403 protein-coding genes, 2 tRNA genes, 3 rRNA genes, 11 pseudogenes and 1 CRISPR repeat array (2 of these 420 only partly in view) are annotated in these 461,373 nt (G+C 40.8%); of the genes and pseudogenes, 228 read left to right on the top strand and 191 right to left on the bottom strand.

Going from position 1 to position 461,373, the window contains the following annotated elements:
* Window positions 1-571, top strand: the 3' portion of a protein-coding gene (locus HG267_RS29475) for an SRPBCC family protein (protein ID WP_045871218.1). Its footprint begins 20 nt before the window's first position; only the last 571 of its 591 coding nucleotides appear in the window; its start codon lies beyond the left edge, outside the window; it ends in the stop codon at window positions 569-571.
* Between the two features lie 109 nt (window positions 572-680).
* Here the strand turns inward: HG267_RS29475 and HG267_RS29470 are convergent.
* Window positions 681-753, bottom strand: a tRNA-Glu gene (locus HG267_RS29470).
* A gap of 397 nt (window positions 754-1,150) precedes the next feature.
* On the opposite strand from HG267_RS29470, the gene HG267_RS29465 reads away from it, so the two are divergent.
* Window positions 1,151-3,070, top strand: coding sequence for a cation:proton antiporter (locus tag HG267_RS29465; RefSeq protein ID WP_045871216.1), 1,920 nt, complete (start codon window positions 1,151-1,153; stop codon window positions 3,068-3,070).
* Here HG267_RS29465 and HG267_RS29460 read toward each other — a convergent pair.
* Together HG267_RS29460 and HG267_RS29455 are read right to left on the bottom strand one after the other, a co-directional pair.
* Window positions 3,037-3,681: a cytochrome b N-terminal domain-containing protein gene (locus HG267_RS29460; RefSeq protein ID WP_045871215.1), complete on the bottom strand. Its 645-nt coding sequence runs from the start codon at window positions 3,679-3,681 to the stop codon at window positions 3,037-3,039. The two genes, HG267_RS29465 and HG267_RS29460, sit on opposite strands and share 34 nt — an antisense overlap.
* Before the next feature lie 86 nt (window positions 3,682-3,767).
* Window positions 3,768-4,463 carry an esterase/lipase family protein gene (locus HG267_RS29455; RefSeq protein WP_045871214.1) on the bottom strand — a complete coding sequence of 232 codons (696 nt, stop codon included), beginning with the start codon at window positions 4,461-4,463 and terminating at the stop codon, window positions 3,768-3,770.
* 285 nt (window positions 4,464-4,748) lie between these two features.
* Here HG267_RS29455 and HG267_RS29450 point away from each other — a divergent pair, with 285 nt between their 5' ends.
* Window positions 4,749-6,452 (top strand): hypothetical protein, encoded by a 1,704-nt coding sequence (locus tag HG267_RS29450; RefSeq protein WP_045871213.1) that lies wholly within the window; start codon window positions 4,749-4,751, stop codon window positions 6,450-6,452.
* Window positions 6,453-6,618: 166 nt separating this feature from the next.
* A complete protein-coding gene (locus HG267_RS29445) occupies window positions 6,619-6,846 on the top strand; it encodes a hypothetical protein (protein ID WP_155539326.1) in 228 nt (75 codons plus the stop codon).
* A gap of 60 nt (window positions 6,847-6,906) precedes the next feature.
* Here the strand turns inward: HG267_RS29445 and petJ are convergent, their stop codons facing one another.
* The 4 genes from petJ to HG267_RS29425 form a co-directional block, all read right to left on the bottom strand.
* Window positions 6,907-7,278 (bottom strand): cytochrome c6 PetJ, encoded by a 372-nt coding sequence (gene petJ, locus HG267_RS29440; RefSeq protein ID WP_045871212.1) that lies wholly within the window; start codon window positions 7,276-7,278, stop codon window positions 6,907-6,909.
* A gap of 364 nt (window positions 7,279-7,642) precedes the next feature.
* The gene (locus HG267_RS29435) at window positions 7,643-7,843 is read right to left on the bottom strand and encodes a hypothetical protein (protein WP_045871211.1); all 201 of its coding nucleotides are present in this window, start codon (window positions 7,841-7,843) and stop codon (window positions 7,643-7,645) included.
* Window positions 7,844-9,115: 1,272 nt separating this feature from the next.
* A complete protein-coding gene (gene psb34, locus HG267_RS29430; protein ID WP_045871210.1) occupies window positions 9,116-9,286 on the bottom strand; it encodes a photosystem II assembly protein Psb34 in 171 nt (56 codons plus the stop codon).
* Window positions 9,287-9,541: 255 nt separating this feature from the next.
* On the bottom strand, window positions 9,542-9,919 hold the full coding sequence (locus tag HG267_RS29425; RefSeq protein WP_045871209.1) for a hypothetical protein: 378 nt from the start codon (window positions 9,917-9,919) through the stop codon (window positions 9,542-9,544).
* A gap of 213 nt (window positions 9,920-10,132) precedes the next feature.
* On the opposite strand from HG267_RS29425, the gene HG267_RS29420 reads away from it, so the two are divergent.
* The 8 genes from HG267_RS29420 (at window position 10,133) to HG267_RS29385 (ending at window position 21,919) form a co-directional block, all read left to right on the top strand.
* The gene (locus HG267_RS29420; protein WP_045871369.1) at window positions 10,133-11,191 is read left to right on the top strand and encodes a DMT family transporter; all 1,059 of its coding nucleotides are present in this window, start codon (window positions 10,133-10,135) and stop codon (window positions 11,189-11,191) included.
* A gap of 459 nt (window positions 11,192-11,650) precedes the next feature.
* The gene (locus HG267_RS29415) at window positions 11,651-12,607 is read left to right on the top strand and encodes a DUF928 domain-containing protein (RefSeq protein ID WP_081584038.1); all 957 of its coding nucleotides are present in this window, start codon (window positions 11,651-11,653) and stop codon (window positions 12,605-12,607) included.
* Between the two features lie 65 nt (window positions 12,608-12,672).
* Window positions 12,673-12,843 carry a hypothetical protein gene (locus HG267_RS29410; protein WP_168160985.1) on the top strand — a complete coding sequence of 57 codons (171 nt, stop codon included), beginning with the start codon at window positions 12,673-12,675 and terminating at the stop codon, window positions 12,841-12,843.
* A 91-nt stretch (window positions 12,844-12,934) separates the two neighbouring features.
* The gene (locus HG267_RS29405; RefSeq protein WP_052335233.1) at window positions 12,935-17,866 is read left to right on the top strand and encodes a filamentous hemagglutinin N-terminal domain-containing protein; all 4,932 of its coding nucleotides are present in this window, start codon (window positions 12,935-12,937) and stop codon (window positions 17,864-17,866) included.
* 112 nt (window positions 17,867-17,978) lie between these two features.
* A complete protein-coding gene (locus tag HG267_RS29400; protein WP_045871207.1) occupies window positions 17,979-18,620 on the top strand; it encodes a class I SAM-dependent methyltransferase in 642 nt (213 codons plus the stop codon).
* 50 nt (window positions 18,621-18,670) lie between these two features.
* Window positions 18,671-19,222, top strand: coding sequence for a Uma2 family endonuclease (locus HG267_RS29395; RefSeq protein WP_045871206.1), 552 nt, complete (start codon window positions 18,671-18,673; stop codon window positions 19,220-19,222).
* A 184-nt stretch (window positions 19,223-19,406) separates the two neighbouring features.
* Entirely contained in the window at window positions 19,407-21,041 is a 1,635-nt protein-coding gene (locus tag HG267_RS29390; RefSeq protein WP_045871205.1) for an RluA family pseudouridine synthase, read from the top strand.
* Window positions 21,042-21,253: 212 nt separating this feature from the next.
* The gene (locus HG267_RS29385) at window positions 21,254-21,919 is read left to right on the top strand and encodes an NTP transferase domain-containing protein (RefSeq protein ID WP_045871204.1); all 666 of its coding nucleotides are present in this window, start codon (window positions 21,254-21,256) and stop codon (window positions 21,917-21,919) included.
* Window positions 21,920-21,952: 33 nt separating this feature from the next.
* Here HG267_RS29385 and HG267_RS29380 read toward each other — a convergent pair whose 3' ends face one another.
* Window positions 21,953-22,363: a tetratricopeptide repeat protein gene (locus HG267_RS29380; protein WP_052335232.1), complete on the bottom strand. Its 411-nt coding sequence runs from the start codon at window positions 22,361-22,363 to the stop codon at window positions 21,953-21,955.
* 466 nt (window positions 22,364-22,829) lie between these two features.
* Between HG267_RS29380 and HG267_RS29375 the strand changes: the two genes are divergently transcribed.
* The gene (locus tag HG267_RS29375) at window positions 22,830-27,542 is read left to right on the top strand and encodes a non-ribosomal peptide synthetase (RefSeq protein WP_045871366.1); all 4,713 of its coding nucleotides are present in this window, start codon (window positions 22,830-22,832) and stop codon (window positions 27,540-27,542) included.
* 89 nt (window positions 27,543-27,631) lie between these two features.
* Complete coding sequence (locus tag HG267_RS29370) at window positions 27,632-28,051, top strand: lysozyme inhibitor LprI family protein (RefSeq protein WP_235623069.1); 420 nt, start codon at window positions 27,632-27,634, stop codon at window positions 28,049-28,051.
* Between the two features lie 75 nt (window positions 28,052-28,126).
* Here HG267_RS29370 and HG267_RS29365 read toward each other — a convergent pair whose 3' ends face one another.
* The 3 genes from HG267_RS29365 to HG267_RS29355 all read right to left on the bottom strand — a co-directional run bounded on the left by HG267_RS29365 (window position 28,127) and on the right by HG267_RS29355 (window position 30,244).
* Window positions 28,127-28,765, bottom strand: a complete 639-nt coding sequence (locus tag HG267_RS29365) for a histidine phosphatase family protein (protein ID WP_045871203.1) — start codon at window positions 28,763-28,765, stop codon at window positions 28,127-28,129.
* Between the two features lie 857 nt (window positions 28,766-29,622).
* Window positions 29,623-29,994 carry a hypothetical protein gene (locus HG267_RS29360; RefSeq protein ID WP_045871202.1) on the bottom strand — a complete coding sequence of 124 codons (372 nt, stop codon included), beginning with the start codon at window positions 29,992-29,994 and terminating at the stop codon, window positions 29,623-29,625.
* A 91-nt stretch (window positions 29,995-30,085) separates the two neighbouring features.
* Window positions 30,086-30,244, bottom strand: coding sequence for a hypothetical protein (locus tag HG267_RS29355; RefSeq protein ID WP_155539324.1), 159 nt, complete (start codon window positions 30,242-30,244; stop codon window positions 30,086-30,088).
* Between the two features lie 23 nt (window positions 30,245-30,267).
* Between HG267_RS29355 and HG267_RS29350 the strand changes: the two genes are divergently transcribed.
* Entirely contained in the window at window positions 30,268-31,680 is a 1,413-nt protein-coding gene (locus HG267_RS29350; protein ID WP_228045789.1) for a carotenoid oxygenase family protein, read from the top strand.
* Window positions 31,681-31,839: 159 nt separating this feature from the next.
* Here HG267_RS29350 and HG267_RS29345 read toward each other — a convergent pair whose 3' ends face one another.
* The 5 genes from HG267_RS29345 to HG267_RS29325 form a co-directional block, all read right to left on the bottom strand.
* Window positions 31,840-33,183 carry a PrsW family intramembrane metalloprotease gene (locus tag HG267_RS29345; RefSeq protein WP_063749832.1) on the bottom strand — a complete coding sequence of 448 codons (1,344 nt, stop codon included), beginning with the start codon at window positions 33,181-33,183 and terminating at the stop codon, window positions 31,840-31,842.
* Between the two features lie 430 nt (window positions 33,184-33,613).
* Entirely contained in the window at window positions 33,614-34,138 is a 525-nt protein-coding gene (locus HG267_RS29340; RefSeq protein WP_045871201.1) for a GNAT family N-acetyltransferase, read from the bottom strand.
* A complete protein-coding gene (locus HG267_RS29335; protein WP_045871200.1) occupies window positions 34,131-34,409 on the bottom strand; it encodes a DUF1778 domain-containing protein in 279 nt (92 codons plus the stop codon). Before HG267_RS29335 ends, HG267_RS29340 begins: the two co-directional genes overlap by 8 nt.
* Before the next feature lie 160 nt (window positions 34,410-34,569).
* On the bottom strand, window positions 34,570-35,652 hold the full coding sequence (gene psbA, locus HG267_RS29330) for a photosystem II q(b) protein (protein WP_045871199.1): 1,083 nt from the start codon (window positions 35,650-35,652) through the stop codon (window positions 34,570-34,572).
* Between the two features lie 236 nt (window positions 35,653-35,888).
* Window positions 35,889-36,728, bottom strand: a complete 840-nt coding sequence (locus HG267_RS29325; RefSeq protein ID WP_045871198.1) for a prephenate/arogenate dehydrogenase — start codon at window positions 36,726-36,728, stop codon at window positions 35,889-35,891.
* 82 nt (window positions 36,729-36,810) lie between these two features.
* On the opposite strand from HG267_RS29325, the gene HG267_RS29320 reads away from it, so the two are divergent.
* The 3 genes from HG267_RS29320 (at window position 36,811) to HG267_RS29310 (ending at window position 40,126) form a co-directional block, all read left to right on the top strand.
* On the top strand, window positions 36,811-38,376 hold the full coding sequence (locus HG267_RS29320; RefSeq protein WP_045871197.1) for a pentapeptide repeat-containing protein: 1,566 nt from the start codon (window positions 36,811-36,813) through the stop codon (window positions 38,374-38,376).
* 57 nt (window positions 38,377-38,433) lie between these two features.
* Window positions 38,434-39,027 (top strand): DUF1517 domain-containing protein, encoded by a 594-nt coding sequence (locus HG267_RS29315; protein ID WP_045871196.1) that lies wholly within the window; start codon window positions 38,434-38,436, stop codon window positions 39,025-39,027.
* Window positions 39,028-39,244: 217 nt separating this feature from the next.
* A complete protein-coding gene (locus HG267_RS29310) occupies window positions 39,245-40,126 on the top strand; it encodes a hypothetical protein (RefSeq protein ID WP_045871195.1) in 882 nt (293 codons plus the stop codon).
* 175 nt (window positions 40,127-40,301) lie between these two features.
* Here HG267_RS29310 and HG267_RS29305 read toward each other — a convergent pair whose 3' ends face one another.
* Together HG267_RS29305 and HG267_RS29300 are read right to left on the bottom strand one after the other, a co-directional pair.
* Window positions 40,302-40,712 carry a hypothetical protein gene (locus HG267_RS29305; RefSeq protein WP_228045775.1) on the bottom strand — a complete coding sequence of 137 codons (411 nt, stop codon included), beginning with the start codon at window positions 40,710-40,712 and terminating at the stop codon, window positions 40,302-40,304.
* Window positions 40,702-41,595: a pirin family protein gene (locus HG267_RS29300; protein WP_045871194.1), complete on the bottom strand. Its 894-nt coding sequence runs from the start codon at window positions 41,593-41,595 to the stop codon at window positions 40,702-40,704. Before HG267_RS29300 ends, HG267_RS29305 begins: the two co-directional genes overlap by 11 nt.
* Window positions 41,596-42,127: 532 nt before the next feature.
* Between HG267_RS29300 and HG267_RS29295 the strand changes: the two genes are divergently transcribed.
* Window positions 42,128-42,661, top strand: a complete 534-nt coding sequence (locus HG267_RS29295) for a PadR family transcriptional regulator (protein ID WP_045871193.1) — start codon at window positions 42,128-42,130, stop codon at window positions 42,659-42,661.
* Window positions 42,662-42,831: 170 nt separating this feature from the next.
* The gene (locus tag HG267_RS29290) at window positions 42,832-43,458 is read left to right on the top strand and encodes a PadR family transcriptional regulator (RefSeq protein WP_045871192.1); all 627 of its coding nucleotides are present in this window, start codon (window positions 42,832-42,834) and stop codon (window positions 43,456-43,458) included.
* A gap of 110 nt (window positions 43,459-43,568) precedes the next feature.
* Here HG267_RS29290 and aroF read toward each other — a convergent pair whose 3' ends face one another.
* The 5 genes from aroF to HG267_RS29265 form a co-directional block, all read right to left on the bottom strand.
* Complete coding sequence (gene aroF / locus HG267_RS29285) at window positions 43,569-44,627, bottom strand: 3-deoxy-7-phosphoheptulonate synthase (RefSeq protein WP_045871191.1); 1,059 nt, start codon at window positions 44,625-44,627, stop codon at window positions 43,569-43,571.
* A 418-nt stretch (window positions 44,628-45,045) separates the two neighbouring features.
* On the bottom strand, window positions 45,046-45,516 hold the full coding sequence (locus HG267_RS29280; protein ID WP_045871190.1) for a PAM68 family protein: 471 nt from the start codon (window positions 45,514-45,516) through the stop codon (window positions 45,046-45,048).
* 11 nt (window positions 45,517-45,527) lie between these two features.
* Complete coding sequence (rpsO, locus tag HG267_RS29275) at window positions 45,528-45,797, bottom strand: 30S ribosomal protein S15 (protein ID WP_045871189.1); 270 nt, start codon at window positions 45,795-45,797, stop codon at window positions 45,528-45,530.
* A 216-nt stretch (window positions 45,798-46,013) separates the two neighbouring features.
* On the bottom strand, window positions 46,014-46,301 hold the full coding sequence (locus tag HG267_RS29270; RefSeq protein ID WP_045871188.1) for a hypothetical protein: 288 nt from the start codon (window positions 46,299-46,301) through the stop codon (window positions 46,014-46,016).
* Between the two features lie 125 nt (window positions 46,302-46,426).
* Window positions 46,427-46,684, bottom strand: coding sequence for a hypothetical protein (locus tag HG267_RS29265; RefSeq protein WP_045871187.1), 258 nt, complete (start codon window positions 46,682-46,684; stop codon window positions 46,427-46,429).
* Window positions 46,685-46,702: 18 nt separating this feature from the next.
* Here HG267_RS29265 and HG267_RS29260 point away from each other — a divergent pair, with 18 nt between their 5' ends.
* From HG267_RS29260 to HG267_RS29250, 3 genes are all read left to right on the top strand, one after another.
* A complete protein-coding gene (locus tag HG267_RS29260) occupies window positions 46,703-49,837 on the top strand; it encodes a CHAT domain-containing protein (RefSeq protein WP_045871186.1) in 3,135 nt (1,044 codons plus the stop codon).
* A gap of 970 nt (window positions 49,838-50,807) precedes the next feature.
* Window positions 50,808-52,160, top strand: coding sequence for a magnesium transporter (gene mgtE, locus HG267_RS29255; protein ID WP_045871185.1), 1,353 nt, complete (start codon window positions 50,808-50,810; stop codon window positions 52,158-52,160).
* 299 nt (window positions 52,161-52,459) lie between these two features.
* A complete protein-coding gene (locus HG267_RS29250) occupies window positions 52,460-53,470 on the top strand; it encodes an aspartate carbamoyltransferase catalytic subunit (protein ID WP_045871184.1) in 1,011 nt (336 codons plus the stop codon).
* Window positions 53,471-54,415: 945 nt separating this feature from the next.
* On the opposite strand, the gene HG267_RS29245 is transcribed toward HG267_RS29250, so the two are convergent.
* Both HG267_RS29245 and HG267_RS29240 read right to left on the bottom strand, forming a co-directional pair.
* Window positions 54,416-55,945, bottom strand: a complete 1,530-nt coding sequence (locus tag HG267_RS29245) for a M16 family metallopeptidase (RefSeq protein WP_045871183.1) — start codon at window positions 55,943-55,945, stop codon at window positions 54,416-54,418.
* 32 nt (window positions 55,946-55,977) lie between these two features.
* Window positions 55,978-57,549 (bottom strand): M16 family metallopeptidase, encoded by a 1,572-nt coding sequence (locus HG267_RS29240; RefSeq protein ID WP_369792185.1) that lies wholly within the window; start codon window positions 57,547-57,549, stop codon window positions 55,978-55,980.
* A gap of 431 nt (window positions 57,550-57,980) precedes the next feature.
* Between HG267_RS29240 and HG267_RS29235 the strand changes: the two genes are divergently transcribed.
* Window positions 57,981-58,595: a TetR/AcrR family transcriptional regulator gene (locus tag HG267_RS29235; RefSeq protein WP_045871181.1), complete on the top strand. Its 615-nt coding sequence runs from the start codon at window positions 57,981-57,983 to the stop codon at window positions 58,593-58,595.
* 98 nt (window positions 58,596-58,693) lie between these two features.
* Here HG267_RS29235 and HG267_RS29230 read toward each other — a convergent pair whose 3' ends face one another.
* The 6 genes from HG267_RS29230 to HG267_RS29205 all read right to left on the bottom strand — a co-directional run bounded on the left by HG267_RS29230 (window position 58,694) and on the right by HG267_RS29205 (window position 64,453).
* The gene (locus HG267_RS29230; protein ID WP_045871180.1) at window positions 58,694-59,140 is read right to left on the bottom strand and encodes a DUF4332 domain-containing protein; all 447 of its coding nucleotides are present in this window, start codon (window positions 59,138-59,140) and stop codon (window positions 58,694-58,696) included.
* A 389-nt stretch (window positions 59,141-59,529) separates the two neighbouring features.
* Window positions 59,530-60,390: a DNA-methyltransferase gene (locus tag HG267_RS29225; protein ID WP_045871179.1), complete on the bottom strand. Its 861-nt coding sequence runs from the start codon at window positions 60,388-60,390 to the stop codon at window positions 59,530-59,532.
* 145 nt (window positions 60,391-60,535) lie between these two features.
* Complete coding sequence (locus HG267_RS29220) at window positions 60,536-61,333, bottom strand: PhzF family phenazine biosynthesis protein (RefSeq protein ID WP_045871178.1); 798 nt, start codon at window positions 61,331-61,333, stop codon at window positions 60,536-60,538.
* A gap of 42 nt (window positions 61,334-61,375) precedes the next feature.
* On the bottom strand, window positions 61,376-64,174 hold the full coding sequence (locus HG267_RS29215; RefSeq protein ID WP_045871177.1) for a PAS domain S-box protein: 2,799 nt from the start codon (window positions 64,172-64,174) through the stop codon (window positions 61,376-61,378).
* Between the two features lie 6 nt (window positions 64,175-64,180).
* Window positions 64,181-64,303, bottom strand: coding sequence for a hypothetical protein (locus tag HG267_RS29210; RefSeq protein ID WP_255325235.1), 123 nt, complete (start codon window positions 64,301-64,303; stop codon window positions 64,181-64,183).
* Between the two features lie 3 nt (window positions 64,304-64,306).
* Window positions 64,307-64,453: a hypothetical protein gene (locus HG267_RS29205; protein WP_155539322.1), complete on the bottom strand. Its 147-nt coding sequence runs from the start codon at window positions 64,451-64,453 to the stop codon at window positions 64,307-64,309.
* 587 nt (window positions 64,454-65,040) lie between these two features.
* Here HG267_RS29205 and HG267_RS29200 point away from each other — a divergent pair.
* Both HG267_RS29200 and HG267_RS29195 read left to right on the top strand, forming a co-directional pair.
* The gene (locus HG267_RS29200; RefSeq protein ID WP_045871176.1) at window positions 65,041-65,301 is read left to right on the top strand and encodes a hypothetical protein; all 261 of its coding nucleotides are present in this window, start codon (window positions 65,041-65,043) and stop codon (window positions 65,299-65,301) included.
* Window positions 65,302-65,448: 147 nt separating this feature from the next.
* Window positions 65,449-66,828 carry an aminopeptidase P family protein gene (locus HG267_RS29195; RefSeq protein ID WP_045871175.1) on the top strand — a complete coding sequence of 460 codons (1,380 nt, stop codon included), beginning with the start codon at window positions 65,449-65,451 and terminating at the stop codon, window positions 66,826-66,828.
* A 589-nt stretch (window positions 66,829-67,417) separates the two neighbouring features.
* Here the strand turns inward: HG267_RS29195 and HG267_RS29190 are convergent.
* Window positions 67,418-68,470: an acyltransferase family protein gene (locus tag HG267_RS29190; protein WP_194007870.1), complete on the bottom strand. Its 1,053-nt coding sequence runs from the start codon at window positions 68,468-68,470 to the stop codon at window positions 67,418-67,420.
* 697 nt (window positions 68,471-69,167) lie between these two features.
* Here HG267_RS29190 and ffh point away from each other — a divergent pair.
* From ffh to HG267_RS29175, 3 genes are all read left to right on the top strand, one after another.
* A complete protein-coding gene (ffh, locus tag HG267_RS29185) occupies window positions 69,168-70,628 on the top strand; it encodes a signal recognition particle protein (RefSeq protein ID WP_045871173.1) in 1,461 nt (486 codons plus the stop codon).
* 326 nt (window positions 70,629-70,954) lie between these two features.
* Window positions 70,955-71,218: a 30S ribosomal protein S16 gene (rpsP, locus tag HG267_RS29180; protein ID WP_045871172.1), complete on the top strand. Its 264-nt coding sequence runs from the start codon at window positions 70,955-70,957 to the stop codon at window positions 71,216-71,218.
* Window positions 71,178-71,615, top strand: a complete 438-nt coding sequence (locus tag HG267_RS29175; RefSeq protein WP_045871171.1) for a KH domain-containing protein — start codon at window positions 71,178-71,180, stop codon at window positions 71,613-71,615. Before rpsP ends, HG267_RS29175 begins: the two co-directional genes overlap by 41 nt.
* Before the next feature lie 174 nt (window positions 71,616-71,789).
* Here the strand turns inward: HG267_RS29175 and HG267_RS29170 are convergent, their stop codons facing one another.
* On the bottom strand, window positions 71,790-71,912 hold the full coding sequence (locus tag HG267_RS29170; RefSeq protein ID WP_255325234.1) for a hypothetical protein: 123 nt from the start codon (window positions 71,910-71,912) through the stop codon (window positions 71,790-71,792).
* 46 nt (window positions 71,913-71,958) lie between these two features.
* Between HG267_RS29170 and rpsU the strand changes: the two genes are divergently transcribed.
* From rpsU to HG267_RS29155, 3 genes are all read left to right on the top strand, one after another.
* Window positions 71,959-72,135: a 30S ribosomal protein S21 gene (gene rpsU, locus HG267_RS29165; protein WP_045871170.1), complete on the top strand. Its 177-nt coding sequence runs from the start codon at window positions 71,959-71,961 to the stop codon at window positions 72,133-72,135.
* 358 nt (window positions 72,136-72,493) lie between these two features.
* Window positions 72,494-73,447 carry a PhoH family protein gene (locus tag HG267_RS29160; protein WP_045871169.1) on the top strand — a complete coding sequence of 318 codons (954 nt, stop codon included), beginning with the start codon at window positions 72,494-72,496 and terminating at the stop codon, window positions 73,445-73,447.
* Window positions 73,448-73,672: 225 nt separating this feature from the next.
* Window positions 73,673-74,077, top strand: coding sequence for a ChuX/HutX family heme-like substrate-binding protein (locus HG267_RS29155; protein ID WP_045871168.1), 405 nt, complete (start codon window positions 73,673-73,675; stop codon window positions 74,075-74,077).
* 156 nt (window positions 74,078-74,233) lie between these two features.
* On the opposite strand, the gene lpxB is transcribed toward HG267_RS29155, so the two are convergent.
* From lpxB to purC, 6 genes are all read right to left on the bottom strand, one after another.
* On the bottom strand, window positions 74,234-75,388 hold the full coding sequence (lpxB, locus tag HG267_RS29150; RefSeq protein ID WP_045871167.1) for a lipid-A-disaccharide synthase: 1,155 nt from the start codon (window positions 75,386-75,388) through the stop codon (window positions 74,234-74,236).
* A gap of 107 nt (window positions 75,389-75,495) precedes the next feature.
* Window positions 75,496-76,314 carry an acyl-ACP--UDP-N-acetylglucosamine O-acyltransferase gene (gene lpxA / locus HG267_RS29145; protein WP_045871166.1) on the bottom strand — a complete coding sequence of 273 codons (819 nt, stop codon included), beginning with the start codon at window positions 76,312-76,314 and terminating at the stop codon, window positions 75,496-75,498.
* 205 nt (window positions 76,315-76,519) lie between these two features.
* Window positions 76,520-77,032 (bottom strand): 3-hydroxyacyl-ACP dehydratase FabZ, encoded by a 513-nt coding sequence (gene fabZ / locus HG267_RS29140; protein WP_045871165.1) that lies wholly within the window; start codon window positions 77,030-77,032, stop codon window positions 76,520-76,522.
* A gap of 79 nt (window positions 77,033-77,111) precedes the next feature.
* A complete protein-coding gene (gene lpxC / locus HG267_RS29135; RefSeq protein WP_045871164.1) occupies window positions 77,112-77,957 on the bottom strand; it encodes a UDP-3-O-acyl-N-acetylglucosamine deacetylase in 846 nt (281 codons plus the stop codon).
* Between the two features lie 202 nt (window positions 77,958-78,159).
* On the bottom strand, window positions 78,160-80,796 hold the full coding sequence (locus HG267_RS29130) for a BamA/TamA family outer membrane protein (RefSeq protein ID WP_045871163.1): 2,637 nt from the start codon (window positions 80,794-80,796) through the stop codon (window positions 78,160-78,162).
* A gap of 244 nt (window positions 80,797-81,040) precedes the next feature.
* A complete protein-coding gene (gene purC, locus HG267_RS29125; protein ID WP_045871162.1) occupies window positions 81,041-81,778 on the bottom strand; it encodes a phosphoribosylaminoimidazolesuccinocarboxamide synthase in 738 nt (245 codons plus the stop codon).
* A gap of 585 nt (window positions 81,779-82,363) precedes the next feature.
* Between purC and HG267_RS29120 the strand changes: the two genes are divergently transcribed.
* A complete protein-coding gene (locus HG267_RS29120) occupies window positions 82,364-82,636 on the top strand; it encodes a hypothetical protein (RefSeq protein WP_045871161.1) in 273 nt (90 codons plus the stop codon).
* A gap of 167 nt (window positions 82,637-82,803) precedes the next feature.
* Here HG267_RS29120 and HG267_RS29115 read toward each other — a convergent pair whose 3' ends face one another.
* The 4 genes from HG267_RS29115 to HG267_RS29100 form a co-directional block, all read right to left on the bottom strand.
* Complete coding sequence (locus HG267_RS29115) at window positions 82,804-85,401, bottom strand: GAF domain-containing protein (RefSeq protein WP_045871160.1); 2,598 nt, start codon at window positions 85,399-85,401, stop codon at window positions 82,804-82,806.
* A gap of 166 nt (window positions 85,402-85,567) precedes the next feature.
* The gene (locus HG267_RS29110; protein ID WP_045871159.1) at window positions 85,568-86,704 is read right to left on the bottom strand and encodes a glycosyltransferase family 4 protein; all 1,137 of its coding nucleotides are present in this window, start codon (window positions 86,702-86,704) and stop codon (window positions 85,568-85,570) included.
* Between the two features lie 6 nt (window positions 86,705-86,710).
* The gene (locus tag HG267_RS29105; protein WP_045871158.1) at window positions 86,711-87,355 is read right to left on the bottom strand and encodes a DUF4291 domain-containing protein; all 645 of its coding nucleotides are present in this window, start codon (window positions 87,353-87,355) and stop codon (window positions 86,711-86,713) included.
* A gap of 242 nt (window positions 87,356-87,597) precedes the next feature.
* Window positions 87,598-88,752: an NAD-dependent epimerase/dehydratase family protein gene (locus tag HG267_RS29100; RefSeq protein WP_045871157.1), complete on the bottom strand. Its 1,155-nt coding sequence runs from the start codon at window positions 88,750-88,752 to the stop codon at window positions 87,598-87,600.
* Between the two features lie 126 nt (window positions 88,753-88,878).
* Here HG267_RS29100 and HG267_RS29095 point away from each other — a divergent pair, with 126 nt between their 5' ends.
* Window positions 88,879-89,046 (top strand): hypothetical protein, encoded by a 168-nt coding sequence (locus tag HG267_RS29095; protein ID WP_263419987.1) that lies wholly within the window; start codon window positions 88,879-88,881, stop codon window positions 89,044-89,046.
* Here HG267_RS29095 and HG267_RS29090 read toward each other — a convergent pair.
* On the bottom strand, window positions 89,010-89,543 hold the full coding sequence (locus tag HG267_RS29090) for a hypothetical protein (RefSeq protein ID WP_052335231.1): 534 nt from the start codon (window positions 89,541-89,543) through the stop codon (window positions 89,010-89,012). The two genes, HG267_RS29095 and HG267_RS29090, sit on opposite strands and share 37 nt — an antisense overlap.
* Before the next feature lie 429 nt (window positions 89,544-89,972).
* Between HG267_RS29090 and HG267_RS29085 the strand changes: the two genes are divergently transcribed.
* Complete coding sequence (locus HG267_RS29085) at window positions 89,973-90,884, top strand: DMT family transporter (protein ID WP_045871156.1); 912 nt, start codon at window positions 89,973-89,975, stop codon at window positions 90,882-90,884.
* 233 nt (window positions 90,885-91,117) lie between these two features.
* On the opposite strand, the gene HG267_RS29080 is transcribed toward HG267_RS29085, so the two are convergent.
* Both HG267_RS29080 and HG267_RS42020 read right to left on the bottom strand, forming a co-directional pair.
* Window positions 91,118-91,912, bottom strand: a complete 795-nt coding sequence (locus tag HG267_RS29080; RefSeq protein ID WP_045871155.1) for a GH25 family lysozyme — start codon at window positions 91,910-91,912, stop codon at window positions 91,118-91,120.
* Window positions 91,913-92,082: 170 nt separating this feature from the next.
* Window positions 92,083-92,304 (bottom strand): annotated as a pseudogene (locus tag HG267_RS42020) (sensor histidine kinase); the annotation flags it as partial.
* A gap of 214 nt (window positions 92,305-92,518) precedes the next feature.
* Between HG267_RS42020 and HG267_RS29070 the strand changes: the two are divergent.
* On the top strand, window positions 92,519-93,952 hold the full coding sequence (locus HG267_RS29070; protein WP_045871154.1) for a carotenoid oxygenase family protein: 1,434 nt from the start codon (window positions 92,519-92,521) through the stop codon (window positions 93,950-93,952).
* Between the two features lie 114 nt (window positions 93,953-94,066).
* Here HG267_RS29070 and HG267_RS29065 read toward each other — a convergent pair whose 3' ends face one another.
* Both HG267_RS29065 and HG267_RS29060 read right to left on the bottom strand, forming a co-directional pair.
* Window positions 94,067-95,134 carry an RNA ligase family protein gene (locus HG267_RS29065; protein WP_235623068.1) on the bottom strand — a complete coding sequence of 356 codons (1,068 nt, stop codon included), beginning with the start codon at window positions 95,132-95,134 and terminating at the stop codon, window positions 94,067-94,069.
* Window positions 95,135-95,354: 220 nt separating this feature from the next.
* Window positions 95,355-96,416 (bottom strand): BMP family protein, encoded by a 1,062-nt coding sequence (locus tag HG267_RS29060; RefSeq protein ID WP_045871153.1) that lies wholly within the window; start codon window positions 96,414-96,416, stop codon window positions 95,355-95,357.
* Between the two features lie 493 nt (window positions 96,417-96,909).
* On the opposite strand from HG267_RS29060, the gene HG267_RS29055 reads away from it, so the two are divergent.
* The 6 genes from HG267_RS29055 (at window position 96,910) to HG267_RS29030 (ending at window position 105,904) form a co-directional block, all read left to right on the top strand.
* Window positions 96,910-102,360, top strand: a complete 5,451-nt coding sequence (locus HG267_RS29055; RefSeq protein WP_045871152.1) for an ATP-binding sensor histidine kinase — start codon at window positions 96,910-96,912, stop codon at window positions 102,358-102,360.
* A gap of 8 nt (window positions 102,361-102,368) precedes the next feature.
* Window positions 102,369-102,518 carry a hypothetical protein gene (locus HG267_RS29050; RefSeq protein ID WP_155539318.1) on the top strand — a complete coding sequence of 50 codons (150 nt, stop codon included), beginning with the start codon at window positions 102,369-102,371 and terminating at the stop codon, window positions 102,516-102,518.
* Window positions 102,519-102,992: 474 nt separating this feature from the next.
* Complete coding sequence (locus HG267_RS29045; RefSeq protein WP_045871151.1) at window positions 102,993-103,436, top strand: DoxX family protein; 444 nt, start codon at window positions 102,993-102,995, stop codon at window positions 103,434-103,436.
* Between the two features lie 29 nt (window positions 103,437-103,465).
* Window positions 103,466-103,960, top strand: a complete 495-nt coding sequence (locus HG267_RS29040) for an ureidoglycolate lyase (RefSeq protein ID WP_045871150.1) — start codon at window positions 103,466-103,468, stop codon at window positions 103,958-103,960.
* 123 nt (window positions 103,961-104,083) lie between these two features.
* Complete coding sequence (locus HG267_RS29035; RefSeq protein WP_045871149.1) at window positions 104,084-104,698, top strand: class I SAM-dependent methyltransferase; 615 nt, start codon at window positions 104,084-104,086, stop codon at window positions 104,696-104,698.
* A 264-nt stretch (window positions 104,699-104,962) separates the two neighbouring features.
* Complete coding sequence (locus HG267_RS29030; protein ID WP_052335230.1) at window positions 104,963-105,904, top strand: WG repeat-containing protein; 942 nt, start codon at window positions 104,963-104,965, stop codon at window positions 105,902-105,904.
* Window positions 105,905-105,924: 20 nt separating this feature from the next.
* On the opposite strand, the gene HG267_RS29025 is transcribed toward HG267_RS29030, so the two are convergent.
* Window positions 105,925-106,389, bottom strand: a complete 465-nt coding sequence (locus tag HG267_RS29025; RefSeq protein ID WP_045871148.1) for a GNAT family N-acetyltransferase — start codon at window positions 106,387-106,389, stop codon at window positions 105,925-105,927.
* A 359-nt stretch (window positions 106,390-106,748) separates the two neighbouring features.
* Here HG267_RS29025 and HG267_RS29020 point away from each other — a divergent pair, with 359 nt between their 5' ends.
* The 3 genes from HG267_RS29020 to HG267_RS29010 all read left to right on the top strand — a co-directional run bounded on the left by HG267_RS29020 (window position 106,749) and on the right by HG267_RS29010 (window position 108,979).
* Window positions 106,749-106,949 carry a hypothetical protein gene (locus HG267_RS29020; RefSeq protein WP_045871147.1) on the top strand — a complete coding sequence of 67 codons (201 nt, stop codon included), beginning with the start codon at window positions 106,749-106,751 and terminating at the stop codon, window positions 106,947-106,949.
* Between the two features lie 430 nt (window positions 106,950-107,379).
* A complete protein-coding gene (locus HG267_RS29015; protein ID WP_045871146.1) occupies window positions 107,380-108,855 on the top strand; it encodes an ABC transporter ATP-binding protein in 1,476 nt (491 codons plus the stop codon).
* Window positions 108,845-108,979, top strand: a complete 135-nt coding sequence (locus HG267_RS29010; protein WP_096621797.1) for a histidine kinase — start codon at window positions 108,845-108,847, stop codon at window positions 108,977-108,979. The genes HG267_RS29015 and HG267_RS29010 overlap by 11 nt, the downstream gene beginning before the upstream one ends.
* Here HG267_RS29010 and HG267_RS29005 read toward each other — a convergent pair.
* Window positions 108,963-110,699 (bottom strand): ABC transporter ATP-binding protein/permease, encoded by a 1,737-nt coding sequence (locus HG267_RS29005; RefSeq protein ID WP_081584035.1) that lies wholly within the window; start codon window positions 110,697-110,699, stop codon window positions 108,963-108,965. The two genes, HG267_RS29010 and HG267_RS29005, sit on opposite strands and share 17 nt — an antisense overlap.
* Window positions 110,700-111,176: 477 nt before the next feature.
* Between HG267_RS29005 and HG267_RS29000 the strand changes: the two genes are divergently transcribed.
* The 4 genes from HG267_RS29000 (at window position 111,177) to HG267_RS28985 (ending at window position 118,819) form a co-directional block, all read left to right on the top strand.
* A complete protein-coding gene (locus HG267_RS29000; RefSeq protein ID WP_045871145.1) occupies window positions 111,177-111,359 on the top strand; it encodes a hypothetical protein in 183 nt (60 codons plus the stop codon).
* A 700-nt stretch (window positions 111,360-112,059) separates the two neighbouring features.
* Window positions 112,060-116,232, top strand: a complete 4,173-nt coding sequence (locus tag HG267_RS28995) for a DUF4912 domain-containing protein (protein ID WP_052335229.1) — start codon at window positions 112,060-112,062, stop codon at window positions 116,230-116,232.
* 1,000 nt (window positions 116,233-117,232) lie between these two features.
* On the top strand, window positions 117,233-117,940 hold the full coding sequence (locus tag HG267_RS28990; RefSeq protein WP_045871355.1) for an NYN domain-containing protein: 708 nt from the start codon (window positions 117,233-117,235) through the stop codon (window positions 117,938-117,940).
* Between the two features lie 168 nt (window positions 117,941-118,108).
* Entirely contained in the window at window positions 118,109-118,819 is a 711-nt protein-coding gene (locus tag HG267_RS28985; RefSeq protein ID WP_045871144.1) for a response regulator transcription factor, read from the top strand.
* 14 nt (window positions 118,820-118,833) lie between these two features.
* Here HG267_RS28985 and HG267_RS28980 read toward each other — a convergent pair whose 3' ends face one another.
* The gene (locus HG267_RS28980; protein ID WP_155539316.1) at window positions 118,834-118,980 is read right to left on the bottom strand and encodes a hypothetical protein; all 147 of its coding nucleotides are present in this window, start codon (window positions 118,978-118,980) and stop codon (window positions 118,834-118,836) included.
* Between the two features lie 61 nt (window positions 118,981-119,041).
* Between HG267_RS28980 and HG267_RS28975 the strand changes: the two genes are divergently transcribed.
* Window positions 119,042-120,154 carry a sensor histidine kinase gene (locus tag HG267_RS28975; protein ID WP_045871143.1) on the top strand — a complete coding sequence of 371 codons (1,113 nt, stop codon included), beginning with the start codon at window positions 119,042-119,044 and terminating at the stop codon, window positions 120,152-120,154.
* Window positions 120,155-120,451: 297 nt separating this feature from the next.
* Here HG267_RS28975 and HG267_RS28970 read toward each other — a convergent pair.
* The 3 genes and pseudogenes from HG267_RS28970 to HG267_RS28960 all read right to left on the bottom strand — a co-directional run bounded on the left by HG267_RS28970 (window position 120,452) and on the right by HG267_RS28960 (window position 123,931).
* Window positions 120,452-121,475: pseudogene (locus HG267_RS28970) on the bottom strand (transposase).
* A 641-nt stretch (window positions 121,476-122,116) separates the two neighbouring features.
* A complete protein-coding gene (locus tag HG267_RS28965; RefSeq protein ID WP_045871066.1) occupies window positions 122,117-122,572 on the bottom strand; it encodes a hypothetical protein in 456 nt (151 codons plus the stop codon).
* A 1,167-nt stretch (window positions 122,573-123,739) separates the two neighbouring features.
* Complete coding sequence (locus tag HG267_RS28960) at window positions 123,740-123,931, bottom strand: hypothetical protein (protein ID WP_045871064.1); 192 nt, start codon at window positions 123,929-123,931, stop codon at window positions 123,740-123,742.
* A 955-nt stretch (window positions 123,932-124,886) separates the two neighbouring features.
* Between HG267_RS28960 and HG267_RS28955 the strand changes: the two genes are divergently transcribed.
* Entirely contained in the window at window positions 124,887-127,472 is a 2,586-nt protein-coding gene (locus HG267_RS28955; protein ID WP_045871063.1) for an adenylate/guanylate cyclase domain-containing protein, read from the top strand.
* Window positions 127,473-127,584: 112 nt separating this feature from the next.
* Here the strand turns inward: HG267_RS28955 and HG267_RS28950 are convergent, their stop codons facing one another.
* Window positions 127,585-128,142 (bottom strand): DUF2808 domain-containing protein, encoded by a 558-nt coding sequence (locus HG267_RS28950; RefSeq protein WP_045871062.1) that lies wholly within the window; start codon window positions 128,140-128,142, stop codon window positions 127,585-127,587.
* Window positions 128,143-128,573: 431 nt separating this feature from the next.
* On the opposite strand from HG267_RS28950, the gene HG267_RS28945 reads away from it, so the two are divergent.
* Genes HG267_RS28945 through HG267_RS28935 form a run of 3 tightly spaced genes read left to right on the top strand, consistent with a single transcriptional unit; the run spans window position 128,574 to window position 130,515 of the window.
* Window positions 128,574-129,059 carry a DUF1772 domain-containing protein gene (locus HG267_RS28945; RefSeq protein ID WP_045871061.1) on the top strand — a complete coding sequence of 162 codons (486 nt, stop codon included), beginning with the start codon at window positions 128,574-128,576 and terminating at the stop codon, window positions 129,057-129,059.
* Complete coding sequence (locus HG267_RS28940) at window positions 129,034-129,264, top strand: hypothetical protein (protein WP_155539300.1); 231 nt, start codon at window positions 129,034-129,036, stop codon at window positions 129,262-129,264. Before HG267_RS28945 ends, HG267_RS28940 begins: the two co-directional genes overlap by 26 nt.
* Before the next feature lie 51 nt (window positions 129,265-129,315).
* Window positions 129,316-130,515: a DUF4336 domain-containing protein gene (locus HG267_RS28935; RefSeq protein ID WP_045871060.1), complete on the top strand. Its 1,200-nt coding sequence runs from the start codon at window positions 129,316-129,318 to the stop codon at window positions 130,513-130,515.
* 17 nt (window positions 130,516-130,532) lie between these two features.
* Here the strand turns inward: HG267_RS28935 and HG267_RS28930 are convergent, their stop codons facing one another.
* From HG267_RS28930 to HG267_RS28915, 4 genes are all read right to left on the bottom strand, one after another.
* Window positions 130,533-131,696, bottom strand: coding sequence for a DUF3095 family protein (locus tag HG267_RS28930; RefSeq protein ID WP_045871059.1), 1,164 nt, complete (start codon window positions 131,694-131,696; stop codon window positions 130,533-130,535).
* 416 nt (window positions 131,697-132,112) lie between these two features.
* Window positions 132,113-134,680 (bottom strand): filamentous hemagglutinin N-terminal domain-containing protein, encoded by a 2,568-nt coding sequence (locus HG267_RS28925; RefSeq protein WP_228045391.1) that lies wholly within the window; start codon window positions 134,678-134,680, stop codon window positions 132,113-132,115.
* A 144-nt stretch (window positions 134,681-134,824) separates the two neighbouring features.
* Window positions 134,825-135,355, bottom strand: a complete 531-nt coding sequence (locus tag HG267_RS28920; protein WP_045871058.1) for a DUF2808 domain-containing protein — start codon at window positions 135,353-135,355, stop codon at window positions 134,825-134,827.
* 1,061 nt (window positions 135,356-136,416) lie between these two features.
* Window positions 136,417-136,776: a DOPA 4,5-dioxygenase family protein gene (locus HG267_RS28915; RefSeq protein WP_045870994.1), complete on the bottom strand. Its 360-nt coding sequence runs from the start codon at window positions 136,774-136,776 to the stop codon at window positions 136,417-136,419.
* A 577-nt stretch (window positions 136,777-137,353) separates the two neighbouring features.
* Here HG267_RS28915 and HG267_RS28910 point away from each other — a divergent pair.
* The 18 genes from HG267_RS28910 (at window position 137,354) to HG267_RS28825 (ending at window position 168,928) form a co-directional block, all read left to right on the top strand.
* Window positions 137,354-137,917 carry a DUF4255 domain-containing protein gene (locus tag HG267_RS28910; RefSeq protein ID WP_263419986.1) on the top strand — a complete coding sequence of 188 codons (564 nt, stop codon included), beginning with the start codon at window positions 137,354-137,356 and terminating at the stop codon, window positions 137,915-137,917.
* A gap of 14 nt (window positions 137,918-137,931) precedes the next feature.
* Window positions 137,932-139,125, top strand: coding sequence for a hypothetical protein (locus HG267_RS28905; protein ID WP_045870996.1), 1,194 nt, complete (start codon window positions 137,932-137,934; stop codon window positions 139,123-139,125).
* An 11-nt stretch (window positions 139,126-139,136) separates the two neighbouring features.
* Window positions 139,137-140,639, top strand: a complete 1,503-nt coding sequence (locus HG267_RS28900) for a phage tail sheath family protein (protein WP_045870997.1) — start codon at window positions 139,137-139,139, stop codon at window positions 140,637-140,639.
* Between the two features lie 55 nt (window positions 140,640-140,694).
* Entirely contained in the window at window positions 140,695-141,132 is a 438-nt protein-coding gene (locus tag HG267_RS28895; protein ID WP_045870998.1) for a phage tail protein, read from the top strand.
* Between the two features lie 142 nt (window positions 141,133-141,274).
* Entirely contained in the window at window positions 141,275-141,754 is a 480-nt protein-coding gene (locus HG267_RS28890; RefSeq protein WP_045870999.1) for a phage tail protein, read from the top strand.
* Window positions 141,755-141,821: 67 nt separating this feature from the next.
* The gene (locus tag HG267_RS28885; RefSeq protein ID WP_168160986.1) at window positions 141,822-141,995 is read left to right on the top strand and encodes a DUF5908 family protein; all 174 of its coding nucleotides are present in this window, start codon (window positions 141,822-141,824) and stop codon (window positions 141,993-141,995) included.
* Window positions 141,996-141,998: 3 nt separating this feature from the next.
* Window positions 141,999-142,706, top strand: a complete 708-nt coding sequence (locus HG267_RS28880; protein ID WP_045871000.1) for a LysM peptidoglycan-binding domain-containing protein — start codon at window positions 141,999-142,001, stop codon at window positions 142,704-142,706.
* The gene (gene vgrG / locus HG267_RS28875) at window positions 142,703-144,475 is read left to right on the top strand and encodes a type VI secretion system tip protein VgrG (protein WP_045871001.1); all 1,773 of its coding nucleotides are present in this window, start codon (window positions 142,703-142,705) and stop codon (window positions 144,473-144,475) included. Before HG267_RS28880 ends, vgrG begins: the two co-directional genes overlap by 4 nt.
* A gap of 129 nt (window positions 144,476-144,604) precedes the next feature.
* Complete coding sequence (locus HG267_RS28870) at window positions 144,605-144,907, top strand: PAAR domain-containing protein (RefSeq protein ID WP_045871002.1); 303 nt, start codon at window positions 144,605-144,607, stop codon at window positions 144,905-144,907.
* A 1-nt stretch (window position 144,908) separates the two neighbouring features.
* Window positions 144,909-145,334, top strand: a complete 426-nt coding sequence (locus tag HG267_RS28865; protein ID WP_045871003.1) for a GPW/gp25 family protein — start codon at window positions 144,909-144,911, stop codon at window positions 145,332-145,334.
* Window positions 145,335-145,647: 313 nt separating this feature from the next.
* Window positions 145,648-149,340: a hypothetical protein gene (locus HG267_RS28860; RefSeq protein WP_045871004.1), complete on the top strand. Its 3,693-nt coding sequence runs from the start codon at window positions 145,648-145,650 to the stop codon at window positions 149,338-149,340.
* A gap of 483 nt (window positions 149,341-149,823) precedes the next feature.
* The gene (locus tag HG267_RS28855; RefSeq protein ID WP_045871005.1) at window positions 149,824-150,312 is read left to right on the top strand and encodes a carbohydrate-binding protein; all 489 of its coding nucleotides are present in this window, start codon (window positions 149,824-149,826) and stop codon (window positions 150,310-150,312) included.
* A gap of 169 nt (window positions 150,313-150,481) precedes the next feature.
* Window positions 150,482-154,513 carry a hypothetical protein gene (locus HG267_RS28850; protein WP_045871006.1) on the top strand — a complete coding sequence of 1,344 codons (4,032 nt, stop codon included), beginning with the start codon at window positions 150,482-150,484 and terminating at the stop codon, window positions 154,511-154,513.
* Between the two features lie 148 nt (window positions 154,514-154,661).
* The gene (locus tag HG267_RS28845; RefSeq protein WP_045871007.1) at window positions 154,662-160,559 is read left to right on the top strand and encodes a hypothetical protein; all 5,898 of its coding nucleotides are present in this window, start codon (window positions 154,662-154,664) and stop codon (window positions 160,557-160,559) included.
* A 69-nt stretch (window positions 160,560-160,628) separates the two neighbouring features.
* Complete coding sequence (locus HG267_RS28840) at window positions 160,629-162,674, top strand: contractile injection system tape measure protein (RefSeq protein ID WP_052335216.1); 2,046 nt, start codon at window positions 160,629-160,631, stop codon at window positions 162,672-162,674.
* A 4-nt stretch (window positions 162,675-162,678) separates the two neighbouring features.
* Window positions 162,679-167,049 (top strand): DUF4157 domain-containing protein, encoded by a 4,371-nt coding sequence (locus tag HG267_RS28835; protein ID WP_045871008.1) that lies wholly within the window; start codon window positions 162,679-162,681, stop codon window positions 167,047-167,049.
* 6 nt (window positions 167,050-167,055) lie between these two features.
* Window positions 167,056-167,634, top strand: coding sequence for a hypothetical protein (locus HG267_RS28830; protein ID WP_045871009.1), 579 nt, complete (start codon window positions 167,056-167,058; stop codon window positions 167,632-167,634).
* An 88-nt stretch (window positions 167,635-167,722) separates the two neighbouring features.
* On the top strand, window positions 167,723-168,928 hold the full coding sequence (locus tag HG267_RS28825) for a YbjN domain-containing protein (protein WP_052335217.1): 1,206 nt from the start codon (window positions 167,723-167,725) through the stop codon (window positions 168,926-168,928).
* Here the strand turns inward: HG267_RS28825 and HG267_RS28820 are convergent.
* Window positions 168,925-169,344 (bottom strand): hypothetical protein, encoded by a 420-nt coding sequence (locus tag HG267_RS28820; RefSeq protein WP_045871010.1) that lies wholly within the window; start codon window positions 169,342-169,344, stop codon window positions 168,925-168,927. The two genes, HG267_RS28825 and HG267_RS28820, sit on opposite strands and share 4 nt — an antisense overlap.
* A gap of 634 nt (window positions 169,345-169,978) precedes the next feature.
* On the opposite strand from HG267_RS28820, the gene HG267_RS28815 reads away from it, so the two are divergent.
* Window positions 169,979-170,782, top strand: a complete 804-nt coding sequence (locus tag HG267_RS28815) for a DUF4157 domain-containing protein (RefSeq protein WP_045871011.1) — start codon at window positions 169,979-169,981, stop codon at window positions 170,780-170,782.
* Window positions 170,783-171,275: 493 nt separating this feature from the next.
* On the opposite strand, the gene HG267_RS28810 is transcribed toward HG267_RS28815, so the two are convergent.
* Window positions 171,276-171,791 (bottom strand): hypothetical protein, encoded by a 516-nt coding sequence (locus HG267_RS28810; protein WP_045871012.1) that lies wholly within the window; start codon window positions 171,789-171,791, stop codon window positions 171,276-171,278.
* A 400-nt stretch (window positions 171,792-172,191) separates the two neighbouring features.
* Here HG267_RS28810 and HG267_RS28805 point away from each other — a divergent pair, with 400 nt between their 5' ends.
* Window positions 172,192-173,535 carry an ATP-binding protein gene (locus HG267_RS28805; protein WP_235623058.1) on the top strand — a complete coding sequence of 448 codons (1,344 nt, stop codon included), beginning with the start codon at window positions 172,192-172,194 and terminating at the stop codon, window positions 173,533-173,535.
* 431 nt (window positions 173,536-173,966) lie between these two features.
* Here the strand turns inward: HG267_RS28805 and HG267_RS28800 are convergent, their stop codons facing one another.
* Both HG267_RS28800 and HG267_RS28795 read right to left on the bottom strand, forming a co-directional pair.
* A complete protein-coding gene (locus tag HG267_RS28800; protein WP_045871014.1) occupies window positions 173,967-175,388 on the bottom strand; it encodes an ATP-binding protein in 1,422 nt (473 codons plus the stop codon).
* On the bottom strand, window positions 175,388-175,762 hold the full coding sequence (locus HG267_RS28795) for a response regulator transcription factor (RefSeq protein ID WP_052335218.1): 375 nt from the start codon (window positions 175,760-175,762) through the stop codon (window positions 175,388-175,390). Before HG267_RS28795 ends, HG267_RS28800 begins: the two co-directional genes overlap by 1 nt.
* A 555-nt stretch (window positions 175,763-176,317) precedes the next feature.
* Here HG267_RS28795 and HG267_RS28790 point away from each other — a divergent pair.
* The gene (locus tag HG267_RS28790) at window positions 176,318-177,040 is read left to right on the top strand and encodes a rhomboid family intramembrane serine protease (protein WP_045871015.1); all 723 of its coding nucleotides are present in this window, start codon (window positions 176,318-176,320) and stop codon (window positions 177,038-177,040) included.
* Between the two features lie 232 nt (window positions 177,041-177,272).
* Window positions 177,273-177,947 carry a rhomboid family intramembrane serine protease gene (locus HG267_RS28785; protein WP_045871016.1) on the top strand — a complete coding sequence of 225 codons (675 nt, stop codon included), beginning with the start codon at window positions 177,273-177,275 and terminating at the stop codon, window positions 177,945-177,947.
* Window positions 177,948-178,177: 230 nt separating this feature from the next.
* Here the strand turns inward: HG267_RS28785 and HG267_RS28780 are convergent, their stop codons facing one another.
* The 3 genes from HG267_RS28780 to HG267_RS28770 form a co-directional block, all read right to left on the bottom strand.
* A complete protein-coding gene (locus HG267_RS28780) occupies window positions 178,178-180,352 on the bottom strand; it encodes a GumC family protein (RefSeq protein WP_045871017.1) in 2,175 nt (724 codons plus the stop codon).
* 243 nt (window positions 180,353-180,595) lie between these two features.
* Window positions 180,596-181,933 (bottom strand): polysaccharide biosynthesis/export family protein, encoded by a 1,338-nt coding sequence (locus HG267_RS28775; protein ID WP_045871019.1) that lies wholly within the window; start codon window positions 181,931-181,933, stop codon window positions 180,596-180,598.
* 306 nt (window positions 181,934-182,239) lie between these two features.
* Window positions 182,240-182,944 (bottom strand): cyanoexosortase B system-associated protein, encoded by a 705-nt coding sequence (locus tag HG267_RS28770; protein WP_045871020.1) that lies wholly within the window; start codon window positions 182,942-182,944, stop codon window positions 182,240-182,242.
* Between the two features lie 358 nt (window positions 182,945-183,302).
* Between HG267_RS28770 and HG267_RS28765 the strand changes: the two genes are divergently transcribed.
* Both HG267_RS28765 and HG267_RS28760 read left to right on the top strand, forming a co-directional pair.
* A complete protein-coding gene (locus HG267_RS28765) occupies window positions 183,303-185,507 on the top strand; it encodes an AAA family ATPase (protein WP_045871021.1) in 2,205 nt (734 codons plus the stop codon).
* Window positions 185,504-188,704, top strand: coding sequence for a DUF2357 domain-containing protein (locus HG267_RS28760; RefSeq protein ID WP_045871022.1), 3,201 nt, complete (start codon window positions 185,504-185,506; stop codon window positions 188,702-188,704). Before HG267_RS28765 ends, HG267_RS28760 begins: the two co-directional genes overlap by 4 nt.
* An 84-nt stretch (window positions 188,705-188,788) precedes the next feature.
* On the opposite strand, the gene crtB is transcribed toward HG267_RS28760, so the two are convergent.
* The 3 genes from crtB to HG267_RS28745 all read right to left on the bottom strand — a co-directional run bounded on the left by crtB (window position 188,789) and on the right by HG267_RS28745 (window position 191,214).
* The gene (gene crtB, locus HG267_RS28755) at window positions 188,789-189,688 is read right to left on the bottom strand and encodes a cyanoexosortase B (RefSeq protein ID WP_045871023.1); all 900 of its coding nucleotides are present in this window, start codon (window positions 189,686-189,688) and stop codon (window positions 188,789-188,791) included.
* Between the two features lie 86 nt (window positions 189,689-189,774).
* Complete coding sequence (locus HG267_RS28750; protein ID WP_045871024.1) at window positions 189,775-190,947, bottom strand: DegT/DnrJ/EryC1/StrS family aminotransferase; 1,173 nt, start codon at window positions 190,945-190,947, stop codon at window positions 189,775-189,777.
* Window positions 190,948-191,067: 120 nt separating this feature from the next.
* Complete coding sequence (locus HG267_RS28745; RefSeq protein ID WP_155539296.1) at window positions 191,068-191,214, bottom strand: hypothetical protein; 147 nt, start codon at window positions 191,212-191,214, stop codon at window positions 191,068-191,070.
* Window positions 191,215-191,628: 414 nt separating this feature from the next.
* On the opposite strand from HG267_RS28745, the gene HG267_RS28740 reads away from it, so the two are divergent.
* A complete protein-coding gene (locus HG267_RS28740; protein WP_045871025.1) occupies window positions 191,629-193,179 on the top strand; it encodes a GAF domain-containing sensor histidine kinase in 1,551 nt (516 codons plus the stop codon).
* A gap of 613 nt (window positions 193,180-193,792) precedes the next feature.
* Window positions 193,793-195,220, top strand: a complete 1,428-nt coding sequence (locus tag HG267_RS28735) for an IctB family putative bicarbonate transporter (protein WP_045871026.1) — start codon at window positions 193,793-193,795, stop codon at window positions 195,218-195,220.
* A 152-nt stretch (window positions 195,221-195,372) separates the two neighbouring features.
* On the opposite strand, the gene HG267_RS28730 is transcribed toward HG267_RS28735, so the two are convergent.
* A complete protein-coding gene (locus tag HG267_RS28730; protein ID WP_045871027.1) occupies window positions 195,373-195,666 on the bottom strand; it encodes a WGxxGxxG family protein in 294 nt (97 codons plus the stop codon).
* A 566-nt stretch (window positions 195,667-196,232) separates the two neighbouring features.
* Window positions 196,233-196,700 (bottom strand): SsrA-binding protein SmpB, encoded by a 468-nt coding sequence (smpB, locus tag HG267_RS28725; RefSeq protein WP_045871028.1) that lies wholly within the window; start codon window positions 196,698-196,700, stop codon window positions 196,233-196,235.
* 562 nt (window positions 196,701-197,262) lie between these two features.
* On the opposite strand from smpB, the gene HG267_RS28720 reads away from it, so the two are divergent.
* On the top strand, window positions 197,263-197,946 hold the full coding sequence (locus HG267_RS28720; RefSeq protein WP_045871029.1) for a response regulator transcription factor: 684 nt from the start codon (window positions 197,263-197,265) through the stop codon (window positions 197,944-197,946).
* Window positions 197,947-198,115: 169 nt separating this feature from the next.
* On the opposite strand, the gene HG267_RS28715 is transcribed toward HG267_RS28720, so the two are convergent.
* The 4 genes from HG267_RS28715 to murC form a co-directional block, all read right to left on the bottom strand.
* Complete coding sequence (locus HG267_RS28715) at window positions 198,116-198,601, bottom strand: low molecular weight protein-tyrosine-phosphatase (RefSeq protein ID WP_071989411.1); 486 nt, start codon at window positions 198,599-198,601, stop codon at window positions 198,116-198,118.
* Between the two features lie 91 nt (window positions 198,602-198,692).
* The gene (locus HG267_RS28710) at window positions 198,693-199,040 is read right to left on the bottom strand and encodes a YbaB/EbfC family nucleoid-associated protein (RefSeq protein WP_045871031.1); all 348 of its coding nucleotides are present in this window, start codon (window positions 199,038-199,040) and stop codon (window positions 198,693-198,695) included.
* Window positions 199,041-199,249: 209 nt separating this feature from the next.
* Window positions 199,250-200,248 (bottom strand): UDP-N-acetylmuramate dehydrogenase, encoded by a 999-nt coding sequence (gene murB, locus HG267_RS28705; protein ID WP_045871032.1) that lies wholly within the window; start codon window positions 200,246-200,248, stop codon window positions 199,250-199,252.
* A 131-nt stretch (window positions 200,249-200,379) separates the two neighbouring features.
* The gene (murC, locus tag HG267_RS28700; RefSeq protein WP_045871033.1) at window positions 200,380-201,843 is read right to left on the bottom strand and encodes a UDP-N-acetylmuramate--L-alanine ligase; all 1,464 of its coding nucleotides are present in this window, start codon (window positions 201,841-201,843) and stop codon (window positions 200,380-200,382) included.
* 405 nt (window positions 201,844-202,248) lie between these two features.
* On the opposite strand from murC, the gene nadD reads away from it, so the two are divergent.
* Both nadD and HG267_RS28690 read left to right on the top strand, forming a co-directional pair.
* Entirely contained in the window at window positions 202,249-202,866 is a 618-nt protein-coding gene (gene nadD, locus HG267_RS28695; protein WP_045871034.1) for a nicotinate (nicotinamide) nucleotide adenylyltransferase, read from the top strand.
* A gap of 126 nt (window positions 202,867-202,992) precedes the next feature.
* On the top strand, window positions 202,993-204,006 hold the full coding sequence (locus HG267_RS28690; RefSeq protein ID WP_045871035.1) for a type I glyceraldehyde-3-phosphate dehydrogenase: 1,014 nt from the start codon (window positions 202,993-202,995) through the stop codon (window positions 204,004-204,006).
* Between the two features lie 47 nt (window positions 204,007-204,053).
* Here the strand turns inward: HG267_RS28690 and thiL are convergent, their stop codons facing one another.
* Window positions 204,054-205,091 (bottom strand): thiamine-phosphate kinase, encoded by a 1,038-nt coding sequence (gene thiL, locus HG267_RS28685; protein ID WP_045871036.1) that lies wholly within the window; start codon window positions 205,089-205,091, stop codon window positions 204,054-204,056.
* 192 nt (window positions 205,092-205,283) lie between these two features.
* Here thiL and HG267_RS28680 point away from each other — a divergent pair, with 192 nt between their 5' ends.
* Entirely contained in the window at window positions 205,284-205,856 is a 573-nt protein-coding gene (locus tag HG267_RS28680; RefSeq protein ID WP_045871037.1) for a Uma2 family endonuclease, read from the top strand.
* A 72-nt stretch (window positions 205,857-205,928) separates the two neighbouring features.
* Here the strand turns inward: HG267_RS28680 and HG267_RS28675 are convergent, their stop codons facing one another.
* Window positions 205,929-207,035 (bottom strand): peptidylprolyl isomerase, encoded by a 1,107-nt coding sequence (locus HG267_RS28675; protein WP_045871327.1) that lies wholly within the window; start codon window positions 207,033-207,035, stop codon window positions 205,929-205,931.
* An 87-nt stretch (window positions 207,036-207,122) separates the two neighbouring features.
* Between HG267_RS28675 and HG267_RS28670 the strand changes: the two genes are divergently transcribed.
* The 4 genes from HG267_RS28670 (at window position 207,123) to HG267_RS28655 (ending at window position 208,959) form a co-directional block, all read left to right on the top strand.
* A complete protein-coding gene (locus HG267_RS28670) occupies window positions 207,123-207,281 on the top strand; it encodes a hypothetical protein (RefSeq protein ID WP_155539298.1) in 159 nt (52 codons plus the stop codon).
* A 54-nt stretch (window positions 207,282-207,335) separates the two neighbouring features.
* Window positions 207,336-207,893, top strand: coding sequence for an elongation factor P (efp, locus tag HG267_RS28665; protein ID WP_045871038.1), 558 nt, complete (start codon window positions 207,336-207,338; stop codon window positions 207,891-207,893).
* 107 nt (window positions 207,894-208,000) lie between these two features.
* On the top strand, window positions 208,001-208,546 hold the full coding sequence (gene accB, locus HG267_RS28660; RefSeq protein ID WP_045871039.1) for an acetyl-CoA carboxylase biotin carboxyl carrier protein: 546 nt from the start codon (window positions 208,001-208,003) through the stop codon (window positions 208,544-208,546).
* A 65-nt stretch (window positions 208,547-208,611) separates the two neighbouring features.
* Complete coding sequence (locus tag HG267_RS28655) at window positions 208,612-208,959, top strand: ArsR/SmtB family transcription factor (protein ID WP_045871040.1); 348 nt, start codon at window positions 208,612-208,614, stop codon at window positions 208,957-208,959.
* 168 nt (window positions 208,960-209,127) lie between these two features.
* Here the strand turns inward: HG267_RS28655 and HG267_RS28650 are convergent, their stop codons facing one another.
* Both HG267_RS28650 and HG267_RS28645 read right to left on the bottom strand, forming a co-directional pair.
* Entirely contained in the window at window positions 209,128-209,733 is a 606-nt protein-coding gene (locus HG267_RS28650) for a GerMN domain-containing protein (RefSeq protein ID WP_045871041.1), read from the bottom strand.
* Window positions 209,734-210,028: 295 nt separating this feature from the next.
* Window positions 210,029-211,834, bottom strand: a complete 1,806-nt coding sequence (locus HG267_RS28645) for a proline--tRNA ligase (protein WP_045871042.1) — start codon at window positions 211,832-211,834, stop codon at window positions 210,029-210,031.
* 317 nt (window positions 211,835-212,151) lie between these two features.
* On the opposite strand from HG267_RS28645, the gene HG267_RS28640 reads away from it, so the two are divergent.
* The 5 genes from HG267_RS28640 (at window position 212,152) to HG267_RS28620 (ending at window position 215,639) form a co-directional block, all read left to right on the top strand.
* Entirely contained in the window at window positions 212,152-213,558 is a 1,407-nt protein-coding gene (locus HG267_RS28640) for a glycerol acyltransferase (protein ID WP_045871043.1), read from the top strand.
* Between the two features lie 48 nt (window positions 213,559-213,606).
* A complete protein-coding gene (locus HG267_RS28635) occupies window positions 213,607-214,410 on the top strand; it encodes an Rpn family recombination-promoting nuclease/putative transposase (protein WP_045871044.1) in 804 nt (267 codons plus the stop codon).
* A 61-nt stretch (window positions 214,411-214,471) separates the two neighbouring features.
* Window positions 214,472-214,876: a hypothetical protein gene (locus tag HG267_RS28630; RefSeq protein ID WP_045871045.1), complete on the top strand. Its 405-nt coding sequence runs from the start codon at window positions 214,472-214,474 to the stop codon at window positions 214,874-214,876.
* A gap of 6 nt (window positions 214,877-214,882) precedes the next feature.
* Window positions 214,883-215,308 carry an HNH endonuclease gene (locus tag HG267_RS28625; RefSeq protein ID WP_045871046.1) on the top strand — a complete coding sequence of 142 codons (426 nt, stop codon included), beginning with the start codon at window positions 214,883-214,885 and terminating at the stop codon, window positions 215,306-215,308.
* Window positions 215,309-215,387: 79 nt separating this feature from the next.
* Window positions 215,388-215,639 (top strand): FitA-like ribbon-helix-helix domain-containing protein, encoded by a 252-nt coding sequence (locus HG267_RS28620; protein WP_369792184.1) that lies wholly within the window; start codon window positions 215,388-215,390, stop codon window positions 215,637-215,639.
* A gap of 77 nt (window positions 215,640-215,716) precedes the next feature.
* On the opposite strand, the gene HG267_RS28615 is transcribed toward HG267_RS28620, so the two are convergent.
* The 8 genes from HG267_RS28615 to cysE form a co-directional block, all read right to left on the bottom strand.
* A complete protein-coding gene (locus HG267_RS28615) occupies window positions 215,717-216,292 on the bottom strand; it encodes a Uma2 family endonuclease (RefSeq protein ID WP_045871047.1) in 576 nt (191 codons plus the stop codon).
* 418 nt (window positions 216,293-216,710) lie between these two features.
* A complete protein-coding gene (locus tag HG267_RS28610; protein ID WP_045871048.1) occupies window positions 216,711-217,247 on the bottom strand; it encodes a (2Fe-2S) ferredoxin domain-containing protein in 537 nt (178 codons plus the stop codon).
* 430 nt (window positions 217,248-217,677) lie between these two features.
* The gene (gene nifT / locus HG267_RS28605; RefSeq protein WP_045871049.1) at window positions 217,678-217,881 is read right to left on the bottom strand and encodes a putative nitrogen fixation protein NifT; all 204 of its coding nucleotides are present in this window, start codon (window positions 217,879-217,881) and stop codon (window positions 217,678-217,680) included.
* Window positions 217,856-218,143, bottom strand: a complete 288-nt coding sequence (locus HG267_RS28600; protein WP_045871050.1) for a nitrogen fixation protein NifZ — start codon at window positions 218,141-218,143, stop codon at window positions 217,856-217,858. Before HG267_RS28600 ends, nifT begins: the two co-directional genes overlap by 26 nt.
* Complete coding sequence (nifV, locus tag HG267_RS28595) at window positions 218,130-219,263, bottom strand: homocitrate synthase (protein ID WP_045871329.1); 1,134 nt, start codon at window positions 219,261-219,263, stop codon at window positions 218,130-218,132. The genes HG267_RS28600 and nifV overlap by 14 nt, the downstream gene beginning before the upstream one ends.
* Window positions 219,264-219,678: 415 nt before the next feature.
* The gene (locus HG267_RS28590) at window positions 219,679-219,876 is read right to left on the bottom strand and encodes a DUF2949 domain-containing protein (RefSeq protein WP_045871052.1); all 198 of its coding nucleotides are present in this window, start codon (window positions 219,874-219,876) and stop codon (window positions 219,679-219,681) included.
* Window positions 219,877-220,393: 517 nt separating this feature from the next.
* On the bottom strand, window positions 220,394-220,651 hold the full coding sequence (locus HG267_RS28585) for an Asr1405/Asl0597 family protein (protein ID WP_045871330.1): 258 nt from the start codon (window positions 220,649-220,651) through the stop codon (window positions 220,394-220,396).
* A 30-nt stretch (window positions 220,652-220,681) separates the two neighbouring features.
* The gene (cysE, locus tag HG267_RS28580; protein WP_045871053.1) at window positions 220,682-221,455 is read right to left on the bottom strand and encodes a serine O-acetyltransferase; all 774 of its coding nucleotides are present in this window, start codon (window positions 221,453-221,455) and stop codon (window positions 220,682-220,684) included.
* 619 nt (window positions 221,456-222,074) lie between these two features.
* On the opposite strand from cysE, the gene HG267_RS28575 reads away from it, so the two are divergent.
* On the top strand, window positions 222,075-222,365 hold the full coding sequence (locus tag HG267_RS28575) for a hypothetical protein (RefSeq protein ID WP_096621804.1): 291 nt from the start codon (window positions 222,075-222,077) through the stop codon (window positions 222,363-222,365).
* Between the two features lie 67 nt (window positions 222,366-222,432).
* Here HG267_RS28575 and HG267_RS28570 read toward each other — a convergent pair whose 3' ends face one another.
* The 6 genes from HG267_RS28570 to HG267_RS28545 all read right to left on the bottom strand — a co-directional run bounded on the left by HG267_RS28570 (window position 222,433) and on the right by HG267_RS28545 (window position 224,897).
* On the bottom strand, window positions 222,433-222,909 hold the full coding sequence (locus HG267_RS28570) for a hypothetical protein (protein WP_045871054.1): 477 nt from the start codon (window positions 222,907-222,909) through the stop codon (window positions 222,433-222,435).
* Window positions 222,910-223,266: 357 nt separating this feature from the next.
* Window positions 223,267-223,674 (bottom strand): HNH endonuclease, encoded by a 408-nt coding sequence (locus HG267_RS28565; protein WP_045871055.1) that lies wholly within the window; start codon window positions 223,672-223,674, stop codon window positions 223,267-223,269.
* A 9-nt stretch (window positions 223,675-223,683) separates the two neighbouring features.
* Window positions 223,684-223,938, bottom strand: coding sequence for a hypothetical protein (locus tag HG267_RS28560; RefSeq protein ID WP_045871332.1), 255 nt, complete (start codon window positions 223,936-223,938; stop codon window positions 223,684-223,686).
* 168 nt (window positions 223,939-224,106) lie between these two features.
* On the bottom strand, window positions 224,107-224,367 hold the full coding sequence (locus HG267_RS28555) for a type II toxin-antitoxin system RelE family toxin (RefSeq protein ID WP_045871056.1): 261 nt from the start codon (window positions 224,365-224,367) through the stop codon (window positions 224,107-224,109).
* Complete coding sequence (locus HG267_RS28550; protein WP_045871057.1) at window positions 224,360-224,590, bottom strand: hypothetical protein; 231 nt, start codon at window positions 224,588-224,590, stop codon at window positions 224,360-224,362. The genes HG267_RS28555 and HG267_RS28550 overlap by 8 nt, the downstream gene beginning before the upstream one ends.
* A gap of 7 nt (window positions 224,591-224,597) precedes the next feature.
* On the bottom strand, window positions 224,598-224,897 hold the full coding sequence (locus tag HG267_RS28545) for a DUF6887 family protein (RefSeq protein ID WP_235623060.1): 300 nt from the start codon (window positions 224,895-224,897) through the stop codon (window positions 224,598-224,600).
* Window positions 224,898-225,256: 359 nt separating this feature from the next.
* Here HG267_RS28545 and HG267_RS28540 point away from each other — a divergent pair, with 359 nt between their 5' ends.
* The 5 genes from HG267_RS28540 (at window position 225,257) to HG267_RS28520 (ending at window position 229,231) form a co-directional block, all read left to right on the top strand.
* The gene (locus tag HG267_RS28540; protein WP_045868751.1) at window positions 225,257-227,326 is read left to right on the top strand and encodes a serine/threonine-protein kinase; all 2,070 of its coding nucleotides are present in this window, start codon (window positions 225,257-225,259) and stop codon (window positions 227,324-227,326) included.
* A gap of 108 nt (window positions 227,327-227,434) precedes the next feature.
* A complete protein-coding gene (locus tag HG267_RS28535; protein WP_045868750.1) occupies window positions 227,435-228,028 on the top strand; it encodes a Uma2 family endonuclease in 594 nt (197 codons plus the stop codon).
* A 123-nt stretch (window positions 228,029-228,151) separates the two neighbouring features.
* The gene (locus tag HG267_RS28530; RefSeq protein ID WP_045868749.1) at window positions 228,152-228,427 is read left to right on the top strand and encodes a hypothetical protein; all 276 of its coding nucleotides are present in this window, start codon (window positions 228,152-228,154) and stop codon (window positions 228,425-228,427) included.
* 94 nt (window positions 228,428-228,521) lie between these two features.
* The gene (locus tag HG267_RS28525) at window positions 228,522-228,839 is read left to right on the top strand and encodes a DUF433 domain-containing protein (protein WP_045868748.1); all 318 of its coding nucleotides are present in this window, start codon (window positions 228,522-228,524) and stop codon (window positions 228,837-228,839) included.
* A complete protein-coding gene (locus tag HG267_RS28520; RefSeq protein ID WP_045868747.1) occupies window positions 228,839-229,231 on the top strand; it encodes a DUF5615 family PIN-like protein in 393 nt (130 codons plus the stop codon). Before HG267_RS28525 ends, HG267_RS28520 begins: the two co-directional genes overlap by 1 nt.
* 162 nt (window positions 229,232-229,393) lie before the next feature.
* On the opposite strand, the gene HG267_RS28515 is transcribed toward HG267_RS28520, so the two are convergent.
* Complete coding sequence (locus tag HG267_RS28515) at window positions 229,394-229,615, bottom strand: hypothetical protein (protein ID WP_045868745.1); 222 nt, start codon at window positions 229,613-229,615, stop codon at window positions 229,394-229,396.
* Between the two features lie 210 nt (window positions 229,616-229,825).
* On the opposite strand from HG267_RS28515, the gene HG267_RS28510 reads away from it, so the two are divergent.
* The 3 genes from HG267_RS28510 (at window position 229,826) to HG267_RS28500 (ending at window position 234,370) form a co-directional block, all read left to right on the top strand.
* Entirely contained in the window at window positions 229,826-230,629 is an 804-nt protein-coding gene (locus HG267_RS28510) for an Rpn family recombination-promoting nuclease/putative transposase (RefSeq protein ID WP_045868744.1), read from the top strand.
* Between the two features lie 171 nt (window positions 230,630-230,800).
* Window positions 230,801-233,326 (top strand): filamentous hemagglutinin N-terminal domain-containing protein, encoded by a 2,526-nt coding sequence (locus HG267_RS28505; RefSeq protein WP_045868743.1) that lies wholly within the window; start codon window positions 230,801-230,803, stop codon window positions 233,324-233,326.
* Between the two features lie 306 nt (window positions 233,327-233,632).
* Window positions 233,633-234,370, top strand: coding sequence for a Uma2 family endonuclease (locus HG267_RS28500; RefSeq protein WP_045868742.1), 738 nt, complete (start codon window positions 233,633-233,635; stop codon window positions 234,368-234,370).
* Window positions 234,371-234,412: 42 nt separating this feature from the next.
* Here HG267_RS28500 and HG267_RS28495 read toward each other — a convergent pair whose 3' ends face one another.
* Both HG267_RS28495 and HG267_RS42015 read right to left on the bottom strand, forming a co-directional pair.
* Window positions 234,413-238,135 carry a HEAT repeat domain-containing protein gene (locus tag HG267_RS28495; protein WP_045868741.1) on the bottom strand — a complete coding sequence of 1,241 codons (3,723 nt, stop codon included), beginning with the start codon at window positions 238,133-238,135 and terminating at the stop codon, window positions 234,413-234,415.
* Between the two features lie 349 nt (window positions 238,136-238,484).
* Window positions 238,485-238,610: a zinc-binding dehydrogenase gene (locus HG267_RS42015; protein WP_411863265.1), complete on the bottom strand. Its 126-nt coding sequence runs from the start codon at window positions 238,608-238,610 to the stop codon at window positions 238,485-238,487.
* Between the two features lie 86 nt (window positions 238,611-238,696).
* Here HG267_RS42015 and HG267_RS42010 point away from each other — a divergent pair, with 86 nt between their 5' ends.
* The 5 genes from HG267_RS42010 (at window position 238,697) to HG267_RS28470 (ending at window position 243,225) form a co-directional block, all read left to right on the top strand.
* The gene (locus HG267_RS42010; protein WP_411863264.1) at window positions 238,697-238,858 is read left to right on the top strand and encodes a hypothetical protein; all 162 of its coding nucleotides are present in this window, start codon (window positions 238,697-238,699) and stop codon (window positions 238,856-238,858) included.
* A 1,147-nt stretch (window positions 238,859-240,005) separates the two neighbouring features.
* The gene (nifB, locus tag HG267_RS28485) at window positions 240,006-241,460 is read left to right on the top strand and encodes a nitrogenase cofactor biosynthesis protein NifB (RefSeq protein ID WP_045868740.1); all 1,455 of its coding nucleotides are present in this window, start codon (window positions 240,006-240,008) and stop codon (window positions 241,458-241,460) included.
* 141 nt (window positions 241,461-241,601) lie between these two features.
* On the top strand, window positions 241,602-241,919 hold the full coding sequence (locus tag HG267_RS28480; RefSeq protein WP_045868739.1) for a 4Fe-4S binding protein: 318 nt from the start codon (window positions 241,602-241,604) through the stop codon (window positions 241,917-241,919).
* A 188-nt stretch (window positions 241,920-242,107) separates the two neighbouring features.
* Window positions 242,108-242,443 (top strand): helix-turn-helix domain-containing protein, encoded by a 336-nt coding sequence (locus tag HG267_RS28475; RefSeq protein WP_096621807.1) that lies wholly within the window; start codon window positions 242,108-242,110, stop codon window positions 242,441-242,443.
* A 38-nt stretch (window positions 242,444-242,481) separates the two neighbouring features.
* On the top strand, window positions 242,482-243,225 hold the full coding sequence (locus HG267_RS28470; RefSeq protein ID WP_155539055.1) for a hypothetical protein: 744 nt from the start codon (window positions 242,482-242,484) through the stop codon (window positions 243,223-243,225).
* A gap of 1,076 nt (window positions 243,226-244,301) precedes the next feature.
* On the opposite strand, the pseudogene HG267_RS28465 reads toward HG267_RS28470, so the two are convergent.
* Window positions 244,302-244,736 (bottom strand): annotated as a pseudogene (locus tag HG267_RS28465) (MFS transporter); the annotation flags it as partial.
* Between the two features lie 229 nt (window positions 244,737-244,965).
* On the opposite strand from HG267_RS28465, the gene HG267_RS28460 reads away from it, so the two are divergent.
* The gene (locus HG267_RS28460) at window positions 244,966-245,253 is read left to right on the top strand and encodes a hypothetical protein (protein ID WP_228045186.1); all 288 of its coding nucleotides are present in this window, start codon (window positions 244,966-244,968) and stop codon (window positions 245,251-245,253) included.
* A 271-nt stretch (window positions 245,254-245,524) separates the two neighbouring features.
* On the opposite strand, the gene HG267_RS28455 is transcribed toward HG267_RS28460, so the two are convergent.
* The 3 genes from HG267_RS28455 to HG267_RS28445 all read right to left on the bottom strand — a co-directional run bounded on the left by HG267_RS28455 (window position 245,525) and on the right by HG267_RS28445 (window position 248,488).
* The gene (locus tag HG267_RS28455; protein ID WP_045868736.1) at window positions 245,525-245,854 is read right to left on the bottom strand and encodes a XisI protein; all 330 of its coding nucleotides are present in this window, start codon (window positions 245,852-245,854) and stop codon (window positions 245,525-245,527) included.
* A complete protein-coding gene (locus HG267_RS28450; RefSeq protein ID WP_045868735.1) occupies window positions 245,842-246,258 on the bottom strand; it encodes a XisH family protein in 417 nt (138 codons plus the stop codon). The genes HG267_RS28455 and HG267_RS28450 overlap by 13 nt, the downstream gene beginning before the upstream one ends.
* 205 nt (window positions 246,259-246,463) lie before the next feature.
* On the bottom strand, window positions 246,464-248,488 hold the full coding sequence (locus HG267_RS28445; protein WP_263419985.1) for a ShlB/FhaC/HecB family hemolysin secretion/activation protein: 2,025 nt from the start codon (window positions 248,486-248,488) through the stop codon (window positions 246,464-246,466).
* 614 nt (window positions 248,489-249,102) lie between these two features.
* Between HG267_RS28445 and HG267_RS28440 the strand changes: the two genes are divergently transcribed.
* Complete coding sequence (locus HG267_RS28440) at window positions 249,103-249,279, top strand: hypothetical protein (protein WP_155539053.1); 177 nt, start codon at window positions 249,103-249,105, stop codon at window positions 249,277-249,279.
* A 532-nt stretch (window positions 249,280-249,811) separates the two neighbouring features.
* Here the strand turns inward: HG267_RS28440 and HG267_RS28435 are convergent.
* Together HG267_RS28435 and HG267_RS28430 are read right to left on the bottom strand one after the other, a co-directional pair.
* Complete coding sequence (locus HG267_RS28435) at window positions 249,812-250,057, bottom strand: hypothetical protein (protein WP_155539051.1); 246 nt, start codon at window positions 250,055-250,057, stop codon at window positions 249,812-249,814.
* A gap of 58 nt (window positions 250,058-250,115) precedes the next feature.
* Window positions 250,116-250,889: a hypothetical protein gene (locus HG267_RS28430; RefSeq protein WP_045868734.1), complete on the bottom strand. Its 774-nt coding sequence runs from the start codon at window positions 250,887-250,889 to the stop codon at window positions 250,116-250,118.
* Window positions 250,890-251,210: 321 nt separating this feature from the next.
* Here HG267_RS28430 and HG267_RS28425 point away from each other — a divergent pair.
* Window positions 251,211-251,566 (top strand): annotated as a pseudogene (locus HG267_RS28425) (IS630 family transposase); the annotation flags it as partial.
* A gap of 397 nt (window positions 251,567-251,963) precedes the next feature.
* Here HG267_RS28425 and HG267_RS28420 read toward each other — a convergent pair.
* A complete protein-coding gene (locus HG267_RS28420) occupies window positions 251,964-252,896 on the bottom strand; it encodes an RNA polymerase sigma factor (protein ID WP_081583917.1) in 933 nt (310 codons plus the stop codon).
* A gap of 700 nt (window positions 252,897-253,596) precedes the next feature.
* Here HG267_RS28420 and HG267_RS28415 point away from each other — a divergent pair.
* The gene (locus HG267_RS28415; RefSeq protein ID WP_052335100.1) at window positions 253,597-254,766 is read left to right on the top strand and encodes a response regulator; all 1,170 of its coding nucleotides are present in this window, start codon (window positions 253,597-253,599) and stop codon (window positions 254,764-254,766) included.
* A gap of 30 nt (window positions 254,767-254,796) precedes the next feature.
* Here HG267_RS28415 and HG267_RS28410 read toward each other — a convergent pair whose 3' ends face one another.
* Complete coding sequence (locus tag HG267_RS28410) at window positions 254,797-261,171, bottom strand: hybrid sensor histidine kinase/response regulator (protein ID WP_045868733.1); 6,375 nt, start codon at window positions 261,169-261,171, stop codon at window positions 254,797-254,799.
* A gap of 266 nt (window positions 261,172-261,437) precedes the next feature.
* Between HG267_RS28410 and HG267_RS28405 the strand changes: the two genes are divergently transcribed.
* From HG267_RS28405 to HG267_RS28380, 6 genes are all read left to right on the top strand, one after another.
* Window positions 261,438-261,767 (top strand): IS1 family transposase, encoded by a 330-nt coding sequence (locus HG267_RS28405; RefSeq protein WP_045868732.1) that lies wholly within the window; start codon window positions 261,438-261,440, stop codon window positions 261,765-261,767.
* Between the two features lie 294 nt (window positions 261,768-262,061).
* Window positions 262,062-262,193 (top strand): hypothetical protein, encoded by a 132-nt coding sequence (locus HG267_RS28400; protein ID WP_255325163.1) that lies wholly within the window; start codon window positions 262,062-262,064, stop codon window positions 262,191-262,193.
* A gap of 398 nt (window positions 262,194-262,591) precedes the next feature.
* Window positions 262,592-263,188, top strand: a complete 597-nt coding sequence (locus HG267_RS28395) for a Uma2 family endonuclease (RefSeq protein ID WP_045868731.1) — start codon at window positions 262,592-262,594, stop codon at window positions 263,186-263,188.
* Between the two features lie 229 nt (window positions 263,189-263,417).
* A complete protein-coding gene (locus HG267_RS28390; RefSeq protein ID WP_045868983.1) occupies window positions 263,418-264,038 on the top strand; it encodes a Uma2 family endonuclease in 621 nt (206 codons plus the stop codon).
* A gap of 61 nt (window positions 264,039-264,099) precedes the next feature.
* On the top strand, window positions 264,100-264,447 hold the full coding sequence (locus tag HG267_RS28385; RefSeq protein ID WP_045868730.1) for a XisI protein: 348 nt from the start codon (window positions 264,100-264,102) through the stop codon (window positions 264,445-264,447).
* 58 nt (window positions 264,448-264,505) lie between these two features.
* Complete coding sequence (locus HG267_RS28380; RefSeq protein WP_045868729.1) at window positions 264,506-265,108, top strand: hypothetical protein; 603 nt, start codon at window positions 264,506-264,508, stop codon at window positions 265,106-265,108.
* Window positions 265,109-265,287: 179 nt separating this feature from the next.
* Here HG267_RS28380 and HG267_RS28375 read toward each other — a convergent pair whose 3' ends face one another.
* On the bottom strand, window positions 265,288-265,866 hold the full coding sequence (locus tag HG267_RS28375) for a Uma2 family endonuclease (protein WP_045868728.1): 579 nt from the start codon (window positions 265,864-265,866) through the stop codon (window positions 265,288-265,290).
* A gap of 263 nt (window positions 265,867-266,129) precedes the next feature.
* Here HG267_RS28375 and HG267_RS28370 point away from each other — a divergent pair, with 263 nt between their 5' ends.
* Complete coding sequence (locus HG267_RS28370; protein ID WP_155539049.1) at window positions 266,130-266,711, top strand: hypothetical protein; 582 nt, start codon at window positions 266,130-266,132, stop codon at window positions 266,709-266,711.
* A gap of 105 nt (window positions 266,712-266,816) precedes the next feature.
* Window positions 266,817-267,089: a hypothetical protein gene (locus HG267_RS28365; protein ID WP_263419984.1), complete on the top strand. Its 273-nt coding sequence runs from the start codon at window positions 266,817-266,819 to the stop codon at window positions 267,087-267,089.
* A gap of 169 nt (window positions 267,090-267,258) precedes the next feature.
* On the opposite strand, the gene xisF (HG267_RS28360) is transcribed toward HG267_RS28365, so the two are convergent.
* Window positions 267,259-268,803: a fdxN element excision recombinase XisF gene (gene xisF / locus HG267_RS28360; RefSeq protein WP_045868727.1), complete on the bottom strand. Its 1,545-nt coding sequence runs from the start codon at window positions 268,801-268,803 to the stop codon at window positions 267,259-267,261.
* 252 nt (window positions 268,804-269,055) lie between these two features.
* Here xisF (HG267_RS28360) and nifS point away from each other — a divergent pair, with 252 nt between their 5' ends.
* The 10 genes and pseudogenes from nifS (at window position 269,056) to HG267_RS28310 (ending at window position 276,492) form a co-directional block, all read left to right on the top strand.
* A complete protein-coding gene (gene nifS / locus HG267_RS28355; RefSeq protein ID WP_045868726.1) occupies window positions 269,056-270,264 on the top strand; it encodes a cysteine desulfurase NifS in 1,209 nt (402 codons plus the stop codon).
* Between the two features lie 132 nt (window positions 270,265-270,396).
* Window positions 270,397-271,314 carry a Fe-S cluster assembly protein NifU gene (nifU, locus tag HG267_RS28350; RefSeq protein ID WP_045868980.1) on the top strand — a complete coding sequence of 306 codons (918 nt, stop codon included), beginning with the start codon at window positions 270,397-270,399 and terminating at the stop codon, window positions 271,312-271,314.
* A 189-nt stretch (window positions 271,315-271,503) separates the two neighbouring features.
* Window positions 271,504-271,860, top strand: a complete 357-nt coding sequence (locus tag HG267_RS28345) for a group I truncated hemoglobin (RefSeq protein WP_045868725.1) — start codon at window positions 271,504-271,506, stop codon at window positions 271,858-271,860.
* A 392-nt stretch (window positions 271,861-272,252) separates the two neighbouring features.
* The gene (gene nifH / locus HG267_RS28340; protein WP_045868724.1) at window positions 272,253-273,143 is read left to right on the top strand and encodes a nitrogenase iron protein; all 891 of its coding nucleotides are present in this window, start codon (window positions 272,253-272,255) and stop codon (window positions 273,141-273,143) included.
* A gap of 151 nt (window positions 273,144-273,294) precedes the next feature.
* Window positions 273,295-274,092, top strand: a pseudogene (locus tag HG267_RS28335) (nitrogenase component 1); the annotation flags it as partial.
* Window positions 274,093-274,152: 60 nt separating this feature from the next.
* Window positions 274,153-274,557: a ribonuclease HI family protein gene (locus tag HG267_RS28330; RefSeq protein ID WP_045868723.1), complete on the top strand. Its 405-nt coding sequence runs from the start codon at window positions 274,153-274,155 to the stop codon at window positions 274,555-274,557.
* Window positions 274,539-275,201 (top strand): hypothetical protein, encoded by a 663-nt coding sequence (locus HG267_RS28325; RefSeq protein ID WP_155539047.1) that lies wholly within the window; start codon window positions 274,539-274,541, stop codon window positions 275,199-275,201. Before HG267_RS28330 ends, HG267_RS28325 begins: the two co-directional genes overlap by 19 nt.
* Complete coding sequence (locus HG267_RS28320) at window positions 275,198-275,617, top strand: hypothetical protein (protein WP_045868721.1); 420 nt, start codon at window positions 275,198-275,200, stop codon at window positions 275,615-275,617. Before HG267_RS28325 ends, HG267_RS28320 begins: the two co-directional genes overlap by 4 nt.
* Window positions 275,618-275,741: 124 nt before the next feature.
* Window positions 275,742-276,281: a GIY-YIG nuclease family protein gene (locus tag HG267_RS28315; protein ID WP_045868720.1), complete on the top strand. Its 540-nt coding sequence runs from the start codon at window positions 275,742-275,744 to the stop codon at window positions 276,279-276,281.
* 28 nt (window positions 276,282-276,309) lie between these two features.
* Window positions 276,310-276,492 (top strand): hypothetical protein, encoded by a 183-nt coding sequence (locus HG267_RS28310; RefSeq protein ID WP_045868719.1) that lies wholly within the window; start codon window positions 276,310-276,312, stop codon window positions 276,490-276,492.
* Window positions 276,493-278,802: 2,310 nt separating this feature from the next.
* Here the strand turns inward: HG267_RS28310 and HG267_RS28305 are convergent.
* On the bottom strand, window positions 278,803-279,168 hold the full coding sequence (locus tag HG267_RS28305; protein ID WP_045868718.1) for a hypothetical protein: 366 nt from the start codon (window positions 279,166-279,168) through the stop codon (window positions 278,803-278,805).
* 843 nt (window positions 279,169-280,011) lie between these two features.
* On the opposite strand from HG267_RS28305, the gene HG267_RS28300 reads away from it, so the two are divergent.
* A complete protein-coding gene (locus HG267_RS28300; protein WP_045868717.1) occupies window positions 280,012-280,569 on the top strand; it encodes a hypothetical protein in 558 nt (185 codons plus the stop codon).
* A 274-nt stretch (window positions 280,570-280,843) separates the two neighbouring features.
* On the opposite strand, the gene HG267_RS28295 is transcribed toward HG267_RS28300, so the two are convergent.
* The 7 genes from HG267_RS28295 to HG267_RS28265 all read right to left on the bottom strand — a co-directional run bounded on the left by HG267_RS28295 (window position 280,844) and on the right by HG267_RS28265 (window position 284,982).
* Window positions 280,844-281,035 carry a hypothetical protein gene (locus HG267_RS28295; protein ID WP_045868716.1) on the bottom strand — a complete coding sequence of 64 codons (192 nt, stop codon included), beginning with the start codon at window positions 281,033-281,035 and terminating at the stop codon, window positions 280,844-280,846.
* Window positions 281,036-281,392: 357 nt separating this feature from the next.
* Window positions 281,393-281,599 carry a hypothetical protein gene (locus HG267_RS28290; RefSeq protein WP_045868715.1) on the bottom strand — a complete coding sequence of 69 codons (207 nt, stop codon included), beginning with the start codon at window positions 281,597-281,599 and terminating at the stop codon, window positions 281,393-281,395.
* A gap of 37 nt (window positions 281,600-281,636) precedes the next feature.
* Window positions 281,637-282,995 carry a hypothetical protein gene (locus HG267_RS28285; RefSeq protein ID WP_045868714.1) on the bottom strand — a complete coding sequence of 453 codons (1,359 nt, stop codon included), beginning with the start codon at window positions 282,993-282,995 and terminating at the stop codon, window positions 281,637-281,639.
* Between the two features lie 42 nt (window positions 282,996-283,037).
* Window positions 283,038-283,697: a hypothetical protein gene (locus HG267_RS28280; protein ID WP_155539045.1), complete on the bottom strand. Its 660-nt coding sequence runs from the start codon at window positions 283,695-283,697 to the stop codon at window positions 283,038-283,040.
* Window positions 283,698-283,705: 8 nt separating this feature from the next.
* Window positions 283,706-284,188, bottom strand: coding sequence for a hypothetical protein (locus tag HG267_RS28275; RefSeq protein WP_045868712.1), 483 nt, complete (start codon window positions 284,186-284,188; stop codon window positions 283,706-283,708).
* Window positions 284,189-284,192: 4 nt separating this feature from the next.
* Window positions 284,193-284,771, bottom strand: coding sequence for a hypothetical protein (locus HG267_RS28270; RefSeq protein ID WP_045868711.1), 579 nt, complete (start codon window positions 284,769-284,771; stop codon window positions 284,193-284,195).
* Window positions 284,743-284,982 carry a hypothetical protein gene (locus HG267_RS28265; RefSeq protein WP_155539043.1) on the bottom strand — a complete coding sequence of 80 codons (240 nt, stop codon included), beginning with the start codon at window positions 284,980-284,982 and terminating at the stop codon, window positions 284,743-284,745. The genes HG267_RS28270 and HG267_RS28265 overlap by 29 nt, the downstream gene beginning before the upstream one ends.
* Before the next feature lie 777 nt (window positions 284,983-285,759).
* On the opposite strand from HG267_RS28265, the gene HG267_RS28260 reads away from it, so the two are divergent.
* The 3 genes from HG267_RS28260 to HG267_RS28250 all read left to right on the top strand — a co-directional run bounded on the left by HG267_RS28260 (window position 285,760) and on the right by HG267_RS28250 (window position 289,506).
* Window positions 285,760-285,969, top strand: a complete 210-nt coding sequence (locus tag HG267_RS28260; protein WP_045868710.1) for a ribbon-helix-helix domain-containing protein — start codon at window positions 285,760-285,762, stop codon at window positions 285,967-285,969.
* A gap of 80 nt (window positions 285,970-286,049) precedes the next feature.
* On the top strand, window positions 286,050-286,235 hold the full coding sequence (locus HG267_RS28255) for a hypothetical protein (RefSeq protein ID WP_045868709.1): 186 nt from the start codon (window positions 286,050-286,052) through the stop codon (window positions 286,233-286,235).
* 784 nt (window positions 286,236-287,019) lie between these two features.
* Window positions 287,020-289,506: a DUF3854 domain-containing protein gene (locus tag HG267_RS28250; protein ID WP_228045182.1), complete on the top strand. Its 2,487-nt coding sequence runs from the start codon at window positions 287,020-287,022 to the stop codon at window positions 289,504-289,506.
* Between the two features lie 139 nt (window positions 289,507-289,645).
* Here the strand turns inward: HG267_RS28250 and xisF (HG267_RS28245) are convergent, their stop codons facing one another.
* Window positions 289,646-290,989 (bottom strand): fdxN element excision recombinase XisF, encoded by a 1,344-nt coding sequence (gene xisF, locus HG267_RS28245; protein ID WP_045868707.1) that lies wholly within the window; start codon window positions 290,987-290,989, stop codon window positions 289,646-289,648.
* A 57-nt stretch (window positions 290,990-291,046) separates the two neighbouring features.
* On the opposite strand from xisF (HG267_RS28245), the pseudogene HG267_RS42005 reads away from it, so the two are divergent.
* A pseudogene (locus HG267_RS42005) lies at window positions 291,047-291,181 on the top strand (nitrogenase); the annotation flags it as partial.
* Window positions 291,182-291,279: 98 nt separating this feature from the next.
* Window positions 291,280-292,686 (top strand): site-specific integrase, encoded by a 1,407-nt coding sequence (locus tag HG267_RS28240; RefSeq protein ID WP_045868706.1) that lies wholly within the window; start codon window positions 291,280-291,282, stop codon window positions 292,684-292,686.
* 468 nt (window positions 292,687-293,154) lie between these two features.
* Here the strand turns inward: HG267_RS28240 and HG267_RS28235 are convergent, their stop codons facing one another.
* Both HG267_RS28235 and HG267_RS28230 read right to left on the bottom strand, forming a co-directional pair.
* Window positions 293,155-293,430, bottom strand: coding sequence for a hypothetical protein (locus HG267_RS28235; protein WP_045868705.1), 276 nt, complete (start codon window positions 293,428-293,430; stop codon window positions 293,155-293,157).
* Between the two features lie 152 nt (window positions 293,431-293,582).
* Window positions 293,583-293,834: a hypothetical protein gene (locus HG267_RS28230; RefSeq protein ID WP_045868704.1), complete on the bottom strand. Its 252-nt coding sequence runs from the start codon at window positions 293,832-293,834 to the stop codon at window positions 293,583-293,585.
* 326 nt (window positions 293,835-294,160) lie between these two features.
* On the opposite strand from HG267_RS28230, the gene HG267_RS28225 reads away from it, so the two are divergent.
* The 3 genes from HG267_RS28225 (at window position 294,161) to HG267_RS28215 (ending at window position 295,663) form a co-directional block, all read left to right on the top strand.
* Window positions 294,161-294,451, top strand: coding sequence for a hypothetical protein (locus HG267_RS28225; protein WP_045868703.1), 291 nt, complete (start codon window positions 294,161-294,163; stop codon window positions 294,449-294,451).
* Between the two features lie 24 nt (window positions 294,452-294,475).
* Complete coding sequence (locus HG267_RS28220; RefSeq protein WP_045868702.1) at window positions 294,476-294,871, top strand: KilA-N domain-containing protein; 396 nt, start codon at window positions 294,476-294,478, stop codon at window positions 294,869-294,871.
* Window positions 294,872-294,934: 63 nt separating this feature from the next.
* Window positions 294,935-295,663 carry a KilA-N domain-containing protein gene (locus tag HG267_RS28215; RefSeq protein ID WP_045868701.1) on the top strand — a complete coding sequence of 243 codons (729 nt, stop codon included), beginning with the start codon at window positions 294,935-294,937 and terminating at the stop codon, window positions 295,661-295,663.
* Between the two features lie 680 nt (window positions 295,664-296,343).
* Here HG267_RS28215 and HG267_RS28210 read toward each other — a convergent pair.
* Both HG267_RS28210 and HG267_RS28205 read right to left on the bottom strand, forming a co-directional pair.
* A complete protein-coding gene (locus HG267_RS28210; RefSeq protein ID WP_155539039.1) occupies window positions 296,344-296,505 on the bottom strand; it encodes a hypothetical protein in 162 nt (53 codons plus the stop codon).
* A 529-nt stretch (window positions 296,506-297,034) separates the two neighbouring features.
* Complete coding sequence (locus HG267_RS28205) at window positions 297,035-297,328, bottom strand: hypothetical protein (protein WP_045868700.1); 294 nt, start codon at window positions 297,326-297,328, stop codon at window positions 297,035-297,037.
* 129 nt (window positions 297,329-297,457) lie between these two features.
* Here HG267_RS28205 and HG267_RS28200 point away from each other — a divergent pair.
* Window positions 297,458-297,973: pseudogene (locus tag HG267_RS28200) on the top strand (nitrogenase component 1); the annotation flags it as partial.
* Window positions 297,974-298,342: 369 nt separating this feature from the next.
* On the opposite strand, the gene HG267_RS28195 reads toward HG267_RS28200, so the two are convergent.
* From HG267_RS28195 to HG267_RS28180, 5 genes and pseudogenes are all read right to left on the bottom strand, one after another.
* A complete protein-coding gene (locus HG267_RS28195; RefSeq protein WP_045868699.1) occupies window positions 298,343-299,011 on the bottom strand; it encodes a hypothetical protein in 669 nt (222 codons plus the stop codon).
* A gap of 105 nt (window positions 299,012-299,116) precedes the next feature.
* Window positions 299,117-299,359, bottom strand: a pseudogene (locus tag HG267_RS41780) (ACP S-malonyltransferase); the annotation flags it as partial.
* A 22-nt stretch (window positions 299,360-299,381) separates the two neighbouring features.
* Window positions 299,382-300,197 (bottom strand): SDR family oxidoreductase, encoded by an 816-nt coding sequence (locus tag HG267_RS28190; RefSeq protein ID WP_045868698.1) that lies wholly within the window; start codon window positions 300,195-300,197, stop codon window positions 299,382-299,384.
* Window positions 300,198-300,342: 145 nt separating this feature from the next.
* On the bottom strand, window positions 300,343-300,927 hold the full coding sequence (locus HG267_RS28185) for a YdeI/OmpD-associated family protein (protein ID WP_045868977.1): 585 nt from the start codon (window positions 300,925-300,927) through the stop codon (window positions 300,343-300,345).
* Window positions 300,928-301,105: 178 nt separating this feature from the next.
* Window positions 301,106-301,552, bottom strand: a complete 447-nt coding sequence (locus HG267_RS28180; protein WP_045868697.1) for a hypothetical protein — start codon at window positions 301,550-301,552, stop codon at window positions 301,106-301,108.
* A gap of 138 nt (window positions 301,553-301,690) precedes the next feature.
* On the opposite strand from HG267_RS28180, the gene HG267_RS28175 reads away from it, so the two are divergent.
* Window positions 301,691-302,290, top strand: coding sequence for a hypothetical protein (locus HG267_RS28175; protein WP_045868696.1), 600 nt, complete (start codon window positions 301,691-301,693; stop codon window positions 302,288-302,290).
* A 135-nt stretch (window positions 302,291-302,425) separates the two neighbouring features.
* Here the strand turns inward: HG267_RS28175 and HG267_RS28170 are convergent, their stop codons facing one another.
* The 5 genes from HG267_RS28170 to HG267_RS28150 form a co-directional block, all read right to left on the bottom strand.
* Window positions 302,426-303,004: a hypothetical protein gene (locus tag HG267_RS28170; RefSeq protein ID WP_045868695.1), complete on the bottom strand. Its 579-nt coding sequence runs from the start codon at window positions 303,002-303,004 to the stop codon at window positions 302,426-302,428.
* Window positions 303,005-303,526: 522 nt separating this feature from the next.
* On the bottom strand, window positions 303,527-304,444 hold the full coding sequence (locus HG267_RS28165) for a DUF1350 family protein (protein ID WP_045868694.1): 918 nt from the start codon (window positions 304,442-304,444) through the stop codon (window positions 303,527-303,529).
* Window positions 304,445-304,591: 147 nt separating this feature from the next.
* On the bottom strand, window positions 304,592-305,176 hold the full coding sequence (locus HG267_RS28160) for a hypothetical protein (RefSeq protein ID WP_045868976.1): 585 nt from the start codon (window positions 305,174-305,176) through the stop codon (window positions 304,592-304,594).
* A gap of 581 nt (window positions 305,177-305,757) precedes the next feature.
* Window positions 305,758-306,474, bottom strand: coding sequence for a dienelactone hydrolase family protein (locus tag HG267_RS28155; protein WP_045868693.1), 717 nt, complete (start codon window positions 306,472-306,474; stop codon window positions 305,758-305,760).
* Window positions 306,475-306,753: 279 nt separating this feature from the next.
* Window positions 306,754-307,683, bottom strand: a complete 930-nt coding sequence (locus HG267_RS28150) for a helix-turn-helix transcriptional regulator (RefSeq protein WP_045868692.1) — start codon at window positions 307,681-307,683, stop codon at window positions 306,754-306,756.
* A 341-nt stretch (window positions 307,684-308,024) separates the two neighbouring features.
* Here HG267_RS28150 and HG267_RS28145 point away from each other — a divergent pair, with 341 nt between their 5' ends.
* A complete protein-coding gene (locus HG267_RS28145) occupies window positions 308,025-308,564 on the top strand; it encodes a DUF2267 domain-containing protein (RefSeq protein WP_045868691.1) in 540 nt (179 codons plus the stop codon).
* A 61-nt stretch (window positions 308,565-308,625) separates the two neighbouring features.
* On the opposite strand, the gene HG267_RS28140 is transcribed toward HG267_RS28145, so the two are convergent.
* From HG267_RS28140 to HG267_RS28100, 9 genes are all read right to left on the bottom strand, one after another.
* Window positions 308,626-308,841: a hypothetical protein gene (locus HG267_RS28140; RefSeq protein ID WP_228045798.1), complete on the bottom strand. Its 216-nt coding sequence runs from the start codon at window positions 308,839-308,841 to the stop codon at window positions 308,626-308,628.
* Window positions 308,842-308,931: 90 nt separating this feature from the next.
* Window positions 308,932-310,404 carry an IS66 family transposase gene (gene tnpC / locus HG267_RS28135; RefSeq protein WP_045868690.1) on the bottom strand — a complete coding sequence of 491 codons (1,473 nt, stop codon included), beginning with the start codon at window positions 310,402-310,404 and terminating at the stop codon, window positions 308,932-308,934.
* A complete protein-coding gene (locus tag HG267_RS28130; protein WP_081583915.1) occupies window positions 310,322-310,855 on the bottom strand; it encodes a hypothetical protein in 534 nt (177 codons plus the stop codon). The genes tnpC and HG267_RS28130 overlap by 83 nt, the downstream gene beginning before the upstream one ends.
* Window positions 310,856-311,146: 291 nt before the next feature.
* Window positions 311,147-311,518 carry a hypothetical protein gene (locus HG267_RS28125; protein ID WP_045868689.1) on the bottom strand — a complete coding sequence of 124 codons (372 nt, stop codon included), beginning with the start codon at window positions 311,516-311,518 and terminating at the stop codon, window positions 311,147-311,149.
* A gap of 522 nt (window positions 311,519-312,040) precedes the next feature.
* Window positions 312,041-312,376: a XisI protein gene (locus HG267_RS28120; RefSeq protein WP_045868688.1), complete on the bottom strand. Its 336-nt coding sequence runs from the start codon at window positions 312,374-312,376 to the stop codon at window positions 312,041-312,043.
* Window positions 312,364-312,780: a XisH family protein gene (locus tag HG267_RS28115; protein WP_045868687.1), complete on the bottom strand. Its 417-nt coding sequence runs from the start codon at window positions 312,778-312,780 to the stop codon at window positions 312,364-312,366. The genes HG267_RS28120 and HG267_RS28115 overlap by 13 nt, the downstream gene beginning before the upstream one ends.
* A 24-nt stretch (window positions 312,781-312,804) precedes the next feature.
* On the bottom strand, window positions 312,805-313,074 hold the full coding sequence (locus HG267_RS28110) for a hypothetical protein (protein WP_045868686.1): 270 nt from the start codon (window positions 313,072-313,074) through the stop codon (window positions 312,805-312,807).
* Window positions 313,075-313,232: 158 nt separating this feature from the next.
* Window positions 313,233-313,631, bottom strand: a complete 399-nt coding sequence (gene vapC / locus HG267_RS28105; RefSeq protein ID WP_045868685.1) for a type II toxin-antitoxin system tRNA(fMet)-specific endonuclease VapC — start codon at window positions 313,629-313,631, stop codon at window positions 313,233-313,235.
* Entirely contained in the window at window positions 313,616-313,891 is a 276-nt protein-coding gene (locus HG267_RS28100) for a hypothetical protein (protein WP_045868684.1), read from the bottom strand. The genes vapC and HG267_RS28100 overlap by 16 nt, the downstream gene beginning before the upstream one ends.
* A 165-nt stretch (window positions 313,892-314,056) precedes the next feature.
* Here HG267_RS28100 and HG267_RS28095 point away from each other — a divergent pair, with 165 nt between their 5' ends.
* Complete coding sequence (locus HG267_RS28095; protein ID WP_045868683.1) at window positions 314,057-314,608, top strand: REP-associated tyrosine transposase; 552 nt, start codon at window positions 314,057-314,059, stop codon at window positions 314,606-314,608.
* Between the two features lie 60 nt (window positions 314,609-314,668).
* Here HG267_RS28095 and HG267_RS28090 read toward each other — a convergent pair whose 3' ends face one another.
* Together HG267_RS28090 and HG267_RS28085 are read right to left on the bottom strand one after the other, a co-directional pair.
* Window positions 314,669-314,983: a hypothetical protein gene (locus HG267_RS28090; protein ID WP_045868682.1), complete on the bottom strand. Its 315-nt coding sequence runs from the start codon at window positions 314,981-314,983 to the stop codon at window positions 314,669-314,671.
* Window positions 314,984-315,102: 119 nt separating this feature from the next.
* Entirely contained in the window at window positions 315,103-316,521 is a 1,419-nt protein-coding gene (locus HG267_RS28085; protein WP_194007856.1) for a site-specific integrase, read from the bottom strand.
* Between the two features lie 489 nt (window positions 316,522-317,010).
* Here HG267_RS28085 and nifK point away from each other — a divergent pair, with 489 nt between their 5' ends.
* The 5 genes from nifK (at window position 317,011) to HG267_RS28060 (ending at window position 322,816) form a co-directional block, all read left to right on the top strand.
* Entirely contained in the window at window positions 317,011-318,315 is a 1,305-nt protein-coding gene (gene nifK, locus HG267_RS28080) for a nitrogenase molybdenum-iron protein subunit beta (protein WP_045868681.1), read from the top strand.
* 321 nt (window positions 318,316-318,636) lie between these two features.
* Window positions 318,637-320,007, top strand: coding sequence for a cytochrome P450 (locus tag HG267_RS28075; RefSeq protein WP_045868680.1), 1,371 nt, complete (start codon window positions 318,637-318,639; stop codon window positions 320,005-320,007).
* Between the two features lie 128 nt (window positions 320,008-320,135).
* Entirely contained in the window at window positions 320,136-320,771 is a 636-nt protein-coding gene (locus HG267_RS28070; protein ID WP_045868972.1) for a TMEM175 family protein, read from the top strand.
* Between the two features lie 103 nt (window positions 320,772-320,874).
* On the top strand, window positions 320,875-321,543 hold the full coding sequence (locus HG267_RS28065; RefSeq protein ID WP_096621812.1) for a GNAT family N-acetyltransferase: 669 nt from the start codon (window positions 320,875-320,877) through the stop codon (window positions 321,541-321,543).
* A gap of 229 nt (window positions 321,544-321,772) precedes the next feature.
* Window positions 321,773-322,816, top strand: coding sequence for an AI-2E family transporter (locus tag HG267_RS28060; RefSeq protein ID WP_045868678.1), 1,044 nt, complete (start codon window positions 321,773-321,775; stop codon window positions 322,814-322,816).
* Here HG267_RS28060 and HG267_RS28055 read toward each other — a convergent pair.
* Window positions 322,809-323,501 carry a TetR/AcrR family transcriptional regulator gene (locus tag HG267_RS28055; protein WP_309227712.1) on the bottom strand — a complete coding sequence of 231 codons (693 nt, stop codon included), beginning with the start codon at window positions 323,499-323,501 and terminating at the stop codon, window positions 322,809-322,811. The two genes, HG267_RS28060 and HG267_RS28055, sit on opposite strands and share 8 nt — an antisense overlap.
* Window positions 323,502-323,592: 91 nt before the next feature.
* Here HG267_RS28055 and HG267_RS28050 point away from each other — a divergent pair, with 91 nt between their 5' ends.
* Both HG267_RS28050 and HG267_RS28045 read left to right on the top strand, forming a co-directional pair.
* Complete coding sequence (locus HG267_RS28050; protein WP_096621816.1) at window positions 323,593-323,814, top strand: hypothetical protein; 222 nt, start codon at window positions 323,593-323,595, stop codon at window positions 323,812-323,814.
* A 280-nt stretch (window positions 323,815-324,094) separates the two neighbouring features.
* The gene (locus HG267_RS28045) at window positions 324,095-324,487 is read left to right on the top strand and encodes a hypothetical protein (protein ID WP_045868675.1); all 393 of its coding nucleotides are present in this window, start codon (window positions 324,095-324,097) and stop codon (window positions 324,485-324,487) included.
* A gap of 1,300 nt (window positions 324,488-325,787) precedes the next feature.
* Here the strand turns inward: HG267_RS28045 and xisF (HG267_RS28040) are convergent.
* The 4 genes and pseudogenes from xisF (HG267_RS28040) to HG267_RS28025 form a co-directional block, all read right to left on the bottom strand.
* A complete protein-coding gene (gene xisF / locus HG267_RS28040; protein WP_045868674.1) occupies window positions 325,788-327,194 on the bottom strand; it encodes a fdxN element excision recombinase XisF in 1,407 nt (468 codons plus the stop codon).
* Window positions 327,195-327,247: 53 nt separating this feature from the next.
* Window positions 327,248-327,817, bottom strand: a pseudogene (locus HG267_RS28035) (nitrogenase component 1); the annotation flags it as partial.
* Between the two features lie 242 nt (window positions 327,818-328,059).
* Window positions 328,060-328,392: a Mo-dependent nitrogenase C-terminal domain-containing protein gene (locus tag HG267_RS28030; protein WP_045868673.1), complete on the bottom strand. Its 333-nt coding sequence runs from the start codon at window positions 328,390-328,392 to the stop codon at window positions 328,060-328,062.
* A gap of 93 nt (window positions 328,393-328,485) precedes the next feature.
* Complete coding sequence (locus HG267_RS28025; protein WP_255325168.1) at window positions 328,486-328,770, bottom strand: nitrogenase component 1; 285 nt, start codon at window positions 328,768-328,770, stop codon at window positions 328,486-328,488.
* Between the two features lie 26 nt (window positions 328,771-328,796).
* Here HG267_RS28025 and xisF (HG267_RS28020) point away from each other — a divergent pair, with 26 nt between their 5' ends.
* Window positions 328,797-330,347 (top strand): fdxN element excision recombinase XisF, encoded by a 1,551-nt coding sequence (gene xisF, locus HG267_RS28020; protein ID WP_045868672.1) that lies wholly within the window; start codon window positions 328,797-328,799, stop codon window positions 330,345-330,347.
* Here xisF (HG267_RS28020) and HG267_RS28015 read toward each other — a convergent pair.
* Window positions 330,344-330,484 (bottom strand): hypothetical protein, encoded by a 141-nt coding sequence (locus tag HG267_RS28015; protein ID WP_168160939.1) that lies wholly within the window; start codon window positions 330,482-330,484, stop codon window positions 330,344-330,346. The two genes, xisF (HG267_RS28020) and HG267_RS28015, sit on opposite strands and share 4 nt — an antisense overlap.
* A 493-nt stretch (window positions 330,485-330,977) precedes the next feature.
* Complete coding sequence (locus HG267_RS28010) at window positions 330,978-331,244, bottom strand: hypothetical protein (protein ID WP_045868671.1); 267 nt, start codon at window positions 331,242-331,244, stop codon at window positions 330,978-330,980.
* A 395-nt stretch (window positions 331,245-331,639) separates the two neighbouring features.
* Here HG267_RS28010 and HG267_RS28005 point away from each other — a divergent pair, with 395 nt between their 5' ends.
* Entirely contained in the window at window positions 331,640-332,353 is a 714-nt protein-coding gene (locus HG267_RS28005) for a thermonuclease family protein (RefSeq protein WP_235623015.1), read from the top strand.
* Between the two features lie 156 nt (window positions 332,354-332,509).
* On the opposite strand, the gene HG267_RS28000 is transcribed toward HG267_RS28005, so the two are convergent.
* On the bottom strand, window positions 332,510-332,935 hold the full coding sequence (locus HG267_RS28000; protein ID WP_045868669.1) for a VOC family protein: 426 nt from the start codon (window positions 332,933-332,935) through the stop codon (window positions 332,510-332,512).
* A 211-nt stretch (window positions 332,936-333,146) separates the two neighbouring features.
* Here HG267_RS28000 and HG267_RS27995 point away from each other — a divergent pair, with 211 nt between their 5' ends.
* Both HG267_RS27995 and HG267_RS27990 read left to right on the top strand, forming a co-directional pair.
* Window positions 333,147-333,551: a hypothetical protein gene (locus HG267_RS27995; protein ID WP_045868668.1), complete on the top strand. Its 405-nt coding sequence runs from the start codon at window positions 333,147-333,149 to the stop codon at window positions 333,549-333,551.
* Window positions 333,552-333,926: 375 nt separating this feature from the next.
* Complete coding sequence (locus HG267_RS27990; protein WP_045868667.1) at window positions 333,927-334,727, top strand: RMD1 family protein; 801 nt, start codon at window positions 333,927-333,929, stop codon at window positions 334,725-334,727.
* 23 nt (window positions 334,728-334,750) lie between these two features.
* On the opposite strand, the gene HG267_RS27985 is transcribed toward HG267_RS27990, so the two are convergent.
* The 3 genes from HG267_RS27985 to HG267_RS27975 all read right to left on the bottom strand — a co-directional run bounded on the left by HG267_RS27985 (window position 334,751) and on the right by HG267_RS27975 (window position 337,213).
* Window positions 334,751-335,605 (bottom strand): sulfurtransferase, encoded by an 855-nt coding sequence (locus HG267_RS27985; protein WP_096621819.1) that lies wholly within the window; start codon window positions 335,603-335,605, stop codon window positions 334,751-334,753.
* 126 nt (window positions 335,606-335,731) lie between these two features.
* On the bottom strand, window positions 335,732-336,610 hold the full coding sequence (locus HG267_RS27980; RefSeq protein WP_045868665.1) for a lysophospholipid acyltransferase family protein: 879 nt from the start codon (window positions 336,608-336,610) through the stop codon (window positions 335,732-335,734).
* A gap of 123 nt (window positions 336,611-336,733) precedes the next feature.
* On the bottom strand, window positions 336,734-337,213 hold the full coding sequence (locus HG267_RS27975) for a hypothetical protein (protein WP_045868664.1): 480 nt from the start codon (window positions 337,211-337,213) through the stop codon (window positions 336,734-336,736).
* 194 nt (window positions 337,214-337,407) lie between these two features.
* Between HG267_RS27975 and HG267_RS27970 the strand changes: the two are divergent.
* From HG267_RS27970 to HG267_RS27925, 10 genes and pseudogenes are all read left to right on the top strand, one after another.
* Window positions 337,408-338,250 (top strand): annotated as a pseudogene (locus HG267_RS27970) (nitrogenase component 1); the annotation flags it as partial.
* A gap of 172 nt (window positions 338,251-338,422) precedes the next feature.
* Window positions 338,423-339,742 (top strand): nitrogenase iron-molybdenum cofactor biosynthesis protein NifN, encoded by a 1,320-nt coding sequence (gene nifN, locus HG267_RS27965; protein WP_045868663.1) that lies wholly within the window; start codon window positions 338,423-338,425, stop codon window positions 339,740-339,742.
* 117 nt (window positions 339,743-339,859) lie between these two features.
* A complete protein-coding gene (gene nifX / locus HG267_RS27960) occupies window positions 339,860-340,273 on the top strand; it encodes a nitrogen fixation protein NifX (protein WP_194007725.1) in 414 nt (137 codons plus the stop codon).
* Window positions 340,270-340,746 carry a NifX-associated nitrogen fixation protein gene (locus HG267_RS27955; protein ID WP_045868661.1) on the top strand — a complete coding sequence of 159 codons (477 nt, stop codon included), beginning with the start codon at window positions 340,270-340,272 and terminating at the stop codon, window positions 340,744-340,746. Before nifX ends, HG267_RS27955 begins: the two co-directional genes overlap by 4 nt.
* Before the next feature lie 130 nt (window positions 340,747-340,876).
* The gene (locus HG267_RS27950; RefSeq protein ID WP_045868969.1) at window positions 340,877-341,077 is read left to right on the top strand and encodes a CCE_0567 family metalloprotein; all 201 of its coding nucleotides are present in this window, start codon (window positions 340,877-340,879) and stop codon (window positions 341,075-341,077) included.
* Window positions 341,074-341,391, top strand: coding sequence for a nitrogenase-stabilizing/protective protein NifW (gene nifW, locus HG267_RS27945; protein ID WP_045868660.1), 318 nt, complete (start codon window positions 341,074-341,076; stop codon window positions 341,389-341,391). The genes HG267_RS27950 and nifW overlap by 4 nt, the downstream gene beginning before the upstream one ends.
* Window positions 341,392-341,401: 10 nt before the next feature.
* A complete protein-coding gene (locus HG267_RS27940; protein ID WP_045868659.1) occupies window positions 341,402-342,202 on the top strand; it encodes a HesA/MoeB/ThiF family protein in 801 nt (266 codons plus the stop codon).
* 216 nt (window positions 342,203-342,418) lie between these two features.
* The gene (locus HG267_RS27935) at window positions 342,419-342,790 is read left to right on the top strand and encodes a HesB/IscA family protein (RefSeq protein WP_045868658.1); all 372 of its coding nucleotides are present in this window, start codon (window positions 342,419-342,421) and stop codon (window positions 342,788-342,790) included.
* Between the two features lie 206 nt (window positions 342,791-342,996).
* Window positions 342,997-343,296 (top strand): 2Fe-2S iron-sulfur cluster-binding protein, encoded by a 300-nt coding sequence (locus tag HG267_RS27930; protein WP_045868657.1) that lies wholly within the window; start codon window positions 342,997-342,999, stop codon window positions 343,294-343,296.
* A 106-nt stretch (window positions 343,297-343,402) separates the two neighbouring features.
* On the top strand, window positions 343,403-343,654 hold the full coding sequence (locus tag HG267_RS27925; RefSeq protein WP_045868656.1) for a FeoA family protein: 252 nt from the start codon (window positions 343,403-343,405) through the stop codon (window positions 343,652-343,654).
* A gap of 259 nt (window positions 343,655-343,913) precedes the next feature.
* Here HG267_RS27925 and HG267_RS27920 read toward each other — a convergent pair whose 3' ends face one another.
* On the bottom strand, window positions 343,914-344,123 hold the full coding sequence (locus HG267_RS27920) for a molybdopterin-binding protein (protein ID WP_045868655.1): 210 nt from the start codon (window positions 344,121-344,123) through the stop codon (window positions 343,914-343,916).
* Window positions 344,124-345,028: 905 nt separating this feature from the next.
* Here HG267_RS27920 and HG267_RS27915 point away from each other — a divergent pair.
* The 4 genes from HG267_RS27915 (at window position 345,029) to HG267_RS27900 (ending at window position 348,162) form a co-directional block, all read left to right on the top strand.
* Complete coding sequence (locus tag HG267_RS27915; RefSeq protein ID WP_045868654.1) at window positions 345,029-345,625, top strand: CBS domain-containing protein; 597 nt, start codon at window positions 345,029-345,031, stop codon at window positions 345,623-345,625.
* 409 nt (window positions 345,626-346,034) lie between these two features.
* Window positions 346,035-346,508, top strand: coding sequence for an ankyrin repeat domain-containing protein (locus tag HG267_RS27910; protein WP_045868653.1), 474 nt, complete (start codon window positions 346,035-346,037; stop codon window positions 346,506-346,508).
* Entirely contained in the window at window positions 346,486-347,772 is a 1,287-nt protein-coding gene (locus tag HG267_RS27905) for a nitroreductase family protein (protein WP_045868652.1), read from the top strand. The genes HG267_RS27910 and HG267_RS27905 overlap by 23 nt, the downstream gene beginning before the upstream one ends.
* A gap of 18 nt (window positions 347,773-347,790) precedes the next feature.
* Entirely contained in the window at window positions 347,791-348,162 is a 372-nt protein-coding gene (locus tag HG267_RS27900; RefSeq protein WP_045868651.1) for a hypothetical protein, read from the top strand.
* A gap of 47 nt (window positions 348,163-348,209) precedes the next feature.
* On the opposite strand, the gene HG267_RS27895 is transcribed toward HG267_RS27900, so the two are convergent.
* Together HG267_RS27895 and HG267_RS27890 are read right to left on the bottom strand one after the other, a co-directional pair.
* Window positions 348,210-348,683: a hydrogenase maturation protease gene (locus HG267_RS27895; protein ID WP_045868650.1), complete on the bottom strand. Its 474-nt coding sequence runs from the start codon at window positions 348,681-348,683 to the stop codon at window positions 348,210-348,212.
* Window positions 348,684-348,862: 179 nt separating this feature from the next.
* Complete coding sequence (locus tag HG267_RS27890) at window positions 348,863-349,285, bottom strand: hypothetical protein (protein ID WP_045868649.1); 423 nt, start codon at window positions 349,283-349,285, stop codon at window positions 348,863-348,865.
* A 502-nt stretch (window positions 349,286-349,787) separates the two neighbouring features.
* On the opposite strand from HG267_RS27890, the gene HG267_RS27885 reads away from it, so the two are divergent.
* Complete coding sequence (locus tag HG267_RS27885; protein WP_263419983.1) at window positions 349,788-351,200, top strand: CHAT domain-containing protein; 1,413 nt, start codon at window positions 349,788-349,790, stop codon at window positions 351,198-351,200.
* Between the two features lie 99 nt (window positions 351,201-351,299).
* A complete protein-coding gene (locus tag HG267_RS27880) occupies window positions 351,300-351,920 on the top strand; it encodes a tetratricopeptide repeat protein (protein WP_045868647.1) in 621 nt (206 codons plus the stop codon).
* A 76-nt stretch (window positions 351,921-351,996) separates the two neighbouring features.
* Here the strand turns inward: HG267_RS27880 and uvrB are convergent, their stop codons facing one another.
* Window positions 351,997-353,994 (bottom strand): excinuclease ABC subunit UvrB, encoded by a 1,998-nt coding sequence (gene uvrB, locus HG267_RS27875; protein WP_045868646.1) that lies wholly within the window; start codon window positions 353,992-353,994, stop codon window positions 351,997-351,999.
* Between the two features lie 249 nt (window positions 353,995-354,243).
* Between uvrB and HG267_RS27870 the strand changes: the two genes are divergently transcribed.
* The 8 genes from HG267_RS27870 to HG267_RS27835 all read left to right on the top strand — a co-directional run bounded on the left by HG267_RS27870 (window position 354,244) and on the right by HG267_RS27835 (window position 359,847).
* On the top strand, window positions 354,244-354,714 hold the full coding sequence (locus tag HG267_RS27870; RefSeq protein ID WP_045868645.1) for a hypothetical protein: 471 nt from the start codon (window positions 354,244-354,246) through the stop codon (window positions 354,712-354,714).
* Between the two features lie 396 nt (window positions 354,715-355,110).
* Window positions 355,111-355,293 carry a CsbD family protein gene (locus HG267_RS27865; protein ID WP_045868644.1) on the top strand — a complete coding sequence of 61 codons (183 nt, stop codon included), beginning with the start codon at window positions 355,111-355,113 and terminating at the stop codon, window positions 355,291-355,293.
* Between the two features lie 265 nt (window positions 355,294-355,558).
* Window positions 355,559-355,999, top strand: a complete 441-nt coding sequence (locus HG267_RS27860; RefSeq protein ID WP_045868643.1) for a hypothetical protein — start codon at window positions 355,559-355,561, stop codon at window positions 355,997-355,999.
* A 217-nt stretch (window positions 356,000-356,216) separates the two neighbouring features.
* The gene (locus HG267_RS27855; RefSeq protein WP_045868642.1) at window positions 356,217-356,738 is read left to right on the top strand and encodes a hypothetical protein; all 522 of its coding nucleotides are present in this window, start codon (window positions 356,217-356,219) and stop codon (window positions 356,736-356,738) included.
* A 108-nt stretch (window positions 356,739-356,846) separates the two neighbouring features.
* Entirely contained in the window at window positions 356,847-356,972 is a 126-nt protein-coding gene (locus HG267_RS27850; protein ID WP_255325161.1) for a hypothetical protein, read from the top strand.
* 441 nt (window positions 356,973-357,413) lie between these two features.
* Window positions 357,414-358,079 (top strand): PEP-CTERM sorting domain-containing protein, encoded by a 666-nt coding sequence (locus HG267_RS27845; protein WP_228045328.1) that lies wholly within the window; start codon window positions 357,414-357,416, stop codon window positions 358,077-358,079.
* A gap of 506 nt (window positions 358,080-358,585) precedes the next feature.
* Entirely contained in the window at window positions 358,586-358,882 is a 297-nt protein-coding gene (locus tag HG267_RS27840; protein WP_155539037.1) for a hypothetical protein, read from the top strand.
* Between the two features lie 239 nt (window positions 358,883-359,121).
* Window positions 359,122-359,847 (top strand): HpsJ family protein, encoded by a 726-nt coding sequence (locus HG267_RS27835; protein WP_045868639.1) that lies wholly within the window; start codon window positions 359,122-359,124, stop codon window positions 359,845-359,847.
* Window positions 359,848-359,939: 92 nt separating this feature from the next.
* Here HG267_RS27835 and rpe read toward each other — a convergent pair whose 3' ends face one another.
* Window positions 359,940-360,647 carry a ribulose-phosphate 3-epimerase gene (gene rpe, locus HG267_RS27830; protein WP_045868968.1) on the bottom strand — a complete coding sequence of 236 codons (708 nt, stop codon included), beginning with the start codon at window positions 360,645-360,647 and terminating at the stop codon, window positions 359,940-359,942.
* Between the two features lie 361 nt (window positions 360,648-361,008).
* On the opposite strand from rpe, the gene HG267_RS27825 reads away from it, so the two are divergent.
* Both HG267_RS27825 and HG267_RS27820 read left to right on the top strand, forming a co-directional pair.
* Entirely contained in the window at window positions 361,009-362,649 is a 1,641-nt protein-coding gene (locus HG267_RS27825; protein WP_045868637.1) for a S8 family serine peptidase, read from the top strand.
* A 1,129-nt stretch (window positions 362,650-363,778) separates the two neighbouring features.
* Window positions 363,779-365,107 (top strand): serpin family protein, encoded by a 1,329-nt coding sequence (locus HG267_RS27820; protein WP_045874823.1) that lies wholly within the window; start codon window positions 363,779-363,781, stop codon window positions 365,105-365,107.
* Between the two features lie 259 nt (window positions 365,108-365,366).
* Here HG267_RS27820 and HG267_RS27815 read toward each other — a convergent pair whose 3' ends face one another.
* Complete coding sequence (locus tag HG267_RS27815) at window positions 365,367-366,542, bottom strand: AI-2E family transporter (RefSeq protein WP_045874824.1); 1,176 nt, start codon at window positions 366,540-366,542, stop codon at window positions 365,367-365,369.
* 241 nt (window positions 366,543-366,783) lie between these two features.
* Between HG267_RS27815 and HG267_RS27810 the strand changes: the two genes are divergently transcribed.
* Window positions 366,784-367,158 carry a hypothetical protein gene (locus HG267_RS27810; protein ID WP_045874825.1) on the top strand — a complete coding sequence of 125 codons (375 nt, stop codon included), beginning with the start codon at window positions 366,784-366,786 and terminating at the stop codon, window positions 367,156-367,158.
* Between the two features lie 284 nt (window positions 367,159-367,442).
* A complete protein-coding gene (locus HG267_RS27805; RefSeq protein ID WP_045874826.1) occupies window positions 367,443-368,867 on the top strand; it encodes an LCP family protein in 1,425 nt (474 codons plus the stop codon).
* 729 nt (window positions 368,868-369,596) lie between these two features.
* Here HG267_RS27805 and HG267_RS27800 read toward each other — a convergent pair.
* Window positions 369,597-369,749: a hypothetical protein gene (locus HG267_RS27800; protein WP_167719612.1), complete on the bottom strand. Its 153-nt coding sequence runs from the start codon at window positions 369,747-369,749 to the stop codon at window positions 369,597-369,599.
* A gap of 440 nt (window positions 369,750-370,189) precedes the next feature.
* On the opposite strand from HG267_RS27800, the gene HG267_RS27795 reads away from it, so the two are divergent.
* The 4 genes from HG267_RS27795 (at window position 370,190) to HG267_RS27780 (ending at window position 374,828) form a co-directional block, all read left to right on the top strand.
* The gene (locus tag HG267_RS27795; RefSeq protein WP_081584184.1) at window positions 370,190-371,602 is read left to right on the top strand and encodes a nicotinate phosphoribosyltransferase; all 1,413 of its coding nucleotides are present in this window, start codon (window positions 370,190-370,192) and stop codon (window positions 371,600-371,602) included.
* A gap of 107 nt (window positions 371,603-371,709) precedes the next feature.
* Window positions 371,710-372,309, top strand: a complete 600-nt coding sequence (locus tag HG267_RS27790; protein WP_045874827.1) for a nicotinate-nucleotide adenylyltransferase — start codon at window positions 371,710-371,712, stop codon at window positions 372,307-372,309.
* The gene (locus tag HG267_RS27785; protein ID WP_045874828.1) at window positions 372,270-373,016 is read left to right on the top strand and encodes an NUDIX hydrolase; all 747 of its coding nucleotides are present in this window, start codon (window positions 372,270-372,272) and stop codon (window positions 373,014-373,016) included. The genes HG267_RS27790 and HG267_RS27785 overlap by 40 nt, the downstream gene beginning before the upstream one ends.
* A gap of 63 nt (window positions 373,017-373,079) precedes the next feature.
* Entirely contained in the window at window positions 373,080-374,828 is a 1,749-nt protein-coding gene (locus HG267_RS27780) for an NAD+ synthase (protein WP_045874829.1), read from the top strand.
* A 292-nt stretch (window positions 374,829-375,120) separates the two neighbouring features.
* Here the strand turns inward: HG267_RS27780 and HG267_RS27775 are convergent, their stop codons facing one another.
* From HG267_RS27775 to HG267_RS27765, 3 genes are all read right to left on the bottom strand, one after another.
* Complete coding sequence (locus HG267_RS27775) at window positions 375,121-375,552, bottom strand: ATP-binding protein (protein WP_045874830.1); 432 nt, start codon at window positions 375,550-375,552, stop codon at window positions 375,121-375,123.
* 3 nt (window positions 375,553-375,555) lie between these two features.
* Window positions 375,556-377,229 carry a SpoIIE family protein phosphatase gene (locus tag HG267_RS27770; RefSeq protein ID WP_045874831.1) on the bottom strand — a complete coding sequence of 558 codons (1,674 nt, stop codon included), beginning with the start codon at window positions 377,227-377,229 and terminating at the stop codon, window positions 375,556-375,558.
* A 186-nt stretch (window positions 377,230-377,415) separates the two neighbouring features.
* Window positions 377,416-378,135: a response regulator transcription factor gene (locus HG267_RS27765; protein WP_045874832.1), complete on the bottom strand. Its 720-nt coding sequence runs from the start codon at window positions 378,133-378,135 to the stop codon at window positions 377,416-377,418.
* Between the two features lie 701 nt (window positions 378,136-378,836).
* Here HG267_RS27765 and HG267_RS27760 point away from each other — a divergent pair.
* Together HG267_RS27760 and ftsE are read left to right on the top strand one after the other, a co-directional pair.
* Window positions 378,837-379,592: a WecB/TagA/CpsF family glycosyltransferase gene (locus tag HG267_RS27760; RefSeq protein WP_045874833.1), complete on the top strand. Its 756-nt coding sequence runs from the start codon at window positions 378,837-378,839 to the stop codon at window positions 379,590-379,592.
* A 164-nt stretch (window positions 379,593-379,756) separates the two neighbouring features.
* Entirely contained in the window at window positions 379,757-380,500 is a 744-nt protein-coding gene (ftsE, locus tag HG267_RS27755) for a cell division ATP-binding protein FtsE (RefSeq protein ID WP_045874834.1), read from the top strand.
* Window positions 380,501-380,600: 100 nt separating this feature from the next.
* Here the strand turns inward: ftsE and HG267_RS27750 are convergent, their stop codons facing one another.
* From HG267_RS27750 to HG267_RS27740, 3 genes are all read right to left on the bottom strand, one after another.
* A complete protein-coding gene (locus HG267_RS27750; protein ID WP_081584185.1) occupies window positions 380,601-382,085 on the bottom strand; it encodes a response regulator in 1,485 nt (494 codons plus the stop codon).
* 59 nt (window positions 382,086-382,144) lie between these two features.
* A complete protein-coding gene (locus tag HG267_RS27745; RefSeq protein ID WP_235623152.1) occupies window positions 382,145-384,730 on the bottom strand; it encodes a hybrid sensor histidine kinase/response regulator in 2,586 nt (861 codons plus the stop codon).
* Between the two features lie 328 nt (window positions 384,731-385,058).
* Window positions 385,059-389,408: an amino acid adenylation domain-containing protein gene (locus HG267_RS27740; RefSeq protein ID WP_045874836.1), complete on the bottom strand. Its 4,350-nt coding sequence runs from the start codon at window positions 389,406-389,408 to the stop codon at window positions 385,059-385,061.
* A 672-nt stretch (window positions 389,409-390,080) separates the two neighbouring features.
* On the opposite strand from HG267_RS27740, the pseudogene psbA (HG267_RS27735) reads away from it, so the two are divergent.
* From psbA (HG267_RS27735) to HG267_RS27725, 3 genes and pseudogenes are all read left to right on the top strand, one after another.
* Window positions 390,081-391,163 (top strand): annotated as a pseudogene (gene psbA, locus HG267_RS27735) (photosystem II q(b) protein).
* A 279-nt stretch (window positions 391,164-391,442) separates the two neighbouring features.
* Window positions 391,443-392,834 carry a malic enzyme-like NAD(P)-binding protein gene (locus tag HG267_RS27730; RefSeq protein WP_045874837.1) on the top strand — a complete coding sequence of 464 codons (1,392 nt, stop codon included), beginning with the start codon at window positions 391,443-391,445 and terminating at the stop codon, window positions 392,832-392,834.
* Between the two features lie 349 nt (window positions 392,835-393,183).
* A complete protein-coding gene (locus tag HG267_RS27725; RefSeq protein WP_045874838.1) occupies window positions 393,184-395,217 on the top strand; it encodes an FAD-dependent oxidoreductase in 2,034 nt (677 codons plus the stop codon).
* A gap of 50 nt (window positions 395,218-395,267) precedes the next feature.
* Here the strand turns inward: HG267_RS27725 and HG267_RS27720 are convergent, their stop codons facing one another.
* Both HG267_RS27720 and HG267_RS27715 read right to left on the bottom strand, forming a co-directional pair.
* On the bottom strand, window positions 395,268-396,293 hold the full coding sequence (locus HG267_RS27720; RefSeq protein ID WP_045874839.1) for an ABC transporter permease: 1,026 nt from the start codon (window positions 396,291-396,293) through the stop codon (window positions 395,268-395,270).
* A gap of 80 nt (window positions 396,294-396,373) precedes the next feature.
* Window positions 396,374-398,023 (bottom strand): ABC transporter substrate-binding protein, encoded by a 1,650-nt coding sequence (locus HG267_RS27715; protein WP_045874840.1) that lies wholly within the window; start codon window positions 398,021-398,023, stop codon window positions 396,374-396,376.
* Between the two features lie 466 nt (window positions 398,024-398,489).
* Between HG267_RS27715 and HG267_RS27710 the strand changes: the two genes are divergently transcribed.
* The 10 genes from HG267_RS27710 to HG267_RS27665 all read left to right on the top strand — a co-directional run bounded on the left by HG267_RS27710 (window position 398,490) and on the right by HG267_RS27665 (window position 411,679).
* Window positions 398,490-398,813, top strand: a complete 324-nt coding sequence (locus tag HG267_RS27710; RefSeq protein WP_045874841.1) for a hypothetical protein — start codon at window positions 398,490-398,492, stop codon at window positions 398,811-398,813.
* Window positions 398,814-399,370: 557 nt separating this feature from the next.
* On the top strand, window positions 399,371-400,900 hold the full coding sequence (psbB, locus tag HG267_RS27705) for a photosystem II chlorophyll-binding protein CP47 (protein ID WP_045874842.1): 1,530 nt from the start codon (window positions 399,371-399,373) through the stop codon (window positions 400,898-400,900).
* Window positions 400,901-401,047: 147 nt separating this feature from the next.
* Window positions 401,048-401,152: a photosystem II reaction center protein T gene (locus tag HG267_RS27700; RefSeq protein ID WP_071989499.1), complete on the top strand. Its 105-nt coding sequence runs from the start codon at window positions 401,048-401,050 to the stop codon at window positions 401,150-401,152.
* Window positions 401,153-401,611: 459 nt separating this feature from the next.
* Complete coding sequence (locus HG267_RS27695) at window positions 401,612-402,628, top strand: 30S ribosomal protein S1 (protein WP_045874844.1); 1,017 nt, start codon at window positions 401,612-401,614, stop codon at window positions 402,626-402,628.
* Between the two features lie 99 nt (window positions 402,629-402,727).
* Complete coding sequence (locus HG267_RS27690) at window positions 402,728-403,462, top strand: HAD family hydrolase (protein ID WP_045874845.1); 735 nt, start codon at window positions 402,728-402,730, stop codon at window positions 403,460-403,462.
* Between the two features lie 638 nt (window positions 403,463-404,100).
* Window positions 404,101-405,591 (top strand): 16S ribosomal RNA (locus HG267_RS27685).
* 323 nt (window positions 405,592-405,914) lie between these two features.
* Window positions 405,915-408,742, top strand: a 23S ribosomal RNA gene (locus HG267_RS27680).
* Window positions 408,743-408,835: 93 nt separating this feature from the next.
* Window positions 408,836-408,953 (top strand): 5S ribosomal RNA (gene rrf, locus HG267_RS27675).
* The 16S, 23S and 5S rRNA genes sit together here, the layout of an rRNA operon.
* A 166-nt stretch (window positions 408,954-409,119) precedes the next feature.
* Complete coding sequence (locus HG267_RS27670; protein WP_045872417.1) at window positions 409,120-410,022, top strand: sensor histidine kinase; 903 nt, start codon at window positions 409,120-409,122, stop codon at window positions 410,020-410,022.
* Window positions 410,023-410,479: 457 nt separating this feature from the next.
* Window positions 410,480-411,679, top strand: a complete 1,200-nt coding sequence (locus HG267_RS27665) for a hypothetical protein (RefSeq protein ID WP_063749839.1) — start codon at window positions 410,480-410,482, stop codon at window positions 411,677-411,679.
* Window positions 411,680-411,820: 141 nt separating this feature from the next.
* On the opposite strand, the gene HG267_RS27660 is transcribed toward HG267_RS27665, so the two are convergent.
* Together HG267_RS27660 and nadA are read right to left on the bottom strand one after the other, a co-directional pair.
* Window positions 411,821-412,075, bottom strand: coding sequence for a hypothetical protein (locus HG267_RS27660; protein ID WP_194007741.1), 255 nt, complete (start codon window positions 412,073-412,075; stop codon window positions 411,821-411,823).
* Between the two features lie 322 nt (window positions 412,076-412,397).
* A complete protein-coding gene (nadA, locus tag HG267_RS27655; RefSeq protein WP_045872415.1) occupies window positions 412,398-413,372 on the bottom strand; it encodes a quinolinate synthase NadA in 975 nt (324 codons plus the stop codon).
* 289 nt (window positions 413,373-413,661) lie between these two features.
* Here nadA and HG267_RS27650 point away from each other — a divergent pair, with 289 nt between their 5' ends.
* From HG267_RS27650 to HG267_RS27635, 4 genes are all read left to right on the top strand, one after another.
* Window positions 413,662-414,591 carry a TIGR04168 family protein gene (locus HG267_RS27650; RefSeq protein ID WP_045872455.1) on the top strand — a complete coding sequence of 310 codons (930 nt, stop codon included), beginning with the start codon at window positions 413,662-413,664 and terminating at the stop codon, window positions 414,589-414,591.
* A gap of 82 nt (window positions 414,592-414,673) precedes the next feature.
* Window positions 414,674-414,758, top strand: a tRNA-Ser gene (locus HG267_RS27645).
* Between the two features lie 475 nt (window positions 414,759-415,233).
* A complete protein-coding gene (locus HG267_RS27640) occupies window positions 415,234-416,673 on the top strand; it encodes an AAA family ATPase (RefSeq protein ID WP_045872414.1) in 1,440 nt (479 codons plus the stop codon).
* 29 nt (window positions 416,674-416,702) lie between these two features.
* The gene (locus HG267_RS27635) at window positions 416,703-417,236 is read left to right on the top strand and encodes a hypothetical protein (RefSeq protein ID WP_045872413.1); all 534 of its coding nucleotides are present in this window, start codon (window positions 416,703-416,705) and stop codon (window positions 417,234-417,236) included.
* Between the two features lie 201 nt (window positions 417,237-417,437).
* Here the strand turns inward: HG267_RS27635 and HG267_RS27630 are convergent, their stop codons facing one another.
* Together HG267_RS27630 and HG267_RS27625 are read right to left on the bottom strand one after the other, a co-directional pair.
* The gene (locus HG267_RS27630) at window positions 417,438-418,151 is read right to left on the bottom strand and encodes a hypothetical protein (protein WP_045872412.1); all 714 of its coding nucleotides are present in this window, start codon (window positions 418,149-418,151) and stop codon (window positions 417,438-417,440) included.
* Window positions 418,152-418,172: 21 nt separating this feature from the next.
* Entirely contained in the window at window positions 418,173-419,585 is a 1,413-nt protein-coding gene (locus HG267_RS27625; protein WP_045872411.1) for a methyl-accepting chemotaxis protein, read from the bottom strand.
* A gap of 201 nt (window positions 419,586-419,786) precedes the next feature.
* On the opposite strand from HG267_RS27625, the gene HG267_RS27620 reads away from it, so the two are divergent.
* The 3 genes from HG267_RS27620 (at window position 419,787) to HG267_RS27610 (ending at window position 421,613) form a co-directional block, all read left to right on the top strand.
* On the top strand, window positions 419,787-420,818 hold the full coding sequence (locus HG267_RS27620) for a serine/threonine-protein kinase (protein WP_052335311.1): 1,032 nt from the start codon (window positions 419,787-419,789) through the stop codon (window positions 420,816-420,818).
* Window positions 420,819-420,897: 79 nt separating this feature from the next.
* Window positions 420,898-421,164 carry a hypothetical protein gene (locus HG267_RS27615; RefSeq protein WP_045872410.1) on the top strand — a complete coding sequence of 89 codons (267 nt, stop codon included), beginning with the start codon at window positions 420,898-420,900 and terminating at the stop codon, window positions 421,162-421,164.
* Window positions 421,161-421,613: a type II toxin-antitoxin system VapC family toxin gene (locus HG267_RS27610; RefSeq protein WP_045872409.1), complete on the top strand. Its 453-nt coding sequence runs from the start codon at window positions 421,161-421,163 to the stop codon at window positions 421,611-421,613. The genes HG267_RS27615 and HG267_RS27610 overlap by 4 nt, the downstream gene beginning before the upstream one ends.
* A gap of 159 nt (window positions 421,614-421,772) precedes the next feature.
* Here HG267_RS27610 and HG267_RS27605 read toward each other — a convergent pair whose 3' ends face one another.
* Window positions 421,773-421,985: a helix-turn-helix domain-containing protein gene (locus HG267_RS27605; RefSeq protein ID WP_045872408.1), complete on the bottom strand. Its 213-nt coding sequence runs from the start codon at window positions 421,983-421,985 to the stop codon at window positions 421,773-421,775.
* A gap of 215 nt (window positions 421,986-422,200) precedes the next feature.
* Here HG267_RS27605 and HG267_RS27600 point away from each other — a divergent pair, with 215 nt between their 5' ends.
* Genes HG267_RS27600 through HG267_RS27590 form a run of 3 tightly spaced genes read left to right on the top strand, consistent with a single transcriptional unit; the run spans window position 422,201 to window position 423,367 of the window.
* A complete protein-coding gene (locus tag HG267_RS27600) occupies window positions 422,201-422,704 on the top strand; it encodes a hypothetical protein (RefSeq protein ID WP_045872407.1) in 504 nt (167 codons plus the stop codon).
* Between the two features lie 22 nt (window positions 422,705-422,726).
* Window positions 422,727-422,936, top strand: coding sequence for a hypothetical protein (locus HG267_RS27595; RefSeq protein WP_045872406.1), 210 nt, complete (start codon window positions 422,727-422,729; stop codon window positions 422,934-422,936).
* Between the two features lie 2 nt (window positions 422,937-422,938).
* Window positions 422,939-423,367 carry a type II toxin-antitoxin system VapC family toxin gene (locus tag HG267_RS27590; protein ID WP_045872405.1) on the top strand — a complete coding sequence of 143 codons (429 nt, stop codon included), beginning with the start codon at window positions 422,939-422,941 and terminating at the stop codon, window positions 423,365-423,367.
* 128 nt (window positions 423,368-423,495) lie between these two features.
* On the opposite strand, the gene HG267_RS27585 is transcribed toward HG267_RS27590, so the two are convergent.
* Both HG267_RS27585 and HG267_RS27580 read right to left on the bottom strand, forming a co-directional pair.
* On the bottom strand, window positions 423,496-424,398 hold the full coding sequence (locus HG267_RS27585; protein ID WP_045872404.1) for a S1 RNA-binding domain-containing protein: 903 nt from the start codon (window positions 424,396-424,398) through the stop codon (window positions 423,496-423,498).
* Window positions 424,399-424,581: 183 nt separating this feature from the next.
* Window positions 424,582-425,322: a dienelactone hydrolase family protein gene (locus HG267_RS27580; RefSeq protein WP_045872403.1), complete on the bottom strand. Its 741-nt coding sequence runs from the start codon at window positions 425,320-425,322 to the stop codon at window positions 424,582-424,584.
* Between the two features lie 199 nt (window positions 425,323-425,521).
* On the opposite strand from HG267_RS27580, the gene HG267_RS27575 reads away from it, so the two are divergent.
* From HG267_RS27575 to HG267_RS27565, 3 genes are all read left to right on the top strand, one after another.
* Window positions 425,522-426,505 carry a GntR family transcriptional regulator gene (locus tag HG267_RS27575; protein ID WP_045872402.1) on the top strand — a complete coding sequence of 328 codons (984 nt, stop codon included), beginning with the start codon at window positions 425,522-425,524 and terminating at the stop codon, window positions 426,503-426,505.
* 72 nt (window positions 426,506-426,577) lie between these two features.
* Window positions 426,578-427,165: a Uma2 family endonuclease gene (locus tag HG267_RS27570; protein WP_045872401.1), complete on the top strand. Its 588-nt coding sequence runs from the start codon at window positions 426,578-426,580 to the stop codon at window positions 427,163-427,165.
* Window positions 427,166-427,206: 41 nt separating this feature from the next.
* A complete protein-coding gene (locus HG267_RS27565) occupies window positions 427,207-427,995 on the top strand; it encodes a DUF4058 family protein (RefSeq protein ID WP_045872400.1) in 789 nt (262 codons plus the stop codon).
* Between the two features lie 384 nt (window positions 427,996-428,379).
* Window positions 428,380-429,343: a CRISPR direct-repeat array (repeat unit 37 nt; unit sequence GTTTCAATCCCTAATAGGGATTAAGTGAAATTTCAAC).
* 262 nt (window positions 429,344-429,605) lie between these two features.
* Here HG267_RS27565 and HG267_RS27560 read toward each other — a convergent pair.
* The 4 genes from HG267_RS27560 to tig form a co-directional block, all read right to left on the bottom strand.
* Complete coding sequence (locus tag HG267_RS27560) at window positions 429,606-430,517, bottom strand: alpha/beta fold hydrolase (protein WP_045872399.1); 912 nt, start codon at window positions 430,515-430,517, stop codon at window positions 429,606-429,608.
* A 126-nt stretch (window positions 430,518-430,643) separates the two neighbouring features.
* Window positions 430,644-431,987, bottom strand: a complete 1,344-nt coding sequence (gene clpX / locus HG267_RS27555; RefSeq protein WP_045872398.1) for an ATP-dependent protease ATP-binding subunit ClpX — start codon at window positions 431,985-431,987, stop codon at window positions 430,644-430,646.
* Window positions 431,988-431,996: 9 nt separating this feature from the next.
* Entirely contained in the window at window positions 431,997-432,695 is a 699-nt protein-coding gene (gene clpP, locus HG267_RS27550; RefSeq protein ID WP_045872397.1) for an ATP-dependent Clp endopeptidase proteolytic subunit ClpP, read from the bottom strand.
* 367 nt (window positions 432,696-433,062) lie between these two features.
* Window positions 433,063-434,487 carry a trigger factor gene (gene tig, locus HG267_RS27545; RefSeq protein WP_045872396.1) on the bottom strand — a complete coding sequence of 475 codons (1,425 nt, stop codon included), beginning with the start codon at window positions 434,485-434,487 and terminating at the stop codon, window positions 433,063-433,065.
* Window positions 434,488-435,332: 845 nt separating this feature from the next.
* On the opposite strand from tig, the gene HG267_RS27540 reads away from it, so the two are divergent.
* The 5 genes from HG267_RS27540 to HG267_RS27520 all read left to right on the top strand — a co-directional run bounded on the left by HG267_RS27540 (window position 435,333) and on the right by HG267_RS27520 (window position 441,922).
* On the top strand, window positions 435,333-436,370 hold the full coding sequence (locus tag HG267_RS27540) for an aspartate-semialdehyde dehydrogenase (RefSeq protein WP_045872395.1): 1,038 nt from the start codon (window positions 435,333-435,335) through the stop codon (window positions 436,368-436,370).
* Window positions 436,371-436,487: 117 nt separating this feature from the next.
* Window positions 436,488-437,372, top strand: a complete 885-nt coding sequence (dapA, locus tag HG267_RS27535) for a 4-hydroxy-tetrahydrodipicolinate synthase (RefSeq protein WP_045872394.1) — start codon at window positions 436,488-436,490, stop codon at window positions 437,370-437,372.
* Between the two features lie 290 nt (window positions 437,373-437,662).
* Window positions 437,663-439,435 (top strand): ribonuclease J, encoded by a 1,773-nt coding sequence (locus HG267_RS27530; RefSeq protein WP_045872393.1) that lies wholly within the window; start codon window positions 437,663-437,665, stop codon window positions 439,433-439,435.
* A gap of 244 nt (window positions 439,436-439,679) precedes the next feature.
* Window positions 439,680-440,858 (top strand): DNA cytosine methyltransferase, encoded by a 1,179-nt coding sequence (locus HG267_RS27525; RefSeq protein ID WP_045872392.1) that lies wholly within the window; start codon window positions 439,680-439,682, stop codon window positions 440,856-440,858.
* A gap of 11 nt (window positions 440,859-440,869) precedes the next feature.
* Window positions 440,870-441,922 (top strand): Bpu10I family restriction endonuclease, encoded by a 1,053-nt coding sequence (locus tag HG267_RS27520; protein ID WP_045872391.1) that lies wholly within the window; start codon window positions 440,870-440,872, stop codon window positions 441,920-441,922.
* 35 nt (window positions 441,923-441,957) lie between these two features.
* Here the strand turns inward: HG267_RS27520 and HG267_RS27515 are convergent, their stop codons facing one another.
* Complete coding sequence (locus HG267_RS27515) at window positions 441,958-443,154, bottom strand: anion transporter (protein WP_045872390.1); 1,197 nt, start codon at window positions 443,152-443,154, stop codon at window positions 441,958-441,960.
* Between the two features lie 21 nt (window positions 443,155-443,175).
* Here HG267_RS27515 and HG267_RS27510 point away from each other — a divergent pair, with 21 nt between their 5' ends.
* Complete coding sequence (locus HG267_RS27510) at window positions 443,176-443,397, top strand: hypothetical protein (RefSeq protein WP_045872389.1); 222 nt, start codon at window positions 443,176-443,178, stop codon at window positions 443,395-443,397.
* A 328-nt stretch (window positions 443,398-443,725) separates the two neighbouring features.
* The gene (locus HG267_RS27505; protein WP_045872388.1) at window positions 443,726-444,103 is read left to right on the top strand and encodes a Mo-dependent nitrogenase C-terminal domain-containing protein; all 378 of its coding nucleotides are present in this window, start codon (window positions 443,726-443,728) and stop codon (window positions 444,101-444,103) included.
* A 348-nt stretch (window positions 444,104-444,451) separates the two neighbouring features.
* Here HG267_RS27505 and HG267_RS27500 read toward each other — a convergent pair whose 3' ends face one another.
* Window positions 444,452-446,440: a caspase domain-containing protein gene (locus HG267_RS27500; RefSeq protein WP_045872453.1), complete on the bottom strand. Its 1,989-nt coding sequence runs from the start codon at window positions 446,438-446,440 to the stop codon at window positions 444,452-444,454.
* 193 nt (window positions 446,441-446,633) lie between these two features.
* On the opposite strand from HG267_RS27500, the gene HG267_RS27495 reads away from it, so the two are divergent.
* From HG267_RS27495 to HG267_RS27480, 4 genes are all read left to right on the top strand, one after another.
* Window positions 446,634-447,224: a hypothetical protein gene (locus tag HG267_RS27495; protein ID WP_045872387.1), complete on the top strand. Its 591-nt coding sequence runs from the start codon at window positions 446,634-446,636 to the stop codon at window positions 447,222-447,224.
* Window positions 447,225-447,271: 47 nt separating this feature from the next.
* Entirely contained in the window at window positions 447,272-447,415 is a 144-nt protein-coding gene (locus HG267_RS27490; RefSeq protein WP_155539451.1) for a hypothetical protein, read from the top strand.
* Between the two features lie 37 nt (window positions 447,416-447,452).
* Complete coding sequence (rpmF, locus tag HG267_RS27485) at window positions 447,453-447,629, top strand: 50S ribosomal protein L32 (RefSeq protein ID WP_045872386.1); 177 nt, start codon at window positions 447,453-447,455, stop codon at window positions 447,627-447,629.
* A 285-nt stretch (window positions 447,630-447,914) separates the two neighbouring features.
* Window positions 447,915-448,508, top strand: coding sequence for a sulfite oxidase-like oxidoreductase (locus HG267_RS27480; protein ID WP_045872385.1), 594 nt, complete (start codon window positions 447,915-447,917; stop codon window positions 448,506-448,508).
* Between the two features lie 76 nt (window positions 448,509-448,584).
* On the opposite strand, the gene HG267_RS27475 is transcribed toward HG267_RS27480, so the two are convergent.
* Complete coding sequence (locus HG267_RS27475; RefSeq protein ID WP_045872384.1) at window positions 448,585-449,970, bottom strand: aldehyde dehydrogenase; 1,386 nt, start codon at window positions 449,968-449,970, stop codon at window positions 448,585-448,587.
* A gap of 45 nt (window positions 449,971-450,015) precedes the next feature.
* On the bottom strand, window positions 450,016-451,161 hold the full coding sequence (locus HG267_RS27470) for a hybrid sensor histidine kinase/response regulator (RefSeq protein WP_045872383.1): 1,146 nt from the start codon (window positions 451,159-451,161) through the stop codon (window positions 450,016-450,018).
* Between the two features lie 494 nt (window positions 451,162-451,655).
* Here HG267_RS27470 and HG267_RS27465 point away from each other — a divergent pair, with 494 nt between their 5' ends.
* Window positions 451,656-451,796, top strand: a complete 141-nt coding sequence (locus tag HG267_RS27465) for a hypothetical protein (RefSeq protein ID WP_155539449.1) — start codon at window positions 451,656-451,658, stop codon at window positions 451,794-451,796.
* Between the two features lie 224 nt (window positions 451,797-452,020).
* Here the strand turns inward: HG267_RS27465 and HG267_RS41775 are convergent, their stop codons facing one another.
* The 5 genes from HG267_RS41775 to ureC all read right to left on the bottom strand — a co-directional run bounded on the left by HG267_RS41775 (window position 452,021) and on the right by ureC (window position 455,892).
* The gene (locus tag HG267_RS41775) at window positions 452,021-452,248 is read right to left on the bottom strand and encodes an HNH endonuclease signature motif containing protein (protein WP_309227639.1); all 228 of its coding nucleotides are present in this window, start codon (window positions 452,246-452,248) and stop codon (window positions 452,021-452,023) included.
* Entirely contained in the window at window positions 452,167-452,490 is a 324-nt protein-coding gene (locus HG267_RS27455) for a hypothetical protein (RefSeq protein ID WP_309227638.1), read from the bottom strand. Before HG267_RS27455 ends, HG267_RS41775 begins: the two co-directional genes overlap by 82 nt.
* A gap of 388 nt (window positions 452,491-452,878) precedes the next feature.
* Complete coding sequence (locus tag HG267_RS27450; protein ID WP_045872381.1) at window positions 452,879-453,094, bottom strand: hypothetical protein; 216 nt, start codon at window positions 453,092-453,094, stop codon at window positions 452,879-452,881.
* A 125-nt stretch (window positions 453,095-453,219) separates the two neighbouring features.
* On the bottom strand, window positions 453,220-454,173 hold the full coding sequence (locus tag HG267_RS27445) for a hypothetical protein (RefSeq protein ID WP_045872380.1): 954 nt from the start codon (window positions 454,171-454,173) through the stop codon (window positions 453,220-453,222).
* A 3-nt stretch (window positions 454,174-454,176) separates the two neighbouring features.
* On the bottom strand, window positions 454,177-455,892 hold the full coding sequence (ureC, locus tag HG267_RS27440; protein ID WP_045872379.1) for an urease subunit alpha: 1,716 nt from the start codon (window positions 455,890-455,892) through the stop codon (window positions 454,177-454,179).
* Between the two features lie 79 nt (window positions 455,893-455,971).
* Between ureC and HG267_RS27435 the strand changes: the two genes are divergently transcribed.
* Window positions 455,972-456,349 carry a GxxExxY protein gene (locus HG267_RS27435; RefSeq protein ID WP_045872378.1) on the top strand — a complete coding sequence of 126 codons (378 nt, stop codon included), beginning with the start codon at window positions 455,972-455,974 and terminating at the stop codon, window positions 456,347-456,349.
* 63 nt (window positions 456,350-456,412) lie between these two features.
* Here the strand turns inward: HG267_RS27435 and HG267_RS27430 are convergent, their stop codons facing one another.
* The 3 genes from HG267_RS27430 to HG267_RS27420 are packed head-to-tail and all read right to left on the bottom strand — an operon-like array spanning window position 456,413 to window position 457,906.
* Window positions 456,413-456,718 (bottom strand): urease subunit beta, encoded by a 306-nt coding sequence (locus HG267_RS27430; protein WP_045872377.1) that lies wholly within the window; start codon window positions 456,716-456,718, stop codon window positions 456,413-456,415.
* An 18-nt stretch (window positions 456,719-456,736) separates the two neighbouring features.
* A complete protein-coding gene (gene ureA / locus HG267_RS27425) occupies window positions 456,737-457,039 on the bottom strand; it encodes an urease subunit gamma (RefSeq protein WP_045872376.1) in 303 nt (100 codons plus the stop codon).
* Between the two features lie 21 nt (window positions 457,040-457,060).
* Window positions 457,061-457,906 carry an urease accessory protein UreD gene (locus tag HG267_RS27420; protein ID WP_045872375.1) on the bottom strand — a complete coding sequence of 282 codons (846 nt, stop codon included), beginning with the start codon at window positions 457,904-457,906 and terminating at the stop codon, window positions 457,061-457,063.
* 295 nt (window positions 457,907-458,201) lie between these two features.
* Between HG267_RS27420 and HG267_RS27415 the strand changes: the two genes are divergently transcribed.
* On the top strand, window positions 458,202-459,038 hold the full coding sequence (locus HG267_RS27415) for a ParA family protein (protein WP_045872374.1): 837 nt from the start codon (window positions 458,202-458,204) through the stop codon (window positions 459,036-459,038).
* On the top strand, window positions 459,038-459,457 hold the full coding sequence (locus HG267_RS27410; protein WP_045872373.1) for a hypothetical protein: 420 nt from the start codon (window positions 459,038-459,040) through the stop codon (window positions 459,455-459,457). The genes HG267_RS27415 and HG267_RS27410 overlap by 1 nt, the downstream gene beginning before the upstream one ends.
* A gap of 33 nt (window positions 459,458-459,490) precedes the next feature.
* Here the strand turns inward: HG267_RS27410 and HG267_RS27405 are convergent, their stop codons facing one another.
* Both HG267_RS27405 and groL read right to left on the bottom strand, forming a co-directional pair.
* Entirely contained in the window at window positions 459,491-460,297 is an 807-nt protein-coding gene (locus HG267_RS27405) for a DUF4351 domain-containing protein (RefSeq protein ID WP_045872372.1), read from the bottom strand.
* A gap of 124 nt (window positions 460,298-460,421) precedes the next feature.
* On the bottom strand, window positions 460,422-461,373 hold the 3' portion of the coding sequence (groL, locus tag HG267_RS27400) for a chaperonin GroEL (RefSeq protein WP_045872371.1). Its footprint extends 686 nt past the window's final position; 952 of the gene's 1,638 nt are visible here — the last part of the coding sequence; its start codon lies off the right edge, out of view; its stop codon occupies window positions 460,422-460,424.

Here is a 461,373-nt window from a genome sequence, read left to right as displayed (position 1 = left end):
GACAGTCGGCGTTAACTTCAACGCCGCTAGTGACGAAACCAACCAAGAACCTAATTTGGCTGTGAGTACAGGTGTTGAACCATCTGTAGATATCCAAATTGAAAAAATCGCCGAACGACAACGACAAATCACCGCCAACATCCAGATACCCCAACCAATCGAAAAAATCTGGAAAGTGCTCACAGATTATGAAGCCTTAGTTGACTTCATTCCCAACCTGGCGAAAAGCCGAAGATTGGAGCATCCAGATGGTGGGATTCGCCTAGAACAAGTAGGTTCGCAGCGCTTACTCAACTTCAACTTTTGTGCGCGTGTCGTTCTGGACTTGGAAGAATATTTCCCCAAAGAAATTAACTTCCGCATGGTAGAAGGAGATTTTAAAGGCTTTTCTGGGAGTTGGCGCTTAGAACCTTATCCCTGTGGTGATGTGATGGGTACCAATCTTTGCTACACAATTGAAGTTTGGCCGAAACTCACAATGCCAGTGACAATCATTGAGAATCGCCTCAGCAAGGATCTACAATCAAATCTTTTAGCTGTTTACCAACGAGTACAACAGTTAAGCAATTAAATATACTAAAAAATAAAAAACCTATCTTGATTCACATCATCATAAGATAGGTTTTCTATTTTAGCGGATGAACGAAAATCAACTTTTTCCAGTTGAATTTTCTTTTCAATACCCCCAGGGGAATTCGAATCCCCGTTACCTCCGTGAAAGGGAGGTGTCCTAGGCCTCTAGACGATGGGGGCGCATTAGGCGCTGTGGGCGCTTCGGACTCAGACCTTTTATAAATTAACTAATTTTTCAGATGCTGTCAACAGTTTTGGCAAAAAAATTTCTTTTAGTTAAGTTGGGGATTGGGGACTGGGGATTGGGGACTGGGGACTGGGGATTGGGGACTGGGGAGCAGAGGGGGCAGGGGAGAAATATCATTACCAATTACCTATGCCCCATGCCCTATGCCCAATCCCCCCTTCCCAATGCCCCTTTTTGGCAACCAATCAGAAATGGAGTAATATAAGAAACTAAGTATGAAAAAAAAATGGAATTTCTCAAGGGGAAAATGGTGCGATGTTGTACCCTTTAGAGGTAATATTTACTCTTCTTTACAAAAGATTTTGATATATATCTCTCAAAATCTACAACATGGAAGCATCTTTTGACATCACCTTACAGATGGTGACTGCGGTTTTTGCAGGTATTAGCGCCCAAGTGCTGGCTGCCTATCTTCGGCTGCCTAGCATTGTTTTGTTGCTGTTGTTGGGCATTTTTCTGGGGTCTGATGGGATTGGGCTGTTGCATCCCCATTTGCTAGGCACTGGGTTGGAAGTGATTGTGGCTCTAGCAACGGCAATAATTTTGTTTGAAGGGGGACTCAACCTAGATTTGCGCGAGTTGGGGAGAGTTTCAGTTAGCCTGCAATTGCTCGTTACCTTGGGAACGCTGGTCACGCTGCTGGGTGGTAGTATGGCAGCTCACTGGTTGGGTGAGTTTCCTTGGAGTATTGCCTTTCTCTACGCTTCGATTATCGTGGTGACAGGCCCAACGGTGATTAATCCCCTGCTAAAGCAAATTAATGTTGATCGCCAAGTCGCAACGCTTCTAGAAGGCGAAGGGGTATTAATTGACCCTGTGGGGGCTATTTTGGCTTTCGTGGTGCTGGATACGATTTTAAATGGCGATGTAGACCCCATTCATGCCATTACTGGGTTGCTGATGCGTCTGAGTATTGGGGGTGCAATTGGTGCAGCTGGTGGTTATTTGATGAGCTTGATTTTCAAACGCGCCAATTTTCTCTCCTTTGAACTGAAAAATTTGGTGGTGCTGGCGATACTTTGGGGGCTATTTACCTTAGCGCAAACCATCCGCAGTGAGTCGGGAGTCATGACTACGGTGGTGGCGGGTGCTGTATTTGCTAACTCATCAGTGCCAGAAGAAAGGTTTTTGCGACATTTCAAAGGTCAACTGACAATACTCAGCGTTTCTGTGCTGTTTATCTTACTCGCGGCTGACTTGTCTATTGCCAGTGTGTTTGCTTTGGGTTGGGGTAGTTTATTCACCGTTTTGGTACTGATGTTTGTTGTCAGACCAATTAATATTCTCTTGTGTACCTGGAATAGTGACCTCAATTGGCGGCAGAAATTGTTTTTAAGCTGGGTTGCACCAAGGGGAATTGTGGCAGCTTCCGTTGCTTCCTTATTTGCTATTTCTTTGACACAGAAGGGGATCAATGGTGGTGATGCTATTAAAGCCCTGGTTTTCTTGACAATTATCATGACAGTTGTCTGTCAAGGACTCACAGCCGGACAAATTGCTAAATGGCTGCAAATCACCTCAAAAGAAGCTACTGGGGCTGTAATTGTGGGCTGTAATCCTTTGAGTCTGTTAATTGCCCGCTTCTTCCAAGAACGGGGTGAGAATGTAGTGATGATTGATACAGACCCAGATTGCTTTGCCCAAGCAGAAGCCCAAAATTTGCGATTGATTGCTAGCAGTGCCCTAGATACTGCGGTTTTAGAAGAGGCAGGATTAGCCTCAATGGGTACTTTTTTAGCGATGACGAGTAATGGTGAGGTAAATTTTGTATTGGCACAACGGGCTGCTGAAGAGTTTAATCCGCCGCGTGTGTTAGCAGTATTTCCCCGCGATCCGCAAGCTAGTACTTCTGCCAGTAGTAAAGTGCATCAAGCTTTTGTTTCGGACTTGGCAATTAAAACTTGGAACGAATACTTAAATGATGGGCGGGTGAAGTTGGGAACAACTACACTTAATGAATTGGAATTTGCTAGTCAACAAGATCACATCCAAGAAAAGATTCGGACTGGAGTATTGATACCGTTGTTGGTAGAACGAGAGCAACGCTTACAGGTAATGCCAGTTAACCAAGAATGGGAAGTAGGCGATCGCATTATCTACCTTTTACATGACCCCAGACCAAATCTTTTAAAACGCTTATCTGGTGCAAGTCAATCTACTCCTCTAGCATTGGAGAAGTTACCAGAGGTGGAGGAAGTTCCCCTGGCAAAATTAGCTCAACTTTCTACTAGTGAAGCGTCTGGTGCTTGAAAAGCATCCTCAGCAGTTTCATCAGCAGAGATTTCTCGCTCTTGCCACAATAAAGCAGCTAAATGCACTATAGCCAGCAGTAGAGCGATGGGGGAAATAATATAGCTGTTTAAGGCGTAAAGGTGTTGCACAGTGATGGTACTAATTGCACCACCACCAGTGAGAATATCTCGCAACTCGCCACCAATCAAGGGAATGGCTTCGATGGTGCCTAGCTCAATACTAAAACGCCAGTATCCTTCCTGAGTCCAGTCTAGAAGCATAGCAGTCCAATCGAGAGCGATCGCACTTAAGGTAAACAAAATACCGCTAATCCACGCAGTTAGCCAACTCTTGCGGAATTGTCGCCCTAAAAACATCACGACCATTTGAATTAAGCCAACTCCAATCATGGCATTACCAGAGAGGTCATGGGTTTTGTGGAATAACCAACCGTAAGACACTACGGTATCAATCATTTTCAATGACCGATAAGCACCACCTGCGGTAGGTTCGTAATAGAAAGATAGTAAAACTCCAGTTGAGAGATGCATCACGCACAGTGTAAGCATCGCGACAGATAATATAGTCGCCAGTCGCCGCAAAATTCTATCTGACAAGGTGATTTGCATAGCTGACACCTCTTATGTAATAAAAATGTGTATTTTCATTACAGTTTAACTAAGAAAAATTAATTTATTTGTCTCTCTAGAGATATTTAAGCTAAATACTGTGCCCAAGTTTGTAAGATTTCTGGTGAGCCATACCAAATACCAGGGCTTCTCGGAGAATGTCTCACGCCTGCAAGCACAAGATTTTCAGCACCATCGAGATGGGCCGCTGCTATGGGTGTGATCCCATCTCCCCAAGTGTTACCTGTGCCACAGGTTAATTGATAACTGCTGTAAGCTAACCAACTACCAGGCCGCCTTTCTCCAAAAATAGTTTTACCCGCTACACAAACGTAACGAACATTTTGGTAAAAAGCTCCAGGGTAATTATTTTTGACAAAATCTAAATTCCAGCGTGTCCAACGCTCTTGGCTGATATGAGGTGTACCCAGGGTAATGAGCGTAGCAGTGAGTGGGTGAGCATTCCAGACAGAAGATTGGACTTCACCACGTCCCAAATAAGGCTTTTCTCCTAAATAAATTCGAGATAGCCAACCACCTGCTGAATGACCAATCAAATTGACTTGAGAAGCTTGATATTGCTGCAAAGTTTGTTTTACCGTGCGATCCAATATTTTCACAATTGGTGTCACAGATCTACCACCAAACAAGGCAATCCAGTCTCGCCGCCGTAATGGCACTGTCACTGTAGGAAAACCCAACTGCTGTAGAGATTGTTCTAGTTGGCGGTAGGCGATCGCACTTTCTAGATAGCCAGGTAAAATAACTGTAGGTAAAGCCATGAGTAATGATTGCAACAGTTACCAGATCTTAGCGAGCAACATCAGGATTTTTTCATGGTCGCGTCAGCAAGTGCCACTTTCCAGTAAAATGTTGAGTGATTGCACAAAAATTCAACTTCGCTGAAAAAAATGCCAATCTGGCTGTTTTAGTCCCAGGTTAGAAAGCTATGATTTTAAAAGGGACACATTTAAATATTTTGCTATAGAGCCGGAAGAAAAATTTAGAGCCTGAAAAATAATTTATTGATCTGCAACTGCAATTGAGCTGAGTGAACGAGAATAGTTATGTCTTACGTCTCCCTGTTAAAAAATCTACCGGAAATCTTAGGCCAACCAACTGGAATAGCAGCAATAGCTTCTGTTGGCATCCACGGTGCGATCGCCTTGATTGTGCCATTAGTACCTGTAGACTCCAATAAACCAAAAGAAACAGCATCATCAAAAACTGTTGGAGTCATGGAATTGAGCCAAGCTGACCAAAGTCGGCTACCGCAAATTCCAGGGCAAACACCCATTAATCCGCAATCTCCAGTTTTACTATCACAATCCCCAGTTACGCCGCTAAATCTGGATTCCCAATCGAGTTTACCACCTTTACCACCACCACCATCACCTAGCCAGTTTGTCATGCCACCGATCCCGTCATCGGCAGGTAATTACTCAATTGCGGCACTACCAAAAAGGCAGGCTGTACGCAATTATTCTCAAAGCAATTTCCGCTTTGATACCTCTGGTTTCAACGGCAATAACAAATTCGCTTCAGTTCCACGTTTTAATAACAGAGATATTACCTTAGGTGAAGCCAAGCCTTTACCTGTAAGCAGGTTGCCAGTATTACCAGAAGGTAGACTACCTGATGGCTTACCAAACTCGCCAGCACCGCTACCTGTAGACGGGAACCCAACTCCTATAGCTGATGTGGCAGCAAATCCTCAGCCTAGCAGTAATCCATCCCAATCTGGCGATAACCAACAGCTAATAGCTGCAGTTGGTAACACACCACAAGCTGGTGATAATTTACAAATATCTGAACAAGCCATACCCCAAGGGCAACTGGGATCTGTGCCCAATATATCTAATCAAGCACCTACACCTGGAACAGAACTAGCGATCGCGCAGATTAAATCTTACGAAACTCTCAGAGCCGCAGTTCAGAAACAATACCCAAATGCTGTAGAAAAAACTGTGATTCGTGACACAGTTACTACAGATAAATCTGACGTTCAAGGTGTTGTATTAGGGCGATTAGTAGTAGACCCTGATGGTAAAGTCTTAGATATTCAATTTGAAGGCCAGTCAGTCACCCCTGCTTTGCGCGTCGAAGCTATGGAGTACTTTAAGACACATCCACCAAAGGGAGATAAGCAAATTGCTCATTATCCCTTTAGCTTAGATTTTAAAAATAATAGCAACGCCGCTACAGGAGATAATCAAAAGCCTGCAACCGGATCTGCTGCTACTGTCAAACCTTTAAATCTGCCATTAGTTAATAACAATCAACCCACACCAGCAACAGGCACTACAGTTCAACCATTAAACCTGCCAGCTGTTAATAATAACCAACCCACATCTGCACCTGGTTCAGCTACTACAGTTAAACCATTAAACTTGCCAGATGTTAATAGCAATCAGCTCAAACCCATACCAGTAACCAATACCAAACCCTTAACACTGCCAACAGTTAACAACAACCAGCAGACACCTGCACCTGCAAGCATTGTTAAACCATCATCTAATTCATTAATTAATAAACTTCAGTCAGCACCAGGCGCTACTGTTAAACCATTAGCAGCACCAGCGCCTACACCAGCAACTATTGTTAAACCCTTAGCAGCACCAGTACCCACACCCGCAGCTACTACTCAACCTTTAGCAGCACCTGCTACTAACAGCAATCGGCCTACTGCTACTGTGGAATCTGGCAAAAAGCTAGTACAACAGTTGCGTGAATTGAGAGAAGAAAGAGAAACCTCTGATCAAGGCAAATAAAAAGTTAAGGGGTAAGGGAGAATGGGAAAAGGAAAAAACCTTTAATCCTTACCCTTTAACCTTTTCCCCAAATACAGCAGACGATTACCATCGCCAGCTTTCTGGGAATTGGAGACAAAAGCCAAAAATGAAAAACTCCACCCACAAGGGGATGGAGTTTTAGGGCATGGGGAATGGGGCATGGGGCATGGGTAAGAGTTCCCAATGCCCAATGACGGCAGTTGCTTTAAGCCGGGAAACCCGTCCAACGCACTGCCTCCCCAATGCCCCAAGTCGGCGGGCGGCTATCCCTCTCCACCCACAAGGGGATGGAGTTTCCCGCCGACTTCCAATGAATGTGGATTGTGAAGACGCTGTATCTAGCATCTTTACAATCCACATTTATTTGGGTTGAAAAAGAGGAAAATATTTGAATCTACCCTTTCCCCTTTGACCCTTTCACCATTACCCAATATTAAGGTGTAGCAGCAGATGAGGTACTTTGCCAACCTGTTTCCGCTTTCTGGAAGACGTAAGCAGCTACCTCTAAAATTTCTTGAGTGCTTAACTTGTTTTTAAAGGGAGGCATGGCATTTTTGCCATTCTGTACCTGGTGGATAATTGCTTGAATGGGGTCTTGGTCGTAATTTTCCAAATAACTTGATAATGCTTCTTTTTTCAAGGTTTTATGGCTAATTAAGATATTACCGCCCCCAATATGGCAAGAAGAACAATTAGCATCAAAGATTTTCGCGCCATCGGATGTTTCGGCAGCTAATGCTGGCAGAATGAATGTAAATCTAAATAATGCGATCGCCAACAGCAGGATAAATAAAAATATTCTCAAGAGATTCTCCTTGCAACAACCATTCGGCAACCTTAAAACTTTATCGAGTAAGTTTTCTATGGCTGCTTTCAGCCATAGAGATTACCAACTGATATGTGTACTCTACCTCATGAAGCGTTAGTTTCTGTAGCTGGTAAACTCTATGGGACAAATATGGATTTAATTATATATTTTTAAGATTTGGAGTTTAAGGGCTGCTCCCTTGTGAAAAATTCCAGTTCTCCACTTTGACAAGGTTTAATCAAAATTTAGCGGTGTCGAGCTGAGTAGATAGCACTCGACACCGCTATTGATATCTATATAAATTACTTCAAACTCAAAGTAAAGGAATGCCGATTCTGGGAAATATAACCTAATGTTCGCTTTACCTGAGTAGCCTGGTTACCCTAATATCATATTCAGTGCCTCTTGGATGCTCGCTTCTAGCCCTTTGGAATGCCATACCGTCAGCTTGTGCTTTTGAAGGAGCGTCGATTTCGTACCTTGTCGTCCCGCGTTGAAAGGTATTGTTTGCTAGATCAGCAAATTCTTTGATATCTACCAATACCTCGTATGTGTGATCCATTTCGGAACCTCCAAATGTGCATTCTACACGCTAATGGGGAACACTCTCAGTATATGAACATACAGAGGTACCAGAGAGCAAATTAATACAATTCTTGATTGAGTATTGATTGATTACTCACTAAAATTTAAGACTCATTAATTTATACAAATTAAGAAAAATATTGATAACACATCCATAATCTTTAAGGTTGCAAAGCTGTACACCCCCAATATGGTGAGGTTAAAAATTTTTCCTCATGATTTTGGGGTTGTAAAGACTCGATAAATCGCGTCTCTACAGGATTTAAACGTTAATCGATTTCTCTTATCGGAACAGTCTTGTGTCTACACCTATTTATGTCTTTGTTGGATTGTTTTTCAAACTGGTTTTACTTTTTCTGGAATTGGGAAATCTCATGCTGTAGTAATTCTTAGACAAGCCACTTATATGTAAACTTTATACCGAAAGCACGGGGATATACCCCAACTAGAACCCAGTCCTCAAGGCTGGGTTTTTGATGATCTCTTGTGATTGCTCAGTAGCAAAAAACCTAATGATAAATTCTCCGGAATGAGTAAATCTCATGTTGTAGTAATTCTCAGACAAGCAACTTATATGTAAACTTTATACCGAAAGCACGGGGATATACCCCAACTAGAACCCAGTCCTCAAGGCTGGGTTTTTGATGATCTCTTGTGATTGCTCAGTAATAAAAAACCCAGTGACAACTTCTCCGGAATGAGTAAATCTCATGTTGTAGTAATTCTCAGACAAGCAACTTATATGTAAACTTTATACCGAAAGCATGGGGATATACCCCAACTAGAACCCAGTCCTCAATGCTGGGTTTTTGATTATCTATTGTGATTGCTGAGTGATAAAAAACCCAGTGACAACTTCTCCGGAATGAGTAAATCTCATGTTGTAGTAATTCTCAGACAAGCAACTTATATGTAAACTTTATACCGAAAGCATGGGGATATACCCCAACTAGAACCCAGTCCTCAAGGCTGGGTTTTTGATTATCTCTTGTTATTGCTCAGTAATAAAAAATTCAGTGAAAACTTCTCCGGAATGAGTAAATCTCACGCTGTAGTAATTCTTAGACAAGCAACTTATATGTAAACTTTATACCGAAAGCATGGGGATATACCCCAACTAGAACCCAGTCCTCAAGGCTGGGTTTTTGATTATCTCTTGTTATTGCTCAGTAATAAAAAACCCCGGTGGCACTAACCGGGGTGAAAATGAGAAGTCCAAATAACTAACTGATACCGAATTCAAAAAATCTTAGCTAACACTCAAGCCTAGCAATACCAGAGTAGTAACAAGCAATGTAGCGAACACGCCTTGTATAACATATTTGCGCTGTTCCCAAATTGCAGGGTACTCAGCGTAGTACATCTGGGGTTCAGTTGCGTAGTTATTGAGAACGCCGTCTTCATTAACAGTTGTGTACATAGTTGTTTCTCTTAGTTGTTAACTTATGTAAATAAATCTAACAAATTTGTTACAAATAGTCAACACTGCTTGACAAATAATTGTAGATACTATCTATAAAATCAGCTTATCAATAAGGCAATGACAGGCGCAGCTACGCCTGTCATAGAAAGGAACAAGATTTTTGTGAGGTGTGATGTCTGTCTGAAAGGTTTCAAATTGGTATAACGAGCCAGGAAGCAACTTAACTGCTCAGAACTCAGCACTCAGCACTGTTCATTTAACTTCGCTGGCTTCAAACTTGGTAATCTTGCCTTTTTTGATAGCAACAACTACATCGTAGGTTGCACAATAAGCAATGGTGACATTATTGGCTTTGTTGTACAAGTTCACTACCATACCCGCACCACCTGGTTGTACTGCAATTGGCTCTAAGTCGCCAAAAAAGTAACGTCGCAAAGCGTCACCAGTACCAAACTGGCCCTTATTTTTGGCGAGGAATTCTATTTTTTGTTGAGCAGTTAACCCTGTAGCATCCTTTGCTTCTGCGGCTGAAGCTTGGACTAGTGAGGGATTAATAGCTTTGAGGGGAGCATCCCAAACTGTAAAACAACCGATTAAGGCAACACTTGTGAGCATGGTAGCGAGTTTCATTTTTGACTCCTAAACCTGGAATTTTCTGGAACAACCAAACTATCGCTGCTAGGGCTGAAGCTGAACTGAAACTCAACCATGATTTTGATGAATTTATCCCTTGAGAAATTTCAGTTAATTCTCAGCATTTTTTCAGAGAGTTATGGGATGTTAAACTCACAAGTAACTTACAGTATTTTTAAGCAAAGGCTGATTGTGTACAGTGGTGTTATTGTGACTAGAGTAAAAAGACGAAATCTTTTGCACCAAAGAATTCCAGGGAAAATATATCTCTGGTTAGCAATTCTCATCTTTGGTGCATCTAGTGCAATTACTCGTAAGCTCACAGAAATTGGTGCCCATAATTTGATAGGCGATCGCAATCCTATCTCACTGTGTAATGTTTTATTTGTTGGTAACCTTTGCGCTTTGATAGTCTTGATCGCTATCTACTGGCGACAGTGGAATAAAACAACTTTGCAGCAGCTATCGAAAACAGATTGGTTCAGTCTCACCGTTGTGGCTATTTTATCAGGAGCGCTGGCCCCTGGCTTAATTTTCCAAGCTCTAGCAATTACAGGAGTTAACAATGTAATTTTGATTGGGCGCTTGGAACCCCCGTTAACGCTAGCTTTATCAGTGTGGTTGTTGCGAGAACGGGTAAATAAATGGGAAATTATTGGTGCGATCGCAGCATTTGTTGGCGTTAGCCTCACGATTCTCCTTCAGCCTCCCAGTGTCCCCATGATGAGTATGGGGGTTTTTAATTTAGGATTAGGGGAAGTATTGGCAGCAATTGGATCTATCGCTGTAGCCGTTTCTACAATTATTGGTAAAAAATATCTCTCTCAAATACCGTTAGGAATTTATAGTATCTTTCGCACTGCTTTAGGAACTGTCATCTTTTTCCTCGTAGCTTTAACACTTTATGGTAAAGAGCATTTTATCGATGTGTTCTCACCATTTCTGTGGCAATGGATGTTAGTTTATGGTGCCGTTATTGTAGTGCTAGGCCAGTCATTTTGGCTCAAAGGTTTAAGAGATTCTACAGTATCTACAGCATCTTTAATCGGCTCATTTACACCAATTGTAGGTATCGTTGCTGCTTTTTTGATATTAAATGAAGCCCCAACAATGGCTCAATATATTGGTGGTAGCTTGATTTTAATAGGGATATTTCTGAGCCAAATTGGTAATTTGCGTCATAGTTCTCGCAGATTTGCTTCTAGAAAATTGAGTTCTACTCCAGCAGAACAAGAAGTAGAAACCCACATGGGATTTAAAGGAATATAATATTTTTTAATTCAGTAGTTAACGCTCTGCCTGGAAAATAGTGTTGACTGTTGAGCAGGCAAAAAGATTTTCACGCCTTCATGGTTGATTTATTATATAAATGTCTAGAGGGAAAATGAGCCTATAGGGCATTGAGTATTGGTATTTGTCAAAGCTCCCCTCAGGTATTTTGTTGTGTTTGTATGGTTTACTTGTATAGCAGTAGTAAATCATTTGTGAGAAACTACAAATGATCAAAGGTTAATGACTGACTAGACAAAACATTTCAAGATCAAAAATGGGAACTAGTAATTACCATATCTTGTCTGAGACAAGTATCTATCTCGCAGCCAATATAAATACACAAGCGTGTTGAAGCTAAATTTTTTTAATTTATTAAGATTGCTGTTCGTGAAATTAATATAAAACAAGGCTTTGGCTGTATGCCCACCTTAGAAGAGTGGTACCAACAGAATAAAGATGATGAAACGTAAATTTTGGAAAAGTTATCTGTTTGCTCTTTTAGTATGCCTACCTTTTGGGGCTGTCAGCACGAGCAAAATTTTCGCAGTAGAGCCAGTTTATCAAGTAGCGCAAGTAACAAATAGTTATAACCAATATATGAGGTTGGGCTACACAGAAACTAAGCGCAGAAACTATCGCAGAGCTTTGGGATATTTTCAGCAAGCAGCGCAACTACGTCCCGGAGATATATATGCTACTACGGCAATTAGAAATGTCACGGGATATATTCAAGGTCGCAAGACTTTGATTAGCTTCGTTCCGGGAAAACCTAGTAGATTAGGTTCAGGAGGAACAAGGGGAGCTTGCTTTCAGCATGGAGAAGTGGTGATTCCTTTAATACCAAGCGATAGAGACACTCAATACACCACACAAGAGCGTCCCACATTCTTCTTCTATATTCCTAAAGCTTCCAGAACAGTTAGAGAACTAGAATTTGTATTGCGGGAGGACGAGAATCTCGATCCTTTATATAAGGAGAATTTCAAAGCTTTTGATCAAGCTGGAATTGTTGGGATTACCCTCAAAGCTAATCAACCGCCTTTGAAACCTGGCAAAGAATATACTTGGGCCTTTTCGATGATTTGCGATCCCAATAGCCGCGATCGCGATTCTTATCAAGAAGGTAAAATCCAAGTTATGCAAGATGAGAACATTGCTGCACAGGTAAAAGAAACACCAACACCTCTAGATCGTGCAGTGCTCTATGCAACAGCTGGATTTTGGGAAAACGCCCTCAGTATTTTGGCTGATTTACGCCGCCAGAGTCCAAATGACCCGAAAATAAAGCAATATTGGTCAGATTTATTGAAATCCGTGAAGCTCGACGCAGTAGCAGATCAGCCTTTATTACCGCCTTGCTGCACTACTCAGCAGGGAACAATGGGTAATGGAGGAGTAGAGGGGACAAGGTGAGAAGGGGACTGGGGATTGGGGACTGGGGGATGAGGGGGATAAGGGGGATGAGGGAGATGAGGGAGATGAGGGGGACAAGGAGAAATCTCTATTACCCATTACCCATTACCCATTACCCATTACCCATTACCCATTACCCATTACCCATTACCCATTACCCATTACCCATTACCCCTTACCCCTTACCCATTACCTATTCCCTAAACCATAACCTCGCCATTTGCCTTGGGAGATGAGTAAAATATTGGATAATTTTTATCCAAAAAAATACTTAAATTTCCGCATTTATTTGTATCAATCAGGGGAAACTCCCAGGGCAATACTGATATGGTTCCAGCTCCTCGCCAACAATTATGGCAATTGAGGTTACTAAATTTATTAGCAATCTGTGGTGTATTTATCGCATGGATGGGTTCTGCACGCGCTCAAATTATCCCGGATGGGACATTAGGTGCAGAAAGTGCAACCCTTAAACCAAATGCTACAGTTCAGGGTTTACCTGCAACCTTGATTGAAGGTGGAGCAACTAGAGGTGTCAATTTATTTCAGAGTTTTTTGCAATTTAATGTTGGCGATAGTCAAAGAATATACTTTGCCAATCCTGCAGGTATTGAGAACATTTGGACTCGTGTCACAGGTAGCGATCGCTCCAACATATTTGGTACTTTGGGCGTAGATGGTAGAGCAAATCTGTTTTTACTCAATCCCAATGGTATTATTTTTGGGCCGAATGCTCGCTTAGATGTGGCGGGTTCTTTTCTGGCGACAACAGCCAATAGCTTTATCTTTGACAACGGCTTGAAGTTCAGCGCTACAAATCCAGAAGCCGCGCCACTACTGACTGTGAGCATTCGTCCAGGATTGCAATTTGGTGCGAATCAGTCTGCAAGTATTAGCAACACTGGTAATTTAACTACAGGGCAAGATTTAAGCTTGATTGCTGGTAATCTCGACTTACAAGGTAGGCTACAAGCAGGTAAAGATTTAACAATACAAGCACAAGATACTGTCAAACTGCGAGATACGGCGGTTAATCCTTTAATTGTGGCTGCGAGTGGAAATTTACTAGTACAAGGTAATCAGAATATTGATATTTTTGCCTTGAATCACCCTGATAGTGGCTTATTTGCTGCTGATGATTTGTTGCTGCGGAGTGCAAATACTGTGGGAGGGGATGCTCATTATTGGAGTGGGGGGAATTTTCGGATTGAGAAATTAGATAGTAGTCTAGGTAAGCTTTCCAGCCCTCAAGATCCGATTATCCGCGCTAGTGGAGATGTCAGTTTTGAGAGTTATGAAGGAGCATCCTTGCATATTTTTGCAGGAGGTTCCGTGAATATTGGCAGTATTTTGATTACAGGTGCAGACACAACCGCTCCCAAAAACTCTATTACAGAAGATGTGCCACTGTCAGAGACTTTGCCTGATGATACAAATTATGTCTATATTCAAGGCGCATCTGAACCAACATTAGATATTCGTGCTGGAACTACAGCTTTTGGTTTTCCTGGAATGATACCAGAACCAATTATAGGGCTAATTGGTCAAGTTAAAACTCATGCGCCTAGTACCAGTGCAGATATCAATATCGATAGCATTAGTAATGTCAATAAAACAGAAGTAGGAGAACCGATAAAAGGGCAAATTCTGTTAACTAATCAGTATTCACCTAATGAACTACCAGGAAATATTACCACAGGCCCAATTGATACTTTTGGTAATGTTACCATCGATTCTCGAGGTCATATCACAACTAATGGAACAATTGATATTTCTCGTGGCTGGGATAGTGGTAATAGTATTAATCTGATTAGTAATGGCAACATTATTACTAATGGAGATTTACTTTCTGATTTACTTGAGGATGTCGATGGCAATGGCGGGAATATTAGCCTAATAAGTAAAAATGGTTATATTGATACAACATTAGCAGATATCGTATCTGAAACTCATAATGGATTCGCTGGTGATGTAAATATTAAAGCACTAGGCGATATCTACCTTGGTAATATAACAGCTGCTAGCAATTCTGATGATGATACAAAATTTAGTAGTATCAGCATTAAATCTACTGATGGTTCTGTCTATTTAAATCAATCTAACTTAGATACTAGCAACAATGGCAATGGCTATGCAGGAGATGTAGCAATTACTGCCCGGCAGGAAGTTAAAATTGAAAATAATAGTAATATTGATAGTATTGGTGATTCTGGTATTATATATATTGGTAAATCAGAATATGCTAATTTCTCTCCTCATAATATTATAATTAATAACTCTCAAATAAATAGTGATAATCGCAATTTACAAGGTCAGTCTGGAGAGATAAATATTGAATCTCTTAATAATATTTTGATTACAGATAGCAAGATAGTAAGTGGTGCTACTGGTATAGATAGTACAGCTAATGCTAGCAGTATTTCAATTAAAAGTATTAGTTCTGTTTATTTAAGTGGCACCGAAGTATTTAATGATGTAATAACAGGTGGTACAGGAAATTCCGGGAAGTTCAGCATTGAGTCAGGATTAATATCTCTAGATAAAACTACTGTGCAATCTGGTAACAACGGCTCTGGAAAATCTGGAGATATAGATATTCATGGGAGTGAATCTATATCTTTGAATTCCGCTAAACTATTCACTGATAATAACGGGTCTGGAGTAGCAGGGTATATTAACCTGATTGCTGCTAACAATGTTGCTATTGATAATAGTAAGATTACTAGCGAAAGTAATTACAATAGCGATGCTGACCTATACTCTTCTATTAATATAGAAGCCACAGAAGGGTCAGTTTTTTTGAACCAGTCTAAGATAAGTACCACCAATTTTAGTTTAGGTTATGCAGGAGATATTAGTATTAATGCTCGTGATGATATTTCTATTGTCCAAAATTCTGCTGGGAGCGAGGAAGATAGCCAATATCGAGGCATATTTAGTAATGGTAATTTAGGAAATATTTATATTGGATGGATACCAAATAGCTCACTGATTCCGCAAAAAATAACTATAGACCAATCTTTTTTGAGTACTAGTAACAAAGTAGATAGCGATAATCAAGCAGCAATCTTTGCTAAAGATACAGGTGAGATCAGGATTCAGTCTCTGGGAGATGTAGTTTTTACTAGTAGTAATTTAGAAACTGTAACGAATGGTTCTGGTGCAGGTGGTAGCATTTATGTAGATGCTAAATCTGTATCTCTTGCTGATCAAAGTTCTCTATTAGCTAATACCCTAGGAACAGGAAAAGCAGGAAGTATCAATGTGAGAGCAGCAGGTGGTTCCCTCTCACTGTCTGAAAGTAGTATTAACACTGGTAGCAACGATTTAACTTTAAGTTCCTCTCACCAAAGTCAAGAAGGGGAGGGTGGTGGTGGTGATATTAATATTAGCGCTGCTAATTTGTTGCTCACAAAAAATGCTTATTTAAATGCTAGCACTTTTGGCTCAGGAAATAGTGGTAATTTCTCAATTGTAGTTGATAAAAATATTGATTTTACTAATAGTTCTATCTTAAATGCTAGAACTTATGGTACAGGACATGCTGGTAATATCAACATTAAAACTCAATATTTTAATTTTAATGAGGAATCGCTGATTCAGGCGGAAACTTTTGGTAGTGGTAATGCTGGGAATTTAGATATAACTGCTCAGTTTTTATCTTTTAGTAACACATCCAGAATTGATGCTCAAACTTTTGGTAGTGGTAATGCTGGGAATATTAATATTAACACTCAGTCTCTTGCCTTAACTGAGGGTTCAAGAATTAATGCTGACACTCGTTCTAGTGGTAAAGGTGGCAACATTAATATTAATCCTTGGAATGAACAAAACCAGGCTGCATCTTCTGTAAATATATCAGGATATGCACTGATAAATAAATTTTCCAGTGGATTATTTGTAAATACTGAAAGTACAGAAACTAATGCTGGTAATGGGGGCAATATTACTATTCATACTGGCAGATTAAGTATTAGCGATGGTGGAGTTTTAAGCGCCCCTTCTAAAAGTAGCGGTAACGGGGGAGATATCAAAGTTAATGTCAATAATCTGGAAATCACAGGCGGCGGACAAATTCTCACCAATGCCTATAGAAGTGGAGCAGCAGGTAATATCAAAATTAATGCCACAAATTATATTACCATTGCTGGTCAAGATTTTACATATCAGGAACGACTGAATCAACTGATAGCAGTCATCAGCAATATTAAAGATAATTATAATTTTGTACTGCCTGATAATGAGCAAGAAGCTAAACGCATTCTTGGTTCAATTAATCAATATAGTGGACTATTTGCCAATACAGAATCTGACTCTACAGGTCAAGGCGGTACAATCAACATTGACCCTGAGCAAGTGACAATTAAAGATAGTGGGAGAATTTCTGTAAATAGTCAAGGTTCAGGAGTAGCGGGTAGTATTAGTATTACAGCCGATCGCTTAACTCTTGATACCCAAGCACAGATTACGGCTGATACAAACAGCGGTCAAGGCGGTAGCATTACCCTCAACTTACAAGATTTACTGCTATTTCGCCGTCAAAGTTTTATTTCAACTACCGCAGGTAGACAAGGTGCGGGTGGTGATGGCGGTGCGATCGCAATTAAACTCAATTCTAATAACGGCTTTATTGTCTCTCCATCTTCGGAAAATAATGATATTGCGGCAAATGCTTTCTCTGGTAGCGGTGGTACTATCGAAATCGACGCTAAAGGCGTGATTGGATTAGCAACCCTCACCCGACAAGAACTTGAGCAGAAGTTAGGAACCACAGATCCGGAAAAACTTGACTCACAATATCTGCAAACTAACGATATTACAGCGATTTCCCAAACTGACCCACAGTTAAACGGTGTCATCAGTATCAGTTCTCCAGATATTGACCCCAGCAAAGGAATTGTGTCTCTACCCACCAACGCCAGCGATCCTTCTCAGCAAATTGCTCAAAATTGTGGTGCTGGAGATGAAAAAACAGCTGGTCAATTTACTGATGTCGGACGTGGTGGTTTACCCCCAAAACCTGACGAATTACTTAGCGCTAATACTGTTTGGGAAGATATTCGCCTTACGGCTAATAGCTTGCATACAGGAGGTTCCAGCTATAGTACAGGTGTCAATCCACCACAGCAAAAAGCTGTATTAGTTATGCCCGCTACTGGGTGGGTATTTAACGATAAAGGTGATGTGACCCTAGTTTCTCAGACACCCAAAACTGCGGCTTCTTGGTTAAATTCTTCTAGCTGTGCGGTGAAGAAGTGAAATATGATTTTTTCACGCAGAGACGCAAAGACGCAAAGAGTAGAGTGTAAAAGATGTAGAATTGCTCTGACTGGAAATTATAAAATGCGATCGCTAAGAGCAGTGTTCTGTGATGAATCAAATTAACCTCTGGACTTCTGCTGACCATGCTTTGAGATATCTATCTCAAGCAGATGCAATACCCCATCGTACTGAGGGTGAAGCAGTTTTGTTAGAACAAGTTCCTAAGACTGTGAAGCGTATTCTTGATTTAGGGACTGGAGATGGTCGCTTATTAGCATTACTGAAAATCGACCGTCCCCAGGCGCAGAGTGTTGCGGTTGATTTTTCTGCAACGATGTTAGAAGCGGTCAAAAATCGGTTTGCTGGGGATACAACAGTACAGGTAATATCCCATAACTTAGATTATCCCTTGCCAGAATTAGGTTATTTTGATGCCATAGTTTCCAGCTTTGCCATTCACCATGTAACTCACGATCGCAAACGTTCTCTATATACAGAAATTTTTCAGATATTGGAACCTGGCGGGATTTTCTGCAATTTAGAACATGTTGCCTCACCCACGCAAGCATTGCACGAACATTTTTTACACTCCATCGGTTTCACTGTAGAAACTGAAGACCCATCAAATAAACTTTTAGACGTAGAAACTCAACTAAATTGGCTGCGAAATCTCGGATTTACAGATGTAGATTGCTACTGGAAATGGCTAGAACTCGCCCTATTGATTGGCAAAAAACCGCAATCAATTTAAATTTTGAGTGTACGATGTGAAATTATAAGCGCGATAAAAAAGCGATCGCTATGGTTGTCACAACAGCGAAGTGGACAATAGATGAGTACCATCGCATGATTGCAGCTGGTATCTTAGATGATCGGCGTGTGGAACTATTAAAGGGAGAGATTATAGAGATGTCACCGGAAGGCGAACCCCATGCTTATTTCAGTACCGAAGCTGGGGAATATCTCTCTCGGATATTGGGGGAACGCGCTACAATTCGTCCAGCTAAACCAATTACGCTTTTGAATAACTCTGAACCTGAACCAGATATTGCGATCGTGCAACGTTTAGGACGAGAATATGTCAATCATCATCCTTACCCAGAAAATATTTTTTGGCTAATTGAATACTCCGATTCCACTTTAGAAAAAGATTTGGAAATTAAAAGCAAAGTCTACGCCGAAGCTGAAATTCCTGAATACTGGGTAGTTAACCTCAGAAAAAGACAGCTAATAGTCTTTCGAGATCCTCAAGATGGAGAGTACGCTTCCAAGTCCACATTAACAGGCGGGACGATTTATCCAATAGCATTTCCAGATATAGCTGTTGCAGTAGATTGTATTGTTAGCACTTAATATCAATTCCCGTTCTGTAAAATGTAGGGTGTGTTGTCGCATAGCGCAACGCACCACCAACAATTCAAAGTAGGTTTTTAATTTTGAATTGATATATAGTGCTTCCCATATTCGTGAAGTACAGGAATAAAAAATTAACCGCAGATGGAAGAGGATAAACGCAGATAAACGCAGATAACTTTTTATGGTATTCTTACATCCGCTTACAGATTTTATTGACTCTCATTATGCAGCCGATAACGCATCAGCCGAATATTACTATGAAGGATATTGTCCGCAAAGTGGAAATTTGCTGAGACTACCTCGCACCCCTTTAATAGAAGCGATCGCTCACGGTTTAATGCAACAATTAGCCAGCGATGAGCGCTATTCTCTAGAAGGAAAAATGTATGGTGTGTTGCTGGTTGAACTCCCAACTGGCGAACAGCGAGTAATTAAGGCTTTCTCTGGATTGCTGCATAGTTGCAGTGTAGTTGAGGGTTGGGTTCCGCCAATTCCAGGGAGAGAAGAAGTAGCTGTAGATGAAGCTAGAACCTTGGCGCAATTGGAAGCTATTAAACAAGAACTGATGACTTTACAGCAAATTCCCCAAAGACAGCAATATGAAAGCTTATCTCGCGAGTTTGCACAACAGTTACAAGCTATGAACGATCGCCACCGCGATCGCAAACATCAACGCCAAGAAAAACGCCAGCTAATCTGCGAAACGCTGACAGGCGCAGCACTCGCTATCGCTTTAGAAGAACTGGACGAAGAAAGCCGTCAGCAGGGAATTGAGCGAAAATTACTCAAACGCCAGCAAAATGAAGTTTTACAGCCGCTAAAGCAGAGAATTACAGCCGCAGATACGCGAATACAGGAATTAAAACAACAGCGTCAGCAACTTTCCCGTCAATTGCAAGCACAGATGCACGCAGCTTACACCTTAATCAATTTTTATGGAAAATCGCGATCGCTACAACAATTAATGCCCACAGGATTACCCACAGGTACAGGTGACTGTTGCGCGCCTAAGTTATTGCAATATGCAGCCATGCATCGTCTTAAACCCTTAGCAATGGCAGAATTTTGGTGGGGTTGTGCGTCAACTGATGGCGAAAAAATTCCCGGAAAATTTTACCCAGCTTGTACAGAACGCTGTCAACCTTTGATGGGGTTTTTGCTGTCAGGATTTCCAGAAATAGGGGAAAAGCTAGCGATTATTTACGAAGATGAATGGTTAATTGCTCTTAACAAACCCGCCGGATTATTATCAGTTCCCGGACGTTATCTTGATACCCAAGACAGCGTTCTTAGTCGATTGCGAAATATATTACCTGATGGAATGTCACTCAACGCCGTACATCGACTGGATCGAGACACTTCTGGTATTTTATTGCTAGCACGCGATCAAAAAACTTATCGCCAACTCAGCATCCAATTTCAGCAACAGCAAATTCACAAGATTTATGAAGCCTTACTTTCTGAAATTGTGAATATTGACGCAGGTGTAATTGAATTACCACTGTGGGGAAATCCCAATCATCGTCCTTATCAACAAGTTAATTGGGAATATGGTAAACCCAGCATTACCCATTTTCAAGTAATAGCTAGAGAGGGAAAATATACTCGCATTGAATTTAAACCGCTAACAGGACGCACTCATCAATTAAGAGTTCATGCTGCTGATATTCAAGGACTTGGTAAGCCAATTTTAGGAGATCCGCTTTATGGGTTGAGTACAGATTTTAGTCGTTTATATCTCCATGCGCGAGAAATTTACTTTCAACATCCGCAGTTAAAAGAAACTCTGCATTTAAAGACGGAAATGCCGTTTTAATTCGTAATTCGTAATTCGTAATTTAGAAAATATTATGGAATCTATTAATCAGTAAATGTAGGGTGTGTTGTCGCGCAGCGCAACGCACCAATGGACGATGAAAGGCTCAAGGTGCGTTAGCCTACGGCATAACACACCCTACCTTGAATTTATATTTATTTATATACATTGAATTTTCGCGCTCTGCCAATTTCCTTAATTTTGCATAAAATATGACTCAGAAAATAGAAACGGAAAAATCAAGGATAGCAATTATGATTTTGGCTGCGGGTGCATCTACCCGGATGGGAACACCAAAACAGCTTTTATTGTATCAAGGACGTAGCTTGGTGCAATACATTACAGAAATTGCGATCGCTTCAGTTTGTGAACCTGTAGTTGTAGTGCTTGGGGCTAATGCAGAACAAATTCGTCCTCAAATTCATGAACTCCCCGTTACTATTGTTGAGAATTTAGATTGGGCTATGGGTATGGGTAGTTCTATTAAAGCTGGGATGGATTTCTTGCATAGTCTGAATCAAAAAATTACAGGCGTAGTGATTGTACTTTGCGATCAACCATTTCTCTCTCCAGAAATTATTAATCAACTGGTTGATGCATACCATGCAACACAAAAACAAATCATTGCTTGCGAATATGCAGAAACATTAGGCGTACCTGCTTTATTTAGTCACAATTTTTTTGCAGAACTCGCCAATTTACCAGGTAATTCCGGTGCAAAAAAAGTGATTCAGAATAATCTTAATCAAGTATTCTCTATTCCTTTTAACTTAGGCAATATCGATATTGATACACCCAGCGATTATGAAAAATTAAGTAATAGGGATAGGGGACTGGGGACTGGGGATGAGGTAGATGAGGAGGCAGGGGGAGAATAAATTACCAATGCCCAATGCCCAATGCCCCATGCCCTAAATTACACAACACATCGTCCCTTCTGGAGCCAGTGTTAACCCTATATTATAATCTTCAATTGCTTTTTCTTGATTACCTAATTCTTGATAGGTTTGACTGCGGCAAAAATAAAAGAAAGCTTTATCTGGATTAATAAATATAGCTTGTGTGTAATCTTCAATTGCACCGAGGCGATCGCCTAATTTCTGTTTGCGAAAATTACCTCTGGCTGTATATAATTCGGCGCTGTTGGGATGAATACAAAGAGCTATATTAAAATCCGCGATCGCTCCTTCTACATCTCCCTGGGAAAAATGATTGTAGGCTTGCTGAACATATAAGCTGACGGCTTTTGATTGTAAAGGCATTTCTACCTGCAATGGTGGAATTACCTCTGGTTGATTAAATGTTTGAGCGTTGTTATCCATTGGGCAGAAAATAAAAATAATATAAAATTTTTCCGACTTTACCTGTTTTTAGCGTACCCACAATTATTCTGTCTGTAACTAATGACAACTCCCAAAAAGGAGAAAATTAGTCTGTCTAGAAGCACCTTAAGTAATATCACTTAAAATCTCTCCATTTCCGGCAAAATACTAGTACTTGTACTGTAGATTTTCTAGAAATTGATTTTTATATTGTTGCCTAAGCAGTTTTTCGGATATATATAATAATTTTTGTATCATTAAAAACTTGTATACTTGTGGCTCATTAATCAGCTAATCCCCATATATAGAGCATTTTGTCGTCAAGATAGTCATTAATTATGAGTGTAAATTCCCATTAGGAAACACACAGAGCAGTGACAAATCTCACGAGTTTATGTACAACTTATATGCGTAATAGCTGAGTATTTTTTAAACCCTATGGATTGCTCAAAGGAAAATTCTACAAATGAAGACAGTTGATGAGTTGTTGTCAGAGCTGTGGAGTCTGAACGTAAAGCTGTGGACTGAGGATAATAGCCTACGCTATAGCAATAAGGAGACTCTTAGCCCTAATCTGTTAGCGCAACTGCGATCGCAAGAAGCAGAAATCCTAGCAGTCCTCAACCCATCTTTTAGTTATCTTGTGCGTTCGTCAGAAGGCTATACGTCATATAGTGCTTTATCTCACGGTCAGCAAGCTTTATGGTTCCTTTATCAAATGGCACCAGAAAGCGTTGCTTACAATATATTTCAAACGGTGCGGATTAAGTCTGATTTAGATATAGAAGCATGGCAAAGAGCATGGCAAAAAATTAGCGATCACTATGCTATTCTCCGCACTACCTATACTATTCGCAACGGTCAACCAGTCCAACAGATCCATGAGCAGAAAAAGGTTGATCTAGAAGTAATAGATGCTTTAGGTTGGAGTCAAGAAGATTTAAACACCCACATTTATCAACAAACAGATTGTCCTTTTCAGTTGCAATCTGGCCCGGTGTTGCGGGTAAGGCTATTTACCAATACATCACAGGGAAATGTGCAATTAATTGTTATGCACCAGATTGCAGGTGATATGTGGTCTTTAGATTTGTTGTTACAAGAATTTCAAGTTTTTTACGCTGCGGAAATTAACACTAAAGCCACATTTTCTCATAGTATTCCTGCTCTTAGCTACCAATATACAGACTATGTCAGTCGCTATTCCCAGAAGTTAGAAACTAGCCAAGAAAAACTTTGGGAATATTGGCAAAAACAACTAGAAGGAGAATTGCCGATTTTAGATTTACCTACTGATAAGCCTCGTCCGCCAGTGCAGAGTTATCAGGGAAATACGGCTATCTTCAAGTTAGATATAGAATTGATTGCACAACTGCAGCATCTGCAAAAATCTCAAAAAGTTCCACTTTATATAATTATGCAAGCAGCATTTTTTGTGCTGCTTTACCGTTATACAGGTCAAGAAGAAATTCTGCTAGGAACTACAATGACGGGTAGATCGGCTAGCAGAGAGTTTCATCAAATTATCGGTTATTTAAGTAACATAGCAGTCTTGCGAGGTTATCTTGCGCCGCAACTCACCTTCAGGGAATTACTCAGTCAATTAAATCAGATATTCTTAGGAGCGCTTAGACATCAAGACGTTCCTTTTTCTTTGTTGGTGGAAAAATTAAAAATTAAACGCGATCGCAGTCGCTTTCCTGTGGTTTCTGCCTGTTTTAGTTGGCATAAACATCGCCTCAAAAGTATGCCAGAGTTAGAAATGGAGATTTTGCCAGAGTTAGGTTCACAACGGGGGAGCGTATTTGACATTAACTGCAAGTTAACCCAAGTAAATCACGAATATTATCTAGTTTGGGAATATAGCAGTGACTTGTTTGATGCCAAAGCCATTGCCAAAATGCAAAGTCATTACCAAACTTTACTCGAGGGAATTGTTAGCAATCCAGACCAAACTGTAGGAAAATTACCTCTGTTAACAACAGCAGAACGCCATCAGCTATTAGTAGAGTGGAACAACACATCCACAGAATATCCCCAAAAGAGCATTCATCAGCTATTCACAGAGCAAGTAGAACTGACACCAGATGCAGTGGCGTTGGTATTTGCAGAACAAAAACTCACCTATCAAGAATTAAATCAAAAAGCTAATCAACTAGCGCACTACTTGCAATCTCTAGGTGTAGGGAAAGAAGTATTGGTAGGAATTTGTGTAGAACGTTCCCTAGAAATGATTATCGGACTGTTAGGGATTCTCAAAGCTGGTGGTGTTTACGTACCTCTAGATTCCACATCTCCCCAAGAGCATATAGAGTATATCTTTGCAGAAACACAAATATCAATATTACTAACCCAAACACACTTACGGGAATCACTGCCTGTTAATGCAAGACATACAATTTGTTTGGATGGAGACTGGAATTTCATTGCTGAACATAGCCAAGAAAACCCCTCGGTACCAGTTACATCGGCAAACTTAGCATATTTGATGTACACCTTCACTGACGAGGAACCTAAAGGTGTCAGTATCATCCATCGTGGCGTAGTACGTTTGCTCAAAAATAATAACTATGCCAACTTCAGCCGAGAAGATGTTTTTGTGCAATTAGCTCCTATCTCTTTTGATGCGGCTACACTAGAAATTTGGGGTAGTTTACTCAATGGAGCAGCTTTAATTATTCTTCCTCCTGACAAATCTGAATTATCAGATTTAGCACAAGCAATTCGAGAGCATCAGGTAACAATTTTGTGGCTATCATCGGGGTTATTTGACTCAATGGTGAATGAGCAAATAGCAGACTTAAAACAGATAAAGCAAATATTAACAGGAGGTGATATTTTATCTGTTTACCATGTTAAAAAATTGCTGCAAGAAGCTCCAAAATTAAAGCTAATTAATGCTTATGGTCCAACAGAAAATACCACGTTTACCTGCTGTTACCACATACCAGAAATATCTCATATTGATCAGGCTATTCCCATTGGTCGCCCTATTGCTAATACACAAGTTTATATACTTGATAAAGAATTACAGCCTTTACCTGTGGGGATACCAGGTGAACTCTACATTGGTGGTGATGGCCTAGCGCAGGGTTACTTCCAGCAACCAGATTTGACTGCAAAGGCTTTTATCGCTAATCCCTTTCAGCCAGAAACATGTTTGTACAAAACAGGCGACCTCGCCCGTTATCTTTCAGATGGCAATATTGAGTTTATGGGAAAAATTAATAAGCAAGTGAAAATTCGTGGTTTACGGATTGAATTAGAAGAAATCGAAACTGCGTTGAGTCAGCATCCTAAGGTACAGCAAGCAGTAGTCACAATTAACAACAACGAATCAGGTAATCCCTATTTAGTTGCTTATATTGTTCCAGAGCCACATCCCAAGAAAGCAACAACCTCTAATTTAAAATCTACAGCACTGCGTAGCTTTTTACAGCAGCAATTACCAGAGTACATGGTGCCAACAACCTATGTGATTCTCAAGCAGATTCCTCTGACCAGCGAGGGTAAAGTCAACCGTCAGGCGTTACCCGAACCACATCTTTATTTAGTGGAATTAGAAAATAAATTTGTCCCACCACGTACGCCTACGGAAGCTGTGATTGCAGATATCATCGCCACAGTTCTGAACTTAGAAGAGATTGGCATTAACGATAACTTCTTTGCTTTAGGTGGAAATTCTTTATTAGCAATTCAGGTAATTTATCGGTTGCGACAAGCTTATCAATTAGACTTACCTCTGCGGTGTTTATTTGCAGCACCCACAGTAGCAGAACTGGAAAATTTTATTACTAATTATCGTCAAACAGAGTTAGGAGAAATAGTACCGACTATAGACCTAACCTCGCAACATCAAACCGAGTTTCCCCTCTCCTTTGCTCAAGCAAGGCTGTGGTTACTCGACCAAATGATTGGCAAAAGTGCTACTTACAATATCTCTTTTGCTACTAGAATTGTCGGTAATTTAGATATTAATGCTTTAGAGCGTAGCCTGTGCGAAATCGTGCAGCGTCACGCCAGCTTGCGAACTAACTTTCAGGTAGTCAAAGGTTTGAGCGTACAGGTAATTAATCCTACAGCCACTCTCACCTTACCTGTTGTCAACTTGCAGAGTTCGCCAGAACCAGAGAACGAAATTTACCGACTAGCCAAGATAGAAGCTCATATACCTTTTAACTTAGCTAGCGATTCCCTGATTCGTGTCAAACTGTTGCAATTGTCTCCTGACGAATATGTATTATTATTGACTACTCATACTATTGTGTGCGATCGCTGGTCAATCAGAATCCTCCAGCAAGAATTGTCTATTTTATATTCAGCTTTCTCTGCAGGTCAGCCTTCTCCCCTACCAGATTTACCCTTTCAATACGTAGACTATACTCTTTGGCAGTGGAAATCTCTAAGCACCAAAGTTTTACAACAACAAATTAACTACTGGAATCGGCAGTTATCTGGTGTAAAACCAGTACTTGAATTACCTACAGATAGACCAAGAAAACCCTTACAAAAAATCAAAGGTAGCAGTCTCAAGATTGAAATAGATCATCAACTGAGCCGACAATTAAAAATCCTCAGTCAGCAATCAGGTGTTACCCTATCTACAACTTTGTTAACAGTTTTGTCTGTCTTATTATTTCGCTACAGCGAGCAAAAAGATATTTTAATTGGTGCTCCTATTGCTAACCGCCACCAAGATACTGAATCTATCATCGGCTTTTTTGGCAACCTCTTAGTATTGCGAATACATATTAGAGAAAATCCTACATTTAGTGAACTTTTAACTCATGTACAGCAAGTAACATTAGCCGCTTATGCTCATCAAGATGTTCCCTTTGAGCAAATTATCAAAATTTTACAACCAGAAAGTTCTTTCAATCAAAATCCCTTAGTACAAGTGCTATACAAGTTAGAATCGAGTCCCTTCAGTTGGGAAATTCCTGGTTTGACTGTAACTCCCCTTGAAATAGAAAAAATGACTGCTAAGTTAGATTTAAGTCTATTAATGACGGAAACAGCCAGTGGAATTAAAGGCATTTGGGAGTACAATAACGACTTATTTGACTGCGAAACCATCATCCGTATGAGCGAACATTTTCAAACTTTGTTAGCTGCAATTGTGAACAATCCTCATCAGGCAATTAGACAGGTTCCGTTGTTATTAGTTAGTAATTCGTAATTCGTAGTTTAGATTAAATGGGAACAGTAAGCAGCTCTAGTACGACAACTGGTATATAAAGCGGATATTAACAATATCCCAAAAATTTAGTGTATGAAAAAATTCAGGAGCTGTTGATGCTGAAGCGAATAGTTGTTGGTATTTTACTTTTTTCGGGTGTAGCACAGGCTGCTCCTGTAAATAAAGTTGACTATCAACAGATGTATAGCAAGTGCTTGCAGTCCGCTGGTGTTACGAATAATAGCTCAGTGGATCAGTGTTCGCGCCAAACGTTTCAGGCTTCGGAGCAGGAAATTAATCAACTTTACAGTAAAATTTATAACCAAATTGCTTCTCAGCAGCCCCAAGATGCGAAACAGTTTGAACTTTCTCAAAACTTTTGGTTGAGCTATAGAGATAGTCATTGCAAGCTTGCTGGAGCTTATGTTGGGTCACCAATGTACTCATACTGTCCAATGCAGTTAAATATTTCACGGGTTGCTGAATTAAGAGAGTTTGCTGGAGAGTGATGGATACAGATACATTGATATTTTAAGTAAATATATTGAAACAGAAAATTCAAACAAGCAAAATTAAACCAAGATTTAAGTTCCTGGTAAATTCCGTAAATGCTCATCTAAATGAGTCCTATCTGCCAAAGAACGCAACAGCGGCCCGTGAGAGCTAAATTCTACAACACTCACCGAAGCAACCGGGCAACCAATACGATACCGGAAGCGTCCGACATCAATACCCAATAAGCTGCACAAGATAATTCTGATAGTTGCTTTGTGAGAAACGACTAAAACATTACCGCTTTGATAAAGATGCTTGATTTCTTCAATTACCTGGATAGCACGATGAGCTATAGTAATTGCCATTTCTCCACCAGTTGGCGCGTACCATGCGGGATCTGCTGACCAACGCAGATAATCATCGTGATATTCTTGGCTAATGACTTCTGGTGGTTTTCCTTCCCACTTACCATAATTAATTTCCTTTAAACCATCCCGCAGTTCTGGTTGGATATCTAATAATTCACAAAGAGGCGCTGCTGTCAACACAGTCCGCCGCATCGGACTAGAAAAAACTGCTCTCCAAGGGGTAGAACTATATGCAGCAGCAAAAGCCTTAGCCATTGCCAAACCTTCTGGCGTTAATTCAGAGTCTAGCGAACCGCAAAAAGCATTATTTCGGCTGCATTCCGTTTGTCCGTGACGGAGAAAATAAAGAGTTAAGCTCAAAATATTTTTCCTTTTTTGGCGTTTGGCGTTTAGTCTGATACCAAATCAAGTAATGTTGGCAACATATCACATCAATAATATTCTAGAGGGTAAGGCACTGCCCATCTGTGTCAACTTAATGCGAAACCCATAGCCTGGCTAGGAATGAATTCCTAGTCTCATAGAAAAAGTCATCTCAAGATGACTAAAGATGCCCAAAATTTTGATTCTACTTTAGTTTTCTTACAACATTAAGGGTTAAACCTTGAGCATTAAGGGTTAAAGTTTGAACATTAAGGGTTAAACCTTGAGCATTAAGGGTTAAAGTTTGAACATTAAGGGTTAAAGTTTGAGCATTAAGCCTTAAACCTTGAGCATTAAGGGTTAAAGTTTGAGCATTAAGGGTTAAACCTTGAGCATTAAGCCTTAAACCTTGAGCATTAAGCCTTAAACCTTGAGCATTAAGGGTTAAAGTTTAAGCGATCGCCTATGCAGGCAATGTTATTGTATACAGCAGATTGCAAGTTGGTGAGTTACAGATAATTGTAAGAGCAAGGCACTGCCCATTGGTGTCAACTTAACGCGAAACCCGCTTTGTAGCAAGGTTTTTGCCCTCACCCCCAACCCCTCTCCCACCGGGAGAGGGGAGCAAGAGATTTAATTCCCCTTCTCCCCCAGGAGAAGGGGTTAGGGGATGAGGGCGAAAGTTTTGTACAACGCCCGTCCTATATAGCTTTTAGCTTAAGTTGACACGTAGGGGCACTGTCGTGCCCCTACAATCTGTCGCATCCTTTTTTCAAATTGGTATTAAGTGTTCGGTGTTTCTTATTTCTCCCAGTCCCCAGTCCCCAGTCCCCAGTCCCCAATCCCCAATCCCCTCACCCCGTCGCCTGGGGAATCTGCTTTTGAATCCGAGTGTTTAACTCAGCCATCAGATTGTCTCCACTGCGTCGCGCTTCCCAAGGGCCAAAGAAACGACGACCAATATTCCATTGTCCTTGGATATAATCTTCATTTTCCGAGAGAGTGCCAATGTATTTAATTGGTGCAGGAGAGGTGATTAAATACCGCTTAGTAAAGCTAATACTACGCCCATTAACCTCACCACTGATTTGGGCTTCTCCTAAATAATTGTCATCCAAAATTGAGCCACTGAGAGCATTGCCACTTTGAACAAAGACTGCTTCAAAGCGGCTGGGCACTCCTTGTTGCCAGTACGTTCCTAGCCAAGTACCATTCAGGTCAGCCATGAGATTTTTCCAGTACTTATATTCCATTTAAGGGTATTCTCATGTCAGAGAACGTAAATATTACAACTTTGAAAGACTAGGGTAGCGATCGCTAAGTTAACTCTATCAATGAATGGGGCATGGGGCATTGGGCATTGGGCATTGGTAATTGGTAATTGGTAATTGGTAATGGAAATTTCTCCCCTGCTTCCTCTGCTCCCCCTGCCTCCTCATACCTTTCAAAGCGATCGCTAAAATAAATAGGATACAATGCCGCGATCGCATTTGCTTTTTATGACAACTCACACAATTTCCACGCCAGCAGTTGAGCCGTATCTGGATGGCAATTTTGCACCAGTGCGTCAAGAAATTACCACAGATAGCTTGCAAGTTATTGGTCAATTACCGCCAGAGTTAGCAGGGATGTTTGTCCGCAATGGCCCTAATCCCCAATGGCCGCCTATTGGTAAGTACCATTGGTTTGATGGTGATGGAATGTTACATGGTGTGCATATTAGCGAGGGTAAAGCTACTTATCGCAATCGCTATGTGCAAACTAGGGGATGGAAAATGGAAAACGAAGCGGGAAAGGCTATTTGGTCGGGGTTTATGGAACCACCCCAGATGGATAATCCCTATGGCCCTTATAAAAATACTGGTAATACTGCTTTAATTTGGCACGCGGGCAAGTTTTTGGCGCTGAATGAAGGTAGTGTACCTCACAGCATCACGCTACCTGAGTTAGACACAATTGGCGAGTATACCTATAACGGTAAGTTGGTTTCTGCTTTCACAGCTCATCCCAAGGTAGATCCAGTTACAGGCGAGATGATGTTTTTTGGCTACTCCGCCGCACCGCCATATCTGCAATACAGCAGAGTTTCCGCCGCCGGGGAGTTGTTAACAACAGTGCCCATTGAAATACCTGTGCCAGTGATGATGCATGATTTTGCCATTACTGAAAACTATACGATTTTCATGGATTTACCGCTAACATTCAGCGCTGAACGATTATATCGTGGGGAATCGATGCTGATGTTTGAGAGCGATCGCCCGAGTCGCTTTGGTGTTGTTCCACGTTCCGGCGACAATAGTAATATCCGATGGTTTGAAAGTTCTCCTTGCTACGTCTTCCACACCCTAAATGCTTATGAAGAAGGCGACGAAGTAATATTGATAGGTTGTCGTATGAGTTCTACTACTGTCTTAGTGGATACAGATAACCAAGCAGACCCAGATGGTAATATTCCCCGCTTGCATCAATGGCGGTTTAACCTCAAAACCGGAACTGTGCGCGAACAACAATTAGATGATGTGGCGGCGGAATTTCCCCGCGTCAACGAAAACTTATTAGGGCGACAAACCCGCTATGGCTACACTGGTAAGTTAGCGAATACTCCCTTACCTCTGTTTGAAGGCGTAATTAAATACGACTTCAGCAATGGGAAATCTCAAACTTATGAATTTGGTAAGGGACGCTATGGTGGTGAAGCTGTATTTGCACCACGTCCGGGAGCAACTACTGAAGATGATGGCTGGCTAATTACTTTTGTTTACGATGAAAGCTCAGAAACTTCTGAATTAATCGTAGTGAATGCTCAAGATATTACAGATAAACCTGTAGCACGGGTCATCATTCCTCAACGTGTACCTTATGGATTTCATGGTACTTGGATTTCTGAGGAAAATATAGCAGATTCAAAATAGGTGAGGTAGAGACTATTGAAAAGGCACAACAATGTTGTGCCTCTAACTTTTTGAATTAATCTTGATTAAATATCTAATTTTCTAAGAGATATACAGTATTGAAATTAATTTTAATGCGTCAATATTATTTATCTTCAATTACGAATTACAAATTACGAATTACGAATTATTATGTGGTTCCTGATTGCTTCTATTTAATTCTGCTTCTCGTAAATCTTCTATCATTTGTTGACTGTGTTGAAGATAAGCAACAAATAATAAAATTGAAAATGCCATAACAGCAAGACCTAACAAACCACCAGCAAAGGTATCATAAAGACCATGTAATACTGCTGCGATCGCAATGCCAATGGCAATAATCGCACCTTGGCGCGAAGGGTTAATTGCGGCTAATCCTAGAAAATAACCAGTAATTCCTGCCCAGATAGCATGAAATAAGGGAAGACAGACAAATCTAATCGTATTAGTTAAAACATAAGCGCTAATATCTATTTCACCTTGCACTAAACCAAAGGCATAAACTGCAGAGTAAACAACACCTTCAGAAATTGCAAATCCTAGTCCCGACATTGTGCCATAAAATGCGAATGTGAGCGGATCGCACAATTGACCACGACGTAAAAAGAAGATGTAAATTGGTAGTGCTTTACATACTTCTTCTAAAATACCTACACCTAAAATAAAGCCAATCAATCGGGGAATTAATCCCCAATCTGTAGCAGCATATAAAAAACTAAATAAAGGAAATTTTTGAATAAATAGTAAAAGTGGGATACCTACAAACACTGTAAAAGCAATGCATTTTAATATCTCTTGCCAAGAAAAATGCCTTGGTCTGATTAAATTTTGCAGAACAACTCCCCAAATTGAAGCGTAGTAGACACCTAACACCCAAGCAGTTTTTTCTAGTCCTACGTGCAACCCTGTGCGGTTGAAAATAAAGCTAACAGCTAAGGGAAATAAGCCGAAAAATAGTAGTAGTTTTACACTTGTGTGACCATACAAAGCTGGACTGAGTGCTTCGCGATAAGGAACAACCGCAGAAAAGCGAAAAGTCCGCAGCGTTTGGAAAAACTCTAGGGTATCGATGTGCTGGTAGAGAAAATCGGTGCTGAAGCGAGGTGAAGCAATGCTAGGTTTCGATGATATTTGATTATTAGTAATTGGCGATCGCACAACAGTGCTATCTGTTTTATTAGTTGTTGCTGTTGGCTGCAAAGCAAATTCTTGAGTCCAAGCGGGAATTTCACTACCTGCGGCGCGTCCATAAATTCTGACAGTTTTCGCAAAATCTGCATTCAGCAGTTTCAACTCTCGCTCAATCAACGTTACTGAAACTTGCTGATTGGGAATCCTTTGAGATTGCAGTAATATTTGCAAACAGCTATCCGCAAGATTAATTTTAGCAGTGATTCCTTGTGTTTGCAGTGCGCGGTTGACTAAGGTTGCGATCGCCTCTAAATTTCCCAGGCGGGCTAATTCTCTAGGATCTGACTGTTCCATATTGTTTCAGTAATATATTATTTATGCAGTCATAAAACATACATAACTTTTATACCGCCAGCATAGCCTAAAATTTTTAATGCCAAAATAATAACGAAAAATTAAGACGTGGGCTGACTCAAAATCAAGGTTTTTAACCTATGCAGGCGATTTACGGTTGATGATGAATTGTATTTTGTAGCCTTCAGCACCGATACGAAAACTATAATTAGCCTTGGGTGAAGTTTCTCAAAACTTTGGAACTTCAAGATTAAGCAATTAATAAGTTCTCTACCCCAGAACTCTTAGTTATTAAAAATTAGTGATAATAATAAAACTGTAGTAATTGGGGCTGAATCTTATTATGGTAGATATAAAAATATAGAAAAATATCATGTTTTTGTGATATCTTCGTTGGTTAATCAGCTTGCTTTTTAGCTACAATTACAAATTACAAATTATTAGCTAACATTTTCCGAATATCCTTCAACAGTAAAAATAAATGTAAAGGATCGGTAGGGCTTACTTCAAAATCAAAATGTTCATACCATCTCAACGCTTCATCATCTTGAGCATGAACTAACACAGCCCGAATACCTAAGATATCTGCTGCTGCATTGACACGTTTGAGGCAATCTTTTAATAAACCGCTTCCTATTCTGTGCCCTTGAAAATCTTTACTCACCGCCAACCGAGCTAACAATGCTACAGGTATAGGATATTTTGGCAATCCCTTGGTAATTCGAGGTGGCGCATCTTGATGAACAACAGAGGCTACAGTTAAAGTATAGTAACCAATTACAGTATTATCCAAACAGGCTACATAAGTTTTTGAACTATCAGACTGTTGATTTTGCAATGCATAATTAATTAAGAAATTATTTAAAGCTGGCTTTCCACAATCAAAGTTTTGAACATTATGGGAAGCAGATAACTTATCAATATATAAGTTGTTTAATGATGAGAAATTACTCAAATACGCTTGGCTCCGTTAATAAACGACGTAAACGAGGTTTTTCTGTTGATGGAGAGTCAAGTGCATCTTGAAAAGCTTGCCATTGCTCATCATCAAGCACAAAAAGCTTACGATTTGTTAAAGCCTCTTGAGCAGCAATTAAACCGTGTTCTAACAAGAACTCGCTAACATTTTTATGACTTGCCGCAGCAGCTTGCTGCAACATTTTTTTGACAATAGCACTAGTACGGATATCAATCCGTTCAGTTCTAGGCTCAAATAAGTTACTCATAATTTAGATTAGATATTACCTTTTACAGCTAAATTAGCATACACACATTGTCCTGACAAGAGGATAAATTTGCCTCAAGAAAATAGAAATTTAAAAAGCGCCCTCCCAATTGGGAGGGCGCTTTCAATTCACAGAGAAGCTATTACTTTCGTCTCAGAAATTAACCGTTAATTGCGGGAGCAGTTAGTGCAACAGGTGCTTGCTCGCCAGCAGCCAAGTCTAGAGGGAAGTTGTGAGCGTTACGCTCGTGCATTACTTCCATACCCAAGTTAGCGCGGTTGATGATATCAGCCCAGGTGTTAACTACACGACCTTGAGAGTCAATCACTGATTGGTTGAAGTTGAAACCGTTCAAGTTGAACGCCATTGTGCTTACGCCCAATGCGGTGAACCAGATACCGACTACTGGCCATGCAGCCAAGAAGAAGTGTAGAGAACGGCTGTTGTTGAAGGATGCGTATTGGAAGATTAAGCGACCAAAGTAACCGTGTGCAGCTACGATGTTGTAAGTTTCTTCCTCTTGACCGAACTTGTAACCGTAGTTTTGAGATTCGTTCTCGGTGGTTTCACGAACCAAGGAGGAGGTTACTAGAGAACCGTGCATTGCGGAGAACAAAGAACCACCGAATACACCAGCCACACCCAACATGTGGAAGGGGTGCATGAGGATGTTGTGTTCTGCTTGGAACACGATCATGAAGTTGAAGGTACCAGAGATACCCAAAGGCATACCATCAGAGAAGGAACCTTGACCAATGGGGTAGATCAAGAATACTGCTGTTGCTGCTGCTACTGGTGCAGAGAATGCTAGGCAGATCCAAGGACGCATACCCAAGCGGTAAGACAATTCCCACTCACGACCGAGGTAGCAGAATACGCCGATTAAGAAGTGGAATATTACCAATTGGTAAGGGCCGCCGTTGTACAACCACTCATCTAAGGAAGCTGCTTCCCAGATGGGGTAGAAGTGTAAACCGATAGCGTTGGAAGAAGGAACAACTGCACCAGAGACGATGTTGTTTCCGTAGATTAAGGAACCTGCAACAGGTTCACGGATACCATCGATGTCTACTGGAGGCGCTGCGATGAAGGCGATTACGAAGCAAGCGGTTGCAGCTAGTAGGGTTGGGATCATGAGGACACCGAACCAACCGATGTATAGACGGTTATTGGTGCTGGTTATCCATTCGCAGAAGCGATCCCATACGTTAGCGCTAGAGCGCTGTTGTAAGGTTGCTGTCATTGTTTTATGAATGCGGTTAGTGTTTTATGAATCAGACAGGTTTGTTTTTGTCTGTAAACTTACTTTACACTCATTTACAAAAGTTAATCAAGTACTAATTCTTGTAGAAAAGTAATACAAGTGATTAGTTTTACTTATATAGAGGTCAAAAATCTGACTCAAAAAGCAGGGAGTAAAATTCTCAAATTCCACAGCCATCAAGAGTTTCCATCTCTGGTTTACTATTGGTTAGCTATTTATTCCACAAATTCTGGTCGCGCTTTTTGGGTGGACTGCAACTTCGCTTCTAATGCTGTCCAATTTTCTTGCTCAATTAAATGAATCACTTCATCAAGCTGATGGCGATATTGTTGTAGTGAACTCAGCAATGCCTGCTGATTGAACTGTGCCATCATTACGCCCAACTCTGGATTTCCACCACCGACGCGGCTGGTATCGCGAAAACCGGAACTGGCTAAATTTTGCGCCAGTTGTAAAACTGCGGGGTCAGTTTCACCCAGACAAGCTGCAATTAGGGAAGCGCTGACCATTACAGGTAAATGAGAAATCCAGCTGACAGCGCGGTCATGTTGTTCTGGCTGACAATGGTAGATTTTAGACCCAAGCGATCGCACAATTTCTTCTACTACCGCAGTTGCTTGGGGTGGTGTGGTATTGGTTGGTGTCAGTACATAAGGGCGCTCAACAAATAAATGGCGTTGTGCGGCTTCAATACCGCTATCGGCTGTTCCCGCCATCGGGTGACCGCCCACAAAATTTTCCCACAGAGGCGCGATCGCATTCACAATGGGAGCTTTGACAGAACCAACATCAGTGATTATGGTAGCCGCAGACAGATGCTCAATTAACTGCTGAATTTGGGGAACAATAAGAGCTATAGGTGTACAAATAAATACAATGTCTGCCGTAGCAAAGAGACTCAGATCTACCGCGGCCCGATCAACGCTACCCAAAGCTATTGCCTTTTGACAGGTTGATTCACGCCGACTCACTCCTAAAACCTCATGACCTTGCGATCGCAAATCAAAGCCCAAAGATCCACCAATTAGCCCGAGTCCTAAAATCCCAATTTTCATTTTTGATTTTGTTAGTTTGTCTGTTCAATATTTTCTCCATTCTTTACTCACTATTAAAGTTGGCATTTCAGGGGTAGCATTTATGAATATAGAAGAATTACTGCAAAAGTACGCTGCTGGAGTGTTTGATTTTACTGGTGTTGACCTAGCGGAAGCTAACTTAAGTGGTGTCAAACTCAGTGGTATAAATCTTAGTAAAGCTAACTTGAGTGTAGTTAATTTAAGTGGTGCAAATCTCAGCCAAGCTAATTTGAGCAATGCTACCCTCAATGTGGCGAGATTAAGTGGTGTGAATCTCACCAGAGCGATTTTAAATAACGCCAATCTGAATGTTGCTAATTTAATTCGCGCCAACCTGAATCATGCTCAACTGAAAGCAGCCTCGTTAGTTCGGGCTGAATTAATTCGTGCAGACCTCAGTAGCGCCGACCTATCTGGAGCTAACCTCAAAAGCGCCGACCTCAGAGAAGCAACGCTACGCCAAGCAACTCTCCGTGGTGCCGATTTAAGTGAAGCTAGCTTTCGCGGGACTTGTTTTCGTGGAGCCAACTTAGAAATGGCTAATTTCCAGTCCAGTGATTTGGTGCGAGCAGATCTCAGTGGGGCAAATTTACGAGAAGCTGAACTCAAACAAGCAAATCTTAACCGTGCAAATCTCAGCGGCGCTGATTTAAGTGGTGCTAACCTACGTTGGGCGGATTTAAGCGGGGCTAACCTCAGTTGGGCAGATTTAAGCGGAGCGAAATTAAGTGGTGCCAACTTGATGGGAGCAGACTTTAGCAATGCTAATTTAACCAACACCAGCTTAGTACACGCCAATTTAACCCAGGCAAAATTAATCAAAGCGGAATGGATCGGAGCTGACTTAACAGGTGCAACATTAACCGGAGCCAAGCTTTATGCGACTTCCCGGTTTGGTTTAAAAACCGAAGGCATAATTTGTGAATGGGTTGACCTCTCCGCATCTGGCGATCGCTCCATTATCCAAAAGTTCAACTCTGAAGACCCAGGGGACTTTTTTAATGAAACTGCACCAACTATTCGGATTATCGTTGATGCAGCCTTAGAACATGAAGCTAACTTTGCCCTGGCTGGTGCTTACTACCAAATTTCTCGCCAATACCGCAGGCTGAAATTACCCCCAGCTACAGATATTGGTCGTCGCCGCACGGTGTTTACATTCCGAGTAGATAGGGACGAAGAATTATTACCGATTGCTTATATTGCGATTTTGCCATTTCAGGATGCGATCGCTACCCAAAAAAATATTGACAACCTGGTAGATATGATTAAAACCGAAGATCTATCTCAGCAGGGTCTAAACACATCCCATCGGGTGAGGCAATTAAGGGCTGCGATCGCGGAAGCTAAAAATGAGTCCCAGAAAATTAGAGAGATGCAAAAAATTCTGGAGTTAGCTGCAAAACTTAGCTTCTTCAAAACTCCCACGCAGACGATATTAACCAATTCCAGTGCCCAAACTTTAATTTTGTACGATCACCCCTATTTTGGTAAACGATTTATTAATCAGTCAGATGGCAGTGCTGCATTCTTTGATAAGATGTCCAATGAAACTGCCCAAAATATATTACCTGCATTAAATATGGTTATAGATTTTGTTAAAAGTTTTCATTACATTGAACACTGAAAATTATCAGTCAAATAACTATTGACTTTTAAACTGATAAATTTGTGGAGGATAAAAATGCGTGATACTTTTAATAAAATGATGGGACGGACTCGTTATGTTGTCTGTCGTCTATTTTTGCATTTAGGTGGGTCAGAAGTAGCACCTATTTTAGGGGTTTTCAATCGTGCAGCCAGAGAAGCGATCGATGCAGATGGAGACTTACAAGTTTTGGGAGAAGGCTTAGTAGAAATCTGCGAAACCCTTTTGCGCTATGATGAATACTGGCTTTCTGCGGCTAATGAAGGCGATGTATTTTGGAATGAAGGGGAAGCCGGAGATTATGTCAATGAACTATTTAGTGATTCAGCTTCCAGATACGGTGCTGACCTAGATTTAGGTTCTGATTCTGGATTCAATGACCCTTTATCCATACCTGTAACACGCAACATTATTGTGATGATTACAGTAGCTTTTACAGGAGAAGTCCCACAAATAGAAACAGACTTATCCAACGTTCAAGCATTAAAAGAAGGGTTAAAAGCCTTTATTAATTTGCACTACCAAAATAAACTCCAGGCAGTTCAAGTACACTTCTCTCCAGCACAATTAGGTGATGAACTCACTAACGATCAGCTGGTGCAATATTATCCAGAATTAATACCTTTGTAAGCATTTGGTGTTTGTCATTTGTTATTTGTCATTTGTCATTTGTTATTTGTTATTGGGTAAGGGGTAATGGGTAATGGTAATTCTCCCCTTATCTCCCTCATCTCCCTCATCCCCCTCATCTCCCTCATCTCCCCAATCCCCAATCCCAGGTTGGGTAGTCCCTACTTACAACCACTAGGGAGAAATTGTTAAGCTCAAAGATAGGATATTTAGCGCAATGATCATGAACATACTGCGTAGATTTACAGTCGTGGTATTAGCCATGAGTTTATGTTTGACCTCTGTTGCTTGCGGCAGTTCAAACGAAACTACACCACCAGCAAGGAACGTTAGCCAAACCTCTACGGCTACCAAACTGAGTGATGGGCAGTATCAAGTACAACAAGCCACCTATGATGATGGTACTGGTGAGTACACGCTGTTTTTAATTAACAGTAAACCACCTACATTTGTCACCGAGAATTTGCAAATGGCACGGCTGACGGATGAAGAAGTTAAAGAAGGTAAAAAAAGTTATCTGAAAGTGGAAAATGGCCAGCCCAGCCTCTACTTAACAGAAGACTTTAAAATTGAGTACGTTCATAACGTTACCCAACAACAAACTAATCCCCAAACAGGACGGCAAGAAACGGTTGTAGTCCGCCAAGAAAATAGTTTCTGGGCTCCTTTTGCTGGCGCGGTAGCTGGTAATATTGCAGGTCAGGCAATTGGTAGTCTCTTGTTTAGACCCCAGTACTATGTACCTCCTGTTTATCAACCCGGACAAGTTTTAACTGGCTATGGTGGATACGGTAACAGCTATGACCAAGCGGTTTCTAGCTACCGTAGTCGCTACAATGAACCACCCGCAGCTGTGAGAAATCGTACAGTTTTCCGTAGTACAGGCACAATTAGAAGAACATATCCTAGCGGCTCAACAGTACGCAGCACACCAAGCCGTACTACTACAAATAGCCGTCCTAGCGGTTCTGGTTTTGGTGGTAGTCAACTCAGACCTTCTAATAGTTCTAGATCTCCTAGAAGCAATCCTAGCGGTAGTAGTTTCGGTAGTGGCGGTCGTTCTCGTCGCGCGCCCTCTTTTGGTGGTAGACGGCGTTAATTTCACCGCTTCTCCCTGGCGAAAAGTTTAACCAAACTGAAGAAAAAAAAGACCCGCCCTTAGTGAAATTAAGGGCGGGTTTTTTTTCTTCACTGATACCAATTCTCTACAATTAGTCAAGATTCTGTTGGAGTTTCATAATTACGAATTACGAATTACAAATTACGAATTGGTATTATTTAGATGCTAATAGCTGTAATAAGTCTGAATGTGCCATGACAACACTGGGTTCAGTTTGGAGAGCAGCGTAATACTTTTTGGCAAAAGCACTACCTTCCTCGGACGGTACAATCAGATTACGGGTATGGGTAATCAGGTTTTGGACATCTTCCAGCGCTAGAGGTTCATCGGCTGCTAGCATTTCATCGATTTGTACAACCGTCTCAGAGATGCGATGTAACCAAGCAAATTGTTCATCACTAATCACCAGTCGTAGGAGTTCGTTACTAGTTACTCTTCCACGTACCTGTTCGTAAGCAATGCGTTCTGTCTCCAGCAAACAGGAGTGCAGAGTGAGGAGTTTGTTTCGCAAATTACGTAAAAATTGCTGTTGATTTATTCTTTGTAAAAGTGTGTTAGAAGTCAATTGAACCCATCCTCCCGTTACGATAATCTTCAATTGCTTGAATAATTTCAGCTTTAGTATTCATGACAAATGGGCCGTAGCGAACCACTGGTTCGTTGAGCGGTACACCAGCAATCAGCAGCACATCTAATGCTGAATTTGCGTTTGCGGGATTAGCAATCACCACTTCTTCACCATCCTGTGCAAACAATACCATTTGCCCATCTCCCGCACGCTCCTTCTCTGCACCAAACAACCCTTCGCCATCAAGTACATATGTAAAAGCATTGTATGCTTTTGGCATGGGTTGAATTGCGATCGCTCCTGGTTGAATTATGAAATGTAGATACATAATCGGAGTTTGGGTTTGGATGCTAGATTTCGCTCCTAGTGCTTCTCCGGCTATGACTTTGACACTCACCAAACCATCAGCTGTTTGAGCTTGGGGAATACGTTCTGCTGGAATTTCCTGATAGCGCGGCTTGATCATTTTGTCTCGCTGAGGTAAATTCACCCACAATTGCAACCCATGAATCCTGCCGCCATGACGCGCCAGTTCTTGTTCTGGCATTTCTGAATGCACAACGCCAGATCCGGCTGTCATCCATTGCACATCACCCGCATGAAGTTTGCCCGCGTTTCCTTGAGAATCTTTGTGTTCAAAGCAACCTGCCAAAATATAGGTGACTGTCTCAAAGCCTCTATGGGGATGATCTGGCGCTCCTTTAGCTGCACCAGGTTCGACATCAACCGGGCCAATTTCATCTAGGAGGAGAAAGGGGTCAAAATCACCAAAGGTAGCTTTAGGAAATGGCCGACGCACAAGCATTCCTTCACCCTCTAGGGTTTGTACGCTATTGATGATTCCTGCGACTGTTCGCATCGTTCCTATTTGAGTTGTCATTTATCTCCTCCTGGGGATGCTATGTTTCTGCTTTTCTATTGCCTTCGTCTGTACTCGCAGTCCATGAAACTATTTTCCATACCAACTCTTAGTCTGTAATTAATCAAATCAGCCATTTACGCCAGGTTGTGGCACAACCAAGTATGAAAATCTGTCTTTCCCATGACGGCAGTTGCTACAACGCGGGAAACCCGCGCAACGCACTGCCTCCCCTATGCCCCATGCCCCATGCCCTATGCCCATTTTAAAGTTAGATTTTATCTGGCTTTGTGAGTTTAAATCAGTTGCCGAAGTTTAGAGAATTGGTCTAACTTAGGTAATAAATTCTATGTTCACGCTAAAACCGAGTTTTCACATTTTTTACCTACGCTTACCCTCATTTTTTCTCTGTGCCTGTGTGGTTTTTTAGTAACTGCGTGAGGTAGAAATAATGTCTTTATAGCTCTTATATATGATTAGTCTTATATTAGCATAAGATTATATAAAAAGTCACATAGAGAACTTTCACTACTTAATATTCGGAAAACCGTCCATGTCATTAGCACACACCATTTTAGGACTGCTTGAGCAACAAGAAATGACAGGTTACGACCTGAAAAACACTTGTTTCGATCAATGTGTTGCTCACTTATGGCCCGCAGATCAGGCACAGATTTACAGAACCCTGGATAAATTAGTTGAGCAGGGTTGGACTACTTGTTGTGTTGAAATTCAGAGCGATCGCCCTAATCGCAAGGTATATTCTTTAACGGAAGAGGGAAAAGCCGAATTACTCAGGTGGCTGCAATGTCATCAGCCTGTACCAACAGTACGAGAACCGTTTCTAGTGCAATTATTTTTTGCTGCACAATTACCAAATCCAGCCATCATTAAATTGCTAGAACAGCAGCTAGCTGCACGCAGCAAAAAACTAGCTGACTGTAACAATATTCAACTACCAGAGCTAGAAGATTGTGCAAACCGTGAGCAAATTATGCAACGGCTGGTTCTAGACTTAGTAACTCAAAGAGAAAAAACTTATATAGATTGGCTAAAAACAGCTATTGAAGCCATTAAAAGTTCTTAATTAGAATATTTAGCCCACTTAGCTTTATCTTATTCATATTATTTTCTTCTTACTCTAATTTTCTCTAATACATCCAATAAGCAATAAAAATTCACACAAATTCTATTCCGATATATCGCGATATATTCCGATATATCGTATAGTAGAGAAAGTTGATTGGAAATTTATTTATGTTTAGACACTTTCGTTCCCGTTTTCCAGTACATGCATGGGCTGGAGCCAGTGATGATGACCTCAGCTTTGTCAGTTCTCACTTCCAGCATCGCAAGCATCACGATAGACATCACGAGCAGCACTTTGGCAATGAAATGTTTGGTGGTGCTTGGAAAGAAGAATACCGAACTCGTCGAGGTGATATTAAATTCATCCTGCTGGAATTGTTATCCGAGCATCCTAGTCATGGTTACGACCTGATTAAAGAGATGGAAAGCCGCTATGGAGGGTTTCGTAAACTCAGCCCTGGCTCAGTTTATCCCACACTCCAAATGCTCGAAGAAGGTGGGTATTTGCGGAGTTCTCAAGAAGGCGGTAAGCGAATTTATACAATTACCGATGAAGGTAGACAACTCTTAGCAGAACGTACCCAGCAGGAAACCTCAGACTCTCCCTGGGATGTCTTCAAAAGCTTTATGTCAGGTAAACCTCAGGAGTTTATCGAGCTGCGAAATGCCGCCACAGAACTAGCTGGTGCTGTGGTACAAGTTGCGCGCAGCGGTAATGTAGAGCGTATGAAGCGAGTACGCGAACTCTTAGAAAACGCCAAACGCGAAATTTACGCAATTTTAGCCGAAAAATAAGCGAAATTGGTCAAGGGTCAAAGGTCAAGGGTTAAGGGTCAAAAGGTAGTTTATTTCTCCCCCATTACCCATTACCCAATCCCCAATCCCCAGTCCCCAATCCCCACCCACTACGCCAACGCAACCGCAGCAGACTCCCAGCGTCCTACAGCCTTACCAATAACGCCTAATTCTTGCATTAAGCGGTCGAAAGCATCTGGTGTGAGAGATTGCGGCCCATCTGACATAGCTTTTTTCGGGTTGGGGTGAACCTCAATCATGAGAGAATCAGATCCAGCTGCGATCGCGGCCATTGCCATAGAAGGAACAAACTCCGACCAACCTGTACCATGACTGGGGTCAATCATAATTGGTAGGTGAGTTAGCTTCCGTAAAACTGGTACTACTGATAAATCTAGGGTATTGCGAGTATACTGGCGGTCAAAAGTACGAATTCCGCGTTCACATAAAACTACATTCGGATTTCCCGCCGCCAAAACATACTCAGCAGCCATTAACCAATCTTCAATAGTAGCTGCCATACCCCGCTTTAATAGCACAGGTTTTGATTGCGCTCCTACTTTTTTGAGTAGGGAAAAATTCTGCATATTTCTTGCGCCTACCTGGATCATATCCGCAACCTCTGCGATTTTATCCAGGTCAGCAGCGTCCATTACTTCTGTAATTACGCCTAAACCGCTAACTTCTCTAGCCTTTGCTAATAATTCCAAAGCACTCTCGCCGTGTCCTTGGAAAGCATAAGGTGAAGTGCGGGGTTTGTATGCACCACCGCGCAAAAATTTGGCTCCAGAGGCTTTCACGCGCTGGGCTGTCTCAATAATCATGTCTTCATTTTCTACGGAGCAGGGGCCAGCAACCACTACTACAGGGTGTTGTTCGCCAAACACCACTGGGCCATCAGGAGTGTTGACTACAACCTCAGAAGCTTCCCCATGACGATACTGACGACTAGCACGTTTATAGGGTAACTCTACCCGCAAAACTTGCTCAATCCAAGGGCTAACTTCCTGAATTTGCAAGGGGTCTAAGTCAACAGTCTCACCGACTAAACCAATAACTACTTTATGCTTACCAACAATTTTTTCTGGAGTCAGTCCCCAGCTAGTTAATTCATCGTTAATCCGATTAATTTCTGCTTCTGGGGAACCAACTTTCATTACCACAATCATGATTAAATTCCCTAATGACTTGAGTTGTCTGTTAACAAAATCTAGAGTGATTAAACTCAGTTTATAGAATTGATACAAATGCGGTGTAAACGATTCCTGTAAACAAAGATGTATGACAGCAGAATTTATATTTACTATAGATTCCTTATCTTTTCAGTGCTGTAATACATCCTACTTATATAGTTTTGTATAAACATACTCTTAGGGGCGTAACCTTTTGATATTTAACGGTTAAGCACAAAATCACAAAATATTTATCTAAAAAATATAGCGCTCAGTGGTTCTGTGGCTGAATATTGGGGTTAAAAAAAATCATAAATTTTTAATTAGTAATGTTGAAGTTACGTAATCTCAACTTCAACATCTACTATAAAATTTACCCAACATTACAGTTTGCTGATACCTGAGCGCTAAAATATCAAACCTTATTTTGCCGAGTTTCGCGCCAAACTGCCACCATACGTCCCCAATTGGTGCCGAACTCTCCAATACCCAGCCAACTGCCTACTCTGTCTTCATCCCAAGAGGCAGAGAGTACACCATAGGTTATCCCTAATACCCCTATACCAAACAATCCCATGTTGACCAATAACACAGCAATGGGAGGTAGTTTGATGTCGGTATAGATAGCCAGCAAATAGCTGACTATCAAAGTAGCAATTCCCAAAGCTGTAGGTATACCGCAAAACGCGGCTACTCGTCGAATCATCCGTTGGCTAACAACTTTTGGGATTGCCATTTCCTCTTTGTTAAAAGGTGGCTGCTTGCTTGTCTTTCCCTGAGATGCTTTTGGCTGTGCTGGTGGTTGACTCTTAGCTTTGGCTGGTTTTGGGTTCTTTTTGTTCGGTTCAAAAGGTAAGCGGCTACGTTCCGATTCTTCAGCAGACATAAGCGGTATCCTTAACCACGAATTCCCAGACGAGCAATTAAAGCTTGATATTTTTCCCGGCTTTCCGCTTGTACATAGGAAAGCAGACGCTTACGATGACCAATCAACTTTAACAATCCTCTGCGGGAAGAATGGTCTTTTTTATTTGCTTGCAAATGTTCGCTGAGGCGGTTGATGCGCTCAGTAAGCATCGCAATTTGGACATCGGCAGAGCCGGTATCGGTTTCGTGAACTTGATAGCTCGAAATGAGTTCTTGTTTGCGCTGTTGCGTCAGAGCCATGATCGATGTAATTTCTAGTTTTCTAAATTTATGCAGCAGTCTCTAATAATATCACAGCCCTCAAGCTGTGGGGTGAATCAACTTTACGGGAGAAGTGGTGAGTGGTGAGTGGTGAGTGCTGAGTAAGTTTTTTAACCAGACAGAGATAGTAGATTTTTAGTTGGAAGTCTTGAAGTCTGTTGTTTTGACGCAAAAAAATTTGGTATTTCTCTGTTCTTAAGATTGCAAAGGAATGACGCTAGCGCTTTTGGCTGTACTATCCCAAACTATCCAGCTACAAGAATTATCTACATCATCGGCATTATTTGTCACTTTAAAATACAGCTTCTCTTTATTCTTCGGTTCAATGGCGAAATCGGCATTTTGAGCATAAACTACTTTAAAACCTCTATCTCTTAAGCAATACATCGCCCATGCTTTCAAAGACTGCTTATAAGGTTCGTGGGGAATTGGCGGTTTGGTAATTGCTTCTTCAATGACTTTTAATACTTGCGTTGATATCATAAATTTGCTTGAGGGCTTTTAGTTCAAGAGTTTTTGTGGTAATGGGGAATGGGTAATGGGGAATGGGTAATGGGGAATGGGTAATGGGGAATGGGTAATGGGTAATGGGTAATGGGTATGAGTCTTTAGCTATCAATAAAGTTAGGACTTCCAGAAAATAAATTATCCAAATATAGTCCGAGAATATTTTTATTCTCCCCCTGCTCCCTGCTCCCTGCTCCCTGCTCCCTGCTCCCTGCCAAGAAAGCGATAGTATATTTTTTATTTGGAAGTCCCTCAAGGGATTGTGTTGCAATCAAGAAAGACAAAAATATTCCGTGGTGTTCACTAATATTTGCATAAGCTTTGAATGATGGGAGATATATATAAGAAAATCTTCCCATACTATCAGTACTCTAGTTATGCGTTGTCATTTTCACCGCTCCCTGAGTTACCGTCTACAAAGTCTGACGCTGGCTTCTTTGGTATTTTACCTGACGTTGCCCTTGGGAGGATTGTTAATTGAGCCATTGGGAGCTTCACAGGTATTAGCACAAGGTTCAGATGCGCGCAGAACTGAGGCTGATAAGCTACTCCAACGGGGTGAAGAACTGCTGGATAAATATCAATCGCAAGCAGCGTTACAAAGTTTTCAGCAGGCTTTGAAAATTTACCGTCAAATTCAGTATCGTCCAGGTGAAGGTAGGACGCTCAAAGGAATTGGCAATGTCTATTACGATTTGAATGATTTCAATCAAGCAATTAGCTATCAACAACAAGCTTTAGAAATCGCTCAAGCTACCAAAGATAGGGATTTAACGGCAAGAGCGCTGAATAATCTAGGAAATAATTATCGTGCTTTAGGGGATTTTACTCAAGCGATCGCATACTATGAAAAAGCATTGGTCATAGCCCGCCAAATTCAGGATTTGCATAGAGAAGCTAGCACGTTAGAAAATCTCGGCTATACCTACACTAATGTTAACCTTCCCAAGGCGATTGATTATTTAGAACAAGCTGTAGCAGCGCTACGCAAACAGCCTGGTAATTCTCCAGATACTCAGCGACTTCTACGCCAGCAGGAAACGGATATTTTGATTGCGCTGGCGAGGAATTATTATATTAGCGGTGTTTACAAGGGTGTAGTTGAGAGTCAAGTACCAGGCGCAGCTTTTGAGCAAGCGATCGCAACTTATCAACAAGCTAGCACAATTGCCAAACAAACAGGCGATCGCCGTCAACTTGCACAAGCACTGTTGGGGCTGGGTAATATGTACAATGCCAAGAGTAAGTACAAGGAAGCTGTAGAACCACTCCAGCAAGCGCTACAAATTTTCCAAACCGAGCAAAAATCTCCAATTAAATTGCGCGATACTTTATCTAAGTTGGGTGAAGTTTATAAAGGTTTGCGTCAACCAGAGTCAGCATTGAAATATTATCAGCAAGCTTTGGTGATTGCTAAATCAATCCCAGCTAGTTCTCCTTTAGAAATAGTAGAAAAAAATCAGGAGCAAGGATTATTGATCGCAAATATTGGCAATATTTACTCTGATACTGGTAAATATGACCAAGCTATCCAATCTTATCAAGATGCTTTAGAAATTTTACAATCATCTCTTAAGCAAGTTGAACAAATTACCGATACTTCTAAAAAGGTTGCGGTTGATTTAGCCAAGCAACAACTCAATCAAGGAATTAAATTTAGTTATGCCATGATGTGTTTGGCTTATAAAAATTTAGGACAATCTGCAGAATCTCAGCGAGCTTGTGCGGAAATTTCTCCTAATGTCAAATCTTTAACTGATAAAAATAAATCAAACCCTCCTAAAACTTCGCCAGAATTAGCAGCAGCGCTGCAAAAATTAAATGAGGCTCAAGCATTAGGTAAACCGGAAATGGAAGCTTTGGCTTTGGCGCAAATTGGTGATGCTTATGCCAAATTGCAAGAGAGCGATCGCGCTTGGGAATACTATCAACAAGCTATTACATTATCACAAGAATATCCCCAATTTCAACAATATATCTTTTTTAAAGTAGGAATATTTTACGAAAATCTGCAAAAATATGATTTAGCAATTAATTTTTACAGACAAGCTGCTTTATCTGCTAGAAAAGCTCAACAAAAATTTGATGAAGCACTGATGTTTAATCAGCTGGGTATCACCAGTTATGCGGCTGGGAAGTTACCGGAAGCGACTGTGGCTTTATATGAGTCCATCAAAGTCTATGAATCTATTCGCCTTGATTTAACAGATAAAAGTCAAATTTCAATTTTTGAAACCCAAGCTCAAACCTATAGCCTTTTACAAAGAGTTTTAATTGCTCAAAACAAAATTGATGAAGCTTTAGAAGTTGCTGAACGCAGTCGTGCTCGAGCATTTGTGAATTTATTAACTTCGCGTTTATCAACACAGTCGAGTAGTAAAATAACGGCTGAGATTCCCACAATTGCTAAAATTAAGCAGATTGCTCAAGCACAAAATGCCACAATTGTAGAATATTCTCTGTCAAATTCTCCGCAAAAAGGTAATAAAAAAGCATGGGATAATTCAGAAATATATATTTGGGTAGTTAAACCTAATGGTGAAATTGCTTTTAAATCAGTAAATTTTCAATCCCTCAATCAATCTCTGGTAGATATTGTCAATCAAAGCCGTAGATCTATAGGTGCAGGTGGCAGAGGAATTAAAATCGAACCTATCGGTGAACCTCTACAACAACAAAACTTACAAGAACTCTATCAAATTTTAATTGCACCTATTGCGTCTCATTTGCCAACTAACCCTAACGAACGGGTAATTTTTATTCCCCATAAATCGCTGTTTTTAGTTCCGTTTGCAGCACTACAAGACAAAAATAATCAATATTTAATTGAAAAACATACTATTCTCACCGCACCAGCAATTCAGGTATTAGAACTGACAAGAAAACAAAGACAAAAGCTGACAGGAAAAGATATATTAGTCATTGGTAATCCCACAATGCCAAAAGTAGGAGTTCCGCCTGTACAACTTGAACCATTATTAGGTGCGGAACAGGAAGCAAAAACAATTGCTAGTCTCCTCAACACCAAAGCGATTATCGGTGAGGATGCGACTAAAGCAGCTTTCACACAAAAACTATCCTCCGCCAAGGTGATTCACCTCGCCACACATGGCTTGTTAGATGATACTAGCAAAGGTATAGAAACTGGTATTGCCCTGGCACCTGCTGGTAGTGATGACGGTTTACTTACGCCAGCAGAAATTGTCAATTTACCCATCAACGCCGAATTAGTAGTTTTGAGTGCTTGTGACACTGGCAGAGGTACAATTACTGGTGATGGTGTGATTGGCTTATCTCGTTCGTTAATTACCGCCGGTGCTTCGAGTGTGATTGTCTCATTATGGTCAGTTCCTGATTCACCGACATCAGAATTAATGACTGAATTTTATCAACAATGGCAGCAACATCCCGATAAAGCCGTTGCATTGCGAACCGCTATGTTAAACGCCATGAAAAAGCATCCTCACCCCATAAATTGGGCAGCATTTACTTTAATTGGCGAGTCTAAATAAGGTAAATCTGAAATTAGGAAAGCTCTCTTTTGAAAAATTAATGTATCATTTTGAGACTAGGAATAGCACCGGGGTTTGATCAGATTTTATAAAAATGGCATATTCCCTCTGTGCCTTGTTCTTATATAATTCCTAGTAAATATTTTGTCACCCAAATAACTTCTTAAATTACCCTTGAGTATCGCGGAATTATACCTCAGGTACTTCCAGAAATTAAATTATTCATTTTTCTGAGCAAAGACCATAATTGTATTCTTCCTCCTCTGACTTGAAAGTGCTAAATACTGAGTAAAAATCCCGTTGAGACTTTCATCCTTGGTGGTGAAACTTGTTTCATTGGGACTGCTTCCCCTGCTTCCCCTACTTGCCAAAGCGATTGATTTTTCTTTTTATTGAGAAGTTATTCAGATAGGTGTATTGAGAAACTGCTAATTTTTTAGCAGATATATTCTGCAATTTACGCTTTAATTGTATTAACAGCTTGATAGTTGCTTCCTCAGGCAGAAGTGAAATTTTGCACAGAAGTGGTATTACTAGCAATATCAGAAATACTCAACTACATAAGGGTGTCAATCTTCAGTACAATTACACAAGATATGGTTTCGCATCCATAATCTACACTACTACAAAAGTAGTAAATATTTTAACTGTGTGAATTTAGCTAGTAATTTCTCTGAAGCGCTTGACACAGGTTGTAACAGTAGTAGAATCTACTCTTATCAAAAGAAAAATCAGGGCAAAGAGTTACGTACTTATGTGGATGCTATAAACTCCGCATACTGAACTTCTGCATCTATTTCGGATAACAGTGTTCCGGGTTAGTATTATGACTTAGCGATGCCTGATTGGATATCGAGAGTGAATTGTTGAAAGTTATGGACCAGAGTCCACAAGACGGTAGTATCAACCTCCTCTGAGCTGGCGACATAGTCTCCTAGCGCGGAGGAGACTATGAGATTAGGAGGAATCTATGCTGACACAAGAGATGCGCGATTCAATGATTGATGTCGCCGACTTAAACCAACTCAAATGGGATTTAAACCATTTACAACCGGTAGACGTTGGCGAATATATTTCCAAATTACCAACAAATCAAAGAGCGATCGCATTTCGTCTGCTCAATAAAGCACAAGCAATTGATGTATTTGAATATCTACCCACAGAGGTACAAGAAGAATTAATTAATTCTCTTCATGATGTACAAGTTGTCCAAATTGTAGAGGCGATGAGTCCCGATGAACGGGCAGAATTATTTGATGAATTACCAGCAGGAGTAATTAAGCGTTTATTACAAGAATTAAGTCCAGAACAAAGACAAGCCACAGCTACAATTCTTGGCTATTCCGAAGGTACAGCTGGGCGTGTGATGACAACAGAATATGTGCGGTTGCGGGAAGGATTAACTGTCGGTGAAGCCCTCAGCAAAATCCGTCGTCAGGACGAAGATAAAGAGACAATTTACTACGCTTACGTGACAGATGATAACCGGACATTGGTGAGAGTAGTTTCACTGCGGCAATTGTTATTTACTTTTCCTGATGTTTTGATTAGAGATATAGCTAGCGATCGCGTCATCAAAGTCAGAACGGAAACCCCCCAAGAAGAAGTCGCCCAAATCATGAAGCGATACGACTTAATCGCCATCCCGGTAGTTGACAGGGAAGATAGATTAGTCGGCATTATCACTATTGATGATGTGGTTGATATTTTGGAGGAAGAAGCCACAGAAGACATTCAAAAACTCGCCGGTGTTAGTGGTGATGAAGCAGCTTTGTCTTCCCCTCTACTTACCATCCGCAACCGCCTACCTTGGCTATTAGGAATTATGGGGCTTTATATTGGTGCAGCCAGTGCGATCGCGCCTTTCCAATCTATAATTGCTGCAGTACCAGTATTAGCGGTAATTATGCCCATCTTTTCTAATACTGGTGGGACTGTCGGTATTCAAGCCTTAACAGTCACCATCCGAGGCTTGGGTGTAGGCGAAGTCACACCTAAAGATACTCTAAAAATCCTCCGTAAAGAACTTATTGCTGGATTAGGTACAGCATTAGCTTTATGTCTGACGATGATTATGCTGTCGTTAATTTGGGCGCGTCCTCAAGAAAGATGGGTAGCTTTAGTTGCAGGGATGGTAATGGCAAGCAATACGATGGTAGCTGTAACATTAGGGACTTTACTCCCTATGGGTTTAAAGCGCTTAAAGCTAGATCCAGCCCTCGTCAGTGGCCCATTAGTCACCACAATGTTAGATACTATTGGCTTCCTCACCTTCCTCTCACTAATTTCTGTAGCATTGAACGTCTTACACTTACCGAGTTAAATCAAAGCAACTTTGGGGGTTGAACAACCCCTCTTTTTTTGCTTTGGTAATGGGTAATTGGTAATTGGTAATTGCTAATTGCTAATTTGTCATTCTCTCCTCATCCCCCTCATCTCCCTCATCCCCAGTCCCCAGTCCCCAATCCCCAGTCCCCAGTCCCCAGTCCCCAGTCCCCAATCCCCAATCCCCAATCCCCAATCCCCCTAGACATCTGGTATCATTACCTCTGCATTATGTAAATTAAAAGCTGTAGAGAATTACTAAGATTGTGTCTCTACATTGAAAATAAATAAATATTTATGCCTAGTACAACTTGGAACCGTCATCACATTCTTTCCCTAACAGACTTTTTACCGACTGAATACGACGCTGTTTTGCAAACTGCTGCTAGTTTCCAAGAAGTGCTATCAAGACGGACGAAGAAAGTGCCAACATTGCAGGGACACGTGGTGGCGAATTTATTTTTTGAACCCTCTACCCGCACTCGTAGTAGTTTTGAAATTGCTGCTAAACGTCTGAGTGCAGACACACTGAACTTTGCGGCTGCAACTTCTTCAATGACGAAGGGAGAAACAATTCTCGATACTGCGAAGACCTATTTGGCGATGGGTACTGATATTATGGTGATTCGCCATCGGGAAGCAGGCGTACCCAATGCGATCGCGCAGGAAATGGATCGTTTAGGTGTCAAAGTTAGTGTACTGAATGCTGGCGATGGTCAGCACGAGCATCCTTCCCAAGGACTACTAGACTTATTTACTATTTGTACTTTAATTGACCCCACTAATCCCCGGATCGAATTATTAAAAGGTAAAAAAATTGCGATCGTTGGCGATATTCTGCATTCTCGTGTAGCGCGATCGAATATTAGCAGTTTAACCGCTAGTGGTGCCGAGGTGCATTTAGCCGCACCACCCACCCTGCTACCAAAGTTATTTGCTGAGTATTTCGCGGAAGAAGCAACACAGGAATCAATATCTAATCGGCAATTATTTTTACATTGGCAGCTAGAACCTGCTTTACGTGATGCTGATTTTGTGATGACATTGCGTCTGCAAAAGGAACGCATGACGGCTCATTTGTTGCCCAGTTTACGAGAATATCACCAGTTATTTGGTATTACACGTGAGAAGCTGCGACTTTGTAAGCCAAATGTCAAAGTCTTGCATCCAGGCCCCGTCAATCGTGGTGTAGAGATTAGTTCTGACTTAATGGACGATCCAGAATTTAGCCTAATTCAAGCGCAAGTTACCAGTGGTGTGGCGGTGCGGATGGCATTGCTGTATTTAATTGGTAGTGGCAAAGTGTGATTAGTGGTTACCCCAAAACGCTGAGTAGGGGCTGAAGATAGGGGAAAGGGGAAAGGTTAACAAACCGATTCTCAACATGAAACTTTTCAGCCAGCCCTAGTACGACAAGGCAAAAGTAAAAAGTAAAAAGTAAAAAGAAAGAATACTTATACCACAAGCCTTTTAGAAATTACAGATGGTCTGTTTCTCTTACAAAGTTTGGCGGGACGGAAACCGACACCGCCAACTTTGCGCTATTTACGCCGACTTGCAATACTGCTCGGTTAAGGATTTTCAACTCGGAATTGGGTTTGGGGAAAAGGTTAAAGGGGAAGGGTTAAAGGTTTTTTCTTGCCCTTTTTCCCCTTCCCCTTTTACCCTTAACCGACAAGTATTGCGCCGACTTGTACTAGTCTATTTATCTGATACCAATTTAAATAGTTTTTGCGGCACATCAATATATTCTAGAGGGCAAGGCAGTGCCCATTGGTGTCAACTTAACGTGAAACCCGCTTTGTAGCTAGGTTTTCGCCCTCACCCCCAACCCCTCTCCCGCCGGGAGAGGGGAGCAAGAGATTTAATTCCCCTTCTCCTGGGGGAGAAGGGGTTAGGGGATGAGGGCGAAAGTTTTTGTACAACGCCAGCCCTATATCGCTTTTAGCTTAAGTTGACACGTATGGGCAGTGCCTTGCCCCTACCATCTGTCGCATTCTTTTTTTAAATTGGTATCAAAATACCTGTGCTATTATTCCCGGCTCATTAGTGGGGATTGTAGCATCTATGCAAAGATTGGAAAAATCTTTTTATCCCTCATATAGCAATCCTAAAGGAGTAGTGAGAAACACCCTATAAATTCATTTTTTTATCATTTTCTTTTAATTGAAAATTCCTGATAAAAAAGAGACACGAGCAAACGCGTCTCTAGAAAAAATATGACTATAACTTATGACAGCAAAGTTATAATTACTAATTTTTGGCTTGTGGTTGTGCAGGAGGAATTGTTACATCAATAGGCGTTACTTGCGTTGCTAACTGTGTCAATGGCGGTTGAATAGCAGTTTGATTTCCCACCACCAGAGTTACCAAATTTTCTGGTTGGAGGTATTTTCTTGCTACTCGTTGTACATCGGCGGCGGTTGCGGCTGCTACTGCTTTTTGATAGTTAAATAAGAAATCCTTAGGATAGCCGTAATATTCATATCGCATCAACCGCGAAATAGTTTGGTTGGGATCTTCAAAATTGAACACGAAAGAATTGAGGGTAGACTCTTTAGCATAAGCCAGTTCTTGTGGGGTGACTCTTTGAGTTTGCAGACGTTTAATTTCAGTTTGTAGAGATTTCACGAACTGCACAGTAGTTTGCGATCGCGTTTGTCCTCCGGCAATAAAAACTCCGGGATAATCGTAACGGGGACTCCATTGACCGTATACTGAATAAGCTAAACCTTGACGCGATCGCACTTCATTAAATAAGCGTCCGCCAAAGCCATTTAATACCCCATTGACTACATCTAAGGCTGGATAGTCTACACTGTCTAGCTTTCCTCCCAAATGCCCAATGTAAATATTACTTTGGGTTAATTGCGGCTGATTGACAAAAAATACGCCGTTAGTATTCGCTTGGGATACTTGCGGTAATTGGGGTTTAGCTAGGTTGGGGTTTGGTTTCCAATCGCCTAATTTTGCTTGAATGAGCGATCGCATTTTTTTGGCATCAAAATCGCCCAGAATCCCCAAAATTATATTGTTGGGGTAGAAATATTGCTGATAAAATTTCACCAAATCCTCACGGGAAATCTTATCGATAGTTGCATACTCTGTGGTGCGAGCATAAGGGCTATCTTTCCCATAGATTAATTTGCGAAATTCCCGACTAGCTATAGAATTGGGATTATCATTGCGGCGAGCAATACTACCCTTCTCCTGGGTTTTCGCCAAATCTAACTTTTCTTGAGCAAATACTGGTTCTCGCAACACCTCAGTAAATAAGCCAAACACCGTTTCTAAATCTTCCGTCAGTGCTTCAAAGCTAGCACTACCGGAAGTGTCACCAATTCCAGTTTCTACCGAAGCGGCGCGTTGTTCCAACAATTCGTTGAGTTCATCACCTGAATGCTTCTTGGTTCCCCCAGTTCGCATGACTTCACCTGTAAAGTCAGCCAAGCCAACTTTATCTGCAGGTTCTAAGCGGCTTCCTGTGCGTACCAAAGCTGTACCGCCTACTAATGGTAACTCGTGATCCTCCATTAAATAGACAACCATGCCATTTTGCAGTACAAAGCGTTCATACTTGGGTAACTTAATCTCCGGTAATGGCGGTAGCTGCAACTCTGTGTAATGCTTGGCTGCTGCTGTCGCCGCCTGAGAAAAGTTAAAAGTAAAAAGTACAAAGGCAAAAGCAATTACCACAGCAGAAATAAACTTCTTACCATTTGGGATTTTGAACGCCACTTGTTTTTTACCCTTTACCTGATACCTATGTATATTTTTCTTCATTTTTTCCCTTCGTGTCCTTTGCGGTTAGTTTCTTATCCCTGCTTTGATAACAACTTGCCAATTGTGCGATTTTCAGAGGTAAACGATGCTTTCGCCACACGTTGAATATCAGCAGTCTTTACCGCCGCAATTTGATCCAACTGCTTAAACAAATTCCGCCAAGAGCCAGTTTTTACCTCATATTCCAACAATTGCTGCGCCATTCCCATATTAGAATCGAGGGTACGCAACAAATCTGCTCTAGCTTGGGTTTTCACACGCTGCAATTCTGCATCTGTTACAGGCTCAGTTTTCAATTTCTCAATTTCTGTTCGCAAAGCTGTTGCTAATTCATCAACTGTATGACCAGGCGCTGTCAGAGCATAAAATAACATCAGGTTTGGGTATTTATCGCCAGGAAATCCACTAAAACCTTGGGCTGTCAATGCCACACGCTGCTGTTCTACCAAAGATTTATACAACCGTGAAGTCCGTCCATTACTTAATAAACTAGCAATGATTTCATAGACAGCATTATCGGGATGGGTAATTGCTGGACGATGATAACCTTCTAAATACCAAGGTTGCGAAGGTAGTTGTACAGTTACCTCACGCGTTTGCTTTTGTGCTGGTTCTGTGGGGATTTGCTCAACGGCTTTGGGTTTTGCAGGGAAACGTCCAAAGTAAATTTGTGCCAGTCTTTTCACTTCTGCTGGGTTCACATCACCCACAACTGCGATCGCTAAATTGCTGGGTACATAGTAAGTGTTATAGAACTTTTGCACATCTTCAGGTGTCAAATTGCGGATATCTTGGTCATAGCCAATAACCGGTCGTTTGTAAGGATGGACTTTATAGGCTGCATCGATAAACTTTTCGATCATCAAGCCTATGGGTGAATTTTCTACCCGTAAACGCCTCTCTTCTAAAATCACTTCTTTTTCTTTATAAAACTCGCGGCTGAGTACAGGTTCAAGAAATCGCTCTGATTCTAGAGACATCCACAGTTCCAACTTATTAGCTGGGAAGCTATAAAAATAACGAGTCGCCTCCGTGGAAGTATTGGCGTTTAAACCCACACCTCCCGCTTGTTCGACAATTCGCCCCATTTCATTTTGCTTGGAGAGCTTGGTTGCTTGCAATTCTACTTGCTCAAACTCAGCTTGCAGCTTGGCAAGTTCATCCTTTTTCCCCTGAGCTTTCGCGGCTCGAATTTGAGCATCTAACTGTTGTAGGCGTTCTAATAATGGTTTCTCAGCATTGTAGTCTGTTGTACCAATGCGTTTGGTACCTTTGAAAGCCAAATGCTCTAAAAAATGCGCTACGCCTGTTTTTCCATCTGGCTCATCCACACCACCCACATCTGCGTAGGTAAGAAAGGAAACTACAGGTGCTTGATGGCGTTCTAAAACAATGAACTTTAGCCCATTATCTAGGCGAAACTCCGTCAACTGCTTGATGACGCGATCCAAATAAGGTTGAATCGAACTCGGAGTTTTGCTAGGTGGCTGTACTCTTGGCGCTGGAGGTGCTGTTTGAGTTTGAGCTAAAGCGACTTCTGGTAGTACGCTACCCCAGAACATAGTCAACACTAATAAAGTAACAAACAATCGATAAAGTATCATAGATACCTTCTTTGAAGAATATAAAATTGCTGGCAAGTAACTGGGTTGATTCATCAGCGGTAATTAAAGCAAAGTTTCATCATAATTCGTAATTACTAGTTTGTAATTCGTAATTAAATTTGAATTGATATCCTCGTTTATTAAAACAGTCTTTGTCACAGATGGCAGCCCTAAATCATGGGGCAATCCTCCCTGTGAACTGTTGACTTTTGCCTATCTCAACGAGTAATTTCATATTTTCTAGATGAATTGGCATAACATAATTACGAATTATTAATTACGAACTATGAACTACTAATTGTTTAATACCTAAGAAATAGGCTGATTGAGCAACAGAGCGTTAATCTTGTATTAAGCTTTCTGTAATTTTTGTACTTGACGTTAGACAATAATGCTACAAGTCATGTTCCGGAAAATTAACAATAATTGCTATGCGAGTTTTTAATTCTTCTCCCCCCTCAGAAGCACAAACACGTACCCGTATTTTACAAGCGGCACAAAAATTGTTTGCCTCCCAAGGCTTTGACGGTACTACTACCCGCGACTTAGCACAAGCAGCAGGTGTGGCTGAGGGTACCTTATTTCGTCATTTTCCTAATAAAAAAGCCATTTTGGTAGAAGTTGCAACTGGCGGTTGGGTAGATATTCTCACAGATTTGCTCACAGAATTGAGCGAAATGGGAAGCTATAAAGCAGTTGCCCAAGTAATGCGTCGTCGGATGTGGAATTTACACAAAAATGTTGATTTAATGCGAGTCTGTTTTATGGAAGTGCAATTTCATCCAGACTTGCGCGATCGCATTCAATTGGATGTGATTACTAAAATGACGGATGTTGCTGAGGCTTTCTTCCAAACAGCTATGGATAAAGGCATTTATCGCCAAACGGATGCCAAACTGGTTGCTAAGGTATTCTTGGGAATGTTCGCGATCGCAGGCTTTTCCAACAATACCCTCATGGAACCAAACGCCTCACCCCAAGAAATGCAGCAAATGGCAGAAGGACTTGCTGATATCTTTCTGAATGGAGTTTTAGCGAAAGATTAGGTACTGGGGACAAATTAATTCAAAATTCAAAATTCAAAATTAAAGAACTCTTGGGGACTAGGGACTGGGAACTAGGGACTAGTATTTTTACTCAGAACTCAGCACTCAGAACTCAGCACAGTTCTCGCTTGATAACTCCACTGCTGTACTAACTCAATTGCTGGGCATAAATCTCGGCGCTGCATTGTTGCTACCTGCAAGCGTAAAATTTGTTTGTGTAATCGGTGCGCTGGAACCTGTGCCAATTGTGCAACAGAACCAATACCTGCGTGTAGCAATAACCCACAATATTGTGTCCCAACTGTGGGAATACGCGCTAAATCAGCCAAGGCTACCCATTTGTTCACATATTGTAGATGAACCTGTAATTTATTCGCTAAAGCCACTCTTGCTTCTAGAGTTTTGCCATTTTTCACTAATAATCCTGTGGTTGTAATTCCACAATTTTGCAGTTGGGATTGTTCTGCTGGGCTTAATCCCGGTAATTGTTCAATCGGCCAGTTACATTGGATAGAACTTATACTAGGTTTGTTTTTAGAAGGCATTTTTACACATTAAATCAGGGCTGCTTTAACTATTGTGCCGCAGAATTATTTTAGTTAAATAAGGCGGCTATGCTGACCATCAATGACAGCTATAGTGACAGATGGGTAGGTAAGGGCACGGCATCCACAATCTTGTGGTATGTCAAATTATCTTACTGGTGCCGTGCCCCTACAAAGAATTTATTTGCCGCAATTATTTGAATTGGTATAATTTTGGCTGCGATATAAACGTTTAATACACTTGAAGAACTACAACAAATATATCAACCTCATTCCTAATTCGTAATACCTACGGGTTCGCCGTTAGGCGTTCTCGTTAGAGTAGCTGCTGTGCGTCTACGTAATTACGAATTAGTAACTACGAATTACGAATTATTAATGTAGCGCTTCTACCTAATTTTTTTTCTGCGTTCTTCATTTTTTCTATCCAACCAAAACCATTCTTCATCACTCATGTGATGGGCATTTTTTATACGTTGACAAGCCAATTCTAAATATTCAGCCTTAATATCACATCCCAACCATTTTCTACCTAATTGTTCAGCCGTTACTGCTGTAGTACCCGAGCCTAAAAATGGGTCAATTACAATATCTTGCCGTTGAGAAGAAGCAAGAATAAATTTTCTGATTAATTCTTCGGGTTTTTGTGTAGGATGTAGAGTTTTTTCATTCATCCCATTACAAGTTGTGGGGATTTCTATCACATCTCTGGGTTTAGCTCCTTTTGAATGGGGATTCCAAGTTTTGCCATGATTCTTACCATTATTTGCATACTGGCTAGTGATTGCTTGGGGATGAGATGGATATTTTAATGTATGTTCTCCATATAAAATCCGCACGTTATCTATATCCATATAAAAACTTTTTGACTTGCGAAAATGCAAAATACTTTCATGAGAACGACCCCAATCATTAGACAAATTCGCCTTATTCTTGTAATGCCAAATTAACCATCGACACCCTTGGAAAAAGCGCGAAGCTGGTAATTTAATATCAGCTAATATTTCCGAAAAACCACAAATATAAAAACTTCCAGTAGATTTAAGAATTCGCGATACTTGCTCAATCCAAATTAAAGACCATTGCACATAAGCTTCCTGAGATGTGAAGGTATCCCACTCTGCTTTTTTAATATTATATGGAGGGTCAGCAATCACTAAATCAACCGACTCTGTATCTAAACTACCCAACCATTCGATAGCATCTCCTTGCCAAAGTTCGCCATTTTCATGGGAATAAAATAATTTCATAGCCTCAATATGAATCAGTCAGTCAGCATCAATAACATTGATTTGTTATTACTTGATAAACGCTGATGCTCAACACTTATGCAAGAGGTATATTGTAATTATTTGTGAACTTTACTTTGGCAATTTGTGATTAAATTTATCAAAATTAATTGTACAATTCCCCACGTAATACTGTAACGGCTTGTCCAGCTAAAAAGACGCGATCGCCTCCTGGGTAGCGCACCTTTACCACTCCGCCACGACTGGATGCTTGATAAGCTAAAAACTCATCCTTACCCAAGCGATCGCGCCAGAAGGGTGCAAGACAGCAATGAGCCGCACCAGTAACCGGGTCTTCATTTATACCTAATCCAGGTGCAAAAAAGCGAGAAACAAAATCGTAATCAGAATTACAGTGAGTTAGGCTAGTAACAATCACATCTGACACCAGCAAAGTTTTCAGGAGTTGAAAATTAGGCTGTATATGCCATACCAAATCCTCAGAATCTACTTCTACCAGATAACCGAGGGAATTTTGTAAAACAGATTTACACCCTACACCCAAAGCTTCACACAGTTGATCTGGTGCATCAATAGGTTGCGAATAATTAACAGGAAAATCTAACTCAATCCATTCACCTAGGTTTTTGGCAATCAACACACCGCTTTTAGTATAAAAACGGGCGACTGCATTGGGTGATAAATGTCCCTCAGACCAAAGTACATGAGCGCTAGCTAAGGTTGCATGACCACAAAGAGGTACTTCTACAGTAGGTGTAAACCAACGCAGATTAAAGCCATCATCCTGCTTGACGAGAAAAGCCGTCTCCGATAAATTCATTTCCTGCGCGACATTCTGCATCCAGCGATCGCTTTTCGGCGCGGGTAAAACGCAAACAGCCGCAGGGTTGCCTGCAAATGGTGTATTGGTGAAAGCATCTACCTGTGTAATGATTTGTCCCATAGAATCACCCTTATTTGAAATATTTTTGAATTTATTCACCAGCTAATTTGAAATCATTAAAGCAGCGATCGCATCTAACAAGTTTTGCGGTTCAATTGGTTTGGCTAAATGTGCTTGAAATCCAGCGGCGAGAATTTTGCGTTGATTTTCCTCACCAGCATAGGCGGTGAGGGCGATCGCTGGAATATCTCGGTTGAAACGAGGTGGTAGGGCGCGAATCTGACGAATGAAATTGTAACCGTCCATCTCTGGCATTCCAATATCGCTGATGAGCAAATCGAATGATGCTTGAGCCAATACTGGCAAGGCGTTAGAAGCAGAGGATACTACTTCTACAAATGCGCCTTCCTCTTCTAGTACCACCTTAACTAGTTCCAGGGAATCTGCCTCATCATCTACCACTATCACTCGCCGATCCTTTAAATTGAGTGTGGGATTCTTGCAGAAATCAGGAAGATTGAGATTTGACACAGAGATCAATGGCAACTGTACGGTAAAGGTTGCCCCTTGCCCTTCTCCAGCACTAGCAACAGCGATTGTACCACCATGCGCTTCCACCACCTGACGCGCGATCGCTAATCCTAAACCCAATCCGCCAAAGGTACGAGTGGTAGAACTATCCTGTTGTTGAAATAACTCAAATACATGGGGCAAAAATTCGGGTTTAATGCCATTGCCAGTATCGCTAACTTGAATTTGAGCATAGCGCTCGACACGGGTCAGTTGCACCGTCACTTGTCCCCCTGTGGGGGTGAATTTAATCGCATTCGAGAGTAAATTCCAGACTACCTGTTGTAATCTGCTGGCATCTCCTTTGACACACCCGACTGTGGAATCGAGCAAGACTTCCAACTGAATAGCTTTTGCTTCTGCTGCCAAACTCACAGTTTCTAAAGCTGCGGCGATTGGCTCTGATAAATTAATCGCTGCAAAGCTCAAAGAGAGTTTGCCACGAATGATGCGAGAGATATCGAGCAGATCGTCAATCAGTTGCACCTGTTGTTTAGCATTACGCTCGATTGTGCTTAACCCTTGCTGGAGCTTTTCGGGAGTAATTTTCGGTGATTGTAATATTTTTGCCCAACCTAAAATCGGGTTCAGAGGTGTTCGCAGTTCATGGGAGAGAATCGCCAGAAATTCATCTTTCGTGCGGTTGGCACGTTCTGCAGCTTCCCGTGCGGCTTGCTCTTGCTGAAGTAACTTTTCTTTTTGGGCTTCAATGGCTTTGCGATCGCTAATATTCTTAAACAAGATCGCAACTTTGTGATTTTCTGTCCCTTCGATGGGAAAAGCATATACCTCAAACCAGCGATTCATTACATCTGAGCCATTTTCAAAGCGCACCGGTTCACCTGTGAGAGCGACTCTGCCATAAGTTTCAAACCAAAATTTTTCCAGATTCGGAAGCAGTTGACTTGCAGTTTTACCAATTGCCTGTTGTAGTCCAGTTTCTCGCTCAAATGCAGGGTTAATTTCCAAGAAGCGATAATCGATTGGCGTATTATTTTCATCAAACAGCACCTCGACTACACAAAAGCCGTCTTCCATCGTCTCAAACAAGGTGCGATAGCGTTCTTCTGAACTACGTAAGGCTTCTTCTACCTGTTTGCGATCGGTGATTTCTTCGCAAACGGTGTTAATGCCTATTATGCGTTCGCCATCTTTCAAAGGCAAAAAGCTTTCTAACCAAACACGCGCTACCCCTGGTTGTGCGGGAGTTTCTCCGCGAATTTCGACATTTAGTAGCGGTTCTCCGGTTTCAAAGATAGGAAGCAACAACGCTTCGGCAGTATCCGCAATATTGGGCAGTAACTCTCGTATTGTTCGCCCAATGTGTTCTTCTGTGGAAAAGCCATTGATTTCCGCCAATCGCTGATTAATTCGCACAAAGCGCAGATCGGCATCGAGTACATTTAACCCGATGGGTGCAGACTGGTAAATAGTTTCAATTTCAGCTAGTTGTCGTTGCAAAGTTGTCTGACTTGCGTTTAATTCGGCTTCTAGCCGTTGGCGTTCTGTAATATCCGCCGTCATGCCAATCAGTCGAGTTAACTGTCCTTGCTCATCAAACAGCGCCCGTGCGCTTTCCTCCAATGTCACGATTTGTCCATCTGGGCGTATAACTCGATAGGTTGTTTTGTAAGTGCTGTTCTCAGGTGTCAGTGCCTGTAAAACTGCGATGAAGCGATCGCGATCCTCAGGATGCACTCGTTGCACAAAATTAACTCCTGTGTCCGCTTCTGCATCTGTTGAGCTTAAACCCAAAATCACACCACATTGAGGCGATCGCTTGACGATATCGGTATGTGGTTCCCACTCAAAGGTAAATATCCGGGCAACTTCCATTGCCAACAGATTGCGTTCTTCGCTCTCTCGCAGTGCTGCATTTACCTGCTCTAACTGGGCAGTCCGTTCCGCAACGCGCTGTTCTAGTTCCTGGTTAGCACGTTCTAGGGCTGCTTCTGTCTCTTTTTGCTGAGTAATATCACGGGCAACACAGTATATTACATCCTGGTCAATCTGCGGCGATCCTGTCCATTCCAACCAGCGATAGCGGCTATCTTTTGTCCGGTAACGATTCTCAAAATTGAGAATGGGTGCGCCTGCTTTTAACTTCTCCATTTCTGCCAGCGTGACGGAATGGTCATCTGGATGCACAAAGTTGATAAAAGGACTGGCTAAAAATTCTGCTGTTGAATAACCGAGAATTTGAGTAAAAGCTGGGTTGATCCGCTTAAAGTAGCCATCCATACCAATTACCGCCAGCAGATCGAGCGATCGCTCAAAGAAAAAGGCTGCTTCAAATACTGATGCGCTATTGTCTGGTTCCTGCTTGTTCACGGTTGGTTAGCTTTGTAATTCTAGAGGCGGATCTGTAGAGGATGAGCAAATTTGCTCTTTAATATCAGCAAAGGTGGCTATCACACCGTAGGGAGTCACTTCTACTCCCCACAAAGGTTCTGTCTGCATCAGTCACCAAACCACTTTGCCATTGGGTTGATACAACCCCATCACCACATCATTACAGGGCTTTCCTGTTCGTAACGTTATTATTGCTGGATGGGTATCACCGGGGAAGGGAGTACCATCAGCATGAATAGCTTGGCCAGGGTTGGTCAATTAAGTTCCATAATTAAACTTTGCTAGTGGATGAGAAGCCGCAAATATCAATAGGGAAAACTAAAAATGTTGAATTTTTACTCGATGTCAGCTTATATATAAACTGGCGGATTAAAGCAATTATATTATCTGCCTAGGTACGGATAAAATTTTTTAGCTAATAGTCAGCGTTACACACTTGTATACAGACTATTGTGCATAGATGCCATATTTTGTCAATGTGTAAGTACCCCTCAGACTAATTTGTGGTGCGTTACGCTAAAGCTAACGCAGCTAAGTTTATTCCTCAAATCAAATATGAGTCTCATATTAGTTTTGCTAACAAAACTTTGCATCATGCTCTAACACCAATTCAGTATTCAAAATTGTGGCTCAGACTAAGGCAGTAATTCAGAAAAACTAACCACATTCGCAATGACTAGTTTTAATTTGATAAATTTGCAAAATTGGGATGCTCTCAATTAACCACTGTTTAACTGAAAATCAGTTGATATTTCAAGGTTTGGCTCTAAAAATTATGGTTTTTCAATCTAGATGTAGTTTATGTTGGAGAAATGATTACACTTCCAGTATGAAAGTTTAGGGTAATGCTACACCAAAAGCCGAATTTAAGCATAAAAATCCTTGGGTTGATTGTCGCAGCTATTAACTTAGCGCTAATTTCTGTAGGATTAATCAGCTGCAGTAATGAAGTACAAAAACCACAAGAACAAACCGAGCAACAAAAGGAACAGTACAAAAATAAATCTACCGAACAGCCTGAATCCGATCGAGATAAAGACGATGATGATGAGGATGAAAAAGATGATGACAGCAAAGATGAAAAAGACAATGATGATAAAAATTAATTAACAATTTTACGGATTGGTTCAGGCAATAATTTTTCAGTCAAGATTGCATCTTGGCTGAAGATAACTCCACGCTGCTGAAAGGTATGAGAGTTTTAACTTAATCATTGATAATTCATAATTTTAATAAAAGCTGAGTTTGTGTTTATGGTTACTCAACAAACCTCTAGTTTTCTGGTTGATATCCTACGCCAAAGACGGCAAAAGTTAGCTACCCTGATTGATTTTCCAGCAATTCTGTGGTCGGGAAGTAGCAATCCGCGTAACTTTCAAGCTAATGTTTTTCCTTTCCGCGCTAGTAGCCATTTTCTGTATTTTGCTGGGCTACCCTTACCAAATGCGGCAATTCGCTTAGAAGCAGGAAAACTGGAATTATTCATGGACGATCCTACACCTAGCAGCGCTCTCTGGCATGGAGAAATGCCCAAGCGTGAAGAAATAGCCCAGATGATTGGGACTGATAGCGCTAAACCAATGGCGGAACTAGAGTCATCCTTAGCAGACGCAGCCACGATCGCAGTTCAAGATGCGGCTACTTGGACACAGCAATCCCAGCTATTCAATAGATGGGTTTTACCGCAAAGTTCACCCCAAGGAATTGACTTAGAGTTAGCCAAGGCGATCGTTTCCTTACGCCTTACCCACGATGAAGGCGCATTAGCTGAATTACGCAAAGCGGCGGCTGTGAGTATAGCAGCCCATAAAGCCGGAATGGCCGCCACACCTGAAGCTAAACGGGAAGCAGAAGTGCGTGGCGCAATGGAAGGAGTAATTATCGCCCATAACATGACTACTGCTTACAACAGTATTGTCACAGTCCACGGTGAAGTTTTGCACAACGAGCAATATCACCATCCCCTGCAACCTGGTGATTTACTACTAGCTGATGTGGGTGCAGAAACGGAAATGGGCTGGGCGGCGGATATTACCCGTACTTGGCCTGTATCCGGCAAATTTTCCTCAACCCAAAGAGATATTTATGATGTCGTGTTAGCAGCCCATGATGCTTGTATTGCCAAAATCCGCCCAGGTGTAGAGTATGGGGAAATTCATTTATTAGCTGCCACAGTCATAGCTGATGGTTTAGCAAATTTAGGCATTTTACAAGGAAAAGCTGAAGATTTAGTAGAGCTAAATGCCCATGCCTTGTTTTTCCCCCACGGCATTGGGCATCTTCTAGGCTTAGATGTGCATGATATGGAAGACTTGGGAGATTTAGCAGGTTATGAAGCAGGACGTAACAGAAGCGATCGCTTTGGCTTAAGCTACCTACGTTTAAATCGTCCCCTACGCCCAGGAATGTTAGTCACAATTGAGCCAGGTTTTTATCAAGTCCCAGCAATTTTAAATGATGCCAAACAAAGCTCTAAATACAAAAATTTAGTTAACTGGGAGCGATTATTACAATTCGCTGATGTCCGAGGTATCCGCATCGAAGATGACGTTTTAGTCACAGATTCAGGTAGCGAAGTTTTAACGGCCGCATTACCCAATAAAGCTGATGCGGTAGAAGAACTAATTGGTTAGGTGATTTCTAGGAAATTTACCAATAGAGGTAGAATGTAGCCTTGATGCAAAACAAACAGGAGCACTACATATTATCTATGGTAGTTTCTATAAAACCAGGGATTTCATTGTTGATCACCTGATTCATTGATGGAACACAATTACACCACCACAAAGACAGGATACCGAATTAATACAAATTAAAATTGATCACTGTTCCGAAAGTAGAGGACTACTAACTCAATTCTTAAAAAAATGGTTAAATTTTTTGACCAGATACTAAAGACCAATTCAATTACTTTATTATCTTCCTTACTATAGTAAATATAATCCCATAGAGCGCTGTTAGGGTATTCTTGAACAGCATTGGAATAGAAGCAAAACTGTTGATGTTGAAGTTATGCTTTCATGGGCTTCTAGCATGATTTAGAAAGTGTTACATCCAATTTTGACTTTAAGCAACATTGTTTACCAAAAAGGGAGTTCCCTAACTAAGAAAGCTATGAAGTAATTTGAGTCTAGATTGCAGAAAAATCCACTTCTAACCAAATGGGGTATCTTGATTCAACTAATTTAGGTAGTAAATTATTTTTCGGAAATCCCCTTACTTTTATATCATGTTTCTATTCTGCAAATACTGTATGCAATATTTTTCATAAAAACTTTGTACCAAATAAGCAAAAACAAAAATGCTTGGAATCCCTATAAATATTTCGATCGTCAGGAGTATGTATTGATTATTAATTCCGATTGTGTCTTGTGCTATTTTTTTTATAAAAAACCAAATTGGTCTGTGAAAAAGATACATTCCGTAAGAAGCATAAGCAATTGCTTGTACAGATTGACTTGACTTTACTATTTTTGCTAGAGAATTAAAAATATTATAAATTGACAATATAAAACTGAACATCAGAATATTCAGAATTATATAGCTTTTTATCCCAAAATAATCAATTCCGTACTTTTTCCCCAGTACAAAGCAACTAATGAAAATACAAAAGAAGACAGTGGTAATAATTAAAGTATTTTGTTTGATCCAAGGAGTTTCCAAAATGTTGCTTTCAGCACAGTAAATACCAAGGATAAAAGTCCAGTAATATAAACTTATTCTATAATCCATAAACTGAAGTGATGTCGTTACAAAAAAAACAATAAAAGGAAAAATTGTAATTGCAATTAATCTATATATTCTGCTGATTTTTTCTGCTTTATAAAGAATAAAAATCAAATAATATACTAAAATTGTCCCTACAAACCACAGAGTTGGTAATGATAACAAGTATTTTGAAAATAATAATGATTGTAGTCCAAAAATATGAATGATGATGCTGAAGGGTTCGCTGATACTAAAAATGTAGCAAAAAAATATCATTGCTACATAGTACATAGGAAAAATTCTGATTATCTTCTTGTATAAAAATTGACCTACTGTATCCCAGTCTCGAAAGCTTATTTTTTTGACATTTATTAAGTATCCAGACATAAAGATAAATAAACTCAGTCCCAAATGTCTATTAAGTTCATCCCATGCAGATAAATCAATGTCAATTCCAAAGTTTTTGAGGTCATAAAAATTGAAGGAGTACATTGGTAAATGATGGAAAAGTATTATGAGAATTGCTAGAGACCTGATCAGGTCAAAGAGTAAAAATCTATCTTTCATTTTCATATGTACATTTATTCTCAATAATTAGATTCTGGAGTTTAGCTCGACTTTATGCAAAACTAAGAACTCAGCTTTCTTGATTAGGCAAAAACCCAAGGTTTTTGCCTAATTCTTTTTCTAGGTCACTGATTCTCGATCAATTCCAAAAACTAAAACTATCCTCCTACAAGGGTTTTAGCGTCAGGTTTTGGATGTCGTAAAAATGGATAGATAAAATCGAGTTTAGAAGATGTTTGCAACCCACATAGATAGGTATGTTTTTTCTTGAATTCGTGCCATTCTTTTATATCCTACATTCCGCAGGTTGAGGGAAAAATGATGGTATTTTAAATACTAAGTAAGTAAAACGGTTTAAATAATTCACGCTATGTCATTGCGTTCGCCCTTGGCGTTCCCGTTCGCGTAGCGTCACCGTTATGAGAAGGGTATGAAACGAAGTGGAATGAAGCAATCGCAAGGGTTATGACGATTTTACATTCTGTTATATAGTTAGGTTTATTCTCACCGACTTACTTAGATAAAGTATTTATATTTTGGACAGATAAGTTCTCCGCCCTTTACCCTTTTCTCCATTACCCCTTCCCCCAGATACCTATCGAGTTGCTCAAGTCGCTGGGAAAACTACTAAGCTGGTAAATAGCACGTTACAACTCTACCCAAATTTCCTACTGGCTTACTATCTGTAATCGAAATTATGTTTGATGCATTATCTGATCGTTTAGAATCTGCCTGGAAGAAACTCCGCGGACAAGATAAAATTTCTCAGTCCAACATTCAAGACGCTTTGCGAGAAGTTCGGCGCGCTTTGTTGGAAGCAGATGTCAATCTCCAGGTAGTCAAAGATTTTATTAGTGAAGTCGAAGCCAGAGCACAGGGGGCTGAGGTAATCGCTGGCGTGCGACCTGGCGAACAGTTTATCAAAATTGTTTACGATGAATTGGTGCGGGTGATGGGGGAAGAAAATGTTCCCCTGGTAGAAGCGGAGGAACAGCCTACCATTGTGTTAATGGCTGGGTTACAAGGTACTGGTAAAACCACTGCTACCGCTAAGTTAGCTCTACATCTGCGGAAATTAGATCGTAGCTGTTTACTGGTGGCAACAGACGTATATCGTCCAGCGGCGATTGATCAGTTAATCACGTTGGGTAAGCAAATTGAAGTACCAGTATTTGAACTGGGAAGCGATGCCGATCCAGTAGAAATTGCTCGCCAAGGTGTAGAACAAGCCAAGGCACAAGGCGTAAATACGGTCATTATTGATACGGCTGGTCGTCTGCAAATTGACGAAGACATGATGGCAGAACTAGCCCGGATTAAAGATACCGTCCAGCCCAACGAAACCTTACTGGTTGTGGACTCCATGACTGGGCAGGAAGCTGCAAATCTTACCCGTACCTTCCACGAACAAATTGGTATTACTGGCGCAATTCTGACTAAATTAGACGGCGATAGCCGTGGTGGTGCGGCACTGTCCGTGCGGCAAATTTCCGGCGCGCCCATTAAATTTGTCGGTGTTGGGGAAAAAGTCGAGGCGCTGCAACCATTTTACCCAGACCGGATGGCATCCCGAATTTTGGGTATGGGCGATGTCTTGACCTTGGTAGAAAAAGCCCAAGAAGAAATTGACTTGGCAGATGCCGAGCAAATGCAGGAGAAAATCCTGTCAGCAAAATTTGACTTTACGGACTTTCTCAAGCAATTACGCCTGCTGAAAAACATGGGTTCCCTGGGCGGAATCATCAAGATGATTCCCGGGATGAACAAGCTTTCCGATGACCAGCTAAAGCATGGAGAAACCCAGCTAAAACGCTGTGAAGCGATGATTAACTCCATGACTCGCCAAGAACGCCACGATCCTGATTTATTAGCTAGTTCTCCCAGCCGGAGACGGCGGATTGCATCTGGTGCTGGCTATAAAGAAGCAGATGTCAGCAAACTAGTAGCTGATTTCCAAAAAATGCGATCGCTCATGCAACAAATGGGCCAAGGACAATTTCCTGGTATGCCCGGTATGTTCGGCGGCGGTATGGGCAACGCCTTCGCAGGTGGTGGCAATCGTCCCGCAGCCCCCGGCTGGCGCGGTTACCCTGGCAACCCTGGCGCAGCGAAAAAGAAAAAGAAAGACAAGAAAAGGAAAGGCTTTGGGAATCTTTAGAAAATTGTCATTGGTCATTGGTAATTGGTCATTGGTCATTGGTCATTAGCCTTTAACCTAGACAAATGACAAACAACAAACAACAAATGACAAAGGACAAATGACAAATAGCAGTTAATGCCCAGCAAGTGCTAAAATTATCATTCCAGTATGGAAAATTGTGACTAAAGGAAGTTGGGCTGCAATTTATTGGCAACAGCCACAGTTAGCTAACTTCCTCTTAAAAGTCGAAATCTATATCTAGCAAGGTTTTTCGACTTTTGAATTCCGCAGAACGGCACTTGCTGTCAATCATACTTAGTAAACAGGAGAACGATTCTTCAATCATGATCAAACTGCGCTTGAAGCGATATGGTAAAAAACGGGAAGCGAGTTACCGCATCGTAGCTATTAACAGCCTCGCTCGCCGCGATGGTCGTCCCTTAGAAGAACTGGGATTCTACAACCCCAGAACGGATGAAGTACGATTGGACGTTCCCGGCATCGTCAAGCGACTACAACAAGGCGCTCAACCCACTGACACCGTCCGTCGCATCCTAGTAAAAGCCAATGTTTTTGAACAGGTCAGTGCAACAACAGCCGCATCATAATGTCGAAACACAATCCCCCGCAGCTAGACCCAACTACGAGGGGTTGGTCAAGTTTTTAGTGCAGCCTTTTTTGGAATCGCCAGAGTCTTTAAGCGTCGATTGTGAAATTTCTCAGAGCCTACAAAAGGCTTGGATTCGCATCGCCTTTGACACCACAGATAAAGGAAAAGTGTTTGGTCGCGGAGGACGTAATATTCAGGCGATTCGCACAGTAATTGCAGCTGCGGCTGAAATTGCTGGACAATCAGTCTACCTGGATATTTATGGCAGCAGCGCCTCAAGAGAAGGTGCTTCTTTTGATGAAGACAGGGAAGAGCGATTACCCCCGCCCAAATCAAGAGAAAGACGTGGAAACGGAAATAGTCCCAGACCTATTGCTAAACCCCGTATCCGCTAGGTTGAAATTGCAACATCAGTCTGGGCGGTTTCTACTCCGCTCAGGCATTCTGGCAAAATGGGAGATATGCGATCGCAACTTGCTAGAATTGGGCAATTATTTTGAGAGCTTTATTGCTTCAGTGTGGGTTTGACTAATAAAAATTTGGGAATTGTGAAAAAACATCCAAATTTGCTAATCTGGCATGAGTGGCGTAGGCATCGCGTCACTAGATAAATGCTCGAAATTCTTTTGAGAATTCAACAGGTGAGTATTTCTCATCCAGAGAAGCGATCGCCATACTGCTGTTATTAACATTTTTATGCAACTCTGAATTATCTCTGTAAGGGGGTGAAACTGGGGAGTGGCCGAAGTCCGTTTAGGTGAGAACGAGTCAATAGACTCTGCTATTAGACGCTTTAAAAAGAAAATTCAAAAAGCTGGAATTTTATCTGAAGTTAGACGCAGGGAAAGATACGAAAAACCTAGCTTACGACGCAAGCGTAAAGAGGAAGCTGCACGCAAAGGTATCCGCTACTAAATTCAGGTAGCATCCTTGCTAAATGTGGTTAACTCATATTAAAGCAACCCTAGAAAAAGTAGAGATACGATCATCGTGTCTCTACTTTTCCCCTTGATGGGGGATTGGGGAACTCGGGGCCCCCTCTGGGGATAAGGGGTAATGGGGATTGGGGATTGGGGACTGGGGAACTCGGGGCCCCCACGACCGCAGGGAGTGGGGATTAGGGGTAATGGGGATTGGGGACTGAGAGATGAGGAAGATGAAGGGAAATAACAAACACCCATTACCAATTACCAATTACCCATTACCAATGCCCTATGCCCTATGCCCCATGCCCATACGAAATAGCAAATAAAAAGATAAATTAACAAATACTATGGCAGATGCCTTCAAGATTGAGCTGCCGGATATTCCCAGTGCGATCGCTCTTGCTGGAGATGGAGAAGAGAATCTCAAACTCTTATCTCAGCAAACAGGCGCTAGCTTGGTGTTACGCGGACAGGACTTACATATTTCAGGTACACAAAAGCAAATTGATTTGGCTTCACGATTAGTGCGATCGCTTGAAGACCTCTGGATTAAAGGTAATTCTATCTCTAGTGCGGATATTGATACCGCCCGTCAAGCTTTAGATACCCATCGAGAAGGCGAGTTGCAAGATTTACAGCGAGATATTCTTGCAAAAACTCGCAGAGGTGAAGAAATTCGCGCTAAAACCTTTAAACAAAGGCAGTATATTGAAGCTATCCACAAACGTGACCTCATTTTCTGCACTGGGCCAGCTGGGACTGGTAAGACTTTTTTGGCTGTTGTTGTTGCTGTGCAAGCACTCTTAGCCAATCAGTATGAAAAGCTGATTTTAACGCGTCCTGCCGTGGAAGCAGGAGAAAAACTCGGCTTTTTACCTGGGGATTTGCAGCAGAAAGTCAATCCCTATCTGCGCCCACTTTATGATGCAATTAATGAATTTATCGATCCGGAAAAAGTCCCCAATTTAATAGAACGCGGTGTAATTGAAGTTGCACCACTGGCTTATATGCGAGGACGCACCTTAAATAATGCATTTGTGATTGTCGATGAAGCCCAAAACACCACACCAGCGCAAATCAAAATGGTTTTGACGCGTTTGGGTTTCCGTTCGCGTATGGTAATCACAGGAGACATGACACAAACCGATTTACCAGTAAACCAACAATCAGGTTTAGCCGTAGCCTTACACATCTTAAAACACGTTGAAGGTATTGCCTTTTGCGAATTTTCTCAAAGAGATGTCGTGCGTCATCCCCTAGTTCAGCGCATTGTTGCTGCTTACGAAAAATACGAAGCCTAGTCCAGAATCAGGCAATTTTAGATTTTGGATTTTGCGAAAAGTCGGAGCGCCGGCTTCCGGCGATCTGAACTTTTCAAGACAGATTTTGGATTTGAGATTTTAAATGGATGTCACGAATCAATCCACTTTCTTTGTACCATCAATAAATAATTGGTCATTTCATTAGACAATGACCAATGACAAAGGACAAATGACAAAGGACAAATGACAAAGGACAAATGACAAATGACCACAACCTTAAAAGAATTTTTAACAGCTTGCGAAAATTTAGGAACTTTACGTTTAATTGTGACTAGTAGTGCTGGTGTTTTAGAAGTTAGAAGCAAGCTAGAAAAGCTATTTTATGCAGAGTTACCCAAGGGTAAATATGCAAATATGCATACCGAAAATTTTGAGTTTCACTTGAATATGGACAAAATTACTCAGGTTAAATTTGAAACTGCTGAAGCAAAAAGAGGCAACTTTACAACCTATGCTATCCGGTTTTTAGATGATAAACAGGAACCAGCTTTAAGCCTATTTTTGCAATGGGGTAAGCCAGGAGAATATGAACCGGGTCAAGTAGAAAATTGGCAAGCTCTTAAAGAGAAATACGGAGAAGTTTGGCAACCTTTACCAGCGGAAATATAAATATATTTGGTAATTGGTGTTAGGTGTTGGGTGTTTGGTAATAGGTAATTGGTAATTTATTCTACCCCTGCTCCCTACCCCCCTCCTTCCTCATCTCCCTCATCTCCCTCATCTCCCTCATCTCCCTCATCCCCAATCCCCAATCCCCAATCCCCACTAGAGGATTTGCAAAATTTCTTGAGCCGCGCGATCGCAGACTCCAATTTCTCCTAAAGACTCGCGCATTTGTTGATAATCGGCTAGGGTTTGCTGTCTCTTATCAGGGTTGAGCAATAATTCCATTGCAGCTTGGGTAATATTCTCTGCTGTGGCTTGCTCTTGTAAAAACTCTGGTACAATCTCCCCCATAACTACCAAATTTACTGGCGATGCAAAGGGAATCGAACCTTTAAGAATTTTCCGCCCAATCCAAGCTGTAATGGCATTCAGGCGATAGACAACTACTTGCGGTACATTTAACAGGGCCAGTTCTAGATTGACGGTTCCTGATTTGGTAATGGCACAATCAGCTGCAGCCATTATTTCTTGTTGTTGACCTGATAATACTGTCGCACGCAAACCATAACGCGCAATTGCTTGGGTAATCGGTTCTCTAAATTCTTCTAAAGACAGGGGAATCCAGAAATGTACTTCTGGTAATTTCGCTTGAATAGTTTGGGCAGCTTGAAAAATTGCTGGTAAAAGATATTTTAATTCTTGACTACGAGAAGCAGGCAAAAGCGCAACGGCGATCACCTCTGGTGAAATATGCAATTTAGCGCGGGCTTCCTGGCGGCTGGGGGCGGTTTGCATCCGATCAACTAAGGGATGCCCTACCCAGGTAACATTGGCACCTTCCTGGCGATAATAACGGGCTTCTTCGGGGAAGATGGCTAGGAGTTTATCTGTAAAGCCGACAATGCGGTGAGTCCTCCGCAAATTCATCGACCAGACCCACTCTTGGGGAGCGATGTAATAAACTATGGGCACATCTGGGAAATTTTCTTGCAAATAAGTGCCAATACCGATATTGGGACTCATGTAATCAATGAGTAATACCAAATCTGGGGGATTTTGCTTGAGGTAAGCGATCGCTTTTCGTTGTACTAAAAGAGTGGGTACAAGATAAGGCAATGCTTCTAAAATCCCCATTGAGCCAATATGACTGGTATCACCCAATATGGTGGCTCCAGCCTCAGCCATTTTTTCGCCACCCAGCGCCACAATCTCTAATTCACAGCCAACAGCCGCAGCTTGACGCTTCAGCGCCGCAATTATGAGAGAACCTTGCAAATCGCCAGACACTTCGCCAGTGCTGATAAATATCCGCATTTGGTAATTGAGGAAAATAAATAACAATTTGAGGTGCGGGGAGTCAGCGCAGAGTTACGCAGAGTTTGAGTTGAGGTTTAAATACTCAACTCAAACTGGGAACTAACTTAAGACTCATCACTGGCGCTAGCTTTTCTTTTTCCAGGAATTAAACCACGTCTTCCCGGCATTTGAGAAAGCAGAAGGAAGCGCCGCAGATGTTGTAACTGTTCAGTATCGCCTAGTTGTTCTAATTGTTCTAAAGCTTCTTTAAAGGTTAAGTTAGAGCGATAGAGAATGCGGAAGGCTTTTTTGAGCAGTTGTAACTCGCTAGCATCCATTCCAGAACGTTTTAACCCTACTAAGTTGAGGGTTCTGACTCTGGCGGGATTGCCTTCTACCAGCATATATGGCGGCACATCGCGGTCAATACGTGCCATCCCACCTACCATTGAGTGTCTACCAATTCGCACAAATTGGTGGACTCCCAAAACTCCGCCTAACCTAGCCCGTGATTCTATGTGAACATGACCCGCTAAGGCTACTGAGTTAGGAATAATTACATGGTCTTCGATCACGCAGTTATGAGCCACATGAACATAAGCCATCAGTAGGTTACCGTTACCAATGATTGTGGCTTCCCCAGCACCAGTAGCACGGTTGATCGTGACATATTCACGAATTTGGTTATTGTCGCCAATTTTGACCCAGGTAGGTTCTCCCACATATTTGAGATCCTGGGGTTCCATACCGATAGCTGCACCAGGGAAAATCTGATTTCGCGCCCCAATTTCACATGGCCCTTCTAGCACTACGTGAGCGCCAATTACAGTTTCAGGGCCAACTTTAACCTGCGCTCCAATCACAGCATAGGCACCGACTTCCACTGTTGGGTGGAGTTCTGCTTTAGGATGAATTACAGCAGTTGGATGAATAAGCGTCTTCAAGGGTAAATCTCCAGAACTGTCATGAGTGCTGAACTTTTTGAGTATTCAGTTACGAAAGTGTCGGGCAAAGCAAGTTAAGTGTGAGGGCAGCGAAATTTAAAAATTATAAATTACTCTTGTGGCTAGTTGATTTTACTGCTAACCTTTTTTATGGTTGTCAGTAAAAAGCACATCACGGCTGTGCGATCGCCACAAGAGCAGGTTTTTAGTTTACTAGAGAAAACATTAATTCGCCTTCAGCCGCTAACTGACCGTCCACTTCAGCACGACCTTGCATTTTAGCGAAACGACGTTGTTTAACCCACAACAGTTCCACCGTCATGACGAGTTGATCGCCGGGAACTACTTGCCGACGGAAGCGGACTTTATCAATCCCAGCAAACACAAATAGTCCACCTTCATATTCCGGTAGCTGTGTCATGACTATACCGCCTACCTGTGCCATTGCTTCGACAATTAGCACTCCAGGCATTAGCGGCCGTCCGGGGAAATGTCCTTGAAAATGGGGTTCATTAATGGTGACATTTTTCACGCCTACCGCTAGTTTGCCTGGTACATAGTCAATAATTTTATCTACCAGTAAAAATGGGTAGCGATGGGGCAACAGGCTTTGAATTTCTTCAATAGCCAAGGTTTTTTTCGGCTCTGGTGCGCTTTGATTGCCATTAGCAGCAGCTGCGATCGCATCGACGGTATTGGCTTCGGTGAGGGTTGTCATTGGCTATATGTTTGGTTTTTTATCTGGAATCGAGTCAGCGACGGAATTTTAGATTTTAGATTTTGGATTTTGGATTGATTCAAAAATCTAAAATTTTCTGTGCCAGTTGAATGTGTAAATTGTGGCTGGCCTTATACGCTAAGAAGTGAGCACGGGGGATATTTCCCACTAAACTCAAATCTCCTACTAAATCCAAGATTTTATGACGTACTGGTTCATTTGCAAATCTTAATGGTGGATTTAACCAGCCATCAGGGCCACAAACCAGGGCATTTTCTAAACTACCACCTTTGATTAACCCAGACTTTTGCAGATGTTCGATTTGATGCAATAAACCAAAAGTACGAGCAGGGGCAATTTCTGTAGCAAAGTCTGTATAAGGATTTCCTATATTGGAATTAAGTGACCAACTGTGCCATTGATTACCAATAGCAGGCAAATCGAAGTCAATACCATAGCTAAAACGGGTTTCTGGTGCGGGGATAGCCGCCACAAAAGTATCACCCTCATAAATCCAAATTGGCTCTTGGATAGCTAGGGGTGTTTCGTCTGCAGTTACAGATTGCGATCGCAACCCGACTTGGGCGATACTTTCCGCCCATACCTTTGCGGAACCATCCATTAACGGCACTTCTGGCCCATTAATTTCAATGCGGGCGTTATCCACACCCATACCCACCAGAGAAGCCAATAAATGCTCTACAGTGCGGATAGAAGCCACGCCTTTACCCAACTGGGTAGAAAGAACAGTTTGACTAACTGCGGCAACTTGCGCCGGAATAATTGGCGAATCTGGTAAATCGACTCGCACAAAGTAGCGCCCGCTACCTACTTCAGCTGGTAGTATTCGCACCTGAGTATTAGCACCACTATGCAATCCCACTCCAGCTTGAGTGATTGCTGCGGCTATTGTGTGTTGTTGCATAAGTTTGGGGATTGGGGACTAGGGACTGGGGACTAGGGACTGGGGAACTCGGGGCTCCCTCTGGGGATAAGGGGTAATGGGGATTGGAGATTTGGCAAAGCAGGGAGGAGGGGGACAGGGAGCAAGGGAGAAATCGTAAATTCCAATTACCAATTACCCATTACCAATGCCCAATGCCCCATGCCCCATGCCCAATGCCCATTTAAAACCTCTCCCCAATCCCAAAGTTGATGCGGCTGTCGCCGTCGTCGTTGATACCGTAGTCAACCCGAATTGGGCCTAAGGGGGATTGGACGCGTACGCCTAAACCGTAGCCGTAGCCTGTACCGTTTTTGTTGAGTATTTCAGCAGCTCTGGTGCTGGTACCTAAGTCAGTACCAAAATCGAAAAATAATGCGCCGCTAACTACGGAAAATACGGGGAAGCGATATTCTACTGAGGCTTGTACATAACTGCGGGCGCTGGTTAATGTGCCTTCTTCATAGCCTCGCACGGAGTTACTACCACCTAAGGTAAAGGCTTCATAAGGGGGTAAGTCACCTAAAACAGTACCACCTTGCAAGTTAAAGGCTAGGGTTTGGGGCCCCTTGCTGAAGTTTAATAGGCTGATGGGTAAATATTGGCTGTAGCTACCCCTTAACCTGGTAAGGAAAATGCTACCTTGCCCAATGGGTACAGATTGATCGACCCCAAAACGGAGATAAGAACCGCTAGTTGGTTGTAGGGGATTATTACGGAGATCGCGTTGCGCTCCTACCTGTAATAAGAATAAATCGTCATCACCTGACCCAGACTGCGTGAGGGGAATCAGTTCTGTGGGTTGACCATTCTGGTAAATTGTGCCTTGAGTGACGCTATTACCATCAGCATCTTTGGTGGAAACCCGTTGATATTGGAAACCAGCCGAAGCAGTCCATTCGGAATTACCGAAAGGATTAGCCGAAAGCGGACGTGTAAAAGTTACACCACCACCTAAGCGGACAACACGGGGGCGATCGCCTTCGGTATCTCCTGGGAGAAAGGTCTCGATATTTTGGTCTTTACCGTCAAAAATCAAGGAGATAGAACGACGACGGAAAATATTGGCAGTATAGGAAGTGCGGTAGGGATCGCCGTCAATCCAAGGGTCTGTAAAGCGCAGGTCAAATAGCAGTTCTCTTTCACCTACTTGTAACTCTGCCCCCAATTTTTGGTTTCTGCCATTGAGGTTTTGCTGTTGGTAACTAATAGTACCAAATAGACCACTGGCAGAACTAATCCCCGCACCTGCAGCAATCGAACCGCTATTACGTTCAGCTACGTTGACTACCACATCTACCCGACTGGGGTCGCTACCAGGATCAAGGGAAACGTTGACATCTTCAAAGATGCCCAAGCCGTAAACCCGTTGCAAGTCTCTTTGCACGGTGTTACGGTTGAAGACTTGTCCTGGTTTCAACTCTAATTCTCGGGTTACGATATATGGCTGTGTCCGTCCGCGAATTGGTTGTCCTTGTTCGTCGGTCTCCTGACCTTCTTTATTGCGGAACCGGACTCGAATATTCTCTACTACCCCTTCTGCGATTTGCAAAGTCACAACCCCACTTTCAGAGACTTGGGGTGCACCGATGACATTGGCTAGTACGTAACCTTTATCTTGATAGCGTTTGGTTAATTGCTTGATACCTTCCTGCAAGTCACGCAAGTTGAGAATTTTGCCATACTGCTCGCGGAAAACTTCATCTGCTGTATTTTGTGGCAGTACTGAGGGCACGCTAGTGCCGGGATTGGCTTGGACTTGGACTTTGGTCAAAATTGGGTTGGGTTGCACCACAAAGCTGACCCGGACTCCTAATGGCGTATCTTCTGGTACTGCTTGGACATTGGAGAAAAAGCCAGTACCAAAGATGGCATTGATATCTTCTTGGAGTTGGGTACGGGTGGTGGTTCTTCCTGGCTGGGTACGAACTACAGAATAAACTTGATTTTCCAGTTCTGGTGTGAGTTGCCCCGATTGCGCTCTTACTGCAACTTCTGATACTAATACTCGGGGTTCACTCGACTCTGTAGAGGTGTCTGGATTCGTGGGAAATACAGGTGAACCTAGGGGTGGAGTAGCACCAGGAGCCGGAGCAGGTGCTGGTTGTTGGGTACCTGGCGTGGGCTGTGGGGTTGTTTGCTGTGGAGTTGTGGGTCTGGGAGTTGTTTGTGGCGCTTGTTGGAGGGTTGGTTGGGGAGTTGTTTCCTGTGGAGTTGTTTGTGGCGCTTGTTGGAGAGTTGGCTGGGGAGTTGTTTCCTGGGGAGTTGGCTGTGGGGTTGTTTCTTGTGGAGTCTGTGCTGTCTGCATAGGCGAGACAGCGATGTTGCGAGATTGCAGACCCTGGAGTGCCCTTACCCCGGCGCTAGAGGTGTTAGGTGTGGCGCTGGGCACTATAACAGATTTTAGGGCCGGATTTGTTGGCTGAATGGTTACAGCAGCGATATTGCGAGACTGAAGACCTTGCAGTGCCTTTACCCCTGCACTTGGGGTTGTGGGTGCGTAGGCGTAGCCCGTCGTAGACATCGCAGTTGGTACTATGACTGGCTGTGTCTTATTGGCTGCTGGAATTGGCAAGGCAGCTACAGTCTGAGCCTGGGAAGCTTTCACGGTTGCTGCTTCTGGAAAAGTAGCAGCGGATTTTACTTGTTCGCTAGATTCTTCTTGAGCGATCCCATTTTCCGATTGTTGATTTGTCGCTGATGTCAACACCTCTGCTGGTTGTGACAAATCTGGGTTAGCTGTTTGTGCATTTGCACTTATTGGGGTACTTAGAGGGGCTGCAATTGCTACTGCTGCCACCATTGCGGGAGATAAACGCATTTTATTTAAATTCCTCTTCTCGTCCACACACCATCACAAGGCAATTATGCTCTCATCAGGATTTACGCAACTGGCAGATCTATTCAGGTTAGAGTCAAGAATTAAAAGCTCAAGTTTTTTGGAAATTTGATATTTAACCCTCGACTACGTAAGTGAGAAAAATTATGACACTTGCGTAAATCTGCTAATCATGCCAAAGGTAAAAATTAAAAACTATAGAAAATTATATTTTTACCTTGCTAATTTAATTTTCAGATCCTACGGCTTGTAAAACTCTTTGTAAAACCTCCTGGTAAGCATCTTCTATATTTCCTAAGTCTTTGCGAAAGCGGTCTTTATCCATTACCCGACGGTTAGCGTCCGCTTCTGCTGAATCCCATAACCGACAAGTGTCTGGACTAATTTCATCTGCCAACAGCACTTGCTGATGTGAATCAACGCCAAACTCTAGTTTGAAGTCTACTAGTGTAATCCGACAACGCTGCCAAAAGTCCCGTAGAAACTCGTTGATTTGCAATGCTAGATGGGTAATTGTCTCAACTTGTTCCGGAGTAGCTAGTTCCAGCAGGTAGAGGCGATCGCTTGTTAATAACGGATCTCCTAATGCGTCGTTTTTGTAGTAAAACTCTACCAAAGGCTGTTTTAGTATTGTGCCCAATGGTAGACCTGTTTGTTGACACAGGCTACCAGCAGCAATATTCCGCACAACTACTTCTAAGGGTAAAATCTTCACAGCCTTTACCCGCATTTGGTTTGGGGCGGGGCTATCAATAAAATGAGTTTTAATCCCCCTTGCCTCTAACTGTTCAAACAGTTTACTAGAAATAGTGCAATTAATATTTCCCTTACCTATGATACTGCCGCGTTTTTGGGCATTAAAGGCTGTGGCATCATCTTTATAATCAGCCAGTAAGATTTCAGGATCTTCCGTCGTATAGAGTATTTTTGCTTTGCCTTCGTATAACTTGGAATTAACAGACATGGTTGGCAGTAAATTTACAGGTGATGGGCAGATTTTGGTTTTTGAGGCTTAACCATTTTATCTTTAGTTAATAGTCATTAGCTATGATTCATCAGTCAGGGGTGATTTACTACTGACAGTTGGCTAACTCCCATCGAGATTCCGCGTAATTTACGCTGCCTACCAAGAGTATTTTTTGACAATCTATATAAATTTGTTGATGAATAGAGGAAAATACATCTTATGTTCAGCACATTACAGTATATATTAATACATTATTAATAATACTTTCTGTATACTTAAATGATGTGCGTTATTTCATGAATGATGCACTAAAATGTAATGAATTGGACAGCAAAAGGAGCGTAAACTATATTACTTTTTGTACGTTAATAAAAGACACTGTTTTTAAGCCTACTATTTAATGATTGTCAGCTCGATCATCCCTAGCACCATCAAAATTGACAAATTTACCCAAAAGGTTTACACCAGAGAGGTTTAATTTTGCAATTACTCCCGACTGGACAAGACGCAGATGTAGATTGGCTAGAGATTCAGCTTCAGAATATAGATACAGGGGGAGTTGAATAAGTGGAGAAAAATATAGTGAGCAAAGATGATTTTCTCTATCCTCGTGGCCGTTACTACGGTCAAGTGAAGCCAGAAAACTTAGTTTTCAATTCTAATCTACAGGAATTTGCCCAACGAGTGAGTTATATTTGTAACTTAGAAACCGGGGGTAAATTGCCACCAGAAGAAGCATACGAACAAATTAAGGATCTGTGGAAACAATTAAAACGTACAAAAAAACAATTGAAAATTGGTGAAAATCCTTTTCAGGATGACCAAGATAATCAAGATACACCACCGGAAAGCTAGGGAATAGGGAATAGGGACTAGGGACTAGGGATTAGTAAGAAGAATTTTTATAAAACTGGTGTATATCTGCTTGATGGCTGACTTGAAAACAACAAAAAAGGAAGAAGCAGAGGAAACTGAAGGAGAAATAACAAATAATAAATGCCCCATGCCCCATGCCCCATGCCCTATTTATTTGCCATTGTCCAGACACCATCCCAAGAATCGTGGGGTGGTGTTTTTTGATAGTTATAAGAGCGTTCTATATGGATATTAACTGCTTGGTCATGAGGGCGAAGATTTTTTGCGGCTTCAAAGCAAGCGATCGCCCGGGTAAAGTTCCTTGCTAAGTAAGCTATGCGCCCCGACTGGTAATAAAACAGAAATTCTTGGGTAGCATCGTCGAGGGGTTGAGTGCGATCGCTAATTAATTCATAGATATTTACCGCTTGATACTTACCTTTGACGCGGATTTTATCTAGCTGACGCGTCCAAATGCGATCGCTGCACAGTTGGTAGGTAAATTCGCTCAAAATAATGTCACAACCATATTCTTTGGTGACGGCTTCCAAACGGGAACTTAAATTTACGCCATCACCGATGACGGTGTAATCCATGCGTTTGTGAGAACCGATGTTACCAGAAACCACTTCTCCCGAACTAATCCCAATGCCGATGTTAATTTGTGGTTGTGATTGAATAATCCGCCGGCGATTAAATTCTGCTAGGCGTTGGCGCATATCTAGGGCTGCTTGTACAGAACGCCAGGCGTGATTTTCTGTTAATGGTAAAGGTGCGCCAAATACTGCCATTAAAGCATCACCAATAAACTTATCTAGGGTGCCTTCATGGTTAAATACTGCCTCTACCATCGTTTCAAAATATTGGTTGAGCAGCGATACCACCTCCGCCGCCCCGAGATTTTCTGTGAGTGTGGTGTAACCGCGAATATCGGAAAATAAGATAGTTACTTCCTTGCGTTCCCCCACCATTAAAGCATCTTCCCCCAAAGCCATAACCTGTTCGGCTACATGGGGGGTGAGATAGCGGTACATGGTAGTTTTCATGCGTTTTTCGCGGCTGATGTCTTCTAAGACAACTAAGCCACCTCTCACGCCGCCTTCTGGGTTAGTTAGGGGATTTACTGTTAAATTCAGGCTGCGTTCTAACTTTTGTACCTCGCTAGCACTCAAAAACTTCGATTGAGGAGTTAGGGGTTGATTCCAGGGAATAAACACATCTGGATTAGTGCGATCGCGTACTGCCAAAATAAAATGCTGCGTCCAAACTCCTGCATCTAAGGTTTCACTGGGCGACTTAGTTTCAGAACTTTGGATGGGATATAACCCCACAGTCAAACTTTGCTCGGGAACGTAATGTTTAGCCCCTGTTTTTAAACTATCTTCCAAGCGCATTTGCAAATTTTCAATTGGTACCACTTCCCAAACCAAGCGACCGAGTAAATTTTGTTCCCACAACCGCTTATTAGGTTTTGTATTTGTATCTCTAACAGGACAACCAAGTAATGCTAATGCGGCATCATTAATAGTGACAATTCTCCCTTCCATATCTGTAGAAATAACCGCATCAGACAAACTTTGTAAAATGTCTTTTTGATACTGTTTTTCTAACAGGACATTTTCAAATAAACGAGCATTTTCCAAAGCAATTCCAGCTTGGATATTAAATGCTCGCATAAATTCTTCATCAGAGGCAGTAAAACTACCTTGCTGTTTATTAATTAACTGTGTTACGCCAATTAATTCATTGGCTGAATTAAACACAGGCAAACACAAAATATTGCGAGTTACATATCCAGTTTTTCTATCTGTAGTTGGGTCAAACCGGGGGTCTTTATAAGCATCGGGAATATTTACAGCTTGCCCAGTGGAAGCCACAAAACCAACAATACCGCGATTGCTGGGCATCCGGATTTCTATAGTATTTGCACCATCTGCGGCGGCGGCTACCTTTGTCCAAAGTTCGCCCATTTCTTTACGATGCAAAAACAGAGTACTGCGATCTGCTTGCATTAAAATTCGGGCTTGCTCCATAACTATTTGCAAAGTTGCTTCTAAATCTAAACTTTGCCCCAGAGTTTGAGTTGCTCTTAAAAGTGCTGTTGCTCCCCGTTGGTTGCGTGCTGCGACATAAAAAGTCTGACAGCTTTCTAAGATAATCCCAATCGAAGCAGCAAAATCCCGAAACCGTTCTTCATCATCTTGATTAAATGGCAAATCACCAGCTTTATTGGCCAGTTGTACTACAGCTACAGTTTGATTTTTGCTGCTCATAACTGGCATACATAAAATATTATGAATTTTATAGCCCATTTGCTTTTCTAAATCTGGGCTAAATAAGGGATGAGTAGAAGTTTCAGCTATATTTAAATATTGTCCAGTACTGGCAACATGACCAGGAATACCAACTGTAATGGGCGTACGAATTTCTAAAAATTTTTGTGTATTATCCTGGGGAACTTTTGACCACAATTGATTTTTATCATAATCTACTAAAAAAATAGCCGTGTGTTCTGCTTGCAGAATTTGACCTATTTTTAATGTGATTGCTTCTAGAACTTTTTCCAACATAGTTTCTAGAGCTTCATTATTGATTAATTCAATAGCTCTGAGAAATTGCTGAAATTCCGCAGTAATAAAATCTAATAAACAAACAAATTCGTTAACAGAAAGGTCTTTCACACGACGCAATAAAGCGTGGGTACGATTGACTTGAGTGAGTTCGGTTAATGTAGCCAAGACGCTACCAGGATTAGGGAGTGTCATGAGGACTGGGGATTGGGGATTGGGGACTGGGGACTGGGGATTAGGGATTGGGGATTGGGAGACAAGGGGACAAGGATAATAAACTAGTTTTGACTTTTGACCCTTGACCCTTGACCCGTAAGGCATTTGAAGAGTTGTGGCTAATGTTGGGACTGTTAAATTTTTATCAGATGGCTGCTGTCAATTGTTGCGCGTAAATTACCTTTTCATAGTAATCCTGTAACTGGCGAGTGGCGTTTGCCCATCCCCATTTTTCAGCTTCTTTACGAGCATTTTGACGGATCAGGTCACATTCTTGTTTCTCTTGTAACAGGCGAACAGTAGCGGTAATTGCACCTTGAATATCTGCTGTAGGCTTAAAAAGATAGCCGTTGACCCCATCTGTAACAATATCAGGAATTCCTCCAGAACGGGCTGCTACTACTGGGCAACCGGCTGCCATTGCTTCTAATAACACTAATCCTAGTGTCTCTGTACGGGAAGGAAAAATAAAGGCATCAGCACTCGCAAAAGCCGAACCTAATTCCCGTCCCATAAGATAGCCAACAAAGTTGGTGTTTGTGCCAGCAAAGTGCTTTTCTAGGGCTTGGCGGTGGGGGCCATCTCCGACCAATGCCAAGCGCGCTTCGGGAATTGCTTCTAAAATCGGTTTGATGCGCTCAATTTCTTTTTCCGCAGACAGGCGACCAACATATAGTAACAAAGGACTTTCTGGATGATTTTGCGATAAACGCGATCGCATTTCGGCACTGGCTAAACTAGGATGAAATAATTCTGTATCCACCCCTCTTTGCCACAAATCTACTCGTTCAATGCCATGTGCTGTCAATTCTGCCATCATTGCAGTGGAAGTACACAGGTTTAACTCGGCTTGATTATGTGCAGTTTTCAATAATTCCCACAGCACACCTTCCAACATTCCTAAGCCGTAATGCTGGAGATATTGGGGTAAATGAGTATGATAAGAGGCTACTAAAGGAATTTTGAGGATTTTGCTGTAAAATATGCCAGATAAACCCAAAACTGCAGGATTGACGACATGAATAATATCTGGCTTAAACTCCTCTAAAGCGTAACCTATAGCTGGGCGAGGCAATGCCATTTTTAATTCTGGATACAATGGCAAAGGAAAGCCAGTCACGCCGTAAACTTTAGCTCCTTTATGTTCGGTGATCCCGCCTTCAGGGGCAACCACTAAAACTTGATTTCCATGACGCTGTAGATGGTCAACGGTATGACGCAAGCGCGTTACAATACCGTCAACCTTGGGCAAAAAGGTTTCAGTGAATAGAGCAATTCTCATAAAATACTATTCAGTCCAGGCAGATAATCCCAGCTGCTTTTGCGTTTGTTGATCACTCACAGAGTAAACTGTCTCCCGTGGCGTAATCAATTGGGCACAGTCAGAATTAATGTTTTGCCGCTGTTGTTGGACAAAATCAGAGATATCTTCAATATGCAAGATCCAATCTTTGGCATAATTAGCTAAGAATTTTCCGCGTAGCCCTATCTGAATAGCACGCCGTTCTAATTTAGCACCAGATGGGTGATGATCTGGGTCCCATTGTAATCTTACTTGTGATTCTTTTAGCGCTGCTTTCCAAGTAGTTTCACTGGGATATAATTCGGGCATAAAAGTGGAATGCACTGCAACTGACAACATTTCTTCAAAAGACCAACGTTGAATCCAAATAGCTAATACTACTCCTTGCTCAGTTTTTATACCCCATCCGGAACGATACATCATCCATAAAAAATTAGGTTTGATCCAACTCATGCGGTCAAAACTAAAGTCGCCACCAAAATAACCATGAGTGGCGGCGAAATGACCAATAGCCGGACGATATGCTTGGTACACAACAATTGATTGGTCGTCATATTGGGCTAGAATGTGACGACCAGTTTGAGGCCAGCAACTTACTTGATTTAGATAAGGTTCTGTTATCAGCCGCATAAATAATTCGTAATTCGTAATTCGTAATTCGTAATTGAACAGTGTCTAAATTGAACATGGGCATGGCGCATGGTGAGACAGCGCTGCAGGAGGGTTTCCCTCCGCAGGCGACTGCGCTCGCGTAGCGTATCCGAAGGATTCACCCGAAGGGCCCATGAGGCATAGGAAAGACGGATTTTCATGCCCCATACCCAATAAGAGTAACTACGAATTACGACTTAGAAATTACGAATTACTTAAGCCTATTTTCTATGCCAAGAGACTTTAGGCAAAATTTGCTTTTGATCGACTCGGGTTTGATATTTGATGGCAAAGTTTAATAGAGAATCGAGGAGAGAATCAGAGAGATAGTGAGGTTGTAAGCCTAAATCCAACAGCTTAGTGTTTTTAGCGTTGAAATAATGCTCTTCTTTCTCAACTCTGGGATTATCTAGATGATTAATATCCACATTGATTCCCATAGCATTGCCGGCTTTCTTCACCATGATTGCCAAATCACCAACGCTAAATTGTTCAGTGAATTGGTTGAAGACACGGAATTCGCCAGCTTGAGCAGGATTAGCGATCGCTAATTCTACACACCTCACTGTATCCCGAATATCCAAAAAGCCGCGTGTTTGTCCGCCTTTACCGTAAACAGTCAGAGGATGACCGATAGCTGCTTGAATGCAGAAGCGGTTGAGTGCTGTACCAAACACGCCATCATAATCCAGGCGGTTGATCAACATTTCATCCATTCCCGTTTCTTCAGTTAAAACGCCATAAACCACACCTTGATTCAAGTCTGTAGCGCGCAGTCCCCAAATCCGACAAGCAAAATGGATATTGTGACTATCATGCACTTTGCTGAGGTGATACATTGAACCTGGCTGTTTGGGATAAGGCAATGTATCTTTGCGACCATTATGTTCAATGGTGATATAGCCTTCTTCAATGTCGATGTTGGGAGTACCATATTCACCCATTGTCCCTAACTTCACAAGATGACAATCAGGAAAATCTTCCCGCATCGCATAGAGCAAATTCAAAGTGCCCACTACATTGTTGACCTGAGTCACAACTGCGTGTTCACGGTCAATCATAGAAAATGGAGCCGAACGCTGTTCCCCAAAATGGACTATAGCGCTGGGTTGGAATTTGTGCAGCGCTTTATGGAGGAATTCATAGTTAGTGATATCGCCAACAAACAAGTCTATGGATTTACCAGTTAAATCGTACCAGCGCTGGAGACGTTGCTGAATTGGCGCGATCGGAGTAAGAGTTTCGACACCAAGCTCGTTATCCCAGTGCCGCCGCACTAAACTATCTAAAATCCCAACTTCGTAACCTTGATTTGAAAGGTAAAGAGCAGTTGCCCAACCACAATACCCATCGCCACCAATAACCAGGACTTTCATTTTTACCTGTTTTCACTCGCTGTAAGCTAAATCTACCAGGTTTGTGTCACGTCTCAACTACCTAAAGGGTGAAAATTGGGGATTGGGGGATGAGGGGGATGAGGGGGGATGAGGGGGATGAGGGGGATGAGGAAGCAGGGGGGAGAAATAACAGCCCAATTACCAATTACCGATTACCCAATGCCCAATGCCCAATGCCCAATGCCCAATGCCCAATGCCCCATGCCCCATGCCCAATGCCCAATGCCCCATGCCCATCATTGCTTTGGCACTTTGTATTGCTGGGCTATGTAGTAAAACAAGTGGTAGTAATCAGTAAAATCTTGGCTTTGGCTTTGTCCTCGCCAGTAGTATTTAATTTGACCTTGAGTGATGGTTAGGGTCATGGAACTTTCTTTTTGACCTACTTCCACAACTAAAACCCCAGATATTCCTTGAGCATTTTGAAAATTGGGATTGACTGTGATTTTGGCGTTTTGGTCTGGATTCAAAGATGCTGGTAGCTGATTACCTGCCCAAGACCGAATTTTTACTGATTCATCTTGCGGGGAAACAAAGACTATTCCATCATTATTTTCTGGTGGTGGTAAAGCATTCCAGTTGCTAGGGTAGGGAAACTCAAAGTTATAACGTGTATTGATATAAGTTTTCCAAGTTAAATTAGAGGCATTAAAGCCTGGTGCTGTACACCCCCACAGCATCATAAATAAAGCGATCGCTCTGCCGAAGCCGTGGACGTTAAGATAAATGTTGCGCCCCAAACTACAGGCTTTAACCGTAGCAGTAGACATTAATTGCACCTAATAACTAATTTCTCGGAAATTTGGTTTTAGTTTATACCCAAAAGCCATTTTTAGCACCTTGATTTTCCCCGAGAACGAAAATAGAGTTAACTATTCCCTATTCCCTAGTGAGAAACGGGTCTTTTGTCCGCTAATGGCGAGGCTAATTTTTGGGAATTTTCGGGGAATTAAAAAATAGAATTATTAGCAATAAATAGCAATAATCATCATTGTAAAGATTGGCAAGTCAAGGAGTTGAATTTTTGACTTATGCAGTCACCTAATTGTTGATACCGTAATTAATTGTCTAATTAGACGATTACGAGGAATTTAAGCAATAGTTTACTATCCGCTAAATCTTGCTTAAATGTATTATGACTATTGACCATTGTTAAATCTTGACTTATGAAAGTAGGCTACACAAATAAGTCAATGATTATGACAATAGATTACTTAAAAAAGTCTGCTTTTGGTTTTAAAGGTCTGCTGTATGCATTGTTAGCTATTTTGATTTGGGCAACAATTGGTGTGACATTCAAATTAACTGTGCCACATCTCGATAGTTTTACCACAACGCTATATGTGACTTTCTTGTCAACTTGCGTTCTTGGTATTAACATTGTCAGGCAGAAAAAATTGCTAATTCTGCAAAAGGAATGGAAAAAGCAGCAGTTTTTCTTCGTAATTGCTGGAATTATGGGTATGGGTATTCAGCAAATCTGCGGCTTGAAAGGCTATCAACTTCTGCCAGCTTCCCAGGTGGTTGTCATGTTTTATATCTATCCATTGCTGATGACATTCTTTGGAGCCTTGTGGTTTCATGAAAAGTTATCTCGCAAATCAGTCTTACTGCTGATAACAGGTTGTGTGGGAGTGTATTTGTTGATTGCCAAAAACCAAATATTGGCGATTCAATTAAATCTTGGTACTGCTGCAACATTAGCAGCAGCAGCAACTTGGGCTTTGTTTTGTGTGTTGATCAAGCACAAAAATTTTGATCCAGATGCAGGAATGTTTTTGTTTAACTTATTTGGCTTGTTGTTTTTACTCGGTTTAGTACCAGCATTTGGCTTGACATTGACATTAACCTCTACTCAATGGCTAGGGATTATCTATTTAGCGGTATTTCCGAATACGATTGCTTCTTTACTGTGGAATCAAGCATTGCATCTAAATTCAACACAAATATGTTCAATGATTGCATTACTAACTCCGCTGTTTTCACTAATGTTTAATGTGTCAATTCTCCATGAATCAATTATGCCAATACAATTAATTGGATTTATAATTTTAGTTGGCTCAGTTATTCTAAATCTTGGTAGTTGTTTAAAATTTAAATCTAGCTATTAGTTAAGTACTAAAGTTTAAAATTGCAATTATTATTTTATAGATTGATGAGGCAAGGTAACCTTGCCTCTTATTTTGGAGTCAATTCAAATTAAGTATGGAGGTTTTGGTTATCTAAAAATGCAATCAATTAAATAAGATGTCAATTATTTAAATATCAAGGTTTTGGTTCTCTAAAATGCAATCAATTAAATAAATGAAGACATAACAACGCTGAATTCACTTTTGGTAAGCAATCAAATCCAAAGTAAAGAGAGCCAAGTTTTAATCCCGACAATTCCATCTGCTTGTAGACCTTTAGATGATTGAAAACTAATGACAGCATCTTTAACAGCCGATGAAAATTTGCCATCAATAGCACCTGTATACAAACCAATGGCTGTTAATTGTTGTTGTAGGTTTTTGACCCTTAAACCGGAATCACCAGGTTGCAAATCCTTAAATCGATTCAAATCAGCTTTACCACTTACGCCTGGTACACCAGAGACATCTTCTCTAAATTGATGAATTAAATATTCTCCTTGCCAAGTAGTAGGAACTGTTGGCTGGGGTTGATCGTAGTGGGCAATCCAGAGTTGGTATTCAGCAAAACCAGTGGGGTTACCAAGCCCTTCCCAGAAACCTGGGTAAGTATAAATAATTGGTTTTATTGGTTTTCCTGTTTGTTGTAGAAGCGCTTTCTCAACTACTACTAACCACTGCTTTGCGGCATTAATGATCAATTTTGGATCGTTGACATTATCAGTGACTTCTATATCTAAAACTGGTGGTAAGTCTCCAGGTTCCAATTTGCCAATTGTTTTTAAGAACTCTTGAGCTTGTACAACTGGATCGGAAGTACGTGGGTGAAAAAAATGATAAGCCCCACGAATAATTCCCGCCGCCTTCATAGTTGGCCAGTGACGAGCAAAAGTGGGATCTTTCACCGAAGCGCCTTCTGTAGCTTTTACAAAAGCGAAGGTTTTACCAGAGTTTTTCACTGCTGTCCAATCTACTCTGCCATCTTGACCTGCAACATCAATACCTTGCATAAAAGTTCTCCATTATTTCGGGTATAACCACACTCTAATGATCATTGAATACGGAAAATTTCTTGTAAAGCAACAGGAGAATTTTCAGGCGATCGCCTTTCGAGTATGTGTGATTCAAGAACTACAATAAAGAATGTGGTTAAACCTTTCGCTCTACTTTCAGCAAGAGTCTGAGTCAGAATGGGGATAGTAATGATAAATTTAGTACCTTCGCCTGGTGTAGAATTTACAGACAAAATACCATTGTGTTTTTCTACAATAATCTGACGTGCGATCGCTAGTCCCAAACCTGTACCTTTACCCACAGCTTTAGTAGTAAATAAGTGGTCAAATATTTTGGCTTTGACTTGTTCGCTCATCCCCATCCCATGATCAGCAATAGCTATGATGACAGTGAAATAATCTGGATGCTGAAAATCAAAAAAGCGATCGCATGAGTCCAATAAGTCAAGATGTCGGGAATCCTCCAATCGTTCGATAAAATAGAAAAACATCACCATCCCTCTGTTAGTTAAACAGCAAGCATTTTATACACCGATAAATAAAGAGATGTAATGTAAAGGCAATTCTAGCGATCGCCTTTGAATTGTGAAAGCGAGTTTTATTATGCAGACAATAGACAAAAAGTCAACAAAAAGAGCTTGGGCAAATGCGATCGCCCAACCTGGGGTAGAATTTCCGCGTACCGAATTACCGATTCTGGCTGGCAATATCCCTGAAGGCTTACGTGGCACACTTTACCGCAATGGCCCAGCAAGGCTAGAACGTGGCGGTATGCATATGGGACATTGGTTTGATGGCGATGGGGCAATTTTAGCTGTCAATTTTACCGATGCTGGAGCCACAGGAGTTTATCGCTATGTGCAAACCGTAGGTTATCAACATGAAGCTGCCGCAGGTAAGCTGCTGTATGGTAACTATGGTATGACTGCACCGGGGCCAATTTGGAATCAATGGCGCAGACCGATCAAAAATGTTGCTAATACCTCAGTTTTGGCATTACCTGATAAACTTCTGGCTCTTTGGGAAGGCGATAATCCATATAGCCTCGACCTTCAAACCCTAGAAACTCATGGCTTAGATAATTTAGGCGGATTGGATAAAGGATTGGCTTATTCTGCTCATCCTAAAGTTGATTACCAAACAAAAGAGATTTTTAATTTTGGTATTAGTCCCGGGCCAAATGGCACACTTAATGTTTTTAAAAGCGATTTTACAGGCAAAATTCTGCAAAAAGCCAAGTTTGCATTAGAAGGTACACCCTTAATCCATGATTTTGTCTTAGCAGGGCAGTATCTTGTATTTTTTGCCCCATCTGTGCGGTTAAATATGTGGTCTATCCTACTTGGAACTAGCACATATAGCGATTCTCTCAAATGGCAGCCAGAGGTGGGAACTCAGGTTTTGGTGATTGATCGGGAAAACTTATCTTTGGTAAGTCGCGGACAAACCGAACCTTGGTATCAGTGGCATTTTGCTAACGGTTATGTGGATGCTAGCGGTACAGTAATTGTTGATATTGCCCGCTATCAAGATTTTCAAACTAACCAATATCTCAAGGAAGTAGGCTCAGGAGAAACTCACACTGCTGCTAAAAGTACCTTAACGCGAGTTCATCTGCGTCCCGACACAGGTAAAGTGACAGCAATTCAAGAGTTGGTAGACAGATTTTGTGAATTTCCGAGTGTACCGCAGCAAAATGTCGGACAAGCTTCGCGCTACACCTATATGTCTTCATTCCGCCCAGAATCAGATATTAGCCGAGAAATATTAAATGCGATCGCTCGTTTCGATCATCAAACAGAAACCTTCACCGAAGCGGATTTAGGCGAAAATCGCTATTGTTCTGAACCGATTCACGTTCAAGATGCTCAAAATCAAGCACAAAGCTGGCTCTTAACCGTTGTTTATGATGGTAATAGCCATAGTAGCGAAGTTTGGGTATTTGATAGCGATCGCCTAAATGAAACGCCTGTGTGCAAACTTGGATTACCTAGTGTTATTCCTCCAGGTTTTCACGGTACTTGGAAGCAAGAGTGAATGTTGGGGATTGGGGATTGAGTAATAGGTAATAGTTAACGTAGGATGCGTTACGCTATCGCTAACGCATCCGTCCCAATGCTAATTTTCTCTTTTTTATGTGGACGAAAGACTTTATAATTGTGCATCAACTAGCTGTTGTGATGCTTGATTCAATTGCTCAATCATACTTTGCTGCTCGGCAGTTTCTAAAGCACTAAAAATACTTGCATACTCTTCTTGGAAACTTTCTAAAACATCTATCATTAATAATTCCACTAATTGTTGACGCTGTTTTATATTGTTAACATCAACTCTGCCAAATTTAGAAATAACATTGTTTAATCTCGTAGGTGTAACCAAAGCCAGCATTTCTTGGCTTAATTCTTCTTCAAGACTTATCTGGTGTTGTAGTATGGGCTGTTGTTTTACAGTCCATTTTTGTGCTTGGTGAAATCGGCTATCTTCAGCAAACTCCGGGATTTTATGCTTAATAATCGGACGGATTTTTTGTTTAGCAGTCTCCACATCAATAGAATGCAGAGGTTTAATTACAACTCCTTCAGCTTTATTAAGAAAAGGTAATTTAGGTAAACCTAAAATTGCTGGAATTGTAGATTCAAACTCTATGTTATATGCTAATGCATCATGATATTTACCAATAAATAACGGCGCAGATGCCATCATGCCAACTTGCTGAAATAGTTTGAGTGCTATTTCATAATCTAAATAGGATTTTTCTGCCACTTTTCCACCCAGCACCACTACAATATCAAAAGCAGAGTATTCTATTTTTGGTGAATAATAAACACCAGTTTGCACAGCCTGCACATGGCTAATAGCGGTTACATCAGGGTGAGGATACTCACCACCAAATAATTCTCCATAGATATATATTTTTTGCAATCGAGTATCAGACTGCAAAATTCTAAACATTTCTTGCGCCTGAGATTCTAATTTAGCTTGTAAAGATTGATAGCCAAAAAAATCTTCTCCTGGTTGTAAAAACTCCTTTCTTTTGGCAAAGCGTACCTCAAAACCATCGGTACATATCCCAAAGTTCGCACCATGAATTTTTTCTGTTACCACCCAATCAGTTTTGTTAAATAAGCGATAATCGGATTCTGTTAAACCCAATTTATTGAAGTTTTCAGGAATTTTCTCATAACTGAGATAACTCCAGTCTGTGATGTTGCTATCCACTGTATTAATACATAGTAAAATTACGCTTATAATTTTTGTATTATAATTGTAGTATAAGAATCTAGCAACAAACAGGTAGGGGCACAGCAATGCTGTGCCCTCATGGATAGTTAATGTCGCACCAACATTATTTAAATTAGTCTAAAATGCTGAAATTATGCAGGCTATCAAGATAAATCAGCAATACAATGATACCCCAAAGAGTATCGAATACTGCCATTTAAACAGCAGCTTTTTTCACACAGCGAGTATCTTTTCCGCCTTCTTTGCAGGCTTCAAAAATAATTTTTTGAGCCACAATATCTTGCTTGGCACTCAAAGCTTTTTGCTGAACTGCTGACGGTACATCTGCCCCAAATTTTCCTAAAAATAATATATCTGGTCTTTCTAAGCCAATTGTATATATTTGTCCTTTTAATTGTTTTTGTTTTGCTAATTCTGCTACATAAGCTATCGCTAAATCTAAACGTTTGACGGCGCTGGTTAAAACGGCTTTGGGTGCAACATCTAATTGATCGGTTGTATTACCAAAAGCGTAGATGCCTTTTTCACTAGCTGTTTGTAAAACTGCGGCTGAGGCATTATCTAACCATTGATAGATAACATCAGCACCGGAAGAAATTAAAGCCAAAGTAGCTTCTTTAGCTTTAGCTACATCATTCCAATCCCCTGTAAAAGTAGAAGTAATTTGAATATTTGGTTTCACAGACTTTGCGCCTAATTCAAATCCCCTGAGTTCTCCTTCGGTAGCGGGAAATTTTTCGCCGGCGATGTAAGCAAGTTTATTAGATTTAGTTATAGAAGCGCCGATAATTCCGCATAAATAGCTAGCTTGCAGATGATCTATTCGTAAAGAAGCAATATTATCTCCCTTGAGATTACCATTTACACCTACGAAAAATGTGTTGGGAAATTGTGAGGCGACTTGTTCTATTGCGGCATCAAATTGTCCGCCGTGGGCAAAAATGAGATTGTAGCCTTTACGAGCAAAATCAGTTAGCACTTCTGTTTGATCGGCTTGTGCTACTTTTTCTACATAAGCTGTTTCTGCACTCAGCTTTTGTTTTGCGAGGTTAACGCCCTCATAGCCAGATTGATTCCAAGCTTTATCAGTAATAATTCCTGGGAGTGCGATCGCTATTTTAAAATTTTCTGTACCGCCTGTAGTCGCAATTGTGGGTGTGCTAGTTTGGTTGCTACTGCAAGCTTTGAGGAAAAGGCTAGTAGTAAACGCTGCTGAACCAAATAAGATAAATTCACGCCGACTAAAATTTGTTGTCATACACTGTATTGAAAATGGATATAGGATATGGGGCATTGGGCATTGGGCATGGGAAAGACAGATTTTCATGTTTGGTTGTGGCATTTTCCCATGAGGGGCGGTATTGAGAATAGGGGCTAGAGAAGAATGATTTTTATGCTAGGTTAGGTTGCACTAAGGTTAAACCAACCTACTTTTTGATTGTAAAAACAAGCTCTAGGGGCTAGATTTGAGTTTTGATTTATATTTTTATTTTTAATACTTTATCTTAAGTTTTGTTGGACGCTCAAGTACTCTGACAACAGGGCATAAATAAAGCTACCATTTTAAATCCATCAAAACCTATATTATCTACCTTTGCATTTCATACTTTAGTCTTCTCCTGTCAAGACGCTACGCCTAGCTTGCTTTCCAGCAGGGATACATACTTCATCTTTTTTGTTAGCGAACATCTAGCTGATGGGAATACTTATTTGAGAATGTAATACCAGCTTGTGCTACGAGGTAGGTTGAGATGACTCATGAAAATTTCACCCCGATTATTTCTGGATATCAAATTGTTTCTCAACTATATGTGGGCACTAGAACCAAGGTATATCAAGCTATTCGGGAATCAGATTCCCTTGCAGTCATCATTAAAATGTTGGCTGCTGAATATCCCTGTTTCCAAGAATTATTGCAATTTTGTAACCAATACACAATTACCAAACATCTCAACATTCCTGGTATTATTCAGCCACTATCACTAGAAACATATAACAATGGTTATCTTCTAGTGATGCCATATACAGGAGATATTGCTTTACAAGCATACATTAAAAATACTAATCTTTCTCTATTAGAATTTTTGAATATTGCCATTCAATTAACTAGTATTCTCCAAGAATTACATCAAAACAATGTCATTCATAAAGATATTAAGCCAGCAAATATTCTGATTCATCCTCAGACAAAACAAGTTCAACTAATTGACTTTAGTATCGCCTCACTTTTACCAAAAGAAAGCCCAGAAATTAAAAATCCTAATGTCTTAGAAGGGACACTTGCTTATATTGCTCCCGAACAAACCGGCAGGATGAATCGAGGGATAGACTACCGTAGTGATTATTATGCGCTGGGTGTGACATTTTATGAATTATTGAGTGGAGAATTACCATTCATTTGTGACGATCCGATGGAGTTAGTACATTGTCATCTGGCGAAAATTCCTCAGAGAGTAGAGAACAGTAAAAACATACCAAAAGTAATTTCTGATATTGTGATGAAATTGCTGGCGAAAAATGCTGAGGATAGATATCAAAGTGCTTTGGGATTAAAGCATGATTTAGAAAATTGTTTATATCAATTAAAAAATCATGGCGTGATTACAGATTTTGAAATTGGGCAGAGGGATGTGTGCGATCGCTTCCTGATTCCAGAGAAATTATATGGGCGAGAAGCAGAAGTTAGGACTTTGCTGCAAGCCTTTGAGCGTGTTACTAATGGTAATTCAGAAATGATGCTAGCGGCGGGATTTTCGGGAATTGGAAAAACCGCCGTTGTTAATGAAGTCCATAAGCCGATTACCCGTCAACAAGGCTATTTTATTAAAGGTAAATTTGACCAATTTAATCGTAATATTCCCTTCTCTGCTTTTGTGCAAGTCTTTCGCGATTTGATGGGGCAATTACTGGCGGAATCTGATACCCAATTGCAAATTTGCAAAACTAAAATTCTGGCAGCGTTAGGAGATAATTCCCAAGTAATTATTGAAGTAATCCCGGAACTAGAACGGATTATTGGCGCACAATCACCAGCAGCAGAATTATCAGGTATATCTGCTCAAAATCGGTTTAACTTACTGTTTGAGAAATTCATTCAAGTTTTTACCACCCCAGAACATCCTTTAGTAATATTTTTAGATGATTTGCAATGGGCTGATTCCGCATCGCTGAAGTTGATTGAATTACTGATGGGTGAATCATCCACAGGCTATTTACTATTGATTGGTGCTTACCGAAATAATGAAGTGTTTGCGGCGCATCCTTTAATGTTAACTTTAGATGCGATCGCCAAAGCTCAAGCCAAGGTAAATACTATTACCTTAAAGCCCCTATCACAGCAAAGTTTGAATCAGTTAGTAGCTGATACTTTACATTGTGCAGCGATATTGGCGCAACCATTAACAGAATTGATCTATCAAAAAACTCAAGGTAATCCCTTTTTTGCCACCCAATTTTTGAAAGCATTATATCAAGATGCATTGATTACATTTGATTCCCAAACTAGATATTGGCAATGTGATATTACGCAGGTAAGCGCTGCATCATTAACAGATGATGTAGTACAGTTTATGGTGCAGCAATTGCAAAAACTGCCTGTTGAGACACAGGCAGTATTAAAACTAGCGGCTTGTATTGGTAATCAATTTGATTTGGAGACATTAGTAATTGTTTCAGAGCAATCAGAAACTACAGTTGCCACTGCTTTATGGAAGGCTTTAGAGTTAGGGTTAATTTTGCCCCAAAGCGAAGTTTATAAATTTTATTTGACTGGCGATCGCGCAGATATAGATACTACAAATAATGAAAACGTTTTCTATCGATTTTTACATGATCGCGTTCAACAAGCGGCTTATTCTTTAATTCCCAACGAGCAAAAACAAACTACTCATCTCACAATTGGGCAACTGTTACTTAAACATACATCTTCAACAGAAATAACTGAAAAAATATTTGATATAGTTAATCAATTTAAATTAAGTATTGATTTAATTACTGATTACCAAGAACAGAGAAAATTAGCTGAATTGGCTTTAATTGCTGGACGCAGAGCTAAACACGCTACAGCTTATGCTGCTGCAGTAGATTATTACAGCATAGCGATCACATTGTTAGCAAATCACAATTGGCAAGAATTTTATGAATTAATGCTAGCAGTATATACAGAAGCAGTGGAAGCAGCTTATCTCAATACTGATTTTGAGCAGATGGAACAATTAGCAGAAATTGTTCTGCAATATGTCACCAATATTTTAGATAGTATCCCAATTTATGAAACCAAAATTTTAGCTTGTGTTGCCAAGAATCAACTGCGGTTAGGATTAGATATAGCTTTAGCTGTGCTGCATAATTTGGGTATAGATATTCCTGCCTACCCCACACCAGAAGATATCGGTAAAGCATTGGGGGAAACTCATCGGATATTAGTAGGAAAAGAACCCTTAGAATTAATCGATTTACCTTTAATGACAGATGCGCGTGCCAAAGCAGCAATCCGGATTTTATCGAGTATGTTTGGTTCTGCCTATAATGGCTGTCCCGAAATGTTACCCCTGATTATCGGTAAACAGGTAAACTTATCAATTGAATATGGCAGTAGCAGCTTATCTGCTTTTGCTTATGCCAGTTATGGTTTAATTCTTTGTGCTTTTGTTGGTGATGTAAAAACAAGCTATCAATTTGGGCAACTAGCGTTAAATTTAATGGAAAAATTCTCTGCGGAAGAACTACATGCCAAAATTGCCGCCGTATTCAATAATTACATCAGACATTGGCAAGATCCTCTCCACAAAACCCTAGAATCTTTACTCACAGGTTATCAAAGCGGATTGACAACGGGGGATTTAGAATGGGCAGTGTGGTGCATATTTGGCTATAGTTTTCATTCTTACTATGCTGGCAAAGAACTAACACAATTAGAATCAGAATTAGCCACCTATGGGATAGCGATCGCAGAACTAAAACAAACCACAGCCCTGAATTATCAAAAAGCCTATCACCAAGCGGTTTTAAATTTACTAGGTGACAGTCAACTTCCTTATCGTTTGGTGGGTGATGTCTACAACGAAGATTTGATGTTACCACAACACCAACAAGTTAACGATCGCCCGGCTGTTTATCATGTACAAATTAACAAAGTCATTCTCTGCTACTTGTTTGGCGAATACGAACAAGCGATGGCGCAAGCCACCCTTGCCGAACAATATTTAGATGGTGTACCAGGATTATATGTCAGCGTTTTGCTGCCTTTTTATGATGCCTTAGCGCAGTTAGCAATTTTAAAATCTGTTATTCCTGGGGAATCATCTCATAGTTGGCAACGCGTTCAAAGTCATCAAACCAAACTCAAGCAATATGCAGATTATGCCCCCAATAATCATTTACATAAACTGCACTTAGTAGAAGCTGAATGCTATCGCGTGTCTGGTAATTCTTACACAGCAATGGAACTCTATGATCGTGCCATAGCAGGAGCTAAAAACAACGGCTACCTGCAAGAAGAAGCCTTAGCAAACGAACTTGCTGCTAAATTTTACCTTGATTGGGGTAAAGAAAATGTAGCTGCGGGTTATATGCAGTCAGCTTATTATTGCTATTCCCGTTGGGGTGCGAAAGCCAAAACCGATGATTTAGTAAATCGCTACCCCGATTTACTGCGCCCAATTTTACAACCAGCCAGCCAAAGCTGGAATCCCCTAGAAACCCTGGCAACTCTTGTTACTTCCCGCGCCTCAGTTCATGCTTCTACAAATGTTACCCAAGCTGCTAGTCAGAGTCTCAACACAGCTCTAGATTTTGCTGTCATTCTCAAAGCTTCTCAAACCCTTTCGAGTAAAATTCAATTTGAGGAACTACTGCACCAATTAACTCAGATTATTCTGCAAAACTCTGGTGGCGATCGCTGTGCTTTAATCCTACCTAATAGCGATGATAATTGGTATGTGCAAGCTATTGCAACACCAGAAACTACAGAACTTTGTTCGCAACCCCTAGAGGGAAACTGTAATATACCAGTCAAGCTGATTCAGTATGTCAAAAATACCCAAGAAGTTGTAGTAATTGAGCAGCTGAAAACAGATTTACCTGTAATTGATGAATATCTAACTCAACAGCAACCTCAAAGTATCTTATGTTTGCCAATTCTCCATCAAAGACATTTGATTGGAATTTTGTATTTAAAAAATCGTTCTACCAGTGGTGTATTTACGAGCGATCGCATCCTAATTTTAGATTTTCTTTGCACCCAAGCTGCCATTTCCTTAGAAAATGCTCGACTGTATCAACAAATCGCTAATTATTCCCAAAACCTAGAAGCAGAAGTAGAGCAAAAAACCCAGGCACTCAACCAAAAAGCCCAAGATTTAGAAGATACATTGCAAAATTTGCAAAAAACCCATGCTCAATTAATTCATTCCGAAAAAATGTCATCTCTGGGGCAATTAGTAGCAGGAATTGCTCATGAAATTAACAATCCTATTAGTTTTATTAAAGGAAATATCGACCATTTAGAAAATTACATTGCCGACTTGATGAGTTTAATGACACTTTACCAGGAAGAATATACTCAACCTTCTGCCAAAATTCAAGCTAAACGCGATGAAATAGATATTGATTTTCTTTATAAAGATGTAATTGACATTCTGCAATCAATGGAAGCCGGTAGCGATCGCATCCGTCAAATTGTCTTGAGTTTACGAAATTTTTCTCGCTTAGATGAATCACCAATTAAAGCTGTGGATTTACATAGTGGCATAGAAAGTACACTATTAATTTTGCAAAATCGCCTACAAGCTGATAAACATCAACCTGAAATACAACTCATTAAAGAATATGGTAATCTTCCCCCTATTACCTGTTATCCTGGACAGTTGAATCAAGTATTTTTGCATATTCTCAACAATGCCATTGATGCGATTCGCGAAGGAGACAAAAATATCGAACAACCAAAAATTCGGATTCGTACAGAAGTAGTTGAACATGAGCAGATAAAAATTGCGATCGCCAATACCAGCAGCTTTATTCCCTTGCATATTCAACAACGCATATTTGAACCATTTTTCACTACTAAGCCTATAGGTAAGGGTACAGGTTTAGGATTATTTGTGAGCTATTCCATTATTAAAAAACATGGTGGTAATATCACCATCAATTCTCTACCTCAACAAGAAACAGAATTTGTAATTTCCATCCCTATCGCCACTTAGCTTAATCAATGAATGATGCTCTAAAACCTTTACCATTACCAATTACCAATTACCCATTACCCATTACCCATTACCCATTACCCATTACCCATTACCCATTACCCATTACCCATTACCCATTTTTCATTCGCAACCCATACAACAATATAAATCCTTAAGCATACATAATATAACCCAATACATTTCAGTTAAGAAAATTAATTGATCACAAAACCAAAGAACTAGTACAACAAGGCAAAAGTAAAAAGTGAGCCAGTGCGGTGGACGGGTTCCCCGGCATAAAGCAACTGGCGAACTCCGCAGGAGTAAAAAGTAAAAAGTAAAAAGAAAGAATAGTTATACCACAAGCCTTGTATTAATTACAGATTGTCTGTTTATTCACACCGAATTGTAATAGTTACTCAACAAAAACAGAACAATAATTTTGGAGGGGGTTTGGGGGACGCAACCGTCACCCAATCGGGGGTTTGGGGGAGAATCCCCCAATTGATCTAGCTTTTTCCCAAGTGACAAATTAATCACTAATGATCTGAACTGTAATATAACCTTTTATTCTCACCCTAGACTGAAGACAAAATTACCTCAATCCTCAAAACTGAAAACAAGTGAGTAATTGAGATTAGGTAAATCAAGTGTACAAAAATAAAGAACTTTGGCGCGTCATCCTAGCAGTATCAATCATTACTGTAGGAGTGACACACTTTTTATTGCCACAACCATACGTTAAAATTATGCCTCCGCAACTGCCATATCCTTTAGAATTAGTTTATCTCAGTGGCTTTTATGAAATTTTAGGTGGGATAGGTTTATTAGTTCCGCCTGTGAGTCAAGCCGCAGCTTGGGGATTAATTTTATTATTTATTGCCGTTTTCCCTGCAAATATCAATATGGCAGTTAATCATATTAAGATTGAAACCATACCATATTCAGATTCGCCTTGGTTACAAGCAATCCGGCTTCCCTTCCAAGCAGTTTTTATTGCTTGGGCTTGGTGGTATACCAAACCTTCAGATAAAGCAAAACAAGCTTCAATAATTCCCAAATCACTGATTCCCAAAGAACTCGAATGGGAATAATTTAAATTTTAAATCTTGATAGGTTTTATATGAGTACATCACAGACAGTCCAACAATTACAAGCTCAATTGGTAACACCAGAAAATTTTCGGCGTTATGGACAGGTAATTTTTGCAAGTGCAGATGGTAAAGTTTTTGATGTAGAAGATGCACAATTAAATCTGCAAAATGGCACACCACGTTTTTATATTATGCGCTTGCATCGTAAAGGGCGCAGATTTCATAAAATTACCCGTCATGTGCAATGTACTCAATGTTTAGGTTCCTTGGAAGGTAAGGATTGGTTAATTGCGGTTTGTCCTCCTCATAATGATGTCAATCAACCAGCTTTAGAGGAAATTGCAGCTTTTCGCATTCCCGGGAATTGTTTTATTAAATTAGAGGTAGGAACTTGGCACGCGGGGCCATATTTTGACCATGAATTTGTAGATTTTTATAATTTAGAATTGAGTGATACCAATGTGGTAGACCATTTTACTCATGATTTTCTACAGAGTCATCAATTAAAGTTTGAAATGGCGTAAACTGGGTGAGTAATTACAGTAAGTTGCCAATAAATGATTTACAGATTGCTGTCAAGATATAATAATATTATATTCCTACCTGTATACTTCACTTACCTGCAAATACTGTAATTACTGCTAACTATGACTAGTGAATTTGTAAGTAACAAAAAGCAAATTTTTGACATTTGGGCACCAAGCTACGACTGGCTTTTACCGTCTGTGTTCTATCAAACTATTCACAAACGGTTACTAGAATTTGTCGATTTACCACCCCATGCAAATGTATTAGATTTAGGCTGTGGTACAGGAAGGTTGCTAGAACGCCTGGCTGCGAAGTTTCCCGATTTACGCGGAACCGGATTAGATTTATCGAGTGAGATGTTGCGAGTAGCCAGACGCAATAATCGCCACCGTCCCCGGTTAATCTATGTTGAAGGTAAAGCTGAGTCTCTTCCCTTTGCTGAAGGACAATTTAATGCAGTTTTCAACACGATAAGTTTTTTGCATTATTTAGAACCGCAACAGATTTTCAGCGAAGTGGCGCGAGTGCTTTCACCAAGCGGACGCTTTTATTTAGTTGACACCACATTGAAAAGTAAATCTGAAGTGCAAGTAACATTAGGTTCTCTGGGGAAAGTGAGATTTTATAGTCCCAATCAGAGGGAATTTATGGGGGCTGCTGTTGGTTTAGATTGTGTTGGACACTATTATTTATTAGGGCCTGTTTTATTAACGGTTTTTGCAAAAAAAGCCTAGTAAGCTGTTCCACATTTAACTTGTATATATTGGGCGGGCAAGATGCCCAACCCACAAGAAATATACAATTTTAGATTATGCAAACTAGATTTGGTTTAGCTGATCGCTACACTTAATTTAAAATGACGCTCTCTACGTTCGCGAGTGTATGTCGTAGACAGAAGCTCCGCGTAGCTTGCTCTAAGCTATGTCGTTTGTGCAGCTTTCCCATGAGGAGAAGGGTTGACGCTGCGTTAACAAAATTCAACATTCAAAAAATTTGTAATGAATTTTGATTTATATTGGACTCAACGGGGGAGAGATAAGAAGATAGTCTTTTTACTGACTGGTTTATCTTGCTTGATTTTGCAAGCTTGCTATGACGAAGATGCCCTTTATACATGTACAACAACTCTCTTTCCCTTTCAAACTTCACTTTCATTTAATCCTAACTGTATAGGCGATCCTAGGGAGGGAATGAGCCTCATTAATAACGGAGGAACATATTCCCAAAGGAACGTTGGGCTGACTTCCACTGGTAAATGGGGATATGCCAATCTCAACGCTGAGATTGTTGTTCAACCCCAATATGACAGCGCTAGAGATTTTGCAGAAGGATTAGCCTCTGTAGGGCTAAATGGCAAATCGGGATTCATTGACAAAACGGGAAAAGTTGTTATCCCCCTTCAGTTTTCCGAAACTTTTGCTTTTTCCGAAGGGCTTGCAGCCGCAAAACTTAATGGTAAATGGGGGTATATCGACAAAACTGGTAGAGTGATTATTCCGTTTCAATTTACTGAAGCACTTGCTTTTTCCGAAGGGCTTGCAGCCGCAAAACTTAATGGTAAATGGCGTTATATCGACAAGGCTGGCAAACTTGTATTTTCCTTTAATTATGGAGTCTTGGGCTTAATTGATCCTCCTGCTTTTACCGAAGGTTTCGTTGCAGCAGAACTGAACGGCAAGCTAGGATTTATAGATAAAACTGGTAAGGTTGTTATCCCCTTTAAGTTTGATGCTCAAGGATATGGGCTTCATCCTTCTTTTTTACAGGGGCTTGTAGCGGTAAAACTAAACGGTAAATGGGGATATATCGACAAAAGTGGTCAAGTTATCATTCCGTTCAAATATAATTACACTCGAAGATTTGATGATGGCACAATAGAAGTAAGTATTGGGGAAAAAGGTGAAGTTTTTGACAAAACAGGCAAACCCATCGGCAAATAGTTTTCTTAGCTGATTACGAATTACGAATTGGGATAGTGCATGAACACGACAGGAACCCGAATTAACTTTTTTCCTAACTGTGACAAACCAAACTTAGATTTCAGCGATCGCGGTAATTCTTCAAAGGCGATCGCAACAAAGCCAAAACGACTGTAAAATTCTGCTAGACGTTGTCCTAGGCATTCTAGATATAACGGTTGCGTGGCTGTAGCGATGAGATGCTGTGTCAGTAAACTCCCCAAACCGCGATCGCGCCAAGCTGGTGCAACTACCAAACTACCCAATTCTTGAGTATCATCAAAGTTGCGTAGCTGTCCACAAGCTGCTAATTTTCCATTACACTCAATCACCCAAAATTGTTGCCAACGTAATTGAGTGGGATCGAGTTTAGCAGATAACACCAACAACCGAATCGGCCAGTTATCTTCAGATGTTGCTTTACGGAGAATACAGCCAGATGGTAATTCTAAATTGCTCTGGTTCATTAATTATTCTTATATAATTTATCTGGTAAAGATTTCGATTTTACGGCTATTCAATTTACTCAGAATCCACTGCTAAATCATAGAAGTCATATTTGATTTTTGCAAAGTGATTATACATCTATATATTTTCTCATCTATTAACTCTTGATAATTTAAATTTTGTAATCCTTCCCAATGACAGATGACTAATGACCAATGACAGCTTACAAGATTTATTTGCAATTGCACCAACTACTGAACATCTGAAACATAACCTCCGATAGAGGTATGAAGCAACCTTAACCATATTCTAGATAGATTCAAGTCCCCTTCAGATATTCATAAAATAAGGCATAAATTAAATCACAGGAACCTTAATTATGTCTGAACAAAAAAATCAACAATCTAATAGTGAAGGTAGTACCCCTACAGCCTCTGGTGGTTATCAAACCCCCCTAGAAGATAGCATCCGCAAAACTGGTGATGCAGAAAAAAGCGATGCTAGAGAAACTGCTAAACCAGAAGCACCAGGTGAAGATAATGTAGCAGGTAGCCCCAATCAAGGTACTGAATCTCGCTAATTATTCCCAACTCTGGAAAATTGATATCTGAGCAGGGTCTTGTTCTTTTGGCACTAATTCAGCAAATTATGAGTGGAGAATTGTACTCTCATAGACAATTTCCACTCATTTTTGTTGGTTATATAGTCAGTCAGATGTGTTACGCTATCGCTAACGCATCCTACTGGACTGACACAGCTAATTTGGTGCAATAGCAAAAATTCATTTCATCCGCGTTTATCGGCGTTTATCTGCGGTTCATTTCATCAAATCTAATGCCTCATTTTAGGCGTGTCAGTCCACTACGTGAATTTCAAAAATAAAATATGAATCCTATATATTTTAAAATTTAAATATCAGTACTATAGTAGTTCTAAATCATATTTAAATTGTCATCATTAGGGCAAGCTTGAGTTTTCTCTTGTCCCTGAACGTATAAATTCTGATTCACATGGACTATTTACGGCTGCAAAATATTTCTAAACGCTTTGGGTCTTTTGTGGCTAACGATAATATTAGCCTGAGTGTGGCATCGGGGACTATTCATGCAATTTTAGGTGAAAATGGTGCTGGTAAGAGTACTTTAATGAATATTATTAGTGGACTCTATCAGCCTGATGCAGGTGAAATTTATTTACAAGAAACACCAATAAAAATTACTTCGCCTCATGCAGCAATTAAATTGGGAATTGGCATGATTCATCAACATTTCATGCTTGTACCTCAATTGACTGTGACAGAAAATATTATTTTAGGGACTGAAAAAAGTTGGCGGTTAAATTTACGCCAGAAACAGCAAGAAATTGCCGCATTATCTCAAGCTTATGGCTTAGAAATTGACCCCTCTGCTAAAGTAGAAAATTTACCTGTAGGGGCACAACAAAGGGTAGAAATTCTCAAGGTTCTCTACCGTAAAGCTAAGTTGTTGATTCTCGATGAACCTACAGCCGTATTGACACCAAAAGAAGTAGAATCACTAATTGCAATTTTGCGCCAACTCGCAGCCACAGGTAACACAATTATCTTTATCAGCCACAAATTAGAAGAAGTGATACATCTGTGCGATACTGTCACAGTTTTGCGACAGGGAAAGGTTGTAGCCACAACTACAACAAAAGCAGCTACACCCCAACAGTTAGCAACATTAATGGTAGGGCGCGAGATGTCTTTACAGTTTAATAAAAGCCCGAAATCTACAGGGGAAATTGTGCTATCGGTGCAAAATTTACAGGTTGCTGATAATAGAAATATTTCTACTATTCGCAATGTATCTTTTGAATTGCGGGCTGGGGAAATTTTAGGTGTGGCTGGTGTCGATGGCAATGGACAGCGAGAATTAGCAGATGCGATCGCAGGTTTACGCACTATTGAGCAAGGTAAAATTGAGTTTAGCCACAATCCTTGCGTAGTGGGCTATATCCCCGAAGATAGGCAAACAATGGGATTGGTGATGCAATTTAGCATTGCCCAAAACTTAATTTTGAAGGCTTTTAAATATTTACCATTTTGTCGTCGTTTTTTGTTACAACAAGAAGCGATCGCTAATCATGCTCAAGCTGCAATCCATGAATTTGATATTCGCACCACAGGGAAAGATATCAAGGTAAACCAGCTTTCCGGCGGAAATCAGCAAAAGGTGGTGCTAGCGCGAGAAATAGCCCGCCAACCAAGTGTAATTGTCGCTATGCAACCCACTAGAGGTTTAGATGTTGGTGCAACCGCAGCAGTTCATACAAGATTATTAACAGAACGCGATCGCGGTGCCGCAATTGTGTATATTTCTACTGAGTTAGAAGAAGTCATGGCAATGAGCGATCGCATTGCTGTAATCTACAGAGGTGAATTTGTCGCCATTTTAGATGCACAAACGGCGACAGTAGCGGAGATTGGTTTGTTGATGGGTGGGGGAATGGGGAATGGGAGATGAGGGGGATGAGGGGGATAAGGGAGATGAGGGAGATGAGGGGGATAAGGGAGAAATTTTTATTACCAATTACCAATTACCAATTACCATGCCCAATGCCCCATGCCCAATTACGCAATACACTTAATTTCCCACTTTTCCCCATCACATAAATCTAAAACTTGTTGATGATATTTAAAGAGACTCTGGCGATGTCCAACACTAATAAAAGTTGCTTGTGTGTTGTACAAATGTTGATAGAGATTCTCTTCGTTTTTAATATCTAAAGCGCTAGTAGCTTCATCCAAAATGACATACTTTGGTTGAGATATTAAAATTCTGGCGAACGCAACGCGCTGTTGTTCACCTAAAGACAGCACATCAGACCAATCTTTTTCGACATCAAAACCGCCAAATCTTGCGGCTAAATCTGGTAAATTGACTTTTTGTAAAATTTGCTCGAGTTCTTGGTCGCTGATATTAGTATTAAGTTGGGGATATACTAACTGCTCGCGGAGAGTTCCCAAGATCATATAAGGACGCTGAGGTAAAAATAGGATTTCCTCAAGGTTGGGACGACTAATTGTACCAGTTCCAGACTTCCATAAACCTGCGATCGCTCGCAATAGAGAACTTTTTCCACAGCCACTTGTGCCGACAATTAATAGCCCTTGCGCTGGTTGCAATGTCAGCGAAACGTCGTGAAATAATATTCTTTGGTAGTTTGGTGTATACAATGTCAGGTTGTGAATTGCTAAATGGCTATTTTCGACAGTCTGAATTGTTGAATTCGGAACTATTTCGCAGGAATCGCTATTTTTAGGTTGTTTGATAAAATAATTTAATTCAGCTAACCTTTCAATGGCTGCTGCAAAACCAGTCAATTTATCAAATGTGCGAGTAATCACATACATATCCCAAAACAGGATTAAAAATGCTCCTTGTGCTTCGGTATATTTTCCAATATCTAGTTGTCCCGATAGCACTAGTGGAGCCATAATTATTGCAGGTATTATTTGGGGTATAAATTCATAAATTTTGACAAATCCATTTAAATATAATTCCTGCCATAGCAGCAGATAATTATAATTTTTAAATACTAAATCAAACAAAGATTTAATATGGCTTAATTCTTGTGATTCGCCTCGATAAAAAGCTACAGACTCAGCATTTTCTCGCAATCGGACTAAGCCAAAACGAAAGTTAGCTTCTTTTTTATTCTGGTCGAAGTTGATTTTAACTAATTTTTTACCAAAGAAACCTGCCGTTACAAGAGTTCCACTGACGGCATAAACGACCAAAACAATCATGAGATTTGGTGAAATAAACCAGAGGACTGCAGTAAAAGCAATCATCTGTAAAGTAGCGTATAACACGTCAAAAAACAAAGAAATAAACCCATCAACAAAACTGAATATATCTTGAGATATCCGTTGATCTGGGTTATCAAGTTCTCTTTGCGATTGAGTAAGTTGATAAAAAGACCGATTTCTAAAATAGTGATTGAGGAAATGCTCCGTTAGCCAGCGTCGCCAGTAAAGAGTTAGCTTTTTTCTGATATAGTTGTAAGCTGCCCAAACTAGAACTAAAAAAAGGTATAAACCCAGCAAATAACTGATTGTTTCCCAGAATGTACTAGAATTTTTTGCCGTTAGCGCAGATAGTACATTACCCTTTTGAGTGTTAACAATGACATCTATTTGGGTAGTAGATAAAACAATCAATATGAGAATTGACAGCAATCCAATTGCCCCAAATTTCTCTTCGCTTTGCCAATAAAGTTTTCCTACCTGCCAAAATCTTTGTAAAAAACTTGGGTCAATATTTGTGATTTTACTCAGCCTCAATACTATATTTTGCTTGTTCATAGGCGATTTTACTCGTCTGGAGGCGAGTTATTAAACAATTATTAAAATTTAAATTATCACTATCAATAGACAGATAACTATAAAGTTTCAATCGAAAAATACAATATTTAAGTTAGAAATGTATAAAGTTTAATTATGCTTAAGCGTGTTAGGTATTTGATGCTGTCAATGTATTTGCTGTTGATTTTCACAAAGAATAATCCAGAACTATGATTATTAATGGCTTTTGCAAGTAATTAGTTAAAATGAAAAATAGATAATGCGATCGCATTACCTATTTTGGTACCTTAAATTGAGAAAAATTAGCAAATATTTCTATCGATTTAGTGATAAAAAAACAGTAAATTGTCAGACTCATTGAAGAGATATATCGTCCCCGAAGTAGTCACCGAAGAGGCAGAAGGGCAGAGAGCAGGGGAGAATAAAAATATTCTCGGACTATAATTTTCGATAATTTATTTTCTGGAAGTCCCTTAAATGCTCATTAGCTTACAAAACCTTGACATCACAGCAGGTAAGGGGCTGTATCGTATCTCGTTGAAGATAGCTGGCGAAGTACCGGGGGATGAGGAAACAGGAATTTTAGATTTTAGATTGAAACCTCATCCAAAAGACGCTCGCGGACTCGCTAACGCTGCGCTATCACAAATCCAAAATTAAATTCTCCCATACCCTATTTATACCTATTCCCTGTTCCCTGATTTCTGGAAAGATAGTCCGAAATACTGGCTGGGTATACTTTAAAAAAAATAAACAGTCTAAAAATCTTGTCACTAAACAAGATAAAGTGAGACGCAGTATTTTAGTAAGTGAGCCTGATTAAACTGAAATATGTAAAGTTTTGTATGGCAAGGGCAAAAGCTTAAAAGTTAAGGCTTTTCGCTGTTCTCCTGCATCTACTGCAATATAGTTTCGTTTATTGATAAGCATTTACTGAACTGCACATTTAAGCCTATAAGCCTCCAAATACCGCTTTGAGACGCAAGCAGCAAATATCCAACTCGTTCTCTGTTCCCTTACTGCTTCCAAGCAACCACACAGGCGACGCACTACCTGCTATGAATTCTGTTCCTTGTTCCTCGTTCCCCAATACTGCTCGGTTAAGGATTTTCAACTCTTAATTTGGTTTAGGGAAAAGGTTCAAGGGTAAGGGTTAAAGGTTTTTTCTTGCCCCTTTTACCCTTCCCCTTTTCCCCTTAACCGACAAGTATTGCCCCGTTCTCTAGTCCCTTGTTTATTCCCAACAACTAAGAACAAAGTTAATAGAGATGTATAATTAGCGCGTCTCCTCCTTTTATAGATAAAAGCATAAGTTAAAGGCTGGCCGGATTTCTGTTTTCTGTACCCTGATAAGGAGCATATGTGGCAACAAGAAAAGAAAGATAGTGCAATAGTCAGACTGGCATTACTGCTGGCGATAGGAACTACACCTATGGCAGCAACTCTCTTAGTGCCAACACCGATACAGGCACAATCTGCAACTGATGCTCCCGCTTTTCCTATGCCAAAAACATTGGAAAATGGGACTACAGTGCGGATTGATGGTTCAAGTAGCTTGAGTGTAATTAATCAAAACTTGAAACAGAGTTTTGAGCAGCAATACTCTGGAAGCAAAGTGGAAGTAGCGGCTAATGGTACTGATGCCGCACTGAAAGCTGTGCTAGAGGGCAAAATTGATGTAGCAGCCCTAGGACGTGGCTTGACACCACAAGAACAAGCAAAAGGGTTAGCGCAAGTCCGCTTATACCGCGAAAAGATTGCTATCATCGTCGGTGCGGAGAATCCGTTTAAAGGTAGCTTGACTGGTAGAGAATTTGCCAGGATTTTCCGGGGACGCAGCATTACAGATTGGTCGCAGGTAGGCGGGCCAAAAGGTAAAATTCGCGTTATTGATCGCCCCCCAAGTAGCGACACTAGAGAAAATTTGCGTAGTTATCCAGTATTTAAGGCTGCTAACTTCACTACAGGCACAAATGCAATTCAAGTACCGGAAGATAACACCGCAGAAATCGCCAAGCAATTGGGTAAAGATGGTATCAGTTATGCTTTAGCCAATCAAGTATCGCAACTCCCAGGGGTGCGGACTCTCAAGGTACATCAAACTTCACCTACCGAGCCCAAATATCCTTTCTCTCAGCCTTTAGTTTACGTCTACAAGAAAAACCCCAACGCTGCCACAGCTGCGTTCTTGGGCTTTGCGATCGCACCGCCAGGTAAGCAAGCCATTGAACAAGCCAGAACAGCTGAAGCAGCTGCGATCGCAAATGGTGGCATACAAGCTTTGGTAGCAACAACTGCTACTACTTCCCCGGCAGTTGCAGCAGTAACAACTAATACCACTTCTCCCACCATTGCGGCTGCCACAACTGCTGAAACCACTACCCCCACAACTGAGGCAACTACTGCCCCTACAACCGAGGGCATAACTAATACTGCCGACCCTAGTGCAACCACTGCCCCAGATGCAACCTCGGGAACTGCTGCGGATAACAATGCCAGCGTGCAGCGAGAAGCGCCATTTTGGTTATTATTGCCTTTGTTGGCGATCGCAGCTTTAGGCGGATTGTCTTGGTGGTTACTCAAAAGACGCTCATCAGCAGAAGACGCAGCAGATCAAGACTTAGGATCTGCTCCCACAGCACCACCTTTACCAGTAGACCCGAATCAGTCAGCACCCGCAGCCACTAACCCCCCTTTAGCAGCAGGCACAGGCGCAGCGCTATCATCGGAGGAGATGAGAAATAACGGCGAATTTGCATGGGATACCGAAGCACCAGCAGCAGTGGTGAATACTTCTTATCCCAACTTAGCAGATGCGTCTAAAGTTACACCTCAACCTGAATCGCCGCCAGAACCAGTATTATCTGATACTTCAGATGCTCCTAGCGCCAATGCGACAGAACCGCCTCAGCCAGAATCCAATATTGGCGAAAATATCTCCGCAGCAGGTGCTACAGCCTTGGCTGGAGGTGCAGCTTTAGCAGCAGGTGCAGTCGGCTGGTCTGTGGTAGATAGTAGAGAAAGCGCTCCCGAAGATGCTAATACTACAATCCAAGGCAGTGATTATACTCTATGGGATACACCTGCATCTGATGAAGTACTAGCTGAGATAGAACAGCCCAGCCCCGAAACTACAGAGGCAATCCCAGATTCACCGCCAGTTCCAGAACCCACAGCAGATGTAGTCTCAACAATTGAAATTGCACCTGCCAATACTGATACGCCAGATGTCGGCGAACCAACATCGGATGTAGCACTGCCCATTATTGAAGCAACCGCCGCACTACCCAATTTACCAGCAGTGAGCGAATCTACATCAGAGGTATTGCTACCAGATGTGGAAACAGCCACCACAATCCCAGAGTTGCCAGATGTCGGCGAACCTACAGCAGATATATCACTACCGGATCTGGAAGAACCAACATCGGATGCATCACTGCCAATTATTGAAACAGCTGCTGCACTTCCCCATTTGCCAGCAGTGGACGAACCTACATCAGAAACAGCCGCTACACTTCCAGATTTACCTGATGTTCCAGATGTGGACTTAAATGCCATAGCAGACGAAGCCGAAGCCACTGCTGAACCCACAGAAGAAATCGAGGAAATTTTCGCGAATCTGCCAGAAGAGACCACAGAAACAGCAGCAAGCTTACCCGCAGATAATTCTCTACCTAATTTAGGGGCTGTAGCTGCTGGTGCAGTAGCAGCAGGTGCAGGAATTGGCGCTTGGTCTCAAGTTTATGGTAGTGAAGAATCGCCGACATCAAACATACCAACTGCGACAAATGATCGTGATGCCGCAGTAGCAGCAGATAATGTTGAGAACCAAGTTACTCTCAGATCCCACACACCCAAATGGGCTTATGCTGCGTGGCAAATTTCTGATGCTAACAAGCAAATATTGACAGATTCCGGTTCTCCATTATTACTGCGGTTATATGATGTGACTGGCATCGACCTGAGTTATCAAACTCCGCACCTGGTGCAGCAGTATGAATGCGATTTAGCATCATACGATCGCTTTGTGGCAATTCCGGCTAGCGATCGCAACTACATCGCAGAAATTGGTTATCTTGCAGCAAATAACTGGGTATTAATCGACCGTTCTGAGACCGTGCGTGTCTTTAGCAGTCCCTACACCACAGAGGAAGCAGCAGACAGCCAAGTAGCAGACAAAGTCAGCCTTTCGCCCCAAAGTTTGCACTCAGCGAATGTTTCCTGGCAAATTTCCGACACAACCCAGCAGAAACTGCAAGAATCAGGCTCGCAATTGACCTTACGCTTGTATGATGTCACAGGTCTTGACCTGAGTTATCAAACTCCCCAGTTGCTGCAGCAATATGAATGCCCGGCTGGGACACATGAAACTGTAGTGGCAATTCCGGCTAGCGATCGCAACTACATTGCAGAAATCGGTTATCTTGCAGCAAATAACTGGGTATTAATTGACCGTTCTGAAATCGTGCGTGTCTTTGGTAGTTACTCCATCGTAGAAGACGAAACAGAAAGCAAAGTTCCAGACAGAGTCACTCTCACGCCCCTAAATTCAGAATCAGCTCATGTTTTATGGGATATTACCCAGGTAACCCAGGAAATCGTACAAAATTACGGCTATCAATTGAAGATCCGCTTGTACGATGTCACAGGAATTGACCTGAGTTACCAAAATCCTCAGTTGCTTCAGGAGTTAGAATGTCCAGACGGCACAAATGAAACTGCAATAGCGATTCCGAGAAGCGATCGCAACTACATTGCAGAAATCGGTTATGTAGCAGCAAATAACTGGGTATTAATCGACCGTTCTGAAACCGTGCGTGTCTTTAGCCCTTACATCCCAGATACTGCCACACCAGAACCAACACCTGTGCAGGAATCAACTCCCGTAGCCCCAATCCTCACACCAGAATCAACACCTGTGCAGGAATCAACCCCCGTAGCCCCAACCCCCACGCCAGAACCAGCTGCAAATCATGAAAGCAGCATTACCTTCACATCCCGTACCCCTAAATGGGCTTACGTTGCTTGGCACATTTCCGAACATGACAACCAAAAATTGCACAACGCGGGGATTTCGCAATTGATTGTGCGGCTGTACGATGTCACCGACATTGACTTGAGTTATCAAACTCCCCATCTAGTGCAGCAATATGAATGTGAGGAATTAGTAACCGATCGCTTTGTCGCCATCCCCAACAGCGATCGCGATTACATGACCGAAATTGGCTATATTGCAGAAGGCGATCGTTGGGAATCACTCACTCGTTCTGCCAATGTTCGCGTTTTCAGCCGTCCCCAACCAAATTTCTGGTTTGTAGCAGATGCTGAGTTAATTATCCACGGCGCAACTGAGCCAGGTGCAACTGTCAACATTGGGGGTCATAACATTAAACTGAAGCCAGATGGTACCTTCCATTTGCGTATCCCCTTCTCAGACGGGTTAATAGAATATCTAATGACAGCAAATTCTGCTAATGGAGAACAAACTCAAAGCATTCATAAAAAATTCTCCCAAGACACTCCAGAAGCATAGTAGCCCCATCTCAATACTTTTCGGTTAAGGGAAAAAAGGGAAATGGGAAATGGGAAAGAAACAACCTTTAATTCTTAAACTTTAACCTTTTTCCCAAAAGCTATTTTGAGTTCAAAACGCTATCCCTTGTAGTATTAATCCCCATCTGAGAAGCTAAAAAAATAGTTTTCTCAATGAAAAATTTAGATTCCTGATTTTCTATCTTTGAAGAAATCGGGAATCTATTTTTTCATACCCAGCCAAAATTATCTGTAAAAAACATCATATATTTCTTTTTTGTTTCCTTTCTACGCTAATCATTTCTAAAAATTAAATCAGATTGGTATATAACCAAACTGACAAAAATCCAAAAATAGTTTTTTTTGATGCAATCATGAGAAAATATCTCTTCTTTAGACCATAGCTCCTAGTCTATAGTTCCGATTTTCAATATAGATGTACAATAAAAATAACTGCTGATAGCTCACTACAGCCCAGTTCCTTAATAGGAATCTGTACGTATTGACTCCTGATTGTTTTGTGCAAAGCCAACATTCAGTAGATTGGGGTAAATAGTGGGCTATTGATAAATATTGGGGATATCTTGTTAAATCTGTTTTGATACCAACCGTAAATCTCCGCTTTAGACTTTGACATCTGCACAATCAACAGCCAAAACAACGATTTGCAGCTATTGATTGCATATCATTGACTGTGCCCATTTTAAATTTTAGATTGCCGATTTTAGATTTTTTGTTCTCCTTCCGCGCCATTAAAGTGGAACAAATCTCAATACTACTCGGTTAAGTGTTTTGAACTCAAAATAGCTTTTGGGAAAAAGATTAAAGGTTAAGGGTGAAAGGTTGTTTCTTTCCCTTTTCCCATTCCCCTTTTCTCCCTTAACCGAAAAGTATTGGAACAAATCTAAAATCGATGGACTGTGATGCTGATTTATCAGCGCAGAATGAATACTGCCAATTGCCCAGCACTTTTTGACATGGAAATCCAGAGGAATAGCCCAATGAATCTTAGTAGTTTTACCCAAGAAAAAGAAAAAGATAAACACCTGAAACAGGAATCACAATGGCAAGAAAGGCAGATAATTAATCATAAAGAAGCTGAAGAAAATAACAAGCCAGCGACTGCAACATCAAGTTTACTTTTTCAAGGCATTCATCGTGGTAGAGTTGCTATTTTTATTGATGGATTAAACCTATTGCAAGCAGCATTGCAACTCGGTTTAGAAATTGACTATCTGAAATTACTTTGTCGCTTAACCGAAAACTCACGATTGCTGCGAGCTTTCTTTTATACTGGGATAGACAACTCGCGATCGCCTGCTATGCGTCTTCGTTCTCATGAAAAGCAGCAGGGCTTTTTATTCTGGATGCGTCGTAATGGCTATCGTGTGGTTACCAAAGAATTCCAAATTTCCGAGAATTCTAAAAAACCTAATTTAAATGTAGAAATTGCTGTAGACATGATCAATCTCGCTCCCTACTATGATACCGCTGTCTTAGTAAGTGGAGATGGAGATTTAGCTTATGCTGTGAATGCTGTTAGTAGCACAGGAGTCCGGGTAGAAGTTGTCAGTTTACGAGCTATTACCAGTGATATCCTAATTGATGTCGCTGACTACTTCGTTGACCTAGATAGCATTAAAAAGCACATCCAAAAGGATTCCAAGGTTGGCTATAATTATCGCCATCTCTCCACTTCTGGTCTTTAAATGGCAACAAATCCACAGGTGAGCATGTCACAAACTAGTAAATGACCGCAACCGCAAAAAAATTGCGCTACCGAAATCATTCATGGTGGCTGCAATTTTATTTTGAATTGTGAATTTTGAACTTCCCCTTGGGGTTAACTCTGCGTCTTATACTCCCGCCTAATCGAAATGGATATTTTAATTGTTGAAGATGAAATAGAAATTGCCCAATTAATCCAACTGAGTTTAGAAAAAGAAGGATTTATCTGCCGTATTAGCCGTGATGGTATCAATGCCTTGCGGATGTTTCAAGAACAACCACCAGATTTAATTATTTTAGATTTAATGCTGCCTGGTTTAGATGGGCTAGAAGTCTGCGCCAGAATTCGCCAAAAACCAGGCGCGAAAGACCCCTATATTTTAATGCTCACAGCTAAAGGCGAGGAAATCGATCGCGTTATTGGCTTGTCTACTGGTGCTGATGATTACATGGTTAAGCCCTTCAGCCCCAGAGAATTAGTTGCGAGAGTGCGTGCTTTGTTAAGGCGTAGCCTACGCCAAGGGGGACAAAATCAAGTTAATCGTAGCCAACATTTTATTGTTGATATAGATCAGCGTACTGCGAGTCGTCAGCTAGATGATCACGCACCAGAAGTTTTAGACTTAACCACCTTAGAATTTAACTTGCTAAGTACCTTTGTCAGCAATCCTGGGCGAGTTTGGAACCGCACCCAACTAATTGATAAACTTTGGGGCGATAATTTTTTTGGTGATGAGCGCGTAGTCGATACTCACATAGCGCGGTTACGCAAAAAAATTGAACCCGATCCAGCGAATCCCACTTTTATTAAAACTGTGGTGGGAGTAGGCTATAAATTTGATGACTCAACTACAACTTAATACAATTTTAGATTTTAGATTATGGATTGTAAAACAGAACAATCCATAATTTGAAATTCTATTTCTCCCTCATCTTCCTCATCTTCCTCATCTTCCTCATCTCCCTCATCTCCCTCATCTCCCTCATCTTCCTCATCTCCCTCATCTCCCATCTTCCCCATTCCCCTTACCCTGCTGCTTGCCAAATTCATTACAACTTTCAAGAAAACGGTATAACAGCTTATGAAAAAGGACTGGCGCTGGACAAAGTCCTTACCTTTAGCATCGCGCTTATTATTCTCCCACTTAGTCGTGATGATAGTGGGGGTATTTAGCTTAGTAATCATTAGTAAAATTTCTTCTCCTCGCTTCTTTGTTCTTCACTTAGAACGACTAGAAAATGAAGGGTTAAATTTAATTGATATTCGCGCTGAATTGGTGCAAGGATTTGAAACTGCTTGGCGACGAAGCACTATTTGGTCAGTAATAGTGGGTACTACAGCCGCAGGTGGATTGAGTTACTGGGTATCTAGAAGGATTATGCAGGGATTGACCGACATGGAGCAAATTACCAGGCAATTTGCGGCGGGTAATTTTGAAGCGCGTTTACCAATGTCTGATATTCCCGAAATTAACCAGTTAGGTGCTAGCTTTAACCGGATGGCAAACAGTTTAGAAGGCGTGGAAGCGAGGCGACGGGAACTGATTGGAGACATGACTCATGAACTAAGAACACCTCTAACAGTTGTACGCGGTTACTTAGAACAACTAGCCGATGAAGAAATTGAGCCATCACCAGAAATTTATCGGCGGCTAGCAAAGGAAACTAAGCGTTTAGAGCGTTTGGTTAACGATTTACAAGAACTTTCCAAAGCTGAAGCAGGTTATTTAGCAATTAACATACAGCGTGTAAATTTACGTCCTTTATTAGATTCATTAGTAGAAAAATTTACAGACCAGTTATTAGAAGATGGCCCGGTTCTCCGCTTGGAATGTTCATCTCCTATGCCTTTGGTGTTAGCAGATTTGGATCGTACAGAACAAATACTAGTAAATCTTTTAGGTAACGCCATACGTTATACGGCACAAGGAGCAATTACCATCCGTGTTTGGACGGAATCATCTCGACTGTGGATTGCTGTTGTAGATACTGGTATTGGAATTGCTCCTGAAGATTTACCCCATGTTTTTGAGCGTTTTTGGCGCGCTGACTCATCCCGCGCTCGTCAATCTGGCGGGACAGGGATTGGTTTAACCATCTCTCAGCGCTTAGTGGAATTGCAAGGTGGTGAAATCCAAGTAGAGAGTCAACAAGGGTTGGGTAGTACTTTTAAATTCTCTGTGCCTTTAGCTTAAATACAAAATTGCCTCCCCAAGGACTTCTAACTAAAAAAATATACTATTGTTTTCTTGGCAGGGGGAGAAAAAAAATATTCTCTGACCATATTGCAATAAGGTTCAGTTAAGAAAATTAATTGATCACAAAACCAAAAAACTAGTTACTCAACAAAAAAACAGAACAATAATTTTGGAGGGGGTTTGGGGGACGCAACCGTCACCCAATCGAGGGTTTGGGGGAGAATCCCCCAATTGATCTGGCTTTTTTAATTAAGTTAGGACTTACGCATTGACAAAAAATATTATTGATGTGTACTAGGCAGCACAAGTATTGGTGAGATTGTCCACAATATAATCACGCACAACTAAAGTAAACAAGTTTCTTTGTAATTCATACCAATTAGAAATGATGTTTTCAGACCGCATTAGCTCTAAACGAACAAATGCTTGAAGTGAGCAAAATATGTGTGTTTTAATTGCATGGCTATCTCTAACCCTTACGGGTTCGCCAGTTGCTTCAAGTCGGGAGACCCGCCCAACGCACTGGCTCACCATAAATCGACAAATTCCACATACTTGTTTTATTGCTCTGTGAAAACTTTCTATTCCCCAATGAGTATCATGAATTGTCACAAATTCACTGCGAGTTATTTGCTGAAGAGCTTCAGCATCTGGTAGATACAATATATAATGTCTAGAGTCTTCTTTTTTGAAGACTTTCCTAAACAATTTGATAAATCCAAATTCTCTCAGATGAGTTACCAACCCTTCATCAGGAATCTCTAAACCACTTACTTGGCAATACTTTCCTGGTTCATTAGAGACAGTTCTATTTTTCTCAACCCCAAATAGAAAACCCAATTTCTGGTTTCTTAAAAATTTTAAGTTTTCTACTCCTGAGTACCAACTATCTCCTGTTACTAGCCTTGGTTTTACACCCCAATCAATTACTTCAATTAGCATCTCTTGGAAATAATCGTTCTTCGTTTTCCCCTCCTTTTTTATCGTATATTCTGTAATTTATTGGTACTGAGCTTCCATGTATGTCGCTGTAATACAGCGTAATTAAATTTATCCCTTTGATACTTTTATGATATTTACCTGACCAAAAATAACCGATTAATTCTGCATATTTTGGATTACTGTACAGTTTTTCTATGACTGTGTTGTCTACACTTAAAATCCCTCCTGTCAAGTTAATAATAGTCTTTACCGTACTGAACAAATCATAGGGAGCGTATCTCTCCCTCAACAAAAAACGGTTCACACTATCATGTGAAACATTCCCCAATATTTCTGCTAACCTACTGCATCCTCCATGCTTCGGTTCCGATAACAAAAATAGAGTGTAATGTTCCAGATTGCATTGTGCTGTTGAGAGTTTACTGATTTCTCTGATTGTCCGATACCTATTTGTAGACAACACTTTTTTCTTAACGCATTATTTTATCATTCTGTCAATGCGTTAGTCCTATAAGTGACAAATCAATCACTAATGAACTTAACCCAAGCGTATTGGACTATATAGGATAATTTAATTTCTGGAAGTCCTCTATACATACAATAGATTGTCACAAGGTGGTCATGGCTGCGTAATATGCAATTGCTAGCCTGAGATTGAGAAAAATATAGTTTTCCATTGATTCCACTTTGGACAATCACTCTATGATTCTCAGCAAAAAAATCGCTGGGAGTAGAAACTTATACCCGTTCCCGCTTTGACAGCAACCAACTCTTCTTCTCCTACTCCCTTAATGAATTATGTCTACTGTGATTCTGGCTGGATTTTTAGTAAGTTTAGTGACTGTCTCTGGATGTGCGGCGATCGCCTATCTGTTCCCGCAAAAAAACTCTCACGACTAACACCATGACACTGATATTGATAACTATAGGATTCAGATTTGATTTATAAAATACAAGTTGGGTGCGTTAGCCTTGGCTAACGCACCATTCAAGGATTTTTGTGGGTTTGTGGAATTTCTATCCTGAATAAGGATCGGAATTTGGATCTGTTGGTGGTAGCGATTGTGGTGGTGGTTCGCTGGGTGGTGGTGGTTCAGGCGTGGAGTCTTTAATCTGTGATTGTAAGGCTTTGCCCAGAACATAGGAAGTACTACTAATCCCCAATAATCCCAAAATTTGATCGGGAATAGAAGCGGGAAAAGATGGTGGTTTGTTACTAGTAATGATCAAGACTAAACTCATTGAAATCACAAAAGTGAAAATCAACAGTTGAAACCTGGCCAAACTTGCATCGCCGGTGCTTTCACTAATCAGCTTATCTAGATTAATTCCCCGTTTTTTATTAGTTTTTAAATTCCAAGTACCTTCCCAAATAAATATCAGAATAAATATTTCTAAAACTGCAACAAAAATCGTGATAACACAACCGATAACCAGCGCCAAAATTACAAAAAGATCATTAATGCTAGGCACGCTCTGACCTCCGTTCTTTAATAAGTGAAGTCAACTTGCTCCAAAGATAAGCAAAGTTGCTTCCTCCCAATGCATAGAGAAATTCTGCTCGGATTTGTGGCATACTACATGGCAAGCTTGAAACTTTGCAAGTATTTAAATTTTGCCTAACATCAAATAGGTAGTACGCAACAAATATCAGGGTGAATAGCAATAACTGCAATCGCTCTGGGCTATACTTCTGATTCTTTGTCTTGTCAAAAAGTAATCCTCTGAGATTGATTTTCTTTTTGATAATCAGAAAAAAGACGGAGGACATTAACCCCACAAGAAATAACCAAATTTCAAACTGAATAAACTTGGATAAAAGATTAAATCCCCATTGTATTTCCAAAATTCATCCTCCACCTCAAACCAATATATTGCAGATTTAATAGCTGCTAAGACAGTCAATATATTAAGGTGTGATTTTTGTTTATACCGTAACTGATATAAAAATTATTTTTATATCAACAAAGTTAGTGAATTGTAAAAATTATTCACCCAAAATTTTATTTAGTACTCTAATTTAGTTTGTGCGAAAACTTTAGACACCTCTATCTCTCTTCTTTCCTATCTTGAAAGCTATTTCAGGAACTAAATTCAGCTTCAGGAGCAATAAATTTTGAATTAGCCAATTCTTCCTTGATAGTAGATCGACGGTAGAGGAGGAATTTAAAATCCAATACAGTTCAGATGAAGATCATTAGTGATTGATTTGTCAGTTGTGGAAACAGCTAGCTCAATTGGGGGATTCTCCCCCAAACCCCCAATTGGGTGACGGTTGCGTCCCCCAAACCCCCTCCAAAATTATTATTTTGTCGCCAATTTATTTTTTTAACTGAACTGTATTGATACCAAATCAAATAATGTTTGCGGCAGATAAATTTTTTGTAAGGGCACGGCACCTGTAAGATAATCTGATATGCCAAAAGATTGTGGATGCCGTGCCCCTACCCATCTGTCGCATTCTTTTTTCAAAATTGTATGATTTAAAATCCAAAATCGTAGATTGTTAACAAAAAAAATATGGATGAGATTTTAATCTCATCCATATCCCATCTACCTAAATATGAGGATTGCAGCACTGTTGTATTGCACTCCAGATACTCAAGTAGAGGACTCGTTAGCATTTAAACATTAACTATTTTATGTAGATTCAGTAGTTTCCTCAGGCTCACTGGGTGGAGTAGTTTCTTCAGACTCGCTGGGTGGAGTAGTTTCTTCTGTATCAGTGGTTGTGGTTTTTGGTGGCTCTTGATTGGGTAATAAAGGCTTGGGGTTAGGTGGAGTGTAACTACTCTCAACTGGGGTGCTGGTTCTTTCTAATGTATAAACCATGTAAATTTACCTTTTGCAAAATAGTCAGCAGAATCAGGTTAGCCACTATCTGAATGACAGTCACTACTCTTTGCTTAAGTATCTGTGTATGAGCTAAGTTTTATGCAAGCGGCTAAATTTGTTACAAAACTTAAGATTTTGTGGTATCAGTGTTAATTGTGCAAAATATATGGGAACTATAGGATACGCCACTCCCACAGATATTGTCAGTCATATAGCCAATGGCTGAAGGGAGGAGGTAATATCTGCGATCGCAGTCTCATGCATCTTCCGGTTAGACGTTCCGTGGCTACTTGAATTACCTTTGGTGTTCTATTCTGAGTCAGTATACTAATCTCATTCTCAGAGTCGGATATCTATGTAATATAGAGTTTACTGCTGAAGGTCTACAAAATTCCTCTAAATTTCTAATCTTTTGGGAGAAATTTACCAGATATGTCAAAGTCCGCTCTTTACAGTTAGTCTGAATTAGGGTATTCCTTGATTGTCGTTTAATTGTAGAGAAAGCAGATAGTCAAGAAAATCGGTAAATGGATAGCACAAGGAGTCAAAGCGTGGGAATAACTTGATTTTTATGTTGTATTACTGGCTCTATTGCAAATTTGAGAAGGTGCATACTGCTGAACTTGCGCTCTAACCCTGATTTTTGGGTTGTGAGCAGCATCGCTCCTAGTGTGAGGGAAAATGGTGTAAAGTATCAGCCTCTTAGTAGCGCTTTTAAGCGTAAGCAACGAATAATAGAAAAGCCTCTTTCTTTTCTAGACTGAATCCTTACGTTTCTTGATTATTGACATAAGTAGAATGTGAATTTGAGATTATTAATCTTCCCCAGATTTCCACAGGATGACGCTAGCTTAACAAAAGATTAAACTGTGGATAATGTCAAGGATTGTTGCTAATGGCAGCAATTAAATCACATTCTTAAAATATATTCATCATCTATAAAAAGCTAGTTATGTCATCGCATCAACATAGTTTTGATGAGACTGCCGATTTAATTATTGGTGTTCGCCATTCAGAAAATGGTTATGTACAAGAAAATCCGGCTCCTGTAGGTGTACTTGCTAAAAGACAGGGAACTATTTCTAGTTTTTTGGCTCCCTTAACCCAGGAAACTTTTAAACAAGTTGTTAAAGATGTCGAACAAAAATTGCAGATTGTGCATCAAACTCTCACGAGGTTAGATTCTCATGGGTTTGACACAATCCTCGAAGAAATGTTGCATTCGATTACTTTAAAAACTGGAGAATTATTAGGAGCAGATAGAACAACTATATTTTTATTAGATGAAGAGAAGCAAGAACTCTGGTCAATATTAGCAGAAGGAGAAGGCGATCGCTCTTTAGAAATTCGCATTCCTGCAGATAAAGGAATTGCTGGGGAAGTGGCTACTTTCAAGAAAGTTGTCAATATTCCCTATGATTTTTATGACGATCCTCGCTCAGTATTTGCTCAAAAGCAAGAAAAAATTACTGGCTACCGTACCTATACAATGTTGGCTTTGCCATTGTTAAATGAGCAAGGCCAATTAGTTGCAGTAGTACAATTACTGAATAAATTAAAATGTCCGCATAATCCTAACTCTTCCATTGCAGAACGCGTTGATACTAAAGGATTTACTTATGCTGATGAAGAATTATTCCAAGAATTTGCTCCTTCAATTCGGCTGATTTTAGAATCATCACGCTCGTTTTATGTCGCTACGCAAAAACAACGAGCCGCAGCCGCATTAATGAAAGCAATCAAGTCGCTTTCGCAAAGTAATCTTGACTTAGAAGATACCCTTAAAAGGGTAATGGATGAAGCCAAGGAATTAATGAATGCGGATCGCAGTACATTATGGCTGATAGACCACGATCGCGAAGAATTATGGACAAAAATTACTCAAGATAATGGTACAACCAAAGAATTACGTGTACCTGTAGGTAAAGGCTTTGCTGGTATCGTCGCTGTATCAGGGAAAAAGCTGAATATTCCTTTTGACTTGTACGATCACCCAGATTCTGATACAGCTAAAAAACTTGACCAGCAAAATGGTTACCGAACTTGTAGTTTATTATGTATGCCTGTATTTAATGCCGATCAACAATTGATTGGTGTGACGCAATTAGTAAATAAAAGAAAATCAGGCGATTTCCCCGCTTATAATCACGAACATTGGCCCAAAGCTCCCGAATGCTTCCAAGCCAGCTTCGATCATAACGATGAAGAATTCATGGAAGCCTTTAATATTCAAGCAGGTGTAGCGCTGCAAAATGCTCAATTATTCGCCACAGTGAAGCAGCAAGAACAAATGCAGCGAGATATTTTGCGGAGTCTTTCTAATGGTGTAATTTCCACAGATAAAGCAGGTTTAATTATTGCGGCGAATGAAAGCGCTAAACGCTTACTAGATTTACAAGAACAAGACCGTTTAGAAGGTCTTTCGATTCAAAGTGTTATCAATATTAAAGAAGGTAACTTTAGTAAATGGTGTGAGAATGCTTTAAATGGAGCTAACTACAAACATAGACAACAATATTATCCCGATCGCACTCTATTAACTACAGGTACAGAGCAGCATAGTATTAATTTATCAATTAACACAATTGCCGATGCTAGCGACCATAAACAAGTGCGTGGCGCGCTAGTAGTAATGGAAGATATTAGTGATGAAAAACGCCTGAAAAGTACAATGTACCGCTATATGACCCAGGAATTAGCGGAAGAATTACTCAAATTAGATGACGCTAAATTAGGAGGCGATCGCAAAGAAGTTTCGATTCTATTTTCTGATATTCGCGGCTATACAACTTTAACGGAAAATCTCGAAGCCGAAGAAGTTGTGAGTATGCTCAATGAATATTTTGAATCAATGGTAGAGGCTGTTTTTAAACATAAAGGCACCCTAGATAAATATATCGGTGATGCAATTATGGCTGTGTTTGGTTCGCCTTTACCATTACAAGAACACGCTTGGATGGCGGTACAAACATCTTTAGAAATGCGCCATCGTTTGCAAGAATTTAATCACCGCCGTTACTTAGCTAATAAACCGAGAATCAATATTGGTATTGGCATTAATTCTGATACCGTAATTAGTGGCAACATTGGTTCTAGTAAAAGAATGGAATTTACAGCCATTGGTGATGGTGTTAACCTTGGCTCCCGCTTAGAAAGCGTCAGCAAACAGTACGGCTGCGACATTATTATTAGCGATAATACTTATAATCCCTGCCGTGAAAATATTTGGGCTAGAGAACTAGATTATATTCGCGTTAAAGGTAGAAATGAACCAGTTGCTATTTATGAACTGCTAAGTTTGCGTACCGATCCCATTAAGAGTGAAAAATTAGAAATAATTGAGCTGTATCACAAAGGGCGTGAATATTATTTAAATCGCCAGTTTGACCAAGCACAAGCTAAATTCAATCAAGTTTTAGCGATTGATAGCCATGACAAAGCGGCTTTATTACATCTGCACCGCTGTCAGCACTGGATACAATCACCCCCATCAGATGCTGATTGGGATGAGGGTGTTTGGACTTTTAAGGAGAAATGAGGAAGGGTCAAAAGGTCAAGGGTCAAGGGTCAAGGGTCAAGGGAAATATTTACTTCTTCCTTATCTCCCTCATCTCCCTTATCTTCCTCATCTCCCTCATCTCTCGTCACACTCACCAGCCGAATCTGTTGCTGTAGAAGGTTAATCGTCCAAAACCAAGAAATTGCCCGTGGGATTTCTCGCCAGGAGGGAAGGCTGTCACACCAAATAAATAAACGCCTGAAACTGAGGGATTTTGGCGGGGTTTGAGGGCAATTGTGATGTTTCTACCTGGGGGTACTGGGGGATCAAATACTAGAGTTGTTGTTTGAGTTTTGCCATCACTAGTAGCATCTTTTAATCCTAGTTTCTGTCCTTCATAGGAGGATGTTCCTTCAAAAGCTGAAGTGTCTTTAAGGTCAAAGCGAACGTAGTCTAATCCCTCACGCTGATTAATTGTGACTCGTTGCAGCGGTTCTCCAGCATTCTCTGGTAGGTTGAGGGTAAAGTAATATGTTGCACCCCAAACATAAACTTCTTTATAGGTAGTAACTGCTTCCACTAAGCGTGGTGGTTGAACAAAATACACCGTACCATCTTGCAACTGAACTGCTGGACTGGGCTTTGAGGTATAGCCTTGAATACCAGCTACCATTGCGATCGCTATACCCAATATCACTGCAACGCGCATTGTTCTACCTAGATAACTAACTACTATTGCTGGGGGGAACTCAAAGGCTTTTTGTCTCTCTTGAATAGTAGCTTTATTTCCCTTGTGCTGTACTCATCCTATGGGTAATCCGTAATTGAGAAATTTTTGTCTAAGCTAAAGAAAGGTTCGCAGAAATCAATTTGATATGGCTAGTCCTCTGCTGGTGACTAAGTTGCATATTCCCTTGCTGCGATCGCCTTTGGGGTTTAGTTGTGGCGCTCAAAGGAATGCAAGCCCGTCAACAAGGAAACACGGCGGAATCAGTCGCATTGGGGAAATAGATGTTTCAACCAAGAACAACTATCAACACTTATACATGAAGTCGGGCTAACTCAGCTGCAATTTGTACCTTTTCCTCTGGGGCTGGCTCGCTTCACCAGCATTGCTTATATTGGCTTTAAGAGGTAACAATGTTTCTCAAAATTTGGCGTTTCATTACTCTTATACTGGTAGCGCTCTTTATGGGTTTAGAGTTTGCCCATGCTTTAGAACTGCCTCCCAAAATGCAGTACGATGGAGCGCTATATGTGACGATGCAAAATAGCCTGTACCGTTATTTTGGTGCGCCAGGGCCAGGGGCCTTCATTACTGTGGGTGTAGTGCTGTGTGCGATCGCTCTCACGATTTTAGTACGAAAACACCGCGTTGCTTTTTGGTGGACATTGGCAGGTACACTTTGTTTAGCGATCGCTTTTCCCCTCATCTATTTTCTGCGGATTGAGCCTGTGAATGTTGTAATTGAACAGGCTAATGCAACCTCACTACCAACCAATTGGCAACAGCTAAGAAATCAATGGGAATATGCCCACGCTACAAACTTTATTTGCAGTTTAGCTGGCTTTAGTGCATTGCTGATTTCTGTACTAGTTGATGTTCCTCAAAGGACTTCTAAATAAAAAAATATTCTATCGCCGTGTAGCAGAGGGAGATGAGGGAGATGAGGGAGATGAGGAAGATGAGGGAGATGAGGGAGATAAGGAAGATGAGGGAGCAGGAGAGAAATATCATTACCCATTACTCATTACCCATTACCCATTACCCATTACCCAATCCCCAGTCCCCATTCCCCATTCCCCATTCCCAATTTCCTCGTTCCACTAGCTCCTTCTAATGCTAAAAATTGGTAAGGAGCATGAAAGGGGTAAACGAACTATGAATGCACAGGGGTCGCAAGCAGAAACAATGCATCCGCGTGATTGGTCATGGCCGTTTTGGTTGACTGTACCTCTTTACCCCTACAGCAAACGGCGGACGGTATGCACTGAAGTAGTTAAAGATACTATCTGGACATTCGACCAATTGCACGGCATTCTCTACACTATCGTGCCGATTCGGATGACTGTGGTGAAATTAGAGGCTGGCGGTCTATTGGTTTATGCGCCAGTTGCACCCACAACTGAATGTATCCGTTTAATTAATGATTTAGTAGCCCAGCATGGTAATGTTAAATACATCATTTTGCCTACAAGTTCTGGTTTAGAACACAAGGTTTTTGTTGGCCCCTTTGCTCGCCGCTTTCCCAAAGCGCAAGTGTTTGTAGCACCACACCAATGGAGTTTTCCGTTAGACTTGCCTTTGAGTTGGCTAGGTTTTCCCCAAAGTCGCACCCAAGAAATCCCCGCAGACAACAGCCAAGTACCCTTTGCTGATGAATTTGACTATGCAGTATTAGATATTAATTTGGGGCGGGGATCGTTTGGAGAAGTTGCAGTATTTCACAAGCGATCGCATACTTTATTGCTGACTGATACCATACTTTCTGTACCAGAAGAACCACCTGCGATCGCGCAAATCGATCCGTATCCCTTATTATTTCATGCTAGAGATAACGGACAAGAAGCGATCGTAGATACTCCAGCTAATCGCCGCAAGGGATGGCAACGCATTTCATTATTTGCCATATACTTCCGTCCCGGCGCACTAGAAGTTGCGGGTATGGGTGAGATGTTGCGTGATTCTTTGAAAGCAGCAGAAAGGTCAAAAAAAGCTTATTTTGGTTTCTTTCCTTTCCGTTGGCGAGAAAACTGGCAACAGTCATTTGCAGCCCTGCGAGGCAACGGACGGCCATTTGTCGCTCCAATTCTGCAAACCCTGATTCTTCCCCAAGGGCCAAAACAAGTCCTCGACTGGGCAGACAAAGTTGCTAGTTGGGATTTTCATCAAATTATTAGTTGTCATTTTGACTCACCCATCCACACAACTCCCTATCAATTTCGGCAAGCCTTCGCCTTTTTAGAGAAGAATCCATCTGTCAGCCATTCTCTACCAAAAGAAGATTTGCAATTCATCACTGGACTGGAGGCTGATTTACTCAAGCGCGGTATCGCCACCCCACCGAAGGAGAGAGTTTGAAATCGCAAGCAATGCCACTAATTTTCTAACATTTGCTGTTTTATTTGTTTTGCTGCTAGAGTATATCCACCATCAGCAGCATCAACTAAATGTACTTCTTGATTACCTATCAAGCAAGTAACTAGAGCGCGGTTAGAGATATGTAATCCAAAATATATTTTACCTTCTTGTTGTAATTTCTGGAGATATATTTGAAATATTTCTCTTTTTTCTGTATGGCAAGATATTGTCATTTTTAGCGAACCATCAAACTTTTTATACTCGGAAGATTTAATTAAGTTTTTCTTACCTTTAAAAAAAATAAGTAATATTTTATTCTGTATTTGTTCGATAATATTTTTTATTTTAAAAATTAATTTTGCTATCTGAATATTAAAACTATTTTTGGTTGCTAAATTTAATCTCATTAAAACTTTGCCTCTATCTGTCCGGATATCGGCTAATCTAAATTTCGATTTAGATGCAGATAGTGGATGGCATTCTTCAAGTGATCCAAAAATATATTCCATCTTAGATAGTATTTCTTGATAAATATGTCTTTGGCTTTGAAAATCATCACCTTTAGCTTTAATAATTAGCGATAAAATTTCGTCTTTGTGGCTGAAAAAATCCTCGAAAGGACAAGCAAATCCAGAGTACTCAGCTTTCTTATGGGTTTGATAATTATCGGGAATCAAATAATTAGCACTTTCTTGATGATTTTTGACTAGATATTCTGCATAATCAATACCGTTACCAATAGCTATCATCTGTAAATATTTAGGTGAAATTTGATATTTTCCTATTTTTAGGCTGTAGCCAGATTCATAAATCTTTCTGAGTGGCACACATCCAACTCTTAGCTTAAGATTAAAAATCTCTTGCACTAATTTACAAGTATCAGATAAAACACTTTCTACATCAGAAATCATTATTTTTGGTATCAACAAAGTAATCCCATCACCACCAAATATAAATGGTAATTGTTGATGTGGATTGAGATTGATTACTGCAACGAGTGAAAGAGCGCTAGCCATGTTTACATACTTATATTCTCCTTTTTCTATTGCTTTTGTAGAATTAACTACATCTGTAATTACAAGATACCAATCTTCGGGCGCATCTAAATAAAGATCTAAATTAGTAAAGTCTTTGAAGTTGTTAAACGTAGTTAATTGTTCATAAAAATACAAATTTGACATATAAACTTATCCTAAGATACTTTCCTTCCCTTTTGTTCTGCATTCTTTCTACTGTTTTATGTTACCCAAATAGGTTGAATGATGAACATCAATGAAAAAAACTAAGTAATAGCTAAACAACCACAAATATTGTTAAATTTTAAATAGAGTAATAGAGTAAAGAGTAATTGCCAGGGTACGAACATAATTATCAGCGATCGCATTGCAACGATTTAGATGTGTTTTGGCTTACAAGCAGAAGTGGATGGTATGACCGGGTAACTATCCACTTTCAAGGGCAGGGGTTTTGTATTTTATCTTTTTTTGTTAGCTATTTCAGCCTCAGATGAAATCCTGAAACCACTAAACTAAGTTAAACAATTGATAATTTTATCAACTATTTTTGAGATTCTAAAAAACTTACCCTTGAAAGGACTTCAATGAATACAGTTAGTTTGCTTTTGCCAAGAACTATAGGGGGTAACATTGGCTGTATTTGCTGTGAGAACTACCTCACCTTTGGGGGTAATTGCCCAGCCTGTAGCTTCGACAAGTTTTGCGGGTGCAGATTTAGGATAATTTTGACTCACAGTTGGGCCAGTAGCGGTTTCACCAACTCTATCAACAGCAATCCAATCGGCTAGCACAGCATCACTATTCAGGGTTTCTGTAGGGCTGGAAGGGATACCACCACGGCCAGTCACAGTAAAGCTGCTTTGATTATTCCCTGCAATGACTCGACAAGTTTGATCGAGTGTGAGTTTTACTGGTTGGGTGGGCAAATTTACTAAGCCCTTATTGGGGTCAACACCAGGTGTGTCTATATTAACTATGCCGCTTAAATTGGGGTTTGTCTGAGAAATGGCTGTGATGTCGTTACTTAAGAGTAGTTGGGGGTTAAGTTTTGTTGGGTCGTTAGTGTTGAGTAACCTAACTAAATCCTCACGGTTGAGCTGTTCTATCCCAAAAATGCCAAAAGCGTTGATTTGAACTTTACCACCAGAGCCAGTAAATGCATTGGCTGTGATATCACTATTTTCTTCAGGAACACCAACAATAAAGCCATTAGGAGTATTAACGGTGATATTTCCACCATTACCACCACCACCAGTTGTCCCTGCTGTGGTAGAAATTTGACTATTATTGCGTAACAAAAGTAAGTTCTGGACTTGCAGAATCAAGTCTCCACCATTACCAGATACTGTTTCAGCAACGATTTTGCTTTGCCTATCCAAACGAACTTCACGGGCATTAATTTCTAATTGTCCGGCATTACCAGAACCTAAGGCTTCTACAGTAGCTCTCGCTCGATCCTGTACAATCAACCTGTCTGTAGTTACAAATAATGAACCCGCCTCACCACTACCACGACTGCGCGCAAATAAGCCGCTGGGGTCTTTATCAACTGGCGTTGTACCACTCAGTTCTATTAACTCAGAAGCGCGTACTGTCAAATTGCCACCATTACCCTGGCTATTGACGTTCGTACCAGATGTTACTACTCCTCCACCTCGAGTAATTAATTGCTTGGTGTCAATTATTAAGGAACCTGCGTTTCCTAAATCGAGCGTTTGAGTAAATAAGCCACTAGGGAAATCTAAAAAAGACGCGCCTCTAACATCAATCAAATCGGCAGTTACTTTCAAGGTTCCGCCATTACCTCTACCTCGCCTAGCACTAGTTGCAATGTTTGCACCACCTTCAACAATTAATTTTCCGGTTTCTATAGTTAAAGGCCCAGCTACGCCATCTCCAAAAGTTTGAGTAAACAAACCTGTAGGGAAACCCTCAAAACGCTTACCTTGGGCAATAGTACCGCGAACTTGCACAAAGTCGGTAGCTTTGATAGTCAGACTTCCACCTGCGCCTGTGGAACCTGGAGTAGTAGCAGCTTTAATTTGCGAACCATCTTGCAGAATTAACTGTTCTGCTTGTACAGAAATACCTTGACCATTTTCGCTACCTGTTGTTTCTGCTTGGATGATAGAACCATCGCTAATTTTAATTTGCTTACCCTGCAACTGGATATAACCACTACCTGGCCCATCAGCTAAGACAACAGCCAGATTGTTCAATGAGATATCTGCGGGGGTGACGTTACTAGGAAAGCTTAAAGCTTGGGTGTTGCTATCCAGGTTAATTCCTACTGTTCCACTTCCTAATATTCCGCCAACAGCGATTTGTCCACTAAGGGATTGGAGTGTTCTGCGAGTGTCTACTAAGGTACCGTTCCCGCTGAGGTTAATATTGCCACCCACTAACGCTAAAGTTTTACCTGTAGGAACTTCTAGCGCGCCGAATTGATTGATATCTTTCCCTGGTTGATTGAATTGCAAACCAATGGGTGTACTGATTGTTAGTAAAGGTTTTGTTTGGGGAGCAGTGGCACTAAAAACACTACCATCGGCAAAGTTGATACTGCTAGCTGTACTCGCCACAAATGAACCACCTACATTTAGAGTGGCATTTGCACCAAAAAAGATGCCATTGGGATTAATTAAAAATAAGTTGGCGTTAGAACCAGCAGTAGCTAGCCTACCTAAAATTTCTGAGCGATTATTACCTGTAACGCGCACTAAAATATTCTGTAGATTAGCGCTAGGGCTTAAAAAAACTGCTGAACGCCCTTCGCTAATGTTAAATTCTAAAAAACTGTGAAATAGATTATTGCCACGAGTCGCTCCGCCTGCGATCGCTTCCGTAGGATTACCTTGGTAGTTTTGTATAACTTGAGAACTTTCATTGCCGAGTAGGCTATCAGGTGCGATCGCACTCTGGGCGAATACAGCATTCGTCATCGCCAAGCTAATGCCAAAGGTGAATTCGCCAACCTTTACTAAACCCAATTGCCAAAAACAATTTTTGCTACTTTGAGCCATCTCAAGATTTGCCTCTGCTTTAAAACTACCAACGAAAACGCCATGAATAGCGCCTGCAATGGCATCGTGTATAAATTTATCTCTAATTAGAGATGCAAAATTTTGTAGAGGTGTTATTCCTAACATCTCTACCGATAAAAAAAGATAATTAATAGCAGATTGGCATTATACCAATTAGTAATTCCTCATACTCATAAAAATGAAATAGGGACGCACATCTGTACGCCCCCATTAGTGGTTTGGAAACAATTGCAAATTTAATTACCAGACTTAGAAGTCGTTTTGGTAAAACTGTAACCCTGCTACACCCAGAGATTGACCTTCTGTACTTTGATCTACGGGAGCAGCCTTGACGTTAAATAAGTAAAATCCTTCGTAAGCAGGATTACGATATGGCTTCAGAGCGATGGTTACGGTTTGACCAGGTGGTAAAGGCTGTGCGAACTGGATTGTTACAGTATTGTCTTGATTAGGGTTACTAGCGATCGCAACTGGCAGATTTTCTCCAGCGCGATCGCTTGTTCCCACAAAGGCGCTACTTTGTTGAGCATCAAACTCAATATTTTCGCCACCTTGAATCTGTGTCAGTGTCACCTGTTGTAAGGGTTTGGTTGCAGAAGCGGGTACAGCGACAGTGAAATAATAGGTTGCTGTCGAGACATTGGTTTGATTGTACGTAGTTCTAGCACTCAGAGGTACTGTAACATCAGTATTAGCAGCATAAGTTTTGGAAATCGGCAGCAAACAGAGACCAAAACTGAGAGCTAAGACAGCTTTAGATAATCTAGAAATATTCTTCATGGCAGTTACGGAATGGATACGGATGGATAGTTAAATTAGGCTTTAAAATGAGCAAACCAATTGCAAAAGCATCCTCAAGTCATAGCCAATTTATGACTATAAGCTGATGTCACGTTTGCTGATTTGCCATAAGTAAGTAGACGAAGAAACTATGCCAGCGTCATATATCTGGCGGTTTCTCATCATATCGAAGACTTCATCTTCTTCAGCCTAATTTTCGGAACATGGCAAATATATTCTGGCTTAATTATTGAGATTTTTACAAGTAAAATATATCAATAACTAAATATTTTTCTTGCTTTATAAACACCCATAATCCCATGTGATTTAGAGCGTTTTGATAGCTTTCAAAAAATAGGCTGTAATCCAAATGAAGATGTTTTAATCCAGCATAGAAGAGAGGTTTTCATGCTTTAACCCTGTAATTTATCTCATGAACTTCTAGCTCTGAATTGTTCAGACTGATGTTTTATTGGTTATATTTACAAGATAAAACTAGCTAAATAACTTAATCAAATATTCTTTCTTTTTAAAAGGATAAATAAAAATTATCGATCATCAATTTTGTGATGCAGAAGCAGCTAAAAATATTAAATTTAATATCTATGTCATTCGAGTAGGATGCATTACACTGCTACTAAAGCAGATTCCCATCTCTAATAATTAAAAAAATAAATCGAATTCCAATATCTATGTTAGAAGCAGCTTAAGTAATACCAATTCTCTAAAATTACGTTATGTAGCAGATTCGATGTTTATGAGTAACAGCAATTAATTGAAAAAAGTAATGAGTAATAAGTAAATGGGTGCATCCCAGTTTTTATTTTATAACTAGAGAATTAAGCGTCATTGCGAGGAGGAACGACGAAGCAATCGCATGGATTTATTCCTGGTGAGAGATTTTGCGATTGCTTCACTCCACTTCGTTGCGTTCGCAATGACATTGAAAAAAGTGGGATGCTCCCTAAGTAAATTTCCTACCCATTACTCATTACTCATTACTCATTACTCATTACTCATTACTCATTACCCATTACCCATTACCCATTACCCATTACCCATTATGATTTTGTACTAATCTGCCTCAGAACATGAATGTTCAGATCCAGCCTATTTCCTAACCATAAAGAATGGTCTGTATGATCTGCGACATCATCACCAGTTAAAGGGTGAACCAAAATATCTAAACCTTCACGATGAAGCATTAACCAAGGAACAACCTTAGCAAACTGATCTAGAGCGAATGCTACTTGATACATTGATTGAGGATGTGGGCCGATAGGCTTTTCATGCCAACGTCCCAATTGGACTTCAAAATTAGCGCCTAACCCTTCCCGTACACGAGAAGCCGCCTCACGAGTTGCAATATCAAAGTAAATATGAGCGTGAAACCCTGTAATACCAACATTATTTTCTGTCATAGCTCTTAACTCCACTGAGGACTACCAAAATTATCTCTTTGCTGTGTCGGTAGAGGAAGTATAGGGAGATGAGGGAGATGAGGGAGATGAGGGAGATGAGGGAGATGAGGGAGATAAAATAATTTTTATTGCCAAGCATATAAATGAGACTGGTCTTTTTACTCAGAACTCACGAGCCAGGATCATAAAACTTAACTTTCCGCAAAAACTGAATTTTGCTACGCTCTGTAGGTTTTGATAACAGAAATAAGCAAGTGAAAATACAGAGAATAAAAATAAATATTACATTCATCAGAAGAAAAGACGAAAAAAAGATATTGTCTTTAATGGTTAATAATTCAGGTTATAAATCAGCTTGCAGTTTGGGAAAAATTACCCGAAAACCTTCTCAGCACGTACTCCAGTCACTTTAGAGTTTTGCGGAAAAGATATATAAATATTTTAACAATATTCTTAACATTTCATGGGCATTTTTCTATACAACTGCCCTAGTTTAACTAGTTAGTAGTACTTATGTAGATGAAAACATCCAGGCATCTGCTGATTCATTCACCAACTTCTTATGATATTTGATGCAATGAGGTTGATACAGGTTGCTTTGCAACGCTACATCTTGGAGATGGAGCCAGAACTTGGAGCTGGGCCGATTGTGCTGATAGATAACATTGCTATGGCTGAAGAACTCGGTGGCCCTAACAATCAATTAAATGGTCATGTAGTAATGAGTTTAGTAAATCTCCAAGAGGAGACTACTTTGAAAAATTCTTCTTACTATCGGTTGGAAAACAATCGCACAATCTATCAAAACCCACCGATTCACCTCAACCTGTTTATCCTTTTTTCTGCCCTACATAATAAGTACGATACAGCCCTCAGACTCTTGTCGCGGGTGGTCGAGTTTTTTCAATCGCAAACCGAAATCTCGTTTAACGCTACGCCTGGAACTGGTATTGGTTCACGCGATATCAGGATAGTACCAGACCTTTATTCCCTCTCTTTTGAGCAACTTAATCATCTCTGGGGGTCTTTAGGTGGTAAACAAGTACCTTTTGTTCTCTATCGTGCTCGTTTAGTAGCCGTAGAAGCGCAAAAACGCCAGGCGGAAAGCGAAGTCATCACTGGAATCTCTATCAATGAGTGAGGGGAGAAGTAGCGATGAATCTATACAAAAGACTCCTCAATTTAGAACTCTGGCATGACTATTATTTAGGTCAACCCGACCCGCCAGAATCACTACCAAGCAATTATGACATCTCTAGTACGTTGGCTGTAGTTCCGACTCTAGAGTGTTTGCGATCGCTTCGCAATCTGCGTTGTCTTTTTCGTCCCCAGCCTCGCGGTGCAAGCATCTTTGCTCAGGTAGTGGAGGTGTCGCCTAATGTATTTAAGACGGTGCTGAAAATTGATCGACCATTAAGGCTAACATTTTGGCTAGTAGTGCGCGATCGCTATTTTGCCAATTTCACAAATCTGTCCCTAACTACAAATCGCCAGCAAATTTACTATTTCTCCAACGTTTCTGGCAATCAAGGACAAGCTTTATTTCTGACGCAACCTTTATCGACTTACACTGCTAACAGTGAATACGGTGTAGGACAATTAGTTAGCTACGCAGGTAAAACCCTGGAAGCCTTGCGTTACCAATCCTCTGCCACTGCTATCCCTAATGATAGTGATTGGCAAACCTTACCAAATACCCAGTATGTTTCTCAACTAGACTTGCGATCGCGTCAGAGACTTGAGCGCACACATATCATTAAGAACGCCAATCCAGGCGATCGCTTTCGCTTCACTTTGGTAGATGTGAATCAACAGGAAACTTACGCTAGGGAAGTCACGATTCCAAATCAGCATACTGCTGGTAATGATTTTGCCGCGAACTTAAATTTTGCGGGGCAAATTCCTGGACGCTATCGGCTGTTACTTAATGGTGCAGAGGTTGATGATTTTGTACTTTTTGACCCCTTGGCTGGAAGGGATGCATTTGCCTTAGTTGAAATCGCTGTCAATTCCAATGTTGTACCCACAGCGTTTAACTTCTTACAACCCGACGCAAACACAACCCTAATTCAACCTAAAACCTACGTTATTCGTTATAAAAATCGCTCAACTCGCTGGCGCTATCGCTACGAGAAGCCGCATGGCTTTACTGCTGACAAATTACCTGATTTTGAATTAATAGATGCTAAAACCTATGCAACCAAACGACCACTGGGCTTACGCCTGCAACCTGATAGTTTGCTTACAGACGGTAAAGATAATCCACTACCAGCACCAGGAGTAGCTTTAATTAAACCCGAAACTAAGCAACCATCTGGTCTCACCATTTATTCTGACATCCATTTGTAGAGTAGAAAACTATGCCAAGCACCTACAAAACCCCAGGGGTTTACATCGAGGAAATCTCCAAGTTACCCCCCTCCATAGCTGAAGTAGCAACTGCGATTCCCGCTTTTGTGGGATATACTCAACAAGCTATAATTGATGGTCGTGATTTATACGCCGAGCCTGTCGCCGACCCTACCGCCGACACTGCGATCGCAGTCAAACGCATTACTTCGCTGTTGGAATACGAACAATACTTTGGTAAGACCGAGCCAGAAACCGGGATTACGGTCACCATTGTAGAACAAGTTGATGACAAAAATCCTCCCAATGTCATTGAGCGCACAGTGATCGGTAGCATCAGCAAACCTTCGCCGCATAATATGTACTATGCTCTCCAGGCATTCTTTAAAAATGGTGGCGGGCCTTGCTATATCGTCTCTGTAGGCAGTGTAAAGGCATCTGGCGGTGTAATTTCAGATGGGGCTTTACAGGCAGGTATTGAAGAAGTAGCGAAAGAAGACGAAGTGACTTTGTTTGTCTTCCCAGAATCACAAGCCCTCTATACTTTAGCTCAAGACAATAGAGTCGGTGTTTTTGGTGATGCTCTCAATCAATGTGGGTTACTGCAAGACCGATTTGTAATTATGGATCTGCAAGTACCCGACCCTCAACAGACTATCAACGCAGCAGCTGATAAGTTTCGCGAACTGAGTTTATCTTTGGATAACCTCAAGTATGGGGCTGTGTATGCACCCAATGTTGAGACTATTTTCAATTATGAGTATGACCCTGCGTCTGTTAGCATCATCCATCAGCGAATAGCGCCTAATGGTAACAAGAGTGATGGCCCCTTTAATAATCTAAAGATGTCTAGTTTGGCAGCAAGTCAAACAGATGCGACTGTAGGCAATGCCATTTTGTTTAACTTAGCCAAAGCTGCTGTAGAAGCAATTCCCCTCGTACTTCCTCCTAGTCCCCTGGTGGCGGGTCAATATGCCACAGTTGATAATACTCGTGGTGTGTTTAAGGCTCCAGCTAATGTGGCTCTCAGTTCAGTGATTAAACCCACCATCAAAATCACTAGCGCGCAACAAGAGGATCTTAACGTCCATCCGACTGGTAAATCTATCAATGCGATTCGGGCCTTTACTGGCAAAGGAACCTTGATTTGGGGTGCAAGGACTCTGGCCGGAAATGATAACGAATGGCGTTATGTGCCAGTGCGCCGCTTTTTTAATATGGCCGAAGAATCGATTAAAAAAGCCACCGAGGGATTTGTCTTCGAGCCTAACGATGCCAACACCTGGGTGAAAGTGCGCGCCATGATAGAAAACTTCCTCATCTTGCAATGGCGTGCTGGCGCACTAGCGGGAGCTAAACCCGAACAAGCTTTCTTTGTAAAAGTAGGACTCAATGAAACCATGACCGCACTTGATATTCTAGAAGGTCGGATGATTATTGAGATTGGTATGGCAGTAGTACGTCCTGCAGAATTCATCATCTTGAAATTCTCCCACAAGATGCAAGAGAGTTAATCTCTGCGATCGCTAATTTTTTAATCATCAAATTAACCCATCAATCTCAACAGTTATGACTGATAATGCTTATCCTTTACCCAAATTTCATTTCCAGGTAGAGTGGGGTGGCTCTCGTCTCGGATTCACCGAAGTTTCTGGTTTGAACGTAGAAACGGACATGATCGAATACCGCGAAGGTAATATGCCCGAATATCACAAACTCAATATGCCCGGAATGCAGAAATTGAGCAAAATCACCATGAAGCGCGGCACCTTCAAGAAAGACAACGATTTCTACAATTGGTGGAATACAGTAGCCCTCAACACCATTGAACGCCGCGATTTAACTATCAGCTTGCTCAATGAAAAACATGAGCCAGTCGTCGTCTGGAAAGTCAAACACGCCTGGCCTACCAAAGTTCAATCTAGCGATTTAAAAGGCGATAGTAACGAAGTCGCAATCGAAACTATTGAAATTGCCCACGAAGGTTTAACAATTCAAAATGGATAGTTAATGGTGTTGTTTGTTGACGGTTGACGGTTGACTGTTGACAAACTATGCAATAAATATCATCAACCAATACAAACCCCAAAACCTAGATCATGTACAAGTTTCTTAATTTTGAATTTTGAATTTTGAATTTTGAATTGTTATGATGTCTGCTTATCCCCCAGTAGGTTTCTTTTTTGATGTAGTTTTTCAGGGTGAAAACCTGGATAAAGAAGCAGTAGAAACTCGCTTTCAGAGTGTGACCGGTCTGAGTGTAGATATGCAGACTGAAACTCTCAAAGAAGGCGGTGAAAATCGTTTTGAGCATATCCTACCAGTACGGACTAAATATAGTCCCCTGGTACTGAAACGGGGCTTAGTTAAAGATTCAAAGATGGTGAAGTGGTGTATGGATGCTATTCTCAACTTTGAAATCCGTCCGATGAATTTGTTAGTAAGGTTGCTACATCTGAGGCGTTCTAATCCTAGCCAACCTCAGGCAGATATTGAACCCTTGATGACCTGGAAAGTTATTAATGCTTGGCCTAAAAAGTGGTCAATTTCCGAATTTAACGCCGAGCAAAACTCAATTGCAATTGAATCTTTGGAGTTAAATTATAGCTATTTTGAGCCACTGACTTAGGGAATTGTTGACTGTTAACTGTTGACTGTTAACTGTTGACAGTTGACAAAATTGGAGGAGAATATTGATGCCAATAGAGATTAGAGAACTGGTGATCAAAACCTCAATTAATGATGGGGAACAAGGTCAAAATAACACTTCTAGAACACAAGGGAACAATGGTGCTAATGACCAAGATGCCATTATTGCAGCTTGTGTGGAACAAGTACTAGCCATCCTCAAAGAAAAATCAGAGCGTTAATCTATGACAGGTGAACTCACAAAAATTAAAATCTTGGTCTACCAGAACAAGCAAATGAATCAGAAAGTTGGAGAATTTGACCTCCCTATAAATCCGGAGCAGTTTTCTCAAGCTTTTAAAGTGGAATACGATTTATCTCAAGCTCAAGGCTCGCAAGGGAATGATCCAAAATTTAAATTTACGCGTCCTGAAGAAATGAAGCTTGATTTTACTTTTGATGGTACAAATGTTGTACCCATCAAAGGTAAACCTAATAAGTTTTATAAGAATGTCGCGCAACAAGTGCAGGATTTTCTGAATGCGGTCTACACAATGGATGGTGGAACCCACAAACCGAATTTTCTGCGCTTGTTGTGGGGTAACTTTTCTTTTGGGAATAAAAACGGCTTTGATTGCATTCTCAAAGATTTACAAATTAACTACACCCTATTTTCCCCTGATGGACAGCCCTTGCGGGCTAGGCTTAGTGCTAACTTTGTTAACTACATCGAGCAAGAACGTCGGCTAAAAGAAGAAGGGAAAAAATCACCTGATGTCACCCATCAACGCAAAGTCACAGCTGGCAAGACATTACCTTTAATGACCTATGACATTTACGGTGACCCAACTTATTATCTGCAAATTGCCAAGGTGAATGGTCTGATTAATTTTCGGCGTTTAGCTACTAATACTGATTTGAGATTTCCACCGCTTGAGAAAACCGAATCATGAGCGATCTCATTGTTCCTAAAAATGCGATTTATGAGGTTACTACTTACAAGTTGCTTGTCAATGGTAAGGACATCACCAACGATTATGCGCTGTTGTCCCTAACAATTAACTTGGTGGTGAATCGAGTACCAACAGTGCGGTTGATACTGCGAGATGGTGACCCTGCGGCAGAAACTTTTGCAAGCAGTGAAGGGCCTGACCTAGTTCCAGGTAACGAAATCACAATTTCCCTGGGTTACGATGGCAAAGATCGCCAGGTATTTAAAGGATTGATTGTCAAACAAGCGCTGAAAGTCGGTGCTAATGGCGACTCGATGCTCATCCTTGATTGTAAAGCTGCTGCCACAAAATTGACCGTGGGTCGCCATAGTCGCTATTTTCAGGACATCAAGGATAGTGATGCGATCGCACAAATTCTCGGTAACTACAGTCTAGGAGCAGTAGAAGTTACCGACAGCAAAATCAAGCATCCGGAAATCGTCCAATACTACGCTACTGATTGGGATTTTATTCTGTCTCGCGCTGAAATGAACGGACAGATTGTTGTTGTAGAAAAGGACAAATTCAAGGTAAAACCGCCGAATACTAGCGGTAATTCCATTATTACCCTCACCTATGGCATCAATATACTAGAGTTTGAAGCCGAAATGGACGCGCGATCGCAATACCCAGAGGTCAAGGCGCAAGCTTGGAGTTATGGCGATCAGGCGTTACTTGAGGCGGAGGGGAGGGAGCCTACAGTTAACAAACAGGGTAATCTCTCAGGTGAGCAGTTGGCTAAAGCCATTGCTTTGCAACCATTCCAACTCAGTCATAGTGGTCACTTACAAGCCCAAGAACTGCAAGCATGGGCAGATGCTCAATTGCTCAAAAGCCGATTAGCGAAAATTCAAGGCAGGGTGAAGATTAAAGGCTATCCTGATGCTCAGATTGATGCCCTGATTGAGTTGAAAGGAATTGGTCAGCGTTTTAACGGAATAGCCTATGTCTCTGGCATTCGTCACGAAGTTATCGGTGGAGCTTGGTTTACTCATATACAGCTTGGTATGAATTCTCAGTGGTTTTACCAGGAAGCTGACATCGTTGATAGACCAGCATCAGGGATGCTCCCTGGTGTTAATGGCTTACAAATTGGTGTAGTAGTGCAGTTAGGGAATGATCCTAATGGTGAAGACAGGATTTTAGTCAAAGTGCCTACCCTCGATTCTCAGTCTCAGGGAATTTGGACTCGTATCGCTACTTTGGATGCTGGTAACAATCGCGGTTCCTTTTTTCGCCCGGAAATTGGTGACGAAGTGGTATTGGGCTTTCTCAACGACGATCCACGCGATGCAATTGTATTAGGAATGCTCAACAGCAAGGCGAAACCAGCACCCCTACAAGCTTCCGATAACAATCACCAGAAAGGATTTTTTACGCGATCGCAAATCAAAGTTACCTTCGACGATGAAAAAAAATTCATCACCTTGGAAACCCCTGGTGGTAACAAAATTACCATCTCCGATGAGGATAAGGGAATTGCTTTGAAAGACCAAAACGGTAATACCTTGACTATGAACGATAGCGGTATCGTCATGAAAAGCCCGAAAGATATCACCATCGAAGCCACTGGTAAGTTAACACTCAAAGCTACCCAAGATACCAGCATTGAGGGAATGAACGTCAATGTTAAAGCCAATGCTCAGTTTAAAGCCCAAGGTAATACTGGTGCGGAGGTTTCCACAAGTGCGATCGCGATTCTCAAGGGTTCTTTAGTTCAGATTAATTAATTTTAGATTTTCAGAATAATTAACCGCTGATATAGACGCGGAGCGGCTTCCCGCAGGGTACGCCGATAAACGCCGATAAATACAAGATTTTTAATTGCCAATTAGTAATGACAAGGAAAGTAACTAGATATGGGAAAACCAGCTGCGCGAATTACTGATATGCATGTTTGTCCGATGCAAACTCCAGGAATACCCCCGATTCCTCATGTGGGTGGCCCTGTAATTGGCCCTGGACAACCGAATGTCTTAATCGGTGGATTACCTGCTGCTGTATTGGGTGATACCTGTACCTGCGTTGGGCCACCAGACGCTATTGTTATGGGTTCAGCAACTGTGCTGATTGGGGGGAAACCTGCGGCGCGCTTGGGCGACACTACAGCACATGGCGGCTCGATTGTCTTAGGAAATTTTACTGTATTAATCGGAGGCTGAGATGGATGAAAACGATAATGCTTTTCTGGGGACAGGTTGGGGGTTTCCGCCGCAATTTAATAAAGTGTCTCGCAGTGTCAGGCTTGTCAGTGCTGAGGAAGATATTAACGAAAGTCTCAAAATTCTCCTGACAACTAGTTTGGGTGAACGGGTGATGCAGCCTACCTATGGCTGTAACCTAGAAGATTTACTGTTTGAGCCTCTGAGTCCAACTGTAGCTAGCAATATTAAAGAATTAGTCAGGATTGCCATTGTTTATCATGAGCCTCGCATCCGCTTAGAACGCTTGGATCTCAACCTTGATGATCAGTTACAAGGGGTCATCAATATCACAGTGGATTACATAATTATTACTACTAATTCTCGTTTCAATTTCGTTTATCCTTTCTATTTACAAGAAGGCGTTGGTTCGTTAGCAATTATTTAATTAGGTCGTTCTTTGTTCTTTGTCATTTGTCATTGGTAATAGTTTTAAGCCTGTTTATATTTTGTAATCTAGTTTGCTTGATTTCCACCGAGTTACTTAATTCGTAGAAAAATAGGAAAATCATATAAAATATTGAACTTGTTAAATGTTATACCAAATCAAAAAATGTTTGCGACGCATCAATATATTCCAGAGGGCACGGCGTGCCGTGCCCCTACCATCTGTCGCATTCTTTTTTCAAATTGGTATTAAATCCAAATAATTAATTACGAACTACGAACTACGAATTACGAACTACGAACTACGAATTATCATGAAAATCCGCCCAGAAAAACTTAAAAATCCACTAATTCGCGATGGGGTAAGCCAGCGTCAGCGACAGGTTCCGGCTTTATCGCCTGATTTTGTGAAGGTGGATGAAAATGACTTGGGCGATTTTCTGGTATTTGCCTATCGTTTCAGTGAGCAGGTTATTTATTACAATGATAAAAACGACCCTGAGGGGAATTGGCAAGCCTTCTTTACTGGCAATACTCCCGTACAAATTGCACTGATTAGTAAAACCCGCCCGCAAAAAATCAAAGACCAATATAGCCAGCATTTGCGAGAGTTCCTTTCTGAGTTATCAACTGAAAGCGGGCAATCAAGTAAGAAATTTGAAAAGTTTGCTGATTTATTAACTACATGGATTGAAATCCTTAATCAAATATATAATTGGTATATAAGTTTAGAATCTTATACACCTCTACAAGCTGTAATTAGAGGATTGGTAAAAACTAATCTTCGTGAGCCTATATTGCGGATTTGGGCTTTTGAACAAGCTTATATAGCTGCTACTAAAGAAGTAGCAAAATCAGGTAATATTTATACAAAATTTAATGAAGAATTTAAGTTAAATATCACTACTCCAGTAGCCGATCGCACTCCTTTTAATGCAAATCCTGTACAAGTGCGAGATGAACTAGACGCTGTATTTCAAATTTTATTTCAAAACTACTATCAAATTATTCAACAGGCTCCGCAGTATTTAGAAAAAAGTCTGCAAGCTAGACAGGATCATCAACCATATTTAGCCCTTTATTTGGCTTTTTTGGAAGTGATGAAACCTGCACGAGATGACCTGAATTTGATGACGCAGCGACATCTCGACTTCTTTTATCGTCAAGTATTGCGTTTGCGCGATCGCCCAGCCCAACCAGACCACGCCCACCTCATTTTTGAACTGATCAAGTCTCAAACTGAATTTGCGCTACCTGCTGGGACTCGTTTCAAGGCTGGTAAAGATGCTACTGGTAAGGATTTATTCTATAGCCTTGATGCAGATATCGTTATTCATAAAGCCCAGATTACCAGCCTCAAAGGTTTATTTTTAGACTTACAAGCAGTTAATCCTAGCGAAAAACCTCCGCGCAATCCTGGTTTATTCTCCTCCCCAGTGGCGAACTCGTTTGATGGATTGGGAGGAGATTTTCCCAAGGAACAAATCATCAAAACCTGGCTTCCTTTTGGGAATGACAAACGCCAAGCAACAAATTTAGGTTTAGCGATCGCATCTGATGTTTTATTGTTACAAGAAAGTGAACGGGTGATTCAGTTCACCTTTTCTCTGAGTGGTTTGGGGACAGTACTTCCAGAAAATAAACTGCATGAAGTCTTTGAAGTTTATCTCAGTGGTGAAAAAGAGTGGATCAAAGCCGACATTTTAAAATCAGGTGTGTCTATAACTGGAGGTGGTAAAGAAAAAACTGGCTGGAATAATTCGGAACTTTCTTTAGTAGTTGTATTAGCGGCTGAGATTGACCCCGTTTTACCTTACCTTCCAGAGAAGCCAATTCCCTATAACCCTGATGTTCCTAACTTCCCTCTCAAACTCCAGCAAGCCTCACCAGTAGCGCGTATAGAATTAAAAACTCAGGTTTTAGTCGATAATTTGCCAGCATATCATTATTTCCGTACTGCCAAGCTAGAAAAGGTCACCATTACCACGCGGGTGAAAGAAGTTCGCAATTTGGTTGTGCAGAATGATTTGGGTGTATTAGATGCTACCAAACCTTTCCAGCCTTTTGGCCCCAGACCAGCAGTAGGCTCAAAATTTTATGTTGGGAGTCGAGAAATTTTTCTGAAAAATCTCTCGGATTTGCAAATCAATATTAAATGGGAAAAATTACCCGCCTCTCTGAAAGACCATTATCGCGGCTACTATCTTGACGGCGAACCTTCACAACCTGATTTTGACAATTTTTCTGCACAATTAGCGCGATTGACTAAACGCACTTGGTCAGAAGAAGGTTTGAGCAATCCTTACGAACTTTTGACCTCAGGCGATCGCACTCTTGTTAACGCCCAAGCAACGCCGCTACAGGGTGAGGAAATTGATAATTTCACCAGCTTGAACAATCAAACAACTGGTGGTTTTTTGAGTTTCAGCCTCAATCAAGACTTTTTGCATGAAGAGTTTGTGACGAAATATGCAATTCAGACATTAGCTGCAGCTAAAGATTTTGCAGATGGAAAATATGTTAATGATGCTGTCTATGAGGACAAAGACAACAAGCTAACACGATGGCTTCCAGGGGTGAATTTACCTAAAAATACCGTAGCACCCATTACCCTCAACCAACCTTACACACCGACTATTCAATCGCTTTATCTCAAATACACCGCAGTTGCGACAACACAGGATTGTACAATTTTCCATCTTTACCCATTTGGCGGGTTTGAGCATTTGGAGGCGAAACAACCAGACTTTTTACCACAGTTTACCAATGAAGGGGAATTACTAATTGGATTAGAAAACCTCGAACCGCCTACAGCATTACCTTTACTCTTCCAAGTAGCGGAAGCCAGCGCTGATACAGCGTTAAAAAAAGCTGATGTGAAATGGTTTTATTTAAAAGATAATTCTTGGGAATCTTTGAGCGATCGCATTGTCAGCGACAATACCAACGGTTTAATTGCCTCTGGTATTATCCATCTGGGGATTCCTGCAGATATTAGCAAAGCCAAAACCACAATTCTCGATCCTAACTTGTATTGGCTAAAGGTGACTGTACCTGCGCGCAGTGGTGCTATCTGTCAAATCTTCGGTGTCCACACCCAAGCTGCAAGGGTGAGTTTCACAGATGAAGGTAACGATCCCAACCATTTAGCCAATCCCTTACCTGCTGGTACTATTGCCAAACAGGTTAACCCCAACCCAGAAGTCAAAACCATAGAGCAGCTCTATGACTCCTTTGGTGGGAAGATTAAAGAGCAGCCAACTGATTTTTATATCCGCATTAGTGAACATCTACGCCACAAAGGCCGGGCTGTTACCATCTTTGACTATGAAAGGCTTGTACTAGAAAAGTTTCCCGAAATTTATAAAGTTCGCTGCATCAATCACGGAGAAGTTAATCTACAAAACGGCAAGTTACAGGAATTAACACCAGGATCGGTAACTTTAGCTGTCATTCCCAACTTGGCATTGATGGGTATTACTAATGAATTAGAACCCAAAGTTAACATTAACCTGCTACAGCAAATTGAGAAATATATAGCTAGTATCAGTTCTCCTTGGGCTGCAATACAGGTAGTAAATCCAGCCTACGAACATATTCAGGTGGAATTTCAGGTGAAATTTAAATCTCCCTATTCCGCCAACTTTGGCTACTATAGCCGCCAATTAGAACAAGCTATTACTTATTTTCTTGCCCCTTGGACAATGGATACTCAGGCGGAAATTCAGTTTGGCGGAAAACTCTACCGTTCAGCAATTGTCAACTTTATCGAAAAACAGGAATACATAGACTATGTTGTGGATTTTAAAATGCACCAAGACACCCAGCGAGATATTCGAGAAGCGATCGCCTCTACTGCGCGATCGGTTTTAACTTCAGTCTCGTTAAAAACTAGCGCTCAAAGTCACATTATCCAAGAATTTCAAGAAAAAACAGTTGTACCTAATCAAAAAATTGAGTCTGGTGTTCTAGGTTATGAATCGTTAGAAGATTTGGAATTGTTATGAATTCTAGGTGTAAATAAAGATTTACAAGTTTAATTTTTGTCACAAATTAGGGTTTATAGATGTTAATTTTTTATGAAAATATTCATTTACGCATGATTTTGTATAAATCTTAAATAGCAGCGTGTTTTGTACCATTAATTTTGAGGTTAAAAAATGAACCGCAAAGGTACGAAGTACGCAAAGGAAGAAGAATTAAGGGTAATACCAATTCTTGATGAGGCTGCATAGAATTCGATCCCCCCTAGCCCCCCTTAATAAGGGGGGAACTAGAAAAAATCTATCAAAGTCCCCCTTTTTAAGGGGGATTTAGGGGGATCTAGATATGTGCAACTCCACATTAAATTCGGAATAATTTACTAAGCATGATTAATAATACAGGTGACCTCATTATTAATTCTTCTTATTTTCTCTCTTTGCGCTCTTCGTGCCTTCGCGGTTCGTTAATTTCTACCAACACTACAATAAATTGCAGGATTCTCACTCATGTTTACCGTCTCCAATGATGCCAATATTTTAAGAAGCCGCAACGAACTTAAAAGTTTATTCAAAAACAAAAGTCGCCTCTCCGAAGACCACTTTAAAGACTTGATTACCTCCATGCTCAACAAACATGACGATCAATTTCATGGATTGTGGCAGGAGGGCAGAACCTATCGCAAAGGCGATGTCGTCTATTACCAAGGCGTACTGTGGGAAATGCAATTAGAAACAGAAATTTGCGCCCATGAAGATGAAGCACCAGGCAAAGGTAACCAATGGAAATCACTAGTCAAAGAATTAGAAAAGAAAGTCAATCAACTGCAACATGATTTAACAGAACTGAGTAAAGCCTTTGCTGAATATCAAGAGCAAATGAAAATCCGGTTGCACCAATTTCTCAGATATATTACATTGCTCACCTTGGGATTAGCAATTACCTTTGTTTGGTTATTTATTGGCTCTACTCATCATATTGTTACAGGGACGAATTGAGCAAAGTTTGTCATGCTACTATCAAAATCATCAGAAGTGTTGTTGATGGTTGTTATCTTCCTCAATCAGTTAAATAAAACTAATTAAATCATCGCTTTTCTATTTCTTATCTACATGAATAAATTTTGAATTGACTTTGTTCTTTATATTCTAAACACACCTGAATTCCATGCTGGAATACCCAAGCATATCGAAAAGTCAGCCTCAATTTCCCCCATATTTGAATTTTCAAACCTTGCGGGATATCGGGATTCAACACTTACAAAATTTGTCCGGGAAACTTTGGACAGATTATAACCTGCACGATCCAGGTGTAACTATCCTAGAGGTACTATGCTATGCCGTCACCGATTTAGGCTATCGTAATAACTTAGATATCCAAGATTTGTTAGCAAAAGCAAATCCTCAGAGTCCAGAGAACAACTTTTTTACAGTAGATGAAATCCTCACCTGCAATCCAGTCACAGAACTAGATTTATGTAAGCGTCTGATCGATATTCCTGGTGTGCGTAATGCCATGCTGGAGAAAGTCACAACCTATGAACCAGATATTTATGTAGACTTTGCTCAAAGTACTCTGCAATATACTCCACCAGAAGCACAGACAAAAGACACGGCTTTTCGTCTGCATCCCCGTGGGCTTTACACTGTTAATATTGACCTCGACTCTGAATATAGTAAAAACGCCTGTGGACAACTTTACCGTTCTTGGGCGGATGTACTAGATAATGTCAACAGCGTTTTATGTAAATATCGCAACCTCTGCGAAGATATTTATGATGTGGTAATTTTGGGTGAGGAAGAAATTGCCCTCTGTACAGATATTGAATTAGCGGCTAATGCCGATGCTGAGGATGTACTAGTAAATATTTACGTACAAGTACAGTCATTTCTCTCGCCTCATCTACGATTTTATACCCTACAAGAATTACTAGATAAAGGCAAAAGTCCCACCGAAATCTTTGCTGGCAGACCTTCAGCCCTCCACGATCCAACTTACACTAAACCTTACGGTAGTCATGGTTTTATCGATACCGACGAATTAGCAGCCTTGACTCCGCCGAAAATTCTCCATACTTCAGATTTATATCAAGAAATTCTCAAAGTTTCTGGGGTTGCGGCAATTGGTAAACTGAGTATCATCAGTTACATTAACGGTTTACCGCAATCACAGCACCCTTGGTATTTGCAACTCACCGAGAAATACCGTCCGGTGCTGGGGGTGAAATATTCAAAAGTGAGATTGTTTAAGGGTAATCTTCCCATTGAAGTGAATATGGCAGAGGTGCAACGCCGCTACTACGAACAACAAGCGGCACGTATCAAAGCTGTACGCGACGAAAATGAACTAGATTTGATTGTACCGCAAGGCAGTTATTACGACTTAGCCGATTATTATTCCATCCAGCACGATTTTCCTTTAACCTACGGCATTAGTGAAGATGGCTTACCTGACACAGCTACCACATTGAGGAAAGCCCAGGCTCGGCAATTAAAAGGATATTTGGTATTTTTCGATCAGATATTGGCAAATTATTTAGTGCAACTTTCTCATATCCGCGACCTCTTTTCTTGGGAAATAGATGCAGAGGAACCAGAAAACGGCTATGCTACTCGTAAAGCTGATCGCCAGTATACTTATTTCACTCAGAGGTTACAGAATTTTCCAGGGTGGGAAGAAATTCTCGGTGAGGAAAATTATCTTCCTAGCATTGGTGAGGATGTCGATAATTCTACTAGAGAAACCTATCGCGATCGCCGCAACCGTTTTCTCGATCATTTACTAGGGCGTTTTGCTGAATCCTTTACAGATTATGTGTTGCTGAACTACCGCATATTCGAGACTCACGCGGATAAAGTGAAGCATCAAACCGAGATTATGCAGGATAAGGCGCGATTTTTACAAGACTATCCTACTTTAAGCCGCGATCGCTTCCGTGCTTTTCATTATTGCAACTGTCAGGAAGTTTGGGACACCAACAATGTATCGGGTTTTAAAAAGCGGGTTTCTCGGCTGTTGGGGATTGCAGATGTGCGTCGGCGTGACTTCAGTCATTATCGAGTCAAGGAAGCGCCTGTAAGTTATATCTTGGCTGTAAATTCTGGTTTAGAGAATCAGACATTAAAAACTCGGCAAAGCTATCCTAGTCAAGCAGCAGCTGAGGCGGCTAAGGAAGAGTTTTTATCATTTGCTTTACATAATCAATTTTATCAACGCCTTGCTTATAGTTATTTCTATCACTACGGCTGGCAAGTAGTAGATAAAACAGGTAAAAACGTTTTAGTTAAATACGATCGCTATTTTCCCTCAGCAGCTGAAAATCAAGCTCATTTAAAAATTCTCCTAGCAGAATTAGCTGTGCGGCTAGCTGGATTATCGCTGGAAACCCCTACCCAAGTTGCAGATTTTATCAACATCGAATTTGATGGCGAATTATATTACTTTCGCTTAAGCATTCCACCAGTTGCATCTGCATCAGGGGAAACTATTACATTTACAGGGGTGGAACGCTATGTTTCTCGTTCCATAGCCCAAGAAAACGCGATCGCAAGTTTACAGCAAATTAAACAACAACGAAATTACTGTCAAAGTCGCTTGGGTGATGATAATCCCAAAAAATTTACCTACTACAGCTATGCTTTGGTAAATAACACCGGGAAAGTATTATCGGAACGCAATCAACGGTGGTTGAACCCAGAAGAACGGGATTTAGATTTACAAAGCTGGTTCAGTAGCATTCAAGCTAATCAAAATCAATTTAAATTAGCAGTAGAACCCATCGATCAGAACTATCGTTTTGTACTGCAAAATTGTACTGGCAATCAAATTTTACTGCAAAGCTTAAACACTTATCCCACAGTAAATGCCGCTTGGCAAGCTACAGAAGCTTTTGCCGAAAGTCTGCGCTACTTCCGGCGTTATATCAGCCCAGCTAGTCAAAGCTATAGATTAGGGATTAAAGATAAAGATGGCAACCTCATAGCTGTAGCCGATACACAACAGACTCCGGGGGAAATCTTTCAACAACTTAACTCCGTAGAATCGATGTTGCGGATTGAACTGCTACCGGAATCAACTTCTGAATATCGGTGGCAATTGCTACACCAGGGTGAAATATTACTGCAAAGTATCCCCGTATTTGCAGATGAAAAAACAGCCCGCGATCGCTTTTATTATGATGTGCTAGGTAACTTGTTTGAGCCTGGTGCAATATCCCTCACCAACAGCAAAGAAGGTTTCAGCTTTCGCATCCTCAGTCAACCAGGCAATCGCAAAACGGAAATTGCAATTCACCCACATACTTATACCTCAGAATCAGAGCAGGATGCGGCGATTAATCGTCTATTTTTCTTAATTCGCACTGCCCGTTTAACCTGCAACCCAGAAAAACAACAAGCTGCCTTTGTTGGGGAAATTTACGGTGATAATCAGCAAATTATTTTACAAACTGCTCAACGTTATGAAAAAGATACAGATGCTTGGGAACAAGGCAACACTTTAGTAGAACTGGCGCAAGATGAGGAGAATTATCGCCTAATTGACAGTGAAAATGGTGTTTATGGCTGGGAACTAACCAACGAAGGCAAAGACCAAATTCTTGCTAGTCAATATTACAGCAATAAAGACGAGCGCACGAGAGCGATCGCAACCTTGCAAGCACGCAACAATGATGAAGGATTCCATGTATTAGAGCATATTTTATTGCGTCCCCGAACTAAGGCAAATGCTCCCGTTTTAGACGAATTTTTGCAAATTTTGGTGACTCCAGATGATGCTAAAACACAGGCGGGAGAACAACCCCGGTTAACTTGGCAAGATCCTTACTCATTTTGGGTAACTATAGTTTTACCTTACTGGCCAGAACGCTTTCGTAATATTAACTTCCGCCGATTTATTGAACAAACCCTACGCTTAGAAGCACCAGCACACGTCGCCCTAAAAATTGCCTGGTTAGATGTGCAGCAAATGCGAGATTTTGAAGATGCTTATCATCATTGGTTAGAACAATTAGCTTTAGATGCTTGCGATGATGCAGCTTGCGATTTAACTGACGCACTTAATCGGCTGGTGAAAATTTTACACAAACTGCGGAGTGTTTATCCCAAGGGAATTTTGCTCGATTCGCAAGAAAGCGGTGATCAAGAGAATCCGATTGTACTGAATCAGACTGCGCTGGGGATAGCAATTGATAATTCGTAATTCGTAATTCGTAATTCGTAATACCCTGCGGGAAGCCGCTACGCGTCTACGTAATTCGTAATTGCAAGAGTCTAATAACAAATGACAAATGACAAATAACAAATGACAAATAACAAATAACAAATAACAAATAACAACGATTTAACTTATGAACACAATTATTAAAAACATTAGCTACCCGATTTTTACGCCTAACCAGGTGTTAACTAAAGACGATTTAAATCAAGTTGTTAATTATCTTGATGGGCAGAATCGGCTTACCCGTGCCTATTTGATTGGGACAGGGATTGTTTGGGGCATGGATTTGAGCAGTACATTTGATGCTACAAAGGCTCAGATTCAAATCTCGGCCGGATGTGGCATTACTTCGGAAGGGTATCTCATTTCTTTGCCGACAACAATACTCACTCATTATAGAAGTGACCAATTAGTTTCTGAGGTTTTGTTTGCGCCAACTCCCCAGAAAGACGAAGCAGTAAATGCTACGTCACTTAAAAATTACAAAGTTATAGAACTATTTGATCAAAGCGCTGCTAATCTTTTAGCACTCAATCAAGATCCTAATGGGACTCTGCGAAATGAAGCAACATTCAAGGAGTTTTTGAGCAAACACGTACTAGTTGTAGTGTATGAAATTCAAGACGTAGAAACTGACTTTTGCTTACTAGACTTTGATAGATTAAGCAATCAGCGTAATTTTAATTTCCGCTTTTTTCTGCTCCCTCGTTCTCCGCAAGAAAATCAGCCAGATATTATTAGTGCTGATAGCCTATTGCAAACAGGATATCAGTTGGATAAATTGCCAGAACCTTGGCCAGAGTTCGCTAAACAATATGGAACTTCTGCAGTTTTTGAAACCAATAGTCATTTTCTCAAAGAATTTGACGCTGAAATTCAAGAATTTAAAAATTTCGCTCCTAAAATTCAGCGCTTTGGTTATGTGACAGCAGAAAAGAAGGTAGATTTAACTAAAATTAATAGCTATACGAGCTTTCGTCAAAATTATTACTTAGTTTGTACGAATGCGATCGCAGCGATTGATAAAGCTTTCCCAAAACTGTTTCAGTTGTTCTCGCCGTTTTTCTCTTCCTTTAACCCTGCTTCTAATAACGACTTCAGTCAGATTAGACAACGCCTGCAAAAGCTACTAGATAGCATCCAAAACCCAACGGTGTCAGCTACTACAACCGAAGTTCCGGAAGCTCCCTATACACTGCAATATGTTTATGACTACCTCAGCCAACTAGTAGCTGCTTATGATGAATTAGCAGAAGCCGCTTTTGAGTTAATGGATGACTGTACGCCTGATACTCAAAGGTTTCCCAAGTTTTTACTCTTAGGGATAATTCCTCCACCCGAGCAAGACTTACCAGTAGTTGCAGCACCTTCTGCTTATCGTAGCCATTTCAGCCAGCCTCCCATCAACAATGCCGAGCAAAGCCGTGTCAAGCAGGTGCGTTATCTTTATGAACGGCTTCTGAAACTGTGCAAATCAGACAGTTATTACCTGCTACCTTATTACAATACGCCGATTAAAATCACGCCTAGTAAAGACCGTGCGGTAACACTCAGCCAACAGGCGATTCCTTATTACTTCAACTACCCGAACTTGTATCGTTTCTGGAGCTACGATGCTTACCGTAAAGGACGCAGTGAACAGCTACCAGCTTATTTTTCCCCAAAGAATGCTTCGCCACGTGACGAGCTGTTGTATCGCCTAGATGGGTATAATTTTTACCGGATTGAGGGGCATATCGGTAAATCTACTTTTAAAGCACTGAATATAATTCAACAATATCAACAGCAATATAACTTACCCTTTGATGTCATTATCTTAAAATGCGCTTCCTTCCAAAGTTTTCAAGATTTAAATATTTCAGGTCAGATTGATGACTTAGAAATTAAATTTCAGCGAATCAAAGATTGGTTTAGCTCACTTTGGAAAACAAATCAAGACTGGGCGCAAAATGTCTTTTTAAACACACTCAAGCGAGTCTTCTTTAACCAGCCGCGTCTATCTGCGATCGCAGATACTCAGTTAGTAAATCCAATTGTAGAGTTGGCGCAGTCAAAGTCAAACTATGAATTTGTCCCAGAAGCAAATACTAGCAACCAATACCAGCTGTTCCTGAAGAATAATGCCGGCACGCGTATTGCCCGCTACGACTTCCAAAATACAGCTAATCAAAGTATTTCCTTAGACTTTTCCGGACTGACAAACGAGCAGATTACCCAAGAACAGCAGCGAATTGTTCAAGATTTATCCTTTTACCTCAAATCTACAACAATTACTTATAGTCTTGTGGGTCAGTCAGCCGACAACCCAACGAGTTACTACTTGCGGCTATCTGTAATCGACGAACTAGATTTACCCATCAATGCAACTACAACTGCGCCCAGGGGTAAAGCCAAAATAGCGATAATTTCATTGAATTACTTTACTATTACGCTGGAAAATAATTTACCAATCATTAATCAACCAGAGTTTCAAGATTTTCCCACCCTCTATGGCTTACTGCGGGATGTACCTGAAGATTACACTAGACAGCAAAAACTGAATTTTCAGATGGGCGATCGCGCTGCAGCTGATATTTTAAATAATGTTGAACTCCAAGATTTAATACAAAGCTATCGGGAACGACTCAAGCAACTGATGGAGTTGCAGTTGTTCCATAAATTTGCCCAACAGCATCCGGGTATGGAACATTTAGGCGGAGTACCCAAAGGCGGTACATTCGTCCTGGTATATGTAGATGGAGAAGAAGTTAAAGAACTTTTAGCTGCGAACCAAAACCCTGCTATCTATCAATTGCAAACCTTACGGACTGCGGCTATAACCAAAAATGCAGTTTTACCCCCAGCTGCACCAGAAGAAATCATCCCTAGTTGGGAATTACTATTTAAAGAATTCCAAGAACGCAAAGATATTGTCGTCGCAGATTTTTGTCTACCATATCGTTGCAGTAGCGATACTGCTGGAGTCAGTTATATATTAGCTAGACCACGCCCCATCGTCTTATTAACACAAACAGAATTCTGTGAAGGCGATACGACAGAATACGAATTTATTTTAGAACCGGAAGGTGGCACACTCAAGGGCGAAGGAATTTTCTTCAAAGGGCGAAAGCATTACTTTAAACCCAGTAATATCACCCAAGAGATAGATGCAGAAGTTGCGATTACTTTCACCTACGCGGTAGACGATAGCTTCGATACCCTCACCGTTACTATTTACCCCCTACCAAATGCAGACTTCCAGGTAGGTAAAAATGCAAATCAAACCACATTCTGCGCTAATAATGAGCCATTATCCTTAACACCCAAGCAAGCAGGTGGTAGCTTCCGAGTGCTAGTTGGGGAACAGGATATCTCTGCTAATGTACTTGATACCAAATTGCAACCGCCAAGATTACTTGTCAGCAAAGTGCAATTGGGTAATGCCGAACAGCTACAAATCACGATTGAATACACCATTACCAGCGCTCAAAACTGCACCAACCAAGCCAATCAGCAAATCACCATTTTTGCTTTACCAGATGCGCGTTTCCAAATTGGCGAACAATCCAATCAAACCCGCTTCACTACCAACGATCCGCCAGTACGTCTCGTACCTAGATACGAGGGTGGTAGCTTCCGGGTGCTGGTTGGCGAGCATAATATCTCTGCTGACGTGCTAAATATTACATCTAAACCACCAGAGTTTCTTCCCAGTCGGGTAGATTTAGGTGATGCACAACAGTTACAAGTGACGATTGAATACACCATTACCAATAATCATGCTTGCACTAACCAAACCAGTCAACAGGTCACTATTTTCGCCCCACCAGATGCAGACTTCCAAATCGGCGACAATCAAACCGCCTTTACTCCCAACGATCCGCCAGTATCTCTCATACCCAACCAAGGGGGTGGTAACTTCCGAGTACTGGCTGGAGAACAGGATATTTCTGCCAATGTACTGGAAAATGAATCTGAGCGATCGCAATTTCTCCCCAGTGCAGTTAACTTAGGTAATGCCGAACAACTACAGCTAAATATTAGATACTCCATTACCGATGAAAATGGCTTTAGCAACCAGGCACAGCAACAAGTTACTATTTTTGCGCTTCCAGATGCTAGCTTCCAAATTGGCGCACAGTCAAATCAAACCATCTTTGCAATCAACAATCCACCAGTACCCCTCATTCCCAAACTACCAAGTGGTAGCTTCCGCGCACTGGTTGACGGACAAGATATTTCTACTGCTGTACTCGATACTACATCTAATCAATCGCAGTTTACTCCCAGTGCAGTTAACTTAGGTAGTGCCAAACAGCTACAAGTCACCCTGGAATACGCTATTACCGATGAGCAAGGCTTAACTAACCAAGCACAGCAACAAGTTACTATATTTGCTCTCCCAGATGCAGGCTTCCAAATTGGCGAACAGTCAAATCAAACCGTTTTTGCTGTTAATCAGCCACCAGTACCCCTGATAGCTAATCAAGCAGGTGGTGACTTCCGCGTACTCGCTGGGGAACAGGATATCTCTGCTAATTTCCTTAATACCGAAGTTGAACCACCAGAATTTCTTCCCAGTGCGGTAAATTTGGGTAATGCCAAACAGCTACAGGTAATTATTGAATACACCTTTACCGATGGCTATGGCTTTACTAACCAAGTGCAGCAAACAGTAACTATTTTCGCCCCACCAGATGCCGGCTTCCAAATCGGTGAACAGCCAAATCAAACCTCCTTTGCTGCAAATCATCCGCCAGTATCCCTCATACCCGAACTACCAGGTGGTAGCTTCCGTATCCTAGCTAATGGACAGGATATTTCTACTGATGTACTCAATACTCAATCTCAACCACCGCAGTTAATTTTCAGTGCAATCAACTTAGGCAATGCAGAACAGCGAGAAATTACCATCGCATACATTATTACCGATGAAAATGGCTTAACTAACCAAACGCAGCAACAGGTGTCAATTTTAGCCCTGCCAAATGCCAACTTCCAAATTGGTAGTGTGCCTAATAAAACCAACTTCTGCACCAATGATGGGCCGCTATCTTTAACGCCACAGCAAACAGGTGGTAGCTTCCGAGTACTGCTGGGCGGACAAGATATCTCGGCTGCGGCACTGAATACGCAATCTAATCCACCAGAGTTAATTTTAAGTGCAGTCAATCTCGGTAACGCAGAACAATTACAAATTACTGTTGAGTACAGCATTACCAATGACAACGGCATTACTAACAACACTGCTAATGTCCTCACAGTGCATCGTGTTCCAGTAGCTAACTTTCAAGCAGAAATTGCCAGCATCAACGCCCAAGGATTTTCCGTGCGCGTCTTTGATATTCAACCAGCAGAAACATCTTTCAGCTATGTTTGGCGACATCCTGGCGGTACTAAAGACGAAAGCCAGCCCGCCAATAGAGAATTCCTGATTAACTATACTTATGATTTTGACAGTTGGGTTTTTGGCGAGGAAATCAGCATCACCTTGCGAATTGATACACCAGCCGCTTTAGGTGGTTGTAGCAGTGAACCTGTCAACAAACGCATTGCCATTCCTTGCGGTGGCGTGGTGGCATTTAATCTCCTTACCCTCAGTAATAATACAGTTATCAATAGAACCTCGATAAGAAATGAGCAGAATTTTCAGGTATCAGACTTCAACGCCAATAATGAGTACAACATCGAAGCCGTAACTGTACCAGCAAACGGGGAAAATATTGTTTTTACTTATACCGACCCCGCCAACGAAGAGAATGTCCAACCAGCAGGAAATAATAAAATTTACAAGATGCCCGATGGCTGGTACTTAGTAGTTGGTGTTCATAAAATAAAAGCACAAGTTTTCCGCGAAGTTAACGGTCGTCAGGTAGAAGGTATCGCCGCCACTGTAAATATTCGCATTCAGGATAGTAATTCCTTGACAGCAGAAACCCCAAAGCCCCCAGAAACAACTACACTACTCAACCGTCTGCGCCTAATTTTCCCCACAGGCAAAGAAATTAACTTCGGTAAAATCGGTGAGCAAAAATCACAAGGATCGTAGAGACGCGATTCATCGCGTCTCTACAAGAGTAATTTTCTCCCTCATCTTCCTCATCCCCCTCATCCCCTTATGAGCCAACAACGCCACATCATCGCCAAAACTGTACTAGAAATCGATACTGGGAACCTAGCAGATGTGTCGAGTTTACAAGAAGATGTTAGCCGCTTGCTTCAGCAGCAGATTGCGCCGAAAATGGAACGCCTTTTTGATCAACTGGTGGAGGGCGATCGCATTATCCGGCTAGATCAGCTAGTGGTCGAAGTTGGCTCGGTGGATCGGCAATTTTTGGCGGATGAATTTAGCAACAAACTATTAGCTGTACTAGAACAAACTCTGCGCGATCGCCTCTCTAATCCATTAATCACAAACAATACTGAAATTATTTCCCGCGATCGCTCTGGTGCTGATTGGGAAGTGTTGCTGTATTTTTTGCAGTTTGGGCGTTTACCCTGGTGGGTGACATCTGGAGAGTGGGAGGCTTGGTTTTCTCGATGGTTAGCAGTGATGCAGACTGAAACTGCTTGGCGCTTACCTTTGCAGGAATTGCTAGCAACTAACCCAGCCGTGCGTCAGCGTTTAGTTGAGCAGCTACCGGAAACCTTCCGCCACCAGATGATATTACAACTCCAACCTGCTTGGACAAGTTGGGCTACCCTGCTCACCCAAGCGCGCCAGCTGATACAATCCCTAGAAATTAGCAGCAGCACCGCCCGTTACCTAGATAGGCAAGCTTGGCTACTAATTTTGAGCGAAATCAACCCACAGCAGCCATCGGCTATACCTTTGCCAGCTGAGGCTTGGAGTCTTAACTGGCTAACTCAACTGGTGCAAACTGGGCAAGTTGATGCGATCGCGCAACAAAAACTACGCAGCAGTATTGCCGCATTGCCTATTAGCGAAAAATCTCTGTGGCTAAATGCACTTGCACAAGTATTAAATTTAACATCAGAAAACCTAAATTTATCAGCAGAGCAGAATGGCGATCGCCCAATTACTGATGGGGAAATTTTGCTGTACTTCTTAGCTTTTGGTCATCTACCACCAGGGCATTCTTCTGGTGATTTGCTGCCACGCTGGGAAGCCATTACCCAAACAGAAAATAATTTACAGATAAGACTGCGGGAATTACTGATAAATAACCCAGCTGCGCGACAGCGATTAATTGCACAATTGACAGAAGGCTTTCGGCATCAGTTGATATTAAAGTTACAGCCAGCCTGGACAAACTGGCGCACTTTGCTGGCGCAAGCAAGAGAATTGATACAGTCTTTAAGCCTCAGCGATGACACCTGCCAGCAATTAGAACGGCAAGCTTGGCTATTGCTGTTAGCAGAAATTGACTTAGATAATACACCAGTCAGACCTTTACCAGTTGACACTTGGAGCCGCAATTGGCTAGCCCAACTTTTACAAACTGCTCCCGAATTGCGGGAAATTCCTCGTCAGATCCTGAGCCAATACCTACGTGATATTATTGAAGCATTGCCAATTACCGAAAAATCTTTGTGGCAGACAGCACTCAACCAAGTGCTAACTTCTACATCGGTTGATATTAATACGCGATCGCAAAACCTTCAAGCAGCCCAAACCTTATCTCCAGCAGAAGAGATAGCCGGATTGTTTGTCAACCAAGCCGGACTGGTGCTGTTACATCCATTTTTACGGAACTATTTTCATGCTGTTGGGCTATTAGATGGTGATGCCTTTGCGGATGAGTCAGCACAGCAAACAGCGATTTACCTACTGCATTACTTGGCAACTCGGCAAACCGATGCCCCGGAATACGAATTGGTACTGCCTAAATTACTTTGTGGTTGGTTGCTCAACGAACCTGTAAACCGTAACATCGAATTACCCGAGGCTGCCCTCATGGAAGCAGAAAACCTCCTACAAACCGTAATCAACTACTGGCAAGCCCTGAAAAGTGCCAGCCCTGATGGTTTACGGCAAGGCTTTTTACAACGCGAAGGCAAACTTACCCGCAGTAGTGATGGTAACTGGCAGCTTCAAGTAGAGCAACAGTCAATAGATATCCTACTAAGTCGCTTACCTTGGGGACTGAGTATGGTGAAATTGCCCTGGATGGAAGAACTTTTGATTGTGGAATGGAACTAAGACCATGAAAACCACCGAGAACAAAAGCACCTCTAGTCAACAGCACGCCAAGGCAGATCAGTCCTGGGGAGTGCAGGAACGAGATCAAGCTTTTTTCTCGGAATCAGCACCGCAACAGACAGCTTTCTTTGATCCTGGTGCAGCATCCTGGGTACAACCCAAATTCATCGGTGAGCGATCGCTTTTCTTCTCACCTTCTACCACTGCCACAATTCAACGAAAATGCGCCACCTGCGAAGCCGAGGCAAAATCGCAGCTTGGGGCAGAACCAGCTGCTGAAACACCAAACATTCAGCGAATGCCTGCGTTTGAAAGTGAAGCTGAAACACCTACTATTCAACGAATGCCTGCGTTTGAAAGTGAAGCTGAAACGCCCAAGGTTCAGCGAATGCCTGCATTTGAAAGTGAAAGAGGAGTGCAAGCAAAACGCTTGTCCAGCGTCACTGCTATTACCCCAAAAACGCAACTAGCTACTGAAACCAAAGAACAGGAACCACAAGAAGAGGCGATCGCAGAAACCCCACAGATACAAAAGATGCCTGTGTTTGGCAACGCCGATGATGCAAATGATGGGGACGATAAAAACAGTAAGCAGCCCTGGGTGCAATTTAGTTTAACAATCGGTAAGCCAGGAGATACCTACGAGCGGGAAGCTGATGCAATGGCTGACCGAGTAGTAGCAATGCCCAGGTCAATAGGATCTAACTTAACAGCTAAAAACCTGGGAAGTCCCAACGCCCAACAGGTAAACCGTAAGCAAAGTGTGGCGATGCTGATGCGGCAAGCAGCAGAGGGTAGCCCCACCCCCGCACCCAAAAATTTAGAAAGTCGTCTCCAGTCCCAGAGTAGTGGTTCGCCTCTAGATACCAACACCCGCACTGAGATGGAAGGGGCATTTAATGCCGATTTTAGCGGAGTCCAGATTCATACCGGGTCAGAAGCCGCCACTTTGAACCAAGATTTAGGCGCGCGCGCTTTTACCCACAAAAATCAGATTTTCTTTAATGCGGGTGAATATCAACCAGAGTCGCAATCTGGGAAACACTTGCTCGCCCATGAGTTAACTCACACGCTGCAACAAGGAGCATCGGTACAACGCAGCCAGAACGCCACATCTCAGACTAGCGAATCCATGATTCAAGGTTCGTGGTGGGATGATTTGATAGATTTTGCCGACGATGTCGGCTGGAGAATTGTACGAGAATTTGCCCCAGGGCTAGAGCCAATTATCCGGAAAGGGCCAGATGGTATCTTTGAGTGGATCAAAGAATTGGTCGGTTCCGCCATCGAAGGCGTTTTCAACAATTTAATGAGTCCTGTACGAGCGATCGCAGGCATTGATAGCCAATTAACAGCCCAATTTGCACCGATATTAGCATCAATTCAAGCTGCGGCCAGTCAAATAGCAGCTAATGATTGTACGCCCATCCGGGAAGCCGCCGAAAAAATTGAGCAAGCGGCAATGCGGCTGATTACACCCATCGTCGAAAAATTACAGCCCGTCGTCGCCAAAATCAAAGATTTCCTCAACGGAGTTTGGGACAAAATCGGTGCGCCGATTTGGGGATGGATTCAGCAGTTTGCCTCCGCCCAATGGGAAAAAATTCAATGGTTGGGACAGAAGCTGCAAGCAGTTGGCAAGTGGATTTGGGATAAAACAGCCACAATCCGCTCAGTTGCCGATCGCATGTGGACTTGGCTGAAGAATAAACTGGGTATTGGTGACGGGGCTGAAGGACAAAACGGTCTGTTGCAATGGGTACAGAAAAAAATCGATGCCGCATGGACAGCCATTAAAGCCAAATTAGAGCCGTTTAAACAACAACTGATCTCCATTGGTTTGGCTGTTGGTGGGGTTGCCCTGGCTCTTTCCCCAGCCGGCCCAGTGCTGGCGATTGGTACTGCCGTTGTCGGCGCTGTAAAAGGATTGCGCTGGATTTCTGCCAATTGGGGCAAAGGAAATATGATTGTCCAGGCACGCACCTACGTGCAGCAATCCCTAATTCCTATGCTCATAGCAGGAGCAAATCGTTTTAGTGCCGCAGTTACACGCATGGCAAATGCCGTCAACTCTGCACTAGGTAGTTTAGCTACAGGTATGATGAATGCCGTCAGTGCAATCGGCGGTTCGCTGTTGCGAGTAGCGATGACTGTCGTGCAGTGGATTGCTGATAAAGTAGTTGCATTAGCAGATTGGGCTAGACAAACCCTCGGTAACCTAACTACTTGGTTAGAACAAACTCTGAACACCCTACAGACCTTCCTGCAAAAAATGCTCAACTTCTTTGCAGAGGTCGGTAAGGTTGTCTTAAATATCTGGTTATTGCCTGCATTTTTAGGTAAAACAGTGTGGAATTGGATACCCCAATGTATCCGCGACCCCATTATTGATTTCATTGGCCCGATCATCCTGCGCCAAATCGAGATATTCCAAGAATTAGCAAAAGACCAAGAGGCTTGGCAAAAGACGAAGGCCGACGTATTGAGGATTATTAATCTCGTATTCGTAAATCACGATTTGATGGGCGCAGTCAAAGCCACCTTCCATTTGATTCTGCGGGTGTTTAACGTGCCGCCGGAGTTGGTGGTGAGCATTGCCCAAAAAGCCATAAATGCCTGGGATACAGTCAGTAAGAAGCCAATCGAATTTATCAAGAATGCAGTCAGAGCGATTGGTCATGGTTTCCGGCGACTCTGGCAAAAGATTAGAGAACACATCACATTCGGTCTTCAAGGCTGGTTGTTTGGCGAACTAGCCGAGAAAAATATTAGCCCGCCCGTTAGCTGGAGTGACCCCAAAGCTATCTTTTACTTTGTATTAGACGTGCTGGGACTATCGATGGATCGCATTTGGGAATTACTTGCTAGGCGCTTCCCACCTGAAAAAGTAGCGAAAGTACGACTTTTATTTGGAAAAGCTGCCAGAGTTGTAGAGTGGATTACTCATGCGATCGACACCTCTAAATCTCCTGCGGAAAATGCCCAAGGCATCTTCAATCAGGCTAAAGAGTTTGGTGCCAGTATTTTGACGGGCATTGCCGAGTGGGTTGCTGGCAAGGTTGCCGAAGAATTGGCGATTTTAGCGGCAGCAGCAGCGGCTTCCGGCGGACTTTCTGAAGTTCTCGATGTCGTTCGCCGCATCTACAAAGCGATTAAGACTGCCGTTCGTTGGGCGCGGCGCATACTCGATATGGTGAATGAAACCTTCGATCATATTATTGATATCGCTGCTGGCAATTTAGAACCTGTCGGAGTCAAACTTGAGGAGATTATGCACCGTGCTATGCCTATAGTGATTGGCTTTTTAGCTGATCAAGTGGGCTTAGGAGGCGTTGGTCAGGCATTACGCGATGTTGTCGATAAACTCAGAGAAAAAGTGGACGCGGCAATTCTCTGGCTAATTGACAAGATTAAGGCAGGAATTGAAGCGTTGATTGGGGCAGTCAAAGCAGGTGTTAAGGGTCTACTGAAGTTTTTCGGTGTACGAGAGCTTTTTGAAGATGGTGAGGGCAAATCTCATGCTGTTTACTATGAAGATCAAGGTGGGGAACCTACTCTAATCGTCTCTAGTTCACCTAAACCAATTCGGGAGTTTCTTGATTTTTATGTGGACTTCAGAAATATCACTTCAACTTCTTCTAAGGGAAGTATGGTGGCGGATATTCGCAACTATCTATCAACACAAATTGAACCTGTAATTCGACAGATGAAGCAGGCAAAACGAGATGGTGATACAGCTACTGAGGAGAGTAAGCAAGGGGAACTTCTTCAGAAAAATACTGTACTTTCACAGAAGTTGCGCGATCTGATGGCTGGCGATCAAAATGTAGGGAAAATTATCGACAGCTACCGTCTGGAAGGAATGACAGGAACCTATTCTAGTATTCCAAATCCGACTTCCGATCAACTCACGCCCGATCATCAGCCCCAGGCAGCGATTCTTGTATGGGCGGCTTCAGAATCTTTCTTTGGATCAACTAGCAATATGGCTCGCCGCGCAGCAGGCAGGGCTGCAAGAGGATATGCTATCAATCTACATTTCAATCGACATATAGCAGGTAGGACTTATGGAGCCAAAGGGGATGGAACTAAAAATGCCTTCATTTCCAAAGCGAATCGCGAATTACGAGGTATCCGAACCAATCAGGAAAAACGCAACGTTGTAGTGGATTTAATGAAAGATGAGCTGGCTGCTGATGTTCAAAAAATGAGAGATGTTGCAGATCGGAGTTCCAAGAATGAGGTTTGGGCTGATATTCATGCATTAGATATTAGCCAAGCCGAGAAAGACCAACTGATCGGTACAATTAAGAGTAATATTTTGGCGGGTGAGAATCAAATAGCAAATCAAGATCTAGATAGTTTAAAGAGCTAATTCCCGATGAGTACAGACACATTACAAAAGTTTTATGAATTCTGCCATAGGGTAGACGGATTATTTTGCGATTTTGAAGTAGTGGAAGACGAAAAAAAATGGCTCAATTCTCTACTATTGCCAGAAGCAGAAGGGTTCTTTAAAGTAATCGGTATGCAAAAGAATGGTTCGTTAATCTGTTTCTGGTCTTACAAAAAAAATCTGCCTTTAGAGCAACAACCTATTGTATGGCTTGATAGCGAGGGTTTTCCAATTTCTGTTTTCTCGTCTGATGTGCCAACCTTTTTATCTATTTTGCCTTATGATACAGGTGCTATTTATGATATTTTGTTTGCTTGGCAAGAATACTGGAATTCTTCTATAAAGCGAAAAACTCCAACATCTAAATTTACAAAAAAAACGAAAATGTATCTAGAGATGTGCCAAGAAATTTACCCTTTTCATCAGCAATTTGTTGAATGGTTGAGAACAGAAGTAGGTGTGGAACCTGCCATTAATCCTGCTCAACTCATTGGTCAAGCAATAGAACATTTTCCTCGTTTAGATATCTGGTTAACTGAGAATAAATTAATTCGACGCGCTTAGTGAGAATATGCACTTTAAGCTAGGTATAATACTGGCATTATGTATAAAATGAAGAAGATATCTTAATTATGAAGAGTAGATATGTTTAATGAGCGATTCTATTAATAACTTGCTGAGGAAAGAACTTGTATTATTGAAGCCTTCAGGTTCATCAATACCGCTACAGTTTCTCGCCTTTGATCTGATTGAGCAAGACACTACTCTTTGTGAATGCCGTCTCACATTTCGAGTGACCTCACAACTTTATCAACAAATTGAAACTGAATCATTATTCAATCTCAAACCCGAGTTACGCGGTGCTTTTAATGTCGCCAGTTTTCATAGTGATGTTGATATTGAAATCGAAGCTACCCTACAACCTCAACTCTTACCTCAATTAGCAGAACACGCAACCGATAAAGAAAGTGCGATCGCCTACTTAACTACTTGTTCATCACCCAACCCATTACTCTCTACCGAAAGCTGGTTTGCACTAAAGGTTTCACAAAATCTAGAATCGGGCGAAATTGGTTATCGTACCTTCTGGTCTTACCTGAACCCTGCGAGTTTAACGCCAGATGCGATCGCAAACGGTCAGTTCCCTCAAGCAATGGAACAGTTTCTCAAAGACCGCAATGAGGCTAATTTATTAATGGCTGAACAAGCTATCTCAAAAGTCTTAGAAGAAATTTCTCATGATTTAAAAAATTGGGATGAAACTGAATTTCTCAAACAGACAGAAACCGCAATTTCAGATTTTTTCTCGGAAGTCACAAACGCTTTAGAAAGTTGGGTTGAGCCAAATCAAGCGATTGGTAAAACCAAAGCCAAGGGAAAAATTTATCAAGCAATGCTCGATTTTTTCTCCCAAGAAGATTGGGAATTTACCAAACTTAAAGGAGAACTTACTTTACGTCTTGCTTGCCAAGGAAAAAACGGACAATGGAACTGTTATGCTCTAGCTAACGAAGAGCAACAGCAATTTTTGTTCTATTCCATCTGTCCGTTAGAAGTACCTTCCCTGAATCGCAGTGCGATCGCCGAATTTCTCACTCGTGCTAATTATGGTATGGTGATCGGCAACTTTGAATTTAACTTTGACACTGGCGAAATCCGTTGCAAAACCAGCATTGACGTTACAGGCGATCGCATCACCTCAAGCCTCATCGAACGGCTGGTATATGCAAACGTTATCACCCTAGACCAATATTTACCAGGCATTCTAGCTGTGATTGCAGGAAAACTGTCGCCAACAGATGCGATCGCTCTTGTGGAAACTAATACTGATAGAGAGAGTGAAAAAGGCGATCGCTAGGTAGTCGGTTCCGGGGTAGCATCACGCCCAACTAAAATTTCTAGTTCAGCTTTGTTTTCGGGTTTATTCTCAGGTCCATTCTTCAAGTTAAACTTAAGAATTTTTGGATCGCTTCCTAATAAAGAAACTACTCCTGAACCCAAATAAAAATGAGGTTGGTCTAAGTCTATCTTGTCTGAACTATCGATACCGTATGAGAGTTTAATGTTTTTCTTAGCGTCGCTGTATATACTTGATTTAATCAGCAAGAAACTGATCCGTTTTCCTTCCGATGGTTGAACTTCTACAGATATGTCTTTTCCTGGTTCAATCGAAATATCAATTTTGTCATAGGCTTCTACAGCTAATTCCTTAGCCACATTAATTGTCGGGCCTCCAACTACTTGCACTGTCAGCGACACATTAACTTTTGCCATATTTACCTTCTTGTGTTGATAAGTGGGAATATCGGATTCATCACTTTTGCTGTTGGTTCCAACTCAACGTCAAATACTTAAAAAGCTGCTTGGCAGAGTTATCTTACGCCAGTTCTCTTAGCTAAGAGTCCAAACTTTGATAAGTCCACAGCCTATTTTGGTAAAAAGCCTTGATTTCCCTTAGATAACAAAAAATTACTCAATCTAGTAGCTGCTGATGACTGGCAATCTAAATAATAAATCATTAGCGTTCTGAAACCTAAATTTATCAACAAGGATTTACATTAGAAAAAGTTATAACTTCACAATAATTACTGCCTATAAATCGTTGAAGATGAGTGAATGATTATTTTTATCCTCAAGTCATCAATTCATAAGAAATATAAATGATTTAAAATTAAATTTATAAATTACTGTTTTATTTATATTTATTAAATATTGAATTTATTGTATTGTAAATTCCAGAAAAATTTTAGGATTTGCATTAATAACCAGGATTTAAAAATCAGAAGCTATTTGTTCATTCTGGTACAGAGCGAGTCAAGGAAACATAGCAATAAGACTATCAGTATTTTTGCTCTCAAAATGAGATAATTATTTCAATGTTAGAATTTTATTAACCTTAATTCCCCTTATGGTAACCTTCCAATTCAAACGCTCCCGTAAAGCACCTACTCAAGAAAACCATGAATCTTTCTTTAAAAAAGAAGGAAGTAATGAGAGTCATTTTTTCTCAAGCACTCAGGGAAATAGCATCCAAGCCAAACTCACTATTGGCAAGCTCAATGATAGCTTTGAGCGAGAAGCCGATACAGTTGCTGATGCTGTAGTGAATCATTCAAGTAGCGATCGCAATTCTCAGAATATTTCCTCACAGGCGATGGTACAGCGTCAACAAGACACGCTAAACTCCCGAATTCAACGCCAAGAGGAACCCAAAAAAGAAGAAGTGCAGACAAAACCAGAATTGCAACTTGCTGAAGAACCCAAAAAAGAAGAAATGCAGACAAAACCAGAACTGCAACTTGCAGAAGAACCCAAAAAAGAAGAAGTGCAGACAAAACTAGAACTGCAATTGGCAGAAGAACCCAAAAAAGAAGAAATGCAAACTAAGGTTGAGACTGGTACCCAAAAAGCAAACCCTTCTTTTTCTGACCGTCTCCAAAATAGCAAAGGGCGTGGTAATTTATTACCAAAAAAAACCCAAGCTGAAATGTCATCTGCTTTTGGTACAGATTTTAGCGATGTCTACATTCATACCGATGAAGAATCTGTGCAAATGAATCGGGAATTAAAAGCTCAAGCATTCACTCGCGGAAAAGACATATATTTTAATCAGGGAAAATTTGACCCCGATACAGTTACAGGGAAACATCTCTTAGTCCATGAACTAACCCATGTGGTGCAACAGAACCCAGACAAACGCAAGATTCAGTAAAACATTCAACTAGAGAAAACTTACAGATGTAATACCAATTATCAAAAATTCAGCAACAAATCCAAACTCAAAAACTAATGCTAAGGAAACATTTGAGTATGCCAAGAGATAATATGGCAAATATTTTCTCAAACATTGGATTTTAAAAGATATCGAATTTTAGTTTTTATATTAATTTTGTGAGGTGTTTTATGCTGGAATCATTGTTTTGGTTTATTACTTTTCCCTTCTTTTTGGCATTCATTATTGGGTTCATGAGCTATGGTATTGGTGAGATTGCTAATTCTGCCAATAAGAAGACAGAAAAAGATGCCAACCCAGTTTCATCATGAGTAAAAAGATTGGTAATTTGTAATTACGAAACTGAATCTTTTTTTATTTTGGTGAATTGTTGTTACGGCTAATTCCTATTGTCTCTAACCTTCCAATGTTTCATAGCCGTAACATAACGCCAGTGTTTCCAAGTTGGGAAACTACATTAAATAAATAACTTCTAACTGGTTTGTGAACTCTGGGATGATGCAGGTGAGGGAGTAGCTTCACCCCCTGCTGTAGTAGAATTTGGTTCGGCTTTCGACTCGTCGAATTTAATTTCCCAGCCAAACAAGTCTTTAATGAATGAATTAGCCCACTCAAATGTCCGCTCTAAAGGCCATAAAATAATTTTCAAAATTGCAACTATGAGTTCATCAATGCTTGGTTTTTTTGTCTCTATCCAAGTCCGAAAATAAAGACCACTTTTAAAACCAATACCCCATACCCAAATAATTAGGGCGCATAATAAGAGAAATAAAAAGGTAACAACAGTAATTATTTGCTTAACAATCTTCCAGGTTTTTGCCCCGGCTTTTTGGTAAACCGATGAAGTATCTTCTTCAAAAAGAGTTTGGAATAATTGGGTGATTTCTTGAAAAGGATTGTACTGTATAGGTTGAGCAGCATCTCTTGTATACAAAACCGGAAGGCTACTCAATGATGTTGGACTTTGTTGAATCTTTGTTTCTGGCATAAGTTTAGTCAACCTCTTAGTTTAATAGCACTACACTCAATGTACATTTCGATTGATTAGCAAAAATAGATATGCTTTTGTGGCAGCATCAGGAAAAACTAATGTTTGCGGCTAATTTAAAGAGAATTATGTCTAGTTTTGTAAACTCTGAAGCTGAAATTGTACTATGACGAGCTAAAGTTTGAGTGATTTTGCTTGTTATTTTACAATCATGTCTAATTTATTATGGGATGACATTCTGAGAAAGAAAATTGATATATAAATTAAAAACTCAATCATAGAGAAGCCAAAAAACTTATTTCTCGCGTTGTGCATCTCGACATAATATGTCCTTGTTACAAACCCCCAATTTTGTTATGGGTATTTTGAATTTTAAATTTTGAATTCGGAGCAAAGCGACGTGACGCAGTTGCTTAATGTTCAAACTCTAGAAAATGCACTCGATTACCTGGCTAAGGTGATTGAGTGGCGCATGGACTACCACTTCGGCAGTAATGAGTCAGTAAAAGCACCAATGCCTCATTTGCCAGATGAATGGCTGAGTGCTGAAACGCCCCTAAATAGCTTTATTCGCAAACATAAATTAGATACTGCGGAGCAACTAACTTTACTGATGGCGATCGCACCGCATTTGCAACCCGATTTTTTTGATCGGCTGATTACAGCTAACTTACCTCAAGCTGGGGATTATCCTCAAATTGGTGGCTGGCGGGGTAAGGCGCATCGGGGTTTTTTACCTACGGGTGAAACAGTACTGTTCATGCTAGGAGGCGATCGCTTTGCGGAAAGGCTGCGTTTGCAACAAATGTTTAGCGAAGAACATCCCTTTGCGCGCGATCGCGTCATCTATCTCGATTCACCTGCTGAGGGTGAACCGATGATGAGCGGTAAGCTGGTTATGCTTCAAGATTACGTCGAATTATTCACCCAAGGGAGCTTTTCTCGTCCCCATTTCAGTATTAACTTTCCGGCTCAACGCATCACCACAGAAATGGAATGGGAAGATTTAGTTCTGAATACTCAAACCTTACAACAGATTCATGAGCTAGAAGCTTGGATTACTCATAGCCGAACCATTCTTTATGACTGGAACATGAAAAAGAAGCTCAAACTCGGCTACCGAGCGCTTTTTTATGGCCCCCCTGGTACAGGTAAAACCCTCACAGCCAGTCTTTTAGGAAAATACACAGGTAAAGATGTCTACAAAATAGACATTTCTATGGTGGTATCAAAATTTATTGGGGAAACAGAAAAGAACCTAGCTAACCTCTTCGCGCGCGCTGAAAGTAAAGATTGGATTTTGTTTTTTGATGAAGCTGATGCGCTATTTGGTAAACGTACTAATGTCCGTGATGCACATGATAAATATGCTAACCAAGAAGTCAGTTATCTACTGCAAAGAATAGAAAATTATGATGGGCTAGTTATATTGTCTTCCAACTTAAAAAGTAATATTGACGAAGCTTTTATCCGCCGCTTTCAATCAATTATTCAATTTCCTATACCTAATGTCAAAGAGCGATCGCAACTTTGGCAAATGGCTTTTCCTTCCCAAATTAAGCTAGCTGAATCTGTAGATTTACCAAAGCTTTCAGCCGCTTACGAATTAACTGGCTCTGATATCTTAAATATAGTGCAGCATTGCTGTTTACAAGCACTCCAGCGAGGCGATGCGGTCATTCATCATGAGGATATACTTGACGCTATCAAGCGGGAATTAAACAAAGCTGGCAAAATTATGTGAGCCTAAAAATTACACCAATTTGAAAAAAGAATGCGACAGATTGTAGGGGCAAGGCACTGCCCATTGAGGGCGGGCGTTATACAAATACCTCGCGCCCTCATCCCCTAACCCCTTCTCCCGCAGGAGAAGGGGAACTAAATCTCTGGCTCCCTTCTCCCTGTGGGAGAGGGGCTGGGGGTGAGGGCAAAACCTTGCAACCAAGAGGTTTTCACGTTAAGTTGACACCATTGGGCACTGCCTTGCCCTCTAGAATATTTATTGATATGTCGCAAACATTATTAGGACTTACGCAAAAGTAACGGAATTACGTCATTACGAGCGCAGCGACGTAATCGCCTGATATTCTGGGATTGCTTCCCTACACTTCGTTCCGGTCGCAATGACAAATTTTGCTTGCGTAAGTCCTGTATTTGATTTGGAAGCATACCCGCTTAGGCTTTTAGTGGTAGAGAAATTATGAAAGTTGCACCTTGATTGGGAGGGCTAGTAGCTGTAATACTACCTTGATGAGCTTCAATAATCCGCTTAGTGATGGCTAACCCCAAACCATTACCACTACTTTTGCGTGAGGGGTCTGTGGTATAAAATTGCTCAAAAATCCGGGGTAAATCGCCTTCCTTGATTCCTTTCCCCTGGTCTTGAATTTGAATAATTGCTTGTTTTCCTCTGCTATAGCCAGAAATTAAGACTTGCGAGTTAGCTGGTGAATGTTTGATTGCATTATCTAATAAATTGAGAATTGCCTGTAATAATCGTTCGGGATCGCCTTGGATCGTGAGGGGATCTACATTCACTTGGAGAGCAATTTTCACGGTTTGCATTCGCGGTTCGATGGCGTTAACAGCACGGTTAATCAATCCTTGCAGTGAAATGCTTTGCTGTTCTAGTTGCGTGACTCCCGCTTCTAAACGTCCTAAATCCAAAAGGTCATGAATTAATCTTGCCAAACGTTTGATTTCGCTGTCGATAGTTTGAAAAAAGCGATCGCGTATTTCTGGTTCTTCATAGGCTCCGCCTTTGAGTGCGTCCACTGTCACCTGAACGTTACTGATGGGAGTACGCAGTTCGTGAGAAACATTAGCTAAAAACACCCGGCGTTCTTGATCTAGTGAAGCTAATCGTTCACTCATCCGGTTAAGTTCTGCTGCTAATTGATCCAACTCATTGTTTTCATGGATTGTTAGCTTATCGCCAAAATGACCGCCACCCAAGCGAATGGCAAAGTTCTGCATAATCTCAATCGGTTTTGCAAGACTACGCGCAAAGCGACTGCTAATTAATGCACAGAGTAAAATTGTGATTGCTAACGTGCCCAAGACACTCCAAAACACCCTAGCAAACTGTCGCTGAAACTGCTCCAAAGTAATCGACATTCGCAACACACCCAAAAATTGACCGTTGCGTTCAATCGGTCTAGCAATGTAGAGCCGATCCTCATTAGATAAAACTCCTTTAGCAACTCCTTGTTCTACGCGATTTTGTAGAGATGCGCGCATTCCCGCAACCGCATCCCAGTTTTTCACTCGGCTGTCTAGCTTGGGGTCAGAAGTCGCTATCAGGATACCTTGTGGAGTAAAAACTCGCAACGTCACATTTTGCGGTGCGCCATACCTTTGCACCAGTAACTTGACTCGGGGAATATCTTTTTCTTCTAGTCCATCTGCGACACTTTCACTTAATGCACTCGTCCAGTTATCCAGATCTACTTGTCGCATTCGCATAAAATAATCAGCGAACGACCACAGAATATAACCTGCTAACAGTGATGTGCCAAAAGCTGTCAACATTAAATATGTACCAAACAGCTTTGCATGAATCGTATTTAATTTAATTCGAGGTAAAAAGCCTTTCATCAAGGCTGCTCCTCTGAACGACGACGCAACACTGCTTTAATGCGCGCTAACAGTTCACGAGTATTGAAGGGCTTAGTTACATAATCGTCTGCGCCTGCTTCTAAACCCCAAACTTTATCTACATCCTGATCTTTAGCTGTCAGCATCACGATAGGGACATTAGAAAAGGCTCTAATCCGCCAACAAACTTCCATACCATCAACTTCTGGCAACATCAAATCTAGCAAGATGATATCTGGTACTTGCTTGTGAAACTGTTTAATTGCATTGTGCCCATCGACGGCTGTACTTACTGTATAGCCTTCTTTTTGTAATGTATATGTGAGACTGTCACGCAGGGCTGCTTCATCATCCACGAGTAAGACATGTGGCATTTTCACTATTAAACTTTGAGACAACTGTTAATATTATGTTGTGTACTTGACTGTATATTATACATCTATCTCAAGAAATAAATTTGATTATTTAATAGAAATTAAAAGGCATGATTTGAGTATTTCAAATTTTGAATTATGGTTGTAAATATTAACAATAAATAATAAAAAAACTTAATAAGATTGAGACAAAAAATAATTGATTTAAAACATCTTAAAAATTAGCTTATTAACTACATTTACATTGAAAGCCATAATTTACGAGAAAAGATTTGGGAATAAAATTACAGTAGATTCGATGTGTATGAGGTACAGCAACTAATTGAAAAAAGTAATGAGTAATAAGTCAATTTTCTACTCATTACTCATTACTCATTACTCATTACTCATGATGTACCTCACTTACTTAAAAATGCTGTATCTTCTCTTCCCTATTTCCTTTTGAAAAAATTCAATTCTCAAGGCTAGGTTGATATCCATCCATGAGGTAGAAGCGAATACTAGCAAAATTCAGTATTGTGAGGCTAGTTGCTTATAGATGAGGAATAAACGCCCGTGGTTCCAATTAGAGATAATAATCCTACAGAAATCACGCCTTATGTCACCTTTGGGCTAATTGCTGCCAATGTTCTAGCTTTTCTTTATGAAGCTAGTCTTCCTCCTCAAGCCTTAGATGGGTTTTTACGCTTGGCTGCGGTAGTTCCCAAAGAACTGACTTTAAGTTTTGCTGGGATATCTGTACATCAACCTGTACCAGAGTGGGCTACTTTAATTACCTCACAATTTTTGCACGGTGGTTTATTACACCTAGCCGGTAATATGTTGTTCCTCTGGATTTTTGGAAACAATGTCGAAGATAAATTAGGTCATTTTAAATATCTGCTATTTTATTTATCTTGCGGAGTTTTGGCATCATTAAGCCAGTGGTACTTTTCCCAAAATTCTAGTATTCCATCTTTAGGGGCGAGTGGTGCGATCGCAGGTGTGATGGGAGCATATATTCTTCGCTTTCCCACAGCCGAAATTCTTGGTGTCATCCCTTTAGGCTTTTTCTTCCCCACTTTCCGAGTCCCAGCATACTTCTTTTTAGGTTTCTGGTTCATTCAACAAGCCTTTTACGGCGTTGCTAGCCTAGAAACACCCACCAACATCGGTATGGAAAACGGTGGTATAGCTTACTGGGCGCACGCTGGCGGTTTCCTCTTTGGCGCAATTCTCGGCCCCATCTTAGGCTTATTTAGCGACAAACCCCGAACAGCCTATAGGAATTGGGGATGAGGGGATTGGGGAACTCGGGGCCCCCTCTGGGGATAAGAGGTAATGGGGACTGGGGATTGGGGACTGGGGATTGGGGGAGGAATTCCTATTACCAATTACCAATTACCCATTACCCATTACCAAATGACAAATGACAAATGACAAATAACCAAACCAGGTGTAAATACCTAAACTTCGCAACGACCAGTCACTCAAGCTATATTGCAGATAATAATAATTAGGAAAAACACCTGTGTTTCCCCTTTACGACGAAAATCCGACGCGCATCACCCCATACTTAACTTATGGGCTGATTGGGATGAACGTTTTAGTTTTTCTTCATGAAGTGAGTTTATCTAATGCACAACTAGAGCAATTTTTTCAACTATATGCAGTAGTACCACGAGAATTAACCACCAACTTTTCCTCAGAGTGGACAACGCTATTTACATCCCAATTCTTACACGGCGGTTGGTGGCATTTAATCTCGAATATGGTTTTTCTGTGGATATTTGGTAACAATATTGAAGACCGTCTCGGTCATCTCAAATATCTAATTTTTTATTTGACTTGCGGTGCTTTAGCTGCTTTATGCCAATGGTTTATTGGCATGAATTCTGGGATTCCTTCTTTGGGTGCAAGTGGTGCTATTTCTGGAGTTTTAGGTGCTTATATTATCCGTTTCCCTCACGCTAGAGTTATGACTTTAGCCTTTTTGGGATTTTTTGTCACCACTATTAGAGTTCCAGCAATGATACTAATAGGGCTGTTCATTGTTCAGAATCTACTTTCTGGTTTTGTTAGCCTACAAACAGCAGCTAATATGAGTGTTGAAACAGGCGGAGTTGCTTACTGGGCACATATTGGAGGCTTTGTCTTTGGCATAATTCTCGCTCCCTTATTGGGGTTATTTAAGCAAGAGTATTAGTTTGTTTGTTGACTATTTCGACTGCTGAAATACGATAGACTTTATCCCCCTTCCACACTTAATAAGATTGTGGGAGGTTTAATTTTATACTTTATATAGCAATCCTAAATGATTTATGAAATATTATATGTATGGATGTTGACTGTTAACTGTTGACAGTCAACAGTCAACAGTCAGCAGTCAACAGCCAAAAACGATATTTTTCTCAACTGAAATAGGATTGCTATACTTCAATTATTATTAGCACCTACTGATACTTCTGCTCCTGCTTCTTCTGGTGATGGAAAGTTGGGTGATGGTTCAACTGGCCCAGACCATACAACGTTGATATCAGCACCATTAATAATACCTCCCAACAAACCTAATTCAGATTCAACTAATTGATCAATTGCTTCACCTAATAAGTTTTCTTGTGTATAGTTTGGTCGCGCTACAATTACCATCGCGTCACTGTAAGGTTGAATTAACAAAGCATCATTAGATAAACTTAGAGGATTAGTATCTAAAATTACTAAATCATAGCGCTCGCGCACATCTTCCATGAGCCGACGCATTTCGCTAGATTCCAGAATAGCTGCAGACTGACGCAAGGGGCCAGGGCTAGGAATAATGTATAAATTTTCAATATCAGGAACTATGTGAATACATTCGCTCAAACTGCCGTAATAGCGCAGGGGTTCAATGTTAGCATCTGGGTCAGGAGTAACTTTAAGAGATGTGCAGCTAGAAGGCGATCGCAAATCTGTTTCAATAATTAAGGTTCTTTTACCAGCACGAGCAGAAGCTATACCTAAGTTATAAGCACTTGTAGTCTTACCCTCAGTTTTACCAACGCTAGCAATTAAAAGTACTTTTAAGGTTTTACCGCCCAGACGACGGACATTACTGCGGAATTTTTCATAGAACTCTAAATAAGGAGAATCTGGGGAAAGTAAAACAGGTATAGCTTCCTTATCTAAATCATCAACTGGCATTAATGGCAATTCTCCCAGCAGTGCAACTTCCCGTTGCTTGAGGCTTTCGCGAATATCTTCTCTGGTTTTGAAAACACCTTCCAGCGAACCCAACAAGAATATTACACCACCACCAATCACCAACCCCATCAAACCGCCAACCGCCAATGTCATTGGCATACTCTTTGGTTTAACAGCATCAGCAATGGCGACGGGTTGTCTAGCAAGACTCAAACTGGTAACGGTTTCTGCTTCAGCAGTTTGAGCATCAGCTAGCTTCGCCTGCATTTTGTCATAGACAGCTTTTTTCAGTGTTACTTCTTGTTCTAAACGCGATCGCTCTAATTGTTTATTGGGGATGAGAGAATATACTTGCCGTAATCTTGCTTCTTCTTTAATTTGTTGCGCTAATTGTTGTTGCAGCGTTTCTCTTTGGGTTTGCAAAGTCACCATCTGGTTTGCTAGTTCTTGGCGCGCTGGATCTAAATTACTCTGAGTGCGAATATTCAAAGCATCGCCAGCCAGAGGCGCTGCTGTACCTCCACCACCTACTACTTCAGCAGCGCGCTGTTTGAGTAATTCCTCCGCCGCATCTTTCTGACGTTGCAACTGAATCATATTTGGGTGTTCAGGTCGCAAATCCTTACGAAGAAGCTCAATTTGTGACTCAACTTGATAAATTTGCGATCGCAAGTTACCAATAATAGGATCAGCACTCAAAGCTGAGGAAACATAAGCTTGGTTAACATTTAATCCCAATTTGTCTTGTAAACTGCGAATTTGGGCATCAACTCCAGCAATCGTGAATTGCAGCTGACGTTGCTGATTTTGACTAGTAGTCACCGCAGTTAGTAAACTACCATTCTCAGATGCTAATATTGCTGGTCGCTCTCTGCGATCGTATTGTTCTAACTTTTTCTCCGCTAACTGTAGTTCAACCTTAGCCTCTGGTAGCCGCTCATCAATTTTTTTAATAATAGATTTTAATCGCCCTGTATTAATATCACCACTCAGCTTAACCATCGCCTGCATTAATACACTCAATACCTCTACAGCGCGCTTAGGATTACTATCTTTATATTTCAGCTCAATAATAGTAGACTCTAATTGCCCGCTTCTAGCATTTTTTTTCGGTAGAGTCAGTTCAACATTATTACCAAGAGTTTTCGGTTTAACATTAACTTTTGCTGCTACAGATTCTATAAGTTCATTAGATAGCAAAACTTGTGCATTTAATTCCTGCCCTTGTTGTTGAATCTCAGTACCAGTTGTTGAGAACGAAACTGGTGGACGATTGTAAGTCAGCGCAGAATTTGCTACATAGCTAACTGGTGGGTCTGGTTGTATAGCCACCACAGTTGAACCAGCTACAACTAATGTAAAACTGGCTAATCCAATCCATTTATACTTCTCAAAAGCAATAATATAACGTTTAACAATAGGTGGAGTCATAGCAACTTAGGCATTTGTTATAGGGCATTTGTCATTGGGTAATTGGTAATTGGTAATTGGTAATTGGTAATTGGTAATTGCTCCCCTCATCTCCCTTATCTCCCTCATCTTCCTCATCCCCCCAATCCCCATTACCCCTTATCCCCAGAGGGGGCCCCGAGTTCCCCAGTCCCCAGTCCCCAGTCCCCAGTCCCCATTACCCCTTATCCCCAGAGGGGGCCCCGAGTTCCCCAATCCCCTCAACTACTTCGACCCGCCAGTAAAGAAGTCAAAGAAGCGAATAAAGCTTTGAACGTTAAAAAATGGTTGAGTAATTGTAGTCAAGGCGTTGGTAATTCTACCGATGAGGTTTCGACCAACCACAATAACATCATTATCTTGAAGCGGCACGTTTTGAGAACCATCGCCACCGAGTGCTTTTTTAGCATCTAGTCTTTGGGTAACTGCTTGACCTCTTTCTGGGTCAAAGCGTACTAAAGCAATATCCCGGAGGTTGGCAGTATCTAAGCTTATACCTCCCAAGGCATCAACAAAGGTACTACCATTAGGCAACACTTGATTGGCAATGCCTCCCGCAGCATAGTTTAATACCCTGACTCTGATTTGCGGTACCGCTAAAGTAGAACGAGCAATCAAATTGCGGTCATAACCGTCATCGCTACCGATTTCTCGACGTGGCACAATGATGGCATCGCCATCTTGGAGGCGGGTATTAGGTAAAGAACTACCATTTTGTAAGGCTGTATATAGGTCAATATTTTGGGAAATCACGGAGCCATCAACCAAGCGCCGCCGCACTTGCACTTGCCGCAAATCTGCATTCATCGTAGTACCACCAGATGTCAGCAAAGCATCCGCAACCCGGGGTATGGTGGATGAAATTGAATAAATTCCCGGTCGAAATACTTCACCGCTAATGGTAACTTGAACTGGTCGTGGTGCTGCTAATGAGACAACCACAACTGGGTCTACCAAAACACGGCTTAAACTCAAGCGAATTTTTTCTTGTGCTTCTTCCACACTTAAGCCTTGGAGGGATACTGTACCTACTTGCGGTACGACAATGTATCCTTCCGGATTAATTGCTGCTTGGAAACTTAAATCTGGACGTTGCCCTACCAATGATAAAACTACTACCGGATTAACTACGTAGCGGTCGAGCAATATACGGATTTTCTCTTGTGCTTCTGGTAAAGTTAAACCTTGAAGCGACACTGTATTGATCAGTGGGACAATAATATTGCCTTCTGGATTAATTGTGGCTTGAAAGCTCAAATCTGGAAAGCGTTGCACCACAACGCTAATACTATCTTGCGGCCCTAGGCGATAGGGGCCAGGAGGGCGCTGAATGACAATACTAATTCCATCTCCAGGGCCTAAAAGGTAGCGGTTGAGTTGGGGAGAGACTTCGTTATTAACATTCCCTGGTACAGTTTCAGTAGGGGATGGAAAGGGGAGCGATGGAGCAGGCTCTGATGGCTGTGCTGGGGATGTTACAGGTTGAGCAAACACCTCAACTGCTGTGGTCAAGAAAACACCTACCTGGAGACTGACCAAACACAAGGCGCTAAATACACGCATATTGATAAATAAAAACTATAAGCATTTTTTTATGAGCAAGCTAGACCCAAACTTGGGTCTATTTGAGTCGCTATTTTACTCTGCAAATACCTAAAATGTCTCGTCTGTATCCGAGAAATTACTATGTTCTTAAATGTAAAATTTTGGTGAATTTTGTATAAATTATCAAAATAAAACTAAGTATATTTGGTTTTGAAAGAGCGATCGCATTACCCTAAAGATTTCAGATTTAATACCCATCTCTGCACATAAATAGGGACAGAGCAATGCTGTGTCCCTATATGCTGAATAATTTATTTGCTTTTTCTAAAGCAAGCGTGTCATTAATGCAGTTTGTACAGTCTCCCCAATAGACTCAGCTAAAGGCCAAATTTTTTCCACCTGACCTAAAGGTTCCATAGGAATGAGAATACTCACAGCCACCCAAGGAACTCGCTGCTTACGCCACTGCGCTAATTGATCTGCTAAAAACCAGTTTAAAGGTGATGGATTTCCACCATTTGGGAGAGCATACCATTGCAACACCCCAAAAGTTGCTTGTGATGTAGCAGCGCGAAAGAACCTAGCTTCTACCTTAACTTCACTAGGCTGTTTCACAGTCAATTGCGCTGAACGATATTGGGCTACATCCCACTTTCCCCAACGCGACTTTCCCCAACCGTTGACTTCTGTCCACTCCACTTCCGGTTTATCCATCGGGCCATTTTGCGGTAACAATAGCACTATGGCTTGGGTGTCGGAGTCTTGTTTTTTAATTAGTTGTAGCGACCATTTATGTTCGCCAACTTCTTGTTCATTCTGCTCAACATTTTGCCAACCAGGAATATTTAACCCTGAATTGCGTATCTGTTTCAATTCTTTGAGCTGAATCACAGGTGCTAGCTGTTGCCATTGCCATTTTCCTGTCAAATATCCGGGAAAACTGCCAATAACGAATAATAGTAGTAATAATAACAGTACTACTAGTTGAGTCCATTGACTTTCTTTAACAAACTTAGATAAGGAAATCATCAATAAAATTTGCAATACTTAAGCAAGATTTTACCGCGCTCAATAGTGAAATGAGTTCAGTAATATTCACATTTAATAGCACTAATTTTATGAGCTTAAACTAAGCAATATAAACTTTTTTATCATGATATTAATGACATTTGATATGATAGATTTTATCTTTTTTAGATAAGTATTATATGACTTTTAAGCTGATATTTGACAATTTTTGAAGATTAATAGGGAATATTTATAGCTAAAAATACTGGAGTAAGAGAGATAAAAATAGTTTATTCCAGTAAAACTACTAAACCCTTGTAAAAAATATTTATCTAGAATGTATAGATAAACTTAGCGTCAATATTTCTGAGGTTGAAGGGTGCAGAATTTATCAGACTGGGCGTTATCTGACTGGGTAATAGTAGGTTCAGCTGCATTATTTGTAGGGGTAACAGCATCCTTTGCTGGTGGTGCTGGTGGAGCAAGTGGAGCATTACTAGGAAGTAGTACAGGCGTAGTTTTAGGCGCTGCTATTTCGAGCAAAAGACAAGGGGATAGAGATACTGAGATAAAATTACTAAGACAACAGGTAGATCAGAAAAGCTCTTTAGAAAAAATCAAAGCAGAAATCACAAATTTAACACCACGCGTAACAGAACTACGAAGAATACACACGGAACTAGCAACCGTTGAAGGGCAATTTGTTCAAAAGCAAACAGAGTTACAGCAGGTTGAACTGAGGCTAACAACTCTGAATCAGCAAAAGCTGGAATTAGAGCGTCGAGTCGTTGCCATAAATCATCACAAACCAGACTTGTCTAATCTTGAAATACTACAAAAACAAATTGAGCAATTTAGGTTTGATAAAAGTAGTTTGGAAGGTCAAATTAATGCCCTACATTCCCAAGTTGAATCTTTAGAAGAACAGAAGCGATCGCTCATCAATATTGAAACAGAATTTTCTACTAAACAAAAACAGTTAGAGTTACTCAATCAACAAATAGCAGAGCATAAAACTACATCTCAAGAACTAGAGAAAAGAGCAGCAGAACTCGAATTATTAAGAGCTACCTATGATGGTATATTCAGCCAGAAACAAAGCTATGAAGAAAGAATCAATCAACTAAAACCAGAAATAGATAGGCTGAAATTCGAGAGACTGGAAATATTACATGCAATAGAAGAGAGTCAAGGAGAATATCACAAAATCGAACAATTACGGCAAACCTTATCGGAATTAAAATTTCAAATTCTAGATAAAGAATCCTATGTAAGACAATTAGAACGAGAAATTCAACATTTAAATGGTATTAAAGCTGGTTTAGAAGAGAATAATGCTAAATTACAACTAGAAAGAGACCAGCTTAATGACGAAATCAAACGCCTAAAAGGAGAAATTGAAAATATAGAAAATAGTTCTAGAGTAGCACTACAAGCATTAAGAGAAAAACTATGGCTAAGATTAGCAGAATCTAAGTGGGCTGTCGTTAATGCTCAACAAAGTGAACAAATTTTCTTAGAGAATTTTATTCAATATATTAATGGTCAAGGCTTAAATTTCCCAGAGCGTGTAATTCATGCTTTTCATACTTCTTTAAAAGTACAAGATATTTCAGCTGTGGTAATTCTAGCTGGAATTAGCGGTACAGGTAAAAGCGAATTACCACAGAAATACGCTAATTATATCGGCGCACAGTTATTAACTTTAGCTGTCCAACCGCGTTGGGATTCGCCTCAAGATTTGCAAGGATTTTATAACTATGTGGAGAAAAAATTTAAGCCCACTGATTTGATGCGCGGACTGTATCAATATAATCACGATTCAGCTATGCAAGACAGAATGGTAATTGTCTTGCTAGATGAAATGAATTTAGCGCGAGTTGAATATTATTTTAGCGATTTCTTATCTAAATTAGAAGCTCGTCGCAGTCACCCAACTTATTTAGAAATTGATGTTGGTAGCTTACCATTACAAGATAATGAACGTAGATTAAAAATTCCCAATGAATTCTTGTTTGTGGGAACAATGAATGAAGATGAAACCACTCAAACATTATCAGATAAGGTGCTAGATAGAGCTAATGTTCTCACATTTGGTAAACCGCAAAATTTAAAATTGCGTCAGCAAAGTAATAATCATGCTACCAGTGCTAGACCTTCAGGATATTTAGCTTACTCTGATTTTAGGGCTTGGGTGAAAACACCAGATCCTCATTCTCAAATTGTAGAGAAAGTAAAATCTTATCTCGATCGAGCAAATCAAGTAATGGAAAAAATGGGACATCCTTTTGCTCATCGTGTTTATCAAGCAATTACTCAGTATGTGGTGAACTATCCAGGGGTTGAAAACACTAATTCAGCAGCTTTTAAGTTTGCTATTGCAGATCAGTTTGGACAAAAACTGCTACCAAAACTACGAGGAGTGATGATTGATGAGTTTGCAGATGAATTGGAGCAATTAAGAATAATTATTGAAGAGATTAAGGATCAGCCATTGATTGCAGCATTTAAAAAAGCCCGTGCTGGGCGTTACGGACAATTTCAATGGCAGGGTTTAATTTATCAAGATGAAGTAGTACAATGAGACTCTATTCTAGCTTATTTGCTTATTTAAATGAGTCTCCTGTACTTATAGAGACTCTATTAAACGCACGCGATCGCCCAATAATTGCACTAGATCCAAAAGAGGAATTATCCGCGTCATCGTTTTTAATTCGGATTGCTGATAGAGTCTATGAAATTGCTTTCCCCTATCTAAAACCAACAGATATCAGTCAACATCCAAAGCAGTTAAAGTCTGTTTTTCCTGTAAAAATTTCTGGACACATATATCATCTACATATCACTGATGAAGTTCTAGATATTGAGACGATCAAAGATAAACAAGAAATTACCGAATGGGAACGTATTTTAGAGACACGTTTAGACAATACAACGTCTTTTCTCATCCGAATTTTAGTTGGAAATTTTGCCAATATATTTGATAATCATCAAAGTAGACAGCCCACAATTCTCGTTAGCCAATTACAACAAAAATTAAATCAATTTAATGTTGATGAGGCGAATATACCTATAGTAATTAGCTTAGAACGCCGTTATCAACTCCGGCGCAAATTAGAAGCGATCGCCTCTCATCTTCGTCACCAACTCAGAAGGCAAGCAGAACTCATGCCTTTGGGTAGAATTCAAGAAATGGATAGCTATTGTTTGAGAGACTATATCCGCCGTCCTGGTTCAACTCCAGCAGAAAAGGCGGGAGCCAAACAACAGTTAATGGGCATTCAAAGATATCAAGATTTTAACACGGCAGAAAATAAGTTTTTGGTTTATTTTAGCCAAATTTTATATTTTAATTGTTACCAATATCAACGGAGTGGTGCAAGTCAATATCTAGCAGAAATCAAAAAATTTAGTTTAACAATTGACTTATTCAAACAACAGCCAGTAGTTCAAGATATACAAGATAGGCGATATCAATTTACAAAACCTAACTATGTTTTACAACAAAACCCTATATATAGAAGCTTTTATCAAGCTTACTTAGAATACATTCAAAAGAAGTACGAAAAGGAGCGTTTATGGTCATTTCGTAATTATTTACTTGCTGATTCTATCTATGTTTTATTAACCGCAGCCCTATTACGTTTTCAAAACATAGGTTTCGCCGCTAATCTCAAGATTACTGGTACTAGTGTTCCTGAACAAGGGCGCTATATTGATCAACGAGAAAATCTAGCCGTTAAAGTATTTCTGAAAAATCAAGTCTACGTCTTTAGTTTGAAAAAAATATCTGAGGAATTCTCAAGTGATTTACTACTCACTGTAGACATTCATCAACTAGACTCAGCGCAATTAGAATTTCAGCAATTAGTTTTTCCAATTTGGGTATTTTGGTATCGTCCAAGTGATAACACACTCGCTCAAATCAATAAATATTTAAACAATTTAATGAATGTCCATAATATTAAACAAGCATGGATATTTTATTTACAATTACCGCCAAATCAATTTTCTCCACACGGAATTATACAGCCATTTACTAATAATGTTGATACAGTTAATCATCTCACTAACTATTTACAGAAAATTTCTCTTTTTAAAATTCTCCAGCCTTGTATAAATGAAGAAAATATAAATATTGTTACAGAAATTTTATACAATCAGCAGATTTTTTATAAAAGAGTAACTTTATCAATGGCTGCGATCGCAAATATTGTATCCAGTAAAATCAATATTCAATCTCTCAGACGACTAGCTAGTAACCACTCACAATATCAATTTGTACTAGTCAGTCAGTACAATATTTTTGCAGACATCCAGCAAAATTTACCAGAATTTATTTGTCTTAACCCCCTCTCTCAAGAGTTTCATAAAATATGGGAGAAAAAACTTGAGTGTAACTTACCGCTTTTTGGAATTTATCTCGATCAAATAGAATTCGCCATCGGTATCGCAGATAGTACAGGGAGAATATCAACACAATGGATTCAATTATCTAATCAAGAAAATGCCATTTCTTATGAAGGCGATCGCACAGTTTTAATCGGGAATATTCCTAGTTTAGAACAAAAATTTTTCCGCATAAAAAATAAAATAGCTAATTTACCTATCAGGGTAAATGGTGAGGACTACTGTAAACATGGTATACCACAAGACTATAAAATTGAAATTAAAGACTATGAAAGTAATGAAGATGTCCGCATAGGTATAGAGTTTCATCTGCAACCTGGTTCTTTTCCTGAACTTAAAGTTACAGATATAGATAGTAAATATAATAATATCAATACTTTTCTGGCAGATAGAATACAAATATCCTATAGCTATATTCCACCTGCAAAAATTACTAGCACTCGTCAGCAAGAATCTTTAAATCAAATTGCTCGGCTCAAAAGTCGTCAAGATTTTCAAGAATTTACAACTAATTTAATACAAATCTCTCAAGCTTTAGATAGTATTTTTACTATAAAAGATAATGATAATTTTCAAAACCTCTTAAAAGATACTTACAAAAAAATTGATAGGCAACCGCATAAAGTAGACTCATTAAAATTAGTCGATAGTTCATCTATCGATCCATCAATTATAGAGATAAAAGAAGTAATAATTAGCTGCAAAATTTACAGATTGGTTGATTTAATTTGTAAAACTATCAAAAATAATAATTTTAATAGCTTAAGCTTATCTCAGCAAAGAACTATAGAAAAAGCAATTATATTTACTGGTAAACTGTATAATTTTGCTCAATATTCATCATCAGATAAGCTGTTTAGCTTAACACAATTAAATACATCTAGCTTAAGAAATGAATATTTACAATGTCTTGCTAGAGTTGCAATAAATGAAAAGCGACAAAACCAATATTTTGATTGGTTTAACTCATATTACTCCTTAGAAAAAACTAAATATTTGTGGGGTTATAGTCGTATTTTACTTTGGTATTATAACTTTAATTTTCAAGCTAATTCTCTTAATTATCAAGAACATTTTAGATTAATTATGGAATATTTACTTAGTAAACCACATACAGGTTTTGATTACACTTATAAACAAAATGCATTTTTATCTTTGTTGTATTTATTGTCATTCCGTGAGCATGATAAAATATTTTGCCAAGAGGGGTCAAGAGAAAATTTAACAGCTACACGAGTTATTGAACATTTCAAACAGGATAGAATTATCCTTAACCAAGTAAGCAGTGAAAAACCACTCAATCAATATTTCCAAGAAATGATAGAAGGAACTGCTACTGAAAACGATTTAAATAATATTGTACAAGCTTAAATTTTGCATTTAGAAGTATATTTGTATTAGTCATGCTAAGAAAGAATAAATATTGGCGTTAGATTGTAGAGATTTACTCTGTATTTATGTTTCACTTTCACCTTCTAATGCTTTGTCTGAAAACATTGCAAAATAACTATTAATTTTATTCAATAAAGGCACTAATAATAGCAGCATACAAGCAGAATAAAGGTCACCACCCCAACTATCATGCAACCATTTAAAAGCTGCTTCTTGACCTGTGCCATGAAAAAATGTGAGTGCAGTATTACGAATAATATTGGCAGTAATACTAATAACCACAGCAACCATTAAAAACCAAGTTGTTGTCCGACGTGAGGATAAAGAATCTGTCCAATAAAGCAGCATTAAGCTGACATATATAGTAGTGAACAACATTTTCAACCCAGCACAATAGGGAGCTACTTCCACAATTCTGCCGCCTACATACAGATTTACTGAGTCTACTGTTACTGCCATACCAAACTGATTCAAAATGAAACCAGCTGTCCCAGCAATAAAACTTTGTAGAGGTAAAGTGTAAGGAGTAATCAAGTAAGGTACTGCTGTGGGAGTGGCTAAAAATACTAATAATAAAGGGAATCCTTGTAATCGTAACCCAGGTATACCCTTAAACCATAAACATAATCCTGCCAAGATAGTGGGTAAGGAAAGGTTTACCCATTCTGTTACACCACTTAAATACAAAACTCCCCCGACTAAAAGTAAAATAGCACCTAGAGGATTGAGACTATCTGGTAGTCTTTGCCATTTTTTTCTTCCTAGCCAAACTAGATAAGCCGCAAAGGGTAAACCAATCATCCCGTGGCTGAAATACTCATGCTCTGTACTAATATTCTTATGCAACCAACCATCTAACCAGTGCAGCAATATAGGCGCATAAAGTAGGATTAAAACGCCAAAAATTGCCAAATTCAGCAATTGTGCAGTATTTGTATTTTTTAGTTGTTGTGGAATTGCCATGATGTTAAGCACTGCAAAATTTATTGGTAGTTAATGCTTTTGTAGTCAGCACTTTAGTGCTTAAATTAACAGGAATAAATTCCCAACTACGAAATGTACATTAATTGTTGTTGACTGCTAATAATTGAACTAATTGCTGCCACAACTTCTTTAATTTGGCTACTGCTTAAACCGGGATACATAGGTAAGGATAATATTTGTTTTGCCAGCTTTTCTGCTTGGGGGAAGTCTCCCTCTTGATAACCTAAATTAGTAAATGCTGGCTGGATATGACAGGGAATTGGATAATGAATACCTGTCTGAATGCCATTTGCTGCTAGTTGTTCTTGGATTTGTTCCCGTGAGAGGGGGCAAGCATCATCTACTCTAATCACATAAAGATGATATACGTGCCCTGTATCGCTATCATTTTTTATCGGTAGAATGCCAGCAGATGCTAAGGGTAATAGTTCTTGATCGTACTGTTGAGCAATATTGTTGCGATCGCAATTCCAATTTTGCAAATATGGTAGTTTTGCCAGCAATACTGCGGCTTGTAAGGTATCTAGGCGGCTATTGGTGCCAAAATCTGTATGAAAATACTTTTTCGCTGCGCCATAATTCCGCAACCGCACCATTGTTTGCGCTATGTCTGCTTCTCGCGTCAATAACATCCCGCCATCCCCAAACGATCCCAAATTTTTGCTGGGGTAAAAACTATAAGCAGCTGCAATTCCCACTGAACCAGCACGATATCCTTCCCGTTCCGCTAGGTGTGCTTGGGCCGCATCTTCAAAAATTAGCAACTTGTATGTGTCAGCAAAGTCTAACAATTGGCGGGGCGATACCATCTGACCATAAAGATGCACTGGAATAATGGCTTTAGTGCAAGGCGTAACTACTTTTGCAGCTGCTTCTAAGTCAATTAAAGCAGTATGGGGATCGCAATCTACAAAAATTGGCTTGGCCCCAGCACGTAGAACTCCAATCAAAGTGGCGACAAAAGTATTCACTGGTAACAAAACTTCATCGCCGTTACCAATATTACAAGCTTGCAAACCCAGAGCGATCGCATCGGTTCCAGATGCTACACCCACACCATATTTTGTCCCAGAGGCTGCCGCAAATGCGGTCTCAAAATCCGTAAGTGCTTTTCCTAAAACAAAATCACCTTCGGTTAATACAGCCTCAATTGCTTCTTCGAGTTGACGTTGAATCGGTTGATGTTGTAACTTAAGCTCTACAAAAGGAATTTTATTACTAGTTGAATTTATTGGCATATTACTTTAATTTGAATACTCAGGTTTTATTTATGTGACTGATGCATGATTCCACAAGCTTAGGCGCAATTATTTGCGGTTTTTTACTAAAAATTCATTATTAGGAAAAATTACGATATTTTAATCATAAATATGCCTAAATCTGGCTGTAATGATATTTTTTGCCAAAGCAGATATGATGGCTGCAACTATATGTTGCCTACAATCATCAACAGCTTTGACATATCTAATATTAGGCTGAGTAAATAAGGCAGAATTTTTGCACATTACTATCCACTCTTCCAGAGATTGCACTTGGAAAATCTAGCGTCCAGCTATTGTAGGTAAAAAGAAATTCAGTTTAAGCACTAGAAATTTACCTAATATATGTAAGAATGGTACAAATTTTATGTCCCATCCTTGCTTAGTGTTATATTACCCAGTCTAAAAGACTAACTAACGCTGTCTAGCAGTAAAAGATAAAGTAATATGATTGCCACAACTTTGAAGAGAATTTTGACTATCGGTAATTACTAAGTCAGAGACGATTTCTTTCTAGATTAATGCCATCAGAGAAAATTTTTGTCCTGAGATTGTTGATCGGAGGTTAAATTGGGGAATGCTTAAAAATAGCAAATAATAATCCACAAACAGTGGTTATATAAACTACAGTATCGAGCAATTATCAAGGTAGTGATGCTAATGGTAGAGCCGGAAAACAAATTATTAGCCTTAAAGGATGGTTGGGCTTCCCAAGAACCAAAAGAAAAACAACGCCTAGAAGCATTGTCAGACTTGGGTTTGCGGCAGTCAGAAACAATTCCCGTATTTGAAGAAGCCACTCAAACTGCTGCTCATTTTTTGGAAGCACCTATTTCCATTTTGGGATTTGTAGATCAAGAACGTCATTGGTTCAAGTCAGCAGTCGGTCTATCTCGGCTAGGACTGATGAATCATTTGGCACAAAGTCGTCAATTATTACGGAGGGAATCTTTTTCCAGCCAAGTAGTTGATAGTTTTCAATTTTTAGTTATTAATGATACACATAAGATTACCGACCCAGTACTTGCTGGTAGCAAGTTGATACAGGAATATGGGATTCGGGCTTACTTAGGGGCACCACTAATTGATGCTTCCGGTCATTGTCTGGGCGCATTAGAGGTCATGGATTTAGTACCCCGCAACTTTACAACCAGAGACGTTGAGTTTCTCCAAATCATCGCGCGTTGGAGCATGAGTGAGTTTGAGCGCAATCGGCTGTTACAGAGTAAATCAGAAATTAGCGCTGCTAAAGCACCTCTGAGTTTGGCATTTAATAATGATAGTAACAGTGAGATCAAACTCAGCCCCTCTACTTTAGAAAAAGGCTCTTTTTCGACAAAAGAACTCAAACTAGAACTTTTAGGACAGCTAACTCAGGAGTTACGGACACCTCTGACATCTGTACTAGGTATGGCTAGTGTGCTTGGGCGGGAGATTTATGGGCCGTTAACGACCAAGCAAAGAGAATATCTCGATATTATTCAACATAGCGGTCGATATTTACTGTCCTTGGTCAATGAAATTACTGAACTAGGAGCAATGAATGAAAGCTCTAGCGATTTGAATCTAGCTCCTGTAGATATTGAAATGGTATGTCAACAAGCCATCAATACTCTAGAAGAAGCTGCTAACCGCCGCGAGCAAGATATTCGTTTATCTATAGAACCTGGACACAGCCGCATTTGTCCTTTAGATAAAGATAAAGTCAGACAAATGTTGTATCACCTAATTTTTAGCGTGATTCAGATGTCTGCTACTGGTAGTGTTGTTCGCATTCATGTTTCTTACAAAGAAAACATGTTGAACATTACGGTTTGGGTATCTCATCCTTGGTTAGGAGATGGAATCACTGAAGTCGATCCCTATTTTCGTCTTAGCCCCTTAACTCTGCTGGAACTGACTGGTGAGTCCTCACCTTACAATCTGCATCTAGACAATCATGAGCCAGTGGCAAACTTACCATTAATCATGGATGCCAAAAACTTGCATGATTCTCACTCCGATGTCTTGACTATGAATTCAGGAGTAGATGTGGCTCAACGTCAAAATGGTTTGTCTCGGGAAAGCTTAGGCTTATTACTTAGCTGTCAGCTAGCAGAATTACATGGGGGACAAATTTCTATTCAAGGTTCGCCAGAATCAGGATACCGCTATGTGCTTTCTTTGCCATTACAAGCGGTGACATCCGCAGAGACAGTTAATGATATGTAAGTAAACGTCAAAAACTGTTTATATCTGGAATTATGAAAAAGGGACTAGTACAGCACAGCGTAAACAAATAACGGCTTCCCAACAACTGCAACCCTTGTAGCCGTACTAGAGACTAAGATTTATAGTTCAGTAATATCGCACTTTTTCCAATCAGCAATTCCCAGAAAAATGTCATAAATCAGCATAACAAAGGAATATCCCCTAAACCCTTACACCTTTTTCCCAAACTTATGATGGGAACAAACTTCAACCAAATATGAAAATCTTTATTCCCTAGCCCCTATTTTAATTTAGACCCATGCGGGCGATCGCATAGCTCCTCCATCAAGCAGCTGGTATCTAAAATATCGGGAATGAACATAAATTTTCTTTTACTCAACAATCAGCACTGTATTTTCTCAATGACTAAATAGCTGTGAAAACTAGCACGCAAGTAAATTTGTCAGATTATGGGCAATAGTCCCTGGTTACAAGTCATCAGTACTGAATAATGATGATGGACTGTTAATCAAATTCTCCATTGACAATTTGCTTGATTACCATTTTATTTCTACCCGCATTATGATTAAGTCCAAGTCCTAAGCGGGCGTGCTAATTGCTCACAGCGTTTTTTATGAATTTAGTCTGGCAACAATTCACTCTATCGTCTTTGACGGTCAAAGAATATTTTGCTACTAGCTACCTCTACAGATCTACAGTAGGTCTGTTATCTGCGTGGCGGCAAAGTAGTATCTTGCTACAGTGGGGAGACACAATCGCATCTGCCTTACTGAGCATCATATATTGCCTAGCTCCCTTTGTTTCCACTACCTTACTCGGCTTGTTGTTAGCAGCTTGTGGAGTATTTTGGCTATTGCTAACTTTATCGGATGAAGCAACACCAACAAATTCCTCATCATTAACACCCATCCATCTGTTGGTATTGCTTTACTGGGCAGTTGCGGCAATAGCAACAGCATTCTCACCAGTCAAAAAAGCTGCCTTAAACGATTTCGTCACTCTAACACTGTATTTGGTGCTATTTGCGCTTTGTGCCAGGGTACTGAGGTCGTCTCGCTTGCGCTCTTGGTTAATTACCTTGTATCTGCATATATCGCTAATTGTGAGCGTCTATGGAATGCGGCAATGGTTTTTTGGCGCACCGCCATTAGCAACTTGGACAGATCCAGAATCGCCTTTGTCGAAAACTACTAGGGTATACAGTTATTTAGGCAATCCCAATTTATTAGCTGGATATCTTCTTCCCGCAGTAATTTTTAGCTTGGTGGCAATTTTTGCATGGCAAAGCTGGTATAAGAAGTCTTTAGCAGTAACAGCGTTAATTGTTAACAGTTCCTGTTTAGTACTTACTTTTAGCCGTGGTGGTTGGATTGGTTTAGTAGTTGCAGTATTAACTACATTGGCATTGCTAATTTATTGGCGAAGTTTGCAAATGCCTCCTTTTTGGCGGACTTGGTCTCTGCCAATTCTGATTGGCGGTTTATTAGGAATATTGCTGCTAGGAGTCATATTTATTGAGCCATTACGCCTAAGGATTTTTAGTATTTTTGCTGACCGTCAAGATAGCAGTAATAACTTCCGGCGCAATGTTTGGGATGCTGTCTTCAAGATGATTGGTGATCGCCCAGTTTTAGGTATTGGCCCTGGTCATAATGCTTTTAATAAAATCTATCCCCTTTACCAACAGCCTCGTTATAGCGCTTTAAGTGCTTATTCAATTTTGCTAGAAATTGCTGTAGAAACAGGCTTTATTGGTTTAGGCTGTTTTGTGTGGCTACTAATTGTCACCTTCAATACTGGCTACTTACAAATCAAACGATTACGACAGCTAGGCAATATCGAGGGATTTTGGTTAATTGGGGCGATCGCTTCTATGCTCGGTATGCTGGCTCATGGTACTTTTGATACAGTCTGGTTCCGTCCTGAGGTGAACAGTATTTGGTGGCTATTGGTAGCTTTGGTTGCTAGCTACTGGACACCTTTAGCTCAAAATAGGACTTCTGAGTTTAATTCAACGAACCCTGAACCTTCAGCCAGCTGAACATACCAAATTGTCAGCCACACTACTAGCAGTCAGGTTCGGTTAAGCATTTTTCATATCGCTTGTAATTTAGGAAAAGGGGTGTATCTTTGAATTCACCCTTTATTTTTTTCCCCTTAACCGAACCATATTTAAACCCCAAAATCAATTGTTTACTCTCTGTAGGTACTAGCACCTGGAGTACTGGGATCGCGATAACGAGTTGGTTCATCATCACGTCTTTTACCTGTCAAACCTGCTAAACCTAAAAGACCCAGTAAACCCAACCAACCCCAATCAAAATCATTGCGATCGTAAGTGGTTGTAGTTGGTGCTGTTGTGGTAGTTCCGGTGCTAGTTCCAGTGTCGCTATTAGTTTGGGCTTTTACAGGTGAAGTTAAGGTCAAAATGCCCATACTTAATGTCAGAACACCAGTACCAATTGCTTTAGTTAAATTCCGTTTCATGTGGTAAAGTTCCTCATCCCTTCCAAAGTTACTCACCACTGTATCGAGTCTCAACATGAAGAAAATCAATCTGCGGCGATAAACTCAGAAGTTGTGTAACTCACACTCGAGATATATAAAAGCAGGAAAGAAGTTTGAAATCTCCTATGAATATTGAGAAAAGTACAATTAAATTTACTTATAAGAAAATAAAAATATTTTTAAGGGAACACATACTGCCTTTGTGTCACATGTTTCAGAGACCAAAAATGCGACCTGGTGCAAATGCAACCCACTTATACAACTGACTCCCTGATTTTTATTCTGGAAATCTCAACAATAATTTATTCTAATTCCTGAACTTAACAGGAATTTTACTCTCTTGTGTCCATTGAGACGCGATTAATCGCGTTTCTGCCCTGACTCCCTAACTGAAAGTGCTGAGTTCTGAGTGAAAGTTCCATTGAGACTTTCATGCTTGGCAATGAAATTGTTGTTATTGGGACTGCCTACAAAGCAATGGGATATTTTTTTAGTTGCAAGTCCCTTATCTAATTTTCCTGGTTTCCGGTTTCCTCTCAATTTGGTTAATAATTTTTGATCGCGCGTTGAATGTCGCGTTGGTCTTGTCGCCGTTTGAGGTCGTCGCGCTTGTCGTGGAGCTTTTTACCTTTGCCAAGGGCTATACTAACTTTTACCCAACCGCGTTTGAAGTACATTTTTAAGGGAACTAAAGTTAAACCTTGTTGTTCTACTTTGCCAATTAGCTTGCGGAGTTCTTGACGATGTAGTAATAGTTTTCTTGTACGGCGTGGCTCATGATTGAAATATTGCCCACTAGCAACATAAGGAGAAATATGCACGTTGATTAACCATGCTTCGCCATTGCGAATTAAAGCATAGCCATCTTGGAGATTCACCTTACCTGCACGAATGGACTTAACCTCGGTTCCCGTTAACTGAATTCCAGCTTCGTAAGTTTCTAGGATTTCATACAAATAACGGGCTTGACGATTGTCGCTAACTACTTTGTAACCTTCGCTCTTGTCGCTCATTGAAAATTGTACAGTTGTAAAATTTATCTAAATAATCGTTTGAACTAGCTGATAAATTTATCAGGGCTATATTAAACCACTATATCTGGTGACTATGGATATCAGACTCATCTTATTAATTTAGCTTTTTTTACTGCTCAAACTAGCCCTTCAACGGAAAAAACCACAACTAAACATGAAAATCTCTCTTCCCAGTCAACACTCAACAGTCAACGCTATTTTCAAGTTAGAATTTTCTGCCAACTTTTGCCTCAATCAGACTGTTGATTTAGTAAATTGTAATTTACAGTAAGGTAAAAGATTACTCTAACGTTTTGGTTATTTGTGATGAAGTACAAAATTTTCTACAGTTCTCCATTAATAAAATTTCAGAGCGTGTTACATTTCTTTAACAATTTCTAAAGATTTAAGTTTTTCTTAATAAATCAGTCCTGAGGCAGTAATTAATTGTTAAACCTGTCATAGTATGAAACATAAGAACACACTATTATCGCCTGTGTTCACTAATAGTGCTCATAAGAGTCAATTGCCAAGTCAAACCAATGCTAGGGGTGTACTGTCCATGCCCTTGATGATCCTTGTAGTGGATGATGATCTGGGCACTCGTCTGTCTATTAGCGATTATCTTGAACTCTCTGGCTATTCAGTAATCACCGCTAATGACGGTCAAGAGGCTTTGTTGATGGTGGAAGAGTATCATCCCGATCTAATTGTCACCGATATTGTCATGCCACGAATGAATGGCTATGAACTGGTGCGCCGAGTACGTCAACAATCAAAGTTCCGTTTATTACCTGTAATTTTATTAACAGCGCGGACAAAGACTCAGGAAAGGATTCTGGGATATCAGTCGGGGTGTGATTTGTACTTACCCAAACCTTTTGAGCTAGAAGAGTTAGCCGCTGCTATTCGCAATTTGTTAGAGCGATCGCAAATTATTCAATCAGAGTACCGTTTTTCTGAACAAGAAAATTTGGGCAATTCTCAATCAATAAAACCAATGACAGCCCAGTCATCTCAAATGACTCAAGTTCAGAAATCGCCAATGATCTCAGATCTCACACCTAGAGAACAAGAAGTGTTAGAACTTTTAACTCATGGGCTTTCAAATGCCGAAATGGGTCATCAGTTACATCTGAGTGCGCGGACTGTAGAAAAGTATGTGAGTAGTTTATTGAGGAAAACAGCAACAAGCAACCGCGCCGAACTGGTACGGTTTGCAATGAAGCATGGTCTAGTCGAATAAAAGATTGTGTAGATTACTGAGGAAGTGCTGAGTCAGATAGACTAATATTACACTCTGTAAATCAATGTCCCAGGTCTCTGACTTCAGTCATCAGTAAGAAGAGATATTTTTACCTGCTCAAAAATCAGAAAAATTGCTGTGAATCAATCTCTGATATTGCAAGCAATGTTTAAGAGCGTGCTTGCTGACTTAAAACATATTTAAGCAGACCTTCACAAGCATCAACCAGTAAATCAATTACTTGCTCGAAGCCGTCACTACCACCGTAATAAGGGTCAGGTACTTCTTTTAAGGTATAGTGAGAACAAAAATCACAAATCAAATGGACGCGATCGCGGTCTTGCGGTGTTGCAGCCAAAGCCAAGATATTGTCGTAATTTTCCCGATCCATCGCCAAAATTAAGTCAAAATCTTGAAAATCAGTTTTCTGGAACTGGCGAGCATGACCGCGCAGTTTAATCCCTAATTTTTTAGCAGCCGCAGCACTCATGCGACGGTCAGGCGGGCTCCCAATGTGATAGCTGGAGGTACCAGCAGAATCGCAAATAATCTCATCGCTCAAGTCTGCCTGTTCGATGAGATGAGTCATAATATTTTCTGCCGATGGCGAGCGACAGATATTACCCAGGCAGACAAATAGTAGCTTGTAGGGCATAAATATCTTGTGTCCTTTGTCCTTAGTCATTTGTCATTTGTCCACAACTATTATGATTTAGGACTAATGACGAATGACTAACGACTAATGACTAAAATCCCGGCAGTTCTAGTCCACTGGTCAAATCTTCCATACGTTCCCGCATGGTAGCTGTGGACTTGTTGTAAGCATCTTTCATGGCTACTGTTACCAAATCGGACAGTACTTCTGCACCTTCTCCCAAAGCTTCTGGAGAAATTTCCACGCGCTTGGGTTCTTGGTTGCCACTGACAATTACCTTGATCAGACCACCGCCAGACTCTCCTTGAATCTCCATTTGCTCCAACTCTTCTTGGAGCCGCTTTGCGCCTTCTTGAACTTGCTGCGCTTTTTTGAAAGCTTCGGCCAGTTCTTTCATTTTTCCCAAGCCAAAGCCGAAACCCTGTCCTTTTCCTGTCATAATAAATAGTCCGCGTGTGCGTTCAATAACAAATCAAATTCAATTATAGATGCGGTAGGCAAATTGCCTATTTTTTTACTGATAATTAATGCTACGGATGACGATAAGGGGCTAGGGGCTAGTGATTAGGGATGATCCTGGCTCAAAAACCAGCAAAAAGCGTTGACTGCCGCAGAGCTTGACTAGCCTCTAGTCTGGATATCTCCCGATCAACAAGCTAATTGAAAGTCTCCGAGCATTTTGACTTCTGGCTCTAACCAAATTGACCACTGGTCTTGCACTTGGTGCTGAATATGACGGATCAGGGAGAAGATATCGCTAGCTTTTGCCCCACCACGGTTAACGATAAAATTAGCGTGGAGTTGTGCAACTTGCGCTCCCCCAATTTGGAAACCTTTTAACCCTGTTTGTTCAATTAACCAGCCAGCAGAGTAAGGTTTGGGATTGCGGAAGACGCTACCACAACTAGGGTAGTTGTAGGGTTGGGTGCTCAATCGGTGTTGTTTATGCTCCTTGGTGACAGCAATTACTTTTGCTGGGTCAGCACCAGGACGCAATTGGAAGGTTGCTTGAGTAACTATATGATCGCTACCTTGTAATAATGAAGTGCGGTAGGCATAACCTAACTGCTCTGGAGTCAAAGTTGCGATTGTGCCATCAGGTGACAATACCTGAGCGCTGATTAACATATCTGCAGTACAGCTATTGTGTGCCCCAGCATTCATGACCACTGCGCCGCCCACGGTTCCCGGGATACCAACCGCCCATTCTAGGCCTTCCCAACCTAAATCTGCGGCTTGCCATGCCAAGCTGGGAATTGATTCGCCCGCAGCGACAGTTAATTGCCCTGTTTGGGGGTCAAAGTGGCTATATCGCAAATGACGAGTGGCAATCACTAGTCCGGGTAAACCGCGATCGCTCACTAATAAATTAGAACCTGCACCCAGTATTGTCACTGGAATCTCATGTTCTTTTGCATACTTCATGCTTGCTTGCAGTGCTTCTACGTTGCGGGGGGCTACATACAATTCAGCAGCTCCACCCACTCTATAGGAAGTAAACGCTGACAAGGAAGCTTGGGATTTGATTGCACAATCAGTGTCAGGCAAGCAAATTACCTGATTTTTGACGGAATTAGCTGTTTCCTGTTTCTCTGAAGTTAAAGTAGAAACTGTGCAGACGCTGCCAGCTGCCTGGGAGATTGTCATCTTTCGGTCGATTGAGTAAAATTTTTACATTTTTCCGCCGTAACAATACGGCTGTACTATAAAATTTTGCGAAAAGAGTGCCGGGTCACAAGACACTTGTTTCCCAAATTAAACCTAGCCATTGTCAACAATTATGATGTGGCTGTTGCTGGTTCGCGCAGTGTCGCAATCACATCAGGAATTGTCTGATTTAAGTTTCCAGCACCGAGAAACAGCGCTAAATCCCCTGGACGCAAAGCCTTGAGTAGATATTCTTCTACTGCATTCAATGTAGGTTGATAGACAACCTGTGGATGCTGTTTCGCAATTGCTGCTGCCAACATTTCACCGCTGACTTGCCCTAAATTAGGTTCTCCAGCACTGTAAATATCAGTTAGCACTACCAAATCAGCATGAGTAAAGGATTCTGCAAATTCTGCTAAAAATGTTAATGTGCGACTATAGCGATGGGGTTGAAAAATCGCCACAACTCGTTGCCCAGGTCTTGCTTGCAGGCGGGCCGCTGCGAGAGTAGCACGAATTTCGCTGGGGTGATGAGCGTAGTCATCGATAAAGGTAATACCATCGACTTCACCGCGAAACTCAAAGCGCCGTCTTGCGCCTTCAAAGGTGGCAATACCTTTAGCAATTTCCCCAAATTCTAGTCCTACAAATCGACCGACAGCTACAGATGCTAGAGCGTTGCTGAGGTTGTGCCGACCGAGTAGTCGCAAATTCAACATTCCTAAAGCTTTGCCGCGTTCCCAAACTAAGGCAGTAGTACCATCAGCACGATAGTCAATGTTAGTGACAGTATAGTCAGCGTTGCTATCGGGGTGTAGGCTGTAGGTGATGGTTGGTTTTAGGCGATCGCGCACTGTTGCACAATCAATGCTACCTATTAAGGTTTGGCATCCTTGAGCAAACTCTTGGAAGATATTAACAACTTCTTCTAATGTTTCATAATGGTCGGGATGATCTAGTTCAATATTAGTAATCACACCAATTGCTGGAGCGTGTTTTACCAAAGAACCATCGGATTCATCTGCTTCTGCAACTAAATATCGGCTTTCTCCCAATCTGGCATTGCCTTCCCAAGCATTGACTTCGCCACCCACCAAAATAGTTGGATCTAAACCAGCTTGGAGCAGCATATAGCCAATCATACTGCTAGTTGTAGTTTTACCGTGGGTACCAGCCACAGCAATGCTGTGGTAATCAGCAATTAAAGCAGCTAGTACATCTGAACGATGTAATATTGGGCATCCCAATTCTAGTGCTGCTTTGTATTCTAAATTAGTGGTGTTAATTGCTGTTGAACAAATTACTTGCGGCAGTGTTGTGTTGTTACTGCTATTTGATTCTAAGCGTGAGTTTAATCCTACTCCTGAAGATACTAGAGGGCGAAAGAATTCGAGATTACTTGCCTCTTGTCTACTAAAAATATGTGTGCCGATAGATTCTAATTTTCTTGTTATATGGTTCGGGCGTAAATCTGAACCTGATACTGGTAATTGACGTTTAGCAAGAACGTATGCCAGAGCAGACATTCCAATACCGCCGATCCCAATGAAATGAAATGGTCTACCGCTAAAATCTACAGAATTATTACTCATTGATTACTCCTCTTACACCACACCACACCATAATCACAAATGACACGCGTATCATAACAGGAATTTGATTTTTACTGTAACTACTCCTGTATGTATTTAATTTTTGAGGTTTCGTAAATTTTTCCCCTCTGCTTTTTTTTGTTGAGAATGATTTTACCTTCGTTAGAGGTTTTTGTAATTTCTGAAGTTTATCTTATGATTATTCGGAAATTTTCCGCCACATCGGGAAAGAAATTCTTGTAATGAGAAATACATATTTTTCTTGTCCTTACTAGAATTGGCTACAATAGTACATTTTTGGTTAAGTCGCTTTTAAATGACATAAACCTTAGGCTTGAGTTGACTACAATAGTACATTGATAATGAAACTTTTCTGAAATTGAATAGAATTCCCAACTTAAGTGGATGCAGCAACTAGCAATTTTTGGTGGCACATTTGATCCTGTTCATTGGGGACACTTGCTCATAGCCGAAACAGCTTTGCATCAAGTCCCTGTCGAACAGATAATTTGGGTACCGTCACTAAATCCCCCCCATAAACAAGCGGTTGCGTTTCAGCATCGCTTAGAAATGCTCAAGCTAGCTACAAAAGACAACCCAGCTTTTACGGTTTCATTAATTGAAGTAAATACCCCTGAAACATCCTACGCTATCAACACCCTGATCGATTTAGCTGCTGATTATCCTAATACTCACTGGTACTGGATTGTAGGTTTGGATACCTTCCAAACCTTACCCCGTTGGCACCGTAGACATGAACTCACACAAATGTGTGATTGGTTGATTGCACCTAGACTCCTTGGTGGTGAGAATATAGCTCAAAGTGAGTTAATCTGCAAGCAAGTCGAACACCAACTAAGAAATCAGTCAATCCGCATTGACTGGCAACTATTGCATATACCTTTAGTAGGAGTTTCGTCAAGCCTCATTCGCCAATTAATTCGCGATCGCCAATCTATTAGATATTTAGTTGCAGAGCCGGTGCGAGTTTATATCGCGACTCACAACCTTTACACAAAATAAATCTGAATAAATTATGTGTTTTTTTCTGGATCTAACACTTTGTGGTTATAAATGCTCCCCCCCTTTGCGATATGATTGGGGTCAACGATATAAACTTATAGGCATAAATACAGAGGGCAAGACACTGTGATTAGAGTCGCAATCAACGGTTTCGGGCGAATTGGGCGCAACTTTGCACGCTGTTGGGTGGGTAGAAAGAATAGCAACATCGACCTTGTGGCTATCAATGACACATCCGACCCGAGAACTAACGCTCACCTGCTGAAGTATGACTCGATGTTAGGAAAGTTAAAGGATGTTGACATTTCAGCGGATGATAACTCTATCACCGTTAACGGTAAAACAATTAAATGTGTATCCGATCGCAATCCAGAAAACTTGCCCTGGAGGGATTGGGGAATTGACCTAATTATCGAAGCAACGGGTGTTTTCACCAGCAAAGAAGGAGCGCTCAAGCATGTCAATGCTGGAGCCAAAAAAGTTTTGATTACTGCTCCCGGCAAAAATGAAGATGGTACCTTTGTGATTGGTGTGAATCATCATGATTATGACCACAACAAACACCACATCATCAGTAATGCTAGCTGTACCACAAATTGCTTGGCTCCGATTGCCAAAGTTTTAAATGAAAAATTTGGCATCATCAAAGGTACGATGACTACCACTCACAGCTACACAGGTGACCAGCGCTTGCTAGACGCTTCTCACCGTGATGTCCGCCGTGCTAGGGCAGCAGCCATCAACATTGTACCAACCTCTACTGGTGCAGCAAAGGCAGTAGCACTAGTGATCCCAGACCTGAAAGGCAAGCTAAATGGTGTTGCCTTACGTGTACCTACCCCAAACGTCTCAATGGTAGATTTCGTAGTTCAGGTTGAGAAGCGTACTATTACTGAAGAAGTTAACCAAGCCCTCAAAGATGCTGCCGAAGGGTCACTCAAAGGGATTTTAGATTACAGTGAACTACAACTAGTTTCGTCTGATTACCAAGGTACTGATGCTTCTTCAATTGTTGATGCTAGCTTGACTCTGGTTATGGGTAATGACTTAGTAAAAGTCATGGCTTGGTACGATAACGAGTGGGGTTACAGCCAACGAGTTCTCGATTTGGCAGAACTAGTAGCTGAAAAATGGCAGTAATTTGTCATTAGTTATGAGTCATTGGTATTTCAAAAAATGACTAATAACTAAAAATGTTGAAATCCCTGATTCAGATTTAAAATTTGGTCAGGGATTTCTGTATTTTCATGGTGTAATACTACTTTTGTTCCTGATGTAATTGTGCCAATAATTGCTGCATCTTGGCCTATTTGTGCCACTAAGGCTGATGCAGCATCTGGTGGTAAACACAGCACTAATTCAAAATCTTCGCCGCCGTATAAGGCGTAATTTATAGCTTGTTCTGGAGTTAGCCAGTTAGCAAATGCTCGTGGTAAAGGAATTTGCTTGGCTTCCAGAATAGCGCCAACATGACTAGCACGGCAGATTTGTAAAACTGCATCAGCCAAACCATCGCTGCTGTCCATCCCCGCAACAGCAATTTGAGATTTGAGATTTGGGATTTTGGATTGGGAATTGAAGATATTCCAGAGGATGGGTAAGATATCTAATCGTGGCTGAGGACGCTGGTGTGCGGTGATTAAAGCCGCCTTGTCTGTATCTTTGAGGTTTTGTCCTATTTCCGGATTTAAGAGCATCTCTAAGCCTGCACGAGAGGCTCCATGTACACCTGTAATTGCGATCGCATCTCCTACTTTTGCAGTAGAGCGACGGATAATTTGATGAGGGTAGGCTTGACCAAAAGCGGTAATTGACAGAGTCGTCACAGGCGATCGCACAATATCACCACCAACAATTGGAGTATTGTACTTTTGCAGGCATTCTGTCATTCCCTGATACAAGCGCTCAACCCAACTGACACTTATATCCCCTGGAAGCGCTAATCCTACAGTGATCCCTAAGGGTGTTGCACCCATCGCTGCCAAATCTGATAAATTAGCCGCCGCCGCCCGCCAGCCAGCATCTTCTGGTGAAGTGGTGACATTACTAAAATGCACACCATCAACTAAGACATCTGTGGTCACCACCAAAGATTGTTCTGGTGTAGTGACAAGCACTGCTGCATCATCGCCAATAATCTCTTGAGGACAAAAGCGCTGCAATATGGCTAACAGCCCTTGTTCGCCAATATCTTTTACTTGCAAGGAAGGTGACTCATTGTTCACGGTGGGGTTGGGGATTGGGTACTGGGGACTGGGTACTGGGGACTGGGTAATGAGACACCAGGAGGAAGGGTAAAAATAACCTTTGACTTTTGACCCTTGACATCACGACAAAAGTTTTATCTATGCTGGTGTAAGCCAGAAAGAATGGCTAGTTACAGTTACGATAAGGATATTGTCTAGGAGTTAGTGGAGATGGTCGCTACACCAGTAACCAGTATCACTTTTGAAGAGTACTTAACCTATGATGATGGTACAGGTTTTCATTATGAACTGGTGGGTGGCAGGTTAGAACTAATGAATCCACCAACAATTCAACATTTCTTGATTGTGGATTTCTTGGATACTTTGTTGAAATCAGAAATCAAAAGGTTGAATTTGCCTTGGCTGTGTTTTCGGGAAAGCGGCGTGAGAACAGGTAGAAATAAATCTAGATTGACTGATTTATCTGTGGTGACGCTGGAGCAAGCAAAAGAATTGATGAATGTGTCATTAGTATTTCAGTCACCGCCATTGTTGATTGTAGAGGTAGTTAGTCCAGATTCAGTGAAACGAGACTATCGCTATAAACGCTCTGAATACGCTGCTTTGGAAGTACCAGAGTATTGGATTGTAGACCCCTTAATGGCGAAAATTACGGTTTTATTGCTGGAAGAAGGACTTTACGAAGAGACTGTATTTACTTGCTCTCAGCAGATTGTATCGCAGACTTTTCCCGAATTAGCAATTACAGTTGACCAAGTGTTGAGTTCGGGAAATCTTTCTTGAAGGCTAAAGTATGAAAGCTGAAGACTGAAATAGTATTACTTCAGACTTCATCCTTCAGACTTCATCCTTAATTCATGCGGCTGCTGGCTGCACTAAATTTTCTATGCCTTGAACAACAGTAGCAGATTCAATTTTGTCACCCGCCTTGAGTATGTCCAAAACATCTTTACCCTCAGTTAAATAACCAAAAACGGAGTAACGACCATCTAATAGGTTACGTCCGGCTGGGGTGAGTTCTGGTTCAAACAGGAAGAAGAAAAATTGTGAGGAAGCACCATTTACCTGAGTTTCCGGACGAGCCATGACTACTGCACCAAAAGAAGAAAATGGCAGAACAGGCATATCGAGGTAACGTCCGGCATCTTCGAGAGTGATGCCGTATGTGGGAGCTTTATCGCCTTGTACAAGGACTTCTAGAGGAATAGCACGATATTTACCAGTTTTGGGATCGATAAACCCTACTTCTTTTCCTGGGGGATCGCCAGTTTGCAAAAAGTAAGATTCTTCGGAACGGGTGAATTCTAAACCATTATAAAAACCACGTTGTACCAAATCCACAAAGTTACCAGCAGTTACAGGAGCGCTATAACCATCTACCACAACTGTAAGGTTGCCTTTATTGGTTTTGATATCCACAGTTGCTCTACCTTTGAGTTGAGGTAGGTTACTGTACTCCTGAGGAACTTCAAAAGGAAATTCCTTGACCATTGACTCTTCGAGAAGATTCACAATGCTTAGGAGGCGATCGCGTTCCGTTTGGATTTTTTCTTTATCTTTAACTTTGACTAATTCCTGCAAATTATTCACGCCAGATTGTAAATCCTTAATCCAAGCTTCGGCTTGGGGTTGGCGTTCTTCGGGAACGCTTGCTAGGATTTTGGAGGATTGATCGAGAGACCGTGATGCCTTGCTTAAGTCTTTGGAAATATTTCCCCACCGCCGATTTGCCCGCAGTTGGTTGGAGATATCTTCTAAACTGGCTTGCAGTTGCCGCACAGGTTCATTATCTATCGGGAGTGCATACCGCAACAGAGATCTGCCATCAGTGATTGCATTCCCAGCTGGTAGGGCGGCGCTACTGGAGGGAGTCCACGCAGCTGTACTTATGCCTAAAAATATTGTTACCAGCAGTATTGCCATGAGGCTGTTCTTCAGCCAGGATTTTAATAAGTTAAACATGGTATGGCTTAAATGCAGCATCAAATTGTTGACTGGACATAACCCATAAATTATCTTCCCACAGTATTAGGGACTACGGATTAGGGATTGGGGATTAGGGATTGGGGATTGGGGATTAGGGAAGATGAGGGAGCAGAGGAAGCAGGAGTGCAGGGGAGAATAGCCATTACCCATTACTCATTACTCATTACCCATTACTCATTACCCATTACCCATTACCCAATTCCCATGACTAATAACCAATGACGACCCTAGAGGGGTACAATAAATGCCGATTGTCTTCCAAAATTTGAAAGCTTCATGATCTCCAGTAACGACTTTCGACCCGGTGTCTCAATTGTTTTAGATGGGTCTGTATGGCGGGTAATTGATTTCCTCCACGTTAAGCCAGGTAAAGGTTCGGCGTTTGTGCGGACAACGTTGAAAAATGTCCAGAGTGGCAAAGTTCTAGAAAGAACTTTCCGTGCGGGGGAAACTGTACCGCAAGCAACTCTAGAAAAAGTCACAATGCAACATACCTATAAAGAAGGTGATGAATTCGTCTTTATGGATATGGAAAGCTACGAAGAAGGCAGATTAACCGCAACGCAAATTGGCGATCGCGTAAAATACCTCAAAGAAGGTATGGAAGTTAACGTCATTCGTTGGGGTGAGCAAGTCCTAGAAGTGGAACTGCCTAATTCTGTGGTTTTAGAAATTGTGCAAACAGACCCAGGCGTGAAAGGTGACACTGCTACAGGTGGTACAAAGCCCGCAACTTTAGAAACTGGTGCAACTATCATGGTTCCCTTGTTTATTGCTCAAGGTGAACGCATCAAGATAGATACCCGTGATGATAAATATTTAGGCAGGGAATAATTATTATCTCTTTTGAGAGTAATCCCGATTTCAATCCCTATTTTAGGGATTAAATCCCTGCCACACTTAACATTATTCTTTACGTACAGGTCGAGGTAATAAAAACTGTGCCATTGGACTTTAATGAAATTCGCCAACTGCTAGCAACTATTGCACAAACAGATATTGCCGAAGTCACGCTCAAAAGCGAAGACTTTGAGCTGACAGTGCGTAAAGCTGTAAGTTTTAGCAATCAAATGGTGTCAGTCAGCCAAGCAGCTTCAGGCGGTGTGGTTGGTTTGGGATTAACATCAGTTGCTGCACCCCAGGCTGTATCGACAGTGGAGACGGCTACAAATCGCGTCTTGGATAATAATGCCACTGGTTCTGGTGTGCAGTTGTCTGGCAATTCTCCCTCAGCAATTGATAAAAGATTAGTGGAAGTTCCTTCGCCAATGGTAGGAACATTTTACCGTGCGCCTGCCCCAGGTGAAGCCCCATTTGTGGAAGTGGGCGATCGCGTCCGCAGTGGTCAAACAGTCTGCATCATCGAAGCCATGAAGCTGATGAACGAAATTGAGGCTGAAGTATCCGGTCAGGTCATGGAAATTTTGGTGCAAAATGGCGAACCTGTAGAATATGGCCAACCTTTGATGAGAATTAACCCTGATTAAGTATTAATCTATATTATGACGCAAGTCATTTTTCTCTCATTTTCAGTCCTTGCGGGTTAATCCTGATGAAACAAGTGTTGCCTATACCACCAGAAGTGATGCAACAAGTAGCGGAATACTTCAGTCTGTTAAGTGAACCGATGCGCCTTCGGCTGTTGCACTTACTACGGGATGAAGAAAAATGCGTGCAAGAGTTGGTAGAGGCAACACAGACTTCGCAGGCGAACGTCTCAAAACACCTGAAGGTAATGTGGCAAGCAGGTATTCTTAGCCGCCGCAGTGAAGGAACTTGCGCCTACTACCGGGTGGAAGACGAAATGATTTTTGAATTATGTAATCGGGTTTGCGATCGTCTAGCTACTAGGTTAGAACAGCAAGCCCATAATTTTCGTTTATTGAATGGTAAGCGTTAAGTCAGTAGTTTGTCATTTGTCATTTGTCCTCTCTTACAAAGTTCTGTTCGTCGGAGACGTTGGCGTTCGCGAAGCGTCTCCCCTTGGGAGAAGCCATCGCCGGAAACCGGCGCTCCGACTTTGCGCTTTGTTATTTGTCCAATGACTAATGACTAATGACAACTGACATTAAAGTGGATAATTATTTTTAAATTGGTCACGTGTGAGTGGCTGTTGTAACTCTACGCCTTCGCCACCTAGCACATCCAACTCTTTGCCATTGACTTCAATGTAAACCTTGGCGTTGGGATTTGCCGTGGTTGCAGTGTAGACTACTTGTCCTACACGCCCCATCATCGAGCTGCTACCACCACCACTGGTAAATTCTTCAGATAAATTAACATGAACTTCGTCATTGTTAACTTTCATACCTAGTAATTTGGTACCTTTGGGAATTGTGGTAGATTCTGCTCCTTCGGTTGGGCCTGCTAATAAGTTTTGCATAGCCTTTTCTACAACTTGGTTAGGTTGAGTAGCAGCTATTTTGACTGGTTGGGGAGCTAATTCTAAATTTTTGCCATTGTCTTTCAGCCAATAGACATTAGCACTTTGCTCTTGACCAGGCTGTACAGTTGAGTTCTTTCCTGGCTGGGTTAATGATTGTGAAGCTGGGGAAGGTGTGGGCGGATTTTGGGAGTGTAAAGTAAGCCAAGCAACGCCGCCACTGACTGCTACCACTGCTGCGGACACAGCAGCTATTACACCGGAAGAATTACGATTAGATTGGTCTTTCATATTCAAAACCTGCTTGACTGAGGGCTGAGATGGTTTGTGTGGGAAGAGCAGCCTGATTAAAGTCGGTACTTAATTGGGGAGTTTCCAAACACTTAGAGTATGGCTATTTATATCAACAATGTCGCCATGTCTCTTTCCGCAGTAACTACCTTAATTTTAGATTCGTAGTTTTATTACGTCACCTATCTGGGGGTTGGGGACTGGGAATTTTAGATTTTAGATTTTAGATTTTGGATTTTAGATGAAACCCAATCCAAAATCGTAAATCCAAAATCCAAAATTGCATTCCCAGTCCCTAGCTTATAGCCTCGGTAATCCACTGTTTGATTGTACCGATCACTTCGTTAATGTCAATTTCTTGAGATTTACGAGTAGCTCTTTCGACAACTTCTACTTTGCCGTTAGCGATCGCTCTGCCTGTGACTATTCTGTAAGGTATACCGATTAAATCGGCATCTTTGAATTTTACTCCTGCCCGTTCATCGCGGTCATCGAGTAAGGTTTCAATTCCGGCTTGATTTAGTTCTTTGTAGAGTTTTTCGGCGATTTCTATTTGTTGAGCATCTTTAATGTTAGGAATTGTGACAATTGCATGATAGGGTGCGATCGCTACTGGCCAAATAATTCCATCTTTATCGTAGGATTGCTCGACGGCTGATTGTGCTAATCGTGATACACCTACGCCATAACAACCCATCACTAAAGGTTTTTCTTCCCCTTGTTCGTTGGTATAAGTTGCACCCATCGCTACAGAGTACTTTGTACCTAATTGGAAGATGTGTCCTACCTCAATTCCTCTAGCACTTTGTAGGGTTTGCTCAGGGTTATGGAGAGCGCGATCGCCTGGTCTGGCTTTACGAATATCTACTACTAATTCTGGTAATTTAAATTGCTCACCCCAATTTGCGCCAACTACGTGATAACCACTCTCGTTGGCTCCTGTCACAAAGTTTTTTAAATCAACGGCTGTTTTATCGACAAAGCGTAAAAACTGGGAATTTAATTGTTGATTACCCTGAATATAATCATCAGCAATATCAGGAGCAATATAGCCTAAAGGCAGAGATTTTGCTGCCCATGTTTGTTGGGTTTCAGCACTGGGGACAGTTAAAGCAATAATAGTTTTGGCATCATAATTAGCAGCTAACTTAGTTAATTCATTTTGCAATTTCACTTCGTTAACTTCTTGATCGCCTCTAATACTGACTAAAACTAAAACTGTTTTGCCATTGTCATAAACTGTTTGGTAAAGAACATTCTTTACTACTTGAGTAGGAGAACATTTGAGGAATTTACAAACTGTGTCAATCGTATCTGTTCCCGGTGTCTCGCGTTTCTCATAGGCTGTAAACTGTGAGGTGACAGCATCAGCGCTTAATGAAACAGCTTTTTCCACATTGGCGGCGTATTTACCATCTTCGGTGTAGAGAACTTCATCTTCTCCCGCATCCGCCAGCACCATAAATTCTGTAGAACCAGAACCACCAATTGCGCCAGAGTCAGCTTCCACTGCACGGAAAGCTAAACCAGAACGCCGCAGCATATTGCTGTAAGCCTGGTACATATCTTGGTAAGTAGCTTTGAGGCTTTCTTCATCGACATGGAAAGAATAGCCGTCCTTCATGATAAATTCCCGTCCGCGCATCAAACCAAAGCGGGGACGAATTTCATCGCGGAATTTGGTTTGAATTTGGTAGAGATGCAGGGGTAGCTGACGGTAAGAGCGAATCATATCACGCGCGATCGTCGTGATTACTTCTTCATGGGTGGGGCCTAATCCCAATTGTTGCTCTCGACGGTCGATGAGGGAAAACATAATACCCTCAGCTTTGGTATAAGTATCCCAGCGTCCCGATTCTTTCCACAACTCAGCAGGTTGTAATTGTGGTAACAAACATTCTTGCGCGCCTGTGGCGTTCATTTCTTCGCGCACAATCTGGGAAACCTTTTGCAATACCCGCCACATCAGTGGTAAATAAGCATAAACTCCGCTACCGATGCGACGAATATAACCTGCACGTAGTAATAATTTATGACTGGGAATTTCCGCATCAGCTGGATCATCCCGCAGTGTAACGAATAACATTTGTGACAGTCGCATCGTTTATTCCCTTTCCCAAAACACTTAATGAATTATGAAGGATGAAGTATGAAGTATGAAATATAAAGCTGCAATTACTACAATTTGTTCACTCACTCCATTAGGTATGAAGTATAAAGTATCAAGTTTCATGCTTTATCTTTGTGAGTGCTGAGTTGGCGAGACGTGATTAATCAGGAGAGACGCGATGAATCAGGAGAGACGCGATGAATCGCGTCTGTACAAGAGTCAAAATCCCAATCCCCATTACCCCTTATCCCCAGAGGGGGCCCCGAGTTCCCCAGTCCCCAGTCCCCCATATTTAGGAGAAAAATATCTTGACTACCGGAATTTACCAAGCACAACCACCTTTAGAATTTATCCCGCCGAAACTCAACCCTTTACTTTTGCAAGCGGCGCATCTGTTATTACCCAGCATAATTAGCTGGAAAACAGCGATTACCCACATTGAAGCAGACAACGTAGAAATCTTAGCGGATCTCTATCGTCAGTTTCAGGAAGGTAAGATTCGGTTTTTGTTAGCATTTCGCCATCCAAAAACAGAAGATCCTCTTTGTTTAGGCTATTTGCTGTCGCAACTTGTGCCAAAAGTAGCACGAGCAAAAGACATAAAAATCCAAAATCCAATTCATGCTCATTTTATCTACGATCGCGGTATTCCTCTGTGGGCAGGTGAACACATTGGCTGGCTGGCTTCTCATTTAGGCGGTACTCCCATCCAACGCGGTAAAGCCGACTGGAATGGCTTACGTTCGGCGCGGGATTTATTCGCCAATGGCAAATTACCAATGGCGGCTGCGCCAGAAGGAGCAACAAATGGTTTATCAGAGATTATGAGTCCCTTAGAACCAGGTATTGCTCAATTAGGCTTTTGGTGTGCTGAAGATTTGCACAAAGCTGGACGCTCTGAGCAGGTTTACATTGTACCAGTTGGGCTGAAATATAGTTACGTTTCTGCCCCTTGGAATGCGATCGCACAACTTCTCAGCGAATTAGAAGCCGCTAGCGGTTTACCGATAAATCCCTCAGAAAATGGCAATAGTGCCACAATTGAGTCCCTTTATCCCCGCCTGTTGACATTGGCAGAACATTTATTAACGCTGATGGAAGACTTTTATAAGCGCTTTTATCACCAAAAGCTTCCAGAAGCAATGGTTGCATCTCATGAGGGAGGCGATCGCAATGAAGCCTTAAAAGCTAGGTTAGAAGCATTGATGCATGTAGCGTTACAAATATCAGAACAGTATTTTGACTTACAGCCTAAAGGTGCTTGGAATGATCGTTGTCGCCGCTTAGAGCAAGCTGGCTGGAATTATATCTTTAGAGAAGACTTTAAAGATTTGAAATCATTATCTCCCATAGAACGCGCCTTAGGCGATCGCGTTGCCGAAGAAGCAAATCGCAGAATGTGGCACATGCGATTAGTTGAGAGTTTTGTGGCTGTTTCTGGTAGCTATGTCAAAGATAAACCCTCAGTAGAAAGGTTTGCTGAAACCACCTTATTGTTAAGAGATATGGTGAAGAAAATTCAAGGTAATAATGACCCCTTGCGTCGTCCACAATTGGGTAAACAAAAAGTCAAAATTACGATAGGTGAACCCATATCTATTTCTGAGCGATACCCAGCTTATAAAGCTAATCGTGTAGGTGCAAAGCAAGCTGTCACAGACTTTACCAATGATTTACAAAAAGCAATGGAAAGTTTGATTGCCAAGGAAGGATAAGGATAAACTACATCATTACATTCTAAAAATTGTCCATATAAACTCAGAGTGAAAACCGACAGCATTTTTTATCGACTCTTTCAAGAGGTTCCCAGTATTTTCTTTGAACTGATTGGTAACCCACCTGAGACTGCTAATATCTATCAATTTTCTTCAGTTGAAATCAAGCAAACAGCTTTTAGAATTGATGGTGTATTTCTTCCTACTCAAGATACAAACAATCCCATTTATTTTGTCGAAGTCCAATTCCAACCAGACGCAGATATTTACTCGCGTCTAATTTCCGAAATCTTTCTATATTTGCGGCAGAATAAACCTCAACATACTTGGCGAGGAGTAATGATTTATGCCAGTAGGAGTATTGATATAGGAGATATCAAAGATTGTCACGAATTCTTTACCAGTCAGCGTGTAACAAGAATTTATCTCGATGAATTGGGTGATGTAGCCTCACTACCCATCGGTATTGCTACGATAAAATTAATCATTGAGAATGAAGATATAGCAATTACCACTGCCAGAGAGTTAATCAACCGCACCAAGCAAGCTGTAGGTTTACAATTGCCACAGCAGCAGTTATTAGAATTAATAGAAACAATCTTGGTTTATAAATTTCCGCAAATGAGTAGAGAGGAGATAGAAGCAATGTTTGGCTTAAATGAGTTGAAACAAACGCGAGTTTATCAAGAAGCTATAGAAGAGGGAGAACAAGCTGGTAAACGTAAAGCCAAATTAGAAGCTGTACCTAGACTTTTAGCATTAGGGTTAACTGTTGAACAAATAGCACAGGCGTTAGACTTAGATGTTGCACAAGTTCAGCAAATAGCACAGCAAACACTACCTGAAAATTGATAAAGCATCACATTTTCTTGTGAATTTTCGGCATATTAAGGCATGGGTAGGTAATTATAAAATGGCAAGAGAAACAATTACGCTGCAAATTCCAGAAATACTATATCAGCGCTTACTTAATACTGCTCACGCACAACGTCGTCCAATTGAAGAAGTAATTGTTCATGCATTACAGGTGGGTAGTCCGCCAGAATGGAATGATGTACCAGAAGAATTTCAAGCTGACCTAGCAGCCTTAGATAAACTAGATGACAATAGCTTGTGGCAAATTGTCCGCAATTTTAAAACAGCAGATGAAATGGAGCGATACAACTATCTGTTGGAGCGTAACTCTAGTGGTAACATTACAGAGGCAGAGCAGTTAGAACTAATAGAACTGCGTCACAAAGCTGACAGTTTTATGCTTTGTAAAGCCCAAGCTTCTGTGTTACTCCGTTGGCGAGGACATCATGTCCCAACTCCGTAAATTGTTGTGTCTAAATATATTCCTGAAAGCTTACGAAATCAAATATCTATTAGTGATAAAAGACGTTGCTGTTATTGCTTAACAAGTGAAGCTAATAGTGGTATTCCGATGACTCACGACCATATTCACCCGCGCTCAAGAGGTGGAGAAACTACTTTTGAAAATTTATGTTTAGCTTGTCGTTCTTGTAATGAATTTAAAGCTGATTTAACCGAAGCTATAGACCCTGTTACTGGAGAAATAACACCTCTATTTAATCCACGTATACAGATATGGTCTGACCATTTTAATTGGAGTTCTGATGCAACGAGAGTTGAGGGTTTAACTAACATTGGTCGGGCTACAATTATTTGCTTGCGAATGAATAATCCAGTAATAGTTGCTGCGCGAAGACGTTGGACAACTAGCGGTTGGCATCCTCCTGATGATTAGTCGTATAGATAAAATTCATTTTTTAACTTATTATTAACTATCAAATATCTGAATAAATTTTCACTAAAAACATAGTTTAATGATGAACAAAATTACTATATATAACCTTGATGATGACATGAAATATCGTCTGCAAAAACGAGCCGAACAACATAGACGTTCTCCGGAAGAGGAAGCTAGAGAAATTCTTGTTCTTGCTCTTACAGAAAATCAGGAAATTCCGTTAAACATAGTTACTAAAATAGAGCAGCGATTTGCTAATTTAGGAGATTTTGAATTACCTGAAATTCCTAGAGAACCTATCCGAAGTGTATCAATATTTGAAGAATGATTATTCTTGATACAAACTATGAGTTTCCTCTATTACTTTCTACCAATGCTTATTATACTGTAAGTTGTGCTGTTGTATTAACCAGGAAATACTTTGGATAATTCCAAGACTAAATCAGTGAAACTTGGTAAATTAACTGACTCATTAGGCAAAAATATTAGCTTGCGGCGATAACCAAATTTACCTTGTGCAGTTTGATAAGGTTCGCTATAGAATTCTAAATAATTATCTACTAAATTAAATATCCAATAATCGATAATACCTGCTTCTGCATAAAGGGGTAACTTTACTTCTTGGTCGTATTTTAAAGAAGAATCAGCAATCTCTATTAAAAGTAAAATATCTGATGGATTGGGATAATTTGCTAAATAGTCGTCAGCACGATTTCGTACAATCACTAAATCGGGTTCTGGTTCGCTGTTGTCAGCAATAGTAATTGGATCTTGGGTTCTAATAGTTCCTTGTTCTTTGACAAGTTGGAATAACTCTCTAGATAAGCGGGTAAGACATACAGAATGTGGTTTACCTTTTGCTGCCATATTAATGATTTCACCTTTAATTAGCTCAACTCGTTCACCTTCCTTAAAAAAGCCGAGTTCTGCTAGGCGATGATATTCAGCTAGGGTAAAGCGTTTAGCTGTGCTGAGGCTCATAACATATTCAGGAATGCAGAGTTATTTGCATCTTATACCAAATCAAATAATGTTTGCGACAATCAATATATTCTAGAGGGCAAGGCACTGCCCATTGGTGTCAACTTAAGCTAAAAGCTATATAGGGCAGGCGTTGTACAAATACCTCGCGCCCTCATCCCCTAACCCCTTCTCCCGCAGGAGAAGGGGAACTAAATCTCTTGCTCCCCTCACCTTGTGGGAAAGGGGCTGGGGGTGAGGGCGAAACCTTGCAACCAAGAGAGTTTCACGTTAAGTTGACACCACTGGGCACTGCCTTGCCCCTACAATCTTTCGCATTGTTTTTTCAAATTAGTATTACACTCTTATATGGGAAATAGGCGGACTGGGAGTCTACCCTTTCCACCTGTAAAATTTCATTACTCGATATGTTTGTAAATTAAGTTAAGTGATTCTCCAAGAGAGATGCGATCGCTTCTGGATGAAGTTTCTTGTATTGCTTTTTACCAATGCGGACTACGCAGTTAGGCGCGCTGCTACAGCGTTTTTGACAGCCTGTGTGTTCAATTGTGACTTTGTCGATTAAACCGCGATCGCACAAAGTTTTTTCTAATTCTGATACTAAACCTTTACCACCCCGCTTCATACAGCCAGATTTCTGGCAAACCATGATTTTGGCTTTGGTTGGAGATGGGAGATTTTCGATTGGGCAAACACCAGTTGATTTTACCCGAAATGCTTTGAATTTTATTTTCCCGGTGCGTTGATTTAATTGGCTAATACCATCAACGCGAATTTGTTCGCCAGGGATTAAAGAGGAACGTAAAGCACTGCGTAAATCTTTAGGAACTTTTACTTGCAAATTCCCGGCGGGAATTGCTAAACGCAAGTATTTAAATTTTACTTCATCACCAACAAAACCCAGGAATCTACCTTCAAGGTTTAATTCCGATAATGTTTGATATTTTTCACCCATGTTCAGCAACTCACAATTCAAAATTAAACGTAGTTCAAACTGAATCTAACCGGGTGCTATCATGTCCAATCAAATGCTTATATCATGTCCGAAAAATTAACAATAATATAAACTTTTTGCGTTGCTGCAAAGGTCTAAATTATGTATATTTAAATGTACATGATATTCGCTAATTCTTGATTATCAACGCCAAATGAAAAATAGCCAGGACTTACGCAACTGGTATACCAATCTTCTGGTTTAAGAGTCAAGAGTCAAGAGTCAAGAGTCAAAAATTTAGGTTTTTTGGACTTTTGACCATTGACCCTGGACAGCCTAAACGAAAAAAAATGTGACACTTGCGTAATTCCTAATGAAAATCAAGTAATTAGTAGGACATGATATTAAGAGATAGATGCTTCCCCAATTACTATCTCCCCGATGATTTATTTTAGGCAAGTCGTCTAGCTTCTACTGTTAGAGGTAAACTCTTTTCGTCTGGCATATCGCGAAATTCTAATTCCCAACCATTAGCTAAAGTGAGAATCTTCCCCTCTGCACCGTCTGTTTGTTTGACTACTACTTCTTCTAAATCTTTTTTAGCGACGTAGACAACCAAATGACCAGCATCATTCACCCGTAGCATTACTTTCATTAATTTCCTCGACAGATTCTAGTTCTTTTTTGAGACAACCGATGACGAACCCTTTCTCTAAGAAATGCACGGCGTAGATATACGATCTCTGCAAATATGTGCCGATACTCGCGACGTAGCCGACTTCTCCTTTTTTAGCTAAAACTACCCCAATTTCTTGACCGGGAAATGTACCATCGTTTTTGATCAGCTTACGCAATCTGACTTTTTGGCCGATTTCAAAAGCAGGTGGTGCGTCAAGTTCAATTTCATCGGGTGGCATGAGAATACCTCTGTTCTCTAGCTAAATTCAACACTTCTTCTGTAGTTAAACTACGTTTTTTCTGGATTGATTGTTGGCGTACTGCATCTAAAACAGTTTGGGTTTCTTGTGAGTTGAGAAAGATACCATGCTGTTCTAAAATGCTAGATATTAAATGCCGACCAGAATGTTTACCAGCTACTAAACGGCGTTCCCAACCTACTTCTTCCGGTGCAAATGGTTCGTAGGTATCGGGGTTTTGCAATACGCCATGAGCATGGATTCCAGATTCATGCACGAAAGTATTTTCGCCAACAATTGCTTTCCAAGGTGGAACACTGCTACCGGATGCAGATGCAACTAGTTGAGATAGTTCTAATAATCTGGGAGTGTCAATCCCTAAATCATGGCCGTAAATACGTTTAACAGCCATCACAACTTCTTCTAATGCGGCGTTTCCTGCTCTTTCACCCAAGCCGTTGACGGTGGTATTAACTGAAGATGCTCCAGCTTTAATCCCAGCCAGTGCGTTGGCTGTAGCTAAACCAAAATCATTGTGGGTGTGAATTTCTAGCGGAATCATCAAAGCTGAGGCTAGCCGCTTCACTTTATTATAAGTAGTAAATGGGTCAAGAACTCCGACAGTGTCACAAAAGCGAAACCGCGATGCACCCCATTCTTGAGCATAAAGCGCTACGTCTAAAAGGAAGTTATCATCAGCTCTAGAAGAATCTTCGCCACCGACTGCTACCCAAAGACCATTATCAACAGCAAAGCTAATACAATCTTTAAGTTTTTGCAGACTTACCCGCCACTGTCCATGAAATTTAGCGGCAATTTGAATACCAGAAACAGGAATAGCGATATGTACTCGCTGTAAACCGCAAACTAGAGAAGCTTTTAAATCTGACATTACAGCGCGGTTCCAGCCAAGTAGTTTAGCTTGTAAACCCAAGTGAGAAATAGCTGAAATTGCGCGTGTTTCTTCCTCACCCATTGCCGGAATACCGACTTCTAACTCATGAACACCGATGGCATCTAGAAACTTAGCGATCGCAACTTTTTCTTCTAAGTTAAAAGCAACACCTGCTGCTTGTTCGCCATCACGTAGTGTAGTGTCATTAATTTGGAGTTGATTCATCTCAAACATTTTCAATCATCTCACTATGGGAATTACTCTTAATATTGTTTCTTGATTGCTAGCCTGGTTCTCTGCAATCGCTAGTAATGGTAAATGCCGATAGAATTTCTAATGGATGAACGGTAAATGCTGAAGAATCTTATAGACACGATTCATGACTCTTCATTATGTGGCAATCCCCTTGACATATCTGTATGACAGCGAACCAAAATTTAGTATCATTTACAAATTGTTTTTACCATTGAAAGTCAGTAGTTTTCCAAGTAGCAATAAGTATGATTTTCCAGAGTTGATGATAGGTAAAGAAGCAGAGAAAGCAGAGGGATCAGAGGAGCAGAGGAGAGAAACAAATAAGACCAATGACAAATAACAAATGACAAATGACAAATAACCAATGACAAATGACTAATGACAATTAAATTTGCTCATCTAACCAATCAAAGATGCGCTCAAGCTGTTCTAAATTCACTAAACCGTACTGCCACAGCAGCATAGGTAACGGGCCGTTATCGAATTCGCGGTGTCTTAACGCCACAGAAATATCTGCTGTGGACAGTTCCAAGTCATGATGCAAAAAATTCAAAAATTCTATATCGCTGTTACGGACAACCATAATCGGACTTTTAATTTCTAGATGGCGGTATGAATTAAAAATGTGAAATTCCTAGCTTTACTTGGTAACTTCACATCTTTAATTGCCAAGATATATCAAGAAAATTTCAGGTGTAGTAGCTGGGAGGAAACCCACATGAAGCGTTACCCCATCAGTCTGCAATAAAATTTCCTAATGAACAGTAACTTCTACATCCAAATCTTTAGCGATCCGCTATAAATTGTGAGATTTTACGGAAATTATGACCTTTCTCATTTGTCATTTCCCACAAATGATTCGGAAGTACTATATGAGTTAATTACGCATACTTGCAAAGATTCTCAATTATCTTGGCGTATTCAATTTTAGATTTTGGATTTTGGATTTTGGATTGATTACAAACCTTAATCCATGACTGCTGGGGATACGTGATTTGGGAATCGCAAGGATTGGTATTCTACCGACTCCTCAAAACTCAGCGAGAAGTCGGAGCGGCGGCTTCCGCCGATCTGAACTTCGGTGACTCAGCACTCAGAACTCATAATTCAGCACTATCAGGCCAGCAACGTTCTAACCAATCTACTAATTCTTGGCGAGAAGCGAGAAATTGCATGACGGTGCTACGGATGAGTAGTGCTTCTCGCCGATTGTTGACTTGCACCCTTAAAGAACCATCTGCTAAACAGGAACAGTCAATCATTAAGTCTTGCAAGCGTTGATAGATCAGCCAGCGATCGCTTAGGGGAATGTGCAGTATTTGTTCGCCTGGGAAATTATAACTACTAGATGGCAACATTGTCGTTTGTCCTTTGTCATTTGTCATTGGTTATTTGTGATTGACTGTTGACGGTTGACTGTTGACGGTTGACTGGTGAGTGTTTGCTTTGAATTCTTGCAGTTGTTGTTCTAGTTGCTCGATGCGCGAAAGTAGCGATCGCATAACGCTGGCTTCGACATCGGGTAGCTTACCATGTTCTAGGGGTTCGCCTTGCTTGCGAGAAATAATCCGGCCAGGAATCCCGACTACAGTGGAATCGCAAGGGACATCGCGCAAGACAACTGAACCTGCGCCAACCCGGACGCGATCGCCAATTTGAATATTACCTAAAACTTTTGCACCTGCACCTACTACAACGTGTTCGCCGACTGTAGGATGGCGCTTACCGCTTTCTTTACCTGTACCGCCTAGGGTAACGCCTTGATAAATTAGCGTATAGTCGCCGACAATCGCAGTTTCGCCAATGACGACACCCATACCGTGGTCGATAAACACACCTTTGCCAATCTGTGCGCCAGGATGAATTTCAATACCCGTTAAAAATCTTCCCAGATGGGAAATGAACCGGGGAATAAATACCACCTTGCGACGATGTAACCAGTGAGCAAGACGATGCAAACAGATAGCGTGCAACCCAGGGTAGCAGAAGACTACCTCTAGCCAATTACGCGCTGCGGGATCGCGCTCAAAAATGATACAAAAATCACTCAACAATGGCTCAAGAAAATCGCCAGAGAGTAGATTTTTCAGCAAAGAGTTATTTGCAGAATCCGGTTTAGTAGCATTTTTAGGATTTCTGATACTATTTAATGTCTGTTGCATCGGTACTATCTGGTTCAAAGAGCCTTGTGCTATTTTTCTGCTTATATCAGGTTGCGATCAAGGGGACAGTTTATCCGATGTCTATTGAAATTATTGGATTGATTAATGTTGTACTCACAACCCATAACCCCCATTGCAACTATATTGCAAATTGATGTTGGGGTAGGGGTACTGGCTTTTTATATTAGGGGTACTAGTATTAATCGGGTAGGGGGTTAAGAATTTTTGTACTCGCCACAAAACCCTTTATGCGTAACACTTCGCAACGCTTTATCTAACTTATTTTGCAATATATTAAGTTGTACTCAAAAGTTGTTAAATATGAGGTAAATGGGACAACAAATGTGATATCTGTATACCCAGTTACGTTTCTTATTTTATTCTTTTGGTAGGTAAAAAACCTAATTTCTTAATTTTCTTTTAGTAATTGCTGTCTGTAAATCTCTATACTTTTGCAATTAATGCATATTTGCATCTAATACACAGTAAGGGCATAGCCTAGAGCAGAAATCTGTTTCACTGAAAGCTTTTGGATGCCGTACCCCCAGCATTGCGGTATTTTTTTAATTGTAAATTCCTAAGCGATCGCACTTATCGCCACAATTAACTCACCCCTTGATTGCTTAATGAGCAAAATAACCTCGCTGACGAACAAAATAACCTCGTTCACGAGCAAAATAACCTCGCTGACGAGCAAAATAACCTCGTTCACGAGCAAAATAACCTCGTTCACGAGCAAAATAACCTCGTTCACGAGCAAAATAACCTCGCTGACGAGCAAAATAACCTCGTTCACGAGCAAAATAACCTCGTTCACGAGCAAAATAACCTCGTTCACGAGCAAAAAAGCCTCATTACAGCATTATTTACCCATGTAAACCACAATCGCGCCTTCTTCTTTGCGCCTTAGCGCCTTAGCGTGAGATAAAAAAATCCAGTTGTTCAACTAGACAATCGCTGTAATGAGGACTTATTACTTACGAATCAGACGCAACTTTAGCCGATTTGCTTTTAATAGCCTTAAAGCGTTCGCCTAATTGTTCAGCCACAGTTTTTAAACCAGGAGTTTTTTTTGCTGCTGTTTTTACATAGTCATAAACCGTCAAACTACTGGTCATAGCTTCACTACCAACCGCCAGTAGAGTATCATCTACTTGTTCATTGAGTTGGCGTATGGAAGTTAAAAGTTCAGTAAGCGCAGTAGCTAATTGATAATCCCGAACAAGTTCCTCAACATCAAAACTAGCTGGGAGAATATCACGATTTGACTGAGCAGCAGTAACGCTATTATTGACAAACGCCAGACTTTTATCACCCATTTTTAATAATCTACGTCTTTCCTCATTACTGAGAGTGACTAAAAACGGTAGCTTTTGTTGGATAGTCTGTAGCGAAGCTTTAATTTCTTGGATATCTTGTGGTGACAGAGAGCCTGTGATATTTTGGTAGACCATCGTATAATTACCAGGATAATTCTATGTTTTAGTAGCAATAGTTGCTAAGTATAGAATGCCCAGTCAAGAATGCGATCGCACAACATTCTACCAATTTGAAAAAAGAATGCGACAGTTCGTAGGGTCTGTTGTCGCGTAGCGCAACGCACCGACGCAGCTACAAATAATAAAGCAATTTTTAGCACAAAATTACTTTACTTATTTATCCGTTTTAATGCAGACGGCGAAGGATAAGTAGTTAAACAAAATTAATTACACAATGTCATTGCGAATGGAGCGGAGCGGAATGAAGCAATCGCAAGGGTTGAGATTGCTTCGCTGCGCTCGCAATGACTGTAATTAATTTTGCGTGGTTACTTATTGTCCAGCTGCTATCAAAGCTTGACGTTCCAGAATCCTTTCATCACCGTTAAAATCTAGAATCCGTGCTGTCACTTCGCCAATATCTGTAATTGGTTGAATCACCGCTTCATTAAGCTGAAAATGCTCACCCCAAAAGTCTCGACGTGGGTTGAAAAACCGCACAAGTTCCCCAGTTTGCCAATTAATTGAACCCAAATCGCTACCTTTTTGCAGATTACAGAAAATACAGGCATAACAGAGATTATCTGCTGTAGTTGAACCGCCATGTTTCACGCTGATTATATGGTCAACTTGACAACCAGAGGATCTATTGACTTCAGAGATAAGACAATACTCGCACATATAATCAGCGCGATTAGTAACCAAACGCCGCAACTCTAAACTAATGTAAGAACTAGACACTTTGAAGAATTACTCCGCACTGAGATACTGATGAGCCTTTGCTTTCGCTAGCGTCATAATATGCTCTAATGTCAGAAAATGATTTAACTCTCTCTTGTCCTCTTGTGTTAATTCTCCCGTTTTATGTCGGTAAATAAGTTCTTCTAAACGCCCTTTTGCTAAATCTGAAAGTTGAAAATTAACAACACTTTGGGGAGTAGTTCCAGCCGCAATAAAATCTATAATTTCATCGTAGACTTTGGCTGTATTTACAGATGTAGTCATGAGTTTATCGATTTTTATTTTATTTACAACATTAATTTTAATATTTGTAGGGTGTGTTACGCCGTAGGCTAACGCACCTTTGATTGTTGATAGCTTGGTGCGTTGCGCTGCGCGACAACACACCCTACGAATTTATTAACAGAGTTTGAAATATTAGTACCAACTTACTTATTCATAAACATCTCGTCGATGAGCAATATTATTGACAATAACCTCATTTGTCTCATCATTCACTTGATAAATTACTCGATAGTCTCCGATTCGATAACGGTAGTAACCGGCTAAATCACCTTTGAGCGGCTTAATATTAGGGTGAAACCGAGGATTTTGTTCCAATTGCTCAAAGCATCTAACAACTTTTTTAGCTAAGGCTTGGTCTGCTGATGCATAAATCTCTTCTGCTTCCGCAGATAATATAACACTATACATCAGACCTAATTGTTCTCCAGTTTCTCACACGACCTTCAGCAATATCCTTTTTACCTCTTTCAAAAGCTTCAATAAATCCAGGAATATCCAGTAACTCTTGGGTAGCGTCTTCACTTTCTTTATCTGCTAGATAGGCTAAAAAATCTGCCACTAATTGTAGGCGTTCTGAAGATAATCCATCTAGATATTGATTAATTTGCTGGCGAACTTCTATATTGCTCATATTTTCGTTAACCTTGAGAATCTTGCTTTCTTCTATCTGCTTCCTCAACACGTCGCTTAATTGCTTCTTCGGCAATGCGAATATTTTCTTCTATTGGCGTACCATCTTCAGTTGTCATTGGCCCATACCATGTTGCTTCCGAATCAGGAGGATTGCGACGACTAAAGAGAACCCGAATCGCCTCATCATCTTCTCGGTGTGCAAGTACTATTTTAGCCTTGCCACGCCAGTAGGGTGTGTTATGCCGTAGGCTAACGCACCTTCGATTATTAATTGCATCTCGGTGCGTTGCGCTGCGCGACAACACAACGCCAGTTTGCTCAAGTCGGGAAACCCGCCCAAGCAACTGGCTCCCCTACATTTAAACTTGAAGAGCTTTACTGCTAAGGGGAGCATCCCACTTTTTTCAATGTCATTGCGAACGCAACGAAGTGGAGTGAAGCAATCGCAAAATCTCTCACCAGGAATAAATCCATGCGATTGCTTCGTCGTTCCTCCTCGCAATGACGCTTAATTCTCTAGTTATAAAATAAAAACTGGGATGCACCCGCTGCTGAGAACCCCATGTTGTAAAAAAAACTAAATTTATCGATGATTTTGCGGATTTTAACAAGATGAGATTGTGGTTAAGGGATAATAAATGCATTTGCCCATAAAAGCACAGTCATGACTTGCTGCCTAAATCCAGCTTGCCACAACCCACCCCATTCTGAATCCACAAAGTTTTGCGCTAACTGCCGATTTCCTTTGCTAGTGCTGAGAAATCGCTATCGCCCAATTCAATTACTAGGAAATGGGGGATTTGGGAAAACCTATTTAGCAGAAGATTTAGACAAGCTGAATGAATATTGTGTAATCAAGCAATTTGCGCCGCGAGTACAGGGAACTGCGGCAATAAATAAAGCTACAGAACTATTTGAGCAAGAAGCAAGGCGACTGCAACAACTAGGAGAACATCCGCAGATTCCCACGCTGTTGGCGTATTTTGAAGAAGAAAATAATCTGTATTTAGTGCAGCAGTTTATCAACGGGCAGAATTTATTAGCTGAATTAAAACAACAGGGAACTTTCAACGCAGAAAAAATCAGGGAAGTTTTGCTTGATTTATTAAATATCCTGAAAACGGTTCATCAACACAAAGTAATTCACCGCGATATCAAACCAGAAAATATCATTCGTCGCAGCACTGACAACAAATTAGTCTTGATAGATTTTGGGATTTCCAAGCAACTCACCATGTCAGTTACCACTAACCCAGGAACAATAATTGGTTCCCCAGGTTATGCGCCATTAGAACAAATGCAGAATGGTAAAGCTTATCCAGCAAGTGATTTATATAGTGTTGGTGCAACTTGCTTTCACTTACAGAGTGGAATTCACCCTTGGATAATGTGGGAACAACAAGGTTATGGGTGGGTTTCTTCTTGGCGGGAGCATTTGCAACAACCACAAAGCAGCGAATTGCAGAAGATTCTTGATAAGTTGCTGCAAAAAGATTATCAGCAACGTTACCAATCTGCTGAAGAAGTTTTACAGGATTTTAGTTCACCGTTACCATCACTTTCACCAGTACACCCAACTGAGGCAGTAGTTGTAACTCAACCACCATCATCATTCCCTGCAACATTACCCCATCAGCCTCAACCTGGAACATCGCCAGCACCAGTAAAGCCAAAAGTAGGGCAACAAAAGGCATTTAGACAAAATATTAATTGGAGAATAAGATTCCTGGTGGGTGCTGCTATTACAATAGTTGGAACTCAAATATATGGTTATGTTCGTTATGGCTTGTTTCCGACTAATCCGATATCTGTAATTGCCAGCATACCAAGCGGAGTTTTATTACAAAGAACCATCACAGGGCATTCTGGCGGGGTTTATTCTGTTGCCATTAGTCCAGATGGCAAAACCCTTGCAAGTGGTAGTGCTGACAGTACCATCAAACTGTGGAATATCCCAAGAGGAGAACCAATCCGCACCCTTACAGGGCATTCTGGCTTGATTTATTCCGTCGCCATCAGCCCAGATGGCAAAACCCTTGCTAGTGGTAGTTTTGACACCACCATAAAACTGTGGAATCTGGCAACCGGAGAACAAATAGGCACTCTCACAAGGCACTCTAACTCGGTTTATTCCGTCGCCATCAGCCCAGATGGCAACACCCTTGCTAGTATTGCTGACAACACCATCAAACTGTGGAATCTGGCAACCAAAGAGCAAATCCGCACCCTTCCTTCGGAACGCTACGCGAACACCGGACATTCTAGCTTTGTTTATTCAGTCGCCATCAGCCCAGATGGTAATACCCTTGCCAGTGGTAGTCTTGACAACACCATCAAACTGTGGAATCTGGCAACGGGAGAGCTAATCCGCACCCTCAATAGGCATTCTGACGGGGTTATTTCCGTTGCCATCAGCCGAGATGGCAAAACCCTTGCCAGTGGTAGTCTTGACAACACCATTAAACTGTGGAATCTGGCAACAGGAGAAGAAATCCGCACTCTCACAGGGCATTCCGACACGCCTTTTGTCGTCGCTTTTAGCCCAGATGGCAAAACCCTTGCCAGTGGTAGTGCCGACAAGACTATCAAACTGTGGAATCTGGCAACAGGAGAAGAAATCCGCACTCTCAATAGGCATTCTCAGGGGGTTATTTCCGTCGCCTTTAGCCCAGATGGCAAAACCCTTGTTAGTGGTAGTGATGACAAAACCATCAAAATTTGGCGGCTAAAGTAGTGAGTGCTGAATTCGCATTTTTGAGTACTATAGCAGATTAATCAAGATAGTCTGGATCTATGGCATCTCAGTTTTATGATAGAAACAAGCCACTGTATGGTTTAATTTATGTCTTCCCCCGTCCTGGAAAAACCTTCGACTTCTGAGACTTCCTACGTTCTTCTGTACAATGTCAGTTGGGAAAAGTTAGAACAGCTTGATGTCGCCCTTGCAGGAACAAGCGCACGACTAACTTATTTAGATGGGATTCTCGAAATTATGTCCCCACTGTCTGACGACCATGAGGATTATAAAAAAACTCTGGCGATGTTGCTAGAAGTCTATATGCGGGCAAAGAATATCCGCTTTTATGGTCGGGGAAGTGCAACTATAGGTAAACAGGAAGACAAAACGCGACGGGAACCAGATGAGTCTTATAATTTAGGCACAAAAAAATCTATTCCTGATTTAATTTTGGAAATAACTGTTACGAGTGGCGGAATTAATAAGCTAGAAATTTATCAGCGTTTGCGAGTACCTGAAGTTTGGTTTTGGGAAGATGGTTTATTATCAGTTTATTGTTTGCAAGGTGACAGCTATATAAAAGTCTCTAAAAGTACTTTATTGCCTGATTTAAATTTGGATATATTAGCAAAATGTGCGCTAATGGCTGACCAATATGATGCTGTGACTGAATATAGTCAGATAATCGCTAAGGAATAGTAATTCAGGATTGAATAATCACAACATAAACTTAATCAAGATTAACCCAACAAAAACAAGACCTTGATCTGTTGGGTTTCGTTTTTCAACCCAACCTACATCTGAGTAACTTTTTATTTATCGATGAACTGGAAACTTGACGAAGCACAACAAAAACTGCCAGAGGTGATTGATGCTATTGCATCAGAACCTCAATTAATCTTCAAGCAGGACAAATTAGTTGCTGCAATTGTAGAACCAAAACTTTTTCAAGAGTTCCTTGCTTGGCATCAGCAACAAAAAGCCTCTTCCCTCGCCAATGCTTTTGTAGAATTACGTCAACTCTGTGCGGAAGAAAATTACATTTTAGAAACTCCTGCACGATATAGCGATCGCCCTATTCCATTTGCGGAAGAATAGTATGGGCTTTCTTTGCGACAATCAAAAGCGTCGCTACGATAATTACTATAAAATTTCAAGTTAGGATGAAATGAGCGAGAGAGATTTTGTTGTCATGAATAAGAGGACTCAACTGCTCGAAGTAATTGCAGCTTTACCAGAGGAATTAGTTGACCAAGCATTGAATTACGTGCAAATGTTGCAAAATCCGATTCAGATTACACCTGGAATTTGCGGAGGAAAAGCACGAATTAGAAATACACGAATTCCCGTATGGACTTTGGTTGCATATCGTCAACAAGGTGCTTCGGATGAGGAATTATTGGCAAATTATCCTGGATTGACTAGGGAAGATTTAAGCGTTGCTTGGAATTACTACGAACAAAATCCCGAACAAATCGACCGAGAAATTGCCCAAGATGATTTAGTTTGATGGCATTACAATTTTACTCCAATGAAAATTTCCCGATCGCAATGGTAAATTTACTCAGAGCAGAGGGATATAATGTATTAACTTCCTACGAAACAGGTCAAGCAAATCAGGGTATTTCTGACGATGTTGTTTTGCAGTATGCTACAAAGATGGGTCGCATTTTGATTACGGAAAATCGCCAGGATTTTATAGATTTGCATCGTATTGTATCAAATCATGCTGGCATAATTATTTTTAAAAGCGATCGTGATTATGCTGGGAAAGTCAAGGCAATAATTGATTTTCTGAATGAAGATAGTCGAACCTTAGAGAATCGTTTGTTGCGGGTTATGAAGCAAAATATAAAAGCAGTCGGACAGATTTTTGTCATACAAGAGTATGGTAAAGGTTGATTGCAATCTCTTCGATGTCTCTAATTGCAGGTTGTCCAACATTTAAAACAAATGAACTGGAAACTTGATGAAGCACATCTACAGCTTTTAACCAACCGATTACCTTTTGATTTGGCTGGATAGATATCAATTCAGAAATAATATTTGTATCTAAAATGTAGTTCATAATTCTACTTGGCGGTTGTCAAGTTCTCTTTGACGTTCTAAATCTATATCCACACCAAATAGAGGAGAATTTTGAAATAATTCAACTAAATTTTCTGATTCGGTTTTGGGGTCTTCCTTTTCTATTTGTCTAGTCAAATAATGGATTAACTGTATCTTTTCTTCTCTGCTTAAATTATCAATTTCTTTTAATAAAGTTTTCACTGGTAAATTGCTCATTTTAATATTCCTATTAAAAACCAGATTTATTTATCGCTAATTATAGCATTGTCAATTGGGATATATAAAGAATAGTAATTCAGGAAATAAACTGAATCAAGATTATCTGGCTCGATCCAAGGGATTTTAAATAACAAATTTCGCTAATACTTGGTAATAGATATCGTCATGGTAAAATCACCATAGTCAAAACTTTGCTAAAACCTCTGCGTGAAAACCGACAGCATATTTTATCGCCTATTTCAAGAACTCCCTGCCATCTTCTTTGAATTAATTGGCAATCCTCCCGAAATTGCCAACATCTATCAATTTGCATCTGTTGAAATCAAACAAACAGCCTTTAGAATTGATGGTGTATTTCTCCCAACCCAAGATGAAGCAAACCCTATTTATTTTGTTGAAGTCCAATTTCAACCAGATGCAGATATTTACTTACGCCTAATATCAGAAGTTGCTTTATACCTACGCCAAAATAAACCTAAAAATCCTTGGCGAGGAGTGGTAATTTATCCCAGCCGAGATATAGATATCGGGGATAAAGAAAATTTCTTAGAACTATTCCAAAGCCAGCGTATCAGTATAATTTACCTAGATGAATTAGGCGAATCTGCATCCTTACCCATAGGTATTGCTACGATAAAATTAGTAATAGAAGGGGAAGACACAGCAATTAACACAGCCAGGGAATTAATCAACCGCACCCAGCAAGCAGAAAATTTACAACTCCCACAAAAACAATTACTAGAATTAATAGAGACAATCCTAGTTTATAAATTCCCGCAAATGAGTCGAGAGGAGATAGAAGCAATGTTTGGGTTAAGTGAATTGAAGCAAACACGAGTTTATCAAGAAGCTGAACAAGAAGGTAAACAGAAAGGTCGTTTGGAAGCAAAATTAGAAGCTGTACCTAAGTTTTTAGCGCTGGGTTTAACTGTAGAACAGATAGCACAGGCGTTGGATTTGGACATTGCACAAGTTCAGCAAGTAGCACAGCAAGCGCCCCCAAATCAATAGTAAGTTAATGCTGTTTTTCAAGCACATTTCAGCAATATGAAGGCATCACAGCTTAATCAAGATTATCTGGAGCTATGTAGAGCGATGTCTAAAGTTAAGTTAATAGGACTTAGAGAATTGTGCCCAGAACGGGAACACTAGCTTTAAATCAGGACGAGGAAGTCATGGGTGATGAAGGTAGTACTGTTTCTCTTGAAATTCACAAGTGAGTTATTCACTCTAGGGATCATCCTATTAGTAATACTCCTGTGGAGTCGCTGCGCGATCGCTCAGGTGATATCTGACGGAACTACTAACACTATAGTCAATCAAAGCGAGAATAATTTTAATATTCTTAATGGTAGTGAAAAAGGTAATAATTTATTTCACAGTTTTAGTAACTTCTCCATTCCTCAGAATGCTTCAGCGACATTTGATTTAATTCATACGCCCAATATTACAACTATATTTAGTCGAGTTACAGGTGGAAAAATTTCCGATATTAATGGGTTAATTCAAACTCTCAACGGTAATCATCCAGTGAGTTTGTTTTTGATGAATCCTGCGGGGATTGTGTTTGGTCAAAATGCCTCGTTGAATATTGGTGGCTCATTTGTGGGAACCACAGCAAATAGTATTAAGTTTGCTGATGGCGTGGAATTTAGTGCAGTTAATCCTGCTGCATCGCCTTTGTTGACAATAACTGTGCCCATTGGCTTACAGTTGGGGCCAAATTCCCGAGGAATTACTGTGCAAGGAAATGGACATCGCCTAATTAGCGGATTATACATCCCTACAGATCGTAGCCAGAATCCCATTGGCTTACAGGTCAAGGCAGGTAATACATTGGCATTGATTGGCGGTGATGTGAAGTTTGTCGGTGGGATTGCAACCGTTAATGGGGGGGGACATATAGAAATAGGCAGTGTCAGCAATGGGCAGGTTGCACTCAATACCACTGGACAAAATTGGGTGGGCGATTACTCCAAGGCGGAACAATTCCAGAATATCAATCTCGATGCGCGATCGCTACTCGATGCCAGTGGCACTAACGGCTCGATTCAAATTCAAGGACGGAATATCAATTTAACCGCAGGTTCTGCTGTTCTGCTCCAAAACCTGGGGGCACAATCGTCAAAAGGAATTACAATCAATGCCACGGAGTCCCTTAACCTCACAGGGAACGTACCTGATGGCAGTATTGGAAGTTCCATTCAAATTGATAATTTAGGCATCGGTCAAGCAGGTGATATTACTATCTCTGCTGGGCAGCTATCTATCCAAGATGGTGGACTAATTAAAACTGGGCTGTTTACCCAAGGATCTGGTGGCAATATTACAGCTAATGTTGCCAACTTTATCGATGTCAGTGGTTTTGCCCCTAGCAATCCAAGGCAGTTGTCCGCCCTCATCACAGGTACAGCTAACTTCACAAATGCAGGCAATATTACAGTCTCAACTACCAACCTGAGGCTTCTCAATGGTGCTGCTTTTTTCTCTACAACCTTAGGCTCTGGACAGGCTGGAACGTTAAGGGTTAATGCCAAAGACTTAATTGAAATTGCTGGTAACAACTCAATTACATTGTTACCGAGTCTAATGAGTTCAACAACTCTCAGTTCTGGAAATGCCAATAACACGTTCGTCAACACATCGAGATTAGTAATTCGAGACGGTGGAGCTCTAGGGTCTAGCAGCTTGGCTATCGGTTCATCTGGTAGTGTGATCATTAATGCTTCAGAGTCTGTAGATATCAATGGTAAAGGCACTGGTTCAATTACACCTAGCCGCATCACTTCAACTGCTGAGATTGTCGATCCAGTCACTCAAGCAGTTTATGGGCTGCCTCCCATTCCCAGCGGTAATGCAGGTTCTCTTACAATTAATACACCTTCGTTACGCATCACAAATGGGGCTTTTGTGACCGTAAAAAACGACGGGCCTGGGAGTGCAGGAGATTTGCAGATTAATGCCAACTCTATTTTTCTCGACAACCAAGGTACCATCAGCGCATCAACTATCTCTGGCAATGGGGGGAATGTCAAATTAAACTTGCAAGATAATTTGCTCATGCGTCACGATAGCCTCATTACCGCCACTGCTGCGGGTAAAGGTAATGGTGGTAACTTGTCAATTAATGCACCATTGATTATGAGTTTAGAAAACAGCGACATCATCGCCAATGCAGTTCAAGGTCAAGGTGGGAATATTCAAATTACCACTCAAGGTATCTTTGGTCTGGAATTACGTCCGCAGCTAACTTCTAAAAGCGATATTACAGCGAGTTCTGAGTTTGGGCTAAATGGTGCTGTAGAAATTAAAACTCTAGCAGTCGATCCTAGCAAAGGAATTGTGGCATTACCAGTGCAGCCAAAAGATCCATCATCATTAATTACTCAAGGTTGTGGACAAAATCAACCTAGTGAATCTAACCACTTCACTGTAACTGGACGAGGTGGTTTACCCCAAAATCCAGATGTAGCACTCGGGAGCGACACAGTTTTAGAAGATATGCAAACAGTTCCGATTCCGACAAACAGCGATCGCTCTTTGGTAACTGCTAGTTCGATAAATCTACCATCCCAGACCGCTAATGAGATTGTAGAAGCTCAGGGATTGCTCATTACTCCTCAAGGAGAAATATTATTAACAGCACAAGCAATAGTGAACACGCCTCATAGTTCTGGACTCAATACAGCTAGCTGTTCTACAAATTAGTAGATATATAGGAATCCGCTTTGATTCCTGAAATTATTTGCGTAGGGAGGGAACAGGGAACAGGGAACGGGGAACAGGGAAGAAGAAATAAAAGTGTACTTAGGTTTTTTCAAAAATCAAATATGAGTCCTATATATAATAAGCAAAACCCCAATACTTGTCGGTTAAGGGCAAAAGGGGAAGGGGAAAAGGGGCAAGAAAAAACCTTTAACCCTTACCCTTTAACCTTTTCCCCAAACCAAACTCCCAGTTGAAAATCCTTAACCGAGCAGTATTGAGCAAAACCCCATACTTGGAGGTGCAGCAGTGGTACAACAAGTCACACCAGAACCCACCATCGCAGTTATCTACCCCCAAAGCGACGGACAGCCAATGGCAGATAATACAGAACAATTTACCTGGATTGTTAAAATTAAAGAAAATTTAGAAATATTATTTGCATCACAAGCTGATGTATTTATCGCTGGAGATTTATTTTGGTATCCAGTTAAAGGAAACCCAAATATTAAACAAGCGCCAGATACGATGGTAGTCTTTGGTAGACCCAAGGAAAAACGGGGTTCTTATTTACAATGGGAAGAAGATAATATTTCACCACAGGTAGTATTTGAAATTTTATCGCCTGGTAATACTCTCAAAGAAATGACTAAAAAATTGCAGTTTTATCAGCGTTACGGCGTGGAAGAATATTACATTTACGATCCAGCTAAGAACGATTTAAATGGCTTACTCCGTTCTGGCGATAGTTTTGAAGTCATTGAAGAGATGAACGGCTGGGTAAGTCCACGTTTGGGAATCCGGTTTCAACTTACAGCCGCAACCCTGGAAATTATTTCTCCTACTGGACAAAAGTTTTTAACACCTGTAGAAATTGACCAGCTACGAGAACAAGAACGCCAACGCGCAGAACAGGAACATCAACGTGCTGAACAGGAACGTCTAGCCAAGGAAGCAGCTTTACAAGAATTACAACAAGAGCGCGATCGCTATCAAGAATTGTTAACTAAACTCCAAGCCGAGGGAATTGATACAGAGAATTTGTAATTGCGGTGACTGCGATCGCATCCAAAATTATAGGGATAAATTCTATTCTTGCCATTGCTGCAACTGATTCTGAGCAAAGTTTCTCAGTTGCTCATCTGGGTCATTTGCTGCTCTGTCGCGTAGTAATGGTAACGTGTCGGGATGCTGCGGAAAATGTTGGACTATAATCTGCAGTGCTATTTTTCGGGGATTACCTTCATAGTCTGGTTGAACTTCAAAAGGATCGTTGACAGCACAGTTGTAGTAAATTGCAAACAAATCCCGATCATCTTGAAAACTACGGGCTAATTCTTCTACGGCTGCGCCACGCACACTTGCACTATTATCTTGAGTAGCTTGTTGTTTGAGGATAGATTTTGTATCGGGATCATCTTTGAAACTGCAGACTAATTCTTCTACCGCTACAAGTCGCACATATTCATTATCATCTTGGATAGCCCGTTGCTTGAGAATAGATTTTGTGTCGGGATCATCTTTAAAATAGCGGACTAATTCTTCCATAGCTGCACATCTTATACCTGCACTTTCATCATGCATAGTGCGTTCTTTAAGCCATATTTTAATATCTGGGTCAACTAAAAAGCTATGAACTAATTCTTGTATTGCTACAATTCTCACATCGCTATCATCATCATCAGTAGCACTTTGTTTCAGGATTAATTTAATCTCATGATCCTGGGGAAAGCAGCGAGCTAATCCTTCAAGTGCTGCACGTCGCACATCACTATTATCATCATTGATAGCGCGTTGTTGTAACCAATTTTTGGTATCCGATTGCTCTGGGAAACTGCGAACTAATTCTTGCACCGCTACAACACGCACAGCCCAATGATTATCTTGAATAGCACGTTGTTGCAGCCAGATTTTTGTATCGGGATCGTATTGAAAGCTGTGGGCTAACCCTTCGAGTGCAGCACGTCGCACATCACTATCATCATCATTGGTAGCGCGTTGTTGCAACCAGGTTTGAGTATTGCGATCGTTGGGAAAACTACGAGCGAATTCTTGCACTGCGACAACTCGTACATCGCTATCATCATCATTGATAGCCTGTTGTTGCAACCAAGTTTTAGTATTGGGATCGTTGGGGAAACTGCGGACGAATTCTTGTACCGCTACAACACGCACAGCCCAGTGATCGTCGTGAACAGCCCGTTGTTGTAGCCAAGTTTTGTTGTCTGGATCGTTAGGGAAACTGCGGGCGAATTCTTGCACTGCGACAACACGCACAGCCCAGTGATCATCATGAACAGCCCGTTGTTGTAGCCAAGTTTTGTTGTCGGGATCATCTTTAAATCCACGGGCGAATTCTTGCACCGCTGCACGTCTGACAGCCCAATGAGCATCGTTGATGGCGCGTTCTTGTAGCCAGGTTTTAGTATTGGGATCATCTTTGAAACTGTGGGCGAATCCTTCCACTGCTGCACAGCGCACATCACTATCATCATCACTAGCAGCATGTTGTTGCAGCCAGATTTTAGTATCAGAAGATTCTGCCCAAGTCATAGCAATTGCTGCAACTGCTTGAGTGCGAATTTCTTGAACTAGCTTTGTTTCTTCTTCATCTCGATAAGGTACGTAATCATATGAGAGGTCATATTTAGTTAAGGCATTTAAACGCTCAAATAATTGATTAGATATTGAGATAATCCCTGAACGATTTCTGACTTCTGCTAGACATTTAGCTGCTAAGAATAAGTTTCTAAATTCAAACTCTTCACCATTCTGCCCCATTAAATAAACTAAAATTTCACCTACAAATTTCGGCTCAATCATTGCCGATATCAGCAATAAAAGTTCATGCCATCTTTCATCCTGCCAATGTTGTCCAAAAACTTCATATTTCATTTGTTCTATAGTCAGAGTTTGTGTTTCTTTAAACTGCCAAACAAACTCCCAAGCACAGAAGTATTCCAAAAATGTCCGATGTACAAAAGCATAATAATCTGCACCTAAAAAAGATAGCATAAAGTTACGAGTCCGCATTTGATTAATCATCATCTGCGCTACTTCTCTAGGTTGCTCAAATTCTCTGATTGTTAAATAATCAATTAAAATCTTTTCTAACTCATTTTCTCTAATTAAATTACCTGCCAATCCTGGATGGCTATTTTGCATATAATAAGCAACTTGACGAAGTATTGCTTGTTTATCTTTATAATCAATCGTCTTTTTATCTAAACGGTTACCTTCTACCAAAGCGCGTTCTACATCCCATTGATGTAGTAATACCTTGGATGCTTGATTATAAAGTTCGTTTCTATCTCGTGGCAGTTCTTGATTACGATTTAGAATTGCCATCATGGTTAATAGCAGGGGATTTCCAGCTAATTCTGCAATAGATTTGACTGTATTAATTGCTTCTTGCAGGCGTTCTCTTTTTCTGGCTTTATCTGCTACATCACTAAAAGTTAGCTCATGCCAACGATAAATAAAATCCTGAATCTGTTCTGGTTCTAAATCTTGTAAAATGAAGTGATGAAAATTAGTATTACTGAATCGTTGCGGTTCGTAACCAATAATCCGAGAAGTAACAATCACCTGCACATAAGGATAATCATTAATAAAGCTATGAATATCATTAATTATCTCGTCGCGTAGCCTGAGATCAAACACTTCATCTAAACCATCAAACATGACCAACGCATTACCAGCTTTTAACTGCTCTTGTAATTTAACTTGATTTAGTTGGGCAGTTGTATTTCTACATTGGGTAAAAAAATCTAAAAAATTTTCACATTCTCCATTTTCCCGGAGCCGCATATAATTACGTAATTCAATTAGCAAGGGAATTGGGAATAGCATTAAATTATCTTGAGAAGATTCTGCCCAGTTTAAGGCTAAATATTGCAACAATGTAGATTTACCCGAACCAGGATATCCCAAAATTACAATGTATTTGTAAATATGTTTTTCATTAATTACATCTAAAACTGAGCGAATTGGCTGTTCCAAATAAAGACTGTTCTGTCCTGCCAATTCTTCATGGGAAATTTCTAATGCTAATTCATCACTTTCTCGCAGCCGTCTAAAATATTCCTTGGGAAGCTCGTGAAGTTGTGGTAAAAATTGATGCGTTTCTCGCACATTTTGAGGGATAAACATTCGCCATAACTTCAGATTCCTGTAAGCATAACCGCTGGTATCTAAACTATCTAGCTTGATGTCACCGTAGATTTCTCGAATAGATTCTTGATATTTAGCTAGGTTAAAACTTACCATTGGCTCGATGACGATCCCAGCATTTTCAGCAAAATTAGATGATTGTTCTGATGTTAAAAAAAAGCGTAAAGTATCCGACTCTAACAGCAATTCTTGAACTTGTATTAGATACTGATCTATTAAAATTTGCCAGTTAAATCTATAAGGTAGAGATTGTAGGCGTAGTCTTTGCCAAGCTTCTTCTAATGATTTAGCATTTAAATGTTCACAATGAATATCAAAAGCCTGACCAAGAATTTCTCGGACATACTTATCTTTAGTAAATTTTCTGACATCTTCGGTGTAGCTTTTAATTTCATCGTCAGAAAGTTTGCATCGCACTTTTAACTGCTGTTGTAGTAGCTGTAAAAACTCTTTTAATGCTTTACCAGCAGTAATTCCTAGCTCTTCTTTTGGTAATTGATTTAAAATTTTGTTAGGGATACCATGTAATAAAAGATTTGTCCCATCTGTAGCAACTTCTTTTGCAACTTCTTCCAAAATTACCTTAAAAATCAACCCAACAGCCTGAATTGCCCCCCAAACAGTCAACCAATTCAGCATAAATTTAGTAGCCTTTGATATTTGGTTATAAGTATATACACTATATTTGTCTAATATAGCAATCTTCCACTTTATTGCAGAAATATCATCAAAAAATCACAAAATGCTTGATTAATGTGTGGTGTAGGGTATCAGTATGCGGGGGTTAAATACCGCTTGACTTAAAAAATAATACATTTGATGAACTAAATTGAAAGAGATGGAAGAGTGAATTCTATCAAAATTTTCTAACAATGGTGTAAAAATTTTAAATCTTCTACATTTATTTGTCATATGAGTTCACAAATTTAGCATTTGGACTTTTGACTGCTCCCACAGAACAAATATGTATCAAATTAGTAAATCTGGCTCAATGAGTGACTGTAATAGCTATTTTCCCTACAGCACGTTCTGTTTCACTATCTGTATGCGCTGCTACTAATTCTTCTAACTGATATATGCTGTGAATGACAACAAAAATTTTACCCGCTTCCATCAAGTTTTCTAAGTAAAGCAAGTCTTTATTATTAGAGTTTTTCTATGATAAATGTGACCTTTTTACCAGGTAAGAAGGTCGTGAAAATGCTCTGCACAAAGCTTTCAGTGCTGGGTAAGGTTCTGATATATACACCATTGGGTTTGAGAACTCATTTGCAATCAGCAGGCCAGGAATTTTTTCTTGATGAGCGATCGCAACATTCCTTGGCAATTTTCCAATCAACAAGATTAACACTACTAGCGTGAATCTTCACGAGTAATTAGTCAGGCTTCATCGTCGGTTCTTCCACATCCTCATACTGCAACACCTCAGCAGACCCATATCGGCGGATAACAACAGCTTTTATCTCATTCCTCCTGCTACCCCGTTTTCGTCTATGAATACAGTGTAGTGGGGATTGGGTGCTGGATATTGGGTATTGGGTAATTGGTAATAGGAATAAACACCCGGCACCAAACACCTAACACCAAACCCCAACCAAGTAAAAATGCCTGTTTTGACTTCTTTAGAAAAAGAAAAATTCAGGATAAAAAATTAAGTTTTTGATAATTATATGCATTAATAGAGATGTTTATACTATTGTATAAGCCTTATATAGCAAGGATTAGCGACGTTATTGCATATTATTTCTAATGAAAGATTAAAAAAATATGAATTACATTTTTACCCAAAAAAAAATGATATGTTGGATACAGAATTGAATTTCGCACGTATCTGGAGTAGAACGACGTAGACTACTCCAGTTTTTCCCCCTCAATCCCCTATGATTACTGGCTTTGGGTGAGGTTTGGGGAATGTTTGAGTACAGACATAAATGTCTGAAAACAATCTAAAATCAAGTTCTAACCTTTGTGGGTGCTAGATTTTGGCTGAGTACAAACAAATCCTGTACCCCACTCTATAAATACTTGTACCCCAATCTAAAAATACTAGAACCTCTACCCGAAAAAAAATTTATTAATTCTTGTAACGCCTGAAAACTCGGGCTGAAAAAATTTGAGTACAAATTTAATAAATCCAATAAATTCTATCCTAGATACCAGCCAGCCGACTGGAAAAATGGCTGCTATAAATCATATATCGCCAATCACTTAACGCTTCTAAACAAAAGCGGAAAGTGAGTGGAGGGATGAGATAGCACCATGCCTCTGTGAATGGAAGTCGCGGCTGCACAAATTCTACCCACGACCCAAACGTTGACACACCAGCCGAAAATCAAGGATTGTAAGCCTGCCCTACTCTAAATATTTGATGTTCTCATCAGCATCACTTCGCAAAAGAGTAAATTCTTGCGAGTAATGAGTAGAAGCCGCGACTTCAATTCCTAGGCATAAAGAGTAGCAACGGCATCTCTCACAGTGGCAGCCAGTCCACCGACCCTTGCGAAATTCAATGACACCACCGTCTACAGGACTCCTCACCTCCTCCAATCAGGAACCTACCACTACCCAAGCCAAATCAGGTGGTTGCGGATGCGACAGCAAAAGCAACGCCACCGTAGAGATGGACGAAAAGCTCAAGGAACGTATTGCCAAGCATCCCTGCTATAGCGAAGACGCACACCACCACTACGCTAGAATGCACGTTGCAGTTGCACCCGCTTGTAACATTCAATGCAACTATTGCAACCGGAAATATGACTGTGCTAACGAAAGCCGTCCTGGTGTAGTTAGCGAGTTACTCACCCCAGAAGAAGCAGCCCACAAAGTATTGGTGATTGCAGGTAAGATTCCCCAAATGACAGTCTTGGGAATTGCTGGCCCTGGTGATCCGTTGGCGAATCCAGAAAAAACTTTCCGCACCTTTGAGTTAATTGCAGATCAAGCACCAGATATTAAACTGTGCTTATCAACCAATGGTTTGATGTTGACCGAATATGTCGATCGCATTAAACAACTCAATATAGATCACGTTACTATTACCCTTAACACTATTGACCCAGAAATCGGCGCACAGATTTATTCTTGGGTTCACTACAAGCGTAAGCGTTATAAAGGTGTTGAGGGAGCAAGAATTCTGCTCGAAAAGCAGATGGAAGGACTGCAAGCCCTCAAAGAAGCCGATATCTTGTGCAAAGTCAACTCGGTAATGATTCCGGGAATTAACGACCAGCACTTGGTAGAAGTGAATAAATTCATTCGTGAAAACGGCGCATTCCTGCACAACATCATGCCGTTGATTTCTGCGCCAGAACATGGCACACACTTCGGTTTAACTGGTCAGCGTGGCCCTACTGGCAAAGAACTCAAAGAAGTTCAAGACAGCTGCGCCGGTAACATGAAGATGATGCGTCACTGTCGTCAATGCCGAGCCGATGCTGTAGGATTATTAGGAGAAGACCGCAGCCAAGAATTTACCAAAGATAAATTCCTAGAAATGGCTCCGGAATATAACCTAGAACAACGCCAAGAAGTTCACGAGGGTATTGAGAAATTTAAACAAGAAATTAAAGCAGCCAAAGAAAAGGCGCTAGCTGGCAAAAATTTTGCTAACAAACCTAAAATCTTAGTTGCAGTTGCAACCAAAGGTAGTGGATTAGTTAACCAACACTTCGGTCATGCGAAGGAATTCCAGATTTACGAAGTGGATGGTAGTGAAGTACGCTTTATCAGTCATCGTAAAATTGACCACTATTGTCAAGGTGGATTTGGAGAAGAAGCCACTCTAGACTACATTATTAAAGCGATCGCAGATTGCAAAGCGGTTTTAGTCTCCAAAATTGGGAACTGTCCCAAAGAAGAATTGCACAAAGCTGGCATACAGACTGTTGAAGCTTACGACGTAATCGAGAAAGTTGCTTTGGAATATTACGAGCAATATGTCGAAGGGTTAGAGACTAGGGACTAGGGACTGGGGACTAGGGACTAGGGATTAGGGATTAGGGACTGGGATGAGTTTACCCAATACCCAGTACCCAATACCCAATCACCAATACCCAGTACCCATTACCTAGTACCCAGTACCCAATCCCCCATAAGGAGAATAGTCATGGCTTACAAAATTACTGGCCAATGTATTTCCTGTGATTTATGTCTGTCTGTATGCCCTACTGGTGCAATCAAAATAGTTGATGGTAATCGCTGGATAGACCCTGAACTTTGCACAAACTGCGTCGGTAGTATACATACAGTACCTCAATGTAAAGCTGGTTGTCCCACTTGTGATGGTTGCGTTAAACAACCCACAGATTATTGGGAAGGTTGGTTTGCCAACTACAACCGCGTTTTAGCCAAGTTAACTAATAAAGAAGATTATTGGGAACGTTGGTTTAACTGTTATTCTCAACAGTTTACACTATCAAATTAAAAATATCTGTTGAGGACAGCTCATCGTAAAGGAAATGGCTGCTTAACAATAAATGAAAATTGTAACTATATACTTACAAGAAAATGAAGTTAACGCCAAAATGACGACTTGAATACTCATGCCGCTTATAAATTCTTGTATAACTAAACTGGTTAGCTGATACTCGCAGTACAAAAATATCTTGCTACATGACAACTGAAAGTGCAAATATAAGAACTAGGAATTTAAAAGAGGTAATTATGGTTCCGCTGGAATGGGTTGTCATGCTGGCGTGGAACAAAGAGTGTGGCGAAACTCTAAAATTATTGCGCGGTAAAAGGTCTAGACGCGAAATTGCAGATGCTGTTTCTCAGCAAGGTGTTGAATGCTCACAAGAGTACATCAGAAAACTGGAAAACGGTGAAGCCGCCTCTGTTTCCACAAAAATTATCACTACAATTGCTAAAACTCTTGATGTTGAATTGATTGAGATAATTTATGACTTGCGTGTTGAAGTCACAACAATAGTTTGTACTAAGAGTTGATTTTTGTACTCTGAGTTGTTATTTTAAATAATGTCAAAGTGAAAGGCGATCGCTCAGAGCCTGGAAAACTTGTGCGATCGCCTTTTAATCCTTTAACAGGAAATACCATTATGACTCAAACCATCTATAGCTATCAACAGCTGCAACACAAATCCATAGCTCGACTCAAGCAAATCTACAACGAGATGATCTGCAAAGTTGAGGTACTTGACAAGCGATGCAAGGATGCTTGGATTAATGCGATCGCTGAGTATCAAGCTAGCAGGGTTCAGACAGTGGTTGACACTACCCTTGACGAACAACCCACAGATGAAGCTATTGCTCCGCAACTGATAACAGTAGCAATCAACTTCTACCACCATGAAGTCTACGTAGGTAAAAAACTCATAGCTTACATGATCGTAGATCATGACGAATTTGCTATGCAACCTTGGTTGGTTCTGGTTAATGGCAAGGAGATTTTCCGCGCCACAACATCTGCCAAATGCCTACGCTACATTCAATGGCATTACCAAGATGGCACACTCAACCCCTTCGACCAAGTTGAACTGGCTGAAGTCCCAGAAGTCCCGACAATTATGAAAATTTCTTTTTACGAGCAAGAAGCATTTGTTGGTGACCAACTGATAGCTAGGATTACCTACGACTATGGAAATTATGAAAATCTATACTGGCGGGTGATAATTAACGCTAAAGAGATTTTTCGAGACATTAGCCCAGCCAGATGTCACAGTTACATTAAACAAATGTACCAGCAAGGTAAAATCCCATTACAAGAGTAGTTAGGCTTAGAAAAACATTTGCTATCAAATAGCAACTTTTCGCCTACGACTGATACATCTCTGCAATACTCGAACTCTTACCTCTAGAGAATAGCGATCGCTTCTTTCAGATGAGGCGCAAGTTCAGTAATTGGTAACAGTCTAAAACTAACTGTGAGCAGTAATATAAATTGCTGCTCACTCCTACATGCATTTTTTCAAAAGTGATATTGCGTCAACGAAGTTTCACGTTGGCAAGGAGGTAAAAGATGAGTGCTATTGTCTCATCGAACAAAACATCTGTGCTGGTGATATTGCGGCGAGAGTATCTCGACATTACTGGTAACTTTTGTGCTGCCAAGTTGATTGAGTATTTTAGGCATTGGACAAAGTGGAAGCTGAAAAATCATCGCACTCCTTGGGTATATCAACCACTCAAGAAAATCTATGCTGACCTCATGGGTGAACATAGCTTGCACGTTATTCGGAGTGCGATCGCTCTATTGCAGGAGATGGGTATTATCGAAAAGCAGAAAAATCCTGGCAATGGTCAAGATAAGACTTGGCAGTATAAATTACACAATGATGTACTTAATCAGCTATTGGAACATGGCAAGGGCAAAACTGAACCTTCTAAATTCACTGTAGAATCACATCTGAGATCAGATCCTGAAACTTCTAAACCACAACAACATGCTGTTGAGGAAAAAAAGCATGAAAACGTGCAAGAAGAGGTTCTATCACCCCAAACCGATATTTGTGATTACGCTCAGGAATCAATTCACCAAACTCCACAACCAGAGCAAACCCAGATTACTCACTTGGCTGATGAATCAGAACAAGATGACGCAACTGACGAGATAGATCCTGATGTTCGCGTAGCGTCTCGTAGAGAAGACATATTTTCCGCGCCAGAAGTTGTTAGCGAAGCGGTAGCGAGTCCTCGAGCGTCAGTCGATTCAAGTATGGATAAGCCCAGTAAGAGCGAGATTGCAGAGATATGCACTGAGTTGCGGCGACTGCGGATTAACCCTGAACCTTGTTTGGGGGTGGTGAAGAAATATTGGGTGAATGTGCAAGGTGCGATCGCTCGTGTAAGGAGTCATTGCTGTATAAGGCAAATGGACAACGGTGTAAAATACCTGAGATATGACTCCAATCGCTACGTAATACCAAAACAAACTCCACACACTCAATGGCGGTACAATCCACTGCAAGAAAAAGAAAATGCCAAAAGGAGTCGCCCCATATAATAGCCAAGGTAGACGACGACCCCAACGACGAGATTTTGTTTTATCAGTCAAAAAACCGACAAACGGATCGTTCATTGCTTCCCCAATTTTGCCAATCATCAAAATGCTACCTGCTAAACCCGCCGGAATACCAGCAACATTCGTCAAGAAGACTAATAGGAAAAATATGGAAATATTTGCCGTAATCGCTGGGCCTAATTCGCCTGCACCATAAGCCAGTTTAGTTTTAAATGGCAGTTTTTCACTTTGAATAGAGCTATTAGCGGCAGAATCATTCATAATATTTTGCGTTCATCAGAATTCTCCAAGAAACCCTGCCTTTCGAGGGCAGGGAGGTATAGGAGCGTTGATTTCGGGGGTGAAGTCAGCGAAGAATTGGACTTTAGCTGCGATCGCAGTTTACCCCGCGATGACTTCACGCTATGATTTTTCTCCTTGATACCTGCTGATTTCTGAACTTGTTGCCAAACACCCAAATCAAAAAGTTGTAGATTGGCTAGATGTCCAAGTGCCAGACACTCTTTACATCAGCATTATTACAATTGGCGAAATTGCTAAAGGCATCAGTAAAATTACCGCGTCTAAGGGAAAAGAATCGTTAATGAAATGGCTAAATGAAACTCTACCGAGTCGTTTTAAAGATAGAATCTTAGGGATAGATTTTTCAACAATATTATTGTGGGTAAACTTAGTAGGACAATTAGAACAGAACGAGCGACCTCTACCTGCTATAGATTCTCTGATTGCAGCGATGCCTTCAGCGAGCGCAGCTATCGCAATTCATAACTCTCTATAACTTGTCACTCGCAATGAAAAAGACTTTGCCGAGACGGGTGTTGTAATTATTAATCCTTGGTCTTTTTAAGCGATCGCTTTTGTCTGGGTAGAAGAGCGTAGGCGTAGCCCGTCGTAGACATCGCTTGATGGAAAAGTAGTGCGATAGCCGTACCCCTACGGGGAAGCAAGCTACGCGTAGCGTCTCCTTTAGGAGAAGGCTTAAGCTTCGCTTATCGCTCTTTGGTAATATGGCTTTGATAAAAGATAAGCGATCACTTGATAGATAAGTTTCAACTAGCAGCAAACTCAGTAAATTTCCGTTTGTATGGGGCTTTAAAAGCCAAAACTATATCTTGTTTAGGAACTCCAGCTTCTACTAATTCATTAGCGACTCCGATTTCCGTTCCATCGCGTTCGATCCAAATTTTGCCATCTTTAATTTCTACATAAATAATACAACCAAATATTCGCGTTAGCTCTTGCCAACCAATATTAATAACTTGATAGCGATCGCGCTCAGTATCAAATAATAATTTGACTTCTGTCTGACTATTTGAGCGGTTTTTGGCATGACTTTCCAAAATTTTTTGGACTATTTCTTGATAATTTAGTCTCTCCATATAACAATCTCCTCTTGCTCTGGATTAAAAATTAGTAATTTTAGCTGATATTCACCAATAATTCTTTGAATAAACTTCCGGCTAAAAAACTCGTTATAAACATCTACTGGAATAGCTAAATACAAAATCCGTTCAGGTTCTGTCAACCTCAATGCTGAACGGTAGTTGAGACATTGACCAAGAGCTAGGTGAAATTCAGTTACGTCTGAAGCTCCTAAAAAGGATTTTATCTCTACTGCTATTTTTTTACCAGTTTTTTCAGCAGCTAAAATTCTCTCTGCTGTTAAGTCTATGTAAAAATCAATATCCTCAACTTGAATAAATAGATGCTCATCAGTAACTGTCCATTTATCTTTTTCGAGGGCTGTTTTAACTGTATTATGAAATATATCTTTAGCTGGCATACATCAATTAAATCTATTTTACCAATACTCATACCATAAAGCGATGTCTACGACGGGCTACGCCTACGCTCTTCTCCCCACAAAAAAGCGATCGCCTACGGCATCGTGGGCATTTCACTGACAATTGAAAAGGTGTGTTAGCCAAAGCGTAACGCACCCCAGAAGAGCAAGCGATCGCTTTGATCTAGATTAAAAACTAGTAATTTTAAGGGTTGTATTGTACAGAGAAATACAGAGCATTTTCTAGCCCTGTACCATACGGTGAATTTACTGAGATTAAAGGAATTCCCCAGTCAAGACGAGCAGTAACACGATCCTGTTGCCACTGTAAACCCAGACCGACAGAAGCCATAGTATTGGGGCTGGGATTGGTTTGACCAGAATTATTCCAACCTGTGCCAAAATCAACAAAGGGAATCACCTGGATCAGTCCCTTTCCCCGGAAAACTGCCATCACAGGGAGTTGAACTTCAGTTGAAGCGAAAATTCCATTGTCGGTGAGCAGAGAATCTTGGAGGTAACCGCCTTTTCCGCCCAAGATGAACTGTTCCGAAGGTACTAAGGTCTGGTACGCTAGTTGAGCATTGGCACGCACCAATAGCAATGTATCCTTAGCTAAAATCCGTGTCCATTGCGCTTGACCTTGCCAGGAAACAAATGTGGCTGGTACTGAATTCCCCAGAGCTAGCGGTTCGTTGCTTGTGGAACTCAAGGAATTAAATCCAAAGCTGAATTGAGAACGCAGTTCAATGCTATCTTGTGCATTATGTTTTTTAAATTCCTGAAAAAACCGCAGTGCAAAGGTGCGTGTCATCCCACTATCGTTAGACAATGAAGACAGGGATAAAGGAAGCAGAGATGAAATCGTCGGGCTTTCCCCTAAAAAAGCAGTTAGACCAAGGGCTAATTCTTCATAACTTGGTGGCTGTTCTCCATTACCAAGAGTTTCCTCTGCGATTCTGCGGATAATTGGCTGACGCAGCGTTAATTCGTAAGTGCGTAAGGTTGATTCTTGATTGGAACTATTCCCAGGTACTTGTAAGCTATCTAAGGGAGAATTGATGGAAGATGCAGCCAAAGTCTCTTCGTTAATGCTTTGTACCGAGGAAGGAACGAAGCCATTCAGCGCAGATATCCCCTCAGCCTGACTTTGGTTGTAGGTAAAACTGAGAGTTCCGTTGCGAGCGTTTAGGGGGAAGGTGTAGTTGACATTCCAGTTATGTGTTCCTTCTGTACCAGAATATCCCAGGCTGAGACTATCTCCTATCCCCAGCAAGTTAGCTTCTGTGAGAACAATTTGTTGTTGAGAGATTCCCAAATGGGAAAAACCACTAATATCATTGCTAAGTGAGACGCTGAAAGATTTTGCTTGTTTGACCTCCACTTCTAGAATACTTTTACCTGGACTTGACCCCGATAATAGACGAAAGTTTGCAGATTCAATTAGCGGGTCTTGTTGCAGCAGTTGCAAAGCTGCCTGTAATTTGTTAACGTTCAGGGGTTTTGATGCAGCAAGTGCTAACCTGGAACGCACGTAGTTAGGATTGAGGCGCACTCTTGAGCCTTCTGTATATTCCTGATTAGCAGGGGATGATTTTACGTCAATCCTCTCTAACTCCCCTTCAATGACACGAATAATCGCTGCTGTTTTTTCTTGCTGTTTGGTTTGAGAGGAGAGACAAACCACCGCACTAGACGTACTGTAGCCACGGGCTGCATACTGTTTGGTGATTTCCGCAGCAACTTGCATCAGTTGTTCCGGGGAGAGGACTTTGTTGAGGTAGCCTTTAGTGAAGCTTTTGAGTTCTGCTGGTGTAAACACCGGATGATTGATAACAAAAAAGAACTCTTCCACAGTGAAAGCGTCTAGAGTAGTTCCCGACTCTGGTGCAGAAGTTGTCTTGGAACACACAGTTGCTTTTGGTGTGTTTTGGGGTGATGGAGATTGCTCTGGAGTTGGGAAGGGAAGGGAATTATTGAAAGTCGGTTGTTTTTCAGTCTTCTTTGCGTCGAGTTGGTCAGATATCGCACTGTTGGGGCTGAAGGCTGAAGTGGGAACTACTTCTTCTAAAGTAGGGGTTGGGAGTAGAGATGGTTGGGGTACCTGTGGAAGATGAGTGAGGGGTTTGGGGGCGGTTATCGGCTCCAGTTGAGGTACTGGTAATAAGTTAGGGGTGTTCGCCAGTGCGGATTCAATAATGAGGCTGTTAGTTAATATAATTGGACACAACTGGAGCAAACACCGGAAACGGTTATGCCAATGAAAATTCTTAATATGCATGTTGAATAGCAGGGAATATATGCAGATGAATAATGGCTTGCTTGGTATATGTCATCCCTGATTCAGAAGGGGAAAGGGAAAAACCACCCTTTCCTTTGCAAAACTATAGATGCTTGAATTGAATTGTGACTACTTACTGTAGTTTGTGAAATAACAAAAATATTAGAGTAATTTTTTGTATTCCTCAGATAGAAATATAGCTAGAAAATCAACCATGCTTAATACTTGAAATGGCTAGATAAATTCGCCTATTTTTTGTTATCCCTAATATGTTCACAACAGATACAGAAGACAATAAATTATCTTCTGCAAGTAAATGCTATTTTTAATAATCCTGTGGATAGCTAAGAATACCTGAATTTTATTTTTAAGTTTTTATTATTGTTCATTAGCCCTAGTTATGTCAGTCAGAAAAGTCGGATATTTAAGTCGGAAAAGTCGGATTCACTATAATATTTTGCGTTAATCTCAAGACATGAATGCTGCCAAAATAAATGATATTTTTATTGACAATTACCAGAGTGTTAATGTTATAAATAAACAAGAGTTAAGGAACTTAAACCATGAAAAAAACACTATTGATTGCTACCACATTAATGGCGCTTGCTCTTCCCGCACACGCTACTCAAATTAACCAATATGCCCAAGATAACCAAGATAAAATGAGCCTAAAAGCTCAACCTGAAGGTACAACAAGCTTGTGTTATATTTATAGAAACAAATTGGTTTGTACGCGTTAAAATAGCATAGCTTGAAAGTTTTAAACCTTCCCAACCTATAATCGTTAATTAAGGCTGGGAAGGTTTAATTATGCCTATTAAATATCAGTTTACCATAATATAAACTCATTTATAGATAATATCAAATATCAGATATATGGCGATTATTTACTTTTATCTACAGCATATTGCAAGTTGGTAATTACAGATAATTGTAGGGGCACAACAATGTTGTACCCATATCGGCATACCTCATTTAGCTGAAATATGCTGTAAACATGTAATTATCAATTTTATGTTTTTATTTTCCATTATTATCACTCTTTATAAACACATTATTGTATTAATCAACTTTTGAATACTGTCCTTTGTACCATCATCTATTACCTCACTAACTTTGTTCTTGGTAAACGCATTTATCAAAAGTAATTTAGGCTAGGAAAACGTTTATTGTCACTTCGTTTAAACCTCTGTTTTTCTGCATCTATGGTGTGAATAAGCAAAGCAAGCGAAGGGTTGTTGGCACAACCCCTTTCTTGCTTTGCGTCTTTATCTATCCTGATTCCTCTCCCCTCTTCCTGTCAGTCGGCAAAGTCGGCTCATGAAGTCTGCAAAGTCGGATAATTAAATCAGCGATCGCACACTGCGGTAGCTTATCCATAAAGCCAGACAAACCAGGGAAGTAGTGTTTTGTGCTAGAGCGATCACACTGTGGTGAAAATGGCTTTGATGAAAGAAAGGCGATCACGCTCTGGGATAAGTAGGGCGATCGCTCCTTGGTGAAAAGGCTTGAATTCAAGATGAGGGGTGATCGCTAAAAAACCTGTTGCGGATTGGACTGGCTGATGGTAAATGTACTACGATACTATCTGAATATTTATTTCGTAGACACTGCCTTCATCGTTATTGCTGACTAGATAAGTAAAATAACCTGCATTGTGACTTTCCGGTATGGTTAGGTATCCGAGTTTGTCATCCGAGCTTATCGAGTCATAGTCCCACAATTCTATTGTGGTTCCATTTTCGGGGATTTGGTAACTATAACCTGTCTCTTTTGTTTGCTGCGAATTGATTTCTTTGTATTTTCCTGAATTCGGCCAAATTTTCTTGCTGTCCACTTTTATATACAGATCATCGGCTCCTGCAAAAAAGTGATCGAGTCCTTCGATAACCTGCACTCCTGCACCTGCGCCACCAACAGCAGCAACTCCAGTAGCAGCAATAAGTAGACCACCAGTCACAGTAGCACCTGCAACAGCCGCAGCACCACCTGCTAGACCACCAATTGTACCAAATATGCCTCTTGCAAAGTCGTCAATTCCTGACGATGGTTTGATACACTTTACACTGACAAGGTTTAAAGTTTTTTTCGTAAGCCTGTCTACTCGGATTGATGATGTGATGTCATTAAAATCTGAGCCTACGAAAGGAGTATCACTGGTAAAGCTCTTAGAACGACCAGAAAATCCAGGATTTTCATAAAGAATGACCTTAAACCCGTTAGTGATTTTCAACGAACTCAGTTGATCATTACCGATTGTCAAGTTAGAGACATCATAACTTCCCTCGTCAAGTTCCTGACTGAGTCCGCTATAGTTTGCATCACGGTAAATTACTACCTTGAATGACATATCTTAATACTCCTAATGTTTGATAACTGGTACTGATTCTCTACATTTTTGAGATGCTTCAGAAGGCAATTTCTGAATTATTGGTATTGAGCTAACTAAATTAGCTGAATTTTGTTTTTTTTGCGGGTAGTTGACAAAGGATAAGGAGGTTTTCTTCCTTTCGCTTGTCTATTTATAAGACGGTTCCAGTAATTAATTTATGAATTTTTCGAGTTAGATGCTTTTTACTCAAACACTATAATTACTAGAATACCGATTCACTAATAAAAGACGAGACTGAAAACCCCTGTTTTAACTTCTCTTACAACAAAATATTCCTGAGTAAGACAAAGATTTGTCAAAGAAGGGATGGAATCAGCCTGTTTGTCGACGAGAGCAAAAAACTTCGTTCCCAAATAATTGATGGAGAAAAAGAAGCCTATCTAATTGCGATAGCTTATAGTAAAGCCCCAACAGGAAAGCGCAATCGGACGCTTCAAATGCTTGCAGACAAATGATAGAACTCAACTATGTTGAACAAGTATATACTGAAACTATCAGAAAAGCATTAAAAAAACAAACTCAAACCCTAGCTCAATGAATCTTGGGTAATTCCACCTGAAGCAACCGCAGAATTTGTTTGCTGTATGGAAGATATTTTAGATGTTTACAAGCGTCCTTATGACGAAAAAAATCCTGGCAGAAATTGAGTTTAGTGTCTTAATCGTCGTATTCCTGACCAAGATACTCTCAAATTAGAAATTGCTGCTTGGTCACAACAGAGAAAAAACAAAAGTTAATTGGCGATTTACCACAGCAGATGCTCGTATCAAATTGAAGCGACTTTATCCCTCAATTCAAACTTGATGATCTACTACCTCTCTATCATTTTCATTTTTAAATATTGAGAGCTTATATTCAGATTCCTCAGATGGATTTATCTCATATCCGTCCTTGAGAAAGTAGAACTTATCATTATCTAACAATACCCACTCCCTTATTAATTCAATTCAGAAAGCCTCAAGCGTGAATTCTTCATTTTCGACTAAACCGATTACCGCTTTTACTTAATTTTTCAGGCTAGAGGCTTTCTTCTCAATACAAAGGAGGAGAGCGGGACGATCGCACAAACATAAATTCTCGCCCCACTTTCCCCACCTGATACTGTTGTTGCGTCCACAGCACCGCCTCAACCCACCAACAAGCATCACTTTTTACCTCTAACTTCTCCTCAGAAGTCGCCCCAAGCATCACCGACTCAAACTGCTGCACATCATGCGCTACCTCCTGAGCTTTCTCACTCCCAACAATCTCCTCTTCCTCCACCGTAACTGCAAGTACCGTCTCCCCTACTCTCGCTTCAACTACCCCATTCCCCTCGGACATCTCCACTATTTCCGACTTTGTTGCAGTCGCTGTCACAGATTTATCCCTATCCATTCCCTCCTCCCCGATAAAATATCCCTTCAACTCCTCACGCAGAATAGCCCGCGCCTGGGAGATGCGCTTACAGACATTTTGGTAAGAAATTCCCTGCTGTTCTACTATTTCCTGATGTGAAAGTTCTTGATAAAAGTGCAGAATAAACGTCTCGCGCAGCCTTGTCGGTAAGTTATCAATAGCACGACGAATCACCATCTTTCTCTCGTCAGTGTCCATCACACTTTCTGGGGTATTCTCAAACGCAACCAGTCCTTGCTCCTCACCAGAGGCGTAAATTTCTATATCCTCAACTCGATTCGCACCCCGAGTGCGTTCTCGAAGAATATCCACGCAGAGATTACGAGTCAGCGTCACGAGCCAAGCCTTAAAATTAGAAATTTCCTCTGCATACTTTTGCGCCTTCTTCCAAGCTTTCAGCATCGCCCGACTGAGCGCATCTTCAGCATCAATTGAGTCACCCATCCACTTAACGCAGCAACGATAAAGATAATCTTGATACTGTTGCCATTGCTGCCAAAAAGTCATACTGACATCATCAGAACTACTACGCTCTGATGAGGAGACGACTGCTAGAGAAACTACCATAATGTGACACTCAACAATCTAATTAATTTGATTGCAATTCGATTTCAAACGTCTATCGTATAAAAAATTACTCACTCTTTCATCGCAACTAGGCTGAAGCATTGTATTTAGACGATTTCCAGTTTTTTTGGGTAAATAAACCAATAAAGGTATATATTTGGTAAATTTTGGAAAAGTCAGAGCAATCTCTTAGTCCTTGCTAATTAAGTGTTTATATATACTTGTATGTATATATAAATGCTGGATCACGAATAATTGTGGTAAAGTTTTGACAATTCACTAGCGTGGTATTTGCTGCTCGTATGTAAAGTTACTACTATTCTCTGCTGTGCACTAGTCGGAAAAGTCGGGTATTTCGGTCGGATGAGTCGGATTTTGCTTGAAATATTTTGAATCTCAAGTATTTATATTGAGGCAAGCTCTCAACAGAATTCACAAAAGCAAGTGTTAAAGCGTCTAATGAGAGAAATTTATAATACCAATACTTAAGGGTAATGATAAATAAACACTATAGTAAATCTATTCTCTTTTGGAAGAATTTCCGAGAAAATACGGTTAATTTACAACTATAAAAGTAAATAGTATTTATATACTGAAACACTTATTGAAGGCAGTAGCGATCGCCAATTGCCACACTACGTATAAAATAAAATACATTGTCTCATCACCAAAAACCCTCAATAATGACATCTAAGCACCCATGAATCTTGAAGAAGCAATCAAATGGGTAGACTCGACCCTAGAATCCAAAACAGGTAAAAAACTAACGATCCCGGAGAAAGAAATCCTCAAAGCCGCTTGGGAAAACGAACCCTACAACGCTGTTGCGGATAGCTTATATATGAGTGTGGGGCATATTAAAGATTTAGCCTCATTATTATGGAAACGTCTTTCAGATTTACTAGAAGAAAAAGTAACTAAAAATAACTTTCGCCATTTACTTTTAAAACAAACTGCTACCTCTACTCAGTCCTCTCTCAAAATTGCCGAAAGCGACACTTATCAAACTGAAGACCCAAAAGGCAATATTTTAATTGTTGATGACTTAATCGAAAACCTGCATTTTTTAAACGATATCTTAAGCAAACAGGGTTACAAAGTTCGCAGTGTCACTAACGGTAATATGGCATTACGAACTATCCGCAACAATCCCCCGGATGTGATTTTACTTGATATCAAAATGCCGGATATTGATGGCTATCAAGTCTGCTCAATTCTGAAAGCTGAAGAAGACACTTCAGATATTCCGATTATTTTTCTCAGTGCATTAAACGAGGTTTTTGATAAAGTCAAAGCTTTTGAAGTGGGGGGAGTAGATTATATTACCAAACCCTTTCAAACTGAAGAAGTTATCGCCCGTATTCAAACTCACCTGACTTTGCAACAGCAAAAGCGCCAGTTGCGACAAGAAATTGAAAAACATCAACAAACAGCAGAAATTCTCTACCAATCTCGCGCCCTCCTCGCCAGTTTGTTGAATAGTTCTAGAGATGGAATTGCTGCTATGCAAGCCGTTAGGGATATGGTAACTGGAGAAATTGAAGATTTTCGCTATTTATTAGTTAATCCTGTATTTGCCAAAATCTTGGGTAAGAAACGAGAAGAATTGACTAATAACTTAGGGCAGAAGCAAGTCTTAAATCAACTCATTCCCGGATTTTTTAAGCAGTTAGTACAGGTAGTTGAAACAGGAGAATCCCTGAAAAAAGAATTTTTTTGGGAAACCAACCTGCAAAAAAAAGGCTATGAATTGATAGCGGTGAAGTTGGGTGATGGCTTTTCGATGACTATACGCGAGACTAAAGATTATATGGATTTGGGAGAGGAGGGAATATGGAAGAATGCTCAACTAAATTATCAGAGTAAGTAGGGTGAAAAAATACTTATCTATCTTTGTTGGTTAATGTTTACCAATCAATGGTTCAGTTAAATACAAAATCTTTTCAAATTGAAATCTTTTCACCCAATCTTTGCAAGTCTGACGAACTAAAGCATGAGATTCAGGAACTAACCCTAGGATTTGCAAGACTAATTCTGCATCTGCATCAAGGGCAGCTTCATGCAAATTTATAATCCATGATTTTGGCATTTCTGCGAATAAATCCGTTAAATTTAACGGTTCTACAGTCACATTAGCACGATGAGATGGTTGCTCTTTTTCTTGATAAATATAACGAACTCCCAAATGTTTAGCCATCATCTCAAATATGGTTTCTGTGTAAAAAGGTTTGCGGACAAAATCATCGCAGCCAGCCGATAAAATTACGGTTTTTTCTTCTTCCCATGCACTAGCAGTCAAAGCAATAATGACAGTGGCTTGTCCTTTAGTTGTGCTTTTAATGCGTTTGGTGGCTTCATAACCATCCATCACTGGCATTCGCATATCCATCCAAATCAGATGCGGTGAATACTCATCCCAAATTTTAATTGCATCTTCACCATTATTAGCTGCTTGCACTGCAAAACCCAGGGGTTTGAGGAGTTTAACTAACAGTTGGCGGTTATAATCTTTATCATCCACTACCAAGATGCGATATTGAGGTTGGTTAGGAGCTAAGGCAATAATGCGATCGCTCTTCAATGGATTCTCAATTTCGCATTCATCAGCAATACTTACTGGTATATCAAATTTAAAAGTAGTACCAGAGGGAGTTTCACAGGTGGGGGAGCAAAAAGCTTGACTACTAATAACAGTAATTTCACCCCCTATCAAGCGCACAAATTCACGACTAATTGTTAATCCTAATCCCGTTCCTTGCTGTAATTGCTGTCCTGATGAGGTTTGCACGAAGGGCTGAAATAAATTCTCTAGTTCTTCTGCTGCAATGCCAACTCCTGTATCTTTGACTTCAAAGCTAATAGTTGTTTCTCCCCTATCTGTCTGCATATCTGCATTGATTGCCACTTTAACTGACACGCTGCCAGAGGAGGTAAATTTAATAGCATTACTGATTAAATTAATCAGTACTTGCCGCAATTTAATCTCATCTGTGCAGATATATTGGGGAACATTTTGGGCACAGTCAAATTGCAACTGCAAGTTTTTATCTTTGGCTTTCAATGCAAACATATCTTCGATATCAGCCAGTAAATAATACAAATCGAAGTTAGTTGTGGATAACACCATGCGTCCGGCTTCCACTTTCGACAAGTCAAGCACTTGGTTAATTAATGTCAACAAATGTTCTCCACTGCGATGAATAATTTCCAGATTCTCTTTTTGTCCAGTGGAGAGATTTGCATCCTGGTTCATCAGCTGAGAAAAGCCAAGAATTGCATTTAGGGGAGTTCGCAATTCATGACTCATGTTAGCCAGGAATGTGCTTTTAGCGTGGTTAGCAGTTTCGGCTGCGTCTTTAGCTTGTTCGAGTTCTGCTTCTATTTTTTTGCGTTCGCTAATTTCCTGTTCTAACCGCACATTTTCAATCAGGGTTTTCTCAGCTTGTTTGCGATCGCTAATATCTTGAAAGGCGGCGATCGCATATTCTACATTACCAGTCTCATCAAAAATTGGCGTGCTGGTGACTTCTAAGGGGACAATTGCGTCACTATAGTGTAGTTCCAAATCATCTGCCCTTGTTTTTTCACCACCCAGCGATCGCACGACGGGAAGCTGTTCTACTGGGTACATCTGATTGGTTTCGGCCCGATATATGCTATAGACTTGGGAAAGTTGTTCGACTTCCGCTTTTGGTAATTCTTGAATCTTCAGTAACTGCTGTGAAACTTGATTGGCGTAAACCAGCTTGCCTTTGGCATCGTGAACGGATATACCTAGAGGAATGGCGTTGAGGAATTTATTCAGTCTATTTTGCGTCGATTGAACTTGAGTATAAAGTCTAGCATTGTTAAGCGCGATCGCTGCTTGGGTCGAAAGCATTTGTATTACTTTAAGCCGATCAATTGTAAAAACTCCATCTGCGAGATTATTCTCTAAGTAGACAATCCCAATCAATTGCCCTTGATTCAGCAGTGGCGCACAGAGAATTGATTTTGGTTTGTATTTTTTAATATAATTATCTTGCGTAAATCTACCTTCACGGGCAACATTACTTTCAATCAATCCTTCTTGAGTTCTGGCGACATAGTAAATAATTGATGCAGGTAGACAGGTTTCGATAGGAGTCGATTGCAATACTAGAATTTGCTCAGAATTCGCCTCACCAGATGCTTCAACTCGTAATTCTCCCAGAGATTCTAAAATGAGGTAGCCAGTTTGTGCGCCAGCGCTAGATAGCAGAATTCGCATTAAAGTTGCGAGGAGTTTATCTAGTTCAATTTCACTAGCAATTGCGACAGCAGCTTTCATCAGTGCGGCTAAATCCAAAACTTCGCCTGCGGTACTACCAGAGGTATTAGGTATGCTGTGGCGTGAATCGAGGGATATATTGGTTTTGGTAAAGCGCTGCAAAAGTTGCGGATATTGCTGTTCTAAATCCTTAACTTTTGCGATCGCACCCCAACGCAGATAACAGTGATAAGCATTAATCAGATAACCTTGGGCAACTTGCGCTTTTCCCCAATTGAGGTAGAATTTAGCAGTCAATTCATTAGCCAAAGCTTCTTCATTCAGATAGTCATTTTCTTTGGCTAAGGTAATAGCGCGATCGTAGCAATCAATCGCTTGAGTATGTTCGCCCAAAACTCGATGCAATTCTGCCTGCACTAGATAGAATTTTTGCAAATGAGTCATCGGTGCAAAATGCGCCCATTTTTTAATATTTTTCAGCTTGGCTTTCACCTGCTTTTGGATGCGTTTTTGTTCCGATTTAGAAGCATCAGCATATATAGCTAAGTAAATTAAAGATATGTAGAAATCCGCCAGGGGTATACTACCAACAGCACTATCTTGAGATGCTTCCACTAAACGGGTATATTTCAGAGCTTGCTGATAATCTTGAAATAGATAGCCCAAAAATATTTTATAAAAATAGAGATAATGGCAAATATTTTGGGCATTTGCTTCCAGATGAATCGGTAGCATTTTATCTTCGTCATAGCTTTCACCGATTAAACGACAATTATCTTCAGCCTGCCCCATTAAATTTAAGATTAGCTGTCGATTGATTTGGATATAATAATAACCTGTTTCTTGTCCCAGTTGTTTAAGGGCGTTAGCATACATTGCCATTTCTGGTTCCAGCTTTGCTAATTCCTGTCCCAGAATGTATGCATGATGAGTGTATGAAGTTGCTGCATAAGCAGCGTATTCTACATCTCCAGTTTCCAAGCCAATTACATAAGCATCCCGCAAAGGTGTTAAGGTTTCTTTAAGATGCTCTTTCCAATGTTTAATAAAGAAATTAACAACAAAAAATACTCTCGATTTAAGTTCTTTAGCATTGAATTTATCCAGCAATTTCAGTGCTAGTTGACCAAATTTATAGCCAGATTCAATATCCCCGACAACTTCCCCTGAGAGAATCAATCCGTAAGTAGCATAAGCATAGCAGGAGGTAGCTGTATTACCATATTTAAGAGATAAACTGACCTGTTCAAACACAATTAAAGCAAAGAGTTCTGGTATTGCAAAATAAGCAGGTGCTACCATATCTGACAAAATCCGCATAACTGCCAATTTGTAAGGATCGGTCATTTCTGGTAGTTCGATTAATGATTCAATTTCTTTGCCTATAAAACTTAATCTTGTCTTTACTAATTTGAGTACAATATCTAATTTATTAGGCTTCTTGGGAAAGTTAATTCCCAACATTTTTAATACTGATAGTGCCGTATCAATTGCTTGTAGAGGATTATTTTGTGATGTATAAGCTTGGATTTTAACTTGATAAACTTTTACTTTATCTAACAACGAATTAGCTTTCTGTAGCACTATATTAGCTAATTTCTCCATTTCCTCAACATTACCACAAGAACTTGCTACCTCGGCGGCTTCTACATATAATACTAAAGTTAAATCATACTGACTTTGCCAACTATCTGCACTCAAGCAATTTCTGCTAATTCTGAAGTAATTACTAGCAGTTTTCCATGCGGCTGAAGCTTTCGCTTTTTTACCGGCAATGAGATTTAATTGGGCTAGTTTATCTCGTTCTATTTGAACATCAACTGATTCAATACCTAAGTTTAATTGATTGACAATATCAAAAATCTTTTGTTGCCGTAACTGTGGCGGAGTATTTTGTAATAAAAGCTGTCCAACTCTCCAATGGACATCTTGCTTTGCGTCGATAGGAATTAGGAAATAGGCGGCTTGTTGGATGCGATCGTGTGCAAACTTATAAGTAATTTTTAATTCATTATATTCTCTATCTGTTTGTAGAAACTTGTAGTCATCGCCGATAGGTAATATCAGTCCGGCTTGCATAGCATCCCATAATTCTTTAGCCGTTTCTTTTGGAGATTTTTCATTGATAACTGCCAAGTTTTTTAAATCAAAAGAGTTACCAATACAAGCAGCTAATTGTAAAACTTTTTGTGCTGACTCTGATAAGCGTTGAATCTTTTCTGTCATTAATTCAACAACATTATCAGTTATGCTACTATTGATAATTTTTTGTAAATCCCAAGACCAAATACCAGCATTGGTATCAAATTTGAGTAATTTATCTGTATAAAGTGATTTTATAAACTCCTTGATAAAAAAAGGATTTCCCTGTGTTTTATCCCAAATTAACTCAGCTAATTTCTGAATATAGATACAATTAGTCTTCAGCGTATCTGCGATAAATTCATTAACCTGATTGAAATTTAGGGGTGAAAGGGAGAGATGATTAACCACTAATCCCTGCTTATTCATTTCTGCTACAGTCAGCATAGCAGGATGAGTTGCACTGACTTCGTTATCTCGATAAGCTCCAATCAAAAACAGATATTGAGTATTAGCATGAGTCATTATCAACTGGAGCAATTGCAATGTAGCACTGTCTGTCCACTGTAGATCGTCTAGGAATATAACTAGAGGATGTTCTTTTTGACAAAATACTTGGATAAAGTTTTGAAAAACTAAATTAAACCGATTTTGAGATTCTGTAGGAGATAATTCGGGGATAGCAGGTTGTTTACCAATAATCAGTTCAACTTCGGGAATAACATCAATAATAATTTGTCCGTTAGCTCCTAATGCAGCTAGAATATTATCTCGCCACTGTTGTAATTGCAGTTCAGTTTCAGTAAGTAATTGTCGCACTAATTCTTGAAACGCAGCGACTAAAGCTTGATAGGGAATATCGCGATGAAGTTGATCAAACTTTCCGCTAATAAAGTATCCGCGTTTTTCAGTAATTAGCTTATAAAGTTCATGGACTAAAGCTGATTTCCCAATACCAGAGTACCCAGAAATTAGCATGAGTTCAGTTTGCCCTTGACTTGTGCGCTCAAAAGCAGTCAATAAACTCTCAATTTGCGATTCTCTTCCGTAAAGTTTCTCCGGAATTTGTAATTGATGAGAAATATCTTGACATCCTAAAGTAAATTTTTGGATAGCACCGTTTTGATATTGAGTCAGACAAGTTTTTAAATCTGCCTTAATTCCCCAAGTACTCTGATATCTTTCTTCGGGCATTTTTGCCATTAACTTCATGACGATATCAGAGAGATTTATGGGAATTTCTGGGTTAATTTCATGAGGCGCTAGCGGTTGTTTAGCAACATGACAATGGACTAATTCAAGTGCGTCATCAAAGTCAAAAGGTAGTTGTTTGGTTAACAATTCATAGAAAGTGACACCAAGAGAATAAAAATCGGTGCGGTAATCAATTACACGATTGATTCGTCCTGTTTGTTCTGGAGACATATAAGCTAATGTACCTTCCAGAACATTAGGGCTTTTTAGAGAGGGATTCTCTTGGGATAAAAAAGTAGATAGACCAAAGTCAATAATTCTTAATTGTCCTGTTTGCGGATTCAAGACAATGTTAGATGGATTGATATCTTTATGAATAACATTATTTTGATGAACTTTGCCTAAAATATCGGTGATTTCAATGGCAAGATGGAGGAACTCTGGCACAGAAAAGGAACGGTTTTGCAGCAGAATTTTTAAAGACTCTCCACCAAAATCCTCCAACAACATAAGGAGGGTATTCTGGTATTTTCTCAGTTCGTAGGCTTTAATTATTCCCTCTAAGTTAAGACTACGAGTGATTTCATATTCCTGCTGATAGCGGTAGATTTCGGCAGGTGTAGGATAATCCTCCTTAAGGAGTTTTAAAATTACGGGTTGCCGATTAGTATTAAATATGCCTCGATATACGAATGAATTAGCACTCTCGTAAATTTGGCTGACAATTGTGACATCTGGCAGTGAAATCATCTGGCGAGTAACAAAATAGCCTAAAAAGCTTATTAAATAAAGTTTATAGCAAGTTATGATTACAAAATATAGATTTATTTCTAAGTAAATCTATGTGTCTATAATGTTACCAATATTTTATCGCTCTAGGTTGTCTATTGTCTCAGTATAGGCAAAAAATTTTACTCTGGGTTTACAATCCGCTCTATCTCGATTGCTCCACGACATCACCATAGGAAAATACCCAAAAAATTTTCGATTTCAATAAACTTAGATGCGAAGTTGCTATGCAACAAGCTCTAAAGAAATGGCAACCACAGCCTAAAACTTATGGGATTGGATGTCCTAGGTGCAATTCCACTCAGCTTGTGAAAATTGGTAGAGTGGATGGCCTACAAAAATATGCATGTAGTGACTGCGATCGCACTTTTAAAGAAAGACCAAGGTTTGTGTGTGAATGTTTAATCCTAGGAACTCAGGTAAAGTGCCAATCATGTCCTCAGTTTAAGGAATTTTTAGGCATAGTCAAGCAGCAAACAGATGAATTGCGTTCTTTGAGCTTTCAGGAGTTAGAAAACCTCAAGTCTTCTTATACTGTGGCTGAAACGCTTGATTAATATAATTACTCAAGTACAATTCATAACCAAATTGTTTGAAGTCGCTACGTAACATCTAAATTTAACAGGGTTGCATCTCCAGGGAAAATTTATGCAACACTACTACCTCTACCATTAAACTGCACATTACCCTATCTCAATTGCTGTAGTCCTGTGATTATCTCTTCAGTTCCCCTATATCAGCCACTTCTAACATTTTGTTCTTTGCAAACATTCTACTCGCAAGCAATTGCTTGCAATGAACAAAAAAAAACTCAACTTTCGCTATCCTCAAATTAACAAATAACGGTGCTTATGGCTTACGAATCTTGGTCACAAGTGGTAATTCGCACAGTTCTGGAATGGGAAAAACGTAAAGCCGAGCAAAAATCTAACTCGGATATTCCAGAACAAGAAAAAACAAAGTCCAAAAACAAAACTGCCTAGTAACGATACTCAATGGCTGTAACAAAGTTGCTATCTCTGCATATTTTTTAATGTAGTCATTGAGTATTGATCATTTACTTAAGCTTGAAGTGATTGCCAGTAAATTTTATTAGCAAAAGCCTGTATAATTCTTTTTTTAGCAATCAGGAATTGTCTGGTTGCATGATTTTCTAGGGTTCATGTGCATGAAAATTTCTATTAACTATCAACTTTGTTCGGCTTTTATCGCAAATACAACCCCTTGATATAGGAGTGCGATCGCAATGGCGCATCAAGCCCATGCCATAATAATTTTGACTTCCCCTGTGCGGCACTAGCTCTCCCAAAAAGAAGTTAAAATCGAATGATTGTCCAACAAAGCTGATTAGTTCTCATCTGGAAACAGACTGGAGACTTTTATGACCCCAGCAACCATAGTAACACCTATAAAAGAATCACCCTTGTTGTTTGAGGGATTGACTTGGAGAGAGTTTAAAGCCGTTGAGCAGTTGTTAGACCGTCCAGGATATCGGCTGTCTTTCCTGGATGGTGTTTTGGAGATACGCAGAATGCCTGGAGAACCTCACGAAACTGTTAAAAAAAGAATTGCGGCATTGGTGGAACTGTATTTGCTAATGGCAGGATTTGATTTTACCCCAACTGGCTCAATGACTTTGGAAAGTGAAGCTGGTGCTGTCAAGCGTGAGGCAGATGAATCTTATAAACTGGCTCCAGGTCGAGTGCGTCCAGATTTGGTGATTGAGGTGGTGTTTACCAGTGGTGGTATCGACAAGCTAGAAGCATATAAGCGGTTAAAGATTCCGGAGGTATGGTTGTGGGAAGATGGTGTGTTAGAAGTCTATCATCTGCGCGATGAGGGCAATGCGCTTCACTATGAAAGAGTTACCAATAGTGAGGAATTGCAAGGGATTGATCTAGATTTGTTATTACGCTGTATTAATATGGTGAATCATGTGGATGCAATCAAGACTTTTCAACAGGCATTGGTGAAATAGCAATCTGTTATTTGGTGCCAAAAACTCTATTCTGCTTCTGCTCCCAATACAACCCCTTCATACAGTAGTGCGATCGCTACGCCCACTGCAGGCATCGCCAATTAAAATTCGATGCTGGATAGAGTAATCATATCTTCCTCAGTTGTACTTAATCCTGGTGGAAAAGCTGTCTGCATTCCCCTAGATTAGAGATAATATTTCTATGGTTTTAAGTAATTCTTTATCATCTATGACCCAAGCCATACCCAAGCTAGTAACCTTTGAGGAATTTGTCGATCGCCTACGTGAAAATTCTGGGGTACGCTACGAACTACATAATGGGGAAGTCGTGGAAATGGCACAACCAGTAGGGGAACATGAAGAAGTTAAAGGGTTTTTAGGTATCGAAATTCCTTTTGAAATCAAACGTCTAGGACTCCCTTACATTGTCCCGAACCAAGCGATAGTTAGACCTCCCGAAAAAGATTCTGGTTACTTTCCAGATTTGTTGGTGCTAAATCGTGCAAATCTGGGAAATGAACAATTATGGAAAAAAGAATCTATTGTCAGTAATGGTGCATCAATACCTTTGGTAATTGAGGTTGTATCAACTAATTGGCGGGATGATTACCACTTAAAATATGCTGATTATGAAGAGATGGGTATTCCCGAATACTGGATTAAAGACTATGCGGCGTTGGGTGGACGTAATTTTATCGGTAACCCCAAACAACCTACAATCTCTGTCTGTAACTTGGTGGATGGAGAATATCAGATCAGCAAGTTTCGAGATAGCGATCGCATTGTCTCCCAAACCTTTCCCGAATTAAATCTCACCCCGATCCAGATTTTTCAAGCTGGTTTGCTGTAGCGTTGAAATTCATATCCGTAAAAATAATTGTTTACGATATTGAATGAGAGCAAATTTCACTATGGAAGGAGTGACGGATAAATTAACCAACTATCAGCAAATAGTACAGCAATTGTTGATGGGTTACGCTCTAAGTAAGCCAGCTTACGGTGAGATTGAGGTTGAGACTATTTTTGATACGCAGCGAAATCACTATCAAATTGTGCATCTAGGTTGGCAGCATAAGCGCTGGGTGCATGATTGTGTAATACATCTTGATATTCGCAACGATAAAATCTGGATTTTTTACAATTCAACGGAGCATGATATCGCCGCAGATTTAGTCGATTTGGGTGTACCAAAACAAGATATTGTGCTAGGTTTTCATCCTCCTTTCATGCGGGAAATGAGTGACTATGCTGTGGGCTAAAAGCAGAAGGATGAAAGAGGCGATCGCGCTAGCTTGAAAACAGATTGGGAAAACTTTTATGCCTTATAGTAAATTTACTCTGAGTAAAGCCGTAGAAGATTTTCAACTGACGATTGTTGAAGGCGATCGCTTTTTACCAGAAATTTCCCCAGTCAATCCAAGTTCTTTGCTCAAAGATACCTTGAAAGACACCCTACCTTGGGCTGTTGCAGTGGGTAGTGAAAAAGCGCGTTCTGAAGGCATTATCAATCCTGTTTTACTAGAAGTCAAACGTCAGCTTCATGGACAAATTAGCGTCTTTTCCGGCGAAGAGTTCAACGTACAGCCAGAGGTTGATTTGACGGGTTATGTCGATTTTCTGATTAGTCGCTCTCCAGAGCAATTGTATATTAAAGCCCCGGCGGTGGTTTTGGTGGAAGCGAAGAAAGAAGACCTCAAACCAGGACTGGGACAATGTTTAGCCCAGATGGTAGCTTCCCAACGCTTTAATCAACAGAAGCAGCAGCCAATTTCTACAATTTACGGAACGGTGACGAGTGGTACAGTTTGGCGCTTTCTCCAACTTGAAGGACAAACTGTAACCATTGACTTGAATGATTATCCACTACTACCAGTTGAGCAAATTTTGGGCAAACTTGTTTGGATGGTACAGAATGGCTGAGGATTGCGATAAGCGAAGCTTAAGCCTTATGGAGAGAGAGGCTACGCGGAGCTTGCTTCCCCGTAGGGGTATGGCTATCACAATTGTTGGGGGAGGAAGTAGCGATCGCTCCCTCAACACTCCGAATAGTTTATGCGTATTATTTTATACATAATTGACCCACCACTTTGTCAAGTAATCTATTCTGCTTCTGCTCCCAATACAACCCCTTCATATAGATGTGCGATCGCAATTTCAAATTCAATGCTGGATAGGGTAACTATATCTCCCTCAGTGTAGGGATAGTAAAGCCACATTCTTCCCTCCCCCCGACAGTAGCGTTCGACAGAGATTTTTTCGGAATTTATCAATAAATATTCTTGCAAAGAAGGCATTTGGAGGTAATTAGTGAATTTCTCTCCCCTATCTTTGCTACTTGTACCAGGAGAGAGAACTTCGACAATTATTTTTGGGTTTTGAATAAATTTACGAGCATTGAGGTCTTGAGGATCGCAACTGACAACAACATCAGGATAATAGTAAGCACTTGTAGGTGTCAGTTGCACTTTTACATCAGACACATTTACTCGGCAACCTCTAGCACGTAAATGTGGACGTAAAGCTGTGTAAAAATTCAGTGCAATGTCATTGTGGGGAATTGTACCACCTGTCATGGCAAATACTTCGCCGTTAACATATTCGTACCGAAGGTCTTGCTGGGATTCCCATGCAAGATATTCCTCGACGGTCATTTTTGGCGGTTGTTGGGAGGCTACCATAGCAAAATTTTTCGAGTTTGTTTTGATTTTAGCTTGGAGCTTAGGGAGACAAGCGCAAACTGCTTTACCTTGGATGCTTTTGACGCTATGGATTTGGTGATTTACAGTGCGATCGCTTGGTGATTTACCGAAATTACCCGCTATATTGGTCGTTACAGATAATTTCGATGCATATTCATATTAAATTGTCAATGGCAGTATCCTATGCATTTTCGATATGCTGGATCTAGAAAAGCAATCAGCAGATTTGCTAGGAGGTATGTTTGACAAAGACCAACTTTCCTTTATCTATATGGTTAAAACAGCAGCGTAGAGTCTTTGGCGGTATGCTATTGGCGATCGCCATCACAGGCTGTAGTAACTCTGGCACATCACAACTATCTTCTGTGAATAGCCCATCGGTTGCCAATATCTCAGACACATCTAGTCCAACTTCCTCACCAGTCTCTCCTACACCAAACACTGCTGATAGCCAGCTTGAGCAAGAAGCAGTCCAAGTTATTCGTGACTATTACAGTGCGATCGCTCGTCACGACTATAAACAAGCCTACTCAACTTGGTCAGGAGATGGCGCTGCTAGTCAACAATCATTTGAGCAGTTTCAGCAGGGTTTTGCTAACACCGCATCTGTTGCTGTAGAAGTTGGAGAACCAGGTAGAGTAGAAGGGGCAGCAGGTTCACTGTACATTAATATTCCGGTTACTGTTACTGCCGTCACTGCTGATGGAACGCCGCAGCGATTTCGCGGTAACTATGTGTTACGGCGAGTTAATAATGTTCCTGGCTCAACTCCAGAGCAGCGTCTATGGCATATAGACTCAGCGAAGATTACTAAAGCTAATTAGGGAACTCTTACCCAAAAGGTTAAATAAACTATGTTCAAACTCACTCCGAAATTTTCTGTCGTACTTATCACGATTACGGCGCTAGTACTGATATGTTTGCAGTTCTTGGGGAACAACTCTGTTCTATCTGAACAGTCAGATGTACAGTCTCATAAGCAGTCAACAGTTGTTGCAACTGCCGCCCTTCCCCCTAATCTTGTACCTGCCGTACTAGGAGGTAAACAAGTTTATGTTCTGTATGTAACCCGCTCTCAAGATACGGTTTTAGTGCGTTGTTACCCTGGTTATGAACCAACAATCACGCTTCGCGCAATGGGCAGTAATCCCAAAGCCCAGACACAGAAAGAAGGGGTGATGATTTGCCGTCCTTCAAGCTAGAAAATTAGGCGTTGCTGATTGATGGGATGATTTTTGTCTCACGCAAAGGCGCAAAGGCGCAAAGAATCGACTTTCAGCTTTTTCCAGAAGTCTGAATTCATCCCGCAAATATGCAACGCCGAAAATTAATTTTGAATTTTGAATTTTGAATTTTGAATTCACGGCAGTACTAGTACTGATACTCAATGGCTGTGACAAAGTTACCATCTACACAGATTTTTTTAACGCAACCATTGAGGATTGCTCTTTTATCTTGAGCATTAAGTCCTTGCCAGTAACTTTTATTAGCAAAAGCCCGGATAATGCGTTCTTTAGCAATCAAGGATTCTCTAGATGCATTATTGATTGCTCCCAGTGCGATCGCAATTTGTTCTTTGAGGTCATTTTTGATTTGTTCGATGGCTGAACTTGGTGGTAAGGTTTCCAGATTATTCAGTGATGCGCGGAGAGTTTTGACTTCTGGGGGTTCCTCGATAATAATTGGCTCATCTGTTTCTACTAAGTTTGCTAACCGTTCGGCTTCTTGCGCCAATAAATCTACAACTTGGATATCTAATATTTTCGAGGAAATCATAGTTTTATTACTACAATTGCCAGCTTTATACAAACGGCACTGATAATAATAGATAGCTTGTCCCTGCTTATCTACTCGTTTTGCATGGCGCGTCATTGAGCCTCCACAATGAGCGCACTTAATTAAATTAGAAAATGGGTTGATTTCGTTATCTTCTCTAGAAGCCCATCGGTTATGGCGATTACTGCGGATCATTTGTTTTATTTGTTCATGTTCAGCGCAGGTAATGATGGCTTCATCGTCGTGGGTTCCCCATTTCACCTTCCACTCGTCAAAATGCTTGCGCTTACCTTTTGATTTCACATAAGTATCAAAAGGTAAACCTCCTGCATAAACAGGGTTAACTAATAATGCTTTTAAACCTGGAATTGACCATCTCAAACCAGACCAAGGATAACGCAAGGGGTGGTTAGCTTTAGCTGGTGTAAAGACAATTTTATCTAAGTCATCATCGCTGATAATTCGTGAAGATTTCTCTGGTTTATGCCAATCAAAAGCTTTTGTTTCTATGCCAAAATCTGAGTGCAATTTACGCACAGTAGCCGCAACTGAACCGCATTCAAAAAAAGTATTGAAAATATATCTAGCTACATCAGATATAGTTAATTCTCTTCGCCCTTGTAACAAGCAAACGCATGGAGAGTCATCGCGTACATATTTATCTTTGTCGATACGGTATCCTAATGGTGCAACTCGGTGACTTTTCCCTTGGGTTACCCGATGACGGCGTTCGCTCTTTAACCTCTCAGTTACCATTCTGACCTCAAATTTGGCAGCAGCAAGCAACATATCAATAGTTAATTCCCCACCCAAACTGTCTGGATCAACTCCTTGATCTAAAGCTATGAGTTTAATTCCCTTGGAACGCAATACTTCCAACAATGAATAAAACAAACGTGATGATGAACCGATCCGATCAATCCGGGTAAATTGCAGAGATACTACCTTACCCTTTGCACATGTCTTCAAGTCATGAATTAATTGTTGTAGTCCTTCCCTAACTTCGGTTGTCCGTGACTGAATATCCCAGTATACTTTTGAACATCCAGCATTTTGCAAGCGTTCTATTTGTTTACGCAACGCACCTTTATCTGTTTGCTGCTCCTCACCGCTAACCCTTGCGTAACCCCAACTTTCCATAAAAGCGTATAGACACAACCTTTATTATATTTGATAGTGGATACTTCTATTCAGAGAAGTTCTCTGAGCAGTTGCAAAAGCGTCAACCCCAAGTGAAGTATGAGGGATAAAGTAGGAAGGATGAAGTATTAAACTTCGAGTTAAGAACCTGGAATTTCGAGTTTCAGCCTTCATTCTTCTCCTGAGGAGACGCTACGCGAACACCCTTTACCCTTCATCATTGATAATTCATAATTCCTAAATTTAAAACCAATGCAAAACAACTGCATCTATCTCGATAATAATGCCACCACGAAGGTAGACCCAGAAGTTGTAGAGGTGATGTTGCCCTACTTAACGGAATATTACGGCAATCCCTCTAGTATGCATACCTTTGGCGGACAACTTGCCAAAGCAGTGAAAACAGCAAGAGAGCAACTTGCAGCCCTTCTGGGAGCAGATGAGTCGGAAATTGTTTACACTAGTTGCGGTACTGAAGGTGATAATGCAGCTATTCGCGCTGCACTGTTGGCACAACCTGACAAACGCCACATTATTACTACTCAAGTTGAACACCCAGCAGTACTCAATGTCTGCAAACAATTAGAAACTCAAGGTTATAGTGTTACCTATCTTTCGGTAAATCGTCAGGGGCAATTGGATCTCAATGAGCTAGAAGCTTCCTTGACAGGTAACACTGCCTTGGTAACGATTATGTATGCCAACAACGAAACTGGCGTGGTTTTCCCAATCGAGCAGATTGGATTGCGAGCGAAAGAGCATGGTGCTTTATTCCACGTCGATGCGGTGCAAGCAGTAGGGAAAATCCCTCTGAATATGAAGAAAAGCACCGTAGATATGCTTACCCTATCCGGTCATAAAATCCACGCTCCCAAAGGTATTGGCGCTTTGTATGTGCGGCGCGGCGTGAGATTCCGTCCCTTCTTACTTGGTGGACACCAAGAACGGGGACGGCGTGCGGGAACAGAGAACGTTCCAGGGATTATTGCTCTTGGCAAAGCTGCCGAACTGGAAATGTTACATTTAGAAGAGGCGACTAAGAGAGAAAGAAGGCTGCGCGATCGCCTAGAACAAACCTTACTCGCTCAAATTCCTGATTGTGAAGTTAACGGCGATACAACGCAGAGATTGCCCAACACAACTAACATCGGCTTCAAATACATTGAAGGAGAAGCCATTCTGCTACTGCTCAACAAATACGGTATCTGTGCCTCATCCGGTTCAGCTTGTACTTCTGGCTCTTTGGAACCTTCCCACGTCTTGCGGGCGATGGGCTTACCCTACACCACTTTACATGGTTCCATCCGCTTTAGCCTTTGCCGCTACACCACAGAAGCCGAAATTGATCAAGTAATTGCGGTTATGCCAGAAATTGTCGAACGTTTGCGCGCCCTTTCTCCCTTCAAAAATGATGAAGCGGGTTGGTTGCAAGCGCAGGAACAAACACTGGCTCATCGTTAGGGATAAGGGACTGGGGACTAGGGACTGGGGATTAGGAAGATGCTCCCAATGCCCAATCCCCATGCCCAATCCCCAATTACCCATTCCCCAATACCCAATACCCAATCCAAATTCGCAAATCTAAAATCGGCCATGTGGGACTACACAGATAAAGTATTAGAATTGTTTTACAATCCCAAAAATCAGGGAGTTATCGAAGAAGTTGAGCAAGCTGGAGTAAAAGTAGCGACTGGGGAAGTAGGTAGCATTGCTTGCGGTGATGCTTTGAGACTACACCTGAAAGTTGAAGTCGCCAGCGATAAGATTCTTGATGCACGCTTTCAAACTTTTGGCTGCACAAGTGCGATCGCATCTTCCAGTGCTTTAACCGAAATGATTAAGGGCTTAACCTTAGATGAAGCCTTAAATGTCTCCAATAAAGATATTGCAGATTACTTGGGTGGATTGCCAGAGGCAAAGATGCATTGCTCTGTGATGGGGCAAGAAGCGCTAGAAGCCGCTATTTATAATTATCGCGGCATTGCGCGAGATGTTCATGATGACGATGATGAAGGAGCGCTAATTTGTAGCTGTTTTGGCATCAGCGAATCCAAGATTCGGCGCGTGATTCGGGAAAATAACCTCACTGATGCAGAACAAGTAACAAATTATGTAAAAGCTGGTGGCGGATGCGGTTCCTGTTTAGCGAATATTGATGATATTATTAAAGAAGTTCAGCAAGAAGCCGCTACACCTGCAATCAACAACTACGGCGTGAAAGTTGCAACCGATATTGCTACTGGTAAACAATCACAACTCGGACTCACAAATGTGCAGAAAATTGCACTGATTCAAAAAGTCTTAGACGAAGAAGTCAGACCAGTTTTGATTGCTGATGGCGGAGATGTTGAACTTTATGATGTAGATGGCGATCGCGTCAAGGTTCTGCTTCAAGGAGCTTGTGGTTCTTGTTCTAGCAGTACAGCAACTCTCAAGATTGCTATAGAAGCCAGATTGCAAGATCGTGTCAGCAAGAACCTGATAGTTGAAGCCGTCGAGCCATTCCTCTAAAAATTACGCACTGCTCAAATACACCTATTGTGCATCAGCTAAGACACAGAAAGTAGGATTTGACATCAATAGTTCGCTTCGCATCAATGAATTCAGTCCTACCGACAACAGACAGCTAAAGCACATAGGCAAGTATACAACGCCTAATTGCGAATTCCATAATCCAACTCGCTTCAAAGGAATGAGGATATGAGCGCACTGTACGAAAAGATTGGTGGACAAGCAACTCTCGATAAAGTAGTTGCAGATTTGCACAAACGCATTCAAGCAGACAGCAGTGTGAATACATTCTTCGCTAAGACAGATATGGCGAAGCAACGTGGTCACTTTGTTGCTTTCGTAGCTCAGTTACTGGAAGGGCCAAAGCAATATGCAGGTCGTCCAATGGATAAAACCCACACAGGTATGAATATCCAGCCCCAACACTTCGATGTAGTTGCTAAACACCTCAGTGATGCAATGGCTGCAAACGGAGTATCTGCTGATGATATTAGCGCTGCAATGGCTCGTGTCTCAAATGTCAAAGCCGCTATTTTGAATAAGTAATAGGACTCTCAAGTTGATTGTTGACGAAGACATCAAATGAAGTATGAAATGTTAGCCTTTATTCTTTAACCTTCATCCTTCACAGTCCAGTCCTACCAGGTGTTTATCTCTGACTCACAAGTATTTGAAAAGTGCGTAATTACCTTTGTTAATAGTCATTTTTCATGGCTATTAACAAAGAATAAAAGAAAAAAAATTTAATTTGACCGAGGAACGATCAATGTCTGTACTACCGATAGTTTTTGCTGTGGAGCGATCGCCTCCGGCTGGTAATCAATACCAATGTCTCTGGCGACGTTCTACACAAACTCACTCTGAGCATCAACAGGTGTGAGACCCAACGCAAAAAAGCAAAAGACCCACCAACCAACCAATTGCAGGAAACACGAACCATGACTGACGAAAACATTAGACAGATAGCTTTCTACGGTAAAGGCGGTATCGGTAAGTCTACCACCTCCCAAAACACCCTAGCAGCTATGGCAGAAATGGGTCAACGCATCATGATTGTAGGTTGCGACCCTAAAGCTGACTCCACCCGTTTGATGCTCCACGCTAAAGCTCAAACCACAGTTCTTCACTTGGCTGCTGAACGCGGTGCAGTAGAAGACTTGGAACTCGAAGAAGTAATGTTGACCGGTTTCCGTGGCGTTAAGTGCGTAGAATCTGGTGGTCCAGAACCCGGTGTAGGTTGTGCTGGTCGTGGTATCATCACCGCTATTAACTTCTTGGAAGAAAACGGTGCTTACACAGACCTAGACTTCGTATCTTACGACGTATTAGGTGACGTTGTGTGCGGTGGTTTTGCTATGCCTATTCGTGAAGGTAAAGCACAAGAAATCTACATCGTTACCTCTGGTGAAATGATGGCGATGTATGCTGCTAACAACATCGCTCGTGGTATTTTGAAATATGCTCACTCCGGTGGTGTGCGTTTAGGTGGTTTGATTTGTAACAGCCGTAAAACTGACCGGGAACACGAACTCATCGAAACCTTGGCAAAACGGTTGAACACCCAAATGATTCACTTCGTACCTCGCGACAACATCGTTCAACACGCAGAATTGCGTCGGATGACTGTTAACGAGTACGCTCCTGACAGCAACCAATCTCAAGAATACCGCGCATTAGCTAAGAAGATCATCAACAACGACAAACTCACCATTCCAACACCAATTGAAATGGATGAATTAGAAGCACTGTTGATCGAATACGGTATCCTCGACGACGATTCTAAGCACGCAGATATCATCGGTAAGCCTGCAGAAGCTTCCGCTAAGTAAGCAAAGTTTTAGGAAAAGGGAACATCTACATCAATTCCCTTTTACCTTTGATCTAATTTTTATCCCCCACGGGGACGCAGAGTCCCCAACCCCATAGGGGAAATCCCCTACCCTAAATATCCCGGTTCCTTAGGAGCAAGAGAGACTAGAAATGACTCCTCCAGAAAACAAGAATATCGTTGACGAAAGAAAAGAACTAATTAAAGAAGTTCTCCAAGCCTATCCCGAAAAAGCAGCTAAAAAACGGGAAAAGCACTTAAATGTATACGAAGAAGGCAAGTCTGACTGCGGCGTTAAGTCTAACATCAAATCTCTACCTGGTGTAATGACCGCTCGTGGTTGTGCTTATGCAGGTTCAAAAGGTGTGGTTTGGGGCCCTATTAAGGACATGATCCATATCAGCCACGGGCCTGTAGGTTGCGGTTACTGGTCTTGGTCTGGTCGTCGTAACTACTACATTGGTACAACTGGTGTTGACACCTTTGGTACCATGCACTTTACCTCCGACTTCCAAGAAAGAGACATCGTTTTCGGTGGTGACAAGAAACTCTTAAAGCTGATTCAAGAACTCGAAGTACTTTTCCCCCTCAGCCGTGGTGTTTCTATTCAATCTGAATGTCCCATCGGTTTGATTGGGGATGACATCGAAGCCGTAGCTAAGAAAGCAGCTAAAGAAATCAACAAGCCTGTTATTCCTGTACGTTGCGAAGGCTTCCGTGGTGTTTCTCAGTCCTTGGGTCACCACATCGCTAACGACCAAATCCGTGACTGGGTATTCCCCAGAGCCGACCAAGCTAAGAAAGACGGTACACTGCCTTTCGACTCTACTCCTTATGACGTAGCTATTATTGGTGACTACAACATCGGTGGTGATGCTTGGGCTAGCCGGATTCTATTAGAAGAATTAGGCTTACGTGTAGTTGCTCAGTGGTCTGGCGAGGACGCGGTATGATTAACAAAATTTTTTCAGTTACCGTAACGTTATAGTGACTGAGAATTAAAGACCGCAATGGATCAAGAAACCGCGATTATTCACTTTGATGGCGGCGCTGTACCCAACCCTGGCAAAGCTGCCGCCGCCGCGATTATTCAATGGCAAGGACAAACCCATACATTTTCCGAGTTTTTAGGCGATCGCATTACTAACAGTGTCGCGGAATACAACGGGCTACTTCTTGGACTGAAGGAAGCAAAAAAGCTGGGCATAGAGCAGATCAAAATATGTGGGGATTCGCGCCTGGTGATCAATCAAGTCCTTGGCGCTTGGAAAGTGACCGTGGAGCATTTGAAGCCCTTGCATTTTGAGGCGACAGTGCTTTTGGCAGAATTTACCAAGAGTCAGCTTTTCTGGGTTCCACGCTCAGAGAACACCGCCGCCGATGCCGCCGCGACAAAGTGCATCAAAGCCAACTAGCTGGGCATCTTCACGGCGATCGCTCGTACCCTCAAAACTCCCCGATAATGGAGGAGGAAGCTTCCAATCCAACAAACATGACCAAAACCAAAGAGCAAACGCTGACCGAGGAGATTGCGCGCCTCTGCCAGCAAATAGCTGCAACCCAATCCCAAATCCAACAACTCGAAAAAATCCCCGTACTTACCGCCACTGACACAGAAAGCGCCCTAAAACAGGTTGCAGCCGAACGGCTAGCCCTACAGCGCCGAGAGGATTTACAAAGGGTATTAACGGCGCTACAGGGGCAACTGAAGGAACGCACGGCGGAGTTAGAGACATTACAACATGGCAGCGCCTTGGCAGAAGCCAGGGGAAGAATAGCGGCGGCTAGAACGCGCATGGAGGCGATCGCCGCCGAGATGGAGAGTATCAGGCTAAGGCAGCAGGAATTGATCAAGGATGCCGCAGAATTAAGCGCTAGTGTGGATGCGGATTTTGCCATTGTCCAGCCTCCCAGGTATCTATTAGGCAACCAATGGATTGATCGCCCGCCCTTACGGATGCTAGTGGTGGCGGATTCAAGATATGCCCCAACCACGCCCGTGATTGTTGAGATAAATGGTAAGCCTGGTCAATTCGCATTCGGAGGTAGAGCAGTATGAGGTCAACCCTGGAACTAGAACAGTTGATCAAGCAAAACAGAACCGCGATTGACCAAGAATCCAGCGCTCTGACTGCGCTCCAAACGCAGAAGCAGGCATTACAAGAGAAATTGGAATGGTGGCGCACGGAGTCAGGGTATAACGCTGGCGATCGCTATTTTGCGACACGCTACGCATCCAGAGTCGGGGGTGATGGTTTACCCGCCACGCGACCACCTGAGATGGATGCGATCGCCTCTCAGATTGCCGAGGTGGATGGGAAGATTGCGGAGGCTAATAGAAGACTCTCTGGACTGGGCTTTGATTTACAGGACTTTGAGGCGGAATTAAATCAAAAAATGACTTGGGATGGGGATAGCTTGGGTAGTCGTGTGCTTCAAAAAAACGGGTATAACGCCGCCAGCTTCCAAAAGTGAGATAGTTGCATTGCAGAATTCCTCAGCCCATGCGCTACTCGTGTGTGGGCTTTATTTTTCGTTACAACTCCTTGCATAGAGGCTGTGAGCGCCTGCAAAATAAGCCTATTTAGGAATATCTGCAATGCTTAAGTCCTGCTGCTTTAAAAGCGAGAGGGGAATTATTGAACTATTGCCCAATGCGCCAGCGCTGTACCTCATTAGCGACAAAGGAAATCTTCAATATATAGGGCTGACCAAAGAGCTTAGTAGGCGGATCTACGAACACAATTGGCGTGGTTCCGTTCCCATCAGGAAAACCTCGCTTGTGCATTGGTTGGAGGGATGCCACGATCACAACCTAGAAAAATTCTTGATCTACTCCATTCGCCCAGGTTATAACCTCGGCAGGCACAATGATCGCAACAGAGAGGTTTGCCTGTGGGAGATTTTAGATGGCATCCCAACGCAATATGAAGGCTATTATTTAGACCGCATAGATTTCGCCTGGAGCCTTCTAGACAGCGAGGATGATCAGTTGATGTGCAAAGCCGCCAATGGCATCGCTTACTACTACGATGCCCTCTGCTTGTACTTCCCCGAATATCGCTACATTCGCGCCAAATGGGAGAACGCCCGCCAACAGATTCTCAAGCTCTATAGCGGGCGTGTAGCCGCCGCATAATGGAAGAAACACAAGCTGGTTAACCATCATGAATGATGAACTACATATAGGCAGGGAAGGCGCGGCGGAAATCCAACGCGAAATCGCCAAGCAGCAGAAGGAAATTGATGCCCAGGCGCAAAGCATCAACCCAACCACCCATGTGAAACCTATCAATTGGGGTCGGCGCTCAATGATTAGGGGCGCAAGCGGGCACGGGGGTATGATTTAAAGTAGTACTTCTTTTACTAGCCGATGAGCCAGCGCCAGGTGTGTTGGCTCATTTTTGTTGTGAGTATTTGTACCTTTTTCTTACTTTTAAGAAACAAAGTAAGAAAAAAGTAAGAAACGCGCATTTCTTACTTTGTAAAACCTATATAGGGTGCGGATTTCAAGAGCCAATGCTACGCAACATTCTTGCGCGGTCGTACCTCTGTAGTAAAGATTTTCAGTACAACTCTATTAACTTATTTATCCTACGCTTGACAGGTTTTAGTAGCCTATTCTACTCTGTTGTCTAACTTGTAAAAAGTTGGCATATCGAAGCGAGGTCAAAAACCTGGCGTATACGCCAAAATCGTCAGAACCTAGACAAATCAATAGTTACAGCTTTTTAGCTATTAGGGATATTAGGAATTAGTTTCAATAACGGAGCCTGAAAAAGACCTAAATTTTCGACCCGTCAAATTCCTCCCTGAAACACTTGCTCTGTCATGGTTTCAATATGGCAGGGTTTCCGCTAACACTTCCCCCGCAAGGGGATTGAAACATTTCATTTCTGCCATGTCCAACACTCACCCACACGGTTTCCGCTAACACTTCCCCCGCAAGGGGATTGAAACATTCCATAAGAGATTTTCTTTTGATTGGCTCTAGGTTTCCGCTAACACTTCCCCCGTAAGGGGATTGAAACATTGCAAGATGATCGCCTATTACCATTTGATCGCCTGGTTTCCGCTAACACTTCCCCCGCAAGGGGATTGAAACTTTAACTTTGGCGATCGCTTGGTTACGCACATACCCAGTTTCCGCTAACACTTCCCCCGCAAGGGGATTGAAACTTTTGCTTAATCTCCAGCCTGTTACCCATCCACTTTAGTTGCTGCTAACACTTACCCCGCAAGGGGATTGAAACGCCAGTGTGGTTGTCTCGCCTAAAATGTGAGATGCGTTGCTGCTAACACTTTCCCCGAAAGGGGATTGAAACTTCTTGACTTCTACACCTGCTGTATACATCTCGCAAGGCACTGTTGCCACTAACGCTTACCCCGCAAGGGGATTGAAACTAACCATATTCCCCAGGCTCATTCTTGGGGTCGATAGTTTCCGCTAACACTTGCCCCGAAAGGGGATGGAAACAGTACAATCATTTGTACAGCATTAGCTGCATTATCACCTTTCCAAACACCTTGCCCCGAAAGGGGATGGAAACTTAGCAGCATTTTTGGCAACCTGAGCAACGTATGCAGGTTTCCGCTCATACTTACCCCATAAGGGGATTAATAGGCGATCGCCGCCAAGGGCATCGCACCGTAAACGGAAAACCCGATTGAGTTAAAGCCAGGGCGCTAGTATTGACCCTGGCAGTTTTCGATTATGGACAAGCGAGATCAGTCGCCGTAACGTTACAGTGACTCAAATCTCGCCTGCCACAAACGAAAAACTTTAATGCAACTGGGGGATGGGCATTGGGTGTTGGGTGATGAGCTTGGTAATAAAATTAACTCTTTCCCATGCTTCGATACTGATTATGGGAATCCCCATAATGCTCTGCGATGGAGCAAGCGCCCCAGTTGCTCACACTTCCATCACGGTTAGCTCGCCCTGGCAAATCCTCGTGCCTGCCCTTTGTGGCGCTGCACAAGGGGTGCGGCGTACTTGTAGCCCTTATCTATCAGGCGCGCATCCCTCGCCCGCTTAAAGGCGAATGTCGCCGCCTTTGCCATCAAATCTACCGCTATGGCGATCGCAACCAGGGCGCAAACACCAATGATTGCTGGGCTGGCGGGCGCGGCTTCATTGTCTACAGCTGCGGGCGCTTCCTCAATACTGGGTAAGTTGCAGTAAAAGCCCTCTGGGGCGGCGTTCTCGGTGTTTGCGTTCGCCTGGGGAAACTAACTGATATGTGGAATGAATATCAAAGCCAACCATCCCCACAACAAGAAACAACGCCCCAGTCGCCCCTGGCTTCGTTTTTAACGCGCTGTGGAGACAAGTTGAGGAATCATCCTCTCACACAATTACACGCCCGAACAGCTAGGTTTAATCGCGGATATTTGGGATGCGGCTGACGGCAGGGAAGAACTAACAATACTCATGCTTAAGGGCGAGGGGTTAATCAATGCGATTTGACACCAAATGTCAAATCGACCTGGGGTATTGCCGAAATGGGTGATACCCCTCGCCCCACGCCCCTCGTTACCGTAAAGTTACGCTAACCACCCCTGGACAACCGCGCTTACGTCCGCGCCCGTGTTCAGCCGCCAATCGCCAGTGTTAACGTAGTTGAGCGCGTAGGTGTCCAGCGTTGCGGTTGAAACCGTTATGATGCCAGCCATTCATCAATATCGAGGTCTGACACCTCATGGCGACTTTTCAACGCATCCCACGCCAAATCCAAGCTTACAGTGTACTCTTCCTCTACTGCTTGCTTGCCTCTCAGCGCCTCTATTTCAGCCTTTAGCGCCTCTATTTCTAGCTGTGCGTCCATCAGGTCAATTTGGCATTCTACGCAGTTTGAGGGCTGTTTGTTGCCCGCGTTGTCTATCAGGTAATCCAGCGCCTTCTGCCTGCTGCCAAGCCGAGAGGCGATCGCATCAAGCTTGGTCAACCTGTCCTTCGATACCCGCACCTTGGCACATTTCTCCTCAAATCTTGCGTTGCATTCCTTTTTAGCTTCTGTATTCATAATCACTTTAAATATCCTGTTGCTGCTTACTATATTGTACCGCCCCCGGTACAAAACAACACCTCCTGCAAGCTGAAACGCCCATGCAATAACACTTCTGTTTGCATGGGCGTTTCATGAGTCATAAGTATATGAAACAACTAAATAGTATCAGTAGCCTCGTGATCGTAACTTTACGGCAACGAGGGGCGATGGGCTTTGCCCGCGCTTGGGCGATAGGGAAGCGCTGCCGCTTTCAGCAGATCGCATCAACCAACAAGAGCAAACAATATCGCTAAACATTATCCTTTGTTCATGGGAAAACTTGCATCAAATTCAAAATTAGGAGGGCAATTTCACACAGTCTTTACATCTAGATACTCTAGATTCTCTAGAGTATCGCTATAATTTGTTGGTGGTTTAATTCGATACCTGAATTCAGTCTATTAATCTAGTATTTTTACTTATTGAGTTGAGTAGCGCTATCTTAACTTGTCACAATGACTAGCAGTTCATTTGCACATTTCAAAATCAAAGGAGGTCTTAAACTTGTCTGATTTAATTCATTTGCCCAGACACTTATTAGACAAAGTAATTAATTGTAGAAGACGATCACGAGAGATTGGGCTTCTAAACGCCCTATAGGATTCACTGCTAAAGAAATTTTTGAAACAGTTTTGATGATTTTTTTTATTTGCAGTAAACAAATAAAGAACGATTGTTCTATTCAATTAGAAGCATAAACGTGCAAAAAGGGCAATATTATGGTTCCACTGACAACCAATACTTAAGCGCCTATCTTGCCCCTGGTAACAGCTTCGCTATATCCACCACTTTTTTGTAGAAAATGAGGTTGATTTCAACATGAGCGGTCTTTTTGAAGAAATAGCAAAGGGAATGGCAAAGCAACTACTCCCTACAGCCCTTATAAACTTGGAACGTTTTGTAGTAGAGAGGAACAAAAACAGAGAACGAGAGATACGAGAACGAGAGATACGAGAAAGTCGCAGTATAGTACAAGAAACAGCTAGAAAAGAGGCAATAGAGGCAATAAAAAAACAGGGACGTGGAACAGGATACTATAGCGCAATTATTGAGATAACTGATAATGGTAAAATTACTCATAACCAAACATTCTTTTTACCAACTACATATTTCGCACAAGAGATGGTTTACTATAAGGTTGAAATTTATTTAAGTAAATATAATAGATGGATTTGGGACTTTTATTATGACACCACAAAATCTTCAACTCTTATAAATGATTATATGAAATTGGCATCATATAGCAGTTTGGTTATCAGTCATTTTGAGGAAACACAAGACAAAAGTTCATCAGTAAAAAGCTTTCTAAAACGCTCCCGGTTAAATTCGCTTGAGCCATCAGAGTTATTAACACACATACAACACAAATTGCCATAAATATTTTTTTCAAGTTCAAATTCTTAACTCATTACGGTATTGAGCATTGAGCAAGGGCGACTGGGAAGCGATCGCCCTTGCTCAATGCTTGCAGGATGCTTGCGCCAACTGTTTCTCTCTACTTCTTAAAGGCAACATTTGCCGGACTAGTCACCGTAACGTTACGGTGACTAGACAACCGCGCTGCGGCTGCGATGGTGTAAGCAGAGGTGTCCAGTACATAAGCCAAAACCCCGCCTAGAGACACATCTAGGTGGGGTTTGTTGTTAGAGCGTTAAACGTTATTCAAGATGTCCCAAACTGCGTCCTTCTTTTCGCCTTCGCTCAGGCTTGGGTCATTGACCACTTCAACTAACTTGTTGCCCGCCTCAACCTCAGCAGGTGTGTAATGTACTGGCGGGCTGAATTGGATGCTCAGATTGTCTTTATCGTCCCGATCGCTTGTGAATACTTGTTGCTGTGGCATAATTTCCTATGTTGTGTATACGTTTTGCGGCGTAGATGCATCCTGGGCGCGTCGCACTCTTGTCCAATCACTGCGACGCTTGCCCTTAAAACAAACTCATTTGAACAGCCTTCTCGCTCACGGTCGATACCTGCGATGCCCTATAGCCTGGGACTAGGTAACATTTGCGGAGGGTGTTTTTATTGAGAATTAGTTCAGCCTTCCGCCTTTGCCCTGACAGTGGGACAAACTTAAACCTGGGGTGATCAATGCGGGCGTAGGGGTCGGAGTATAGGTACTTGTACAAAAACCCATCTATTTGATAGACCGCCCCACCCTGTAGCCGTGTGGCTTCATAAATTGGCTCTAACTGTTGCATCATTCCCCCTCCAACAAGTAATTAGTTGCACTTTCCAGGGCGGCGATCGCGTCACCCAGAGTCACATCAGCGCCCGCGTTGCAGAGATGTCTGAATACTTGCGGATATTGGGCTTTGAAGTTTTGCAGCCGTTCTAAAATATCGTCCAATTCGTGCAATACTTCGCCGCAAGTTTGATCAATTTCCGTTGCTCGATTGATACCCATAATTGAATTCCTCGTTACCGTAACGTTACAGTGACGATCAAAGTGAAAACTTAGAGATGATTGCTTCATTCCGTCGTGCGATCGCTTCTTGTTTGATGCGGGCAATCACGGCGTTGAGTTGATTGTTGGGGATTTCTGGGTAAGCCGTTTTCAATGCCTCAATAATGTCGGTGGTTTGCGCCTCTTCTAGAGTTTGAAACACCTTCTCCACTTCGCTTTGTTGTACAGGCGCGTCCTGAATGACAGTTGGCGCTTGTGGCTCACTGATAAGAGTTTGACTGGCAGGTTTTACCCGTTGGTGCTTATCGCGGTTGTAGGCACTGTAATTGGGCAGTTCTGGCATAATTGCCCAGCGCCCGGAGGTTGGCGAGTAAAAGCAGCGTTCAACCGGAGAGGCTTGGCAAAGCGCCTCTAGTTCCTGGTGGTCAATCTTGCCGATGATTTTGGTGCGGCTCCATTGGCTAGCAGCCGTTGTGACCGACTGTTGCTTGACGACCGCAAAGACATTAAGTTGACTGCGGCTATTGTTGCTCATGCCTAAATCTGCGAGGTTGGGGAATTGAGCCAGCACCCAGCATGATTTCCCAAACCCGCCGCCTGTGGTCAACTGCTTGCTGACTACTTCTTTAAGGTAGTTATCCTTGCTTCTAGTGAATGCCTCGCCAATCAGGGTGGTTTCAGTGATGATAAGTAGCCATCGTTCGCCCTCTTTCCCTGCGACTGCCCTCCATTCCTCAAACACCTGTTTAAACCATGCGATCGCGCTCTCGTCTGTAGTTTCACCACACTGATGACTGCGGAAAATATCAGCCACGCCTTGATAGTATGGCGCTTCTGTTTGCAGCCCTTTGGGGTCGATAATGAATAGCTTAATTTCGCTTTGTTCCTGTCTAATCTCGCGGATGGCATTACTAACCAAGAAGTCTTTACCATCGCCGCCTATGCCCAAAATTAAGCAGTTTCGTGAGGCATACATAGCCAGTTGCTCTACTGGGTTGATGGCGATCGCCTGACTAGCCTTCACTAACTTTGCAGCATCGTTGGTTAGCTCATACTTCCCGTTTTGAAGTTGGGAAAGTTCAAGGGTGAACTGTTCTTCCCCAACCAGTGTCTTGTATTCCTCCAAGGACTCACCTTCTAGCTTTCCAGCGATGGGCATTTCACCAGAAAGCATCTTTAAGCGATCGCGCCCTCGTTGGAATTGGCTGGCAAGCGTCCCTCCGGAAATAGCGAGGGTTAAGAAACCACCCAGGAATGGGTTAAACATACTGCCGACTACGAAGCCCGCAATAACGCCACCTAATACGAGTGCCTCACCGCCTTCTTCTTGTGAATTTTCGAGCGCCGCCAGAATCAGTTCTTCGCGCTTAGTTAGTTCGTTATTTTCGTTAGTCATATTAGTTAAATGCCGCGCCTCATGGACGCGGCGTAATAGTGGTTAATCTTGCTGGGTGCGAGATGCTTTTTCAACATCTTGGAGCGCCCAGATGAGCTTAAGTAGAAATTCAACCCCGTAAACTGTGATGGCGAAAAGCAGAAGGTTTTGCCAATCAATCCTGTTCCACTGTCCAGTTAAAAACACCCCAAAGAAGTCGCCCACACTCGTTAAATCCTTGATAAATGGGTAGGCTATAAAGCAGATGAAGGCATCAAAAACATAGCTTAGGCTCTTAATAGCTTCTAGATGCGCGAGCGCCCAGATAAGCCCTTGACCCAGGCTTTTTTTGATTCGCTTAACTGTTCCTTTGTCTCCATCCTTGGGTGCGTATTTTTGACCACCAGACGAGGCTAGAAGCCCTTTTAAAATCCTGGGGCTGCGGTGGATGAGATTGGGAGCCAGTTCTAAGAACTGAACCAGGGCGTATGCGAATGCTCCGATGATATATGCGCTGACCAACCCCAGGGCTGCTGCCAGCCCTCCAAACCCTGGCAGCATTCTCAGAAACCCAAAGCCCGAATTGGGGTCGCCTGCCGAGGGTGCAAGAAACGAAGCTGCTAATTTTTGATAGGGCACGATATTGACATGAAGCGCCCCAATCAGGATGCCGCCCACAATGCAGAGCATCGTCCAGATTACCCAGCGGGCTGGTTTGAACATAGGTATTCTCATTGCTGCCCTCCCGCAACTGGCTGGGCGTAAAGACCGCCTCTATAACGCTTCATGCGGATTTGTACTGCGTTGCGATCGCCCGTAAAAGCGAAGGCGGTCGCTTTGCCTTGCTCATTAAGGATGGCTGTATTTCCGTAGGCATCACAGATTGTCGTGCCACGAACCAGAGGTGTGCCAGTATTGCGGTCAGTAACGATGGTATTGGGATTGATTGCTGGAAAGGTAATTTTTTGCTTACCTCCTCCGGCTACAATTAATTCACAAGCTTTGTAACGACTGTTTGCAATGACGGTCTGTTGCTTGCGGGAGGCTTCGGCGCGTTCTAATTCAGCACTAGTCACCATCTCTTGCTGATTAGCTGCCCGAAGCCTATTTAATGCGTCTAGGCTGTTTCCCATATTGCCGCCGCTCCCAATCAGCGAGGCGACTGTACCAAGGGCGCTCACTCCATAAATAATTGTTTTAGGTGTTAATTCCATGTGCTTAATCCTCTAAGAATGCTTTCCAGGGTTGTGAGTCGTTCGCTTCAGGTAAAAAGGCTCGCCAGGGCTGTGAGCCATTAACCTCGCTCTTTGCAGCCGCAATCATCTCTGAGATGTCCTGGCTTTGAACTTCAGGGATGCGGGCGTTGATGATGTTCTGGCTCTTGCTGGCGATCGCTTTATTGCGGATGATGCGGGCGATGGTTTGGTTGATTACCCCATCTGCGAGGTTTAAATCTGCGTTTTGCAGTGTTCTGATGAATGCGTCATCGCGGAGATGAATCAGCGCCTCAGCCTCGGACACGCCCTGACTAATGAAGGCTTCTACCAGTTGGTTAAATTTAGATTCTGGTAAGCCCTTATAGTCAATCTCTGCCTTGATTCCAGGGCTATTTGCTAGCTTGTCTCCAGCGTCGGGCAGGGCGGGAAGGTTGGGCTTGCAGGCAAGCTTGGCATCTAGCGCGGCGATTTGGTCGCTGGTTAGTTCGCCCTTGGGAACCTCACCAAATAACTCTTTGCAGGTTTCAATAACTGTTCTGTTGGGGATTCCCTTAGTGGTTCCGTATTGCTTCGTGTCCATTTGCAAAACTCTCCTGATACTTTAAATAACTTTCCTTTGTCACCCAGGCTTGGTTTGCTGCGGGCTTGATATATGCTTTCAGCGCATCCATCGTTAGCCCGCGCTTACGGCGGTAGGATATCAGCGCTTGAATTACCCAAGACTGGTATTCAGTCAATCCACTGCCGTTAGTAATTGGCTCGCCATCAAAGCTGGGGTAAATCTCGCTCAAAATCGAGAATGTACTCCGCCAGGTCTTTGTATTTGTAGATGGTCGTTCGTGATATCCCTATTTCTTCACTCAAAGCAGAAATAGAAATGTCACTTTTAATTGGCTCTAGGTCTAGAAGAATCATGTTTTTTACTGCGGGTTAACTCCTGTTAACTTGACATCCATTAACTTTCGCGGAACTAACACCTAACGCTCTCTTAACTCTGATAATCAGGCGTTGAACTCTACTTGCGAGTTACTTAACTTCACTTTGCAGCCAGTTAACAAGTATCGATGAATACAGTTAATGGCGTAAAAGTACTTTGTTAACTATCTGTCCTCACCTGTTTGTGAGTGTTAGCTATGCGTGCATTGCCAATTAGCAAGAAGCCTGAAAAATCAATAAAATAAGCTAGTTGTTTTTATTTATTTTTCACGTTTTACTAACTTCTGATTTACAACCAGTTGCCTCGCTAAACATTCGCTAATACTCACTTAACACTCAGCTGGCAGTGTTTTTATACACTAAGATTTTTCCGTAGTATTCAGTTTTCAAGGTGCAGTACCACTGAGAAAGCTTTGCAATAACTACTTAACTCGGTTAACAACCGCAGTTGCTTTGCTTGCCTTTCAGTTGGCGTTCGCTTAACACCCCTACAATATAACGAACGATGTAGAAAGCCGTCAACTATCTTCTATATATTTCTTGGAGAAAAATAGCTACAACTGTAGAAACCTTTCTATATATAGGCTAAAGTCAGAATAAATCTGTACAAGGCTCTATATAAGGCAATACTCATGGGCAAAGCTACCAACCCAAAGCCTCGGATGGCTTACGCTATTGATACCGAAAATAAAAACTTTCTTGACCAATGGGCTGAAGAAGAAGGGCGCTCCACGGCTAATTTAGTAGAACGCTTGCTCTTGGACGCGATCGCTAGAAAAAAGCAGGACAGTACCCTGAGAGTGGCATCGACTGGGAGCAATACGAGCGATCGCAAAACTTAAATGAAAATATACCTGATTTGTCATCACCAAATGGGAATGACTGTTATGATACTGGTAATGACGAAATAGGAGAATTAAGAATGCTGATCGAGAAACTACCACATATTAAGCGGACTGATTCGGGCGCGAAAATTGTTCAAACTTTTCTAAGCCCAGAAGAAAAAGAGCAGTTTGAATCCGTTTGTGAGGAATTGGGGTTAAAAATGACCCATGTTTTGAGATGTTTGGCGGTGCAGTTTGCCAATGGATGCAAAGTCAATGATTAACCCCAAGGACATCAACCTATTTATGGAATATTTTTATGACCAATGCCGCCTTGGAAAGTTTAGAAGCGATTTTGCTGCAACTGATCAGACGCGGCTGATGCATCGGTTAATGTTGAGCTATTGCACGCCAGTTACCGTAAAGTTACGGTAACTGGGATTCGACCCCGTAAAACGCATACATTTGGACAATTTTGCGATTCCATGTATTATTTTCCTGTGTTCTTTAAGATGAATTCCTATGTTTCCGGCAATCCTCTCGATTCAATTTCGAGTGCAGGATGCGCCCTCCAGGTCTAGGGTGAAAATGCAAAAAGCGCCCTCTGACTGGTAATCTAAGGCGCTTCTTGCATTCATTAAATTCAACGGCACTCCACTACTCGACAAAGTAGTGAACCGCTTTTGCTATAGAAATACTATCACTGGCGATCGCGGTTCAACAAGTGGGGTTGTCCAAAAGTAAACACAACTTTTAGGTACAACGAAAATGACGACCGCAATAATTGGGCGGGTTGTAACCGCCAATAGACTTACAGATAAGCATTATGAAGAATGCGTAACCAAGCGCGGGCTAAATCCCGAATGGATAGCTGCTAACTGCCGTTCGATGGACGTTAAGGAGGCAGGCGAGAGGTTGGGATATACAGCCAAATCAGCAGGGATTTGGCTAGAAGGTTACAACGGTTTTGGGCAGTTTCGCCCCAACAAGCCCTGGAAGGACGAGGACGACAAAGAGGGGAAGAAAGCGCCCAAGTACCGGACAGCGACCAAGGAAGATTATGACGCAATGCTGCCTCATAACCCCCATAACTCGCGCTACTGGGCTGATTTAGAGGCACTTAAGCAATTGTGTTGGTCAATCAATGGGTATCCTTGTTTGGGCATTACTGAAGGGCTATTTAAGGCGATCGCTGCCTGTTCTAACGATATTCCTTGTGTGGCGCTGGCTGGGGTAGAACAAGGACTGACATCAGCCAAGAAAGATGTGCAGGGCAAACGCTATCTAGTAGAAGCATTGGAAATGTTAGCCCGTGCTGGTTTTGGTTTCATTATTCTGTTTGATGCGGACGCACGAACCAATAAGGGCGTGGTGCAAGCCCAGCGTAAATTAGCTAACCAATTGGCTAAGTTTAATGTACCTGTGTACATCGGAACAGGTCTGTGGAGCGTTGACCAAGGGAAGGGGATGGACGAATATATCCAAAACAATGGCGCTGACCAGTTCAAGCGCGAGGTGATGGGCAAGGTGGTGGACTTTGCCAGTTGGGAGAAGCAATTTAAGGAGGAGAATGACCAGGAAGGCGATCGCATAACCCAGGCAGTTTTTATTCGGCAGTTTGCGGAAAACTACCGCGCTAGGCTGTCTTGGAATGTTCCCGCGAAGGCTTGGTACTGGTACGAAGCCAAAAACAAGGCTGGGGTTTGGGGTGAAATCCCAGGCGAAGAAGCGATGGACATTGTAATGACTGAGTTAGAAGCGCTAGGAGTTGACTTCTCCTCCAACTTCGTGGCGGGCGTTATAACCATGCTTAAAGCCAAGTTACGAGTGAACGACTGGGAGGTAGCATCTGGGCTTGTCTGTTTGGAAGATTGCGTGATTGATATTCGCACCCTAGAGGTCAAAGAACACCAGCCCGGATATCGTTTCCTCTCTCGTCTACCGTTCAAATGGAGTGACCGCGAGGTTGGGTGTGAGCCTATTAAGCAATGGTTACTAGAAACCTGCGGCAATCACATGGACTGGGTAGAAGTCATCCGGGCTGGCATGAACGCCACCATTACCGAACGCGGCGGCGAATTACAGCGCTACATGGAATTAATCGGCGCTGGCGGCACGGGTAAAGGCACTATCCTGCGCTTGGTGCAAAGCCTATTGGGTAAAGACAATTACGCTGTAACAAACCTCAAAGAGCTAGAGCAAAATCGGTTTGAGTCGGCTAAATTCTACGGGAAGAAAGCCATCTTCATTACTGACTCAGAGCGCTATGCAGGCGATGTAAGCCGATTAAAAGCCATTACGGGCGACGATGAAATCCCTATTGAGAAGAAAGGCGTACAGCAAACGGGTAATTATAGATTCCCTGGTGTAGTTTGGGTAGCCGCTAACGAAGCAATCCAAAGTTCAGATTATACCAATGCACTCTCGCGCCGCCGCCTCTCAATGAGCTTTGAGCGCGTCATTCCTCCCCATCAACGTCGCGACCTTATGGAGGAGTTTAAGCCGTATTTGCCAGGGCTGCTGTTTTGGGTGCTGTCGATGGTCGCAGATGAGGTGGCGGATTATGTTCGGAACACTGCCAAGCGCGTGCCTTCACTGGGAAGCTTTAGCGCCGAAGTCCTACTAGAAACCAATCCCCTTGCGAATTGGGCTGACCAGCACCTGTACTACGACCCCAACACTGAAACAAAAATCGGGGATGCCACAGGCGAGGCTGGTTACTGCCTTTATGCCAACTACTCGCAATGGGCATCAGCTAATGGGCAGGGTACGATGACCACCCAGCGCTTTTCTACAAACCTGCTTAACCTGCTCAGAACTCAGCTAGGAATTGACGCTAACAAGCGTAAGACCAACAGAGGGCGCTTCATTACTATGATTGGGATTCGCCAGCCTGGTCACGATTTCCCCCCACTTATTTCTGGGGTTAGTGACGACCCAGTGAAGATGTTAGTGACGGCTGAAACCCTTGCTAGTTATGATACTCAGCAAAGTGACGACCTTTTTAATAGTTCTTATAGCAACCAATCAGCAACCAATACTACTTGCTTGCAATCTATAGAGGGAGTTGAAGATGGTAATAATGGTCATTTTGCCCCAACATCATCACCCGTAAGGGTTTCAGGTCGTCACCAAGATGGCACAGAGTCGTCACCGAATCATTCTCAGGTCGTCACCAACCAGCCTGAAACCGTTATGGTCGCTACAAACCAAAACGCCCAAACCCTTACTAGTGATGATACTCAGCCGATTAGCAAGCAAATTATAGCCAATTGGAACGACTCGCAGGCGCTAGGAAAAATCATCTTGGCGATCGCCGACACTGAACAACTGCGTCAGGAAGTCAGGTTTTACAGCCCAGAGCAACTGAAGCATATTAAGGATGCTGCTAATGAAGCCTGGAAGCCTGGATGCAACTCTCACGGTGAATACTGCGGCGATAAGGTCGAGTTAATGGAGTTTGGACAGCAGAGGGATTGGAGGGTACGCGCTCTTGGCGGTGGCAGTATCGTTTCGGCAGCGCGAGGCAATGTATCGCCCTGGCTTGGTGTTTGAATCGCTATCCCGATCTAGCTGATACAGAAAATTTTGGATTTTTGATTAACCTTGAAATATCGCTTCAGGAGAGAAAAATGTCTAGGGAAGATTTTTTAAAGCGGCTAAGGAAACTTGCGATTGAGTTTTACGACCAACATCACGCAAACTCAACGGACGAAACATTACCAGTGGAATCTACAAACACCACCTCAACAAATGACCTGAACGCCTCCCGTAAATCGCTATCATCCAGTGATTCCCAAAAAGTCGCTTGAGAATATGACCAGGCTAGCTTAAGCCTGTCTGCGTCGATTCTAGAGGCAGATCTTAAGCGTATTTCCTCAGCATCTATCTGGGCTTGGATATCTTGTACAGCTGCGACAATGGCAGGATTGCTTGAGCCAAGTGCTACCAAGCCTGCCAACTGGTGTTTAAGGTCTATTAATGCTTCCGACTCTTCATTGCGATCGCTCACATTAGATTGCTCGGTAATTTCCTTTGACTTTTGGGTGATTCGTTCTATTACTTGCTGAGTTAATGTGGCGAGCCTCGCGTTGGTTTTGTTTGGGCAGAAATGAACGTTCTGGGCGTGCCTAGCGCATCTCATCCAGTGGGTTTCACCTGACTTGTAGCGAGATATCACTCTGTACATTCCGCCGCCACAGTGCGAGCATCTCAGCAGCCCTTTCAATGGGTAATCCTTCTCTTTCTTCCCTGACAGCCTCGGCTTGGTTTTGGTGTTTCGCTTAATCTGGTTGATTTCTGCCTCGGTTGCGATCGCCGTGTGGGTATTCCGGGTAATTTGGGGCGGGCGTGGATTTTTCGGGTTTCTGCGATATTCCATCTCGGTGAAGTATCGAGTATGACCAAGGATTGCAGGATTCTTCACCCAATGCCGCAATCCTGACAGCGAGAATTCAATGCCATGTTCCTCAAAGAGCAGCTTACTAATTGCCCCATAGCTGTATCCCTGCAATAGCAGATCGATAATTTTCCTAGCTATGGGAAAGTTGGTCGGATGCGGTTCCAGTTTACGATCGCTATTAAGCTGATAGCCAAAGCAGGCTTTTTGCAACTTACCTTGTGACCTAAAGTAATTCATTCCGTGGCGCGTGCGTTCGCTCAAAAGCCGAGACTCAAAGTCCGCTAATGCTGCCATCTGGGACGCGGAAAAGCGACCAAAGGATGAACTAACATCTATGGGTGCATCAAGAATCCGCAATATGATTCCACAATCATTAAACAATTGAATAGTTCTGATTACATCAATGTCAGAGCGTCCTAACCTGTCAATGCGAGTGATAATGACTTCCCTGACCTTCCCTTCCTTGATTAACTTCAAAAGCCTATTAAATTCTTTGCGCTTATCTGAACGCCCAGATTCCACGTCCACCAGCACCACTTCAGCGCCCGCCGTCTCCAGTCGATTTATTTGCTGCTTGAGCGCATCGTATTCTAAACTTTGTTCCACTGTGCTAACTCTGGCATACCCGTAAATCATAGCGATTGCGAAAAGTGTTAGTGTCTATGTCTTGTTAATCATACCGCGCCTTCAAGGTCTGGTGATGGCACCATCAACGAAATGATGCTGACACCAAACGTAAAAATTAACCTCATCCACTGCTATCGGTCGATGAACTACATCAGCCGTCACATGGAAGAGAAGTATGGTATTCCCTGTACAAAATATGATTTAATCTTACGTGATACCAGGATTTAGTCCACGTCTAACTTTGCTCAATTTAAACATTGTTCTAAATGGACTAAATTTTAAGACACATTTAAGACACAATGAAAAGCAAGGCACAGGACGTTTTTGAGGATTTCACTCCGCCAGCATCTACCGATGGCAGCTATCTAGGAACGCAAAAACAAATGAAGGCTACTCGGCAGCATCTGGAACGCAAATTTGAGAAAGGTTTGGCAGACACTAAGGCTCGGCTAAAAGCCGCCAAAGTGAAAGTGGGCTTAGTCGTGGCACGGGAAACTATTCAATTGCAAGCATCACTACCAATCAAGCCAGGCGATCGCGACACGAAAGGAACTGGTTTTAAGCAGTACAAGATTTCGCTAAATATCCCTGCAAGCTTGGACGGGTTGAAAACAGCAGAGGAAGAGGCGAACGAGCTAGGCAAGCTACTTGCCCGTAAACAGTTTGAATGGACTGACAAGTATTTGGGTAAAATCGCTAAGGTCAGCAACAAATCCCAAACCCTTGGTGATGTTTTAGAAGAGTTTGAAACCGAGTATTTCAAAACACGCAAATTAACAGAAAAAAGTAAACACACCTTTTCCTATTACAAAGACCATTTACGGCGATTTATTGGGCTAGATACTTTGTTGACTCAATCGGAGATTGATAAAAGAATTGCAGAATTGACCGGAGATTCTGCCAAATACAGCGCAGTGAAATCGTTGAAGGTTTTAAAATCAACTCTTAACTTAACTGGTTTTACTCTCGAACACCTTAAAGCTACACAACCAAAAAGTCAGTCTAGAGACATTCCCAGTGATGAAGATATTATCAAATATTATGAGTCTTTTCATCACTACTCTTTGACTAGGAGCCTGACAATTAGAAAGAGTTACTTAGACAGTTGGAAGATGTGGGAATGGGTATATGGAATGCTTGCTACTTATGGACTCCGCCCACGAGAACTGTTTGTGAATCCTGAAATTGATTGGTGGTTGAGTCCTGAAAATAAAGATAATACATGGAAGGTTCACCCAGATACTAAGACTGGTTACAGAGAAGCTTTACCGCTACATCCTGAATGGGTTTACTTGTTTGATTTAAAAAATCCAGAGTACTTGGAACTGTTAAAAGCTCAAACTGATGACAGAACCAGTTTTACAGATATCAATATTATTCGTGTTAATTGTTCATCATGGTTTAGGCGCGTAAAGATTCCGTTTACGCCCTATGACTTGCGCCATGCTTGGGCAATTCGAGCACATATTATGGGCATTCCAATTAAAGCTGCTGCTGATAATTTGGGGCATTCTGTAGAGATTCACACTGAGATTTATCAGAAGTGGTTCAGTTTGGAGAACCGGAAGAAAGTAATTAAGCAAGCAGTGGATAAAAAAGATGATATGGATGCCTTGAAAGAAGAGAATGCATGGCTAAGGGCTGAGGTGGAACGTCTCAGGAAAGCTCTGGCACGGCATCAAGTCAGTGAGGTGCTGTCGAATTAACTCACTACTGCATTTTTCGTTGCATTCTATTAGCAAGGCGCATCTATATTTTTTAGCATTCTGTTAGAAAATATCCCAAAATATAGGGATATTTCTGTTAAATGAACCCCTCAAAAATTTGTCTACAGTCGCCAAAAACCGCTTCTGACGGTGGTTTCAGCCGTCCACAGCCGATTGTTTTCCTGGTTTTGCTGTGGACGCTTAATTGTTGCATTGCAACCGATCTGTAACCTACCATGCAACCGACAATGGTTAAGGTATCGGGCCACTATAACTGTCCATGCAACCGCTTATTGTTCGGGTGTGGACGCTCAATTGTTTGGGTGTGGACAGATTATAACCACACTTAGAACCGAGCATAGTCCCTGCATACTGGCAGTATAACCCGGCTATGCTCGTACTATAACCCGGCTATGCTCGTACTATAACCCGGCTATGCTCGTACTATAACCGGGTTATGCTGGCACTTTACTGGCGTTTAAGTTCCTTGATGAAAGCCTCAATAGCTTTACCTGCCGTTGATTGCCTGCCAGTTTTTAGCTTGTCGAGTGTGCGATCGCGAATTGCTTCATGATCTGGTTGTACAGATGCATCTGCTGTCTGTAGCTGTTGCCTAAGTCGCTGGTTCTCCTTATCCAGTTGCTGAATGTATTCTTCTTTCCTTTCAAGGTTCTCCAGCAAAGCATCGTTCTCTCGCTCTGCGTCAACCAATTTTTTCTGTAGTTCTGCCGATACCTGCTTCATACACTCCTCTAGGCTGTGTCTCTCCTGGTGGCAGGACTGAAGTCTAGATTCTAGGCTCATAACTTGTCCCTCTAGATGGCTGACGGCTTCGCTATCAGCTACAGTTGAGTCTTCATTGCTTTCTTGCCCGGTAGTGGTTGTCTCCTTCTCTGCTACCGGGCTTTTGATTTTCCCCGCAGTTCCTCCAGTTGGGCTTCAAAGTGCGATCGCAGTTCAGCTAAAGCGTTTTCTACAGTTTCTAATCGTGTGTCTACGCTCGTAGACGACGTAGACAGAGGCAAAAAGCTTCTTACCAATCTTGCGGCTGTTTGATTAAGCGAACCTTCATCTTCTGGAGACTGTATCGCTTGCAATGCTTCTACTTCTTCATCGTTAAATCGAAATGAAATTACTTTGCTACCCATCCTGTGAACCTGCGTATACGCCTGTATACACAGGTTAGCTCGTTAAGCAGTGTTTGTCTACTGCCGTATACCTATGTTGACAAGTACCACAGATATCGTATACTCTTGTCTACATGGGTAAACAAGGTCGAGCAAGTAAATCGTAGTGTCGTGTTGCTCCCTAAGTGCGATCGCTTTTTTGGCGAGCTTCTGTTTCAATTAATGACTAATACCTGATGCCCAATGAAGTCAGGCGTTTAATTGCGCCCTGGAAGGAGAGTCTCTAACCTCTCCCCCACCAGCACGACTTCCCCCTTACCGTTTAACCACCAAGGAGACAATTTATTATGTTATCGCCAAGTACCCCCTTTTGGGGCATACCTTGTGGCGTGCCGCGCTTTTGGCGGCTGCGCGTAGCCAAAGATTTTTCTAAACCTGAATACTATATAGGTCAAACCGTGATCCACGTTGTCAAACGTGGCGATAAGACCAGCGAGTTTTTGGTTGATATTCGTGGTCTGTCATGGACAGGCTTTGACTGGCAGTATTTTATCGAAGTGCCTTCATGTCACCCAGATGCTAATCCACCCTGGGAAGAGACCGCTTGGGTTGATGCTAAAGAACTCAAGCTGCAATAGCCAATTAAAAATCAGGAGAATTACATGTCACAGATAGAGCATTTCAACAAATTACTGCAAGACACACGGCGAGACGACGGCTATGTCAACGCTACCGAGTTGTGTAAGCATTTTGGGTATCGACTGGATAAATGGAAGCGGTTGCCAAAAACAAAAGCCAGGTCAGAGGCGCTGAAAAGAACAGAGCCAAATACTGAACCTTGGATCGTTGAGCGAGTAGGTAAAACTTGGGTCACTTGGCTTCACCCAATCATGGCAGTTCACCTATTCAGCCACCTTGATCGAGGCTTTGCTATGCATGTAGCCGGGATTGCTTTTAGGTGCATGACTGCTGACCCAACGCTTGGTGCTGACATTGCCTCAAGGCAGGAAACGACCGAAGGGCTGGACATTATTAGCAAGGCACTCCAGGATCTCTAGGAGGACTAAAAAGCAATCCCCGCATAAGCTGGGATTGCTTAAAATTTTAAAAAGAAAAAATGTATGTCACAAATAGAGCGATTCGACAAATTAGTGCAAGACGCACGGCGAAATGACGATTATATCAACGCTACCAGATGGTGTGAACATTATGGGTATCGGCTCGGTAACTGGAAGCAGAAGACAGAAACAAAAGCTAAATTCGAGCAGTTGAAAACCGCAAATCCAAACACTGAACCTTGGATCGTTGAGCGAGTAGGTAAAACTTGGGTCACTTGGGTTCACCCAATCATGGCAATTCACCTAGCCAGCTACTTTGAACCAAACTTTGCTAACTATGTAGCCGAGATTTTTATCAGCTACGTCACTGCTGACCCAACACTTGCTGCCGATATTGCATCAAGGCAGGAAACGACTGAGGGGCGGGACATCATGAAAAAGGCAGTCCAAGAGCGTTACGAGTTCCTTAATTCTAAGTTAATGAGAGGCTATTACATAATCAGAGACGCTTGGGGAGATAAGTTACACTACAACACCTTTACTGGAGAGATTCAATTAAATGGTAGTCCTTTGGACTTAGAGTCTCTCAAATTCAAGCTTGACCTCGAACTTGATCTTAAGGTCGAACGTGAGGATACAAAACGAATCGTTGAGATTCTAGCTGTAGTTAATACCTATCCCTTAATGGATGCCGCGAATCAGCAGAGATTCGGCGAAAAGTATTCGCATTGGCTCAAGAGAAAAAACTTTGTACCAACGAAAGAGTATCCGACACCGCCAAAGTTTTTGTAAGGTTCGGTCTTTGGGATACCCCCCCCGGTTCGTGACTGGGGATATTTTTTAGGGATCTACTGCCCTTGAATTTTTGACTTACTTAAAATAGAAAAATTTAAAAAGTTTAGAAAATATCTGGATCATCTGGATCATCTGGATCAAGTCTTATACAGCAAGGGTTTGAAGATGATCCAGATATTGAAATGTATCTGGATCTATCTGGATCACTTAGGTCAGATATCTCATTTATGAGTTAGAAAAAGTACATTCACCTGTTGCTAATACGGCTAAAGCAGAGATTAATGGGTGTGCAGAGATACAAATCTTTCTATCAGTGATGGAGATGATCAGAATTTGACTACCGCCTGGACTAGTAAGTCAAACTTTTTCTGTCGGTGATGGAGACGATCAGAATTTGACTACCGCCTGGACTAGTAAGTCAAACTTTCTGTCAGTAATACAGATGTATCTACTTACTTCATGAGTCAGTCAAAAACAGCACACTTGCCTGCTGTTAATACGGCTGAAACCAAGGTCAATGGTGTATAGAGTTACATCTTTCGGTTGACAATAATCTAGGTGATCCAGATAGATCCAGATACATTTCAATATCTGGATCATATTCAAACCCTTGCTGTATAAGACTTGATCCAGATGATCCAGATGATCCAGATATTTTCTAAACTTTTTAAATTTTTCTATTTTAAGTAAGTCAAACCTGCAACTTCACCCACCTGTCGTTGACTAGCCGCTAACTTCCAACTTCCAATAGCTGGCTGATGAAGTTGGAAGTTACTGCAACGTGCATCGCTAAGACCAGCCGCCGCCGATTGTGTACAAAAACGTCGGGCGATCGCCACTCAGCGAGAAGGTCAGCACGCGATCGCTTTGACGGTCTTTGGGACTAAAGCGATTTAGCGATACCTTAAGGTGTGACTAAAACTCTGGTGATTAAATTCGCGTGAAACCTATTAGGTCTGGACAGAAACGTCTACGGTTTTTAAAGGCATCTCTTTGGTGCTGGTGACACGTTGCATACTTTGGAAAGGTTATACCTTCCCCTATGTCACGGAATGAGCGCGTACTTTGGAAACCTGATCAGGGTTCTCTGTGTCGCGCAATGCCGCTAATTTGCACGCATTAACCAAAGACAAGTAAACTTATCCTCTGACGCGTTTCGCATCGACCACTATACTAGTCCCCGAAGCAGTTCACACTTCATTGCAATCCTTCCTCGACAAGTAAACTTGTGACTGGTGCAATTCTTCCAAATTCGCTGACGGATAACATATATGTTGTCCGACAAATATTTGCAAAAAAATAACGCCACACACTTCACACTGCAAGGAACTCTATAAGGTTCCGTGTTTTGAAATGTGAGCCGCACAATTACGCCGCACCCAATCGGGAACGAAGTAACTCGTTAGAGCGCTGCACCCTAGTGCAATACACACAGCAATTCCCCCCAGCGAACTCTTCCAACGGCAAAGCCTGAGCCGCGCGAATCTTACGTCCGCACAACGTCAGCCAAGTTTCTTCGTTGGGACTTTCTTCCGTCAAGTGAATTACTCCGGTAGTCGCCATCCGCCGTCCCATTGTTACAGTCATTGCAATCACTCGTTTTCTACCTTTATCCATCGGTTCTAGCTGATGGCCGTAATCTTTGGCGTGATCGTAAGCCACAATTTGCAAATCAAATTACCATTGCGCTGGGGTTTTAGATGTTTAAATCATGAGCTTTAAGACAAAAATAAGCTACACAAAACGCAGACTTATAAAAGCATTGATATATAAGGTTTTTAGGCTTTAGTCTATTATATTCCCTGGTTAGAATACAACTTCTTTGGGCCTACTAAGATTGCTGAATCCCTCCGGGAAATCGCTTCTAAGTTTGACTCTAAGATCCAAGAAAACGCTGAGAAGATCATTGCTAAGTACCAGCCTACAATGGATGCGATCATTTCTAAGTATCGCCCCCGTTTGGAAGGTAAGACCGTCGCTATGATGGTTGGTGGTCTACGTCCTCGCCACGTTGTACCCGCTTTCTATGATCTAGGTATGAAGATGGTTGGTACAGGTTATGAGTTTGCTCATAACGACGACTACAAACGTACCACTCACTACATCGACAACGGCACCATCGTTTATGACGACGTTACCGCTTACGAATTTGAAGAGTTTGTTAAAGCACTCAAGCCAGATTTGATTGCTTCTGGTGTGAAAGAGAAGTACGTTTTCCAAAAGATGGGTCTTCCTTTCCGTCAAATGCACTCTTGGGATTACTCCGAACCTAGCGATGCCTGCGGCGGGCTTCGCCTACGCTCTTAGAACTCAAGATTATACTAGGTTTTTTGGCAGCCGTAGAAAAAAGCTTTCATTTCTAGCCTAAATGTAAGTTACAGCATAATCGACTGATGATAACTGAAACAATATAGCCCTTACTCTGTCTGGTTTTGAGATATTGCTGGCATGAGTTTTAAATTAAGACTGTTAAATCAAAAACTAATTTAAATGACATTTTTTAGATTAAATGATGCGATCGCTGTTTGGATTAGATTTTTTCGGATTGATTAGATGATTATAACCCCACTTACTGAATGTATTTGGAAGAATTTGTTGGTATTATTTGAGATACTTTAGGACGATTAAGTAGCTACTTTGACGAAGCCTTACACCGCTAGAAGATGATAAGTTTAACTATTTTGAACCACCATAACCTTTGCCCTCTGCTCTTCGTTCATCCATAATGTCTTCGAAAATTGAAGATTCTTCAAATGTGTGCACTGGAGAAACCTCTCGAATGGGTTGAACATTTTGTCTCCTTAATTTTTTTCTAGCTTCTTCTTCCTCTTTTGCAAGCGCAACACTTCTCCAAAAAATCTCTCTTATTTGCTGTATACTTTTTGGCTGAATTATATATCCTTGATGTTTCCTATTCGATTGTAATTTTTTTGCTTTTTTTTGCTTTTTTTCTTTACTATTTTTGTTACCTGCTGCATGTTGCGGTACTCTGCTTTTTTTACTTTGCTCAATTTTTTTTAGATTTGAAATCGATTTTTGCTTCTCTAATTTTCTCTTTTGCCGAGAAATTTCAAGTTCTCTTCGCTCTTCTTCAAGCCTTAATTTTATTTCAGGTTTTTCTAATAAGCAGTAAATTTCATCAAAAATATCACCCCAAATTTCCCTAATTTTATCTTGTTTTCCATTGATACAAGCATTGATGAACCGAATACGATTAAAGTTTTCATCTGTTATCTTTCCTTCTATATGAAGTGCTTTACAGAATTTAAGGTAAGTATTAAGAACTTGAACCGCTTTACTTTCTCCCATTCCCATTGCTAAAGAAGCCCTGATAGGATTCAACATATTTGCTTACATATAGTATTCCCTGAGCAGATTGTGGTCTAACAAATAATCGAGTAAACAGTCTACTACTTCTTTTAAGATACAAAGTTAGGTTTCCGCAAACTTTTAATGTTGGCCGCTTGATGGGATGAAAAGCCGACTCATTGCCCTATAATCATCAATGTCAAATACGATTTCAACTAAACGAGTTGTACAACCCTGTCGATACTCAGATTTATTCAACAGGTAATGATGTAGGAGTAATTTCTTCACGCATAACTTGTTCCAAAGAGTTCTCGCCCTTCATACTCCGATTGGCTGTCAACAGTATCATCTGGTTTGATTGAGCAAACGCCAGACTACGCGATCGCCTAGTTCTCAAAATCTGATATTAAATTTTATAGACACTTTTGATGATTGAAAAATACCAACTATCAGGCAGCAATTTACGCAGCATCAGCAGAATTGGCGCAGGTTGACCTACAGAATAACGCATTTTGCGACTGCGATCGCACGCCGCTTGAAAAATTGCCTTAGCAACTAGTTCAGGTGGCTCACCATTTTTACCAGCTTCCTGGGAAACCTTTTCTACGATGTCTACCAAAGGTTTATACATGGGTAAAGCATCACTCGTGATAAACTGGCGACTGCTGCCATAAAATTCTGTTTTAATTACGCCTGGTTCAATGATTTTAATTTTGATATTGAAGGGTTCTAATTCATAATGTAAGGCTTCGCTAAATCCTTCTACTGCCCATTTAGAACTGTGATAAATGCTATATAAGGGGAAAGTAACTCTACCCCCCATACTGGCGATTTGAATAATTGTACCGCCACCTTGTTGGCGCATATAAGGAATGATGGCTCTGGTGACGCGCATTAATCCAAACACATTAGTATTGAATTGCTGCTCTAGAATTTCATCTGTCATGGCTTCAAATACGCCATCGAAAGCAAAACCTGCGTTGTTAACTAAGACATCAATTTGACCAAAATCTTGAATAGCAGATGCGATCGCAGTTTGAATACTGTTATTATCTGTTACGTCTAAGGAATATAATTTGATGTTGGAGATATTGCACAAATCTTTGTCTTGGCTAGGGTTACGCATAGTTGCAGCCACATTCCAGCCTTGTTGAGCAAAGTAGATTGCAGCCAGTTTACCAATACCACTGGATGTTCCGGTAATAAGGACTGTTTTAGGCATCGCTTTGGAGAATTTACTGTAAATAATCGACTATACTCTAACTTCGAGCATAATTGAGCAAATATAGTCCAATCTCAATTGTGTCCTCAAAAAATATTATTTTCAGTTAGATGTTTACTTATTTTCTTTCTTGCTTTCCCTAATCTCAACGGAGCAAGGGATTTTTATTCTGCGCTACTGAAATAATAGTTTGCTCGATTCTTTTTAACCTTGTCTCTGGACGTTTAGCACTTTCAATCCACTTGAGGATATTTTTCTTAGTTGATTTACTAAAAGCTGCAAAATATTGATTAGCAGTTTCATTTGCTGCTAATGCTAGTTGTAAATCTGCTGGGATTGTTAATGCTTCAATCGCATCTAAGCTAACCCAAAAACCATTCTGTTTGGCGATTTCAATCTTTTGCAATCCCGCTTCAGTCATCAAATTTTGGGCAATAAGTTCTTCAATATATTGCTTATTTAACTTTGACCAAACACTTTTTGGCTTGCGGGGTGTAAATATTTGCATATAGCGTTCTGTGTCTATAGTTTTGACTTTGCTATCAATCCAGCCAAAACATAAAGCTTCTTTTACGGCTTCGCTATATTTAACGCTTGGTTTACCACTTTTAACTTTATAGTAAATCAGCCACACACCAATAGAATTTTGATGATTTTTCTGTAACCATCCTCGCCATTCTTGACGGTCTTGGGCGTAAACGGTTTCTAGTTGATTTTCAAATAATGTCATAGCATTTTTAGCCACTATAACATGGTATAAGGACACAGCATTGCTGTGTCCCTAAGAGATGCCCTATAGTAATCCTAAATGAGTGTAACATTAGATGAAGGGTTGTCAACAGTTAACAGTTAACAGTCAACAGCCAAAACCGATATCTTTCGCAACTAAAATAGGATTGCTAGAGTAACTATTTGCTAAAAGCATCTTTGACGTTATCAACAGCTTTTTGTACAACATTCTTGGTGTTGTCTACTGCTTTTTGAGTGCGAGCTGCATCTTCTTCTGCTCTCTTATGAATTGTAGCGGCATCTCTCTTAGCTTTGCGCTCAACGAAACTACCATTGTTATCGGTTGCGTCTTCAACTTTCGATGCATTGCTTCTGGCAGCTTCCTCAACTTTATCTGCGGTTTCTCTGATAAAATTTTTGGTGCGTCCAGTATCTTCGCTAACTTTACTTTTTACGCGATCGCCGTTGTCAATGGTTGCAATCAAGCTTGCTGGATCAGCCATTGCTGTATTGTTGGCGAAAAATGCACCTTGCCAAGCAAAAGCCATTGCTAAAGCACAAAGCAATGCTGTAGTCATCCAGTTTTTTACAGTAGAAATCACCTTTGTGAAATAATTTAGTTGCATAGAATACAATCTCCATTAGTTTTCGCATTCTATTTTTACTTCAGATGGCTCATCAGCCAAATCTTGCTCTAGGCAGAGGTTGTATCATCAAAAGTTATTAGTTAAATTCAGTCTTTCGATAGTATAAGGTTAATACCAATGGCTTATAGCGACTTTACTCTGAATAAGTTTAAAAAGGATTTCAATATTTATATTGATGAGGAAGTTGATTTATTTGCTGATATTGCACCTAGAGAAATAAGCGATCAACTTTTAACTACTCTAGAAGAAACTACAGAGCTAGCATTAGCGATTAATACAGAAAAAGCTAGGTCTGAAATGATTATTACACCTATTTTATTAGAAATTAGGCGGCAGGCTAACTATCAAATTAGTCTATTTTCTGGCTCAGATTTTAATGTTGATGCAGAGAAAGGACTAAACGGATATTGTGATTTTGTGATTAGTCGTTCTAAAGAACAGCTAACAATTAATGCACCTGTAATTATTATTGTTGAGGCAAAAAATGAAAATATTAAAAGCGGCTTAGGTCAATGTATGGCAGCAATGTTAGCCGCACAAATTTTTAATGAACAGGAGAAGAATGAAATAAAAACTATTTACGGAGCAGTAACTACGGGAGATATTTGGAAATTTATGAAGCTAGAAGGTGTTAATTTATTTGTTGATTTAAATAACTATTATATTAAAGAATTAAGTAAGATTGTCGGGATTTTATATCAAGGAATCCAAGGATGACAACTCTCCGGGCTAAAAGCCGCGGAGATTCTTAGCGGTACTAGTGGTCTGTCAAATTCATTTTGACTGTTAGAGAGACGCGATAAATCGCCGTCTCTACAGAAATCTATCCGTCAATTATTTCTTGACAGACTACTAGTCTGGATAAGCTAAACCAGTTCTGGGGTCACGAATATATAATCCTAATGTCAAACTACGGATGGCTTCATCCCAAACAGGTATGAGCTTTTCGGCTTGATCTGCCCAATAATCAAAGGTAATCAAACACTGAATATTCGACCCCAAAGCAATGCAAGTGCGCGAAAAAGCTTCCCGTGGTTCTGCTTGGGTGTCGATAAACTTAATCTCTGTCCAGACAATCTTGGCGGTTTGGCGTTTGACGGTGATGATTTCTCCTCTCTCAATGACATCGCGGCTGTCGTCATCCATAATTTTTTTCAATGTGGACTTGAGGGGAAACATACTCCAGTCGTTAGGAGGGAGATGATTAAAAGATACTTCTAAGCAACAATCATCATTGGGCGGTTTTTTATCGAGGAACTTAAATGATTTTTCTTGCGGCTCAAAATGCCAATTTTGCGGAACATTGAAGCGCACAGCCCCGCGATTAGCTACAAAAATTTTGTAACCTGATGGTGATTCCCAGTGATGATCGGGTTTTAGTTCAAGCGTTTCTTTAATCCACTGGAGATTGCTTTTTTTACGCTTTGTCATAGTGTTTTTGCAAATCTGCGGAAGAGGTGCGTGCGATCGCGCCTTTCGGTCAATGATATCAAATTTATGGGGGTTGGGGACTGGGGATTGGGGACTGGGGAACTCGGGGCCCCCTCTGGGGATAAGGGGTAATGGGGACTGGGGATTGGGGATAAGCGATTTTTGACAGACGCGATTCATCGCGTCTCTACAAGGTTTAACTATGAATCCTCTGCCATTCCCTCAGATTTTGGCTTACAGCAATGTTAAGAAAGATGTGGGTAAGATAGCCCACGGGGAGAGGGGAGCAAGAGATTTAGTTCCCCTTCTCCTGCGGGAGAAGGGGTTAGGGGATGAGGGCGCGAGGTATTTGTACAACGCCCGCCCTATATAGCTTTTAGCTTAAGTTGACACCAATGGGTAGTGCCTTGCCCTCTAGAATACATTAATGTGTCGCAAACATTATTTAAATTAGTCTAAGTAAAGACATAAAAATTTTGTGTCTTTACTCATCAAATACATTTTCTTGAAAATAGGTATAACTTATGTCTGACGCTGTTTTAGCTGAATGATAAATTGCAGGACATATTTCTCAAGTAATCTACGGCTGAGTAAGGCGATAAACTTATCAAAAGGGTTGAAATCTACAATATATTTACCGACTCTTACACCTAATGGCTCTAAATGTTTGCCTGCTAACTCTTGATGTAGAAGTGAAAATTTTCTAGTTTTTAATTGTTGAAGCAACCACAATACATCACTATTTTCGCGGGTTTGCTTGTCTTTGAATTCATCAGTGATACTACCAGCTAAATTATCCCGATTAAAGGAAATTAGAGCCGTTAGGTTAAACAAAAGGCTGCGCTCAATAAAACATTGAGTTTGTTCTCTGGTTGGAAGTACACCTAACCCAAGTTTGTCGAGAAATTGTGCGATCGCACGTATAGGAATTGCGCTTTCTGTATTGCTAATATCAGGTGCAATTAGTAAAGATGGTTGACTCAAAATAGAAGCATTTTCTAAATCAGCATTGGCAATAATCGTCTCAATTTGCTGAACAGCTTTCTTTTCCACACAAGACTCGATAATTTGTTGCCATTGCTGACCACTCATAAATTCTAGTAAAGCGATATATTTACAGCCTAAGCTATGTCCTATCCACAAGTAATTATCTTTTTTTTGGTAGCTCTCATCACCTGTGATTTTTGCCAATTCTTTACTAATTCTGTCCTGCTCCTTTAATAAATCAATTGCAATTGGCCAATGACGAAAGCTAAACCGGAAGGGTATCGCAATAATTGTATAACCTTCTGCATACAATGTTTGTAAAAAATATCGATAAAAAATAGTAGGGAAAGTGCCAAAAAAAGCCCCACCGATAAACTGAATTACACCTTTGGTTTCTGGGTGAATTGCTACCCAGCTAAAAGAAATTGGGATAAATTTAAAATTTGGCAGCATGGAAATAAAAATTATTAATTATGTTTATTAAATACAGCAAATAATTGAAAAAAGTAATGAGTAATAAGTAAATTTCTTACTCATTACTCATTACTTATTACTTATTACTCATGATTTCCCTCACTTACTTCAAAAGTGCTGTATCTGCTAATTAGAGAGCTTAAAAACTCCGCCGTTACTCACAGGGAGAGCATAAGCAATTTGATCGAGCGAAATCTTATCGGGGTTATTACTTGTTATATCTTTGAAGAAAGTACCACGGTGTTCAGGTGTTACAAGTAAAGTAGCTGCATCTGAACCAGAAAGGGAAGACAAGAAAATTTCTACATACCCACGAGCTTCAAAGTTTGCTCCCGAAGTTATAGCAGATTTTGTAATATCAGGTTGCAACAGCAGTAAACTAGTACCATTCTCAGGAATGGTAAAAGTCAGCCTTGCCTTGTTATTTTGTGGAACTTTCTCTGGTACAAGTGAAGAATTGGAGATGATATTTACTCCTGAAATATCTACAGCTTCGAGAAAATCTTCAAAATTTTTGGGTAGCGCTCCTGGATTACCTGGATCGCTGGGGAATTTGACTGTAAATACTACAGATAGTGTGACAGGAAAAAAGTTCACATTAGCAATGGTCAAGAAATAGCCTTGAATTACCTTACGGCTAAGATTTTCTAGCCCTTTAACGGGTGGTAATTGTGGCTTTAATAATACTTCAAATGTAGAAACAAGTGCCATAGTTTTTCTTGTGGTTGAGTAATCTAATACCAATTTGAAAAAAGAATGCGACAGATTGTAGGGGCAAGGCAATGGCTTGCCCTCTAGAATATATTGATGTGTCACAAACATTATTTGATTTGGTATAAATATACTGTAATTAACAATATTTCAAACGTGTAGTACCCCCAAGGGTACTATTGTGAATATGCAGTAATATCAGAATTAACTAATACAAAATTAGGTTTTATGCACTCAGTTTTTTGGGCTACCGACAGTTTTATGTCACCAAATATTTACCTTTCATAGGGAGTAAAAAAGTAAATCTTCTGCTTGTTTATGATATATAAGTAGTTTGAGAGGTTATTTATTTTATAAAGTAACTGTAGGGTGTGTTACGGCTATGAAAGTATTCGGGACTTAGAGACAATGTAATTTAGCCGTAACGCACCACCGCGTGGATGGTGCGTTAGGCGCGAGGATAGTTATTTAGTGACAATTTATATTGGAAATCAGCGCCTAACACACCCTACTTAATAAATGAAATGGTCTCTGAAAACAGGGTATATTCACATTGGCGAGCATCCAATATTTACACAGCTTCACTCCCGGAGATGTTTATGGAAAAATTGTGTCAGTTCGCGCCAACCATCTGCGGCGGCTGAGGGATTGTAAGAAGAACGCTCATTACAGAAAAATCCATGATCGGCATCGGGATAAACTTTCAAGCTGTATTCTTTGCCGAATTCTTGAAAGCGAGATTCGATTTGTTTAATGCGATCGCCTGGAATAAATGGATCTTTACCACCAAAAAATAAGTAAACTGGTACTGTGATATTTTTGACGGCAAATAGCCACTCATCCAGAACCATTCCATAGAAAGGAGCCGCAGCCGCAATCTCTGATGATAAATAACAAGCTGTGAAAAAACTCAAACCACCACCTAAGCAAAAGCCAGTCACGCCTACTTTATTTGGATACACATCAGGTCGTGATTTTACATAAGCCAATGCTGCCCAAATATCTTTCTCCATCGGTTTGCCAAAATCGAGGCGATACATCATCGCCATTGCTTGCTCAACTTCGTCATATCCGAATTTATTGTTTGGCAACTCACGATAATATAAATCTGGAGCCAGAACCATATATCCTTCCTGAGCAATTCTGGCGGCTACATCTTTAATATGTGATGTTAAACCAAATGCTTCCATCAGCAACAGGATGGCTGGCTGGCGTTCACCTTTAGTAGATGTACATAACCAAGCTGGCATTTTTCCGTCAGGCGTGGAAATCATCACCTCTGTTTGCTCGATTTGCATTATTACCTCCGCCACTGCAATTTTCTCTGTTACTGATAGCTTAAGAAGCTGGCTATCTATGACTCTAGAAAAAAGTTGCGGATTCTTTGTATATTTTTGCGCTTAGGGCATAGGGGATAGGGCATGGGGCATGGGAAAGAAAGATTTTCATGATTGGTTATGCCAAAACAAGGCCTGGTATGAATAACGAGCTTAAAAATCTGGCATAGAGAAGAAGTTTCCATTGCCCAATGCCCATTGCCCAATGCCCCAAGCGGCGGGGCGACTATTCCTTTCCTCCTATAAAGGATGAAGTTTCCCGCCGCTTTCCATAAATTGTTTTGGTGTTACGCCCACAACGCGCTTAAAATATCGAGTCAAATGACTTTGATCGCAAAAACCTACTCTCATAGCTATGTCTGCAATACTCAGTTGACTGTATTGCAATAAATATGTAGCTCGATTAATCCGACATTGCAAAATATATTGGTGAGGCGTAACTCCCATACTTTGCTTGAATAAACGCAAAAAGTGATATTGACTCATCTGAGCGATCGCAGCTATCTCACTCAGCTTGATTTCTTGATGAAGATGTTCTTTAATATACTCTTTTAGCTGTTGCAACTTGAATTGAGATAAGCCATCAGTATAAGTAGACAGCTTAGGTTGGGTAGTGCAATAGTTACGTAATAAATGAATAGCTAATGTAGTTTTGAGGCTATCAATTAGTAAATACCCCCCCATTTTCCCTGATTCTAATTCTGCTTTCAAAGCCCAACAAATGCCTTGGATTAATTCATCTTGCCTACTCATAAAATGAGGGATAAGTTGAATGCGATCGCAATTCACTAAATCTTCCCCAACTTGTTTGAGCAGTGCCGCATCAAATGCCAAAATCATAAACTGAGCTGGGGTATTCCAATTGCAACGGTGAGCAATACCTTCAGGAATAATGGCAATGTCGCCCGAATTACGCCTTTCTTTTATCAGCTTTCCATCTAACCATCGTTCTCCCGATGAGTAACTTGATGATAAGTCAGAAATTCCCGCCGCAATTACATGCATTGTGTGTTGATGTTCAGCTACCTCAAACTTTGGCTGTTGATGGAGTTCAAAATGTATACCATCCCATCCCAAACTTGAGAGAACAGCAGGTTGAGGTACAAACGCATTTGATGCTTTCTCTTGACGGTAATCAATAATTTTCAGCCTTTGCTCTACTGTTCTCATTGCGTCCTGAAACAGGTAGGGGATGTATCTATTCTGACTGTTTTTTCACATACATAGGCGATCGCTTCTTTTATTTTTTATCCAGAACTTACACAACTGGCACAAATATTTTCTACGGTGGTAGTCAAGAGTCAAAGGTCAAAAATTGGACTTTTGACTTTGGACTCTGGACAAGCATTGCGGGAAAAATATGACACTTGCGTAAGTCTTTTGATCTATGGAATTTCTTACTTTTGGTTTGATGATATCTCGAACTTCTGGATGAGACCAAGGGTTTTTGATTTGTGCGACCTTACATAGGTAAGCAGAAAGACTTAATATTCAGAACTAAAAGAAAAACCATGCCCGATCAAACTTTCAGACAAAACATACCAGAAGTTGACCCCACAGAGATTGAAGATTCCAGAACTGCGATCGCAGATGAACATCGCTCTTTCCTAGAAAAAGTCATGGTAAGAAGCGGATTTGCAGATTTATATGATGCCAGAGACTTTACCGAAGTTGTATTTCGCGTCATGCGCGACTTAATGACAACAGAAGCTAGCGATCGCGTTGAGTCAGAATTGCATACAGAAGCCGTGCCTACAGATGAGAAAGCACTCCAGTTTGAAGTGGCTGATCTCTGGAAAGATACCAATCCGATTGTCGGATTTTTAAGCCGGGTTCGTCCACCTTGGCAAGGCCCTGGTATTTTTAAAATTGATTCTGATCGCTTTCTGTTCCGAGTTGCTAATGAAAGCGGAATGCCACGCACAGTTGAACGAGAGCAAGCAGTAAAAGCCGTATTTTCTGCCACCAAAGACGAACTTTCCCAAGAACGGATTCAGGAAATTGCTAGCTGGCTACCCGATCATGTACGTGAACTTTGGGAACAAGCTTAATTAGAACCCAAGAACCAATAAGTCTGTTTGCGGAGCGCGATCGCAAACAGGCTTTTTATTATTAATAGCTTTCTTTATTAAGTTCGCCAAATTTCACATTTCTCAGGTATTCATATTTATGCTGTAAGCTGCGAAAGTTACTTTCAATTAAAGGGAAAAGCTTTTCGGGGAATGGTTCATTCATATCTACAGGATTAAATCTTTCGAGTTCCTTTACAGAACGGATTGTTTTATATACTGCAACGTGCTTGATATATTTTAATAGCTCATTAATCAAATCTTTGCCATTATTTGCATTTTCCGCTAAATGAATTTTAGATTCGATAATATCAACTATTTCTTGATGATTTTCTGTAAGGATTCAGGTCTAAAATTGAGGAACTAGAGAAGGGCGAGACTGAGAATTAATAGAGTCAGCAATTAGTGCTTGTACAAAAAAATCAATAACAGACAGACTTTGACGACGACAGGTTTGAACCACCGTCAACAAATTGGCAGTATGTTGAAACCGCTCCATCGAACGGGAACCACCACTAACTTTACGTTTTGTCACAGCCAAACGCAGCGATCGCTCGGCTTGATTGTTATCAGGAGGAACTTCAGGGTTGTCAAGGAAATACCACCATTGGGAGGCTTTATCGCGCAAGGAACGTAAAAGGTTTCCTGCTGTAGCTCCGGCTAAGTTAATCCAGTCATCAAGTGTTTGTTGCAATTTAGATTTGAATTGATTGACCCAATCGTTATAACTGGCGCAGTCAAGAGTCTCAAACCATTGGGCATAATTTCCAAAAGCTTCATCAATTAAATCCACAAATGCTTCACCAATAGCTTGGTTGTGAAGACCTGGAAGTTGAATTAGTTTTTTGAAGTGACGGCGTAGATGAGCCAAACATTTCTGCTGCTCAGGCACCGCATAGCCATTGTAAACACTAAAATCATCGCTGCTGATTACCCCTGTATATTTAGCCCCTAAAATGGCTTCTAGTTCTGCTCTGGAACGAGTGTCAGCAGCAGTAAACAGGCAAAACTCAGAATTGGCAACTACCCACAACCATTCTTTAACTCCCTTGACAGACCAAGGTGTTTCATCCACATGAATGTTAGGTTGTGTCTGTTTTACCCAATTACTTAACTCAGTAATGCTTGGTTGAATCGCTGTTTGAATTCGTTCATTTGTGGTGACTAAAGTTCCCAGCCCAATTTCAATTTGACCTAACTCCCACAACATTTCTTGCTGTTTTTCATAGGGCATATGTGCATAATTATTTGCCCATCCTAAAAATGCCTGTAAAGAAATCCCTAAATCCTGTCCTGGGATGATATCTTGTGACCAGGAGGCTGTTTGTATATTGCCACAGTACTCACACTGGCACGTATGGCGTTGATACTCAACTATTTCAATGGGACGCTCCACTAGTTGCGCTACAGACTGTTTTTCTACTTTTACTGCCACAGCCGCAAACGCTTTTTGACCACAACAGACACAATCACTTGGACGTAAGATTTCACAACGATCTACTCTACCAAAACCCTTACGGGTCTTACCTTGATGCCCTGGTTGCCCACCTGGCTTTCTTTTGGGATGATTTGATTCTTCTTGCGGTGCTGCTTTTTTGTTTTCACTCTTTTTGAGGATGTCCCCTGATGGCGGCTTAGATGAGGTTTTGCTGTCTAAATCTCTGCTGACTTTTAAACGTTCTATTTCTTGCTGTAGTTCTAATACTGTTTTCTGTAATTCACCTATTACCTTGCTCTGCTCAATGATTATCTCTACCAGTTCTTGTTTCGATAACTGGTTCAAGCTTTCCCGGTCTAAATCTTGAGGCAGGTTTTGGTTCATATCTGTGATACTCCTCCTCAAGCGATCCCTTTGTCAATACTCTGCCACCTGAATCCTTACGATTTTCTAGAATAAATTCCTTCTCAATTGTAATACTTGCCGCGTCAGGTAAAACATTTTGTTCATGACTCAGAGATTTGATTCGCTTCCACATAACATTATCTTTTTCTAGCCGCAAGTATATAGGCCAGTAAAATTCAGATATTTGTCTTTCGATAAACTCAAGCTCTGCATTATGCCTAGCCATAGTAATCTGATTTTCTAGCTCAGATATTTGTTGCTGCTGTTGATGCTCAAGCTCTGCAATCAGTTGTCTTTGATGATATTTTTCATTAGTTTCATTCTTAAATATCTCAAATCTCTTATTCAGCCAGTAACCTGCAACCAAAACAATCCCACCAATCAATACTTTATCAACAACTAATTCAATAATTGTTTCAGAAAGAGCCATGTAATAATTCTCGCCTCCGTTCTTGGGCTACAAATGACGACACAATTGTAACCAGCAAAATCGCAAATGGCTGCTGCGTAATACCAATTTGAAAAAAGAATGCGACAGATTGTAGGGGCATGGGCATTGCCCTGCCCTCTAGAATATTATTGATGTGTCGCAAATATTATTTGATTTGGTATCAGTTAAGCGTTTAGAACTCAAAATTGGTTTTGGAGAAAAGGTTAAAGGTTAAGGGTTAAAGGTTTTTTCTTCCCCTTTTCCATTCCCTTTTTCCCTTTCCCCCTCAACTTAAGCTTCCGCAGATATCACATCTGGCTTGGCGGCTGGGCGTGGTTTTCGTCGCTCGGACTTGCGCGTTCCACCAGCCATCCCATACTCATCGCTATTCTTGCCATAACGAGAGGCAACATTCAACAGCATATGCTCAGAATAATTATTTAATACACGTTCAGCATCAACTAATGCAGTCTGTGTCTTTTCTACTAACGTTTTTGCTTGGTTATAAGCAGCTAGCTTCTCTCGCAACTGCTGAACCATGCCATTATAATTAGCAATTGAAAACTCATTACCAAAATTTAGGTCAGGGTCAATCATCTGTAACCCTTCAATCCGACGTTCAGCCTTGGTTAACGCCCTGGAATTTCGTCTCTGTTGCCTCATAAAGTTTTCCTATGTAGATGAATTTCACATAGAGAACCCTGATAATACTTTATGCTGAGTTCGCTATATATCATCAACATACGCAATCAGCAGACACATCAGCCTGAGTAAAGCTACAGAAATTTTAAAACCTTGGCATCTGGGAACAGAGAAATTGCGGTTAAATTTGCTAAATTTGCTCTCAATATCAAATTTTGAGCGTCTTATCCTCAATTTATACCTTCTGATTTTGATTCACGAATTGTGAACTTGCGGCACGAATAGAAAACTTGATGCACGAGTTCGTGAACTTGATTCACAAGTTGTAAACTTGATTCACGAGTTCGTGCACTTGATTCACGAGTTGTAAACTTGATGCACGAGTTCGTGCACTTGATTCACAAGTTGTAAACCTGATTCACGAGTTGTAAATCAGAATTTGCCATAGGAAATGTTTACCACCAGCTACCCACCGGAGGAGTGCGATGCCTACGGCAACCCTTACGGGCAAAGCCTTTAGGGAAATTTTGCTTTCAGAAAAAATCACGCTACGCCATATTGTGTGTATTGACGGAGGTTTGATGGCTGTAATCCCAAAACAATATCATCTCTAGGCACTCCCATCTCAGCCAAATCTTCAGCAATCTGCACATCCGTCATATTACGCTGAATCCATATCTTTTCATTTTTAATATCCAGATGGATCACACAATTATAAATGCGGTCATATCCATCCCAACCAATTTCTAGAATTTGGTAATGATCGCGCATCGTGTCAAATATTAACTGAATTTCTACATCTTCTTCCACAGCTTGGTAACTGCCATATTTAGTTAATAAACCCTGAATATATTCACGATATTGCTCTAGCTCTGCCATTGCACAATTACCTCACTATTAGGTTCGTAAACTATTAGTTTAACTTGATATTCTTGTACTGATATTTGAGCAAAGTCCCGGCTAAATAACGAACGATAGGTTGACACCGGAACTGCTAAGAACAGTATGCGTTCAGGTTCCCTCAGCCTTAAAGCTAATCGATAATTAAGAAACTGACCCAAAGCTGCATGGTAGTCAAATAGCTCTGAGTCTCCTAAAAAACTTTTAATTTCAACTGCTATTTTCTCTGTTCCTCGCTCGGCTGCTAATATTTTTTCTGCACCTAAATCAACGGACATTTTATCTTTGCCAAACTTAAGAATTAGAGGATCGTGAGTGATCGCCCAACCTTCTTTTTCCAACGCCCGTTTAACAGCTTGGTGAAAAATGTCTTTTGCAGACACAAACACAACCACAACTCTATATTTCTATAATATCTCAGCATTAGGTACTAATTTTGCTACTTTTAGAATGTCAGATAATGTCTGATCCGCTTCGTGAACTTCATAAGGTGACCATACAACTGCTTCAGTAGATTCCAGTTGTTTTAGCAGCGCTTGTTCCTGCTCTTGATTATCGATAGATTCTAGATTGCATCCTTCTTCTTTTGCTACTTCCAGTAAAAGAAAATGCATGAGACGCAATTTGTCTTGATGGGATAGTTTACTAACAGTTTGTAGCACATCATTTAGAAGCATATTACCAATTATTAATAGATAATACTTGAATTTACTTGAACTTAATATTCTATTTTAGATAGTAGGGTGTGTGGTCGCGCAGCCCAACGCACCTAGATGGGAGAAATGCGATCGCAATATCATGTTTAGGTACACTTTCCCTGACGAGTTCATCAGTGCTATTCCCAATCTTCGTACTTCAAGCCATCAATACGGCTAAATTCGCGAGTGTTGTGGGTGACAAGAGTCAGGTCATTTGCTAAGGCGATCGCAGCAATTAACAAATCATTTGCTCCAATTGGAGTACCTAAAGCATTGAGATTAGCACGAATATTTCCCGCTATTTTTGCAGCTTGAATATCCAGTGGTAAAACAGCAAATTCTGCAAATAAATTTTCTAAATGAGAGAGGTTTCTATTAACGTTTGCGCTTTTGTAAGCTCCATAATACAGTTCGCTATAAACAACAGTACAGAGGTAAATATCTTGAGAAGGAATTGAGAGAATTTTTTGGGTGACAGGCGAATTTGCTGAATTGAGAATTTGGATACAAGCATTTGTATCTAGGAGGTAGGCCATTGAATCTCCTCCCGTTCCTCAAAGGGTAGTTGTTCTGGACGTTCAAGCGGTTCACCTTCCCAACTACCTACTACTTCTTCAACAAATCTGTGTGAGTATCCTAGTTCTTGGGGCGGTTTGATTGCAGATTGTGAGGATTCTGTAATCACAGGTTGAAAGACAATCACTACATCTAATTCTTGGTTAGCAATTTCCGGCGGAAGTTGGATTTGCAAAATTCCATCATCACCAATATATGTTCTCAGCTTAATGCTTTCCATAACCCAATCTGCTCACCAGAACCCGATACCCTTATGATATCGAAGTATTGGCAGCTAAAGGAGAGCGATCGCACCACCAAATTAACGTAGGGTGTGTTGTCGCGCAGCGCAACGCACCGAATCAATTATGGGCATCCTAACAACAAACTCCATCCCCTCACGCCCATGCCCAACTACCGCAGATATAATATTTCCGGTGGCACTTACTTCATCACCCAAGTTACCTACCAACGCCAACCCTGGCTTTGCTCCGATACAGGGCGTAATGCTCTCCGCGCCGCCCTTCAGCACGTCCGGCAGAATTACCCATTCTCCATTGATGCCTTTGTTCTCTTACCTGATCACTTTCATACCTTATGGACTCTACCAACAGAAGATAACAACATATCGATGCGAATGCTGTTGATCAAACGCTTTGTCACCAAATACTATGGACATCAGTTAGGACTTGATTTTGCTATCTCCCGTTCACGAGAAAAGCGTAAAGAGCGCAACCTATGGCAACGCCGCTTTTGGGAGCATCACATACGAGATGATGCTGATTTTGCTAATCATTGCGATTATATTCATTACAATCCTGTGAAGCACCAGCTTTGTGAATCACCTCAAAAATGGTCTTTTTCGAGCATTCATCGTTTTATCCAGCAGCAAATTTACCCATTAGATTGGGGTAGCAGTGGTGAGATTCAGCTTGTGTCAGATATTTGGGATGTTTGATATGACGGTGCGTTGCGCTTCGCGACAACACACCCTACGGAAGAAATGCGATCGCCCTATTTATTGTACATTCCAAAAGAAAGCTTTCCCTGGCTTGTTCCCTTGCCAACCAGCACTTAATGCCTTTTGAATAGACTGAGCAACCTCAGAAGGCAAGACAGGTTTCCTAAGCTCTAGAGCACTATATGAACCACTCATGTGATAGCGAGGAAAGATCAGAACTAGTACTGCACCATCGCAATTAAGCTGTTGAACTGTAACGATAACTCCTAACTCAGCATCCTCTTGATTCTGAGTTGGTTTGGGAGGATATCGCCAACGATAGCCAATTCCATCTACTATAATGCGACGGGAACCTTTTTTAGGAAATGCCATAAATGTAACGGATATTTGAAATCATAGCTATATATAAAAGCACTCGCCCCAACTCTCCAAATTAACGTAGGGTGTGTTGTCGCGCAGCGCAACGCACCGCCTCAATTTTATCAACACCTTTAACTCCGCTTATAAACCAATTCCATTTTCAACTTCTCAATTTCCAACTTCAACTTTTCATTCTCCATCCGCAACTTTGCATTCTCTTCTCTAATCAATTCAACTTCATCGCGTTTACTCAAAGCTTGATTAATCGCCAATTTCCGCATATCCAGCGAGAACCAACGCTGATAAGTTTGCGTATGCACTTGCACGCTATGCCCTAAATTATCTGCTGCCGCTTTAATTGGTATCCCCAAAATATGCGCCCGAATTGCCCAAGCATGACGTAAATCATAGGGCTTAAAATCTAAACCAATTTTCCTAAACCACCAACTAATTCTCTGCGTTAAAGCTGTGATTTCTGCATGATTATTTTTATCTTTTTTACTAATCGCTGTTGCCAGCATTTCTAAATACTTGGGATTTCTTAAATCAAAATCTTCAATCCATTGCTTATGTAAAGGTAAGGCTTGTCTTTCCCCTGTCTTACAATCTTTATGGACTTTCCAAGTCAAATCTACATTTTCTTGGCTCAACCACCAATTAATATCAGGATTAATAAATAATTCTCTGGGACGTAAACCAAAAACTGCTAACATTCCATAAGCCCAGCGCCAAAGTTGCCAGCTATTTTTCACATCTTGGTTTACTTGATTACCTCTGGAAAGCAAATATTCTTCAAACTTGGCAATTCCTGTGGCTATTTCCCCATCTGTGGGGATGTTGCGAGAATTGCGATCGGGCATTTTAGAATATTTAGATAAATCAATTTCAATTTTGAATGTCTGACAAAATGCCGCTATAGCTCTTGCTGCATTATATTTAGACCATTCTTTATCAATTTTGTCAATATAACTTATTAAATTTTCAGCCGTGGCAATATCTTGAGAATTAGTAAATCTCTGTGTCCTTGAGAAATAATAAAAAAAGGTATGTTCGCTTTTTGTAGTGCGTTTATGAGTTTTAAAATACTCATCTTCAAACTTGGCGAGTAATTCTCCTATAGTTTGAAAATCTTTTTTAATTGCCTCAGTGCCTAAATATTTATCATTCCATTCAAAGGTTTTACGGGCAATTAACTTGCCTAACTCATAGGCTTCTTCTTCTGCCGTCTTCAGTCCATCTAAATTAGCAGGAATATTCAAGCTGATATTATATTGTTTTCTGCCAGTGCCGTTTTTATCTGTATCTCCTGGTTTAATGGGTAAAGTTGCCCTTAATTGCAGACTTCCGTTAGATTCCCGAATTGTTACCTTTGTCTTCGCAGACTTTAAACGCAGATTTACTTTCTCTAACTCTTGCAGGACTTTTGTTCTCATGTGTTCTCTTTGCTGCTGTGCTTGCAGACTCGAGCCGAAAAAACTGCCATCGGTAGACGAAACTGGCTCTAAGTCAGCGAAAGCTTGTTGATATTTGTCTTGACCCTGGTTATGCATAGCGGTATTTTTAGCCTAGATTTAGCCTAAAAATAAATGTGTTCTCCGCGAACAATGTTTAGAACTGACATTGATTACAGCAAACATTAGGCTACTGAAAGTAATTGAACCATAAAAAGGATTACTCCGGCCCTTATCACGGTTATGACGGGTTTGCCATCTTCGCTCGCGACATGGATTTGGCACTCAACAGCCCAACCTGGGGTCTAATCGGTGCTCCTTGGAGCAAGAAAGCTGGCGCTAAAGCTAAAGCTGCCGTTTAGAGTAATGGAATCGAGAGATTAGAAGGGGCCTGGGGCTTAAAACCCCAGGGGGGATTTGGGAATCCAAGATTCAAAACTAAAAATTCAAAATAGATAATTTTGGTTTTGCATTTTGAATTTTGAATAATATTCCCACTCCCACCCTTACCTCTCATCACCTACCCACGCTCGAAATCCTCATCTTTGACCAGTCAGTCACGAATTCAGTCAGCTTGGAGATCCAGAAATGCCTCAGAATCCAGATAACATTCAAGATCACGTTCAACTGTTCCACCAACCCGAGTACAAACAACTTTTTCAAAACAAGAAAGAGTTTGAAAACGGTCATGACCCCGCTGAAGTAGAACGGGTTGCAGAATGGACAAAAAGCTGGGATTATCGTGAAAAGAACTTCGCTCGTGAAGCGTTGACAGTTAACCCAGCTAAAGGTTGCCAACCTTTAGGCGCTATGTTCGCTGCTGCTGGCTTTGAAGGTACTCTACCTTTTGTTCAAGGTTCTCAAGGTTGCGTTGCTTACTTCCGTACCCACTTAACCCGTCACTACAAAGAACCATTCTCTGGTGTGTCTTCTTCTATGACTGAAGACGCAGCCGTGTTTGGTGGTCTGCAAAACATGATTGATGGCTTGGCAAACTCTTACAAGCTTTACAAGCCCAAAATGATTGCAGTTTGCACCACCTGTATGGCTGAGGTTATTGGTGATGACTTGGGTGCGTTTATTACCAACGCTAAGAACGCAGGTTCAGTTCCTCAAGATTTTCCTGTACCTTTTGCTCACACTCCTAGCTTTGTTGGTTCCCACATCACTGGCTATGACAACATGATGAAGGGAATTCTGACTACCTTAACAGCAGGTAAGAAGAAATCTACCAGCAATGGCAAAATCAACTTTATCGCTGGTTTTGACACCTATGTAGGCAATTACCGCGAAATCAAGCGTATCGCTTCCGTGATGGGCTTAGACTACACCCTGCTCTCAGATAGCAGCGACTATGTAGATTCACCCAATGATGGTGAATTTAATATGTACCCAGGTGGTACTAAGTTGGAAGATGCAGCAGATGCAATTAATGCTAAAGCTACAGTTGTACTGCAAGCTCATTCTACTCCTAAGACCCGTGATTACATCGCTAAAGAATGGAAGCAAGATGTAGTAGTTTCTCGTCCTTGGGGTATCAAGGGTACTGATGAGTTCTTGATGAAACTCAGCGAACTGACTGGTAAACCCATTCCTGAAGAACTAGAAATCGAACGCGGTCGTGCAGTTGACGCAATGACTGACTCCCATGCTTGGGTTCACGGTAAGCGCTTCGCTATCTACGGCGATCCCGATTTAGTTTACAGTGTTGTTAGCTTCATGCTGGAATTGGGTGCTGAACCTGTTCACATTGTGGTTCACAACTCCAACGATGTATTTGAAAAAGAACTGCAAGCATTGCTAAATTCTAGCCCCTTCGGTAAGGAAGCTAAAATCTGGGCAGGTAAAGACTTGTGGCACTTACGTTCACCAATGCGTTTGCTATCAGGATAATTTTAGAGGTGGCGGCTAACCAATACTTGTCGGTTAAGGGCAAAAGGGGAAGGGGAAAAGGGGTAAGAAAAAACCTTTAACCCTTCCCCTTTCTCCTGCACAGACGCTACGCGTAGCTTGCTTAAGCGCAGGGGTACACCTTTTCCCCAAACCAAATTAAGAATTGAAAATCCTTAACCGAGTAGTATTGAGCGGCTAACTCATCTTTGTCACTATAAACGAGGTTTACTCACATTTTTGTTGACAAACATGAATAATACTCATATTATTTAAATATGAGCTTTGCTCACATAAACGGTTAACTTAATGGAGTCTCTGACCATGAGTAAGAATTTACTGACCCTACCCCATCCCAATCCTGTAACCGCTTTAGAAGAATACAGCAGTGATCATCTGGGATTTATGCAACGCTGCACCCAAGAATATGAAGGTATCGTTCCTCTAAAATTTGACGATCAATTGTTTTGTGTGTTGACCAATCCCGACTATATTACTCAAGTGTTAAAAGACAGACTTTTGTTTGTGAAAGCAAAAGACCTGCAAGTAATCAGTGGTGTACTAGGTAATGGCTTGATCACCAGTGAGGGCGATTTTTGGTTACGACAACGACGACTAGCCCAACCAGTCTTTCACCAACAACAAATTAACAGCTATGCGGCGGTGATGGTGGATTATGCCGAGCAAATGTTAAAAACTTGGCAAGGCGGTGAGGTGAAGGATATACAAGCAGCTATGATGCGCCTCAGCCTCAACATCGTTATGAAAACTCTGTTTAATCAGGATGTCATGGATACAGCCGCAGTTAGTATTGACAATGCGCTAGTTGAAACCATGAACTGGTTTGAATATCAAGCAGCCAAAGAAGTCATGTCTGCACTGTCGGAAATTGAGGAGTTGCAACAAAACACCCAAGAGATTAGTGAAGAAGAGATTGAGAGACGTTACCAAAAAGCGATCGCTCTATTTGATGAAACAATATATGCCATCATTAAAGAGCGTCGCGCCAGTGGTAAAACAGGCAAAGATTTATTAGGAATGCTGATGCAAGTCGAAGATGCGGATGATGGTAGCCGCATGACTGATAAACAATTGCGAGATGAAGCCGTAACATTAATTTTGGCAGGACATGAAACCACCGCTAACACCCTTTCTTGGACATTCATGCAATTGGCGCAAAATCCTGATGTCCGCGAAAAACTTAGTGCAGAACTCAAAACAGTGTTGAATGGACGCACACCCACCTTGGCTGATTTACCCCAGTTAACCTACACCAATTGGGTGATTAAAGAATCCATGCGGCTGTATCCTCCTGTGACTGAAATTTCACGGGAAGTAACCCAAGATTGTGAAATTGGTGGCTATTTTATCCCCAAAGGAACAAACATAATGTTTAGTCAATGGGCTATGCACCGCGACGCGCGTTATTTTTCCGCACCAGAATTATTTCAGCCAGAACGCTGGGCTAATGACCTAGAAAAACAATTACCTCGTGGTGTGTATTTCCCCTTCGGTGATGGGCCTCGTGTTTGTATTGGTAAGAGTTTTGCCATGATGGAAGCAGTATTATTACTAGCAACTATCGCCCAAAAATTTCAACTGGATCTTGTTAACGAGCAAAACATTGAACTTCAGATATCTATTACCCTCCGCGCTAGACACGGTATTCAATTTCTCTTGAAAGCAGTCGCATAGAATGTACTTCCAGATATCAGAAGTAGGTTGCCTTCATAACCCCGACTTCTTCAAGAAATCGGGGTTATATTTAACTTTAATGTTGTGGATAAACTGAAATTATGCAGGACTTAATAGAGCAAGATAAGATGATTCCAACCAATAAAAATAATTCCGAAAGTATTCTATCTTTGGCACGCTTGAGTGATTCTATTTTTGCTTTTGCAATGGCTTTAATGGTAATTGCCTTTGACTTACCAGAAGATGCTAAAGGAATGACGGATGGTGATATCAATGGGTTTTTATTTAGTCAGTTAAAACCGTTAGGAACTTATGCTATTACCTTTGTTTTAGTGGCAACTTATTGGATTTCTCATTCTCGGCAATTAAAGTATTTAAAAATAACCGATGAAAACCATTTATGGATTTCTGTAGCGTATTTAATGGTCTTATTTTTAGTGCCTTTATCCAATGATTTAGTTATGACCTTTCCAGATAGTTTTCTGGTCAAAGTTTGGTTTAGCTTGGATATTGCTGCAATCGGGTTTATTTCGTGGATAAGTTGGTCTTATGCGACAGGCGATCGCAAACTAGTAGATAGTGATTTGGATGATGCGACAATTCGCTCCATAAAAATCAAAGCCTTAATCGAACCGATATGTGCATTGATTTCCATTGGAGTAGCATATATTAACCAAGAGTTATGGGATTATTTTTGGGTGTTGCTGTTCTTTGCCTATTCTCCCTTAGAAAAATACTTTAATAAATCGGCTGAATTAGTGTGATAAATCTGTCAGATTGAGGTAATCATCACCGCATCAATAGATAATCCCAATCGTGATGAAATTACGCAAGTCAAGAATTAATTGAATTTAGTAGGAGCTTTTTATGACAACTCACAGAAATACATCTCAAGATTTTTCAACCATCAAAAAAAATATGCCAGACTATACCATAATTAAACTCAATCAAAATCAGATCCAAGATGGCGCACGAGTATTAGGTCAAGCATTTATTCAAGACCCATTTCTATCATACTTTCTCCCAGAAAAACATCAGCAGAGAATAGATGCAGTTGAGTGGATTTCTCGCACAGTATTGTGTTATTATCAACGCTCCGAGGAAATTTATATAACCAATCATGGCATCAAAGGAGTTGCGGTTTGGACACCACCAGAATACTCCAGCGATAGTATATTACAATGGTTGCAAGCTGGATTAATTGCCCTACCACAAAAAATTGGTGTTCGCAAAATGGTAGATTTTTTATCCGCCAATCAAAAAGTAGATAAATACCATCGAACAATTATGAAAACACCACATTGGTATTTGAAGATGCTTGGTGTTTCTCCAGATTTTCAAAATCAAGGTGTGGGACAAAAGCTGCTACAACCTGTACTCAATCGAGCAGATAAAGAAGGTTTTACTTGTTATTTAGAAACTTCCACACCATCAGGAGTACGTTTTTATCAAAGACAAGGATTTGTCGTTGTGGATAGCGACAAACTATTACAAGATAATCTGCAATTGTGGTTCATGAAACGCGAACCACAATAAGAATATCTGTGTTGGCGTTGCTTATTACTCGATTAATTTCATGCTGAAACATTAGTCTTGTAGTGGCGTAGCAAGCCTAAAATAGTGCCAATATTTAGTCTTTGTGGGACGGGCAATAAGCCCATCCCATAAGATAATTTTAATACAACATTTAATGTTTTCCACGCCACTACTTAATATTTACTGTTACCTGTTTGCTTTTAAAAAAATTGTGAGGTAAATAAAATAGATGTTAGCAAATTTGAATCTCCCCCGTTGGACAGTTTGGGGCTTGGTGATTCCGGTACTATTTCTTAATTTGTGGTTGTTACAAATTATCTCCCAGCAATTACAACCAATACCCAATATTTTATTAGTTGCTGGTTTACTAGCTTTTCTCTTAAATTTTCCCATTAGTTATCTTGAAAAACGGGGTGTAAGCCGAGTTTGGTCTGTATTGCTAGTTTTAATAATTGCCGTCACAGCCTTTTTGATTCTGGGTTTTGGTGTTGCGCCTCTTGGATATCAACAACTAATTGAATTTGGCGATCGCCTACCAGCATTAATAGACCAAGGACAAAGACAACTCCAAGAAATCCACATCGATACACCCCTAGCAGGCTTATCCTTTGATGCTGCTAACCTGATTACAGAAGTTACCAATAAAGTTACCCAAAGTCTAGAATCTTTACCCAGTCAAATTGTAGATTTTATCTTTGGTGTCTTTGATAGTACGCTGAATTTACTGATTACAATAGTCCTCACTATACTCTTAATTTTCAACGGTTCTACTCTGTGGAATGTACTGTTTAAACTATTCCCAAAACCTTGGAATATCAAATTACCATCTCTGATTCAGCAGAGTTTCCAAAACTACTTTGCTGGACAAGCAACTTTAGCAATGATTGAAGGTGCTGCACTCATCGCTTTGTTCTTAGTTTTTCAAATTCCCTTCGGATTATTATTTGGCATAGTGATTGGGATAGCCAGCTTTATACCTTTTGGTGGAACTGTGACAGTATCCCTAATTCTTCCCATACTTGCTATCCAAAATATTTGGTTAGCAGTTAAGTTATTAGTAATAGTGGTGTTGGTAGGACAGATTAACGAAACTATTGTTGCGCCGCGTTTAATGGGTCAAATGACTGGCGTAAATCCTGCGGTCATTTTTATTTCTCTGCTGTGTGGCGCAAAATTAGGTGGAGTGTTAGGAATTCTGCTGGCTGTACCCCTAACCAGTTTGTTGAAAAGATTTGCAGAACCCTGGATAGAGGTTGCGTCAAAGTTTAGCTAGACATGATATCAGACGGGAAATAGCTTTGCAGATAACTTAAAGCTAACCGTTTGGTTTCTGCTATCAATCTCTGTTGAAATGTTGTCTCTTGACTAAGAGATAACCATAGTAATGTGCCGATCGCTTTGACTAAAATAAAGGCGATCGCTTCATAGTCTGCTGTCTCTAACCCTGCTGCCCGTTTAGCTAGTAAACTGGCTAAATCTTGCATCAATTGAGTATCCATCACCTCTTCGACAGCTTGTAATTCGGGCATTGTACTCTGGAGTGCCATAAAAATGGCGTAGTAACCAGGATTATCCGAGAAATGCTGGGCGGTGATATCAATTAATTGTTCTACCAGAACCTCTAAGGGCAGATTGGCTAATTCAGGATTATCCAGCACTGCCAACTTTTGATGAATATTTTCTTCATGACGCAAAGCGAGTGCCTGCATGATTGCAGATTTGTCAGGAAAAAATTGATATAGTGACCCAATCGGAACTTTAGCACCAGAGGCGATCGCATTGGTTGTGGTTGCAGCATAGCCTTGAGTAATAAACAGTTCTTCTGCTACATCCAAAATTCGATTGACTCGTTCCTGACTACGAGCTTGTCTGGGTTTGCGGCGCATTCCACTTGCGGCTGATGGGCTTTCAGTCATAGTTACCTTTCTGGCTTTGGTAAATACATGAGCATTGCTCATATTTATCTTGACAAAATATGATCAATAATCCTATTTTGTAAATATGAGCAATACTCGTATTTTAACCTAGTTCCTAATGGAGAATCTTTCAATGAGTCAGAATTTAATCACCCGATCTCGTCGCGAGCCAGCGATCGCGATCGCCCTGCTCGACGAAACAGTATATGCCATGATCGACCATCGGCGCTTAAGTGGAACAATCGCCAGCCATCTGGGATTACAGATGCAGGGTGATCTGACAGAGAATGATAGTCCCACAGCAAAATACAGTTCAGTTAAGGAAACTTATGTCCTCAGTAGGAAGAGGATGTAAGAGAACAAAAAAAGGCTGATTTGCACCTATGATGAAACAAGCTCGTTGTTTTAAGTGGTTACACAAAATTTAGGGATGAAACCCTTATCTAGACTTGAAAATCATCTGTAAATAATTATGTGGGATTATTTATGACCCCTCCACCCCTTGCAATTCCTGTCTGAATTTTACTCAGCGTATCCCTAAAAGAGTTGTACCCAATTAAAATAGAAAGTAAAAGGTAAATATTTAAATTTAACGTAGTAACAAAAACAAAAAACTACCTTTTTGAGAAAACTGTATGAAGCATTCATTGTTAGTTAAATCAGGGCTACTATTTATTGTCTTAGCAACAGAATTCGTCATTTCTTCTGCTGTGAGAGCCAATATAAGTGAAACGATACTTCAAAACCAACCGCAGCTAGAACAAGAAAGCCAAAACTTGGCAAAACAATCATCTTCTCAAAAACTATGGCAAAACTTTAGGCAGCAGCAAGATGAACGAATGCTCCGACAGCAACAACGATTTGAACAATTTAGATTGCAAAATCAACTAAATCCACAACAACCACATGGACAACTTAGACTACAAAATCAATTAAGACAGCAACCGTTTGAACAATTCCAACTAAATCAACAAAGACAGCAAATGGAAACATTGAAACTCCAACAGCAACTTAGACAACAGCAGTAATGTGTTGCAAATTTGGGGATATCAATTCAGTAGAGTGCGTTATGCCATAGGTTAACGCACTCTACAATTCTAGGATTGGATGATGATTGAAAATTGTTTGTGTGTAAACCTTAGCTTATTTAGACTGTTCTATATTTGCTTAAGCTTCTAGTTAATTATACTGAGTTTTGTGATGAAATACAGAAGAGTGGGGGTAATACTACTCGGTTAAGTATTTTGAACTCAAAATTGGTTAAGGGTTAAGGGTTTTTTCTTTCCCTTGAACCATTCACCTTTTTTCCCTTAACCGACAAGTATTGAGTGTGGGGCTGTTGCCAAAGCTAAAAAAATTATTAAACAGCTACCTAAGCAAAATTAGGTAAAAGTTGGGTAGATCTCCCCTAGCTTTCAGCAAAGAATTGAGCGAAGATAGTTACATAGATAAAAGCGCTGGCAAAGATTTATAGCTGGCATTTAATAAATGGTTTAAGAAGCGAAGCCCTGAATTTATTTCGGGGCTTTGTTAGTTTTAACTATATAAGCAAGATAGAGATTCCTTTAAATAGATGCTTGACTATTTCAGCCTGAAAATGCAAATTATTCTAAGTGGAAAAGAAACTATTAATTGATAAATATATTACTATTAAGTATTGGTAATTTTTTAAATCAAACTATAGGAATCTGATTTGATTTCTGAAAAAATATCAATAATATAGCCCAATACGCTTGGGTTAAGCTCATTAGTGATTGATTTGTCACTTATTAAAAAAGCCAGAAGAATTGGGGGATTCTCCCCCAAACCCCCGATTGGGTGACGGTTGCGTCCCCCAAACCCCCTCCAAAATGATTATTCTGTTTTTTTGTTGAGTAACTAGTTTTTTGGTTTTGTGATCAATTAATTTTCTTGACTGAACTGTATTTTAATATAGCCGTAACGCACGAGAAGCTTTTTTCAGTGGAGAAGCTGTTAAAAGAACTAGTACAGCACGGCGTAAATAAACAGACCATTCAAAATCAACAAAACCCTTATTATGTCTTAATTTTGAATTTTGAATTTTGAATTCCGCCTTGCGGTACTAGTGTGAAAATTTTAGCTGCAAGTATCTCTGTGCTTGAACGTAGCGTTGTGTAAGTCGTTCACTGCTAACAGAAAAATTCCACCCAAGAAATAACCTAAAAACATCGCTACAGAATGTTTTATGAGTTCAACACATTCTCAAAAAGTGCTAAAAATGCTCAATGACAAGTTACTCGCAGCTTATGAAAGATACTACGGGGACTTGAAGGTTGGGAATATGTCTCCAGAAGAGTTCATTAAAACCTATGGGCGCATTGAGGATAGGGTTAATGGCAATTTAAAGGTAGGAGTGATAATTCCTGACGAGTCCACTTCAACTTTCTCTACGAACTCAGCCAACGCCGATCGCAGTTCTGAATCATCCAGCGATTCCCAAAATGTAGCCTGAGAAGCGATCGCTATTTTTCGCTTGGCATTTTCAAAAGCATCCCTATCAACAATTCTAGTGGGTGTTGATAGGGTGTTAATTGTCGCCTCGATTTTGGCGATCGCTTCCATGATATCGGGGTTAGAACTGCGAAGTCCCCGCAGCACGGATAATTCATTGGTGAACTTGTCAATGTCTTTGGTATTCACCACCTGCATTGTTGTTGACTGAGTTTCTAGATGTTCGATTAAATGGGGTGCATTTTCACATAAAGTTGCGATCGTCTGGGCGATGATTTCCCGCAGTCGGGTACATTTGGAGTTTTCGCAGTGATATTTTCCCGGTTTGTTGTAATTAACGCAGCGAATGTACTCAACTTTAGTTTTATGGCGGGAAAAGTTACGATACATACTGCCGCTACAATGGGCGCATTTAATTAAGCCTGCGAGTGGATAATCGCCACGGGTGGATGTTGCAGAACTGCGATACTTCTTATTTTCTGACAGCTTGCGTTGGATAGCTTCTACTGTGGCGGCGGTAATTAAGGCTTCGTGGGTGTTGAAATTAATAATTGGTTCTCGATTAACGCCTTTCTTTTTGCGGAAAAAATAAGCTGTATGCCCTTGCAGTGCGGGGTTTTTCACCCAATCTCGCAAACCAGCGATGCTAAAAACTATTTCATATTCGGTGTAAATATAATCGCAAACATCCTTAAGCGATCGCATCGACAGGGTTAAGTCGATAATTATCTTAGCTAACTCAAAGTAACTCTTCCCTGATTGGGGGTGAATATTATTATTAGGGGTTAACCGCTGATTTTCATCTTTTGCATATCCGAAGGGGGGAACGCAATATTTTAATTGCTGGCGAAAATAATTATTTCCGTGGCGAATCCGTTGGGATAACAGCCTGGATTCAAATTCTGCTAACCCCGACATTTGATTAATACTAAACCAACCAAAGGGGGAATTGGGGTCAACGGGTGCATCCAATATCCGCAGATTGACATTATGCTTCACGAAAACATCGATCGCTTTATGGATAGTAATCACACTTCTACCCAAGCGATCGACGCGAGTGATGATAATTTCATCAACTTGGTTTTGTTGTACCAACTTCAGCAACTCGTTATACTGTTTTCTCTCATCGTTGCGTCCTGACTCGATATCTATTAAAACTTCCGTTGCACCCGCTGCTTTTAATCTGGCTACTTGCTGATTTAGTGCGTCAAATTCCTCAGCTTGTTCTTGTGTACTCACGCGGGCGTAACCGTAAACTTTCATGGGAATCCATTCAAATCAGTCGGAAAATCATATCATCAGCGGTGTTGTTGAAAGTGTTCAGGTTCTGCTGTACCAACTACATATTCCAGCAAAGCTTCACCGCCAAAGCGATTACCCAGGTTTTTGCTGCCAATAAATCCCGGCGCAATTACTGGGATCACAGGAGTTCCTAATTTTTCTGCCGCAGTTTTGCAAACAGCATCAATATCATCACCAATCAAAGCCGTCACACAGGTGGCGTAAACAAACACGGCTGCTGGGTTGTAGCGCTGATGTATTTCTACAATAGCTTTGTAGAGCTTTTTCTCGCCACCAAAGATGACATCATTTTCGCTTAAGTCTGTGGTAAAGCCCGTTTTGTAAAGCATGGGGCCAGAAGAGAGACTACCACGACTACCCCAGGAGTTACCAGCACAGGCGATCGGCCCGTGGACTAAATGAGCCGCATCAGTAATTGGTACTAGAGCAATCATTGCGCCATCAAAAGCACAACCCCCTTGAGCTGCGCCTGGTTGTGCTTGTTGGGCACAAGATTTATTTTTCTTTTCGCTCTGCTTGTGCTGATTATGCTCGCATCCTGGCTCACTAAGCAGCTCGTTAATTTTGCCTTGGGTGATTTTCATCTCTCTTCTCTTGCTGGATGGCAGTATACCAATTCAAAATTCAAAATTCAAAATTCAAAATTAAGAAAACCTGAGTTTTCTAGATTTATGCGTTTAGAATTATTGCTGAATTTTACAGAATTGGTGTTAAGTGTTCTCTTTCATTTGTCATTTGTCATTTAAATAAATTAAGAACTAATGACTAATGACTAATAAGTGATGACTAATGGTAATAGGTAATGGGTATTGATTAATGTCTAGGTCTAACAAATGTATTTCGTTACATCCTCACCACATTCATCGGCAAGAAAAGATAAAGCTCGGAAGCGCAAACTAACGACCTCGTCATACAAAGGATTAAATTTGCACATTGCTGGAACATGGTAAGTCCGCCCAAATAAATTGATATCGCGCTCAAACGGGCAACAGCAAGGTATTACTCTACAGAGTAGATGGGCAAAACGAGCATTTTTTACCGGAATACCATCTACCAGACGGCGCAAAGGTTGCAGAATATCAAAAGAACCAGAGCGTTTATAGTTTGGTGGATGGTAATTAGGATGAGGATGAGAGTGACCCTGACTAATACTTGCCATAATCAATACCTCAGGTACAAGGAAAAAGTAAAAAGTAAAAAGATATATCTTTTACTTTTTACTTTTTATATATGCCGCGAGTGACTTTAATTTCTATCGAACTAAGTCGTAAGAAATGTCAGTCTTAGAAGGAATATTGGTGCGTTGATCGATGTCCTCGAAGATTGTATTAACAACCCAGTTGAGGAGATTGATTACACCTTGGTAACCGATGGTGCTGTAGCGGTGCAGGTGGTGACGATCCATGATGGGATAGCCAATTCTGACTAAGGGTACCTTGCAATCGCGCCACAGGTACTTACCGTAGGAGTTACCGATTAATAGGTCAACTGGCTCGGTGAACAACAGTGAACTAATGCGTTGGCTATCAGATAAAATGAACTAACGCTGCTATGGTTTGATATATGGACGTTTGGGGTTATGCGCGGGTTTCCACAGATGAACAGGCTGAAGATCAAGGCTCGTTAATCAAACAGATGCGTCGGTTGCGTGATGCTGGTGCAACGCACATATATTACGACGTAGAAAGCCGTACCAGCGATCAAAGGAAAGGGCTGTTACAGTTAATTGAAGATATCAACACATCTGCACCAGGAAAAGTATCGAAGCTGTTATTTATCCGGATTGACCGTTTAACATCTTCATCAATGACCTTTTATCGGTTGATGGATGCGTTAAAAAAGAAAGGTATACAGCCTTATGCGCTAGATGAGCCGTTTGATTTATCGAGTATTGGGGGCGAGTTAACTATTGATGTGAGACTAGCAGCATCTAAGTATGAGGTGAAAATGCTAGCAATGCGAGTTAAAAAAGAGCGCGACACCCGCAAAGCCAATAAAAAGCCTCACTGGAACGCACCCTTGGGTTATATCGTTGAGGATGAAAAATACAAACGAGATGAAAGGCTTTGCGTATGTTTAATTGCAGGTAAGAGAGAGTTGACGCGATCGCAGTTAATGCGATTTGTCTTTGATACATTCTTAAGAATAGGCACAGTCTCCCAAACAGTGAAAGTACTGCATGATACTTTTGGTATCCAAGCAAACGCTGTCCCCAAAGCCACTGATACGAGAATTAACCTCTTAGAAGAGGAAGAAGAAATCGTACTCGAGAATATCAACAAATCGCGCGGAGGGGCTTTAAATCTGCGTTATCCCCACACGGGGTTGAAATGGTCAGTTTCTGGGTTACGCTCTATACTTGTCAACCCTATCTATGCAGGGGGGACACTATACAATACATTAGTTCGTCCTAAAGGACACCGCAAACCCTTTGATGAATGGGAAGTGACATGGGGAACCCACGAAGACGAAGCGATTATCGGCCGTGAAGAACATGAACGCATCAAAGCCATGATTCGGGAGAATCGAAATAACCGCTGGGCTACCGAGCAAAAATATGTCAATCCCTTCGCCAATTTGGTAAAATGCGCTCATTGTGGTGCAGCTTATAGTCGCCAGTGCAAGAAATTAGTGAAACGCAAAGGTTTTGTACGTCATCACTATCAATGCAGCTTTTATCGGACTGGCGCTTGTCAAAACGGGCGGATGATTGCTTCTGATGAATTAGAAAAACAGGTAATTCATCATCTAGTTAGTGAAGCCGAAAAGTTAGCTGGTTTAGTAGAACAAAAAGTTGATTCTCCAGAGGAATCACCAGAAATAAAAACATTGCGAGCATCATTAAATACTCTAGAAGCGTTACCATCAAATCCCGCAATTGCCAAAGCTAAAGAAGATATCAGGATGCAAATCGCCAATGCGATCGCTACCACCAACAACGCATCTAAACAATATCTAATAGCTAAAGAAAGAATTGTGATGGCATTTTCTAACCCAAGATACTGGGAAGGATTACAACCAGAAGACAAACAAGCTTTACTTAAAGGGAGTATCAAAAAAATATTGGTAGATGGCAACCTGGTAACAGGAGTTGAACTACTATATTTACACTAAGCAGCTTTTTTAGATTTACGCTTCTTAGTACTTTTTTTCTGGGGCTGCATCTGAGCTTTTTGCAATTCTAGCTCCCGTTGCTCAAATTCAACTACAGTGCGTGCTATTAATTCGGCTAAGGTTTCACATCGTTTCATTTGTAGCGGCTCCATCATTAACTCTAAAAATAGCTAGTAACCTCAAAATTTCTGTTAACTGTAAGCTTTTTTTAGGTAGTAAAGATGAATTGCTGATTTTACAGAAAGCCGATAAAGAATAAAGGTATACCGAACCCTGCCAAAAATCAAAATTGCAATTCTAAAAAATCTAGGATGCATTAGGATAAAGCCAACACATCCTACTCAAGTGCTACGCAGATCCCCGACTTTTTCAAAAAGTCGGGGATCTAAATCTCGCGTAAGTGTTATTCTACGCTAGAAATATTAGCAAAATATCAAACATTTGTAGGGGCGCAAACTTTTGCACCCCTACTCATGTACTTGTCGCATTCTTGTTGAAAACTGGTATTAATACTTGAGGGGAAAATAACTGCCACTCTCTTACAAACTTAAGAGTCTGACTTTTTCTCCTCTAATTTTATCCTACATTGAAAATCAGATAATTTCTCGTGATGTTAATGGTCATTAAGCATTACGAGAAATTATCTAATCTTATTTCCTTCCAAATCTCCGAAACCTGCCAACCTGTATTCCCAACTGATTGAACTACAGGGTAATGACGGTAAGGAATATAGTCAGGCTCTCGATATTCGAGATTCAAAGCTGGTTGTTCTGGTTCTATTGATTCTGGAGAATCAAGAGGGTCGAGAGGATCTTCTTGAAGATTAATGTCTTCAATTTCCTCCATATCTTTCATTTTCTGGAGCAGGAGTTTTTCGGATTTTTTGATCAGTTTCATGGCACTCTTCTGTTAATTTTATAAATTTAGGCAATGAAAATTGTTACATAAATTGTGTTAGTCATTCATGTATTTATTCAATAATCTTCAGACAGACCCGTAAGAATCTTTTATGAAGTATAGTTGTGAAAATTTTTGCTTGGATTAACTAGGATACAGCAAATCGGTAAAAAAACCGAGAAGTTTTCTGAATAATCTCATGTATATAAGTACATCATCGGCTTGTCAAGTAGCTAATAATCAGTCTAAAAGTATTGCCCACATTAGTTTAGACGTAGAATTTGCAATGGTTAGAGACAACCGCAGCAGGCGATCGCCTAGTACGTGCTATAAAATTATAAATCTATACATAAATAACTATACAAAAATACATGGAGCTACTAGAAATAATTTTAGTGCTAGCTACAATCGTAGGGGTTGTAGATGCTGAAACAATTCGCATTAAAGATAATGCAGGACAAAAAATTACACTCCAGCTAGCCTGTATTCATGTACCAAAAGCGACTACTCAGGCAATACCAGCAACACAAAGACTGAAAAAGTTATTACCACCTTTAAGTTCAGTTGTGATTAGACGCACAGAAAAACTAGGAAGCGATCGCATCGTTGGTGAAGTATTTGTGAATAATCGCTCAGTTAATCTGCTGATGGTAGAGTCCGGTAATGCTGTTGTTGACCGTGAATCTTTACAAAATTGCTCCGAAAGCAAAACCCAATATTTAATTGCTGAAGCTAATGCGAAAAATCATCGCTGGGGATTATGGCAACAATCAAATAACGCTATGAATCAACCAAAAATATTTTCTGGGCGGGGAAAATTAATTTATGAAGAAATTCCTCCCGTGATGTCAGTTAGAGCTTATCTTGGAGAGGAATTTTTTCTCATTTCTCACACCCCAAACCAAAGTCGGTTAGTGTTGCGTCCATCTGTGCAAGTTTCTCGCGATCAATTGCGATCGCTTCAGAATCAAGAAGTAGAAATTACCGCAGAGTACGTTGTAGGAACTCGCCCATCACCCAATCAAGTTGCTTGCCCTTTGGATGCTGATGGTCAATGCATGGCTCAAGGCGCTGGTTATCAAGTTTTATCTATCAAGTTAGCCAAATAGAAATTCCAGTCCCAATACTTGTCGGTTAAGGGGAAAAAGGGGAATGGGAAAAGGAAAAGAAAAAACCTTTAATCCTTAACTTTTAACCTTTTCCCCAAAATCAATTTTGAGTTCAAAACGCTTAACCGAGTAGTATTGATTCCAGTCCTATCTTACCTAGACTTCATCAACATAGAGTTCCTGAATCAGTTCCATATCCCAATAAGAAGCTTCTACTTTATGACCATCGGGATCGCGGACAAAGCAACCATAGTATGGTTCACCATAGTGCGGTCTTGGGCCTGGCGCACCATCATCCGCTCCTCCCGCCGCTAATGCTGCTTGATAAAACGCATGAACTGATTCTTTAGTTGGTGCGATAAAGCCAATGTGAGTACCATTCCCGACGGTTGCAGGTTTACCATCAAATGGCGTTTGTACCCAAAATTCTGGAAACTGCTTACCATAAGCAACCGCACCCGGATGTTCCATAATTCGCTGACAGCCAAGGGTGGGTAGTACTTTGTCGTAAAATGCGATCGCCCTTGCAAAATCATTCGTGCCAATCGAGATATGTGAGATAATGCTGGGACTATTATCCATACCTAATCCTCCATCTACTTAAGGGAATTCATGGCAAAGTAAACAATGCTTCTATCTGCAAACAGAAACATTGTTGCCGAGTTGTTTTAATGTTTGTGAAATAAGACTTGGGTAATGTTTAGGTGAAAGCCTCAGCGTTCAGCGGTATTATAACAGTATAAATGTACTAAAGCAACTGATGCGAGAGTTGTAAGAAAATTAACAACAGTCGATGAAAAGTAAAAGACTTGTCAATTTTATCAGTGGGCATCTCGACTTAACTCAGGCGGAATTTGAGATGTATTACCGTCCTGTGATTGATTGCGCGATCGCTCAAAATCAGTGCTTTATAGTTGGCGATGCAAGAGGTGCAGATACCCTTGCACAACAGTATCTTTTTGAGAAAACTGAGGCAGTCATTGTTTATCATATGTTCACCAGCCCGCGCAATAATGCAGGATTTCCCACCCGTGGCGGGTTTCACAGCGATATACAGCGAGATACCCAAATGACCCTTGATTCAGATCAAGATATTGCTTGGGTAAGATCTGGAAGAGAGCGATCAGGAACTCAGGCAAACTGCGATCGGCGAATAAAAACAAATAGTCTAGTACAACAAGGCAAAAGTAAAAAGTAAAAAGTAAAAAGAAAGAATAGTGATAGAACAAGCCTTTTAGCAATTACAGATGGTCTGTTTATTTACGCCGACTTGTACTAGTTACTCAAAAAAAACTCAAGAATAATTTTGGAGGGGGTTTGGGGGACGCAACCGTCCCCCAATTCTGCTGGCTTGTTCAACCACTAACAAATTAATCTTTCATGCTCTTCACCAAAGCGTATAGCTGGCAAATCACCCACAAATTGAAGAACCGTCAACTAAAAAATATCCCATCTTATTTACACTAGAGTATATGGGGGAAAAACATTCGTGTTGACTTCAAAAATTGGGATAATTTATTAATTTCTATCACTACCCCATAGATTAACAGGCAGAACATAGCATAGGGCAAAAATGCAAAAATTACTTTTTAATGACAGAAATAGCTTTAGCGCGCAGGCCCTATTCCTTGGTAAAAAAATTAATCTCAAAACATTGGAGAATTACATTTGCTTGGCGACTATGCCAGTAGTGGTTACAGTCGGTGAACAGGGTGGCGCAGTATTGTTCGACTATGGTGCAGTTGTTCTATTTAACCTTGAGCCTGTAGAAAAGGTAGACTTCTTAACTAAACTATCCTCACAAGTTAGTGACGCTTTTGCCAACCCAGAAACAGAAGAAGTAGAAATTAAGCTCAGACTTGCCGAAAGTGAGAGAGTTAAGGAAGGAAAAATTTTGTTGCAAGACTTTAGTGTAGAACGCTTGCAGATAGTAGCTGATATTCTCGCTAAAAGTGTTGTGTTATCTCATTATGAAACTAGCCTAGCGACTGTATTTGATCAAATTGAACCATTTGCAGCTAGCCTCCAGAGTGAACACAGAAGTTCACGCCAGAGTCGGGAATTATTGCGTCAACTTGGCACTACGTTGTTAGTTCAACATAAAATTGTAGGACGAGTAGAGATTATTGATAAACCAGAGTTACTCTGGGAATCTCCACAGTTAGAAAACTTATATCTGCGATTAGAAGATGAGTACGAAATCCGCGAACGTCACCATGCTTTGGAACGTAAACTAGACCTAATTTCCCAAACCGCACAAACAGTACTGGAGTTTATGCAGCATAGCAGTAGCCAGCGAGTTGAGTGGTATGTAGTAATTCTCATTGTGGTAGAGATTCTACTGTCACTTTACGATATTATTTTCAAAGGCTAATACTCCACTTGAGATGGGCTTTTTCATATCACTTTACTATCAATAGGTAGCGAAAAATCGCGAGACCATTCATTCCAAGAACCAAAATAATTTTTGGCGTAAATTCCGGCTGTTTGTAAAGCAATTAAAGTATTCGCTGCTCTAGAACCTTTAAAGCAGTAAATATATACTATGGAATCTGAAGTAATACCTATAGATTCACAAATTTCTAAGATTTCTGCCTTTGAGCGAAATAGAGGTATTTCCGCATCAGATATCATTAAACGATGCCACTCTAACCACAAAGCATCAGGAATTCTACCTTTACGGGGACAAAAATCTGGAGCATAAGGAGAAGAACTTAACCCCAACCATTCTTCGCGATCGCGCACATCTAACTTAATAATTCCAGGATTATCAATTGCTTGCAACATCTCGATGGTAGTCACCATCATCTCAGAATTGGGATGCAATTTAAATATGCTGCATTCACGTAATGGTACTTCATTGGTAGTAGGTAATTCCGCCTTCAGCCATGCTCTATATCCTCCATGTAAAACAGATACCTGAGCGCAACCTAAATATTTTAATAGAAAAGCTGCTCGACAAGATTGACCATAACCTTTATTAAAAGCATCCTCATACACAATTAACCATTCTGTACCAGTAATTCCAACACTGCTGAGAATTTCTTGAAAATGCTCTTGCAATTTATTTAACCCTGCTGGGTAAGAATTATCTAAAAGATAGGTAAAAAAATCTCTGATATTAATCGAGTTAGGAATATGCGAAATAGCATATTCTTCTGGACTGCGCGTATCGATAATGACAACCTGTGATGAATTTTCTGCTAACAGCGACGTGAGTTCTTGAGGAGAAATGAGGGGTTGTGTATTCACGCTTTCATGCTTATATCATCGTAATATTAAGCATTATCGCGCCCAGCAGATTTGCTTTAAGAAATGCAAATAACAGAAGAATAAATTTTAAATGTTATCAGAAAACATTTTTATCAATCTCTTTTTTTAGCCTATAGCCCCTATCTTCACGCTAGAATCCCTAACTAATTTATCTAACTCCTGCTGCATTTGAAAATTAACTAACTCATAACAAGCGTTTACATAATCCCTATCCCTAGCTGCGTCTTTACCATATCGCTCAAAAATAATTGGAGGACATACACGAGTATGAATTTGCACAGGTAAAGGAATATTAGGTAAAGGGCCAATAGATAAACCCCAAGGTAAACCTAAATAAATGGGAAATACTCCGGGGTCTAATTTATATAACCAAGGTAGTCCCCACTGATGCAATTGTTTGACTAAATCATAACAGTCAAATAAAACTATCAAAGTATCATGAGCGCCTACAGATATTAATGGGATAATTGGAACTTCTTCTTTTAAAGCTAGTTTGATAAAACCCTTATTTCCAGCAAAATTAATTTTATGGCGTTGGCTATAAGGACGAAACATATCATATTGTCCTCCTGGATATACTAAAACGCTAGCACCTTGATCAAAAGCCGCACTAGCCATTTTTGGATGGGCAACAATTGCTCCTAATTTTTGAGCTAATTTACCTATTATGGGACTGATTTCCCAAGCATAAGGATGCATTAAACCATAAACCAAACGCTCAGTTCCAAAGCGGGAAAACCAATCATACATCATCACAATCAAGTCGGGAGAAGCCATCCCACCGTTATGAGAACCAACTAGTAATACCTTTCCTTCTTTTGGGATGTAATCCCAGCCATCAGTTTTTACTTGAAAGTAGTAACGATACAACCATTCCCCTATAGGCATTAACCTCTCTATAAACTGGGTATCTCGTTCCTTTAATGACCAACCTGGTTTACCGTCAGAGACATTATTTAATATTCCAAACAAACTCTTGGTCATACGTTTAATATATAGATTTTCAGGACTAACTAATTATCCTAATAAACTTGCATATTTATTTGATGAATCTCTAAGTTGAAATTTAATGTTTCATACTATCTTCTCTACGATGCTGAATAATTATTACTGTTTGTATAAGTTTAATTGCGTTAAATTAATAAATGATTCCCTTGTCGATGAATTTGGAAAGGGCGCAGCGTCAAACTGTACTACTCCAATAGCTTCAACGATTTGATTATTATATTTTTCTACTTCATCAGGCGATCGCAACGATTGTTTATTCCAAGATGGGTAAATACTTACCTTAGTTTCATCCTCCAACACAACTTGTGACTTGATATACAGTCCTTGAAATCCTGGTATTCCGGTAGATTCTGGGTTGGGTTTCCAGCTTCTAGATGTGTAACGTCCAATGAGTTTCACCCGTTGACCATTCAGACGAATTAAATCGTCACGATTTTTAACTATTTCCAATTTCCTTTGTGGAACTTCTTGATTATTTACTTGGGACAGTTGGCTAGTACTAGGTTGAACCTCTACAAATAGACCTAATATGATTGACACAGTTACACTTGAAGCAATAGTAACAGAGCGTAATAGCATTTTATTCTCCACTTTTGAGCCAGGGATATTGCTCAATCACGAGTGTTTATAGTTACACTTGTAAATCAACTATAGTTGAACTTACAACAGGATTGTGTAGCTGCCCTCAAATAAAATACATTGAGCAATATTGCCTTCTTTTTTCCAGATGTCTGCAATTGAAACTCTAATGGTGTTGTAGTAAGCGTTTGTGTGAACCTGAATATACTACACCTTATGATATTAACTTAATCGGCGAGTACAACATCGCCGGCGAAATGTGGGGAGTGACACCACTATTGGAAAAATTGGGCATTCGTGTTTTATCAAAAATTACAGGTGATGCTCGCTATCAAGAAATTACCTACGCTCACCGTGCGAAGCTGAATGTCATGATCTGCTCGCGCGCTTTGCTGAACATGGCGAGAAAAATGGAGGAACGTTACGGCATTCCTTACATTGAAGAGTCTTTCTACGGCATCGATGATATGAATCGTTGTCTGCGAAATATTGCTGCTAAATTAGGAGATCCGGATTTACAAGAGCGCACAGAAAAGCTAATTGCTGAAGAAACAGCTGCTCTAGATTTGGCTTTGGCTCCCTATCGTGCGCGACTCAAAGGCAAGCGCGTTGTCTTGTATACAGGCGGTGTTAAGAGCTGGTCAATTATCTCCGCAGCAAAAGACTTAGGTATCGAAGTGGTCGCCACCAGCACCCGCAAGAGTACAGAAGAAGACAAAGCCAAGATTAAAAAATTAATCGGTAACGATGGCATCATGCTGGAAAAAGGCAATGCTAAAGAATTGCTGCAACTGGTAAAAGACACCAACGCCGATATGTTAATTGCTGGGGGACGTAACCAATATACAGCCCTCAAAGCCCGGATACCCTTCCTCGACATTAACCAAGAACGTCACCATCCCTACGCAGGTTATGTAGGCATGGTGGAAATGGCCAGAGAATTATACGAAGCACTCTACAGCCCAATTTGGGAACAAATTCGCAAACCAGCGCCTTGGGATGAGGTTGAGGAATCTGAGCAATTGGCTGTGCTTTAGGGGACTGGGGATTGGGGACTGGGGATTAGGAAGAGTAAAAAAATTCTCCCTAATCTCCCTCATCCCCCTCATCCCCCTCATCCCCCTCATCCCCCTCATCTCCCCCATCCCCCTCATCTCCCCCATCCCCCTGCTATCTCATCTCTCTATACTCAAACTTGGTATTAGTTAAATGGCGATCGTTACTACTCCCAACAAACCAGTTACAGTTAATCCTTTAAAGCAAAGCCAAGCTTTGGGTGCATCTTTAGCTTTCTTGGGATTAAAGGGCATGATTCCCTTATTTCACGGCTCTCAAGGTTGTACTGCTTTTGCCAAAGTTGTTTTAGTACGGCATTTTCGGGAAGCAATTCCCCTAGCAACTACAGCCATGACGGAAGTGACTACCATTTTGGGTGGTGAAGACAATGTGGAACAAGCAATTCTGACCTTGGTAGAAAAATCTCAGCCAGAAATTATCGGTTTATGTAGCACTGGGTTAACGGAAACTAGAGGCGATGATATTGAACGTTTCTTGAAAGAGATTCGGGAACGTCACCCAGAATTGGATCGGCTACCAATTGTTTTTGCGCCCACACCTGATTTTAAAGGTGCTTTACAAGATGGCTATGCAGTAGCTGTAGAAAGCATTGTTCAGGAAATTCCGCGTCCTTGTGCTACCAGAATTGAACAAGTCACCATCTTGGCGGGTTCGTCTTTTACACCAGGAGACATCCAAGAAATTAAAGAAATGGTAACTAGCTTTGGGCTAGTTCCTATCGTTGTACCCGATTTGAGTGCTTCCTTAGATGGACACTTAGAAGATTCCTATAGTGCGATTACAGCCAGTGGAACAACAGTAGCTCAACTGCGGGAAGTTGGCGGTTCTGCTTTCACGATCGCACTTGGTGAAAGTATGCGCGGTGCAGCACGGATTCTGCAAGAACGGTTTGGCATTCCCTATGAAGTTTTTGGACAACTCACAGGCTTAGAACCTGTGGATGAGTTTTTGCAAGCTTTAGCGATTCTTAGCGGTAACAGCGTCCCGGAAAAATATCGCCGCCAACGTCGCCAACTGCAAGACGCAATGTTAGATACTCACTTTTATTTTGGTGCTAAACGCGTATCTTTAGCTTTAGAACCTGATTTGTTGTGGTCAGCAGTGCATTTCTTGCAATCAATGGGAGCGCAAATTCATGCTGCAGTCACCACAACGCGATCGCCTCTGTTAGAAAAACTCCCCATTAAAAGCGTCACAATCGGGGATTTGGAAGACTTTGAGGAACTAGCGGTAGGCTCTGACTTGTTAATTGGCAATTCTAACGTAAGTGCGATCGCTAAACGGTTATCCATTCCTCTCTATCGCCTCGGAATACCCATTTACGATCGCTTAGGTAATGGTCAATTTACCAAAGTCGGCTACCGCGGCACAATGGAGCTTTTGTTTGGCATGGGTAACCTCTTTTTAGAAGCCGAAGAAGAGAGAGTAAAACATTTCCACGGAGATTGGTAAGCGGTATTGTCATTTGTCAATCGTCATTAGTCATTAGTAGATATTCAAATTACTAAATGCAAATGACAAATGACCAATGACAAATGACCAAAAATAAATGACAAAGGACGAATAACGATGAAGATTGCCTTTACGACAAGTGACCGAGTTCATATTAATGCTCACTTCGGATGGGCAAGACAAATTGAGGTTTATGAAGTCTCTGATGAGGGATCTACATTTGTTGAGACTTTAAGCTTTGATGGCGACCTCAAAGAAGATGGTAACGAGGATAAAATCACACCAAAACTAGAAGCGCTAGGTGATTGCACAATTGTTTATGTATTAGCAATTGGTGGTAGCGCTGCTGCACGTTTAATCAAAAAAGGTGTTACCCCAATTAAAGCGCGATCGGAAGAAGAAGAAATCGCGGAAGTATTAACTAAATTAGTCCAAACACTCAAAGGTAATCCCCCACCTTGGTTGCGTAAAGCTTTAAAGCAAAAAGACACAAACTTTGCCGATGAATTAGAAAATGAAGCAACAGTATGACTATAGATAATAGTGTTAACGGAACTGCCAGCAGTACAGTCTCTAACTCACCTTTCCTGAAGGCGATCATCCAACAAATCCGGGGACAAGATACCTATGGAACATACCGGAAGTGGTCTGATGATTTGATTCTTAAACCCTATGTAGTTCCTAAAGCAAAGAAACGGGAAATTCCTATTGATGGTGATGTAGATCCGATTACTCTAGCACGGATCATGGCATTTTATCGAGCTGTAGCCGCTTGTATTGAAAAGGAAACAGGTCTCATATCCCAGGTTGTAGTTGATATCAACCACGAAGGGTTTGGTTGGGTACTTGTTTTCACTGGCCGCCTTTTGTTAGTCACAAGAACCTTACGTGATGCCCATCGCTTTGGCTTTGATTCCCTAGAAAAAGTTGCAGAAGAGGGAGCCAAGTTAATAGAAAAAGGCATCGATTTAGTAAATCGTTTCCCCGAAGTTGGCAAGCTTTAATTCGTCAATAGTCAAGGGTCAAAAGAGTTTGGATTCTTGACTCTGGACTTTTGAACGCCAGTTGCTTCAAGTCGGCAAAGCCGCCCAACGCACTGGCTCCTCTAGACTCTGGAATTTTGACTTTGAACAAATGACAACTGAAGAACTAAAAGGCAAAATCAGACGGCTCAATAGTAAAGCAGGTCAAATGAAAATGGATCTGCACGACTTAGCAGAGGGATTACCCACAGACTTTGAAAAATTGATGGATGTTGCAGCTGAAACTTATGCTATCTATCGCGAGCTAGATGAACTTAAGCAACAGCTTAAAAAAATGGAGAAGGGTGAATGAGCCGGAATATTGATGAGTTTAAGAAACTCGTAGACGCAGAGGAATTCTTTCAATTCTTTGAAATGCCCTACGACCAAACATTTGTGAATGTTAATCGTTTACATATTCTAAAAAAATTCTCTCAATTCATGAGAGAAGTAGATGAGAATTTTCCTGATTTAAAACCAGAAGAAAAACTCGAGCAATATGCCATAGCTTTGCAAAAAGCCTATGAGGTATTTATCGAGTCAACACCTCAAGAACAAAAGCTATTTAAGGTGTTTAACGATAAGCCGAAAAATGTAGTCAAGCTGACAGAAATCACTTCTGATTAGGAGGTAAAAAGTGGTAAACCTAACGCCTACCGAATTAGAACGTTATAGTCGCCAAATGATGCTCCCTAATTTTGGCGAATTAGCTCAGAAGCGCCTGAAGTCAGCGACGGTTTTGGTTACAGGTGTGGGGGGATTAGGCGGTACAGCGGCGCTTTACTTAGCTGTAGCGGGCGTTGGGCGGCTAATCTTAGTACGAGGTGGTGACCTGCGGCTAGATGATATGAATCGTCAAGTCCTCATGACAGACGATTGGGTAGGTCAGCCAAGGGTATTCAAAGCTAAAGAAACTTTGGAAGCGATTAATCCTGATGTCCAAGTGGAAGCGGTTCATGATTACATCACCCCGGAAAATGTAGACGAGTTAGTACAGTCCGCTGATATGGCTCTTGACTGCGCCCACAATTTTACAGAGCGTAATTTGTTGAATGCGGCTTGTGTGCGTTGGCGTAAGCCAATGGTGGAAGCAGCAATGGACGGAATGGAGGCTTACCTGACTACGATTATTCCTGGTGTGACTCCTTGCTTGTCTTGTCTGTTTCCAGAAAAACCTGATTGGGATCGGCGTGGCTTTTCAGTTCTGGGGGCTGTTTCTGGAACACTTGCTTGTTTAACAGCACTGGAAGCGATCAAGCTGATCACTGGGTTTAGTCAACCGTTACTGTCACAACTGTTGACAATAGACCTAGCTCGGATGGAATTTGCCAAACGGCGTTCTCACCGCGATCGCGCTTGTCCTGTCTGCGGAAATAGTGCACCCTGGAGATACGCACAATCAGGTTCTATGGAACCCACCAGCAATTTCACAAAATAATCAGCTTCATTGCGTTGAATTGCATATCTCTTCGTTTAGCCCTTTATTAGTCATTTGTTTTCTGCCCATTGTAAATACAAAGTCAATCTCAATTCCTTTGTAAATACAAATTACAACTGGCTGATTATTAAGGACAAATATGCAATTAAAACGCTTCACAACTTAAGAAACCACACCTGTAATTACAACCACTATCGCAACAAATCAGGAGATGTGATGACTGTTACTTTGACAGAAAAAGCTGAATTTCGTCTGCGGGCGTTCTTAGTCGGTTCTGCCCCCGACTCCAATGTTGCAACTAAAGGCGTTCGCATCTCTGTAAAAGATGGTGGTTGCAGTGGCTATGAGTATGGCATGGAGATTACTAGCAAGCCACAACCAGACGATTTAGTAATTCAGCAAGGAAAAGTACAACTTTACGTTGACGCTCAAAGCGCACCGTTATTAGAAGGTGTTGTCATCGATTTTGTTGATGGGGTAATGGACAGCGGTTTTAAGTTTACTAACCCCAATGCAACCGATACTTGTGGTTGTGGTAAGTCCTTCAAAACCGGTGATTGCACACCTAACGGTGTACCTTGCAGCTAATACTGTTTCAGATTTAATCAACACATAAAAACCGCTTCGCGGAATTCAAGCAAAATCCGTCGTAAAAAAATTGAATTTCGCCTAGCGGTAATAGTGTCGATTCTGCTGCAGAAGCGCTCCGTGTAGCTGCATCAAGAGTAAAAGCGGGAGACTACCAAACTCTGGTAATTAAACCTAATTGTAGAAAGTTTGAGGAGAATCGGAAAATGGCTACCTACCAAGTTAGATTGATCAACAAAAAAGAAGATCTCGACAGCACAATTGAGATTGATGAAGATACAACCATCCTCGAAGGAGCAGCAGAAAACGGTATTGAACTACCCTTCTCTTGCCACTCTGGATCTTGCTCTAGCTGTGTAGGTAAGGTTGTAGAAGGTGAAGTTGATCAATCTGATCAAATCTTCTTAGATGACGAGCAAATGTCTAAGGGATTTGCTTTACTATGTGTTACCTATCCCCGTTCTAACTGCACAATCAAGACTCACCAAGAACCATATCTTGTATAAAGTGTAGTTATCGCTTGAACCTAGGATTCAGGATGAAAAGTATCTTCATCCTAGCCTGGGGCAAGCTTGATTTAATGCATCTACAAATATAATATTTATACTACTTATGTTTACTCCCTTTACTATTAAGGGCTGTTCATTAGAATTGCTGAAACATGGCGAGCAAGGAATTGTAGCTTTCTGTAAAATTCCAGATGAAAAGTGCCGTCAAGAACTAATAGCAATGGGAATATCAGTAGGAACAAGTATTACTGTTAAAGAAAAATTTCCTACATTCCAAATCGAAGTTAATAATATAAGTTTCTCAATAGATAAAGAAATAGCCCGCGTAATTTATGTACGCATTCTTGATATTTAATATTTAAATAAACTTGTAGGGTGTGTTGTCGCGCAGCGCAACGCACCAGCGAGCCATCAAACCATTTTGGATTTTGGATTTTGGATTTTGGATTGGCCTCATAGATAAATCTAGAAGCTTGAGAATTTTGAATTTTCGATTGATTCCACAGATAAATTTGGGGCTTGTACCATTAAGGAATTATTGTTCACAAATTTAAGGTGCGTTAGCCTACGGCATAACACACCCTACGAAATAATAGATAACTTTTTACTATTGCTTAATCAACAGCAACTAACACATCAGATGCTTTAACTACAGCATAAGCTGCCTTACCTTCTGCCAATCCTAGCTTATCTGCTGAAGACTTTGTAATTATTGCCACTACTTCTACACCAGGTGCTAGTTCTAAAGTAACTTCGCTATTCACAGAGCCAGCAACAACTTTTTTAACAGTAGCTTTTAAAGAATTACGAGCGCTAATTTCCATCCCTGGATACCTTTTTTATTTTGTGTATACTTGATTACCCTAGCAAACAATAATAGTAAGCAGATAATTTTTTTACTTTTTTTTAATAAAGCAAGTTATTTATATAAATGAATAAATAAAGATAAAACACTATACTTACAAAATTATTTAGCTAAATAAACTACACAAGCAGAGGCACCAAATTATTGTGTCTTTACTAATTATTCAAATGTTCATTAGCATTTTATATTAAATAGCAACTTTAAGAAAAAGCTAAAAATCTATATAAATATAATTGAGTAATAGTCAATAGAGATTCTTACTTAAATAAAGTATATTTATAGATTTTAAGGATTATCTTTATTGACAGACAAGCAATTTATTGTTAACTAATCAAATAATTTTATGACCACAATTCGCTGAATAACTTATTTTGAAAAAATAAAAAGTTCATGATAATACTTATTGGCATTTTTTAAGCATTTTATCCATTAAATATCAGGGGATCTTTATAAAGCATTCATAATTCCAATTTATGAGAGTGATACTATATAAGTAAGCTAAATTGTTGCCAGTCAACCAGACTTCAGCAAAAGCGATTACAGACTTAACTCAGACATTCCTAACTTAATGCTGGTTAAGTTCAAAGATGAGGCAGAAAATCTGAGATCTTCAACGAAGGAAGAGGGGAAATGCGTAAGTCTTCTGTCTTCAAATTACCAGAGTAATTAAGTAGTGAAATATGTTGGTATTTCTAAGTCGGAATGTCTAACTTCCGTAACCACTTTTTCATGCGACTAATTCAATTTATAACAATTTAGTTGGAATTTGAATAAGTTGCCTAAATGACATGCAGTTTGGGAAGCATTGCAGCAGTTTAGAACTAATTCCCTTACTTGCAAAACAAATTTTAAGGAGCCAGAATTATGAGAGCTAAACACATTATGACTCAAGATGTAGCTACTATTCGCGGTTCCGCTACTGTAGCAGAAGCAGTCAAATTAATGCGGCTCAAAGAATTACGGGCGTTAATTGTAGAACCTCGCCACAGTGGTGATGCTTACGGTATTATTACCGAAACTGATATTGTATCCAAGGTTGTTGCTTATGGCAAAGATCCTCAACGGATGCATGTCTATGAAGTTATGAGTAAACCCTGCATTGTGGTCAATCCTGACCTAGATGTAGAATATGTGGCACGTTTATTCGCTAATACTGGTGTATGGCGTGCGCCTGTGATCCAAGGTGAATTACTGGGCATTATTTCTGTCACAGATATTATCACCAAGGGCGACTTCATGGAAAAACCAAAAATTAAATTTATCCAAAAAGAGCTTCAAAAAGCTATCTCGAATGCGCGCTCAGTTGTGGCTAACTATGGTGCAGATTCTAAGAGAGCCGAAGAAGCTTGGGATTTAGTAGATGAACTCGAAGCCGAAGCTGGTTATTATGGCGTACCCAAACCAGAAAAAACTGCAAGACAGCTATTCTCTGAAGGTAGAGAATATGTATCTGTAGGCTAAGAGATTTGATTTTTCAACGATGTACTGTTTAGAGCAGCAATTTATTGATCGGATAACTTAGAACCCTACTATTTTCTATCTGCTTCCAGCCTTCTCTGCTGCTAACACGAAAGCTGAATTACTTATCTAGTTTGGATAGATACCGAGTTGGGCATTTCTGCTATCTCATACTGATACATTGTTGCTCTTTTTCTGTTTCTCTCTTTCTCTGACTGAATAATGGTTCGTGATTCTGGTGCATTTACTGTTAATTGTTGAGGGATAACAGTTAACAGCCACCACACCATTCTCATAGTTAATTGGGTCTCATAGCATTTCTTTTACATGGTGGGTAATGCCCACCATTACCTTTTCTAAGAAATGTTATGTCGATTATTTGTGTGCATTTCTATCCATAGGCAGGATATTTATGATTTCTCAAAATCAGCAAAATCTGAGTGACACAACAAAGCAATGGTTACTCGCTCAAGGCTACAGTTGTGATGACTTAAACCAGAGAGGTGAAAATGGAGATACACCTTTGATGAAAGCTACAAGAGCAGGCTTTTACGCAGTAGTCCAAGAGTTAATGAGTTTAGGCGTAGATATTAATGCCAGAAACAATGATGGTAATAATGCTCTATGGTTTGCTTGTTTTGGGAACCACTTCGATTTGATGAATTTGTTACTTGCTGCACATATCAATATTGATAATCAAAATGATAATGGAGCTACGGTGTTGATGTATGCAGCTTCAGCTGGAAAGACAGAAGTAGTTAACTTGCTGTTACAACATCATCCTAACATAAATTTAAAAAACTTAGACGATTTTAAAGCAATAGATTTTGCGAGTAATGTAGAAGTCTTAAGGATACTCAAAAATGCCTCCAAGTCCTATCTCTAAGCGAATCTATCATCAAGCAACCAAGCATTCTTACTTATCTGTGCAGCTCGATCCAAATTATGTGGATGCTGCAACTCAACCATCTTCATTTAAAGTTTACCCAAAGTTTTATCGGCGAGTGAAATTAAATCTCAATAATCAAATTCACTCGTTTATCAGCCTTACTAGTGCTGTAACTTTAGAAAAAATCTATAAAGAAGGTGCTGTGAAATTGCGTGTAAATCCGTCTGCTGGCGCTTTATATCCCACAGAAGTTTATATCCAGATTCGCAATATCGAAGGCTTTATTAACGGCATATATCATTTAGAAGTTGAGAATAATTGTCTAACTCTAATCTATGAATTAATTGATGATGGCTTAGAGAGTTATATTATACCCGGCAAAAGTATAAATGGATTCATTTTTTTAATTAGTTGTGTTTATTATAGGTCTAGCTGGAAATATAAAGACAGGAGCCTGAGATATTGCTGGCTGGATAGCGGACACCATTTAGGTGCGATTGCTGCTTCAGCCTATATTCACGACAGAGAGATACAGTTAATTTTCGATTTTGATAAACTCGCTCTCAATGCGGATTTAGGATTTGAGAATAAAGAGTTTATTACTGCTTGTGCGATTTCGGGAGAAATCGAAGACAAGAAAGTCAGAAATTTAAGGTTAAAAGTTCCTTTTGTCTGTGGCACCGATTATTTTGAAGCCAATGAATTCATCGAACAAGGCTATCAAAACACATCTCTTCAGCCGAGTCGCCAGCAGAAATTAGTGCATCCCCAGTTTAACTTTGACAAAGATAAATTTTTTCAGACTGTTTGGATGAGACGTTCAATTAGACGTTTTTATAAACAGTCAATTCCTCAAGAAAGTTATTGGCAGCTATGGCAGCATTTTCAGCAGCCAATACCAACCAAAAATTTTGAGGAGATGGAAATTTACTCTGTTGTACATCATGTCAGAGGAATGACTCCAGGGATATACAAAGGGAAGCATCTATTAAAAGCGGGCAATTTTAGTGAAAAAACGGGTTACTTGTGCATCAATCAAGCAATAGTTAGAGATAGCGCTGTAACTTTATTTTTTACGTCCGACTATATAAATTATCAAACAGCTATGTTAATAGCTGGTTTTTTAGGGCAAAGAGTTTATCTTGTTAGCAACTTTATGGGTATTCATTGTAGTGGGATTGGAGCTTTCTATGATGATGAAACCCAAGAATTTTTAGGAACTAATCAAGATGTACTCTATGCGATCGCAATTGGCATATAACTTAGGAAATCAACAGAAATGGCTAAAGAAATTTACTCCCAAGAAGATGATTCACACCCAATGCAGCTGACTTCAGCAGATATTATCCTGCGTCAGCAACTAGAGTATTCTATTAGCAGGTACTTCTATGAAGCCTGCGATCGCTTTATCCAAAACCTCTTATCTACTTGTCGTTGGTATGTTACCACCGATGCTAGTGTAATGGTGTTGGTAATTGAATGTCCCGATGAGGTTACTAACTGGCGGATTCTACAAAAAATCGTGCCAATGGGTAAATTACTTTATAAGATTGTTAGCAGTGCTAAAATTCGTGTTTGCCCTCCAGAGAGCCAAGGCATACCCTTTGAAATGAGGGTAGATGAATTGTCGATTTACGGAGACGATATCTAATCTTATTCTAGGTTTTAGATGTTGGATTTGGCAATCTGGATTGTTAACTAAACCTGAAAATTCTGTCTGATGATTGTGGCTACTTCCTCAAACACCAGATTAGCAGAATGCTCGATAGCAGGGCTTAATTCCAGGCCTAAATCAAGATTTGCTGCTTCAATGAGGTAGACTGTTACCTCTTGAGGAAAGTCATTTTGAAAAATTTTCCGTCCAGCAGCTAAAGCATTATCCCAACGAAAATCATGCAAGTTGTAACTAGGTTCTGGTAAAGCTTCGAGTTCTTTCCCAGGGACTTTAAATACTGCGCCTGGTTCAGAACCTGTGGAACTTGCATCAATAATAATTAATTGTTTGCTTCCTCTAGCTTGAAACATCACTTCCATCCCTCCGGTTCCACAGTCATAAACTCGGACGTTGGGATGAGGATTTTTAGTGAGAAATTGCTGTAGGCGTTGAGCGACAATTACGCCTACAGCATCATCACTGCGATTGAGATTACCACAACCAATAATAGTTAGCATTTGTTGAGCGTGTTTTGAGAATCAGCCTGTATTTTGATGGGTTTCCTATAAGGTGAAAATGCACAAAATGCAATAGCTATTTACTTAATATTTACTATATTTAATATGAAGATAGTTTTTAGGGGCACAATCAATTGTGTCCCTACTATTTATTGTATCTAAAGTAAGTTAATTAGAAACTAAAACGCTACTCCATATTTTTTGGCAATTTCAACCAGCTTCTCACACTGTTCTTGTCCAGCTTTGATTAAAAGTGCGTCTGCCTCTTCTGGTTTTGTACCATCTTTAGGAATTAAATATTTGACATATATTGATACAAAATCAGCGATAATTGCCATACCAGATAAAGCGTGTGCGTCTGCTTCTTTACCTGCGATCGCAGCTACTAAACCTGCTTTAATGGGGTCAGGTTTCACTTTCATAAACTGATCGACAAGTTTCGGTATATAATCTGCTGGTGCTAGGTTATTTAACTTAGTAGTATCAGGCTTAAAATCACATCCTGCTGCTTTTGACTGTTCTAATACACACCATTCTGTAAATTCTTGGAGTGCAGCGTCGGGAAGAAGAGGAAGATATTTATGTAGGGCGATATCAGACACAAGCTTACCTTGTAAATTTCTATTTTTCGCAATGCGTAAAGCAAGATTAACGCACTATATCAAGGAGTTTTAGTATGTTAAGCTACTACTATTAATTAAATATCTACAATTATTACTATATTGAAGAAAAAATAATTTTATTTTTAATAAATAGGTAGGATTAATAACATCATCTCAATCTCCAATAATATAAACAATAATTCAGAATATTACGAATTTTAAATATTTCATCTACTTATTAGTATTACCCTAAACAAGATATTACAGATTTTTTATTAAGGGTTATTGAAGTAGGAAGCATAAATCCAGAGATTAGCGATCGCACTACATCTCCTGTAAGTAAACCAAAAAATCAATAGAAGAAAAGAAGACATTACGTCGGTAATTTTTGGATATCCCTCTTTACTTACCAAAACTGCATAAGCTTTACTAGGCTGAGAACTATATAGTTAGTGGAAACGAAAAAAATATCAGGCATCAGGTGAATATGAAAAAGTCGAAAATGGCATATTCTTTAGTAAAACTAAGATTAGCTCCGGTATTCCTCAGTTTTCTCAGTTGTTTAACATTACCTTCAAATTCAACCATAGCATTAGATAAAACACTATTAGCACAGCAAGCACTAAGCTATCAACAAAAAATTAAATCACTTCTTAGGCAAAATCAACCTACATCAGCATTAGAAATTTTAAAACAGAGTCGCAATCTAGCTTTAGTAGATTTATTAGCACAGAGTTTTCCAACAAGAAATGTTAACGCGCCAACCACTGAGACAATTAAGCAAGTTGCTAAAAATCAAAATGCAACACTTGTACAATATTCCCTACTATACCAAAATGTAAATGTTGCGGGTAAACGACAAACTCAGACTTCTGATTTGGTAATTTGGGTAATTCAACCTACAGGTGAAATCTCTCTAAGACAAGTTGATTTAAAGGCTTGGCAATCAAAAAATAAGACTACTCTGGCAGATGTGATTAATCACCTTCAACAAAGTCATAGTCAGGGAATTGAGGGACATAAAGGCATAATAAAAATATCAGACACTACCCAAAATAGTTCTTCATTAGCTAGAAAACAACTACATGAATTACTTATTCAACCAATATCTGATATTTTACCCACTAAACCAGAAGCAAGAGTAATTTTTATTCCTCAAGATAAATTATTTCTTGTACCTTTTGCAACTTTACAAGATGAGAACAATCAATATTTGATTGAGAAATACATAATTTCTACTGCACCATCAATACAAGCTTTAGATTTACTAGCAAAAAGGCACAATTCTAATACAAAATCTACTCAAGATGTGTTGATAGTTGGTAATCCTACGATGCCAACTAAACCTCTAAATCCTGGGGAGTCATTTAGTAAGCTATCTCCACTACCAGGCGCAGAAAAAGAAGCAAAAAATATTGCCAGTATCTATAATACTCAAGCGTTGATAGGTGATGCTGCAACTGAAACAACAGTTGTCAAGCGAATGTCCAACGCCAGGATTATTCATTTAGCAACATCAGGATTTTTGGGTAACTCAATAGAAAATCCTGGCTTACTAGCCTTTGCACCTTCTAGTCAAGATGATGGTTGGTTAACTGCGGCTGAGGTTAGCAAGCTGAAGCTAAAAGCTGAATTAGTTATTTTGAGTAGTTGTGATTCTGCTTTAGGAAAAATCACAGGTGATGGTGTAATTGGATTGTCTCGTGCATTCTTGGTAGCGGGTGCTAACAGTGTAATCGCTTCGTATGGCAAGATTTCTGATGAATCAACTACGACATTAATGACGGAATTTCATAGTAATTTAACTAAAAATCCTGATAAAGCTGTTGCTTTACATCAAGCAATGTTAGTAACAATGAAAAAATATCCTAATCCTCAAGATTGGGGAATGTTTACACTTGTAGGTTTACCATAACGAGAAACCGAGGGGGTAGTTAATCAGGAAATTTTTAATCTAACTCAAAAATGGTATTATTCGTTCATAAACAGAAAGAAAAATTTGCTGTTCAAAATCATGTTTTTTGCTAACTCTTTAGAAAATCAGCTTCAGCGTTGGAACGATATTATTCGTAATCAGCCACAAAATCCTAATGCTTATATTAGACGTGGAATGGTTAACTTTCAGCTTGCTAAAATTGATGAATCCATTCAAGATTTTGATACCGCAGAAAGAATAGATCCACGCCTTAAACCATATTTATGGCAACGTGGATTATCTTATTACTATGCTGAAAAATTTGCTGAAGGTGCTGAACAATTTGAGATTGACTTGACAGTTAATGCTCAAGATGTAGAAGAAACAGTATGGCGATATCTATGCATAGCTCGTATTGATAGTGTAGAGAAAGCACGTAATTCGCTATTAACTGTCAGAAATGACCCCCGGCGAATTATGCGGAGTGTATACGATTTATATGCAGGGAATTGTACAACTAATGATGTTTTAAATGTTGGTCAATCTGATGGTGTAAAAGGCAATTTTTACAGCCATCTTTATTTAGGATTATATTACGAAGCTGAGAATAATTTGGAATTAGCTCAGGAATATATAGTTAAAGCTGCTGATGATTATAAAATTGATGATTATATGTGGTATTTAGCTCAGGTACATAAAACCCTGCGACAATGGTCTTAAAATCATACCCGATAGGCAAAGGTTATCTAGGATAGCGAAAAAAGAGCTTGCTCTTAATCGCTATCCTGACTTTATACTAATGTCCCAGCATTTTATCCCGCAGGTGCTTAATGCGATCGCGCAAGTTTGCAGCCTCCTCAAATTCTAGTTTTTTTGCGGCTTCTTTCATCTGCGCTTCGAGTTTAGCAATCAAGTCGGGAATCTCTTCTAGCGGTAATTCATCGATATGTTCATCTACTACTTTTAGATCTGTAGCATTTAACCGTCGCGAAACATCTAAAAAAGACAAAATCGCGTTACTTGATTTTTTCACAATTGGCTGAGGTGTAATGCCATGCATTTTGTTATAAGCCGTTTGAATTCCCCGTCTTCTGTCTGTTTCTTCAATGGCTTTAATCATGCTATCTGTAAGATTATCAGCATACATGATGGCCTGTCCCTTAATATGACGTGCAGCTCTACCAATTGTTTGAATTAAAGAACGTTCGGCGCGTAAGAAACCTTCTTTATCTGCATCCATGATTGCCACAAGGGAAACTTCTGGTAAATCCAAACCTTCCCGCAATAAGTTGACTCCCACTAAGACATCAAACTTACCGGAACGCAAATCTTGTAAAATTTCAATCCGTTCAATAGAATTAATTTCTGAATGCAAATAGCGGACACGAATGCCGTTGTCTTCCAAATATTCTGTTAAATCTTCCGCCATCCGCTTAGTTAAAGTAGTTACTAAAACTCTTTCGTGGCGGTCAACTCTGTCTTTAATTTCTCCTAATAAATCATCAATTTGACCTTCCGTAGGACGCACGAAAATTTCTGGATCAATAACACCAGTTGGTCGAATTACTTGCTCAACTATATTGCTATCAGAAATTTCTAATTCCCAATTTCCTGGGGTAGCAGAAACGAAAATGCACTGATTTACCTTTTGCCAAAATTCTTCTGCTTTTAATGGACGATTATCAGCAGCGCTGGGAAGGCGAAATCCATGTTCAATTAATACTTTCTTCCTCGCTTGGTCGCCGTTATACATCCCGCGAATTTGCGGTACTGTCACATGAGATTCATCAATAACTAACAGCCAATCTTTAGGAAAATAATCAATTAAACATTCTGGTGGTTCCCCTGCTTGTCTACCCGCAAGGTGACGCGAATAGTTTTCTACGCCGTTACAGTAACCAACTTCACGCAACATTTCTAAGTCATAGCGAGTGCGCTGATCTATGCGTTGTGCTTCTAATAATTTCCCTGCTTCCTCTAATTCGGCTTTGCGTTGTTTCAGTTCAGCCGCAATATCATCACAAGCTACTCCTAAACGTTCTTCTGGGGTGACAAAGTGACGTGCTGGGTAGATATTGACTGCTTGTAAGCTATTAATAATTTCACCTGTCACAGGGTCAATATAGCGAATTGCATCAATTTCATCGCCAAAAAATTCTACCCGAATAATCCGGTCTTCGTAGGCTGGGCCAATTTCTAAAACATCTCCCCGGACGCGAAATTTTCCGCGACCCATTTCTAAATCGTTGCGGCTATACTGCACAGATGCTAAGTCTCGCAAAATCTGGCGTTGGTTGACTTCCATCCCGATTTGTAGGGGGATAGCAGCTTTGAAATACTCGGCTGGCATTCCCAAACCGTAGATGCAGCTAATGGAAGCAACCACAATCACATCACGACGTTCAAAAAGCGATCGCGTGGCTGAATGCCGCAACATATCTATTTCATCATTAATCGAAGCTGTTTTCTCAATATAAGTATCGGTAATGGGAATGTACGCTTCCGGCTGATAATAATCGTAGTAACTCACGAAATATTCAACGGCGTTATTGGGAAAGAATTCCCGCAATTCGTTACAAAGCTGTGCTGCTAACGTTTTGTTATGCGCCAGCACCAAGGTAGGCCTACCAACTTTTTCAATTACTGCTGCTACTGAATATGTCTTACCGGTTCCCGTAGCACCCAGTAAGGTTTGGTAACGATTCCCAGCTTTAATACTAGCTGCTAGTTGTGCGATCGCTTGTGGTTGATCGCCTGTCGGACTAAAGGGAGCTTGCAGACTAAATTCTGTCATACAGTTGTGCCAGAAATACCCTCTCCCATAGTAACGATCAGACTATGCACTCGTGGAACCAGATTAGGTAACCGAATATATGGCAATCTTTATTTATAAATTTTTACTTATAGCATTTACTTATGTGTACTTTTTGAAGATAATTATACCTATCTCTGGTTTTTTAAGGTTAAACTCTCATATATACAAAAAAATTCATGTCAGTTTAATTATTGTAAAAACCACTTAACAAACCGGAGGAGTTCAGATATGACAATTAGTAGCACTGGCAAAGCAGTCAGTCCTCGACAAAAGCGTGCCAAGCTAAAAGGAGAAAGTACAGTGGAAGTAGAAAATAATCAGGGTAATAGCTTGAATACAGATAAAGTCGAACAAGGTACAGAGAAGCCAGTGCAAAACGAAACTCCAGGAACACTCGCAATATCTGGAATTCGTCCCATAGGTGCCAGTGATTTAGAAGTTGCTGAAAAACTCTCCATTGCTGGAGTGCGTCCCATTAGTACCAGTACCTTAGAAGTTGTTGAAACCTATAACGCAATGGGTATTCGTCCAATTGGTGCTAATACATTCCAAGTTGTTGAAAGTATTAATCTCTCTGGTATTCGCCCAGTTAGCTCAAGTTCATTGGTAATTTCTGAGAGTTACTCAACATTCGGTAACCGTCCGATAGCATCAAATGAGATTGACAATTCCGAAAATCTGATGGGTTTTCTAGATTAGATATAACAATCATTTTCATAATTTTATAAACCCGGTTTTTGTCAGAAACCGGGTTTATTTATTTTAAATGTAGACTTATTATAGCAATCCTAAATGATTTGTGAAATCTGATCTGAAGGGTTGTCAACTGTTAACTGTTGACAGTTAACAGTTAACCGTCAACAGCCAAAAACGATATTTTTCACAACTGAAATAGGATTGCTATACATAGGCTAATTCTACACAATTCAATCTAATTTTTAGATTATATTATCTCTCTTTCAGCATAGGGAGTTAATATATCCTGTGGTGGAAGGCTAGGGATAAAAGATTAAGCTACCGTGTAAAAGTCAACAAAAAAGTTGAGAGTTGCAACCGAAATTTGCAACAAATCTCTATTAAATTAAGGAGTACAAAATGAGTATAGAGGATCGTGCAAAAGCTGCAGGTAAAAATATTGAAGGTAAAGCCCAAGAAGCTTTAGGCAACGTTACTGGAGACCCAGAAGATAAGGCTGAAGGCAAAGCTAAACAAGCTGAGAGTGAAGTTCGTCATGGCATCGAAGATGTAAAAGACAACGTCAAGAAAAAGCTTGACTAGAACTAATTATTTTTGCATTAGTTATAGGGAGTAGAAGATAAATTGATATAACTTTTGCAAAAATCTAGGATAGTTATAAATCTCTTAATACCTCTACTATCTCTATCAATGGAAATAGTAGGGGTATTATAGCCTGTCTTGAGCGAACTCTTGAGCATTTTAATATTGAGAATATTTCTAAAGATAGGCTGATAGGAATTATCAATTCAGCTTGAGAAGCTGCTGAATCATAAGTAATCTGCAATATTTCTTAGGAGGTAAACACATGATTCTGCTCCAGCAGAGTCGCAAAATCTTGATGACTGGCATCTTGATTTTGGTTCTAACAATTACTACTGCCTGTGGTGGTAGTAACGTTGCTCAACTTGACCGTCCAACCAGCGCCCCTGCCATAGGTCGAGATGTAGCTTACTCACAATTAGAGCGCGGCAATAGTCCTTCAGGACAAAGTTTTGGTAACTGGGTTGTGCAAACATCTCAGGGATTAATTAAAGATGCCTATGTACGCGATAACAACAAACTAGGGGTTGTTATTTCACCAGATGTGCGTCCTAATGAAGTGCGACCTTTAGCAAAATCTTTAGTCCAAGGCTTTCGCAAGAATTTCCCCAATCAAGACTTAACAGTTTTGATTTATGCTCCCGATAAAAAACTGATCGTAACCGCTAAGTACGACACTCAAACTAGCCAAATTCAGTACACCTAATAGTTGATACCCAGTTGCAATCAAATGTCGTATCTGTCATTGCGACCGGAACGCAGTGAAGGGAAGCAATCTCATTCATTTCCAGCTACCACAACAGACCGCAATTTAGCATGAATTGGCAATAAAAGCCAAAAGCAAGCTTAATCCCTGCAAATAGCTAAAATTTTTCGGAATTTTAGGGGATTAAATAATAGACCGGAAAAAGGAGAAAACCAAAGTGACTAGCAGCGAACAGTACAGGCGTGAAATTATGAAAGATTTGGCAAAGGGAAATGTCGAATCTTTAGATGATGTCAAAACCGATTCAACGACTGAGTACGAAAACTTTGACGATTTTGCTCAACGCACCACCACAGATCAGCGTCGTCAATTATTTGGTCGGTCTTTACATCCAGACAAAATTCCCGCTAGCCAAATGGAGCCGGAATTACAACAGGCGATCGCCCAAATTAAACCCAATGAAAGGGATGATGTAGCAAGAGCCTTTTTCAAGCATCTCAAGGAACGAGGACTAGATGAACGCCATCTAGAACAACAACTGGGCCTTTCTACTCATCATGCCAGCCGCATGAGCGCTGATGATGTTAGTAAGCTTGCATCCTTTGTCTATCACAATCACCCAGATATTTTCCGTGAGGTATTAGCAGAGCAACCGGGAATTATTAAGTTTCTCAGTAATCCTGTGGTTGCAGGCATTATCGGTATTGCCGCAGCCAAGTGGCTAGGTAGACATAAATAAGTACTTCATTCTCGATTGAATTATCGTATATAGTCAGAACTAGGTGGGAAAACCCACCTTTTTTGCTCATTCTGGGCTGATTTTCTGGTATTACTAGCAATTTTTTAAATGATTGCGACAGATGGTTTGCTCAAAAGCTTAGTTCATCAATATTTCACAATCCAAAACTCTATCACCACTACCCTACAAGAACGCTGTGTAAATAGTTCTGCTTGTATGCCTCTGAGACGCTAATTAGCGAATTTAGGTTTTTAAGAGACACATTGTACTTGCATATAGAACTATTTTATTCATTACCTAAAGTAAATTCACCAAGAATTTATATACTGACAGATAAAATACTCAACGTTAAATATGAAAATACTTTACCTGTATAGCTTTGGTTCGTATTAAGATTAAGTAAAGTATAAAAACGTATTTTAAAGTTTTGGTAAACATAAGTAATTACTTCTAAGTAATTTAAAATTTATACAATAATAAAAAAGTCAGTTTGCTGATTTTGACGAAAAAAGCAGACAAAATCGAAATTCAACAATGACGCTATCTTCAACGGTAGTTGTGTTTATCAGCTAATGGACTACTCATCGTTGACAGCAAACTTGGAGTCAATGGTAGCTAATTGTACTTAAGGGTTCATCTACCATCAACCTTTATCTGTTAATGGGAGTTAGCTTGATGACCAGATTAGCAATCAAAAAGAATTTAATGCAGGTTAGTACCTTAGCAGTCCTAACTACTGCGATCGCAGGAATACTGAGCATAGGCAAAGCGCAAGCTGGAGTCATAGATTTTGATGATCTGCCTGGGAATGTAGACTGGATACAAAATGGATATAAGGGATTTAACTGGAATAATTTTGCATATTTAAATAGTACTAATTATTTCGACCCATCAGCCTATAGAAATGGAACAGTTTCCAATCCAAACGTCGCATTTAATTCAGGTGGAGATCCCGCTTCTATAAGTATTAATTCTGGCCAATTTAATTTCAATAGTGCTTATCTTACAGGCGCTTGGAACAATGGACTAAATATTCGGGTAGAGGGTTTATTCCAAGGATCTACAAAGTATTCACGAACTGTAAATGTAGGGTCTACTTCTCCTACATTGTTTAATTTCAACTTCCTTGGCATTGATAATCTAAGATTCACTTCTTTCGGTGGTGTTAATGCAGGTTATAACGGTTCAGGTACGCATTTTGTGCTTGATAACTTGACCTATAATGAGTCTGAATCTGTTCCTGAACCTTTAACTATATTGGGGACATTGACAGCAGCTAGTATCGGCGTGACTTTACGTTGCAAACAAAAGCAGCAAAAAAAGGCTAAGACTCAGGCCTAAGCTAAATATTGCAACTCATATATAGTTGCGTATCAATAAAGTAAGTAATTTTGCAAAATTAAATATACATTTGTCATTGCGATCACCAACGCAATGACATAAATAATTTTGCATGAATAATTATCTACTGTGTGTTGATGATAGTTTTAAAAATGACACTTCAATACTTGAAATTCAATCCCATACACTATATACAATCCAAAGCAATCTAGATTGATATAATTAATTGTATAAAATCATACCAATTATCTTGCTGAACAGCATAGATTTACACAAACTTTATAAGAAATCAGAAGGTCTTTTTTTGCTAATCCAAATAGAGTAAGAGTTTTGGTATAAAATAGACTAAATTTAGAAAATATTATTAACATGAAGATTTGATAAAAATCAAATAAAATTCTTGATTATAAATAGTTTACACGTAATGATAATTACGGCTTTTTCAGGATAATTACGTAAAAATCCAATTACAGTCATAACGAAACCGATATGAGTCACCTCATGTTTTGTTATCGAATAGGGTTGATCGGGGCTTTACCAGGGATATAACTACCATTAGCTTTTATACATTTTCCCGTAGTGGCGATCGCGGTGTTGGTTTTGGGGTCATTTTACCTTTTCGTGCGTCTACAGTAGAAATTAGCAAATTTAGGATGTTGCGGAGTTTTCAAGGTAATGGATCTGTGGAAACAACTGCGAATTATAATTTTGGCTCTCACCTTGGGTGGAGTACTGTTAGTTTTAGTGAAAGTTTTGCTGACTACAACTATAGAAAAGCCAAAATCAGAACAATCTCAGGGTGAATCTTATACCGTTGCATCTTTTGAAAATGATATGCAGACGGTCAAATTTCCCCTTATAAGGAGACAATAAGGGTGAGCAATAGATTAAGGTTTTATGCAAAAGAAATATATTTGCTAATTTCTATAACTAGAATGTTTTAGAAATCGTCTGATGTTATTTGAAATAATCAGGGCAACACCTTGATCGCCAACCTGGGAATTTCCTTTTTTCAAATCTTTCTTTTTATTGTGCTAGGAACATGACGAAATCAAGTAGTGATAAATTCCTCCCCGGATTAGTACAAGAACTACAGGAGTTTGCTTTTAGCCAAACAGGCTCAACGAAAATTTTACGTATGCTTGGCTATGGACTGCTGATATTAGCATTATTCGATGTGGTTGAGATGTTTGTCCCACCCAATTTTATGAATCCTGCGTGGGAATTTCAAACTTTTGGATCGCTGGTTGAAAGAGTACCCGTTCCTTTAATTGGGTTAGCACTAGTATTTTATGGAGAGATGCATTCTCGCAACAAATGGGAATTTCTGAGTTTAAAGCTAATATCTTGGTTAACTTTATTATTAGCAGTAGTATTTTTGTTAATGATTCCTTTGGGAGTTGGTAATACTGTGCGTTTGAGTAAGCAGAGTACAGCTCAAATTAGCAGTGCATCTAAACAACAAATATCTCAAGCAGAACAAGTAGAACAACGATTAAATCAAGCCACTCCAGAACAAATAGGTAATATTTTAAGAGAACAAGGGCGTTCCTTAGATGGTAAAAGCCCTCAAGAAGTAAAAACTCAAATCTTATCAGAAGTATCTAGGGTCAAATCACAAATTAAGACTCAAGCACAAGCTACAGAATCTTCCCAAAAACTCACCTTAATCAAAAATTCTGTGAAATGGAATCTTGGGGCTTTAGTTTCTGCGACTTTATTTTTTAGCTTTTGGAAAGCAACCCAATGGGCAAGAATTAGCAGGTAGTTAAAACTAAAAATTTTCAGCGCCTTAAGCTATAAAATAGGGTGGGCATTGCCCACCCTATATTTTTTTAATTATAGTTAAATTCTCAGAAATTAAACTTTAGCTAATTCTGGTGTGGGGCGTTTGCTATTACGAATTGCTGTAATTGCTTCTGCATAATCTGGAGCATTAAATACAGCTGAACCTGCAACGATCGCATTAGCGCCTGCTTCTAAAACTTGCCAAGTATTATTGGCTTTCAGTCCACCATCAACTTCAATCCAAGGATCTAGTCCGCGTTCGTCACACATTTGACGCAGCTTGCGGATTTTGGGTACTACTGTTGGGATAAAGCTTTGACCGCCAAAACCAGGGTTGACGCTCATAATTAGTACTAAATCACAAAGGTCTAGTACATACTCAATGAGTTCTAAAGGTGTGGAAGGATTGAGTACAACTCCAGCTTGTTTACCGAGTTCTTTGATTTGTCCAAGAGTACGGTGTAGGTGTGGTGAAGCATTGTGTTCAGCATGGACTGAAATAATATCAGCGCCAGCTTTAGCAAAGCCTTCCACATATTTTTCTGGTTCCACAATCATCAAATGGACATCCAATGGCTTTGTGGTTACCGGACGAATCGCCTCCACAACCAGAGGGCCTATCGTAATATTAGGTACAAAACGACCGTCCATTACATCAACATGAATCCAATCAGCTCCAGCAGCATCTACAGCTCGGACTTCGTCACCAAGACGGCTAAAATCGGCTGATAAGATAGATGGAGAAATAACAATGGGCTTTTGAGATCGGTTTTGGGTCATGGCTAGTGGGTTTTCAAGCATCCTCGTCTGTCAGCATTGTAACAAAATATTTAGCGATCGCTCATAAATTTAATCCCGGGCTAGGGATTGGGGAACTCGGGGCCCCCTCTGGGGATAAGGGGCAATGGGGATTAAAGATTGGGGACTGGGGACTGGGGACTGGGAAAAATGAAAGAAAAAACCTTTAACCCTTAACCTTTTCCCCAAAACCAATTTTGAGTTCAAAACGCTTAACCGAGTAGTATTGGGGGATGTAGAAGATGAAGGTAAATTACCAACACAAAACACCCAACTCCAATTACCCAATGACAAATGACAAATGACAAATGACAAATGACAAATGACAAATGACAAATGACAAATGACTAAGAAACTAACTTGGATATTTTGGGGATTAAGTGCTTCTTGTTTAAGTTTGCCTGTAGTAGCTGCGGTTTATGAAACTTCTTTTGGCACTAATGGTATTGATGCTTTGAGGTTACACCAAGCTCCATATAATTTAAGCGGGCGTAAAATCGCTATTGGTCAGGTGGAAATCGGACGACCGGGAATGTTTGGTTGGGATAAAGCCGTGTCTAAAAATCGTGCTATATCTCTAGCTGCAGTTTTTTTACGCAATGGCCCTGCTCAATCTAATAGTGGTGTTGACCCCCATGCTTATAATGTTGCTGGTGTCATGGTCAGTAAAGATAAAGCTTGGCCGGGAGTTGCGCCAGAAGCAAAACTTTATTCTTCGGCTGTTGGCTCAACTAAAAACATGGGTCAACCAGAAGAATGTTTATCAGCACAACATATTGCCTTACAAAATGGTGGTGATGTTCGTGCAATTAATTTTAGTTTTGGCGAACCGCTCAATCGCGATCCACGTCCCGAGGCTATTTTAGATGGCAATGCTTTACTGACGCTATGTATTGACTGGTCTAGTCGCGTTCATGATGTTGTGTATGCGATCGCAGGCAACCAGGGTAAAGGCGGTATTCCTATTCCTACAGATAATTTTAATGCCATGAACGTGGCTTTTTCATCCCGACGGGGAGGGATTTTTAATAAAGTTGATGTTTCTAATCTGGCTGGTGCTACCCAAGGAGCAACTGCTAGGCTAGCAGGTAAGGAATTTAATATCGGTGAACGGCGTGCTATTAGCATAGTTGCACCTGGTAGTAATATTGCGCTGCTCAATCCCGATGGCAAACTAAATAAGGTTACAGGGACAAGCTTTGCAGCGCCTCACCTCACGGCTACCGTTGCTTTATTGCAAGAATTTGGCGATCGCCAGTTGCGAAAAGAACAACTCAATTGGAGCATTGATTCTCGCCGTCATCAGGTGATGAAAGCTGTCTTAATGAATTCCGCCGACAAAATTCAAGATAGCGGTGACGGTTTGCGCTTGGGAATGACGCGCACAATCATTGATAAACAAAATAAAGATTGGCTAGCTTCGGATGCTTATCAAGACCCGAAACTTCCCTTAGATTCCCAAATGGGAGCTGGTCATTTGAATGCATTTCGCGCTTATCAGCAATTTAGCCCAGGTCAATGGCAACCTTCAACTCCTGTACCTGCAATTGGTTGGGATTACCACACAGTAGATGCAGTTGCACCTGTAGAATATGCCCTAGCAAAACCATTAAAGCAAGGAAGTTTTGTAGCGATTACCTTGACTTGGGACAGATTGGTAGAACTCAACGATCGCAATAAAAATGACCTTTATGATGTGGGAGATAGTTTCCGCGATCGCGGTTTGAATAATCTTGACCTCTATCTTGTCAAAGCTGATGGTCAAAATCAAGATGCGGCTACTGTTTGCTCATCTGTTAGCCAAGTTGATAGTGTAGAACATATTTTCTGCCCGATTCCCACGAATGGCAATTATAAAATCCGCGTCCAAATGCGCCAACAAGTCAACGAGCCTACTCAATCTTACGGTTTAGCTTGGTGGACTGTACCCGCCAGTGCCACTGGAGCAGTCACAATTCCCAATCAGCCACCATCTGGCAATTAACAATTACAAATCCTCAAGACAATCAACTATATGAGTAGAGGCACAATATATTGTGCCTCTAAAATTATCTGTACCTGGAAGCCAAATTTTGCTTCTTATACCAAATCAAATAATGTTTGCAACACATCAATATATTCTAGAGGGCACGGCGTGCCATACCCCTACAATCTGTCGCATTCTTTTTTGAAATTAGTATTAATCAACAAAAAAACCGAACAATCATTTTGGAGGGGGTTTGGGGGAGAATCCCCCAATTCTTCTGGCTTCTTTAATCAGTGATACCAAATCAAATAATGTTTGCGACATATCAATAATATTCTAGAGCGCACAGCGTGCCCATTGGTGTCAACTTAACGCGAAACCCGCTCTTGTGCAAGGTTTCGCCCTCACCCCCAGCCCCTCTCCCACAGGGAGAAGGGAGTCAGAGATTTAGTTCCCCTTCTCCTGCGGGAGAAGGGGTTAGGGGATGAGGGCGCGAGATATTTGTACAACGCCCACCCTATATCGCTTTTAGCTTAAGTTGACACCACTGCGGCGTGTCATACCCCCACAATCTGTCGCATTCTTTTTTCAAATTGGTATTATTTTCACCTTTGGTTGTTCTTAATGATGGGTATTAACCTACATCCCCTAAAATCATATATATGATATACGATGAATTGGCAAATGAGTGAGTATTTTTGTCAATTCTACAAACAGATTGATCTCAACAACTCAACGCAATTAGTAGAGTATTTGTACTTGTTTTCAGCTATAATGTATCACAGATTGCTAATATGCAAAGTCTCAATTACACCATAGAAGCTTTGCAGAAAATTCAACAGCCAACTATAAGATTTATTGATGACCACCAACCCAAGAAACAGAGAAAATTGGGTGGTTTTGTAGTCTAAAATACGTTTATCCAAAAAGCAGGAAATATTTGAGAATCATGGGCCTGTGTAGCCGTCTCAATTAGCAATTACTAGGTTGTAGAAGTTTGACAGCTTTCCTGCAAATTATTTGCTGTTACCAAAACTGTAACAGACCCAGTTTTCTGCTCTTGTAAATGCCATAGTTAACACTTGACACATCATTTAGCGTCAACTTTAAAAGACAGCTAAAAATTAATGGCGAACGAGGTAGCAGAATGAATCGGCAGAAATTTAGTGGTGTGAAAGACAATTTCCTCCAAAGACGTTACGGTGTTCGATTAGGAAGACGTTACGTGCTGGCGGCTGCTAGCGTTGTGCTGTTCGGTGTTCTCGGCTGTTCTCAAATCAATAGTGATACGAGTGCTATGGCACAATCTCGTTTGCCAAATTCCGAGTCTCCTTTGCAAAAAAAAACTGTCAACCCAAATACAAAACTAGTTAATGCTAACAACAAATTCGGCTTTAAACTATTTTCTGAATTATTGAAAAAAGAAAGTAGTGAAAAGAACGTTTTTGTTTCCCCCTCAAGTGTGGCGATCGCTTTGGCGATGACATACAACGGAGCCAGTGGTTCTACGCAAAAAGCTATGGCGAGAACCCTGGAATTACAGGGGATGAATCTATCAGAAATCAATTCTTCTTACGCAGCATTAAAGAAGCTATTAGAGAATCCTGATGCTAATGTGCAACTGACTATTGCTAACTCCCTGTGGGCAAATCAAAACACCAGCTTTAAGTCAGACTTCCTCAAGAGAAACAAGGATTTCTATAATGCCCAGGTGACGAGTTTAAATTTTCAAGATGCTGAAGCACCCAATATCATCAATAACTGGGTTAAGGATAATACACAAGGTAAAATTAGCAAAATAGTCGATCAAATTCAACCAGACCAAGTACTTTTTTTGATTAATGCCATATATTTTAAAGGCAAATGGAGCAATGAATTTGATAAAAGTCAAACTGCTACATTACCTTTTTACCTAGCATCAGGTCAGCAGAAACAACACCCGATGATGTCGCAAGATGGGGATTATAGATACCAAGAGAATGACCAATTTCAGGCTGTAAGCTTGCCTTATGGTAAAGATGGGAAAGTTAGTCTTTATATCTTTTTACCTAAACAAAACTCCAACCTGAAAACCTTCTATCAAAGCTTGAATGCAGAAAACTGGGATAACTGGATGGCTCAATTTAGAAGACGCGAGGGGTCAATTCGGTTACCTAAATTTAAAACAGACTACGACGTGACACTCAACGATGCACTCAAAGCTTTAGGTATGGGGGAGGCTTTTAGCAACCAAGCTAATTTTGCTGGTATCGGTAAAAACCTTGCCATTAGCCAAGTGAAGCATAAAACTTTTGTGGAAGTGAATGAAGAAGGTACAGAAGCAGCTGCAGCTACTTCCGCCACAATTACGCTCACATCTGCTGCTACACCTACAGAACCATTCAAAATGATTGTTGACCGTCCTTTCTTCTGTGCTATTCGTGATAATCAAACAGGAAGCGTCTTGTTTATGGGTTCCATCATGGAGCCACAGTAATTGATTCATAAACACTGCGGGCAGGCGCGGTGTGTCTACAAATTTCAAAATTACGAATTTTGAATAATTCGTATTCAGGACTGGAGTACTGAATTTTCGAGTAAGTTTTGCGCTGACTACAAATTATTCTACTTTTAGGGACTTCTATCAATTAGATGATTCTATTTTGAAAGTGAAGAAGTCGATCGCAGTCTTCCGCCTCTGCTTCCTCTGCTGACACAACAAAGAATAACTTATTGCTCGATAGATAATTAACTTCCTACGGTGAAGTAGCTTCTGTGATGCTCAAGGGGTTTTTCGCTTCAGGTTTTGGGGGTTCTTCGGTTGTGGGTGCAGCTTTCTCGCTGGAATTTGTATATTCATCAGTATCGCTGCTTAATGATGTGGGACGAATCACGCTTAAAGCAGTTTTAATCACCACAGCAGTTGGTACTGCGACAATTACACCCAGAAGACCTCCAATTCTCGCCCCTGTTAATACTGAAATTACTACCAAGGCGGGGTTTAAACCCGTAAAGCTGCCTAAAATTCGAGGAGCAATTAAGTTTTCGAGAATTTGCTGCACAATTACCGCCGCAATTAAAACTCTGGCTCCCATCCAAAAATCTTGTAGCGATACTAATAAGGTAGTCAAGGCGATACCTACAGAACCGCCAAAGGGAACGAGGGCCATAATCCCAATTGTTAAGCCAAATAATAACCCAAACGGCACTTTTAACCACAAAAACGTGGGGATGAGTGCCGATGCCATACAGGTAGATAAAATTAGCTGGGTGATAAAGAAATTTTGAAAGCTCAGGCGTACTGTTTGCGAAAAAGGCTCACGAACTTTTGTAGGTAACCATTCCACCAAACTTTCCCAGAGTTCCCCCCCATGCTGTAAAAGATAAAAAGTCAAAATCATCGTCAAGACAAAGTCCAACAGACTAGTGAATGTGACTACAGCCAAATTGAGAACTTGTCCAGCGATCGCTTGCAATTGTCCCTTGACGCGATCGTTTATTTGCACGACTAGAGCATCCAGGTTAATTGGCAAGCCAAAAACCTCTGCTTTCTCATTTAACATCATTAACTGGGAGCGTCCTGAGTCAATCAACTCTGGTAAACGAGCCACGAGTTGTTGAGCCTGGGTAAGAGCTAGGGGAAACAGGGTAACACCCAACGCCAATAAAATTGATAAAGCCAAAAGAAATACTAAAATAGCAATCGGCTCTCGCCTAGCACCATGATGCTCCATCCAGCTAACAGGGTAGTTCAGCAGAAAAGCTAGCACTGAGGCTCCAACTAAAATCACAATTAACGAGTGAAAGTAATTGAAAATTGCCGAAATTGCCCAACCATTGAGTACTAGCAACGGAATGAATAGTGCGATCGCTCCGGTGCGCGCTAAGGGTGTTAGTGTTTCCCACCAGTCGAGTAGCTTGCGTGTCTGCATCTTTAGCCGATTACAGGATAGAACTAAATAAAATTCTGCTTTACAGCCTATTATCTCTAACTACATCACTGTCTTTCATCCTCCTAGTTTAGGATTAGACTCACCCAAATGGAAAATTTTTCCTTCACAAGGACTGGGGACTAGGGACTAGGGACTGGGTAATGGGTAAATTACTTTTGAGTACAGACGCGATTAATCGCGTCTCTCCAACCCACGACAACTACCAAAGGACAAATAACAAATGACCAATGACCAATCCCCGATTACTGATGCCTCTCCTAAATTACAGCTAGTTGTGTATTTAATTCCAGTTATTGGCTTTTTTCCGGCTATATGGACACTATATCGTCGTCAAGGAAACCGGGAACAACTGTCTACTAGCCGTCTGTCTATTACTTTGGCATTTACCTGGTTTTTTACCTACATTTTATTAGCAACAGGGGCTGCAACTTCAGATTTTTTCGCCCTGCGTCTATTAATTCTCAATAGCTTTCTAACTTCTGGTTATTTTTTGGTAAATGTCTGGTTAATTTTTCGCATCATTCAGGGGAAGTCTCACCGTTTGCCAGGGTTTAGCCGTTTAGCAGAGCGAGTTTTAGGAAAGTATATGTCTTAATATTCTAAGAAATACTTAAGTCAGTATTATTACTGAATTTTTTTGCTAATTTAAAGATTATCTCTTCAGAGATCTGGTCAAACTGGTTTATTGTTGTCATACTGCAATAACACAATATTTAATTTTTCCTTCAAAAAGCAAAAGACTGCTATAAGTGTTGTGGTTGACACAACATTTAAAAACTAAGCACTGATAATTAAGAATTAGCTATTATGATTTGATTTGTCTGCATATTTATTAGTTTGCAAATGTACCGAATTTGATCAGTAAGTGTGAGGAAGTCCGTGACCATTCAAAGAACTTCGGCGGAAGAAAACCAATCAGCAAATGACTCTAAGGCTAGCAAAAGAAGTATACCAAACTCAAAATCTGGACGTTGGTTATGGTTTTGGGTAGGTATGAGTGGTATTGCAATGGTTTCAGCAACAGCTGGGGCGCTGTTAGCTGTTTCTTTAACAAGTACACCTTTGCAGCAGGCCCAACTTAGCCCCCAAGAAGAAGCAGTATTTGATGGCGATCGCATTTCTGGAAGTGGTTTGAGATTTTCACAATTAACTCGTCCTGTGAACATTTTACTGATGGGGATGAGCGTACTTCCACCTGATATTGAGAATCCTCCAGCTGATGCTAAAAATCTCGGCTACCTTCCACAGGTGAACTCCTTTGATGGTCTTGCTGATGTCATGCTGTTGATCAAATTTGATCCAGAGACAAAGAAAATGGTCATGCTTTCTATTCCCAGAGATACTCGTACAGAAATAGAAGGACATGGCGTGAAAAAAATTAATCATGCCAATCTTGAAGGTGGGCCGGCTTTAACTGCGAAAACAGTTAGTAATCTCTTAAATGGAGTAGCAATCGATCGCTATGTCCGCATTAATGTTTTGGGAGTAGCAAAGCTAATTGATGCCTTGGGTGGAGTTACAGTCTACGTTCCCAAGGATATGAAATATCAAGATGATTCTCAACATCTATACATCAATTTGAAGGCTGGTAAACAGCATCTTAATGGCGATCAAGCACTACAATTACTCCGTTATCGTCATGATGAATTGGGTGATATTGGGCGAATTCAACGGCAACAAATGGTGCTGCGTGCTTTGATGGATCAGTCACTCAATCCTGCAACTGTGGCTCAAATGCCGAAAGTTTTGGATGTAGTTAAAGAATACATTGATACTAACTTGACAGTTGAAGAGTTAGTGGCACTAGTTGGCTTTGGCGTGCGAACCAATCGCTCCAATATGCAAATGTTAATGGTGCCTGGTCGATTTAGCGAAAAGAATGAGTATGATGCTAGCTATTGGTTGCCTAACAAAAATGCCATTGCTAAATTGATGACCAAACACTATGGTGTGGAATCAACACAGGCCCAAGAGGAAAATAATGTTGAACCTGCTGCGTTACGCATAGCAATTCAAGATAGCACAGGTGGCGATCGCTCTAGCTTACGTCCTTTAATCAAATCCTTAGAAAAAGCTGGATATCGCAATGTTTATATTGCTAAAGCTTGGGGTGAACCACTAGATACCACTCACATTGTCGCTCAACAAGGAGATGGCAATAGTGCAGAATTAGTTCGTCAACTTTTGGGATTTGGTGAAGTGAGAGTGGAAAGTACTGGGAATCTCGGTTCCGATATTAGTATTCAAGTAGGTAAAGATTGGGTACAACAAAAAGAGATTTTAGAAAAATCTACTAAACCTTAAACGTTGCTATGAATCTAATTATCGACATGAATTTAGTCTTAATTATCAAGCTGCACTACCTAAATTAAATAATTCCTAATTACTCAGGAACCTGAGAATTTAAAAAATCTCAATTTGTAGGGAACACCTAAAAACTTTTGGGTGTTCCCTACTTGTTAATAATCTATTTTTTGGCATTTCCTTAGAAAAACTCTCAATATGCTTCGGATAAGTATTTTGCATTTCCCTTATGCTTTAGGAAAAGGGTAATGGGAAAAGGGGTAAGGATGAATTCAATCCTTTTCCCTTTTTTCCCTGCCCCCTTAACCAAATACAATTCAGTTAAGAAAATTAATTGTTAACAAAACCAAAAAACTAGTACAACAAGGCAAAAGTCAAAAGTCAAAAGAAAGAATAGTTATACCACAAGCCTTTTAGCAATTACAGATGGTCTGTTTCTCTTACAAAGTTTGGCGGGACGGAAACCGACACCGCCAACTTTGCGCTATTTACGCCGACTTGTACTAGTTACTCAACAAAAAACAGAAGAATAATTTTGGAGGGGGTTTGGGGGACGCAACCGTCACCCAATCGGGGGTTTGGGGGAGAATCCCCCAATTGATCTGGCTTGTTTAATAAGTGACAAATCAATCACTAATGAGCTTAACCCAAGCATATTGCCCCTTAAACGAACAAAAAGGCGTGGGGAAAACCTCACGCCTTTATCTGTTTGAATCTCACAATCATCATTTACCAATTGTCCGCCATACCTTTCTTGTAAGGATCACCTGTAAATGGTTGTACGCCAATAACAGGATAAGCATCATCACTAGGAGCAAAAATCCGCATTGCGGCTTCAGAAATATATTGAGTGATATTAGCGATAATTCTCGAGATAGACATAATATTAGACCTCTGTTTACGGCTCACTTTAGATTGGTTATGTCTATACTTTAATTCTGATATTCTGACCTTGCTTAAATTCTCAATATATCAATAATCTCTGCAATAGTTTTTCAGATAGCTTTGCAATACTTTAGCCTATTTGCAAGTTCAACTTCTATGTTTAATTCTAATTGTAAACCTGCTATTTTTCAAACCCTTACCCGGTAAAGATGCAGGTATTTCCTAAAGACAATCTATTGTTACATTTCATTATAAATTTCGCAACCAAGGCGATTATTACTAACTATAACTATTAAAAAATATTAAATAAAAGCATGAATTAGTATTATTTTTCTAGGAAATCTAGCATTCCCAAGCATGAACTCGGTAGAGGTTGACAATATTTATGGTAAAAGTTACCATAAATATCACAAGCATTCTTGTAAGGACGCTCTGGCATGACAACGCTCCCAGACTTGGAGATCAATGCAAATCAAGAAAGATGGCAAAATTGGTTCAATCAGGAACTCAATTTTGCTGCTGAGGATTACAGCCTGTTGACTGACCTTTATCAGCTAACAATGGCAGCTTGTTACATAGGTGAAGGTGTAGAACAAAAACCAGCAAGCTTTGAGTTGTTTGCCAGAAAGCTACCTGAAGGCTTTGGCTATTTAATTGCAATGGGATTGGCGCAAGCTTTGGAATATTTAGAAAAGTTGCGTTTTAGTCCTTCGCAAATACAAGCTTTGCAGGCGACAGGAATTTTTGCCCACGCCAGCGATCGCTTTTGGTCATTGTTAGCTGAGGGGAGTTTTACTGGCGATGTGTGGGCAGTACCAGAAGGTACTGCAGTGTTTGCTAATCAGCCTTTGTTACGGGTGGAAGCACCACTTTGGCAAGCGCAATTAGTAGAAACCTACCTTTTAAATACTCTTAATTATCAAACTTTAATTGCTACTAGAGCAGCCAGAATTAGGGATGTAGCAGGAGAGCAAGCCACACTTTTAGAATTTGGTACTAGAAGGGCATTTAGCCCCCAAGGTTCATTGTGGGCGGCGCGGGCGGCGTTAGCAGGGGGATTAGATTCGACTTCTAATGTGTTAGCCGCGCTACAACTCAATCAACAACCAAGTGGTACTATGGCTCACGCCTTGGTTATGGCATTATCAGCAATGGCAGGCAGTGAAGAACAAGCTTTTACAGCCTTTCATCGCTATTTTCCGGGTGCGCCATTGTTGATTGATACTTACGATACGATCGCAGCTGCCCAACATTTAGCACCAAAAGTAAATTCCCAAGAAATGCAATTGAGTGGAGTCAGGCTAGACTCTGGAGATTTAGTTAGCTTGTCCCAAAAAGTGCGATCGCTTCTGCCGACTGTACCAATTTTTGCTAGTGGCGATTTGGATGAATGGGAAATTGCCAGGCTTAAAGCTGCTGGTGCTCAAATAGATGGTTATGGGCTAGGGACAAAATTAGTTACGGGTGCGCCTGTCAATGGTGTTTACAAACTTGTAGAAATTGATGGCATCCCTGTGATGAAGGAATCTCGTGACAAAGCTACTTATCCCGGACGCAAGCAAATATTTCGCTCGTTTGTTGGCGGAATGTTGCAGGTAGATAGATTGGGATTAGCTACAGAAACTCCTCTCGATGCAGAACCTTTGTTGCAACTGGTGATGAAGCAAGGGAAAAAAATGCAATCACCAGAATCTTTAGCAACAATTCGCCACCGTACTGCTGCATCGGTTGCTAGTTTACCAGAACAAACAAGGCGCTTAAATCAGCCTCTCTCAGTCAATGTGGAAATTTCTGCGGCGTTGCAAGATTTGACACAAAACACAAAGAAAACCGCAGAGGCACAAAGGTAATACCAATTTGAAAAATGATTGCGACAGATGGATTCACACTAAGTCGGATATAAACAGCCATTTCCAATCCACAACTCCAAAACTAAAATCCAAAATCGTATAACATTATGAGAATTGCTTTGTTTGGTACTAGTGCCGATCCACCAACTGCTGGGCATCAGGCTATTCTAAGTTGGTTATCTGAGCGTTATGATTGGGTAGCAGTTTGGGCGGCAGATAATCCCTTTAAATCCCATCAAACAGCATTAATACATCGGGCGGCAATGCTGCAATTATTAATTGCGGGTATCCAGACATCACGACACAATATTGCTTTGGAACAAGAATTGAGTAGCTTCCGCACTCTAGAAACTCTAGAAAAAGCAAAAATGCGTTGGGGAGAAGATCCCGAATATACTTTGGTGATTGGTTCCGATTTGCTGAATCAGCTACCCCGATGGTATAAAGTTGAAGATTTGTTGCGGCAAGTGCAATTATTAGTAGTGCCGCGACCGGGATATGCGATAGATGAGTCTAGCTTCGGGGAAGTGCAAAAGCTAGGCGGGAAAATTGCGATCGCCAGCTTGACTGGACTAGATATTTCCTCCACAGCCTATCGCGAACATGGGGATTCCCAAGCCCTAACTCCCCCTATAGTTGCCTATATTAATCGAGAGCATTTGTACAAATGCCAGGACGCAACCACAAAAAGTTTCCAACTCCGTTAAACCAACAACCTTTGGCTGATTTCAAGGTTGGTGTTGATAATGTAATTTTTTCTGTAGATACTGCCCAAAATCGACTGCTCGTGCTGTTGGTGATGCGGCAACAAGAGCCATTTTTAAATTGTTGGAGTCTTCCTGGTACTTTGGTGCGTCAAGGAGAATCTTTAGAAGATGCTGCCTATCGCATCATGGCTGAAAAAATCAGAGTTAAAAATCTCTATTTAGAACAGTTATATACTTTTGGCGGCCCCAATCGCGATCCCCGAGAAGCTACCGATAGTTACGGTGTGCGTTATCTCTCCGTCAGCTACTTTGCTTTAGTACGGTTTGAGGAAGCAGAATTAATTGCTGATGGAGTCACAGGTATAGCTTGGTATCCACTCAAACAATTACCAAAATTAGCCTTTGACCACAATCAAATTCTCAGCTACGGACATAGGCGTTTGCGAAATAAATTAGAGTACAGTCCGGTGGCTTTTGAAGTTTTACCAGAAATGTTTACTCTCAATGATTTATATCAGTTATACACCACAGTTTTAGGGGAAAACTTTTCTGATTATTCTAACTTTCGCGCCCGTCTACTCAAGTTAGGTTTTTTGTGCGATACCGGAGTTAAGGTATCCCGTGGCGCTGGTCGTCCAGCTAGTTTGTATAAGTTTGATGCTGAAGCTTTTGCTCCTTTCAAGGATAAGCCTTTGGTATTTATTTAACTGTAAAGTCCCAGGTCAAATGATAAATGACCAATGACAAATAACAAATGACAAATAACCAATATGAAAATTGCGATCGCTCAACTAAATCCTAAAATTGGTGACTTACCTGGAAACGCTGGGCAAATTCTCCAGGCAGCACATAAAGCAGTAGCATCTGGGGCGCGGTTGTTATTAACACCAGAACTTTCTTTGTGTGGCTATCCCCCAAGGGATTTATTGCTAAATCCCAGTTTTATAGCGGCGATGGGTACAACTTTGCAACAATTAGCTAGAGATTTACCGCCAAATTTAGCTGTTTTGGTAGGTACTGTAGAAGAAAATCTTAAAGCTAATACCACCGGTGGTAAATCTTTATTTAATAGCATCGCTTTGTTACAAGGTGGACAGGTAAAACAAGTTTTTCACAAGCGGCTTTTACCTACCTACGATGTGTTTGACGAAAACCGCTATTTTGAACCAGGATTACAAGCCAATTATTTCACCTTGGACGATTTGCATATTGGTGTTACGGTTTGTGAAGACTTATGGAATGATGAGGAATTTTGGGGTAAACGCAGTTATGCAGTTAACCCGATCGCGGATTTAGCAATTTTGGGCGTGGATTTAATTGTCAATTTGTCTGCTTCACCTTACAGCGTCGGTAAACAGCAGTTCCGCGAAGCTATGCTCAAGCATAGTGCAGTACGTTTTCAGCAGCCGTTGATCTATGCTAACCAAATTGGTGGCAATGACGACTTGATATTTGATGGGTGCAGTTTTGCCTTAAGTCGTCAAGGTGAAATTGTATCTCGCGCCCGTGGATTTGAAACTGACTTGCTGATAGTGGAATTTGATGAAAAACAGCGAGATTTTAAGTTAGGTAAAGTAGCGCCTGTTGATGATTCAGCAGATGCTGAAATTTGGCAAGCTTTGGTTTTAGGTGTGCGTGATTACGCCCATAAGTGTGGCTTTACTAAAGTAGTGCTGGGTTTAAGTGGCGGGATTGATTCTTCATTAGTAGCTGCGATCGCAGTGGCTGCACTTGGTAAGGAAAATGTCTTTGGTGTGTTAATGCCTTCTCCCTATAGTTCCGATCATTCCATCAGCGATGGTTTAGCATTAGGTGAGAATTTGGGTATAAAAACCACTACATTACCAATTGCCGAACCGATGAAAAGCTTTGACAACTCCTTAGCTGAGTTGTTTGCAGGTACTGAGTTTGGCATTGCCGAAGAGAATCTGCAATCTCGAATTCGGGGTAATTTATTAATGGCGATCGCCAATAAATTTGGCTACCTCCTGTTATCGACTGGTAATAAGTCAGAAATGGCAGTTGGTTACTGTACCCTTTACGGAGATATGAATGGCGGGTTAGCAGTCATTGCGGATGTTCCCAAAACCCGCGTTTATTCAATTTGTCATTGGTTAAATCGCAATGGCGAAATTATTCCCCAAAATGTTCTCACTAAAGCACCAAGTGCTGAACTCAAACCAGGACAAGTAGATCAAGATTCTCTTCCACCCTATGAAGTTCTAGATGACATCTTAGAACGCCTAATTCACCAACACCAATCAGCAGCCGAAATTGTCAGTGCTGGACATGATGCAGTCATTGTAGACCGAGTAATTCAAATGCTAGCCCGTGCAGAATTTAAACGGCGACAAGCACCCCCTGGCTTAAAAATCACCGATCGCGCTTTTGGTACTGGTTGGCGAATGCCAATTGCGAGTAGTTGGGCTGCTTTAAAAAATACTTCGTCAGGTCAAAGCATCCCTACCCCTACTTTAGTAGGCAGAGATGGCAAAGATACTAATCTGCGGATGAAGTAACTCAATATTACAGGTCAATATCTCTGGTGCTGATTGGTTTCTAGCCTGTGGCTGGGAACCATTTAGTTTTTAATATAGGTTTGGCAAAATTCAGGCATTTAGCTTAATAGTGTGAAGAAAATGTGCGATCGCTTCAACTCCATCACACAGCTTAAGCAAGTCTTGATTGCTCAATGAGAAATTAGGGAACAGCAATATAGATCTTAGGCAGCTACAGAATTCAAGCTCCGATTGCAAATTGTCTCAAAGCTTTAAGCCTCGTACTCTATCCGAGACTCTACGCCTACTTAATTCAGCTTTTCTGTACTAATTCTGGCAATGTCGCTTCTAACTTGAGGCAGTTAGCACCATCTACTTGCAACTGATACTCTACTTTATCCATTAATCGATTCATAATTAGCCAACCATAGCCGCCTTCTTGTTTGGCGACAGGATTCGGCGGAAAGTAGGTAGACATATCAAAGCCTTCACCATAATCCCAAACTTCTAAGGCTAAATCCCGTTCCTTAAGTTCCAAACGCAGTAACACTGGCAAATTGGGCTGTTCTTTATGGGCATGACGTACTACATTCGAGTAGGCTTCAACCAAAGCTAGCCGCAAACGACTTGATTGCCGTGACCAATCAACCGATTCTCCTAGCTGGATTTTCAGGCATCCCAGCAACCAGTTTTCAACGATGTTTAAAAAATTTAAGTCACTAGGTACGTGTAACTCACTTTTCATTAGTTATAAAACCTCCAATGAGAGTATAGTTTGGTCATCTTCTTGAACTTGGTTGTTTGCCTGGATGCGAGTTAGTAGATGAGTAAGAGAAAGCGGTTTTGGTTCCTGTTGTAAAAGTTGCCAAAGACCATCTTGATTTAGCATTGAACGGCTAAATCCTTGACTACCATTCCCAGTATTATCACTACTAAATACATTACTTGATACCATTGCTTCTGTAATTCCATCACTGGCTAAGAGTAAGGTATCTTGACGATTTAACACTAAACGACCAGACTGTGCTTGCCACTTGGGTAAAATACCTAAGGGAACACTGCGTACCTTTAGGTAGTGTGGTTGTTCGGTAGCACTTGTAGGCGATGACCAGAGTAAGGGATAAATGTGACCAGCGTTAGCATAAACCAGTTCCCTAGTGCTAGGGGTATAACAAGCTAAGACGAGAGTGATAAAGCAATTATTGCTAATCAAGTCATCCGACATAGCATGATTCAAATTCTGCATGACCACATTTGGCTCAGCTGGTGTTTCCTGAGATAATTCCCGACGTAAAACCGAAATGGCACTAGCCATAAACAAAGCCGCTGGAACTCCTTTACCAGAAACATCACCCACTGCTAACCACAAGTCACCTTTGGGATGAACAAAAACTTCAAAAAAATCTCCTCCTACCTCCCGCGCCGCATAGCAGCAAGCTTGCACTTTCACACCCTTGATATCTGGTAAACTTTGCCTGAGCAGATTATTTTGAATTTGGCGAGCCACTTCTAATTCAGCGCGAATTTGCTGCTGTTTTTCTTGCAGGCGCTGGTATAATTTTGCCTGAGAGAGGGCTAAGGCTGCTTGTTCCGCCACACCTGCAATTAGTTGGATATCTTCATCTTGCCAAGAATGAACGCTACCTCTTTGGTAGAGAGCCAGAACAGCCAGTAAGTGTTGTTGGTAAGATAATGGCACAACTAATTGGTGGCAAGGATTACCATCATCTGTACCTTGAGTCAGTTGGTATTGATGAGTTGCAAGGACTTTTTCGATTAACTCACTGGGATCGAAAACACTGCTTGATGCATTGTATTGAGGATTTTGGTAGGAATACAGGTCTGATGTCAGAGAATCACCCTCTACAGGCCTTAGAAAGCAACAAGTAGCTTCAAACGTTTCTCCAATAGTGGCAACAATCTTGTGCAGCATACTGTCGTAGTCTAAAGACTCCCGAATTGCTGTTGTTACTGCATTAAACAAAGATTCTCGCCGCAAAGCACGCCTTAACTCTTGGGTACGCTTTTTTACCAAACGATAAGTATCAGTTGCTTGTTCTACTAATGCTTTCAATCGTTGCGGGTTCCAGGGTTTGGTGATGTACTTGAATACCTGACCAGAGTTAATTGCATCTACTAAGTCTTCGACATCCGTAAAACCAGTCAACAGAATCCTAATCGTATCGGGAAAGCGCTCCACTGTGCGACTGAGAAATTCCGTACCGTTCATTTCTGGCATTCTTTGGTCAGAAATAATCACGGCCATCTCGCCTTCTTTGTCTAATATTTCTAGGGCAGCACGAGCATGATTGGCTTGATATACTTCAAAATCTCGTCTAAAAGTGCGGTAGAGTAAGTCTAAGTTATCTGGCTCATCATCTACCACCATGAGCTTAAGTTTGCATATTTCTACTTCAGTCATATTTGACTTTAACTTTTTAGATACTGCAATAGCAAAATAGTGTAATTTTTATCACACATAATAAATCATGACATAATCAAAAAATTACCTATAAAGAGAAGTTACCCACTTTGAACTTGAGAATTGGGTCAAAGTTGTAAATTTCTCTTTAAATTCCTGCACTGGGTGCTACAGCTAAAATCAACCCTATCCCACTAATCCAGAACGCAAGGCACGAACTGCGGCTTGGGTGCGATCGTCAGCACATAGCTTGTTCAAAATATTCCGAACGTGAGTTTTTACTGTACCGACTGTGATATAAAGTCTCTCAGCGATAACTGCATTACTACAACCTTCGACAATCAACTGTAACACTTCCAATTCCCTTTCTGTCAGCGTATAAGCATCTATATTTTCTGGATTTTCCCCAGGATCAGAGGTAAGAAAAGTATTTTTGCTGTCTAATGACACTTTATCCTGTTTAGCAGGATTTTGTTGTGCTTGTTGCAATACAATTCGCGCGATCGCTGGATCAATCCAAGCGTTGCCATTGTATGTGACTCGCACTGCTTCCAGTAAATTATCGAATTTGATATCTTTCATACAGTAAGAATCAGCCCCAGCAGCAAAAGCTGCTAGCACAGCTTCCTTGTTATCTCTTAGTGTCAAAATTAATACTTTTGTTCTTAAATCTTCTCCATTACTAGTAGATTTCAACTCCCGCGTTAACTCAATGCCATCTTTATCTGGTAACCCAATATCTACAATCGCAATATCCGGTTGTAGCATTTTTAGCATTTTTAGACCTTCTGCAGCATTGGCAGCTTCTCCTACAATCTCAATTTCTTCTTTTTGCAGTAGTGCTGTCCGAATACCCACACGGGTGAGGTCATGATCTTCAATGAGAGCAATACGAATTTTACTCATAGCCAAGTTCCGCCCGTTACACTACCTTAACTGTAAAATCGAGTTTACTCAAAAGTTCAAAATTTGTGAGAGATGCAATTGCAAGACATTTCCTTACAAATGCTAGAAGTGCGTTGTGACTCAGGCTAACACTTAAGGGTGTTGCTCTTACCACAGGCATTCATTCTCTCTGGGAACAATACACTTCAATCATAGAATCAACAGGGGTTTACCCCAACCGAAAACCAAACATTAGCAAAAAAGGATTTTCATGCTTAGAAGGCTTACACATAAATACAAGAACTCGGAAGAAATACATAAATGTCTCTAGCGGAAATGCTAATTTTCCGCTATTGTTTGCGTAAATCATAGCTTTTTTGTCTCCAAAGTTAGGTGTAATAGTCTATCTGCTAAAGCTAACCTAGTGCTTATACCGAGTAAAAAATACTAACCCTAAGCTCTTGCCAAAGTCCCTTTTTCATTCGAGGGTGTAGGTAATTTATGACTGCTACATCTTTTATATAAGAAATTTTTATGAAGTAAAATATTGAAAATACTGTGATCATCTTATTTTTTAAACCAACTGTAAAAGATAATTTACTGAGTTTTATCGATGTTAAAAACCTATTCGTTGTTGCTAAAATTACAACAAGCAATATATTAAAAAATTTGATAGACTAACGTTCTATAAATTGTGGTGAGAGGTGAAGGAAGAATCTGTTATGTCTAAACAGACTAAAGCGTTTTCAGTGTTGGGAATACCAGTTCACGTGATGGCGAACTACCCCGCTTGGTTGCTTGAATGCTTAAAACAAGGCAAAGGCACTCATGTAGTCACTCTCAATGCAGAAATGACTATGCAAGCAGAGCGCAATGGTTCCTTAGCGAAAGTAATTCAAGATGCTGATTTAGTCATTCCTGATGGAGCAGGAGTTGTTTTGTATTTGCGCTGGCTTTTATGGCAAAAAGTGCAACGTTGTCCAGGTATTGAACTAGCAGAAACACTATTGCGAGATTTGGGACAAAAACAGCCAGATGCAAAAGTATTTTTCTATGGAGGAGCACCTGGTGTCGCTGCAAAAGCAGCGGAATTTTGTCAGCAAAGAATCCCAGGATTGACAATAACAGGTACTCACTCTGGCTATCATTCTAAACAAGAAGAAGAACAGTTGCGGCAAACTCTCAGCCAGTTGCAGCCACAAGTTATATTTGTAGGTTTAGGTGTACCACGTCAAGAATTATGGATTGCGGAAAATCGTCATTTGTGTCCCCACGCAATTTGGATTGGTGTTGGTGGCAGTTTTGATATTTGGTCTGGTGTGAAAAACCGTGCTCCTGCTTGGTTAGGAAATAACAATTTAGAATGGCTGTATCGGCTTTATCAAGAGCCTTGGCGCTGGCGACGGATGTTAGCTTTGCCAGAGTTTGCCTTCAAAGCTTTTGTTTATCACTTCACTGCAAGAGGTGCAATTAGTTAGGGATACAAGTTTTGAGTCCTCAGCCTTGAGTGGTAAGAATTACTTATTGAGAAATTTGAGATTTTTGGTTTGAGATTTGTGATTCCCGGGTTTAGCTTGGGAATCATTAATTTTGTAAGGAATTTCAAATATTTAAATCTCAGTCTGTACCTAACAATTCAGCAATGCCAGTATTAACCACTCAAGCAACACAGAAGCAATTTGTTCATCAGGACATTGAAACTCAAAAGCAAAGTAGCAACGCTCCAGTTATATTAAGATTGTCTTCTGTGACCAAAACCTATGCCAACGGCTGTCATGCTTTGTTGGACGTAAACTTAGAGGTAAAAGAAAAAGAATTTTTATTTATCACAGGCCCCAGTGGTTCTGGTAAATCAACTCTCTTGAAGTTACTGTATGGTGAAGAGTTAGCAACAAAAGGAGAAGTAATTGTCGATCAATTCAATATGGCATCTTTAAGGGGCGATCGCTTGTCATTATTGCGGCGGCGCATTGGCATTGTTTTTCAGGACTATAAGCTGATTCGCCAACGGACAGTAGCTGAAAATATCACCTTTATCTTGCAAGCTCAAGGTTATACCCGCAAAGAAATTCAACGTCGTTTAGAACCAACATTAAAACTAGTGGGTTTGCTTTCTAAAGCTGATTGCTTTCCCGATCAACTCTCTGGCGGAGAACAACAACGAGTGAGTATTGCACGTGCGATTGTGGCAACACCTCCACTACTTTTGGCAGATGAACCTACAGGAAACCTCGATCCAGATAACTCTTGGCAAGTTATGCAGATTCTCCAAAAATTAAATTCTTTTGGCGCAACTGTAATTGTCACGACTCATGATGAACAACTAGTACGTCAATGTAACCATCCAGTGGTACAAGTTCGTAGTGGACGATTATATCGCAAATAAATAGCAGTTCTTAATCATATGAATTCAGAGTAGTTGATGTTATTAATATTTACCTAAATTAATTTTAGCCTTTATAGAATTGAGAAATCATCAGAGATTTTCACAATTCATTGAGAATTGCTATATCTTGACGATAATGAGGAAATGATTGATTCTGCATAGAGTTTGTCGGTACATCTTGAGACTGCCACCAGTTTGTATTGGACAACTTAATCAATTGAATTGGAATTTCAATGATAAACTCTGCACCTTTGCCTGGACTGGAAATACATGACAATGAACCACCATGTTTTTCCGTAACAATTTGATGGCTAATTGACATCCCTAATCCTGTTCCTTTACCTGCTGGTTTAGTCGTGAAGAAAGGGTCAAATACCCGCTTTTGGACTTCTTTCGGTATACCTGGGCCATTATCAGCAATCCGAATAGCAATACGATTAGCACCGACAATTTCTGTCTGAATCCGAATCATCGGTGATAAGGTACAATAACTATGCCCATCTCCCATTAACTCTTCTAAAGCATCAATGGCATTGCTGAGGACGTTCATAAAGACTTGGTTTATTTGTCCAGCAAAGCATTCTACTGGTGGTAAGTTTCCATAGTCCTTAACCACCTGAATTGGTGGATATTCTGTACTGGCTTTCAACCGATGGTCAATCATCATTAGCGTACTGTCTAATCCATCATGAATATCGACTTGTTTAACTTCCGCCTCGTCGTGGCGGGAGAAGTTGCGGAAAGATTGGACAATTTCTTGAATTCGTTGCGTTCCAACTGCCATTGAAGAGATAATCTTGGGTAAATCTGCCCTCATAAAATCTAGGTCAATTTCCTTTGATTTTTTAGTAATCTCTGGAGTGGATTCAGGAAACTGAGTTTGATAAAGTTTGAGGAGTTCTAACAAGTCATTAATGTAGGAACTGGCGTGATCGAGATTGCCATGAATAAAGTTTATGGGATTGTTAATTTCGTGCGCTACACCTGCTACCAATTGGCCTAGTGTGGCTAACTTTTCTGTTTGAATCAATTGAACTTGAGCATTTTTCAGGTCTTGTAATGCTTGCGATAGTTCCTTAGTTCTTTCTGTAACCCTTTGCTCTAACTCTTGAGTTAACTTTTGCAATGCAGTTTCAGCGTTAGCACGTTCTGTAATTTCTTGTTTAAGACGCACATTTTGTTTTTCCATTGCCGCACTAATATTTTGCAGCTTCAAGTGAACTTGAATACGAGCTAGTGCTTCTGCTTGTTGAAATGGCTTAGTAATATAGTCTACGGCACCTAAAGAAAGTCCTTTGACTTTATCCACTGTGTCACTCAGAGCAGTCATAAAAATGATGGGGATATTTTTGGTTTTCGGATTTGCTTTTAGTCGACAACAAGTTTCAAATCCATCAATACCTGGCATCATTACATCTAATAAAATCAACTCTGGTGGATCGTATTCGATTTGCTTAATAGCACTTTCACCAGTCGTTGCAACTGCAACATCAAATCCTGCATCAGTTAAAGCTTCTGAAAGTACTTCTAAATTTGTAGGAGTATCATCAACTATCAAGATTAAATTGGTATCTGAGTTCTGCATTATACTGATTTTAAATTATTGATTTAAATAGCTTTATTTTAACTATTAAAGCATTTTTATTAAGTAAATTTGATATATTTCTCAATAAGATTTTGAATTTTTTCTATTTGAAAACTCTGAGTTAAGGTTTGAATCTCTTGAACAAATGGTAGAAATCTATGATCGGATTTTTCTATTTCAGATAATTGATTTTGTAAAGCTTTAATTCGACCTTTTAAAGCCAACTCATACAAGCGATTTAATTCTTCTATTGGTGGGGGTACTATTTCTTGACTAAGTGGTAATGATGAGTTATTTTCTTCTTCATAATTCCATTCTATTTCTAGGTGAGTCTGTAATTTTTCAAGTAAGTCAGAAGCTTGCACTGGCTTAGGTAGAAAATCATCGGCACCAGCATCTAAACTCTTCTGCTTGTCAGTATCAAAAACACTAGCTGATGAAACAATAATCTTGATATCTTGATAATCTGGTAAATTACGTAGATGTTGAATCATTTCCAATCCGTTCATCACTGGCATAGTAATATCAGTAATTATTAAGTTAGGTTGATAATCAACTGCTTTGGCTAATCCTTCTTTACCATCTTCTGCTTCTACAATTTCAAAACCAATTGGTTCCAGTAAATTCATGAGCACAGAGCGATTTTCCCAACGATCATCTACTACCAGAATTTTTTGTTTTTTTCCTTGAAAACTAGTGATAGAGCCTTGTTGAGTTACTTTAGATTTATCCGCCCATTCTAAAGATTCAGGGATATCGGCATCAAACCAAAAACTACTACCTTTTTCGGGTTGGCTTTGCACTTCGATAGTACCACCCATCATCTCAACAATTTTTTGACTAATAGCTAATCCTAACCCTGTTCCTTCTGATTGTTTTTTGAGGTTACCTACCTGCTCAAAAGGTAAAAATATTTGCTCTATTTGCTCACTACTAATCCCCACACCAGTATCTTCAACTTGGAAGCGAATTTGATAAATTACTGGTTCTTGAAAAGAAATACTTTTAATTTGTAGAATTTTTACCGTAAACGTTACATTACCTTTTTCAGTAAATTTAATTGCGTTACCCAATAAATTTATCAAAACCTGTCTTAAACGCTTTTCATCAATATGGATACCTGTTGGTAGTTGAGTATCTGGTTGATAAATAAAGTTTAGACCTTTTTGTTCTGCTTTAATTCTACAAATTTCAGCGACGGCTTGGAGAAAGGAGGGAAAATGAAAATTTGTCGGATGTAATTCCATTTTCCTGGCTTCGATTTTAGAAAGGTCAAGAATATCGTTAATTAGGGTCAGCAGATGGGAACCACATTGGTTAATAATTATAATCCCTTTCTGCTGCTTCTCTGTCATATTTTTTGAACTTTGCAGAATTTGAGCATAGCCTAAAATTCCATTGAGAGGTGTACGAAGTTCATGACTCATGTTAGCCAGGAATTCGCTTTTAGCTCTGTTAGCACTATCAGCTAATTCTTTAGCTTCTTGGAGTTCAGATGTACGTTCCTGAACTCGCAGTTCTAACTCCTCAAAGGACTCTTTTAATTGTGCTGTCATTTGGTGGAAAGACTGTGTCAAAATTTCGATTTCATCGGCGTTTTGGAACTCTGATTGATAGTTTTGCCTGCTATTAACAACCAATACAGCATCTTGACCTAGACGAAGTGCCCTTTGAGCATCCACTTCTGCTAGCTTCTGGCATTCTTCAAGAATTGGTTGCAAGCGTTTATTAAGTTGACGGATAAACAAAGTCACCACTAATGCTAGTACCATACCAGCACCTAAAGCACCACCAACTGCAATAGATAATACTGGGACTAACACAACTGACTGAGGGACTACTGCTAACATCAACCAGTTAGTTCCCTGTACCCGTTGAAATACCCAGTATTTACCCTTAGCCTGCATAAAACCATCATTATCGGTTTCGAGTTGCTTCCATACATCCCTTAACTCTGGTATGTCCTTATAGGTTGCTAATGATTTAGCTTTTCCTGGTTCTGGTGGATACGCCAGCAAATTACCTTTTTGGCTGACAATTGCAAAGTAACCTCCTCCCCAGGTTACGGGTTTTTTGATTTCTTCTGTAAGTGCTGTAACGCTGACATCCAATCCTACAACACCAATAAGTTCATCACGATTATTGAATACGGGAGATGTAGTGGTGGTCATAGTAATTCCAAACCAATTATATGGCTCTAACCAGACTTCTTTTCCCGCTTTTACAGGTAATGTATAGTAGTCATTTTCAAAACAAGTTGCTTCAAGCCCACAGATATCAGTGAGTCGATAATCATTATGAGGAAATGGTAAAGGGTTCCCTACTTGACCAGGTATATTCTGATCTTTATATATATAAGGCCAATAAAACTTCCTATCTGAGAGAATTTTGTAAGCTGCTTGGCCAAACCCAGCTCCCATAGTTAGAGATGAGCGTTTTTGAAGAATTTCAAAAACTATTTTCTTATAAGCATCTGGATCTTTTATTCCTATATCGTTCAAAGTTTTAGCCCCTGCAACCAGACTTAGCATCGATTGTTCTGCTCTACCTAGTTTTCCCTCAACAGACCTGACTTGCGTGCTGAGATTTGCTTCTATTTCTTTTTGTGCCCGATATTCGAGTGCTTTATAGAAGAAATAGGACATACTACCTAATCCAACCAAAGCACCACTTAATACATAGAAGAATAATCTTGATCCGATTGATTTACGTAGGTGGCTTTGCATAGTCTTAACGAGTCTTACTTTATAGGGTGTTTGATGGATGCTGGGTTGATGGTACTAGTTATTATTCATAGTTAATAATTCCCTATTAGGTTTAACAAATAACGCTTGAGGAAAAATTAATTAGTAACTTGACCCAGGTAATATCAAACCCATAGATGTCATTAGACTGGTCTTTGTACAATTGCAAGCTTTGTCCCTTAATTTACTTGTACATCGTAGTTTTATCTAATATTGTTTCTTCATTACATTAGTTTTTAGCCATATTTTCACACTCTGAAATTGTTTTTATTATGTCTTTATCAAAACTCTTATCAATTTCGTATTTGGGAAGTTTAATGAAACTCTTATTAATAAGATAATCGAAATAACTTTGGAGCATATTAGCATTGATGGTTGGGCAAATTATGGAAGTATCTACAAGCATATCGAGAGTCTTACGACAGTCAAATACTGTAGAAGTTCTTAAGAAAATTTCTAGATATGTCATTTGGTTATTAAAAATATTTTCGGTAAACAGAGGAATAATTGGTTCTAATGCATTCTCTTGCTCAATATCTAATTTTAGCAATTCAGCTTGCCATTTATCATATGGTAAAATCCTAATGTAGTAGCCAAAATTTTGGATATTAGTAACAATATCATTCCAAAATAATGGATTAGGATTAACAATATGAAATACTTTTCCTAAAGATTTTCGCTGTCTTGATAAATATAAAATAGCTTTACTAGCATAGTCTATAGGAGTTAAATTAATCCATTGCTCCCAAGTAGGTGCAGATCCCATCTGAATCATGCCTTTGATGATTCTGTTTATCAAGTCATTAGTTTGAGAAACACCTGTTTGACTATGACCAGACATCATTCCTGGCCTATAAATACATGTAGGAATTCCTCTAGACTGAGCAGCAATTACTAGCTTCTCAGCAACCCATTTAGTTTGGGTATAACCCTGTTTCAGCTCGTAAGGATTATCAAGTTGTTCATCCTCTGTAATAGTCTTCTTGCCACGAAAAATAAGCGGCTTTAATACATCAATGGTTGAAATGAAGTGAACAGGGGTGGCTTTACCCTGGCTAGCTAACCTAAGAATCTCTTGAGTTCCTAACACATTAGTAGCTCGTAATGTATTGTATGGATAAACCAAATTTACAAGTGCGCCAGCATGATAAATTAGATCTAGTTTGTTACCTAACTCTCGGAAGTTTGCGCTAGTTAGTCCTAATAAAGGTTGTGACAAATCTCCTAAGATGGGAATTACCTTAGAACTTAACTTACTGTTTCCAAGTTTGTAACGCTCTAGATTAGTTTGAATTTTTTGCCGCCCATGCTCAATATTAGAGGCACGAACTAAGCAATAAATATTTGCCGGAGTTTGTTTCAGAAGCTCATCCAGTAAGAAAGCACCTAAAAATCCTGTTACTCCAGTCAAGAATATATGTTTTGGTTCATTTTTGGATTCAACAAAGGGTAGCTCAGGATAAATTGTTGGATCTAAAATTGCTTCTGTATATAAATCTATCTGATTTTCTGCCCCAAAATTAACATCACAATCTAAGTTCTGATTAGTATTAATTGCTTTAATTAATCCCGCTATCGTTGGTTCTCTAAGAAAGTAGGATAAAGATACTTTTACATGAGTAACCTCTTCTACTTGAGATAGCAGATGAGCTGTAACCAGAGAATGTCCTCCGAGTTCAAAAAAGTTATCATAAATACCTACTTGTTCTATTCCTAAAATCTGAGACCAAATTTCAGCCAGCTGTTGTTCTATTAGATTTGAAGGCGCAATGTATGCCTCTTTTAACATTGGGCGCTCTTTTTTTGGTTCAGGTAGCGATCGCCGATCAATTTTTCCATTTGTTGTCAGGGGTAGTGTTTCCATCACTACAAATGCTGAAGGAACCATATAGTGAGGTAATTTTTCCTTCAGGTAAGTCCGTAGTTTTAGACCCAATTTGCTTTTCTCGTTGACTTGAAGAGGATTATTAGCATAAGCACTTAATGGTTTTAACTTTAATGGTTGCTCTGGCAGGATAGGAATAGCCTTTTGCTCTATTATTTTTAACTGGCTTTGTAGTACAACGTCATACGTACCTGGTGCATTTAACTCAGACCAAGTTATATGGGCGTTATAGGGTAAATCTTGACTGATATTCCAAAATTCTTCTGGATGAACTCTAGTATATTCATGAATTTGCCAGAGTGTTTCCCTTAGCTGTCCTACAGTTGTTGCTTTACTGTTACTTGCTAGCAATTCCACTGCTTTCACATCTAGGAATACCCGTGCATTAGGTACATTAATAATCTTGAGAATTTTTGGCTGTTGCTCTTGAAGAAATTTGCAGATTAGTGGAATTGATAGTTCTTGTTGTTGCCAATCCCAACATAGAGGCTCTAAATCCTGATATGTATCAGCTTCTACATGAAGGATGACATCAAAGCGAAATCTAATCAGTTCATTTTGAGATTGACCTCGTTTGAGAAACGTTTGAACATGATTAATGCGGGGAATCCTCTGCTTCAGAGTGGAAAAGAAAGTAGGATGAAGTACTAGTTCTCTTTCATGCAACATTCGCTCCCGAACTATCTTTTGGAGTTGATTGCTAGACAGAGAAGCAATAGCTTGGCTGAGTTGAACTGCGGTATGAAAAGTTTCTAGTAACGGTAAACTACGAACATCACCTATAAAAATTTGCCCCCCTGGTTTGAGCAATCGAACAACCTTCTCAATAACTTGTAAAAAATAATCCACACTAGGAAAGTATTGAATTACAGAGTTAATAATCACGGTATCAAAACTGCCTACTTCTAACCCTTCAAGCTCATGGGCTGCACCCTCAGATACTTTCACATGTGACCAGTTTGGCTTGCTTTTGTTTAATTGCTGCTCAATATAATGGATAGCTTGTTTAGAGATATCCGTACCGAAGTAGTGGCTACAATGAGGAGCAATACGAAACAAGAGAAGTCCATTACCACATCCAATCTCCAATACTCGCTGAGGTTTTAAGGAGAGAATGTGCTTAACTGTTGAATTCACATATTCATGCATCTCATCAACTGGTATTGGTAGACCTGTAAAACTATCATTCCAGCTAATAAAATTGAAAGTTGGATCGACATCTTCATAAGGCTGACTATAAGTGGCATCCCATACATTTCTCCATTCTTGAAGTTGTTTAGTATATAACTGATCCATTGGCTTTAATTGTTCTAAATCATTGTGAGTTTTTGGAACAATATATGCAACCAGGCGTTTGTCTCCAAACTCACCATCTCTAGGAATGACTACAGACTCTCTTATTCCTGGATATTGGTTGATAGCTGCTTCTACTTCTCCTAATTCCACACGGAAGCCACGAATTTTGATTTGGTGATCTATCCGACCAAGGAACTTGAGGTTACCATCGGGCAAATAAACAGCTAAATCTCCGGTTCTGTAGAGCCGCACTTCTGTTTCTTGATTTAAGGAATGAAGAATAAACTTCTCAGATGTTAAATCAGGGCGATTCAGATAACCACGAGCTAGCCCAGAACCACTGATATATAATTCACCTGCTACGCCCATTGGAACAGGTTTGAGGCGATCATTTTTCCTACGTGATGGTACTTCTAATAAATAAATTTTTGTATTTGGTAGAGGACGACCAATAGATGGAATTTCGGTTGATCCTTTTCGGATCAAAGCTACTGTGGAATAGGTTGTATCCTCTGTAGGTCCATAAAGATTGAAGACTTGTTGAATATGCTCTAACTGATAAAGTTGTTGTACCAGAGCATTTTGTAAAGGCTCACCTGCCAAGTTAATAGTCTTTACAGAAGAGGGAATACCTTCCATGCGGAGCAATGCTGCGATCGCTGACGGTACAGTATTGATCAAAGTAACTTCCAATGCTGCTGGTAAGTTAGGTAACTCTAAGGCATTCTGAGCGAGAATTACCCTGCCACCACAACAAAGAGTGACAAACAATTCAAAAACAGACAAATCGAAGCAAATTGATGTGGAGGCTAACACTCCCTTTAATTGCTCAGGAGTAAAAAATTCTGTGGCCCAATCAATCAGAGCAATTGTATTGCGGTGTTCAATTGCTACGCCTTTTGGTATACCTGTAGACCCAGACGTGTAAATAACATAAGCAAGATTGTTAGGTCTTACTTCACTAATAGGGTTATCTATTGGCTGTTGAGCTATGTTCTGCCAATCGCTGTTTATATAGACAGTATATCCCTGATGTTGAGAAACTAATGCCTGTAAATGCTCTTGGGTTAACAGGATAGGAATTTGAGTATCTTCGATGATAAAAGCTAAACGATCTTTAGGATAAGTAGGGTCAAGAGGAATATAAGCACCACCTGCTTTGAGTATCCCTAACAACGCGACTACCATCTCTAGCGATCGCTCTATACAAACCCCAACTAAGGTTTCTGGTTTTACACCTAAAGTTCTCAGGTGATGTGCTAATTGATTGGCTTTTTGATTTAGCTCTCTATATGTTAATTGCTCATTTTGAAAAATAACCGCTACAGCATCAGGGGTTCGTGACACCTGAAATTCCACTAATTGATGAATGGAAATGTTTTTATGATCACTCAGCATGGATTTTTCCATCTAACCAAATTTTGAACTGGAAGTATTCAGAGTACTCAGTAGTACCCTTTTGAAGCTTGTGGCAGTGCAGACCCTAATTTTTAAAGTCAATTTATATCTTGACTGTTACTAACCGCTTGGTTTTTAATATTACATAAATAATCTAAGTAAAATTATTTGCAATATCAATTAAAAGCTATTAGATAAAATCGGTAGATACATTTTAAATGTGAGTTTTACTTAATAGCTTGAGTAATGCCACTGGATAAATTGTGAAACTATTTCTGAGAGAGTATCAGCCAGTTTTTACTGATTTTTCAGTAATTTTGCGTCCAGAGCAAACGTGGTTTGTGAAAAATACTTGAAGCCCTAATCTTGAAATATTAAAATTCTGCTGTCACAAGGGGTGGAGTAGTAATTGCAATCAAACTTTATAAAAAAAATATTGATCAATACAAAGAATTTATGTAAAAACTGATAATAAGAGCCGAGAAAATTTCCCCCTTGTTCACACCGTCTCCCTGGGAAATTGATTGAGTAATATTTATATGGTGTGAGGCAATGTCAGAGAGTCCCGGTAATTAGGGAGAAGGTATTTGGCAAAAGTCTTTGAAAATAGCTTTATTCTCAATTTTTACTGATTGAGAAGGTTAATTTTAGTGATTTATCAACAATACAGCCATGACCACAACTCTCAGAAGAGGCGAAAGCGGTAATCAGTGGGATCGATTCTCACAATGGATTACTAGCACTGAAAATCGGCTTTATATCGGCTGGTTTGGTGTGTTAATGATTCCCACCTTGTTAACTGCAACCATTTGCTTCATTATTGCCTTTATTGCTGCACCACCCGTTGATATCGACGGTATTCGAGAGCCTGTTGCGGGTTCTTTACTTTATGGTAATAACATCATTACTGATGCTGTTGTGCCAACATCCAATGCTATTGGTTTGCACTTCTATCCCCTTTGGGAAGCGGCTTCGATGGATGAATGGCTCTACAACGGCGGCCCTTACCAGCTAATTGTTTTGCATTTTCTCATTGGGATTTTCTGTTGGCTGGGCAGACAATGAGAATTAAGTTTTCGTTTAGGGATGCGTCCCTGGATTTGTGTTGCGTACTCAGCACCCGTAGCTGCGGCGACCTCAGTGTTCTTAATTTATCCCATTGGTCAAGGTAGCTTTTCTGACGGGATGCCTCTAGGTATTAGCGGCACGTTTAACTTTATGCTTGTATTCCAAGCAGAACATAATATTCTGTTTCACCCCTTCCATATGTTTGGTGTAGCAGGTGTTTTCGGTGGTTCTTTGTTCTGTGCAATGCATGGTTCTTTGGTGTCTTCCTCACTAGTTAGGGAAACAACTGAAATTGAATCGATTAACTATGGATACAGATTTGGTCAAGAACAAGAAACCTACAGCATTGTAGCGGCTCACGGTTATTTTGGACGCTTGATCTGGCAATATGCTAGCTTTAACAACTCTCGTTCGCTGCACTTTTTCTTAGCTGCTTGGCCTGTAGTTTGTATCTGGTTAACGGCTTTGGGTATTAGCACAATGGCATTTAACTTGAATGGATTTAACTTTAACCAATCAGTGCTAGATTCTCAAGGTCGTGTAGTTAGTACATGGGCTGATGTCGTCAATCGTGCCAACTTAGGTATAGAAGTGATGCACGAGCGTAATGCTCATAACTTCCCCCTAGATTTGGCTGCTGATGAATTCATACCTGTAGCTTTGCAGACTCCAGCAATGCATGGTTAATCTGAGATTAATATAAATTAATAGCGTTCTCGATTTAGAGAACGCTTTTTTATTGGCATTACAGATGTATTCACTATTACACAAGCTTTTGATAGCAGGGTTCTGTATTCTCTGAGTAGCAGTTAAGAACATGAGATAGCAAAAATATCTGAAGTTGCTGAGTATATTTACGAGCTTGCAATTAGTGAACAGTTAGTAAAATATGACATTTAAGATTTGCAATAGGTTTTTAATAATCAATTCAATATAAGATGTGAAATTTAAATTCTAAAAATCACAATGGCAGACCTTACTCCTAATTCTAGTTTTAGTTTGACTCTGCGCTTGCAGATTCCCAATCGTGTTGGGATGTTAGCTTCAGTTACCCAGGCGATCGCAGCTAGTGGTGGACTACTCGGACAAATTGATTTAATCGAGCAAACCCGCAAAGAGTCTACTCGCGATATCACGGTTGATGCAGCTAGCACTGAACACGCGGAAACCATTGTACAAGCAGTCAAAGCACTACCACATATTCACTTGCTCAGTGTGTATGACCGCACCTTTAATTTGCATCGTGGCGGTAAAATCAGCATCGCTAGCAGGATTCCGCTAAAGAGTGTTTCTGACTTAGCAATGGCTTATACGCCTGGAGTAGGTCGCATTTGTACAGCGATCGCTGAAAATCCAGATGAAGTCTATAACCTCACTATCAAAAAAAATACAGTAGCTATTGTTACTGATGGTAGTGCTGTTTTAGGTTTAGGAAATCTCGGCCCGGCTGCTGCTCTCCCAGTTATGGAAGGGAAAGCAATGCTGTTCAAAGAATTTGCAGGTATTGATGCTTTCCCCATCTGCTTGGCAACCCAAGATACTGATGAGATTGTGCGGACAGTCAAAAATCTCGCTCCGGTTTTCGGTGGTGTGAATCTTGAAGATATCGCCGCTCCGCGCTGCTTTGAAATTGAAAGAAGGCTGCGTCAAGAATTAGATATACCCGTGTTTCACGATGACCAGCATGGTACAGCAATTGTCACCTTGGCGGCGTTGTTTAATGCTTTGAAGCTGGTAAATAAATCACTAGCAGAAATCCGCATTGTGATTAATGGTGCTGGCGCGGCTGGGGTAGCGATCGCACGCTTACTCCGCAAAGCTGGGGCAGAAAAAATCTGGATGTGTGACTCTAAAGGGATTATCTCCACCAGCCGTACTGATTTGACTGAAGAAAAGCGCGAATTTGCAGTTAAAGCCCAAGGTACATTAGCTGGTGCATTGCAAGGCGCAGATGTATTTATTGGCGTAAGCGCACCAGGAGTTTTGACTCCAGAAATGGTGCAATCAATGACAAAAGATGCGATCGTGTTTGCAATGGCTAATCCGATTCCCGAAATTCAGCCAGAATTAGTGACAAACGATGTAGCTGTAATTGCTACAGGTCGCAGTGATTATCCCAATCAAATCAATAACGTTTTGGCTTTCCCGGGAGTATTTCGCGGTGCATTAGATTGTCAAGCTAAGACAATTACCACCACTATGTATTTAGAAGCTGCACATGCGATCGCATCTTTAGTAAAGCCTTCAGATTTAAATCGGGAACATATCATTCCTTCCGTTTTTGATGAGCGAGTCGCCTCGTCTGTAGCGGCGGCTGTGCAACAAGCAGCGCGTCAAGAAGGTATTGCTCACAGTTGATATTTTTGTGGGACGGACAATATGTCCGCCCCACTTCATCAAAATACACACAAATGTGATATCCAAAATATCTATATTCTGGAGTATTTACTCCAGTTAATAATTGCGCTATTGCAAATATTATTTTTCATTAACTTGCACTAAAAATCATATCTCCAAACGAACAAAAACCTTTTTTATTGCTATATTCCTGACTTACAGTTTGATTTTTTACCTTTAGCACAAATTTCCCAGTACCCAATCCCCAGCCCCTAATCCCTAATCCCTAATTTATTGCTGAAAAACTTGAGTAAAACATTACCCTAATGCTACCGTCTACAGGTGAAAAGGATTTGCAGGGATCTCCAATATGAAATGTAGACGAAAACTGGTTTATGGAAAGCATTCACTCATCAGTTTCAGCTTAATATCTGCTTTGCTTGCGCCTTATTCGGCATTAATTGCTGCACCACCGAGAAACCCAGATAAAACTGTAAATTGTGAAATATTAGTGGTGGGAGGCGGACTTTCGGGTGTCGCTACAGCTTACGAAGGTTTACTTGCAGGTAGAACTGTTTGTTTAACAGAAATTACCGACTGGCTGGGGGGACAAATTTCTGCTCAAGGAACCTCTGCATTAGACGAAAGACCGACTCAAAGAGCGCTGAAATTTTATTCTCGCGGTTATTTGGAATTACGCGATCGCATTCAGCGCAAGTACGGTAAACTCAATCCTGGTAATTGCTGGGTAAGTGACTCTTGCTTTTTACCCCGTGATGCTCACACCATTTTGACTCAGATGCTCAAAGATGCCGAAAACAAAGGCAAAGGCAAGTTGCAATGGTTTGGCAGTACAGTCATTAAAGAATTAGACATTAGTAGTGATGGGAAAATCATCAATAGTGCGATCGCTATTCAACATCAACCTGTAAAAGGCGCACTCCCTCTCAATACTTATCCTTTATCTCAAACCATTGAAGATTCTTATACTTACGCCAATTCATCCCGGTTTAGCAAAACAATTATCCGCTTTGTACCTAAAGCTAATCAACAAACATCTCCCAATTGGTATGTTGTAGATGCTAGCGAAACCGGAGAAATCATTGGACTAGCTGATGTTCCCTACCGATTAGGTATTGATGCTCGTTCCTACTTAGAACCTTCTGCTTCCAGCTCTGAAAACGACCCCTTTTGTCCTCAAGGCTTTACCTACACGTTTGCAATGGAGGCGACTAAGGAAGCACAGCCTCAGACAATGCCTGCATATTATCCCCAATATGCACCTTATTTCAGCTATGAATTGCAGAGGTTAGCAAACTTTGATTTAGTTTTTACTTACCGTCGGATTTGGAGTCCGACAAAAGGACAACCAACAAAATTTGGCGGTATTAATTTTACTGCTTCCTCACCTGGGGACATTTCCATGCAAAACTGGACATGGGGTAACGACTATCGCCCAGGAACGGCGGCTGATAACTTAATTTATACTCGCCAACAATTAGAAAGTACTGGACAGTTGCAGCCTGGTGGCTGGATGGGGGGACTGAGAACCGATACTCTAAGAAAAGGTGAAGAAAATGCCCTTTCCTATTACTACTGGCTAGTGGCTGGAACAACAGATTCCCAACTAGGAAACGGTGTCAAGCAGCCATACCCCAACCACCGTTTGTTAACTGGGCTAGATTCCCCAATGGGGACGGTATCTGGTTTGTCGAAATATCCTTATATGCGAGAAGGACGGCGGATTATTGGTCGTCCTAGCTGGGGACAAGCTTCTGGTTTTGGCATTTGGGAAATTGATATTTCTCGTCGTGACTACAATGACGAATATTACCGTAAGACGCTGCCAGCAGATATGTATAAGCAGTTAAGAGCAGCACTAGCAGGTTTAGAAGCAACATCGGTAATTTCTGGGCAAATTTCTCCAGATAAAGCCATGCGGCGAACTCGTTCTACTGTTTTCCCTGATGCTATTGGTATTGGTCACTATGCTATCGATTTTCATCCTTGTATGACCCAAAGCCCACCAGAAACACCTGGAAATACAGAACGTGCTGGTGAAAGACGCGGCGCAGGCCAAGCTTATCCTTTCCAAATAGCATTACGGGCGATGATTCCCCAAAAAATAGATAATTTAATCGTTGGTGGTAAAAGTATTGGTACTAGTCACATTGCTGCGGCTGCTTATCGTGTCCACTCCTTTGAATGGTCAGCTGGTGCGGCTGCGGGAACAGTTGCAGCTTTTGCCCTCAAAAATGCTGTAGCACCCTACCAACTAGTAGATGAGTTACCCAAATCCGAACCACAATTAGAAGCACTCAAACGTTTGTTGGAACAAAATGGCAATCCTACTGCCTTCCCTGACACCTCAATTTTTAATCAAAACTGGAACGATTGGCGGTAGCTGATTTCATCTATAGATCCCCTTTCTTCAAAAAGTTGGGGATCTCGAGCCTAATAGCGAATTCGCGGATCGACATAAGCATTTAAAATATCAATTAAAATGCTAGCGGTGACAACGATCGCACCAAAAAATACTAGTACTCCCTGAACTGTAGGATAATCGCGATCGGAAATTGCTTGATACAATCGGTTAGCTAACCCAGGCCAAGAAAATGTAACTTCAGTTAAAATTGCTCCACCTAACAAAGAAGCAAAGGTTAGCCCCAAAACTGTAATGACTGGAATTAAGGCATTTTTCAAAGCATGGGAAACTAAAATTTTATTTTCTGGAATACCTCTGGCTCTAGCAGCTTCTACATAATCTGCTTGTAGAGTTTGCTTTAAATTGACGCGCACTATGCGTTCAAAAATTCCACTCAACAAAATTCCCAGAGTCAAACTAGGAAGTGCAATATGGTGCAATGATGTGAAAAATTGACTGAAGTTACCAGCAAGTAAGCTATCAAGGGTATACAAACCAGTAATATGACTAGGAGCCGGAAGATTTGGCGGAAAGCGGTTAGAATTGGGAAACCAACGTAGTTGTACAGAGAAAATTAACTGCAGAATCATTCCTGCCCAAAACATCGGGAGAGCATAAGTAATAATTCCAAATAAACGTCCGCTAGCATCAACAGCGGTTCCAGGACGAGAAGCCGAAAGCGTCCCAACTAAAATTCCCACAATTAAAGCAACTGCCATACTACATACAGCTAACTCTACTGTCGCGGGAAAATATTGCCCGATAATATCCCCAACATTTTGTCCTCGGCTTGTTAAAGAAGTTCCTAAATCAAAGCGCAGTAGATTTCCTAAATAATTTAAATACTGTAACCACAAAGGTAAATCTAAACCTAGTTGTTTGCGTAATTCTGCTTTTGCACTTTCTGGCGCACGTCCGCCCAAAATTGCATCTGCGGGATCGCCTGGTGTTGCTCTGAGTAAAAGAAATACGATAGTGATAATAGTTAATAGCTGGAGTGGCGCTAATAGTAACCGCGAAGCAATGTAATATTGTAGAGCTTTGGATCGAGACATAATTTATTTATTATTTATTAGTCATTAGCCATTTATCCAACTAAGAACAAATGACTAATGACCAAGGACAACAGACGAAATTACTTTTTAATTGGCTTATAAACTAAATTTTGCGTGGGGTCAAGTTGAACATTGCTGACACCTTTTTGGGCAAATACATAATCTTTGTTTTGCCATAAAGGAACATAAGGCACATCAGTGGTAACTTGTGTTTGAATCTGGGTAAATATTTGCTTACGTGCCTCTAGATTTTGTTCTTTCCGTTGTTGATCAATTAGTTTATTGACAGCTTCGTTGTAATAGAAAGAACCTTGAGTTTGGCTTCCTCCATCTTCGCATCCCTTGGCAACAGAACCTTTTTGACAAGCTAAAAATGGTTGCACGTAATTATCTGGATCTAAAAAGTCTGGATACCAATCAAGTAAAGCTGATGGATACAAGCCCTTACCAATTTCTTTAAAGAAGGTAGCACCTTCCACAGTTTTGGCTTCCAGTACTAGTATGCCTTCCATTTTTTGATCGACTAGTGATTTTATTGTCTGTGCTGCCAAACTTCGGGTAGGTGAACTAGCGGGATACCAAACTTCTACTTTTGCTGGATTATCTTTAGAAAAACCAGCAGCCGTTAATAGTTGTTTTGCCTTGTCAACATTACCATCCCCATATTGATCTTTAAATAAAGGTTGGGAAACATTAAATGTTGTCGGAATCATGCTGTAAAGTGGATCAGCTTGATTAAACAAGACTCGCTGATTTAACAATGGACGATCAATTAGAGATGCGATCGCTTGTCTTACTTCTGGTTTATCTAAAGGCTTCTGATTGCGGTTCAGTACCATATAGCTGACTACACTACCTTGGGCGGTAATCGCTTGCCAATCTCCTTTTTTTGCGCCTTCTTCCAAGCTGCGAATTTGATCAGGTTGCAAAGAAAGATAAGCGACATCTACAGCACCTGTACGGAAAGCATTGAATAAATTCACTGGGCTAGTCTGAATTTGTACATTAACGCCCTGATTCGCAGGTTTTTCACCCCAATATTTATCAAATACATCCAAACGCAGCGAATCAGTACCATAGGCTGCTAATTTGTAAGGGCCAGTTCCGACAAATGTCTCTGGCTTAAATTTCCCTGCGCCCAACTCATAAGCTTTTGGCGAAACTGGACAAACCCCAGAAAATGCCAGTAGAGAAGGAAACGCTGCAAAAGGTTTTTTTAGCTTGATAGTTAACTCAGACTCGCTTGTAGCTTTGACTGAATCTACTGTATCCGCTAGTAAGAAGGAAGGTTTACCCTTATTCTCAATAAAACGTTTAATACTAAAAGCCATCGCTTCCGCATTAAAGGGAGTTCCATCGTGAAAAACTACTCCCTGACGCAAAGGAATGCTGTAAGTTAAACCATCTGCACTGACTTTGGGTAATGCTGTCGCCAGTTGAGGCTTAATTTCCGTACTACCTGGCTCATAAGTATAGAGGCGATCGCTCATATTAAATACTAAACCCAACGATGCCAATTCATAAGCATCAGCCGGATCTAGAGTTCTTGGCTTAGATGTCGTCCCGATAGTAATCCTGCCATCCCCTGTAGCAGAGTTCGGAGAACTAGTAGAAGTAGTTGTCTGTTGGCGAGGACTACAACTCACAACAAATAGTAAACATAGACAGAATAAAGAGAGGAATTGTGTCATCCTCCTCCATCGTCTAACTGGTAAGACAAACCTGGTCATGGAAATAAAATTATTGAGAACAATGGTGAGTCATTTTACTATAGGTTGGCGAATAGCCCACATCAAATAGCCAAGTTTATTGCCAAATTCTGGCAAAATTACATACTTACAGATTAAATTTTTATATCTTGCAAAAATTCATACTTATTAAAATATTGCAACATTAACTCATTTTTGTCGCAAATTTTATGAGTACCTAGTACTGCTACGTAGAATTGAAAATTAAAAATCAAAATTCTATTTAGCAAGACAGCGTCAGGATTTCATCGATTTGGCAGAGGTGTTTTAGTGACACTGTAATGTACTCAATAATTAAGCTGCTGAAGATCTAAATCAAACATTTTCCATTTGCTGTCTAGTTTGATTAATAAATATTAGATAAATATCAATATATATACATCAGCCATTGAAAAGATTGCGATATCGTAAACAGCAGATTGAGAGTCTAAATAGTAGGACTAAGAACGTGAAGTATTTCTTTTTATCTGAAGGATGGTCTGTCTCTAGAGTATGGGCATCTGATGGACTTTGGCAGATTACTGCATGGCGACGACAACCAGATATTCAGCAATTGAATATTTGTCTCATAGAAAATAACGAATTGTTGTGGCTTTATCGAGTTGAAGATGCCATTTTAACTGTAGAAGTAAAACCTACAACACCAGTTCCAGTTCAAAATACCATTGGTCAAGTAGTACTGAAGCGTCTGATGACAGCTGAACAGGTAATCGAACGTTTGGGTACAGCACAAGCCAAGTGTCAATTGCAGAACATGCAATCAGTTACATAGTAGCGACTGGCGATTGACAATAGGGGATCGGGGCTAAGAGGAGTAGCGGCTGGGGATGAAATTAGCAGAATTCCCTTGCCATTCTCATATTCCTCATCCCCCGAAGAATACGCAAATTAAATCTGTGACAGGCAGTTGTAGCAAAATTTCTTGCAGATGCTACGCGATCGCATCTATTTACACGCTTGCAAACCGTACCATCAATAGTTACACTTTTTAAAATATTCTCATTTTTGCTTGGCAATTGCCTAGCACGCCTGACTACCTAAATGCCTGAGAAGTACTTAACTAGTTCTACGAGAACAAGCCAAGGTTTTCGCAAGCAAACTCTTAGGTAAGTCGAGTAAATAGCGATCGTTATCCTGGGTAAAGACCGTTATGCGTGTCAGCATTGCCAGAATACCCACCCTGTCTCATTGATTAAGACTCAGCGGTGGTAAGCAAGACCCTGGCAATAACAAAAAAACTGAGAGAAGTCCCTGCGGTGACTTCTACCATGTATTACTTTTGTAAGAAAATTGCTTTGTAAACTAACTCATCGAGGAGGAGCGTAGTCGATGGGACTACCCTGGTACCGAGTACATACAGTCGTTCTGAATGATCCAGGACGACTGATTTCTGTACACTTGATGCACACAGCTCTAGTAGCAGGCTGGGCTGGTTCGATGGCACTCTACGAACTAGCTATTTACAACCCTAGCGATCCAGTTCTCAACCCTATGTGGCGTCAAGGGATGTTCGTGTTACCCTTCATGGCACGTTTGGGTGTAACTCAATCTTGGGGTGGTTGGAGCGTTACTGGCGCGCCAGCAACCGATCCTGGTTTCTGGTCTTTTGAAGGCGTTGCTGCTGCTCACATCATTCTTTCTGGTTTGTTGTTTTTAGCTGCAGTCTGGCACTGGGTTTACTGGGATTTGGAACTCTTTAGAGATCCTCGTACAGGTGAACCAGCTCTAGACTTGCCCAAGATGTTTGGTATTCACCTATTCTTATCTGGTCTACTCTGTTTCGGCTTCGGTGCTTTTCACCTCACTGGACTATATGGCCCAGGAATGTGGGTTTCCGATGCCTTTGGAGTCACAGGTAGCGTCCAACCAGTAGCACCTGAATGGGGGCCAGATGGGTTTAACCCCTTTAACCCTGGTGGTGTTGTTGCTCACCATATAGCTGCTGGTATCGTCGGCATTATTGCAGGCTTATTCCACCTCACAGTCAGACCACCCGAACGGCTTTATAAAGCTTTGCGGATGGGTAATATTGAAACCGTACTGTCCAGCAGTATTGCTGCGGTCTTCTTTTGTGCCTTCGTGGTTGCTGGTACTATGTGGTACGGTAACGCGACCACTCCCATTGAACTATTTGGGCCTACTCGTTACCAATGGGATCAAGGTTACTTCCGTCAAGAAATTCAGCGCCGCGTACAAAGCGACCTAGCTCAAGGTGCGACACTTACAGAAGCTTGGTCAAAAATTCCTGAAAAATTGGCCTTCTACGATTACGTCGGCAATAGCCCTGCCAAAGGCGGTTTATTCCGTACAGGTCAAATGAACAAGGGTGATGGTATTGCCCAATCTTGGCAAGGTCATGCAGTATTCAAAGATTCTGAAGGTAGAGAATTGACTGTACGTCGTCTGCCCAACTTCTTTGAAACTTTCCCAGTAATCTTGACCGACGCAGATGGTGTTGTTCGTGCTGACATTCCTTTCCGTCGGGCAGAATCCAAATATAGCTTTGAACAATCTGGTGTAACTGTTAGCTTCTATGGTGGAAATCTAAATGGACAAACCATCAAAGATCCCGCTGAAGTGAAGAAATACGCCCGTAAAGCTCAAGGCGGTGAAATATTTGAATTTGACCGGGAAACCTTGAACTCTGATGGGGTATTCCGCACTAGCCCCAGAGGTTGGTTTACCTTTGGACACGCTGTATTTGCTCTCTTATTCTTCTTTGGTCACCTTTGGCATGGCGCTCGTACAATCTACCGCGACGTATTTGCTGGTGTAGAAGCGGATCTAGAAGAGCAAGTGGAATGGGGTCTATTCCAAAAAGTGGGTGACAAGACAACCCGCCGTAAGGAAGCTCTCTAAGTTTTAGAGACTAGGGAATTGGGATGAGGGTCTAGAAGCTCCAGAAGAGTTTTCTCAGATACCCAACTACTAATTCCCAGTCCCCAACACCTCATAACCTGGCTTGTTACAATATTATTACTGGCTGGATAGGCAGGAACTTGTAATATGGAAAGCGTTGCGTACATCTTAATTTTCACCCTGTGTATAGGAGTTCTCTTCTTTGCGATCGCATTTCGCGAACCCCCTCGCATTGCGAAAAAAGATGATTAGATTACTATTACCAGGATTTTAAGGTCATCTAAACCTATTTATCCGCTGCTATCTCTTGGGTAACAGCGGATATTTACGTATAATCACTCTTAAAATAATTTAATAGACAAAAATTACACCCTCCGCTATCACTATTGATGAACAATCGATCATCATGATGTCAAGAAGTAGGTAAGACTTTAGTGTAAGCTAGAGGCTGGGTAAGATACTTTAATTATGAGTAATTTGATTGCAAATTATAAATATTAGGGTTAAAACCCTTGGCGCTAGACATCAACTTTTCATAAAAGACTTGTCACCAGATATTATGATATAATCTTCTATCTGGAAGTTGATATGTGTTGTTACTAGCTTTTCTGCGCTAGGATAAAAAAAGTTTAGGCTAGTATGATATAGCTTGCCTAGAAATTGCACTCGCGACAAAAAATTTACGGAGACTAGAACCAGGAACAAATTAGCATGGTCAATCAGAATTTAACCGCTACAGAAATTGGATTTACTCACGAAGATTTCGCTGCTCTACTTGATAAGTACGATTATCACTTTAGCCCTGGCGATATTGTACCAGGAACAGTTTTCAGTATAGAGCCGCGCGGCGCTCTGATTGACATAGGTGCGAAAACAGCAGCATACATACCTATACAAGAAATGTCTATTAACCGGGTAGATAGCCCGGAAGAAGTTTTACAATCTAACGAAACTCGGGAATTTTTTATTCTTACTGACGAAAACGAAGATGGTCAGCTGACCCTTTCAATCCGTCGTATTGAATATATGCGAGCATGGGAGCGCGTACGGCAGCTACAAGCTGAAGATGCTACTGTACGCTCTGGTGTGTTTGCTACTAACCGTGGTGGTGCGTTAGTGCGGATTGAGGGATTGCGTGGCTTTATTCCCGGTTCTCACATCAGCACTCGCAAACCTAAAGAAGAACTGGTAGGTGAAGAACTACCATTGAAATTCTTGGAAGTAGATGAAGAACGTAACCGCTTAGTGCTATCTCATCGTCGAGCGCTAGTTGAGCGGAAGATGAACCGCCTCGAAGTTGGTGAAGTTGTGATCGGTACAGTACGCGGTATTAAACCCTACGGTGCGTTCATTGATATCGGTGGTGTTAGTGGTCTGTTGCACATCTCCGAAATTTCCCACGAGCATATTGATACACCCCACAGTGTTTTCAACGTCAATGATGAAGTAAAAGTTATGATCATTGACTTGGATGCAGAAAGAGGTCGGATTTCCTTATCTACCAAACAACTGGAACCTGAACCTGGCGACATGATTAAAAATCGTGATTTGGTTTATGATAAGGCCGAAGAAATGGCAGCTAAGTATCGGGAACAGTTGCTAGCAAAACAGCAAGGAATTACTTCTGTAGCTGCTGATGCTCTAGTTGAAGAAGAAATTCCAGCAGCTATTGAAGAAGAAATTCCAGCAGCTATTGAAGAAGAAATTCCAGCAGCTATTGAAGAATAAAAAACTGCTATTTTTCTTTAACTAAAGGCATTAAAGTTAAAAAAAGGGGGATTTTCCCTCTTTTTTTATGCTCATAAAATTCCTATGAGGTGAAAGATTTTGGCAACTATTAAATGTAGAAATATCACATTTCCAAATATCAAAGCAGTGATATTTGACAAAAACGGTACCTTAGAAGACTCAGAAGCTTATTTGCGATCGCTTGCCCAAAGAACAGCACGCTTAATCGACGCACAAATCCCCGGTATTGGAGAACCCCTATTAATGGCATTTGGCGTTAATAATAATAACCTTAACCCAGCAGGTCTAATGGCAGTCGCAAGTCGCCGCGAAACAGAAATTGCAGCAGCAGCATATATTGCTGAAACTGGTAGGGGATGGTTTGAGTCTTTAAAAATTTCCCGTCACGCTTTGGATGAAGCAGAAAAATATATTGGTCAAACACCTTCACAATTATTTGTGGGTAGCTTAGAGGTGATTAAATCTCTTTCACAAGCAGGAATAAAACTTGGTATTCTCTCAGCTGCAACAACTCAAGAAGTGCAAATGTTTGTAGAACATCACCAGCTAGGGAGCTATTTACAGCTAGAAATGGGAGTAGACGAAGGGCCAAGTAAACCAGATCCCATATTATTTCTACAAGCGTGCCAAGCTTTGGGTGTAGAACCCAGTGCCACACTCATGATAGGTGATTCTGTTGGTGATATGCAAATGGCACGTAATGCTAAAGCTGCAGGCTGTGTTGGCATCACTTGGATTAATAAAACAGATCATGTCCAAGGTGCAGATGTCGTTATTAATCAACTTGATGAAATTCAAATTAGCAGGGTGTAGCCGACAAAAATCATCCTCCAATAGATTTGGTGTTGCATATTTGCGGTTATGAATTCAAAAATTTTGGGCAAAGCTAAAAATCGATTCGTTGCGTCTTTGCGCCTTTGCTTGTTAACGTTCGCGTAGCGTCTCGGAGAGAAGCGGAGCTAATCCCGGCAAAAATCATCCCATAATTCAGCAACGCCTAGATTCTTTGTCTAAGGTGTACTGTCATTTTCCGAAATATGCATTCCCTAGTGCAATCTCTGAGTGATGAGTAGAGGTGAGTTTAAGCATCACAGGCGTATTCGGATGAGATAAATACTCAGCCATAGATTCAGACCGACTCAGCCATTAAAGATGACAAAAACATCAAAAGCCTTACCTGATAGAGGTTTGATGTCTGATTGCCGCTATGGTAGAGAGCAGGTCAAAAAAAGTTGAGAAAAGGGTTGACGAAATAGAAAAACAGTTGCTAATGTAGATAAGTGCTGAGGCGAAGAGATGCCAAAGCAGCCGAACCGAGAAAAACAAATACTTTGAAAGCTTCAAAAACAATCCTCGTCAATTAAGATTGTTGGGGTAAGACCCAAAGAAATCTAAAAAAAGAAATACAGGATTCCGAGACAAAAAGTCATCGGAGCCGCGAACTCGAAAGCAAAATGGAGAGTTTGATCCTGGCTCAGGATGAACGCTGGCGGTATGCTTAACACATGCAAGTCGAACGGTCTCTTCGGAGATAGTGGCGGACGGGTGAGTAACGCGTGAGAATCTAGCTTCAGGTCGGGGACAACCACTGGAAACGGTGGCTAATACCGGATGTGCCGAGAGGTAAAAGGCTTGCTGCCTGAAGATGAGCTCGCGTCTGATTAGCTAGTAGGTGTGGTAAGAGCGCACCTAGGCGACGATCAGTAGCTGGTCTGAGAGGATGATCAGCCACACTGGGACTGAGACACGGCCCAGACTCCTACGGGAGGCAGCAGTGGGGAATTTTCCGCAATGGGCGAAAGCCTGACGGAGCAATACCGCGTGAGGGAGGAAGGCTCTTGGGTTGTAAACCTCTTTTCTCAAGGAAGAAAAAAATGACGGTACTTGAGGAATAAGCATCGGCTAACTCCGTGCCAGCAGCCGCGGTAATACGGAGGATGCAAGCGTTATCCGGAATGATTGGGCGTAAAGCGTCCGCAGGTGGCAATGTAAGTCTGCTGTTAAAGAGTGAGGCTCAACCTCATAAGAGCAGTGGAAACTACATAGCTAGAGTGCGTTCGGGGCAGAGGGAATTCCTGGTGTAGCGGTGAAATGCGTAGAGATCAGGAAGAACACCGGTGGCGAAAGCGCTCTGCTAGGCCGCAACTGACACTGAGGGACGAAAGCTAGGGGAGCGAATGGGATTAGATACCCCAGTAGTCCTAGCCGTAAACGATGGATACTAGGCGTGGCTTGTATCGACCCGAGCCGTGCCGGAGCTAACGCGTTAAGTATCCCGCCTGGGGAGTACGCACGCAAGTGTGAAACTCAAAGGAATTGACGGGGGGCCCGCACAAGCGGTGGAGTATGTGGTTTAATTCGATGCAACGCGAAGAACCTTACCAAGACTTGACATGTCGCGAATCCTCTTGAAAGGGAGGAGTGCCTTCGGGAGCGCGAACACAGGTGGTGCATGGCTGTCGTCAGCTCGTGTCGTGAGATGTTGGGTTAAGTCCCGCAACGAGCGCAACCCTCGTTTTTAGTTGCCAGCATTAAGTTGGGCACTCTAGAGAGACTGCTGGTGACAAACCGGAGGAAGGTGGGGATGACGTCAAGTCAGCATGCCCCTTACGTCTTGGGCTACACACGTACTACAATGCTACGGACAAAGGGCAGCGAGCTAGCGATAGCAAGCAAATCTCATAAACCGTGGCTCAGTTCAGATCGCAGGCTGCAACTCGCCTGCGTGAAGGAGGAATCGCTAGTAATTGCAGGTCAGCATACTGCAGTGAATTCGTTCCCAGGGCCTTGTACACACCGCCCGTCACACCATGGAAGCTGGCAACGCCCGAAGTCATTACTCCAACCATTCGTGGGGGAGGATGCCGAAGGCAGTGCTGGTGACTGGGGTGAAGTCGTAACAAGGTAGCCGTACCGGAAGGTGTGGCTGGATCACCTCCTTTTAGGGAGACCTACCCAACTTTGAAATCAATTGCAAACAGTCAATAGAGACAAAGATGGTCTACTCTAGGTCGGTCGAGATTGGTGAAGAACTTTCAAAGTATTCTGTGTTCGGTAAATAAAAATGATTGCAAAGATCAATAGGTAAATTCAGCAATTGACGTGAATAACAGTCAAACTGCTGGAAATACGCCAGCCAGAACCTTGAAAACTGCATAGTAACGCGAAAAATAGCAGGCAGTCAAAAAAGTCAAAAGTCAAAAGTCAAAAGAAGGACCCAAAGACGAAAGACAAAAGACTGCAGATGTGAAACCAAATGTATTGTGGTCAAGCTAATAAGGGCTGATGGTGGATACCTAGGCACACAGAGGCGAAGAAGGACGTGGTTACCGACGAAATGCTCCGGGGAGTTGGAAGCAGACTATGAGCCGGAGGTGTCCGAATGGGGCAACCCTATGTACTACCTGCTGAATATATAGGCAGGAAAGAGCCAACCCAGCGAATTGAAACATCTTAGTAGCTGGAGGAAGAGAAATCAATTAAGAGATTCCCTCAGTAGTGGTGAGCGAAAGGGGAAAAGCCTAAACCAGTTGGTTTACTGACTGGGGTAGTGGGACAGCGATATCGAATCTAGAGGTTAGACGAAGCAGCTAAATACTGCACCAAAGAAGGTGAAAGTCCTGTAGTCAAAAGCTGAAGGATAGTAGCTGAATCCCGAGTAGCATGGGGCACGAGGAATCCCATGTGAATCAGCGAGAACCACCTCGTAAGGCTAAATACTACTGTGTGACCGATAGTGAACCAGTACCGCGAGGGAAAGGTGAAAAGAACCCCGGGAGGGGAGTGAAATAGAACATGAAACCATCAGCTTACAAGCAGTGGGAGTCCGATTCAACGGATGACCGCGTGCCTGTTGAAGAATGAGCTTAGCGACTTATAGGCACTGGTAGGTTAAAGCGAGAATGCTGGAGCCAAAGGGAAACCGAGTCTGAAGAGGGCGATAATCAGTGTTTATAGACCCGAACCCTGGTGATCTAACCATGTCCAGGATGAAGCTTGGGTAACACCAAGTGGAGGTCCGAACCGACCGATGTTGAAAAATCGGCGGATGAGGTGTGGTTAGGGGTGAAATGCCAATCGAACCAGGAGCTAGCTGGTTCTCCCCGAAATGTGTTTAGGCGCAGCGGTAATGATTATATTTGGGGGGTAAAGCACTGTTTCGGTGCGGGCTGGGAGACCGGTACCAAATCGAGACAAACTCAGAATACCCAAAGCACACATTGCCAGTGAGACAGTGGGGGATAAGCTTCATTGTCAAGAGGGAAACAGCCCAGACCACCAGCTAAGGTCCCCAAATCATCGCTAAGTGAGAAAGGAGGTGAGAGTGCATAGACAACTAGGAGGTTTGCCTAGAAGCAGCCACCCTTGAAAGAGTGCGTAATAGCTCACTAGTCAAGCGCTCTTGCGCCGAAAATGAACGGGGCTAAGCGATGTACCGAAGCTGTGGGATTTGTTGAAAAATAAATCGGTAGGGGAGCGTTCCGTGGTAGGGAGAAGCAGTAGCGGCAAGCAGCTGTGGACGAAACGGAAGTGAGAATGTCGGCTTGAGTAGCGCAAATATGTGTGAGAATCACATACCCCGAAACCCTAAGGGTTCCAGAGCCAGGTTCGTCCGCTCTGGGTTAGTCGGGACCTAAGGCGAGGTCGAAAGGCGTAGTCGATGGACACAGGGTGACTAATCCCTGACTAAGGTATGGGAGCATTGCTAGGGACGCATGAAAGATAGCTACACCCTGATTGGTTTGGGAGGAGTTTACGAACTCCGAGTAGTGATTCGATTGTGCCAAGAAAAGCTAGGAATGTGATGAACATATCTTACCCGTACCCGAAACCGACACAGGTAGGGAGGTTGAGAATACCAAGGGGCGCGAGATAACTCTCTCTAAGGAACTCGGCAAAATGGCCCCGTAACTTCGGAAGAAGGGGTGCCCACGAGAGTGGGTCGCAGTGAAGAGATCCAGGCGACTGTTTACCAAAAAACACAGGTCTCCGCAAACTCGAAAGAGGAGGTATGGGGGCTGACGCCTGCCCAGTGCCGGAAGGTTAAGGAAGCTGGTCAGCGAAAGTGAAGCTGGCGACCGAAGCCCCGGTGAACGGCGGCCGTAACTATAACGGTCCTAAGGTAGCGAAATTCCTTGTCGGGTAAGTTCCGACCCGCACGAAAGGCGTAACGATCTGGATGGTGTCTCAGAGAGAGACTCGGCGAAATAGGAATGTCTGTGAAGATACGGACTGCCTGCACCTGGACAGAAAGACCCTATGAAGCTTTACTGTAGCCTGGAATTGTGTTCGGGCTTCGCTTGCGCAGGATAGGTGGGAGGCAAAGAGATATTCCTTGTGGGGAATATGGAGCCAACGGTGAGATACCACTCTGGCGAAGCTAGAATTCTAACCTCGCACCCTTACCGGGTGTAGGAACAGTTTCAGGTGGGCAGTTTGACTGGGGCGGTCGCCTCCTAAAAAGTAACGGAGGCGCGCAAAGGTTCCCTCAGCACGCTTGGAAACCGTGCGGCGAGTGTAAAGGCATAAAGGGAGCTTGACTGCAAGAGTGACCACTCGAGCAGGTACGAAAGTAGGCCTTAGTGATCCGACGGCGCAGCGTGGAATGGCCGTCGCTCAACGGATAAAAGTTACTCTAGGGATAACAGGCTGATCTCCCCCAAGAGTCCACATCGACGGGGAGGTTTGGCACCTCGATGTCGGCTCATCGCAACCTGGGGCGGAAGTACGTCCCAAGGGTTGGGCTGTTCGCCCATTAAAGCGGTACGTGAGCTGGGTTCAGAACGTCGTGAGACAGTTCGGTCCATATCCGGTGCAGGCGTAAGAGCATTGAGAGGAGTCCTCCTTAGTACGAGAGGACCGGGAGGAACGCACCGCTGGTGTACCAGTTATTGTACCCACAGTAGACGCTGGGTAGCCAAGTGCGGAGCGGATAACCGCTGAAAGCATCTAAGTGGGAAGCCCACCTCAAGATGAGTGCTCTCACTACAAATGTAGGTAAGGTCACGGGCAGAACACCCGTTGATAGGCTCTATGTGGAAGTGCAGTAATGCATGAAGCAGAGGAGTACTAATAGACCGAGGGCTTGACCTCATCAATCATTGGTTATTTCGCGTTACTTGCAGTCTTCAGGGTTTTGTTGACAGTTAACTGTTAACCGTTAACCGTCAACCAACCACAAGTTTTCCTGGTGTCTATTGCGCTGTGGAACCACACTGACTCCATCCCGAACTCAGAGGTGAAACGCTGCTGCGGCCACGATAGTCTAGGGGTTGCCCTACGCCACAATAGCTCGATGCCAGGTCTGTTTTTAATAAACAAAGCCTCTCCAATAGTTTATGGAGGGGCTTTGTTTTTGGTTATTCTTCCTTTTGCTACTCATAAACCTTCATCTTTTGTAAGGTGCGAAATTTCTTGTAAGGGGATTAAGCTAACTCTAATTGAAGACGCTGACTATCCTTAAACAAAAGATGGACTTTAGCCAAACTCTGATTCATAAAATTGATGCCATTGTTGATCAATGGGTAGAAGCGGTGTATGAAGATGAACAGATTGAAGCTACTAAAGAACTAACTTTTAAAGCTGTACGGGATAGCTTACCTAAAGTTTTAACAGCATTAGCAACAGTACTTTCTGAATCGGAAAAGAGCGATTTACAAACTGTAAAAGATAGCCTATCTCAGTTGGCCCATGAATTGAAAACTCCCCTGACATCAATTATTGGTTACGCAGATTTATTTCTCCGCCAGCATCGTCAAAAACCAGAACTTAAGGATTCATATACTAATCTTGAAAGTATCGAGCGAGTTATGAGGAGCGGTAGGCTGATTCTGCGGCTGATCAACGATACTTTGGAAATTTCGCGCTACGATGCTGGCAGAATGATATTACAGCCTACAGTGACTGATGTGCGTGGGTTAATCAACTCAGTTGTAGAAATTATTGAGCCATTAGCACGTAATAAAGAATTAGCTTTAGTTGTTGATTACGATCGCGTACCTGATAGAGTAATTACAGATCCGCTTCGGCTTCAGCAAATTATTACCAATCTCCTCAGCAATGCAATTCGCTATACCAAGTCTGGTAGTGTGCGTTTGCATTGTGAGAAAGTATCTGAGGAGCAATGGGCTATCTCTGTGATTGATAGTGGGATTGGGATTCCCCTAGATGCTCAATCACAAATCTTCAATCCCTATTTTCGTGCAGTCAGTGACCGAGAGCTACAAAGTTCTGATGGTACAGGGCTAGGGTTAGCGATTGTTTCGCACTTAGTAGAGTTAATGCATGGTGAAATCAAAGTAGTTTCACAGCCAGAACAAGGCTCTACATTTACAGTGATTTTTCCTTTGGAAGCGATCGCTCGCGAAGATTAATCAACAATACATAGAATCTGACTTTTCTGCTTCTATTAAGAAAATGCGATCGCATATTTCATGCAGACTGTGTCGGGTTGATGACTACTCAGTGTTAATCCTGTGACCATTTAGTATGTTTCACATATATATATAGTAGTATTACGTAAAACAGCGTTCTCGCTTCACACTCTTATTCGCTGTTAGATGCCGAACACATCTTTAAACTCTTAGTTGTAATATTCTTTCTGACACAGGTAGACAATTACCTAGAATGCGGAATAAACTAACTGATGCTGATAAAGCCTTCTTCCTAAAGGTAGAATTTAGGTATTAGTTTTATGATTTTGTTTGTCAAGCTTGTATTATTACTCATAAAATCAAAAGCAAAGCAAAGTTTTGCAAAAAACAGTTACCTAAATACTTTCAATTAGTCCATTTAAAAAACCAGGGTGGCAAAATTATCACTAAATTACAAATGGCAGATCGAATAAACGATATCGCTTGGCAAGCACACCAAGGTAGCGTTGCTGCGATTATTCAACTACTGAACGACAAACTAGTCGAATCTGGGGTTAGAACCAGAGCGATTTTTTCTGATGGAGTCTTACAACTGCTGTGTGAGGCACAATCAGTAGACCAACTTGAGAAGACCACTATAGTGCAAAAAATCCGGCAAATCCTAGAGTCGATTGCACCGCGAAACATTCGACGAGTAAATATCAACAGTCGAATTGTTCGAGAACAGCAATTACTTTGGTTGACGGAAATTTATCGCGATCGCGATAATCAATTGCTTTGGTCAGAGGAAATTACCTTACCAAAACCGAATATTTTCAGGCAAATACTGAAGGACTTTCAAGATTACAAAGAGTCTAAAACAGAACTTGCTCAGGTCAGCTTACCTAAGCCTAATTCTTTTCGATCTGTGGTTTTCAGACGCAGAAATAGGAATAAGGCTAAAAATAGGCTACAGAGTAAAAGTATACCCAAACAGTCCTTACCTCTAGGACTGCTGAAGGTATCTAGTTTATGTTTGCCTCTACTGTTGCTAGTTTGGGGTGCTTATGCATGGTTAGAAGGTAAAGGCGAAAGCTCTACTTCAGCAGAGACTTCTAAATCTTTAACTATCCAACCGCAAGTATCATCTCTGGCAAATACTCAAAATTTTGCTCAGAAAACTGAAGACCCATTTGTAGCCGCAGTGCGGATTGCTAATCAAGCATCTGCATTGGGTAAAAAGGCTCTAACACCTGAGCAGAGATTGGAGTTAGCTACTAAATGGCAAGAGGCTTCTGATTTAATGAGTCAGGTTCCAGCAAAACATAGCCGCTATCAGGAAGCTCAAAGTCGCATTCAACTGTATAAGAAATATGCAGCAGCTTCTCAATCCATAGCTGCAAAGCCGAAACCAACTCCTACACCTGGAATTAAAACTCTTTCTACTCCAGATCCATTTGCAGCCGCAGTGCGGATTGCTAATCAAGCTTCTGCATCTGGTAAAACAGCCGCAAGTTCAGAGCAATGGTCAACTCTAGCAGCTAAGTGGCAAGAGGCTTCTGATTTAATGAGTCAGGTTCCAGCAGAACATAGCCGCTATCAAGAGGCGCAAAGTCGCATTCAACTATATAAGAAATTTAGTGAAGCGGCTAAAGTACAAGCTCAAAAAGGTCAGTGATGAAATTATCTACTGGTGGGGAATTCACATTCCCCATCTGTCATTTTGATATGGAGAGAAAGACCTTTGTATGAGATGGTTTCCCTTTGTGATTGATTGACGTAGGAAAACTGCTAAAAAAAGGCGATCGCACTACTGAATTTATTGATTATACTCAGGTTGAATAATCTGTTTCCATTGCTCAGATCGCTTGCTCATCAGTGATGCCTCATTCGCAGTTACTTCGATAATTCCAAACATAAAAGCTTCTTCTCCGAACTGCTGATAGTCATCAATGAATTGTTGGTAATCTTTACCAAACGAACCCCTTTTTAGTTCTCGTTTATTTGCTTCAAAACGTGATTCAATATTTTCGCTATAACCTATATATCTCCTTCCATTGACTTTATTAGTCATTATATATACGCCACTTGTCATATCTAATTATTAGATTTAAGTTTACATACTAAATATTGTAATTATAGGCAAGGTAAAATAATGATATCAACCGTAATTTTCAGGTTGTAAATTTTCCCTAGCTTGTGTTAATAGTGGGAGTATTTCCCATTAAATTTTAGCGATATAAGTTTATTTATTGAACTACATGAAAATATAATATTAGCAACAAGGTTAAAAACAGAAATATTGCTTTTCATTTATTGAATTACAAGCAAAAAAAATGTAGAAACACAATAAAATCATGTTTCTACATAATACAAATATTATTAGATTAATTTAACTAAATGCTCATTTCTAGCATCCGTTGCATTGGACGCAAAGCCGCTAACCGAATATCTTCAGACATGGTAATTTCGGGAGTACGATTTTTCATTGCCAAATACACTTTTTCTAAGGTATTTAGGCGCATAAACGGACATTCATTGCAATTACAATTATTAATTGGTGGCGCAGGAATAAACCGCTTTTGGGGAGCTAGTTTTTGCATTTGATGAATGATACCTGGCTCTGTAGCCACGATAAATTCCTGTGCTGGGCTGTTTTGACAATATGTTAGTAAAGCTGCTGTAGAACCGATATAGTTAGCGTGGCGCAAAATGCTAGTTTCGCATTCTGGGTGTGCGATCGCCTCCGCTTCGGGATGGGCAATTTTTAACTGGACAATTTTCTTTTCGGAAAAGGTTTCATGCACAATACAGCTACCGTCCCACAGCACCATATCTCGTCCGGTTTGCTCCATGACGTAGCGCCCCAAATTGCGATCAGGGGCAAAAATAATGGGCTGGTCTTTCGGTATTTGCTGCACAATCTTCACAGCATTGGAACTGGTGCAGATAATATCGCTCATGGCTTTAATATCTGCAGAGCAGTTAATATAAGAAACCACTAGATGATCGGGATGGGCGGCTTTAAAAGCTGCAAACGCCTCTGCTGGACAACTATCTGCTAAAGAACAACCAGCATTTAAGTCTGGTAGCAGTACCAATTTATCAGGATTGAGTATCTTTGCTGTTTCTGCCATGAAGTGAACACCAGCAAAGACAATTGTATCTGCATTGGTATTAGCCGCAGCTCTGGCTAGTTGTAATGAATCCCCAATAAAGTCTGCAATATCCTGGATATCTGGCTCTTGATAATAATGGGCTAAAATCACCGCGTTGAGTTCTTTTTTGAGACTCTCAATCGCCGCAAATAAATCCAGTGGTAGTACACCCGGATGGGTGGTTTCTCGATCAACAAGTGCAGTGTTAAACACAATCAGGGGTTACTTAAAGTTGCAAGTAGTTGATAAAAAGGATGAAGTTTACAGACTTTATCCTTCAGTTATGCTGTGGATTAATTATAGTAGTTTTTACCAAAAAATATAGTGGTTTTTACCAAAAATCGTAGAAGCTTTATAGAAACTCTATCCTTGGACATAGCACATTGGTAATTTAATTTTTTCCCATCCCCAATGCCCAATGCCCCATGCCCAGAGTTTTGACAATTTATGTCCAAAACCTGCTGAGTTGCCTATCCTAAAAGTAGACGGCAAGGACAGTGGCATGACCAGTGAGATAACAGAATCAATAAACCTGAAAATAGCTGTAGTTGGCGACGTTCACGACCAATGGGAAGAAGAAGATAGTATTGCACTCAAGCATTTGGGTGTGGACTTAGTGCTGTTTGTGGGGGATTTTGGCAATGAATCGGTGGAAGTGGTAAGAGCGATCGCTTCTGTTGATATTCCCAAAGCAGCTGTAATGGGCAACCACGATGCATGGTACACTGCCACAGAATGGGGACGGAAAAAATGTCCCTACGATCGCACTAAGGAAGACTGGGTACAAGAACAACTCGATTTATTAGGTTCCGCCCATGTTGGTTATAGCAAGCTAGATTTTCCCCAATGGAATTTAACAGTAGTGGGAGGTCGTCCTTTTAGTTGGGGTGGGCCAGAATGGAGATTTGCTGACATCTGCAAAGAACGTTACGGTGTCAACGATTTTGAAGAATCAGCCAATAAAATTATGGCTGCGGTCAAAAGTGCTGCCTATGACACGATTATTTTTGTAGGACATAATGGCCCCAGTGGATTAGGCGATCGCCCTGAAGACCCCTGTGGTAAAGACTGGCTCCCCATTGGGGGCGATTTTGGCGATCCAGATTTTGGCGAAGCGATTTCCCAAGCTCTCAACGCTGGTAAAACCGTTCCTCTGGTGACATTTGGACATATGCACCATAGCCTACGGCACACGAAAAAAGAGCTACGCAAGCCACTGCTGAAAAGCCCAGAAGGGATATTTTACTTGAATGCGGCTAGCGTACCCAGGATAGTAGAAATTCAAGGCAAAAAGCGGCGGAATTTTTCTTTAGTCTCCCTAGAGGCTGGTATAGTGTCGCAAATCTCCCTAGTTTGGGTAGGCAATGATTACCAGATAGTCTCAGAAGAAATTTTTTACGAGCGATCGCGTCCAGTAGTGCAATCTGCGTAGATCATGAGATATAGTATTATCTGTCAGCTTTTGTGCTAATATTGCAAAGGCTTTGCACCAGCAAAAAGCTAGACAGTTTACTGGAGAGGTGGCAGAGTGGTCGATTGCGTCCGACTTGAAATCGGATGAAGTGAAAGCTTCCGGGAGTTCGAATCTCCCCCTCTCCGTTGAAGTATTGATTAACAAGCAACTTAGACAATTAATGTCTGACATAAAAATAATGTAAGCTACTCAGGGTTAAAATGACTCACATAAATGCTAAATCAGCATTTCCGATTGCAATATCATTATTTAACCTGAGTTTGGGATAAGCTAAAACCATCATTACACTGTTGCTTAATTCTAGGATCTGTCAACATGCTTGCCCTGTTTCAGGCTTTTAATGTTAAATAAATCTCCTTAACCTGAACTGACGTTATTTAGAGTTGGCTAGTAAATCCTCTAGGCTTCTTAGGTGTGAGGTGAGGGGTTTAACCTACGATTAGATAAATTTATCTCAAGGTTAAAGTTGTAGAAATTTAATCCAACTTACATCTGTAAATAACAATATTATTCAGCAATCGGTCTGATTGTTGAATTTACAAAGCATGGTAGGGTGTAATTAAGTTATACATTGCACGCTAAGTCTTAAACCAAATTATCATGAAAGTAAAAATTACTAATTTAGGTGTTATAGAAAAGGCTGAAATTGATTTGAAACCTCTTACTGTCTTTATTGGTAGAAATGGTACAGGAAAGACTTGGACAGCTTATACTTTAGCGTCTATTTTAGGTGAACATGGATTTGATAGATATTTGAAAACTTACATTAATGATACAAATATTAAAAAATACCCCATTATAGATAATGCTATTGATCAATTTATACAAGAAGGAAATGTTAGTATTGACTTAATAAATTTCGCCGAAGAATATGCGGAAGCATATATTAATAATGTTGCCCAATCATCCCCTATGTGGATGAAAGACTTTTTGAGTACAGAACGTGGTAATTTTAAAGCGATGAAGGTAAGGTTTGATTTACCTCAAGGCAAACAAGAAATATTTAGAAAGATTAAAGGAACAGCTATAGACAGGCAATTTACTTTTGGGACAAAAGGAAAAGAATATTTAAACATATCAAAGGAAATAGATGATAATAATATTTATTTTAATATAATTTCTGAGGATGGTTCTTTCAATAATATTCCTAAAAGAGTCTTTAAAAGAATTTTGCTTCAAGAAACTTTTAAGATAATTCATAAAGCTTTTTATTCTTGTGTTTATATTTTTCCTACAGAAAGAAATACTTTTATCAGTTTTCCATTTGCTATCAAAAAGGAAATAGTTAAAATTGAAAATATAAATTTTAATAATTTAGTAGAATCTGATGTAGATAGAGATTTTAAAAGAATACTATTTGAGGATTTATCTAAGCAGAGGATTAAAAAACAAAGTGAACCAGTACAAAGTTTAATAAAAATCTTAGCTAATGCCTATATCAAATCATCAGATGAAAGACAGGAAGAAATTAAACAAAGCCCCAAAATAGCAGTTTATGCTGAATTGGCAGAATTGTTAGAAGAGCAAATTTTGCAGGTAGGAATAAATTTTAATGAGCCTGGATTAGAAAATGAAATAATTTTCCAAGCATCAGAAAATACAAACCTAGAAATGACAGTTGCTTCTTCTATGATTAAGGAATTAGCTCCTTTAGTACTTTGTTTACGCTACCTAGCCGAACCAGATGATTTACTGATTATTGATGAGCCTGAAATGAATTTACATCCATCAGCACAAGTAGCAATTACCGAATTTTTGGCAATGTTAGTTCATGCAGGTTTGAATATATTAATTACAACACATAGTCCTTATATTGTGGATCATCTTACTAATTTAATGAGAGCAGCTAAATATGAAAATCAAGAGGCTATAAAAGAACGATTTTATTTAGAGCGAACGGAAGCATTTATTCCTCAAGATAAAGTTTCTGTATATTTATTTGAAGATCGTACAGCCAAGAATATTTTAAATGAAGAAGGATATATAGACTGGAGAACATTTGGTGATATATCGGATGACATTTCTCATATTTTCCCATAATCACCCTTAAATTTAGGAGTGATTTGATAATGCCTTTTAACACATTATTATTATCAGGTTGTTTACTATCAGGAAAAACTAGTTATAAAGAAGAGGGGGTAGAGATAAATTTACAACCAAGCAGTGGTGAAACGGTTCTATTTTTCTTAATAGATACTCAATCGAATCCTAATTGTAATTTGTGCAATTTATTAGGCTTAAATAAGCAAGGAATGAAAATTTGTGATTTAATTGTGTTTTATGCCAAGGATAATGAAAAGATTATTTGCTTCGTGGAATTAAAAGGTAGTAATATAAAAACTGCAAAAGAGCAGGTTATTAACACATACACTCATTTTGATCAATACTTAAGAAAATGTGGTTTATTAGATAGTTATACTGCAAAAGCTTATATTAAAACTAACAGTTCTGTACCACAAGAAATTAATAAATATCAACAAGAGCTTCGAGAAAAATTTGGCGAAGGTAATTATCAAATTAGTAGAGACCCAAATTTAGGAAATTTTATTCGAGGTGCAAGGTATCAACCCAAAGGTAAAGGAAAAGGAAATAGGAATAGATAGTTAATAATAAGTTATGCTACCCTATTATCTTTCAATACAGGTCAGTTAAAAAGATTTTATGTTGAGGTGGGCAAAGAAAGCAGAGGGAGAGAAAAAAGGCTTATCTAAACTGTATTGTATTGTATTATCTTTCCTCGTTAACATAGTACTATTCATTATTTATAATGGTTCTTTATATAAACTAAAAGTAAAAGTTTATTATCAATTCCTACCAGGTGTTTTATACTTTCCTAGTTGGGCGAAGCGAATTTCAATACGTCGGCGTTTGGGATTATCGCTTCTGTCTGGTGGCGCAAAACCTTGATCATCTGGTAACAGCAATTGTGCCGCAGAATAGGCTCTAAACTTTAGTCGTTTGAAAAGACCAGATTTTCTTTGACGTTGCACATTTTGCAGTTCTTTCACTACTGCTAAGGCTCGCATTAAACCCAAATCAGCATTAGAACCTGGGCAAAGAATAGACACATCTTTATTACGAGTAGCGACTTCTTCTAATTTGGTATCTAAATTACCGCCGTTGCGATCGCTACAATTTAAAGAACCTACTTCTTCCCCATCTGTATGCCCAATTACTTCAATAACATCTACTTTTTTATTACTATTTTCAATTTGTTTAATATTATTTTCAATTTCTTTTAAAATTATGCCATTGTGATTAATATCTTTTTTCAAATTCTTTGGTAAAACTGCACTACCTGAAGGAAATTCATATTTTGATGCTGGTAGTTCTATGATTGTCGGTTTCTCATCATCACCAGTTGATATTCGAGAATCATTTATACTCTTTGAGTTTCTTGCTATCACTAATAATAATAGCAAGGTAATTATCATAAAAGCATTAGACATCAAGTCTGTAAAAGAAGTCCAGATACTGAAGGTGTCATTTATCGGTAAACTTCTTGTTCTTCTCCGCATATTTAAATTTCTCCATTGAGGCTAGAATCTAGATTTCTGTAATTGTGCTAATGCAGCTAATAAATCAGAAAAATTATTTTGGATTTGCCTCATGGTTTGAGCGTTTTTATCGATACTCTCGGCTACATTCTGCAATTGATTAATTTGACTACCTAATAGCGATGCATTTTGATTCAATACTGATACTACTTGCCCGATATTAGTATTAGAAGATTGTGTAGTATTTTCAATAACTCCAAGTAAATTCTGCAATCTATTATTGTGGTTACCTACTTGTCCTGTGTGCTGCGTTAAGGATGCTGTCACCTGGGATATATTATTATTGAAAGTTTGGCTAGTTGCTGATAATGTATTCGCATTTTGCACCAGGCGATCGCTCACATGATTTAGGCTTTGTTGATTAGTTTGAATCAAGCTTTGGGTTTGTGTAGAGTTATTTACCAAAGCATTACCAATATCTGCCAATTTATCTGCATAAATTTGTAATGTATCTATGGCATTGTCGAAAGATTTTGTCGAATCATGCAGAGAGGATGTGATATCAGAAAAAGTTGTAGTTAATCTTGCTAAGTTGTTAGTCGCATTAGTTAAAACATTAGCGCCTGTTTGCATCGATTGCGAAGATTGATTCGCTACAATCTGAAAATTATTCGCAGATGTATTGAGTGTGTTAGAAGCTGCTGTGACAGCATTTTGAAAATCTTGAGTATTTTTTGGTAGTGTTGTCACAAATCCACTCAAGCTTTTTGCATAATTGTCTATAGTTTTAATGAGTACATCTATCTGTTCTGCGACAGTTGGCTGGTTTTGAGAGATAAAATAATCATTATCAAGAAAATCTTCCAGAGAAATCAGCAATTTATCTTTCTCTAAATCTAAATCATAGGTGGGATGAAACTTCGTCAGGAAGACACTTCCAGCTAAAGCAGCTAGGCTACTAACGAATGCGATCGCCATTGAACCAATAATATCTGGTAAGGCTTTTTGTAATTGCAATTCACCACCAGTATTTCTACTAATTAAGAATAAATTCATGGTAATACCCACGAATGTCCCCAATAAGCCAAGTGCTAAAAGAGAGTTGGGAAGTAATTGATAAGCGCGTTTATGTCGTTCCCAAATTTTTAATTCTTGATTTTCGCTGCATCTTTTTTCAATTAAAGCGATTTTATTAATTCTCTCGTATTGATTTCTGCTAATACCTTGAACTTTCTGGACAAGTTCAGACCGAAGTTTTTGTTCGATTATACCTACTTGTTGAAGTAAAGCATTTTTCAGACGAATCCCATCAATAGTAGATTTGACAGTTAATCCTAAAAAGGCTAACACTATTAAAAAAGGAAACCAAGGAATAAACGATGGCGTAATTAAATAAAGTAATAGCAATACAAAACAAATTATAAATACACCATAGCGCAGTGATAATTGCTTCATAATTCCACAAATTCAATAATTGATTAATCAATGAAAAATATGTAATAAAACTTCTAGGTGTGTCCAAAGGATCATATCATATTGGTTGTAGTATAAAATATGTTACATACTTCGCTCAATCTAGTTTCCTAGCTTTGACGTAGAAGATTGAATATAAATTGACAAAGATTGCTTGGATAATCTCTGCAACAGTGGTGTCACATGAGTACAGGTATATCAAAAATTCTCGGCGGACGTTACGAAATAGTTGCATTGCTGGGAGAAGGTGGTTTTAGTAGAACTTATCTAGCTAATGACTTGTTACAGTCTGGAATTCAGTATGCAGTCAAGCATTTTACCTTCTCTAGCAGTAATCAAAATGAGGTGGTTACAGCCAAGCAACTATTCCAACGTGAAGTCACAATTCTCAAAAATTTAAATGGACATCCGCAGATTCCCAAGTTTTATGAATACTTGGAAGAAAATCAAGAGTTTTACTTGATTCAACAGTATATTCAAGGAAATACTTTAAGTAAAGAAATCAAATCTCGCCAAAAGCTAGAAGAGCCTGAAGTTATCAAAATATTAGATAAATTAATAAATATTCTTTTATTTGTGCATAGCAATAATATTATCCATCGGGATATTAAACCAGAGAATATTATTGTGGATGATAATGATAATTTATTTTTAATTGACTTCGGAGCAGTCAAAGAAATTATTGTCAAAAATACGAGGTTGCAAAAACCAGGAACACAAATTTATACTCAAGGTTATTCTCCCGTAGAGCAAATGCGCGGATATCCGCAATTCAACAGTGATATTTACGCACTAGGAATGACTTTAATTGAGGCAATTACAGGTTTAGAACCTCAAGCTTTAACAATAGATAGTTTAGGAGAAGTTGTCTGGCGAGATAAAGCAGATGTGAGTAATTGGCTCGCAAGTATTTTGTCTAAAATGGTTAGTTATGAATCTAGTACAAGATATCAATCAGTTGCAGAACTAAGACAAGATTTCAATGCAAATATATCTGCCACAAAGTTGTTAAACACTAAAATGATGGCAACATCTTTCAATCCATATCCCACTAGTGGCAACTCAATAACTAATGTAGCCCCTTATATAATACTAAGCTTATTATCGATAATGGCTATTCTTTATGCTGCTGGTTTATTACCAGAAAAAAGAAATAATGCTCCGAAAAATCAACAGTCTTTATTGCCAGAAAGAGCTTTAATTGTGGATGTTTAATCAGAAGCGATCGCACATCTTAATCCTCTCAATTACATCATGCTATTATTACTAATAACTACCTTGTAGATATAAAACTATGGCTAATATAAATCTGCTCAATATACCAGATGATTTATATGAGAAATTGCAAGAGTTAGCTCAAGCTGAACATAGTTCTATTGATGCTCAAGTGATTACAATCTTGCAGAATGCATTGGCAAAAAAGGCACAGCCAACAGAAGAAGAAAGGCGAAAGAATGTCCCAAAACTTTTAGAGGAAAGTCGTAATCGCCGACGGTTAAATCCAGCAGACTTTGGATTACCTGATAGTACTGAACTGATTCGAGAAGACCGCGACAGATGACCAATTCTCTCAGATGCGTGGTAGATACCAGTGTGTGCATCAAGTATTTTATAGCTGACCCACTAACTGCGAAAGTTAATCAACTCTTTAGCCATCTTGCTAATCCACAGACTGAAATTTATGTACCAGACCTGTTTTACATCGAGTGTGCTAACGTTTTCTGGAAATACGTCCGTGCAAGAATCTACACTGCTGCTGAAATACAGGCAGATTTAGCTACTCTCAAAGCCTTTCCCTTGCGTGTTTTCTCTACAGCCGATTTGATGGCAGATGCAGTTAATATTGCCTTAAATTATGGCATTTCTGCCTACGATGCTTCTTATGTTGCGCTTTCACAGCAGGTAGATGCGACTTTGTTGACTCTGGACAATAAGCTGGTGAAAGCATTAAGCGCTTCATCTTTCGATGTTTCGTTTTTTAATGACTTTGAAGTACCACCGTTAGTTTAAAATAACAGCGCGCCTTTGTTCATATCAGCGATTCATGCCAGGTTTTAGCAATAAAAATTTGTCTTTCCCATGACGGCAGTTGCTACAACGCGGGGAACCCGCGCAACGCACTGCCTCCCCTATGCCCTATGCCCCATGCCCATCTCCAAACTAGTATAATTATTCCTGCACAACTTCAACCAATTCCTCAATCATTACATCAAAAGTTCGTGCTAACTTCTGAATCGCGGTAAAATCTACAGTTGCAAGTCCAGGCGATCGCGCATAGGTTCTGAGAGTACTATAAACCACACCAGAACGGTCAGATACCTCTTTCAGCGTCCAGCCCTTCTCCGCAGCAAATTCTCGAATCTTTAGCCTAACCATTCCCATAATTTGCTTGACAAATGACTTATATGAGTCGTTTAATAATTATATCCTAAATAATAACGATCGCCCTCTGGACTGGAAAACTAAAGGGCGATCGCATTATCTACAACTACACATTCCATCAAATTTAAGAATCTTCTCTGTTGATAAGAATCATCTGTTTGACGAGAATCATCTTTTTTGAAGGGAATCATCTTTTCTGACGGGAATTATCTTTTATGCTATCATCACTCAAGCCGAAAGTGCTTGTCATCCGTGAATCAAAAATTGTTCACAAATCAGCAATTGTTCACCCGTTGGCGCGATTTGTTACAGAAGAAGCAATTTGCTTAATATTCCAAATTAGCATTGAAGATATATATACTGTGGAATGCTGGCGCTACATGGTTTACGTCCACGGTAAAGGCTTGAGTAAATTTGTTAGTTACGCTGATTTTCCGCCAATCTTGGGTGTAAAACCATCTACCCAAAGCGACTTTATCAAATGGCGTAGACGCTGGCGCAAGCAACATGAACCACATCACCACAAACAAGCACCCCAGTGGTGGGCAAAATTTTTCATCGATGAATTCTGCCAAGCTCACTCAGAAGCTATGTTAAATAATTGGGTAGAACTAATTGAGTTGATTCAATTTGCTTTTAATCAAGAAAAGTTAGAGTTGCTCAGAAATAGATATCGTCAGGAAAAATTTCTTTTGAGCGGAGAAGTTTTAGCAGATTAGTGAAGGTTTAAAGGAAATAACCATGATAGATGAAACAGTTCTGGAGCATCGTTTGTTAAACCTTGAGCAAGCAGTCTCCGATCTCCAACGCAAGGTGGAAGCTCAACCCTCAGAAAACTGGTTAGAAAAACTCATCGGCTCAATTCCTGATGAGGAAGCTTTTCTGAAAGCTTTGGAATATGGACGTGCTTTTCGTCAGGCTGATAAGCCTAATGATGAGGATGAAGAGTAATTGTGAAATATTTGCTCGATACCGACCACATCAGTTTTTTACAGAGACGTTCAGGTTCAGAGTTTACTCGTTTGATAGAGCGAATGGGACAACATTCCTCTGCCGACTTTGCCTTATCGATCATTAGTTTTCATGAGCAGGTGCTTGGTGCTCATAACTTCATTAATCGTGCTCAGACGAATGCTGACATGATCCGTGGATATGCTTTGCTGTTGGCAACTCTTCAAGGGTTTGCAACGGCTCCCATCTTACCCTTTGATGCAGGGGCGATCGCAGTCTTTGATGCGTTACGAGGGCAAAGGGTTCGTGTATCCACAATGGATTTAAGAATTGCAGCGATCGCCATATCTCGTAATTTGGTTTTATTAACTCGAAATGCTCGTGACTTTGGTAAGGTTCCTGGTTTAATGATGGAAGATTGGACGATTTAGAACCATCAAGCTAAAAATCAGTGGAGCCGATTTTTTCTGGTTAATACAAAGACGCTTTCTTATCGCAAACGGAATGAGAAAAGAAAGCGTCTCATCAGTGAAAATTAATTGGTAATTAATCAAAGCTGCTATTCAGCAGCTTTTTGATTAGCACGATTAGCACGCGCCTCAGCCGAAGCCATAACTTCATCCATATTTTCTAAAAATTCACCAGGGAAATTCTCTAAAACTCTGGTAGAAAGTGCAACCCGGCCTTTACCTTCATCTAAGTCAATAATCACAGCTTTGATTGGCTGACCAATTTGAAATACTTTATCTAGAGACTCAATAAATTTTTGGCTGACTTGCTTGATATGCAATAAAGCACTGACACCATCTAAATCTATAAAGACACCAAAAGGTTTAATACCAGTAACTTTACCTTCCACTAATTGACCGATTTCTAACAAGCTAAAGTTGCTAGAACGACTCGCCAAACGTTGAGAAAGAATTAGCTTTTTGTTATTGCGGTCTACTTCTAAAAAACCAGCAGTGAGAGTTTGACCTTTAAGCGCTTCTAAATTATCACGCTCAATCAGGTGCGATCGCGGAATGAAACCTCTCAAAGATTGAAGATCAACGGTGACACCACCTTTATTTACCCCTGTCACCCGCACTGGTACTGTTTGGGAATTTTCTTGCATTTGCGCTAGCCGTTCCCAAATATGCTGAATTTCTAATTGTTTTCGCGAAAGAGTAACTTGGCCTTCTGCATCCTGCTCGCGGATAATCAAAAACTCCAATTCCTCTTGCATGGGTAGCACTTCCGATAAATCGGTAACTGCTCTCAAAGAAGCCTCATCACGGGGGATAAACGCTGACGATTTGCCACCAATATCAACATAAGCCCCATCATGGTCAAGTTGGAAAACTTTGCCATGTACTACTTGTCCCTTTTGAAACTGGTAGTCGTGTTTTTCTAGTGCTTTGGCAAAATCGTCCATTGTAAATGACGAATTGGCTGTTTGAGAACGTTTCGCTTCGGAATTCATGACTTTTGCAGATAATATTGTTATTTGCGCTGATGCTACTGGAGTTTTCAGAAGATTGCTTGTCTTCTATCTCCTTTTTCTCGTTAAGATTAACATTTGTCATTTGTCATTTGTAATACCAAGGACAAATGACAAATAACTAAAAACACCTCGACGAAAAAGTAGGCAACGGCTACATAGGTTTTATGCCAGTTGACCAAAGAGTTGTTTCACCTGCTCCCAAGCATCGGCTGCAACTTTAGGATTATAGCTGGCGCGACGGTCGCAGAAAAATCCGTGGTCAGCTCCATCGTAGCGAAACACGCGGTGCGGAATGTTGTATTTTTCTAACGTTGCTTCTATCTCATCTACCTGTTCGGCAGGAATGCTGGCATCTTCCATGCCAAATAAGGTGTAAATTGTACCTTTAATTTCACTGGTACGAGTAAAGGTTGGTTGTCCGCCGCCGGGTGTGCGGGTTGTAATTCCTGCGCCATAAAAGGAAGCTGTAGCTTTAATATCTGGAAGAGTAGCAGCCAGGTATGCTACGTGACCACCAAAGCAGAAGCCTGTACAGCCGAAGCTATCTTTTTTGACATTGGGAAGGGTTTTTAGATAATCAATTGTGGCTTGAATATCGCTCAATAATTCAGAAGCTGTGGTCTGCATTGCATAGCCACGGCCAATTTCAATATCTTCGGGAGTATAGCCAGTTTCAAAACCTGGTGCTTGGCGTTGAAAAAGTGCCGGTGCGATCGCAACATAACCTAGTTTTGCAATCCGTTCGGTAACATCGCGAATGTGGACATTGACACCAAAAATCTCTTGCAACACCACAATTGCTGGGTAAGAGCCTGATTCTTTTGGCTGTGCCAAGTAAGCTACTATTGAAAGATTATCTTGCGAAATTTGAACCGTTGTGGTGTCGATTGCTCGCTCTGTCATAATAGTTTTTACCAGGGTTGCGTAATTATTTGATATAACTATGCCAGTATCTCAAAGCTTTCTACCATCAAATTATCAATTAACAACAGTGAACAGATTAGAAATTTCTCTCGGAAAAATTTTATGTATAAATAAATTATTTAAAAGGTAGCAAATGCAGCTGGTTATATATCGCTACTAGCACTTAGGAGGTTTGGTGATGATTCAATTCCGCATTCAGCCAGACAGTGAAATTCCCGCCTCAACCCAGCTGTTTAATCAAATCCGGTTTGCGATCGCTTCCCGGCAATATCCACCTGGGTACAAATTGCCGAGTACAAGGGCACTGGCAATGCAGACGGGGTTACACCGTAATACAATTAGCAAGGTTTATCGTCAGTTAGAAGAAGACGGATTTGTCGAAAGTCTCGCAGGTTCGGGGATTTATGTCCGCGCCCAAGGCCATGAGGGTGGTAGCAGAATGCAATCGCCCATTCTCAAGCAACATCCCGAAGCAGACAAAGTAGTCCAGCAAGCACTTGATGAGCTTCTTTCTCAAGGATGTACCCTCTCGCAAGCGCGGGAACTATTTTTAGCAGAAATTGATTGGCGGTTGCGTTGCAGCGCTCAGGTGTTAGTAGCAGTTCCTACCTATGACATCGGTGCTGGGGAGTTGATGGTTTATGAATTAGAAAAAGCCCTGCAAATACCAATTCAATTGATACCAATGGAAGAATTAGCATCTGTGCTAGATAAAACTTCTTCCGCCACAGTTGTGACTAGTCGGTATTTTATTGGCGAGGTAGAAGACATCGCTTCTCCAAAAGCTGTAAGGGTGATTCCTCTAGATATCTACGACTATTCTAAAGAACTTAATTTGTTGAAAACCTTGCCCAAAGAAAACTGTGTGGGCATAGTCAGCTTAAGTTCTGGGATTGCGCGCGCCGCCGAAGTGATTCTCCACGGACTCCGGGGAGATGAACTACTGGTAATGACAACCCAACCAAAAGACGCGTACAAACTTCAGGCGATCGTCAAGCGAGCCGAGGTAATTATCAGCGATCAAGCAAGTTATGCAGCAGTGCAAGCTGCTGTACAAGCGGCGGTAGAAGACATCATTCGTCCGCCCAAGTTGATTAAGGTTGATAATTATATTGGTACTAATTCCATCAATTTATTGAAACGAGAATTAGGTTTGGGTTAATTCTTAATTTTGTGTCTCGATGTTGGGAGTTTTTGCTCACGCAGAGGCGCAAAGAAGAGGAAAGCGATCGCTATGACTATAGTTACTAAAAAACTAACTTTTGCAGAGTATCTCAAATATAACGATGGCACGGATACCCAATACGAACTAGTTGATGGAGAATTAATCCCCATGAGTCTTGGTACTGGAAAGCATGGCGGAATTGCCAAGTTTTTAGAGCGAACCTTCGATGACGAAAGTGCCAAAATGGGGAAAAATTGGACAGCACAAAAGTTTGCCATTGGGATTCGTTCGCCACGTGGCGGACGCTGGGACACCTCACGAATTCCAGATGTGGTGGTTTTAACAACAGAACAGTGGGAAGCACTCTTCAACCGAGAAGCGCTCATCGAACTCAACGAACCGCCACCGATACTTGTTGTGGAAGTCGTTAGCGAATCTACTCAAACCACAGATTACCGTAGTAAGCGCTCCGAGTATGCTGTTCTGGGAATTTCTGAATACTGGATTGTTGATCCAATTCAAGAGGTAGTAACTGTGTGTACTTTAGTAGAAGGCTTTTATGATGCGATCGCATTCCGCAACCAAGAACGCCTCATCTCTCCCATTTTCCCAGACTTAGATTTAAGTGCTGAACAAGTTTTGGCTGGGCGAAATTAATATTGTCATAATTAAATTATCAAGTATTTGGATCTGTGGCGATGGCTTCACCATTTCCAGGGATGAACCCCTATTTAGAAAATCCGCTATTTTGGCCAGAAGTTCACAATTTGCTCATAGCGGCTATTTTCCGGAAATTGAATCCGCAATTGCGCCCTAAATATAAAGTAGCTATTGAAAAGCGAGTATATCAAACCATTGATGAGGATTCTCTACTAGTTGGTGTTGCTGATGTCGCAGTGCAAAATACGCAACAAAAATTATCACCAGAACCAGCTAATATCGCTGTTGCTTCGCCATCAGTTGCAGCCGTGACAGTTGATGTGACTATGCCGGAAACTGTCAGAGAAACTTACTTAGAAGTACGAGATATTGCGACACAAGAAGTTGTCACTACAATTGAAATTCTCTCTCCAAAAAACAAACGTCCAGGAGAAGGACGGAATGCATATACAAAAAAGCGGTTACAAATTTTAGGGAGTTATACCAATTTAGTAGAAATTGATTTGTTGCGAGATGGTAAGCCAATACAGCAACTACAAAATAACCTACAAACTGACTATAGAATTTTGGTCAGCCGCGCTAGCAAACGTCCTAAAGCTGATTTATACGCATTTAATTTACCCAATCCTATACCTGCTTTTCTCTTACCTTTACGTGAAAGCGATACAGAACCATTATTAGATATCCAAACATTAATTTGTGAACTCTACGATGAAGGTAACTATGATTTAGTGATTGACTATAATCAAGAACCTGTACCTGCGGTGTCAGCAGAAAATTTAGTTTGGTTAGATACGGTTTTAAAAAAGCAGGAATTGAGAAATTGAGAATAATTTAAATTTTATTTCTCAACCAAACTTACAGCAATTTTAAGTTGAATAAATTATATTTCAATCCCTAATAAGGATTAAGAGGCTACTTATAAAGTAAATATTAAGTAGGGTGTGTTACGGCTGTGCAAGGATTTCGGAACTTAAGAGAGTAATAATTAGCCGTAACGCACCATCTTTCTCGATGCGTTACCCTATCGCTAACGCATCCTACTGGACTGACACAGCTAATTTGATGCAATAGCAAAAATTCATCGGCGTTTATCGGCGTTTATCTGCGGTTAATTTAATCAAATCTAATGCCTCATTGTAGGCGTGTCAGTCCACTACAATTTAAGGTTTACTGTTTGTCGTATCAGCATTTATGCCAGTTCTGATGTCGTTTCAATCCCTAATAGGGATTAAGTGAAATTTCAACTGGCATGTACCATTAAGAATATCTGTGTAAAGTCGGTTTCAATCCCTAATAGGGATTAAGTGAAATTTCAACGCCACAGTACAAAATCAAGGCATAGGTTTCGGGATGTTTCAATCCCTAATAGGGATTAAGTGAAATTTCAACGGTGGTTTGTTTCGGAACCAGAAGGTGAGCGCTTCTGGTTTCAATCCCTAATAGGGATTAAGTGAAATTTCAACATGGTATCAATGAAATCGAAGCGATCGCCCAGCAGTTTCAATCCCTAATAGGGATTAAGTGAAATTTCAACAACGCTCTGTCCACTGCAAGTCGAAGTCATCCAGGTTTCAATCCCTAATAGGGATTAAGTGAAATTTCAACCTTTTCAAAATTAGTCTAATTTAGGCAACAAAAAAGTTTCAATCCCTAATAGGGATTAAGTGAAATTTCAACCTGTAAAGAATGGCTACTATACATCCCACCACAAAGTTTCAATCCCTAATAGGGATTAAGTGAAATTTCAACTTTTTTTGATGGTAGTTCTGCTTTAACTTGTCCATCGTTTCAATCCCTAATAGGGATTAAGTGAAATTTCAACTACAACAGGCTAAGAAGTGATTATAAAAACATTAGTTTCAATCCCTAATAGGGATTAAGTGAAATTTCAACTTATGAATACATGTATTTTACTTTTTGAAATTAGTTTCAATCCCTAATAGGGATTAAGTGAAATTTCAACCTCTGTCCCTGAGTACGTGTGGCTCTGGTGCTATGTTTCAATCCCTAATAGGGATTAAGTGAAATTTCAACGTACAATTCTGATTGAATATTTGGAACAATGCGTTTCAATCCCTAATAGGGATTAAGTGAAATTTCAACCTAATAGCCTTGCTTACTATAGTGCCATACTTGTTTCAATCCCTAATAGGGATTAAGTGAAATTTCAACAGCGGAAGCCTGAAAGTCAAGCAATATAAGGTTTTCAAGGTTCTGGTGCGCGGATAGGTCAATCATAACATAGGCAATAGAGAAAAAGCAAAACCAAAATCGCTGAAAGCCAGTCTGCGTAAGGAGCGCGGATGATAGAACAGCAATTAATCTTTGAAATTCTTACATATAAGGAGTTTCAGCGATTTATATATAAATGCCGTTTTCAACACCTACCCATCCGCGCATTCTGCAACCAAAATCGTCGGATTGGACATCAACTTTAATCAACTTTTGTGGGAATTTGCAAAAACTCCCGCACTCGCTGTAGGTAAGTTGGAGCATCTTCTAACATAGGAAAATGTGCTGTGTCAGGAATCAACGCAAATTCAACTTTGTTATTCATTGTGGCTGCTTGTCGCCCCATCTCAGCAGGAATAATCTTGTCATACTCTCCAGCTACCAACAGTGTTGGCACTATGAGCTTGGCAAATTCCTGCGGCATAACTTCCGATTGTGCTTTACTTACTGAAGTAAAAATTGTTCCTAGTGCAGCATTATAATCAGCTTCTAGAAAATCTTGCAGGAAAGCTTGACGTTCAGCTTTTGGTATAGGGCGATGCAGAAACCTCGCCATAAACATCTGGTCAACAAATGGTATTTTACTTAACCACTTGGGACGAAATTTGACTACGTAACCACCAAATTTATGAAAAGCAGCAAAGGCTTTTTCGTCGTACTCAAAAATACCGCTACAAGTCAAAATTCCCTGTTCGACTTTTTGGGGATAGCGGTTAAAAAACAAAACGGCAATGGATGCGCCCATTGAGTGAGCATTAATATAGACACGCTGCAGCTGCAATTTATCTAGCAGTGTTGCTAAGTCATCAGCGTATTCTTCTAATTCATAGGTTAATTCTTCAATTGCTGCTGCTGTTGCTTCCAAAGATTTGGATTCTGCAACCGATTCGCCAACTTCAGCTATGGTTGGTTTACCACCAGAACGCCCAAAGCCGCGTAAATCGTAGAGTAAACAATCAAATTGGTCTAGTAACGCATTAGCAGTACTTTGCCAATACCTAGCCGAACCAGCCCAACCGTGGATGAAAACCATCACTGGCTTAACCAAGGAATCTGATGGTTTTTTCACCCACTCATAGTAATGCTCAATACCACGAACATTAATGTAAGGCATTTGTCATTTGTCCTTTGTCATCTGTCCTTGTTCTTTATTATTGATTATCTTGTTGGACTAATGACTTTTGAACGCCAGTTCACTCAACGGAGGGAACCTCCGCATGTGACTGGCTCCTCTTGACTACTAAGCTGATTCTGGTTTAGGAAGGGAAGAGGGATGTACTAAGAGTTCAGCGGTGGAACGCTTCTCAACCATTTCCCTAGTGACTGTACAGCGAGTTACGTCTTTGCGGGATGGTAACTCGTACATCACATCTAACATTAATTCTTCCACAATACCCCGTAATGCTCTGGCTCCAGTTTTGCGGCGGTAGGCTTCTTGAGCGATCGCTCGCAAGGCTTCTGGTTTAAAGTCTAATTGGACGTTATCCATCTTCAGCAGTTTTTGGTACTGCTTGACTAAAGCACTGCGTGGTTGGGTGAGAATCGCCATTAAAGCTTCTTCATCTAGCGGATCTACCACTGCTACCATTGGTATCCGCCCAATGAATTCGGGAATCATGCCAAATTTCACCAAATCATCGGGTTCTAGGTAGCGCAGAGTATCTGCTGCTCGTTTTTCCTTCGATTGTCCTTCACCTGGCTGCACAAAGCCTATTGACTTTTTACCCACTCGTTGATCCACAACCTTCTCTAAACCAACGAAGGCTCCACCACAAATAAACAGGATATTGCTGGTATCAATTTGGATACAATCTTGATAGGGATGCTTCCTTCCGCCTTGGGGTGGTACATTAGCGATCGTCCCTTCCAACATTTTCAGCAAAGCTTGCTGTACGCCTTCACCAGAGACATCGCGTGTAATTGAGGGGTTCTCACTCTTGCGAGCAATTTTGTCAATTTCATCGATGTAGATAATTCCCCGTTGCGCTTCCTCCACATCTAAATCTGCCACTTGCAAGAGTCGCAGCAAGATATTTTCCACATCTTCGCCCACATACCCGGCTTCTGTCAGCGTTGTGGCATCAGCTACTGCAAAGGGGACATCCAGAATTTTCGCTAGGGTTTGTGCTAAGAGAGTTTTGCCACAGCCAGTAGGGCCAATGAGCAGAATGTTAGACTTTTGCAGTTCTACGGCATCTTCTCCGCCACCTTTACCACTGGCTTTAGACTGAACTATTGCCAACCGTTTATAGTGATTGTAGACCGCTACTGACAATACTTTTTTAGCTTCGTCTTGACCAATGACGTGCTCGTCTAGATACTTTTTAATTTCTCTAGGTTTGGGTATTTGGTTAAACGAAAGACTGGAAGAGCGGGTACGGCGTTTTTGAGGCGGCTCCGACTTTGGTGTTGGTTGGGAAGCTGCTGCACCATTTGTGTCGAGTAATTCCTCATCAAGGATTTCATTACACAAGTCAACGCATTCATCGCAGATGTAGACTCCCGGCCCTGCGATTAGTTTACGCACCTGCTCTTGAGACTTGCCACAAAACGAACATTTTAAATGGGAGTCGTACTTAGACATACCAGCCTCTTATTTCAGAATGGTGACGTTTTCCCCTGGTGTGGGAAGATTTTGCCGAGAAATGACTTGGTCAATTAAACCGTAGTTCTTCGCCTCTTCTGCCGACATGAAAAAGTCGCGTTCCGTATCTGCTTCAATTCTTTCTAAGGGTTGACCAGTATGCTGGGCCATTAACTGATTCAATTTACCTTTAATGTAAAGAATTTCTCTAGCTTGAATTTCGATGTCAATAGCTTGCCCTTGAGCGCCACCAAGTGGTTGGTGAATCATAATTCGGGAATCAGGTAGAGACATGCGTTTACCCGCAGTCCCTGCTGTTAACAAGAATGCCCCCATGCTCGCGGCTAGCCCAAAACAGATGGTAACTACATCGGGACGAATTTGCTGTATTGTATCATAGATTGCCATCCCTGCGTAGACGGAGCCGCCGGGAGAGTTAATGTACAGTTGAATGTCCTTTTCTGAGTCTTCGGCATCCAAGAATAATAGTTGGGCAACTATGGAATTGGCAACAGCATCGTCTATGGGTGTTCCCAAAAAGATAATCCGCTCTCGCAGTAGGCGGGAGTAGATGTCAAATGCCCTTTCTCCCATACCAGATTGTTCTACCACCATCGGCACAATGTTGCTGATGCCGTTGAGGTGGGAGCTAATATTCATCTGGCTTAAGCTGCTGATTGGGTAATTTCCCGACTGCGATACAAGCATAAAAAAACATTTGACAAGTAAGTGGGACAAATTTAAAGCAGCATAGACTGCTTCTTTAACTAATTTAGATTTTTATTTGAGCTATGTGTTTACCATTATGCCTCATCTAAATTTTTCTCGTGTACCCCAGTATCCCGCCTAGATAGTAGCAGATGTAGTTAGTGATTTCTTTAACATTTGTTAACCATTTTGGCGGGAAATTGGGGATGGGGCATGGGGCATGGGGCATGGGGCATGGGTAATGGGTAATGGGTAATGGGTAATTGGTAATTGGTCATGGGTAATGGGTAATTGGTTTTGGTTATTTCCCCCTCATCTCCCTCATCTCCCTCATCTCCCTTATCCCTAGTCCCCAGTCCCCAGTCCCCTATTCCCCTTCAACAGTTTCTGCGACAACTTCCACTGTGGCGGATTCTGCTTCCGGCTCGGCTGATGTGGCTTCTTCTTCGGCTGGGGTACTTAAAGAGCCTTCGAGGACGAGTTCCACTGATGAGTTTTCTAGCAGCCAATCGATGATTTTTTCGGTTGTGAGTTCATTTTCCACAACTGAGCGCAGTCTGTCTGCGTCTACATCTTCGTCTGGATATTCCTGTAACAACTCTGTGACTCTAGCTTTAATTTCATCTTCTGTCACCTGGATGGATTCGCGTTTACTCACTTCCCGTAAAGCGAGGGAGCGTTTGAGGCGTTCAATGGCTTCATCACGCGATCGCGCCCGTAATTGCGGAATAATATCTTGGGTAAATAACTTTCTCACATCCAACCCTTGCTGCGACAGCCGGATTGCTGTTTGTGTAAGCATCGCATCAACTTCCTGCTCGATTAATGTCGTTGGTAGATCGATTTCTACATGCTTGAGCAGTTCTGCTAACAAGGCTTCTTGCTTGTTGGTTTTGGTTTTCTGTTCGGCTTCTTTTTGATAGCGCTCTTCTAAGGAAGCCCGCAATTCTGCTAAGGTTTCAAAGTCGCTGACTTCTTGGGCAAAATCGTCATCCAACTCAGGTAGTTCTTTTTCCTTGAGTTCATTGAGCGTGACTGTAAATACAGCTGGTTTGCCTGCTAACTCTTCATTAGCATAAGGATCTGGGAACTGGGCCGAAATTTCCTTGGTTTCTCCAGGATTCATGCCCACGATACCCGAGATAAATCCGGGAATAAATTTATCTTCGTATAGTTCGACTTGAAAATCAGTCGCCTCTCCTCCGGGAATTGGCGTGGGTTCTGCGGATTCGTCTTCACCCTCAGCTTTCGCTAATACGCCTTTAAAATCAACAACTGCAACATCGCCAATTTGGGCAGCACGTCCTTCTACGGGAATCAATGTTCCCATTTGTTGACGTTCTTGATCTAGCGCTTCATCAACCCGTGCTGGATCGTACTTGATTTCTTCGGCTTTCGCTTGTAATCCTGTGTACTGTGCTATGTTAATTTCCGGCTCCACATCGACAGCCGCAGAAAAGGTCAGAGGTTTACCTGGTTCATAATTATTAATCAATTCGTCAAACGATGAGCGCAACTGTGGTTGCCCAATCGCCGGAATTTCTTCTTGTTTAACAGCTTTTTCTATGCCATCTTGTATGAGTTCTTCCAGGGCTGCTGCCTTAATGCGTGTAGTGCCAAGGCGCTGTAGCAATATCTGCCGAGGCACTTTGCCTTTGCGAAACCCAGGAATATTGGCAGTACTAGCTAGGTTTTTAATTACCTGTTCGTAAGTTTGTTTGGTAATCTCTGGTGTAATCTCTATTTCTAGTCCAATTTGGCTGGCGGGAAGTTTTTCCTGGGTGACTTTCATGCTTCGTCTCTGTTTTCTGGTATTGGTGACTCCGAGTACAGACAAGATGCGATCGTTCGCTTCTGTAGGTGGATGTCTCTTAGCTGGAATGGCAAATGCCCACAAGGCATCATGAGAATCCAAAAATGGATAAGTGCCTGGCAGCAGAGATCCAGTTTACTGCTAATGGCAAAATCCTGAACACTTTAGCGCAATAAGTTTACTCTTTGTACATCTAAATGTGATGACAATGAGGGTTCTAGCTCTGTCGCCATCTGTGTTGCATCATCAAACACTTACTCAATGCCCTAAAATTAGGGGTTTCGCACTCTGGATCTAGGCAAGGAAGTGGATTTATGATTCAGGGGGCTAACACCGTGATATCCTGGTTTTCAAGTAGAATTTGATTTCCAGGTGGGATGGATTAGGACTGACTGCATTGCCGCATAGCTCAGTTTGTAGTGGTTCGTGGTTTTCTTTCACTTGGATCATAGTACATCTATAATTCTGTGCAGCCCAGATAAATAAGCAAAATTATTGACTGAACTGGAAAACTATTAAACTTCAACTATGGCTGAGTGCAGATATTTTAATTCTTTCGCTGCTGATAAATTAGTTGTATAATATATTCTTTAAATGAAAGTAACGAAATATGAATGTCATCAAACCAAAGGAAACAAGAATATTAATTAATTGATGCAAAAGAAAAAAACTTAATAATGTAATAAAGTAAAACAAAAGCATAAATTTCCCAGTAAAGAAAATTTTATTTAAATGTTAAGGCAGACGGCTGTCATTTAAATACTGCATAAGTTTTGTATCGGTTGCATAAACTCTTATATAACCTCTTAAAGGAGGAAGTTAGGTTGTCTAAATCCTATAATGTAGCTATTTTGGGCGCAACTGGTGCTGTCGGCACAGAGTTGTTGGAATTACTAGCAAGTCGGAATTTTCCGTTAGCTAATTTAAAGTTATTGGCTTCCGAAAGAAGTGTGGGGCGGACGCTGTCCTTTAAAGGGGAAAATTTACCAATAGAGGCAGTTAGCGATCGCGCCTTTGATGGTATAGATATAGTACTGGCCAGTGCAGGTGGTTCGACATCTAAAACTTGGGCAGGTAAAGCAGTAGAAAAAGGTGCAGTAGTAATTGATAACTCCAGTGCCTTTCGTATGAAAGAAGAAGTGCCTTTGGTAGTACCAGAGGTAAATCCCCAAGCTGCGGCTCATCATCAAGGAATTATTGCTAATCCTAACTGCACAACCATCTTGCTATCGGTAGCATTATGGCCCCTACATCAGGTAAGACCAATAAAACGGTTGGTTGTTGCTACTTACCAATCTGCTAGTGGTGCAGGTGCCAAAGCAATGGCAGAAGTGCAAACCCAATCCAGCGCAATTTTATCAGGGCAACCAGCAGTTGCCGAAGTATTACCTTATCCCTTGGCATTTAATTTATTTCCGCACAATTCCCCCTTAAACGAGCATGGATACTGCGAGGAAGAAATGAAAATGGTCAATGAAACTCGCAAAATTTTTGGCACACAACAAATCAGGATTACCGCCACTTGTGTGCGGGTTCCCGTACTGCGTGCCCACTCGGAAGCAGTTAATATAGAATTCGAGGTGCCTTTTAGTCCAGAGGAAGCTAGGGAAATCATCAGTCGCTCCCCTGGAGTAAAATTGATTGAAGATTGGCAGGCAAATCATTTTCCCATGCCCATTGAAGCCACTGGTCGAGATGAAGTTTTAGTAGGCAGAATTCGTCAAGACATTTCACATCCTTGCGGCTTGGAACTATGGTTATGTGGTGACCAAATCCGTAAAGGAGCAGCTTTAAATGCAGTACAAATTGCGGAGTTATTAGTAGAAAAAAATCTACTAAAACCATTAGCCATTAGTCATTAGTTGTCCAGAAAATATAACTAACAAATGGCACTTGCAAGCGATTTGCAGATAGGCTATTAAAACAAAAAACCACCAAGCTATAAAAAACAAAAAAGGGTAATCAGGAGTGAAAAGAGGGTGGGAGATTTTGGCAGAGTTTTAACCGCTATGATTACGCCGTTTAAAGCAGACGGCAGTGTCAACTATGATGTAGCGGCAGAACTAGCGGCACATCTAGCTAACAACGGTACAGATACATTGGTGGTGTGTGGTACAACCGGGGAATCCCCTACCCTTAGTTGGGAAGAGGAATACCATTTGTTTGTTGAGGTGTTGCAGGCTGTAGCTGGAAAAGCCAAGGTGATAGCAGGGTGTGGTTCTAATTCCACAAAAGAAGCGATCGCCGCCACCCAAAAGGCAGCTAAAATAGGAGTACATGGGTCTTTACAAGTAGTTCCTTATTACAATAAGCCGCCGCAAGCAGGTCTGTACCAGCACTTTCAGGCGGTAGCGCAAGCCTGTCCCGACCTACCTATGTTGTTATACAACATTCCTGGTCGTACTGGTCAAAATCTGAGTGCCGAAACAGTTACCCGGTTAGCGGAGATTGATAATATTGTTGGTATCAAAGAAGCTAGTGGAAATTTAGACCAGGCGAGTGAGATTCGCCGCTTGACACCAAAAGAATTTCAGATTTACGCTGGTGATGATTCTTTAACTCTACCTTTGTTAGCGATCGGAGCAAAGGGTGTGGTCAGCGTTGCTTCTCATCTGGTAGGCAACCAACTACAGCAGATGATCCAAGCTTTTGATTTAGGTAAAATTCAAATTGCCACCGAGATTCATCTTCAACTTTTTCCGCTGTTTAAAGCTCTATTTTTAACGACAAATCCTATTCCAGTTAAAAAAGCATTAAAACTTCTAGGTTGGGAGGTAGGTTCAACTCGTCCGCCGTTATCTGAAGCTGAACCAGAAGTAAGTCATAAGTTAGAGGTGGTTCTGAAAGAACTTAGTTTACTCTAAGTAACAATTTGTTCAGGAATGGCAAATTGTTAGTATCTAAAATTACATATAATCTGGGAATAATACATATCTTTTATCAGGTAGCACTGAACAAAACCTGTGCTACGACTGAATCGCTATACTATTAATCCTTCAGCGTAAAATCCATTTTTATTGAACAAACAATAGAAAATTCTGACGTTTACTCAGCTGCTTTCAGATGACTTTATAAGACAGCTAACAATGTTGTCTTTGATACAAGACTAAATTTTTTAACTTAAATTAACCACAAACAACAATCTAAGGAGCAAATGGCTAAAAACGAAGCTGATTCCGCCCTAAAAATTATTCCTTTGGGCGGTTTACATGAAATTGGTAAAAATACCTGTGTTTTTGAATATGACGATGAAATTGTCCTTTTAGATGCAGGTTTAGCCTTCCCCACAGAGGCAATGCATGGTGTAAATATTGTCCTGCCAGATATGACTTATCTCCGGGAAAATCGCCATAAAATTAAAGGCATGATTGTGACCCACGGTCATGAAGACCATATTGGTGGGATTGCATTTCACCTCAAACAGTTTGAAATACCTGTGATTTATGGACCGAGATTAGCAATGGCTATGCTGGAGGGTAAATTAGAAGAAGCGGGAGTACGCGATCGCACAGAATTAAGATCAGTTTTACCCAGGGATGTTGTGAGAATTGGGAAATCTTTCTTTGTAGAGTACATTCGCAATACCCACTCCATTGCTGATAGCTTTACAGTTGCCCTGCATACACCTATAGGCATAGTCATCCATACAGGAGACTTTAAAATTGACCATACCCCTGTGGATGGTGAAAGGTTTGACTTACAACGGTTAGCAGAACATGGCGAAAAAGGCGTACTGTGTTTGTTAAGCGATTCTACTAACTCAGAAGTGCCAGGATTTACACCTTCGGAACGTTCTGTATATCCCAATCTTGACCGCGTATTTTCACAAGCTACAGGGCGACTGTTTGTCACAACTTTTGCTTCTAGCGTCCATCGCATCAACATGATTTTGGATCTAGCACAGAAGCACAACCGCACAGTCACAGTGGTTGGGCGTTCGATGCTCAATTTAATTGCCCACGCACGTAATTTAGGTTACATCAAATGTCCAGATAATCTGCTGCAACCGTTGCACTCTGTTCGCGGTCTACCAGATGATAAAGTATTAATTCTGACTACTGGCTCGCAGGGTGAGACAATGGCAGCGATGACCCGCATTGCCAATAAAGAACATCCCCACATTAAAATTCGCGAAGGTGATACGGTAGTTTTCTCCGCTAACCCGATTCCAGGAAACACGATCGCAGTTGTCAATACTATAGATAAATTAATGCTCCAAGGAGCAAATGTAGTCTATGGTCGAGATAAGGGAATTCACGTTTCTGGTCACGGTTGTCAAGAAGACCAAAAACTGATGATTGCTTTAACTAAACCGAAGTTTTTCGTACCCTTCCACGGCGAACATCGAATGTTGGTGAAGCACGCCCAAACAGCTCAAAGTATGGGCATTCCCGCCGAAAACATGATTATTATCCAGAATGGCGACATCGTGGAGTTGACAGAAGACTCGATTGGTGTGGCTGGAAAAGTACCCTCAGGAATTGAACTGGTGGATACTACTAGTTCTGGAATGGTTAGCGCTAAAGTCTTGCAAGAACGCCAACGCATGGCTTCCGAAGGTATTGTTACCATCGCTGCTGCCATTGATTGGAGTGGTAAATTGTTAGCTAAACCAGAAATTCACCTACGGGGCGTAGTTACAAGTATAGAGCGATCGCTGTTGCAAAAATGGGTACAACAGCGCATTGAAGAAATATTAAGCGTTCGCTGGTCAGAATTTGCCCAACCTGGTGAAGGCGAGCAACCTGAAGTCGATTGGGGTGGATTGCAAGGAACTTTGGAAAGAGAGTTGCAACGTTCCATCCGTCGGGAACTGCAATGTCAACCAACTGTGACATTGTTGATGCAGATTCCTGATGAGCCACCTGTAAAAGTCGCTGATGGGAGAAGACGGCGGACTAGAACTGCAGCTCAGGTAGCATCGTAAGGTATTTAGAATTAAAATTCAGAACTAAAGGTAAGGTTTTCTTACTTGTTAAGGGTTGGAGTGGCTTTGCCTTCCACCCTTAGTTTTTTTATATGTAGTTACAACTCAACTATTTTTCCTAATACGTGAAAAAGCCTTTATTCCGATTCATCATGTGTAATATAGTTAAACAGTCTTATTAGTAAAATATCTTAAACAAACAAGATTTAATTGAATAAAAATATTGGTTTAAGGAGGTATTTAATTGCTAAAAGTACTTGATATATTTGCAGGCGCTGGTGGATTTAGTCTGGGGTTTAAGCTGGCAGGAAATATAATTATAGGAGCTATAGAAGAAGATAAATGGGCGGCGGAAACGTTTGCGTATAATCACAAAGAAGCAAAAGTACTTATTGGAGATATACAAAATTTTTCAGATGAATACTTGTTAGATGAGTTTAAAGATAATTTACCTGATGTTATTTTAGGTGGCCCCCCATGCCAGGGATACTCAATATGTAGGAAAAATGCAGGTGATCCAAAAGACCCTAGAAACTCTCTTTTCCAAGAATTTTTAAGAATTGGAAAATTATTCCAACCAGACTTATTAATTATGGAAAATGTACCAGGACTTATAAAAGCTAAGACAATTCTAGGTGAATCTGTTATTAACATTATAAAATCAGAACTAGAACAGATTGGATATTATGTATATATTGATATCTTAGAAGCTTTTAAATATGGAATACCACAAATAAGGCGAAGGCTATTTGTGATTGCCTCTCGTGATAAACTTGAAAGACCCTTTCCAGCCCCTACTCATTATTTTCAAGATGGGGAACAGCTACAAATATTTGATTCCCATCTGAAACCATGCGCTTCATTATGGGATGCTATTTCTGATCTACCTGATATCAATGCCAGAGAAGGTCAAGAGGAAATGAAATATGATAGAGAACCTACTAATGAGTACCAGTGTCAAATGCGAATAGGTTCGCAAAAAGTTTACAACCACGTAGCAATGAAACATTCTAAGCGGACTATAGAACGTTTTGAATTAATGTCTTGGGGAGAATCACTAGCTGATATTCCTGAACATTTAAAGCCATATAAAAGAAATAGTAATGGAATTATATCTGAAACAGTCTACGATCAAAACAGTAGAAGATTACACCCATATAAACTCTGCCATACTATTCCTGCATCATTCTATGCAAATTTTGTACATCCCTATAAAAATAGGAACTTTACTGCTAGAGAAGGCGCAAGAATTCAATCATTTCCTGATTGGTTTGTATTTAAAGGTAAACCGACTGTAGTTAGTCATAAGCTACTTCAGAGAGAAGGTAGAGTAGAGGAAAAACATCTCTGCCAATATAATCAGATTGGTAATGCAGTACCGCCACTATTAGCAAAATCTATTGCTGAAAACATTCTTAATTAGACTAAAAAAATATGCTAGTACATGGCGCGAATTTAAGTACAAAAGAAAATCATAGATCAAAATACAAAGATTCTGTAAGTAAAGAATATTTAGCTGAAATTCGGTCTAAATATGATAATTGGCACAAACAAAATATCGATTTAGTTGGGCCCGGTGTAATTAAAGCAGAAACTGATATAGAAACAATACAAAAACGCGTAGCATTTTTTGAGGAATATAAGAACTTTATTGATCAACAGCATTATGCTGAAAAATTTGACTCTAGATCAAACTTACACTCAAGTGCCTTAGAGGAGTTTTTATACTATTTGTTTAAGGATTTAGTGAGTGATTTTGGAGAGCGTGCATTGATGGGAAAATCTCATACTTTCAAGGATATTTTCTTTGCAGCGCCCAATTACACCAAAATGTTGGAAACACCTTACGCAAGGATTGAGAAAAAGGATCATGATTTTGTTATAGGAGTCACAGTTTTAGCTTCTTTACAGACGAGTAAATCAGGCTTATCAAATATACAAAATTATGATTTAAATCTTGAAGAACAGACTGAAGTTGTCGATGATGCAGTAGCAAAGGCTGCGGACATTTTAAGAGAATTAGATCAAAATATAGAAAAGCCAATTGAAGGCCCGCTTGTAGTACCTACTGAAAGCTTATCAGCATTCAGTAAAACTTTGACTGCTGGTAATTCAGAAGAGCATTTTTTTGATATTCCTGTAATTGCAATAGAATGTAAAACATATCTTGATAAAACAATGCTAGAAGGCTCATCTAGAGCAGCAGAAGAAGTAAAAGCCCGAAATCCCAACGGATTATATATTGTAGTAATGGAGTGGCTCAAGCTTTCTGATGCAGTAAATTTGCGAAAATATAAGGTTGATCAAATTTATGTTTTACGTAAACAAAAAAATACTGATAGAGAATATAGATACCTTGATAGCTACGTTAAAAATTCAATTGATCCTAATGTCGTGTGGCATCTGTTTGATACGGTAAGGAAACACTTAACTACAGACTGGGCGGGTAGTGTAGAACAAGGGCTGCAACGTGGTTGGTTAATTTAATAGATCACTTTAGTTTGCTTAGTTTTTACAGGCTTCTAAATCCATAGGTAAACTAGAATTAGGGTAAAAAAAGTAAGTGGTACGCCAAAGCGTAAATGCTCGATAAATGTCAGTTTGTAGCCTAAGTTTGTAGCCGCTTCAACAACTATTAAGTTAGCAACTGAACCAAATAAAGTAAGATTACCTGCTAATGTAGAGCCGGCTGCTAGTAATAGCCAATAGTGGGTATCATCTTTGGGAATTAGAGGATGCAATAAAAGTACTGCCGGAACATTGGAAATCAGATTAGATAAGATAACAGTTACAGTCAAAAAACTGGCAGAAGTGTTGACTGCATGAGTAAATGGCTGCAATAAATTTAACTTTTGTGTGACGCGCGTCAGAATAAATAATCCTGAAAACATCACTAGTAAATTCCAATCTACTTTTTGCAAAATGCGCTGTGGTTTAATTCGCCGCGTAATCAACAATAAACTAGCAGCAACTAAAGCAGATTCGGCTAAAGGTAAACCCATCGCAAAAGCAATAAGTAACCCTGTAGTGATGACTAAAGTTTTATTAAATAAGGGTTTAAAAATACGATTTTTATTGTTACTACTTAACTCTTGACATGGTTGGGTGGAACGGACATCAGGATAAAGTAGCCATAGCAATCCTACCTGAATTGCTAAACCAATTAAAGCTACGGGAGCAAGTGCGCGCAGAAAATCTAGGTAGGGAATCCCGGAAAAGGAACCAATTAAAATATTTTGGGGGTTACCGCTGAGAGTGCAAACAGAACCTATATTAGTTGCACCTGCGATCGCTAATAAATAAGGTATAGGATTTAAACTCAATGCTTGAGTTAGGCTCAAGGTTAGTGGTGTAAAAATTAGCGCTATTGTGTCGTTAAGAAATACGGCGGAGAGAATACCACTACCAAAAGTTAAAGCAATTAATAATCCCAGAGGACTGCGGGTTATACTCAATAGCAATGAGAGCGATCGCCCAAAAAATCCTGCATAGGTAAGGCTGGCATTAACTACCATCATGCTCAGTAAAAATACGATGGTGTTAGCATCAATTGCCTGCCAAGCTTCTTGTAAATTGACAGCACCCAAGGCAATTAAAAACGCCGATCCCACTAGGGCGATAGTGGCACGGTTCATCCGCAAACCAGGAATGTAGCCCAATGCTAACCCCAGGTAAGTCAGTCCTAATACGCCATAGATTGCAAATTGCAAGACAGTCACTCGCTTTACATATGAGCAGTCATGTCATATAACAATACAGCAGTTAAGGAGGATGAGGGGGATGAGGAAGATGAGGGAGATGGGGGAGAAATAACAAACACCAAACCCCAATTACCAATTACCAAACACCCAATACCAAACCCTAAACACCCAATTCCAATTACCCATTACCTAATGCCCAAAATACACCTTTCCTTAACGGAACCTTATACAAGGTATGTGAGTCTATATGTATATAATTGAGCTGCTAATATTTTGACTAGCTAAAAATACGGCCGAAAATATTCTATAATAATATTTGTAAAGATTACACAAAAACCTACCTGAAGATAGATGTCTTCATTAGAATTTAAACTGTGTCAAGTTATGAACAAGATCGGATTATTACACTTCCGGTTCCAGGGAAATTGCGTTTAACTTGACGTAGTGATAAATGGGTTCTGACTCAGTGGCTACGGATAACATCAGATTGCATCAAAGTCAGAATAAGAATTTTCCGGGAAGGGTCGTAGCCACTATGTATATGTTCATCGTTAAGGTGAATACCCTCAAGTCAATAGAGGAGTAAACCATGAAGGTATTTGATAATACCACGAAAAGAATTTTTCTCGCAAGTTGGGTATCAATAAATCCAGCAGAAGCCAACAATACCGATGTAACTCAGCTACATAGTGCTGCTGCTAAGTCTAAATTTGATATTCTCCAGCCCTTACGACAAACCGTAGACAAAATACAAGTACGCGATCGCAAATTAGCGCACCGCTTGTGTCAAATAATTCCTTCCCAATGTCCTTTTGAGCGTGATGTCAAGTTATTTGGCAAAACCTTATTTCACATTCCGCCAATGTGTAAGCTGAATCCTTTGTATGAAGAAGTTGTGAGCTTACGTTTCCGGGCATTATGCTATCTAGCTGATGAATGTGGAGAGGATGTGTCTCAGTACTGTTAATTCTAAGTTACGCCTTATGTGAATGAAAAGCGCCGCTTAGTTAATAAGGGTTTCTAGACTAGCTCAAAATTATGGTTTTGTGGCTATCGAAGAAATTAAAGGCTTTTAAGACTGAATTCACATTAAACGTAAGCGATCGCTTCTCCATTTTTAGCCATTATTGCTTGGTCAAGAACAAAGGGTAAGGGGATACAACCTTTACCCTTTCGTCTTTTTCAGGTTAAGGGGTAAAGGGGAATGGGAAAAGGGAAAGAAAAAACTTTTTTAATCTTTTCCCACAACCAATTTCGAGTTCAAAACGCTTAACCGAGAAGTATTAGAGTTAATCCAAATCTCTTTGACTCTGGACTAATTTTTTATCCGCCTAACTTGCCATTTTTGGATGGCTTCTTGAGCATCTTCATAGGCAGATGTCATTTCTGGCACTAAGGCTGCGGTTTCAATTGCTGCATTGAGTTCACCTTGGACTGCACGATTTTTCGCTACGTCCAAAATCTTTTCGCTCCATTTATTAATTGATTTTTGGGCAACATCGAAGCCTGGCTGTCCTGGTGGGACTTTTTTTGCAACTTCGATTGCCCGATTATATGTAGATGCTTGTCCTGATTTAATTAACGCATTAGCAGCATCTAAAAGAGTTTTGTTACTGACATACTGCTTGGCTTCTAGTCGCCATTGGTTAATCAATGCTTGTGCTTTAGGATACAGAGATTCGTCTTTAGTAATTAATTGTGCGGCAGCTACGGCACTGGCATACTGTTTTTGTTGAGCGCGACCTTCTGCCAAATCTAAAATCATGCGACTCCAGATTTTAATATCTTCCTGAGCTTGTTCGTAAAGCGGTTCACCTGGTTGAATTTTGCGCGCCGTGGCGATCGCTAAACTTAAATCGCTAGCCTGAGTTTCTCTCAGGGACATTTTCGCCAGATCTAAGACTGCTTGACTCCGTGTTTGTGACTCAGGATTAACTACTGGTGGCGAATTTGATGGTTTTGGCTCTGGAGTTGGAGAAGCGGCAGTTGTGATAGGACGAGTACTTGGTAAAGTATTGATGTCTTGTGGCTGATTAGTAGCTGTATTAGTTGATGTCCTAAATACTTCGGTAATGCCAAATTTTGATTGATTGCGGAGAAAAACTACTGCAACTAAACCAACTATTAACAAACCACCGCCAAGCCACCACAACAACTGTTTCCAAAATGGTGTATTTGGCTGAGTTACAGGCGCTTGGGAAATGTAACCAGGGGAAGCATCAGGAATAAACCTTTCCCTACCACTTTCTTCTGGGGAAGATGGCGGTAGTTGTTTAAACTTCTCCTCTGGGTGAAGAAGCGCTTGAGAGGTGAATTTACTAGCTGAACCTGAGACTGGTTGAGCGGGAAAGTTCTCATTTCCTACCGTCAACTGAGCAGATTTTCCGGGTTTGGATCTACGACTGACAGTAGTTTCCACTCCTTGAACTGGTCGGTTGATACCCGTTTTTTCTAAATTTGCTGAAGTTTTGGGAGAATTTTCTAGAGCAGGTGCTGCACGTGCGACAACGAAGGATTCTTCCGGAAAAATCACGGAGTTTACTTCGCTTTTAGTTGGGATAGTAGGGGGTTGCGGTGCTGGTAAGATAACCTGCTGCTGAGATGGAAGCACAGCGATCGGGTTTTGCGTAGGTCGCCAGTAATGTTGACATAATTGTGGCGTAAGCAAACTCAAGTAGCGTTCCAAATCCGCCAAGTTAGTGCCACGACCAGAACGCAAAGCTTCCAATAACGCTGCGGTAAAGAAGCCATGACCTAGTTCACGGCTTTCATGGGAAAATTGCTCTGGTTGGCAAGACAGAATTGTCGCCAGTTGTAGTTCTTGAGCTAGTTCTATGGTTTCTTGCCCTACGGGAGCATCGGCTTGAGTACCAAAAGCACGGTTAATATCCAGTAGTAGCAATACATTTAAATTAGTAAGTTGCAGACTTTGCATCAGCGATCGCAATTCTATACCAGTCTCCTGCACGAGATCGGGGTTCCCTTCCACTGGCATTAAGTAATCTTGACCTTTGTAGTTGATGCCATAACCGCTAAAGAATAACCACAGATGGTCTTGTGGTTGCCAAGATGATGCGGCTAAATCCTCCAATAACAGCAGGATATTTTCCCTCGTCGGATAGGTAGATTTATCTTTATTAAGCGGTGGTGAAGTATCTGTCATCAACAGGCAGTTTTGCGGCGTGAAACCTGCCTGTGTCACCAATAAATCCTTGAGTGCCTCAGCATCTGCTTTGGCGCAATCTAAAGGTTGAAATAGATGATATTGATTAATTCCAATTGCGATCGCCCAGTAATTTGTCATCCCCTCTTTAGTCATAGTTGTTTGCTTAAAATTGCGGTTGGCTTTGCCTAAAAAACAAAGTTAACCTATGTCTTATAGTTTAGGAGATTTCTCTCGAACCCAAAATTGTATGTAATTTTTATTACATAATTTACTCGGAAAATACTTTCACTGAATTTAAATTACAAATAATGCAGTAAGGAGTTACCAGGTCATGAGTAGAAGTGTTGCTCATCAACCATCATCGATCATTTCCTTTTCAGTTATTAGCCAAATTGGCACAAAAATCCGGATAGTTCCGTTAATATTTTTGCTCTTAACTGCTGTTCCTGTGTGGTTTGTCTGTGAAGCGATCGCCCCGCAGATTGTTAGAGCTTACACCGCTAGAGTTGATCTAGCAATTGATCGGCTACCGGAAGAAACCTACGAAACTGTACTGAGAAGGGCAGAAGCGGCAGCGAGAGCAGCAGCCCAGAGAAGCTTCGATCAAGATATTTTAGTAACAGATGTTTCCGTAATGGTATCCGTACAAAGCCAAGGAGCGATCGCCCCAGTTTTAGCTTTAGATGTGAGTCGTCCCCAATGGCGGAATCGTCCCGATACCCAACGGTGGGCAACTTATTTTAAGACAGCGCGATCGCTATTGTTTTTTGAACAAAATCTAGCAGCCCCACCTGCTCTGCAAAATCTCGCAACTCCGCCAGCTACTACAGAAAATCCCATAACTCCACCTGCTACAGAAAATCCCACAATTCCACCTCCACCTGTTACAGAAAATCCCACAACTCCCCCTGCTAGTAATTAAGGGACTGGGGACTAGGGATTGGGGACTGGTGACTGGTGACTAGGGAAATGAGGGGAAATTACCAACACCCAACACCAAACCCCAATTACCAATTACCTATTACCTATTACCGATTACCCATGCCCAATGCCCAATGCCCCATGCCCAATTCTTTAACAACCTCTTGTTGCCAGTGTCAGTGGATGGCTTAGAATAAAAAGGTTGTCAAGAATTGCGATATCCGCTATCATGGCTGTTCCTAAGAAGAAAACATCTAAATCCAAGAGAGATAAACGCCGCGCTACCTGGAGACATAAAGCTGCTGTTGAGGCTCAAAAAGCTCTTTCAATGGGCAAGTCTATTTTGACTGGACGCTCTACATTTGTTTATCCAAGTGCTGAAGAAGAGGAAGCAGAAGAAGAATAAATTCCCTAGTTAAGAAAAGCACGAACAGCGCTATTAAATGAGCGCTTTTTCGCTGCTTTTCGGTATTATGCATAGTTATAGTTAATTGGATAAGCTCAATTAACTATTGCCTATGACTGATGCTTAAAGAATTTATAAAAAGTAAGTTATCTGTAGTTTCTGGATTTTTAGTATTCAGCGCGATTAGTATTTTGCCTCCTTTTGAGGGTAGCGCAGATGCTCAAATCCTTAGACAATCATCTCAAGAGTACTAAATTATCTTGAAAAATTCATTTTTCTACGAATATGTTAGGAAAATTTTTTCAGAAACCAGAGCAACAAGAGAACGAACGGGTACCTCCTGGCCAATATCTAGCTAAGGGGTTCCCTGTTTTAACTTATGGTGCAACACCGCAAATAAATACGGAAGAATGGGAATTTAAAGTTTGGGGTTTGGCAAAACCTGCCACTTTTACATGGGCAGATTTTATGGCTTTACCTCAATCTGAATTCACAGCAGATTTTCACTGCGTAACTCGCTGGTCTAAACTCGATGTTAAGTGGACTGGGATTAAAGTTACAGATTTTATGAGTTTGATAGAGGTAGATCCCCAAGCAGTTCATGTGATGGAACATTGCTATGGTGGCTACACTACAAATATCTCAATGGCAGATTTTCTGCGTGAAGAAAATTTCTTTGCTTTTAATTTGTTTGGTGAACCTTTACCAGCAGAACATGGTGGGCCTCTGCGGTTAGTTGTTCCCCATCTTTATGCTTGGAAAAGTGCTAAGTGGATTAATGGTTTAGAGTTTCTCAGTCGTGAAGAACTGGGTTTTTGGGAGCGTAATGGTTACCACCAACGTGGTGAACCTTGGGCGGAAGAGCGTTATAGTTACTAATTCGTAATTCGTAATTCGTAATTGAATATGAGTTTGCGAATAACGCGCTCTAGAAATTAGGAATTTTGTGAATTATTTAGTAACCAAGAATTCGTTTGAGGAAAGCTAATTTTCCTTGATAGGGAGCGTAACGCCAATTTATATCCAATAAAAAGGAGTTTTGCAAGACGCTTTTACGGTGGGAGAAGGTGTCAAAACTGGCTTTACCGTGATAGCTGCCAATACCACTATCACTCACACCACCAAAGGGTAAAGAAGGAACACCAAATTGCAAAACTGTATCGTTGAGACAAACTCCACCAGATGAAGTTTCCTGCAAAATGCGCTTTTGCAGGCTTTTATTTTGGGTAAATAAGTATAAAGCTAAGGGTTTTGGTCGAGAGTTAATTAGGGCGATCGCGTCTTTAATGTCACCATATTCAATGATGGGCAAAATCGGCCCAAAAATTTCTTCCTGCATCACTGCATCTTCTAAAGAAACGTTATCCAGCAGTGTGGGAGCAATATAAAGTTCTTCTGAATTGATTTCTCCACCAATAATTACTTCACCATTTTTGAGGAGATTTGCTAACCTATCAAAGTGTTTTTGAGAGATAATCCTGGCAAAATCTGGACTCTTGGCAGGGTTATCTCCATAAAATTCTTTGATACATTTTTTGATAGCATCGATTAGATTATTTTTAATTTTTTTATCAACTAAAATATAGTCAGGAGCGATACAAGTTTGTCCAGCATTAATAAACTTACCCCAAGTAATTCGCCTTGCAGTTTGTTCTAGATTGATTTCATTATCTACAATACAAGGGCTTTTCCCACCTAATTCTAAAGTAACTGGTGTGAGGTGTTTTGCAGCGGCTTCCATGACTATTTTGCCTACACTTGTACCACCAGTAAAAAATATGTGGTCAAATTTTTCTGCTAGCAGATTTTGGCTAGTTTCTACACCTCCTTCTACCAATGCAATATATGCTGGCTCAAAGTATTTAGCAATTATCTCAGCCAGTAGGCTAGAGGTATGAGGTGCTAGTTCTGAAGGTTTGAGAATTGTACAATTACCAGATGCGATCGCACCTACTAAGGGTGAGGTAATTAAGTTAAATGGATAGTTCCAAGGGCCGATAATTAAAACAACTCCTAACGGCTCTGGATAAATCTTGGCTGAATATTGTAAAAATTCAATAGGAACTGCGGCTTTCTGCGGCTTTACCCAATTTTTAAGATTTTTAATTGCATAATCAATTTCTTTAAGGACGAAAATTTCTGTAGCGTAAGTTTCAAATTCTGGTTTATGTAAATCAGCTTTTAATGCTTGCACAATTGCTGATTCATTATCCAGAATTGCTTGCTTCAAAATTTTCAGTTGTGCAATCCGAAAAGCAACATCTTTGGTTTTACCAGTTTGAAACAACTCACGCTGTTTCCGAATAATATCAGCCGCAGTTATTGATAATTCACCAATCATATTTTTTAACTTTTGACAATTGACTCTTGACTCTTGACCTTTAACTTACTTTTTTATAGGTAGCATAACCATGAATAAACTACCTTTACCCAATTCAGATTTAACTAGAATATTACCTTGATGAGCCTCAACAATTCGCCGCGAAAGATATAGTCCTAATCCACTACCAGAAGTCTTGTGACTTCCTTGGCGAAATCGTTCAAATAAACTGGCTTGATCTTCAGCAGAAATACCGGGGCCTGTGTCTTCTACCTCAACAATTAGGTAGCCACTAATTGTTGAATTTTCAGCAGCATCGACATCAAAGTTTTGACTGGTTTCAGTTGTTGAACTAAGACGAATATTTACGGAGCCAGAAGCGGTAAATTTAATGGCATTACCGATGAGGTTAGTAAATAGACGATGTAATTCCAAGCGATCGCCCATGATTGTTTTAGTGGTTAACTCTTCAGCAACAGCAAAATTTAGGGCTAGTGTTTTGGCTTGAGCTAAGGGTGTTAATTCTCCCACCACTTCCTCTAATAATTGCTGAATATTCACTGGTAAAAACGCCAAGGTTTTGCGCCCAGCTTCAAAGCGGTACACTTCCAATAGAGTATTAACCATCGAAAGCAAATTGGTGTTGCTGCGCGCCATGATGGTGATTACTTCTTCCATTTGCGGAGATAAGGCTCCTAAAGCACCTTCCTGAAACAACAGCAGTACGCGATCGGCTGCTACTAGGGGGGTGCGTAAGTCATGGGTGAGGCGAGAAACAAAATCTTCGCGTTGGCGAGCGATTTCATCACGTTCATCGATACTGTGTTTTAGCCGTAAGAGCGATCGCACCCGTGCTAGCAATTCATCCACTGTTACAGGCTTGCGGATAAAGTCATCAGCACCTAAATCTAATCCTTTAGCAACATTTGGCGCATCGTGAGCAGTAATCAGCAGTATGGGGATATATTGCTGCATGGCAGCATTCCCCCGAATCCGCCGAGTAACTTCGTAACCATCCATTCCTGGCATCATTAAATCCAACAATACCAAGTCACAGGGAGAAGCTTCTAGTTGCGCTAAAGCTGAAGCACCATTTTCTGCTGTGCTAACGGTGTAGCCTTCTTCCTCCAAAATTGTTTTGATTAAAAACACATTATCTGGAGAATCATCTACAACCAAAATTTTGTCAGAGCGAGAATTCTGTGAGTTCATGTAGCGACCAGGTATAGGTAAATTGAATTTTTGTAATCTTATTTATATTTATATGAATTATATTTACATTCCTCTTGAATAAATATTATTTACCTAAAAGCTTAAATTGATTAGGACTTACGCAAGTGTCATATTTTTTTCGTTTAGGTTTGTCCAAGGTCAAATGTCAAGAGTCCAAAAAATCTAAATTTTTGACCCTTGACTCTTGACTTTTGACTCTTATGCCAGGGGATCACTGTGCCAGTTGCGTAAGTCCTGTTGATTTTTTAATTTTATATAACTTTAGATTATCTAATTTTTTATCAGCAAAGAATTACTCACTAATTGAATCATGTTTGGTTAAGTTTTAAAACTAAATTAGTAGCAAGTTGATATATTGTAAGCAACAGACATTAATTTTATTAAGCAAATACACCAAGGCTGCAGCTTTCCCAGCCTAGATAGTAGACCATAGACACAGGTTTAGCGTATCCGCTAAAGTTAAGATTTTTGCAGTGAGAGCATTTTATTTCGTCTTAGCTTATGCCCTGATTTTCTCCAGAGCCTCAGCTTATACTAGTACTCGTGAGATTGCATTATCTTTTGCTATCGCTCTCTTTAAAAAACAGGCGATCGCCACTTTACTATTAAATTAATTATCATTTTCTTGGCGTGGATCTTTTTGGGGAGGATGCCAACCTACTTGCACCCAAAGCCGACGAGATTTTTGAATGAATCCGTTACCATGACGTTGATCGTTCATATCAAGTCGATTACAGGTTGCTCGACCTGTTGGGGTTATTCCTATTATTTTTGTCCCTTCTACAGTCCAGATAAAATGTTCTGACCACTGTTGTGTACGAGGATTAAATAGAGGTATTTACTTTTGAGTTTGCGGGTCAATTCCTGATGTAAAATTATAGCGACGTTCATTGCAACGACGGCAACATAAAGCTAGATTTTCCAGTTCATCCGAGCCACCTAAAGACTGTGGAATGAGATGATCGACAGTGAAGCGGTCAGTATTTACAAATTCTGGGGAGTGGCAATATTCGCAGAGGTATTTTGCTCTGTCAGCGATGATTTCTCGGATGGATTGGGGAACCATTTTGATTCAGCAGCTAAAACAGAATTAGCGTAGGTAAAAATCTGCGCTAACTCAGATATACCATCTAATTCCGCTTTTTCTTCTGCTGTGATTAATCCAGATTTGCTCCGTTCTAGCAGATCATCTGAACGTGCTTGCAGTTCATCGGTAAACTTAAAAAAATTAAGATTATTAACTTTTTCTAGTTTGATTCCTGTTCCCAACCAATATGAAGGTTCAATCATCAATTTCGGAGTCATCATAAATTGAACATGGAATGCTGCACTTTGATTTTAGCTTTTAAAAAGTGCTAATGCTGACGCTCTCAAGAAAAGCGATCGCACTCTCACCACAAAACAGGCGATCGGCGTGTTATGCCAATATATTGCTGTGTTATGCCAATACATCGGTTTGTATTGTTAATACGTCGGTCTGTTATGCTAATACGTCGGCTCGTAATGTTAATACGTCGGTCTGTTATGCTAATACGTCGGCTCGTAATGTTAATACGTCGGTCTGTTATGCTAATACATCGACTCGTAATGTTAATACGTCGGTCTGTTATGCCAATACGTCGGCTTGTATTATTAATGCATCAGATTGATGCCTAGTAGCAAGCCACTTCGTGTCTAAGCATTTATTCTCCTCAAGTCAACACCACTCATCTCTAATTTGCTGTTGATATTCCAAAGGGTCTTGAGTTAGTTGAATTACACCCGCATACTGGTTTAAATTAAACTCTTGTTTTTGTTGTGATTGATGAGCTTCTAATATTTTTTCAATTTCCTGCCAGTCCTGATAATCTATCAATACAGCTACCGGACGCATGGCTTCATCAGTTACAATTTTTTTCTTAAAAGGTTGCATGATTTTATATATCAAATACAAGGTTTTACTATTTGATTGTAACTCCAAGACAGAAAATCGATGAGGGCAACTTTACTCTCATCTTTAAGAGAGATATCTTGTAAAAAACTGTTTTATACTTACAGTTATTCACCAGAGACTATACTTTCCAAAAGTTGCTGAAATTCTGTTGTGGAAGGAATTGCGATCGCTCTTTTATGAAGTGTCTTTAATACCGATGGTTCTTCTATAGCATTGATAGCTTCCACAATAGTATTTGGCACTTCTCCAAAGCGAGTTTCTAGAACTTCAATTACGCTTTCTCTTGCAGTCTCAATAATCCCTTCTTCTTTTGCTAACCTTTCAATACTAGTTACGTATCGCATTCTATTTGTCTCCTCGTAATTTCTCACTTCTGTTTTGAAACTACTTGTCAATTCTTTTGGTAAAACCATCACCCAGTCGATAAACCGGAATATTTCTTGAATATCTTCTCGGCTATATCCCTTTTCAAAGAGTTGTCTAACTAGGCTTAGTTTCCACTGTAGCCGACTTTCTGGGTTGCGTTGGGTCGCTTTGGTTTTGAGATGTGCCATCACTATTATCCCAAAGGGATTGGTGGTTTGCTCTAGGGTTTCCCAAGTTTGTTCATAGTCCAATAACTTTGCTATGGGAAACTCTAAGCTGACCCGACATCCCGCCAATTCATAGCCGTAGCTGGAAGGTCGCCAATTTGCTTGTTCATCGGCTAATACAGCCAAGCTAATAACTCGCTGTTTATGGCGGTCAAACAAGCGGTAGTTGTAGGTGTACATCCGTTCGGCAAATTGGCTGTCATATTGTCCTTGGACTTCTACGTGAACTAATACCCAAGCTTCTTCCCCATCCAGTAGCCAAACTTTCGCGACTTTATCAACGAAACGCCGCCCAATTTCTGCATCAGGTTCTAGCTGTTGTAGTTCTGTGTCCAGAAATTCATAAGGTCGTGTCCAGTCGATCGCGTCGTAAGCTTGGGTGAAAAAGAATTCCAAAAAGCTCTTAAAATATAGCTCTATGATTTCTTTCCAAGGACTATCGTAATCGGTAGATTGCTCGGTCATGGACTAAAACAAAAAGTATCTTTGGGCCATTGGTAAAACTGTCGCAGGTTCACAAATCAGCAATTCGCCATCAGCCCTGACTTCATAGGTTTCTGAATCTACTTCAATATGAGGTAGCGCATCATTTAGCTTTAAATCCCGCTTAGTTATTTGGCGTGTCCCGGAAACTGCAACCGCCGATTTTCGCAAACCCAACTGGCTAGGAATCTCCCTTTCTAACGCCGCTTGGGAAACAAAAGTTAATGATGTAGCGTGACGCGCACCCGCAAAGCTACCAAACATCGGTCGCATATGCACTGGTTGCGGTGTGGGAATGCTGGCGTTAGCGTCGCCCATTTGCGCCCATGCAATCATTCCGCCTTTAATAACTATTTCTGGCTTCACGCCAAAAAATGCCGGTCGCCACAAACATAAATCTGCAAGTTTCCCCTCTTCCACTGACCCCACATACTGGGCGATTCCGTGGGCTATGGCTGGGTTGATGGTGTATTTGGCGACATATCTTTTCGCTCGAAAATTGTCTGCCCTTTGCTCATCTCCTTGCGGGTTAAGGATTCCCCGTTGCACCTTCATTTTATGAGATGTCTGCCAGGTGCGAATTATTACTTCACCTACCCGCCCCATCGCTTGGGAGTCAGAGGAAATCATGCTAAACGCGCCTAAGTCGTGCAAAATATCTTCGGCGGCGATGGTTTCCCGACGGATACGAGACTCAGCAAAGGCGACATCTTCCGCGATCGCAGGATCGAGATGATGACATACCATCAACATATCCAGGTGTTCGTCTAAAGTGTTGAGGGTGTAAGGGCGTGTGGGGTTGGTGGAAGATGGGAGAACATTCGCCTCGCCACAAACTTTGATAATATCTGGCGCGTGTCCACCGCCTGCGCCTTCGGTGTGGTAGGTGTGAATAGCACGATTTTTGAAAGCTGCAATGGTATCTTCGACAAATCCGGCTTCGTTGAGGGTGTCGGTGTGAATTGCCACTTGTACATCATACTCATCCGCGACGCTGAGGCAAGTGTCAATAGTTGCGGGAGTGGTTCCCCAGTCTTCATGCAGCTTTAACCCCATTGCACCAGCTTGTATTTGTTCCACAAGTCCTTGGGGTTGGCTGGCGTTACCTTTACCCAAAAATCCTAAATTCACAGGAAACGCATCAGCCGCTTGCAACATCCGGTACATATTCCAAGGGCCTGGGGTGCAGGTAGTGGCGTTTGTCCCGGTAGCGGGGCCTGTACCACCGCCAATCATCGTAGTAACTCCGGATGCGATCGCCACTTCTATCTGTTGTGGACAAATAAAATGGATGTGGGAATCCACACCCCCAGCCGTGAGAATCATCCCTTCCCCAGCTAAAGCTTCGGTTCCCGGGCCGATAATAATATCGACGTTATTTTGAATATAAGGATTGCCGGCTTTACCGATTTTAAATATTTTGCCGTCTTTAATCCCAATATCGGCTTTAACTACACCCCACCAATCGAGAATTAAAGCATTTGTAATTACTAAATCTACAGCACCATCGGCGTTAGAAATGGGCGATTGTCCCATCCCATCGCGGATGACTTTCCCACCGCCAAACTTCACTTCGTCGCCGTAGGTAGTGAAATCTTGTTCAACTTCAATAAATAATTCTGTATCCGCAAGTCGGACGCGATCGCCTACTGTGGGCCCATAGGTTTCTGCGTAGGCACGGCGAGACATTCTGTAAGGCATATTACATTCCTGGTAAGTGAGAGTAGAATTGAGTTTAAACGCAAAGTAACGCGAAGGTAAGCGCAAAGGTACGCGGAGTATGGATGAGAATGATTTGAGTGGGATGATAATTGGTTGTGGGATGCGAGTGCATACAGCATTGGGGCCGGGGTTGTTGGAGTCAGCTTATGAGGAGTGTTTGCATTACGAATTAAAGAAGAGAGGATTTAATGTTGGTAAACAAGTTCCCGTACCACTGGAATATGAAAGAGTGCAATTAGATTGTGTATATCGATTAGATTTAATAGTAGAAAATAAAGTAATTATTGAAATTAAATCAGTAGAATCTATTCACCCAATCCACTCCGTACAACTTTTAACTTATCTCAAACTCACTAATTGCAAACTCGGACTCATTCTCAACTTTAACGTTCTCCACCTCAAAGACGGCATCAAACGTGTCGCCAACAAACTCTAACTCTCTAACTCCGCGTACCTTTGCGTTTCCCTTTGCGCCCCTTTGCGTTAAAAACCTCTTCCTTTAAAGCTCTCCATTAACTCTGCCATTAAATCCATAAACCTGACGCATCCCAACCAGAGGTACAAGAGTAATTTCCTTTTCATCCCCTGGTTCAAAACGAACTGCTGTACCTGCGGGAATATCCAGACGCATTCCTCGCGCTTGTTCTCTATCAAAACTTAAAGCAGAGTTAACTTCAAAAAAGTGAAAATGTGAACCAACTTGTATAGGGCGATCGCCTGTATTTCCTACTAGTAATTTAATAGTTTCACGCCCAGCATTTAATTCGATTTCCCCATCTGGCGTAATAATTTCCCCTGGAATCATACCTTACTCCCTTACAAATTAACGAATCGGATCATGCACAGTCACCAACTTTGTCCCATCAGGAAAAGTTGCTTCTACTTGAACTTCATGCACCATTTCCGGCACACCTGACATCACATCATCTCGCGTTAATAAAGTAGTGCCATAACTCATTAATTCTGCAACAGTTTGCCCATCTCTTGCACCTTCTAAAATTGCAGCAGAAATATAAGCAACTGCTTCAGGATAATTTAATTTCAATCCTCTATTTTTACGTCTTTCTGCCACTAAAGCAGCAGTAAAAATTAACAACTTATCTTTTTCCTGTGGGGTAAGTTGCATTATTCCTCCTCTGCGCTTCGTTCAAACCTGCCAAACTCTAGGTACGCAGCTACCACGACTCAAAAAATTAACCCGTAGCATCTGCCAAACAGACGTAAACCAGTTTCGCACCTCAGATGACGAAGCACCGCGATATCTACATAAAAGTCCATGTTGGAGTCGCGACACCCCCACCTCTCCTGCACCATCCCATAAATTGCGGGCTTTTGCCAAAATTTCTGAGTCAACTGGATTACCAACCCAAACTAGACTACCTACAATTGGTTGTCCCGCCAAGCCGTGGGGACTGTGAAAAACTTCCTCGCTACCGGGTAAATATTGCCGATCTATCCACAAAGGTACACCTTGCTGCCAAATTTCCGTATGCGATCGCCATTCTCCTTGCAAAAACTTTTCTCCTCTAGCACTGCGCCCTAATCGCGTAATTTCCCAGCCTATCCAACTGGCTTCGGTTGCTAATTCTACCCGTAAATCTTGCCGATAAATCGCACTGTTAAACAAAATTGTTTCTTGGGGTAACCACTCCAAACAAGCCCCAGCATCTACTTTGATATCGATAATTTGTTTGGCTTGCAGTCCATTGCTGCGGTAGATTTTACTTGCGGCGGCTGTAGTGATTAAAGCTTGTGCGTGGGGTTGGAGGTGAAAATTGAGAGAAAGGCGATCGCCTCCTACAACTCCCCCAGCCGTATGTAAAATGACGCTATGACAGACTTTTTCGCCTTCTGGATAAAACGGACGCTGTACTTTTAGCGGTGCTTGCTGGTGGTTGTAAATTAGCTGGGTGGCATTTTTGCGATCGGCATAGACTAAATTAAGTTTGCCATGCCAAGTATTAGCAACTTCTTTTTCGAGAATTTCACTCATTAATTTTGTGTAGCAGCAGGGATAATAATCTCACGCAAAGGCGCAAAGGTGCAAAGTTTTTTCTCAATGTTTTTGTACAAAGCGAAAAATTAAGGAATATTATCCTTGTGATACTTCGTCAAAATGTCAACTTTTGCGCTCAAGCATGTCAACAGAACCACTTTTTAATGAACCGTAAAGATGCAGAGGACACAGAGATAATTTTCATGTCTGAATATTGAAACCTGTTACTTTGGCTGAGTTTCTGGGAAATCTATAAATGTAGACCCTAAAATGTTTCAGTCAATCATAAATTATGACAGCTAAAGTGATTAGTATCTGCAACCTCAAGGGCGGAGTTGGCAAAACTACCATCGTCATGGCATTAGCAGAATATTTAGCAGGCAATACAATGTACGGTAAGCGTATTTTGACTATTGACCTTGATCCTCAGAGTAACTTAACTAGTGCTTTGATGTCTGAGGATGTATGGGAAAAGCAATTTGATAATAAAGGCTTAACAGTTCCTTTTTTGTTTCAGAATTATCAAGAATTTTTAAACGATATTGGTAACGATCAATTTATAGTTAAAAATAATGTTTCAAATGTGAGGAATAAAAATTCATTTGATTGCCTACATTTAATACCTAGCAGTCCAAGATTATTTGAAGTTCAAGAAGATTTACCTCCAAGCTCAATATCCTTACTTCGTCGGCTTTTAAATCCTTTATTAAGCAAATATGATTATATTTTAATAGACTGTCCACCTAATATTAATAAAGTTATTAAAAGTGCGTTTTATTTCAGCAACTTTTGCATAATACCTTGTGTGCCTAATAGAATGTCAATTAACGCTCTAGACCTTGTTCTTGCACAGATTGAAAAGTTCAATATCGATTATGAGCATAACCTAAAACCAATAGGAGTTTTAATTTCACGTTATAACGGCACTATTGGACAAAATGAAAATTTGAATTATATTGTTGGCAATCCTTTTTATCCGTCTACTTTTCCCACGAAAATTCCTGAAAGAGCAAAAATAGCAGAAAGTATAGATTTTAGTAATTATTTGACTTATAAACAGAAATATGACCAATCTCATGAGTCTATGGTAAAACTTGCTAAAGAAGTTATTCAGAGAGCAGGTAGATAATGGAAGCATCACAAATTGCAAATTTATTAAGGGCTATTGCAGAACTTGTAGAATCCGATCCGCAAGTTGCCAAGGCTGTAGAAAAATGTTTAGCTAATAGTTTAAATGCTCATAAAAGTAAAGATTCATCTGAAATAAAACAAAAGCAGCCAAATCCTAGTAAAACTTTGGAAAATGGCGATGTTATCCTTGCTGAATGTCGGCAAATTTTACGCGAACATGGTGAAGAACAACTAAGGCTTTACTTAACTGAGCTAGGGGAGAAGGTTAGAGAATTATTGAAACACGGTCAACTTGACCCAAATCGCTCTATCCGTCGCCGTAAAGATTTAGGTAATATTATTGAGCATATTATTCAAAAATTACAAGCTCAAGATAAAAGCGGAAAATTACTTGCAGCATCAATTTCTAAAACATGACACATATTTAAAAATAAACCGTTTTTCTTAATCCTAATTTTGCTGTTCTAACCAAGCTACCAAATCATTAACTACAGAAAAATCGAGCAATTCTTCTCCCAAATCTTCTAACTGTTCAGCAGATAAATTCCGAACTTGCTCAAATAATGATGTATCTATATCACCAAACCGCCGTTTAAGCATACGGCTAATCAATTTCAATGCTTCTTTTTGAACGATATCTTGATAAATTACAGATTCTTTCATAATATCCTCCCGTAAAAATTGCTGAACTAAATCCTTTTCAAATCGCAACCCTGCCAAAATCTCTACACAACCAGCTATATTTTGTCGCTGATCCCTATTTGGAATTGTAGCGATTCGTTCAGCAACTTGGGCAAGCAGTCCTTGCGGTGAGTCAGATCTGGTTAATGTTGCTAAAGGTAACAGTGCAGGATTGTCCAAAAATGTTGTTGAATCTTGTTCCCAGAGACGAACAACCTGATATTGGTGAATTGTTGTGTCGTCTCGATATTCTTCAATGAAAGCTACTTCGCTGGTAGTTTCTTGTAAAAAGATAACCACCTGCGTTACAGGACATCGGTATTGACGCTTTAACCTCACCGAATAATCGAGCATTCGGAAATTAAGCGGCGGATTAGATATTGTTAATGTTTGAAATTCAATATGCAGAATTTGGTTAGCAGCTTGTAGAAATGTCACTGAATCTGCACGAATTGGCTCAAGTGTCAGTTCAGTTTTTAATATTTCAATTTGTGGCGCGTCTACTCCCAGCAGCCAGCGCACAAAATCTGCTGGGTACTGTTCAGCTAAATATTTACAAGCGTTATCGTAACTCAAGCTATTTTCCGATTTTTATTTGATTATCAATTTATTTACTATAATTCTGCGATTTAATAACACAAAAAAACAGCCGCCTCCACCAGGGAAGCAGCTGTTTTGACAAATAGGGGGCTAGAAAATATTAGTAATCGAAGTCGCCGCCACCCATACCGCCACCAGCAGCAGGAGCAGCATCTTTGGGTTCAGGCTTGTCAACTACGATACATTCGGTTGTCAACACCATACCAGCAATGGAAGCAGCGTTTTGCAGAGCAGAACGAGTTACCTTAGCAGGGTCAACAATACCAGCTACAAACAAGTCAACAAACTCATTGGTTGCAGCGTTGTAGCCAACGTTGAATTCTTTTTCTTTTACGCGTTCAGCAATTACAGCGCCGTTTTGACCTGCGTTTTCTGCAATTCTCTTCAGAGGAGCAGGTAAAGCACGAGCAACAATCAACGCACCAGTTAATTCTTCACCAGAGAGGTTGCTGTTAGCCCATTCTTCCAGTTGAGGAGTTAAGTGAGCGAGGGTTGTACCACCACCAGGAACGATACCTTCTTCAACAGCAGCTTTGGTAGCGTTGATAGCGTCTTCTAAGCGCAGCTTCTTATCCTTCATTTCGGTTTCGGTAGCTGCACCGACTTTAACTACAGCAACACCACCAGCTAGTTTAGCTAGACGTTCTTGCAGTTTTTCTTTGTCGTAGGAAGATTCGGTTTCTTCAATTTGACGACGGATTTGGTCAATCCGAGCCTTAACAGCAACTTCATTACCTTCAGCAACAATTGTGGTGTTGTCTTTGGTAATGGTGATGCGGCGAGCTTTACCTAGGCTATCTAGCTTGGTGTTATCTAGCTTGAGACCAGCATCTTCGGTGATTAGTTGACCGCCGGTGAGGATAGCGATATCTTCCAGCATAGCTTTGCGGCGATCGCCAAATCCTGGAGCCTTAACAGCAGCAACGTTGAGTACACCACGTAACCGGTTAACTACCAGAGTTGCCAAAGCTTCTTTTTCAATATCTTCAGCAATGATTACTAAGGGACGACCAGCACGTGCTACTTGCTCAAGCACGGGTACAAGGTCTTGT

This window comes from Tolypothrix sp. PCC 7601 (assembly GCF_025677855.1).
GTDB lineage: Bacteria > Cyanobacteriota > Cyanobacteriia > Cyanobacteriales > Nostocaceae > Aulosira > Aulosira diplosiphon.
The sequence above is the reverse complement of the archived record's forward strand: the minus strand, read 5'-3'. Positions and strand labels throughout refer to the sequence as shown.

What these genes read in the sequence shown, in the direction of transcription:
- HG267_RS29465 (WP_045871216.1), top strand. Translation starts at nt 1,151, where the DNA reads ATGGAAGCATCTTTTGACATCACCTTACAGATGGTGACTGCGGTTTTT.
- HG267_RS29460 (WP_045871215.1), bottom strand. Translation starts at nt 3,681, where the DNA reads ATGCAAATCACCTTGTCAGATAGAATTTTGCGGCGACTGGCGACTATA.
- HG267_RS29455 (WP_045871214.1), bottom strand. Translation starts at nt 4,463, where the DNA reads ATGGCTTTACCTACAGTTATTTTACCTGGCTATCTAGAAAGTGCGATC.
- HG267_RS29450 (WP_045871213.1), top strand. Translation starts at nt 4,749, where the DNA reads ATGTCTTACGTCTCCCTGTTAAAAAATCTACCGGAAATCTTAGGCCAA.
- HG267_RS29445 (WP_155539326.1), top strand. Translation starts at nt 6,619, where the DNA reads ATGGGGAATGGGGCATGGGGCATGGGTAAGAGTTCCCAATGCCCAATG.
- HG267_RS29435 (WP_045871211.1), bottom strand. Translation starts at nt 7,843, where the DNA reads ATGGATCACACATACGAGGTATTGGTAGATATCAAAGAATTTGCTGAT.
- psb34 (WP_045871210.1), bottom strand. Translation starts at nt 9,286, where the DNA reads ATGTACACAACTGTTAATGAAGACGGCGTTCTCAATAACTACGCAACT.
- HG267_RS29425 (WP_045871209.1), bottom strand. Translation starts at nt 9,919, where the DNA reads ATGAAACTCGCTACCATGCTCACAAGTGTTGCCTTAATCGGTTGTTTT.
- HG267_RS29415 (WP_081584038.1), top strand. Translation starts at nt 11,651, where the DNA reads ATGATGAAACGTAAATTTTGGAAAAGTTATCTGTTTGCTCTTTTAGTA.
- HG267_RS29410 (WP_168160985.1), top strand. Translation starts at nt 12,673, where the DNA reads ATGAGGGGGACAAGGAGAAATCTCTATTACCCATTACCCATTACCCAT.
- HG267_RS29405 (WP_052335233.1), top strand. Translation starts at nt 12,935, where the DNA reads ATGGTTCCAGCTCCTCGCCAACAATTATGGCAATTGAGGTTACTAAAT.
- HG267_RS29400 (WP_045871207.1), top strand. Translation starts at nt 17,979, where the DNA reads ATGAATCAAATTAACCTCTGGACTTCTGCTGACCATGCTTTGAGATAT.
- HG267_RS29395 (WP_045871206.1), top strand. Translation starts at nt 18,671, where the DNA reads ATGGTTGTCACAACAGCGAAGTGGACAATAGATGAGTACCATCGCATG.
- HG267_RS29390 (WP_045871205.1), top strand. Translation starts at nt 19,407, where the DNA reads ATGGTATTCTTACATCCGCTTACAGATTTTATTGACTCTCATTATGCA.
- HG267_RS29385 (WP_045871204.1), top strand. Translation starts at nt 21,254, where the DNA reads ATGACTCAGAAAATAGAAACGGAAAAATCAAGGATAGCAATTATGATT.
- HG267_RS29380 (WP_052335232.1), bottom strand. Translation starts at nt 22,363, where the DNA reads ATGGATAACAACGCTCAAACATTTAATCAACCAGAGGTAATTCCACCA.
- HG267_RS29375 (WP_045871366.1), top strand. Translation starts at nt 22,830, where the DNA reads ATGAAGACAGTTGATGAGTTGTTGTCAGAGCTGTGGAGTCTGAACGTA.
- HG267_RS29360 (WP_045871202.1), bottom strand. Translation starts at nt 29,994, where the DNA reads ATGGCTGACCTGAATGGTACTTGGCTAGGAACGTACTGGCAACAAGGA.
- HG267_RS29350 (WP_228045789.1), top strand. Translation starts at nt 30,268, where the DNA reads ATGACAACTCACACAATTTCCACGCCAGCAGTTGAGCCGTATCTGGAT.
- HG267_RS29345 (WP_063749832.1), bottom strand. Translation starts at nt 33,183, where the DNA reads ATGGAACAGTCAGATCCTAGAGAATTAGCCCGCCTGGGAAATTTAGAG.
- HG267_RS29335 (WP_045871200.1), bottom strand. Translation starts at nt 34,409, where the DNA reads ATGAGTAACTTATTTGAGCCTAGAACTGAACGGATTGATATCCGTACT.
- psbA (WP_045871199.1), bottom strand. Translation starts at nt 35,652, where the DNA reads ATGACAGCAACCTTACAACAGCGCTCTAGCGCTAACGTATGGGATCGC.
- HG267_RS29325 (WP_045871198.1), bottom strand. Translation starts at nt 36,728, where the DNA reads ATGAAAATTGGGATTTTAGGACTCGGGCTAATTGGTGGATCTTTGGGC.
- HG267_RS29320 (WP_045871197.1), top strand. Translation starts at nt 36,811, where the DNA reads ATGAATATAGAAGAATTACTGCAAAAGTACGCTGCTGGAGTGTTTGAT.
- HG267_RS29315 (WP_045871196.1), top strand. Translation starts at nt 38,434, where the DNA reads ATGCGTGATACTTTTAATAAAATGATGGGACGGACTCGTTATGTTGTC.
- HG267_RS29310 (WP_045871195.1), top strand. Translation starts at nt 39,245, where the DNA reads ATGATCATGAACATACTGCGTAGATTTACAGTCGTGGTATTAGCCATG.
- HG267_RS29300 (WP_045871194.1), bottom strand. Translation starts at nt 41,595, where the DNA reads ATGACAACTCAAATAGGAACGATGCGAACAGTCGCAGGAATCATCAAT.
- HG267_RS29295 (WP_045871193.1), top strand. Translation starts at nt 42,128, where the DNA reads ATGTCATTAGCACACACCATTTTAGGACTGCTTGAGCAACAAGAAATG.
- HG267_RS29290 (WP_045871192.1), top strand. Translation starts at nt 42,832, where the DNA reads ATGTTTAGACACTTTCGTTCCCGTTTTCCAGTACATGCATGGGCTGGA.
- aroF (WP_045871191.1), bottom strand. Translation starts at nt 44,627, where the DNA reads ATGATTGTGGTAATGAAAGTTGGTTCCCCAGAAGCAGAAATTAATCGG.
- HG267_RS29280 (WP_045871190.1), bottom strand. Translation starts at nt 45,516, where the DNA reads ATGTCTGCTGAAGAATCGGAACGTAGCCGCTTACCTTTTGAACCGAAC.
- rpsO (WP_045871189.1), bottom strand. Translation starts at nt 45,797, where the DNA reads ATGGCTCTGACGCAACAGCGCAAACAAGAACTCATTTCGAGCTATCAA.
- HG267_RS29270 (WP_045871188.1), bottom strand. Translation starts at nt 46,301, where the DNA reads ATGATATCAACGCAAGTATTAAAAGTCATTGAAGAAGCAATTACCAAA.
- HG267_RS29265 (WP_045871187.1), bottom strand. Translation starts at nt 46,684, where the DNA reads ATGGGAAGATTTTCTTATATATATCTCCCATCATTCAAAGCTTATGCA.
- HG267_RS29260 (WP_045871186.1), top strand. Translation starts at nt 46,703, where the DNA reads ATGCGTTGTCATTTTCACCGCTCCCTGAGTTACCGTCTACAAAGTCTG.
- mgtE (WP_045871185.1), top strand. Translation starts at nt 50,808, where the DNA reads ATGCTGACACAAGAGATGCGCGATTCAATGATTGATGTCGCCGACTTA.
- HG267_RS29250 (WP_045871184.1), top strand. Translation starts at nt 52,460, where the DNA reads ATGCCTAGTACAACTTGGAACCGTCATCACATTCTTTCCCTAACAGAC.
- HG267_RS29245 (WP_045871183.1), bottom strand. Translation starts at nt 55,945, where the DNA reads ATGAAGAAAAATATACATAGGTATCAGGTAAAGGGTAAAAAACAAGTG.
- HG267_RS29240 (WP_369792185.1), bottom strand. Translation starts at nt 57,549, where the DNA reads ATGATACTTTATCGATTGTTTGTTACTTTATTAGTGTTGACTATGTTC.
- HG267_RS29235 (WP_045871181.1), top strand. Translation starts at nt 57,981, where the DNA reads ATGCGAGTTTTTAATTCTTCTCCCCCCTCAGAAGCACAAACACGTACC.
- HG267_RS29230 (WP_045871180.1), bottom strand. Translation starts at nt 59,140, where the DNA reads ATGCCTTCTAAAAACAAACCTAGTATAAGTTCTATCCAATGTAACTGG.
- HG267_RS29225 (WP_045871179.1), bottom strand. Translation starts at nt 60,390, where the DNA reads ATGAAATTATTTTATTCCCATGAAAATGGCGAACTTTGGCAAGGAGAT.
- HG267_RS29220 (WP_045871178.1), bottom strand. Translation starts at nt 61,333, where the DNA reads ATGGGACAAATCATTACACAGGTAGATGCTTTCACCAATACACCATTT.
- HG267_RS29210 (WP_255325235.1), bottom strand. Translation starts at nt 64,303, where the DNA reads ATGCAGACAGAACCTTTGTGGGGAGTAGAAGTGACTCCCTACGGTGTG.
- HG267_RS29200 (WP_045871176.1), top strand. Translation starts at nt 65,041, where the DNA reads ATGCTACACCAAAAGCCGAATTTAAGCATAAAAATCCTTGGGTTGATT.
- HG267_RS29195 (WP_045871175.1), top strand. Translation starts at nt 65,449, where the DNA reads ATGGTTACTCAACAAACCTCTAGTTTTCTGGTTGATATCCTACGCCAA.
- HG267_RS29190 (WP_194007870.1), bottom strand. Translation starts at nt 68,470, where the DNA reads ATGAAAGATAGATTTTTACTCTTTGACCTGATCAGGTCTCTAGCAATT.
- ffh (WP_045871173.1), top strand. Translation starts at nt 69,168, where the DNA reads ATGTTTGATGCATTATCTGATCGTTTAGAATCTGCCTGGAAGAAACTC.
- rpsP (WP_045871172.1), top strand. Translation starts at nt 70,955, where the DNA reads ATGATCAAACTGCGCTTGAAGCGATATGGTAAAAAACGGGAAGCGAGT.
- HG267_RS29175 (WP_045871171.1), top strand. Translation starts at nt 71,178, where the DNA reads ATGTTTTTGAACAGGTCAGTGCAACAACAGCCGCATCATAATGTCGAA.
- HG267_RS29170 (WP_255325234.1), bottom strand. Translation starts at nt 71,912, where the DNA reads ATGTTAATAACAGCAGTATGGCGATCGCTTCTCTGGATGAGAAATACT.
- HG267_RS29160 (WP_045871169.1), top strand. Translation starts at nt 72,494, where the DNA reads ATGGCAGATGCCTTCAAGATTGAGCTGCCGGATATTCCCAGTGCGATC.
- HG267_RS29155 (WP_045871168.1), top strand. Translation starts at nt 73,673, where the DNA reads ATGACCACAACCTTAAAAGAATTTTTAACAGCTTGCGAAAATTTAGGA.
- lpxB (WP_045871167.1), bottom strand. Translation starts at nt 75,388, where the DNA reads ATGCGGATATTTATCAGCACTGGCGAAGTGTCTGGCGATTTGCAAGGT.
- fabZ (WP_045871165.1), bottom strand. Translation starts at nt 77,032, where the DNA reads ATGACAACCCTCACCGAAGCCAATACCGTCGATGCGATCGCAGCTGCT.
- lpxC (WP_045871164.1), bottom strand. Translation starts at nt 77,957, where the DNA reads ATGCAACAACACACAATAGCCGCAGCAATCACTCAAGCTGGAGTGGGA.
- HG267_RS29130 (WP_045871163.1), bottom strand. Translation starts at nt 80,796, where the DNA reads ATGCGTTTATCTCCCGCAATGGTGGCAGCAGTAGCAATTGCAGCCCCT.
- purC (WP_045871162.1), bottom strand. Translation starts at nt 81,778, where the DNA reads ATGTCTGTTAATTCCAAGTTATACGAAGGCAAAGCAAAAATACTCTAT.
- HG267_RS29115 (WP_045871160.1), bottom strand. Translation starts at nt 85,401, where the DNA reads ATGACACTCCCTAATCCTGGTAGCGTCTTGGCTACATTAACCGAACTC.
- HG267_RS29110 (WP_045871159.1), bottom strand. Translation starts at nt 86,704, where the DNA reads ATGAGAATTGCTCTATTCACTGAAACCTTTTTGCCCAAGGTTGACGGT.
- HG267_RS29105 (WP_045871158.1), bottom strand. Translation starts at nt 87,355, where the DNA reads ATGCGGCTGATAACAGAACCTTATCTAAATCAAGTAAGTTGCTGGCCT.
- HG267_RS29100 (WP_045871157.1), bottom strand. Translation starts at nt 88,752, where the DNA reads ATGAAAGTCCTGGTTATTGGTGGCGATGGGTATTGTGGTTGGGCAACT.
- HG267_RS29095 (WP_263419987.1), top strand. Translation starts at nt 88,879, where the DNA reads ATGAGGAAGCAGGGGGGAGAAATAACAGCCCAATTACCAATTACCGAT.
- HG267_RS29090 (WP_052335231.1), bottom strand. Translation starts at nt 89,543, where the DNA reads ATGTCTACTGCTACGGTTAAAGCCTGTAGTTTGGGGCGCAACATTTAT.
- HG267_RS29085 (WP_045871156.1), top strand. Translation starts at nt 89,973, where the DNA reads ATGACAATAGATTACTTAAAAAAGTCTGCTTTTGGTTTTAAAGGTCTG.
- HG267_RS29080 (WP_045871155.1), bottom strand. Translation starts at nt 91,912, where the DNA reads ATGCAAGGTATTGATGTTGCAGGTCAAGATGGCAGAGTAGATTGGACA.
- HG267_RS29070 (WP_045871154.1), top strand. Translation starts at nt 92,519, where the DNA reads ATGCAGACAATAGACAAAAAGTCAACAAAAAGAGCTTGGGCAAATGCG.
- HG267_RS29060 (WP_045871153.1), bottom strand. Translation starts at nt 96,416, where the DNA reads ATGACAACAAATTTTAGTCGGCGTGAATTTATCTTATTTGGTTCAGCA.
- HG267_RS29055 (WP_045871152.1), top strand. Translation starts at nt 96,910, where the DNA reads ATGACTCATGAAAATTTCACCCCGATTATTTCTGGATATCAAATTGTT.
- HG267_RS29050 (WP_155539318.1), top strand. Translation starts at nt 102,369, where the DNA reads ATGAATGATGCTCTAAAACCTTTACCATTACCAATTACCAATTACCCA.
- HG267_RS29040 (WP_045871150.1), top strand. Translation starts at nt 103,466, where the DNA reads ATGAGTACATCACAGACAGTCCAACAATTACAAGCTCAATTGGTAACA.
- HG267_RS29035 (WP_045871149.1), top strand. Translation starts at nt 104,084, where the DNA reads ATGACTAGTGAATTTGTAAGTAACAAAAAGCAAATTTTTGACATTTGG.
- HG267_RS29030 (WP_052335230.1), top strand. Translation starts at nt 104,963, where the DNA reads ATGAATTTTGATTTATATTGGACTCAACGGGGGAGAGATAAGAAGATA.
- HG267_RS29025 (WP_045871148.1), bottom strand. Translation starts at nt 106,389, where the DNA reads ATGAACCAGAGCAATTTAGAATTACCATCTGGCTGTATTCTCCGTAAA.
- HG267_RS29020 (WP_045871147.1), top strand. Translation starts at nt 106,749, where the DNA reads ATGTCTGAACAAAAAAATCAACAATCTAATAGTGAAGGTAGTACCCCT.
- HG267_RS29015 (WP_045871146.1), top strand. Translation starts at nt 107,380, where the DNA reads ATGGACTATTTACGGCTGCAAAATATTTCTAAACGCTTTGGGTCTTTT.
- HG267_RS29010 (WP_096621797.1), top strand. Translation starts at nt 108,845, where the DNA reads ATGGGAGATGAGGGGGATGAGGGGGATAAGGGAGATGAGGGAGATGAG.
- HG267_RS29005 (WP_081584035.1), bottom strand. Translation starts at nt 110,699, where the DNA reads ATGAACAAGCAAAATATAGTATTGAGGCTGAGTAAAATCACAAATATT.
- HG267_RS29000 (WP_045871145.1), top strand. Translation starts at nt 111,177, where the DNA reads ATGCTCATTAGCTTACAAAACCTTGACATCACAGCAGGTAAGGGGCTG.
- HG267_RS28995 (WP_052335229.1), top strand. Translation starts at nt 112,060, where the DNA reads ATGTGGCAACAAGAAAAGAAAGATAGTGCAATAGTCAGACTGGCATTA.
- HG267_RS28990 (WP_045871355.1), top strand. Translation starts at nt 117,233, where the DNA reads ATGAATCTTAGTAGTTTTACCCAAGAAAAAGAAAAAGATAAACACCTG.
- HG267_RS28985 (WP_045871144.1), top strand. Translation starts at nt 118,109, where the DNA reads ATGGATATTTTAATTGTTGAAGATGAAATAGAAATTGCCCAATTAATC.
- HG267_RS28980 (WP_155539316.1), bottom strand. Translation starts at nt 118,980, where the DNA reads ATGGGGAAGATGGGAGATGAGGGAGATGAGGAAGATGAGGGAGATGAG.
- HG267_RS28975 (WP_045871143.1), top strand. Translation starts at nt 119,042, where the DNA reads ATGAAAAAGGACTGGCGCTGGACAAAGTCCTTACCTTTAGCATCGCGC.
- HG267_RS28960 (WP_045871064.1), bottom strand. Translation starts at nt 123,931, where the DNA reads ATGGTTTATACATTAGAAAGAACCAGCACCCCAGTTGAGAGTAGTTAC.
- HG267_RS28955 (WP_045871063.1), top strand. Translation starts at nt 124,887, where the DNA reads ATGTCATCGCATCAACATAGTTTTGATGAGACTGCCGATTTAATTATT.
- HG267_RS28950 (WP_045871062.1), bottom strand. Translation starts at nt 128,142, where the DNA reads ATGCGCGTTGCAGTGATATTGGGTATAGCGATCGCAATGGTAGCTGGT.
- HG267_RS28945 (WP_045871061.1), top strand. Translation starts at nt 128,574, where the DNA reads ATGTTTCTCAAAATTTGGCGTTTCATTACTCTTATACTGGTAGCGCTC.
- HG267_RS28940 (WP_155539300.1), top strand. Translation starts at nt 129,034, where the DNA reads ATGTTCCTCAAAGGACTTCTAAATAAAAAAATATTCTATCGCCGTGTA.
- HG267_RS28935 (WP_045871060.1), top strand. Translation starts at nt 129,316, where the DNA reads ATGAATGCACAGGGGTCGCAAGCAGAAACAATGCATCCGCGTGATTGG.
- HG267_RS28930 (WP_045871059.1), bottom strand. Translation starts at nt 131,696, where the DNA reads ATGTCAAATTTGTATTTTTATGAACAATTAACTACGTTTAACAACTTC.
- HG267_RS28925 (WP_228045391.1), bottom strand. Translation starts at nt 134,680, where the DNA reads ATGTTAGGAATAACACCTCTACAAAATTTTGCATCTCTAATTAGAGAT.
- HG267_RS28920 (WP_045871058.1), bottom strand. Translation starts at nt 135,355, where the DNA reads ATGAAGAATATTTCTAGATTATCTAAAGCTGTCTTAGCTCTCAGTTTT.
- HG267_RS28915 (WP_045870994.1), bottom strand. Translation starts at nt 136,776, where the DNA reads ATGACAGAAAATAATGTTGGTATTACAGGGTTTCACGCTCATATTTAC.
- HG267_RS28910 (WP_263419986.1), top strand. Translation starts at nt 137,354, where the DNA reads ATGAGGTTGATACAGGTTGCTTTGCAACGCTACATCTTGGAGATGGAG.
- HG267_RS28905 (WP_045870996.1), top strand. Translation starts at nt 137,932, where the DNA reads ATGAATCTATACAAAAGACTCCTCAATTTAGAACTCTGGCATGACTAT.
- HG267_RS28900 (WP_045870997.1), top strand. Translation starts at nt 139,137, where the DNA reads ATGCCAAGCACCTACAAAACCCCAGGGGTTTACATCGAGGAAATCTCC.
- HG267_RS28895 (WP_045870998.1), top strand. Translation starts at nt 140,695, where the DNA reads ATGACTGATAATGCTTATCCTTTACCCAAATTTCATTTCCAGGTAGAG.
- HG267_RS28890 (WP_045870999.1), top strand. Translation starts at nt 141,275, where the DNA reads ATGATGTCTGCTTATCCCCCAGTAGGTTTCTTTTTTGATGTAGTTTTT.
- HG267_RS28885 (WP_168160986.1), top strand. Translation starts at nt 141,822, where the DNA reads ATGCCAATAGAGATTAGAGAACTGGTGATCAAAACCTCAATTAATGAT.
- HG267_RS28880 (WP_045871000.1), top strand. Translation starts at nt 141,999, where the DNA reads ATGACAGGTGAACTCACAAAAATTAAAATCTTGGTCTACCAGAACAAG.
- vgrG (WP_045871001.1), top strand. Translation starts at nt 142,703, where the DNA reads ATGAGCGATCTCATTGTTCCTAAAAATGCGATTTATGAGGTTACTACT.
- HG267_RS28870 (WP_045871002.1), top strand. Translation starts at nt 144,605, where the DNA reads ATGGGAAAACCAGCTGCGCGAATTACTGATATGCATGTTTGTCCGATG.
- HG267_RS28865 (WP_045871003.1), top strand. Translation starts at nt 144,909, where the DNA reads ATGGATGAAAACGATAATGCTTTTCTGGGGACAGGTTGGGGGTTTCCG.
- HG267_RS28860 (WP_045871004.1), top strand. Translation starts at nt 145,648, where the DNA reads ATGAAAATCCGCCCAGAAAAACTTAAAAATCCACTAATTCGCGATGGG.
- HG267_RS28855 (WP_045871005.1), top strand. Translation starts at nt 149,824, where the DNA reads ATGTTTACCGTCTCCAATGATGCCAATATTTTAAGAAGCCGCAACGAA.
- HG267_RS28850 (WP_045871006.1), top strand. Translation starts at nt 150,482, where the DNA reads ATGCTGGAATACCCAAGCATATCGAAAAGTCAGCCTCAATTTCCCCCA.
- HG267_RS28845 (WP_045871007.1), top strand. Translation starts at nt 154,662, where the DNA reads ATGAACACAATTATTAAAAACATTAGCTACCCGATTTTTACGCCTAAC.
- HG267_RS28840 (WP_052335216.1), top strand. Translation starts at nt 160,629, where the DNA reads ATGAGCCAACAACGCCACATCATCGCCAAAACTGTACTAGAAATCGAT.
- HG267_RS28835 (WP_045871008.1), top strand. Translation starts at nt 162,679, where the DNA reads ATGAAAACCACCGAGAACAAAAGCACCTCTAGTCAACAGCACGCCAAG.
- HG267_RS28830 (WP_045871009.1), top strand. Translation starts at nt 167,056, where the DNA reads ATGAGTACAGACACATTACAAAAGTTTTATGAATTCTGCCATAGGGTA.
- HG267_RS28825 (WP_052335217.1), top strand. Translation starts at nt 167,723, where the DNA reads ATGAGCGATTCTATTAATAACTTGCTGAGGAAAGAACTTGTATTATTG.
- HG267_RS28820 (WP_045871010.1), bottom strand. Translation starts at nt 169,344, where the DNA reads ATGGCAAAAGTTAATGTGTCGCTGACAGTGCAAGTAGTTGGAGGCCCG.
- HG267_RS28815 (WP_045871011.1), top strand. Translation starts at nt 169,979, where the DNA reads ATGGTAACCTTCCAATTCAAACGCTCCCGTAAAGCACCTACTCAAGAA.
- HG267_RS28810 (WP_045871012.1), bottom strand. Translation starts at nt 171,791, where the DNA reads ATGCCAGAAACAAAGATTCAACAAAGTCCAACATCATTGAGTAGCCTT.
- HG267_RS28800 (WP_045871014.1), bottom strand. Translation starts at nt 175,388, where the DNA reads ATGAAAGGCTTTTTACCTCGAATTAAATTAAATACGATTCATGCAAAG.
- HG267_RS28795 (WP_052335218.1), bottom strand. Translation starts at nt 175,762, where the DNA reads ATGCCACATGTCTTACTCGTGGATGATGAAGCAGCCCTGCGTGACAGT.
- HG267_RS28780 (WP_045871017.1), bottom strand. Translation starts at nt 180,352, where the DNA reads ATGACTCCACCTATTGTTAAACGTTATATTATTGCTTTTGAGAAGTAT.
- HG267_RS28775 (WP_045871019.1), bottom strand. Translation starts at nt 181,933, where the DNA reads ATGCGTGTATTTAGCGCCTTGTGTTTGGTCAGTCTCCAGGTAGGTGTT.
- HG267_RS28770 (WP_045871020.1), bottom strand. Translation starts at nt 182,944, where the DNA reads ATGATTTCCTTATCTAAGTTTGTTAAAGAAAGTCAATGGACTCAACTA.
- HG267_RS28760 (WP_045871022.1), top strand. Translation starts at nt 185,504, where the DNA reads ATGAGACTCTATTCTAGCTTATTTGCTTATTTAAATGAGTCTCCTGTA.
- crtB (WP_045871023.1), bottom strand. Translation starts at nt 189,688, where the DNA reads ATGGCAATTCCACAACAACTAAAAAATACAAATACTGCACAATTGCTG.
- HG267_RS28750 (WP_045871024.1), bottom strand. Translation starts at nt 190,947, where the DNA reads ATGCCAATAAATTCAACTAGTAATAAAATTCCTTTTGTAGAGCTTAAG.
- HG267_RS28745 (WP_155539296.1), bottom strand. Translation starts at nt 191,214, where the DNA reads ATGTGCAAAAATTCTGCCTTATTTACTCAGCCTAATATTAGATATGTC.
- HG267_RS28740 (WP_045871025.1), top strand. Translation starts at nt 191,629, where the DNA reads ATGGTAGAGCCGGAAAACAAATTATTAGCCTTAAAGGATGGTTGGGCT.
- HG267_RS28735 (WP_045871026.1), top strand. Translation starts at nt 193,793, where the DNA reads ATGAATTTAGTCTGGCAACAATTCACTCTATCGTCTTTGACGGTCAAA.
- HG267_RS28730 (WP_045871027.1), bottom strand. Translation starts at nt 195,666, where the DNA reads ATGAAACGGAATTTAACTAAAGCAATTGGTACTGGTGTTCTGACATTA.
- smpB (WP_045871028.1), bottom strand. Translation starts at nt 196,700, where the DNA reads ATGAGCGACAAGAGCGAAGGTTACAAAGTAGTTAGCGACAATCGTCAA.
- HG267_RS28720 (WP_045871029.1), top strand. Translation starts at nt 197,263, where the DNA reads ATGCCCTTGATGATCCTTGTAGTGGATGATGATCTGGGCACTCGTCTG.
- HG267_RS28715 (WP_071989411.1), bottom strand. Translation starts at nt 198,601, where the DNA reads ATGCCCTACAAGCTACTATTTGTCTGCCTGGGTAATATCTGTCGCTCG.
- HG267_RS28710 (WP_045871031.1), bottom strand. Translation starts at nt 199,040, where the DNA reads ATGACAGGAAAAGGACAGGGTTTCGGCTTTGGCTTGGGAAAAATGAAA.
- murB (WP_045871032.1), bottom strand. Translation starts at nt 200,248, where the DNA reads ATGACAATCTCCCAGGCAGCTGGCAGCGTCTGCACAGTTTCTACTTTA.
- murC (WP_045871033.1), bottom strand. Translation starts at nt 201,843, where the DNA reads ATGAGTAATAATTCTGTAGATTTTAGCGGTAGACCATTTCATTTCATT.
- nadD (WP_045871034.1), top strand. Translation starts at nt 202,249, where the DNA reads ATGCAGCAACTAGCAATTTTTGGTGGCACATTTGATCCTGTTCATTGG.
- HG267_RS28680 (WP_045871037.1), top strand. Translation starts at nt 205,284, where the DNA reads ATGGTCGCTACACCAGTAACCAGTATCACTTTTGAAGAGTACTTAACC.
- HG267_RS28675 (WP_045871327.1), bottom strand. Translation starts at nt 207,035, where the DNA reads ATGTTTAACTTATTAAAATCCTGGCTGAAGAACAGCCTCATGGCAATA.
- efp (WP_045871038.1), top strand. Translation starts at nt 207,336, where the DNA reads ATGATCTCCAGTAACGACTTTCGACCCGGTGTCTCAATTGTTTTAGAT.
- HG267_RS28655 (WP_045871040.1), top strand. Translation starts at nt 208,612, where the DNA reads ATGAAACAAGTGTTGCCTATACCACCAGAAGTGATGCAACAAGTAGCG.
- HG267_RS28650 (WP_045871041.1), bottom strand. Translation starts at nt 209,733, where the DNA reads ATGAAAGACCAATCTAATCGTAATTCTTCCGGTGTAATAGCTGCTGTG.
- HG267_RS28645 (WP_045871042.1), bottom strand. Translation starts at nt 211,834, where the DNA reads ATGCGACTGTCACAAATGTTATTCGTTACACTGCGGGATGATCCAGCT.
- HG267_RS28630 (WP_045871045.1), top strand. Translation starts at nt 214,472, where the DNA reads ATGGCAAGAGAAACAATTACGCTGCAAATTCCAGAAATACTATATCAG.
- HG267_RS28620 (WP_369792184.1), top strand. Translation starts at nt 215,388, where the DNA reads ATGATGAACAAAATTACTATATATAACCTTGATGATGACATGAAATAT.
- HG267_RS28615 (WP_045871047.1), bottom strand. Translation starts at nt 216,292, where the DNA reads ATGAGCCTCAGCACAGCTAAACGCTTTACCCTAGCTGAATATCATCGC.
- HG267_RS28610 (WP_045871048.1), bottom strand. Translation starts at nt 217,247, where the DNA reads ATGGGTGAAAAATATCAAACATTATCGGAATTAAACCTTGAAGGTAGA.
- nifT (WP_045871049.1), bottom strand. Translation starts at nt 217,881, where the DNA reads ATGAAAGTAATGCTACGGGTGAATGATGCTGGTCATTTGGTTGTCTAC.
- HG267_RS28600 (WP_045871050.1), bottom strand. Translation starts at nt 218,143, where the DNA reads ATGCCACCCGATGAAATTGAACTTGACGCACCACCTGCTTTTGAAATC.
- nifV (WP_045871329.1), bottom strand. Translation starts at nt 219,263, where the DNA reads ATGAATCAACTCCAAATTAATGACACTACACTACGTGATGGCGAACAA.
- HG267_RS28590 (WP_045871052.1), bottom strand. Translation starts at nt 219,876, where the DNA reads ATGGTTGTCCGTAACAGCGATATAGAATTTTTGAATTTTTTGCATCAT.
- HG267_RS28585 (WP_045871330.1), bottom strand. Translation starts at nt 220,651, where the DNA reads ATGTTGCCATCTAGTAGTTATAATTTCCCAGGCGAACAAATACTGCAC.
- cysE (WP_045871053.1), bottom strand. Translation starts at nt 221,455, where the DNA reads ATGCAACAGACATTAAATAGTATCAGAAATCCTAAAAATGCTACTAAA.
- HG267_RS28570 (WP_045871054.1), bottom strand. Translation starts at nt 222,909, where the DNA reads ATGGTCTACCAAAATATCACAGGCTCTCTGTCACCACAAGATATCCAA.
- HG267_RS28560 (WP_045871332.1), bottom strand. Translation starts at nt 223,938, where the DNA reads ATGACTACATCTGTAAATACAGCCAAAGTCTACGATGAAATTATAGAT.
- HG267_RS28555 (WP_045871056.1), bottom strand. Translation starts at nt 224,367, where the DNA reads ATGTATAGTGTTATATTATCTGCGGAAGCAGAAGAGATTTATGCATCA.
- HG267_RS28550 (WP_045871057.1), bottom strand. Translation starts at nt 224,590, where the DNA reads ATGAGCAATATAGAAGTTCGCCAGCAAATTAATCAATATCTAGATGGA.
- HG267_RS28540 (WP_045868751.1), top strand. Translation starts at nt 225,257, where the DNA reads ATGACTTGCTGCCTAAATCCAGCTTGCCACAACCCACCCCATTCTGAA.
- HG267_RS28535 (WP_045868750.1), top strand. Translation starts at nt 227,435, where the DNA reads ATGTCTTCCCCCGTCCTGGAAAAACCTTCGACTTCTGAGACTTCCTAC.
- HG267_RS28530 (WP_045868749.1), top strand. Translation starts at nt 228,152, where the DNA reads ATGAACTGGAAACTTGACGAAGCACAACAAAAACTGCCAGAGGTGATT.
- HG267_RS28525 (WP_045868748.1), top strand. Translation starts at nt 228,522, where the DNA reads ATGAATAAGAGGACTCAACTGCTCGAAGTAATTGCAGCTTTACCAGAG.
- HG267_RS28520 (WP_045868747.1), top strand. Translation starts at nt 228,839, where the DNA reads ATGGCATTACAATTTTACTCCAATGAAAATTTCCCGATCGCAATGGTA.
- HG267_RS28515 (WP_045868745.1), bottom strand. Translation starts at nt 229,615, where the DNA reads ATGAGCAATTTACCAGTGAAAACTTTATTAAAAGAAATTGATAATTTA.
- HG267_RS28505 (WP_045868743.1), top strand. Translation starts at nt 230,801, where the DNA reads ATGAAGGTAGTACTGTTTCTCTTGAAATTCACAAGTGAGTTATTCACT.
- HG267_RS28495 (WP_045868741.1), bottom strand. Translation starts at nt 238,135, where the DNA reads ATGCTGAATTGGTTGACTGTTTGGGGGGCAATTCAGGCTGTTGGGTTG.
- HG267_RS42015 (WP_411863265.1), bottom strand. Translation starts at nt 238,610, where the DNA reads ATGGAAGCGGGTAAAATTTTTGTTGTCATTCACAGCATATATCAGTTA.
- HG267_RS42010 (WP_411863264.1), top strand. Translation starts at nt 238,697, where the DNA reads ATGCTCTGCACAAAGCTTTCAGTGCTGGGTAAGGTTCTGATATATACA.
- nifB (WP_045868740.1), top strand. Translation starts at nt 240,006, where the DNA reads ATGACACCACCGTCTACAGGACTCCTCACCTCCTCCAATCAGGAACCT.
- HG267_RS28480 (WP_045868739.1), top strand. Translation starts at nt 241,602, where the DNA reads ATGGCTTACAAAATTACTGGCCAATGTATTTCCTGTGATTTATGTCTG.
- HG267_RS28475 (WP_096621807.1), top strand. Translation starts at nt 242,108, where the DNA reads ATGACAACTGAAAGTGCAAATATAAGAACTAGGAATTTAAAAGAGGTA.
- HG267_RS28455 (WP_045868736.1), bottom strand. Translation starts at nt 245,854, where the DNA reads ATGGAGAGACTAAATTATCAAGAAATAGTCCAAAAAATTTTGGAAAGT.
- HG267_RS28450 (WP_045868735.1), bottom strand. Translation starts at nt 246,258, where the DNA reads ATGCCAGCTAAAGATATATTTCATAATACAGTTAAAACAGCCCTCGAA.
- HG267_RS28440 (WP_155539053.1), top strand. Translation starts at nt 249,103, where the DNA reads ATGAAAAAAACACTATTGATTGCTACCACATTAATGGCGCTTGCTCTT.
- HG267_RS28430 (WP_045868734.1), bottom strand. Translation starts at nt 250,889, where the DNA reads ATGTCATTCAAGGTAGTAATTTACCGTGATGCAAACTATAGCGGACTC.
- HG267_RS28420 (WP_081583917.1), bottom strand. Translation starts at nt 252,896, where the DNA reads ATGGTAGTTTCTCTAGCAGTCGTCTCCTCATCAGAGCGTAGTAGTTCT.
- HG267_RS28415 (WP_052335100.1), top strand. Translation starts at nt 253,597, where the DNA reads ATGAATCTTGAAGAAGCAATCAAATGGGTAGACTCGACCCTAGAATCC.
- HG267_RS28410 (WP_045868733.1), bottom strand. Translation starts at nt 261,171, where the DNA reads ATGATTTCACTGCCAGATGTCACAATTGTCAGCCAAATTTACGAGAGT.
- HG267_RS28405 (WP_045868732.1), top strand. Translation starts at nt 261,438, where the DNA reads ATGCAACAAGCTCTAAAGAAATGGCAACCACAGCCTAAAACTTATGGG.
- HG267_RS28400 (WP_255325163.1), top strand. Translation starts at nt 262,062, where the DNA reads ATGGCTTACGAATCTTGGTCACAAGTGGTAATTCGCACAGTTCTGGAA.
- HG267_RS28395 (WP_045868731.1), top strand. Translation starts at nt 262,592, where the DNA reads ATGACCCCAGCAACCATAGTAACACCTATAAAAGAATCACCCTTGTTG.
- HG267_RS28390 (WP_045868983.1), top strand. Translation starts at nt 263,418, where the DNA reads ATGACCCAAGCCATACCCAAGCTAGTAACCTTTGAGGAATTTGTCGAT.
- HG267_RS28385 (WP_045868730.1), top strand. Translation starts at nt 264,100, where the DNA reads ATGGAAGGAGTGACGGATAAATTAACCAACTATCAGCAAATAGTACAG.
- HG267_RS28380 (WP_045868729.1), top strand. Translation starts at nt 264,506, where the DNA reads ATGCCTTATAGTAAATTTACTCTGAGTAAAGCCGTAGAAGATTTTCAA.
- HG267_RS28375 (WP_045868728.1), bottom strand. Translation starts at nt 265,866, where the DNA reads ATGGTAGCCTCCCAACAACCGCCAAAAATGACCGTCGAGGAATATCTT.
- xisF (WP_045868727.1), bottom strand. Translation starts at nt 268,803, where the DNA reads ATGGAAAGTTGGGGTTACGCAAGGGTTAGCGGTGAGGAGCAGCAAACA.
- nifS (WP_045868726.1), top strand. Translation starts at nt 269,056, where the DNA reads ATGCAAAACAACTGCATCTATCTCGATAATAATGCCACCACGAAGGTA.
- nifU (WP_045868980.1), top strand. Translation starts at nt 270,397, where the DNA reads ATGTGGGACTACACAGATAAAGTATTAGAATTGTTTTACAATCCCAAA.
- HG267_RS28345 (WP_045868725.1), top strand. Translation starts at nt 271,504, where the DNA reads ATGAGCGCACTGTACGAAAAGATTGGTGGACAAGCAACTCTCGATAAA.
- nifH (WP_045868724.1), top strand. Translation starts at nt 272,253, where the DNA reads ATGACTGACGAAAACATTAGACAGATAGCTTTCTACGGTAAAGGCGGT.
- HG267_RS28330 (WP_045868723.1), top strand. Translation starts at nt 274,153, where the DNA reads ATGGATCAAGAAACCGCGATTATTCACTTTGATGGCGGCGCTGTACCC.
- HG267_RS28320 (WP_045868721.1), top strand. Translation starts at nt 275,198, where the DNA reads ATGAGGTCAACCCTGGAACTAGAACAGTTGATCAAGCAAAACAGAACC.
- HG267_RS28315 (WP_045868720.1), top strand. Translation starts at nt 275,742, where the DNA reads ATGCTTAAGTCCTGCTGCTTTAAAAGCGAGAGGGGAATTATTGAACTA.
- HG267_RS28310 (WP_045868719.1), top strand. Translation starts at nt 276,310, where the DNA reads ATGAATGATGAACTACATATAGGCAGGGAAGGCGCGGCGGAAATCCAA.
- HG267_RS28305 (WP_045868718.1), bottom strand. Translation starts at nt 279,168, where the DNA reads ATGAATACAGAAGCTAAAAAGGAATGCAACGCAAGATTTGAGGAGAAA.
- HG267_RS28300 (WP_045868717.1), top strand. Translation starts at nt 280,012, where the DNA reads ATGAGCGGTCTTTTTGAAGAAATAGCAAAGGGAATGGCAAAGCAACTA.
- HG267_RS28295 (WP_045868716.1), bottom strand. Translation starts at nt 281,035, where the DNA reads ATGCCACAGCAACAAGTATTCACAAGCGATCGGGACGATAAAGACAAT.
- HG267_RS28290 (WP_045868715.1), bottom strand. Translation starts at nt 281,599, where the DNA reads ATGGGTATCAATCGAGCAACGGAAATTGATCAAACTTGCGGCGAAGTA.
- HG267_RS28285 (WP_045868714.1), bottom strand. Translation starts at nt 282,995, where the DNA reads ATGACTAACGAAAATAACGAACTAACTAAGCGCGAAGAACTGATTCTG.
- HG267_RS28280 (WP_155539045.1), bottom strand. Translation starts at nt 283,697, where the DNA reads ATGTTCAAACCAGCCCGCTGGGTAATCTGGACGATGCTCTGCATTGTG.
- HG267_RS28275 (WP_045868712.1), bottom strand. Translation starts at nt 284,188, where the DNA reads ATGGAATTAACACCTAAAACAATTATTTATGGAGTGAGCGCCCTTGGT.
- HG267_RS28270 (WP_045868711.1), bottom strand. Translation starts at nt 284,771, where the DNA reads ATGGACACGAAGCAATACGGAACCACTAAGGGAATCCCCAACAGAACA.
- HG267_RS28260 (WP_045868710.1), top strand. Translation starts at nt 285,760, where the DNA reads ATGGGCAAAGCTACCAACCCAAAGCCTCGGATGGCTTACGCTATTGAT.
- HG267_RS28255 (WP_045868709.1), top strand. Translation starts at nt 286,050, where the DNA reads ATGCTGATCGAGAAACTACCACATATTAAGCGGACTGATTCGGGCGCG.
- HG267_RS28250 (WP_228045182.1), top strand. Translation starts at nt 287,020, where the DNA reads ATGCTGCCTCATAACCCCCATAACTCGCGCTACTGGGCTGATTTAGAG.
- xisF (WP_045868707.1), bottom strand. Translation starts at nt 290,989, where the DNA reads ATGATTTACGGGTATGCCAGAGTTAGCACAGTGGAACAAAGTTTAGAA.
- HG267_RS28240 (WP_045868706.1), top strand. Translation starts at nt 291,280, where the DNA reads ATGAAAAGCAAGGCACAGGACGTTTTTGAGGATTTCACTCCGCCAGCA.
- HG267_RS28235 (WP_045868705.1), bottom strand. Translation starts at nt 293,430, where the DNA reads ATGAAGCAGGTATCGGCAGAACTACAGAAAAAATTGGTTGACGCAGAG.
- HG267_RS28230 (WP_045868704.1), bottom strand. Translation starts at nt 293,834, where the DNA reads ATGGGTAGCAAAGTAATTTCATTTCGATTTAACGATGAAGAAGTAGAA.
- HG267_RS28225 (WP_045868703.1), top strand. Translation starts at nt 294,161, where the DNA reads ATGTTATCGCCAAGTACCCCCTTTTGGGGCATACCTTGTGGCGTGCCG.
- HG267_RS28220 (WP_045868702.1), top strand. Translation starts at nt 294,476, where the DNA reads ATGTCACAGATAGAGCATTTCAACAAATTACTGCAAGACACACGGCGA.
- HG267_RS28215 (WP_045868701.1), top strand. Translation starts at nt 294,935, where the DNA reads ATGTCACAAATAGAGCGATTCGACAAATTAGTGCAAGACGCACGGCGA.
- HG267_RS28195 (WP_045868699.1), bottom strand. Translation starts at nt 299,011, where the DNA reads ATGTTGAATCCTATCAGGGCTTCTTTAGCAATGGGAATGGGAGAAAGT.
- HG267_RS28190 (WP_045868698.1), bottom strand. Translation starts at nt 300,197, where the DNA reads ATGCCTAAAACAGTCCTTATTACCGGAACATCCAGTGGTATTGGTAAA.
- HG267_RS28185 (WP_045868977.1), bottom strand. Translation starts at nt 300,927, where the DNA reads ATGACATTATTTGAAAATCAACTAGAAACCGTTTACGCCCAAGACCGT.
- HG267_RS28180 (WP_045868697.1), bottom strand. Translation starts at nt 301,552, where the DNA reads ATGCAACTAAATTATTTCACAAAGGTGATTTCTACTGTAAAAAACTGG.
- HG267_RS28175 (WP_045868696.1), top strand. Translation starts at nt 301,691, where the DNA reads ATGGCTTATAGCGACTTTACTCTGAATAAGTTTAAAAAGGATTTCAAT.
- HG267_RS28170 (WP_045868695.1), bottom strand. Translation starts at nt 303,004, where the DNA reads ATGACAAAGCGTAAAAAAAGCAATCTCCAGTGGATTAAAGAAACGCTT.
- HG267_RS28165 (WP_045868694.1), bottom strand. Translation starts at nt 304,444, where the DNA reads ATGCTGCCAAATTTTAAATTTATCCCAATTTCTTTTAGCTGGGTAGCA.
- HG267_RS28160 (WP_045868976.1), bottom strand. Translation starts at nt 305,176, where the DNA reads ATGGCACTTGTTTCTACATTTGAAGTATTATTAAAGCCACAATTACCA.
- HG267_RS28155 (WP_045868693.1), bottom strand. Translation starts at nt 306,474, where the DNA reads ATGCAAATCGAGCAAACAGAGGTGATGATTTCCACGCCTGACGGAAAA.
- HG267_RS28150 (WP_045868692.1), bottom strand. Translation starts at nt 307,683, where the DNA reads ATGAGAACAGTAGAGCAAAGGCTGAAAATTATTGATTACCGTCAAGAG.
- HG267_RS28145 (WP_045868691.1), top strand. Translation starts at nt 308,025, where the DNA reads ATGCCCGATCAAACTTTCAGACAAAACATACCAGAAGTTGACCCCACA.
- tnpC (WP_045868690.1), bottom strand. Translation starts at nt 310,404, where the DNA reads ATGAACCAAAACCTGCCTCAAGATTTAGACCGGGAAAGCTTGAACCAG.
- HG267_RS28130 (WP_081583915.1), bottom strand. Translation starts at nt 310,855, where the DNA reads ATGGCTCTTTCTGAAACAATTATTGAATTAGTTGTTGATAAAGTATTG.
- HG267_RS28125 (WP_045868689.1), bottom strand. Translation starts at nt 311,518, where the DNA reads ATGAGGCAACAGAGACGAAATTCCAGGGCGTTAACCAAGGCTGAACGT.
- HG267_RS28120 (WP_045868688.1), bottom strand. Translation starts at nt 312,376, where the DNA reads ATGGCAGAGCTAGAGCAATATCGTGAATATATTCAGGGTTTATTAACT.
- HG267_RS28110 (WP_045868686.1), bottom strand. Translation starts at nt 313,074, where the DNA reads ATGCTTCTAAATGATGTGCTACAAACTGTTAGTAAACTATCCCATCAA.
- vapC (WP_045868685.1), bottom strand. Translation starts at nt 313,631, where the DNA reads ATGGCCTACCTCCTAGATACAAATGCTTGTATCCAAATTCTCAATTCA.
- HG267_RS28100 (WP_045868684.1), bottom strand. Translation starts at nt 313,891, where the DNA reads ATGGAAAGCATTAAGCTGAGAACATATATTGGTGATGATGGAATTTTG.
- HG267_RS28095 (WP_045868683.1), top strand. Translation starts at nt 314,057, where the DNA reads ATGCCCAACTACCGCAGATATAATATTTCCGGTGGCACTTACTTCATC.
- HG267_RS28090 (WP_045868682.1), bottom strand. Translation starts at nt 314,983, where the DNA reads ATGGCATTTCCTAAAAAAGGTTCCCGTCGCATTATAGTAGATGGAATT.
- HG267_RS28085 (WP_194007856.1), bottom strand. Translation starts at nt 316,521, where the DNA reads ATGCATAACCAGGGTCAAGACAAATATCAACAAGCTTTCGCTGACTTA.
- nifK (WP_045868681.1), top strand. Translation starts at nt 317,011, where the DNA reads ATGCCTCAGAATCCAGATAACATTCAAGATCACGTTCAACTGTTCCAC.
- HG267_RS28075 (WP_045868680.1), top strand. Translation starts at nt 318,637, where the DNA reads ATGAGTAAGAATTTACTGACCCTACCCCATCCCAATCCTGTAACCGCT.
- HG267_RS28070 (WP_045868972.1), top strand. Translation starts at nt 320,136, where the DNA reads ATGATTCCAACCAATAAAAATAATTCCGAAAGTATTCTATCTTTGGCA.
- HG267_RS28065 (WP_096621812.1), top strand. Translation starts at nt 320,875, where the DNA reads ATGACAACTCACAGAAATACATCTCAAGATTTTTCAACCATCAAAAAA.
- HG267_RS28060 (WP_045868678.1), top strand. Translation starts at nt 321,773, where the DNA reads ATGTTAGCAAATTTGAATCTCCCCCGTTGGACAGTTTGGGGCTTGGTG.
- HG267_RS28055 (WP_309227712.1), bottom strand. Translation starts at nt 323,501, where the DNA reads ATGAGCAATGCTCATGTATTTACCAAAGCCAGAAAGGTAACTATGACT.
- HG267_RS28050 (WP_096621816.1), top strand. Translation starts at nt 323,593, where the DNA reads ATGAGTCAGAATTTAATCACCCGATCTCGTCGCGAGCCAGCGATCGCG.
- HG267_RS28045 (WP_045868675.1), top strand. Translation starts at nt 324,095, where the DNA reads ATGAAGCATTCATTGTTAGTTAAATCAGGGCTACTATTTATTGTCTTA.
- xisF (WP_045868674.1), bottom strand. Translation starts at nt 327,194, where the DNA reads ATGAAAGTTTACGGTTACGCCCGCGTGAGTACACAAGAACAAGCTGAG.
- HG267_RS28030 (WP_045868673.1), bottom strand. Translation starts at nt 328,392, where the DNA reads ATGGCAAGTATTAGTCAGGGTCACTCTCATCCTCATCCTAATTACCAT.
- xisF (WP_045868672.1), top strand. Translation starts at nt 328,797, where the DNA reads ATGGACGTTTGGGGTTATGCGCGGGTTTCCACAGATGAACAGGCTGAA.
- HG267_RS28015 (WP_168160939.1), bottom strand. Translation starts at nt 330,484, where the DNA reads ATGAAACGATGTGAAACCTTAGCCGAATTAATAGCACGCACTGTAGTT.
- HG267_RS28010 (WP_045868671.1), bottom strand. Translation starts at nt 331,244, where the DNA reads ATGAAACTGATCAAAAAATCCGAAAAACTCCTGCTCCAGAAAATGAAA.
- HG267_RS28000 (WP_045868669.1), bottom strand. Translation starts at nt 332,935, where the DNA reads ATGGATAATAGTCCCAGCATTATCTCACATATCTCGATTGGCACGAAT.
- HG267_RS27995 (WP_045868668.1), top strand. Translation starts at nt 333,147, where the DNA reads ATGAAAAGTAAAAGACTTGTCAATTTTATCAGTGGGCATCTCGACTTA.
- HG267_RS27990 (WP_045868667.1), top strand. Translation starts at nt 333,927, where the DNA reads ATGCAAAAATTACTTTTTAATGACAGAAATAGCTTTAGCGCGCAGGCC.
- HG267_RS27980 (WP_045868665.1), bottom strand. Translation starts at nt 336,610, where the DNA reads ATGACCAAGAGTTTGTTTGGAATATTAAATAATGTCTCTGACGGTAAA.
- HG267_RS27975 (WP_045868664.1), bottom strand. Translation starts at nt 337,213, where the DNA reads ATGCTATTACGCTCTGTTACTATTGCTTCAAGTGTAACTGTGTCAATC.
- nifN (WP_045868663.1), top strand. Translation starts at nt 338,423, where the DNA reads ATGGCGATCGTTACTACTCCCAACAAACCAGTTACAGTTAATCCTTTA.
- nifX (WP_194007725.1), top strand. Translation starts at nt 339,860, where the DNA reads ATGAAGATTGCCTTTACGACAAGTGACCGAGTTCATATTAATGCTCAC.
- HG267_RS27955 (WP_045868661.1), top strand. Translation starts at nt 340,270, where the DNA reads ATGACTATAGATAATAGTGTTAACGGAACTGCCAGCAGTACAGTCTCT.
- HG267_RS27950 (WP_045868969.1), top strand. Translation starts at nt 340,877, where the DNA reads ATGACAACTGAAGAACTAAAAGGCAAAATCAGACGGCTCAATAGTAAA.
- nifW (WP_045868660.1), top strand. Translation starts at nt 341,074, where the DNA reads ATGAGCCGGAATATTGATGAGTTTAAGAAACTCGTAGACGCAGAGGAA.
- HG267_RS27935 (WP_045868658.1), top strand. Translation starts at nt 342,419, where the DNA reads ATGACTGTTACTTTGACAGAAAAAGCTGAATTTCGTCTGCGGGCGTTC.
- HG267_RS27930 (WP_045868657.1), top strand. Translation starts at nt 342,997, where the DNA reads ATGGCTACCTACCAAGTTAGATTGATCAACAAAAAAGAAGATCTCGAC.
- HG267_RS27925 (WP_045868656.1), top strand. Translation starts at nt 343,403, where the DNA reads ATGTTTACTCCCTTTACTATTAAGGGCTGTTCATTAGAATTGCTGAAA.
- HG267_RS27920 (WP_045868655.1), bottom strand. Translation starts at nt 344,123, where the DNA reads ATGGAAATTAGCGCTCGTAATTCTTTAAAAGCTACTGTTAAAAAAGTT.
- HG267_RS27915 (WP_045868654.1), top strand. Translation starts at nt 345,029, where the DNA reads ATGAGAGCTAAACACATTATGACTCAAGATGTAGCTACTATTCGCGGT.
- HG267_RS27910 (WP_045868653.1), top strand. Translation starts at nt 346,035, where the DNA reads ATGATTTCTCAAAATCAGCAAAATCTGAGTGACACAACAAAGCAATGG.
- HG267_RS27905 (WP_045868652.1), top strand. Translation starts at nt 346,486, where the DNA reads ATGCCTCCAAGTCCTATCTCTAAGCGAATCTATCATCAAGCAACCAAG.
- HG267_RS27900 (WP_045868651.1), top strand. Translation starts at nt 347,791, where the DNA reads ATGGCTAAAGAAATTTACTCCCAAGAAGATGATTCACACCCAATGCAG.
- HG267_RS27895 (WP_045868650.1), bottom strand. Translation starts at nt 348,683, where the DNA reads ATGCTAACTATTATTGGTTGTGGTAATCTCAATCGCAGTGATGATGCT.
- HG267_RS27885 (WP_263419983.1), top strand. Translation starts at nt 349,788, where the DNA reads ATGGCATATTCTTTAGTAAAACTAAGATTAGCTCCGGTATTCCTCAGT.
- HG267_RS27880 (WP_045868647.1), top strand. Translation starts at nt 351,300, where the DNA reads ATGTTTTTTGCTAACTCTTTAGAAAATCAGCTTCAGCGTTGGAACGAT.
- uvrB (WP_045868646.1), bottom strand. Translation starts at nt 353,994, where the DNA reads ATGACAGAATTTAGTCTGCAAGCTCCCTTTAGTCCGACAGGCGATCAA.
- HG267_RS27870 (WP_045868645.1), top strand. Translation starts at nt 354,244, where the DNA reads ATGACAATTAGTAGCACTGGCAAAGCAGTCAGTCCTCGACAAAAGCGT.
- HG267_RS27865 (WP_045868644.1), top strand. Translation starts at nt 355,111, where the DNA reads ATGAGTATAGAGGATCGTGCAAAAGCTGCAGGTAAAAATATTGAAGGT.
- HG267_RS27860 (WP_045868643.1), top strand. Translation starts at nt 355,559, where the DNA reads ATGATTCTGCTCCAGCAGAGTCGCAAAATCTTGATGACTGGCATCTTG.
- HG267_RS27850 (WP_255325161.1), top strand. Translation starts at nt 356,847, where the DNA reads ATGATTGCGACAGATGGTTTGCTCAAAAGCTTAGTTCATCAATATTTC.
- HG267_RS27845 (WP_228045328.1), top strand. Translation starts at nt 357,414, where the DNA reads ATGACCAGATTAGCAATCAAAAAGAATTTAATGCAGGTTAGTACCTTA.
- HG267_RS27835 (WP_045868639.1), top strand. Translation starts at nt 359,122, where the DNA reads ATGACGAAATCAAGTAGTGATAAATTCCTCCCCGGATTAGTACAAGAA.
- rpe (WP_045868968.1), bottom strand. Translation starts at nt 360,647, where the DNA reads ATGACCCAAAACCGATCTCAAAAGCCCATTGTTATTTCTCCATCTATC.
- HG267_RS27825 (WP_045868637.1), top strand. Translation starts at nt 361,009, where the DNA reads ATGACTAAGAAACTAACTTGGATATTTTGGGGATTAAGTGCTTCTTGT.
- HG267_RS27820 (WP_045874823.1), top strand. Translation starts at nt 363,779, where the DNA reads ATGAATCGGCAGAAATTTAGTGGTGTGAAAGACAATTTCCTCCAAAGA.
- HG267_RS27815 (WP_045874824.1), bottom strand. Translation starts at nt 366,542, where the DNA reads ATGCAGACACGCAAGCTACTCGACTGGTGGGAAACACTAACACCCTTA.
- HG267_RS27810 (WP_045874825.1), top strand. Translation starts at nt 366,784, where the DNA reads ATGACCAATGACCAATCCCCGATTACTGATGCCTCTCCTAAATTACAG.
- HG267_RS27800 (WP_167719612.1), bottom strand. Translation starts at nt 369,749, where the DNA reads ATGTCTATCTCGAGAATTATCGCTAATATCACTCAATATATTTCTGAA.
- HG267_RS27795 (WP_081584184.1), top strand. Translation starts at nt 370,190, where the DNA reads ATGACAACGCTCCCAGACTTGGAGATCAATGCAAATCAAGAAAGATGG.
- HG267_RS27790 (WP_045874827.1), top strand. Translation starts at nt 371,710, where the DNA reads ATGAGAATTGCTTTGTTTGGTACTAGTGCCGATCCACCAACTGCTGGG.
- HG267_RS27785 (WP_045874828.1), top strand. Translation starts at nt 372,270, where the DNA reads ATGCCAGGACGCAACCACAAAAAGTTTCCAACTCCGTTAAACCAACAA.
- HG267_RS27780 (WP_045874829.1), top strand. Translation starts at nt 373,080, where the DNA reads ATGAAAATTGCGATCGCTCAACTAAATCCTAAAATTGGTGACTTACCT.
- HG267_RS27775 (WP_045874830.1), bottom strand. Translation starts at nt 375,552, where the DNA reads ATGAAAAGTGAGTTACACGTACCTAGTGACTTAAATTTTTTAAACATC.
- HG267_RS27770 (WP_045874831.1), bottom strand. Translation starts at nt 377,229, where the DNA reads ATGACTGAAGTAGAAATATGCAAACTTAAGCTCATGGTGGTAGATGAT.
- HG267_RS27765 (WP_045874832.1), bottom strand. Translation starts at nt 378,135, where the DNA reads ATGAGTAAAATTCGTATTGCTCTCATTGAAGATCATGACCTCACCCGT.
- HG267_RS27760 (WP_045874833.1), top strand. Translation starts at nt 378,837, where the DNA reads ATGTCTAAACAGACTAAAGCGTTTTCAGTGTTGGGAATACCAGTTCAC.
- ftsE (WP_045874834.1), top strand. Translation starts at nt 379,757, where the DNA reads ATGCCAGTATTAACCACTCAAGCAACACAGAAGCAATTTGTTCATCAG.
- HG267_RS27750 (WP_081584185.1), bottom strand. Translation starts at nt 382,085, where the DNA reads ATGCAGAACTCAGATACCAATTTAATCTTGATAGTTGATGATACTCCT.
- HG267_RS27745 (WP_235623152.1), bottom strand. Translation starts at nt 384,730, where the DNA reads ATGTCCTATTTCTTCTATAAAGCACTCGAATATCGGGCACAAAAAGAA.
- HG267_RS27740 (WP_045874836.1), bottom strand. Translation starts at nt 389,408, where the DNA reads ATGCTGAGTGATCATAAAAACATTTCCATTCATCAATTAGTGGAATTT.
- HG267_RS27730 (WP_045874837.1), top strand. Translation starts at nt 391,443, where the DNA reads ATGGCAGACCTTACTCCTAATTCTAGTTTTAGTTTGACTCTGCGCTTG.
- HG267_RS27725 (WP_045874838.1), top strand. Translation starts at nt 393,184, where the DNA reads ATGAAATGTAGACGAAAACTGGTTTATGGAAAGCATTCACTCATCAGT.
- HG267_RS27720 (WP_045874839.1), bottom strand. Translation starts at nt 396,293, where the DNA reads ATGTCTCGATCCAAAGCTCTACAATATTACATTGCTTCGCGGTTACTA.
- HG267_RS27715 (WP_045874840.1), bottom strand. Translation starts at nt 398,023, where the DNA reads ATGACCAGGTTTGTCTTACCAGTTAGACGATGGAGGAGGATGACACAA.
- psbB (WP_045874842.1), top strand. Translation starts at nt 399,371, where the DNA reads ATGGGACTACCCTGGTACCGAGTACATACAGTCGTTCTGAATGATCCA.
- HG267_RS27700 (WP_071989499.1), top strand. Translation starts at nt 401,048, where the DNA reads ATGGAAAGCGTTGCGTACATCTTAATTTTCACCCTGTGTATAGGAGTT.
- HG267_RS27695 (WP_045874844.1), top strand. Translation starts at nt 401,612, where the DNA reads ATGGTCAATCAGAATTTAACCGCTACAGAAATTGGATTTACTCACGAA.
- HG267_RS27670 (WP_045872417.1), top strand. Translation starts at nt 409,120, where the DNA reads ATGGACTTTAGCCAAACTCTGATTCATAAAATTGATGCCATTGTTGAT.
- HG267_RS27665 (WP_063749839.1), top strand. Translation starts at nt 410,480, where the DNA reads ATGGCAGATCGAATAAACGATATCGCTTGGCAAGCACACCAAGGTAGC.
- HG267_RS27660 (WP_194007741.1), bottom strand. Translation starts at nt 412,075, where the DNA reads ATGACTAATAAAGTCAATGGAAGGAGATATATAGGTTATAGCGAAAAT.
- HG267_RS27650 (WP_045872455.1), top strand. Translation starts at nt 413,662, where the DNA reads ATGACCAGTGAGATAACAGAATCAATAAACCTGAAAATAGCTGTAGTT.
- HG267_RS27640 (WP_045872414.1), top strand. Translation starts at nt 415,234, where the DNA reads ATGAAAGTAAAAATTACTAATTTAGGTGTTATAGAAAAGGCTGAAATT.
- HG267_RS27635 (WP_045872413.1), top strand. Translation starts at nt 416,703, where the DNA reads ATGCCTTTTAACACATTATTATTATCAGGTTGTTTACTATCAGGAAAA.
- HG267_RS27630 (WP_045872412.1), bottom strand. Translation starts at nt 418,151, where the DNA reads ATGCGGAGAAGAACAAGAAGTTTACCGATAAATGACACCTTCAGTATC.
- HG267_RS27625 (WP_045872411.1), bottom strand. Translation starts at nt 419,585, where the DNA reads ATGAAGCAATTATCACTGCGCTATGGTGTATTTATAATTTGTTTTGTA.
- HG267_RS27620 (WP_052335311.1), top strand. Translation starts at nt 419,787, where the DNA reads ATGAGTACAGGTATATCAAAAATTCTCGGCGGACGTTACGAAATAGTT.
- HG267_RS27615 (WP_045872410.1), top strand. Translation starts at nt 420,898, where the DNA reads ATGGCTAATATAAATCTGCTCAATATACCAGATGATTTATATGAGAAA.
- HG267_RS27610 (WP_045872409.1), top strand. Translation starts at nt 421,161, where the DNA reads ATGACCAATTCTCTCAGATGCGTGGTAGATACCAGTGTGTGCATCAAG.
- HG267_RS27605 (WP_045872408.1), bottom strand. Translation starts at nt 421,985, where the DNA reads ATGGGAATGGTTAGGCTAAAGATTCGAGAATTTGCTGCGGAGAAGGGC.
- HG267_RS27600 (WP_045872407.1), top strand. Translation starts at nt 422,201, where the DNA reads ATGCTATCATCACTCAAGCCGAAAGTGCTTGTCATCCGTGAATCAAAA.
- HG267_RS27595 (WP_045872406.1), top strand. Translation starts at nt 422,727, where the DNA reads ATGATAGATGAAACAGTTCTGGAGCATCGTTTGTTAAACCTTGAGCAA.
- HG267_RS27585 (WP_045872404.1), bottom strand. Translation starts at nt 424,398, where the DNA reads ATGAATTCCGAAGCGAAACGTTCTCAAACAGCCAATTCGTCATTTACA.
- HG267_RS27580 (WP_045872403.1), bottom strand. Translation starts at nt 425,322, where the DNA reads ATGACAGAGCGAGCAATCGACACCACAACGGTTCAAATTTCGCAAGAT.
- HG267_RS27575 (WP_045872402.1), top strand. Translation starts at nt 425,522, where the DNA reads ATGATTCAATTCCGCATTCAGCCAGACAGTGAAATTCCCGCCTCAACC.
- HG267_RS27570 (WP_045872401.1), top strand. Translation starts at nt 426,578, where the DNA reads ATGACTATAGTTACTAAAAAACTAACTTTTGCAGAGTATCTCAAATAT.
- HG267_RS27565 (WP_045872400.1), top strand. Translation starts at nt 427,207, where the DNA reads ATGGCTTCACCATTTCCAGGGATGAACCCCTATTTAGAAAATCCGCTA.
- HG267_RS27560 (WP_045872399.1), bottom strand. Translation starts at nt 430,517, where the DNA reads ATGCCTTACATTAATGTTCGTGGTATTGAGCATTACTATGAGTGGGTG.
- clpX (WP_045872398.1), bottom strand. Translation starts at nt 431,987, where the DNA reads ATGTCTAAGTACGACTCCCATTTAAAATGTTCGTTTTGTGGCAAGTCT.
- clpP (WP_045872397.1), bottom strand. Translation starts at nt 432,695, where the DNA reads ATGCTTGTATCGCAGTCGGGAAATTACCCAATCAGCAGCTTAAGCCAG.
- tig (WP_045872396.1), bottom strand. Translation starts at nt 434,487, where the DNA reads ATGAAAGTCACCCAGGAAAAACTTCCCGCCAGCCAAATTGGACTAGAA.
- HG267_RS27530 (WP_045872393.1), top strand. Translation starts at nt 437,663, where the DNA reads ATGGCTAAAAACGAAGCTGATTCCGCCCTAAAAATTATTCCTTTGGGC.
- HG267_RS27520 (WP_045872391.1), top strand. Translation starts at nt 440,870, where the DNA reads ATGCTAGTACATGGCGCGAATTTAAGTACAAAAGAAAATCATAGATCA.
- HG267_RS27510 (WP_045872389.1), top strand. Translation starts at nt 443,176, where the DNA reads ATGTCATATAACAATACAGCAGTTAAGGAGGATGAGGGGGATGAGGAA.
- HG267_RS27505 (WP_045872388.1), top strand. Translation starts at nt 443,726, where the DNA reads ATGAAGGTATTTGATAATACCACGAAAAGAATTTTTCTCGCAAGTTGG.
- HG267_RS27500 (WP_045872453.1), bottom strand. Translation starts at nt 446,440, where the DNA reads ATGACAAATTACTGGGCGATCGCAATTGGAATTAATCAATATCATCTA.
- HG267_RS27495 (WP_045872387.1), top strand. Translation starts at nt 446,634, where the DNA reads ATGAGTAGAAGTGTTGCTCATCAACCATCATCGATCATTTCCTTTTCA.
- HG267_RS27490 (WP_155539451.1), top strand. Translation starts at nt 447,272, where the DNA reads ATGAGGGGAAATTACCAACACCCAACACCAAACCCCAATTACCAATTA.
- rpmF (WP_045872386.1), top strand. Translation starts at nt 447,453, where the DNA reads ATGGCTGTTCCTAAGAAGAAAACATCTAAATCCAAGAGAGATAAACGC.
- HG267_RS27480 (WP_045872385.1), top strand. Translation starts at nt 447,915, where the DNA reads ATGTTAGGAAAATTTTTTCAGAAACCAGAGCAACAAGAGAACGAACGG.
- HG267_RS27475 (WP_045872384.1), bottom strand. Translation starts at nt 449,970, where the DNA reads ATGATTGGTGAATTATCAATAACTGCGGCTGATATTATTCGGAAACAG.
- HG267_RS27470 (WP_045872383.1), bottom strand. Translation starts at nt 451,161, where the DNA reads ATGAACTCACAGAATTCTCGCTCTGACAAAATTTTGGTTGTAGATGAT.
- HG267_RS41775 (WP_309227639.1), bottom strand. Translation starts at nt 452,248, where the DNA reads ATGGTTCCCCAATCCATCCGAGAAATCATCGCTGACAGAGCAAAATAC.
- HG267_RS27455 (WP_309227638.1), bottom strand. Translation starts at nt 452,490, where the DNA reads ATGATGACTCCGAAATTGATGATTGAACCTTCATATTGGTTGGGAACA.
- HG267_RS27450 (WP_045872381.1), bottom strand. Translation starts at nt 453,094, where the DNA reads ATGCAACCTTTTAAGAAAAAAATTGTAACTGATGAAGCCATGCGTCCG.
- HG267_RS27445 (WP_045872380.1), bottom strand. Translation starts at nt 454,173, where the DNA reads ATGACCGAGCAATCTACCGATTACGATAGTCCTTGGAAAGAAATCATA.
- ureC (WP_045872379.1), bottom strand. Translation starts at nt 455,892, where the DNA reads ATGCCTTACAGAATGTCTCGCCGTGCCTACGCAGAAACCTATGGGCCC.
- HG267_RS27435 (WP_045872378.1), top strand. Translation starts at nt 455,972, where the DNA reads ATGGATGAGAATGATTTGAGTGGGATGATAATTGGTTGTGGGATGCGA.
- HG267_RS27430 (WP_045872377.1), bottom strand. Translation starts at nt 456,718, where the DNA reads ATGATTCCAGGGGAAATTATTACGCCAGATGGGGAAATCGAATTAAAT.
- ureA (WP_045872376.1), bottom strand. Translation starts at nt 457,039, where the DNA reads ATGCAACTTACCCCACAGGAAAAAGATAAGTTGTTAATTTTTACTGCT.
- HG267_RS27420 (WP_045872375.1), bottom strand. Translation starts at nt 457,906, where the DNA reads ATGAGTGAAATTCTCGAAAAAGAAGTTGCTAATACTTGGCATGGCAAA.
- HG267_RS27415 (WP_045872374.1), top strand. Translation starts at nt 458,202, where the DNA reads ATGACAGCTAAAGTGATTAGTATCTGCAACCTCAAGGGCGGAGTTGGC.
- HG267_RS27410 (WP_045872373.1), top strand. Translation starts at nt 459,038, where the DNA reads ATGGAAGCATCACAAATTGCAAATTTATTAAGGGCTATTGCAGAACTT.